General features: G+C 66.4%; 409 protein-coding genes, 10 tRNA genes, 5 rRNA genes, 1 other RNA gene, 6 pseudogenes and 1 riboswitch (2 of these 432 running past the window's edge). Of the genes and pseudogenes, 191 read left to right on the top strand and 240 right to left on the bottom strand.

From position 1 onward, the window contains the following. Positions 1-536, bottom strand: partial view of a DsbA family protein gene (locus BACI348_RS04740; protein ID WP_159824180.1) — the 5' portion only. It extends 352 nt beyond the left edge of the window; 536 of the gene's 888 nt are visible here — the first part of the coding sequence; the start codon lies at positions 534-536; its stop codon lies off the left edge, out of view. Positions 537-715: 179 nt separating this feature from the next. Here BACI348_RS04740 and otsA point away from each other — a divergent pair, with 179 nt between their 5' ends. From otsA to BACI348_RS04720, 4 genes are all read left to right on the top strand, one after another. Next, positions 716-2218 carry an alpha,alpha-trehalose-phosphate synthase (UDP-forming) gene (gene otsA, locus BACI348_RS04735; RefSeq protein ID WP_159824179.1) on the top strand — a complete coding sequence of 501 codons (1503 nt, stop codon included), beginning with the start codon at positions 716-718 and terminating at the stop codon, positions 2216-2218. Continuing rightward, the gene (gene otsB / locus BACI348_RS04730) at positions 2208-3035 is read left to right on the top strand and encodes a trehalose-phosphatase (RefSeq protein ID WP_159824178.1); all 828 of its coding nucleotides are present in this window, start codon (positions 2208-2210) and stop codon (positions 3033-3035) included. The genes otsA and otsB overlap by 11 nt, the downstream gene beginning before the upstream one ends. A 217-nt stretch (positions 3036-3252) precedes the next feature. Continuing rightward, positions 3253-4335 carry an ABC transporter ATP-binding protein gene (locus BACI348_RS04725; RefSeq protein ID WP_159824177.1) on the top strand — a complete coding sequence of 361 codons (1083 nt, stop codon included), beginning with the start codon at positions 3253-3255 and terminating at the stop codon, positions 4333-4335. 231 nt (positions 4336-4566) lie between these two features. Further along, positions 4567-5985: a DUF4032 domain-containing protein gene (locus BACI348_RS04720; RefSeq protein WP_159824176.1), complete on the top strand. Its 1419-nt coding sequence runs from the start codon at positions 4567-4569 to the stop codon at positions 5983-5985. Here the strand turns inward: BACI348_RS04720 and BACI348_RS04715 are convergent. Beyond that, entirely contained in the window at positions 5982-7355 is a 1374-nt protein-coding gene (locus BACI348_RS04715) for an FAD-binding oxidoreductase (RefSeq protein WP_159824175.1), read from the bottom strand. The genes BACI348_RS04720 and BACI348_RS04715 overlap by 4 nt on opposite strands. Positions 7356-7530: 175 nt before the next feature. Between BACI348_RS04715 and BACI348_RS04710 the strand changes: the two genes are divergently transcribed. Together BACI348_RS04710 and BACI348_RS04705 are read left to right on the top strand one after the other, a co-directional pair. Further along, a complete protein-coding gene (locus tag BACI348_RS04710; protein WP_159824174.1) occupies positions 7531-9240 on the top strand; it encodes a glycoside hydrolase family 13 protein in 1710 nt (569 codons plus the stop codon). Between the two features lie 2 nt (positions 9241-9242). Further along, entirely contained in the window at positions 9243-10280 is a 1038-nt protein-coding gene (locus BACI348_RS04705; protein ID WP_159824173.1) for a LacI family DNA-binding transcriptional regulator, read from the top strand. Here BACI348_RS04705 and BACI348_RS04700 read toward each other — a convergent pair. The 11 genes from BACI348_RS04700 to BACI348_RS04650 form a co-directional block, all read right to left on the bottom strand. Then, a complete protein-coding gene (locus tag BACI348_RS04700) occupies positions 10277-10834 on the bottom strand; it encodes an SRPBCC family protein (RefSeq protein WP_159824172.1) in 558 nt (185 codons plus the stop codon). The genes BACI348_RS04705 and BACI348_RS04700 overlap by 4 nt on opposite strands. Positions 10835-10990: 156 nt before the next feature. Next, a 5S ribosomal RNA gene (gene rrf / locus BACI348_RS04695) occupies positions 10991-11107 on the bottom strand. 274 nt (positions 11108-11381) lie between these two features. Beyond that, positions 11382-14396 carry a glycoside hydrolase family 2 TIM barrel-domain containing protein gene (locus BACI348_RS04690; RefSeq protein ID WP_159824171.1) on the bottom strand — a complete coding sequence of 1005 codons (3015 nt, stop codon included), beginning with the start codon at positions 14394-14396 and terminating at the stop codon, positions 11382-11384. Between the two features lie 115 nt (positions 14397-14511). Continuing rightward, complete coding sequence (locus tag BACI348_RS04685; protein WP_159824170.1) at positions 14512-15519, bottom strand: LacI family DNA-binding transcriptional regulator; 1008 nt, start codon at positions 15517-15519, stop codon at positions 14512-14514. Between the two features lie 185 nt (positions 15520-15704). After that, positions 15705-15802 (bottom strand): 5S ribosomal RNA (gene rrf, locus BACI348_RS04680). A gap of 59 nt (positions 15803-15861) precedes the next feature. Next, a 5S ribosomal RNA gene (gene rrf, locus BACI348_RS04675) occupies positions 15862-15978 on the bottom strand. A 214-nt stretch (positions 15979-16192) separates the two neighbouring features. Beyond that, positions 16193-19317: ribosomal RNA gene (locus BACI348_RS04670) — 23S ribosomal RNA — on the bottom strand. A gap of 534 nt (positions 19318-19851) precedes the next feature. Continuing rightward, a 16S ribosomal RNA gene (locus BACI348_RS04665) occupies positions 19852-21377 on the bottom strand. Together the 16S, 23S and 5S rRNA genes form the textbook arrangement of a ribosomal RNA operon. Positions 21378-22007: 630 nt before the next feature. Next, positions 22008-25697: a 1,4-alpha-glucan branching enzyme gene (locus BACI348_RS04660; protein ID WP_159824169.1), complete on the bottom strand. Its 3690-nt coding sequence runs from the start codon at positions 25695-25697 to the stop codon at positions 22008-22010. A gap of 1 nt (position 25698) precedes the next feature. Continuing rightward, positions 25699-27495, bottom strand: coding sequence for a maltose alpha-D-glucosyltransferase (treS, locus tag BACI348_RS04655; protein WP_159824168.1), 1797 nt, complete (start codon positions 27493-27495; stop codon positions 25699-25701). Then, complete coding sequence (locus BACI348_RS04650) at positions 27492-29573, bottom strand: alpha-1,4-glucan--maltose-1-phosphate maltosyltransferase (protein ID WP_159824167.1); 2082 nt, start codon at positions 29571-29573, stop codon at positions 27492-27494. The genes treS and BACI348_RS04650 overlap by 4 nt, the downstream gene beginning before the upstream one ends. Before the next feature lie 154 nt (positions 29574-29727). Between BACI348_RS04650 and glgP the strand changes: the two genes are divergently transcribed. Further along, the gene (glgP, locus tag BACI348_RS04645; protein ID WP_201298374.1) at positions 29728-32349 is read left to right on the top strand and encodes an alpha-glucan family phosphorylase; all 2622 of its coding nucleotides are present in this window, start codon (positions 29728-29730) and stop codon (positions 32347-32349) included. A gap of 60 nt (positions 32350-32409) precedes the next feature. Next, positions 32410-34200 carry a thiamine pyrophosphate-requiring protein gene (locus tag BACI348_RS04640; protein ID WP_159824165.1) on the top strand — a complete coding sequence of 597 codons (1791 nt, stop codon included), beginning with the start codon at positions 32410-32412 and terminating at the stop codon, positions 34198-34200. On the opposite strand, the gene BACI348_RS04635 is transcribed toward BACI348_RS04640, so the two are convergent. From BACI348_RS04635 to BACI348_RS04600, 8 genes are all read right to left on the bottom strand, one after another. Further along, complete coding sequence (locus BACI348_RS04635; RefSeq protein WP_159824164.1) at positions 34197-34553, bottom strand: barstar family protein; 357 nt, start codon at positions 34551-34553, stop codon at positions 34197-34199. The two genes, BACI348_RS04640 and BACI348_RS04635, sit on opposite strands and share 4 nt — an antisense overlap. A gap of 2 nt (positions 34554-34555) precedes the next feature. Beyond that, complete coding sequence (locus BACI348_RS04630; RefSeq protein ID WP_159824163.1) at positions 34556-35050, bottom strand: guanyl-specific ribonuclease; 495 nt, start codon at positions 35048-35050, stop codon at positions 34556-34558. Positions 35051-35067: 17 nt separating this feature from the next. Further along, positions 35068-37194 (bottom strand): glycogen debranching protein GlgX, encoded by a 2127-nt coding sequence (gene glgX, locus BACI348_RS04625; protein WP_159824162.1) that lies wholly within the window; start codon positions 37192-37194, stop codon positions 35068-35070. Between the two features lie 31 nt (positions 37195-37225). Then, entirely contained in the window at positions 37226-38215 is a 990-nt protein-coding gene (gene rlmB / locus BACI348_RS04620) for a 23S rRNA (guanosine(2251)-2'-O)-methyltransferase RlmB (protein WP_159824161.1), read from the bottom strand. Positions 38216-38319: 104 nt separating this feature from the next. After that, positions 38320-39786 carry a cysteine--tRNA ligase gene (cysS, locus tag BACI348_RS04615; RefSeq protein ID WP_159824160.1) on the bottom strand — a complete coding sequence of 489 codons (1467 nt, stop codon included), beginning with the start codon at positions 39784-39786 and terminating at the stop codon, positions 38320-38322. A gap of 9 nt (positions 39787-39795) precedes the next feature. Beyond that, positions 39796-40308 carry a 2-C-methyl-D-erythritol 2,4-cyclodiphosphate synthase gene (gene ispF / locus BACI348_RS04610; protein ID WP_159824159.1) on the bottom strand — a complete coding sequence of 171 codons (513 nt, stop codon included), beginning with the start codon at positions 40306-40308 and terminating at the stop codon, positions 39796-39798. Between the two features lie 2 nt (positions 40309-40310). Further along, positions 40311-41093 (bottom strand): 2-C-methyl-D-erythritol 4-phosphate cytidylyltransferase, encoded by a 783-nt coding sequence (ispD, locus tag BACI348_RS04605; protein ID WP_159824158.1) that lies wholly within the window; start codon positions 41091-41093, stop codon positions 40311-40313. A gap of 97 nt (positions 41094-41190) precedes the next feature. After that, positions 41191-41673: a CarD family transcriptional regulator gene (locus BACI348_RS04600; RefSeq protein WP_011690592.1), complete on the bottom strand. Its 483-nt coding sequence runs from the start codon at positions 41671-41673 to the stop codon at positions 41191-41193. Between the two features lie 272 nt (positions 41674-41945). On the opposite strand from BACI348_RS04600, the gene BACI348_RS04595 reads away from it, so the two are divergent. Continuing rightward, positions 41946-42494, top strand: coding sequence for a hypothetical protein (locus tag BACI348_RS04595; protein ID WP_159829781.1), 549 nt, complete (start codon positions 41946-41948; stop codon positions 42492-42494). A 72-nt stretch (positions 42495-42566) separates the two neighbouring features. On the opposite strand, the gene BACI348_RS04590 is transcribed toward BACI348_RS04595, so the two are convergent. Both BACI348_RS04590 and BACI348_RS04585 read right to left on the bottom strand, forming a co-directional pair. Then, positions 42567-43247, bottom strand: a complete 681-nt coding sequence (locus tag BACI348_RS04590) for a response regulator (RefSeq protein WP_159824157.1) — start codon at positions 43245-43247, stop codon at positions 42567-42569. After that, positions 43244-44485 (bottom strand): sensor histidine kinase, encoded by a 1242-nt coding sequence (locus BACI348_RS04585; RefSeq protein ID WP_159829779.1) that lies wholly within the window; start codon positions 44483-44485, stop codon positions 43244-43246. The genes BACI348_RS04590 and BACI348_RS04585 overlap by 4 nt, the downstream gene beginning before the upstream one ends. Positions 44486-44691: 206 nt before the next feature. Between BACI348_RS04585 and phoU the strand changes: the two genes are divergently transcribed. Continuing rightward, complete coding sequence (phoU, locus tag BACI348_RS04580) at positions 44692-45354, top strand: phosphate signaling complex protein PhoU (protein ID WP_159824156.1); 663 nt, start codon at positions 44692-44694, stop codon at positions 45352-45354. A 70-nt stretch (positions 45355-45424) separates the two neighbouring features. On the opposite strand, the gene BACI348_RS04575 is transcribed toward phoU, so the two are convergent. After that, positions 45425-46171: a phosphoglyceromutase gene (locus tag BACI348_RS04575; RefSeq protein WP_159824155.1), complete on the bottom strand. Its 747-nt coding sequence runs from the start codon at positions 46169-46171 to the stop codon at positions 45425-45427. 79 nt (positions 46172-46250) lie between these two features. On the opposite strand from BACI348_RS04575, the gene BACI348_RS04570 reads away from it, so the two are divergent. After that, entirely contained in the window at positions 46251-47096 is an 846-nt protein-coding gene (locus BACI348_RS04570) for a class I SAM-dependent methyltransferase (RefSeq protein WP_201298373.1), read from the top strand. A gap of 9 nt (positions 47097-47105) precedes the next feature. Here BACI348_RS04570 and BACI348_RS04565 read toward each other — a convergent pair whose 3' ends face one another. Both BACI348_RS04565 and BACI348_RS04560 read right to left on the bottom strand, forming a co-directional pair. Further along, a complete protein-coding gene (locus tag BACI348_RS04565) occupies positions 47106-47465 on the bottom strand; it encodes a DUF2516 family protein (RefSeq protein ID WP_159824153.1) in 360 nt (119 codons plus the stop codon). A gap of 9 nt (positions 47466-47474) precedes the next feature. Then, a complete protein-coding gene (locus BACI348_RS04560; protein WP_159824152.1) occupies positions 47475-48665 on the bottom strand; it encodes a trans-sulfuration enzyme family protein in 1191 nt (396 codons plus the stop codon). Between the two features lie 111 nt (positions 48666-48776). Between BACI348_RS04560 and tmk the strand changes: the two genes are divergently transcribed. From tmk to BACI348_RS04520, 8 genes are all read left to right on the top strand, one after another. Beyond that, the gene (gene tmk / locus BACI348_RS04555) at positions 48777-49433 is read left to right on the top strand and encodes a dTMP kinase (RefSeq protein WP_159824151.1); all 657 of its coding nucleotides are present in this window, start codon (positions 48777-48779) and stop codon (positions 49431-49433) included. Continuing rightward, positions 49430-50572 (top strand): DNA polymerase III subunit delta', encoded by a 1143-nt coding sequence (locus tag BACI348_RS04550; RefSeq protein WP_159824150.1) that lies wholly within the window; start codon positions 49430-49432, stop codon positions 50570-50572. The genes tmk and BACI348_RS04550 overlap by 4 nt, the downstream gene beginning before the upstream one ends. A gap of 19 nt (positions 50573-50591) precedes the next feature. After that, positions 50592-52157 carry an alpha/beta hydrolase gene (locus BACI348_RS04545; protein WP_159824149.1) on the top strand — a complete coding sequence of 522 codons (1566 nt, stop codon included), beginning with the start codon at positions 50592-50594 and terminating at the stop codon, positions 52155-52157. A 104-nt stretch (positions 52158-52261) separates the two neighbouring features. Continuing rightward, positions 52262-52334 (top strand) — tRNA-Thr (locus BACI348_RS04540). A 390-nt stretch (positions 52335-52724) separates the two neighbouring features. After that, complete coding sequence (locus BACI348_RS04535; RefSeq protein WP_159824148.1) at positions 52725-53003, top strand: hypothetical protein; 279 nt, start codon at positions 52725-52727, stop codon at positions 53001-53003. Positions 53004-53100: 97 nt separating this feature from the next. Then, complete coding sequence (locus tag BACI348_RS04530; protein WP_201298372.1) at positions 53101-53802, top strand: DNA alkylation repair protein; 702 nt, start codon at positions 53101-53103, stop codon at positions 53800-53802. Between the two features lie 52 nt (positions 53803-53854). Then, on the top strand, positions 53855-54829 hold the full coding sequence (locus tag BACI348_RS04525) for a hypothetical protein (protein WP_159824147.1): 975 nt from the start codon (positions 53855-53857) through the stop codon (positions 54827-54829). Positions 54830-54867: 38 nt separating this feature from the next. Beyond that, on the top strand, positions 54868-55053 hold the full coding sequence (locus BACI348_RS04520) for a hypothetical protein (protein WP_159824146.1): 186 nt from the start codon (positions 54868-54870) through the stop codon (positions 55051-55053). A gap of 83 nt (positions 55054-55136) precedes the next feature. Here BACI348_RS04520 and BACI348_RS04515 read toward each other — a convergent pair whose 3' ends face one another. The 9 genes from BACI348_RS04515 to BACI348_RS04475 form a co-directional block, all read right to left on the bottom strand. Beyond that, complete coding sequence (locus BACI348_RS04515; RefSeq protein ID WP_159824145.1) at positions 55137-55982, bottom strand: aldo/keto reductase; 846 nt, start codon at positions 55980-55982, stop codon at positions 55137-55139. 62 nt (positions 55983-56044) lie between these two features. Next, complete coding sequence (locus BACI348_RS04510) at positions 56045-56521, bottom strand: hypothetical protein (RefSeq protein ID WP_159824144.1); 477 nt, start codon at positions 56519-56521, stop codon at positions 56045-56047. 6 nt (positions 56522-56527) lie between these two features. Beyond that, complete coding sequence (locus BACI348_RS04505) at positions 56528-57157, bottom strand: bacterial proteasome activator family protein (protein WP_159824143.1); 630 nt, start codon at positions 57155-57157, stop codon at positions 56528-56530. A 78-nt stretch (positions 57158-57235) separates the two neighbouring features. Next, on the bottom strand, positions 57236-57439 hold the full coding sequence (locus tag BACI348_RS04500) for a YbdD/YjiX family protein (protein WP_159824142.1): 204 nt from the start codon (positions 57437-57439) through the stop codon (positions 57236-57238). Next, the gene (locus BACI348_RS04495) at positions 57439-59739 is read right to left on the bottom strand and encodes a carbon starvation CstA family protein (RefSeq protein WP_159824141.1); all 2301 of its coding nucleotides are present in this window, start codon (positions 59737-59739) and stop codon (positions 57439-57441) included. The genes BACI348_RS04500 and BACI348_RS04495 overlap by 1 nt, the downstream gene beginning before the upstream one ends. Positions 59740-59897: 158 nt before the next feature. Then, positions 59898-62711, bottom strand: coding sequence for an FtsX-like permease family protein (locus tag BACI348_RS04490; protein WP_236557425.1), 2814 nt, complete (start codon positions 62709-62711; stop codon positions 59898-59900). A 50-nt stretch (positions 62712-62761) separates the two neighbouring features. Further along, positions 62762-63499 (bottom strand): ABC transporter ATP-binding protein, encoded by a 738-nt coding sequence (locus tag BACI348_RS04485; protein WP_159824139.1) that lies wholly within the window; start codon positions 63497-63499, stop codon positions 62762-62764. Further along, positions 63496-64104 carry a PadR family transcriptional regulator gene (locus tag BACI348_RS04480; protein ID WP_159824138.1) on the bottom strand — a complete coding sequence of 203 codons (609 nt, stop codon included), beginning with the start codon at positions 64102-64104 and terminating at the stop codon, positions 63496-63498. Before BACI348_RS04480 ends, BACI348_RS04485 begins: the two co-directional genes overlap by 4 nt. Before the next feature lie 136 nt (positions 64105-64240). Beyond that, positions 64241-65224, bottom strand: coding sequence for an NAD(P)H-quinone oxidoreductase (locus BACI348_RS04475; RefSeq protein ID WP_159824137.1), 984 nt, complete (start codon positions 65222-65224; stop codon positions 64241-64243). Between the two features lie 108 nt (positions 65225-65332). Here BACI348_RS04475 and BACI348_RS04470 point away from each other — a divergent pair. After that, positions 65333-65420: transfer RNA gene (locus BACI348_RS04470), tRNA-Ser, on the top strand. A gap of 161 nt (positions 65421-65581) precedes the next feature. Beyond that, the gene (locus BACI348_RS04465; RefSeq protein WP_159824136.1) at positions 65582-66361 is read left to right on the top strand and encodes a VOC family protein; all 780 of its coding nucleotides are present in this window, start codon (positions 65582-65584) and stop codon (positions 66359-66361) included. A 152-nt stretch (positions 66362-66513) separates the two neighbouring features. On the opposite strand, the gene BACI348_RS04460 is transcribed toward BACI348_RS04465, so the two are convergent. Then, positions 66514-67437: a TauD/TfdA dioxygenase family protein gene (locus BACI348_RS04460; RefSeq protein ID WP_159824135.1), complete on the bottom strand. Its 924-nt coding sequence runs from the start codon at positions 67435-67437 to the stop codon at positions 66514-66516. A 556-nt stretch (positions 67438-67993) separates the two neighbouring features. Continuing rightward, positions 67994-69928 (bottom strand): FAD/NAD(P)-binding protein, encoded by a 1935-nt coding sequence (locus BACI348_RS04455; RefSeq protein ID WP_159824134.1) that lies wholly within the window; start codon positions 69926-69928, stop codon positions 67994-67996. A gap of 85 nt (positions 69929-70013) precedes the next feature. Here BACI348_RS04455 and BACI348_RS04450 point away from each other — a divergent pair, with 85 nt between their 5' ends. From BACI348_RS04450 to BACI348_RS04435, 4 genes are all read left to right on the top strand, one after another. Further along, a complete protein-coding gene (locus tag BACI348_RS04450) occupies positions 70014-72254 on the top strand; it encodes a prolyl oligopeptidase family serine peptidase (protein ID WP_159824133.1) in 2241 nt (746 codons plus the stop codon). Positions 72255-72256: 2 nt separating this feature from the next. Beyond that, on the top strand, positions 72257-72793 hold the full coding sequence (locus tag BACI348_RS04445) for a GNAT family N-acetyltransferase (protein ID WP_159824132.1): 537 nt from the start codon (positions 72257-72259) through the stop codon (positions 72791-72793). A 109-nt stretch (positions 72794-72902) separates the two neighbouring features. Continuing rightward, positions 72903-72990 (top strand) — tRNA-Ser (locus BACI348_RS04440). Between the two features lie 127 nt (positions 72991-73117). Further along, positions 73118-74551, top strand: a complete 1434-nt coding sequence (locus tag BACI348_RS04435; protein ID WP_159824131.1) for an MFS transporter — start codon at positions 73118-73120, stop codon at positions 74549-74551. A gap of 54 nt (positions 74552-74605) precedes the next feature. Here the strand turns inward: BACI348_RS04435 and BACI348_RS04430 are convergent, their stop codons facing one another. Beyond that, positions 74606-76828, bottom strand: coding sequence for a RecQ family ATP-dependent DNA helicase (locus tag BACI348_RS04430; RefSeq protein WP_159824130.1), 2223 nt, complete (start codon positions 76826-76828; stop codon positions 74606-74608). A gap of 154 nt (positions 76829-76982) precedes the next feature. On the opposite strand from BACI348_RS04430, the gene BACI348_RS04425 reads away from it, so the two are divergent. The 3 genes from BACI348_RS04425 to BACI348_RS04415 are packed head-to-tail and all read left to right on the top strand — an operon-like array spanning position 76983 to position 79114. Next, complete coding sequence (locus BACI348_RS04425) at positions 76983-78401, top strand: phosphomannomutase/phosphoglucomutase (protein ID WP_159824129.1); 1419 nt, start codon at positions 76983-76985, stop codon at positions 78399-78401. Between the two features lie 7 nt (positions 78402-78408). After that, on the top strand, positions 78409-78909 hold the full coding sequence (locus BACI348_RS04420) for a hypothetical protein (RefSeq protein WP_159824128.1): 501 nt from the start codon (positions 78409-78411) through the stop codon (positions 78907-78909). Then, positions 78878-79114, top strand: coding sequence for a helix-turn-helix domain-containing protein (locus BACI348_RS04415; protein ID WP_442858489.1), 237 nt, complete (start codon positions 78878-78880; stop codon positions 79112-79114). The genes BACI348_RS04420 and BACI348_RS04415 overlap by 32 nt, the downstream gene beginning before the upstream one ends. A gap of 179 nt (positions 79115-79293) precedes the next feature. On the opposite strand, the gene BACI348_RS04410 is transcribed toward BACI348_RS04415, so the two are convergent. Beyond that, positions 79294-81120: a phosphoenolpyruvate carboxykinase (GTP) gene (locus BACI348_RS04410; protein ID WP_159829775.1), complete on the bottom strand. Its 1827-nt coding sequence runs from the start codon at positions 81118-81120 to the stop codon at positions 79294-79296. Between the two features lie 277 nt (positions 81121-81397). Between BACI348_RS04410 and BACI348_RS04405 the strand changes: the two genes are divergently transcribed. The 6 genes from BACI348_RS04405 (at position 81398) to BACI348_RS04380 (ending at position 87219) form a co-directional block, all read left to right on the top strand. After that, a tRNA-Arg gene (locus BACI348_RS04405) sits at positions 81398-81474 on the top strand. Between the two features lie 111 nt (positions 81475-81585). Next, positions 81586-83040 carry a dihydrolipoyl dehydrogenase family protein gene (locus BACI348_RS04400; RefSeq protein ID WP_159824127.1) on the top strand — a complete coding sequence of 485 codons (1455 nt, stop codon included), beginning with the start codon at positions 81586-81588 and terminating at the stop codon, positions 83038-83040. A 66-nt stretch (positions 83041-83106) separates the two neighbouring features. After that, a complete protein-coding gene (locus BACI348_RS04395; protein ID WP_159824126.1) occupies positions 83107-83835 on the top strand; it encodes a sugar ABC transporter ATP-binding protein in 729 nt (242 codons plus the stop codon). Continuing rightward, positions 83832-85868, top strand: a complete 2037-nt coding sequence (locus BACI348_RS04390) for a YhgE/Pip family protein (RefSeq protein WP_159824125.1) — start codon at positions 83832-83834, stop codon at positions 85866-85868. Before BACI348_RS04395 ends, BACI348_RS04390 begins: the two co-directional genes overlap by 4 nt. Further along, complete coding sequence (locus BACI348_RS04385) at positions 85865-86539, top strand: TetR/AcrR family transcriptional regulator (RefSeq protein ID WP_159824124.1); 675 nt, start codon at positions 85865-85867, stop codon at positions 86537-86539. Before BACI348_RS04390 ends, BACI348_RS04385 begins: the two co-directional genes overlap by 4 nt. A 17-nt stretch (positions 86540-86556) precedes the next feature. Further along, positions 86557-87219 (top strand): hypothetical protein, encoded by a 663-nt coding sequence (locus BACI348_RS04380; RefSeq protein WP_159824123.1) that lies wholly within the window; start codon positions 86557-86559, stop codon positions 87217-87219. Between the two features lie 6 nt (positions 87220-87225). On the opposite strand, the gene BACI348_RS04375 is transcribed toward BACI348_RS04380, so the two are convergent. Both BACI348_RS04375 and BACI348_RS04370 read right to left on the bottom strand, forming a co-directional pair. Then, complete coding sequence (locus tag BACI348_RS04375; protein ID WP_159824122.1) at positions 87226-87753, bottom strand: SixA phosphatase family protein; 528 nt, start codon at positions 87751-87753, stop codon at positions 87226-87228. Positions 87754-88072: 319 nt separating this feature from the next. Further along, entirely contained in the window at positions 88073-88939 is an 867-nt protein-coding gene (locus BACI348_RS04370) for a winged helix-turn-helix domain-containing protein (RefSeq protein WP_159824121.1), read from the bottom strand. A gap of 687 nt (positions 88940-89626) precedes the next feature. Between BACI348_RS04370 and BACI348_RS04365 the strand changes: the two genes are divergently transcribed. The 3 genes from BACI348_RS04365 (at position 89627) to BACI348_RS04355 (ending at position 92883) form a co-directional block, all read left to right on the top strand. Continuing rightward, complete coding sequence (locus BACI348_RS04365; protein WP_159824120.1) at positions 89627-90367, top strand: response regulator transcription factor; 741 nt, start codon at positions 89627-89629, stop codon at positions 90365-90367. Between the two features lie 7 nt (positions 90368-90374). After that, positions 90375-91880, top strand: coding sequence for a HAMP domain-containing sensor histidine kinase (locus BACI348_RS04360; protein ID WP_159824119.1), 1506 nt, complete (start codon positions 90375-90377; stop codon positions 91878-91880). Positions 91881-92021: 141 nt separating this feature from the next. After that, positions 92022-92173, top strand: a riboswitch (cyclic di-AMP (ydaO/yuaA leader). Between the two features lie 5 nt (positions 92174-92178). Next, on the top strand, positions 92179-92883 hold the full coding sequence (locus tag BACI348_RS04355) for an aggregation-promoting factor C-terminal-like domain-containing protein (RefSeq protein WP_159824118.1): 705 nt from the start codon (positions 92179-92181) through the stop codon (positions 92881-92883). Between the two features lie 16 nt (positions 92884-92899). Here the strand turns inward: BACI348_RS04355 and BACI348_RS04350 are convergent, their stop codons facing one another. From BACI348_RS04350 to BACI348_RS04335, 4 genes are read right to left on the bottom strand one after another with little or no spacing between them, the layout of a single operon-like run. Beyond that, entirely contained in the window at positions 92900-93580 is a 681-nt protein-coding gene (locus BACI348_RS04350) for an HAD-IA family hydrolase (protein ID WP_159824117.1), read from the bottom strand. Positions 93581-93619: 39 nt separating this feature from the next. Beyond that, on the bottom strand, positions 93620-93994 hold the full coding sequence (locus tag BACI348_RS04345) for a glyoxalase superfamily protein (RefSeq protein WP_159824116.1): 375 nt from the start codon (positions 93992-93994) through the stop codon (positions 93620-93622). Positions 93995-94039: 45 nt separating this feature from the next. Next, positions 94040-94675: a uracil phosphoribosyltransferase gene (gene upp, locus BACI348_RS04340; RefSeq protein WP_079598319.1), complete on the bottom strand. Its 636-nt coding sequence runs from the start codon at positions 94673-94675 to the stop codon at positions 94040-94042. Between the two features lie 56 nt (positions 94676-94731). After that, on the bottom strand, positions 94732-95565 hold the full coding sequence (locus BACI348_RS04335) for a phosphatase PAP2 family protein (RefSeq protein ID WP_236557423.1): 834 nt from the start codon (positions 95563-95565) through the stop codon (positions 94732-94734). Between the two features lie 60 nt (positions 95566-95625). Here BACI348_RS04335 and BACI348_RS04330 point away from each other — a divergent pair, with 60 nt between their 5' ends. Next, positions 95626-96132 (top strand): nucleoside deaminase, encoded by a 507-nt coding sequence (locus tag BACI348_RS04330; RefSeq protein ID WP_159824115.1) that lies wholly within the window; start codon positions 95626-95628, stop codon positions 96130-96132. A 122-nt stretch (positions 96133-96254) separates the two neighbouring features. Here BACI348_RS04330 and BACI348_RS04325 read toward each other — a convergent pair whose 3' ends face one another. The 4 genes from BACI348_RS04325 to BACI348_RS04310 form a co-directional block, all read right to left on the bottom strand. After that, positions 96255-97349, bottom strand: coding sequence for a glycosyltransferase family 4 protein (locus BACI348_RS04325; RefSeq protein ID WP_201298371.1), 1095 nt, complete (start codon positions 97347-97349; stop codon positions 96255-96257). A gap of 12 nt (positions 97350-97361) precedes the next feature. Then, positions 97362-97766: a 6-pyruvoyl trahydropterin synthase family protein gene (locus tag BACI348_RS04320; protein ID WP_159824114.1), complete on the bottom strand. Its 405-nt coding sequence runs from the start codon at positions 97764-97766 to the stop codon at positions 97362-97364. A gap of 26 nt (positions 97767-97792) precedes the next feature. Next, entirely contained in the window at positions 97793-98812 is a 1020-nt protein-coding gene (locus tag BACI348_RS04315; protein ID WP_159824113.1) for a zinc-dependent alcohol dehydrogenase, read from the bottom strand. A 188-nt stretch (positions 98813-99000) separates the two neighbouring features. Continuing rightward, a complete protein-coding gene (locus tag BACI348_RS04310) occupies positions 99001-100548 on the bottom strand; it encodes an HNH endonuclease signature motif containing protein (RefSeq protein WP_159824112.1) in 1548 nt (515 codons plus the stop codon). A 258-nt stretch (positions 100549-100806) separates the two neighbouring features. Here BACI348_RS04310 and BACI348_RS04305 point away from each other — a divergent pair. After that, positions 100807-100896: transfer RNA gene (locus BACI348_RS04305), tRNA-Ser, on the top strand. 61 nt (positions 100897-100957) lie between these two features. Here BACI348_RS04305 and BACI348_RS04300 read toward each other — a convergent pair. Both BACI348_RS04300 and BACI348_RS04295 read right to left on the bottom strand, forming a co-directional pair. Beyond that, a complete protein-coding gene (locus tag BACI348_RS04300) occupies positions 100958-102091 on the bottom strand; it encodes a site-specific integrase (protein WP_159824111.1) in 1134 nt (377 codons plus the stop codon). Beyond that, the gene (locus BACI348_RS04295) at positions 102078-102689 is read right to left on the bottom strand and encodes a helix-turn-helix domain-containing protein (protein ID WP_159824110.1); all 612 of its coding nucleotides are present in this window, start codon (positions 102687-102689) and stop codon (positions 102078-102080) included. The genes BACI348_RS04300 and BACI348_RS04295 overlap by 14 nt, the downstream gene beginning before the upstream one ends. Before the next feature lie 121 nt (positions 102690-102810). Between BACI348_RS04295 and BACI348_RS04290 the strand changes: the two genes are divergently transcribed. The 8 genes from BACI348_RS04290 (at position 102811) to BACI348_RS04255 (ending at position 112289) form a co-directional block, all read left to right on the top strand. Continuing rightward, positions 102811-103017: a helix-turn-helix transcriptional regulator gene (locus tag BACI348_RS04290; protein ID WP_159824109.1), complete on the top strand. Its 207-nt coding sequence runs from the start codon at positions 102811-102813 to the stop codon at positions 103015-103017. A gap of 37 nt (positions 103018-103054) precedes the next feature. Further along, positions 103055-105550, top strand: coding sequence for a phage/plasmid primase, P4 family (locus BACI348_RS04285; RefSeq protein ID WP_159824108.1), 2496 nt, complete (start codon positions 103055-103057; stop codon positions 105548-105550). 190 nt (positions 105551-105740) lie between these two features. Beyond that, positions 105741-106109: a hypothetical protein gene (locus BACI348_RS04280; protein ID WP_159824107.1), complete on the top strand. Its 369-nt coding sequence runs from the start codon at positions 105741-105743 to the stop codon at positions 106107-106109. After that, positions 106106-106387 (top strand): WhiB family transcriptional regulator, encoded by a 282-nt coding sequence (locus tag BACI348_RS04275; protein ID WP_159824106.1) that lies wholly within the window; start codon positions 106106-106108, stop codon positions 106385-106387. Before BACI348_RS04280 ends, BACI348_RS04275 begins: the two co-directional genes overlap by 4 nt. A gap of 304 nt (positions 106388-106691) precedes the next feature. Beyond that, complete coding sequence (locus BACI348_RS04270; RefSeq protein ID WP_159824105.1) at positions 106692-107903, top strand: phage major capsid protein; 1212 nt, start codon at positions 106692-106694, stop codon at positions 107901-107903. 183 nt (positions 107904-108086) lie between these two features. Continuing rightward, positions 108087-109301, top strand: a complete 1215-nt coding sequence (locus BACI348_RS04265; RefSeq protein WP_159824104.1) for a hypothetical protein — start codon at positions 108087-108089, stop codon at positions 109299-109301. A 463-nt stretch (positions 109302-109764) separates the two neighbouring features. After that, positions 109765-111360 (top strand): PucR family transcriptional regulator, encoded by a 1596-nt coding sequence (locus tag BACI348_RS04260; protein ID WP_159824103.1) that lies wholly within the window; start codon positions 109765-109767, stop codon positions 111358-111360. Further along, complete coding sequence (locus BACI348_RS04255) at positions 111357-112289, top strand: glutaminase (protein WP_159824102.1); 933 nt, start codon at positions 111357-111359, stop codon at positions 112287-112289. Before BACI348_RS04260 ends, BACI348_RS04255 begins: the two co-directional genes overlap by 4 nt. A gap of 104 nt (positions 112290-112393) precedes the next feature. Here BACI348_RS04255 and BACI348_RS04250 read toward each other — a convergent pair whose 3' ends face one another. Further along, on the bottom strand, positions 112394-113644 hold the full coding sequence (locus BACI348_RS04250; protein ID WP_159824101.1) for an FAD-dependent oxidoreductase: 1251 nt from the start codon (positions 113642-113644) through the stop codon (positions 112394-112396). Beyond that, positions 113637-114956 carry an MFS transporter gene (locus BACI348_RS04245; protein ID WP_159824100.1) on the bottom strand — a complete coding sequence of 440 codons (1320 nt, stop codon included), beginning with the start codon at positions 114954-114956 and terminating at the stop codon, positions 113637-113639. Before BACI348_RS04245 ends, BACI348_RS04250 begins: the two co-directional genes overlap by 8 nt. Positions 114957-115070: 114 nt before the next feature. On the opposite strand from BACI348_RS04245, the gene BACI348_RS04240 reads away from it, so the two are divergent. The 4 genes from BACI348_RS04240 to BACI348_RS04225 all read left to right on the top strand — a co-directional run bounded on the left by BACI348_RS04240 (position 115071) and on the right by BACI348_RS04225 (position 118683). Beyond that, positions 115071-115853, top strand: coding sequence for an IclR family transcriptional regulator (locus BACI348_RS04240; protein ID WP_159824099.1), 783 nt, complete (start codon positions 115071-115073; stop codon positions 115851-115853). A gap of 108 nt (positions 115854-115961) precedes the next feature. Then, positions 115962-117095, top strand: coding sequence for a cupin domain-containing protein (locus tag BACI348_RS04235; protein WP_159824098.1), 1134 nt, complete (start codon positions 115962-115964; stop codon positions 117093-117095). After that, entirely contained in the window at positions 117092-117940 is an 849-nt protein-coding gene (locus BACI348_RS04230) for a fumarylacetoacetate hydrolase family protein (protein WP_159824097.1), read from the top strand. Before BACI348_RS04235 ends, BACI348_RS04230 begins: the two co-directional genes overlap by 4 nt. After that, positions 117940-118683 (top strand): maleylpyruvate isomerase family mycothiol-dependent enzyme, encoded by a 744-nt coding sequence (locus tag BACI348_RS04225; RefSeq protein ID WP_159824096.1) that lies wholly within the window; start codon positions 117940-117942, stop codon positions 118681-118683. Before BACI348_RS04230 ends, BACI348_RS04225 begins: the two co-directional genes overlap by 1 nt. Before the next feature lie 79 nt (positions 118684-118762). Here BACI348_RS04225 and BACI348_RS04220 read toward each other — a convergent pair whose 3' ends face one another. From BACI348_RS04220 to BACI348_RS04175, 10 genes are all read right to left on the bottom strand, one after another. Next, positions 118763-121033 carry a gluconokinase, GntK/IdnK-type gene (locus BACI348_RS04220; RefSeq protein WP_159829769.1) on the bottom strand — a complete coding sequence of 757 codons (2271 nt, stop codon included), beginning with the start codon at positions 121031-121033 and terminating at the stop codon, positions 118763-118765. Between the two features lie 62 nt (positions 121034-121095). Further along, a complete protein-coding gene (gene manD, locus BACI348_RS04215; RefSeq protein ID WP_159824095.1) occupies positions 121096-122325 on the bottom strand; it encodes a D-mannonate dehydratase ManD in 1230 nt (409 codons plus the stop codon). A gap of 5 nt (positions 122326-122330) precedes the next feature. Next, the gene (locus BACI348_RS04210; RefSeq protein ID WP_159824094.1) at positions 122331-123779 is read right to left on the bottom strand and encodes a mannitol dehydrogenase family protein; all 1449 of its coding nucleotides are present in this window, start codon (positions 123777-123779) and stop codon (positions 122331-122333) included. Then, entirely contained in the window at positions 123776-125176 is a 1401-nt protein-coding gene (gene uxaC / locus BACI348_RS04205; RefSeq protein ID WP_159824093.1) for a glucuronate isomerase, read from the bottom strand. Before uxaC ends, BACI348_RS04210 begins: the two co-directional genes overlap by 4 nt. A gap of 4 nt (positions 125177-125180) precedes the next feature. Continuing rightward, the gene (locus BACI348_RS04200; RefSeq protein ID WP_159824092.1) at positions 125181-126086 is read right to left on the bottom strand and encodes a sugar phosphate isomerase/epimerase family protein; all 906 of its coding nucleotides are present in this window, start codon (positions 126084-126086) and stop codon (positions 125181-125183) included. Between the two features lie 4 nt (positions 126087-126090). Further along, entirely contained in the window at positions 126091-127257 is a 1167-nt protein-coding gene (locus BACI348_RS04195) for a Gfo/Idh/MocA family protein (protein WP_159824091.1), read from the bottom strand. Further along, on the bottom strand, positions 127254-128102 hold the full coding sequence (locus tag BACI348_RS04190) for a sugar phosphate isomerase/epimerase family protein (RefSeq protein ID WP_159824090.1): 849 nt from the start codon (positions 128100-128102) through the stop codon (positions 127254-127256). Before BACI348_RS04190 ends, BACI348_RS04195 begins: the two co-directional genes overlap by 4 nt. Before the next feature lie 2 nt (positions 128103-128104). Beyond that, positions 128105-129028: a carbohydrate ABC transporter permease gene (locus tag BACI348_RS04185; protein WP_159824089.1), complete on the bottom strand. Its 924-nt coding sequence runs from the start codon at positions 129026-129028 to the stop codon at positions 128105-128107. After that, complete coding sequence (locus BACI348_RS04180; protein WP_159824088.1) at positions 129025-130038, bottom strand: carbohydrate ABC transporter permease; 1014 nt, start codon at positions 130036-130038, stop codon at positions 129025-129027. The genes BACI348_RS04185 and BACI348_RS04180 overlap by 4 nt, the downstream gene beginning before the upstream one ends. 6 nt (positions 130039-130044) lie before the next feature. After that, complete coding sequence (locus BACI348_RS04175; protein ID WP_201298370.1) at positions 130045-131403, bottom strand: ABC transporter substrate-binding protein; 1359 nt, start codon at positions 131401-131403, stop codon at positions 130045-130047. A 280-nt stretch (positions 131404-131683) separates the two neighbouring features. Between BACI348_RS04175 and BACI348_RS04170 the strand changes: the two genes are divergently transcribed. Further along, positions 131684-132676: a LacI family DNA-binding transcriptional regulator gene (locus tag BACI348_RS04170; protein WP_236557421.1), complete on the top strand. Its 993-nt coding sequence runs from the start codon at positions 131684-131686 to the stop codon at positions 132674-132676. A 61-nt stretch (positions 132677-132737) separates the two neighbouring features. Here the strand turns inward: BACI348_RS04170 and BACI348_RS04165 are convergent, their stop codons facing one another. Further along, positions 132738-133082 carry a hypothetical protein gene (locus BACI348_RS04165; RefSeq protein WP_159824086.1) on the bottom strand — a complete coding sequence of 115 codons (345 nt, stop codon included), beginning with the start codon at positions 133080-133082 and terminating at the stop codon, positions 132738-132740. Positions 133083-133196: 114 nt separating this feature from the next. Between BACI348_RS04165 and BACI348_RS04160 the strand changes: the two genes are divergently transcribed. From BACI348_RS04160 to BACI348_RS04145, 4 genes are all read left to right on the top strand, one after another. Beyond that, on the top strand, positions 133197-134264 hold the full coding sequence (locus tag BACI348_RS04160) for an NAD(P)H-dependent flavin oxidoreductase (RefSeq protein WP_159824085.1): 1068 nt from the start codon (positions 133197-133199) through the stop codon (positions 134262-134264). Between the two features lie 198 nt (positions 134265-134462). Further along, positions 134463-135083, top strand: a complete 621-nt coding sequence (locus tag BACI348_RS04155; RefSeq protein WP_159824084.1) for a hypothetical protein — start codon at positions 134463-134465, stop codon at positions 135081-135083. A 91-nt stretch (positions 135084-135174) separates the two neighbouring features. Beyond that, positions 135175-135933, top strand: coding sequence for a YcnI family copper-binding membrane protein (locus BACI348_RS04150; RefSeq protein ID WP_159824083.1), 759 nt, complete (start codon positions 135175-135177; stop codon positions 135931-135933). Positions 135934-136036: 103 nt separating this feature from the next. Then, entirely contained in the window at positions 136037-136666 is a 630-nt protein-coding gene (locus BACI348_RS04145) for a DUF4232 domain-containing protein (RefSeq protein WP_201298369.1), read from the top strand. 89 nt (positions 136667-136755) lie between these two features. On the opposite strand, the gene BACI348_RS04140 is transcribed toward BACI348_RS04145, so the two are convergent. After that, the gene (locus tag BACI348_RS04140) at positions 136756-137217 is read right to left on the bottom strand and encodes a DUF4383 domain-containing protein (RefSeq protein WP_159829765.1); all 462 of its coding nucleotides are present in this window, start codon (positions 137215-137217) and stop codon (positions 136756-136758) included. Positions 137218-137405: 188 nt separating this feature from the next. On the opposite strand from BACI348_RS04140, the gene BACI348_RS04135 reads away from it, so the two are divergent. From BACI348_RS04135 to BACI348_RS04125, 3 genes are all read left to right on the top strand, one after another. Continuing rightward, positions 137406-138956 carry an FAD-dependent oxidoreductase gene (locus BACI348_RS04135; protein ID WP_159824081.1) on the top strand — a complete coding sequence of 517 codons (1551 nt, stop codon included), beginning with the start codon at positions 137406-137408 and terminating at the stop codon, positions 138954-138956. A gap of 116 nt (positions 138957-139072) precedes the next feature. Continuing rightward, positions 139073-144148, top strand: a complete 5076-nt coding sequence (locus BACI348_RS04130; protein ID WP_159824080.1) for a DNA glycosylase AlkZ-like family protein — start codon at positions 139073-139075, stop codon at positions 144146-144148. Further along, positions 144141-144971 (top strand): Fpg/Nei family DNA glycosylase, encoded by an 831-nt coding sequence (locus BACI348_RS04125; protein WP_159824079.1) that lies wholly within the window; start codon positions 144141-144143, stop codon positions 144969-144971. The genes BACI348_RS04130 and BACI348_RS04125 overlap by 8 nt, the downstream gene beginning before the upstream one ends. A gap of 1 nt (position 144972) precedes the next feature. Here the strand turns inward: BACI348_RS04125 and yczE are convergent, their stop codons facing one another. Further along, a complete protein-coding gene (gene yczE / locus BACI348_RS04120) occupies positions 144973-145614 on the bottom strand; it encodes a membrane protein YczE (protein WP_159824078.1) in 642 nt (213 codons plus the stop codon). Positions 145615-145675: 61 nt separating this feature from the next. Between yczE and yczR the strand changes: the two genes are divergently transcribed. Beyond that, on the top strand, positions 145676-147268 hold the full coding sequence (gene yczR, locus BACI348_RS04115) for a MocR-like transcription factor YczR (RefSeq protein ID WP_159824077.1): 1593 nt from the start codon (positions 145676-145678) through the stop codon (positions 147266-147268). Between the two features lie 62 nt (positions 147269-147330). On the opposite strand, the pseudogene BACI348_RS04110 reads toward yczR, so the two are convergent. The 3 genes and pseudogenes from BACI348_RS04110 to BACI348_RS04100 form a co-directional block, all read right to left on the bottom strand. Next, positions 147331-147648 (bottom strand): annotated as a pseudogene (locus BACI348_RS04110) (monooxygenase family protein); the annotation flags it as partial. Positions 147649-147853: 205 nt separating this feature from the next. Beyond that, positions 147854-148546 (bottom strand): SRPBCC family protein, encoded by a 693-nt coding sequence (locus BACI348_RS04105; RefSeq protein WP_159824076.1) that lies wholly within the window; start codon positions 148544-148546, stop codon positions 147854-147856. Next, entirely contained in the window at positions 148539-149195 is a 657-nt protein-coding gene (locus tag BACI348_RS04100; RefSeq protein WP_159824075.1) for a winged helix-turn-helix domain-containing protein, read from the bottom strand. Before BACI348_RS04100 ends, BACI348_RS04105 begins: the two co-directional genes overlap by 8 nt. 109 nt (positions 149196-149304) lie before the next feature. Here BACI348_RS04100 and BACI348_RS04095 point away from each other — a divergent pair, with 109 nt between their 5' ends. Further along, complete coding sequence (locus BACI348_RS04095) at positions 149305-150237, top strand: RluA family pseudouridine synthase (RefSeq protein ID WP_159829763.1); 933 nt, start codon at positions 149305-149307, stop codon at positions 150235-150237. A 9-nt stretch (positions 150238-150246) separates the two neighbouring features. Here BACI348_RS04095 and BACI348_RS04090 read toward each other — a convergent pair whose 3' ends face one another. The 3 genes from BACI348_RS04090 to BACI348_RS04080 all read right to left on the bottom strand — a co-directional run bounded on the left by BACI348_RS04090 (position 150247) and on the right by BACI348_RS04080 (position 153096). Next, the gene (locus BACI348_RS04090) at positions 150247-152565 is read right to left on the bottom strand and encodes a hypothetical protein (RefSeq protein ID WP_159824074.1); all 2319 of its coding nucleotides are present in this window, start codon (positions 152563-152565) and stop codon (positions 150247-150249) included. Between the two features lie 81 nt (positions 152566-152646). After that, on the bottom strand, positions 152647-152847 hold the full coding sequence (locus BACI348_RS04085) for a hypothetical protein (protein ID WP_159824073.1): 201 nt from the start codon (positions 152845-152847) through the stop codon (positions 152647-152649). Positions 152848-152904: 57 nt separating this feature from the next. Further along, complete coding sequence (locus BACI348_RS04080; RefSeq protein ID WP_159824072.1) at positions 152905-153096, bottom strand: hypothetical protein; 192 nt, start codon at positions 153094-153096, stop codon at positions 152905-152907. A 212-nt stretch (positions 153097-153308) separates the two neighbouring features. Here BACI348_RS04080 and BACI348_RS04075 point away from each other — a divergent pair, with 212 nt between their 5' ends. The 3 genes from BACI348_RS04075 to BACI348_RS04065 all read left to right on the top strand — a co-directional run bounded on the left by BACI348_RS04075 (position 153309) and on the right by BACI348_RS04065 (position 155103). Beyond that, positions 153309-153512, top strand: coding sequence for a hypothetical protein (locus tag BACI348_RS04075; protein WP_159824071.1), 204 nt, complete (start codon positions 153309-153311; stop codon positions 153510-153512). Between the two features lie 209 nt (positions 153513-153721). Continuing rightward, a complete protein-coding gene (locus BACI348_RS04070) occupies positions 153722-154360 on the top strand; it encodes an AfsR/SARP family transcriptional regulator (protein WP_159824070.1) in 639 nt (212 codons plus the stop codon). A gap of 119 nt (positions 154361-154479) precedes the next feature. Then, positions 154480-155103: a DedA family protein gene (locus BACI348_RS04065; RefSeq protein WP_159824069.1), complete on the top strand. Its 624-nt coding sequence runs from the start codon at positions 154480-154482 to the stop codon at positions 155101-155103. A 4-nt stretch (positions 155104-155107) separates the two neighbouring features. On the opposite strand, the gene BACI348_RS04060 is transcribed toward BACI348_RS04065, so the two are convergent. The 3 genes from BACI348_RS04060 to BACI348_RS04050 form a co-directional block, all read right to left on the bottom strand. Further along, positions 155108-155413 (bottom strand): hypothetical protein, encoded by a 306-nt coding sequence (locus tag BACI348_RS04060; protein ID WP_159824068.1) that lies wholly within the window; start codon positions 155411-155413, stop codon positions 155108-155110. A gap of 114 nt (positions 155414-155527) precedes the next feature. After that, entirely contained in the window at positions 155528-158350 is a 2823-nt protein-coding gene (ppc, locus tag BACI348_RS04055) for a phosphoenolpyruvate carboxylase (RefSeq protein ID WP_159824067.1), read from the bottom strand. Between the two features lie 112 nt (positions 158351-158462). Beyond that, complete coding sequence (locus tag BACI348_RS04050; RefSeq protein WP_236557419.1) at positions 158463-159023, bottom strand: hypothetical protein; 561 nt, start codon at positions 159021-159023, stop codon at positions 158463-158465. A gap of 109 nt (positions 159024-159132) precedes the next feature. Here BACI348_RS04050 and BACI348_RS04045 point away from each other — a divergent pair, with 109 nt between their 5' ends. Beyond that, on the top strand, positions 159133-159960 hold the full coding sequence (locus tag BACI348_RS04045; RefSeq protein WP_159824065.1) for a DUF1684 domain-containing protein: 828 nt from the start codon (positions 159133-159135) through the stop codon (positions 159958-159960). Here BACI348_RS04045 and BACI348_RS04040 read toward each other — a convergent pair. Beyond that, positions 159957-161162: an acyl-CoA dehydrogenase family protein gene (locus BACI348_RS04040; protein WP_159824064.1), complete on the bottom strand. Its 1206-nt coding sequence runs from the start codon at positions 161160-161162 to the stop codon at positions 159957-159959. The two genes, BACI348_RS04045 and BACI348_RS04040, sit on opposite strands and share 4 nt — an antisense overlap. Next, positions 161159-161995 (bottom strand): SDR family NAD(P)-dependent oxidoreductase, encoded by an 837-nt coding sequence (locus BACI348_RS04035; protein ID WP_159824063.1) that lies wholly within the window; start codon positions 161993-161995, stop codon positions 161159-161161. The genes BACI348_RS04040 and BACI348_RS04035 overlap by 4 nt, the downstream gene beginning before the upstream one ends. A gap of 135 nt (positions 161996-162130) precedes the next feature. Here BACI348_RS04035 and BACI348_RS04030 point away from each other — a divergent pair, with 135 nt between their 5' ends. The 4 genes from BACI348_RS04030 to BACI348_RS04015 all read left to right on the top strand — a co-directional run bounded on the left by BACI348_RS04030 (position 162131) and on the right by BACI348_RS04015 (position 167460). Next, on the top strand, positions 162131-163447 hold the full coding sequence (locus tag BACI348_RS04030) for a glycoside hydrolase family 76 protein (protein ID WP_159824062.1): 1317 nt from the start codon (positions 162131-162133) through the stop codon (positions 163445-163447). A gap of 140 nt (positions 163448-163587) precedes the next feature. Next, positions 163588-164652, top strand: coding sequence for an iron ABC transporter substrate-binding protein (locus BACI348_RS04025; RefSeq protein ID WP_159824061.1), 1065 nt, complete (start codon positions 163588-163590; stop codon positions 164650-164652). A 4-nt stretch (positions 164653-164656) separates the two neighbouring features. Beyond that, a complete protein-coding gene (locus BACI348_RS04020) occupies positions 164657-166246 on the top strand; it encodes an ABC transporter permease (RefSeq protein ID WP_201298368.1) in 1590 nt (529 codons plus the stop codon). A 44-nt stretch (positions 166247-166290) separates the two neighbouring features. Beyond that, positions 166291-167460, top strand: a complete 1170-nt coding sequence (locus tag BACI348_RS04015; protein ID WP_201298487.1) for an ABC transporter ATP-binding protein — start codon at positions 166291-166293, stop codon at positions 167458-167460. 10 nt (positions 167461-167470) lie between these two features. On the opposite strand, the gene BACI348_RS04010 is transcribed toward BACI348_RS04015, so the two are convergent. Then, a complete protein-coding gene (locus BACI348_RS04010; RefSeq protein ID WP_159824060.1) occupies positions 167471-169441 on the bottom strand; it encodes a glycoside hydrolase family 32 protein in 1971 nt (656 codons plus the stop codon). 110 nt (positions 169442-169551) lie between these two features. Continuing rightward, on the bottom strand, positions 169552-170151 hold the full coding sequence (locus BACI348_RS04005; RefSeq protein WP_159824059.1) for a YdeI/OmpD-associated family protein: 600 nt from the start codon (positions 170149-170151) through the stop codon (positions 169552-169554). A gap of 104 nt (positions 170152-170255) precedes the next feature. On the opposite strand from BACI348_RS04005, the gene BACI348_RS04000 reads away from it, so the two are divergent. The 7 genes from BACI348_RS04000 to BACI348_RS03970 all read left to right on the top strand — a co-directional run bounded on the left by BACI348_RS04000 (position 170256) and on the right by BACI348_RS03970 (position 176700). Continuing rightward, positions 170256-170987: a VOC family protein gene (locus tag BACI348_RS04000; protein ID WP_159824058.1), complete on the top strand. Its 732-nt coding sequence runs from the start codon at positions 170256-170258 to the stop codon at positions 170985-170987. Positions 170988-170996: 9 nt separating this feature from the next. After that, positions 170997-171536, top strand: coding sequence for an NUDIX hydrolase family protein (locus tag BACI348_RS03995; protein WP_159824057.1), 540 nt, complete (start codon positions 170997-170999; stop codon positions 171534-171536). 87 nt (positions 171537-171623) lie between these two features. Then, on the top strand, positions 171624-172712 hold the full coding sequence (locus BACI348_RS03990) for a DUF6707 family protein (RefSeq protein ID WP_159824056.1): 1089 nt from the start codon (positions 171624-171626) through the stop codon (positions 172710-172712). Between the two features lie 60 nt (positions 172713-172772). After that, the gene (locus tag BACI348_RS03985) at positions 172773-173498 is read left to right on the top strand and encodes an SRPBCC family protein (protein ID WP_159824055.1); all 726 of its coding nucleotides are present in this window, start codon (positions 172773-172775) and stop codon (positions 173496-173498) included. A gap of 33 nt (positions 173499-173531) precedes the next feature. Next, entirely contained in the window at positions 173532-174821 is a 1290-nt protein-coding gene (gene tgt / locus BACI348_RS03980; protein WP_159824054.1) for a tRNA guanosine(34) transglycosylase Tgt, read from the top strand. Between the two features lie 35 nt (positions 174822-174856). Next, complete coding sequence (locus BACI348_RS03975; protein ID WP_159824053.1) at positions 174857-175606, top strand: dienelactone hydrolase family protein; 750 nt, start codon at positions 174857-174859, stop codon at positions 175604-175606. Between the two features lie 143 nt (positions 175607-175749). Next, positions 175750-176700: a hydroxymethylpyrimidine/phosphomethylpyrimidine kinase gene (locus BACI348_RS03970; protein WP_236557417.1), complete on the top strand. Its 951-nt coding sequence runs from the start codon at positions 175750-175752 to the stop codon at positions 176698-176700. Here BACI348_RS03970 and BACI348_RS03965 read toward each other — a convergent pair. Both BACI348_RS03965 and BACI348_RS03960 read right to left on the bottom strand, forming a co-directional pair. Beyond that, complete coding sequence (locus tag BACI348_RS03965) at positions 176633-178381, bottom strand: pyruvate dehydrogenase (RefSeq protein WP_159824052.1); 1749 nt, start codon at positions 178379-178381, stop codon at positions 176633-176635. The genes BACI348_RS03970 and BACI348_RS03965 overlap by 68 nt on opposite strands. Positions 178382-178567: 186 nt before the next feature. Further along, positions 178568-179962: an MFS transporter gene (locus tag BACI348_RS03960; protein ID WP_159824051.1), complete on the bottom strand. Its 1395-nt coding sequence runs from the start codon at positions 179960-179962 to the stop codon at positions 178568-178570. 250 nt (positions 179963-180212) lie between these two features. Here BACI348_RS03960 and BACI348_RS03955 point away from each other — a divergent pair, with 250 nt between their 5' ends. Genes BACI348_RS03955 through BACI348_RS03945 form a run of 3 tightly spaced genes read left to right on the top strand, consistent with a single transcriptional unit; the run spans position 180213 to position 183314 of the window. After that, the gene (locus BACI348_RS03955; protein WP_159824050.1) at positions 180213-180884 is read left to right on the top strand and encodes a response regulator transcription factor; all 672 of its coding nucleotides are present in this window, start codon (positions 180213-180215) and stop codon (positions 180882-180884) included. After that, complete coding sequence (locus tag BACI348_RS03950; protein WP_159824049.1) at positions 180881-182332, top strand: sensor histidine kinase; 1452 nt, start codon at positions 180881-180883, stop codon at positions 182330-182332. Before BACI348_RS03955 ends, BACI348_RS03950 begins: the two co-directional genes overlap by 4 nt. Then, the gene (locus BACI348_RS03945; RefSeq protein WP_159824048.1) at positions 182316-183314 is read left to right on the top strand and encodes a TAXI family TRAP transporter solute-binding subunit; all 999 of its coding nucleotides are present in this window, start codon (positions 182316-182318) and stop codon (positions 183312-183314) included. The genes BACI348_RS03950 and BACI348_RS03945 overlap by 17 nt, the downstream gene beginning before the upstream one ends. Positions 183315-183348: 34 nt before the next feature. Here BACI348_RS03945 and BACI348_RS03940 read toward each other — a convergent pair whose 3' ends face one another. Continuing rightward, positions 183349-184863 (bottom strand): XRE family transcriptional regulator, encoded by a 1515-nt coding sequence (locus BACI348_RS03940; protein ID WP_159824047.1) that lies wholly within the window; start codon positions 184861-184863, stop codon positions 183349-183351. A gap of 154 nt (positions 184864-185017) precedes the next feature. Between BACI348_RS03940 and aceA the strand changes: the two genes are divergently transcribed. After that, positions 185018-186346: an isocitrate lyase gene (gene aceA, locus BACI348_RS03935; RefSeq protein WP_159824046.1), complete on the top strand. Its 1329-nt coding sequence runs from the start codon at positions 185018-185020 to the stop codon at positions 186344-186346. A gap of 251 nt (positions 186347-186597) precedes the next feature. Then, positions 186598-188250 carry a malate synthase A gene (gene aceB, locus BACI348_RS03930; protein WP_159824045.1) on the top strand — a complete coding sequence of 551 codons (1653 nt, stop codon included), beginning with the start codon at positions 186598-186600 and terminating at the stop codon, positions 188248-188250. Positions 188251-188483: 233 nt separating this feature from the next. Here aceB and BACI348_RS03925 read toward each other — a convergent pair whose 3' ends face one another. Then, on the bottom strand, positions 188484-189680 hold the full coding sequence (locus BACI348_RS03925) for an MFS transporter (RefSeq protein ID WP_159824044.1): 1197 nt from the start codon (positions 189678-189680) through the stop codon (positions 188484-188486). Between the two features lie 138 nt (positions 189681-189818). Here BACI348_RS03925 and BACI348_RS03920 point away from each other — a divergent pair, with 138 nt between their 5' ends. Beyond that, positions 189819-190778, top strand: coding sequence for a D-2-hydroxyacid dehydrogenase family protein (locus BACI348_RS03920; protein ID WP_159824043.1), 960 nt, complete (start codon positions 189819-189821; stop codon positions 190776-190778). On the opposite strand, the gene BACI348_RS03915 is transcribed toward BACI348_RS03920, so the two are convergent. Next, the gene (locus BACI348_RS03915) at positions 190752-191966 is read right to left on the bottom strand and encodes an ROK family transcriptional regulator (protein WP_236557414.1); all 1215 of its coding nucleotides are present in this window, start codon (positions 191964-191966) and stop codon (positions 190752-190754) included. The two genes, BACI348_RS03920 and BACI348_RS03915, sit on opposite strands and share 27 nt — an antisense overlap. A 197-nt stretch (positions 191967-192163) precedes the next feature. On the opposite strand from BACI348_RS03915, the gene BACI348_RS03910 reads away from it, so the two are divergent. The 5 genes from BACI348_RS03910 (at position 192164) to BACI348_RS03890 (ending at position 196854) form a co-directional block, all read left to right on the top strand. Beyond that, the gene (locus BACI348_RS03910; RefSeq protein WP_159824041.1) at positions 192164-192919 is read left to right on the top strand and encodes a sugar phosphate isomerase/epimerase family protein; all 756 of its coding nucleotides are present in this window, start codon (positions 192164-192166) and stop codon (positions 192917-192919) included. Beyond that, positions 192916-194070 (top strand): Gfo/Idh/MocA family protein, encoded by a 1155-nt coding sequence (locus BACI348_RS03905; RefSeq protein WP_159824040.1) that lies wholly within the window; start codon positions 192916-192918, stop codon positions 194068-194070. Before BACI348_RS03910 ends, BACI348_RS03905 begins: the two co-directional genes overlap by 4 nt. Continuing rightward, the gene (locus BACI348_RS03900) at positions 194067-195227 is read left to right on the top strand and encodes a Gfo/Idh/MocA family protein (protein ID WP_159824039.1); all 1161 of its coding nucleotides are present in this window, start codon (positions 194067-194069) and stop codon (positions 195225-195227) included. Before BACI348_RS03905 ends, BACI348_RS03900 begins: the two co-directional genes overlap by 4 nt. 2 nt (positions 195228-195229) lie before the next feature. Beyond that, positions 195230-196225, top strand: coding sequence for a sugar phosphate isomerase/epimerase family protein (locus BACI348_RS03895; RefSeq protein WP_159824038.1), 996 nt, complete (start codon positions 195230-195232; stop codon positions 196223-196225). A gap of 95 nt (positions 196226-196320) precedes the next feature. Next, positions 196321-196854: a GNAT family N-acetyltransferase gene (locus BACI348_RS03890; RefSeq protein WP_159824037.1), complete on the top strand. Its 534-nt coding sequence runs from the start codon at positions 196321-196323 to the stop codon at positions 196852-196854. A 41-nt stretch (positions 196855-196895) separates the two neighbouring features. On the opposite strand, the gene BACI348_RS03885 is transcribed toward BACI348_RS03890, so the two are convergent. Both BACI348_RS03885 and BACI348_RS03880 read right to left on the bottom strand, forming a co-directional pair. Beyond that, the gene (locus BACI348_RS03885) at positions 196896-199043 is read right to left on the bottom strand and encodes an amylo-alpha-1,6-glucosidase (RefSeq protein ID WP_159824036.1); all 2148 of its coding nucleotides are present in this window, start codon (positions 199041-199043) and stop codon (positions 196896-196898) included. Positions 199044-199095: 52 nt separating this feature from the next. Further along, entirely contained in the window at positions 199096-200157 is a 1062-nt protein-coding gene (locus tag BACI348_RS03880; RefSeq protein WP_159824035.1) for a glycosyltransferase family 4 protein, read from the bottom strand. Positions 200158-200379: 222 nt separating this feature from the next. Between BACI348_RS03880 and BACI348_RS03875 the strand changes: the two genes are divergently transcribed. Together BACI348_RS03875 and BACI348_RS03870 are read left to right on the top strand one after the other, a co-directional pair. Next, positions 200380-201078, top strand: coding sequence for a DsbA family oxidoreductase (locus BACI348_RS03875; protein ID WP_159824034.1), 699 nt, complete (start codon positions 200380-200382; stop codon positions 201076-201078). A gap of 42 nt (positions 201079-201120) precedes the next feature. After that, complete coding sequence (locus BACI348_RS03870; RefSeq protein ID WP_159824033.1) at positions 201121-201771, top strand: TetR/AcrR family transcriptional regulator; 651 nt, start codon at positions 201121-201123, stop codon at positions 201769-201771. 8 nt (positions 201772-201779) lie between these two features. Here BACI348_RS03870 and BACI348_RS03865 read toward each other — a convergent pair whose 3' ends face one another. Both BACI348_RS03865 and BACI348_RS03860 read right to left on the bottom strand, forming a co-directional pair. Next, on the bottom strand, positions 201780-202454 hold the full coding sequence (locus BACI348_RS03865; RefSeq protein WP_159824032.1) for a LytR C-terminal domain-containing protein: 675 nt from the start codon (positions 202452-202454) through the stop codon (positions 201780-201782). Then, positions 202447-202746, bottom strand: a complete 300-nt coding sequence (locus BACI348_RS03860; RefSeq protein WP_201298486.1) for a type II toxin-antitoxin system VapB family antitoxin — start codon at positions 202744-202746, stop codon at positions 202447-202449. The genes BACI348_RS03865 and BACI348_RS03860 overlap by 8 nt, the downstream gene beginning before the upstream one ends. 148 nt (positions 202747-202894) lie before the next feature. On the opposite strand from BACI348_RS03860, the gene BACI348_RS03855 reads away from it, so the two are divergent. Next, positions 202895-203824 (top strand): hypothetical protein, encoded by a 930-nt coding sequence (locus tag BACI348_RS03855; protein ID WP_159824030.1) that lies wholly within the window; start codon positions 202895-202897, stop codon positions 203822-203824. Between the two features lie 60 nt (positions 203825-203884). After that, positions 203885-205522 carry a stealth family protein gene (locus BACI348_RS03850; RefSeq protein WP_159824029.1) on the top strand — a complete coding sequence of 546 codons (1638 nt, stop codon included), beginning with the start codon at positions 203885-203887 and terminating at the stop codon, positions 205520-205522. 64 nt (positions 205523-205586) lie between these two features. Here BACI348_RS03850 and BACI348_RS03845 read toward each other — a convergent pair whose 3' ends face one another. After that, on the bottom strand, positions 205587-206516 hold the full coding sequence (locus BACI348_RS03845; protein WP_159824028.1) for a phosphodiesterase: 930 nt from the start codon (positions 206514-206516) through the stop codon (positions 205587-205589). A gap of 160 nt (positions 206517-206676) precedes the next feature. Then, the gene (locus tag BACI348_RS03840) at positions 206677-207162 is read right to left on the bottom strand and encodes a glutathione peroxidase (RefSeq protein WP_159824027.1); all 486 of its coding nucleotides are present in this window, start codon (positions 207160-207162) and stop codon (positions 206677-206679) included. Between the two features lie 118 nt (positions 207163-207280). Between BACI348_RS03840 and BACI348_RS20595 the strand changes: the two genes are divergently transcribed. Continuing rightward, on the top strand, positions 207281-208030 hold the full coding sequence (locus tag BACI348_RS20595) for a hypothetical protein (protein WP_236557732.1): 750 nt from the start codon (positions 207281-207283) through the stop codon (positions 208028-208030). Positions 208031-208227: 197 nt separating this feature from the next. On the opposite strand, the pseudogene BACI348_RS20590 reads toward BACI348_RS20595, so the two are convergent. Continuing rightward, positions 208228-208533 (bottom strand): annotated as a pseudogene (locus BACI348_RS20590) (M23 family metallopeptidase); the annotation flags it as partial. Between the two features lie 575 nt (positions 208534-209108). On the opposite strand from BACI348_RS20590, the gene BACI348_RS03830 reads away from it, so the two are divergent. Continuing rightward, entirely contained in the window at positions 209109-210035 is a 927-nt protein-coding gene (locus tag BACI348_RS03830; RefSeq protein WP_159824026.1) for an oxygenase MpaB family protein, read from the top strand. A 160-nt stretch (positions 210036-210195) separates the two neighbouring features. Here BACI348_RS03830 and BACI348_RS03825 read toward each other — a convergent pair. Then, positions 210196-210280, bottom strand: a tRNA-Ser gene (locus BACI348_RS03825). 316 nt (positions 210281-210596) lie between these two features. On the opposite strand from BACI348_RS03825, the gene BACI348_RS03820 reads away from it, so the two are divergent. From BACI348_RS03820 to recR, 4 genes are all read left to right on the top strand, one after another. Then, the gene (locus BACI348_RS03820; RefSeq protein WP_159824025.1) at positions 210597-210926 is read left to right on the top strand and encodes a YqfO family protein; all 330 of its coding nucleotides are present in this window, start codon (positions 210597-210599) and stop codon (positions 210924-210926) included. Positions 210927-210966: 40 nt separating this feature from the next. Continuing rightward, positions 210967-211063: signal recognition particle sRNA small type (gene ffs, locus BACI348_RS03815), an RNA gene on the top strand. Positions 211064-211114: 51 nt separating this feature from the next. Then, positions 211115-214702, top strand: coding sequence for a DNA polymerase III subunit gamma and tau (locus tag BACI348_RS03810; RefSeq protein WP_159824024.1), 3588 nt, complete (start codon positions 211115-211117; stop codon positions 214700-214702). 39 nt (positions 214703-214741) lie between these two features. Then, complete coding sequence (gene recR, locus BACI348_RS03805) at positions 214742-215341, top strand: recombination mediator RecR (RefSeq protein WP_159824023.1); 600 nt, start codon at positions 214742-214744, stop codon at positions 215339-215341. A 363-nt stretch (positions 215342-215704) separates the two neighbouring features. Here recR and BACI348_RS03800 read toward each other — a convergent pair whose 3' ends face one another. From BACI348_RS03800 to BACI348_RS03790, 3 genes are all read right to left on the bottom strand, one after another. After that, positions 215705-216799 carry a hypothetical protein gene (locus BACI348_RS03800; RefSeq protein WP_159824022.1) on the bottom strand — a complete coding sequence of 365 codons (1095 nt, stop codon included), beginning with the start codon at positions 216797-216799 and terminating at the stop codon, positions 215705-215707. A gap of 93 nt (positions 216800-216892) precedes the next feature. Then, positions 216893-218035 carry an ABC transporter permease gene (locus BACI348_RS03795; protein ID WP_159824021.1) on the bottom strand — a complete coding sequence of 381 codons (1143 nt, stop codon included), beginning with the start codon at positions 218033-218035 and terminating at the stop codon, positions 216893-216895. Next, complete coding sequence (locus BACI348_RS03790; protein ID WP_236557408.1) at positions 218032-218997, bottom strand: ABC transporter ATP-binding protein; 966 nt, start codon at positions 218995-218997, stop codon at positions 218032-218034. The genes BACI348_RS03795 and BACI348_RS03790 overlap by 4 nt, the downstream gene beginning before the upstream one ends. A 241-nt stretch (positions 218998-219238) precedes the next feature. Here BACI348_RS03790 and BACI348_RS03785 point away from each other — a divergent pair, with 241 nt between their 5' ends. Beyond that, positions 219239-220597 carry an aspartate kinase gene (locus BACI348_RS03785; RefSeq protein WP_159824020.1) on the top strand — a complete coding sequence of 453 codons (1359 nt, stop codon included), beginning with the start codon at positions 219239-219241 and terminating at the stop codon, positions 220595-220597. Positions 220598-220691: 94 nt separating this feature from the next. On the opposite strand, the gene BACI348_RS03780 is transcribed toward BACI348_RS03785, so the two are convergent. Further along, a complete protein-coding gene (locus BACI348_RS03780; RefSeq protein ID WP_159824019.1) occupies positions 220692-220907 on the bottom strand; it encodes a hypothetical protein in 216 nt (71 codons plus the stop codon). Positions 220908-221081: 174 nt separating this feature from the next. Then, positions 221082-221324 (bottom strand): hypothetical protein, encoded by a 243-nt coding sequence (locus BACI348_RS03775; protein WP_159824018.1) that lies wholly within the window; start codon positions 221322-221324, stop codon positions 221082-221084. Positions 221325-221402: 78 nt separating this feature from the next. Between BACI348_RS03775 and BACI348_RS03770 the strand changes: the two genes are divergently transcribed. From BACI348_RS03770 to BACI348_RS03755, 4 genes are read left to right on the top strand one after another with little or no spacing between them, the layout of a single operon-like run. After that, a complete protein-coding gene (locus BACI348_RS03770; RefSeq protein ID WP_159824017.1) occupies positions 221403-221888 on the top strand; it encodes a MarR family winged helix-turn-helix transcriptional regulator in 486 nt (161 codons plus the stop codon). A gap of 34 nt (positions 221889-221922) precedes the next feature. Then, positions 221923-222531, top strand: a complete 609-nt coding sequence (locus BACI348_RS03765) for an SSI family serine proteinase inhibitor (protein ID WP_159824016.1) — start codon at positions 221923-221925, stop codon at positions 222529-222531. Next, the gene (locus BACI348_RS03760; protein ID WP_159824015.1) at positions 222509-223441 is read left to right on the top strand and encodes a 3-methyladenine DNA glycosylase; all 933 of its coding nucleotides are present in this window, start codon (positions 222509-222511) and stop codon (positions 223439-223441) included. The genes BACI348_RS03765 and BACI348_RS03760 overlap by 23 nt, the downstream gene beginning before the upstream one ends. Next, entirely contained in the window at positions 223438-223791 is a 354-nt protein-coding gene (locus BACI348_RS03755) for a subtilase-type protease inhibitor (RefSeq protein ID WP_159824014.1), read from the top strand. The genes BACI348_RS03760 and BACI348_RS03755 overlap by 4 nt, the downstream gene beginning before the upstream one ends. 67 nt (positions 223792-223858) lie before the next feature. Here BACI348_RS03755 and BACI348_RS03750 read toward each other — a convergent pair whose 3' ends face one another. Continuing rightward, positions 223859-226963 carry a S8 family serine peptidase gene (locus tag BACI348_RS03750; protein WP_159829753.1) on the bottom strand — a complete coding sequence of 1035 codons (3105 nt, stop codon included), beginning with the start codon at positions 226961-226963 and terminating at the stop codon, positions 223859-223861. Between the two features lie 279 nt (positions 226964-227242). Then, positions 227243-227428 (bottom strand): hypothetical protein, encoded by a 186-nt coding sequence (locus tag BACI348_RS03745; protein ID WP_159824013.1) that lies wholly within the window; start codon positions 227426-227428, stop codon positions 227243-227245. Positions 227429-227709: 281 nt separating this feature from the next. Here BACI348_RS03745 and purS point away from each other — a divergent pair, with 281 nt between their 5' ends. The 3 genes from purS to purL are packed head-to-tail and all read left to right on the top strand — an operon-like array spanning position 227710 to position 231042. Then, positions 227710-227961 carry a phosphoribosylformylglycinamidine synthase subunit PurS gene (gene purS / locus BACI348_RS03740; protein ID WP_159824012.1) on the top strand — a complete coding sequence of 84 codons (252 nt, stop codon included), beginning with the start codon at positions 227710-227712 and terminating at the stop codon, positions 227959-227961. Between the two features lies 1 nt (position 227962). After that, positions 227963-228736 (top strand): phosphoribosylformylglycinamidine synthase subunit PurQ, encoded by a 774-nt coding sequence (gene purQ, locus BACI348_RS03735; protein WP_159824011.1) that lies wholly within the window; start codon positions 227963-227965, stop codon positions 228734-228736. Next, entirely contained in the window at positions 228733-231042 is a 2310-nt protein-coding gene (gene purL / locus BACI348_RS03730) for a phosphoribosylformylglycinamidine synthase subunit PurL (protein WP_159824010.1), read from the top strand. The genes purQ and purL overlap by 4 nt, the downstream gene beginning before the upstream one ends. 79 nt (positions 231043-231121) lie before the next feature. Here purL and BACI348_RS03725 read toward each other — a convergent pair whose 3' ends face one another. Genes BACI348_RS03725 through BACI348_RS03710 form a run of 4 tightly spaced genes read right to left on the bottom strand, consistent with a single transcriptional unit; the run spans position 231122 to position 232708 of the window. Next, positions 231122-231415: a DUF503 domain-containing protein gene (locus BACI348_RS03725; protein WP_159824009.1), complete on the bottom strand. Its 294-nt coding sequence runs from the start codon at positions 231413-231415 to the stop codon at positions 231122-231124. A 14-nt stretch (positions 231416-231429) separates the two neighbouring features. Further along, positions 231430-231750 (bottom strand): putative quinol monooxygenase, encoded by a 321-nt coding sequence (locus BACI348_RS03720; protein WP_159824008.1) that lies wholly within the window; start codon positions 231748-231750, stop codon positions 231430-231432. Further along, on the bottom strand, positions 231747-232295 hold the full coding sequence (locus BACI348_RS03715) for a DUF1990 domain-containing protein (protein WP_159824007.1): 549 nt from the start codon (positions 232293-232295) through the stop codon (positions 231747-231749). The genes BACI348_RS03720 and BACI348_RS03715 overlap by 4 nt, the downstream gene beginning before the upstream one ends. Then, positions 232292-232708: an MmcQ/YjbR family DNA-binding protein gene (locus BACI348_RS03710; protein WP_159824006.1), complete on the bottom strand. Its 417-nt coding sequence runs from the start codon at positions 232706-232708 to the stop codon at positions 232292-232294. The genes BACI348_RS03715 and BACI348_RS03710 overlap by 4 nt, the downstream gene beginning before the upstream one ends. Positions 232709-232753: 45 nt before the next feature. Between BACI348_RS03710 and BACI348_RS03705 the strand changes: the two genes are divergently transcribed. Continuing rightward, positions 232754-233788, top strand: coding sequence for an isopenicillin N synthase family dioxygenase (locus BACI348_RS03705; RefSeq protein ID WP_159824005.1), 1035 nt, complete (start codon positions 232754-232756; stop codon positions 233786-233788). A 7-nt stretch (positions 233789-233795) separates the two neighbouring features. On the opposite strand, the gene BACI348_RS03700 is transcribed toward BACI348_RS03705, so the two are convergent. After that, the gene (locus tag BACI348_RS03700; RefSeq protein WP_159824004.1) at positions 233796-234221 is read right to left on the bottom strand and encodes a CoA-binding protein; all 426 of its coding nucleotides are present in this window, start codon (positions 234219-234221) and stop codon (positions 233796-233798) included. Between the two features lie 316 nt (positions 234222-234537). On the opposite strand from BACI348_RS03700, the gene BACI348_RS03695 reads away from it, so the two are divergent. From BACI348_RS03695 to BACI348_RS03665, 7 genes are all read left to right on the top strand, one after another. Next, entirely contained in the window at positions 234538-235353 is an 816-nt protein-coding gene (locus BACI348_RS03695) for an ABC transporter ATP-binding protein (RefSeq protein WP_159824003.1), read from the top strand. A 94-nt stretch (positions 235354-235447) separates the two neighbouring features. Beyond that, positions 235448-236497 carry an aliphatic sulfonate ABC transporter substrate-binding protein gene (locus tag BACI348_RS03690; RefSeq protein ID WP_159824002.1) on the top strand — a complete coding sequence of 350 codons (1050 nt, stop codon included), beginning with the start codon at positions 235448-235450 and terminating at the stop codon, positions 236495-236497. Further along, entirely contained in the window at positions 236497-237399 is a 903-nt protein-coding gene (locus BACI348_RS03685; protein WP_159824001.1) for an ABC transporter permease, read from the top strand. The genes BACI348_RS03690 and BACI348_RS03685 overlap by 1 nt, the downstream gene beginning before the upstream one ends. Beyond that, positions 237390-239354, top strand: coding sequence for an acetate--CoA ligase (gene acs, locus BACI348_RS03680; RefSeq protein ID WP_159829751.1), 1965 nt, complete (start codon positions 237390-237392; stop codon positions 239352-239354). The genes BACI348_RS03685 and acs overlap by 10 nt, the downstream gene beginning before the upstream one ends. Further along, complete coding sequence (gene sfnG / locus BACI348_RS03675) at positions 239351-240544, top strand: dimethylsulfone monooxygenase SfnG (protein ID WP_159824000.1); 1194 nt, start codon at positions 239351-239353, stop codon at positions 240542-240544. Before acs ends, sfnG begins: the two co-directional genes overlap by 4 nt. Beyond that, entirely contained in the window at positions 240544-241896 is a 1353-nt protein-coding gene (locus BACI348_RS03670) for an O-acetylhomoserine aminocarboxypropyltransferase/cysteine synthase family protein (RefSeq protein WP_159823999.1), read from the top strand. The genes sfnG and BACI348_RS03670 overlap by 1 nt, the downstream gene beginning before the upstream one ends. Next, entirely contained in the window at positions 241893-242387 is a 495-nt protein-coding gene (locus BACI348_RS03665; RefSeq protein WP_159823998.1) for a CoA-binding protein, read from the top strand. The genes BACI348_RS03670 and BACI348_RS03665 overlap by 4 nt, the downstream gene beginning before the upstream one ends. A 244-nt stretch (positions 242388-242631) precedes the next feature. On the opposite strand, the gene BACI348_RS03660 is transcribed toward BACI348_RS03665, so the two are convergent. From BACI348_RS03660 to BACI348_RS20880, 3 genes are all read right to left on the bottom strand, one after another. Further along, positions 242632-242985: a YegP family protein gene (locus tag BACI348_RS03660; RefSeq protein WP_159823997.1), complete on the bottom strand. Its 354-nt coding sequence runs from the start codon at positions 242983-242985 to the stop codon at positions 242632-242634. 301 nt (positions 242986-243286) lie between these two features. Then, positions 243287-244576: an adenylosuccinate synthase gene (locus tag BACI348_RS03655; protein WP_159823996.1), complete on the bottom strand. Its 1290-nt coding sequence runs from the start codon at positions 244574-244576 to the stop codon at positions 243287-243289. 95 nt (positions 244577-244671) lie between these two features. Beyond that, positions 244672-244944, bottom strand: a complete 273-nt coding sequence (locus BACI348_RS20880; RefSeq protein WP_268892386.1) for a hypothetical protein — start codon at positions 244942-244944, stop codon at positions 244672-244674. A gap of 268 nt (positions 244945-245212) precedes the next feature. Between BACI348_RS20880 and BACI348_RS03645 the strand changes: the two genes are divergently transcribed. Next, positions 245213-245842, top strand: coding sequence for a uracil-DNA glycosylase family protein (locus BACI348_RS03645; protein WP_159823995.1), 630 nt, complete (start codon positions 245213-245215; stop codon positions 245840-245842). A 138-nt stretch (positions 245843-245980) separates the two neighbouring features. Here the strand turns inward: BACI348_RS03645 and BACI348_RS03640 are convergent, their stop codons facing one another. The 3 genes from BACI348_RS03640 to BACI348_RS03630 form a co-directional block, all read right to left on the bottom strand. After that, entirely contained in the window at positions 245981-246403 is a 423-nt protein-coding gene (locus tag BACI348_RS03640) for a DUF3151 domain-containing protein (RefSeq protein WP_159823994.1), read from the bottom strand. A gap of 2 nt (positions 246404-246405) precedes the next feature. Then, the gene (gene fbaA / locus BACI348_RS03635) at positions 246406-247425 is read right to left on the bottom strand and encodes a class II fructose-bisphosphate aldolase (protein ID WP_159823993.1); all 1020 of its coding nucleotides are present in this window, start codon (positions 247423-247425) and stop codon (positions 246406-246408) included. 175 nt (positions 247426-247600) lie between these two features. Continuing rightward, positions 247601-248290 carry a TrmH family RNA methyltransferase gene (locus BACI348_RS03630; protein ID WP_159823992.1) on the bottom strand — a complete coding sequence of 230 codons (690 nt, stop codon included), beginning with the start codon at positions 248288-248290 and terminating at the stop codon, positions 247601-247603. A gap of 52 nt (positions 248291-248342) precedes the next feature. Here BACI348_RS03630 and BACI348_RS03625 point away from each other — a divergent pair, with 52 nt between their 5' ends. Next, positions 248343-249173: an HAD-IIA family hydrolase gene (locus BACI348_RS03625; RefSeq protein WP_236557401.1), complete on the top strand. Its 831-nt coding sequence runs from the start codon at positions 248343-248345 to the stop codon at positions 249171-249173. A gap of 2 nt (positions 249174-249175) precedes the next feature. On the opposite strand, the gene BACI348_RS03620 is transcribed toward BACI348_RS03625, so the two are convergent. The 4 genes from BACI348_RS03620 to pyrE form a co-directional block, all read right to left on the bottom strand. Further along, positions 249176-250216 (bottom strand): alpha/beta fold hydrolase, encoded by a 1041-nt coding sequence (locus BACI348_RS03620; RefSeq protein WP_159823991.1) that lies wholly within the window; start codon positions 250214-250216, stop codon positions 249176-249178. Positions 250217-250300: 84 nt separating this feature from the next. Beyond that, positions 250301-250933 carry a hypothetical protein gene (locus BACI348_RS03615; protein WP_159823990.1) on the bottom strand — a complete coding sequence of 211 codons (633 nt, stop codon included), beginning with the start codon at positions 250931-250933 and terminating at the stop codon, positions 250301-250303. An 83-nt stretch (positions 250934-251016) separates the two neighbouring features. Continuing rightward, positions 251017-251784, bottom strand: a complete 768-nt coding sequence (locus BACI348_RS03610; protein ID WP_159823989.1) for a GAF and ANTAR domain-containing protein — start codon at positions 251782-251784, stop codon at positions 251017-251019. A gap of 123 nt (positions 251785-251907) precedes the next feature. Then, positions 251908-252492, bottom strand: coding sequence for an orotate phosphoribosyltransferase (gene pyrE / locus BACI348_RS03605; protein ID WP_159823988.1), 585 nt, complete (start codon positions 252490-252492; stop codon positions 251908-251910). Between the two features lie 74 nt (positions 252493-252566). On the opposite strand from pyrE, the gene nadE reads away from it, so the two are divergent. Beyond that, positions 252567-253421: an NAD(+) synthase gene (nadE, locus tag BACI348_RS03600; protein WP_159823987.1), complete on the top strand. Its 855-nt coding sequence runs from the start codon at positions 252567-252569 to the stop codon at positions 253419-253421. 127 nt (positions 253422-253548) lie between these two features. On the opposite strand, the gene BACI348_RS03595 is transcribed toward nadE, so the two are convergent. Next, complete coding sequence (locus BACI348_RS03595; protein ID WP_159823986.1) at positions 253549-254364, bottom strand: IclR family transcriptional regulator; 816 nt, start codon at positions 254362-254364, stop codon at positions 253549-253551. A 161-nt stretch (positions 254365-254525) separates the two neighbouring features. On the opposite strand from BACI348_RS03595, the gene BACI348_RS03590 reads away from it, so the two are divergent. From BACI348_RS03590 to BACI348_RS03580, 3 genes are read left to right on the top strand one after another with little or no spacing between them, the layout of a single operon-like run. Further along, a complete protein-coding gene (locus BACI348_RS03590) occupies positions 254526-255254 on the top strand; it encodes a CoA transferase subunit A (RefSeq protein WP_159823985.1) in 729 nt (242 codons plus the stop codon). A gap of 25 nt (positions 255255-255279) precedes the next feature. Further along, a complete protein-coding gene (locus BACI348_RS03585; RefSeq protein ID WP_159823984.1) occupies positions 255280-255993 on the top strand; it encodes a CoA transferase subunit B in 714 nt (237 codons plus the stop codon). After that, entirely contained in the window at positions 255990-257174 is a 1185-nt protein-coding gene (locus BACI348_RS03580) for an acetyl-CoA acetyltransferase (RefSeq protein WP_159823983.1), read from the top strand. Before BACI348_RS03585 ends, BACI348_RS03580 begins: the two co-directional genes overlap by 4 nt. Positions 257175-257288: 114 nt before the next feature. On the opposite strand, the gene BACI348_RS03575 is transcribed toward BACI348_RS03580, so the two are convergent. Next, positions 257289-257801, bottom strand: a complete 513-nt coding sequence (locus BACI348_RS03575; RefSeq protein WP_159823982.1) for an ankyrin repeat domain-containing protein — start codon at positions 257799-257801, stop codon at positions 257289-257291. A 205-nt stretch (positions 257802-258006) separates the two neighbouring features. Then, positions 258007-258573 carry a GlcG/HbpS family heme-binding protein gene (locus tag BACI348_RS03570; RefSeq protein ID WP_159823981.1) on the bottom strand — a complete coding sequence of 189 codons (567 nt, stop codon included), beginning with the start codon at positions 258571-258573 and terminating at the stop codon, positions 258007-258009. A 207-nt stretch (positions 258574-258780) separates the two neighbouring features. On the opposite strand from BACI348_RS03570, the gene BACI348_RS03565 reads away from it, so the two are divergent. The 5 genes from BACI348_RS03565 to BACI348_RS03545 all read left to right on the top strand — a co-directional run bounded on the left by BACI348_RS03565 (position 258781) and on the right by BACI348_RS03545 (position 262367). Then, positions 258781-260055, top strand: coding sequence for a sensor histidine kinase (locus BACI348_RS03565; protein ID WP_159823980.1), 1275 nt, complete (start codon positions 258781-258783; stop codon positions 260053-260055). After that, positions 260052-260678, top strand: a complete 627-nt coding sequence (locus BACI348_RS03560) for a response regulator (RefSeq protein WP_159823979.1) — start codon at positions 260052-260054, stop codon at positions 260676-260678. The genes BACI348_RS03565 and BACI348_RS03560 overlap by 4 nt, the downstream gene beginning before the upstream one ends. Before the next feature lie 132 nt (positions 260679-260810). Next, positions 260811-261014 (top strand): cold-shock protein, encoded by a 204-nt coding sequence (locus tag BACI348_RS03555; RefSeq protein WP_013599688.1) that lies wholly within the window; start codon positions 260811-260813, stop codon positions 261012-261014. 150 nt (positions 261015-261164) lie between these two features. Then, positions 261165-261548 (top strand): hypothetical protein, encoded by a 384-nt coding sequence (locus tag BACI348_RS03550; protein WP_159823978.1) that lies wholly within the window; start codon positions 261165-261167, stop codon positions 261546-261548. A 33-nt stretch (positions 261549-261581) separates the two neighbouring features. After that, positions 261582-262367: a MerR family transcriptional regulator gene (locus BACI348_RS03545; protein WP_201298365.1), complete on the top strand. Its 786-nt coding sequence runs from the start codon at positions 261582-261584 to the stop codon at positions 262365-262367. 65 nt (positions 262368-262432) lie between these two features. On the opposite strand, the gene BACI348_RS03540 is transcribed toward BACI348_RS03545, so the two are convergent. Both BACI348_RS03540 and BACI348_RS03535 read right to left on the bottom strand, forming a co-directional pair. Then, positions 262433-263410, bottom strand: coding sequence for an SDR family oxidoreductase (locus tag BACI348_RS03540; protein ID WP_159823977.1), 978 nt, complete (start codon positions 263408-263410; stop codon positions 262433-262435). A gap of 118 nt (positions 263411-263528) precedes the next feature. Beyond that, positions 263529-264719: an acyl-CoA dehydrogenase family protein gene (locus BACI348_RS03535; protein WP_159823976.1), complete on the bottom strand. Its 1191-nt coding sequence runs from the start codon at positions 264717-264719 to the stop codon at positions 263529-263531. Between the two features lie 104 nt (positions 264720-264823). Between BACI348_RS03535 and BACI348_RS03530 the strand changes: the two genes are divergently transcribed. Then, positions 264824-265333 carry a MarR family winged helix-turn-helix transcriptional regulator gene (locus tag BACI348_RS03530; RefSeq protein WP_159823975.1) on the top strand — a complete coding sequence of 170 codons (510 nt, stop codon included), beginning with the start codon at positions 264824-264826 and terminating at the stop codon, positions 265331-265333. 17 nt (positions 265334-265350) lie between these two features. Here BACI348_RS03530 and BACI348_RS03525 read toward each other — a convergent pair whose 3' ends face one another. The 5 genes from BACI348_RS03525 to BACI348_RS03505 all read right to left on the bottom strand — a co-directional run bounded on the left by BACI348_RS03525 (position 265351) and on the right by BACI348_RS03505 (position 270455). Further along, the gene (locus tag BACI348_RS03525; RefSeq protein WP_159823974.1) at positions 265351-266004 is read right to left on the bottom strand and encodes a DedA family protein; all 654 of its coding nucleotides are present in this window, start codon (positions 266002-266004) and stop codon (positions 265351-265353) included. 75 nt (positions 266005-266079) lie between these two features. Then, positions 266080-266856 carry an enoyl-CoA hydratase gene (locus tag BACI348_RS03520; protein ID WP_159823973.1) on the bottom strand — a complete coding sequence of 259 codons (777 nt, stop codon included), beginning with the start codon at positions 266854-266856 and terminating at the stop codon, positions 266080-266082. Further along, positions 266853-267872: a 3-hydroxyisobutyrate dehydrogenase gene (gene mmsB, locus BACI348_RS03515; RefSeq protein WP_159823972.1), complete on the bottom strand. Its 1020-nt coding sequence runs from the start codon at positions 267870-267872 to the stop codon at positions 266853-266855. Before mmsB ends, BACI348_RS03520 begins: the two co-directional genes overlap by 4 nt. Further along, positions 267865-268956: an enoyl-CoA hydratase/isomerase family protein gene (locus tag BACI348_RS03510; protein ID WP_159823971.1), complete on the bottom strand. Its 1092-nt coding sequence runs from the start codon at positions 268954-268956 to the stop codon at positions 267865-267867. The genes mmsB and BACI348_RS03510 overlap by 8 nt, the downstream gene beginning before the upstream one ends. After that, complete coding sequence (locus BACI348_RS03505) at positions 268956-270455, bottom strand: CoA-acylating methylmalonate-semialdehyde dehydrogenase (RefSeq protein WP_159823970.1); 1500 nt, start codon at positions 270453-270455, stop codon at positions 268956-268958. Before BACI348_RS03505 ends, BACI348_RS03510 begins: the two co-directional genes overlap by 1 nt. A 129-nt stretch (positions 270456-270584) precedes the next feature. Here BACI348_RS03505 and BACI348_RS03500 point away from each other — a divergent pair, with 129 nt between their 5' ends. Both BACI348_RS03500 and BACI348_RS03495 read left to right on the top strand, forming a co-directional pair. After that, on the top strand, positions 270585-271391 hold the full coding sequence (locus BACI348_RS03500) for an exodeoxyribonuclease III (RefSeq protein WP_159823969.1): 807 nt from the start codon (positions 270585-270587) through the stop codon (positions 271389-271391). A gap of 34 nt (positions 271392-271425) precedes the next feature. Beyond that, positions 271426-272310 carry a DUF8083 family protein gene (locus BACI348_RS03495; RefSeq protein WP_159823968.1) on the top strand — a complete coding sequence of 295 codons (885 nt, stop codon included), beginning with the start codon at positions 271426-271428 and terminating at the stop codon, positions 272308-272310. Between the two features lie 40 nt (positions 272311-272350). Here the strand turns inward: BACI348_RS03495 and BACI348_RS03490 are convergent, their stop codons facing one another. From BACI348_RS03490 to BACI348_RS03470, 5 genes are all read right to left on the bottom strand, one after another. Continuing rightward, positions 272351-273403, bottom strand: coding sequence for a LacI family DNA-binding transcriptional regulator (locus BACI348_RS03490; protein WP_159823967.1), 1053 nt, complete (start codon positions 273401-273403; stop codon positions 272351-272353). A 138-nt stretch (positions 273404-273541) separates the two neighbouring features. Then, positions 273542-273790: a hypothetical protein gene (locus tag BACI348_RS03485; protein ID WP_159823966.1), complete on the bottom strand. Its 249-nt coding sequence runs from the start codon at positions 273788-273790 to the stop codon at positions 273542-273544. Beyond that, positions 273787-274683 carry a carbohydrate ABC transporter permease gene (locus BACI348_RS03480; RefSeq protein WP_159823965.1) on the bottom strand — a complete coding sequence of 299 codons (897 nt, stop codon included), beginning with the start codon at positions 274681-274683 and terminating at the stop codon, positions 273787-273789. The genes BACI348_RS03485 and BACI348_RS03480 overlap by 4 nt, the downstream gene beginning before the upstream one ends. Continuing rightward, positions 274680-275717, bottom strand: a complete 1038-nt coding sequence (locus tag BACI348_RS03475; RefSeq protein WP_159823964.1) for a carbohydrate ABC transporter permease — start codon at positions 275715-275717, stop codon at positions 274680-274682. The genes BACI348_RS03480 and BACI348_RS03475 overlap by 4 nt, the downstream gene beginning before the upstream one ends. Before the next feature lie 6 nt (positions 275718-275723). Continuing rightward, on the bottom strand, positions 275724-277010 hold the full coding sequence (locus BACI348_RS03470) for an ABC transporter substrate-binding protein (protein ID WP_159823963.1): 1287 nt from the start codon (positions 277008-277010) through the stop codon (positions 275724-275726). A gap of 140 nt (positions 277011-277150) precedes the next feature. Here BACI348_RS03470 and BACI348_RS03465 point away from each other — a divergent pair, with 140 nt between their 5' ends. Next, positions 277151-278953, top strand: coding sequence for a glycoside hydrolase family 13 protein (locus tag BACI348_RS03465; protein ID WP_159823962.1), 1803 nt, complete (start codon positions 277151-277153; stop codon positions 278951-278953). Between the two features lie 15 nt (positions 278954-278968). On the opposite strand, the gene BACI348_RS03460 is transcribed toward BACI348_RS03465, so the two are convergent. The 9 genes from BACI348_RS03460 to BACI348_RS03420 form a co-directional block, all read right to left on the bottom strand. Further along, positions 278969-279580, bottom strand: coding sequence for a hypothetical protein (locus BACI348_RS03460; RefSeq protein WP_159823961.1), 612 nt, complete (start codon positions 279578-279580; stop codon positions 278969-278971). Further along, positions 279577-280185 (bottom strand): hypothetical protein, encoded by a 609-nt coding sequence (locus BACI348_RS03455; RefSeq protein ID WP_159823960.1) that lies wholly within the window; start codon positions 280183-280185, stop codon positions 279577-279579. Before BACI348_RS03455 ends, BACI348_RS03460 begins: the two co-directional genes overlap by 4 nt. Continuing rightward, positions 280182-280562: a hypothetical protein gene (locus tag BACI348_RS03450; RefSeq protein ID WP_159823959.1), complete on the bottom strand. Its 381-nt coding sequence runs from the start codon at positions 280560-280562 to the stop codon at positions 280182-280184. Before BACI348_RS03450 ends, BACI348_RS03455 begins: the two co-directional genes overlap by 4 nt. Continuing rightward, positions 280559-280750: a hypothetical protein gene (locus BACI348_RS03445; protein WP_159823958.1), complete on the bottom strand. Its 192-nt coding sequence runs from the start codon at positions 280748-280750 to the stop codon at positions 280559-280561. The genes BACI348_RS03450 and BACI348_RS03445 overlap by 4 nt, the downstream gene beginning before the upstream one ends. Next, positions 280747-281196 carry an Asp23/Gls24 family envelope stress response protein gene (locus BACI348_RS03440; RefSeq protein ID WP_159823957.1) on the bottom strand — a complete coding sequence of 150 codons (450 nt, stop codon included), beginning with the start codon at positions 281194-281196 and terminating at the stop codon, positions 280747-280749. Before BACI348_RS03440 ends, BACI348_RS03445 begins: the two co-directional genes overlap by 4 nt. Positions 281197-281392: 196 nt before the next feature. Beyond that, positions 281393-282991, bottom strand: a complete 1599-nt coding sequence (locus BACI348_RS03435; RefSeq protein WP_159823956.1) for a glycoside hydrolase family 68 protein — start codon at positions 282989-282991, stop codon at positions 281393-281395. Between the two features lie 902 nt (positions 282992-283893). Next, a tRNA-Phe gene (locus BACI348_RS03430) sits at positions 283894-283969 on the bottom strand. A gap of 48 nt (positions 283970-284017) precedes the next feature. Continuing rightward, positions 284018-284091, bottom strand: a tRNA-Asp gene (locus BACI348_RS03425). A 91-nt stretch (positions 284092-284182) separates the two neighbouring features. Next, a tRNA-Glu gene (locus BACI348_RS03420) sits at positions 284183-284255 on the bottom strand. A gap of 164 nt (positions 284256-284419) precedes the next feature. Here BACI348_RS03420 and BACI348_RS03415 point away from each other — a divergent pair. Then, entirely contained in the window at positions 284420-285472 is a 1053-nt protein-coding gene (locus BACI348_RS03415) for a PHP domain-containing protein (RefSeq protein WP_159823955.1), read from the top strand. A gap of 66 nt (positions 285473-285538) precedes the next feature. Here the strand turns inward: BACI348_RS03415 and BACI348_RS03410 are convergent, their stop codons facing one another. Beyond that, complete coding sequence (locus tag BACI348_RS03410) at positions 285539-286219, bottom strand: DsbA family protein (RefSeq protein ID WP_159823954.1); 681 nt, start codon at positions 286217-286219, stop codon at positions 285539-285541. 126 nt (positions 286220-286345) lie between these two features. On the opposite strand from BACI348_RS03410, the gene BACI348_RS03405 reads away from it, so the two are divergent. The 3 genes from BACI348_RS03405 to BACI348_RS03395 are packed head-to-tail and all read left to right on the top strand — an operon-like array spanning position 286346 to position 288785. Then, positions 286346-287380 (top strand): DMT family transporter, encoded by a 1035-nt coding sequence (locus BACI348_RS03405; RefSeq protein WP_159823953.1) that lies wholly within the window; start codon positions 286346-286348, stop codon positions 287378-287380. A 9-nt stretch (positions 287381-287389) separates the two neighbouring features. Continuing rightward, the gene (locus BACI348_RS03400; RefSeq protein ID WP_159823952.1) at positions 287390-287854 is read left to right on the top strand and encodes a metallopeptidase family protein; all 465 of its coding nucleotides are present in this window, start codon (positions 287390-287392) and stop codon (positions 287852-287854) included. A 10-nt stretch (positions 287855-287864) separates the two neighbouring features. After that, the gene (locus tag BACI348_RS03395) at positions 287865-288785 is read left to right on the top strand and encodes a cation diffusion facilitator family transporter (protein ID WP_159823951.1); all 921 of its coding nucleotides are present in this window, start codon (positions 287865-287867) and stop codon (positions 288783-288785) included. 64 nt (positions 288786-288849) lie between these two features. On the opposite strand, the gene BACI348_RS03390 is transcribed toward BACI348_RS03395, so the two are convergent. The 5 genes from BACI348_RS03390 to BACI348_RS03370 form a co-directional block, all read right to left on the bottom strand. Beyond that, complete coding sequence (locus tag BACI348_RS03390) at positions 288850-289647, bottom strand: DUF2705 family protein (protein ID WP_159829745.1); 798 nt, start codon at positions 289645-289647, stop codon at positions 288850-288852. 76 nt (positions 289648-289723) lie between these two features. Continuing rightward, positions 289724-290728 (bottom strand): ABC transporter ATP-binding protein, encoded by a 1005-nt coding sequence (locus BACI348_RS03385; protein WP_159823950.1) that lies wholly within the window; start codon positions 290726-290728, stop codon positions 289724-289726. Beyond that, on the bottom strand, positions 290725-292035 hold the full coding sequence (locus BACI348_RS03380; protein WP_236557392.1) for a LolA family protein: 1311 nt from the start codon (positions 292033-292035) through the stop codon (positions 290725-290727). The genes BACI348_RS03385 and BACI348_RS03380 overlap by 4 nt, the downstream gene beginning before the upstream one ends. Before the next feature lie 57 nt (positions 292036-292092). Then, positions 292093-294867, bottom strand: a complete 2775-nt coding sequence (locus BACI348_RS03375) for a PEP/pyruvate-binding domain-containing protein (protein ID WP_159823949.1) — start codon at positions 294865-294867, stop codon at positions 292093-292095. A 27-nt stretch (positions 294868-294894) separates the two neighbouring features. Continuing rightward, entirely contained in the window at positions 294895-295932 is a 1038-nt protein-coding gene (locus BACI348_RS03370; protein WP_159823948.1) for a universal stress protein, read from the bottom strand. A gap of 493 nt (positions 295933-296425) precedes the next feature. Here BACI348_RS03370 and BACI348_RS03365 point away from each other — a divergent pair, with 493 nt between their 5' ends. After that, positions 296426-297052 (top strand): FAD-dependent monooxygenase, encoded by a 627-nt coding sequence (locus BACI348_RS03365; protein ID WP_159829741.1) that lies wholly within the window; start codon positions 296426-296428, stop codon positions 297050-297052. Between the two features lie 6 nt (positions 297053-297058). On the opposite strand, the gene BACI348_RS03360 is transcribed toward BACI348_RS03365, so the two are convergent. Continuing rightward, positions 297059-297664 carry a copper resistance CopC family protein gene (locus BACI348_RS03360; RefSeq protein ID WP_159823947.1) on the bottom strand — a complete coding sequence of 202 codons (606 nt, stop codon included), beginning with the start codon at positions 297662-297664 and terminating at the stop codon, positions 297059-297061. Between the two features lie 113 nt (positions 297665-297777). Between BACI348_RS03360 and BACI348_RS03355 the strand changes: the two genes are divergently transcribed. Continuing rightward, positions 297778-299223: an NCS2 family permease gene (locus BACI348_RS03355; RefSeq protein WP_159823946.1), complete on the top strand. Its 1446-nt coding sequence runs from the start codon at positions 297778-297780 to the stop codon at positions 299221-299223. A gap of 5 nt (positions 299224-299228) precedes the next feature. On the opposite strand, the gene BACI348_RS03350 is transcribed toward BACI348_RS03355, so the two are convergent. Then, positions 299229-300533, bottom strand: coding sequence for a cation:proton antiporter (locus tag BACI348_RS03350; RefSeq protein WP_159823945.1), 1305 nt, complete (start codon positions 300531-300533; stop codon positions 299229-299231). 251 nt (positions 300534-300784) lie between these two features. On the opposite strand from BACI348_RS03350, the gene hutG reads away from it, so the two are divergent. The 3 genes from hutG (at position 300785) to BACI348_RS03335 (ending at position 303343) form a co-directional block, all read left to right on the top strand. After that, the gene (gene hutG, locus BACI348_RS03345; RefSeq protein WP_159823944.1) at positions 300785-301738 is read left to right on the top strand and encodes a formimidoylglutamase; all 954 of its coding nucleotides are present in this window, start codon (positions 300785-300787) and stop codon (positions 301736-301738) included. A gap of 97 nt (positions 301739-301835) precedes the next feature. Then, a complete protein-coding gene (locus BACI348_RS03340) occupies positions 301836-302336 on the top strand; it encodes a transporter substrate-binding domain-containing protein (RefSeq protein WP_328699908.1) in 501 nt (166 codons plus the stop codon). Beyond that, the gene (locus BACI348_RS03335; RefSeq protein WP_159823942.1) at positions 302333-303343 is read left to right on the top strand and encodes a cation efflux transmembrane domain-containing protein; all 1011 of its coding nucleotides are present in this window, start codon (positions 302333-302335) and stop codon (positions 303341-303343) included. The genes BACI348_RS03340 and BACI348_RS03335 overlap by 4 nt, the downstream gene beginning before the upstream one ends. A 33-nt stretch (positions 303344-303376) precedes the next feature. Here the strand turns inward: BACI348_RS03335 and BACI348_RS03330 are convergent, their stop codons facing one another. Beyond that, entirely contained in the window at positions 303377-304045 is a 669-nt protein-coding gene (locus tag BACI348_RS03330; RefSeq protein WP_159823941.1) for a response regulator, read from the bottom strand. Continuing rightward, positions 304042-305658, bottom strand: a complete 1617-nt coding sequence (locus BACI348_RS03325) for a sensor histidine kinase (protein ID WP_159829740.1) — start codon at positions 305656-305658, stop codon at positions 304042-304044. The genes BACI348_RS03330 and BACI348_RS03325 overlap by 4 nt, the downstream gene beginning before the upstream one ends. A 266-nt stretch (positions 305659-305924) precedes the next feature. Between BACI348_RS03325 and BACI348_RS03320 the strand changes: the two genes are divergently transcribed. Genes BACI348_RS03320 through BACI348_RS03305 form a run of 4 tightly spaced genes read left to right on the top strand, consistent with a single transcriptional unit; the run spans position 305925 to position 309416 of the window. Further along, positions 305925-306935 (top strand): Bug family tripartite tricarboxylate transporter substrate binding protein, encoded by a 1011-nt coding sequence (locus BACI348_RS03320; RefSeq protein ID WP_159829739.1) that lies wholly within the window; start codon positions 305925-305927, stop codon positions 306933-306935. After that, positions 306932-307435, top strand: a complete 504-nt coding sequence (locus BACI348_RS03315) for a tripartite tricarboxylate transporter TctB family protein (protein WP_159823940.1) — start codon at positions 306932-306934, stop codon at positions 307433-307435. The genes BACI348_RS03320 and BACI348_RS03315 overlap by 4 nt, the downstream gene beginning before the upstream one ends. Further along, on the top strand, positions 307436-308974 hold the full coding sequence (locus BACI348_RS03310; protein WP_159823939.1) for a tripartite tricarboxylate transporter permease: 1539 nt from the start codon (positions 307436-307438) through the stop codon (positions 308972-308974). It begins immediately after the preceding gene. A 49-nt stretch (positions 308975-309023) separates the two neighbouring features. Then, complete coding sequence (locus BACI348_RS03305) at positions 309024-309416, top strand: universal stress protein (RefSeq protein ID WP_159823938.1); 393 nt, start codon at positions 309024-309026, stop codon at positions 309414-309416. On the opposite strand, the gene BACI348_RS03300 is transcribed toward BACI348_RS03305, so the two are convergent. From BACI348_RS03300 to BACI348_RS03265, 8 genes and pseudogenes are all read right to left on the bottom strand, one after another. After that, positions 309413-310324 (bottom strand): fumarylacetoacetate hydrolase family protein, encoded by a 912-nt coding sequence (locus BACI348_RS03300; RefSeq protein ID WP_159823937.1) that lies wholly within the window; start codon positions 310322-310324, stop codon positions 309413-309415. The two genes, BACI348_RS03305 and BACI348_RS03300, sit on opposite strands and share 4 nt — an antisense overlap. Positions 310325-310565: 241 nt before the next feature. After that, entirely contained in the window at positions 310566-310802 is a 237-nt protein-coding gene (locus BACI348_RS03295; protein ID WP_159823936.1) for a hypothetical protein, read from the bottom strand. Positions 310803-310965: 163 nt separating this feature from the next. Continuing rightward, the gene (hutH, locus tag BACI348_RS03290) at positions 310966-312558 is read right to left on the bottom strand and encodes a histidine ammonia-lyase (RefSeq protein ID WP_159823935.1); all 1593 of its coding nucleotides are present in this window, start codon (positions 312556-312558) and stop codon (positions 310966-310968) included. A gap of 9 nt (positions 312559-312567) precedes the next feature. Beyond that, positions 312568-312724, bottom strand: a pseudogene (locus BACI348_RS21065) (urocanase-related protein); the annotation flags it as partial. A gap of 71 nt (positions 312725-312795) precedes the next feature. Beyond that, positions 312796-314289 carry a urocanate hydratase gene (gene hutU / locus BACI348_RS03280; RefSeq protein ID WP_442858488.1) on the bottom strand — a complete coding sequence of 498 codons (1494 nt, stop codon included), beginning with the start codon at positions 314287-314289 and terminating at the stop codon, positions 312796-312798. Positions 314290-314335: 46 nt separating this feature from the next. After that, positions 314336-314641 (bottom strand): annotated as a pseudogene (locus BACI348_RS21060) (urocanate hydratase); the annotation flags it as partial. A 122-nt stretch (positions 314642-314763) separates the two neighbouring features. After that, on the bottom strand, positions 314764-315597 hold the full coding sequence (locus BACI348_RS03270; RefSeq protein ID WP_442858487.1) for an IclR family transcriptional regulator: 834 nt from the start codon (positions 315595-315597) through the stop codon (positions 314764-314766). 236 nt (positions 315598-315833) lie between these two features. After that, positions 315834-316808, bottom strand: a complete 975-nt coding sequence (locus tag BACI348_RS03265) for an NAD(P)-dependent alcohol dehydrogenase (protein ID WP_328699907.1) — start codon at positions 316806-316808, stop codon at positions 315834-315836. A 251-nt stretch (positions 316809-317059) separates the two neighbouring features. Here BACI348_RS03265 and BACI348_RS03260 point away from each other — a divergent pair, with 251 nt between their 5' ends. Next, complete coding sequence (locus BACI348_RS03260; protein WP_159823933.1) at positions 317060-317695, top strand: LysE family translocator; 636 nt, start codon at positions 317060-317062, stop codon at positions 317693-317695. A 63-nt stretch (positions 317696-317758) separates the two neighbouring features. On the opposite strand, the gene BACI348_RS03255 is transcribed toward BACI348_RS03260, so the two are convergent. After that, positions 317759-318622 (bottom strand): SDR family oxidoreductase, encoded by an 864-nt coding sequence (locus tag BACI348_RS03255; protein WP_159823932.1) that lies wholly within the window; start codon positions 318620-318622, stop codon positions 317759-317761. Positions 318623-318720: 98 nt separating this feature from the next. Between BACI348_RS03255 and BACI348_RS03250 the strand changes: the two genes are divergently transcribed. Together BACI348_RS03250 and BACI348_RS03245 are read left to right on the top strand one after the other, a co-directional pair. Further along, complete coding sequence (locus BACI348_RS03250) at positions 318721-319110, top strand: winged helix-turn-helix transcriptional regulator (RefSeq protein ID WP_159823931.1); 390 nt, start codon at positions 318721-318723, stop codon at positions 319108-319110. A 184-nt stretch (positions 319111-319294) separates the two neighbouring features. Then, positions 319295-319558, top strand: coding sequence for a hypothetical protein (locus BACI348_RS03245; protein WP_159823930.1), 264 nt, complete (start codon positions 319295-319297; stop codon positions 319556-319558). A gap of 92 nt (positions 319559-319650) precedes the next feature. On the opposite strand, the gene BACI348_RS03240 is transcribed toward BACI348_RS03245, so the two are convergent. Both BACI348_RS03240 and BACI348_RS03235 read right to left on the bottom strand, forming a co-directional pair. After that, on the bottom strand, positions 319651-320400 hold the full coding sequence (locus tag BACI348_RS03240; protein ID WP_159829736.1) for a 3-hydroxybutyrate dehydrogenase: 750 nt from the start codon (positions 320398-320400) through the stop codon (positions 319651-319653). Between the two features lie 51 nt (positions 320401-320451). Beyond that, complete coding sequence (locus BACI348_RS03235) at positions 320452-321834, bottom strand: MFS transporter (protein ID WP_159823929.1); 1383 nt, start codon at positions 321832-321834, stop codon at positions 320452-320454. A gap of 130 nt (positions 321835-321964) precedes the next feature. On the opposite strand from BACI348_RS03235, the gene BACI348_RS03230 reads away from it, so the two are divergent. After that, positions 321965-322876, top strand: a complete 912-nt coding sequence (locus BACI348_RS03230; protein WP_159823928.1) for a LysR family transcriptional regulator — start codon at positions 321965-321967, stop codon at positions 322874-322876. On the opposite strand, the gene BACI348_RS03225 is transcribed toward BACI348_RS03230, so the two are convergent. The 11 genes from BACI348_RS03225 to BACI348_RS03175 form a co-directional block, all read right to left on the bottom strand. Continuing rightward, the gene (locus BACI348_RS03225; RefSeq protein ID WP_159823927.1) at positions 322873-323799 is read right to left on the bottom strand and encodes a spermidine synthase; all 927 of its coding nucleotides are present in this window, start codon (positions 323797-323799) and stop codon (positions 322873-322875) included. The two genes, BACI348_RS03230 and BACI348_RS03225, sit on opposite strands and share 4 nt — an antisense overlap. Before the next feature lie 80 nt (positions 323800-323879). Then, a complete protein-coding gene (rfaE2, locus tag BACI348_RS03220) occupies positions 323880-325475 on the bottom strand; it encodes a D-glycero-beta-D-manno-heptose 1-phosphate adenylyltransferase (RefSeq protein ID WP_159823926.1) in 1596 nt (531 codons plus the stop codon). Further along, positions 325472-326914 carry an aldehyde dehydrogenase family protein gene (locus BACI348_RS03215; protein ID WP_159823925.1) on the bottom strand — a complete coding sequence of 481 codons (1443 nt, stop codon included), beginning with the start codon at positions 326912-326914 and terminating at the stop codon, positions 325472-325474. Before BACI348_RS03215 ends, rfaE2 (BACI348_RS03220) begins: the two co-directional genes overlap by 4 nt. A gap of 41 nt (positions 326915-326955) precedes the next feature. Next, positions 326956-327657: an SDR family oxidoreductase gene (locus tag BACI348_RS03210; protein ID WP_159823924.1), complete on the bottom strand. Its 702-nt coding sequence runs from the start codon at positions 327655-327657 to the stop codon at positions 326956-326958. A 94-nt stretch (positions 327658-327751) separates the two neighbouring features. Beyond that, positions 327752-329134, bottom strand: coding sequence for a D-glycero-beta-D-manno-heptose 1-phosphate adenylyltransferase (gene rfaE2, locus BACI348_RS03205; RefSeq protein ID WP_159823923.1), 1383 nt, complete (start codon positions 329132-329134; stop codon positions 327752-327754). Then, positions 329131-329874 (bottom strand): D-sedoheptulose-7-phosphate isomerase, encoded by a 744-nt coding sequence (locus BACI348_RS03200; protein WP_159823922.1) that lies wholly within the window; start codon positions 329872-329874, stop codon positions 329131-329133. The genes rfaE2 (BACI348_RS03205) and BACI348_RS03200 overlap by 4 nt, the downstream gene beginning before the upstream one ends. Continuing rightward, positions 329871-331139, bottom strand: coding sequence for a glycosyltransferase (locus BACI348_RS03195; RefSeq protein ID WP_159823921.1), 1269 nt, complete (start codon positions 331137-331139; stop codon positions 329871-329873). Before BACI348_RS03195 ends, BACI348_RS03200 begins: the two co-directional genes overlap by 4 nt. Next, a complete protein-coding gene (locus tag BACI348_RS03190) occupies positions 331136-332179 on the bottom strand; it encodes a glycosyltransferase (protein WP_159823920.1) in 1044 nt (347 codons plus the stop codon). Before BACI348_RS03190 ends, BACI348_RS03195 begins: the two co-directional genes overlap by 4 nt. After that, positions 332176-333264 carry a glycosyltransferase family 9 protein gene (locus BACI348_RS03185; protein WP_159823919.1) on the bottom strand — a complete coding sequence of 363 codons (1089 nt, stop codon included), beginning with the start codon at positions 333262-333264 and terminating at the stop codon, positions 332176-332178. Before BACI348_RS03185 ends, BACI348_RS03190 begins: the two co-directional genes overlap by 4 nt. Next, positions 333264-333800: a D-glycero-alpha-D-manno-heptose-1,7-bisphosphate 7-phosphatase gene (locus BACI348_RS03180; RefSeq protein WP_159823918.1), complete on the bottom strand. Its 537-nt coding sequence runs from the start codon at positions 333798-333800 to the stop codon at positions 333264-333266. The genes BACI348_RS03185 and BACI348_RS03180 overlap by 1 nt, the downstream gene beginning before the upstream one ends. 134 nt (positions 333801-333934) lie before the next feature. Further along, positions 333935-334795, bottom strand: a complete 861-nt coding sequence (locus tag BACI348_RS03175; RefSeq protein WP_159823917.1) for a sigma-70 family RNA polymerase sigma factor — start codon at positions 334793-334795, stop codon at positions 333935-333937. Between the two features lie 147 nt (positions 334796-334942). Here BACI348_RS03175 and BACI348_RS03170 point away from each other — a divergent pair, with 147 nt between their 5' ends. Continuing rightward, complete coding sequence (locus BACI348_RS03170; RefSeq protein WP_159823916.1) at positions 334943-335995, top strand: NAD-dependent epimerase/dehydratase family protein; 1053 nt, start codon at positions 334943-334945, stop codon at positions 335993-335995. 28 nt (positions 335996-336023) lie between these two features. On the opposite strand, the gene BACI348_RS03165 is transcribed toward BACI348_RS03170, so the two are convergent. Continuing rightward, positions 336024-336680 (bottom strand): hypothetical protein, encoded by a 657-nt coding sequence (locus BACI348_RS03165; RefSeq protein ID WP_159823915.1) that lies wholly within the window; start codon positions 336678-336680, stop codon positions 336024-336026. A 128-nt stretch (positions 336681-336808) separates the two neighbouring features. Here BACI348_RS03165 and BACI348_RS03160 point away from each other — a divergent pair, with 128 nt between their 5' ends. The 6 genes from BACI348_RS03160 (at position 336809) to BACI348_RS03135 (ending at position 341097) form a co-directional block, all read left to right on the top strand. Further along, positions 336809-337798: a hypothetical protein gene (locus BACI348_RS03160; protein WP_159823914.1), complete on the top strand. Its 990-nt coding sequence runs from the start codon at positions 336809-336811 to the stop codon at positions 337796-337798. Continuing rightward, the gene (locus tag BACI348_RS03155; RefSeq protein ID WP_201298363.1) at positions 337798-338229 is read left to right on the top strand and encodes a phage holin family protein; all 432 of its coding nucleotides are present in this window, start codon (positions 337798-337800) and stop codon (positions 338227-338229) included. Before BACI348_RS03160 ends, BACI348_RS03155 begins: the two co-directional genes overlap by 1 nt. After that, the gene (locus BACI348_RS03150; protein ID WP_159823913.1) at positions 338226-338888 is read left to right on the top strand and encodes a DUF3618 domain-containing protein; all 663 of its coding nucleotides are present in this window, start codon (positions 338226-338228) and stop codon (positions 338886-338888) included. The genes BACI348_RS03155 and BACI348_RS03150 overlap by 4 nt, the downstream gene beginning before the upstream one ends. A gap of 104 nt (positions 338889-338992) precedes the next feature. Next, complete coding sequence (locus BACI348_RS03145) at positions 338993-340189, top strand: YihY/virulence factor BrkB family protein (RefSeq protein WP_159823912.1); 1197 nt, start codon at positions 338993-338995, stop codon at positions 340187-340189. Positions 340190-340548: 359 nt separating this feature from the next. Further along, positions 340549-340806, top strand: coding sequence for a hypothetical protein (locus BACI348_RS03140; RefSeq protein WP_159823911.1), 258 nt, complete (start codon positions 340549-340551; stop codon positions 340804-340806). A gap of 114 nt (positions 340807-340920) precedes the next feature. Beyond that, positions 340921-341097 (top strand): CsbD family protein, encoded by a 177-nt coding sequence (locus tag BACI348_RS03135; RefSeq protein WP_159829735.1) that lies wholly within the window; start codon positions 340921-340923, stop codon positions 341095-341097. Positions 341098-341145: 48 nt separating this feature from the next. Here the strand turns inward: BACI348_RS03135 and BACI348_RS03130 are convergent, their stop codons facing one another. The 6 genes from BACI348_RS03130 to BACI348_RS03105 form a co-directional block, all read right to left on the bottom strand. Further along, positions 341146-341886 carry a glycosyltransferase family 2 protein gene (locus tag BACI348_RS03130; RefSeq protein ID WP_236557391.1) on the bottom strand — a complete coding sequence of 247 codons (741 nt, stop codon included), beginning with the start codon at positions 341884-341886 and terminating at the stop codon, positions 341146-341148. Continuing rightward, positions 341883-343292 carry a bifunctional PIG-L family deacetylase/class I SAM-dependent methyltransferase gene (locus tag BACI348_RS03125; RefSeq protein WP_159823910.1) on the bottom strand — a complete coding sequence of 470 codons (1410 nt, stop codon included), beginning with the start codon at positions 343290-343292 and terminating at the stop codon, positions 341883-341885. Before BACI348_RS03125 ends, BACI348_RS03130 begins: the two co-directional genes overlap by 4 nt. Next, the gene (locus BACI348_RS03120; RefSeq protein ID WP_159829733.1) at positions 343286-344284 is read right to left on the bottom strand and encodes an acyl-CoA dehydrogenase family protein; all 999 of its coding nucleotides are present in this window, start codon (positions 344282-344284) and stop codon (positions 343286-343288) included. The genes BACI348_RS03125 and BACI348_RS03120 overlap by 7 nt, the downstream gene beginning before the upstream one ends. 116 nt (positions 344285-344400) lie before the next feature. Next, positions 344401-344880: a Dps family protein gene (locus tag BACI348_RS03115; RefSeq protein WP_159829732.1), complete on the bottom strand. Its 480-nt coding sequence runs from the start codon at positions 344878-344880 to the stop codon at positions 344401-344403. A 106-nt stretch (positions 344881-344986) separates the two neighbouring features. After that, entirely contained in the window at positions 344987-345664 is a 678-nt protein-coding gene (locus tag BACI348_RS03110) for an O-methyltransferase (RefSeq protein WP_159823909.1), read from the bottom strand. A gap of 96 nt (positions 345665-345760) precedes the next feature. Next, positions 345761-346087, bottom strand: coding sequence for a thiamine-binding protein (locus tag BACI348_RS03105; protein WP_159823908.1), 327 nt, complete (start codon positions 346085-346087; stop codon positions 345761-345763). A gap of 121 nt (positions 346088-346208) precedes the next feature. Between BACI348_RS03105 and BACI348_RS03100 the strand changes: the two genes are divergently transcribed. Beyond that, positions 346209-346829 (top strand): TetR/AcrR family transcriptional regulator, encoded by a 621-nt coding sequence (locus BACI348_RS03100; protein ID WP_159823907.1) that lies wholly within the window; start codon positions 346209-346211, stop codon positions 346827-346829. Positions 346830-347027: 198 nt separating this feature from the next. Further along, positions 347028-347249, top strand: a complete 222-nt coding sequence (locus BACI348_RS03095; protein WP_159829731.1) for a hypothetical protein — start codon at positions 347028-347030, stop codon at positions 347247-347249. A gap of 376 nt (positions 347250-347625) precedes the next feature. Here BACI348_RS03095 and BACI348_RS03090 read toward each other — a convergent pair whose 3' ends face one another. The 5 genes from BACI348_RS03090 to BACI348_RS03070 all read right to left on the bottom strand — a co-directional run bounded on the left by BACI348_RS03090 (position 347626) and on the right by BACI348_RS03070 (position 351526). Next, on the bottom strand, positions 347626-347937 hold the full coding sequence (locus tag BACI348_RS03090; RefSeq protein WP_159823906.1) for an AzlD domain-containing protein: 312 nt from the start codon (positions 347935-347937) through the stop codon (positions 347626-347628). Next, entirely contained in the window at positions 347934-348668 is a 735-nt protein-coding gene (locus BACI348_RS03085; protein WP_236557390.1) for an AzlC family ABC transporter permease, read from the bottom strand. The genes BACI348_RS03090 and BACI348_RS03085 overlap by 4 nt, the downstream gene beginning before the upstream one ends. After that, positions 348665-349129: a DoxX family protein gene (locus tag BACI348_RS03080; protein ID WP_159823905.1), complete on the bottom strand. Its 465-nt coding sequence runs from the start codon at positions 349127-349129 to the stop codon at positions 348665-348667. Before BACI348_RS03080 ends, BACI348_RS03085 begins: the two co-directional genes overlap by 4 nt. A 76-nt stretch (positions 349130-349205) precedes the next feature. Then, positions 349206-350618, bottom strand: a complete 1413-nt coding sequence (locus tag BACI348_RS03075; protein ID WP_159823904.1) for a CoA transferase — start codon at positions 350616-350618, stop codon at positions 349206-349208. 8 nt (positions 350619-350626) lie between these two features. Beyond that, on the bottom strand, positions 350627-351526 hold the full coding sequence (locus BACI348_RS03070) for a glycerophosphodiester phosphodiesterase (protein ID WP_159823903.1): 900 nt from the start codon (positions 351524-351526) through the stop codon (positions 350627-350629). Between the two features lie 49 nt (positions 351527-351575). On the opposite strand from BACI348_RS03070, the gene BACI348_RS03065 reads away from it, so the two are divergent. Beyond that, positions 351576-352925 carry a DUF445 domain-containing protein gene (locus BACI348_RS03065; protein WP_159823902.1) on the top strand — a complete coding sequence of 450 codons (1350 nt, stop codon included), beginning with the start codon at positions 351576-351578 and terminating at the stop codon, positions 352923-352925. A 128-nt stretch (positions 352926-353053) separates the two neighbouring features. On the opposite strand, the gene BACI348_RS03060 is transcribed toward BACI348_RS03065, so the two are convergent. Together BACI348_RS03060 and BACI348_RS03055 are read right to left on the bottom strand one after the other, a co-directional pair. Further along, positions 353054-353803: a LamB/YcsF family protein gene (locus BACI348_RS03060; RefSeq protein WP_159823901.1), complete on the bottom strand. Its 750-nt coding sequence runs from the start codon at positions 353801-353803 to the stop codon at positions 353054-353056. Continuing rightward, positions 353787-354596: a hypothetical protein gene (locus tag BACI348_RS03055; protein ID WP_159823900.1), complete on the bottom strand. Its 810-nt coding sequence runs from the start codon at positions 354594-354596 to the stop codon at positions 353787-353789. The genes BACI348_RS03060 and BACI348_RS03055 overlap by 17 nt, the downstream gene beginning before the upstream one ends. A 156-nt stretch (positions 354597-354752) precedes the next feature. Between BACI348_RS03055 and BACI348_RS03050 the strand changes: the two genes are divergently transcribed. Then, positions 354753-356105 (top strand): MFS transporter, encoded by a 1353-nt coding sequence (locus tag BACI348_RS03050; protein ID WP_159823899.1) that lies wholly within the window; start codon positions 354753-354755, stop codon positions 356103-356105. On the opposite strand, the gene BACI348_RS03045 is transcribed toward BACI348_RS03050, so the two are convergent. The 3 genes from BACI348_RS03045 to BACI348_RS03035 all read right to left on the bottom strand — a co-directional run bounded on the left by BACI348_RS03045 (position 356102) and on the right by BACI348_RS03035 (position 360448). Then, positions 356102-358468: a glycoside hydrolase family 65 protein gene (locus tag BACI348_RS03045; RefSeq protein WP_159823898.1), complete on the bottom strand. Its 2367-nt coding sequence runs from the start codon at positions 358466-358468 to the stop codon at positions 356102-356104. The genes BACI348_RS03050 and BACI348_RS03045 overlap by 4 nt on opposite strands. A 147-nt stretch (positions 358469-358615) precedes the next feature. Next, entirely contained in the window at positions 358616-359365 is a 750-nt protein-coding gene (locus BACI348_RS03040) for an HAD family hydrolase (RefSeq protein WP_159823897.1), read from the bottom strand. 444 nt (positions 359366-359809) lie between these two features. Beyond that, positions 359810-360448: an alpha/beta hydrolase gene (locus BACI348_RS03035; RefSeq protein WP_159823896.1), complete on the bottom strand. Its 639-nt coding sequence runs from the start codon at positions 360446-360448 to the stop codon at positions 359810-359812. A gap of 255 nt (positions 360449-360703) precedes the next feature. On the opposite strand from BACI348_RS03035, the gene BACI348_RS03030 reads away from it, so the two are divergent. The 5 genes from BACI348_RS03030 to BACI348_RS03010 all read left to right on the top strand — a co-directional run bounded on the left by BACI348_RS03030 (position 360704) and on the right by BACI348_RS03010 (position 365503). Continuing rightward, a complete protein-coding gene (locus BACI348_RS03030) occupies positions 360704-360961 on the top strand; it encodes a DUF6458 family protein (RefSeq protein WP_159823895.1) in 258 nt (85 codons plus the stop codon). Between the two features lie 301 nt (positions 360962-361262). Further along, entirely contained in the window at positions 361263-362069 is an 807-nt protein-coding gene (locus tag BACI348_RS03025; protein ID WP_159823894.1) for a DeoR/GlpR family DNA-binding transcription regulator, read from the top strand. Continuing rightward, a complete protein-coding gene (locus tag BACI348_RS03020; RefSeq protein WP_159823893.1) occupies positions 362066-363091 on the top strand; it encodes a 1-phosphofructokinase family hexose kinase in 1026 nt (341 codons plus the stop codon). The genes BACI348_RS03025 and BACI348_RS03020 overlap by 4 nt, the downstream gene beginning before the upstream one ends. Positions 363092-363093: 2 nt before the next feature. Next, a complete protein-coding gene (locus tag BACI348_RS03015; protein ID WP_159823892.1) occupies positions 363094-365160 on the top strand; it encodes a PTS fructose transporter subunit IIABC in 2067 nt (688 codons plus the stop codon). A gap of 64 nt (positions 365161-365224) precedes the next feature. Further along, complete coding sequence (locus BACI348_RS03010) at positions 365225-365503, top strand: HPr family phosphocarrier protein (protein ID WP_159823891.1); 279 nt, start codon at positions 365225-365227, stop codon at positions 365501-365503. A gap of 127 nt (positions 365504-365630) precedes the next feature. Here BACI348_RS03010 and BACI348_RS03005 read toward each other — a convergent pair whose 3' ends face one another. The 3 genes from BACI348_RS03005 to ku all read right to left on the bottom strand — a co-directional run bounded on the left by BACI348_RS03005 (position 365631) and on the right by ku (position 368305). Next, the gene (locus BACI348_RS03005; protein ID WP_159823890.1) at positions 365631-366062 is read right to left on the bottom strand and encodes an SRPBCC domain-containing protein; all 432 of its coding nucleotides are present in this window, start codon (positions 366060-366062) and stop codon (positions 365631-365633) included. Further along, positions 366052-366909 (bottom strand): class I SAM-dependent methyltransferase, encoded by an 858-nt coding sequence (locus BACI348_RS03000; RefSeq protein ID WP_159823889.1) that lies wholly within the window; start codon positions 366907-366909, stop codon positions 366052-366054. Before BACI348_RS03000 ends, BACI348_RS03005 begins: the two co-directional genes overlap by 11 nt. Positions 366910-367147: 238 nt before the next feature. Next, the gene (gene ku / locus BACI348_RS02995) at positions 367148-368305 is read right to left on the bottom strand and encodes a non-homologous end joining protein Ku (RefSeq protein WP_159823888.1); all 1158 of its coding nucleotides are present in this window, start codon (positions 368303-368305) and stop codon (positions 367148-367150) included. A 40-nt stretch (positions 368306-368345) separates the two neighbouring features. On the opposite strand from ku, the gene BACI348_RS02990 reads away from it, so the two are divergent. The 3 genes from BACI348_RS02990 to BACI348_RS02980 all read left to right on the top strand — a co-directional run bounded on the left by BACI348_RS02990 (position 368346) and on the right by BACI348_RS02980 (position 374806). Beyond that, a complete protein-coding gene (locus tag BACI348_RS02990) occupies positions 368346-370880 on the top strand; it encodes an ATP-dependent DNA ligase (protein WP_159823887.1) in 2535 nt (844 codons plus the stop codon). A 920-nt stretch (positions 370881-371800) separates the two neighbouring features. Next, the gene (locus BACI348_RS02985; protein WP_159823886.1) at positions 371801-373411 is read left to right on the top strand and encodes an MFS transporter; all 1611 of its coding nucleotides are present in this window, start codon (positions 371801-371803) and stop codon (positions 373409-373411) included. A gap of 303 nt (positions 373412-373714) precedes the next feature. Next, positions 373715-374806, top strand: coding sequence for an FUSC family protein (locus tag BACI348_RS02980; protein ID WP_159823885.1), 1092 nt, complete (start codon positions 373715-373717; stop codon positions 374804-374806). On the opposite strand, the gene BACI348_RS02975 is transcribed toward BACI348_RS02980, so the two are convergent. The 6 genes from BACI348_RS02975 to BACI348_RS02950 form a co-directional block, all read right to left on the bottom strand. Then, positions 374756-375562 (bottom strand): SDR family NAD(P)-dependent oxidoreductase, encoded by an 807-nt coding sequence (locus BACI348_RS02975; protein WP_159823884.1) that lies wholly within the window; start codon positions 375560-375562, stop codon positions 374756-374758. The genes BACI348_RS02980 and BACI348_RS02975 overlap by 51 nt on opposite strands. A 38-nt stretch (positions 375563-375600) precedes the next feature. Next, complete coding sequence (locus BACI348_RS02970; protein WP_442858521.1) at positions 375601-377427, bottom strand: IucA/IucC family protein; 1827 nt, start codon at positions 377425-377427, stop codon at positions 375601-375603. 2 nt (positions 377428-377429) lie between these two features. After that, a complete protein-coding gene (locus BACI348_RS02965; protein WP_159823882.1) occupies positions 377430-378014 on the bottom strand; it encodes a GNAT family N-acetyltransferase in 585 nt (194 codons plus the stop codon). Beyond that, entirely contained in the window at positions 378011-379357 is a 1347-nt protein-coding gene (locus BACI348_RS02960) for a lysine N(6)-hydroxylase/L-ornithine N(5)-oxygenase family protein (protein ID WP_159823881.1), read from the bottom strand. Before BACI348_RS02960 ends, BACI348_RS02965 begins: the two co-directional genes overlap by 4 nt. Further along, a complete protein-coding gene (locus tag BACI348_RS02955) occupies positions 379354-380949 on the bottom strand; it encodes a pyridoxal phosphate-dependent decarboxylase family protein (protein WP_442858486.1) in 1596 nt (531 codons plus the stop codon). Before BACI348_RS02955 ends, BACI348_RS02960 begins: the two co-directional genes overlap by 4 nt. Positions 380950-381046: 97 nt before the next feature. After that, on the bottom strand, positions 381047-381319 hold the full coding sequence (locus BACI348_RS02950) for a hypothetical protein (RefSeq protein ID WP_159823880.1): 273 nt from the start codon (positions 381317-381319) through the stop codon (positions 381047-381049). Between BACI348_RS02950 and BACI348_RS02945 the strand changes: the two genes are divergently transcribed. Further along, on the top strand, positions 381318-381638 hold the full coding sequence (locus BACI348_RS02945) for a hypothetical protein (RefSeq protein WP_159823879.1): 321 nt from the start codon (positions 381318-381320) through the stop codon (positions 381636-381638). The two genes, BACI348_RS02950 and BACI348_RS02945, sit on opposite strands and share 2 nt — an antisense overlap. 38 nt (positions 381639-381676) lie before the next feature. Here BACI348_RS02945 and BACI348_RS02940 read toward each other — a convergent pair whose 3' ends face one another. From BACI348_RS02940 to BACI348_RS02910, 7 genes are all read right to left on the bottom strand, one after another. Beyond that, a complete protein-coding gene (locus BACI348_RS02940; protein ID WP_159823878.1) occupies positions 381677-382030 on the bottom strand; it encodes a GNAT family N-acetyltransferase in 354 nt (117 codons plus the stop codon). Between the two features lie 15 nt (positions 382031-382045). Beyond that, positions 382046-383386: an acyltransferase family protein gene (locus BACI348_RS02935; RefSeq protein ID WP_442858485.1), complete on the bottom strand. Its 1341-nt coding sequence runs from the start codon at positions 383384-383386 to the stop codon at positions 382046-382048. A 92-nt stretch (positions 383387-383478) separates the two neighbouring features. Further along, positions 383479-383883: a DUF1304 domain-containing protein gene (locus BACI348_RS02930; RefSeq protein WP_159823877.1), complete on the bottom strand. Its 405-nt coding sequence runs from the start codon at positions 383881-383883 to the stop codon at positions 383479-383481. A 42-nt stretch (positions 383884-383925) separates the two neighbouring features. After that, positions 383926-384789, bottom strand: coding sequence for a class II fructose-bisphosphate aldolase (locus tag BACI348_RS02925; protein ID WP_159823876.1), 864 nt, complete (start codon positions 384787-384789; stop codon positions 383926-383928). Continuing rightward, complete coding sequence (locus BACI348_RS02920) at positions 384789-386255, bottom strand: GntP family transporter (protein WP_159823875.1); 1467 nt, start codon at positions 386253-386255, stop codon at positions 384789-384791. The genes BACI348_RS02925 and BACI348_RS02920 overlap by 1 nt, the downstream gene beginning before the upstream one ends. Before the next feature lie 153 nt (positions 386256-386408). Continuing rightward, positions 386409-387308, bottom strand: a complete 900-nt coding sequence (locus BACI348_RS02915) for an NAD(P)-dependent oxidoreductase (protein ID WP_159823874.1) — start codon at positions 387306-387308, stop codon at positions 386409-386411. 31 nt (positions 387309-387339) lie between these two features. Beyond that, complete coding sequence (locus tag BACI348_RS02910; protein ID WP_159823873.1) at positions 387340-388824, bottom strand: four-carbon acid sugar kinase family protein; 1485 nt, start codon at positions 388822-388824, stop codon at positions 387340-387342. A 161-nt stretch (positions 388825-388985) separates the two neighbouring features. Between BACI348_RS02910 and BACI348_RS02905 the strand changes: the two genes are divergently transcribed. Both BACI348_RS02905 and BACI348_RS02900 read left to right on the top strand, forming a co-directional pair. Further along, complete coding sequence (locus tag BACI348_RS02905) at positions 388986-389690, top strand: FadR/GntR family transcriptional regulator (RefSeq protein ID WP_159823872.1); 705 nt, start codon at positions 388986-388988, stop codon at positions 389688-389690. 184 nt (positions 389691-389874) lie between these two features. Continuing rightward, on the top strand, positions 389875-390087 hold the full coding sequence (locus BACI348_RS02900) for a dodecin (protein WP_104043363.1): 213 nt from the start codon (positions 389875-389877) through the stop codon (positions 390085-390087). Positions 390088-390164: 77 nt separating this feature from the next. Here the strand turns inward: BACI348_RS02900 and BACI348_RS02895 are convergent, their stop codons facing one another. Together BACI348_RS02895 and BACI348_RS02890 are read right to left on the bottom strand one after the other, a co-directional pair. Beyond that, a complete protein-coding gene (locus BACI348_RS02895; protein WP_159823871.1) occupies positions 390165-390380 on the bottom strand; it encodes a hypothetical protein in 216 nt (71 codons plus the stop codon). 127 nt (positions 390381-390507) lie between these two features. Beyond that, complete coding sequence (locus BACI348_RS02890; RefSeq protein ID WP_159823870.1) at positions 390508-391419, bottom strand: helix-turn-helix domain-containing protein; 912 nt, start codon at positions 391417-391419, stop codon at positions 390508-390510. A 195-nt stretch (positions 391420-391614) separates the two neighbouring features. Here BACI348_RS02890 and BACI348_RS02885 point away from each other — a divergent pair, with 195 nt between their 5' ends. The 7 genes from BACI348_RS02885 (at position 391615) to BACI348_RS02855 (ending at position 399055) form a co-directional block, all read left to right on the top strand. Next, positions 391615-392436, top strand: coding sequence for an aldo/keto reductase (locus BACI348_RS02885; RefSeq protein ID WP_159823869.1), 822 nt, complete (start codon positions 391615-391617; stop codon positions 392434-392436). A gap of 26 nt (positions 392437-392462) precedes the next feature. Beyond that, the gene (locus BACI348_RS02880; RefSeq protein WP_159823868.1) at positions 392463-393434 is read left to right on the top strand and encodes an aldo/keto reductase; all 972 of its coding nucleotides are present in this window, start codon (positions 392463-392465) and stop codon (positions 393432-393434) included. Further along, positions 393428-394456 carry an SDR family oxidoreductase gene (locus BACI348_RS02875; RefSeq protein ID WP_159823867.1) on the top strand — a complete coding sequence of 343 codons (1029 nt, stop codon included), beginning with the start codon at positions 393428-393430 and terminating at the stop codon, positions 394454-394456. The genes BACI348_RS02880 and BACI348_RS02875 overlap by 7 nt, the downstream gene beginning before the upstream one ends. A gap of 209 nt (positions 394457-394665) precedes the next feature. Further along, positions 394666-397251 carry a rhamnogalacturonan lyase gene (locus BACI348_RS02870; protein ID WP_159823866.1) on the top strand — a complete coding sequence of 862 codons (2586 nt, stop codon included), beginning with the start codon at positions 394666-394668 and terminating at the stop codon, positions 397249-397251. Then, a complete protein-coding gene (locus BACI348_RS02865) occupies positions 397248-398081 on the top strand; it encodes an aldo/keto reductase (RefSeq protein ID WP_159823865.1) in 834 nt (277 codons plus the stop codon). The genes BACI348_RS02870 and BACI348_RS02865 overlap by 4 nt, the downstream gene beginning before the upstream one ends. A 132-nt stretch (positions 398082-398213) precedes the next feature. After that, positions 398214-398480, top strand: a complete 267-nt coding sequence (locus BACI348_RS02860) for a GlsB/YeaQ/YmgE family stress response membrane protein (RefSeq protein ID WP_159823864.1) — start codon at positions 398214-398216, stop codon at positions 398478-398480. Positions 398481-398605: 125 nt separating this feature from the next. After that, positions 398606-399055, top strand: a complete 450-nt coding sequence (locus BACI348_RS02855; RefSeq protein WP_159823863.1) for a YtxH domain-containing protein — start codon at positions 398606-398608, stop codon at positions 399053-399055. Positions 399056-399254: 199 nt separating this feature from the next. Here BACI348_RS02855 and BACI348_RS02850 read toward each other — a convergent pair whose 3' ends face one another. Continuing rightward, positions 399255-400076: a putative protein N(5)-glutamine methyltransferase gene (locus BACI348_RS02850; RefSeq protein WP_159823862.1), complete on the bottom strand. Its 822-nt coding sequence runs from the start codon at positions 400074-400076 to the stop codon at positions 399255-399257. A 202-nt stretch (positions 400077-400278) separates the two neighbouring features. On the opposite strand from BACI348_RS02850, the gene BACI348_RS02845 reads away from it, so the two are divergent. Together BACI348_RS02845 and BACI348_RS02840 are read left to right on the top strand one after the other, a co-directional pair. Beyond that, positions 400279-401325 (top strand): lactonase family protein, encoded by a 1047-nt coding sequence (locus tag BACI348_RS02845; protein ID WP_159823861.1) that lies wholly within the window; start codon positions 400279-400281, stop codon positions 401323-401325. Positions 401326-401568: 243 nt separating this feature from the next. Beyond that, entirely contained in the window at positions 401569-404730 is a 3162-nt protein-coding gene (locus BACI348_RS02840) for an alpha-amylase family glycosyl hydrolase (RefSeq protein ID WP_236557386.1), read from the top strand. A gap of 117 nt (positions 404731-404847) precedes the next feature. Here BACI348_RS02840 and BACI348_RS02835 read toward each other — a convergent pair whose 3' ends face one another. The 3 genes from BACI348_RS02835 to BACI348_RS02825 form a co-directional block, all read right to left on the bottom strand. After that, entirely contained in the window at positions 404848-405756 is a 909-nt protein-coding gene (locus tag BACI348_RS02835) for an SDR family oxidoreductase (protein ID WP_159823860.1), read from the bottom strand. A gap of 147 nt (positions 405757-405903) precedes the next feature. Next, on the bottom strand, positions 405904-408150 hold the full coding sequence (gene malQ, locus BACI348_RS02830) for a 4-alpha-glucanotransferase (protein WP_159823859.1): 2247 nt from the start codon (positions 408148-408150) through the stop codon (positions 405904-405906). 170 nt (positions 408151-408320) lie between these two features. Then, complete coding sequence (locus BACI348_RS02825) at positions 408321-409055, bottom strand: GAF and ANTAR domain-containing protein (RefSeq protein WP_159823858.1); 735 nt, start codon at positions 409053-409055, stop codon at positions 408321-408323. Between the two features lie 198 nt (positions 409056-409253). Between BACI348_RS02825 and BACI348_RS02820 the strand changes: the two genes are divergently transcribed. Next, positions 409254-410300: an aldo/keto reductase gene (locus tag BACI348_RS02820; RefSeq protein ID WP_159823857.1), complete on the top strand. Its 1047-nt coding sequence runs from the start codon at positions 409254-409256 to the stop codon at positions 410298-410300. Positions 410301-410440: 140 nt separating this feature from the next. Next, positions 410441-410620 (top strand): annotated as a pseudogene (locus BACI348_RS02815) (DUF3040 domain-containing protein); the annotation flags it as partial. Here BACI348_RS02815 and BACI348_RS02810 read toward each other — a convergent pair. Continuing rightward, the gene (locus BACI348_RS02810) at positions 410576-411658 is read right to left on the bottom strand and encodes a DMT family transporter (RefSeq protein ID WP_328699906.1); all 1083 of its coding nucleotides are present in this window, start codon (positions 411656-411658) and stop codon (positions 410576-410578) included. The pseudogene BACI348_RS02815 and the gene BACI348_RS02810 overlap by 45 nt on opposite strands. 92 nt (positions 411659-411750) lie before the next feature. After that, a pseudogene (locus tag BACI348_RS02805) lies at positions 411751-412344 on the bottom strand (TetR/AcrR family transcriptional regulator); the annotation flags it as partial. Positions 412345-412481: 137 nt separating this feature from the next. On the opposite strand from BACI348_RS02805, the gene BACI348_RS02800 reads away from it, so the two are divergent. Further along, on the top strand, positions 412482-413351 hold the full coding sequence (locus tag BACI348_RS02800; RefSeq protein WP_236557384.1) for an SDR family NAD(P)-dependent oxidoreductase: 870 nt from the start codon (positions 412482-412484) through the stop codon (positions 413349-413351). Between the two features lie 71 nt (positions 413352-413422). After that, positions 413423-413725 (top strand): hypothetical protein, encoded by a 303-nt coding sequence (locus BACI348_RS02795; RefSeq protein ID WP_159823855.1) that lies wholly within the window; start codon positions 413423-413425, stop codon positions 413723-413725. A gap of 69 nt (positions 413726-413794) precedes the next feature. Here BACI348_RS02795 and BACI348_RS02790 read toward each other — a convergent pair whose 3' ends face one another. The 6 genes from BACI348_RS02790 to BACI348_RS02765 form a co-directional block, all read right to left on the bottom strand. Then, positions 413795-414235 carry an SRPBCC family protein gene (locus tag BACI348_RS02790; RefSeq protein WP_159823854.1) on the bottom strand — a complete coding sequence of 147 codons (441 nt, stop codon included), beginning with the start codon at positions 414233-414235 and terminating at the stop codon, positions 413795-413797. Between the two features lie 53 nt (positions 414236-414288). Further along, complete coding sequence (locus BACI348_RS02785) at positions 414289-414552, bottom strand: hypothetical protein (protein ID WP_159823853.1); 264 nt, start codon at positions 414550-414552, stop codon at positions 414289-414291. Between the two features lie 25 nt (positions 414553-414577). Next, the gene (locus BACI348_RS02780) at positions 414578-415048 is read right to left on the bottom strand and encodes a ribose-5-phosphate isomerase (protein ID WP_159823852.1); all 471 of its coding nucleotides are present in this window, start codon (positions 415046-415048) and stop codon (positions 414578-414580) included. 77 nt (positions 415049-415125) lie between these two features. Further along, entirely contained in the window at positions 415126-416874 is a 1749-nt protein-coding gene (locus tag BACI348_RS02775; RefSeq protein ID WP_159823851.1) for a dihydroxyacetone kinase family protein, read from the bottom strand. A gap of 44 nt (positions 416875-416918) precedes the next feature. Continuing rightward, on the bottom strand, positions 416919-417692 hold the full coding sequence (locus BACI348_RS02770; RefSeq protein ID WP_159823850.1) for an SDR family NAD(P)-dependent oxidoreductase: 774 nt from the start codon (positions 417690-417692) through the stop codon (positions 416919-416921). A 28-nt stretch (positions 417693-417720) separates the two neighbouring features. Beyond that, positions 417721-418545, bottom strand: coding sequence for a sugar phosphate isomerase/epimerase family protein (locus BACI348_RS02765; RefSeq protein ID WP_159823849.1), 825 nt, complete (start codon positions 418543-418545; stop codon positions 417721-417723). 184 nt (positions 418546-418729) lie between these two features. On the opposite strand from BACI348_RS02765, the gene BACI348_RS02760 reads away from it, so the two are divergent. From BACI348_RS02760 to BACI348_RS02740, 5 genes are all read left to right on the top strand, one after another. Beyond that, positions 418730-420067 carry an MFS transporter gene (locus BACI348_RS02760; RefSeq protein ID WP_159823848.1) on the top strand — a complete coding sequence of 446 codons (1338 nt, stop codon included), beginning with the start codon at positions 418730-418732 and terminating at the stop codon, positions 420065-420067. Between the two features lie 35 nt (positions 420068-420102). Further along, positions 420103-420999 (top strand): transketolase, encoded by an 897-nt coding sequence (locus tag BACI348_RS02755; protein WP_159823847.1) that lies wholly within the window; start codon positions 420103-420105, stop codon positions 420997-420999. Beyond that, a complete protein-coding gene (locus BACI348_RS02750; protein ID WP_159823846.1) occupies positions 420996-422027 on the top strand; it encodes a transketolase family protein in 1032 nt (343 codons plus the stop codon). Before BACI348_RS02755 ends, BACI348_RS02750 begins: the two co-directional genes overlap by 4 nt. Before the next feature lie 137 nt (positions 422028-422164). Next, positions 422165-422824 (top strand): GntR family transcriptional regulator, encoded by a 660-nt coding sequence (locus BACI348_RS02745; protein WP_159823845.1) that lies wholly within the window; start codon positions 422165-422167, stop codon positions 422822-422824. 125 nt (positions 422825-422949) lie between these two features. Continuing rightward, positions 422950-423396, top strand: a complete 447-nt coding sequence (locus tag BACI348_RS02740) for a transferase (RefSeq protein ID WP_159823844.1) — start codon at positions 422950-422952, stop codon at positions 423394-423396. A gap of 56 nt (positions 423397-423452) precedes the next feature. Here the strand turns inward: BACI348_RS02740 and BACI348_RS02735 are convergent, their stop codons facing one another. The 13 genes from BACI348_RS02735 to arfA form a co-directional block, all read right to left on the bottom strand. Then, the gene (locus BACI348_RS02735; protein ID WP_159823843.1) at positions 423453-424271 is read right to left on the bottom strand and encodes an IclR family transcriptional regulator; all 819 of its coding nucleotides are present in this window, start codon (positions 424269-424271) and stop codon (positions 423453-423455) included. Positions 424272-424401: 130 nt separating this feature from the next. Beyond that, entirely contained in the window at positions 424402-425463 is a 1062-nt protein-coding gene (locus tag BACI348_RS02730; RefSeq protein WP_159823842.1) for a HoxN/HupN/NixA family nickel/cobalt transporter, read from the bottom strand. After that, positions 425463-426293, bottom strand: coding sequence for an urease accessory protein UreD (locus BACI348_RS02725; protein ID WP_159829724.1), 831 nt, complete (start codon positions 426291-426293; stop codon positions 425463-425465). The genes BACI348_RS02730 and BACI348_RS02725 overlap by 1 nt, the downstream gene beginning before the upstream one ends. Before the next feature lie 146 nt (positions 426294-426439). Then, positions 426440-427057, bottom strand: a complete 618-nt coding sequence (gene ureG / locus BACI348_RS02720; RefSeq protein ID WP_159823841.1) for an urease accessory protein UreG — start codon at positions 427055-427057, stop codon at positions 426440-426442. Positions 427058-427082: 25 nt separating this feature from the next. Continuing rightward, positions 427083-427868 (bottom strand): urease accessory protein UreF, encoded by a 786-nt coding sequence (locus BACI348_RS02715; RefSeq protein ID WP_159823840.1) that lies wholly within the window; start codon positions 427866-427868, stop codon positions 427083-427085. After that, positions 427849-428334 (bottom strand): urease accessory protein UreE, encoded by a 486-nt coding sequence (gene ureE, locus BACI348_RS02710; protein ID WP_159823839.1) that lies wholly within the window; start codon positions 428332-428334, stop codon positions 427849-427851. Before ureE ends, BACI348_RS02715 begins: the two co-directional genes overlap by 20 nt. A gap of 11 nt (positions 428335-428345) precedes the next feature. Beyond that, complete coding sequence (gene ureC, locus BACI348_RS02705) at positions 428346-430076, bottom strand: urease subunit alpha (protein WP_159823838.1); 1731 nt, start codon at positions 430074-430076, stop codon at positions 428346-428348. Further along, complete coding sequence (locus BACI348_RS02700) at positions 430073-430411, bottom strand: urease subunit beta (protein WP_159823837.1); 339 nt, start codon at positions 430409-430411, stop codon at positions 430073-430075. Before BACI348_RS02700 ends, ureC begins: the two co-directional genes overlap by 4 nt. A gap of 11 nt (positions 430412-430422) precedes the next feature. Next, the gene (locus tag BACI348_RS02695) at positions 430423-430725 is read right to left on the bottom strand and encodes an urease subunit gamma (RefSeq protein WP_159823836.1); all 303 of its coding nucleotides are present in this window, start codon (positions 430723-430725) and stop codon (positions 430423-430425) included. A 249-nt stretch (positions 430726-430974) separates the two neighbouring features. Further along, positions 430975-431532 (bottom strand): cysteine hydrolase family protein, encoded by a 558-nt coding sequence (locus BACI348_RS02690; protein ID WP_159823835.1) that lies wholly within the window; start codon positions 431530-431532, stop codon positions 430975-430977. Positions 431533-431634: 102 nt separating this feature from the next. Further along, positions 431635-432639 (bottom strand): LacI family DNA-binding transcriptional regulator, encoded by a 1005-nt coding sequence (locus tag BACI348_RS02685; RefSeq protein ID WP_159823834.1) that lies wholly within the window; start codon positions 432637-432639, stop codon positions 431635-431637. Positions 432640-432742: 103 nt separating this feature from the next. Continuing rightward, the gene (locus tag BACI348_RS02680; RefSeq protein WP_159823833.1) at positions 432743-433333 is read right to left on the bottom strand and encodes an HhH-GPD-type base excision DNA repair protein; all 591 of its coding nucleotides are present in this window, start codon (positions 433331-433333) and stop codon (positions 432743-432745) included. A gap of 117 nt (positions 433334-433450) precedes the next feature. Next, entirely contained in the window at positions 433451-434944 is a 1494-nt protein-coding gene (gene arfA / locus BACI348_RS02675) for an arabinosylfuranosidase ArfA (protein ID WP_159829723.1), read from the bottom strand. Positions 434945-435347: 403 nt separating this feature from the next. Here arfA and BACI348_RS02670 point away from each other — a divergent pair, with 403 nt between their 5' ends. After that, on the top strand, positions 435348-436379 hold the full coding sequence (locus BACI348_RS02670) for an ANTAR domain-containing protein (protein WP_159823832.1): 1032 nt from the start codon (positions 435348-435350) through the stop codon (positions 436377-436379). Positions 436380-436469: 90 nt separating this feature from the next. Here BACI348_RS02670 and araA read toward each other — a convergent pair whose 3' ends face one another. The 6 genes from araA to BACI348_RS02640 all read right to left on the bottom strand — a co-directional run bounded on the left by araA (position 436470) and on the right by BACI348_RS02640 (position 442893). Beyond that, entirely contained in the window at positions 436470-437990 is a 1521-nt protein-coding gene (gene araA / locus BACI348_RS02665) for an L-arabinose isomerase (RefSeq protein ID WP_159823831.1), read from the bottom strand. Between the two features lie 44 nt (positions 437991-438034). Next, positions 438035-438739, bottom strand: coding sequence for an L-ribulose-5-phosphate 4-epimerase (locus BACI348_RS02660; protein WP_159823830.1), 705 nt, complete (start codon positions 438737-438739; stop codon positions 438035-438037). After that, positions 438736-440484 carry a ribulokinase gene (gene araB / locus BACI348_RS02655; protein WP_159823829.1) on the bottom strand — a complete coding sequence of 583 codons (1749 nt, stop codon included), beginning with the start codon at positions 440482-440484 and terminating at the stop codon, positions 438736-438738. Before araB ends, BACI348_RS02660 begins: the two co-directional genes overlap by 4 nt. 153 nt (positions 440485-440637) lie before the next feature. Next, positions 440638-441636: a homocysteine S-methyltransferase gene (gene mmuM, locus BACI348_RS02650; protein ID WP_159823828.1), complete on the bottom strand. Its 999-nt coding sequence runs from the start codon at positions 441634-441636 to the stop codon at positions 440638-440640. 48 nt (positions 441637-441684) lie between these two features. After that, positions 441685-442701: a LacI family DNA-binding transcriptional regulator gene (locus BACI348_RS02645; protein WP_159823827.1), complete on the bottom strand. Its 1017-nt coding sequence runs from the start codon at positions 442699-442701 to the stop codon at positions 441685-441687. Between the two features lie 119 nt (positions 442702-442820). Beyond that, a tRNA-Lys gene (locus BACI348_RS02640) sits at positions 442821-442893 on the bottom strand. Between the two features lie 181 nt (positions 442894-443074). On the opposite strand from BACI348_RS02640, the gene BACI348_RS02635 reads away from it, so the two are divergent. The 4 genes from BACI348_RS02635 (at position 443075) to BACI348_RS02620 (ending at position 446347) form a co-directional block, all read left to right on the top strand. After that, positions 443075-443734 (top strand): hypothetical protein, encoded by a 660-nt coding sequence (locus BACI348_RS02635; protein WP_159823826.1) that lies wholly within the window; start codon positions 443075-443077, stop codon positions 443732-443734. Between the two features lie 326 nt (positions 443735-444060). Then, the gene (locus BACI348_RS02630; protein WP_159829722.1) at positions 444061-444678 is read left to right on the top strand and encodes a DUF47 domain-containing protein; all 618 of its coding nucleotides are present in this window, start codon (positions 444061-444063) and stop codon (positions 444676-444678) included. 1 nt (position 444679) lies between these two features. Continuing rightward, positions 444680-445693, top strand: a complete 1014-nt coding sequence (locus tag BACI348_RS02625) for an inorganic phosphate transporter (RefSeq protein ID WP_159823825.1) — start codon at positions 444680-444682, stop codon at positions 445691-445693. Positions 445694-445942: 249 nt separating this feature from the next. Next, positions 445943-446347 carry a hypothetical protein gene (locus BACI348_RS02620; RefSeq protein ID WP_159823824.1) on the top strand — a complete coding sequence of 135 codons (405 nt, stop codon included), beginning with the start codon at positions 445943-445945 and terminating at the stop codon, positions 446345-446347. A 92-nt stretch (positions 446348-446439) separates the two neighbouring features. Here BACI348_RS02620 and pstB read toward each other — a convergent pair whose 3' ends face one another. The 4 genes from pstB to pstS all read right to left on the bottom strand — a co-directional run bounded on the left by pstB (position 446440) and on the right by pstS (position 450569). Continuing rightward, positions 446440-447219, bottom strand: coding sequence for a phosphate ABC transporter ATP-binding protein PstB (pstB, locus tag BACI348_RS02615; RefSeq protein WP_159823823.1), 780 nt, complete (start codon positions 447217-447219; stop codon positions 446440-446442). A 70-nt stretch (positions 447220-447289) separates the two neighbouring features. Continuing rightward, positions 447290-448402 (bottom strand): phosphate ABC transporter permease PstA, encoded by a 1113-nt coding sequence (gene pstA, locus BACI348_RS02610; RefSeq protein ID WP_159823822.1) that lies wholly within the window; start codon positions 448400-448402, stop codon positions 447290-447292. After that, on the bottom strand, positions 448403-449335 hold the full coding sequence (gene pstC / locus BACI348_RS02605) for a phosphate ABC transporter permease subunit PstC (RefSeq protein WP_159823821.1): 933 nt from the start codon (positions 449333-449335) through the stop codon (positions 448403-448405). 112 nt (positions 449336-449447) lie between these two features. Continuing rightward, a complete protein-coding gene (pstS, locus tag BACI348_RS02600; RefSeq protein WP_159823820.1) occupies positions 449448-450569 on the bottom strand; it encodes a phosphate ABC transporter substrate-binding protein PstS in 1122 nt (373 codons plus the stop codon). Positions 450570-450800: 231 nt separating this feature from the next. Here pstS and BACI348_RS02595 point away from each other — a divergent pair, with 231 nt between their 5' ends. Beyond that, positions 450801-451547 carry the 5' portion of an FUSC family protein gene (locus BACI348_RS02595; RefSeq protein ID WP_159823819.1) on the top strand. 381 nt of this gene lie beyond the right edge of the window, so the window shows 747 of its 1128 coding nt (coding positions 1-747); its start codon is at positions 450801-450803; the stop codon falls past the right edge of the window.

Genomic DNA, 451547 nt, shown 5'->3' with positions numbered 1-451547 from the left:
GTGGTGGAGCGGCTGTCAAGGAATCCCAGCGCGCGGTATTCCACCGTAATTTTGCCCTCGTTGCGCAGGGATGTCAGCTGTTCGTTGTACTGGGCCTCGAAGTTTTTGCAGACCGGGCAGATGAAGTCGATGTACAGGACAACCTTGACCGGCTTGCCCGCCTCGGCCTCGGCACCAGGAGCCACCACTTCGGCCGGCGGTGCCTGCGGCGGCTCGCCAACGGCGGCTGCGTCAACGGTGGCCGGGTCCAGTTTTGCAACTTCCGTGTTGGCCAGCAGCGTGACACCGCCGTGGACGTTGGCGTTGGCCGGCGTGGGGCCCTGGTCGGCAATCGGCGCGTTCTGCTTCATCGAGGTGGTCACCACGAGCGCCACCACCACCAGGATGGCCACCACGGCGGCCACAATCCCCCACCCGATCAGCAGCTTGTTGCGTTTGTCCTTTTTCAGCTGCGCTTCACGGATCAGCCGCGCTTTTTCGCGGGCCTCCGCGGTGCGCTCAGCCTTGGACTTACGTACTTCGTTTGCGGGGCTCATGTGTTCCTTGGGTCGATCGACGAGGGGGACCAGTTCGTGGCAACCCCCTCATTTTAGGGGAGAAAGCTGAGAGCTTGCTGTTTCAAGTATTCTTCAGGGTTGACCAACGGACGAATAGCCCCGATGATTCCGTCCCGTTAGGGTGGGCTAAGAGGCACAAGCAACCCCAGGGGGCCGCAATGCAAACACCCGTCCAGGAAAAACCCGCCACCGCAGCCGGTTCCGGCGCCGCCAGCACAGGCCACGGCGCAAAGACAAAGTACGACTTCATGGTGGTCTCGAACCGGCTGCCTGTTGACCGCTGCGCCCCGGGCGAAAGCGGCGACGACGGCTCAGGCTGGCGGCGCTCCCCCGGCGGCCTGGTGACCGCACTGGCACCCATGATGACCAAGACCGACGGCGCCTGGGTGGGCTGGCACGGCGCCCCGGACGAGACGCTGAAACCGTTCAGCCACGGCGGCATGGACCTGGTACCCGTCCAGCTCAGCGCGAACGACGTGGAGCTTTATTACGAGGGCTTCTCCAACGCCACCCTGTGGCCGCTTTACCACGACGTCATCGCCCCGCCGGAATTCCACCGCACCTGGTGGGACGCCTACCGCACGGTCAATAAGAGATTCGCCGACGCGGTAGTACGCCATGCCGACGACGGCGCAACGGTGTGGATCCAGGACTACCAGCTGCAGCTGGTGCCGCGGATGCTCCGGGAAGCCCGGCCGGACCTCAAGATCGGTTTCTTCAACCACATCCCGTTTCCCCCGCCGGAGATCTTCGCCCAGCTCCCCTGGCGCCAGGCCATCATTGACGGCCTCCTCGGCGCTGACCTGGTGGGCTTCCAGCGGCCCAGCGACGCCGGCAACTTCATGCGCTCGGCCCGCCGCTTCCTGGGCGCCAGCGTCAAGCAGCAGCAGGTGCACGTGAAGGGCCAGGACGGCGAGATCACCCACATCGCCCGGGCCCAGGCGTTCCCCATATCCATCGATGTCCGGCAGATCAGCGAGTTGGCGGCGAAGCCGGAGATCATTGAGCGGGCCCGCCAGATCCGCCAGGACCTCGGCAATCCGAAAACCATCCTGCTGGGTGTGGACCGCCTGGACTACACCAAGGGCATCCGGCACCGGCTGAAGGCCTTTGAGGAGCTCCTGGCCGACGGCAAGCTGTCCGTCGGTGACGCAACCCTGATCCAGGTGGCCAGCCCCAGCCGCGAGCGCGTTGAACAGTACCGGCTCCTGCGCGAGGAGGTGGAGGGCACGGTGGGGCACATCAACGGCACCTACGACACCTTGGAGAACACTGCCGTCCGCTACCTGCACCACAGCTACCCGGTGGAGGAGATGGTGGCCCTGTACCTGGCCGCCGACGTTATGCTCGTGACCGCCCTGCGGGACGGCATGAACCTGGTGGCCAAGGAGTACGTCACCGCGCGGACCAACAACGACGGCGCGCTGGTGCTCAGCGAGTTCGCCGGCGCCGCAGACCAACTCAAGCAGGCGCTGCTGATCAACCCGCACGATATTGACGGACTGAAGAGCGCGATCATGCGTGCCGTCGAGATGCCGGACCGGGACGCGTCCCGGCGTATGCGTGCCATGCGCAAGCAGATCCTGGAGCACGACGTCGACCACTGGTCCGCAGACTTCCTGCAGGCCCTGAAGGAGAAAGTGGTCCGCGATGACTCCTGAGAACCGGACCGGCAACGGCAAACTGGCGCTGACACCGGAGCTCCGCGAAGCCGTCCGCGCCATCGCCCGGACAGAGCACCTGCTGGTGGCCATGGACTTCGACGGCACCATGGCGCCGATCGTGGGCCATGCCGACGACGCACGGCCGCTTCCCCGCGCGGCCACGGCTTTCGCCGGGCTCGCCGTGCTGCCGCGTACGACGACGGCACTCATCTCCGGACGCGCCCTGGCCAGCCTTCGCAAGGTTGCCTCGCCGCCGGTGGACACACTGCTGATCGGCAGCCACGGGGCGGAAGCGTGGCTGGGACCCGGGTCCGCCGGGCTGACCCTGGACGGGACGCAGAAAGCCCTCCTCACCGAAGTACGCAGTATCCTCGCCGACATTGTTGCTGAAGCCCCCGGCACCATGCTGGAGGACAAGCCGGCCGGAGTGGTGCTGCACACCCGCCAGGCGGCTGACGACGTCGCAGAGGATGCTGTGGCTGCTGCACGCTCACTGCTGGAGGACCGGAAAGGCGTCTTCCTCAAGGACGGGAAGCGCGTCCTTGAAACCTCCGTAGTGAACGCGTCCAAAGGCGAGGGAGTCGACTTCCTGCGGCAGGTCAGCGGCGCCTCGGCCGTCCTGTTCGCCGGCGATGACACCACCGACGAGGACGCGCTGGCCCGGCTGAAGCCCGGAGACGTGGGCGTCAAGGTGGGCCTTGACTTCACCCAGGCGCAGTACCGGGTGGAAGCCCCCGTCCACGTGGCCGAGCTGCTCGAAGTGCTGCTCCGGGAACGGAGCCTGGCAGTCGTGATGGAGGACCCGCAGGACTGAGGGTTACCAACCTCACGTGTGACGCTCGTAACATTTGTGCCGAATCGAACAGAATCTGACATACTCTTCTCTGTGATGTGGCGCACAGAAACCGTGCGGCGTCACTCGATGCCTCCCGGCCTTGGCCGGAAAGCATCTGCAACACACAACTGAACAAACATGAACCATTCACAACGGATCGTCCGGCACGTACCTGCCGGTGAAGGGATTGATAACTGTGGCTACAGTTACTTTTGATAACGCTACGCGTCTGTACCCGGGCACAGATAAGCCCGCCGTCGATAAGCTCAACATCGACATCGCCGATGGCGAATTCCTGGTCCTCGTTGGACCCTCCGGTTGCGGTAAGTCCACCTCGCTGCGCATGCTCGCCGGCCTCGAGGACGTCAACGCAGGCCGAATCCTTATTGGCGACCGCGACGTCACCGACGTTCCGCCGAAGGACCGCGACATCGCGATGGTGTTCCAGAACTACGCGCTGTACCCGCACATGACTGTGGCCGACAACATGGGCTTCGCCCTGAAGATCGCAGGCGTTTCCAAGGAAGAGCGTGCCGAGCGCGTCCGTGAAGCCGCCAAGCTCCTTGACCTTGAGCCTTACCTGGACCGCAAGCCGAAGGCACTCTCCGGCGGTCAGCGCCAGCGTGTAGCCATGGGCCGCGCCATCGTCCGTAACCCCCAGGTCTTCCTCATGGACGAGCCGCTATCCAACCTGGACGCCAAGCTCCGTGTCCAGACCCGCACCCAGATCGCGTCCCTGACCCGCCGCCTGGGCGTCACCACCGTTTACGTGACGCACGACCAGGTCGAGGCCATGACCATGGGTGACCGCGTTGCTGTCCTCAAGGATGGCCTCCTGCAGCAGGTCGACACCCCGCGCAACCTCTACGACCGCCCGAAGAACGTCTTCGTCGCCGGCTTCATCGGCTCCCCGGCCATGAACCTGCTGGAACTGCCGGTTGTCGACGGCGGCGTCCAGTTCGGCGGCACCGTCTACCCCGTGCCGCGTGACGTCCTCGAAGAGGCACACGGCTCCACCGTGACGCTCGGAAGCCGTCCCGAGGACCTCGAGACCGCTCCGCACGGTGAAGGCCTGAAGGTAGAGGTCGACGTCGTCGAAGAGCTGGGTGCCGACGCCTACGTTTACGGCCACACCACCCTGGACGGCAAGGACCACGACATCGTGGCACGCGTCGACGGCCGCCGCCCTCCGATGAAGGGCGAGTCCATCTACGTCCGTCCGCAGTCAGGCCACGTGCACCTGTTCGACACCAAGACCGGCCTGCGCCTAGGCGACTGATCCTCCCCACCGACACCCTAACCTCGCTTCGCTTCGGCCAGGGAACCCTGCCAGTGTGGGCCCAACCGGCACCCTAACCTCGCTTCGCTCCGGCCAGGGAACCCTGCCAGCGTGGCCTTTGGTTAGCGACGGCGGCCCGCACCTTTACGCAATGGTGCGGGCCGCCGTCGGCCTTTAACCGTGCCCGCAGAAGAATTAGCGGGGCACGCCTACGTACGGAAGAATTGACGCATGACCGAGGAATACAACGCCCAGTGGCACGATGAACCCACCGACTACGCGCAGGTGGGCAAACTGCCGCGGTTCGCTCCCGCGAGTGCCGACGACGGCAAGCTCTCTTCGGTCTCCAGCAACCTGAACATCACGGCCGCAGCGGCCGACCCCGAGCTGCTGGACCTGCCGTGGCACATTGCCTTGGAGGAGTGGCCGGCAGAGAACCTGGCCGCCCTCCCCCGCGGCATCTCCCGGCACATCGTCCGGTTCGCCCACCTGGGCGGTTCGGTGATCGCCATCAAGGAAACCTCCGAGCACGTAGCCCGGCACGAGTACCACATGCTCCGCAAACTGGCCCGGCTGGATGTTCCTTGCGTGGAGCCGGTGGCCGTTATCACCGGCCGCACCACACTGGACGGAAGGCCGCTGAACCCCGTGCTGGTCACCCGGCACCTGAAGTTCTCCATGCCGTACCGCGCCCTCTTCTCGCAGATGCTCCGCAAGGACACCCTCACCAGGCTCATCGATGCGCAGGCGCTGCTGTTGGTGCGGCTGCACCTGATCGGCTTCTACTGGGGCGACGTTTCCTTGTCCAACACCCTGTTCCGCCGCGATGCCGGCGCCTTTGCCGCGTACTTGGTGGACGCCGAAACCGGGGAGCTGTACCCGGACCTGTCCACCGGCCAGCGGGAATACGATCTTGAAATCGCCCGGGTCAACATCGCCGGGGAACTGATGGACCTCTTGGACGGCGGGCTGATCGAGGAAAAGGTGGACCCCGTGGCCACCAGCGAACTCATCATGGACAGCTACCGCCGGCTGTGGACGGAGCTGACCGAGAAGGAATCCTTCGAACTCGGCGAACGCTGGCGGGTGGGAGCACGTATCCGGCGGCTGAACGAACTTGGCTTCGACGTCGAGGAATACGCCATCAAGACCACTCAGAACGGGTCCACCATCCAGCTGCAGCCCAAAGTAGTGGACGCCGGGCACCACATGCGCCGCCTGCTGCGGCTCACGGGCCTGGACGCCCAGGAGAACCAGGCACGCCGGCTGCTCAACGACATGGACTCCTTCCGGGCGGACAACAACCCGGACATGGACGAGGAATACAGCGCCCACCTGTGGGTCAGCCAGATCTTCGAGCCCATTGTCCGGTCCATCCCGCGCGACCTGTCCGGCAAGCTGGAGCCGGCGGAGGCCGTCCACGAGGTCCTGGAGCACCGCTGGTACATGTCCGAAAAGCAGGAGCGGCACATCCCCCTGGCGGAGGCTGTGCAGTCCTACATCGATTCCATCCTGCGGCACCGCAGGGACGAGGCGGCCATCATGCTGAACCCGCCCACCGGGCTGCTGAAGATCCTTGAGGCGGAGACGGAAGAGTCCCGCTACGGCGACGACGAGTCCATCGACGAGTACCCGGACTCGGACGACTAAATCGCCTTTCCGGGGTTGAGGATGCCGGCGGGGTCGAACAGCTCCTTGATCCGGCGCTGGAGTTCCCGGAGGGGTTCGGGCTGCTCCTGGCCCAGCCACCGAAGCTTGTACTGCCCCACGCCGTGCTCGCCGGTGATGGTGCCGCCCATGGCCAGCGCCGCTGTAATGGATTCGTCCAGCACCTGGTGAAGCCGCTCCAGCGCGGCCCCCTCCACCGTGTTGTCCGTGCGGTCGATCCAGAACGTGGGGTGCAGGTTTCCGTCGCCGGCATGGGCCACGACCTTCAGGTGTACGGCATTATTTTCGGCCATGGCCTCCAGGGCGGCTACGTAGTCCACCAGCCGCGAGCGGGGAACGGCCACATCCTCGCCCACCCGATACTCGTCGTCCACTTCCACGCCCCGGCTGTGGCGCCTCAGTTCCACGAGCCTTTCTGCCTCGGCGCTGGCTTCGGTGGTCACCGTTGCTCCGCCGGCCGCCAGGACTTCGCGGACCATCCGGGCCTCCGCTGCGGCACCGAAGCCGTCGGTCTGGACCAGCAGCAGGGACTTTCCGCGGGCGGTGAGGTCCGAGCCGTGGATCTCATCCAGCTGTGCCAGCGTGCCGCCGTCGAGCAGTTCCATGATGGCCGGCTGAACACGCGCCCGGCCTACAGCCAGGACGCCCGCTGCAGCCTGGCGGAAGTCCGGGTAGAAGGCGGCGATCGTGTGCACTTCCCGTGGGAGGTACTTCAGGCGCACCGTTACGCCCACCACGATTCCCAGCGTTCCTTCCGAGCCCACGAAGAGGCCGGTCAGGTCGTACCCTGCCACACCCTTGAAGGTCTGGTGGCCGGTGTGCAGGAGCGAGCCGTCCGCCAGGACAACGTCCAGCGCCAGCACCGAGTCCCGGGTGACGCCGTATTTTGCGCACCGCAGGCCGCCGGCGTTGGTGGCGACGTTGCCGCCGATGGTGGAACTGCGGAAGCTGGCGGGGTCCGGCGCGTACATCAGCCCGTGGTGGGCGGCGGCCTCGTTGAGCGCAGCGTTAATGACGCCGGGCTCCACCACCGCCGTTTCATCATCCGGATCCAGCGCCAGGATCCGGTCCATGCGCTCAAGGGACAGAATGATGCAGTCCTTGGTGGCGTGGGCGCCGCCGGAAACTCCCGTTCCGGCGCCGCGGGGGACAATCGGGACGTTGCCGGCGGCACACATCCGCACGACTGCCTGGACGTCCTCCACCGACTCCGGGAACACCACTGCCAACGGCAACTGGTACTCGAGGATGGGAGCCTGGTCCACCGCATACCTGCGGAGTGTTGTCTCTGCCCTGTCCACCTGGCCGGCCGCCAGGATGGTTTCCAGCTCCTCAACTACCACGCTTCCCACAAAGTCTCCATCCGCCGTCGCACGCTTTCCCAACAGTCTATTGGCGCAGTCCACAACACTTTTTGCAAACGCTTCCAGCCTGACCAGCAGTTATGCCTTTTTTGCCGTGTGAACCTGTGCTGAGGGAGGTGGAAGCGTTTTCATTTCTGCGAGCAACATGGCTAAGCTTGAACCCATGTCTGTCGAAACCCTGACACCCGCCGCCGGTCCGCTGACGCTGATCCACCCTGCCGACAGCTCCCCCGGCTGGTGGCGGTCCGCTGTGATCTACCAGGTGTACCCCCGCTCGTTCCGCGACCTGAACGGCGACGGCGTGGGAGACCTCGCGGGTATCACTGAGGAACTGCCCCATCTGGCGGACCTCGGCGTGGACGCCGTCTGGCTGTCGCCCTTCTACCGGTCCCCGCAGCGCGACGCCGGGTACGACGTCAGCGACTACTGCGACGTGGACCCGATCTTCGGCACCCTGGGTGACTTCGACGTGATGATGGCCGAATCCCACCGGCTGGGACTGCGCGTCATCGTCGACCTCGTCCCCAACCACTGCTCCGACCAGCACGCACTGTTCCAGGCTGCCCTCGCCGCACCCGCAGGCAGCCCCGAGCGGGACATGTTCATCTTCCGCGACGGCACCGGCCCCGAAGGCCATGAGCCGCCCAACAACTGGCAGTCCCACTTCGGCGGACCCGCCTGGACCCGGGTGACCGGGCCCAACGGCGAGCCGGACCAGTGGTACCTGCACCTCTTCGACTCCTCCCAGCCCGACTTCAACTGGGACAACCCCGCCGTCCACACCGAGTTCGAGCGGATCCTCCGGTTCTGGCTGGACCGGGGCGTTTCCGGCTTCCGCGTGGACGTGGCGCACGCACTGGTCAAGGCGCCCGGACTCCCCGCCTGGGGCGGACGGGCCGACGGCGGAAGTTCAGACGGCTTCCCCGGCCACGAGGCGCCGATGTTCGGCCAGCCGGCCATCCACGACATCTACCGCACTTGGCGCCGCATCCTGGACGGATACGGGCCCGACCGGATCCTCTGCGCTGAAGCAAGCGTGGACCTCCACCGGCTGGCGCACTGGGTGCGCCCGGACGAGATGCACCAGGCCTTCAACTTCCCGTACCTGCACGCAGGCCTGGACGTGTACCGGCTGCGCTCAGTGATTACCGACTCTTTGACGGTCCTGGACGGCGTGGGTGCCCCCAGCACCTGGGTGCTGTCCAATCACGACGTCGTCCGGCATGCCAGCCGCTTCGGCTACAACGGGCATGGTCCCAGGGACGGCGACGGCATCGGCCCGGCAGATCCCCAGCCGGACACCGCGCTGGGCCGGCAGCGGGCCGCGGCTGCATCCCTGTTTATGCTCGGGCTGCCCGGTGCGGCATATCTTTACCAGGGCGAGGAGCTTGGCCTGCCTGACGGCATCGATATTCCAGAGGGCCTCCGCCAGGACCCAACATTCGCCCGTACCGGCGGGGAACGGCTGGGCAGGGACGGTTGCCGGGTGCCGCTGCCGTGGCGTGCAGCCGAACGGCACCTCGGCTTCGGCCACGGCGATGACCCCTGGCTGCCCCTTCCTGCCTCGTTCGGGGAACTGGCGCGGGACGTGCAGGCCGCCTCGCCGGCGTCGCACCTTGCCCTTTACCGGACCATGCTGTCGGTTCGCCGTGAGCTGGACCTGGGCCGTGGATCCCTGGCATGGGCAGAGGACTGGTGCACGGGCTCATCCCTGGGGTATGTCAACGGCACTACGCTGGTGCTTATGAACCTCAACCACGAGCCGCTGGAGATGCCTGCCGGGCAGGTCCTCGTCCGCAGTACCCTTTCCGGCCCGGAAGGCCTGCTCGATTCGGGCGAAACCGCCTGGATCAGCCTTTCACCCTCGGAGTGAGCATGGCGGGCATCAAGGATGTCGCTGACAGGGCCGGGTTATCCATTGCGACCGTGTCACGGGCCCTAAGCGGGAAATCCAATGTCTCCGCCAAGAGCCGGAAACTGGCGCTGGAGGCGGCGGAGGAACTGGGATTCGTGCCGTCCTACCACGCCTCGAGCCTGGCTTCCGGGCGGAACCACAACATCGGCCTGGTGGTTCCCACCATCCACCGCTGGTATTTCTCCTCGGTGCTGGAGGGCGTGTCTGAGACCCTGCTGGATGCGGGCTACGACCTAACGCTGTACAACGTGGGTGACCAGCCCCAGCGCCGCAGCAGCGTACTGAACGATTTCCTGCTCCGGAAACGGCTGGACGCCGTCATTGCTGTCGCCCTGGTGCTCACTGACGCCGAAATCCAGCAACTCCTTGCCGTCCACCGGCCCATCGTGGGCATCGGCGGCACCCTGCGGGGGGCTTCCACGATCAGGATCGACGACGAGCGGCTGGCCCGGATGGCCACTGACCATCTGATCCGGCTGGGCCACACGCGGATAGCGCATATCACCGGAGATCCAGCTTTGGACCTGGACTTCAAGCTGCCCGGTGTCCGCCGGGTTGGTTATAGAAAGGCCATGGCTGCGGCCGGTTTGGAGATCCGCCCGGAGTGGCAGATGACCGCCGATTTCACCGTTCAGGGCGCATACGGAGCCGCCCGCCGGTTGTTGGGCAGCGCCTCGGAGCGGCCCACTGCAGTGTTTGCGGTGTCCGATGAAATGGCAGTGGGCACCATCCTTGCGGCCCGTGACTTTGGGCTGCGCGTTCCGCAGGATCTCTCAGTGGTGGGGATAGACGGCCATGAACTCAGCGAGACCTTCGGCCTGACTACAGTGGATCAGGACCCGCACGGGCAGGGTGTCCTGGCGGCCACCACTGCGCTGCAGCTGCTGACGGTTGGCTCAAAGGACGCCGGCGCCGGGCCGGTTCCGCCAGCTGACCAGGAGTTCCCGACGGAGTTCGTGATCAGGACAAGCACAGCCGTGCCCCCGGCTGATCGTTAGCGGTCCTCCCCTCCGGTACCCGAAGCGTCGCCGTCTGCAGCGTTGCCGTCTGCAGCGTCCCCGGCCGGGGCGCCCATAAAGCGGGCATATCTGGCAAGAATGTGCGGCCAGGCCTCCACGTACCGCCGGCGCTCCGCACCGGGGTCCTCGGCACCTTCCCACCCTTCGTGGAACACCCGGACCTCCGTGTCGTCTCCCACGGGCCGGAAGACCACCAGGAGCTCGGTGGACCACAGCGCGGTGGAGCCCGGGTGCCACGTGGCGTGGAAGGACAGAGGTGGCTGCCAGTTGTCGAGGGTTCCCCAGATGCTGGTCCGGCCGTCGTCCGCTGATTCGAGGATGAGGTTCTCCTCGAACTCCACATAGGAACCGGCGCCGTAGGCGCCGAAGGATTCCAAGGGCCACCACAGGTGCGTGTGGTCGGTAAACCCGGCGAACGCGTGCGCCACAGTGCCAGGCACAGTGACGGTGTTGACTACCGGTTCGAGGAGCCCGCCGGCTGTTTGCCCATCACTTTCAAAGGGCCCGGCACCGTGGCTGAAGAGGCTGTTCATGCTGACCAACTCTACCCGCGCCGTCCCGTCCCCCGCAGGCGCGCGCGCCAGTGCCGCCTTCCTGCGATGGGCGGCCGTTAGTGAGCGGGCGTTGGCGGGTTGGTTAAACAAGCAGGGCCCTGACGTCGTTTGTCAGGGCCCTACTGTGTAATTTATGTCCGGCGGTGACCTACTCTCCCACACCCTCCCGGGTGCAGTACCATCGGCGCTGTGGGTCTTAGCTTCCGGGTTCGGAATGGGACCGGGCGTTTCCCCCACGCTATGACCGCCGTAACCCTTTTACCCGCGACCCCCGTGGTGGGGGGTGGGGAAATCTGGTGGTTACAACATTGTGGTGTTGTTATTCAATTTAGTGTTTTGTTCCCTGCAACGAACCGGTTTGNCCCCACACCCCCAAAAACCCCGCCACCACAAGGATCCACACGGCCAAACACCACCACCAAGACCACCACACCTTCAAAACACCCACTATGCACTACCTCACATCCGCCGCAGCCGGCGCACAATGCCAGGCAGCATACGCCGGCCGGCGGGCAACAAGAGAGGCCTACCGGACTGAGAGCACCAGCGTGAAGTCGGCCTCCCGGGGCATGACCCGGTACTGCTCCAGCACACCAGGACCGCAGGCGGCGGTCCCCACTCCCCGGAGGGCGTGGTCGAAGTAGAGGTAGGTCCGTCCGTCCGGCTTCAGGTCCGGCCGATGGGCCGCCGCATCCAGCACTTTCTGGCTGTACGGCCGGACGGTCAGGGCGAAGGGGTCTCCAGTGATCTCGAGGACCCTGCCCTCAAGCTGCAGGGCGGCAGAGCGGACGCCGGACCGCGCCCCGGACTCCTGCGGGCGGACGTAGTCCACGTCCATCTCCGCCGCCGGCAGTGAGAACCACCCTGTCCGCGTTCCTTGCCCTGTGTCCGGGTAGCTCTGGTGCGGGCCCTGGCCAAACCAGCTCACGGACGAAGCCTGGTCCGCCAGGACAAGTTCCAGTCCGATGCGTGCCCATTCGACCTCAAAACCGCGGTTCACCCAAGCACCATCGGGCCGGACCTGCGTCCGAAGTGCAACAGCATCGCCGTCGGTACTCCATGTGTAGTCCACAAAAACCCCGTACTGCTTGTCGGCTGCGCTCACGCGCGTACGGACCGTCAGCGCCTCCCCGCCTTCCGGGCTGGCCTCCGCACTGATACCGAGCAGCCGGGCATGGAGCAGGTCCAGCCTCGCATCCTTCCATTGGATGGCGAGCGGGCGCTCGTCAGCGCCGCCCCATTCGCGGCCAAGGTCGTTGTCCGTGGGCGGCCACCACAAGGTCAAGGCGAGCTTCTCCACGGGGACACCGCCAATGGAGGTGGGCATGCCGGTGATCCGGCTGAATAGTACGGGTCCCAGCCCAAGCGCACTGTCCTCGACCCGGACCGGCACGACCGCCGACGGAAGGGCTGGGGAAGCGCCTGCCCGGACAGCCTGTCCCCATGCAACTTCGTGGCCGGCCGGAGCCCACGCCGTTTCAGCGGCGAGGACCGCACTCACAGTGAGGACCGCACGCTTGCCGTCAGGCAGCTCCGAAAACAAGGCCGGAAGCGGCACAACTGACTCCTCCTGAGGTGCCACCGGCGCCACGTCCACAGTCCCGCCGTCGTTCGTGCCGCCGTCGACCTCTACTGCGTACCGGAAGCTGAACGCGGAAGTATCCGCGAAGTCCTGGCCGTTGCGGACGGTAAAGCCGGACCAGTCGTCGGCCACGGTGATGCGCAGGGGCTCAATGACCTTTTTGAAGTCCAGCAGTCCCGGCCTGCTGTTGCGGTCGGCGTCCACCAGGCCATCGGTGACGAAGTTGCCGTCGTGAACTTCCTCACCGAAATCGCCGCCGTACCCGTAATGCTGGCTTCCGTCCGGGGACGTGATGGTAATGCCGTGCTCGAGCCATTCCCACACGAACCCACCCATGAGCCGCGGATACTTCTCGAACAGATCCTGGTACTCCGTCATGCCCCCGGGTCCATTGCCCATGGCGTGAACATATTCGCAGAGCACAAAGGGCATGGCCCGGCGTCGCGCATCCAGCGCGGCATCGTCCAGCGGCGCCTCAATCCCCTGCCCGATCAGGGCCGTTTCCGCCTGGCTGGCGTACATCCGGGAGTAGACATCAACGTGTTCCGAGGACCAGTCCCCCTCGTAGTGGATGGGGCGGGACGGGTCACGGTCCTTGGCCCAGCGTGACATCGCTGCGAGGTTCCTGCCCGTGCCGGCTTCATTGCCCAACGACCACATGATGACCGCCGGATGGTTCTTGTCCCGCTCCACCGTGCGGCGCATCCGGTCAACCAGGGCCTCCTCCCATTGCGGATCATCGCTGGGGTTCTGGGCCCAGCCCGCGCTCTCAAAGCCATGCGTTTCGAGGTCGCACTCGAGCACAACGTAGAAGCCGAGCTGGTCCGCGAGGGCCAGGAAATCAGGATGCGGCGGGTAGTGGGACGTCCGGATGGCATTGATGTTGTGCTGCTTCATCAGCCGCAGCTCGGCCTCCACCACGTCCCGGGGAACCACCCGGCCAAGGCGCGGGTGGTGCTCGTGGCGGTTGACGCCGCGCAGCAGGATCCGCCGCCCGTTGATTTTGAACTGTGCGTCCTGGATGGCAATGCTGCGGAAGCCCACCTGCAGCGTCAGGGTCTCGCCGGCGGCGCTGACAGTTGCCTGGTAGAGCCGGGGCACCTCGGCGGACCAGGGTTCGACGGCGGGGATGCGGACCTCCGTGCGGGCGGCCACTTCCAGGCCCAGCTCCGGAACGCGGACGACGGCGTCAATCGCCTGTCCGCCCCGGCTCGCCTCCACGTTGAGGGTGCCTTCGCCGGTGTGGTGATCGTAGCCGGCGTGGACAAAAACATCGTCAATGCCGTCGGCCGGCCGGGCCTGCAGCGTGACGTCACGGAAAATGCCGGCCAGCCACCACATGTCCTGGTCTTCCACGTAACTGGCGGCTGAGAACTGCGCCACCCGTACGGCCAGGGTGTTCTTTCCCTGCTTCAGGATTCCGCTGACATCGAATTCGTGGGCCAGCCGGCTGCCGCGCGTGGCGCCTAGTTCAGCACCGTTGAGCCACACCGTTCCGGCAGACTCGATGCCGTCGAACCGCAGCAGCGCATGGGGAAGGAATTCAGGCCCGGCTTCGAAGACCACTACAAAGTCGCCGATGGGGTTAGCTTCCGGAACGTGCGGCGGCTCCACGGCGAAGGGGAACTGGACGTTGGTGTATGCGGGCGCGCCATGGCCATGCATGGGCCAACTGGACGGCACGGGCAGGCTGCCAAAGCCGTTCAGGTCCTCACCACGCTGCCAGCCGTCTTCGGGCGCCACCCGGATCCCGGGGCTGAGCCGGAACTGCCACTCCCCGTTCAGCGACAGCCGCGGCGCATCACTGTGCAGGCAGGCACGTGCCGGCAGCGTTCCCCTGCCGGGCTGGAAGGACGCCAGATCCGCGATGGCTTCAACACCGATCTCCAGGTTGCGGGTGTGCCCGGCGGTCTTTGCAGGGGTGTTGCCGGCAGGAGCAGAAGGGGATTGAACTGACATGGGCTTCCTTGCTTCATGGGTTTGTCCGGGGGCAGCGCGCGGCTGCGCGCCGGGGTACGTGAACGTTCACGTTGCTTGCTTCAGCCTACCTGTAGTGAGCAATTTTGAGTAGGGCTCAGGCTGATTGCCGGAGGACGAGCTGGTGTTTGAGGACCAAGTTAGCTTCGGCGCTCCCTGGGTGGATGGCACCGCTGAGAAGGTTGTCCACGAGGTCGACGGCCGAACGGCCTACCGCCCGCAAGTCGAGTGCCAGCGTGGTCAGCTCGGGTGTCACGAGCTCGCCCAGGGGTATGCCGTCCATCCCTATCACCCCGCAGTCTTCCGGGACGGCCCTCCCTGCGTCGTGCAGGCCTTTAAGGGCCCCGGCCGCCATCAGGTCGTTGAACACCAGAAGCCCATCGATCCCGCCGTGTTCTGCAAGTATGCCCCGGACTTCGTCCCTGGCAGCGGGAGCGGAATCAGCGCTCCGGCGGACGATGATCTCCATGCCGGCCCCCGCGGCCGCGGCGGCAACAGCAACGCCCCGCGTGGTGGCAGGGCCCTCCTGGTCCGAATCAAGGTAGGCAATCCGCCGACGGCCTTCCGCCTGAAAACGCTCGAGCGCCAGCCCCGCCCCGTAGGAGTAGTCGAAGCAGATGCCGCCGGCAGCCCGACCCGCCGGGTAATCCAGCACCACCACAGGGCGCCGGCCCATCATGGTCTGGGCATCGCTGGAGCGCTCCCCCAAATATCCGACGAGGGCGTCCACCTGCGGCGCCAGGCGGGTCACGGCGTCCAGGCCGCTTCCGCTGCCGTGGCCAAAGTCATCAACCACCACGTTCCAGCCGCGCTGGGTGGCTTCTTCCACCACGCTGGATGCGAAAGCGGGGAAGTACGGGTTGGTGAGATCCGGGATGGCCAGCCCCAGCGAGATTCGGGCACCCTGCACCAGGCCCTTCGCGAAGCGGCTGGGGGTGTACCCGAGCTCCGCTGCCAGCTGCTGGACCCGTTCACGGGTGGCACTGCTGATTCCTGGCATGTCGTTCATTGCGCGGGTCACGGTCTGGCGCGAGACACCCGCGGCGGCCGCGACATCCAATATCGTTGCTCGTTGGATGCGGGGTTCGCGGGAACGTGAGGCCATGACGGTAAGTCTAGGCGGACAGCCGGCAGGCCTCCCCTTCACACCGGAGGCGCGCACAGTTGAGGCCGTATCCCCGGCGGCGCGGGCTCTGTTGGTGCGTTGAGGAGCCCGGGGTGGTGTGGTTGTTAAATGTGGGAGGCCCCAACCTGGTGGTTGGGGCCTCGACCTAATGGTTGTCCGGCGGTGACCTACTCTCCCACACCCTCCCGGGTGCAGTACCATCGGCGCTGTGGGTCTTAGCTTCCGGGTTCGGAATGGGACCGGGCGTTTCCCCCACGCNGTGGTGTGGTTGTTAAATGTGGGAGGCCCCAACCTGGTGGTTGGGGCCTCGACCTAATGGTTGTCCGGCGGTGACCTACTCTCCCACACCCTCCCGGGTGCAGTACCATCGGCGCTGTGGGTCTTAGCTTCCGGGTTCGGAATGGGACCGGGCGTTTCCCCCACGCTATGACCGCCGTAACCCTTTTACCCGCGACCCCCCGTGGTGGGGGGTGGGGAAATCTGGTGGTTACAACATTGTGGTGTTGTTATTCAATTTAGTGTTTTGTTCCCTGCAACGAACCGGTTTGGTTTGTTGTTTGGGAACCACATAGTGGACGCAAGCAGTCTTGTTCTCTTTTTACCACCGCCGGTGTTGGCAAACGCTTTTGAACCCGTTTGCCCGGGGTGGTGTGTGGTGTAAGTTATCGGCCTATTAGTACCGGTCAGCTTCACGAGTCGTTAGTCCTCGCTTCCACATCCGGCCTATCAACCCAGTGGTCTGGCTGGGGGCCTCTCACACACAAGGTGTATGGAAATCTCATCTTGAAGCGAGCTTCCCGCTTAGATGCTTTCAGCGGTTATCCCATCCGAACGTAGCTAATCAGCGGTGCACTTGGCAGTACAACTGACACACCAGAGGTTCGTCCGTCCCGGTCCTCTCGTACTAAGGACAGCCCTTCTCAAATTTCCTGCGCGCGCAGCGGATAGGGACCGAACTGTCTCACGACGTTCTAAACCCAGCTCGCGTACCGCTTTAATGGGCGAACAGCCCAACCCTTGGGACCTACTCCAGCCCCAGGATGCGACGAGCCGACATCGAGGTGCCAAACCATGCCGTCGATATGGACTCTTGGGCAAGATCAGCCTGTTATCCCCGAGGTACCTTTTATCCGTTGAGCGACGGCCATTCCACAATGTACCGCCGGATCACTAGTCCCGACTTTCGTCCCTGCTCGAGATGTCTCTCTCACAGTCAAGCTCCCTTGTGCACTTACACTCGACACCTGATTGCCAACCAGGCTGAGGGAACCTTTGGGCGCCTCCGTTACTTTTTAGGAGGCAACCGCCCCAGTTAAACTACCCATCAGGCACTGTCCCTGACCCGGATTACGGGCCGAAGTTAGATGTCCAAAGTGACCAGAGTGGTATTTCAACGATGACTCCACCCGAACTGGCGTCCGGGCTTCAACGTCTCCCACCTATCCTACACAAGCCACTCCGAACACCAATACCAAACTATAGTAAAGGTCTCGGGGTCTTTCCGTCCTGCTGCGCGTAACGAGCATCTTTACTCGTACTGCAATTTCGCCGAGTTTATGGTTGAGACAGCGGGGAAGTCGTTACTCCATTCGTGCAGGTCGGAACTTACCCGACAAGGAATTTCGCTACCTTAGGATGGTTATAGTTACCACCGCCGTTTACTGGGGCTTAAATTCTCAGCTTCGCCGTGAGGCTAACCGGTCCTCTTAACCTTCCAGCACCGGGCAGGAGTCAGTCCGTATACATCGTCTTGCGACTTCGCACGGACCTGTGTTTTTAGTAAACAGTCGCTTCCCCCTGGTCTCTGCGGCCCCGATCCCCTCCGGACAGCAAGTGTCCATCAAGGTTGGGGCCCCCCTTCTCCCGAAGTTACGGGGGCATTTTGCCGAGTTCCTTAACCATAATTCTCTCGATCGCCTTAGTATTCTCTACCTGATCACCTGTGTCGGTTTGGGGTACGGGCGGCTAAAACCTCGCGTCGATGCTTTTCTCGGCAGCATAGGATCACCAAATCCCCCCAAACGGGGGTCCCATCAGATCTCAGGCATCATGAACAGCGGATTTGCCTACCGTTCGCCCTACATCCTTAGACCGGGACAACCATCGCCCGGCTCGGCTACCTTCCTGCGTCACACCTGTTAATACGCTTGCCTCCCAGGATCAGGTCCTGCGCTCCACCAAAACCCTCACACCACAAGGGTGATCGGGCAGGTCTCGGGCAGTTAGTATCCCCTGTTCAACATGGACGGTTTTTCGCCGGTACGGGAATATCAACCCGTTGTCCATCGACTACGCCTGTCGGCCTCGCCTTAGGTCCCGACTTACCCAGGGCAGATTAGCTTGACCCTGGAACCCTTGATCATTCGGCGGACGGGTTTCTCACCCGTCTTTCGCTACTCATGCCTGCATTCTCACTCGTGTAGGCTCCACCGCTGGTTTACACCGCGACTTCACTGCCCACACGACGCTCCCCTACCCATCCAAACGCCTGAACCACAAGGGCTTAGCTAATATTTGAATGCCACAACTTCGGCGGTGTACTTGAGCCCCGCTACATTGTCGGCGCGGAATCACTTGACCAGTGAGCTATTACGCACTCTTTTAAGGATGGCTGCTTCTAAGCCAACCTCCTGGTTGTCTGAGCAACTCCACATCCTTTCCCACTTAGCACACGCTTAGGGGCCTTAGTTGGTGGTCTGGGCTGTTTCCCTCTCGACTATGAAGCTTATCCCCCACAGTCTCACTGCTGCGCTCTCACTTACCGGCATTCGGAGTTTGGCTGACGTCAGTAACCTTGTAGGGCCCATTAGCCATCCAGTAGCTCTACCTCCGGTAAGAAACACGCAACGCTGCACCTAAATGCATTTCGGGGAGAACCAGCTATCACGAAGTTTGATTGGCCTTTCACCCCTACCCACAGCTCATCCCCTCCATTTTCAACTGAAGTGGGTTCGGTCCTCCACGACGTCTTACCGTCGCTTCAACCTGGCCATGGGTAGATCACTTCGCTTCGGGTCTAGATCACGCCACTGCAACGCCCTATTCAGACTCGCTTTCGCTACGGCTTCCCCACACGGGTTAACCTCGCGACGTAACACTAACTCGCAGGCTCATTCTTCAAAAGGCACGCCGTCACAACTACAAGGCTGCTCCGACGGATTGTAAGCACACGGTTTCAGGTACTGTTTCACTCCCCTCCCGGGGTACTTTTCACCTTTCCCTCACGGTACTGGTCCGCTATCGGTCATTAGGGAGTATTTAGGCTTATCAGGTGGTCCTGACAGATTCACACGGGATTTCTCGGGCCCCGTGCTACTTGGGATACTCTCCAGGCGGTACACAACATTACAGTTACGGGGCTCACACCCTCTCTGGCCGGCCTTTCAAGACCGTTCACCTATGCCTGCACATCACACCTCACCAGCCCGGCAGAACTGGTATGGAAAGTCCCACAACCCCGACCATGCAACGCCCGCCGGCTATCACACATGGAACGGTTTAGCCTGATCCGCGTTCGCTCGCCACTACTAACGGAATCACTATTGTTTTCTCTTCCTGCGGGTACTGAGATGTTTCACTTCCCCGCGTTCCCTCCACGCACCCTATGTGTTCAGATGCGGGTCACCAGATCACTCGCGCGTCTGGCGGGGTTTCCCCATTCGGACACCCTGGGATCACAGTCCGGTTATCGACTCCCCCAGGCTTATCGCAGATTCCTACGTCCTTCTTCGGCTCCTAATGCCAAGGCATCCACCGTGTGCTCTTAAAAACTTGACCACAAAAGATCAATCAGTAATTTTCGAGAGAACCATGAAAACCAACCACACCCAACAACCACCAACCCCAAAGGGCCAGCCATCATCAAACGCAGCCAGATCCAGGTTCATATTCTTGGAAATTGCTTCTTATAAAAGATGCTCGCGTCCACTATGTAGTTCTCAAACAACAACCCCAAACCCCACACCCCACACACCCAAAAGGACACGCGATCGGCGAAGCCAGGAAAACCAGAAACACAAGTCCCGGAACCAGACACAACCCACAAAGGCCGCACCCGCACCGGTCCTGTTGCTTCAGGACCCAACAGTGTGCCAAACACTAAACCACCCAAACCCCAACCCCACCGTTCCACGACACCCACCCGAAAGCAGACATCCGTACTAGACAAGACCAGAACCCAAGCAGCAGCTATTCATTGATATTCCACCCATGAGCACCCGCCGCAGAACAAACGTCTGCGCAACGGGCATATACTCCTGACAAACCCCACCAACGCATACACGCGGCAACGAGCCTGTAGGTGCTCCTTAGAAAGGAGGTGATCCAGCCGCACCTTCCGGTACGGCTACCTTGTTACGACTTAGTCCCAATCGCCAGTCCCACCTTCGACAGCTCCCTCCCACAAGGGGTTAGGCCACCGGCTTCGGGTGTTACCAACTTTCGTGACTTGACGGGCGGTGTGTACAAGGCCCGGGAACGTATTCACCGCAGCGTTGCTGATCTGCGATTACTAGCGACTCCGACTTCATGGGGTCGAGTTGCAGACCCCAATCCGAACTGAGACCGGCTTTTTGGGATTAGCTCCACCTCACAGTATCGCAACCCTTTGTACCGGCCATTGTAGCATGCGTGAAGCCCAAGACATAAGGGGCATGATGATTTGACGTCGTCCCCACCTTCCTCCGAGTTGACCCCGGCAGTCTCCTATGAGTCCCCACCATCACGTGCTGGCAACATAGAACGAGGGTTGCGCTCGTTGCGGGACTTAACCCAACATCTCACGACACGAGCTGACGACAACCATGCACCACCTGTAAACCGACCACAAAGTGGGGCACCTGTTTCCAGGCATTTCCGGTTCATGTCAAGCCTTGGTAAGGTTCTTCGCGTTGCATCGAATTAATCCGCATGCTCCGCCGCTTGTGCGGGCCCCCGTCAATTCCTTTGAGTTTTAGCCTTGCGGCCGTACTCCCCAGGCGGGGCACTTAATGCGTTAGCTACGGCGCGGAAAACGTGGAATGTCCCCCACACCTAGTGCCCAACGTTTACGGCATGGACTACCAGGGTATCTAATCCTGTTCGCTCCCCATGCTTTCGCTCCTCAGCGTCAGTTAATGCCCAGAGACCTGCCTTCGCCATCGGTGTTCCTCCTGATATCTGCGCATTTCACCGCTACACCAGGAATTCCAGTCTCCCCTACATCACTCTAGTCTGCCCGTACCCACCGCAGATCCGGAGTTGAGCCCCGGACTTTCACGGCAGACGCGACAAACCGCCTACGAGCTCTTTACGCCCAATAATTCCGGATAACGCTTGCGCCCTACGTATTACCGCGGCTGCTGGCACGTAGTTAGCCGGCGCTTCTTCTGCAGGTACCGTCACTTTCGCTTCTTCCCTACTGAAAGAGGTTTACAACCCGAAGGCCGTCATCCCTCACGCGGCGTCGCTGCATCAGGCTTGCGCCCATTGTGCAATATTCCCCACTGCTGCCTCCCGTAGGAGTCTGGGCCGTGTCTCAGTCCCAGTGTGGCCGGTCACCCTCTCAGGCCGGCTACCCGTCGTCGCCTTGGTAAGCCATTACCTCACCAACAAGCTGATAGGCCGCGAGTCCATCCAAAACCACAAAAAGCTTTCCACCAACCACCATGCGATGGAAGGTCATATCCGGTATTAGACCCAGTTTCCCAGGCTTATCCCAGAGTTAAGGGCAGGTTACTCACGTGTTACTCACCCGTTCGCCACTAATCCCCGGTGCAAGCACCGGATCATCGTTCGACTTGCATGTGTTAAGCACGCCGCCAGCGTTCATCCTGAGCCAGGATCAAACTCTCCGTTGAAGTAAAACAAAAACGAACACCACCAAGCCGCCACGGGAAAACGCAGCAACCAGACAGCAAAATTTGAAACCAGCTGTAAAAACCAGACCACCCACAGGGGTAGGCAATCCAGTCAATTCAACCAATCAATAAAACAATCGGTATCAACAAACTTGGCACACTATTGAGTTCTCAAACAACAGACACANAGCCGCCACGGGAAAACGCAGCAACCAGACAGCAAAATTTGAAACCAGCTGTAAAAACCAGACCACCCACAGGGGTAGGCAATCCAGTCAATTCAACCAATCAATAAAACAATCGGTATCAACAAACTTGGCACACTATTGAGTTCTCAAACAACAGACACACCCAGCACCACCACAACACAAAACCCGTCATGGATCGCTCCGGAGCAACTTTTCAAACTTACCCGCTGGCTTTCCGCTTGTCAAACCGGCGTCCGCGACCATCATCACCGTGAGGCTTGATTGTCGGTTTTTCCGGCTGACTCCGTGGACCAGCGCGGAAATAAACTCTACCACCACTGCGGCGAGATGGCCAACCGGGGTTCCACGCAGCCGCGCAGTGCCACGAAAAAGCCCGGAATCACAAGGATCCCGGGCTTTCGCGGTACTGAAACAACAGAGGTCAGCCGGCAGCCGGCTTGAAGTAGGCGGCACCCAGCGGTGGCAGGGTGACGCTCAACGTGGCCGGCTGGCCGTCCTGCCCCTCCCCGGTCGCCTTCAGTTCTCCACTGTTGAGCACGCCGGATCCGCCGTACGTGGTGTCGTCGGTGTTGAGCACCTCAATCCAGGCCCCTGCTTCCGGCACACCCAGCGTGTAGCCGGCGTGCGGTGCGCCCGAGAAGTTGATGGCGCACACCAGCGGGTTGCCTTCCTTGTCCCATCGGATGAAGGACAGGACGTTGCGGTCCGCGTCTCCCCCGTTGATCCACTGGAAGCCGCCCGGTTCATTGTCGCGGGTGTAGAGGGCAGGGGTGGACGCGTAAACCTCGTTGAGGGCCTTCGTCAGCAGCTGCACACCCTGGTGCGCCGGGATATCCGCGAGATACCAGTCGAGGCCGTGCAGTTCGGACCACTCCGCTTCCTGGCCGAATTCCGTGCCCATGAAGATGAGCTGCTTGCCCGGGTGTGCCCACTGATATGCCAGGAAAGCACGCAGGTTAGCCAGCTGCTGCCAGCGGTCGCCGGGCATCTTGCGGAGCATGGATCCCTTGCCGTGGACTACCTCATCGTGGCTGATGGGCAGCAGGAAGTTCTCGGTGAAGGCATAGACCATGGAGAACGTAATGGTGCCGTGGTGCCACTTGCGGTTCACCGGGTCCTCGGAGGCGTACTTGAGGGAGTCGTGCATCCAGCCCATGTTCCACTTCAGGCCGAAGCCCAGGCCGCCGTGGCTCGTCGGTGCGGTAACGCCGGGGAAAGCGGTTGATTCCTCGGCAATCATCACCGCGCCGGGGTGGGTCTTGTACACCGTGGCGTTGACTTCCTGCAGGAAGGAGATTGCTTCCAGGTTCTCCCTGCCGCCGAAGCGGTTGGGCCGCCACTGTCCCTCTTCCCGTGAGTAGTCCAGGTAGAGCATCGAGGCCACGGCGTCCACACGCAGGCCGTCGATGTGGAACTCGTCAAGCCAGTACAACGCGTTGGCCACCAGGAAGTTGCGGACCTCCGTCCGGCCGAAGTCGAAGATCAGCGTGCCCCAGTCGGGGTGTTCGCCCAAGGCCGGGTCGGAGTGCTCGTAGAGGGGTTCCCCGTCGAACTGTGCCAGGGCCCAGGCGTCCTTAGGGAAGTGGGCGGGAACCCAGTCCAGCAGGACGCCGATGCCGGCCTGGTGGAGTGCGTCCACGAGGTACCGGAATTCGTCCGGGTGGCCGAACCGGGACGTGGGGGCGAAGTATGAGGTGACCTGGTAACCCCATGAACCGCCGAACGGGTGCTCGGCCACCGGCATGAACTCCACGTGGGTGAACCCCATCCACTTGACGTAGTCCACCAGTTCCTTGGCAAGTTCCCGGTAGCCGAGGCCCAGCTTCCAGGAACCGAGGTGCACTTCGTAGACGCTCATGGGCGAGTTGTGCGGATCCCGCTTAGAGCGGGCCTCCATCCACTTGTCGTCCTTGAACGCGTACGACGGCTCCACAACACGGGAGGCGGTCAGCGGCGGGACCTCGGTTCCGAACGCCAGAGGGTCGGCCTTCTCCACCCAGTAACCGCTCCGCGTGCGGATCTCGAATTTGTAGCACGCCCCGGCGGTCACGCCGGGAATAAAGATTTCCCAGACCCCGGACGAACCCAGGGAACGCATCGAATTCTCCCGCCCGTCCCAGGCGTTGAAATCGCCCTTGACCCGTACTGCCTGCGCGTTGGGTGCCCACACGGCGAAGGACACACCATCCACGTCGCCGAGGGAGGACTTGTAGTGCTGGACGTGGGCACCGAGGACCTCCCAGAGTTTCTCGTGCCGGCCTTCACCGATGAGGTGCAGATCCACTTCACCCACCGTGGGCAGGTAGCGGTAGGGCTCGTCCACGGTGACGGGTTCGGCGCCCGGGTAGGTGACGGCCAGCCGGTAATCCGGAACGTGGCCGTGCTGCAGCGGCTCCATGACGGCCACCCACACGCCGTGGGCCTCGTGTTCCATGGGAACCTCGCCCGCAGCGGTGATCACCGTGACGGACTCCGCCATGTGCTTCACGGTACGGATGGTGACGTGGCCGTAGTTATCCAGGTGTGCGCCCAGGACAGAATGGGGGGCGTGGTGTTCGCCGTTCGCGATCTTGCCCAGGGTATCCGCGTCCACTTGCAGCGGCACCCCCGGACGGTCGGTTCGTGCTGAGCCTGTCATTTCCTTACCTTCCGATGCTGCTCCGGCCTGGTCGCCGGTGCCGTTACCGCTAAGGAGCCGCCTGGCGGCGTTCACGGGGATCGCCAGCCAGTCGGGCCTGTTACGCATTTCATAAACTACTTCGTACAGTGCCTTGTCCAGCCACAATGCCACAAAGAGTGGCGAGTCCTTGGCCACGGTACCGGGCGTGACTTCCGCATACCCCGCAAGGAACGCGTCGGCGCAGTCATCCACCCAGGAGGCGGGCACCTGCGCGCCCTCCTGCTCGCGGTGCGCGGCCCCTGCGGCGTAGTCGAAGGAGCGCAGCATCCCCACCACATCGCGGAGGGGAACGTCGGGAACGTTCCGTTCTGCGATCGGTCGCAGGGGCTCGCCCTCGAAGTCGAGGATGGCCCACCGGGGCCCGGTCCCGGCCTGCCCCGGAACCTGCAGGATCTGGCCCAGGTGGAGGTCTCCGTGGATCCGCTGCAGCGGACCGGCCGCGACGCCGTCGAGCCCGTCCAGCAGGCGGTCCAGGGCCTCGTCGTAAGGTCCGACGGCGGAAGCGGCTTCCGCCCAGGCCTGCCGGACCCGCTGGGCTACTCCGGTCCCAATCCCCTTGCCCGGCTCAGCCTCGCTGGACTGTCCCAGGGCTTCGGCAAGCCGGCGGTGGACCGTCGCCGTGGCGGCGCCAAGGGCGCGCGCCTCCGCCGTAAAGTCCGTTCCGGACCGCGCCGCGTCAACGGCCAGGCGCCAGGCATCAAGCCCGCCGGCAAGGAATTCATGGGCTACAGCCAGCTCCCCCTCGGCGTGCCGGGAACCCGTGGCAGTGCCCGCCCGGGAAGGAAGGCCTTGCGCCAGCCACTCGCCGCGCACCCAGCCGAGGGTCGCGGGAACTTCAGAGGTACCGGCCGAGGTAAGGGCGGCACCGACCTCAACTTCGGGATTGGTTCCTTCGGAGAGGACACGGAAGAATTTCACGATGGCGGCCGATTCGCCGTCATCAACGATCACCGAACTGTTGGACTGCTCACCCGACAGCACCTTCACCACGCCCCGGGCGGTGGGAAGCCGGTGGACTCCCGGCGTCCGGAACCCCGCGGCCGTTCCGCTGGGAGCCTTCTGCCCGTGACGCATCAGCTCGAGCCAGGCGCCCACGAAGTCGGGATCGTGCACGGCGTCGTAGACCCAGGGCCTGGAGGGATCCATACCTGCCGCCTCGCCGATCAGCGCCCGCTCCATGCCGGCTGCCGGTGCCGGCCGGAAACTCAAGGGAACCTGCACCACTTCGGTGCGGCGGCCGCCGTCGGCCCCCTTGGTGGTGACCTTCAGGAGGAACACCGCGAGCGCCGCGTGGCCGGAAGGATCCTCGAGCCCGAGGCTGCCGGCCTGGGCCACCTCGAAGCCGGGTGTCTTGACAGGGAACCACCGCTGCCTGGGAAGCCATTCCTGAAGCAGTGCGGTCAGGGCGGGAGTAAGGATGGGCTGGTTCATGTCAGTTCTCAATCGAGAGGATCGGCATAGCCTGGGTATAGGGAGACGAAGGATTGGACGCCGCGGACCGGACGCGCAGCCAGAAGAAATCATGGCTGCCCAGGGTCAGCGTCAGCGTTCCGTCCTCGTTGATGCCAGGAAATGGCTGGCCGCCGAACACGTCCCGAAGGCCGCGCCCGGCGTAATCCGGAATGCGCAGCCTGGCGGCCACTGGATGCTGCGAGAGGTTGAAAGCGCACAGGACGCTTTCGCCGTCCACCCCCGCGGAGTTGCCGGCGGGCAGTTCCCGGAGGTACGCCAGCACCGCGTCGTGGTCGGCTTCGACGTGCTTGAAGGAACCCAGGCCAAACGCGGGGTGGTTCTTGCGGACGCTAAGGATCTGCCGGGTCCACCGGAGCAGGGAACCCGAATGCGCGGCTTCGGCCTCGACGTTGGCCATGTTGTAGTTATAGACCAGGGACTGGATCACCGGCAGGTACAGCTTGCCCGGGTCCGCGTGGGAGAACCCTGCGTTGCGGTCCGGGTTCCACTGCATCGGGGTGCGGACGGCGTCCCGGTCCTCGAGCCAGATGTTGTCACCCATGCCGATTTCGTCCCCGTAATACAGGAACGGGCTGCCCGGCAGCGAGAGCAGCAGGGCGTTGATCAGTTCGATCTCGGCGCGGGAGTTGTCCAGCAGCGGCGCCAGCCGGCGCCGGATGCCGATGTTGGCACGCATCCGGGGGTCCGGCGCGTACCAGCCGAGCATGGCGGCCCGTTCGTCCGCGGTAACCATCTCCAGGGTCAGCTCGTCATGGTTCCGCAGGAACGTCCCCCACTGGGCGCCTTCAGGAATGTTCGGGGTGTCCTTCATCGTCTCGATGATGGGAGCGGCCTTCTGGTCCCGGAGCGCATAGTACAGGCGGGGCATGATGGGGAAGTGGAAGGCCATGTGGCATTCGGGGTCCTCTTCCGTCCCGAAGTACTCCACCACCTCGTTGGGCGGCTGGTTGGCCTCGGCAATGATGACGCGGCCGGGGTAGCTCTCGTCCACCATGGACCGGAGCCTGCGGAGGAACTCGTGGGTGGCGGGCAGGTTCTCGCAGTTGGTGCCCTCCTCCTCGTAGAGGTACGGGATGGCATCGGCACGGAACCCGTCGATGCCCTGGTCCAGCCAGAACCGCACCACGTCAAACAGCGCCTCGATGACCTTGGGGTTCTCGAAGTTCAGGTCCGGCTGGTGGCTGAAAAACCGGTGCCAGAAAAACTGGCGGCGGATGGGGTCGAAGGTCCAGTTCGATTCCTCGGTGTCCACGAAGATGATCCGGGCGTCCTGGTACTTCTCGTCCGTGTCGCTCCACACGTAGAAGTCGCCGTACGGGCCGTCCGGATCCTTCCGTGATTCCTGGAACCAGGGGTGCTGGTCGGAGGTGTGGTTCAGGGGCAGGTCGATGATGACCCGCACTCCCCTGGCGTGCGCTTCGGCCACCAGCCGCTTGAAGTCGGTGATGGTGCCGAACTCGTCCAGCACCGAGTTGTAGTCGGAGATGTCGTAGCCGCCATCGCGCAGCGGGGACTGGAAGAACGGGGGGAGCCAGAGGCAGTCCACGCCCAGCCACTGCAGGTAGTCAAGCCTGTCGATGAGGCCCGAGAAATCTCCCGAGCCGTCACCGTTGGCATCCGCAAAAGCTCTGACGAGGACCTCGTAGAAAACGGCCTTCCGGTACCACAGAGGATCGTGCTGCAGGCCCGGGGCATTCAGTTCGAAGGTGCTCTTCGGCGTGAAATGCTGGCCCGAACTTTGCGGATTAAAACTCACTGATGCGCTCTCCTCACACTCAGGATGTGTGCGGGCTCAATATGCGGGTCGAGACGGACGTAGTTGAACTCGCCCCATTCCCAGCTTTCGCCGGAGATGAGGTCGTCCACATGGAAGCCGTTGTTCGCCGTGAGGTCGTCCGGATCCAGTTCCAGGGCCGCGAGGTCCAGCCAGACGCTGCTCTCCTTGGTGACGTGCGGATCCACGTTCACCACCACAATGATGGTGTCCTTGGAACCGTCAGGCAGCGTCTTGTGCTTTGAGTACACCACGGTGGAATCGTCGGTGCTGGAGTGCACGGTCAGGTTCTGCAGGTCCTGCAGCGCCGGATGCTGATGCCGGATCTCGTTCAGCCTGGTGATGTATGGCGCCAGGGTCCTTCCGGACTGGGCCGCAGCATCCCAGTCACGTGCTTTGTACTCGAACTTCTCGTTGTCGATGTACTCCTCGGCTCCCGGCCGCGCAACGTGCTCGTACAGTTCGTAACCGGCGTAGACCCCCCACAACGGGCTGGCAGTGGACGCCAGTGCCGCCCTGATCTTGAAGGCCGCAGGGCCGCCGAACTGAAGGTATTCGGTGAGGATGTCCGGCGTGTTCACAAAGAAGTTGGGCCGGAAGAAGGCCGGCGATTCGTGGCTGACCTCGGTGAAGTAGTCCTCGATTTCCTTCTTGGTATTGCGCCACGTGAAGTAGGTGTAGGACTGCTGGAAGCCGGCACGGCCCAGCGCGTGCATCATGGCGGGGCGGGTGAAAGCCTCAGCGAGGAACACCACGCCCGGAGCTTCCTTATTTACCTGCGCAATCAGCCATTCCCAGAACCACACGGGTTTGGTGTGCGGGTTATCGACGCGGAATATTCTTACGCCGTGGCTGACCCACAGCAGGACAATGCGGAGAATTTCGTTTGAGAGCCCTTCCGGATCATTATCGAAATTCAGCGGGTAAATGTCCTGGTACTTCTTAGGCGGATTTTCCGCATAGGCGATGCTGCCATCAACGCGGGTGGTGAACCACTCCGGATGTGACTGCACCCAGGGGTGGTCCGGGGCGGCCTGCAATGCCAGGTCCAGGGCCACTTCCAAGCCCAGTTCATTGGCCCGCGCCACGAAAGCGTCAAAGTCCTCGAATGTGCCAAGGTCCGGGTGGATGGCATCGTGGCCACCTTCCTTGGCACCGATGGCCCATGGCGACCCGGGATCGTTGGGGCCGGCCACCAGCGTGTTGTTGGGCCCCTTGCGGTGCTGGATGCCGATGGGGTGGATAGGCGGCATGTACAGCACGTCGAAGCCCATGGCGGCCACGGCGTCGAGGCGTTTGGCTGCGGTGCGGAAGTTCCCGGAAGTCCAGGCTCCCGTCTCGTGGTTGCGGACGGCGCCCTCCGAACGGGGGAAGAATTCGTACCAGGCACCCCGGCCCGCGAGGTCCCTCTCCACCAGCAGCGGGAACCGCTCGGAGACTGTCACCAGTTCGCGAATGGGCTCTCGCTCCACGATTTCCGCCACGCCGTGACTGAACCCGGCAGCCAGACGCTCTTCCGCGCTCAGGGACCCGTCCGCCAGCCGCTCGGCGACCCACCGCAATGTTGCCCTGTCCGCCTCGCTGCGCGAGTCGTCGTGGGCCGCTTCACCCAGCAGTGCCGCACCCTCGGCGAGCATCAGTTCCACGTCGATTCCGGCGTCCACCTTCACCTCGGCGTTGTGGTGCCAGGTACCGTAGCGGTCGTGCCAGGCCTCGATGACGAAGGACCAGTTGCCGACGTCCGACGGCGTGAGGACGCCTTCCCAGCGGTCCGTCCCCATGCCGCGTTCCCCGCGCGGCGGTGCGAGCCTCACCCGCTGGCGCTCGTTGCCGTCCGGGTCGAGAAGCACGGCACTGACCCCGAGCATGTCATGCCCCTCGCGGAAGGCCGTGGCCCCGACCACTATTCCCTCACCCGGCAGGGCCTTGGCGGGGACTCTTCCACCGTCCACCACCGGCTGCACGGCGGTGATGGGAAAACGTCCAAACCGCAGGCCGTCAGTGATGCGGCTCTTGGGCTTATTGTCTAATGCGGCACTGGTTCCTGAGTTAGTCGTCACACGCTCGACGTTAGCGAGAAATGGCCAGGATTGCTAAGCCTTGCGCACTAATTTTGTTGCGGCCCGTGTCATTTACTCCGTGCCCACAGTCATTTACCCAAAAGAAACCCAAAGCTGGTTCCGGCCGCGCATCTTGTCAGTTAGTGTGACGCAGGTGAAGGCAATCCGCAGATTTACGGTCCGTACGCTCCTCCCCGAGCCCATCCGCCCGCTGGCCCGGCTGGCCAGCAATTTGCGCTGGTCCTGGCACCGCCCCACCCGGGAGCTGTTCGCCGGCCTGAACCCGCGCCTCTGGACAGAAAGCGGCGAGGATCCCGTCGGTTTCCTGGGCCTGGTGAGCCGTGAAGAGCTCCAGCAGCTTGCCGCGGACCAGTCCGTGGTGGAGCGGGTCCGCGCCGCCGAAGAGGACCTTGACCGGTACCTGGAGGAGCCGCGCTGGTACCAGGGCCTGGGCCCGGACGCGCCGGCCTCGATTGCTTACTTCTCCCCCGAATTCGGCATCACCGAAGTCCTTCCGCAATACTCCGGCGGCCTCGGCATCCTGGCCGGTGACCACCTGAAGGCGGCCTCGGACCTGGGCGTGCCCCTGATCGGCGTGGGCCTGTTGTACCAGGCCGGCTACTTCAAGCAGTCGCTGTCCCGGGATGCCTGGCAGCAGGAAACCTACCCGGTGCTGGATCCTGACGGGCTGCCGCTCACCCTGCTCCGCGAGCCTTCCCCGGACGGCAACGGCCGGCCGGTGCAGGTGTCACTCCCGCTGCCCAACAACCGCCGCCTCCTGGCACACATCTGGCGTGCCGACGTCGGGCGCGTCCCGTTGCTGCTCCTGGACTCCAACGTCCCGGGCAACGACGAAGCGGCCCGCAGCATCACCGACCGCCTCTACGGCGGCGGCGGGGACCATCGGCTGCAGCAGGAACTGTTGCTGGGCATGGGCGGGGTCAAGGCGCTGCGGGCCTTCCAGAAGCTCACCGGAACAGTGGCACCCGAGGTGTTCCACACCAACGAGGGCCATGCCGGATTCCTGGGCATCGAACGCATCCAGGAACTGATGGCCGGGGACGAGGGCCTCACCTTTGATGAGGCGCTGGCCGCGGGCCGCGCGTCCACCGTCTTCACCACCCACACCCCGGTGCCTGCCGGCATCGACAGGTTCGAGATCACCCAGATCCACCACTTCTTCCAGGCGGGCCTGGCACCGACCGTGCCCGTGGACCGGATCCTGGAACTGGGCCGTGAAAACTACGCCGACGGGAACCCGTCCGTCTTCAACATGGCCGTGATGGGATTGCGGCTGGCGCAGCGGGCCAACGGCGTGGCCAAGCTGCACGGCGAAGTGTCCCGCGGCATGTTCTCCGCCTTGTGGCCGGGGTTTGACCACTCCGAGGTGCCCATCACATCCGTGACCAACGGCGTGCACGTGCCCACCTGGGTGGACAGCCGCATCGGCAAGCTTGCCCGGGACCAGTTCGGGAGCGAAGCGGAAGCCAACGGCCGCTGGGACCTGGCGTACAACGTCAGCGACGCCGACGTCTGGACGTTGCGCCGCGAGATGCGGACCGCCCTGGTGGAGGACGTCCGCAAGCGGCTGCGTGCGGCCTGGAAGAAGCGCGGCGCTGCCGACGCCGAGCTCGGCTGGACGGACAACGTGCTGGACCCGGACGTACTGACCATCGGGTTCGCCCGCCGCGTTCCCACGTACAAGCGCCTCACCCTGATGCTCCGCGAACCGGAGCGGCTCAAGGCACTGCTCCTGCACAAGGAACACCCCATCCAGCTGGTAATCGCCGGCAAGTCCCACCCGGCCGACGACGCGGGCAAGAAGATGATCCAGGACCTGGTCCGCTTCACCGATGACCCTGAGGTCCGCCACCGCATCGCCTTCCTGCCCAACTACGACATCGCCATGGCCCGCACCCTGTTCCCGGGCTGCGACGTGTGGCTGAACAATCCGCTGCGGCCGCTTGAGGCCTGCGGAACCTCCGGCATGAAGGCCGCGCTGAACGGTTCGCTGAACCTGTCGGTGCTCGATGGCTGGTGGGATGAGATGTACGACGGCGAAAACGGCTGGGCGATCCCCACGGCCAATAACGGCGCATCGCCTGAGGAACGCGACGACATCGAGGCCGCCGCCCTGTACGAGCTCCTTGAGACCCAGGTGGCCCCGCGGTTCTACGGCAGCACCGTTTCCCCCAGCGCGGGGGCCGCCGGGCCGTCCACGACGTCGGCCACGGAGAAGGTGCCCACGCACTGGGTGTCAATGATCAAGCACACGCTCTCGCACCTGGGGCCGAAGGTTTCGGCCGAGCGTATGCTGCGCGATTACGTGAACATCCTCTACCGCCCGGCGGCGGAGGCCGGCCGCAGTGCAGGCGCTAACTCGTACTCGCAGGCGCGCAACCTCGCAGCCTGGATAGCGAAGGTCCGCTCGGCCTGGCCGCAGGTGCATGTTGAGCACGTGGACTCGGTGGGAGTCTCCGAGGATCCGCAGATCGGGGACATCCTCCAGGTTAACGCCTACGTGTCCCTGCACAGCCTCACACCTGAGGATGTGAGCGTGGAAGTGGCCTACGGGCGTGCCGAGGAAAGCGACACGTTGTCGGACATCACCGTGATGGAACTGAAGGTCCAGGAAGACCTGGGCAGCGGCCGGCATTTGTTCAGCGGCTCCCTGTTGATCGACCGCTCCGGGTCCTTCGGCTACACCGTACGGGTCCTGCCTCGGCACGACGCACTGGCCTCGAAAGCGGAACTGGGACTGATCGTCAACGCTTAGCCCCCTGGTCTGATGGGTAAGGCTCCTGCCAGGCAGGGCAAACCCAACGCAGGAGGATCGATGAACGACCGCACCGTGGCAGACCTGGTGGTGGACAGGCTGGAATCGTGGGGCGTTGACCGTGTGTTCGGCTACAGCGGCGATGGAATCAACGGGTTCATGGGGGCCCTCCGCCGGGCGGAGGGCCGCGTGGAGTTCGTGCAGGCACGGCACGAGGAAACCGCGGCCTTTATGGCGGTGGGCCACGCCAAATACACGGGCGGGGTAGGAGTGGTCACGTCCACCCAGGGACCCGGCGCCGTCCACCTGCTGAACGGCCTGTACGACGCCAAGCTCGACGGCGTGCCCGTGGTGGCCATCGTGGGGCAGCAAAGCCGCACGGTGCTCGGCTCCGCCTACATGCAGGAAATTGAGCTCACCGTCCTGTTCAAGGACGTTGCGGCCCAGTTCGTCCAGCAGGTCAGCGCCCCCGAACAGCTGCCCATGGTCCTGGACCGTGCTTTCCGCACGGCCAAGGCCACCTCCTCGCCGTGCGTGGTGATCCTGCCGCACGACATCCAGTCCGCACCGGCGCCCAAGCTCGAACAGAAACACGGAGTGGTGGTCACCGCGCCCACTTGGCACACCTCAGCCAAAACCCCGGGCACGGAAGACCTGGACGCCGCCGCCGCCATCCTCAACGGCGCGCAGAGGGTGGCACTCCTCGTTGGCCAGGGCGCCCGGCACGCTGCAGCTGAGGTGGTGGCGGTGGCCGAACAGCTCGGTGCCGGCATCGCCACCAGCCTCCTGGGCAAGCCGTACATTGACGAGACCCTGCCGTTTGTCGTGGGCACGATGGGGCATCTGGGCACCACGGCCAGTGCGCACCTGCTGGGCAACTGCGACGCACTGCTGATCGTGGGCTCCAACGATCCCTGGACGGAGTTCTATCCCCCGCCCGGGGCCGCCAGGGCCGTCCAGATCGATATCGACGAGCGGAAGATCGGCAACCGGTACCCGGTTGAAGTGGGACTGGCCGGCGACGCGGCCGCCGCCCTTGAGGCGCTCAGCTCCAGGCTGAAGGACCGTCCCCGCGGGCAGTGGCGGGACGACGTCGAACAGGAAGTGCTCCGCTGGCGCGCCCTCGCCGCTGAACGTGCCGCCGTCCCGGCCACGCCGGTCAATCCTGAGCGGGTAGTGCGGGAAATGAACGGCAGGTTGCCGGCCAACGCCCAGGTGAGCGTCGACGTCGGCAGCTGCGTTTACTGGTACGCGCGCCAATTGGTGCTTCCGCCGGGCGTTCCCGCCCACCTTTCCGGCACGCTGGCCAGCATGGGCTGCTCCATCCCGTACGGCATTGCCGCAAAACTTGCCCACCCGGACCGGCCACTCGTGGCGCTGGCCGGGGACGGTGCCATGCAGATGGCCGGCATCGCCGAACTGGTGACGGTGGCGCACCGCTGGCGGCAGTGGCAGGATCCCCGCTTCGTTGTCTGTGTCTTCAACAATCGGGAGCTCACCGAAGTCACCTGGGAGCAGCGCGAGTCCGAAGGCGAACCGAGATTCCAGGACAGCCAGGAGCTTCCCGATTTTTCGTTCGCCGGCTACGCCGAACTGCTGGGCTTCACCGGAATCCGGGTGGAGGATCCGGAGCTTCTGGGCGACGCCTGGGAGCGCGCGTTCGCCTCAGACCGCCCGGTGGTGATCGACGTCCTGACCGACCCCGAGGTTCCCCTGCTGCCGCCATTTCCTGCCGGCAAGGAGAAGGCCAAGAGCATGCGCAAGGCCCTGGCCGAAGAAGACAACGCCGGCCGGGCACTGGATCTCCTGGCAACCTATACCGGCCAGGAGGAACGCGGCGAGGACGGCTAGAGAAATACAGCCGTGACGGTCAGGTCCTTGCCGGCGTAGCGCTCTGCGTCCTGGAGGATCTCGCAAATGATCCCGAAGGACCGGTCGACGCGGAACGGTGCGGATACCTGCCAGAGCACCGTGACGGGAGGATTGCCGTTGTCCGTGATGCTGTCCGCGAAGTCATGCAGTGAATCGTTCAGGGCATCCAGGTTCACGCCGTAGTGTTCGGGAAATTCAAGGACTTCGCCGAAGGTTTCCAGGACGGCCTTCCTCGTGTCCGCCGGCGGAATGACCAGGCTGCGGCGTCCGGCGTCTGCAACCTGCTCCTGCAGCTCTTCCAGGGTCCAGGTCTCGCCGGAGTAGATCTTCATGCTTAGCTGCCTTCCGCTATGAATCGAAATGTCCCGTAGTGGTCATCGGTGTAGTATTTCTCGCCGCCGTCCCCGGCCACGATGCGCCGGGCGCCCCGGTCCGACTCGCCCGGCGTGGGCACGGTGTACTCGCGGTAGTAGCCCCGGTCCTTCCGCGGGAGGACCCGCTCGAAGTTGCCGAACACCTGGTCATCCTGGCTGTAACGGAAGGGTCCGCCAGACCGGATCAGGGCGAGCGTGCTGCGGGCCTCGGCGGGAAGCCCCGATTCGCGCACCTCGGGCAGATCCGACGGGTTGCCCCGGGCAGGCGCGGTGGACGCGGAAGGTGCCGGCGGGGAAGGCGTGCGGGCCGGGGGCGCAGGCGCGGCACTGGAGGTGCCCTCCGGCGTCGTCGCACCCTCCATCAACTGGTTCAGGACGCCGGTGCCGCCGAACGCCACCAGCACCAGGACCACGACGGCGGTGAGCAGCAAGGGCAGGACGTTGCGGTTGCGCATGGCGGCGTTCTCCGGGGCTACGTGCGGTAGATGCTGATGGAATTGGCCTCGACGAGGTCCAACTCCCCCGAGGAAACCCTGCTCCCCTGCCGGGCCTCGTGCAGCGGCGAGGTGGTCAGCCGCAGTTCGAACATCCGTTGCGGAGCTCCCTCCGCGGCGACCCGGGGCAGGGTGATCTGCACGTCCGAGGTGCTGCCGTTCACCACCACCAGGCCCGCCAGGGTGCCGTCGTCGGAGCCGAGCAGGAGTTGCATCACGCGGTGCTGCGGATCATTCCAGCGTTCCATGGACATGGGCTGGCCGGCCTGGTCGAACCAGTAGAGGTAGGACTGTTCGGCCCGGCCCGGGAAGTCGTTGGGCTGCGCGGCCAGGAACTCCTTGCGCAGACGGATGTACCGCTTGGTGCTGCGGAGCATCTCGTGGGACTCCGGTGTCATAGTCCAGTCAAGCCACGCGATGGCGTTGTCCTGGCAGTAGGCGTTGTTGTTGCCCTGCTGGGTCCGCGCCAGTTCGTCACCGGCGGTGATCATGGGAACGCCGAGGGCAATCATCAGCGAGGCCATGAGGTTCCGGCGGGACTGCGCGCGCCTGGCGAGGATGGCGCCGTCCTCGGTGGGGCCTTCAAAGCCGTGGTTGTAGCTGCGGTTGTCCCCGTGCCCGTCCCGGTTCTGCTCGCCGTTGGCTTCGTTGTGCTTCCGGTCGTAGGACACGAGGTCATTCATGGTGAAGCCGTCGTGGGAGGCGATGTAGTTCAGCGATGCCAGGCGCGAGCGGCCGGACGCGGCAAAGAGGCCGGCGGAACCGGAGAGCATGTCCGCGAGTTTGGCCACGGAGCCGCCGTGCCCGCCGGACTCCAGGGCGGCCCGGTCAGCCAGCCAGAAAGAGCGCACCCCGTCCCGGAAGTGATCGTTCCAGTCCACCCAGCCGGCCGGGAAGCGCCCGGTCTGCCAGCCGCCGTAGCCCACATCCCAGGGTTCGGCGATGAGCTTCACGCTGGACAACACTGGATCCGCGGCAACATCCACCAGGAACCGGTGTTGGGGATCGAACTCGTTGGCGGCGTTCCGGCACAGGGTCACGGCAAGGTCAAAGCGGAAGCCGTCGATGTGGAACTCGTCCACCCAGTACCGCAGCGAGTCCAGGACCAGCTGCACCACCTGGGGCCGGGAAAAGTCCAGGCTGTTGCCGCAGCCGGTGGTGTCCACGTACTTGCCGTGCCCGTCGGTGCGGTAGTACGTGTCCTCCCCCAGTCCGCGGAAGTTCAGGGTCTGCCCGTCGGCGCCGCCCTCGGCCGTGTGGTTGTACACCACGTCCAGGATCACTTCGAGCCCGGCGGCGTGCAGCGCCTTGACCATCCGCTTGAACTCGTCCTGCACAGCCTGGGGACCGGCGTCCTGCGCAGCTTTGGTGGCGTAGCCGGGGTGCGGGGCGAAAAAAGCGGCCGTGTTGTATCCCCAGTAATTGGTCAGGCCCAGGTCCTGCAGGTGCGGCTCATCCAGGTGGAAGTGCACCGGGAGCAGCTGGACGGACGTGATGCCCAGGCTCTTGAGGTGTTCCACGATGGCCGGGTGCGCCAGGCCTGCGTAGGTGCCACGGAGCTCTTCGGGCACGTCGGGGTGGAGCATGCTCTGCCCCCGGACGTGGGCCTCATAGATGATGGTGTCCCGCCATGGCAGGTGAAGCCGCGCGTCTGTCCCCCAGTCAAAGTCGCCGGCCATCCGCACGCTTGTCAAAAAACCCTCGGATTGGTCCACGGCGCGGCCGTAAGGGTCAAGCAGCAGCGGCTGCCCGCCGTCGTCGTCAATGGCGCCCGCCGGCACAGCCACCGGCAGGGACTGCCCGCCGGCCGCTTCGCGGAAGCCATACTTCGAACCGTACGGAATGTCGTCCACCAACCCGTGGTGGACGCCCTGGCTCACATTGGGCAACGCCTGGACGCGCCAGTCACCGCCGGGGGCCTTATAGACAATTTCCAGGTTCCGCACGCCGGGGGCATAGCAGGCAACGTTGGCCTGCGCGGCAGGGCGGTGGCCGTTGCCGGCCGACCCCGTCCCGGCCACGTCCGCGCGCGGCACACTGACACCGAGGGGAAGGGCCGTGGAGGCGTCCGTGGTGGAAGCGGTGTCGAAGAGCGGCATGACCATCCCCTAAATCTTAGCCGCCAATGGAACTGTGCTACCTCGTGGCGCGCTGCCGGGACACTTCATACAGCGAGATGCCCACTGCCATGGACGCGTTCAGGGATTCCATGGCCGAGTCGATGGGGATCGACACGATCTGGTCGCAGTTCTCGCGGACCAGGCGGCTGAGGCCCTTGCCCTCGGAACCCACCACGATGCACACCGGTTCGGTGGCGAGGGTCAGGTCGGGAAGGGACACGTCGCCTTCGCCGTCCAGGCCCAGGACGAAGATGCCCATGTTCTTGAACTGCTTCAGCGCGTTGTTGAGGTTGGAGGCGCGGGCCACGGGGACACGCACGGCTGCGCCGGCGCTGGTCTTCCAGGCAGAAGCGGTGACGCCCACGGACCTGCGCTCCGGGACAATTACGCCATGGCCGCTGAAGGCGGATACAGAACGGATGATGGCACCGAGGTTGCGGGGGTCCGTAATGCCGTCGAGGGCCACAAAGAGCGGCGCGTTGCCGATGTAGCCCTTCTTCCACTTCGCCACGGTGTCCTCGGCGAGCTCGTAGGCGTCCTGGTACTCGTAGGGCGGAATCTGGAGGACCAGGCCCTGGTGGACGGCGTCATCGGTCATCCGGTCCAGCTCGGGCTTGCCGGTTTCCATCAGCGGGATGCCCCGTTCGGCGGCGAGCTTCAGGGACTCCTTGACGCGGTCATCCATTTCGATGCGGATAGCCACGTGCAGTGCCTTGGCGGGAATGCCCGCGCGGAGGGCTTCCACTACGGAATTCCGCCCGGTGACCACCTCTTCGGTGGCGCGCCCCTTGGGGCCTGACTTGGCGGCGCCGGCGCTGCGGGCACCGGTACTGCGTTTGGCCGCGGAGCGCTCAGAGAGCTGCTTGGCCTTGTGTGCCTTGTGGTACGGGCGGTCCTCCGCCTTGGGCGTGGGGCCCTTGCCTTCGAGGGCCTTGCGGCCATGGCCACCGGTTCCGATGGTTGGGCCCTTCTTCGCTTTAACCGATCGGCGACCATTGTTGGCCATTGTGTTCCACCCTTGATTGTGCTGACTGACTCTGCCTACCAGTCTACTGACCGAAGAAAAATCGGCGGCCCCGGCCCGTCGGCGCGCTCAGGCGCAGCGGCGGATCAGTCCCGCTTCAGGCTCCAGGCGGCACCGTCCGGGCCGTCCTCCACCACCACGCCGGCAGCGTTGAGCGTGTCGCGGATGGCATCGGAGGCCGCCCAGTTCTTTTCGGCCCGGGCCGCGGCCCGGGCCTCCAGCTGGGCCTGCACCAGGACGTCGAGGGCGGCGGCTTCCCTGCCGTTGCCAGCGTCGGTGCCAGCCACGGCATTGAGGCCCAGAACGTCGGTCATCACTGCCACGGTGTGCATCGCCGTCCGCGCGGCCTGGTCATTGCCCTCGGCGAGGGCGGTGTTGCCGGCCCGCACAGTTTCGTGGAGTGCTGCCAGCGCGCGCGGTACGTTCAGGTCGTCATCCATGGCTTCGGAGAACGTGGCCAAGGTATCCAGGGAGGCTTTGTGGCGGCTGGCCATGAAACCGTCGCCGGTGCCAAAACGCGCCACGGCTTTGGCGAGGAATCCATCAATGCGTTCGACGGCGGCCGCGGCTTCCTGCAGCGACGTGGGACGGTAGTCCAGGATTGACCGGTAGTGCGCCTGGCCGAGGTAGTAGCGGACCACCCGTGGCGGGGCCAGTTCCAGCATCTCCGCCGGGCTGACGGTGTTCCCGATGGACTTGGACATCTTTTCGCCCTCGTAGGTGACCATGCCGTTGTGCATCCAGAAACTGGCGAACGGGTGGCCGGCCGCCTGCGACTGGGCCAGTTCGTTTTCATGGTGCGGGAACCGCAGGTCCAGTCCGCCGCCGTGGATATCGAATTCCGTGCCCAAATACTTGGTGACCATCGCCGAGCACTCCAGGTGCCAGCCCGGACGTCCGGCACCCCAGGGGGAAACCCAGCTCGCCGTCGCCGGTTCACCGGCTTTGGAACCCTTCCACAGCGCGAAGTCGCGGGGATCTTTCTTACCGCGGGGGTCGGCGTCGGGGGCTGCCTGCATGTCGTCGATATTTTGCCGCGTGAGGGAGCCGTATTTGCTCCAGGACCGGACATCGAAGTAGACGTCACCGGAGTCGTCCAGCGCCGGGTAGGCGTGGCCGCGGTCGATCAGCTGCTGGATGAGCGCGTGCATCTCCGGGATGTGGCCGGTGGCGCGGGGCTCGTAGGTGGGCCGGGAAACGCCCAGCGTGTCGTAAGCCTTCAGGAACTCCTGCTCATAGCGGTAAGCCAGGGCCCACCACTCCTCCTCCGGCACTTCCCCAGGCTCAGGCCTGAAACCGGGTGCGAAGGAGGCTTCGGACTTCGCCAGGATCTTGTCGTCAATGTCCGTGACGTTCCGGACCACCGTGACCCGAAGGCCGCGGTATTGGAGCCAGCGGGTGAGCTGGTCAAAGGCAATCGCGGAGCGGATGTGGCCAACGTGGGGCATGCCCTGCACCGTGGCCCCGCAGTAGTAGAGGCTGGCCTTGCCCTCGATAAGGGGCACGAAGTCCCGGACTTCGGCGGAGGCAGTGTCATAGAAGCGCAGGGTCACCGCTCCAGATTAGCCGATGGCGCCGGACTGCCCCGGATACACCAGGGCCGTGGCCACCGCGCTGATGCCTTCACCACGGCCGGTGAATCCGAGGCCGTCACTGGTGGTCGCCGTGACGCTCACCGGCGCACCCGCGGCCTCGCTGAGGACGCGTTCGGATTCTTCCCGCCGGGGACCGAACTTGGGCCGGTTGGCCACGAACTGGACGGCGACATTGCCGATCTCGAAACCGGCGGCGCGCACAATGCGGGCTGCCTCCGCGAGCAGCGTCACCCCGGAGGCGCCGGCGAATTCAGGGCGGCTGGTGCCGAAGTGCGTTCCGAGGTCGCCGATCCCTGCTGCCGAAAAAAGGGCGTCGGCGGCGGCGTGGGCCACCGGGTCGCCGTCGGAGTGCCCGGCGAGGCCGCGTTCACCCTCCCAGAACAGTCCGCCGAGCCACAGCGGACGGGGGGCGTCCCCGGCCGCGTAGGCGTGGACGTCGATACCGATGCCAGTGCGGGGAAGAATCACTGCCCTGTCCATTCCTAGCCCTCCACCCAGCGGGCCCCGAGCGGTCCCTCAAGGAGTCCCTCCGCGAGGATCAGATCCAGCGGCGTGGTGATCTTCAACGACTGGCTGGAGCCACGCACTGCATGGACGGGGGTACCGGTCATTTCCACCAGCATCGCGTCATCGGTCACGGCGGCGGACCGCTGCTCGTCCAGGGTCTGCGCTGCCTCATGCGCCTTCAGGAGGGTGCCTAGCTGGAAGCCTTGGGGCGTCTGCACGGCGCGCAGCTTCTCCCGGGGCGCGGTGCCGGTAACGATTTCCGGGGCCAGCGCTGTGTCCTCGCCGGTAGTGGCGGCCACGGTCTTGACGGTGTCCACCACGGCGACGGCGGGAATCACCGCGGCGGCACCGGCTGCCAGGGCGTCGGCTACCCGGTGGAAGACGGATTCGGGAGTCAGGGCGCGGGCGGCGTCGTGCACCAGGACCGCCTCGATCCCGTCCATCAAGGCTGCAAGGCCCGCCCGGACGGAGTCGGCGCGGGTGGCCCCGCCGTCCACTATCGAAAGGAGGGGACCGCCGTCGGCCAGCTCCTGCCTGAAGTCCTCGCACAACTGCCGCAGGGCAGCATCCCCGGCGGGCAGCGCAATGCACACCTGGCTGCTGACGCCGGACGCGATGATCCCGCGGAGCGCGTGCATCAGGATGGGTTCGCCGCCCAGGGGCACGGCGGCTTTAGGCATGCCGTAGCCAAGCCGCTGCCCGGAGCCGGCGGCCACCAGGATCACGGCGGTGACAAGGCGGGTGGGAGTTTCACTCATGCGGACTAGCCTACGTCGCGGCAGGCCGCCCCGCCCGGACCTGATTCCGGGCAAAAAGAAGCCCCGCCGGCACTTGTGTGCCGCCGGGGTTCAATTCTTAGGAAGCCAGGACCTCGTCGAGAACGCTTGCAGCCTTCTCCTCGTCGGTCTTTTCAGCCAAGGCCAGTTCTGAAATCAGAATCTGCCGGGCTTTGGCCAGCATTCGCTTTTCGCCTGCGGAAAGGCCCCGGTCGTGATCGCGGCGCCACAGGTCACGGACGACCTCTGCTACCTTGATGACGTCACCGGAAGCAAGCTTCTCCAGATTTGCCTTGTACCTGCGTGACCAGTTGGTGGGCTCTTCGGTGAACTCGGCGCGAAGCACATCAAACACGTGCTCCAAACCTTCCTTGCCCACTACGTCCCGAACCCCAACAAGATCAACATTCTCTGCTGGAACTTCAATGGTCAGATCACCCTGAGCCACCTTGAGCTTGAGATACATCTTCTCTTCGCCCTTGATGGTGCGCATCTTGATTTCTTCAATCTTCGCAGCACCGTGGTGAGGGTAAACTACTGTCTCGCCGACCTCAAATACCATGTGGACATTTCCCCTTTCCCGCAGACCAGTTTATCACGATTCAGGCATATGACCGGCCGGCAAAAGGGCCCCGAACCGCGAAAATCCGCGGAAAAACGGCATAATCGACCCCCTCCACCCCCTTGACGAACGCGGATAATAGTGCATCGGGCAGCCGCTGCCAAGGGTGATATGACGGCCCCCGAATCCTCGTTTGCAGGGGTTTGCGGCTAGGCTATGCCTGAATAATCTTTCAAAACTCTCGAGGAGTACGTGACGTGCGTTTCACTGCGATGAACCGGGCCCAACGCGCCAAACTGGCACTGACGGGGGCCGCCCTTGGCGTCGGCCTGCTGACGGCAGGCTGCGGATACATCACACCCCAGCAGACAAACCATCAGTACTCCGCGTCGGACGGCATCCGCGCCGACCTCGGCCCGCTCCAGCTGCGCAACATCCTGATCGTTTCTTCCGGCGAGAATGAGCCCGGCCGTGTGATCGGTGCCGTCTACAACTCGTCCTCCAAGGATGTAACGCTGACGCTCAACGGGGCCGAAGGCTCGCAGACGAAGGTGCCGGTTAAGGCCAACGCCTACACGCTGCTCAACGAATCCACTGACGAAGCCATCCTGAGCACCAGTGGCGGCGTTCCGGGGTCCCTGGTGGACATCAAGGTCAGCGAGGACGGCACCAACGTCAACAACACCGTGAAGGTTCCGGTCGTTGACGCCACCCTGCCGGAGTACAAGGAATACCTGCCCGCCGGCAGCACGCCGTCGCCCAGCACATCGGTTTCACCGTCGTCAACGGCTTCTTCGGCAGCTACCGGAACCGGCCACTAAGGCCGGCCTGCAAGCAACATACAAAAGGGAGGGGCCGGCCGGCGCCTCCCTTTTGTATGTGGTCTGCTCGTTCTACGGCTCGAACTTATAGCCCAAACCACGCACAGTCACCAGGTACCGCGGCGCTGAGGGGTCGGGTTCAATTTTGCCGCGGAGCCGCTTGACGTGGACATCAAGGGTCTTGGTGTCGCCTACATAGTCCGAGCCCCAGACCCGGTCAATGAGCTGCCCCCGGGTGAGCACCCGGCCCGAGTTGCGCAGCAGCATCTCCAGGAGTTCGAACTCCTTCAACGGGAGCAGCACCTGTTGACCGCCCACGCTGACAACGTGGCGTTCAATGTCCATCCGCACGGGACCGGCCTGGACCGTGGAGGAGATCAGTTCCTCCGGTTCCCCCTGGCGGCGCAGGACGGCCCTGACCCGGGCCACCAGTTCGCGGGACGAATAGGGTTTGGTGACGTAGTCGTCGGCGCCCAGTTCCAGGCCCACCACCTTGTCGATTTCGGCGTCCTTGGCCGTCAGCATGATCACCGGGACCGTGGAGCGCTGGCGCAGCTGGCGGCAGACCTCCGTCCCGGACAGGCCGGGAAGCTGGAGGTCCAGCAGGACAAGGTCCGCCCCGTTCCGGTCGAATTCGGTGATGGCGTCCAGCCCGTTGTCCACCACTTCCACCTCGAACCCTTCCTTGCCCAGCAAATAGGACAAGGGATCGCTGAACGACTCCTCGTCCTCCACTATCAAGATCCTGCTCAAGCGTTAGCTCCTCGTTCTTTTGCGCCGGCGGCGCGTGGTACTTGGGTGACGGATGGCTTTACCGGTCCCTGTTTGGCCGCGGCGGGGAGCGCCGGCAGCTGCGGCTCCTCCTCGCCGTCCTGGCCCTCCATTTCGGGGAGGCGGAGGGTGAAGGTGGAGCCCTGGCCGGGCTGGGACCACAGGGTCACTTCCCCGCCGTGGTTGGAAGCGACGTGCTTGACGATGCTGAGCCCCAGGCCGGTGCCGCCGGTGTGGCGGGACCGGGCCGCATCAACGCGGTAGAAACGCTCAAAGACACGCTCCTGGTCCTCGGGGCTGAGCCCCTCACCCTGGTCTGTCACCGAGATGGAGACAAGGCCGTCCCGGGCACGGACACCGATTCCCACCCTGGTGTTGGCCGGGGAGTAGCGGATGGCGTTGTCGATCAGGTTCCGCAGCGCGGTGACCAGAAGGTCCTGGTCACCGAAGACCCTGCCCTCGGTGCGGCCGCCCACCACGATGCGGATATTTTTGCTTTCGGCCGGGAGCTGGGAGCGGTCCACGGCCTCCGCGATGACGGCGTTCACATCAACGGGACCGCCCTCCTGGGTAACGCTGGCGCCTTGCAGCCGGGAGAGTTCGATGATGTCCTGCACCAGGGCGGCGAGGCGGCCGGACTCCTTGTGCATGCGCTTGGCGAAGCGCCGCACTGCCTCTTCGTCGTCGGCCGAGGATTCCAGGGCTTCGGCGAGCAGGGAAATGGCACCCACCGGGGTCTTCAGTTCGTGCGAGACGTTGGCGACGAAGTCGTTGCGGATTTCCTCGGTGCGGGTGATCTCGGTGCGGTCATCTGCGAGCAGGAGGATGTATTCCTCACCGAGCATGGCCGCGCGTACCTGCACAATGATGGTGCCTTGCCCCAGCGGTCCCCTGGGCAGCTCCAGCTGTTTTTCGAGGATGACGCCGTCGCGCCGCACGCCTGCCGTCATGTCCAGCAATTCCTTATGAACCACGGTGTGCCCGCGGACCAGCCCGTAGGCGTAGGCGGCGGGGCTGGCCCGGACCACGCCGTCCACCGCGTCGACCACTACAAAGGCGCGTCCGACGACGGCCAGCACCTCGGCCGCGCCGGCCGGCAGCGCGATTTCCTCGGCGTCGATGTCCAACAGGTGCCGCTGCTTCTCGCTGACCCTGTACGCAAGCACCCCAAAGGTACCAAGTGCCAGGCCAACGAGGCCGGCGACCAGACCGATGAGCATAGGATCCACAGCTCCACCTTATGCGCTGGCAGCGGGCCATCAGCACGGCAGGACCCACTGCGCCAACGGTTCAACTAACGTTCATCTTCAAGGGCTTAACCGTTTACCGGATACTGGCAGAGTAACGAGTTGGACTGCCGAACGGCGACATGAATTCCTGCTGCCCACGTGCGGGCGGGACGGGAGTTCCAAGGAAAGGACGCCCAGTGCGTAAGGTTTTTCAGGAAGAGCTCACCCAGGTTGGTGACCAGCTGGTGGAGATCTCCCGGCTGGTCAGCGAGGCGATGGACAAGGCCACCACCTCGTTCCAGGTGGCGGACGTCGATCTTGCCCAGGATGTGATTGCTGCGGACGCCCGCATCGACTTCCTGCAGAACAGCCTCGATGAGCGGGCCATCGACATTCTTGCACTGCAGGGCCCGGTTGCCAGCGACCTCCGAATGATCGTGGGGTCGCTGCGGATGAGCGCGTCGCTGGAACGCATGGGTGACCTCGCCCGGCACATCGCCCAGCTGGCCCGGCTCCGCTTCCCCTCCACCGTTATTCCGGAATCCATGACGGGGACCTTCAAGAGCATGGCCGAGCTGGACCAGGAGATCGCTGACAAGCTCACCGTCCTCCTGGAAACCCGCAACCTCGAGGTGGCCCGGGACATCCTGAAGGCGAACACGGCCATCAACGATCTCCACCTCAGCGTCTTCAAGGCCATCGCCGCACCCGAATGGGCCGAGTCGCCCGCCACCACCGTGGACGTTGCACTGGCCAGCAGGTACTTCGAGCGCTTCGCGGACCACGGCGTCTCCGTGGCGCAGAAGGTCACCTACCTGGTGACGGGCGCCTGGCAGCCGAACGGCATCGAGCACAGCTGACCCGCGCGGAGGAACATACGACGGCGGGCTGGTCACCAAAAGTGACCAGCCCGCCGTCGAGCGTTCTACTTTATTTCTTGCCCTGGTTGGCGACGGCGAGGATGGCCTCAGCCGCTGCGTCGGGGTCGAGGTAGGTGCCGCCGGGCTTGATGGGCTGGAAGTCCTCGTCAAGGTCGTAGACCAGCGGGATGCCGGTGGGGATGTTCAGGCCGGCGATGGCTTCGTCGCTGATGCCGTCCAGGTGCTTGACCAGGGCGCGCAGCGAGTTGCCGTGGGCGGTGACCAGGACGGTCTTGCCGGCCTTCAGGTCTTCCTTGATGTCGGATTCCCAGTACGGCAGAAGACGGATCAGGACATCCTTGAGGCACTCGGTGCGCGGGATGGCGTCGCCCAGGTCTGCGTAACGGGGGTCCCCCACCTGGGAGAACTCGGAGTTGTCGTCCAGGGGCGGCGGCGGGGTGTCGTAGGAACGGCGCCACTCCATGAACTGCTCTTCGCCGTATTCGGCCAGGGTCTGGGCCTTGTCCTTGCCCTGCAGTGCGCCGTAGTGGCGTTCGTTGAGGCGCCAGTCGCGCTTGACCGGAATCCAGCCGCGGTCAGCCTTGTCCAGGGCGATGTTGGCGGTGTTGATGGCCCGCTTCAACAGGGAGGTGTAAAGGATGTTCGGGAGAACGTCGTTCTCAACCAGGAGCTCCCCGCCCCGTGCTGCTTCCGCGCGGCCCTGGTCGTTGAGGTCTACGTCCACCCAACCGGTGAACAGGTTCTTGGCGTTCCATTCGCTGTGGCCGTGGCGCAGCAGAATCAGCTTGTAAGTCATGATTTTTATCCTAGCCGAGCGCTGCTGCCGACTGCCCAGCGTTACAAAGGCCGGAGCAACGCAAGGATAAGGTAGGGCGGTGGTGCAAAAAGCTGAACGGGTGGCCGCCCCGCAGATCACCGGCAGGAACCCGGCGGGCAGGCAGGGCCGGCCGGTGGGCAACGTTACCCGGGGCACCACCAACCCCAACCGCATGCGGCGGCTTGACCGCTGGCTGACCGGCCCGCAGGCATGGCGGCTCCGGTCCGCGGCGAACCCTTTGGTGGTGGACCTGGGCTACGGCGCCACCCCGGCCACCGCCGTCGAACTTTTTGAAAGGCTGTCCGCTGTCCGCCCGGACGTCCAGGTGTGCGGGATTGAGATCGAGCCGGACCGGGTCCGCGCCGCCCTGCCGTTGCAGCGGCCCGGGTTGAGCTTCCATGTGGGCGGCTTCGAGATTCCCGTTCCGGGCAGGCCGGTGCTGGTGCGCGCCTTCAACGTGCTGCGGCAGTACGAGGAAGCGGATGTGGCCGGCATCTGGGGGCTGGTGCAGGACCGGCTGTCTCCGGACGGCCTGTTCATCGACGGTACCTGCGACGAGATCGGGCGGCGGGTGACGTGGGTGGCGCTGGACGCCGAGCGGCCGCTCTCGCTGAGCATTTCGGTCCGGTTCGGCAGTTTTGCCCTCCCCTCGGATGTTGCCGAGCGGCTGCCGAAGGCGCTGATCCACCGCAATGTCCCGGGCGAACGGGTGCACGCCCTGATGCAGGCGATGGACCGTGCGTGGCTGGAAGCCGCCCCGCTCGCGGCGTTCGGGAGCCGGCAGCGCTGGCAGTCCATGTGCAGCCTGCTGCGTGATGCCGGGTGGCCGGTGCAGGACGGGCCGGCACGGTGGCGCCTGGGCGAGCTGACGGTGGGCTGGGAAGCGGTGGCCCCGGGCGTCTAGGTCAGTCGGTTACCAGGGCCCGTAGGGGCCGGTGTTGCGGCTGCCGCCGCGGCCTGCGTCCTTGACTGCCGGGCGGACGTCGGCCAGGTAGACGGATGCGGCCACGACGGCCGCGAGCCCGAACAGGCCCAGCGTGCCGAAAAAGCCGCCACCGCCGCCGACGCCGAAGAACGAGATGACGCCCACCAGGGCGGCGCCGCCGGTCAGTGCCAGCCAGAACGTCTTGGTCCGCTTCCCGGTGGCTTCAAAAGCATTCGCGCGGTGCCGGGCGCAGTCCACCACGGCCCATAGTTCAAGTCCGAGCGCCACCAGGGCGAGGATAAAGAAGATTGCCTGTTCTACAGGCCGAATAAGAAGTTCACCGTCCACAAGCCCAGCCTAGCCGCCCACGGCGTCCAGCGCCTGCTTCAGGTCTGCCCAGAGGTCCTCGACGTTTTCTATTCCCACGCTGAGGCGAACCAGGTTTTCGGGAACACTGGCCGGCTCGGCTGTATGCCGGCGGCGGCGTTCGATCAGCGATTCAACCCCGCCCAGGGAGGTGGCCGGCAGCCACAGCTGCAGCGCCCGTACCAGCTGGTCCGCGGCGTCGGCACCGGTGAGCCCGCCCGCCGGTGCCACCTGGATGCAGATGATCGAGCCGAAGCCCTTCATCTGGGTCTTCGCCCGTTCATGGCCGGGATCGGCGGGAAGGCCAGGAAAACGGACGGATTCAACCAGGGGATGGGCGGCGAGCCGCTCCGCCAGCACCAGGGCGGAAGCCTGTGACCGTTCGATCCGCAGGGCGAGCGTGCGTAACCCACGCAGTGCCAGCCAGGCTTCGAAAGGCCCGGCGATTGCGCCGTGGATGATCCGGTGGTGGAGAAGGGCCGAACGGATATCCGGGTTGGAGGTCACCAGGGCGCCGAGGACGACGTCCGAATGGCCTGACAGGTATTTGGTTACCGAGTGCAGGACGACGTCGGATCCCAGCAGCAGGGGCTGCTGGACCAGAGGGGTGGAAAAGGTGTTGTCCGTGACCACGATGGCTCCGACGGCATGTGCGGCCTCGGTGAGGGCGCGCACGTCCGCGATCCCCAGCATGGGGTTGGTGGGGCTCTCCAGCCACAGCATGGCAGCCGCCCTCGCAGCCGGACCGCGGGGCGAGAGCGCGTCCTTGACGGCATCCGTGTCCGCAATGTCCACGGTCCGGAGTTCGAGGAAACCCTTTTGGGCAAGTTCGGCAGCCATCACCAGGGACCCGGAATAGCTGTGCGTGGGCATCACCAGCACTCCCCCGGCCGGGATGAGGGACAGCGCCGAACTGACGGCAGCCAGGCCGGACGCGTAGAGCAGGCCGGGCAGGTCAGCGCCTTCGAGCTGGCCGAGCGCCTCTTCAAAGGGATCCCACGTGGGGTTGGAGTACCGGCCGTAGCCGCGGTCCCCATCAGCAAGCGGGCCACTGCCGAAATATGTGGACGACAGGACGATGGGCGGGTTCACCGGCTGGTCCCGCTCCCTCGGAGGACGTCCGGCGGCCACCACCACCGTTTCTGCTGCCAGGGAAGCCGCGTGCTGTTCGGAAAGACTCATGGGCAAAAGCGTACTGTTCACCGGTGCAAGCCCCGAACACCGTGACCCGCACTGTCCACATGGCACCGGCCCCGCACTGCACTTGACGGTGCGGATCGGTAGGCTTATGCGGTGAGCAAACAACGGGCAGGCCTTTTCATCGCGTTTGAGGGCGGGGACGGCGCCGGCAAGTCCACCCAGGCCGCCCGGCTTGCAGACACCCTTGAATCGCGCGGACTGACGGTCCTGCGTACCCGGGAGCCCGGCGGCACCCCCATTGGCGAGAAACTGCGGTCTTTGGTCCTGGACCACGGGCAGGGGCACATCGACGCCCACACTGAAGCGCTGATCTTTGCGGCCTCACGCGCAGCACATGCAGCCCAGGTGATCCGGCCTGCCCTGGAGCGCGGCGAAGTGGTGTTGACGGACCGCTACATTGATTCGTCGGTGGCGTACCAGGGCGCCGGGCGGGACCTCGGCAAGGACGCCGTGCGCTCCATCAACGCCTGGGCCACCTCCGGCCTGGAGCCGCACCTCACCGTGCTGCTCGATGTTGACCCAGAGGTGGGCCGCCTGCGCCGAACCGCCGGTGACGCCGCCGAAGACCGGCTGGAATCCGAAGCCGATGAGTTCCATGTGCGGATCCGGCACGCCTTCCTCGAGCTGGCCGCCAGCCGTGCCGCCTCCTACCTCGTGCTCCCGGCACACCTTCCCGTTGACGACCTGGCCGCGCGGATCCTGCAGCGCGTGGAGGCCCTGCTGGCCGCCGCGGAGGTGAGCCGGGCGTGACGGTATGGGACGACCTGCAGGGCCAGCCCGCCGTCGTCGAGCAACTGCGCCAGGCCGCCAGCGGCGAAAACCTGACGCACGCCTGGCTTTTTACCGGTCCGCCCGGCTCCGGCCGCTCGAATGCGGCCAAGGCGTTCGCCGCGGCACTGAACTGCGACCAGGAGGACGTCACCCGGCGCGGTTGCGGGCAATGCCCTGCGTGCCTGACCATCTTGGGCGAAACCCACTCGGACGTCACGTTCGTCCGGACTGAAAAAGTCACCATCACCATCGATGAGGCCCGCGACCTCGTAGCCACCGCCGGAAACCGCCCATCGTCCGGCCGCTGGCGGATCATCGTGGTGGAGGACGCAGACCGGATGGCGGAGCGGACCACGAACGTCCTCCTCAAGGCGATCGAGGAGCCCACGCCACGGACAGTGTGGATGCTGTGCGCGCCGTCCCCTGCCGATGTCCTGGTGACCATCCGTTCTCGTTGCCGCAGCGTGGCGTTGCGCCTGCCGCCCGCCGGTGACGTGGCCGCCCTGCTGGTAAAGCGCGACGGCGTGGAGCCGGCTTTGGCGGAACGTGCGGCCCGGGCGGCACAAAGCCACGTGGGCATTGCCCGGCGGCTCGCCCGCGATCCTGCCGCACGTGAACGGCGGCTGGAGACCGTGCGGTTTCCCCTGGGCCTGCGCGGGGTTACCGCCGCGGTGATGATGGCGGAAAAACTGGTCAAGATTGCCACCGCCGAGGCCAACAGTTCCAACGAAGAACGCGATGCCGCCGAGAAAGCAGCGCTGCTGGCCACGCTGGGAGCGCCGGAATCCGGTACGCTCCCGCCCGCCATGCGGAGCCAGGTGAAGCAGCTTGAGGAGGACCAGAAGCGGCGGGCCAAACGGTCCATCACCGACTCGCTGGACCGTACCCTCACGGATTTGCTGTCCTTCTACCGGGATGTGCTGATCATCCAGCTTGGGAATGCTGTGGAGCTCGTAAACGTTGAGCTGAGGAGTGAATTGGAGGAGTTCGCCAGCCGCTCCACTCCAGAAGCCACCCTTGCCCGAATGGACGCCATCAACAAAGCCCGTGAACGCATCACCACCACCAACGTTGCTCCGCTGTTGACCATTGAGTCCATGGCAGCCAGCCTGATCTAGCCCCTTCCAAGGAGACCCGATGACTGCCCGCCCCCTGCCCGCACGCCCCGCATCCTGGGTGGTTGCCGTACGTGCTGCCGGGGCCATGGCCCTTGCCATGGTCCTGGCCAGCTGCAGCCTGCTGAACGGCGGCGACCGCAACCAGGAGACGGCCACGGCGAAGGCCGATCCCTCGATTGTGGCGTCCGCTCCCAGCGGACTTGAGGAGTTCTATTCGCAGGAAGTGGTGTGGGAGCCGTGCGAAAACGGGTTCCAGTGCGCCAAGGTCAAGGTGCCCCTGGACTATGCCAACCCCGGCGGCGAAACCATCGAACTCGCGGCATTGCGGACCCCCAGTACGGGCAACAAAACAGGCAGCCTCCTGGTCAACCCCGGCGGTCCGGGCGCATCCGGGTATGACTTCGTCAAGGACGCCTCAACCTCACACTTCTCCCAGGCGGTGCGCGACGCCTACGACCTGGTGGGCTTCGATCCCCGGGGTGTGAAGCGCTCCGCCCCGGTGTCCTGCATGACGGACGCCGAACGTGACGCGGCCCGCGCCAAGATTTACGACCTGGACACTGACGCCGGCCTGCAGACCGTGCTGGCGGACAACAAGGCCATCGCCGCCAAATGCGCTGAACAGACCGGGCCCGTGCTGGCCCACATCGATACTGTGAGCTCTGCGAAGGACCTCGACATCCTGCGCGCAGTGGTCAACGACGCGAAACTGAACTACCTCGGGTACTCCTACGGCACGTTCCTGGGTTCCACCTACGCGTCGCTGTTCCCGGACAATGTTGGCCGTATGGTGCTCGACGGAGCCCTGGATCCGTCCATCAGCAATGAGGAGCTGACCCGGGGCCAGGCGCTCGCCTTCGAAAAGTCCATCCGCGCTTATGTTGAGAGCTGCCAGAAGCAGGACGGTTGCCCGCTGAGCGGAAACGCCGATTCCGGGGTGCAGCAGATCCGTGACCTCATCAGCGCCGTCCAGCAGACGCCCCGCACCGCCAAGGACGGACGCGTGGTCAACGCCACGATGTTTGTCAGCGGACTGATCACACCGCTCTACAACGACCAGAGCTGGCCCGCGCTCACCCAGGCCCTCGATGCCGCCATGGCCGGGGACGTCAGCCTGATGCTCCGGCTCGCGGATCTGGGTGCCGACCGCGCCTCAAACGGCACCTACACCTCCAACTCGACCTTCGCGTTCAACGCCATCAACTGCCTGGACTACCCGATGGATTCCGATCCCGCCGCCATGCGGGCCGAACAGCAGCAGCTGATGCAGGACTCCCCCACCTTCGGGTACTTCTTCGCCTACGGCGGCACCAACTGCGCCGACTGGCCGTACAAGAGCCTCCGCACCCCGGCGCCCGTGGAATACACGGGTGATGCCCCCATCGTGGTCATCGGCACAACGGGCGACCCCGCCACTCCGGTGGAGTGGGCGGCCTCGCTCCGCAAGCAGCTGGGCAACGCCTCCCTGCTGACCTGGAAAGGTGAAGGCCACACCGCCTATGGCCGATCCAACAGCTGCATCGGGGACCCCGTTGACCGGTACCTGGTCAGCGGTCAGGCACCCGTGGACAACACGGTGTGCTGAAGGCCTCAGCTGTCCGGCTCCGGCCATTTTGACCCGGGCGCGGGGACTCTATTACAGTTGACTCTTGCATGAGGGGCCCGGTTCAAACCGGCCAACCATGCGGTGCTTCCTTAGCTCAGTCGGTAGAGCGTTTCACTCGTAATGAAAAGGTCATCAGTTCGATTCTGATAGGAAGCTCGGGATAAACCCCGGACAGCCCCGATTTTTAGGGGTTTCCGGGGTTTTTCGCTGGTTAAGCGCGCTTGCAGGCGCCAACCCAATGCACCGCTGACATTTACGGCAAAATTCACAGCCCTGACATCGTGGCCATGGACACGGGCACTAAGCCTCAGAACCCGTTGCTCCGGCGGAGCGTGCTCCGCCGGAGCAACGGGTTCACGGGCAAGTAGTTGACCTCCGCCAGAGTCGAGTACTTGCTACGCATGATCGGCGGGGGTACCCGTCCTAACCTTGTTGATACGGCGGCGCTTTCCAGGCTGGCGGCACGTCCGGGTTTGCCCGGTGAACCCGGCTCCAGCCGATGAAGACGATACTGGAGCACAGTCCTCGATCCCTTCAGGATGTCCGATGCCGCTATCACCAGATCCAACCGATCGGCGCACGGTGCTGGATCCCCCGCCCGAGCAGTTGCTGCCAGTCCGGCTGGACCACGTGGGCCTCCGGGAGGACGCACTTCGGCAGGCGCCGGGCAGACCTGTCCTGATGCTGCGGCCCGCGGCCGTCAAGGTGGGTTCCACCGTGGGCCATGCCATCGCCTACACCGTGACGCACGTGCTGGTGGAGTGGGAGAACGACGGCGGCCCCGACGTCAGGTGGTTGGCAAGCTGGCTGGTGCGCCGGCTGTAAGAGGGCAAATTTGCCGGATGCCACAGCATGACCGGAACGTGCGGGACGCTGGCTTCCGCCGTAGGCTGATCTCGCAGGCCATGGAGAGGAGCCAGGGATGGCTGGGACGGCATTGACGACAACGGCGCTGGCCGGGACGAGCCTCTCTGAGGTGATGGCCGAACTGGCCGGCCTTGAAGAACCTCGGGCCCGCGAGGTGAACGAAAAGCACGGTGACGACCACGGTGTGAACCTCGGGAAGCTCCGCGCCGTGGCAAAGCGGCTCAAGACGCAGCAGGAACTTGCCGTTGAGCTCTGGGCCACCGGTGACTCGGCGGCACGGCTGCTGGCGCTCCTGATCTGCCGCCCCAAAGCGTTCGCGCGCGACGACCTGGACACCATGCTGAGGGAGGCCCGCACGCCCAAGGTGCAGGACTGGCTGGTGAACTACGTGGTGAAGAAAAACCCGCATTCAGAGGAGCTTCGCCAGGCTTGGTTCCTGGACCAGGACCCGGTGGTGGCCAGCGCGGGTTGGGCGCTTACCACCGAACGGGTGTCGAAACAGCCCGAGGGCCTGGACCTCGCAGGGTTGCTGGACACCGTCGAAGCCGGCATGAAGGACGCCCCGGACAGGCTGCAGTGGGCGATGAACGCCTGCCTTGCCACCATCGGCATCTGGCATACCGAATACCGGGACAGGGCCATCAGCATCGGCGAGCGCCTCGAGGTGCTCAAGGACTACCCCACGCCCCCGGGCTGCACCTCTCCCTTTGCACCGGACTGGATTGCGGAAATGGTGCGGCGGCAGCAAACTACGTAGCGGCGGCAGGCTCGACGGACCCTGCACTCGCTCGGGCCTTATGATGGCGTGCATGGATGACGAGGCCCTGGCAGAGATCGCAAACGAGCTCTACGCCAAGCCGCTGGACGACTTCATAGCTGCCCGCGCCGCGGCGGCAAAGGAAGCCGCAGCATCGGACAAGGAACTGGGCACCGCCGTCCGCGGGCTGCCCAAGCCGTCGGTTGCCGCCTGGGCTGTAAACATGCTGGCCCTGCACCAGCCCGACGCCCTCGCCGGGCTGACTGACCTCGGCACCAGGATGCGCGAAGCCCAGTCGTCCCTGGACGCCTCCGCCCTGCGCGGGCTGGGACGTGAGCGCCGCACCCTGCTGGCCGCCGCCGTCGACACCGCCCGCTCAGTGGCCCGGCAGCAGGGCCGGTCCATCAGCGACGCCATGGCAACCGATGTGGAAGAGACCCTGCGGGCACTGACTGCCGACGAGGGGGCGGCGGCCGCGGTCCAGAGCGGCCGCCTGCTCAAGACATTCTCCGCAGATGGCGTGAATGCCGTGGACCTTGGCGGTCTGGTGGCGGTCCCGGCCGCCCTCCCGGCAACGCCCCGGACAACTCCCCCTGCTTCCACTGCGGCACCGGCCAGGCCGCAGAAGAAAGATACGACGACGGCACGTACCCCCCGCCCGGCCCCGGACAAGCCTCGGCTACAGGCTGTCCGGCAGACGCCGCGGCCCTCCTCGCCGCCCGCCCTGGAGAAGGCGAAGGCGTCGCTGGCCGAAGCGGAGGCAGCCCAGGCAGAGACCGCCCGGCTGGCCAGCGGGCTCCAGGACCAGGCGGACGATCTCCGCACGGAGATCGCTGAACTTCTCCAGGAGACGGCCGAACTCCGGACGCGCCTGAAAGCCGCCGAGGAGCGGCTGGAGCGGTCCCGCAGGGCCCTCGCGTCCACTGCCGCCGAAGCAAAGCAGGCGGTCCGGGCCGCGGACAAAGCTGAACGGACAGCAATGCTGGCGCAGGAACGGGTCCTCCGGTTGGGCAACACGCGCGCCTGATTCCAAGGAATGTCAGACCCCGGTTGCAGACTGGATTTATGGAAAATCAGCTTGTACAGGAATTTCACGTCACCTACTTCGACGCCCACTGCGGCCGCGCCCTGACCGAAGTCTTTGACACCATGGCGGAGGCCGAACGGTTCGCCGGCCGGCACTGCCATGGCGAGGACAGCTGGGCAGTGGTGGACGCCGTGGCCGTCCCGCAGGTCCGCATCGCAGCCTGACCTGCCGGTCACTGCAGGCCGCTTAAAGCAAAAACCCGCGCTGCCCCGGCACAAGCCGGGACAGCGCGGGTTGAACGCTTGGACTAGGCGAAGTCCGAGACCGCGGGGTCCGGTCCGATCCGGCCTTCGCCCTTGGCCGTGCGGTCCAGGGCGTTGATGGCCTCGACGTCGTCGGCGTCCAGGGAGACCTCCAGCGCTGCGAAGTTCTCGCGGATCCGGGACTCGGTCACGGACTTGGGGATCACCACGTTGCCGAGGGCAAGGTGCCAGGCGATAACAACCTGGGCAGGCGTCGCGCCGTGCTTGGCAGCGATGGAAGCCACCGCCGCATCTTCGAGCAGCTCGCCGCCCTGGCCCAGCGGCGACCATGCCTGGGTCAGGATCCCCTTGGACGCACCGAACTCGCGCAGTTCACGCTGGCTGAAGTACGGGTGCAGTTCGATCTGGTGGATGGCCGGGACCACACCCGTTTCGTCGATGAGCCGCTGTACGCCCTCAGCAGTAAAGTTGGAAACACCGATGGACTTCACGCGGCCGCGCTTCTGCAGCTCGATCAGGGCCTTCCAGGTGTCCACGTACTTGTCCTGCTTGGGCTGCATCCAGTGGATCAGGTACAGGTCCAGCGTCTCAAGGCCCAGCCGGTCCATGGACTCCTCGAACGCGGCGAGGGTGGATTCGTAGCCCTGGTCCGCGTTCCACAGCTTGGTGGTGATAAAAAGCTGTTCCGGTGACAGTCCGGAGCCGGCGATGGCCCGGCCAACACCAGCCTCGTTGCCGTAGATCTTCGCGGTGTCGATGTGGCGGTAGCCCGCTTCGAAGGCCTGGCGGACAACCTTTTCCGCCACTCCGTCCTCAACCTGCCATACGCCGTAGCCGAGCTGGGGAATCTGGTTTCCGTCGTTGAACGTGAGTGTGGGTGAAGAAGTCATTCCTTTATCCTGCCAAACCCGTCGGCTGCAGCGGGCCGGAAGGCACCGAGTAAGCTCCACGCTTAACCGGGAATATCTTCCCGCCCGGAGCCTGAGCCCTGCTCCGCAAGGTGCCGCTCGGCGTCGTCAACCTGCTGGTACACCGCTTCGGCGCGCCGGCGCACGGAGGCCGCGCCCACTGGGACCGGACCGACGGCGAGCCGGAGCATGGCCGCGGCTTCGGCGGTAGTCGCCAGGGAATTGCCGGCCTTGGACAGCGCGCGGTGGACGCCGGCCAGGCCTACCGGGATGTCCAGGCCGTCGCTGGGCGAACGGCGCTGGGCTTCCATGCAGACGGCCCTGACGCGTTCCAGCAGGGCGGCGAGTTCGTTGGCGATCTCCACGAGTTCGCCGTAAAGCTGGTCGTCCTCCACCCCTTCGAGGACCTGGTGGAAGCGGTCCAGCCCCCGGTGGAAGCGGTCGTGGGCGCGGCGCCACAATCCCTTCCCCAATTCCGCATCGTCCTTGCGCCCCTGCCTGGCGGCGCTGAAGAATCCCAAGGAAACCTAGAGGTACTGTCCGGGACCGTGGTCCGGGTCAGCGGGCTGGCCGGGGTGCGCGGGAGCAGCAGGCCGGGGGCCGGCGGGGGCGCGCTGCGGCTCGCCGTTTTCCCCGATCACAACGCCGGGGGCGATCACGGTGCCCGGCGGAAGTTGCCGGAGCTGCAGCTGCGCCGCGGCATGCTCACGGGCGGCGTGCTGCGCGGCGATGGCGGTCTGGATGCCGTGGAACAACCCCTCCAGCCAGCCCACCAGCTGGGCCTGGGCTATCCGCAGCTCGGCGTCGGAGGGAGTGGCGTCGTCCGGGAACGGCAGGCTGATCCTCGCGAGTTCATCCACCAGTTCCGGCGCCAGCCCGTCCTCCAGCTCCTTGATGGAGCGCTCGTGGATCTCGGCCAGCCTCCCCCGGGCCGCATCGTCCAGCGGGGCGGACTTCACCTCCTCCAGGAGTTGCCTGATCATGGTTCCGATCCGCATCACCTTGGCCGGTTCATCCACCAGGTCCTGCAAGTTGCTTCCCTTGGGTTTGCCGCCGTCTTCCGGGTCGGCCGGCTCAGGTGCCGGCTGGCCGTCATCGATGGTGGTGCCCTCTACCGGAAGGTCCTCAGCTGCTTGAGTGTCGTGCGGATCGCTCATGCGTTCATACTCTCACGAGCGATCCGCCCGACGGCCACTCCATGAACTCCGCTGACGCGCTGTCCGCTACGGGCTCAATCAGCAGCACCGGCCCTGCGGGTTGGAGTCCTGGCGGTCCGTCCGGTCCCGCCAGAATTCGCGCTCCCCCAGGGGCGGCGTGCCGTGCCCCGCGGCCTGGTGGTGTTCCAGGTACTTGGCATAGGCATCGGCACCAAGGACACCGCCCAGGTAGCGTGCAAACCCCCGGAAGCCCTTGGTGACGGCAGCGAGTCCGGTGCTCATCAGTGGTGTCCTGCCCGCTCGAACCTCGCGCCGGGCGGGAGCTTGTCCCACTCGGCCATAAGTTCCTTCTCGGCCGGGGTGGGAATCAGCCCCGCGGGGGCGAAGACCCGCGAAGGCCTGGCGGGGTCCTCTGTGTCCTTCACGGCTGTCCCGTCCGCCCGGTTACGGAACGCGTTGACCGTGGCGAGCAGCGCCGTCGCGATCACGATAATGCTGAGCACCACAAAGATCACGGACAGCCAGCCTTGGATGGCGGTGTTGCGGACCACGGCTTCCATGGCGGCCACGGACTTTGCCGTGCCGAACTCGGTCTTCCCGTCAGCCAGTGCCTTGCTGAAGGCGGCATTGTTGGCGAAGTAGCCCACAGCCGGAGTGGGCGAGAAGATCTTCTGGTAGCTGGCGGTGATGGTGACCACCGCAGCGAAGGCCAGCGGCAGGGCCACGATCCACAGGTACTTGAAGGTTCCGCGCTTTGCCACGATCGCCAGGCAGACGGACAGGGCGATCGCTGCCAGCAACTGGTTGGCGATGCCGAACAACGGGAACAGCGTATTGATGCCGCCCAGCGGATCAGTGACACCCATCAACAGGACCGCGCCCCAGGCGCCCACCATGACCGCTGTGCAGAGCCAGGCACCCGGCCGCCAGGACGCTTCCTTGAATTTGGGAACGAAGTTGCCAATGGAGTCCTGCAGCATGAACCGGGCCACGCGGGTTCCGGCGTCCACTGCGGTGAGGATGAACAGGGCCTCGAACATGATGGCGAAGTGGTACCAGAACGCCATCATCGCCGTGCCGCCGATGAACTGCTGCATGATGTGGGCCAGGCCCACGGCCAGGGTGGGGGCACCGCCGGTGCGGGAGACAATGCTCTCCTCACCCACGTTGCGTGCAGTCTCCGCCAGCACGTCCGGGCTGATGTTGACGCCGGCCAGGCCCAGGCTGTTGACCCAGGTGGCGGCGCTTTCCACAGTTCCGCCGGTCAGCGCGGCCGGGGCGTTCATGGCGAAGTAGAGGCCGCGGTCGATCGAGATGGCTGCCACGAGCGCCATGATGGCCACGAACGATTCCATCAGCATTCCGCCGTAGCCGATGTAGCGGGTCTGCCGTTCCTTTTCCACCAGTTTGGGTGTTGTGCCCGAGGAAATCAGGGCGTGGAAGCCGGACAGTGCGCCGCAGGCGATGGTGACGAACAGGAAGGGGAACAGTGCACCGGGGAAGACCGGTCCGTTCTCCCTGCTGGCGAATTCGCTGAAGGCCGGTACGGAGATTTCCGGGCGGACCACAATGATGGCCAGCGCGAGCATCACGATCACGCCGATCTTCATAAACGTGGAGAGGTAGTCACGCGGTGCCAGGAGCAGCCAGACCGGCAGGATCGCCGCGATGAACCCATAGACGATGAGTCCCCAGGCGATGGTCACCCTGTCCAGGGTGAAGATGTCCGTGCCCCACGGGGTTTCGGCCACGATTCCGCCGCCGATGATGGCCGCCATCAGCAGGACGAAGCCGATCAGGGAGACTTCCATGACCTTGCCGGGCCGCAGGAACCGAAGGTAGACGCCCATAAACAGGGCGATGGGGATGGTCATGCCCACGGAGAAGACGCCCCAAGGGCTTTCGGCCAGGGCGTTGACCACCACCAGGGCCAGGATCGCCACAATGATGACCATGATGAGCAGGGTGGCGATGAGGGCCGCCGTACCGCCGATGACGCCGAGTTCCTCGCGCGCCATCTGTCCCAGCGAGCGTCCGCCGCGGCGCATCGAGAAGAACATCACCAGGTAGTCCTGCACGGCGCCCGCCAGGACGACGCCGATGATGATCCAGATGGTGCCGGGCAGGTAGCCCATCTGCGCGGCGAGTACCGGGCCCACCAGCGGGCCGGCGCCGGCGATGGCGGCGAAGTGGTGGCCGAACAGGACGTTCCGGTCCGTGCGGACGTAGTCCTTGCCGTCCGCCTTGTATTCGGCGGGGGTGGCGCGGCGGTCATCGGGCTTGGTGATGTAGCGCTCGATGACCTTGGAATAGAAGCGGTAGCCGATCAGGTACGTACACACGGAGGCAAACACGAACCAGATGGCGTTCACGGTTTCGCCGCGGATGATGGCGAGCATAAACCAGGCCACGCCGCCCAGCAGGGCGATCGCTACCCAGAGGGCGATCTTTCCGGGCGTCCATTTCTTCTCTTCAGCGTCCCGGACTTTTGGGTCCACGGCCGACGGCGGGAGTGAGGCGTCCGTGGCGACCGCACCATCCCCCCGGGCTGTGCTGCGTCGATCATCCGGCGTTCCGGCCATGACTCCTCCTTGAGTTGGGTGTGCGGGTCCCCTTACCAAGGCACCTTACCAACGCCGGTGGCGGAACGGGATGGGATTTGCCGCCCGCCGCAAAGCAGTGCGGCGAACGGCGGGCAGGGGGCGCCGAGTGACGCCGTTTCGCTGCCCCTGCGTCCCGCTCAGGTGCCCAGGGTGCGGCCCGACACGGGCAGCCGGGCCCGCGTGAACAGCCACGCCAGGACGGCGCCCGCCAGCGGCACGGCCACCAGGAGTGCCAGCAGGTGCAGCCAGGGAACCTCCACGGCGGTGCGCAGGTCGGCGGAACCTGCGACGAGCACCGCAGGCAGCGTTCCGGCCAGGCTTCCGAGCAGGGTCCCCAGCCCGCCGGTCAGCAGCGCCTGTGAGCCGGCGAGATTTTTCCGCAGCCATGGCGAGGCGCCAATGCCGGCGAGCGTTACGTGGTCCGCCCGGGAATCAGCAAGGGAAAGGCCCGTGGTGATGCCCGCAGCGCTGAAGGTGACCAAGGCGCTCACGGCCACGATGGACCAGGTCATCCAGGCATCGCCCCGGGTGATGCCCGGTTCGGCCCAAAACCCGACGGCGGGCCACTGATACACGGCGGCGACTGCTCCGGACACGGCATCCATCTCAGCGGCCGAGGGGAAGCTGCGGAGCTGGACCAGGAGCTCGGCCGGCTCCGGCCGGAGGTCCAGACGCCGGGCGGTCTCCGGCGAGAGGACCCCGTAGTAGGGAAGGGGTTCGGCCGGTTCAACCACCACGGCGGGAAGCGTACTGCTGGTCACCGTCTCATGCATCTGCGCGGGGTCAGCCGGACCCTGGGCCTGGGTGCGCACATCCTGGCCCTGGAGCACCGCGGTCCCGTCCCGGACAAAAACAGGGTTGGTCACCACCATTCCGCCGGCTTCCAGTATTTCCAGGGCCTCCGGACCCGCCTCCCGCCCCAGCACGGCACTGATCTCCTCCGCGCCGCCCACCAGGATGGAACGCTGGGAACCCGTGGACTGGGCCAGGGACCCCCGGCAGCGCCAGTCCTCGCGGTCCACCACCCTCCGCTCCGGTGTCACGGGACATTCGTTGCCCGCGGGCCGGGCCAGCGAATACTGCAGGCAGTTGGAGGTGGCGGTGCGCGGCGGCCCCGACGCGTCCGTGCCGTTCCCGAAAGCACAATTTTGAACGTACGCCGGGGCACTGATGACCCGGGTCCAGGCCACCTTGCCGGCGGCACCTTCCACGGCGGCAGCGAGTTCGGAAGGCTCGACGGCGGCCCCCGGCTGTGTGCTGCCGTCCGGCAGGAGGGGCTGCTCCAGGGACAACGGCAGGAAGGCCTGGTTTTCCAGGGCCGTCCACGAGTGGTTCTCCCTCATCCCGGCCTGCATACTTGCCGACAGGACCAGCGCGGCGCTCGCCAGGGTGGCGGCTGCGAGGACCGCTGCCACCGCCGGGACGGTCCGCCCCCGGTTCCTGGCCGCATCCCGGGCCGCCATCCCCAAGGACAGCGGCAGCCGGGCCGTCCGCGCGGTCAGGAGGGTCACGAGGTAACCGGCCAGGAGCACCAGCGCGACGACGGCGAGGACGGCACCGGCGATCAGCAAGGAGGTGACCAACGGCAACTGCCCGGCTTTCCGGTCCGGGTCCCTGGCCGACTCCCCCAGCATCCAGCCCGCAGCCAGCAGCGCGCCGGCCACCGGCAGCAGCGCTGCACCGGCCACCGTGGCCCGCTTCCCGTTGCCGGCAGGCGCACGGCCGGACTTCAGCGCACCCAGGGCAGCCTGCCTGGCAACGTGGTTTGCCGGAGCCAGGGCAGCCAGCAGGCAGCACACCAGGCCCAGGACCATGGCCACCAGCGTCAGCGGAATGTCGGGATGCACCCCGGAAAAACGTACTGAGCCAATGGAGCGGGCCCAGTGAACCGCTGCTGCAGCGGACCAGAGTCCCAGTGCGGCGCCGGACAGGACGGCAACGCCGCCCAGCCAGAGTCCGGCCGACGTCACCACCGAGCGGACCGTCGGCGAATCGGCTCCCGACGCCGCCAGCAGCGCGAGTTCCCGGACCTGCCCCTTGGCCCCGACGGCGAAAGCAGCTCCCGCCAGAAGCCCTACTTCCAGGAGTGCGAGGGCAGCGACCAGGCCGAAGGTGGCGTACATCGCCACGGATCCCGACGATGGCTGTGGCGGAGGGACGCCGTCGGCGGTGCGCTCCGCCAAGGACGGCGGGTTGAGCACCACGCTGCGTGAAAGCACGCCAACGCCCTGCCGGTTCGCAGCCCGGACCTGCGGCCAGGTCACCGGTTCGGAACCAACGAGGTAGTAGGACGTGGAGTGCGGGGACTGCGGTCCCTGGTTCAGGGCTGTCTCGGGCACCTGGCCCTGCTGCAGGAATATGACGGAGGTCCGGTCGGAGGCATCCGCATCCCGGATTGTTCCCACCGGCATGAAGGTGCCGACCGACGTGGTGGTTGTCCTGCCCAGGCCCAGGCCGAACCGCTCAAGAAGCCCCGGTGAGACCAGGGCTTCGCCAGCCGACTGCGGAGCCCTGCCGTCAAGAAGGGTGAATTTTCCGGCGAAGGCAGGATGCAGCGCGTCCACGACTGTGCCCTGCAGGGACACCAACGCCGCCCCCACCGACGTTGTCAGGTTGAACTGCCTCAGCGGCAGAACCTCGTAGCCCGGCGGGACCAGGTCCCGGGGATCGGCGGCCTCAAAATCCGGATCGTAGACGCCGGTGCTGGACGCCACCATCTCGTCGTTCAGCGGGTCCTGGACGGAATCCGCGTTGGGGGCCGGGAGGGTGCTGAACCTGGCCTGCGTTTCCCCCAGCTCGTACCCGACAATCTCGTCCGGCGTTCTTTCAATGCTTTGGAACAGGGTTGCGGCCCCGGTCATGCCGGCAACCGGGAGCATTATCAGCGCGATGATGAGCAGCGAGCGTCCCTTGTGCTTCCTGATGTCCCGGCGGGCCACGCGGAGTGCCACGCGGAAGCTGCTCCGGCGACCTTTCGACACCGGAGCAAGATCCAGCCGCATCAGAGTCCTGCCTGGGCCAGGAGCATGGCGGGGTCGTGCATGGCAGCCGCCTGGTCCACAATGCGCCCGTCGCGCAGGAATACCACCCGGTCCGCCCAGGCCGCGTGCCGGGCCTCGTGGGTCACCAGCATCACGGCGGCTCCGGCATCGGCGCGGGCGCGCAGCACTTCCATCACGCCCTGCCCGGTGGTGGAGTCAAGGGCTCCCGTGGGCTCGTCGGCGAGGATCAGCCGCCGCTGCCCCACCACAGCCCGGGCGATGGCCACCCGCTGCTGCTGGCCGCCGGACATCTGGTCCATAAAGCGGTCCGCCAGTTCCGGGATACCCACCTGCCGCAGCGCGTCCAGTGCCCGCCGGCGCGCCCTTTTCCAGGCTGTGCCGTCCAGTTCCAGCGGCAACGCCACATTTTCGGCGGCCGTGAGGGTGGGCACCAGGTTGAAGTCCTGGAAGACATAGCCCACGGCACGGCGCCGGAGGCGTGCAAGGTCATTGAGCCCCAATCCCGCCAGGGGCGTGGATTCCACAAAGACACCGCCCGACGTCGGCCGGTCCAGTCCCCCGGCCAGCGCCAGGAGGGACGACTTACCGGACCCGGACGGCCCCATCACCGCAACAAACTCACCCGCGTCAATAGTGAGGTCCACGTCGCGGAGGGCGGCGACCGCCGTCGCGCCTTCCCCGAACGTCCTGCTGACCTTCGCCAGTTCCAGGACCTGCTGCGGCCCCTGCACGCTCACCGGCGGCTGTCCGCGTTCAGCGGGGCGGCGTCTTCCGTGACCCCGTTGGACGTTTTGCGTGCCTGGCCCGGCCCGGCCGACTGCGCCTGCTGGACCATCCTGGCCTCACAGAGGTCCAGCCAGCGGACTTCCGCTTCAGTCTGGAAGATCAGCGAATCCAGGACCAGCAGCCACGCGGTATCCGCGGAGCGCTGGCTGGCTGTGGTGTCCCGGCGTGCCTTGGTGTAGTCCTGCAGGGCCCGCATGGACGCCGCGCGCTGGGCCTGGATGATGGCCTGGACGTCCACGCCCGGCAAGGTCACGGCGAGCGCCAGCTTGATGGCGAGCTCGTTCCGGGGCGGATTGTTCCGCTCCACCGGGGCCGCGAACCAGTTCTTGACCTCGGCTTTGCCGGCGCCGGTGATGCTGTAGACCACGTGGCCGTCACCGTCGTCGCCTTCCTTGGTGACCAGGCCGTCGCGCTCCAGCCTGTCCAGCGTGGTGTACACCTGCCCGATGTTCAGTGGCCAGGTGGCCCCGGTGCGGTTCTCGAATTCGACCCGCAGCTGGTAGCCGTACCGCGGCTGGTCCTGCAGCAGGGCGAGGAGGCTGTGGCGGATGGACATGGTGCTCCTTGCGCTCGGGCGTTGGTTTGCATGGTCCCCCAATGGCCCATGCATACCGCGTATGGCGACGAGCCTAATGGAGCAAGCCCCGGAAGGCAATACTCAGTATCTACCGGCTTGGGATCAGATGGGCACGCTAGAGCAGCAGGAGGACTTTCCCCACGTGGTCGCCGGTGTCGAAGTAGGCGTGGGCGGCCTGGACCTCGTCCAGCGGGAAGGTTTTGGCCACGAGCGGCCGGATCCGACCGTCCGTGATCAGGGGCCAGACGGCGTCGCGGACCGCGTTCATGATGGCGCCTTTTTCCTCAACCGGCCTGGGCCGCAGAGCCGTGGCCACCACGGCGGCGCGCTTCTTCAGCAGCTGGCCGAGGTCCAGTTCACCCTTGGTGCCGCCCTGCAGTCCGATCACCACCAGCCGCCCGTAGTCGGCAAGGGCGTCCACGTTCTGCGGAAGGTATTTGGCACCAACGACGTCGAGGATCACATCCGCACCGCGCCCGCCGTTCTGTTCGCGCAGGCTCGCCGGAAAATCCTCCTCGGCATAGTTAATGGCGATGTCCGCGCCCAGGAAGGCCTTCGCGGTTCCCACCTTTTCATCCGTGCCCGCGGTGGTTGCCACCCTGGCACCCAACGCCTTGGCCAGCTGGATGGCCATGGTGCCGATCCCGCCGGTGGCGCCGTGGATCAGGACGGTTTCGCCCGCCTGCAGCTGGGCAGTCATCACCAGGTTGGAGTAGACCGTGGCGGCCACCTCCGGCAAGGACGCTGCGGTGACCAGGTCCACGCCCTCCGGAACGCGGAGGACCTGCTCGGCCGGCACCGCCACCTGCTGGGCGTAGCCGCCGCCGGCAAGCAGCGCCACTACCTTGTCGCCGAGGGAAAAAGGCTTCCTGACGCCGGGGCCGAAACCGGCTATCCTGCCGGATACCTCGAGGCCGGGGATCTCCGAAGCGCCCGGCGGCGGCGGATAGAACCCCCTGCGCTGCTGCACGTCCGCACGGTTCAGGCCGGCGGCGACGACGTCGATCAGCACCTCGCCCGGTCCGGCCACCGGGGCGTCCGTCTCGCGGACCTCCAGCACCTCCGGGCCGCCCGGCTCCGAAATGTAGACGGCTTTCATGGAACACTCCCGTTTCTGACTGAATACTCACTGCAACCAGTGTGCACCGGACACCTTCTTCGCCTCTGTTTTGTTGCAGGCAAGTGCCTATGAAACACTACTAGTCGAGGAAGGTTGTCCGAGCGGCCGAAGGAGCTAGTCTTGAAAACTAGTGTGCGGTAACCCCGTACCAAGAGTTCGAATCTCTTACCTTCCGCGATTGGGACCCCTGTCCGCCAGCACGCTGGCCGGCAGGGGTCCTTCGTTTTAACCTCCCGGCCCGGACCTCTTGAAAGTGCCTGACCCTGGAAATAGGGTCGGGGTGTTGCATCGGCGCACACCACCGCCTGCCACCGGACACACCACAAGGAGACTGCCATGCCCAGCCCCGTACCCACGCCCGGCGCACCCTGCTGGATTGACCTGATGACCACCGACGTTGACACTGCCCGGCGTTTCTATGGCGAGCTGTTCGGCTGGGAGTACCAGACCGGGGACGAGGAAAAATACGGCGGCTATGTGACCGCCTGGAAGAACGGCAAGTCCGTGGCAGGAATCATGCAGAAGGACGAGAGCCAGGCGGGCATGCCGGACGTGTGGTCCACCTACCTTCGAACCGACGACGCCGCGTCCGCCGCCAAAGCGGTGGCCGCGCATGGCGGCCAGGTCTTTATGCCGCCCATGGATGTCCCCGAACAGGGACACATGGCCATCTTCGGTGACGCCACGGGGGCAGCCATCGGCGTGTGGCAACCCCGCGAGATGCTCGGCTACGAACTGGTCGGTGAGCCGGGGGCCGCTGCCTGGCACGAACTGCACGCCAAGGACTACGACGCCGCCGTGAAGTTCTACCAGGACGTGTTCGGCTGGGAAACCGAGGTTATGAGTGACACCCCCGAATTCCGGTACACCACCATGGGCTCGGGCATGAACGCCCAGGCCGGAATCCTGGACGCCTCGGGCTATCTGACCGGCGGCATTCCCTCGCACTGGCAGGTGTACTTCTCCGTGGAGGATACCGACGCCGCCATCGAGCGGGCCAAGGCCATGGGCGCTACGCTCCTGGAGGAGCCGGCGGACAGCGACTTCGGCCGGGTGGCGCAGCTCGCCGATCCCACCGGGGCCACGTTCAAGATCATCTCGGCCCGGGCAGGATAGGCCGTACCGGCCACCAAGTGGTATGACGTCCTGGGTTGGATCCGCTACGGCATCGCCTGGCTGCAGTACCAGGTGTGCCTGCGCGGCCAGCCCTTAGCAGAAGGTGCCCCTCCTGGCGGTCAAAGCCAGGAGGGGAACCTTTCTTTCGGGGCTTAGGGGAGGACCACCGTTTCCGAGTAGGCGGACGAGTCGCCCTTGATGGCCGTGCTGCTGCGGCCGTCCACTCCCACCGGAATGTCACCGGCGACAGTCACGCGGTTCAGCTTGCGGGGCTGGCCGTCGTAGTTGTCCGGGGCGTAGTGCTGGGTGATGCGGTTGTCGAACAGCACCAGCTGGTCCGGCTCCCAGTTCACGCGCACCACGTTTTCCGGGCGGGTGATGTAGGCCTGCAGGATCCGCAGGATGTCCTTGGACTCCGTGTTGGACAGCCCCACGATCCGCAGCCGCTGCGCAAAGCCGCCGATGAAAAGCCCGCGCTCCCCCGTCAGCGGGTGCACGCGCACCACCGGGTGGGCTGTCTCGAAGTGGATCCGGGTGAACTCCTTGCGCCGTTCCTCCGCGTTGGCGTGTTCCAGGTTCTTGGGCCGCGAGTAGTCGTAATCGTTGGTGTGGATGGCCCAGAGGGTGTCGGCGAAGTTCCGCAGCTCGTCCGGCAGGTCCTGGTAGGCCCCGGCCGCTGACGCGATCAGGGTCTCCCCGCCGTACGCCGGCAAGGTGATGCTCCGCAGAGTCGAGGCCTGCGGCGGGTTCACCACAAACGTGACGTCGGTGTGCCAGTTGTTGGCGCTGCCGTTTTCGCTGTCCACCGGCAGGACAGAGGGCTTGCCGTCCACGGACGCGACCGTGGGGTGGGCCTTGGTGAGCGGTCCAAAGCGGCCGGCGAAGCGGACCTGGTCCTCGTCCGTGCCAATGTTGGCCTCGCGGAACACCAGCACCTTATGCGTGTTCAGGGCTTCCCGGATCCTGGCGATGGTGTCATCGCTGAGGTGGGCGCTGAGGTCCAGGCCCCGGATTTCGGCACCGATGCGGGAGCCCAGCTTGGTGAATTCGAGTTTGGTGGCGGTGATGGCGGTCATGGTGGTTCCTTGCCTTTCAGTGCGGGTTTGGCTCAGTGTGGAGGGCGCAGTCTCAGTGCGGAGGGTTCAGGCGGGTGCGGTCAGTGGATCCCGGCCGGGCTGGCCGTTGGGACAACTAGAACAGGAAAGAATCCGGGGCAGAAGGGGCCGGTTCACCGCAGGAAATCGGGGGAAATTGCGCGACGTACGGGGTCATGGGAGGTTCCCTGGCGTTGTTCCGGGACGCCCGGTGTCATTCGAGGCCGCGGGCCGAAACCCGGGGCAACTCAGCGTAAGGAAACGACGCCACGAAGTGTCACGCGCGGCCACGCAATGACCTGCCGCGACTTCTGCGTGTAACGCCCGGAGCACGCGGGGAACCGGATCCGCGGGTCCGCGACGCCGGACGCGCAAGTCATGTAACCGGAGACGCTTGGTCCCCGCCGGGAAGGTCAGGATATTTCTGCGCGGAGGTCCGCAGTGTTACTTATTGAGGCCCTCACCAGCCGGGAGTTTTTGTCCAGGTATGCAGGCTGCAGGGGCACTTATCCCTGCAGCCTGCAAAACTCCAGTGAAGTCAGGCGCTCAGGATGGCGGCGGCAATTTCGTCGGCATCGCGCAGGGTCCGCTGGCCGCTGCGGTAATTGGGGCCGCCGGGCTGGACGGCTTCGGCGGCGATGGCGGTGCCCCACTGCATGGAGGAGAGCTGCAGCCCGAGCACGTAGAGGCCCTCGGTGACCGACCCGTTGGCTGCCACGGGCCGGTAGGGGTGCGGCTCAACATCCAGGCCGGTGGACTGCACGGGGGCTCCCTCAACAGTCATCATCAGCCGCGGCCGCACCAACCCGTCCCGCAGCAACTGCTCCAGCACCGGCGAATCGGCGGCGGAGATCCGGTTGCCCGGCGCCAGCGCCTCCACCATGGCCCTTGCCGTCACCGGCACATCGTGCACCCAGGGCGAGGCCGCAGTGAAGACGCGGTTCCGGCGGTCCACGGCGAACTTGGGATCAGGCCCCACAAAGCTGACCACTCCCGCCTTGGCCAGCGCCGCAAGCTGCTCGGCGCGCAGGGCAGGCGGACCGCTCGCGAGCCCCTCCACAAACGACTCGAACCAGCCACGCAGTCCCGCAACCCAGGACTCATCGGTGATGCCGCCGTCGGCCACTGCTGTCTTCAGGACGGCGCGCCCGTGGTGGAGGGCACCGATGGCCATCTTCACGGGATCGTCCTCGCCGAGGGCGGACCGGCGGGCGTCATCCAGCAGGTACTCCACGACGGCGGCGTCCAGTTCGGTGCGTGCAGCGAAGGATCGTCCGGCCAGCGGCCCGGCGAGCCCCGCCAGGTCGAGCCGGTGCCGTGGGCCGACGTGGACGGCGAGCACGCTTTCGACGTTGTCTTCCCAGTTGCCGGCGCTGTGCGCGTGCGGATGGAGGGCCTCGTCCAGGGCGGTAAGGAATGCTTTCGGGTCCGGCACGGCGTTCGGCTGCGAGCGCACCAGGGTGGAGTAGTAGGCCCAGAGCGCGTCGCGGTGCAGGAGCGGCCAGAAGTCGTGGTCAAACGCCGGGCGGATTCCCGCGGTGCGGAAGCGTTCCAGCGCCGCCTCGGTGAAGTAGCGCAGGGTGACCGACGCCGGGTAGTAACCGTTCAGCGCGGCCTTGGCGCGGTAAGGCGTTCCACGGCGGGACGCGGCAATGATGTGCGGTTCCTGGCCCGAGGGCTCGTAGCGGAGCGCCCCGCCGTTGCTGATGAATTTTCCGCCACGGCCCTCGGTCAGCTGGACCATGGTGTCGAAGAAGTTCAGGCCCATGCCACGGACCAGGACGGGTTCGCCGGCCGGAATCCGGGACCAGTCCACATCCGCGGGGACCGCCGGCGGAAGGTACTGCAGGCCCAGCTGCTGCGCCGAAGCCTGGAGCTCCCGCTGTTCGGGGTTCAGCCGTGACGGGATATGGCCCAGGGCCAGCACCACGGAACCGGTGCGGAGCGTGGCTCCCGTCGCCAGGCCGACGTCGAACGTTCCGTCCCCCACGGGAACCACCGACAACGCGGACGTTCCGTGGAAGTCGATAGTGACGCCGTCTGGAGCCTTGGACGTCAGCTCCTCGACGGTGTCGCGCAGGTAGCGGCCGTACAGGGCGCGGCTGGGGAAATCGGTGGAATCCAGGACGGCAAGCTCCGCGAGCTCATCCTCGGTCAGGGCTGGTGACGGGTCGCGTCGCTGCCGGGTCCGCCACTGGTCAAAGGTGGTGCCGGCGACGGGCGGCGCCAGGGCGGGGTCCTCCGGAATCAGCGTGGGGTAGAAGGACTGGGTGTTCATGAGGAACAACCGTGACTGCTGCGGCTGCCACACGTGGCCGGGACCTGCGGGGTAGGGATCGATCACATCGATGTGGAGGCGCACGGCGCCGGACGCGGCCTGTGCGGCGCTGCGGGCCAGCAGGCGTTCCAGGACACTGGTGCCCCGCGGACCTGCCCCAATGATGGCGGTCCGGATGCTCTGCGTTATTTCCACGGCATCCAGCGTACGGGCTGGAAACGAAGTATGTGCTGCACGCTTGACTTGCCAGCCGTCCGCGGATGTTGTTTGGATGGGGCGCATGACCACCACTGCAGCTGATCCAGCGCCCGCCCCCGGTTCCGGCCACTCCACCGGTACCGACCCGCAGGGCATCGCGCCCGAGCCCACTGACGAGAACGTCTGGCTGGAGGACATCTACGGCGAAGAGCAGCTTGCCTGGGTGAAGGAGCAGAATTCCCGCACGGAGGACCTGCTGGAGGACGCCGACTATGTGGAGCTCGAGGGCAGCATCCTTGAGGTGCTCGACTCCACGGACCGGATCGCGATGGTGGGCAAGCGGGGTGACTGGTACTACAACTTCTGGAAGGACCAGCAGAACCCCAAGGGCCTCTGGCGCCGCACCACGTGGGAGAGCTACTGCAGCGATTCCCCCGAATGGGATGTCCTCCTTGACGTGGACGCCCTGTCCGCCGCTGAGGGCGAGGAGTGGGTCTTCCACGGCGCCACCTTCCTCCGCCCCGCCGCCGGAGAGCCGTACCGGCACGCACTGCTGGCGCTGTCACCGGACGGCGGCGACGCCAACAGGTACCGGGAATTCGACGTGGAGACGCGCACCTTCGTGGACCCCGCGCAGGGCGGCTTTGACCTGCCGACGGCGAAGGGCAACGTGTCGTGGCTGGATGCGGACACGCTGCTGGTCGCCTCCACCGCTGAAGGACTTCCGCGGACGGCCTCCTCCTACGCCCGCACGGCCGTAACCCTCAAGCGCGGCGACTCGCTGCCGGACGCGCTGCGGTTGTTCGAGGTGCCGGAACACCACATGATGGCGGTGGTGGCGCACGATTCCACGCCCGGATTCGAGCGGACCTTCGCCGTTGACTACATCGACTTCTACAACCGCAGCAATGCTGTACTGCGGGACGGCGCTTGGGTGGAGATCGACGTTCCCACCGACGTCAACGTCAGTGCACACCGCGAGTGGCTGCTGTTCCGGCCGCAGCAGGACTGGCTGCTCGACGGCGCCACACATCCTGCCGGTTCGCTGCTCGCCGCGCCGTTCGAGGACTACCTGGCGGGCTCGCGTGACGTCTCCGTACTGTTCACCCCGGACGCCGGCACTTCCCTGCAGTCCTGGAGCTGGACCCGGAACTTCCTGCTGCTGAACCTCCTGAAGGACGTCTCATCGGAAATCCGGGTGCTCGATCCGGCCCGGCCCGGCGAGTCTCCGGAGGCGGCCTGGGAGTCCTCGCTCCTGGATGCCTGCCCGCCGCTGCACGACGTCAACGCCTACGCGGTGGATGACGAAGACGAGGCCGGCGCCGGTGCGGGCGACGACTTCTGGCTCGTCGCCACCGGCTTCACCACCCCCAGCACCCTGATGCGGGGCACCCTGGCGCGAGCAACTGACGGGACCCCGGGCGTGGTGAGCCGGCACGCGGTGGTAAAGACATCGCCGTCGTTCTTTGCCGACGATGCCTACGAGGTCCAGCAGCACTTTGCGGTGTCCGACGACGGCACCCGGGTTCCGTACTTCCAGGTGGCCCCGCGGGACCTGGCCCTTGACGGGCAGAACCCCACCCAGCTGTCCGGCTACGGCGGCTTCGAGGTCTCCCGCACACCGGCGTACAGCGGCACCGTGGGCAGGGCCTGGCTGGAACGCCGGACGTCCTCCGCCGGGGCCGACGGTTCCGCACCGCATGCGCGCGGCGGTGTGTACGTGGTGGCGAACATCCGCGGCGGCGGCGAGTACGGGCCCTCGTGGCACCGGGCGGCGCTGCAGGAAAACCGGCACAAGGCGTACCAGGACTTCGCGGCGGTGGCCCGGCACCTGATTTCCCGCGGCGTCACTTCCCCGGAGCGGCTGGGCTGCGTGGGCGGGTCCAACGGCGGCCTCCTGGTAGGAAACATGTTGACCCAGTACCCGGAACTGTTCGGCGCCGTCTCCTGCGGTGTACCCCTGCTGGACATGCGCCGCTACACGAAGCTCTCTGCCGGGCACTCGTGGATCGCCGAATACGGCGACCCGGACGTGCCGGAGCTGTGGGAGTACATCCGGAGGTTCTCGCCGTACCACCTGCTCAAGGACGGCGTGGACTACCCGGAGACGTTTATCTGGACGGCCACCTCGGATGACCGTGTGGGCCCGGTGCAGGCGCGGAAGATGGCTGCCCGGATGCTGGCGATGGGCATCCCCAACGTCTGGTATCACGAGGCTCTGGAGGGCGGCCACGCCGGGGCTTCAGACAATCGGCAGGCAGCGGCATTGCAGGCCCGCAGCCAGCATTTCCTGTGGAAGGCCCTGGCAGGCGGGACCTCCTAGCCTTGGTACTGCTGGTGCGCCGGGCTGCGGCCGCCGATGTGGAGCGGCTGGCGGAGGTCCACGTCCGCTGCTGGCAGGAGACCTACCGGGGCATGCTGTCTGAGGAATTCCTTGAGTCGCAGGAGCCTGCGTCCCGGCTTCCGCTGTGGCGGCACCTGCTGGAGGCTTCGGAGCCGGCTGGCGCATGGGTGGCTTCCGACGGCGGCACGATAGTGGGATTCGCCGGTATCCGCAGGGAGCCGGGCGCTTCAGCGCACAGCTTCGCGCCGCCGTCGTGCGGCGACCTTGAACTGTGGGGGCTGTACCTGCTGGCGTCGCACCAGGGGCTGGGACTGGGACGTCGCCTGCTGGATGCAGCGCTGGGCGGTGCGGCAGCCAGCCTGTGGGTGGCGGCGGACAATGCGCGGGCCATCGGTTTTTACGGGCACTTCGGTTTTGCCCCCGACGGCGCCGCGGATGTCATCCCGGAATGGGAAAACCTGCGCGAAGTCAGGATGGTACGGCCTTGGCAAGGGCCAATTTCTCCAGGCAGCGCGTGATTCTCCCCGGCGGCCTCCTGGCGTCCCGGGACGCTGTGATGGGCCTGGCGGGCCGTTTTGCACTGGATGCCCGGATCTGCGTATCCTTGGTGGGCTAGGAATAGCAATTGGAGACGTGCCAGAGCGGCCGAATGGGCTTCACTGCTAATGAAGTGTGGGGCACAACTCCACCGGGGGTTCAAATCCCCCCGTCTCCGCGTTTGGCCCCGGTCCTCGACCGGGGCCTTTTGCGTTCCCGGGGCCTGGAGCCCGCCTGGATCCTGCGTCCGTCCGGCGTTCGGACACCTCAAGTCCCGGGACCCCTTGCGGTGGGAGGATGGGCAGATGGCAGCAAGCAACACGGTGGATGGGGCGCCCGGCACAACACAGGCCTGGAGCCCGCGCCTGGCGCTGCTGGTGGCGGCCACCTTCTTTATGGAGTTCCTCGACGGCACGGTCCTCACCACGGCCATCCCCAACATTGCTGCCGACTTCCATGTCCCGCCCGCGGACGTGAACATCACCATGACGGCCTACCTGCTGACTGTTGCCATGGGCATTCCGTTCAGCGGGTGGCTGGCCGAACGGATGGGGGCGCGGCGGGTCTTCTGCCTGGCCATTGCCATCTTTACCCTTTCTTCCCTGGCGTGCTCGCTGAGCCAGGACCTCACTGCGCTGACCCTCAGCCGGATTGCGCAGGGGTTCGGCGGCGCCATGATGGTTCCGGTGGGCACCCTGCTCGTTCTTCGGGGAACCCCCAAAGCCGACCTGCTCCGCGCCACGGCGTTCCTGGTGTGGCCCGGACTGCTGGCCCCGGTCCTTGCCCCGCTGGTGGGCGGGGCATTGACCACCTACCTGTCCTGGCACTGGATCTTCCTGATCAACCTTCCGCTGGGGGCCGCGGCGTTCCTTGCCGCCCTGCGCATGGTCCCGGCCGTGGCGGGCGATCCGGGGCGGCGGCTGGACTGGCTGGGGTTGTTCCTTACGACCCTGGGCGTGGGCGCCCTCGTGGTGGGCCTTGAACTGGTGAGCGCCCACCCGGAAGCCCCATGGGCGGCCCTGAGCGCCGGTTTTGGTGCTGTCTCCCTCCTCTGCGCGGTCCTGTGGATGCGCCGGACCCGCAACCCGCTCTTCGACCTCGGTGTGTTCAACACCCGAACGTTCCGGGCGATGGCCACCGGCGGGTTCGCCTACCGGTTGACCATCAGCTCGGTTCCCTTCCTCCTGCCGCTGATGTTCCAGGCCGGATTCGGCTGGTCCCCGTTGCAAGCCGGGGCGATGGTGGCGGCAGTCTTCATCGGCAACATCGGTATCAAGCCGGCCACAACACCTCTCATCCGGCGCTTCGGCTTCCGGGCAATGCTGGTGTTCGCGTCGATCGCTTCCGCCGCAACCTTTGCCCTCTGCGCCCTGCTGACGCCGGACACGCCGCAGGCGCTCACATTCGCCCTGCTGGTCTGCAGCGGGGCCTTCCGCTCCATCGGCTTCTCGGCCTACGCCTCGGTACAGTACGCCGACATCGCACCGGCACAGCTGACATCAGCCAACACTGTGTCGGCCACCCTCGTGCAGCTCGCCACCGGCGCCGGCATCGCCGTGGGCGCCCTGCTGATCCGGGTCTTCGCCGGCCTGGGCACTTTCCCGGACGACGCTGCCGGACCTTTCCGCGGAGCGTTCCTGGCCATGACGGTACTGATGCTCGCCAGCACGGCCGACAGCCTCTTCCTCCCGCGCCACGCCGGAGCGGAAGTCAGCCAGCGCAAGGCCCAGCGGGTCTGAGCCGGCTTTACCAGCCTGCGGGGTCACCCTGCCCGGTGGACCGCTGCCCTTGCGTCAGCCGGCTTGGGCCAGCACCAGTGGAAGGACTGCTCCGGCGCCGCCCTGCCGGAGGGCGCGGCCGGCCACTGTGAGGGTCCACCGGCTGTCTGCGAGGTCATCAATCAGCATCACGGCCTGGCCGTTGAGGCCGCCCAGCGCAGCCCCAAGCTCCGGCCCCACCACCAAGCGGTCCCAGACCCCTGCCAGCCGGTAGGCACTGTTGCCGCCGCGGCCTCCGGTGGGACCGCCGTGGGCCAGGTCCAGCCCGCCCAGGTAGGGGATCCGTCCGATCTCCGAGATTCCCAGGGCCAGGGAATCCACCAGCTGCGGCTTGCTCCGGGAGGGAATGCTGACGATGGCAGCCGGCCTGCCGGCACCGCTCCACCCCGGGGTGCGCGAATCACCGGCACCCCACTCCCGCAGGACCTGCACGCATGCCTGCAGCATGCCCGGCTCCACCGGCCGGTCTTCCGCTCCCGCAGCAAAGAGTTCGCGAAGGGCGCCGCCCCAGCCGAGGTCGGTCAGCCTTGCCAGGACACGTCCCTCCGCCAGGCCCTCCCCCGGCTTGAGCTTCCCCTTGACCGGAACGCCCAGCCGGTCCATGCCGCTGGGCCACTGCAACCTGGCTTCCAGGACGCCGCCCGCCCTGCTGAGCGTCTGGCTGGCCGCCGCCGTGGCAGCCTCGGCAATCTCAGCCGGGAACCACCGGCCGGCGCAGTTGTCACACCGGCCGCAGGGCGCGGCGGTTTCGTCGTCAAGGACGGAGGTGATGTATTCCATCCGGCATCCGGCGGTGTCCTGGTAGATCACCATGGAGTCCTGCTCGTCCACGCGTGCCTCGGCGATCCGCTGATACCGCTCGGCGTCGTAGAACCAAGGCTGTCCGGTGGCACGCCAGCCGCCGCCCACCCGCTCCACGGCGCCGTCCACGGACAGGACTTTGAGGAGCAGCTCCAAGGGGGTGCGGCGGAGGTCCACCCGCGCCTCGAGGGCCACGGTGGAGACGGCCGATCCGGCCTCGCCCAAGGCAGCCAGGACGGCTGCGGCCTTTTCTTCGGAGGGCATGGAGGCGGTGGCAAAGTACTGCCAGATATCCCGGTCTTCTGAACCCGGGAGCAAAAGCACGTCGGCATTGGCGGCGCCTCGACCCGCGCGGCCCACCTGCTGGTAGTAAGCCACCGGTGACGACGGTGCGCCAAGGTGGACCACAAAACCCAGGTCCGGTTTGTCGAAGCCCATCCCCAGGGCCGAGGTAGCCACCAGGGCCTTGACCTCGTTGTCCTTCAGCAGTTGCTCGGCCCGTTCCCGGTCCGCCGGGTCCGTACGGCCGGTATAGGCCAGCACGTGGTGGCCGGCTTCGGCCAGGAGCCGTGCCGTATCCTCCGCGGCAGACACGGTCAGGGTATAGATAATGCCGCTGCCGGGGAGATCGGACAGGTGTGTCAGGAGCCAGCCCAGGCGCTGCTTGGAGTCCGGCAAGGACAGGACGCCCATCCGCAGGGAATCACGCCCCAGTGAACCGCGGATGGTGAGGACTTCATCCCCGAGCTGCTCCTCGATGTCATGCACCACGCGGGAGTTGGCCGTGGCCGTGGTGGCCAGCACCGGAACCGTATCCGGCAACTGCGTGATCAGGTCCGCAATGCGCCGGTAATCAGGGCGGAAGTCGTGGCCCCAGTCCGAGATGCAGTGTGCCTCGTCGATCACCAGCAGGCCCGTCCGGCGGATCAGCTCGGGCAGCTGGGTTTCCCGGAAGGACGGGTTGGTGAGCCGTTCGGGGGAAACCAGGAGGACGTCCACCTGGTCCGCCGCGAGCTGCTCCCGCACAGTGTCCCACTCCAGCTGGTTGGCTGAGTTGATCGCCACAGCACGCACCCCTGCCCGGGCAGCGGCAGCCACCTGGTCCCGCATCAGTGCCAGCAGCGGTGAGACGATGAGTGTGGGCCCGGCACCGCGGCGGCGCAGCAGCAGGGACGCCACAAAATAGACAGCCGATTTGCCCCATCCGGTGCGCTGGACCACCAAAGCCCGCCGGCCGGCGTCGACCAGCGCCTCGATGGCCTCAAACTGCCCCTCATGGAACGCAGCCCCGGGGTGTCCCACAAGCTCGCGGAGAACGGCAAGTGCTTCGCTCGAGGTGGCGGAACCGGCACCGCTGGACGGCGCAGCGCCCGGTACGGGCCCGTCAAAATCCTGGGCAGGTTCAGAAGTTGCTGTGGCGTACTGGTTATCGACCATTGATTCAGTATCCCAGCCACCCCTGACAGCCCGCGCCGGGTGTGGCTGCTATGTGGATACCGGGAACCGGACAACCCACGGAACAAGCCGTCACATACAGCACGTCCAACCTGTCCTCCACAGGCACTTCCGCGGTCCACGTAAGATAAAGCCCGTGACTAGCGAACAGACAACCACTTTTGACCTCTCGGCATCCTTTAAGGCGTACGACGTCCGCGGTATCGTGGGCGAGTCGATCACGGCCGAAATCGTCGAAGCCGTGGGGGCCGCGTTCGTGGACATCCTGCAGCTCCAGGGCCAGACCATCCTGGTGGGCGGCGACATGCGCCCCTCCTCCCCCGAATTCAGCAAGGCCTTCGCCGATGGTGCCGCAACCCGCGGGGCCGACGTCGAACTCCTGGACCTGATCTCCACCGATGAGCTTTACTTCGCCTGCGGTTACCTGGACCGCGCCGGCGCCACGTTCACCGCCAGCCACAACCCCGCCGGCTACAACGGCATCAAGATGTCCAAAGCCGGCGCCGTCCCCATCTCCTCGGAAACCGGCCTCAAGGACATCCAGGCACTCGCCGAGCAGTACCTCAACACCGGCGTCATCCCGGCCGTTGAACAGCGCGGGCAGATCAGCGTCCGCGACGTCCTCAAGGACTACTCCGAGTACCTCCGCAAGCTGGTGGACCTGTCCGGCTCACGCCCCCTGAAGGTAGTCGTGGATGCAGGCAACGGCATGGCCGGCCTGACCACACCGGCCGTCCTGGGCGACGCCCTGCTCCCCAAGCTGCCGCTGGACATCGTTCCCCTCTACTTCGAGCTGGACGGCTCGTTCCCCAACCACCCCGCCAACCCGCTGGAGCCGGAAAACCTCCGTGACCTGCAGGCAGCAGTCCTCCAGCACGGCGCGGACATCGGACTGGCCTTCGACGGCGACGCTGACCGCTGCTTCGTCGTGGACGAAAAGGGCGAGCCCGTGTCGCCGTCGGCCATCACCGGGATGGTGGCCCGCCGTGAAATTGCCCGCGCCAAGGCACTGGGCGAGGGCACTCCCACCATCATCCACAACCTCCTTACCTCGCGTGCCGTGCCCGAGTTGGTGGAGCACGACGGCGGCCGGGCCGTGCGCACGCGTGTTGGCCACTCGTTCATCAAGGCAGTCATGGCAGAGGAAGGGGCGGTGTTCGGCGGCGAGCACTCAGCCCACTTCTACTTCCGCGACTTCTGGAATGCGGACACCGGCATGCTGGCCGCCATGCACGTCCTGGCAGCCCTGGGCGAGCAGGACGGGCCCTTGTCGGAGCTTGGCCGGGAGTACGAACCCTACGTATCATCGGGCGAAATCAATTCCGAGGTCGAGGACAAGGCAGCGGCCGTGGAGCGAGTACGGGCCGACTTCGCCGGCGAAGACCTCACCATCGACGGGATGGACGGCAGCACCTTCACGGCCAATGACGGCAGCTACTGGTTCAACCTGCGCCCGTCCAACACCGAACCGTTCCTGCGGCTCAACGTTGAGGCCACCGACCGCCCCACCATGGAGCGGATCCGCGACCGCGTCCTGTCGATCGTCCGGGCATAGCGCCCGCATGGCTGAGGACAACGGACTGGACTCCGGAGCAGCTGGGACCGGGCAGGCGTCATGGCGGGACACCGTTCCCGAAAGCACCGCCACCGACCTCGAAAACCTCCTGGGAACGGGCATCAGCGCGGCCCAGGAGCAACTGGAGCGCAACGGCGGCTTCCTGCCGTTCGCCCTGACGGTGCAGAACGACGGCGAAGTCCGCCTGGTCGCCGTCACACCGGCAGATGCGGAAGAGGGTTCCGACGGCGACTTCGACGCCGACGCCATGATCAGCGACCTCACCGTCCTGCTGCGGCAGAACCGGGAGGACTTCCGGGCAGCGGCGGTGGTCTGCGACATCCTCCTGGTGGAGGAAGAGTCGGACGCCATCCACGTGGCAACCGAGCACCGCGACGGCCACGTGTTCGCCGCGGTACTGCCCTACTCAGCTGACGCGGCAACCCGGACGTGGGAGTTCGGCGAGCTTGCAGCTGATGCCAGCGAACCCAGTGTCTGGGTGGACTAGACCGGGAACTGCCACCGACGCGGCAGAGCGCGTGGGCCCGGGCGGCAACTGCCCGCTTCTCAATGAGTGCCAGCTCCGCTCGGCCCTGTCGCGGGCCCGCGAAGCCTTCTACCGCGAGCTCGACGGGGTGGTGATTGCCGGCCTTCCCGGGTCCCGGCAAATGGACCCCGTCTTCGAAATGATCGGCATCCGGCCCAGGCTGTAGCCCCGGCATCCCGGCTACACGGATCCACGACGAGGTGTTCGGCCCGGACAGCTGGCTGGCGGGCTGAATCCAGCGCCCTGGAGTGGGAACGACGGCGGCCCCGCACCTTTCGCTTGAAAGGTGCGGGGCCGCCGTCGCACTTAAGACGCCATTGTCTTAAGGGGCCTCGATGACAGTTCTTAGCCCAGACGGGACTTCAGGGTGGCGAGCTCGGACTGGAGCGCGTCCGGCAGCGAGCCGCCGAAGTTCGCAAACCATTCCTCGATGGAGGCCAGCTCCGCAGCCCACTCGGCGGGGTCCACCTTGACGGCTTCCTCCACCTGGGCCGGGGTCATGTCCAGGCCTTCCAGGTCGATCGAGTCGCCGGTGGGAACGAAGCCGATGGGGGTCTCCACGGCGTCGGCCTTGCCCTCGAGGCGCTCGATGGCCCACTTGAGGACGCGCGAGTTGTCGCCGAATCCGGGCCAGGCGAAACCACCTTCGGAGTTCCGGCGGAACCAGTTGACCAGGAAGATCTTAGGCAGCCGCTCGGGGTTGGCCTTGGCGGACAGGTTAACCCAGTGGTTCAGGTAGTCGCCCGCGTCGTATCCGATGAAGGGCAGCATGGCCATCGGGTCGCGGCGGACCACACCCACGGCACCGGCTGCGGCTGCAGTGGTTTCCGAGGAGAGGGTGGCGCCCATGAAGATGCCGTTGGACCAGTTGCGGGCTTCGGTGACCAGCGGGATAGTGGTCTTGCGCCGGCCGCCGAACAGGATGGCGGACAGCTCCACGCCGTTGGGGCTGTGGTACTCCTCGGCCAGCATGTCGATCTGGTCGATCGGGGTGCAGAAACGGGAGTTCGGGTGGGCGGCAGGTTTACCGGACTCCGGCGTCCAGGAGTTGCCCTGCCAGTCGGTGAGGTGCGCGGGCACTTCCTCCGTCATGCCTTCCCACCAGACGCCGCCGTCGTCGGTCAGTGCGACGTTGGTGAAGATGCTGTTGCCCTTGGCGATGGCACGCATGGCGTTGGGGTTGGTGCCCCAGCCGGTGCCTGGAGCCACGCCGAAGAGGCCGGCTTCCGGGTTGACGGCCCGCAGTTCGCCTTCCTTGCCGAACCGCATCCAGGTGATGTCGTCGCCGAGGGTCTCGACCTTCCAGCCCTTGATGGTGGGGTCAAGCAGGGCAAGGTTGGTCTTGCCGCAGGCCGACGGGAAAGCGGCGGAAATGTAGTAGGTCTTCTGTTCCGGTGAAGTGAGCTTGAGGATGAGCATGTGCTCGGCCAGCCAGCCCTCATCGTGTGCCATCACCGAGGCAATGCGCAGTGCGTAGCACTTCTTGCCGAGCAGTGCGTTGCCGCCGTAGCCGGAGCCAAAGGACCAGATGGAGCGCTCTTCGGGGAAGTGGACAATCCATTTGTCCGGGTTGCAGGGCCACGGGACGTCCGCCTGGCCGGCTTCCAGCGGAGCACCCAGGGAGTGCAGTGCGGGAACGAAGAAGGCGTTGGTCTCGGTGATGCGGTTCAGGACATCGGTGCCGGTGCGGGCCATGATGCGCATCGATGCGACCACGTAGGCGCTGTCCGTGATCTCGACGCCGAACTTGGGGTCCTCAGCGTCGAGGTGGCCCATGACGAAGGGGATGACGTACATGGTCCGGCCACGCATGGAGCCGGCGAACAGGCCGCGGAGCTTGTCCTTCATCTCCGCCGGGTCCATCCAGTTGTTGGTGAATCCTGCGTCATGCTTGTTCTCCGAGCAGATGAAGGTCTGCTCCTCCACCCGGGCTACGTCAGCGGGATCGGAGAAGGCGGCAAAGGAGTTGGGGAACAGGTCCTGGTTGAGCCGGGTCAGCGTTCCGGCTGCCACGAGTTCATCCGTGAGGCGGGTGTTCTCTTCTTCGGAGCCGTCTACCCAGTAGATACGTTCCGGCTGCGTTAGCTCAGCAACCTCCTCGACCCATGCCAGCAGACCGGCATGTGTGGTGGGTGCGTTATCAAGCAGCGGCTTCTGCGCCAGATCGCCCATTTCGGTTCCCTTCCTCAGGTTCATCGGTGTGTCCTAAATGCTATGGTCCGGACCACTGGACTTTTTTGGACGTAGGCTGACGTTTGATGACTGCAGAAAACCAATTCCGCGCAAATTCAAGGAATTCGGTCGCAAATCATGGCAATTAAGTGACGAAGGTCACCTATACCGGTCTAGTTGCCGAGATTACACGCCTCTCGATTTGGCATCGCGGCCAACCCTCGCGTAAAGTAATTCGAGGTTCAGGGAGAGCGGTTCTTCCCCCGGGACACAAGATGCGCCCATAGCTCAGCTGGATAGAGCGTCTGTCTACGGAACAGAAGGTCAGGGGTTCGAATCCCTTTGGGCGCACCAACAAGGTCCGCACCGGTTCGCCGGTGCGGACCTTTTGCTTTGCCCCGCTACAAGGTTCCGCAGCCATGTCCCGCCACCTTGCCTGTCACCGTCCCGGCGTAGGCTTTCCCCATGATGCCCGAGGCTGTTGTCCGTGAATTTGATGTTGTGGTGATCGGCGCCGGCGCCGTGGGGGAAAACGTGGCGGACCGGGTGGTCCAGGGCGGACTCACGGCTGCCGTGGTGGAAGCGGAACTGGTGGGCGGCGAGTGCTCATACTGGGCCTGCATGCCGTCCAAAGCCCTGCTCCGTCCCGGCACGGCCCTCCACGGGGCCCAGACATCCCCGGGTGCCAAGGAAGCAGTCACGCGCACCCTCGACGCACGGGCCGTCCTGAAATTCCGCGATTACATGACGTCCAACTGGCAGGATGACGGCCAGGTGAAGTGGCTGGAGGATACGGGCATTGATTTGGTCCGCGGCCACGGCTGGCTGACGGCGCCGAAAACCGTTGAAGTAGCCGGCCTGGACGGCAACTCCTACCGGCTCCAGGCGCGTCACGCGGTGGTGCTGGCCACCGGTTCCACGCCCAATACTCCCCCCGTCACGGGACTTGAGGACGTGCAGGTGTGGGGAACCCGCGAAGCCACATCCGCCAAGGAGGTTCCGGACCGCCTGGTGGTGCTCGGCGGTGGGGTCGCTGGAACGGAACTGGCGCAGGCCTTTGCCCGGCTGGGTTCCACCGTGACCCTCGTGGCCCGCAGCGGGCTGCTGCGCAGCTTTCCGGCGGAAGCCGCGGCGCTGGTGGCGGCGGGGCTGCGCGCGGACGGCGTGGAGATCCGGCTCAATACCGTGACGGACAGCATCAGCGGGAACGACGACGGCAGCTTCAGTCTGCAGTTCGGTGACGGTTCCAGCGTGGCAGCGGACAAGGTCCTGGTGGCCACAGGCCGTCACCCCGCCCTGGAAGGACTGGGGCTGGAGAGCGTAGGTTTCGAGCCCGACGAAGCAGGGCACCTGAAACTCACCACTGACAATTCGGGCCTGGTGGAAGGCGCTCCAGGCGAGGAACCCTGGCTCTACGCCGTCGGCGACGCCGCCGGCAGGAACCTGTACACCCACCAGGGGAAGTACGAGGCCCGTGCCACCGGTGACGCCATCGCCGCGCGCGCCAAGGGTGAATTGACCGGCGCCGCCGAGGACTGGAGCCGCTACGCCCAGACCGCCAACCAGCACGCCGTTCCGGGCGTTGTCTTCACCGATCCTGAACTGGCGGCCGTGGGCCGGACGCTGGAAACAGCTCTCAAGGACGGCTACAACGCGTCATCCGTGGAACTTCCCATCCGGGTGGCAGGATCCTCGCTCCATTCCGAGAACTACGAAGGCTGGGCGCAGCTGGTTGTTGATGAGGACCGCGGGGTCCTGCTGGGAGCCACCTTCGCCGGGCCCGACGTGGCAGAGCTCCTGCATGCAGCAACCATTGCGGTGGTGGGCGGGGTGTCGCTCGACCGGCTGTGGCATGCCGTCCCGTCGTACCCCACCATCAGCGAAGTCTGGCTGCGGCTGCTCGAAAAGTACGGACTGTGAATATTATTTGAACTGACCAGTCAGTTTAGATAGACTGCGGGAGCAACCGTCTGTGAAAGGCCCTTCTTGCTCTCTGCCCAGCAGCTCCATGTCCGCGGCCGCCGCGACCCCCTGCTTCCCGCCACGTCACTCCAGGTCAGCCGCGGCGAACTGTTACTGGTATCCGGAGAACGGCAGGACCACCGCACCGCGCTGGCCCTGGTGCTCAGCGGCCGGATGAAGGCCGGCACCGGCTCTGTCAGCTGGGACGGCCACCGCGAAACCCGGCGCGTGCGGTCGGCCAGCGCCCTCGTGGACGCTCCGGGCGTTAACGAGCCCGAGCGCCACCTCAGCGTCCGCGACCTGGTCACGGAGGACCTTGCGCTGATCCCCCGCCGCTACCGGGGCGCCCTGCTCAGCAACCCGTGGCTCAAGGTCAACAGCTTCGGAGACATCGCGGACCAGTGGATCGAGCAGCTGGACCCCTTGCGCCGGCTGGAACTGCTCACGGCCCTGGCGCTGGCCAACCCGCACACGGACCTGCTGGTGGTGGACTCCCCGGACCGGCACACTGCCGACCCCGCCGACTGGCTGCCGCGGCTGGAGCAGCTGGCGTCCGACGCCGGGCGGCCGCTCGCCGTCGCAGCAACGGTAGGTGCCCTGCCCCAGTCGTGGTCCGGTCCCTTTGCCAGCATCGGCAACGATGCGCAGCGCACTGCCGCTGCCACCGCAGACCCCCAAAACGAAACCGATGTGGCTGCTGAAGACCTTGCAGATGCCCGGGAACGTGAACTCGAAATCGAGGATGCCAAGTGACTGTTTTGCGGCTGGCCCGCTCAGAACTCAAGAGGATGACCGGCGGGCTGCTGCCCAAGTTGACCATCCTCGCCCTCACCATGGTGCCCCTGCTGTACGGCGCGGTGTACCTGTACGCCAACTGGGATCCATACGGCAACCTGGACCAGATCGACGCCGCCCTGGTGGTTGAGGATGCCGGTGCTACTGCCGGCGACGGCACCGTGCTGCACGCCGGCACTGTGGTCGCCGACAGCCTGGTGGAGGGCAACCTATTCCACTGGGTCCCAGTGGAAAACGGGGAGGAAGCCGATGCTGGCGTCAGCAGCGGCAAGTACTCTTTCGCGTTGAAGATCCCGGAGGACTTCTCCGCGCACCTCGTTTCCCCCGGCAGTTTCGATTCCGCCAGCCAGGCGATGCTCAATGTCACCACGAATGACGCCAACAATTACCTGCTGAGCACCATCGTGGACAAGTTGACTACGTCCGTGCACAGCACAGTTGCCGCGGACGTTGGAGAGGAGACCGCCAATCAACTGCTCACGGGCTTTGGCACCATCCACACACAGATGGTCAAAGCAGCCGACGGCGCCGGCCAGCTGGCCAACGGCGTCGCCGCTCTCCGGGACGGAACGGTGACCCTGCACAACGGAACCACCGGCCTGGCCGGCGGAGCCGACGAGCTGTACGCCGGCCAGCTGAAACTGCGCGACGGCGCCAACCAGCTCACCGACGGCGCGGGCCGGCTGAGCAGCGGGCTGTCCATTTTGAAGGACAAGACAGCCACCCTGCCCGGCGATACCCAGACCTTGGCGTCCGGCGCAGCGCAGGTGGCTGCGGGCAACGCGCAACTGAACACCAAGCTCCAGGACGTGTCTGCCCAGCTGGAGGCGGCAGACCAGGGCCTCCGTACGCGCGTAGTGGAGTCGAACACCCGGTTGATTGCCTCCGGCGTCCTCACCCAGGCCCAGGCGGACAGCATCCTGGCCGATTTCGACGCCGTGGCTGCCTCCAGCCCGGTGGCCGCTGCCAGAACGAAGATCCAGACGGATGCGGCACAGATCCAGCAACTGGCGGACGGTTCCGAGGCCGTCAGCGTGGGCGCCGCCCAGCTTGCCGGGGGCACCCCGGCGTTGAAGGAAGCCGTGGCGCAGGCGTCCGGCGGGGCCGACCAGCTCCACACTGGCGCGGCGACGCTCGCTACCGGCGGGCAGGCAGCAGCAGACGGCGCGGCGGCTTTGGCCCAGGGGGCCCATAAGCTGGACGACGGCGCAGCGCAGCTCGAACAGGGAGCGGGAACGGCTACGGACGGCTCGAAAACCCTCGCGGACGAAATCGGCAAGGGCGCTGGACAGGTTCCCAACCCGGACGACGAACAGAAGAACAACCTGTCCCGGGTGATCGCAGATCCCGTGGCGGTCAGCAACGTTTCGCAGGCGAAGGCCGGATCCTACGGCGCCGGGCTGGCACCGTTCTTCCTGACGCTCGCACTGTGGATCGGCGTCTTTATGCTGGTCCAGGCCATGCGGCCGCTCACGCAGCGGGCCCTGGCCTCCAACGCACGGTCGTGGAAGATCGCCCTCGGCGGCTGGCTGCCGTTCTTTACGGTCTCGGTGGTGCAGGCCACCCTCCTCACCCTGGTGGTGAACCTCGCGCTGGGCCTGAACGCCGCCCATCCGGTCCTGATGTGGCTCTTTATGCTGGCCGCGGCCATGGCCTTCAGCGCCATCATCCAGGGCATCGTGGCGCTCCTTGGCTCGCCGGGCAAGCTGGTGGTGCTGATCCTGCTGGTGTTGCAGCTGGTTTCTTCGGGCGGCACGTTCCCGTGGCAGACCACTCCGCAGCCCCTGCATGTGGTGCACGAGATCCTGCCGATGGGCTACGTGGTGACAGGGATGCGGCACCTGATCTATGGTGCCGACCTGTCCATGATTGTTCCCACCGTCCTGGGCCTCCTGGGGTACACGGCGCTGGGAGTGGCGATGTCCACGCTCGCGGTCCGCAAGGGGAAGTTCTGGACGCTGAAGACGCTGAAACCGGAGATCGCGGTATGACATCTCCGCAGGCGGGCGCCGCCGAACCCCCTGATCCGGAGCCGGTGAAAAAACTGCGTCCCGCCCGGACCTCAGCCACCCGGCAAAAGCTCTTCGATGCCTCCATGGAACTGATCGGTGAGCGCGGCGCGGCCGGCGTGACAGTTGATGAGATCGCTGCAGCTGCCGGCGTGTCAAAGGGGACGGTGTACTACAACTTCGGCAGCAAATCGGACCTTATTGCACAACTGCTGAGGCACGGCGTCGAAATCCTCAAAGGCCGCCTGCTGGGCGTAACGGACGAGGTGGCCGTTCCGGCCGGCGACCCCTTGCTGGCCATGGAGGCCATGATCGGGCAGGCGATGGATTTTATGGCCGATTACCCGTCTTTTGCCCGCCTGTGGGTCAGCGAGAACTGGCGGACACCCAGCGAATGGCAGGGAACGTTTACCCTCCTTCGCGCCGAGCTCCTGGAAGTCATAGGCGACGCAGTGGGAAAGGTTGCCCGGGTTTACCCGGTGGACCCGTCGGTCCCCCGCGGCAGCCTGGAGACAGCGATCTTCGGCGCCTGCTTTGTGGTGGGGTTGGACCGGCAGACGTACAACCCGGAGCGCACCCGTGACCAAAGCGTTGCAGCAATCATGGCGATCATGCGCGGCTACGTGCTGAAGGACGCCCCTTCTCGGGGATGATGGTGCACATGCGTCACATGGGGAACAGCGGAAAGTTTGCGGTCATCAGCGGCCTCGTGGCTGCCGGGCTCCTGGTCCTGACGGGCATGACGCTGGCCGAACCTGTGTTCCTGGCGTTCCTTGGCATGCTGGCGCTGGCCTACCTTGCCTGCATCATCGAGGTCCTTCGGCGGCGGCGGTACGTGATGCTGGCGGTTGCCGGCCTGTCCACGAGCCTCGCCATCGCAGGATCGCTCGCGTTCATGAGCACGTGGGAGCTGGCGTTCACCGATGAGTCGTCGCTGTTCGGTACCCCGCTGCCCACCGACGACCCCGACAACTATTTCTTCCTCGCCGCCCTCTCGATCGTGACGGCCCTGGCGGCATTGTTCCTGGGCGCGATGTGGCCCGGACGGCGTCCCGCCGCGGGGGCCGCTCCTGCGCGCGCCTCGTCCCGGCCCGGAAGCGTCGCGCGCGGGCAGGCGCCCGTCCGGCGCCAGGGCGCGTCAGGGGCTTCGCACCCACGCACCTCCTCCCCGGGGCGCACCCAAGGGCGGCAGCCGACGTCGTCCGCTCGGCAGGTGCCCCAGAAACAAGGTGCCGGCCTGCAGGGTCCCGCGCGCCAGGACGGAGGCGGCCAGGGTGTGGCGCGGCAGGGTTCCGTGCGGCAGCCTCAGCGGCGTCCGGCCCCGAAGAAGTAATCTGCCTTAGTGCGCCCGGGGCACCTTGAATTTTGTGATCCGGGCGTCCTGTCCGTCCAGTTCGGCCCACGATTTCTCGGTTTCCAGGACGGTGAGGGCGCTGGTGGGGTACCTGGTGGCGGCGTCCATGTAGGCGTCGTGGTTGGAGTCGCGTGAAGCCAGGTGCATGGCGAGGTCCTGGACGCCGGGCTGGTGGGCGATGAGCATCAGCGTTGTGACGGTGTCCGGGACGTGGTTGACCACGCTGAGCATCCGAAGGGCAGAGGCGGCGTACAGGCCGTCTTCAAGTTTGGGCGTGGGAGCCTTGTCCCCGAGTTCCGAGCAAACCCAGGTGCAGGTTTGCCGGGTGCGAAGGGCGCTGGAGCACAGGATGAAGTCGGGAACGATGTTGTGTTTGAGCAGCCACCGCCCGGCCAGCGGCGCCTTCCGGTGCCCGCGTTCCTCCAGGGGCCGCTCATGGTCAGGCACCCCGCCCGGCCAATCCGCCTTGGCGTGCCGCATGATCACAAGGCGTCGAAGATGGTGCTCACTCATGGCCCAAGCCTATAGCCAGCCAACCACGCGGTAGGCAGCCAAAAGCCGTCACGGCCCAGCACGCTTTTGCGGGCACTTGAGAGCAAGAACCCCGGAAACTCAGGCTCACCCAAGACCATGGCTCGAAAAGCGTGCATCCAGTGACGCCCGGCCTTCCAACAGCCGCGGCGGCCAATACTCGGAGGACTTGGCACGCTGGAGGCATTTCGAGTAGTACCGCATCCGCCGACGTGGGCCCACGCCGCGAGGGTGGCGGCGGGGAGGGACGAGCGCAGGCGCAGAGGGATCGTGCCGCCTTAAGGCGTGGGAATAAGGTTTGTTAGATCGAGTATTCCGGAGCGGCCCAGACAACAACTTCGGGGTGCTCGTAGAACCGGTAGCCCTGGCCGCGGACGGTGCGCACCGTGTTGGCGAGGCGGCCCAGCTTGGAGCGCAGCCGGCGGATGTGGACGTCGATGGTGCGCTCGTTGGGCACTTCTTCGGCGTTGCGCCACAGCCCCTCGAGCAGCTCGTCGCGGCCCACGGTACGGGTGCCGTTCTCCACGAGATAGTTCAGGAGTTCGAACTCCTTGAAGGTCAGGTTCAGGGATTCGCCGTCGAGGTGTACTTCACGGCGCGCAAGGTCGATCAGGACGCCGGACGGGCGCGGTTCCTGGGGCTGCTGCGGCCGGGGGGTTTCGGTGCGCTGCCGGGTGTTGACGGTGGGGTCGCCAAAGGTGGAGCGGACGACGTCGAGCGCGGAACCGGGTGTGCCGGCGGGGGCCACTGCCACGGCGGCGTAGCTCTCGGCACCGGACACGAGGGACTGGGCGTAGGCGCGGATTTCCTGGGCGAGCTTGGCGATGGAGGTTCCGGCAGCGGCCGCGGTTTCCTCGTCGATGCCCATGTAGAGGACGAAGCCGCGTGCCACGTTGTCGTTGGCGACGGGGCGGACGGCGTTGGGTCCGGCAACAACCGGCGTGGGGGCAGTCACCGGGGCCGGCTCGGCCGGGGTGACCGCTCGGAGCTGGCCGTAGGAGTTGGGGTTGTAACCCTGGGGTGCGTAGCCCGAGGCCGGGAAGCTGCTGCCGGGAGCGGCGGGGGCGAGCGACGGGCGTGGGGCGAAGCCGGGGCGGAGGCCGGAGGGCTGGCCGGCCTTGGCGGCGTTACGGACGGAGATGTGGACGTATCCGGATGCAACTGACATGGATGCTTACCTCAATGTGAATGGCCGTCATCGCGGCTCGAATGCTGGGTTCCCCGCAATGAAACTGGGGAGGGACGCCCGACGCTGGGCTGGGGGGCGAATGCCTAAGGAACTTCGAGGGGTGGGAAGGTCAGGCGTACATTCGACAACAGCGCATGTCGGCAGCAGCGGATGTGCTGGGCCAATAGTCTGCGGCTGCAGGTGCTGTTGAGTTCTTGTTCACAATGAGAGTGTGCAGCGTAACAATGCTAACTTGCAAGTAACAATGGACCGATCAGTCCGCATTATGAGACAGAATGCGCCTTTGTGGCGCAGATCACGATTCTGATGGACTGCCAGAATACCGTTCATTATTGAGCTTTCGACCCGAAACGCTGCACTTGGCTCGACTTAATTCGGCAGCCTGCCCCATGAGAGTAACTTTCTTCAAATGCGCGGGAAATACCAAAATCCCTTCTGCGCGATGGCTCCCATGTCCAGCGACTCCCGCGTTTCAGCACAAAAATCTGGCCGCTCTTCTGCTACTGCGGGACCTCACATTAGGCGGATACGTAAAGACTTCCACTCCGCCGGCACACAAGCCTCGCCTCACGGGCCTTTCCACACCCAGCTGGCTAGGCTGGGATTCACAGCCGGGACACAGGATTCCCAAAGCCCCGGCTAAACGACTGATCGGAGAGTTGTTCCATGGCCACACCGCATTCCATGACAAACAACCTCCCCAAGCTCTCCCACCCGGACGGATCCCCCATCCGCGCCCTCGTGGTTGACGACGAACCAAGCCTTTCAGAACTCATGAGCATGGGCCTGCGGATGGCCGGCTGGTCTGTTGCCGTCGCAGCCGACGGTCCCGAGGCAGTCAAGCTTGCCAAGGACTTCCGTCCCGACGTCCTGGTTCTCGATGTGATGCTGCCCGGGTTCGACGGCGTCGAGCTGCTGGGCAGGATCCGCGCCTTCGCCCCCGAGGTCCCGGCGCTCTTCCTGACGGCCAAGGATGCCGTGCAGGACCGGATCGTGGGCCTGGCGGCGGGCGGCGATGACTACGTCACCAAGCCGTTCAGCATGGAGGAAGTCCTCCTGCGGCTGCACCGCCTGGTCCAGCGCTCGGGGGTGGCAGCCATGGATACCGCCGAACTGGTGGTGGGCGACCTGGTCCTGAACGTCGACACCCGCGAAGTAACCCGCGCCGGCGGGGAACTCCAGCTCACGGCCACCCAGTTCGAGCTGCTGCGCTACCTGATGGAGAACCCCAAGCGGGTGATCAGCAAGGCGCAGATCCTGGACCGCGTCTGGGACTACGACTTCGGCGGACAAGCCAACATCGTGGAGCTGTACATCTCCTACCTGCGCAAGAAGGTGGACGCAGTCCACCCGCCCATGATCCACACCGTGCGCGGCGCCGGGTACGTCATCAAGCCTGCGGACTAGGCCCGCCATGGCCTCCCATTCGCTTCCGGCAGCCGTTCCCCGAAGCTGGTTCAAACCCAGCACCTGGCACCTGCGGACCCGCCTCGTCCTCCTCGCCATGGCCTTGCTCATCGCCATCTGCGGCGCAGTGGGCGTGGTCAGCTACGCCTCCATGGACGCGTTCCTCACCCGCCAGCTGGACGACCAGCTCAGCCAGGCCGCTGAGCGGTCGAACGATCCGGGCCGTCCTCCGGGAGGGGGTTTCAACGGACGGGATCCGCTGGACGCCCGCGGGCAAAGTGTGGGGACCATGAACGCCCGGATCCTCAACGGGCAGGTGAACAGTGCAGGATTCCTCGCCTCGGACACCTCCCGCTCACCCTTATCAGCTGAGGACAAGCAAGTTTTACTGGGTTTGGCAACGGACGCGCAGCCAGTGGATCGCCCCCTCTCCAACGGGGACTACAGGCTGATTGCCGTAAAGACCAACTTTGGCGACGTGCTGGTAACCGGGCTCCCCCTTGCCGCCAAGGAGAGCACGCTCGCCTCCCTGGTGTGGACCTTTGTGTTCGTTTCACTGGGCGGACTGCTGCTCATCGGGCTGGTGGGTACCGTGCTGATCAGGCGCACCATGAAGCCCCTTGAGCAGCTCTCCGAAGTGGCCACCCGCGTCTCCCAGCTGCCGCTGGACGCCGGTGAGGTAGCCCTGGCGGTGCGCGTCCCGCCGTCGAACTCCAATCCGGGGACGGAAGTAGGCAGTGTGGGCCACGCGCTCAACCTCATGCTGGACAACGTTGCCAACGCACTGCAGGCGCGGCAGAGAAGCGAAACCAAGGTGCGGCAGTTCGTTGCCGACGCCTCGCACGAGCTGCGCACACCCCTCACGGCCATCCGCGGCTACACGGAGCTGATGCGGATGACCGAGGATTTCACTCCCGACGGCCAAAAGTCGCTGGCACGCGTACAGAGCCAATCGGAGCGGATGACCGCCCTGGTGGAAGACCTCCTGCTGCTGGCCCGGCTCGATGAGGGCCAGCCGCTCAAGCTCAGCGAGGTGGACCTTACGCAGCTGGTGATCGAGGGCGTCAGCGACGAGCAGGTGATGGCCCCGGGCCACAACTGGCGCCTGGAGCTCCCCGAGGAGCCCGTGGTGGTCAACGGCGACGCCTCACAGCTGCGCCAGGTGCTGATGAACCTGCTTTCGAACGCACGCAAGCACACTCCCCCGGGAACCACGGTGGTCACGGGCGTGGGCACGTCGCCCGGCGGCGCGGCGGTGGTAACGGTAACGGACGACGGGGGCGGGATCCCCGCGGAGTTCGTGGACCAGGTGTTCTCCCGCTTCGCCCGCGCAGACACGGCCCGGAAGGGCGCGGGAGACCATGCCGGGGCCTCGGCCGCGGAGGGCACCAGCGGCCTGGGATTGTCCATTGTTGAATCCATCGCGGAGGCACATGGCGGAAGGGTAACGGTGACGTCACAGCCGGGGCGCACACAGTTTGCCCTGCAGCTCCCCTTACCGCGGACAACGTAGTGACAACAGAGCAACCCGACGCGCCGCTGCCCGTGATCCCTGTTACCAAAATGTGACTTAAGCGCTCCACTCCTGTACCGTCGATGGGGTGGGGTTCCCGATCGGGAACCCATATCCGGATGACGCCAAGCTCTGCCGCTTCCCGGATTTCCGCTTGATCAACGGCAGAGGCGGGGGACCCACAGTCCCGGGCTAATGACTGCCCTTGGGGTTAAGCCAGCACGTGATGTTTCCGTGCGGCCGGATGCCCTCATCCGAACCCGACAGCTAACTCCGCAGGTGTGAGAGGCGATTCATCATGTCCAAGTTCCTGGTTAAACCGCGCCCCAAATCCGTGGCCGCACCCTCCACGGGCCGCAAAGCCGGCAAGTTCCCCTTCATTGGCAAGCGCGCCGCTGTTTTCGCCGCATCCGCCGCACTCCTCGTGGGAGTCGGCGCGGCCGGGCAGGCTACCGAGTCCAGCATCCGCGTGGCCGCTACCGAAACCCAGGCCGCCGAAGCACAGTCCAACCTGAGCATCGAGAAGAGCGAAATCCGCGCCAACCCAGCGGCCCCGGCACCCGAGGCCATCGCAGTGGCCCCGCAGGCCGCCGAACCCGCACCGGCGCCCGCCGCTGAGCCGGCACCGGCCCCTGCTCCCGAGCCCGCGCCGGCGGCCGCACCCGCTCCCGAACCAGCCCCCGTCGTCGCGATCAACGACCCCGCCGGTGCACAGGCTTACGCTGCCGGCCAGCTTGCCAGCTACGGCTGGGCTCCGGACCAGATGCAGTGCCTGGTAACGCTGTGGGACAAGGAATCCGATTGGACCACCACAGCCACCAACGCGAGCAGTGGCGCCTATGGCATCGTCCAGTCCCTGCCTGCCGAGAAGATGGCCAGCGCCGGCGCGGACTACCTCACCAACTACCGGACGCAGATCAACTGGGGCCTGAACTACATCCAGGAGCGTTACGAGTCCCCTTGTGGTGCGCTGAACTTCCACCTGTCCCACAACTGGTACTAAGCCCCGGCGGCTTGCCTCAAAGCCAGAACGAGATAACGGTCAGGTCCTCGGCATCCACTGCCAGTTCGACGGCGACTGCACTGTAATCCTTGAGGTGCAAAACGCCGTTCGGCAGCGGGCCCGTGTTGGGCCCCACAGCCACGGTTCGGATGCCGGCGGCCACCCCGGCAGCGATGCCGGCCGGAGCGTCCTCAAAAACCACGGCGTCCGCGGGATCCACACCCAGGTTGGCTGCGGCCTTCAAGTAGCCCTCGGGATTCGGCTTGCCCTTCGTCACCAGTTCAGCTGTCACGGCGATGGCCGGCATGGCCAGGCCCGCCGCTGCCATGCGGATGTTGGCCAGGACGCGGTCAGCCGAGGTGACGAGGGCGACGGCGTCCGCCGGCAGGGCGGCCAGCAGCCGCGCGGCGCCGGGCAGGGGCACGATGCCATCTGTCCGGACGCGCTCCATTGCACCGAGCTCTGCCGTCAGCGCTGGAATGTCCGCGCCCGCTGGAGCAAAGCGGGTGACAGTATCGCGCGCCTGGACGCCGTGCGAGGTCCGGAGGATCTCGGCCAGGTCCAGGCCGTAGCGCGCCGCGAATTCACCCCATACCTGCTCCACCACAGCAGTGGAGTCAACCAGGGTACCGTCCATGTCAAAGAGGACGGCGCGGCAGCTCAGCGTCTGGGGTGCAGCCTGGGTGGGGACAGTCATGATTCCCATTCTGCCCCAGGCAGCCAGCCCTCCCCTGTGTCAGCTTTCGCGGCCCGGGATGTACTGGACCGCCCACCGGTTGCCGTCGGGATCGGCAAAGTAGACGAAGTGGCCCCATTCCTGCACGTCCACGTCACTGACGTCCACCCCGTTGTCCTTCAGGTGCTTGTGGGCGGCGTGAATGTCGCTGACCACCAGCTGCAGGTTTGACCCGGTACCGGGAGGCGCGTCCGTGAGCCCTTCCCCGATGCAGATGGAGCAGGCTGAGCCGCGGGGCGTCAGCTGGACAAAGCGGATGGAGTCCGAGGGACGCTCATCAAAGTCCGCATTGAATCCCACCTTGTTGACGTAGAAATCCTTGGCGCGGTCCACGTCCGAGACAGGCACAAACACAAGTTCCAGTTTCCAGTCCATCCGCACAATCTAGTGGCGGGAGGTGGAATGGAAAAGGGTTGTGGACTACCCGGCGATGCCGTAAAGCCTGTCGCCGGCGTCGCCGAGGCCGGGAACGATGTACGACTTTTCGTTGAGCTTTTCGTCGATGGACGCCAGAACGATCGTGACGTTGGCGCCGGAAAGTTCTTCCTCCAGCTTGGCCAGGCCTTCCGGGGCGGCCAGCAGGCAGATGCACGTGACGTCGGAGGCGCCGCGCTTAAAGAGGAACTTGATGGCTTCACGCAGGGTGCCGCCGGTGGCCAGCATGGGGTCCAAAACGAAGATCTGGCGGTCCGTGAGGTTCTCGGGGAGGCGTTCGGCGTAGGTGATGATGTCCAGGGTTTCCTCATCCCGGGCCATGCCAAGGAAGCCGACTTCGGCGGTGGGGACGAGTTTTGTCATGCCTTCGAGCATGCCCAGGCCTGCGCGCAGGATGGGGACCACCAGCGGGGTGGGCTTGGTGAATGCGGTTCCCACGGTGGTGCTGACCGGGGTTTCGATGGTGACAGGTTCGGTGCGGACCTCGCGCGTGGCCTCATAAGCGAGCAGGGTGACCAGCTCCTCCGTCAACTGCCGGAAGACCGGCGACGGGGTGTTTTTGTCCCGCAGGACCGTGAGCTTATGGGCGACCAGGGGGTGGTCCACAACGAGAGTGCGCATGGGTCAAAACTACCACCCGGCGGCCGGGCACTTTCCTTCCGTCAGCTCCGTCAGCCTCACAGCGGTGGGCCGCCGTCGCTGCTTCCTGACGTGCCGCCGTCGGACCTCGCTGCGGTGCCGGCGCCCTGCTGCGCCTCACCGGTGTGGTCCTCGCGGATGACCGGATGCTCGAACGTGGGGGCGGGACCGGCGTGCTCGCGCCTGCGGATGAGATGGAACAGCCGGTGGGCGAGGATCACCATGCACACCCAGGCCAGCCCCAGGACCCAACCGGCCATGACGTCCGTCAGCCAGTGGTGGCCCAGGAAGACGCGGCTCAATCCCATGGCGATGATGAAGATGACACCGGCCGTGATGGCTGTGATCCGGGCCCAAAGGATCTCGAACTGCAGGCACATGATGTAGACAAGGACGCCGATCACCACGGTGGTGTTCAGGGTGTGGCCGCTGGGGAAGGAGGGCGAGTCTTCGTAGGGCGGCACAGCTTCGGAATGGTCCGGCCGGGTCCTGCCCACGAGGCGCTTGCCGAGGGTGGTGGCCGTCGTCGAGACGAGGGCCGCACCGCCCACCAGGACGATGGGGCGCCATGTCCGGCTCAGGAAGGTCAGCCACGCGGTCAGGATGCTGGCCAGGATGGGCATTCCGATCCCGCCGCCAATATTGGTGAAGCCCGTAACGAAGGCGTCCACCCCCGGATTGCGCAACGTCTGCGAATACTCCAGGGCAGGAATATCCAGGCTCGCCAAGCCTTCGTCATCCACTACATCCGCGTAAACCTCGGCCCCGATGAGGGCCAGGGTGAGCACCAGGGCGCCGCCGATGATCATGGTCAGCCACAGGGCGGCATAGGGCTTGATCCACTTGTCCACGCGGTCTCGGACGGTGCTCATAATGCCTCCGGCGGATCTACGTCACGGGCCTTGGTTATCCTCCGAAACTATCATTGAGCCATGGTCTCCGCAGAAAAGAATCACGACTCGTGGATGGGCCTTGCCCTGGCGGAGGCGCGCCAGGCCCTGGTGACGGAGGATGTGCCCATTGGCGCCGTGGTGGTAGGGCCCGACGGCGTGGTGCTGGGTACCGGACGGAACCAGCGGGAGGAGCTGGGCGACCCCACCGCCCATGCCGAGATTGTTGCCATTCGCGAGGCGGCGGCGCGGCTGCGTGATGTGTCAATGGCCGACGGCGGCACCGGGGACGGGTGGCGGCTGGCCGACTGCACGCTGGTTGTGACGCTGGAGCCGTGCGCCATGTGTGCCGGCGCCATAGTCCTGGCACGGATTCCCCGGGTGGTTTTTGGTGCCTGGGATGAGAAGGCGGGTGCCGCGGGTTCGGTGTTCGATGTCCTTCGGGAACGCCGGCTCAACCACTGGGTTGAGGTCTATGGCGGAGTGCGTGAAGCCGAATGCGGCGGGCTGCTGCGGGATTTCTTTGCGGGGCACCGCACCCGGATCTAGGCTGCCGCCACCCCGTTGCGCACTCGACGCCGAAGGTGTCCCGCCTGCCGGACGAGGTGTTCCGGAACGTCAGTATCCCAATGCTTTCCGCGGCCCGGGAACAGCGGTTCCGGCATTGCTCCCTACCCCTCCGGTTGGCGCTTGTCCGGACCTGTCCGGCTGTTGGCTGTCAGGTCCATAATGCGTATCGCGGTGCGGTCCCACCCCGGCAGCGTCGTCCTCGTCTCCAGGGCCGCCGCCCGCCAGGTGTCCCTGATCCTGCGGTCCTGCAACCAGTTCCGCAGCACCTCAGCCAGCAGGGCAGGATTTTCCGAATCTTCCGTTCCTGGAAAGTGCACTGCCGTTCCCGAAACGCTTTTTCCTTCGTCCGGTGCCGCAAAGCCCAGGGCTTCCACGGCGCCGGTCCCAGCGCGCACGATCACCGGGATTCCGTGGGCCAGCGATTCCGTGACCACCATGCCGAACGCCTCAGCCTTGGAGACAAGGACGCTGAGGTCTGCCCGGTTCCATTCCTCTTCAAGCGCCTGGCCCTTCAGTTCGCCGGCGATCCGCACCCTGTTTCCCAACCCGTGTGCCGCGACCGATTCCCGCACCCGCCCTGCATAGTCCGGGTCCGCCTGATCCGAGCCCACCAGCGAAGCGGTCCACTCGAGGTCCTGAAGACGGGCCAGGGCCTCAACCACCAGCAGCTGGTCTTTGTTGGGCAGCAGCGCGGCGACGGTGATGATGTGAGGCGGAGCGGACCCTTCCGCCAGGGCTGCGGCGTCCGCCCCGGGCAGGGCGACGTGCAGTCCCCGCAAACCGTGGCGCTCCTCGAGGATTTTGGCCGCCCAGGTGCTGGTACAGATGATTCCCGATGCCGCACGAAGCGACCGTGCCTCGAGATCGTAGTTCGCGGGCGCCGGCATATGCACCAGCACCCAGGTCTCCCGCCCCGCTTTGGCGGCGAACTCCAGCGGGTCCGGCGCACCCATGGCGATCAGCCCGTCAACAATCGTGACGGCTGTCCCGGGCACAGCACCCGGTTCCCAGGCGCCCAGCAACGTGCCCAGCCGCCGTCGTTCTTTCGCACTGGACTCCGGCCAGGAACCTTCGACCGGAAGCACCTCCACATCGGTACCCAACACGCGCAGCCCCGCCACCAACCGGGCGTTGTAGACGTTGCCGCCGGAGTTGTGGCGGATGTTCGCCGGAACGAGGAGCCGAATCGGACGCAAGGGATCAGGCGGCTACGGCCGGCCGGCGGGAAGGTCCAGCGAGTACGTTGCCCAGGCGTCGGGATTTTCGCGCAAGGTGACATCGATCCCGGCGAGCCGGCCGCCGTCGTCGTCATCCTTCAGCTTGTGCGCCACGGACTGGGCAATGTACTCCGCCAAAGCCTCGGTGGTGCTGAGTTTGCCTTCGAAATCCGGGTGCTCATCCAAGTTGCGGTAGTTCAGGCCCGCCAGCACCTCCTCGATGATGGTTCCCGCAGCGCCGATGTCCAGGACGATGGCGTCATCATTGAGCGTCCGACGGCGGAACGTCACCTCCGCGACAAACGTGGCCCCGTGCAGGGCCTGGGCGGGGCCGAAAGCCTCCCGCGGAAGGCTGTGGGCGATCATGAAGTGGCGACGGACAGTAAGGCTGAACATGGGCTACCTCTGGTCTTCGGGGGTTGTTATGCGGGCTGGTTCTTGGCACTGGCTTCCTGCGGATATTCGATGACGTGGCACAGCGCGTCCCGCGTACCGTCCGCGAGTTCCTGCACCACGTCTGGCAGATCGGCGAACGGTGACGATCCGGTCAGGAACGCATCAAACACAGGATCCGCGAGGAGCGATACGGCCAGGTCAAGGCGGTCGGCGTTGGTCCTGCGGTGCCGCCGCGCCCGCGCCACCACCCCCACCTGGCTGGCCCTGATGGAGAGCCGGCGGGCATGGAAGTCCTCGCCGAGCGGCACGGTGACCTCGCGGTTGGCGTACCAGGACATCTCGATAACGTCGCCCTCGTCGCCGACCAGCTGCAGGCTTCGCTCGAGCCCTTCCTGGGAAGCCGAGCAGTGGAACACAATGTCGCAATCGGCGAGGGCGTCATCCGGCTGGGTGAACTCGACACCCAACGTGTCTGCAAGCTTTTTCCGCCCCGGATCCAGGTCCACGAGCTGGAGTCGCTGCAACGGAAAGGTTCTGAGCAGGGTGGCAACCATGCCGCCTACCAGGCCTGCACCCACCACGGCCACGCGGTCACCCAGACGCGGACCGGCCTCCCACAGGGCGTTCACCGCTGTTTCCACCGTTCCGGTCAGCACGGCGCGCTGCGAGGGTACGTTGTCCGGGATTTTTGTCAGCGAAGCCAACTCCACGACGTAGCGGTCCTGGTGCGGGTTCAGGCAGAACACACGCTGACCTACCCACTCCGCCGGCCCCTCCTCCACAACGCCCACCGAGAGGTAACCGAACTTCACCGGCCCCGGGAAGCTGCCTTCCTGGTGCGGGGCACGCATCTCCTCTGCGACACGGGGCGGAACCGAGCCGTGATGGACCACCATCTCGGTGCCTTTGCTGATGCCGGAGTACAAGGTCCGGACCAAGGCCTGGGTCGGGCCGGGCACGGGCAGCTCCTCGGGGCGGAGCTCGCCCTGCTCCCGGGCTGTAGTCCAGTAAGCAGTTGCGTTGATGGGCGCGCGTGAATTAGTCATCTTGCTGATGAATCTAGCGGCCCGGGCGCGCCGGGGAAAGTTGAACGGGGTTTCTCCCACGTTGGCACTGTCCCTAGCTCGGTTCGAACCCGTGCGTGGTCGTGATCAGCCGTAGGCGTGCAGGAACCGCTCGAGTCCGTCTTCTCCTGGCGAGAGCCTGGTGTAGATGAAGTCCGGTGGGCCGCCGGTCACTCCCAGGGGCGGGGTAAGGACATGGTGGGGCCCTCGAGTCCGTCTTCTCCTGGCGAGAGCCTGGTGTAGATGAAGTCCGGTGGGCCGCCGGTCACTCCCAGGGGCGGGGTAAGGACATGGTGGGGCCAGTGGGGTGGTTCCCAGTCCTGGTGTTCGCTTTTGTAGTGCCTGCCGGTGGGGGAGGTCCAGCCCGGTGGTTCGGTTTTGCTGGCCGGGGTGGGTTTCCAGCCGCTGGTGTGGCGGAGCCGGTGGTGTTTGGGGCAGGGTTGTCCGAGGTTCGATACCCCGGTGCTGCCGCCGTGGTGCCAGGCGAGGAGGTGATCGGCTTCGTTGTCGAGCGAGTTATTGTTGCAGCCGGGGAACGGGCATTTTCCGTCCCGCAGCCTGAGCCAGTTCCGCATGGCCGTGCTGACCCGGTAGTTCGTGCGCCCGATCTCCAGCGGCGCACCGTCCCACGGATCGACCAGGACCCGGTAGAACGAACCCGCACCCTCGGCGACCAGCTGCCGTGCCATCGAGGGCGGGATCGGCCCGTACCCGTCCAGGACCGCCGGCTCATCGGTCAATCCCATCAGGGAGAACACCGGCACGGTGACCAACACCTGCGCCCTGATCCCCGAGGCCGGGCCCGCATCGGTTCCCGCACCCGCAAAGCCGCCGACACCATCGCCGGCCGCGCCACAGTCACTCCCGCCGCCACTCGCGGTGCCGCCACTGGTGGTGCCGCTACTGGTGCCGCTGACGAGAATCGCCGAGGAGAAAATATCGGCCCGCAGTTGTGTCAGGGTGCGGCCCTCGTCGGGTCCCTGCAGCCCCCGGGCCAGGGCCGTCAACCGGTTCCAGGCAGCCGAAGCCTGGTCCGCGGGCAGATACGCAGAAAGCCAGGCCATCCCGTCCTGGTCCGGCCGGTACTCCACCCGCCGATCCAAGACTCCCTTGGCATGGCGTTTCTCGATTGATTCGGCGTGGTGGCGTTCCCGCCACGTCCGGGCCTTGGCCTTGAACCGGTACGCCGGCATCTCCCCAATGGAGGCGGCAGTGGCCGGTCTCGGTGCGTCCGGGCCCAGGAAGTGTGCTTCGAGGGCCGCGGCGCCGGCGGGGTCAAGGGTGGCGGTCTCGTCCACCATCACCGTGGCATGCTGCCAGGAAAGTGTTCCATGGTGCAGCGCAGCCAGCGTCCGGGGCAGGGAGGTGGTCAAGGCATGGGACTGGGCCAACAGGGCGCCGGCGGCCCGGTCACTCAGGGACAGGAGGGCCCCGATCTCCGCCGCGATCGCCATTTCCTGCGCCTGCACCGGTGCCTCCGGCGGAGCGGCCGCCCGTGCCTTATCGGCGTAAGTCCCCGCGGCATTGACCATCAATCCCGAAATCCGGGCCTGAACCCCGGCGGCCCCGGCAAGAATATCCAGGCACCCCCCAGCCAACCCGGCCAACGGATCAGCCTCCGAAAACGGCTCCGCACCACACCCTCCCACCTCGGCATTAAGCACAGCAATAGCAGCATTCATATCCTCCAACGCCTTCGCCACCGCCGCTCTCCCCATAAACCAATCATCGCCAGGGGGTCTGACAAAACAGGACCCGCTGAGCTGTCTCCGGGAAAGTTTTTTGAACTTTTTTGAGGACCGGCTCCTCGCCCCAGCAGCCAAGCCAGCCCATGTGTTGTTCCGCCTGTTGGCTCCGCTTCACAGCATCAGCCCCGGCTAAAAGCTGAGAAGGAATGCTCACTGATGCGCACCAAGCCTTCTCGGGTCCGGCCCGTTTTGGGGATGGGCGCCTCGCTCCGGTACCCTATTGAGGTTGGTGACGTGTCCGAGCGGCCGAAGGTGCAACACTCGAAATGTTGTTTGGTGTAAAAGCCAACGTGGGTTCAAATCCCACCGTCACCGCCAATGAGCAAGGCGCTACTTCCCTTTATTTGCAAGGGAAGTAGCGCCTTTTGCTTTGTCGGATTTAGGGGCTTGCCCACATTTTGCCCACATTCGCCGCAGATACAGCGTGATCTAGGGCGTCTGAAACGGCGTCCAAATCCCCGTCAAACAGGTCCGCGTAGACGTCCAGCGTCATGGCCGCCGAACTGTGACCCAGCATTTTCTGCACTGCTTTGACGTTCGCGCCAGCCGATACAGCGAAGCTCGCCGCCGAATGCCTCAGGTCGTGCGGAGTGATCCGAGGGACGCCGGAACGCTTCACCGCACCGGCGAACCAACTCATGTTGTCCTCGTGCACGCGGGCCAGTCGCAAGTGGTGCCCGTTCTCTCCCGGGAACACCAAGTCTTCCCTGCCCTTCCCCTCGCACTGCCGGGCCAGCTGCTCCCCCAAAAACCGTGGGAAGGGCACCGTCCGCTTCTTGTGGTTCTTGGGGGTGCCAACCTCGATCACTGAGCCGACCTGAACGGCGTTTTCCTCTATCAGGAATCGCCGCCGCAGCATGTCCAGGTGTTTGACGCGCAGCCCTGTCGCTTCACCCCACCGCAGGCCGCAGTAGGCCAGCACGAGGACGAGCGTGGGGTACTTGCTGGCAGCGGCCAGGGTGTGCACCTGCTCGTGGCTGAGGTAGACGTGCGGCTTCTTTACCTTGCGCGGGAGACTGATGCCCCGGGCGGGATTGCTCATGGTCCGGCGGTCACTCACGGCGTCGTCCAGGACGGCGGCTAGAACGCCGTAGGCGCGGATTACTAGCGTGGCCCCTTTGGGTTTCCGGGGCGGCGTCGCTGTGGCGTCCCCCTGTGTCATTTCCGATACCCATTGCTGGACCGCCGTCTTGCGTACGTCGGCCACGGCCACCTGGCCCCACCGTGGCAGCACATGGTTTCGCCAGGCGGATTCCACCGGCCGGTATGCGGACGGTTTGAGGTGGGTTTGCCGGGCCAGCCATTCTGCCCCAAGCGGCCCGATTAGAGCCTTTGCGGCTGTGGCGTCGATGAACTCGCCGCGCGCCTTGGAAACCTCCACAGAGGCTAGGAACAGTTCGGCGTCGCGTTTGGTCTTGAAGCCGCGCTTATCGGTTTGTGTGCGGTCGGGCTTGCGGTAGCGGACGCGGTAACGCTTCCCGGCCGTCGTTTCGTAAGGCTCAATCGTCGCCATTGTCGGCTGCCCGCAGTTCGGTGATAAGTGTTCTGCTGATTTGCCCGCGCCCTTGGGCGGTTGAGTTCTCCCCGGCCCTCGCGTCGCGTTCCGTTGACAGGCTGCGACCCCACAGCTGCAGGGATTTGGTGATCATTTTTTCTTTGTCCCAGCCCAATTTCCGCGCGGCCCGCTCGTCCCCGAGCCCGTACGACTCGTGCGCCAGGGCGTCTTGAAAGGTCCAGCTGGCGGGGTACTGCTCAGCTGTCTTTGCGACAGCGGCCAGAGTCCTCCCCCACAGCCGTACGGGCTCGCCGTTCAGAGCGCTTTTCAAGTCGCTGCCCGGAGCCGTTACCTTGTCTGTAACTTCAACGGGCCCGTCATATCCCACCAGGTCGGGCAGGCGGACGTCGCCCCGCGTCGTGCGTCCTAGTGCGAGAGCTAGGGCGATAAGCATCGGCAAGGTGGGATTGAGCTTTCCGCGTTCCAGGTCTACGACGCGGGCCGTGGACCACTTCAGCCCCAAATTCCGCGCTTCCGCTGCCAGCGCTTCCAAGGTCACGCCGTTGTTCGTCCTGATCTTCCGCGCGTTCATCCCAATAACGGCGGCCAAGCTCATTTGAGTGTTCACGCTATCCAGACTAACCGAATACTCGACTACTTGACACCCCGCGAATTACCATGATGTTATTTGAAGTAGTCGAAAAGTCGACTACTTCAAGCGAACGAAGGGTCCCGTCATGGAAACCAAACTCCTTACCCCCGCAGAACTCGGCCGGATGCTCGACAAAACGCCCGCTTCCCTGGCGCAGTGGCGCTACCAAGGAATCGGCCCGAGGTTCGTCAAGGTCGGACGCGGAGTCCGCTACCGGCAAACCGACGTCGACGGCTGGCTGGACGCCAACACAGTGCAGCGCACAGGCGAAGAACCCGCACTTTCCGCGTAACCCGCCGCCCCACCTTCCAACTTGCTGAAAGGCCGAAATGACACCCGTACCAACGCCAGGCGGCGAGGAACTTGACGCGCGCAGGGAAGCCGCCCGCGAACTAGCTGACGCAGGCTTTACCGCCCTCCCCGTGAAGCCCGACAAAAGCCCGGCGCTTCCCTCATGGAAAGGACTGCAGAGCCGCCCGGCCACTCCCGCACAGCAAGACGCATGGTGGAGCCCCGGAACGTCGCACCAGATAGCGGCACTTACGGGCCCCGGTGGGCATCTGATGTTTGAGCTAGAAGGACGGGCGAAGAACCAAATGCCCGTGCTGGCAGAAATTGCAATGGCGTCCGGCATAGCCGAACTTTGGCAGCGAATCACAAAAGGCTGGTTCGAGTCCTCCCCATCTGGCGGCTACCACTGGCACGTCCGCATCGACGGAGAAGTGCCAGGCAACACGAAACTAGCCAAAGACGCCCAAGGATTCGTGATCAGCGAGACACGCGGATTCGGCGGCTATGTCGTCATAGCCCCGTCCAGGCGCGAGGACGGGAAGCGCTGGGCCAGAATCGCTGGCGGCCCCAGCACGGCGGCCCAAATCACCACTGACGAATACGCGCAGCTTTGCGCCCTGTTCGGCAGCCTCGGCGTGCAAGACACCGCAACCAGCCCCCACCCCCAACCGGCCGGAATCTTCACCGGTCCCACACAATCCGGAGCCCACGACGGTATAACACCCGGCGACGACTACGAAGCGAAAACAAGCTGGGAAGACATACTCTCCCCAGCCGGATGGGCACACCTCCGCAAAGACGCCAGCGGAGCCAGCTACTGGCGGCGCCCCGGCAAAACGGACGGCGAGTCCGCCACCACCGGCAGGGACAAAGGCCGGGACCGCCTATTCGTGTTCAGCACCTCCACCCCATTCCCCGCCGAAGAACCCGTCACAAAATTTCATGCCTACGCCCTCCTGCACCACAACGGCGACCACTCGGCCGCAGCCTCAGCATTACGAGACAAGGGATACGGCGAACCCCGGCCACGGCCCGCGCGGGCAGCCGCCGGGACAACCACTCCCACCGACACCTCTAACGCGGCAGAACGCCACACAGCGGCTTCCGCCCAAGGTGACAAGCCCCTAGACGATTCCCCCTTGGCACAATGGACGGCGGACCAGCTGCGCGCCACGACCTGCTGGGCTGGCGGCCTCGGCTGGCTCACCTACAAAAACGGCGTCTGGAAAGCCGTGACCGACGCAGCCATCACCGAGATCGTCCGCCAGCAATTCCGGGCACTCTACAACCAGGAAATTAGCGACGGAGCAGGCTACGACCGCGCGAAGAAACTGGCATCACTCCTGACAGCCGGAAAAATTCGCGCCGTAACCGGGCTCGTGAAAGGAATCCTTGAAGTCGACGGCGCATCCTTTGACCAGCACTACGACCTGCTGAACGTCGGCAACGGCGTAGTAGACCTGGCCAGCGGGCAGCTGGTCGAGCATTCCCCGCACTACCTGTTCACCAAGGCCACAACCACGAACTACACCCCCGGGGCAAGGCATGCCGACTGGGACAAGGCCCTGACAGCCCTGCCCGACCCGGTGAAATACTGGCTTCAAGTGCGCTTCGGACAGGCAGCAACCGGACACCCAGCACCGGACGACATCATGCCAGTACTCACAGGCGGCGGCGAAAACGGAAAATCCACCATCGTGTCCGCCGTGCTGCATGCCCTCGGCGCGCACGCCGTGCCCGTCCCCGAACGGGTTCTACTGGCAAACCCCAGCGACCACCCGACCGAACTAACCACCCTGCAGGGAGCCCGCCTCGCACTGATCGAAGAAACACCCGAAGCCCGGCACCTAAACGTGAAGCGCCTGAAGGACACCGTAGGCACGCCGACCATGACGGCGCGGCGCATCCGGCAGGACTCCATCACCTGGCGAGCAACACACAGCCTATTCCTGACCTCGAATTACAAGCCACGCGTCGACGAAACCGACCACGGCACCTGGCGACGTCTCGCCCTAGTCACCTTCCCATATCAGTTCCTGAAGCCAGGGCAGATACCCACAGAAGCCCACCACCGGGAAGGCGACCAAGGACTGCGTGACAGGCTCGTGCGAAACCAGCAGGCCCGCGAAGCCGTGCTGGCCTGGATCGTCGAAGGGGCGCTGACATGGTACGAGAATCACCGGGTCATGCCGCCGCTGCCGCAGGACGTCGAAGCCGACACCGACGCCTGGCGCGCCGATTCTGACGTGGTTTGGTCCTACATGCGGGAGCATGTCGAATTCGACTCCACGTCGGCAATCCTCAGCGCCGACCTACTCGAAGGCTTCAACCAATGGCTGAAAGGGCAGAACCACAGGGAATGGTCTGCCCCGACATTCACAGCCCGCTTAGAGAACCAACCAGCCATGAAACAGCACTCAGCAGGGAAGCGCAGAGTCAACAACCCGGGGAACCTGTCACGGCTCTACCCGCTATCGCCGACTGCCCTGCAGGGGAAGGAAACCGTGTGGGAAGGCATCAGGTTCAGCCGATGAAAAACCCCGGAAAATCAAGGCTGGACAGGGTGGACAGGGTAGGTCTGATGAACCCTATAAAGCTACTCATATAGGAGGTTATTGGAGTGACCCTGTCCACCCTGTCCAGCAGCTAAAAACCACCCACCCCACCCAAGAAAACCTGGCGCTCCCGCAACCAACAGCACCACACAGCGAAAGCGACAGAAACATGATCGACGTCCGCAAGGTCCAGGCCCTACTGAACGAACACCCGCACCTGCACCGCCTCGGATACGGCAACCCCCCAGGCAAGCAAATCAGTGACGCCGCCCGCGCCGAACTACTTACACCCCCGGCCCGCGTCCGCATCCACGCCGCCCTCCACTGGATCGAAGCGAACCTGGCACCCGCAACCCGATATCAATCCCGTCCACGCTCCGCGTACAGCTGGAAACACGAGATGCAACGCCAGACCGGCCTCTACGTCACTGTCGGCGAGTTCGCCGCCGCCGCGCTGCTCAGCCACATCAGCGTAGACACCAACTTCTACAACCCGCTGCTGCACGCCGTCCACGTCCCCGCAGGCAGCCAGCCATGAGCCGCGACACCACACGCGACGACGACGCCGACCTGCCAGAATTCCGCGAACTGCTCCGAACCAGCAGCGACGCGACACTTCCCTGCACAGGCGGCACCGAATGGTTCTCAGACAACCCCAAAGAACAACGCCGCGCAGCAGCCCTATGCAACGCCTGCAGCTGGCTCACAGCCTGCAGAAACTACGCAACAGCCGCGAACACCACACACGGCGTATGGGGCGGCACCACACCAGCAGACCGCAAACGCGAACGCCGCCGCCGCCGCCGCGCGGCCTGACCGGGGCAGGGCCGACCGGAAAGCAACGGGCCCCAGGGGTAGGGGCGTCCGGATCGCTGGCCCCTGCCCGATCCTGCCCGCGCCGGTAGCTCCGTTTTGTGTGCGAGCTACCGGCATAGGGGGCCCCTTGGCTGGGCGGTCGATATCCCAGATACCCCTTGCAACTGCCTATTTTGACTGCATGCCCTTGTTTGTCTGAGCATGCTGCTCAAGTGGGCACCAATTTTTGCCACATTTCGCCTGATTCCCCGCCATCGTGGAATCAGACATCACCGCACCGTTCGAATCCCTTGGAGGAACCAAAATGCCAACACCACGCGAGCAGCTGGCGACACTCAACCGCGAAGCCGACGATATCATTGCGAAGGCCGAAGCCGGGACACTTAGCGAGGCCGGCGCGGCCAGGGCTACCGAGCTTGTGAAGGAACGCAAGGCCGTGCAGGCCGTCATTGCTTCCCAGGACGCTGCGAAGTCCGCGCTGGACGGGATGCAGGGCATCGGCAGCACTGTGGGCGGGCCCGGCGCGGACAACTCCGTGGGTGGTCTTGGCCGGTCGGGGCAGGCGGCGAAGGCGGCCAAGTTCGCTGGTGGCATGCTGAAGGCTTTGGAGCAGGCCGCGCCGCTCGTGGGCGGCCCTGCGCTGAAGAAGGCCCTTGTCCCTACCGGTGCGGTAACTGCCCCGTTCCTCAACGGGGAAACGATCATTCACGACCCCGGCGCGGCGCATCACCTGCTCTCGGCCGTTGGCAGCCTTCCTGTTGAGACACCGTCGGGCAGCTACCTGCGGCAGACCGTGCGAACCAACAACGCCGATACTGTCGTGAACGGGGCTTTGAAGCCGGAATCGGTATACGAGCTTGAACCGGTGACGTGGGAAATTGCTACCATCGCGCACGTTTCGGAGCCCGTGCAGCTGCAGTGGCTGGCCGATTACGCCGGACTCGAAAACTTCCTCGCCGTTGAAATGTCCTACGGCGTGGACAGTGCAGTTTCTGACTTCATCCTGAACGGCGGCACGTCTGAGAACGGCAACCCGGTGTCGGGCATCCTGACGACGACCGGCATTGCACAGACTGCGTTCACCACCAACAAACTGCTGAGCATTCGCCGGGCACTGGGCCAACTCGAAACGGCCGGAGTCGCCGCAACGGGCATCGTGCTGAACCCGGCCGACTGGGAAGAAATCGAAACCATGCTGGACGGTGAGGGGCGTTTCCTGCTCCCGCAGGCACCCGGCCAGGCGGTCGCCCGCACCCTGTGGAACGTCCCCGTGACGCTGGTGCCGGGTATCCCGGCCGGGCAGGCTGTGGTGGGCGATTTGACGACGATTACGCTGCTGTACCGCAACAGCCTGCAGCTGGCGTGGAACCCGTACCACGCGAACACGGGCACGGAAGCCGCGCCGGAAACGGTCGACCTGTTCCGCCGTAACCAGGCAGTCTTCCGCGCAGAAGTCCGCGTCGGTCTGGAAATCACGTCGCTGAAGACGCTGCGTGTCGTTGATCTGACCGCATAGTTTTTGTCCTGGCGTCAACGTCACCCCCGGTCGGTTCCCTTGGGTTCCCTTTCTAGCCGGACAAGGGAACGATGGTCGCAGCGGTAGGGCGGCCAGCGCCAGGACAATAACAGGTAGGGCCCGGAAGCATTTTTAAGCCTTCCGGGCCCTACCTCTTTTGGGGCAACCCATAGACTGAGCGCCATGCCTAAGCCTGAACGCCCACCCATGAAACTCTGGAAACTTATCGTGCTGGGTGTAGTTGTTTCCGTCACTGCCTTGACGGCTCTGATCTGGGCCTTCGCGGCATACGAGACAGCCAACCTGTCCCCGCTCAGCCATGATCCCCGCCTTACTCAGGACAAATGGTTTGAAATCCTACGCAACGCCGTTACAACAGCGGCGGCCTTAGGCGTCGGCGTGACCCTGTTTCTCTCCTACCGTCGCCAGCTGACGGCCGAACAAACCCAACGCGTAGCCGCCGACGCTCAACTTACCGCCGCAAAGGCGCAACAGACGGCGGCCGACGCATTGGACGTGGCAAATCGGCAGCACGCGCTAGACCAGGACCGGCGACGCGACGCGATATCTTCGAATCTGCGGGAGAGATACACGAAAGTCGCGGAACAATTGGGCTCTGAGCATTTAGCCGTCCGGCTAGCAGGGATTTACAGCCTGGCAGCCTTGGCCGACGACTGGGCCGACGCCGGGTTCCCCGATGAACGACAGGTTTGCATCAATCTCCTTTGCGTTTATTACCGCTCAAACCAATCGCAAGATGCCGAGGAAGTCCGGAAGGAAATTTCCGAAGCCATTTCGCAGACAATCCTGGATAGGCTGAAGGGCCCTGACGGTGGCACGAAGTACTGGGGCGGGTCGACAATCAAGCTCACGAACGGTGGGGAATCTCCCGTTTTCCGGGATTTGCATCTGAGCGAGGCCGGTAAGTTGCAAATTTGGCAAACGCGGGTAGCTTCGCACAGGGCTATTGCCGGGGCTCACATTGGCGGCGATATGCAAATTATCGGCAAATTTGGGGGGTCGCTAGTTCTGACGGATGTGGAAGTTGTAGAAACAGGGTCGCTCTGGATGGGAAGCGGGCAGGACGACTCGGATACTCCCAAATCAATTCACTTCTATAGTGCAATTTTGGACGGCGGTAGAATTACGATTTTCACCGCTGGCGCTGACGTCTCTTTTACCGATTGTAAGTTTCAATCTGGGTCGCTCGTGGCATGGGTGGGCGCTGAAGGCGGCCATCTGAAGTTTTCTCGCTGCACCTTTACCTCCGATGTCTTCCAGAATGTCGGCCTGTCAGGGCAGAGTGAAGCGCTGGTCGCCAAGAACCTGACTTTCCTGGATTGCCACTTTCCTGCCGGAGTCGAGCAACCTCAGCTTTTCCAGCCAACGCCCGACTGACGGGCCCTGCCCGACGTAAGGCCCGCAATGTCCCCTGCCCAATTGCTGCCCACATTTTGCCCACACCCGGCGTGAAAAGCCGTGATCTGGCATGATCCAATTCCGCAGAATCTAGCGCTTTTCCTTGCCAGCGCAGGCGGGGAAAAGGTTTCAAATCCCACCGTCACCGCCACGTAGAAAGGCCCCGCTTCCCTCAAAAGAGGAAGCGGGGCCTTTCGCATCTGGGCCAACAGTGTGGTCTGCTGGATAGCTTGAGCGTAGTCAGCGGATGCCACGTTGTCGCGCCGCTCCAAGCCCCTGCCGCTTCACAACGCGTTGACATCACGTTCCCCGCCGCCTTGGAAAGCCAACCGAAAAACACCCGCCCAATTGGGGCTTCACCACAAATTCTGCGCAGCCGGCCGTCGATACGATGGGCAGACCGGACAGAGCCGTCCGGGACTGATCGACCCGGAAGGAACCCATGACCTCGGTGACGGTGGATGACATCCTCTCGGATCTCCCCCTGGGGTTCGCGAGCCTCATCCTCCGGCCGGCGAACGGATCCGGGATCGAACGTTTCCTGATCGTCGATGCCGAGGACGAGACCTGCAACGGTGACGACGCCTTTGTCGTGCTGATCGGCGTGCGTGGAAGGTCGGCCTTGCCTGCCTTGCGGCGGCTGCGGCACTGCGCCCCGCCGGTGGTGGCCGTCAAGGGAAGCCGTGAGGAGCTTTCCGAAGCCGAAGAGCTCCTGCGCGACGCCGGCACCGGCCTGTTGCTGGTGAACCCGTCCGCCGACTGGGACCGCCTGCTGTCCATCGCCAAGGACAGAATCCGGCCCCGCAGCTACCAAAGCGAAGTCCTGACGCTGCTGGAGGAAGACCTCTTTGCCATCGCCCAGACCACTGCCCGGCTCACTTCGAGCCATGTGGTGATCGAAGACGCCGCCAACAAAGTCCTCGCGTATTCCACGGTGTCCAATGACATCGACGAACTGCGCAAGGCGTCCATCCTGGCGCGCCGGGGACCGCGGAAATATGAACTGCTCCTGAAGGACCTCGGAGCTTACCGCGAACTGCACCGGACACGGCTCCCCGTGCGGGTGCCGGCAAGGCCGCAGGACGGGCTCCGCGAACGCGTGGCCATTACGCTGTTCGCCGGGGATCGGATCATGGGCTATATCTGGCTCCAGGAAACCGGCGACGGTTTCGGCCCTGACGTTGAACATGTGCTGAAAGGTTCGGCCGCCCGGACCTCCGCCGAGCTGATCCGGTACCGCAACCAGCAGTCCGTGCACATGCGCGAAGACCGGATTGCGCGGATCCTTTCCGGCCCGGCGGAGGCGTCAGCCAGCGCACACAGCGAGAAGATCCCTGCCGACCGTCCCGCCGCGCTGCTCCTTATTGGAATATCCGATGCGGAAGCCCAGGCCGATGATGCCGCGCTGAAACATGGGGAACTGGCCAATCTGGCGTCCATCCACGCAGCTGCCTTCAAGGCCTCGGCGGTAGTGGGGCAGTTCAATGGGAACACCGCAGTCATCATCCCCGGACTGCACGCCGCGGCAGCGGAATCAGGGCTCCGGGGCTTGGCCGAAGCCATTGTGCGGGACGCCGGCAAACACCTCGGAATCACCGCTTTTGCCGCTGTCGGCCCGGTGGTCCCGGACCTGTTGTCCATCCACTCCATCACCCGGATCACGGAAGCATTGTTGGGCTGTGCAGGAAAGCCCTCCGGGCCGTCCGTGGCCACAGTGGACGATTTCGAAGGAGAGATCCTCTTCCGGGAAGCCGTGCAGGCCTTCACCTCCTCAACATTCCGCCATCGCAGCTTCACTGCCCTCCTGCGCGGGGATGCTGAGCTGGCGGAAACCTTGCGGGTGTACTTCGACGCTTCCCTCGACGTTGCCGAATGCGCCCAACGGATGAAGCTGCACAAGAACACCGTCTACTACCGCATCAGCAAGGCCTCCAGGGTGACCGGCCTGGACTTCGGCAATCCCCGCGACTCATTCGTGGCCTTACTCCACATTCAGGAATGGGCGGGATCATCAAAACGGCAGACTGGCAGGAAATGACCACAGCGCTTGAAGCATCGCCGCTCGGCCCCCTCCTCAACAACATTGTCCGCAGCCACAGGCCCCTTCAGAAGGCAGGATCCGTCCCGGCGAACATCCCGTTCCTGGCGGAAGTTCCCTTTGACAAGTTCGGCATTGCCGTTGCCACGACGTCCGGGCAGGTCTACCGTTCCGGCGACGCGGACGTACCCTTTTCCATCCAAAGCATTTCCAAAGTCTTCACGCTGGCAATGGCGTTGCAGGGTGACCCCGCGGGCAGGCTGTGGTCCCGGGTGCTGCGGGAACCTTCCGGCACCGCGTTCAACTCGTTGGTCCAGCTGGAGGTGGAACACGGAGTCCCGCGCAACCCCTTTATCAATGCGGGTGCGCTGGTGGTTACGGACCACCTGATGGAAGGAACGCCCGACGCCGCCAAGCAGCTTCTGCGGTTCCTCACCGCAGAAGCTGGCAGCAGTGGGCCGTTCATCAATGAGGAGGCAGCATCCAGCGAGCTGTTGGGCAGCAACCGCAACCTGGCGCTGGCCCATTTCCTGAAAGACTTTGGCAACCTGAAGCAGACGGCTCAATCCGTGGTGCAAAACTACGTCCGCCAATGCTCCATCATGATGACCTGCGTTGAGTTGGCCCAAGCGGGCCTTTTCCTCGCCCGGGAAGGCCGCGGGCGGCTGGGCCGTATCCTGTCCCCCAGCGATGCCAAGCGCATCGGGTCCATCATGCTGACCTGCGGTATGTACGACGCCGCAGGAGAGTTCGCGTACCGGGTAGGCCTCCCGGGCAAGAGCGGTGTGGGCGGCGGCATCCTGGTCATCGTTCCGGGTGTCTGTTCAATTTGCGTGTGGAGTCCCCGGCTGGACGCCAAGGGCAATTCCCTGGCCGGCACAGCTGCCCTCGCCGATCTTTCCGACCGCACCGGTTGGTCTGTTTTCTGACGCGCGGACTCACTAAGCCATGCGCAAAACGCCAGCGGACGACGGCGGGAGGTCCCGTCGTCGTCCGCTGCTGTTAAGGGGCTGGCAGCTAAGCGGGCGGCAGCCTACGCCGCCGCGCCCTCGGTGACCCGTTTGGGCGCAACGGTGGGAACGCCGTCGCCGTCCGCCCCGTACAGCCAGTCGTTGTACTGGAAGTTGTTGTCCCTGCGGCTCTTGAACAGCAGGTTGCGCAGCGTCCGGGCCAGGCCGGAGACGTGCCACGACTCACCCCACACCCGGGCGGTGCGCTGGACGCGTGCCGTGCGGCCGGCGCGGGCGCCGTTGAAGTCACGAATGGCCGTGTCCCAGCCGGACGGATTGATCCCGTCAGCGGTGAACACGGTTCCGATTGAGGCATCCTGCAACGCGGCGGCATCCTCCAGCGCCTGGCAGGCGCCCTGGGCCAGATACTGCAGCATGGGGTGCGCGGCGTCGCCCATCAGCACCATCCGGCCGGATATCCAGTTCTCGATCGGGTCGCGGTCGTACATCGGCCAGCGGATGCCGGTGGCGAGGTTCTTCAAGGCCTCCTGGACGGCGGGAACGCAGTCTTTGTAAGCGGCCTCAAGCTCATCCACTCCCCCGTACTGCTCCTCGCCGCGCTCAAACGACGCGGACTTGAAGACGGCAACCGTGTTGAGCAGCTCGCCCTTGCGCAGCGGGTACTGCACAAGGTGGCAGTCCGGGCCGAGGTACACGATGACGTCCTCAAGGTCCGTCTTGGGGGTTGTGGGCGTGATGGGAACAGTTCCGCGGTAGGCCACGTAGGCGGAGGAGACCGGCTCGTCCTTGGCGACGAGCGGGCGGAGGGTGGACTTGAGCCCGTCTGCACCGATCACCACGTCGGCCGAGTAGTCAACGCCCGCCGCCGTGTGCGCCACACCCCTGCCGTCCACGGTCTCGACACCTTCCACGAGGACGTCGTTGACCAGCTTGACGCCGGCAGCCTCGCAGCCTTCGAGCAGCACGCGGTGCAGGTCGCTGCGGTGGATCACAACATACGGCGCACCGTAGCGTTCCTCGAATTCGCCGCCGAGGGTCTGACGGGTGAGTTCCTCACCGGTGACGGCGTCACGGAACACCAGGTGCTTGGGCTGCACCCCGATTTCCAGCGCCTTTTCCAGCAGGCCCCAGCGCTTCAGTACACGGGAGGCGTTGGGTGCCATCTGCAGTCCGGCCCCCACTTCGCCGAATTCGGGCGCCCGCTCCACCAGGGTCACCTCGGCGCCGTTTTCGCGCAGGGCGAGGGCTCCGGCGAGTCCGGCCATGCCCCCTCCGATGACCAGGACGTCGGTGGACGTTGCGTGCTCAGACATTGCTTACTCCTGTGGTTGCTGATGTGTTTTTGGATTTCAAGTGAAGGCCGACGGCGGCGAGCAGCACAGCGGCGATGGCTGCGGCCCCGGCGAAGGCCAGGAAGTTTGAGTTGACACCCAGCCCCGCGGCCAGCAGCAGGCCTCCGGCCTGGGGTGCGGCGACCGCGCCGATGCGGCCCGTGCCCAGAGCCCAGCCCAGCGCGGTGCCGCGCAGGTGGGCGGGATAGTGGTTGGCGACAGCAGCGATGATGAGGCATTGGGTGCCGTGGGTTCCGACGCCGGCAAGCACCAGCATCAGGTACACCACCGTTACCGGCGGTCCGGTCACGAGGACTACCAGCGCACCGGCGGCGACGACCGCCGCGGCGATGGCTGTCGGCACAGGGCCGAAGCGGGTACCGGCCCATGCCGTGATGACCGATCCGGCCACCGCACCGAGGTTCAGCGCCAGCGCGAACGTCAGCGCCGAGCCGAGGTTGTAGCCGGCCAGCTGCATCAGGTTGGGCAGCCAGGTCCCCAGTCCGTACCAGGCGAACAGGGTGGCGATGGTGGCAACCGCGAACAGCATGCTGATGCCGAGGTAGGGGGCGCGAAGCAGGGAGGAGAACCCGGCGCGGGCTTTGTGGCCGGCCGTGGCCGGCGGGCTCTGCGTGTCCTGCCCCGAACCCAGCGTTTCCGGCAGGTATTTCAGTCCGAGCGGCACCACGATCACCAGTGCCAGCACGGCCACCAGGAACATGGACTGCCAGCCGAAGGCCGGGATCAGCTGGATACCCACGAGCGCGGCGATGGAGCCGCCGATCGGGACACCGGACATCATTAGAGTGGCAATCGTGGACCGCCACTTCGCAGGGACCAGTTCAGCCACGAGGGCGTTGGCGGAGGGCACCAGGCCGCCGAGGCCGACGCCTGCCAGGAGGCGAAGGATGCCGAAGATGGCGGCGTTGGGAGCGAAGGCGCAGAGCACCGTAAAAACAGAGAAGACGACGGCGCAGCCCAGGATGGTGCGGCGGCGTCCCCAGGAGTCGGCCATGCGGCCAGCGAAGATCGCGCCGATCATCATTCCCAGGAACGCCATCGATCCGATGGTTCCGGCCGTTGCCTTGGTCAGGCCCCAACCTGTTTCCGAGATGAGGGAGGACTGGACCGTGCCGTAAACAATGAGGTCGTAGCCGTCAAAGACCACCAGCAACCAGCAGACCAGGACCGCGAGGGCGGATGCCTTGGAAAACCTGCCGTGTCCGTCGTGGGCCGGGGAAGCTGCCGTTCCGGAAGACCGTTGCGTCGCTGCAGCGGAAAGTATGTGATTCATCCCACTACTGTCATGGCCCACGAAGATGAACCACAATACAATTCTGATGTGCAGAAAAGGCCCAATTCCCAGTCCCCGCCGAAACCTGCCCGCAAGCCAGGCCAGAAAAAGCCGGTGCAGAAGCGCCCCACGTATTCCATCGAAGCGGTGGACAACGCCCTGCTGCTGCTGCAACTGCTGCGGGACGGCGGCACGCTGCGGCTCAAGGACGCAGCGGAGGAACTGGGCGTTGCGCCGTCCACAGCCCACCGCCTCCTGGCCATGCTGGTGTACCGGGGGTTCGCGGTCCAGGATGAAACCCGGCGCTACGTTCCTGGTCCCGCCATGGGTGTTGGCCCGGCGGGGCTGAGCTGGACCCGGCTGCTGCGCACGGTTGCCCAGCCGCACATGGAGCTGCTGTCGGCACAGCTGAATGAGACCGTGAACCTCATGGTGCGGGTGGGCACCAAAGTGCGGTTCCTGGCGACGGTTGAGGGGAGCAACGTGCTGCGGGTCGGCGACAGGCAGGGGACGGTTCTGCCTGCGAGCAAGACCTCCGGCGGCAAAGCCATCCTTGCTGAGCTCGACCCGCCGATGATCCAGCAGCTCTTCCGCAGCAACAATGCCGAGATCAGCGGTGACACCATTCCCGTGGATCAGTACGCTGCCTTCCTGCGCGAGCTCGAATCCATCCGCAGCAACGGTTTCGCCGCCAACTTCGAAGGCACCGAAGACGGCGTGAGCGCCCTGGGCATGGCCCTGCACAACAGGCACGGCGATGTGGTGGGGGCGATCAGCGTGGCCACTCCTGCCACCCGTTTCCGGGCAGTGTTCGACGGCGGCCTGGTCGCCGCCCTGCGCGAGACGTGCCGGCAGCTGGAGATCGACATCGCCGCCAACCCGGCAGAACCGGATTGAACAATGCGCCAAGTGATTCTGTAGAGCAGAATATGTTCGGTATCACACGCCTGCATCCGTAGGGTCGAACTACGCCAAAACTGTTCGGACCTATCGAGGAGGCCTTTCGTGTCCATCAGCGCAGAGAACGCGACTCATGAATCAGTGGCCGCCAGCCACGCCCTGCCGGAACCCACGGTGGAGGAAGCTGCCCAGCTGGAGCAGCTCTACCAGGACTTCAGCCAGGAGAACCTGATTCCGTTGTGGACCGAGATCGGGGACCTGATGCCGATGGTCCCCACCCCGAAGGCGGTCCCGCACGTGTGGCGGTGGGATGACCTGTACCCGTTGGCCGCCCGTGCCGGGGACCTTGTTCCCGTGGGCCGCGGTGGGGAACGGCGGGCCATCGCCCTTGCCAACCCGGGCCTTGGTGGCACGCCCTACGCAACCCCCACTCTGTGGGCGGCGATCCAGTACCTGGGCGGCCGTGAGACGGCGCCCGAGCACCGCCACTCGCAGAACGCCTTCCGCTTCGTCGTCGAAGGCGAAGGCGTCTGGACAGTCGTGAACGGCGACCCGGTACGGATGTCCCGCGGGGACTTCCTGCTGACCCCGGGCTGGAATTTCCACGGCCACCACAACGACACCGATCAGCCGATGGCCTGGATTGACGGGCTGGACATCCCGTTCGTGCACTACACCGACGCCGGGTTCTTCGAGTTCGGCACTGAGCGCGTCACCGACGAAGCCACCCCGGACATTTCCCGCTCCGAACGCCTCTGGGCCCACCCCGGCCTGCGCCCCCTCTCCGGCCTGGATGACACCACCAGCTCCCCCATCGCCGCCTACCGCTGGGAGCACACCGACCGGGCACTGCGCGAACAGCTGCTCCTCGAGGACGAAGGCCACCCGGCCACCGTCTCCCAGGGCCACGCCGCGGTCCGCTACACCAACCCCACCACCGGCGGCGACGTGATGCCCACCATCCGTGCCGAGTTCCACCGCCTCCGCGCCGGCGCCGCCACGGACACCGTCCACGAGGTGGGCTCCAGCGTCTGGCAGGTCTTCGAAGGCACCGGCTCCGTGGTCCTGAACGGTGAAACCAAGCAGCTGGCCAAGGGCGACCTGTTCGCGGTCCCGTCCTGGGCCGCCTGGTCCCTGCACGCCGAATCCGAGTTTGATCTGTTCCGCTTCAGCGACGCCCCCATCTTCGAGCGCCTGAACTTCAACCGCACCTACACCGAAGGACGCACCAAGTCATGAAACTCCTCACCCTCCGCCTTCCCGCCGTCACCGGCAACGGCAACGAAACAGCCACCGTGGCGGTCCGCCAGGACGGCGACACCCTTACCGAGATCCCGGGGTTCGCCGACGTCGGAGCCTTGCTGCAGGACCCCACCTGGGAGACCACCGCTGCGGCGGCCAACGGCGCAACGCACGCGCTCGACGGCGCGGACCTCGCCGCCGTCGTCCCTTCCCCGGGCAAGATCATCTGCGTGGGCCACAACTACCGCAACCACATCAAGGAAATGGGCCGCGAAGTCCCCGAACACCCCACCCTGTTCGCCAAGTACGCCGAATCCCTGATCGGGCCCAACGATGACCTGGCCCTGCCGCAGGAATCGGACACCGTGGACTGGGAAGCCGAACTCGCCGTCGTCATCGGCAAGCAGGGCCGCCGGATCAGCGAAGCGGACGCTGCGGACCACATCGCCGGCTACGCCGTGCTGAATGACATCAGCATGCGCGACTACCAGTTCCGCACCATCCAGTGGCTGCAGGGCAAGACCTGGGAGAAGTCCACCCCGTTCGGCCCCGCCCTGGTCACCAGGGACGAATTCACGCCCGGCCCCCTGATGACCTCCGCGGTAGACGGCGACATCCAGCAATCCACGCCCACCTCGGACCTGGTGTTCACCCCCGGGTTCCTGGTCTCCTACATCTCCACCATCATCACGCTGAACCCCGGCGACGTGATTGCCACCGGCACCCCCGGCGGCGTCGGCCACGCGCAGGACCCCAAGCGGTACCTGCAGGAGGGCCAGGTCCTGGTCACCACCATCGAGGGCCTGGGCCAGCTGAAGAACCGCGTCATCAAGGAAGCCTGATGGTTGCCCGCCACGATCAGACCGCCGCCCCGGTGCTCCTGGAGTCCCTGCTGCAGGCGCGCCGGGGCACGGCGTTCTTTGCCCGCAAGCTCAACGAGCTTTCCGACGCGGAGCTCGACGGCGGCAGCCTCCTTCCCGGCTGGACCCGCCGGCACGTTGTGGCACACGTGGGCTACAACGCGCGGGCAGTCGCCCGGCTGATCGAGTGGGCCGCCACGGGAGTGGAAACCCCGATGTACGGCTCCCCGGAGGCGCGCAATCACGAAATCGAATTCGGGGCCACCCTCTCCCCCATCGCCCTGCGGCACCTCTTCGACCACTCGGCGGTGCACCTGAACGTCGAATGGCGCGACCTGCCCGCCGACGCCTGGCACCACAAGGTCAAAACGGCGCAGGGCCGGACGGTCCCGGCCGAGGAAACCGTGTGGATGCGCACCCGCGAAGTCTGGCTGCACGCCGTGGACCTGGACAACGGCGCCGGCTTCAACGACATCCCGGCACCTGTCCTGGAACGACTTTTAGGCGACATCACCGGTGCGTGGCATACCCGCGGCACCGACGCCGGACTGGTACTCGAGATAGACGGAACCCGCCTGACGTTCGGCGACACCAGCACAACAAACGCGACGACCATCGCGGGGCCGCTGCCCGCCGTCGTCCAATGGGCTGCAGGCCGGGGTGGCTCGGGCGTGACGGCCTCCGGCCCCGGGGCAACTGTTCCGGCACCGCCGAAGTGGATCTAGGTAGGCCGGAGCGACACGCACAGCAATGGCGGCCAGCGAAGTTCGCTGGCCGCCATCGTTGTGCCCGGTAGCAGGCAGGCTAGAGCCGGGTGTCGAACGAGCCGCAGAAGACGTTCTCGTTGAACGTGCCCTGGAATGCTGACTTGCCCTGGATCTTGTTGATGGTGGCCCGGATGGCTTCCCGGGATCCTGCGTGGGCATGGATCGCGGTCTTCACCATGGGGACATCAATCAGGTGGTTGGGCTGGTTGAGGGACACAAACACCGTGGGCACCTCCGTGACGTACCACGGGATTTCGGCGGCCATGGGTGCGGACCACTTGATCCGGATGGCTGCCTCCTGCGCGAAACCCAAGACGCTGGCAAACACGAAAGCGGCGTCATACTTCTGCGCATAATCGCCGGTGGCTTCCTCGGACAGGACCCGCATGAAGTTCATGCCGGTTTCCCCTGCCGCTTCCCGCTGCTCCGCGGTCTTGAAAACGTGCACCTCAAAGCCGGCGGCCTCGAGTTCTTCCTTGACCGTGTCCAGGTAGGCGAGGGGGTCTGCCCGGGTGAAGTCGGCACCGCCGGAAATGCCGTACAGCCGGATCCGCGGATGCGTCTGCGGCGTGATGGGCAGGTTGCCGGCGGTGTCCTTGACCAGGGTGACAGTCTTGTCCGCGATGTCCGCCGCGATGGCCCGGTGCGCCTCGCTGCCGATCACCGCCAGAGCTTCCGCCGGCGGCACGAGGTCCGAGGGAGCCTTGCGGTGAAGCCCCAGCGACGCCTTCAGCCCCAGGATCCGGCGCAGCGCGTCATGCAGTCGCTGTTCACTGATCACGCCGGACTTGTAGCCGTCCAGCATGTACTGGAAGTCCTCAGCAGGGTTGCGGAAGAACAGGAACATGTCGCAGCCGGCCGCGATGGTGGCCGGCACCAGGTCCTTCCGCTTCATGGCCTGGGTCAGCCCCACCATGAGCGAAGCGTCCGTCAGGACCAGCCCGTTGAAGCCAAGTTCACCGCGGAGCAGGTCCTGCAGCAGCTCGGGCGCCAGCGTCGCAGGAAGGATCCCGTTGTCCGCCAGGCCGGGCCGGAAGTGCCGGGACAGCTCCGGCGCGCCGATGTGCCCCACCATGATGGACTGCACGCCGTGGCCGATCATCTCGCGGTACACGTGCCCGTACGTCCGGTTCCACTCCTCGTAGCCGAACGTGTTGTAGGACGTGACCACATGCTGGTCGCGCTCGTCCACGCCGTCGCCGGGGAAGTGTTTCATGGCGCAGACCGTGGGCGATTCGCTGATGCCGTCGAAGTACTCCTTGGCCCGCTCCACCACAATTTCCGGGGTGTTGCCGAAGGCACGGGTGGAGATGACCGTGTTGCGCCAGTTGTAGTGGATGTCCACGATCGGGGCGAAGGCCCAGTTGCAGCCGAGCGCTGCGGTTTCCACCCCGGCCACCTGCCCCATCTGCCGCGCGATGGCCTTGTCCGGATGCGAGCCGGCCTGCAGGTGCGTGGACACAAACGTCCCGTCGTCACAGCTTCCGGCCCCGCCCATTTCCGGGTTGGACGCCACCAGCAGCGGGATCCGCGTCTTGGACTGGGCATAGCGGATGTGCTCCTGCACCGCGTCCGACGGGCCGGGCCGGTACCGCATGCCGCCCACGTGGAAGTTCTCCAGCACACCATCGAGGTACTCAGGCGAGTAGTCGTTGTTGTGGTTGATGAACAGCTGGCCGATCTTCTCCTCAAGGCTCATCCCGGCCAGGGTGGACTCCACCCAGGCGAGCGCGTCACCGTCGAGATTAAACGGCGCGGCCTGGAGGTCGACGTCGAACTGCCGCGGCCGGGTGCCAATGGCACCTTGGGTGCCCATACGCTCAATGGGACGTGCGACGGCGGCAATCCCCGCGAGCGCCTCCCCCACCACCTGCTGGACAGGCGAGGCGATGTCGACGACGACGCCGGCTTCATCGGCGCCGAGCGGTTCCAGCGTGGCGAGCTGGGACTCGAGGAGCGCGGGCGGCATAAAGTGCCCGGACCGGCCTTCGGTGCGTGCCCTCAGGACCTCCTTGCTTCCGTGCAGGTGCAGGAAGATGGTGTCCGGCGCCTGGGCCCGGATGGCGTCCCGGTAGCTGCGGCGGAGCGCGGAGCATGCCAGGACCATCCCGCCGTCGCCCGCGTTGGCAAGCCGGGAGCCCACCGTGGCGAGCCACGGCCAGCGGTCCTCGTCAGTCAGGGGTGTTCCGGCCGCCATCTTGGCGACGTTCTCCACCGGGTGCAGGGAATCGCCGTCCAGGAAGGGCACACCGAGTTTGCGGGCCACGAGGTCGCCGATGGTGGTCTTGCCGCAGCCGGACACCCCCATCACGATGATGCGGACCTTGGGCTGCCCGGCGGCGGCAGCAGTTGGTTCGGGATTGAGGCTGGTCACCAGTCGTGGACCGTTCCGTCGATCAGGCGGTTGTAGGGCAGGTAGGCCTGCTGGTACGGGAAGGCTGCAGCGGCTTCTTCGTTGAATTCAACACCGATGCCGGGCTCGTCGCCCGGGTGCAGGTAGCCGTCCTTGAACGTCATGGACTGGTGGAAGACCTCGTTGGTCTTGTCCGAGTGCTGCATGTACTCCTGGATGCCGTAGTTGTGGATGGCCAGGCCCACGTGCAGCTGCGCGGCGAAGCCCACCGGGGAAATGTCCGTGGGGCCGTGGAAACCGGACTTGATCTGGTACTGGGCAGCGAAGTCCATGACCTTCTTCAGCGGGGAGATGCCGCCGAAGTGCGTGGAGGCTGCGCGGACGTAGTCGATCAGCTGTTCCTTGATCAGGGTCTGGTAGTCCCACACGGTGTTGAAGATTTCGCCGATGGCCAGCGGGGTGGTGGTGTGCTGGCGGACCAGGCGCAGGCCCTCCTGGTTCTCCGCCGGGGTGCAGTCCTCCAGCCAGAACAGGTCATACGGTTCCAGGGCCTTGCCGAGCTTTGCGGCCTGGATGGGCGTCATCCGGTGGTGGCCGTCATGCAGCAGCGGGATCTCCGGGCCGAACTCGTTCCGGACCGCCTCGAACACGGTGGGCAGGTGGCGCAGGTAGGCGCGGGTGTCCCAGTCCTCTTCCACAGGGAACGCGCCGCGGCCGGCGGGCTCGTAGTCGTACCGCTCCCCCGAGGCCTGGGCCTGGGCGGCGACGCCGTACACGGCCTTGATGCCGGGGACGGCGGTCTGGATGCGGATGGACTTGTAGCCCAGTTCCAGGTGTTCCCGGACTGAGTCAAAGAGCGACGGAAGGTCAGCACCGGAAGCGTGGCCGTACGCCCGCAGCCCGTTGCGGGATGCCCCGCCCAGCAACTGGTACACCGGCATCCCGGCCAGCTTGCCCTTGATGTCCCACAGCGCCATATCCACAGCGGCGATCGCTGCCATAGTCACCGGGCCGCGGCGCCAGTACGAGGACCGGTACAGGAACTGCCAGGTGTCCTCGATCTTGTGCGGATCCCTGCCGATCAGCAGCTGCGCAACATGCTCCTTCAGGTATGCGGCAACGGCAAGCTCACGGCCGTTCAGGGTGGCGTCACCGATACCGGTCACACCATCCTCGGTAGTGATCCGGAGCGTCACGAAGTTCCGGGAGGGACTGGTGACGAATACGTCGGCTGCGACAATCTTCATGAAGTTCAGCTGTTCCTTTCAGAAATCAGGTGGGCAGGTGCGTCCGTGGCGGACGGGGCGGTGCTGGTGTCCTTGGAGAAGGTACCGCACTGGCGGGCTACGAGGTGGACGATGTCAGCGTCGCCTCCCAGCCCCTCGCTGACAAGGTTGAGGAGTGCGGCCACCCTCGCCGTTCCCTGGGTTTCCTGCGAAGCGGCGATCGAGGCGGACAACGGATCCTGGAGTTCTTTCTGTCCGGCGACGTAGTCGATCCACGCCGCAAGCATCAGGGCGCTGGCTGCACCGGACCGGCCGCCGGTTCGTTCGGCCATCAGGACCGGTACGGCCCTCATTCGAAGCTTCGTGGAGCCGTCGGCGGCAATCTGGGACAAATGGTGCGCGATCCGTCCGTTGACGAAACGGGCGCGGAGCGCTTCCCGGTACTCGGGAATGCGCAGGTCCGCTCCCTGCAGGTGTTCGGCGGCTTCATCCCAGAAAGCCTCCACGGCATCCCGGCACAGCGGGTCCGCCAGCGCCTGCGCCACGGTGGTGTGTCCCCGGAGCTGGCCGGCGTAGGCCAGGAGCGAATGGGCGCCGTTGAGAAGCCACAGCTTGCGGTTCTCGTAGGGCTCGATGTCGTCCACCACCACCGCGCCGGCGTCCTCCCAGCGGGGCCTTCCTTGGGGGAAATCCCCGCTGAGGACCCAGTTGCGGAACGGTTCCGCCGCCACCGGCGAGCTGTCCCGGTAGCCGCAGGACTCTTCCACCTCAGCGATATCGGCGTCGGTGGTCCGTGGGGTGATGCGGTCCACCGAGGTACTGACAAAGCTGACCTCGCGGTTGATCCAGCGTGCAAGCCCTTCGTCCCAGGCCTGCGCCAGTCCGGTGATGGCGCGCCGGGCCACCTCCCCGTTGCCGGCCAGGTTGTCGCAACTGACGACGGCGACAGGCCCCGCACCGGCGTCCCTGCGCCCGGCGAGGGCTGCAACCAGCCGGCCCAACGGCGTCGTCAGCGTTCCACTGTTTCCGGCGGTGTCCCTCAGCGCCCCAAGATCGGAGGCAAAGCCGGGAGCGCCGGCGTCAAAGGAACCGTTTGAGTCCAGTCCGTAGGCCGCCTCGGTAATGGTCAGTGTGACCATCGCCGTTTCCGGCGCCGCAACGAGTTCCCGGAGCCGTCCGACGTCGGCTCCGTCCACTGCCTCGGCAATGCTGCCAACCACTTCGAAGCTGTCCCCGGTGCCCGAACGTTCAATCAGCGTGAAGAGTCCGTCCTGCGCCGAGAGCGCCACGGCGGCATCGGGCCGCCGTCCGGTGAAGGCGGCAATGCCCCATTGAGCGCCGTCGCCGGCATGCTGTGTGTACCAGGCCTCGTGCGACCGGTGGAATGCCCCCAGCCCGATGTGGACAATCCGGACCGGCGCTTTCGGAACATTGACGAGCGTCCGGTCAAGGACGGGTAACCTGCTGGCGCTCACAGCTTGAACACTCTTCGCGGGGAAGAGTCCACGATGTCCACGATCAGTTCGTGCGCCCGCTCCTCGCTGATCCGGTGCTCCGCCACCAGGCGTGCCAGGAAAGCGGACTCGATCCGGCGCGAGGTGTCATGGCGTGCCGGGATGGAGCAGAACGCCCGGGTGTCGTCGATGAACCCTGAGGACCGTGAGAAGCCGGCTGTTTCCGTCACCGCGGAACGGAACCGCAGCATGGCGTCCGGCGCATCCAGGAACCACCAGGGGGCCCCGATGTAGACGGACGGGTAGAAACCGGCAAGCGGCGCAAGCTCGCGCGAGAACACGGTTTCATCCAAGGTGAACAGCACCAGGTGGAAGTCCTTCGCGGTACCGAAATCCTGCAGCAGCGGCCGGATGGCCTCGGTGTAGTTCACGGCGAACGGAATATCGTGGCCCGTATCGGCGCCGAAGGCCTCGAAGGTAGGGCCGTGGTGGTTGCGGTATGAACCGGGATGGATGGTCATGACCAGCCCGTCTTCCACGGACATCCTGGCCATCTGGTACATCATGTGGGCTTCGAAAGCATCGCGGTCCCCCGCAGTGGCCTTCCCGGCACGGGCCCGCTCGAACAGGCGCTCCGCGTCCGAATGGTCCAGCTTGAGGGTGGCCGGTGTGCGGACCCCATGGTCGGCAGACACGGCGCCGTTCTCCACGAAGTGGCGCCGCCGTGCTTCGAGTGCCCCGATGTAACCGGCGTATCCCGAATCACCCGGGCCTGCAGCGATCAGCCGCTCCACATTGTCCTGCCAGGCCGGGTGGGCGATGTTGAGGTACTGGTCGGGGCGGAAGGTGGGCAGGACGCGGCCTGCGAAGGCCGGGTCCTGGGCGAGGGCTGCGTGGCTGTCCAACGGGTCAAGGGGATCATCCGTGGTGGCCAGCACCTCGATGTTGAACTCCTTGAACAGCTGCCGCGGCCGGAAGCCCGGTTCGTTGAGCTTGGCGGAGATCGCGTCGTAGATCCTGTCGGCGTTTTCCGCCGTGGGCTCTTCGGACAAACCGAAAACGTGCTCGAATTCCTGCCGTATCCAGTACCCGGAGGCGGTGCCCTCAAAGACCGGCCAGGCGGCGCAGAAGTTGCGCCAGACCTGGCGGGAGGGCGCCGGTGAGTTCCCAAGGCCCAGCTGGTCCATGGGAACACCGCCTGCGTGGATGAGGCGTGTTACATAGTGGTCCGGAGTGACCAGGAGCGTGGCAGGATCGGGGAACGGCAGGTTCTGTTCGATAACCCCCGCATCCACGTGTCCGTGCGGGGAAATGATGGGAAGGCCGGCCACCTGGCTATAAAGGGACCGGGCTATCTGCCGGACACCAGGCTCTGCCGGCAGGAGCCGGTCCGGGTGGGCTGCAATCGACTGGGCCATGGCCTCAACGTGCCCCGGCCCCTGCGGTAAGCCCGGCGAGGGCCGCCGTGCGCCGCAGGTAGTCAAGATTGCCGGCCGTGCGTTCGGCGAGGGGAAGCTCGGTGGAGAAGTCTTCAACCGTGACCCAGCCGTCGTAGCCATGGGAGGCCAGCGCCCTGAAGTATTCAAGGACGCTGCCCTGCCCGGACTGCAACGGCGCCCATTCGTTGCGGAAGACTGCTGCGCCGGATTCGTCCGCCGTATCCTGGCGGACCCACACGGCGTTCTTGACGTGGATATGCGCCAGATACTCCCCGAGGAGTTCGAACGCGGGAAGGTAGTCCTCCTGGCCCTCGATCAGCAGGTTGCCCAGGTCATGGATGACGCCCACATGCTGGGGGTCCAGGCCCTCAAGCAGGCGCCGGGCAGAAGAAGCGGAGGCAGTGATGGTGCGGTGGTGAAGTTCCACCAGCGCCTTAACGCCGTGGTGGGCAGCCCGTTCCACCACCCACTCGAAGTCCCGGCGGGCAGCCTCGAACAGGTCGGGATACGGGATCCCGCTGGGCTGTTCGCCTCCCCATTCAGCCGTTCCCAGCGGCAGCGTGGTGACGCGGACCTGGCCCGCACCCAAGGCCGCCGTGGCGGCCAGCATGCGCTCAACGTCGTTGTGGTTGTCGCACCGCGCGTAACCGCCGATGCCGGAGAATTCAAGACCGGCGTCGCGGGTGATCCCTGCTACCCGCTCAAGGTTGTCCTCAAGGCCTTCCAGCGGGATGGTCGCCTTGTTTCCGGCCCAGAAACCCGGTTCGGCCGCCTCTGCCTGGTCCGTGATGCGCCACTCGATGCCATCCCAGCCCTGGGCCGAAAGGTGGCGTACGGCTTCTTCAGGGGTCCAGTCGGGCGTGGAGGCTGTGAATACTGAAAACTTCATGGCGTCAGGCGCTTTCTGTCGAAGTGTTGCCCGTGCGGACTTCAAGGTCGTTGTACTTGCCGGCCAGGACGTCGTCGAACAGCACTGCCTGGTTGAGCGTCGCTGACACGTAGACCGCGCGGACGGTGGCCAGGGCGTTAACCGCGTCGCTGACGGTGACGCCCGGCTGGCGGCCTTCGGCGATGGCCGCCAGGATGTCCCGGTACTGGCGTACGTGGCCGGCCGGATAGACCGTCGGGTCCTTGGCTTCATAGTCCTCGGCGGGGTACTTCGCCAGTTCTTCGGAGGCCTGGTTGCCTCCGCCCTGGAGCCCCATGTCCGCCGAAGCCCCGCCGGCGTCCTTGGTGTGGAAATAGTGCAGCTGGTCGTTGTCCACCACTGCCGATCCTTCCGAACCCATCACCTGGACCCGGACCGTCAGGCCGGGGTATGCGGCGGTTGTGGCGTGCAGCACGGCGAGGCCGCCGTTCTCGAACGTCACGGTGGCAACGGCCGTGTCCTCCACCTCAATGCGTTCATGTGCCAGGCGGGCGGTGTGCGCGTGGATCTCCACGGGCCGTCCCATGAACCACAACAGCAGGTCAACTGTATGGACTCCCTGGTTCATCAGGGCTCCGCCGCCGTCCATGGACCAGGTACCGCGCCAGTCACCGGAATCGTAGTAGCCCTGCCCGCGCCACCAGGCAACCGAAGCGATGGCGGAGGTCAGCCGGCCGAACCGGCCCTTCGCCACTGCGTCCGCAACCACAACGCTGGACTGGTCAAAACGGTGCTGGCTGATCACCGAGGCCACCACGCCGTGGCGCGCGGCCTCATTGGCAGCAACCTCGATCTCCTGGGCGCGGTTGAGGTCCACGTCCAGCGGCTTTTCGATGACAACATGCTTGCCGGCGGCGAGGACTTCGAGGCCCTGCTGGATGTGCAGCCCGCTCGGAGTGGCCAACGCCACCAGGTCGATCTCGGCCGCAGCAAAAGCCTCCTCGAGGGTGGCGTGCACGGAGGGCCGCGGGCGGCCGCTCTTCTCGATGAAGTCGGCAAGGGCTTCGGCCGCGTCAGGGATTGCGTCCACGAGCGCCACGATGCTGGCCTCGGGGAACTCGTGCAGGGCGGCCGCATGTGTGCGGCCGATGACGCCACAGCCTGTGATGGCGACCTTCAATGTCTCACTCATACTGTCTTGACTCCTGCTTCTGCGGTTACTTTTGCAAAGGCCCGGGCAGCGATGCCGAATGCGGTGGGACCGGAGAATCCGCCGAGGCCGTGGGCACCGGCGAGGTGCGGCTCCAGGGAGGCGAAGCCGGTGAAGCCGTCCGCCTTGAGTGCCTCCACTGTGCGCAGGACGTCGCCGTCGCCCTCTCCTGCCGGAACAACATGCCCATTGGAAAAGAGGGCATCCTTGACCTGCAGGTACTCCAGGTGCGGGCGCAGCTTTTGATACGCCTCGTCAAAGGGTTTAACGCCAACCTGCACAAAGTTCGCAGCGTCCCATGCCACTTTCAGTGCCGGCGAATCCACGGTTTCGATAATGTCCAGCACACGGTCCGGAACGTCCCCGAAAATATCCTTCTCGTTTTCGTGCAGCAGCACTACGCCTTCCTGCTCTGCGACGGCGGCGAGCGCCCGCATCCGTTCGATGACGGCATCACGGATGCTGGCCACCTGGACGGTTTCGCCGTAGTAGAAGGAGAAGATCCGGATGTACTTTGCGCCGAGAACTTTGCCGGCGTTCACTGCACGGCGCAAGCGCTCCACCTCGTGTTCGACCGGAAGGCTCACGTCAACCTTTCCGATGGGAGAAGCGATGGCCGAAACCTTCATGTCCTTCTCTTTGAGCAGCGTGGCCAAGGCCTGCAACTGGTCATCGGACAGGTCCACGATGTTCGTGCCCCAGGCGCTCCGAACCTCGATGTGATTGGCGCCGAGGGCCTGCAGCACGGCTATCTGCACCGCGGGGTCGTCGTCGATCTCGTCTCCGAACCCGGACAGGGCCCATTCGGTCTGGGTGGCTGAAACCATGGTTACTTAACTCCTCCGGCGGTGAGCCCGCCAACTAGATAACGCTGGAAAATCAGGTAAAGAATGACTACGGGGGCGGCACATACCAGGGCGGCCGCCATCATCTGGCCGTAGAACGGGATGGCACCGCCTTCCTGGGATGCGCCGAAGATCTGCAGCGCCACCGCCGCGGTCTGGCTTTCGGGCCGGGTCATCACGGAGGCGAACAGGACGTCGTTCCACCCCAGGAGGAAAGCAAAGATTCCGGAGACCACAATGCCGGGCCAGCTCAGCGGGAGGATGATCTTGAACAGAACACCCAGGTTGCTGGCGCCGTCGATCTTGGCGGCTTCCTCAAGTTCCTTGGGAAGGCCCCGCAGGTACGTGACCATGACCCAGGTGGAGAACGGCATGGCGAACGTCAGGTAGGTGACGAAGAGGCCCCATTGCGTTCCGATGACCTGGATGCCCAGATACGTGGATGCAGAAGAGAACAGCACGAACACCGGAAGCACCATGAGGGTGCCCGGCACCGACTGCAGGGCCAGGAGACCGCGCAGGATGGTCAGCCGGCCCCGGAAGCTGTAGCGGACCAGGACGAACGCCGTGGAGACGGACAGGGCCGCTGAAACAACAGCTGTTGCACCTGCCACCAAAACGCTGTTGGCGAGGCCGGTCGCCAGTCCCACGCTGGTCCAGATCTTCGAGTAGTTCTCAAGGCTGAAGCTTGACGGCCAGAATTCTCCGTTGGCTACACCGATGTCCGAGTTCACGGAAGCTAGGAAAATGTAGAACACGGGGATCAGCACGAGGGCACCGAGGAACACAAGGATGATGGTGAGCAGGGGCCCCGGGAGCAGCCGCAGGACTTCGTGCTGGCGCTTGGAGCCCGGACGCGGAATGTCCGCCGTTGCCGTGCTCCGCCGGGCGGCAGTGGAGGTGCTCATTTCTTGGCTCCAGGTGACTCGGCGTCGTCCAGCTTGACGGCGCGCAGGTAGACAAACAGCGGAATGGCGATCAGGACCAGGGAAACGAAAGCCATGGCCGCGCTCAGCCCGAAACGGAAGCTTTGGAAGCTGGTGACATAGGTAAGGATCGGCAGGACTTCCACGTCGGCCGGGGCCGGAACTCCAAACAGGACGTAAGGAAGCGTGAAGTTGTTGATGTGGTGCAGCATGCCGATCAGGAACGCGAGGGCGAGCGGCCCTTTCAGGTAGGGGAAGATGACGTAGCGCAGTTTGTTCCACCACAGTGCGCCGTCCAACGCTGATGCCTCGTGGACCTCGTGGTCAACGGACTGCAGCCCGGAGAGTGCGAGCAGGTAGATGAAAGGCCAGGAAGCCCAGATCTGGACCAGCACCAGCGTCCAGAAGGTCTGCGGTCCGTTCAGCCAGAGGCCAGCTTCAATGCCGACGGCCCCCAGTGCCTTGTCCACAATTCCGTCCGGCTGGAACATGGTGCGCCAGACGGTCGCCACCACGAACGACGGAAGCACGTAGGGGATCAGGAAGATGGACCGGATCACGGCCCGTCCCTTGAATGCGTTCTGTGTAGCGACGGCGGCAGCTATGCCCAATGGCAGGGTCACGGCCATTGCCAGCAGCGAGTAGCTGACGCTCAACCAGGTGGCGTGGAGGAGGGGCGAGGACGTCAGGGCTTCGACGAAGTTCTCGACGCCGATGAAGGGCGAGCTGATCCACTTCCGGAGGGTGTACTGGTCAAGGTTGAGGGTGGACATATAGATGCCCAGCAACAGCGGCACGACGATGATGATGATCATCAGTGCACCGCCCGGGATCAACATCCACAGGGGACGGTTGCGTTCGCTGAGGCCTTTGCGGCGCGGGCTCTTCGGCCCTCCGGGCTCTTGGCCCGCTACCTCAGCGGCGGAGTGTGCCGCCCGGCTTGCGGCGGACTCCGCCGCAAGCCGGACTTCATTGGATGCGTCAGTCGACATCAGAACTTATCCCTTGGATGCCCGGTCCAGGGAAGCCTGGCCCTTGCTCTGCGAATCCTTGATGCGTGCTTCGAGGGCAGAACTGTCCACCTTGCCGGCGGCAAGGTCCGGCACGGACTGCACCGTGACGTTCAGCAGGCCAAGCTGGATGTCTCCCCAGGCTCCGGTGAAGGGGGTCGCCTTGGACTTGGCGGCGGCGTCCGTGATTGGCTTGAGCTTCGCATCCCCGGCCAGTTCCTTCAGGGCCTCGGCGTTGGCCGGCAGGTCGCCGAAGATCTTCTGGTAGTTCAGCTGCTCCTCTTTGGAGGTGATGAGCTTGATGTACGCGAAGGCCAGGTCCTTCTGCTTCGAGTAGTCCGCCACCACGAGGTTGTCGCCGGACAGGATGCTTGCTGCGTCTTCGTTCTTGGAGCTGGACTCGCCCGGCGGGACCGTAGGCATCAGTGCGTACTCGTACTTGCCCGCGACCTCCGACTTTTCAAGGGTGGGAAGCGAGCTTGAGGTGGTCATCATCAGGTAGCCGGCCTTGCCGCTGGCAAAGGCGGCAACGGCGTTGCTGTTGCTCCACCCCACGGAGGCAGGGTCAACGATCTTGTCCTCGGTCAGCCAGCCGAAGTAGGTTTCGTAGGCTTTCTTGACGGTGGGATCATCGAGCTTGAGCTTGCCGCCATCCACGATCGGGTTGCCCGCCTGGACGGCCATTGCCCAAATGAACTTCCAAGGGTCGAAGTTGTCCTTATAGCCGGTGGCCAGGCCGTAGACGCCGTCCTTGGTCATCTTCTTCGCCTGCTCCGCAAGCTCATCCCACGAGGTAGCGGGCTTTTCAATTCCAGCGGCAGCCAGCAGTTCCTTGTTGTACGCCATCACGAAGGGACGGCTGACAAACGGGATGCCGGCCTGGTGCTCCTCGTCCGGGCCGGAAATGCCCAAGGCAGCCTTGTTGAACCGGTCCTTGCCGCCCACCTTCTTCCAGTCGTCGTCGGACAGCGTTACGAACGCCTTGGTGGCAAAAGCTGTGGGGGTGAAAGTGGTTCCGAGACCGTAGACGTCAGGACCCTGCCCGGACACCACTGAAGTCTGGATGCGGGTGAGTTCATCGTTGGCCGAGGCGAAGGTTTCGAACTTCACGTCGGCGCCGGTTTCAGCCTTGAATTTCGCGGCGATGTCGCTCTGCCACTGCTTCTGCTGTTCCGGGTACTGGCTCAGTACGCCGACGAGGACGTTCAGGGTTTTGCCTGTGCCATCCACCTTCCCGTCCGTGCTGGTGGAAGTGTCAGTGGATCCGGAGCCGCCACCACAGCCGGTTAATGCCAGTGCTGCTGCCACCACAATTGCCGCGAGCCCTGAAGATGATCTAAACCTCATTGTTTTCTCCTCTTGGACACCCACATGGCCACAACGTCAAGTGGCGCACATCACTGCAGGCGATCGGAACTCAGTCTAGGAAGAAGGCAATCGTTGCGGCAAGCGGTTGCCAAAAGTTGCCAAAAGATGTTTTGATAAGGGAAGGTTCCGCAGCGGGAACTCATCCTCAGATCGAGTCCCGGGCGCTCCAGCCGGGCGAAAGGAACCGGCGATGGCCACGGTTACACCTGAACCAGGGGCCAAAAAAGTGCCAGCGGCAGGACACCCGAATCCGGAACGCATGCCAACTATCCGCGATGTCGCACTGCTTGCAGGAGTGGCCACGTCAACGGTTTCCCGGGCCCTCTCCAAACCAGAACGGGTCAACAGGCATACAAGGGAACGGATCGAAGCAGCGGCGGCAGAGCTTAACTACGTGCCAAGCTCACAGGCACAGGGACTTAGCTCGGGCCGCACCAAGGCTGTAGCCGTTCTGGTGCCGGATATCACCAACCCGTTCTATTTCGATATCATCCGCGGCACTCAGCACCAGCTCAAGGCAGCCGGCTACACCCAGCTTCTGGTGGACACGGAAGAATCCAGCGAAATGGAACTCGACGCCCTGCATAAGATGAGACGTTCCGCCGACGGCTTCATCCTGGCAGCGTCCCGCCTGACGGACGCGCAACTTGTTGAAGTATCCGGGACGCAGCCCCTGGTGACCATCAACCGGGCGTCCACCAGCACGCCTACCGTGGTGATTGACACCCCCTCCGCCATCATTCAGGCCCTGGAACACCTGGCATCCCTGGGGCATCAGCGAATCTGCTACGTCAGCGGGCCGCCCACTTCCTGGTCCAACCGGGCGCGGTGGAAGGTTTTCGAGGAAGAGTCGACCAAACGGGGCATGGAAACCCATCACATCGGACCATTCACGCCAAAAACCACTTCAGGTGCCGCCGCGGCAGATGCGGCCGTGCGGACCGGAGCCACCGCTTGCATTGTTTTCAACGACCTGCTTGCCATAGGCATGCTCCAGCGGCTTCGCGAAAGAGGCATCCGGGTGCCCGAGGACATCAGCATCATCGGATCCGACGACATCTTTGGGGCTGATTTCTGCAATCCCCCGCTGACCACAATCGCCAGCCCCATCGAACAAGCGGGCCGCGTGGCCGTGTCGATGCTGCTCTCCCAGCTGAATCCCATTCCTGGCCGTGCCAGCCGCCAACTGGCAGTTATGCCGACGCACCTGACCATTCGCGCATCAACGGGACCCGCGCCGGCCCACACATAGGCAGGTCAATGAAAGCCCCGGCGGCTGCGGCAGCCGGGGCTTTCATTGACAATGGTTGCGGCTAGAGCCGGTCCGTCCTGTCGTCGCCCTTGTGGGTGGCTCCGCGAAGGTTCTCCTGGACCTTGCCGAACAGGTCCTTGATAGTGGATTCGGCGTTGGAAATGACGTCCACCGGCACGTACACATCGTGGTTGAGAGGCAGGTCGTATTCGTCCTTGAGGTGGGTGCCGTTGCCTACCCCCTTCAGTGACAGGTAGACCATCGCCTCCGTCCGGGCGATTCCCGCGAGCTTGCCGAAAACGATCGTGAACTCGTTGGGCTGGAAGCTGATGGTCTGGCCGATGTGGCTTCGGCTAAGTTCACCAGCGGAAACAACCTTTTCCGACTGGCTTCCGGTGTATTCCATAACTACTCCTCAGGATCGCCGAGCATTACGCCTGCAGTCTAGCGTTGCCGTCTTGGGACGGTACATAGTGCAAGACTGGGACCACGCCAGCAGCCACACCACCAGGAGCCTGCCATGACAGCCATCCAGTCCCCTTCCGCCAGCAACAGGTTCACGAGCCTCCTGAACATCGACGTCCCCGTGGTGCTTGGCCCGTTCGGCGGCGTTTCGTCCGTGGCCCTCACCGCTGCCGTGAGCGAGGGCGGCGGACTGGGTTCCTTCGGGCTGTACGGGTTCGACGGCGGTGCGATCCGCAAGACGGCAGCCGACCTTCGAGCGGCGACGGGGAAGCCGTTCGCCCTGAACCTGTGGGTGCCCAACGGCAGTGAAACCGCCTCTGTACCGCCCGAGGATTTCGCACGCTACAGCGCCGTCCTGAAGCCCTACTTCGACGAGCTCGGCCTTCCCCTCCCCGACATGCCGCCGCGGTACATGCCGGAGTTCGGCGAGCAGGTGGAGGCGACACTCGAAGCGGGTCCCGCCGTCGTCAGTTTTGTCTTCGGCGTACCTGCCCCGGAAGTAGTGGAGGAGGCCCACCGCCGCGGAATCAAGGTGGTGGGGACGGCCACCTCCGTTGCCGAGGCAGTGGCACTTGAAGCAGGCGGGGTTGATGCCGTGGTGGCCAGCGGCATGGAGTCCGGCGGCCACCGGGTGTCCTTCCTGAAGCCCGCAGAAGAGTCGCTGGTGGGGACGGTCGCGCTGGTTCCCCAAGTGGCCGACGCCGTGTCCGTCCCGGTCATCGCCGCCGGCGGCATCGCGGACCGCCGCGGTGTTGCTGCCGCCCTGGCACTCGGCGCTGATGCCGTGCAGGTGGGAACGGCGTTCCTCGCCACCCGGGAATCGGCTGCCGTGCCCGCCTACCGCGATCTCCTGCACAGTCCCGCCGCGGCACACACCGTCCTGACCCGCACCCTCAGCGGCCGGCTGGCCCGCGGCATACCCAACCGCCTCATCGCCGGGCTCGAAGAAGCCGGCACTATTGCGCCGTTCCCGGTACAGAACTGGCTGACGGGCCGGTTCCGGCCGCAGGCTGCCACCCAGGGGAACACGGACCTGATGTCCCTGTGGGCCGGCCAGTCGGCCCCGTTACTCCGGCACCACACGGCAGCCGAGGTGCTCGCCGAGCTGCTGGCGGGGGCCTGACGGCAGCCGAGCAGCCGCGCGCCCTCCGACATTCCAGGCAGGCGTTGCAGGCAGCCGGCGTCACCTGCAGGCCGCGTAATCCTTTTGCCAGTGGCCCGTCCGGCACCGTACCAGCGCCGAATCACCGGTAGAATCTGAACGTTGTCCGGCCGGCGCTCCGTGCGCGCGCCTGGCTCCGGAACCGGGAAGGGAGGATCCGTGCGAACACAGCGTCCGCGTGCGCCCTTCCATCTCCTCCGCGCGTCCGCCGTGGCCACCGTCATCCTGACCCTTGCCTCCGGCGCCCACGTTGCCGGTGGCGGAGAATTGCCGGCTCCCGGCATTTTGCTGGCCATCCTGGCATTGACCACGCTCGGCAGCACCACCGCCACCCGCCTGCGGCTGGGTTTTCCGGCCATGGCCGCCCTGCTGGGCATCGGCCAGCTGGCGCTGCACGGGCTGTTTACCGCCTTTGGTCCTCCAGCCGCAGCGGCCCCGGCCGCAGCAGCACTCCACGCAAGCCACCTCACCGGCGCTGACCTGCTGGCTCCGGCGGTCCACGTCCACGCCCCGGAAACGGCGTCCGGGCCGCTGATGCTGGCCGCGCACGCACTGGCGACGCTGGTCTGTGCGCTCCTGCTCGCCAAGGGCGAGGAAGCACTGTGGGCACTGGCCGCCTGGCTGCGGCCGCTGGCGGCCCTCCCCTGCGCGGTGGCGCCCGGCGGCGGTCCGCCGGCTTTCGTCTCCTTTCCCTCGTCAGCTGCGCCGCTGCGTCCGTGGCGGAACCTCCGGCAAGACAGCCGGCGCGGCCCGCCTTCCGGCGTCGTACTTTCCCTTTAGAACCGCCCCCGCACTTCCGCCGGCGGCGGCACCCCACACTTTTGCGCGCCCGTTCCTGTTCCCGGTGGGCGCGCGCCGGAAAGGCAACCCCATGAACACCTCAGCACTTCGCCGTACCCTGAAAACCGCTGCCGCCACCGGAGGCGCCGCCGCCCTGCTGCTCGCCGTTGCGGGCGGGGCCTCGGCCCACGTCGGCGTGACGCCGGACAAGACCGACGCCAACTCGTACGCCCTGCTCACCTTTGGGATCCCGCACGGCTGCGACACCTCGGGCACCACGAAAGTGGCCATCACCCTGCCGCAGGAACTCAACGACGCCCAGCCCACCGTTAATCCCAACTGGACCGTGGAGAAGGTCACCGAGCAGCTGGCTGAACCGAAGAAACTTGCCGACGGAACATCCATCACCAAACGGACCAGCCAGATCGTCTACACGGCCAAGGCGCCGCTGGACCACGAACTGCGCGACGCCCTGGTGCTCTCCGTGAAGCTCCCGGACGCTGCCGGCAGCACGCTGTACTTCCCCACCCTGCAGAGCTGCGAGACCGGGCAGACGGACTGGTCCGAGATCGCCAAGGACGGCCAGGATCCGCACTCCCTGAAGGCTCCGGCCCCCTCAATCACGGTGACTGCGGCAGCGGGCACCGGACACGGAGAAGCCTCCGCAGCATCGGATGCGCACTCCGGTGCCGCCGTGTCCACCGAACAGGCATCGGTGACGGACAGCGGCGCGGACGCCCGCAGCTGGGCGGGTCTGGCGGCCGGCATCGGCGGCCTGGTGCTCGGCGGTGCGGCGTTATTCCGCAGCGGCGCGCGCCGCAAGGCGCCGGCCGACGCCGCAGCCAAGTAGGTCGTCGGCTTTGATGCCCGGATCATCACGATCCGGGCATCAAATTGCCGCGCCACCTCCCCGCATCGTTGACGCGGCCCACCGCTGCCGCGAAGGTGGTGCCATGAGGTCTCAGCGAATTTCACACGGGTTTGTCATTACGACGGCGGCCGCGGCCGCCGCACTGCTGCTCAGCGGGTGCGGCCCCAGCCAGCCGCAATCACAGTCAGCGACGCCGGGCACCGGCTCTCCCAGCCCCGGCGCGACGTCTGCGCCGCCCGCCCCGTCAGGGACGTCCTCCGCAACATCTCCGGCCACCGGCGCCCCGGCTGGACCGGCGCTCTGCAAGGCAGCCGGGCTCTCCGCGGCCACGGATGCGTCCGGCGGCGGGGCTGCCGGCAGCGTCTACATGAAGCTCAACCTCACCAACACCGGCTCCGAACCCTGCATCCTTCGAGGATTTCCAGGCGTCTCCCTGGCAGCCGACGCTGCCGGAGCCCCAATCGGCGCTGCGGCCACGCGTGACGAAAGCACCCCACCCACCGACGTCACGCTGGCACCCGGCCAGACCGGCTCGGCCGTCCTGCGCTACACACAGGCAGGCAACTACCCCGACTGCGCCATGGTGGACGCCGCCGGTTACCGGATCTACCCGCCGGAGGACACGGCGTCGCTGTTTCTGCCCCAGCCGACCAAGGCCTGCAGCAACGCCGACATTGCGCTGCTGACCATCGGGGCATTCCAGCCGGCATAGGGGCGTCGCCGGAACCAGGTCCGGGAAGCGCACGCAACTGCAGGCGGTCCGGCACGTGCCGGACCGCCTGCAGTAGTTGGTTTCCGTATCTAGCGCGCCGCGGTGGTCCGGCCGGCCCGGGCGGTGCCGCGGGACAAAGCCACACCGAGTCCGATCATGCCTGCGCCGAGGACAAAATGCAGCCAGTTGTCCGCAGAGTTTACGGGGACGAAGTTTGCTGGCGTGTCATGCCCGATCAGCAGGCCGTAGAGCCACAGGACCAGGTAGATTGCGCCACCAACGATCAGGTAGTTCCTGGACTGCGCCGCGCTGCGGGCCAAAGCGATGCCAGCCGCACCGAACAGCAGGTGGACGATGTTGTGGAGTACTGATACCTGGAAGACGCCCAGGAGCATAGCCTCAGACTCATGGCCGGCGAATCCCAGGGTTTCATAGCCGCTGGTGATGCCTGGAATGAATCCGAGGATGCCCACCAGGAGGAACACTGCGCCCACTGCGAGCGCTGCTTTCTGGATAGTGCTGCGGCCTACGCTACGACCGTCCGAACTCATGCTTGTCATGACTTCTCCTGTTGTCGAACACGCTCACATCATGGCTGCCGGGTTGAGCCCGAACCATGGACTTAAACGCCGACATCGTAAGTATACTTAGCAACTACGCCACGCATAGATCCGGGTCCATAACGGTCCCATCACAAACCGGCCCGCGAGGGCATGGACCAAAGGCAGGCTGAACAGGGATGACGTCAATTTGGTTGGACAACCGGCAAGCATTTGTATCTGACGCGTTCGATCCGGGAAGCAGCTACGACACCGTGGTGGCCGGGGCCGGCCTGACCGGCCTGGTGACGGCGCTCCTGCTGGCCCGCTCGGGACAAAACGTCCTGGTACTGGAGGCCCGGTATCCCGGGGCGGTAACCACGGGGAACACCACCGCCAAGGTCACGCTGCTGCAGGGCACGTTCCTGTCCCAACTGTCCCGTCAATATTCCATGAAACAGGTCCAGGCGTACGTGGACGGCAACCGGGAAGGCCAGGCTTGGCTCCTGCGGTACCTCGAGGAGCACAACGTTCCGTTCCAGAGGCGGGATGCCTACACCTATGCGGCCTCCGCGCAGGGGACCGAGAAGCTCCGCCAGGAGGTCAGCGCCGCCGCCACCGCGGGGCTGGACGTGGAATACGTGCGCGACGCCAGCTTGCCGTTCCCGGTGCACGGCGCCGTGCGCCTCGCGGACCAGGCGCAGATCCATCCGGTCGACGTACTGGATGCGCTGGTGTCGGACCTCCGCGGCCGCGGCGGGTCCGTGGTGGGCGGGGTCCGGCTGCAGGACGTCACCGGCGGCCGCCCCGCAACCGTCCATACGGACCACGGAACGGTCACGGCGAACGACGTGGTGCTGGCCACCGGTATTCCTGTGCTGGACCGCGGACTCTACTTCGCCAAGCTGAAGCCCAGCCGGTCCTACGCGGCAGCACTGCAGCTGAAGGAGGATCAGGCCCCGCCGCCGGGAATGTACATCTCGGTGGAGCAGCCCACCCACTCCCTGCGCGACTATGAGCAGGACGGCCGCAGGCTGCTGCTGGTGGGCGGCCATGGCCACCACGTGGGCCGGGCACGGTCCGAGAAGCACCATCTGAACAGCCTCCTGGACTGGGCCGCCCAGCAGTATCCCGGATCATTGGTTACCCACACGTGGTCTGCGCAGGATTACATGGCCACCAACCTGATGCCCTTCTTCGGCAAGCTGCCCCGGGGCAAGGGCCACGTCTATTTCGGCACGGGCTACAACAAATGGGGCATGACGAACGGCGTCGCTGCTTCTTTGGGGATCGCTGCGGACATCCTGGGCGGGCACATCCCCTGGGCCAACACCATCCACCACCGTGTGACCTCCCCGGCCGGCGCGTTGTCCGCCGTGTCGCTCAATGCCGGAGTGGCGGCCACGCTGGCTTCCGGCTGGGGGCAGCTCGCCGCTGAAGGCCTGAAGACCGAGGGTGCCAAGGTCCTCAAAAAGGACAAGGAGCAGTTGCCGGCACCATCCACGCCCCCTGTCCCGGAGGAGGGCCAAGGGCAGGTGTACCGTGAGGGCGCCCGCCCGGTGGCCGTCTCCACCGTGGATGGAACCACGTGCAAGCTGTCCGCTGTCTGCACCCACCTGGGCGGCATCGTGCACTGGAACGACAGCGAGCGGACCTGGGACTGCCCGCTGCACGGCTCCCGCTTCACCAATGAGGGTGAACTCCTTGAGGGCCCGGCCACCAGGAACCTCCCCGCTGCAGGGAAGGCTTGAGCGCCCGGGCTCCCCAGCCCGGGCGGAACGGGCAGGACGGGCGCCATGAGGGCCAGCCCCACCTCGGCCGGCCGGAAGCCGGGAGGGGTGTCAGTGGGTTAGGGCATGATGGAGGCATGCAGCAGGAACAGGGCTCCAGGCCGGGCGTGACCCCGGGTGCCGGCGCGCCCATGGGGCAGTTCAGCAGGCCCACCCGTGACTGGTTCCTGGGCGCCTTTTCCGGACCCACCCCCGCCCAGGAGGGTGCATGGCAGGCAATCTCCTCCGGCTCGCATGCGCTGGTGGTGGCGCCCACGGGCTCGGGCAAAACCCTGGCCGCGTTCCTCTGGGCGCTGGACCGGCTGTTGGTGTCAGGCTCCGCCACCCCGCCGGACGCTGCATCTGAACCGCCGGCAGCACCGGCAAAGGGCAGGCGCCCCCGGGCGCCCAAACGCAAGACCCGCGTCCTGTACATCTCACCCTTGAAAGCACTGGGCGTGGACGTGGAGCGGAACCTGCGCGCTCCGCTGATCGGCATCAGCCAGACCGCCAAGCGGCTCGGGCTGCCCGCCCCGCTGATCACCGTGGGCGTCAGGTCCGGGGACACCACCACGTCGGACCGGCGGGCACTGTTGAGCAACCCGCCGGACATCCTGATCACCACGCCTGAATCCCTGTTCCTGATGCTCACGTCCAGGGCCCGCGAAACCCTCACCGAGGTGGACACCATTATCATCGATGAGGTCCACGCCGTGGCCGGGACCAAGCGGGGCGCGCACCTCGCCGTCTCGCTGGAACGGCTGGATGCGCTGCTGCCCAAGCCGGCCCAGCGGATCGGGCTTTCAGCCACCGTTGAGCCCCGGGAACTCGTCGCCCAATTCCTGGCCGGGACCGCGCCCGTGGAAATCGTGGCCCCGCCGGCGAAGAAGAACTGGGACCTGACGGTCTCGGTCCCGGTGGAGGACATGTCCGATCTTCCCGGTGCGGCCGGCGCCTTCGACTCCGGTCCGGCATCGGGGCTGCAGCCCCAGGCCTCCATCTGGCCCCATGTGGAAGAAAAGATCGTTGACCTGGTGCTGGCCAACCAATCCACCATTGTTTTCGCCAACTCCCGCCGCCTGTCCGAACGGCTCACCGCCCGGCTCAACGAGATCTACGCCGAACGGCAGCTCGTGGCTGCCGGGGGCGGCTGGGATGATCCCGGGCCGGCGGGCTCCGGCGCGCCCGTTTCAACGGCCACGCCTGCGCACATGATGGCGCAGGCGGGAAGCTCGGCGGGGGCGGATCCGGTGCTGGCACGCGCCCACCACGGCTCCGTCTCCAAGGACCAGCGGGCACTGATTGAGGACGACCTGAAGTCCGGCCGGCTCCGCTGCGTTGTGGCCACTTCGTCGCTGGAACTTGGCATTGACATGGGTGCCGTGGACCTGGTGGTGCAGGTTGAATCGCCGCCCTCCGTGGCCAGCGGCCTGCAGAGGGTGGGCCGGGCCGGCCACCAGGTGGGTGAAGTTTCCCAGGGTGTCCTGTTCCCGAAGCACCGGGCAGACCTGGTGCACACGGCCATCACCGTGGAACGGATGCTGACCGGCAAAATCGAGCGCCTGAGCGTCCCTGCCAATCCCCTGGACATCCTCGCCCAGCAGACCGTTGCCGCCACGGCCCTGGGCAGCATCGACGTTGAGGAATGGTTCGCCACCGTCCGCCGCTCCGCCCCCTTCGCGTCGCTCCCCCGGTCCGCGTATGAGGCAACACTGGACCTGCTGGCCGGCCGCTACCCGTCCGATGAATTTGCCGAGCTGCGCCCAAGGATCATCTGGGACCGCAACGCCGGCACCATCGAAGGCAGGCCCGGCGCCCAGCGCCTGGCGGTCACCTCCGGCGGGACCATCCCGGACCGCGGCCTCTTCGGCGTCTACATCATCGGCACCGAGGTGGAGGGAACAGCCTCCCCCGCTACGGACGGCAAGCCCGCGCCGGCGCCCAAGGGCGGCCGGCGGGTGGGCGAGCTGGACGAGGAGATGGTGTACGAATCCCGTGTGGGCGACGTCTTCGCCCTCGGTGCCACCAGCTGGAAAATTGAGGACATCACCCACGACCGCGTCCTGGTCTCCCCCGCGTTCGGCCAACCCGGAAAGCTGCCCTTCTGGAAGGGCGACTCCCTCGGCCGGCCGGTGGACCTGGGCCGCGCCCTGGGTGCGTTCGTCCGCGAACTGTCAGCGTCCGACGTCGGGCCTGCCACCGAGCGCTGCAAGGCCAGCGGCCTGGACGACTTCGCCGCCAACAACCTCATCCAATACCTGAGCGAGCAGAAACAGGCCACCGAGGTGGTCCCCAACGACACCACGCTGGTGGTGGAGCGCTTCCACGACGAACTGGGCGACTGGCGGGTGATCCTGCACAGCCCGTTCGGCATGCCCGTCCACGCGCCGTGGGCCCTGGCGGTGGGCCAGCGGCTGCACCAGCGGTACGGCATGGACGGATCAGCCATGGCCGCCGACGACGGCATAGTGCTGCGGGTGCCCATGATGGAGGACGAGCCGCCCGGCGCCGAACTGTTCCTGTTCGATCCGGAGGAACTGGAGCAGATTGTCACGGCAGAAGTGGGCGGCAGTGCGCTGTTCGCCTCCCGCTTCCGTGAATGCGCGGCGCGGGCCCTGCTGCTGCCGCGGCAGACTCCCGGCAAGCGGCAGCCGCTGTGGCAGCAGCGGCAGAGGTCCGCCCAGCTGCTGGATGTGGCCCGGAAGTACCCCACCTTCCCCATCGTGCTGGAAACCGTGCGGGAATGCCTGCAGGACGTCTACGATCTGCCCGCGCTGAAGGACATCGCGGCGTCCGTGGAGCGGCGCGAACTGCGGATCGTGCAAACCACCACCTCCCAGCCGTCGCCGTTCGCGAAGTCCCTCCTGTTCGGCTACGTTGCCCAGTTCCTTTACGAGGGCGATTCACCGCTGGCGGAGCGGCGGGCCGCGGCCCTGGCCCTGGATTCCACGCTCCTCAACGAACTGCTGGGCCGCGTGGAACTCCGGGAACTGCTGGACGCGAAGGTCATCGACGCCACCGAACGGGAGTTGCAGCGCCTGGCCCGGGACCGTCGTGCGCACGGGCTTGAGGGCGTCGCGGACCTGCTGCGGCTCCTTGGCCCGCTGGCGCCCGAGGAAGCCGCCGCACGGCTGGAACCGGCAACCCCGGTGGCTGAGCCTGACAATCCGGTGGCTGAGCCCGACAGTCCAGTGGTTGAGCCTGTCGAAACCAATACCGCCCATGCCACGGTCGAAGCAGCCACCGCCCACCTTGTCGCGCTGCAGCGCGCCAACCGTGCCATCAAGGTGAACATCGGCGGCGTGGAACGGTACGCCGCGGTTGAGGACGCCGCCCGGCTCCGGGACGCCATCGGGGTACCCCTGCCCATGGGGGTCCCGCTCGCGTTCATCGAACCCGTGGCGGATCCCTTGGGGGACCTTGTCTCCCGCTACGCCCGGACCCACGGACCGTTCACGGCGTCCGAGGCAGCCGCCCGGCTTGGTCTGGGTGTGGCCGTGGTCAGCACTGCCCTGAAGCGCCTGGCCGCGGACGGCCGGGTGGTGGAAGGGGAGTTCCGGCCCCATGCAGTCGCGGCAACGGCCCCGGACGTACCGGCACTGGACGGGTCAGTACCGGACGAGTCAGCAATGGACGCGCCGGATTCCGAGGTGCTGCTCCTCGGTCCACAGAAGGCTGACACCCCGCACGCTGATTCGCAGCACACGGAAGCCCCGCTCCCCGGCACTATCAGTGAGTGGTGTGATGCCGAGGTCCTGCGCAAGCTGCGCCGGCGGTCGTTGGCGGTCTTGCGGGCCGAAGTGGAGCCGGTGGACGCGTCCGCCTACGGCCGGTTCCTGCCTGCGTGGCAGCACGTCCGGACTCCCGGAGCCGGCCGCGGGCAGCCGGCGCTTCGTGGACTGGACGGGATCGTCACGGCCATCGACCAACTCTCCGGTGTTCCTGTTCCCGCCTCGGCGTGGGAACCCTTGGTCCTGGCGAGCCGGGTGTCCAACTACCAGCCCGCCATGCTCGATGAGCTGATGGCCGCCGGCGAGGTCCTTTGGTCCGGTGCCGGCGCGCTGCCCGGAAACGACGGCTGGATCAGCCTCCACCTGGCCGATTCGGCGGAGCTGACCCTGAATCCGGCCATCGACTACGAACCGGGTGACGCCCAGCGCCGGCTTCTGGAGCACCTGCGCACCAACGGCGGCGGCTACTTCTTCCGGCAGTTGACGGAGGTGGCCGGCGGCATGGACTCCGTCCTTAGCGACCAGGAGGTTGTCACCGCCCTTTGGGACCTTGCATGGGCCGGCCGCATCACCGGCGACACCTTCGCGCCGGTGCGGTCCCTGATCGCAGGCGGCCACACCGCCCACCGGCAGGTCGCCCGCGCACCCCGCGCCCGGGCCCCCCGCCTAAGCCGGCTGGGCCGTTCGCACGGCACCGGCCTGATGGGTTCGGCGGGCCTGGGCAGCGGCCGTTACAGCGGGTCCCCGGCTGCAGTGGCCACCCCTCCCATGGCGGCGGGCCGGTGGTCGGCGCTGCCGCAGCCCGAGCTGGACGCCACCATCCATGCCCGTGCCACCGCGGAACTCCTGCTGGACCGTTACGGTGTGGTCACCCGCGGTTCGGTGATGGCGGAACAGATCCTGGGTGGATTCGGCCTCATGTACAAGGTCCTGGCCCGGCTGGAGGAAGCCGGCCGCTGCCGCCGCGGCTACTTCATCGAGCACCTGGGCGCCGCCCAGTTCGCCGTCCCCGCCACCGTTGACCGGCTGCGCTCATACTCGGAGGACACCCAACTCGCCAAACCCGAACCCGTGGCCCTCGCGCTGGCTGCCACCGATCCCGCCAACCCGTATGGTGCGGCCCTCCCCTGGCCGGCCATTCGCGACGAAGCGGGAACCGGGCACCGTCCCGGGCGGAAAGCGGGTGCGCTGGTGGTGCTGGTGGACGGGGCACTTGTCCTCTACGTTGAGCGGGGCGGCAAGACCCTGCTGGCCTTCAGCGATGACACCGCCGTCCTGGCCGCAGCAGGCTCGGCGTTGGTGGGAGTGGTGACCCGCGGCGCCGTGGACAAACTGATCATGGAGAAAGTGAACGGGCACGACATCCTGGATACCGCGGTTGCCGGCGCGCTCAGCGCGGCCGGTGCCTACTCCACACCCAAGGGGCTGAGGATCCGTGCCTGAGGGGGATTCCGTCTGGCGCGCCGCCAACCAGCTGCACCAGGCCCTGGCAGGGCAGAAACTGATTGCCTCGGACTTCCGGGTGCCGCGCTTCGCCACCCTTAACCTGGCCGGCTGGACCGTGGCCGAAGTGGTGCCCCGCGGCAAGCATCTGCTGATGCGGGTGGTCAGCCCGGAGGACAAAAAGCTCACCATCCATTCGCACCTGAAAATGGAAGGCACCTGGCAGGTGTATCCGCCCGGCGGCAGGTGGCGCAAACCCGGATTCACGGCCCGGTGCGTGCTGCGCACCCCGGTGGCGGACGCCGTCGGATTTTCCCTCGGAATCGTCGAAGTGGTGGCCACGGCGGACGAAGACTCCATCGTGGGTTTCCTTGGCCCGGACCTGCTGGGTCCGGACTGGGACCTCGACGAAGCAGAACGGCGGATCCGGACTGCTCCGGATGTCCCCATCGGCGTGGCACTCCTGGACCAGCGGAACCTCGCCGGGATCGGCAACATCTACCGCTGCGAAAGCTGTTTCCTGTCCGGCGTGCATCCGGCGTCACCTGTATCCGCCGTCGCGGACGTCCGCACCCTGATGACTGACGCGAAGCAGCTGCTGGAGGTCAACCTCGGTCCCGGCCGCCGCGTCACCATCCTCAACCCCAAAGGGGTGCCGGTGGGCAGGATGGCGGGACGGCCGGGCTACTGGGTTTACGGCCGGGAGCACCGGCCCTGCCTCAAGTGCGGAACCCCGATCCGGCGCGGCACCCTGGGAAAGCCCAACGGTGAGGAAGAGCGGGACATCTACTTCTGCCCGCACTGCCAGCCGTTGCCCGGCTAGGTTACTGACCAGCCGCTGCCGTGCCGGCTTGCTGGAGCTCCGGGGAATCGTCTTCTGGGGGCAGCGCGGCCGGCACCTTAAACACCGGTAGCAACAACTGGACCAGCGGGCCGATGGCGAGGGCGTAGACAACGGTACCCACCCCCACGGAGCCGCCCAGCAACCAGCCGGCTGCGAGCACCACCACCTCGATCAAGGTCCGGGAGAACCGCACCGACCAGCCGGTGCGCCGGGCAAGCCCGGTCATCAATCCGTCCCGGGCGCCGGGACCGAACCGGGCGCCGATGTAGCAGGCGGAGGCGATGGCGTTGAGGAGGACGGCGCCTGCGAGCATGCCGATCTGGCCGCCCAGATGCGCGAAAGCCGGGATCAGCGCCAGCCCGACGTCCGCAAAAACACCCACGAGCACGGCATTGCACAGGGTGCCGAACCCCGGCCGCTGGCGCAGCGGAATCCACAGCAGCAGCACCAGGAAGCTGACGATGATCACCACCGCCCCGATGCTGAGCCCCGTCCTGCCCGCCATACCCTGGTGGAAGACATCCCACGGGTCGAGGCCAAGCCCGGCGCGGATGAACATGGCAAGGGACATGCCATACATGGCGAGGCCAATAAAGAGCTGGAGGATTCTGCGGGTCATCATGCCCTTAACTTTGCCGAAGAACTGGCATTGAAATACATAGCCAGTTTGAGATACTGGCCTCATGACTTCCCTGGCCGCCGCAGCCCTTGCCCGCCTGCTGGGCACCTGGAACCTGGGCGCCTCGCCGGCCTACCGCGAGCTGGCCGACGTCGTCCGCCTGCTGGTGCTGGACGGAAGGGTGGCGCTGGACACCGCGCTGCCCAGCGAGCGTGCACTCGCCGAGGCCCTGGCCGTCAGCCGGACCACCGTAACGGCGGCCTACGGGCTGCTCCGCGACCAGGGCTTCCTCAGCGGCGGACAGGGCAGCAGGAGCCGGACCAGGATTCCGCGCACCACGGCTGCAGGCACCACAGTGCTCAGGGGACCCCTGCCGCATGGTCCGCAGCCAGGCGGGCCAGGGCTTGCCGCCGCGGGCCTGGCTCCGGGACTCGCCGCGCCCGGCCTGGCAGCGCCGCCGGGACTGATCGACCTCGCGTATTCATCACTGCCGGCCAGCGGCGAACTGGTGCACCGTGCGTTTGCGGCAGCCCTCACCGAACTGCCGGCGCTGCTCCCGGGTTTCGGCTATGACGCCATGGGCCTGCTCCCCCTGCGCGAAGCGGTGGCGGCGCGCTACTCCGCAGCCGGGGTGCCCACTACGCCGGACCAGGTCCTGGTGACGTCCGGAGCGCAGCATGCCTTGAACATCGTGCTCCGAGCCCTGGCCGGCCGGCATGACCGGGTGCTCGTGGAACACCCGAGCTACCCGAACGCCCTGGACGCGATCCGTGCGGCGGGCTGCCGCGCCGTGCCGGTGGCGTTCGCCCCACCTGCGACGGCCCCTCGGGCCGCTGCCCCGGCTGGCACGTCAGCGGCAGGCTTCCCCGGTTCGCAGTCCACCGTTGGCTGGGATTTGCAGGGACTGCAGGCGGCGCTGACGCAGCAGCGGCCCAGGTTGGCGTACGTCGTGCCGGACTTCCACAATCCCACCGGCCAGCTTATGCCGGACGTCCAGCGGCGCCAGCTGGTCCGGGCTGCCGCGGCTGCCGGGACCACCCTGGTAGTGGACGAGACTTTGCGGGAGCTGAATCTCGACGGCGCCGCCGCCACTCCCGTGGCAGCCTTCAGTCCGGCGGTGGTCACCATCGGGACGTTGAGCAAGTCGCACTGGGGCGGCCTGCGCACGGGCTGGATCCGCGCTTCGCAGGACATGATCCAGCGGTTCGCCGCGGCCCGGACGTCCCTCGACCTCGGCGGGCCCGTGATGGAACAGCTGGCCGCCGCCCACCTGGTCCGGGCCATGGATGAACCGCTGCCGGCACGGCTCGACGCCCTGCGGGAGAACCGGGCAGCCCTGCTGGAACTCCTGGCCGGGCATCTCCCGGAGTGGGAGACGCTCTACCCCGCCGGCGGGTTGTCTGCGTGGTGCCGGCTGCCGGGCCCCATCAGCACCGCTCTGACGGTGATCGCCCCCGACCATGGCATCCGGCTGGCCGCAGGGCCGCGGTTCGGAATTGGCGGCGCCTTCGAGGGATACCTTCGGGTGCCCTTCACGCTGCCGCCCGAAAAACTGGAAACAGCGGTCCTGGCCCTCCGCTCCGCCCAGGACCGGCTGGACTCAGCTCCGCAGCTCCGGCGGAGCCTGAAGAATGCACCCGTGGTGGCTATTGCCTGACCTGCATGTCCTGGCGGGCGGCCGGCTCCCCCACCGCCGCGATGGCGGATTGACATGGTGGATCAAGCCAATGAACCGGGCGACTGGAACCGGGGCCCGGACGGGGCTATCGCCCGGGGGGGCACGGACTTCCTGCCCGACCGGCCCATCCGCTGCTTCGCGGTATTGGTCCCGGCCCCCACTGGAACATGGGCTGTGGCCTTGGCCAGCCCAAAGAGCGGCATGCCGTTGTAGATGACTTCGATTTCGGCCGCGGGCACCTGATAGGTCTCATGCCAGACGCCCACCTCACCGCTGCCGGCCGTCTCCTTCATGAACCGGCGCCGGGGCTCCAGGTGCGGGGACTCCCGGTCCGCGGCGAACTTCCGCAGGTGCTCCGGACCTGGACGAGGGGTTCCGCTCGTTCAGGGACTCACAGGTGGCCGCAGCGCCGGCCGCCTGACGCCGTCGCTTTCGGAGGCGCCTGTTCGCCCGCGACACGCAAAATCGCTGGCGCGAGCGGTATATCCACTGCGCCAGCGATTTTGCGCGTCGATCCAGAGTTTGCGCGTCGATGCACGCTCGCGGTCCGGGGCGCGCAGGTCCTTACGCGTACACCCGCTCGAGGAAGTTTCCCCAGGCCTTGGCGGTGGTTTCGGAGTCGCCGGTCCCGCTGAAGTCGTGGACCGTCATTCCCACCGGCGCGCCAAAGGCGTTACGGCCAAAGAACCGGTACAGGGCATCCGACGTGCGCAGGCCCAAGAAGTGCTCATTGGAGAAGTCCACCTCGGCACTTAGCCGCCCGACGCCGTCGGGCTCCACCTCCACCCGGGACCCTTGGCCCAAGGACTCCACACCAAGGGCCCGGCGCAGCTGCGCAAATCCATCAGGGTTCTGCGAAGCCGCGGGCGCCTGAATGTCCGTGAACACCACAGGCCTGCCGTCAAAGTGCTGCAGGTACTGGCCCAGCGTGTGGAGGTAGAACTCCGTATGGCGGGAGGCGCCGTCGTACTGCCCGTCCCAGTTGTCGGCGAAGATGCCGCTGTGCACATAGTGCAGGCGGGCCCGGCCGCCGTCGAGGGGTTCCAGGACGTGCTCCAGCTGGTTGAACCAGCCATCCGGGCCGTCCATCCTGGAGACGAGATGGCTGGGGTATTCCTCCACGGTCTTGACGTCCGGCCACTGGTCCGTGGGGAACATCCAGGCCGGCGTCCCCGCCGTGACGGCCTCCCAGACCCGTTCCGGCGTTCCGGGCAGCTCGGTGTCGTAGACGATTTCGAATTCGCGCTTGTCAGTCATGGTCCTGCTCCTTTGCGGTGGGGGTTGCCGGGCTTTCCGGACTCTCCCGGGTTGTCTTGAGGGCGGGGTGCAGCGCCACCACCAGCCGGTGCCGCCTGCCGCCTGCCGCGCCGGCGCCTGGCCGGGTGCCGCCATGGTGATACTTGTCCACCAGCCGGGTGACGGCCACGCCGAGTTCCTCCGCGAAGGCGGCGCGGTCGGCGGCGGTCCGGAAGGTGATCTCGCCGTCGATGGCGAATGTGGCCAGCTTTTGCCGCGCCGCGGCTGCACCGGCAATCAGCTTGCCCATTTCCTGGACCATCCGGCCGGCGAGCGCCAGCAGCCAGAAGGCCGAGAAACGGTCCGAAAAGCGGTGCGGATCCGGCGACACCGAGGACAGTGCCTGCGGCGAGATCAAGTACGAGGCCGCGGTGGCCTGAAGCACCCGCTCGGTCACATTCCCCTTGCGCCGCTCCTCCACCAACTCCACCAGGCCGTGCCGCTCCAGCGCCTTGAGGTGGTAGTTCACCTTCTGCCGGGGCAGCCCCACCTTCGCTGCGATCTGTGTGGCCGACCCCGGAACCGACAACTCGTGCAGGATCTGCGTACGGACCGGATCCAGCGTAGCTTCCGCCGCCGCGGGGTCCTCGATAACTGCTATGTCCAACATGCTTCAAGTCTGCCAACCGACAACTTTTTTTGTCAAGAACTTTTTAGTCATCGGTTTTTGACATCCCGACGGAAGGCCCCGGGGCATGGCCACGTAGAATTGTCCGGTGATGCAATCCCCCCTCCCCGTGCGCGACGGCGTGAACGCCACCCGCCTGCGCCTTCCCGGCGAGGGACCGTGGGATACCGCCATGGACTACATGATGCACCGATGGGGCCACATCGATCCGCAGGGCATCGAGGACAGGTTCGACGCCGGCGAGATCGTTGGGGAGGGCGGCGTCGCATTGGACCGGGCTACTCCGCTGACGGACCACACCTTCATCTGGTACTACCGCACGCTGCCCCCGGAGACCCGGATCCCCGTGGACCTGGGCATCCTGTACCAGGACGACCACCTGCTGGTGGTGGACAAGCCGCACTTCCTGCCCACCACCCCCGGCGGGACCTACATCCAGGAATCCGCGCTGGTGCGCCTGCGAAACCAGCTGGACCTTCCGGACCTGATTCCGATGCACCGGCTGGACCGCATGACGGCGGGGGTGCTGCTGTTCTCCACCAACCCGGCAACCCGCGGCAAGTACCAGGTGCTGTTTGAGAAGCGCCAGGTCCAGAAGGAATATGAGTGCGTCTCCGCCGCCGAACCTGCGGAGGGGTATCCCGCCGTCGAATATCCGGCAGTGGTGCGCAACCGTATGACCAAGTCGCGCAGCTACCTGCTCGCCCAGGTGATCGAGGGCGAACCCAACGCGGAGACGCGGATTGAGCAGCTGGCAAGGTTCGACGCCGGTCCCCAGCGCCGGGCGCTGTACCGGCTGGAGCCGCACACCGGCAAGACCCACCAGCTGCGGGTGCACATGGCCTCGCTGGGGCTGGGCATCATCAATGACGCCTTTTACCCCGACCTGCTGGACAAGGCTCCGGACGACTACACCAAACCCCTGCAGCTCCTCGCCCGCGGGATCCGTTTTGTGGACCCAATTTCCGGGAAACCGGTGGAGTACCGGAGCGGCCTGCAGCTCAGCGAGGCCGCAGGTGCCTGACGCGGGATCCTAAAGCCCGCGCATCACCGCCGCCGACGCCCGCAGCCAGGCTTCGCGGGTGGTGGGCAGCAGCGCCTGGTAGTTCAACCGCCCGCCCGAAACGAGGGATCCGTCGTACGGCACTTCCAGGACCTCCCGGGTCACGTTGGAGAAGTGCGCCCGGGTCCTGTTGAGGAGCTGCAGGTCTGTCTGCCGGGACGGCGCGGCGAGCAGGGTCACGGCATTGCTGACCTTGGCCTGGTAGCCGCGCTCGCGCAGCCCGTCCACCAGCCACACCGCACTGGCCACCGTGTCTTCCCGGACGGTGGAAACGATCACCAGTTCGTCTGCCGCCGCCACCGCCGCCTCCCAGTTGGAGGACCGCATGTTGTTTCCCGTGTCCACAATGATGAGCCGGTAGAAGCGGCGCAGGGCCGTGTGCAACAGCTCGAACTCGCGCGCGCCGATGGTGGCTGCCCCTGCGGCGTCCTCGTCGGAGGCAAGGACATCAAACTGCGTCGACCCCTGGTAACGGACGAACCGGTCAAGGTCGCCGATGCGCCCCAGGACGGGATCGGCGAAGCGGTCCACTTCGCGCATCAGGTCAACGGCCGTCCTGGTGTGGCCGGCCTGCGGCGCCCGCCATCCCAGCGTTCCGCGCGTTTCGTTGTTGTCCCAGGCCAGGGTGTAGCCGCCGCGCAGGGTTCCCAGCGTTGCGGCGAGGAGCAGCGTGGCCGTGGTCTTGTGGGCGCCGCCCTTGGGGTTGACCAGCACCACGGTTTTGGGCCCCTCAAGCCGGCGCTGGACGGCGTCGATGTCGTCCAGGTGCCGGCGTTCGCGGCGCCCCGGGGCCGGGGTTATGGAATTGCGGGTGAGGCGCCGGATCGCCCCCTGCCAGCCTCCTTCGGCGAGAGCCGACGGCGGTGTGGGCCTCTCGGCGAGGAAATCCTGGAGGGTGGGGACGCCGTCGTCGGATGAAACGGCGGGAGGGACTGCGAGGGCCATGGCGGACGCTCCTTTCTGGGAATGCTCCGGTGGCTGCATCGGTGCCGCGCGTCTGGCCACGCGCAGGAGGAGGACCAGGAGTCCGGACAGCAGCCGGTACAGCAGGATGCCCAGGCCGACGAGCGGCAGGGACAACATCAGGATGGAGAACAGTGAAAGCGCGGTGGCCGCAGCGTCGCCGGTGGCTACTGCGTTCCCGGCGAGCGCAGCGTGCTGGGAAATGGCGCGGGCCGTGTGCTCGACGATCAACGGCAGGTTCAGCAGCATCCACCCGAGGGCCAGGAAGAGCAGGGGCACCACCGTGACCACCCAGGCGGTCACGATGCGCCGGGCGAAGGGCCGGAGTTCGGCCACCCGCGGATCCATCGGACGGCCCGGGATGAGGCTGAGCACCACCGGCCGGATCCGGTTGAAAAGATCGGGCACGCCGGCGATGTCAGCAAGCACAAAGTAACCGTCGAAACGCAGGGTGGGTGCCAGTTGCTGGACCATCTGGAGGTGCATCAGCGCCGCCGCCAGGAGGAAGAACCCCTGCCCGGTCAGCAGGTGCGCGCACCCCAGTCCGATCAGGCAAAGGCAGTTGAAGTACAGCCCGCCCAGGTCCGTGCGGATCCGGCCTGCCCGGCCCAGCCGGTACGAGTCCGTGACATTGGTAAAGAATGCCGGAAAAACCACATACAGGCCGACGCCGATGACCCCTGGCCTGGCGCCGCCGTACCGGCAGGCGGCGGCATGGCCCAGCTCGTGGAACACGGCCGCCGCCGTCAGCAGCGCGAAGATTCCCAGGAGGAGCGCCGGGGTCAGCAGCACCTGCTGCAGGGAAGCCGTGAAGTCGCCCCGGGCCAGGAGCAGGGCGTCAACGATGGCCAAGGCAAGCAGGACGGCCACCACCACGGGGCCCCAAAACAGGGGTGCAAGGATCCGGGCCAGGGCGTTTACGGCCCGCTCCGGGATGAGTGTGCCGCGAAGCCGCAGTGCCAGCAACGGGTTTGCGGTTGGCAAGGGGCCAAGTTTCGTCGGCGTGCCGGGCTCTTCGTCCCCTGCCTCCGCGACAAGGCCCAGGGGTGCGAGCCTGGTGTCCACCAGGTGGCGGAGCCCGTCCGCGCCCAGCTCGCGCCCGTACGCTTCGCTGACTTCCCGCGCCACATCATCGGCGGACTTATCCGCCGAGACGGAGGACATCACCAGGTAAAGCAGCTCCGAAACCTGGAGGACCTGCCCGTCCCCGCGCTGCAGGAGGTAGCTGGAGCTTTTGAGTCCCGAGCCTTCCACTGGCCCGAGGAGCACAAGGCCCCGCGAAGGCGTCCAGCGCCGCATCACCGCCGAATCAGGTGCAGTTGTCACTTGCCCGCCAAAGGATCGAGCGAATAGGACGATGGGCATGCCCCAGGTCCCTGGGGCATGCCCACTGGGTAAGGGGCAGACCTACTGCTGCAGAACCAGGATCTCCTGCAAGGCTGCCGAGTCCGCCACCGAACCGATCGAGGCCGCATTGAGGGCCAGTGACAGGTTCACGGCGATCACCGGAGAGACGTTGAGGTCAAAGAACAGCGTTTCCTTCATGGGAAGCAGTTCCACAACCTCAGCGTCGAGGTCCGCCGGTGATAGCCCGGTTGATGCTGTCATAGCACGTCACCTCTCCCCCGGGTGTTCCCGGGTCAGGCATCAGAATCACGGACGGACCTACTGGACAATAGCGATGAACTGCGCTGCAGTGCTGTTTGCATGCGAGAACAGCGATGCAGCATTCAGTGCCACGGACGTATTGGTCGCGGACACGGCTGCCCAACTCTCGTCCAGGAACAGTGTCTCCCGCGAGGGCAAAAGCTCCACCGCCTGGCCTTCCAGTTCCTGAATGGTGAGTTCCTTCATCATCTCAATCACCCCCTCTCGACGTCTCGCGATCAGTCAACGCCGGGGCCCGTGGCGGGTGCGTTACTGCCGCATTATTTCTCCGTTATCCAGTAATGCGGCTTTGACAGCTTTGAGTTGGGTGACGAAATATTCTGCGCCTAGGATGGTCATACCGGGCAGTAATATTCCTCGAAGACCGGTAATTGCAGACAACGAAAGCAGGCGCCTCTTTTATGGCGGACATTGAAGGCACGATGGTAATCCGGGCCTGGGTTGAACCGAACCAGGACCACCCACTGCGGGCCCGTCTGATCTCCAGCCATTCCGGCCAGGACACCCAGCTGGTGCAAACGGCTGCGGACGCCGACGGCATTCTGCAGGCTGTCAGGCGTTGGCTCGACCTGCTCGAAACGGCGAAGAGCACTACCGGTTCCTGACCGGGATACGGACGCCAATTCCGGTATATAAACTCAGTAGGCCCAGTTACTAAATTCCCTTGACATGACGGAGCCTGATGCCACCATGGTAGTCGGGGGGATCGGTGTTATCCGGTCGCTTGAGAGGGATTGGCATGACGGTGACTCTCGGACAGGAGTGGCACTTAAGTCTGCTGGGGGCCTGGCGGTTGCAACTCGGCAGTGCTGCCATGACGGTGGCCAGCCGGGAGCAACGCCTTCTTGCATGCCTTGGTTTGCTGGGTTGCCGGCACCGGAGTTTCCTGGCGGGCCTGCTGTGGCCAAAGAGCAGCGAATCGCAGGCTGCCGGAAACCTGCGCACCAGCGTCTGGTGCATCTCCCACAACTTCCCGCAGCTGCTGCATACCGGGGCGGACACGCTGGAGCTCGAGGATTCCGTCCGGGTGGACGTCCGAGCGCTGCAGCGGCAGGTGGCTGCGATCCATGCCGAGCCGCAGGCCCACGTGCCGGACAGCTTCCTGGAAAGCCTGGGCCGGGCTGACCTGCTGCCCGGCTGGTATGACGACTGGGTGGTTTTCGAGCAGGAGCGGTTGCGGCAGCTGCGGCTGGGCGCCCTGGAACTCCTCGCACGGCAGCAGCTCGCGGCCGGAGAACCGGAAAGGGCCGTCGCAGCTGCTTTGGCGGCTGCAAGCATCGAACCGTTGCGGGAATCGGCGCATCTGCTGCTCGTCCAGGCCCACCTTGCGGCTGGCAACAGGGCAGCAGCCGTCCGTGCCTACTCGATGTTCTCCAGCAGGTTGTGCCACGAACTCGGGGTCCCGCCGTCGGCCCAACTCAGCGCGCTGGTATCGGAGTTCGTCCAGCCCTGAGGCAGCCCACACGCACCGCAGGCGCATGCGGGGGTCAATCCGGGCGGGTGGCCCCGGCTGCGGCCCGCCATGTGGTTAACCCCGGTTCCAACCCCACGAATCTGCGGTACCTTGTGGCAATGGACATCGGCAGCGCTGACAGCTGGGGGACGGCCATCTATTTCTGGATCATCCCCATCGTGCTGGGCGACGCCATCTTCCCGCCCATCCCGTCAGAGATGGTGGTGATCACCGGCGGAGCACTGTCCGCGGACGGCCGCGCCAACGTATTCCTGGTGGCCGCACTGTCTGCCGTCGCCTCGTGGGCCGGCGACATGGTGGTATTCCAGCTGTTCCGGCGCCGGCTGAGCCACGTCCTGGACCGCTGGAAGTGGGGCCGCCGCGTCCACTCGGGAATCCACGAAGCCCTCGCGAAGGCAGGGCGCTCATCCACGTACGGCACCATCATCGGCGCCAGGTTCATCCCGGGAGGCCGGCTGGCCACCTCGGCCGCTGCCGGGATCGCGAACGTTTCGGTCCGGGGCTTTAGCCTGTGCGCCGGACTGGGCGCCCTGCTCTGGGCGTGCTGGCTGGTGGGCCTGGGCTACTTCACCGGCTCGGCCACCCGCCTGCCGTTCTGGGCCAGCTCACTGATCGGGGTGGCGCTGGGGCTGGTGATCGGCGCCGTCGTGGGAATCATTGTGACCCGGCGCCGCGGCGACCGGTCACCCGTGGTGGAAGAACCGGAGCCTCCCCTGGCGTAGGGACTTAGACCGGAGTCCAGCGGCCGCGGCTGCGCCTCAGCACCGTCAGCGGGCCGGTCAGGGCAACGCGTTCGACGGCGTCGCGCATCATGGCTGCCGATTCATGCGCCTGGCGGTTCTCGCCGCTGTACTCGGTTGCGTCCACGAGGAAGCGCAGGTTCAGCTGCGGCACGCCGCCGGCAATCTGCAGCTGGTTCGACTCCACATGGTGCCGTGTTCCCAGCGCCTCCACCGCCGCGTCCATCACGGCTTCGGGCGGGTTGCCGGGGCGCAGCCCGGTGATCTTCAGGCGGGTCTGGAACGAAGGCATGCCTTCAACCCTACCCAGACGCTCTCTCACTTAATGTCGGGAAATGCTTAACGGTCTCTCCTGAGTGAGAGACCGTTAAGGGAAAACCCGCATCAAGTGAGAGAGCGTTGGCGGTTAGCCGGTGTTGCGGAGGCCGGCTGCCACGCCGTTGACGGTGATCAGCATGGCCCGCTGGAGGCGTTCGTCGATCTCGGCCCCGCTGATGCCGTCGGCCTTGTTGGCAGCTTCAGCACGGACGCGGCGCAGCAGTTCCACCTGGAGGTAGCTGATCGGGTCCAGGTACTGGTCGCGGATTTCGAGGGAGCGCTTCAGTGTGGGCTGGGCCTCCAGGAGCAGCCGTTCACCGGTCAGGTTCTGGACCTCGGCCACGGTCAGTTCGTATTCCTCCCGGATGGCCCGGAAGATCCGGTGCAGTTCCTCCGGAACCAGGGTGGACACGTAGTATCCGGCGATGTCCATGTCCGTCTTGGCGAGGGTCATCTCCACGTTGGAGAGCACCGAGCGGAAGAAGTGCCAGTTGTCCCACATCTCCACCAGCTGCGCGGAGTTGCCGGCTTCGCGGGCAGCTTTCAGGCCTGAGCCGACGCCGAACCAGCCCGGCACGATCTGGCGGGACTGGGTCCAGCCGAATACCCACGGGATGGCACGGAGGCCACCGAGCCCTGCGCCGGAATCCGGCCGCTTGGAGGGCCGGGAGCCGATGTTCAGTGAGCCCAGCTGTTCCACCGGGGTGGAGGCCAGGAAGTAGGCCGGCAGGTCAGGATCGTCGATCAGCTTCCGGTACCGGTCAAAGGCGGCGTCGGAGATGGTTTCCATCACGTGCCCGTACCGTTCGCGCTGGTCCGCAGAGGTCCGGGGATCGCGGTGCAGGGCCGAACCCTGCAGCACGGCGGCGAGGGACAGTTCAAGGTTTTCGCGGGCCAGTTCGGGCAGTGAGTACTTGTCCGAGATGACCTCGCCCTGCTCGGTGAACTTGATTTCACCTTCGAGGACGCCGTTGGGCTGGGCCAGGATGGCGTCATAGGTGGGTCCGCCGCCGCGGCCCACGGAACCGCCGCGGCCATGGAACAGGCGTACTCGGACGCCGTGCTTGGCCGCCACGTCCCGCAGCTTGCGCTGGGTTTTGTGGATCTCCCACTGGCTGGTCATCACGCCGGACTCCTTGTTGGAGTCCGAGTAGCCCAGCATGATCTCCTGGACATCGCCGCGCAGCCGGACGAGTTCGCGGTAGGAGGGGTCGGACAGCAGCCGGTCCACGATCTCGGCGGAGGCGCGGAGTTCTTCCACCGTTTCCAGCAGCGGCGCAAACCCGATCCTGGCGTACGGCTTTTCGCCAAAGAGGTTCACCAGCCCGGCTTCACGTGCAAGGACAGCGGCGGCCAGGACGTCGTCCGCGCCGCGGGTCATGGAGATGATGTAGGTCTCGATGACGTCCGGACCGTAGGTGCGCAGGGCGCGGCGGATCTCGCGGAAGACGTCGTACGTGCCGTCAGCGGCGCCGTCGAGCTTGATCGGGTGGCCGGACAGCGGGCGGCGGGAGGCCAGTTCGGAGCCCAGCACCTCGAAGCGTTCCTCGCGGCTGAGCTCGGCGTAGCGGAGGCCGGGGCCGCCGATCCGGTCCATCAGCTGGCCCACGGCGTCGTGGTGGTGGTCGGCGTGTTCGCGGATGTCCAGGGTGGCCAGGTGCAGGCCGAAGGAGGCAATGGCGCGGCGGACGCGGGCCAGGGCACCGTCCGCGGCGAGCGACGCCGAGTGGTTGCGGAGGGAAAGTTCCAGCAGTTCGAGGTCCGCCAGTAGTTCGTCGGTTCCGCTGTAGTCACGGCCGTGCTCGTGGTTCGAGTTCGCCGCGACGCGCTTGCCGGTGTTGATGAGCTTGGCCTTGATGCAGGTCAGCTTCAGCCGGTAGGGCTCCTGCGCGTTCAGCTCGAGGACCCGGCGGTCCAGGCCGGGCAGCTTCTTCAGGTCCGCGTCGATGGATTCGAGCAGCTGCTTGTCCGCCCCCGCGAGCGTGGTGGAGTTGGAGAGGATGGAGATCAGTTCGTCGATCATGGCGATGCTGATCCGGACGGCATGCTGGTTCTGGATCTGCAGGATTTCGCGGGTAACGGCGGCGGTGACGTTGGGGTTGCCGTCGCGGTCACCGCCGATCCAGGAGCCGAAGCGGATGGGAGCTTCCTTGGACGCAAGGCTGACGCCGTGTTCGCCCAGCAGTTCGGAGAATTCAGCCAGCATCTCGGGCATGGCGTCGGTGAGGATGCCGCCCAGGTAGTAGATGGCGTTGCGGGCTTCGTCCACGGGGGTGGGCCGGACCTGGCGGAGCTCATCGGTCTGCCACATCTGGTCGATGATTTCAGCCAGCTGGCGGTCCTGGCGGCGGCGTGCCGTGGTGCCCTCGGCCGTGGTCTGGGCCAGGACGTCGGAGAGCTTGCGGATCTTGTCCAGCACGGAACGGCGCGAGGCCTCGGTGGGGTGGGCCGTGAAAATGGGGCGGACATCCAGCCCGTTGACCACCTCCTGGAGGACGCCGGGCCCTGCCTGCCGGGCAATCTCGTTGACGGTTTTCGCCAGCCAGCCGTCCTTCTCCGCACGGGTCCGCAGGCCGCGCACCCGGTGGACCTGCTCGGCGGCATTAGCGAGGTGGAAGTAGAAAGCGAAGGCACGCACCAGGTCCGTGGCCTGCTCGATGGGCAGGGAGCCGAGGAGTTCGCGGACCTGGGCGACGACGTCGTGCGCGCTCCACGGCCCGGTGGCATCGGCGCCGCCGCGTGCGGCTTCCTTGGATTCCTTGGTGAGGAGGCGCACCTGTTCCACCAGGTCCAGGAGCTCAGGGCCATGCTGGCGCACCAGGGATTCGCCCAGGAGGGTGGAAACACGGCGGACGTCTGCCCTCAGTTCGGAGGCCAGGTCTGTTTCGGGATGTGCTGCAGTGTGAGCCATGGAAGCTATCTTTCGAGGGTTCGGACTTGGCTCGTACACTGCGCTGGATACTGTGAGCCACGTTACTAGCTAAAGATGCTACCCGGAGTGCGGCACCTCACGGGAATCCGTCTCAGATAATGTCGGCCCCGGACCCATAGCCAACATGCTGCTTCACGCTCTCGAGCTCCGCCCGCAGCCGTGCAAGCTCCTTTACCGCGGCGGCAGACTCTGCCCTCCTGCGCTTGTTTTCCCAGGCGTTGCCGACAAGGACGCACAGCCCGGCCGGAACCGCGGCCGCAAGGGCCCAGCCGGCCGCAACAAAAAAGTCCAGCGCCACCGGGAAGGCAGCACGGAAGTCGCCCAACTCATTGACAACGTCGGCCATACCGCTGAGCGCCCCGTCCAGCGGTTCCAGGAACTGTCCCACCATGGGCGTTTCGGAGAACGACGGCGGATCCAGCTTGGGTTCCTTGTCGCCGCCCCAGCGGCCTTCGCCCAAATGGTTCAGTACGTAAATACCGGCAGCCAGGCTGGCGGCAATAAAGACGTGGAAGCCTGCGAGCAGGGCCTGATCCGGACGCCAGGGGCGCCGCAGCAGGAGTACCACCGCCGCGAAAGCCAGTGCCACGATCCACGTCAGGTGTTTGAGCCAATCGCTGCTGACTCCCGCAAGTATGTCCACAACATCCATTCAACAGTGCAAACCACAGTCTTCACCGGATCCGCCCCGCTCCTGCTTCGGAATGAAGGAGGTCCGGCTGCAGTTGTAGCCAGGGCACAACAGAGCGCCGAAAGGAACCATGAGCACCATTCCAGCCGCCAAGGTGGAGCGCTGGCAGCGCTTCCGCGACAACCGGAACAAGGCCCTGGCCGCCCGCCACGGCTGGCTGACCCTCACCTCCTTCCAATGGCTCGAAAGGTCCCCTGCCGCCGTCGAGCAGGCGCCGGGCATGTGGTCCACGGACGGTACGACGGCGTCACTCACCGCTGTGCCGGCCGACGGGCTGTTCCTGGTGGAGACAGAGCAGGCGGTGGACGGGACGGTTACGGCGGCGCTCGCCGACGAAGAGTCCCTGATGTGGGTGCGGTTCGGCGGGACGGACGGTACGCAGGTGGTGGTTGAACTGGCCATGCGGGGAGGCCGCTACGCCATCCGCACCCGGGATGCCGTATCCCCCGTCTGCACCGAATTCCGCGGCGTTCCCACCTACGGCTACAGCCCTGACTGGGAAGTTGTTGGGAGGTTTGAGCCGTATCCGGAGCCAGTGGACGTGCCGATCGCCACCGCCAACCCGCTGGTGGACGGCATCCACCGGACGGTGGGCGAAGTGCTGTTCCGCGTGCCGGGCAGTCCGCACGAGATGCGGCTGCAGGCGGAGGAGGAAAAGCTGGGAGCCCTGACCGTCACATTCCATGACGAAACCAACGGTGAAACCACCGATGACTGGCGCAAGCTGGCCGTTCCCCGGCCGCGGCCGGACGGCTCCGTGGTCCTCGACTTCAACCGGGCCATCAACTACCCCAGCGCCTTCACGCCGTACGGAACGTGCCCCATGCCGGTTAAGAACAACTCCCTGGATGTGCGCGTCGAGGCAGGCGAGAAACAGCCCTACCCGGCCGGGGACTAGACGATCGCCGAGACCCCGGTGACGGCGCGGCCCACAATCAGGGTGTTGATCTCGAACGAGCCCTCATACGTGTAAATGGCCTCCGCGTCCGAGAAGATCTTCGCCATCCGGTAGTCGGTGACGATCCCGTTTCCACCCAGGATGGACCTGCCCAGCGCCACGGTCTCCCGCATCCGCGCGCTGATATAGGACTTGGCCAGTGCCACCCGCGGCATGTCCGCGGCGCCGCTGTCCTGCAGCCTGGCCAGCCCGGCCATCATGTCCATGCCCGCCACGGTGTTCCCGAGCATGGTCACCAGCTGCTGCTGGATCAGCTGGAACTGCGCCAGCGGGCGGCCGAACTGATGGCGTTCGACGGCGTACTGCCGGGCAACGTCGAACGCCGCCAGCTGCTGCCCCACCGCCTGCCACGCCACCATGATGCGCGAGCCGCGCAGCAGCTCGTTGGTGTCCTCGAAGCTGCTGATGGCGGCAAAGCGGTCCGCCTCCGCCACCCGGACATCGTCAAAAACGATGTCCGCGTTCTGCACCGTCCGCAGGGCGGTCTTGTTTTCAATCCGGGTCCGGGTGACTCCGGGCAGGGTGGCATCCACGATGAAGCCGCGCACCGCCCCGTCCGCTTCATCCCGGGCCCAGACAAGCATGTAGTCGCAGAAGGTTCCGTTGCCGATCCACCGCTTGGCGCCGTTGAGCACCCAGGTGTCCCCGCCGGGGTGGGGCCTGCCGGTGGTGGACGAAATCCTGCGGGCGCGGGTCTCCATGCCGCCGGCCACGTCCGAACCGTGGTCCGGCTCGGTGAGGGCAAACGCGCCGGTGATGCGCAGGTTTGAGGCGTCATCCAGCAGCCGCCGCTTCTGGTCGGCGCTGCCGAAGGCGTAAAGCGATTCAACAAAGAGATCGTGATGGACCAGGAAGAACGTGGCGATGGACGTGTCCACGCGCGTCATTTCCGCGATGACCAGGCCGGCGAAGAGATGGCTGTAGCCGCGCTGCGCGGGGGTGCTCAGCTGCAGGGCCGCGAGCTTGGGCAGGACGTGCGCCGGAAATTCCGCTTTGTTCCACCAGTCCGCGGCATAGGGGGCGATCTCCGCAGCCAGGAATTCCCGCAGTTCGGCCAGCTTGTCCCGTTCGGCCTGGTTCAGCAGGGATTCGACGGCGAAGAAGTCGGCGTCCGGCAGCGCGGCAGTTTTGGGGAGGGTCATTTCGGTCCCATCCGGATGGCTCCGTCCAGCCGGATGGTCTCGCCGTTCAGCATGGCGTTGTCCACGATGTGCGCCACCAGATGGGCGTATTCGGCGGGTTTGCCGAGCCGGGAGGGGTGGGGCACCTGCGCGCCGAGGGAGTCCTGCGCGTCCTGCGGCAGGCCCGCCATCATAGGTGTTTCAAAAATTCCCGGTGCGATGGTGACCACCCGTATCAGCGAGCGTGCCAGCTCCCGCGCGATGGGAAGGGTCATGGCGGCCACTGCGCCTTTGGAGGCAGCGTAGGCAGGCTGGCCGATCTGCCCCTCAAAGGCGGCCACCGAGGCGGTGTTGATGATGACGCCGCGTTCGGGTCCGCCCAGCTCAGTGACGGCCGGTTCAGCGGCCACCATGGCGGCCGCTGCCAGCCGCAGCACATTGAACGTGCCGACCAGGTTCACCTGGATGACACGGTTGAATGCCTGCAGCGGAAGCACGCCGTCGCGGCCCAGCACCTTTCCGGGGGTGGCGATGCCCGCGCAGTTCACCACGATGCGCAGCGGACCCAGTGCGGTGGCGGCGTCGACGGCGGCCTGCACTTCCTCTTCGCTGGTCACGTCCGCGGGGACAAAGACCGCGGAGTTTCCCGGGTTTGCCGCCTTTCCCTCCAGGCCGCCCGCAGCGCCGGAAGCGCTGGCCCGGACGTTCAGCTCGTCGGCGAGCGCGCCGCCCGCAGAGGAGGCAAGGTCAACAAGAACCACTGAAGCGCCGGCGTCGAACAGCCTCCGCGCAGTAGCCGCCCCCAGACCCGACGCGCCTCCCGTTATCAACGCAACGCTGCCTGTGACGTCCATACATCCTCCTTGATGCGGGCCTGCTCCGGCCGGTGACCGCGAAGCATTAGTTAGTGAATGTTAACTGAAATTGCCGCCTCCCCGCACCATCCGGCTGTTGCCGGCGCCGCCGCGGGCCCGGCTAGGGTTGAACCTATGACTGCCGCGGATGCCGCCCCACCCATTGACTGGCACGAGCGGGCCAATGCGGCCGCCCGCTCGGTCACAGCACTCTTTGGCAGGCGGCTGTTCTTCCTGCCGGGCACGCATCTTGGTGCCATCCACTGGCCCACACCCGGCTGGCGCCACGGCGTGAAGGGCAAACTCCTCCAGCCCTGGCATTACTGGTGGCAGGCCCACTACGTTGACTGCCTGGTGGATGCCGGCCGCCGCGAACTGGGCAACGGCGCCACTCCCGCTGCGCGGTACAACGGCCCGGAGCGTCCCAGCGCCGGACGCCTTGCCTCCCGGCTGGTCACCGGAATCCGGCTCCGCAACGCCTTTACGTTCGTCAACAACTACTACGACGACATGGCCTGGCTCGCCCTCGCCACCCTCCGGCTCGACGCACTGGCGGAGGAAACACGCCGGCCGGGGCGGCGGCGCAACGCGGCGGTCCGCAGGTCCCTCGCCCTGCAGTTCGACGCCGCCTGCACCGATGACCTGGGCGGCGGTTCCTTCTGGAGCAAACAACGCGATTTCAAGAACACCCCTGCCACCGCACCAGTGGCCCTCTTCTACGCCCGCACAGGCCAGCAGGCCAAGGCCCAGGCCCTGCTGGACTGGCTGCACACCACCCTCTTCGACGCCGGGCAGGGCATCTACCTCGATGGCGCCCGGCTCGGACCGGACGGAAACGTGGTGATCGAGCGGGCCGTCTACACCTATAACCAGGGGCCGGTCCTGGGCGCACTGCTGGAGGTGGGCGGCGAAGCGAATCTTGCCAGGGCCGCCGCGCTTGTGGAGGCGGTGGACCGGCACCTGACGGTCCCGGCGGGAAACGGCCGTGCGGGAAGTGGCAGTGCGGGAAGTGGCAGTGCGGGAAGCGGCAATGACCGCGCGGCATCGGCGAGCCAACGCATGGTGCTGCGCTGCGACGGAACGGGCGATGGCGGCCTGTTCACCGGAATCCTCTGCCGCTATCTTGCGCTCGCCGCAGCCGATTCCCGGCTTCCCCGGCAGGCGCGGGCCACGGCCGCGCGGTTGGTCATCAACACCGCGGAAGCTTTCTGGGAAGGACGGCGGCCAGCCGCCGCGGACAGCGGCCGCAGCCCCAGCGTCAGGCCCGGCCGCGGCAACGGTAACAATCCTGCACGGCTCATCTTCCCCGTCCATGCGGCGCACCCGGGTGACAGCCCTTCCGAAGGGGGCGGCGTCGTCGAACTCTCCACGCAACTGCAGGCCTGGATGGCCATCGAAGCGGCCACGTCCATCGCCGCACTGGATTACGGCACGCAACAGTTACGTAATTGATGTGACGCTGCTCACTTTAAGCGCTTTCTGGCTTTCCCGTTAGGTTTGCCTACCCTACAGTTCCAGTGGTGAGCTTCCCTTCCCCAGGACTCACCGGGACCGTGGTCCGCCTCAATCTTTCCCAGAAAGCAGCGCCCTCAATGAAGATTCGCAACAGCGCACTGGCCGGCATTGCACTCGCCGCCAGCGCCGCACTCGGCCTGACCGCCTGCGCCGGCAGCGGCACCCCCGCCTCCACCGGTTCAGCCGCCGCTTCCGCCTCGGGCGGGGCAGTCTCAGGCGAAATCACGGTGTACAACGCCCAGCACGAGAGCCTGACCAAGGAATGGATCGACGCCTTCACGGCCGAGACCGGCGTGAAGGTTACCATGCGCCAGGGTTCGGACACTGAGCTGTCCAACCAGATCATCCAGGAAGGCGCCGCGTCACCGGCGGACGTATTCCTCACCGAGAACTCCCCGGCCATGACCCAGGTGGAAAACGCGGACCTCTTCACCGACGTGGACAAAGCCACCACCGAACAGGTGCCTGAAGAGTTCCGGCCCTCCACCGGCAAGTGGACCGGCATCGCTGCCCGCTCCACCGTCCTGGTGTACGACAAGGCCAAGCTGACCGAAGACCAGCTCCCCAAGTCCATGCTTGACCTGGCAAAGCCCGAGTGGAAGGGCAAGTGGGCAGCGTCGCCCACCGGCGCGGACTTCCAGGCCATCGTCTCGGCGCTGCTTGAGCTCAAGGGCGAGGCCGCCACCGAAGAGTGGCTTGCCGGCATGAAGGAAAACTTCAAGGCCTACAAGGGCAACAGCACCGCCATGAAGGCAGTCAACGCCGGTGAAGTCGATGCCGCGCTGATCTACCACTACTACTACTACGGTGACCAGGCCAAGACCGGCGAGAACTCCAAGAACGTCACGCCGTACTACTTCAAGAACCAGGACCCGGGCGCGTTCGTCTCCATCTCCGGCGGCGGTGTCCTGAAGACCTCCAAGAACGAGGCTGCAGCGCAGGCATTCCTGAAGTTCATCACCGGCAAGAAGGGCCAGGAAGTCCTGAAGGACGGCACCTCCTTCGAGTACGCGATCGCCTCCGACGTCCCGGCCAACGAGAAGCTCGTTCCGATCGCGGAGCTGCAGGCTCCCGCCGTGGACCCCGCCAAGCTCAACTCCGAAAAGGTCACGGACCTGATGACCAAGGCAGGACTCCTGTAATTTCGTGACTTCCGATCTATCGGCTCCACCCCAAAGGAGCACGACGACGGCGGGCCGGGGCAACAGCCCCCGCCCGCCTTTCGGCGTTTCTGCAGTGTCCGTCCTGGCGGTGCTGATCGCCCTCTTTTCCCTCGTTCCCCTGGGGTATGTGGTGTACATGACGGTGGCAACCGGCTGGGACACCGCCGTCGGACTCATCTTCCGGCCCCGGGTTGCCGAGCTGCTGCTGAACACCGTCCTGCTGATGGCGATCACCGTTCCCCTGTGCCTGTTTTTGGGTGTGGTGGGGGCGTGGCTGGTTGAACGGACCACGCTGCGGGGACGCAAAATCTGGGCCGTCCTGCTGGCCGCTCCCCTGGCGATTCCCGCGTTCGTCAATAGCTATGGCTGGGTTTCCGCCGTTCCTTCCATGGGTGGCCTGGGCTCGGGAGTCCTGATTGCCACACTGTCCTACTTCCCGCTGGTGTACATCCCGGCCGCCGCATCGCTGAGCCGGCTGGACCCGGCCATCGAACAGTCGGCTGCCGCGTTGGGACTGGGTGCCTGGCGGACGTTTTTCCGGGTGGTTCTCCCCCAGCTCCGCATTGCGATGACCGGCGGCGCGCTGCTGGTGGCGCTGCACCTGCTGGCCGAGTACGGGGCGTTTGCCATGATCCGCTTCGACACGTTCACCACCGCCATCATGGTGCAGTACCAGTCCACCTTTAATGGCGCTGCCGGGAACATGCTGGCCAGCGTCCTGGTGTTCTTCTGCCTCCTCCTGCTCCTGGCCGAAGTCCGCAGCCGCGGAACGGCGAGGTATGCCCGGATCGGGTCCGGCGCCCAGGCCAAGGCGCTGCGGCTGCCGCTGCGCGGGTACCAGGTTCCGGCGCAGGCCTTCCTGCTGGTCCTGACCGCACTGGCGGTGGGGCTGCCACTGTACTTCGTGGTCCGCTGGACCGTGGCGGGCGGCCCCGCCGTGTGGGCTGCCGACGAGTTCCTCCCGGCCCTGGTGTCCACGCTCGGTTATGGCCTGGCCGGAGCGGCGGCCACCACTGTGGTGGCCTTCCCCATGGCCTACCTCGCTGTCCGCCATCCCGGCTGGTTCAGCAAGTCCCTGGAGCTCTCCAACTACATCACCAGCTCATTGCCGGGCATCGTGGTGGGCCTGGCTTTTGTAACGGTGAGCATCCGGGTGGTGCCCGGAATGTACCAGACCGCCGGGGTGCTGGTGGCGGCCTACGTCCTGCTGTTCCTCCCCCGGGCGCTGGTGAACCTCCGGGCAGGTCTTGCGCAGGCACCCAAGGAACTCGATGAGGCGGCCCAGGCACTGGGCAAGCCGCCGCTGCTCGCCTTCATCCGGGTCACGCTGCGGCTCAGCGCCCCCGCGGCCGCCGGCGGCGCTGCCCTGGTATTCCTGGCCATCGCCAACGAACTCACCGCCACCCTGCTGCTGTCCCCCAACGGGACCCGCACGCTGGCCACCGAGTTCTGGAGCAAGAGCAGCGAGATCGACTACGCCGGGGCGGCACCCTACGCCCTGCTGATGATCCTGCTCTCGGCCCCCATGACCTACCTCCTCTTCCAGCAGTCCAAGAAAGTAGCCGGACAGTGATCGAACAAGCCCCGATGGAACAAGCGCCGGTCCAGCAGGCACCGATGGAACAAGCCTCCTCGCGGCTGCCGGAACCCCGCGTGGCACCCTCCGTGGCGGAGTCCACCGACAGCCACCTGGTCATCACCGACGTCACCCGGAACTTCGGCAGCCAGGCTGTACTGAAGGGCGTCAATCTTTCCGTTACCCGGGGCGGGACCACCGCCATTGTTGGTCCATCGGGTTCAGGGAAAACCACACTCCTGAGGCTGATCGCCGGGTTTGATCATCCGGAAACCGGCAGCATCTCCCTTAACGGTGCCAAGGTTGCCGGGGACGGCGCCTGGGTACCGGCGCACAAACGCCACATCGGGTATGTGGCCCAGGACGGTGCTTTGTTCCCCCACCTCAGCGTGGGCAAGAACGTGGCGTTCGGGCTTGACCCGGCGAAACTGGATTCCGCTGCATCCGGTGGCGGACGCCGGGCGGTGGAGGCCCGGGTGCGGGAACTGCTGGAGATGGTCTCGCTGGACCCGGACATGGCCAAGCGGCGGCCCCACCAGCTGTCCGGCGGGCAGCAGCAGCGCGTAGCCCTGGCCCGGGCCCTGGCACGCGAGCCCGAGCTGATGCTGCTGGACGAGCCGTTCTCCGCCCTCGACGCCGGACTTCGCGTAGCCACCAGGCGGGCGGTGGCGGATGTCCTGAACAAGACGGGCGTCACCACCATCCTGGTGACCCACGACCAGGCCGAAGCGTTGTCCTTCGCCGACCAGGTGGCCGTGATGCGCGGCGGGAAGCTCGCGCAGATCGGTAACCCCTTTGTGGTCTACACCCGCCCGGCCGACCGCGCCACGGCCGAGTTCCTGGGTGACGCCGTCATCCTGGACGCGTGGATGGAGGGCTCGCTGGCTACCTGCTCCCTGGGCGGCATTCCCGTCCGCCGGCCTCCCGCGCAGGGTCTGGTCCAGTTGATGCTGCGGCCCGAACAGATCCGGATCGCCGAGGATGGGCCCATCCGGGGTGTCGTTGTGGACACCGACTACTTCGGCCCGGAAACCACGGTGCGGCTCAAGCTTGCGGTCCCGCCTGAGCTCGCCACCGGCGCGGACCACCGATACCCGGGCGGCGGCGAGATCATCACCATCAGGCACTGGAACGCCAGCATCGCCCGTCCGGGCATGGAGCTCTGCCTGCGGGTAGTCGGCGAAGGCGTGGCTTTCCCGATCGAACCCTGAGGGCAGCAGGTCAGCGGATGCTTGCCAGCGGCGTGACCGTTCCGCTCTTCACGTTCACGGCGCCGCCCTCCGCAGCCAGCCGCACGTCCTTGGCGCCCGACGGCGGGAAGACCAGCGAGGTGAGGGTCTGCCGGCCGCCCTCCACAAACACTTCCACCGAGGACCGGTCAACGTAAGCCGTCAGCCGGACAGTATTCCGGTCTGCTTTGCCTTCCGCCGAACGCACCTGCGCGTACTCGTGAGCACGGGTTCGGGCGCCGTCCTTTCCGGCTGCCACCGCGTCGCCCTCCCGGACCACAAAAGCCTTGCCACCGGCAAAGTCGTAGCCAATGGTGGCGTACGTGGTGCCGCCGCTTTGCAGCAGCACGCGGGCTTCGCCGGTCCCGGAGGCCGGCCGCTCAAGCTCCAGGTCCACCTTGAACGCTCCGCTGGCCGGAACGGGCAGCACCGCGCCGGCCCCGTCCTGGACCGGTCCCGCCGGAACCGGGGCGGGCGCCCCTTCCAAAGATGCGAGCGCGGGGGTGGGCGTGGAGACCAAAGCCGGGCGCCCGCCGTCGGACGCCAAACGGACCTCACGCACCACGGAAGCCGCACCGAACCAATCCTTGGTGGGAAGGTCCCGGGCGTAGGCCCAGTTGTTCATCCAGCCGATGGCGTGCCGGGAAGCCTTCCGCTGCCCGTCAGTAAGCCGCGGATCGTCCCAGGTGACAGCGGCGTAGAAGTCCGGTCCGGCGTCGAGCCACTGGTGGTCGCCGTCCGCCGTGAAGCCCTTGCCGTCCCAGGTGCCGGTCCAGTACGCCAGTCCGGTGGTACGGCCCTCTGCCGCGCCGTTGGCACCGGCGGCCAGGACCCAGGTCCGCCGGGCCGGATCGCCGTCAACGTCCATCTGGAAGAAGTCCGGGCACTCCAGGATGCCCAGCCCGTCCCGTGCAAAGGCGGAGACGTACGTCCACTGCTTCAGGTCCGTGGAGGTGTAGAAGCCGATCTTGTGGCCTTCGGCGAGCAGCATCAGCCACTGGTGGCTGGCCTCGTCGCGCACGATCCGCGGATCCCGCCAGTGCTCCGCGCCTGGGTTCTCCATGACCGGGTTCCCGTCATAGCTGGTGAAGCTGTACCCGTTGTCCGTGGAGTAGAACAGGGACTGGCGCTGGACGCCGTCGTGCTGCTGGGTGAGGACCGCCACCACGGCGCCCTTGCCGAAGCCAGCGGTACCTTCGGTGTCGACGACGGCCGAACCGGTTTCGATGTCCCCCAACCCGTTGCGGAACTTCTGGATGGCCACACCCTCGTTTTTCCAGTGGACCAGGTCCGTGCTGGTGGCATGGAGCCACTCAGTGCCGTTCCCCTCGGGGTAGTCGCCGTTGTAAAGGTAGTAGTAGTGCCACAGTCCGTCCAGGAAGAACGGGCGCTGCGGATCGTTCATCCAGCGCTGCTCCGGGGAGAGATGGTAGGCCGGGCGGTAGCCCGGGTCCCCTTCTGGGGCTTTCAGCGCGGCCTCGTCCGCTGCGGGCCACGCCTGCTCCACACCCAAGTCCGCAAGCAGGGCATCCCGGCCCTCGGTACTGATGCACTCCGGAAGCCGGACGGACTTCGGATCCCCAGTGACGGCGTCGGCCGTGCTGCTGCGCAGGAAGACCTGGCCGTCCACCCGTGCCCCGGCAAGCCATCCCCCACCGCACTCGATGCTGCGCACGTCCTCGGCGCCGTCCGCCGCCACGTCCTGCCCACGCTCCGTCAGCGTCCTGTCATTGCCCGTGAGCCACAGGGACGCATAAGCGCCCGTCCGCTCCTGAGCAGCGGACTGGGCGGTGGCGACGCTCCCGAGAACACGGGCGGCCTTGGAAGCTGCACCCGAGCCGGCGTTGCCGGACAGGACCAGTGAGAGGACCACCACCAAGGCGGCAGCGGCCGCCGCGGCAGCCCACCATAGGGGGCGGCCCGGGACAATGGAGGTGGGAATGGTGAAGGGTTTGCGGATCATGGGTATCGTTCCGTTGCCGAACACACAAATGCCGCCCCCGGATCAGGAGGCGGCATCAGCGCAAGTGAACCATCGATCCTACTCGGCCAGCCGCCAGGACCCAATTACTGTTACGTCCCGGCCGGACGCTTTTTCTGCGGGTACGGCGTTTCCCCGCGGGCCAGCATCTCCACCAAGCCGGCAATTTTCCGTTCCCGGGTGGCAGCCTGCTTGACCGAATTGGTGCGGTAAATCAGGGCGAAGCGGTTGGTTTTGGTAAGGACGTCGAACATCGCCTGGGCCGCCGGAACAGCGGCGATGGCGGCGGCCAGATCGGCCGGGACTTCGGCCGTGGCCTGCCCCTCATACGCCTTGTCCCAGCGGCCGTCTGCCTTGGCGGCATTCACCGCTGCCCACCCTGCATCGGTCATCCGGCCCTCGGCCTCCAGCCGCGAAATGTGCGTCACGTTCCGGGCGGACCACATGCTTTTGGGTCCGCGGGGCGTCATCCGCTGCAGTGAACTTGCCCCGTCACGGCCCTTGCCCTGGCCGTCGATCCAGCCGAAGCACAGCGCCTCGTCCAGCGCCGCCGCGTAGTCCAGCTCCGTGACGTTTCCGCCCTTCTTGTGCAGGATCAGCCACACGCCGGGGCTGGTCTGGTGGTTTTCCTCCAGCCAGCGGCGCCAGGCGGCAGCATCCGGCACCAGCAGTTCCTCGAGTTCAACAGCCATGGCCCCATTCTGCCTGTGACCGGCACCGGTACAAGCCCTCCCCGGAGGACACGGGCCGTGGCACCATGGGCTTACGCCTGCTCAAGCGAAGAAAAGGAATGATCATGCTGCGTGTCCGTCCGCTTCATTTCACGTCCAGGATCGATGTCTGGGAGCTGCTGCTCGCTGAGTTGGGCATGGTCCGCAGCGAAAATGAGCCCGGATGGCAGGTCTTCGATGCCGGTTCGGGACGCCTTGCCCTCCACGCGGTGCCGGACGGGGCAGCCGAGGACGGAACCACAGCATTCGCAGTGGAGGTGGGCGACCTTGCGGAGTTCACCCGGCGGACCAACCTCTCGGCGCAGGATGACGGGACCACCCCTGCGGAAATCATCACGGCGGACCACGGCGAAACCTGCCGGATCACAGCACCGGACGGCTTCACTTTCCTGGCCGACAAAGCCGCCCCCACCGGGGGCGCGGAGGCTGACCAGGCCCTGTCCGTCGTCGGGGTCTGGTTCACGGAGGATACCGCCTCGGCAGCCCGGACGCTGAGCCACGTTGGCGCCCGTCCGCGCCCCGTGCCGGACGCCGACGAGACAGCCGATTTCACCGCCAAGAACGGTGGCGTCATCCTGGTGCGTCCGGCCGCAGGCCCGCCCCGCTCCGGTATTGGTTTTGAGTACGACGGCGGCCTGGAACCGCTGCGGGCGCGCCTCGCCTCCGCGGGGTTCGAGGCAACGGTAACGGAGGAGGCCTTTGGCAGCACGCTCCACGTGGCCAACCCGGATGCCGGGTCCGGCGCGGCCCACGTCCCCACCACGGTATGGATCTCCGAGCACCGTCCCATGGGGTAGAACTTAAGCATGAACGTGCGCACACCTGACCCGAATCCCGGCTGGCTCTCCGAAGAAGACCTTTTTGAGGCGCGCGGGCGGTTGCCCATGGTGTACGTGGAGGCAGTGCCGGTGCGGCTTGATCCGCTGGGTTTCGTCAACGAAGTCGGAACCCTGCTCCAGGCTGACGAGGACGGCACCATGGTCCGTTCACTGGTGTCCGGGCGCGTCATCTACCGCGAAACCATCCGCGCCGCCCTGCTCCGCCACATGGAAAAGGACCTCGGCCCGCTCGCCTTCCCGCAGCTGCCCATCAGCCCGGTCCCCTTCACGGTGGCCGAATATTTCCCGGCCCCGTCCCAGACCGGCTTCACGGACGACCGGCAACACGCCGTGTCCCTGGCCTACGTCATTCCGGTGACCGGCGAGTGCGAACCCCGCCAGGACGCCCTGGAACTGACCTGGATGACCCCCGAGGAAGTGCTGAGCCCCGGCGTGCAGCTGGAGTTCACCGGCGGCCGCGGCGGCCTGATCCGCCAGGCGCTGGCCTTCGCGGGCGTGGGCTTCTGACACCCTCGGCTGCACCCGGCGTCCCCGACTTCCGGCGCCCTCCTTTGTAGACTGGAGGGCGGACCGCAAGAGAACTTAAGGACTCCCATGACCGAAACACCAGCCGCCCGGAACTACAGCGAACAGCAGGCTGGATCTCTGACCACCGGCAGCCACATCCTCCTGCCGGACGGTGAGCGGACAGCGGAAATCCGCCAGGTTGAGCTTGAATCGGACGATTTCGGTGCACCCGCGCTGGTCCTCGCCAGCCTGTCCGGCGGGGGCACGTTGCGGATTGCCGTGGGCACGGCCGTGACGGTGGTGGACACCGCGTTCGACGGCGTCACGCAGCTTCCGCTGCCGGCCACCCCCCTTGAGGTGGCTGGCCCGGCCGGGGAGACCGGCCCTGCCACCGAGACCGGCGCTGCCAAGGAGGCTGGCCCCGCCCCGGAGACCGGATCCCTTGAGGAGGCCCGGCTGGAGCAGCCCGGCGAAACGGCGGCTGCGGCACCTGCCGCTCCCGCCGTCGTCGTCCCTCCCCTGCCCCCTGCCCCTCCCGCTGCCACGGGCCCCGGTGAGGAGGAACTCGCCCTGATCCCGGCGCCCAACGGCACCCCGGAATCCGTGGTGGAAGCGGCAGCGGAAGCCCACCCGGATGCCGAAGGCGTGCTGCTGCTGGCCGACCGGCTGGCGAAGGGGGTCAACGTCAAGTCCGGCAGCTGCCTCAAGGACCTCAGTGACCTCGCCCACGAACTCTTTGTCACGCTCAAGGATGCGGACAGCTCACTGGCTGTCGCGGACCTGCTCAACGTCCTGCCCTACGACGGGAACCCCGGCCGGTGGGCCTCCGTGGAAGCCTCGCTGGCGCTGTCCAGCTACATCTGCCGGCAGAACGGCCAGGAGGAGCGTGCCGAGGTCTACGAAAAGCTGATCCGCACCCCGGAAAACCAGGAAACGGACCCCTTCAAGGCGCGGATGGCGGCGAAAGTCAGGCAGCGCTCGCTCAACGAGCCCAACCTGTACGACAAGGAAATCTTCCGGTCCATCGACAACTCCAACCACGATGCTGAGCGGGAATGGCGGCTCCTGCGGCTCGAATCCCTGCTGTTCCTCCGGGCGCACGGCGGCTCGGAAACCATCGGGACGGGCGAACTGGAGCGCCGCATCAGCAACGAACTTGAGGCCGTCCGCTCCTGAACGCCGGCGGGGACAAATGCCCCCTACCCGGCGCATGGCCCGCGTTGTAGATTCGGGGCTATGACTAACAATCTGAGCGTTGTAATCAATGCTGACGCGCCGCAGGTCTGGACAATGCTGCGCGAACCGTCCAAGGTGGCCCAATGGCACGGCTGGCAGGCCGAGGACCTGGACGCCGAGATCAAGCAGATCTACTTCTCCGGGGACGAAGAGGAAGCGCCGGACCATACCAGCTTCACGGTCCACGGCGGCGACGTCTTCGAACTGCATCCCGAGCCCAACGGAACCCGCGTCAGCATCACGCGGGCAGCGCTGGACCATAATTCGGAGTGGGCCGCCTGGGACGAGGACATCACCCAGGGCTGGCTGACCTTCCTGCAGCAGCTCCGCTTTGCGCTCGAGCGCCATCCGCACGGCAAGCGGCACACGCTGTTCCTGCAGGTGCCTGGCGGGCCCGGCTCCGCGATTGAAAAGCTGGGCCTCTCGGACGTCCCGGCCCCGGGCGAGGACTACCGGCTCCGGCTGGCCACCGGCGAGGAGATCTCCGGGAAGGTCTGGTTCCGGAGCAACCACCAGGTGGGGTTGACGGTCCACGGATACGCGGAGCACGGCGATGGCCTGCTGATCGTTGCCGACCAGCCCAGGATTGAGGATGTGCGGCCCGACGGCGGGTCCCTGGCGATCATTTCCACCTATGACCTGGGTGCCGCGAAGCTTGAGGAGATCCGCACGTCCTGGGATTCCTGGCGGGCTGAGAACTACCCCACATCCGAACCGGTGAGCTAAGGAGCCTGCCCCTTTTGCTGGCACACTGGTACGGTGCCAGCCGATTCCGCCCTGCCCGCCGACCAGTCCGCTTTCTCGTTCACGGTGGGCACCCGCCTGGGTGAATCGTGCACGCCGCCGGCCGCGCAGGTGGACCGCAACGGCGGTGATTTCCTGGGCCGCACCGGCACCATCACCACCCCGCATGGTGAGATCCGGACGCCGGCGTTTATCGCCGTCGGAACAAAAGCCACGGTGAAGGCGGTCCTGCCGGAATCGATGGCGGACCTCGGCGCGCAGGCCCTGCTGGCCAACGCCTACCACCTCTACCTGCAGCCGGGCGCGGACATCCTCGATGAAGCAGGCGGCCTTGGCGCCTTTATGAACTGGTCCGGGCCCACGTTCACGGACTCGGGCGGGTTCCAGGTGATGAGCCTGGGATCGGGGTTCAAGAAGGTCATCGATATGAAGACTGTTACTGCCGCGGGCGCACCCGGCCCGGACGACGCCGTGGCCCCCGGCAAGGAGCGGCTTGCGCACATCGACGATGACGGCGTCTGGTTCAAGTCGCACCTCAACGGCGACAAGCACCGGTTCTCCCCTGAGATCTCCATGCAGGTCCAGCACCGGATCGGCGCGGACATCATGTTTGCCTTCGACGAGCTGACCACCCTGCAGAACTCCCGCGGCTACCAGGAGGAATCACTGGAACGCACGCGGCTGTGGGCCGAGCGCTGCATCGACGAGCACTTCCGGCTGACCGCCGAGAGGGTGGGCAAGCCGTACCAGGCCCTGTTCGGCGTGATCCAGGGTGCGCAGTACGAGGACCTCCGCCGGAAGGCCTGCCGGGACCTCGGCGCCATGCCCTTTGACGGCTTCGGCATCGGCGGTGCCCTGGAAAAGGAGAACCTGGGCACCATTGTCCGGTGGTGCAACGAGGAACTGCCTGAGGACAAACCGCGCCACCTTCTGGGGATCTCCGAGCCGGACGACATCTTCACCGCCATCGAAAACGGTGCCGACACCTTTGACTGCGTCTCCCCCACCCGGGTGGCCCGGAACTCGGCCTTCTACACGCCGCAGGGCCGCTTCAACCTGTCCGGCGCCAAGTACAAACGCGATTTCGGCCCGCTCCAGGACGGCTGCGACTGCTACGCGTGCCAGAACTACTCGCGGGCCTACATCCACCACCTGTTCAAGGCCAAGGAGATGCTGTCCGCCACCCTGATCTCCATTCACAACGAGCGGTTCGTGGTGAAAATGGTGGACGATGCCCGGCTGGCCATCGAGTCCGGCACCTTCTTCGACTTTAAGGCCGAGACCCTGGGCCGGTATTACTCCTGAGTAGAATCCCCGGCCGGTTCGGATATCCTGAGCCAATGCCCATTCAAATCGCTGCCGCAGAAGGCCCCGCCGAGGCCCTGGTGGCCCGTCCGTCCACCGGTACCGGCCCGTTTCCCGGCGTCATCCTCTACATGGACGCGTTCGGCCTGCGCCCACGGATCCAGGACATGGCACAGCGGGTGGCCGACTGGGGCTACATCGTGCTCGCCCCGAACGTCTTTTACCGGGAGGGCAAGGCCGCCGAGCTCGCTCCGGCCACCGACATGACCACGCCGGAAGGCAGGGAGGCCGCCGGCAAAGCCGCCTTCCCGCGGGTGGGGCGCCTCACGCCGGACAAGGCCGTGGCTGATATTGATGCGTGGGTCAAGGCGCTCCGTGCGGTGGACGGAGTGGCGCCGGGTCCGATCGGCGTCTTCGGTTATTGCATGGGAGCCAGGCTTGCAGTGCGCACCGCCACCGCCCGGCCGGATGTAGTGGCCGCGTGCGGCGGCTTCCACGGCGGCGGTCTGGCCACTGACGCCCCGGACAGCCCGCACCGCGGACTCGGCAACGCCCGTGCGCGGTTCGTGTTCGGCCACGCCGACCACGACCAGAGCATGGCCCCTGAGGCAGTGGCCCGCCTGGGTGAGGCGCTCCAGGCCGCGGGCCTGGAAGCTTCGAACGAGATCTATCCCGGCGCGTCCCACGGCTACTCGATGGCGGACACCTCGGCCTTCAATGCGGAGGCTACCGAGCGTCATTTCCGCGAGCTGCAGGCGCTGCTCGACGCCGCGCTCAAGGGCTAGGACCGGCGCGGCCCGGAGCACAGGGACACCCCCCGCCCCGCAGCTGACGTCTTGGTGCAGCTGGAGCCCTGAACGCAAGGGGTCCGGCCCCGCTGTTCAGCCACACAAAGCGGGCGTCCGACGCCGGATGGCAGGATGGTGCCATGACTTCCGTTTCCGCCGATATCCAGTCCCCCGCAGCAGCTCCCGCCGTCGTCCTGACGATCGCCGGCTCCGAAGCCACCGGCGGCGCCGGTGCGCAGGCCGATTTGAAGACGTTCCAGGAGCTGGGGGTCTTTGGCATCGCCAACCTGACCTGCATCGTGTCCTTCAACCCGAACGACAGCTGGAACCACCGCTTCGTGCCGGTGGACCAGCAGGTGATCGCCGACCAGCTGGAGGCGACGACGGCGGCGTACGGTCCGTCGTCGGGCGCACCGTCCGTGCTGGACACGGTGAAGATCGGAATGCTGGGCAGCCCGGCCACCATCAGCACCGTGGCTGCCGCCCTCGACGGCGGCCGGTTCCGCAACGTGGTCCTGGACCCGGTGCTGATCTGCAAGGGCCAGGAACCCGGGCTCGCCCTGGACACGGACCAGGCCCTGAAGGCACAGATCCTGCCGCTGGCCACCTTCGTGACGCCGAACCACTTCGAGGCGGAATCCCTGTCCGGCCTGCAGATCACCGACGTGGAATCCCTGAAGGCGGCGGCCGTCCGCATCCATGAACTGAGCGGGGCTGCGGTGCTCGCAAAAGGCGGAGTGCGGCTGGAAGGCCCGGACGCCGTCGACGTTTTCTACGACGGCGAAACCCTCGAGGTCCTGCGCGCGGAGAAGGTGGGCGAGGTGGCCGTGTCCGGTGCGGGATGCTCCCTTGCGGCCGCAGTGACTGCCGAGCTGGCCAAGGGCGCGAGCCCCCTGGAAGCCGCCCGCGCCGCGAAGGACTTTGTCACGGCCAGCATCCGCAACCGCGTGGCCTCCGGCGCCCCCTTCGATGCCCTGTGGCAGGGCGGCCCGCGCCAGGCAGGAGCCGCCCCGATCCTCCTGCCTAGCGCCGGGGGATGTTGCGCAGGTTGCTGCGGGCCATGCTCACAGCCTCCCCTGCACCACGGTTGAGCACCACTTTGGACATGGCGGTGGCGAAACCGATCACCTGCGAGCCGGAGATCTTGGGCGGAATGGACAACGCCTGGGGGTCCGTGATCAGCTCCACCAGTGACGGGCCCGGGTGCGCGAACGCCTCCCGGTACGCCGCCTCGACCTGCCCGGGATCAGTCACCCGCACAGCGTGGAAGCCCAGGGCCTTGGCCACTTGCGCGTAGTTGGTGTCCGGCACGTCCACGCCGAAGTCCGGGAGGCCATCCACCAGCATCTCCAGCTTGACCATGCCGAGGGTGGAGTTGTTGAACACCACCACGTTGACCGGCAGCTTGTAGGCCGCCAGGGTGATGAGTTCCCCGAGCAGCATGGACAGGCCGCCGTCACCGGAAACGGAGATGACCTCGCGCCCCGGGTAGGCCAGTTGCGCACCGATGGCGTGAGGCAGGGCGTTAGCCATCGAGCCGTGCAGGAAAGACCCGATCAGGCGGCGGGTTCCCAGCGGGTTGATGTATCGCGCCGTCCAGACGTTGCACATGCCGGTGTCCGCGGTGAAGATGGCGTCCTCAGCGGCCACCTGGTCCAGCAGCGAGGCTGCATACTCCGGGTGGATGGGCTGCTTCTTCTCCACGTTGCGCGTGTACGCACCCACGGCCTTGTTCATCAGCCGGTCGTGTTTCTTCAGCATCTGGTCCAGGAAGCGGCTGCTCTTTTTGGCCTTTACCAGCGGGATCAGTGCGCGGAGCGTGGGCAGCACGTCACCGTGCACGGCAATGTCGACGTCGGTCCGGCGGCCCAGGCGATGGGCTGCCCGGTCCACCTGCGCGGTGCGGGTGTCCGGCAGGAACTGGTCGTACGGGAAGTCCGTGCCCAGGAGGATGAGCAGGTCGGCGTCCTCAATGCCCTCGGCTGCAGCCCCATAGCCGAGGAGGCCGGTCATGCCGATGTCGAACGGGTTGTCGTACTGGACAAAGTCCTTGCCGCGCAGCGAGTGGCCCACCGGTGCCTTGGCCAGCTCGGCGAGCGCCATCAGCTCGGTGTGCGCCCCCGCCACGCCGGCGCCCGCGAAGATGGCCACCTTGCCGGCGTCGTTGATCGCATCCGCAAGCGCCTGCACGCTTGCGTAGTCCGGTACCAGGGCGGCCGGCCGGAAGGTGGCAGGCGCCGGGGTATGGACCGTGGCCTCCAGCCCGGCAATGTCACCGGGCAGGGTGACGACGGCGACTCCCCGAAGTGCCACCGCGTGCTGGATGGCACTGTGCATCACCCGCGGCGCCTGCTCCGCTGTGCTGACCAGTTCGGAGTAAACAGAGCACTCGTTGAACAGCCGGTCCGGATGAGTCTCCTGGAAGTAGCTGCTGCCGATCTGCTTGCTGGGAATGTGTGAGGCAATGGCCACGACCGGGGCACCGGAACGGTTGGCGTCGTAGAGCCCGTTGATCAGGTGCAGGTTGCCAGGCCCGCAGGAGCCGGCGCACACCGCAAGCCTGCCGGTGAGCTGCGCTTCGGCCGCTGCGGCAAAGGCTGCAGCTTCCTCATGGCGGACATGGATCCAGTCGATGCCACCCTTCGCTGAGCCTCCCGTTTGCCTGACGGCGTCCACGATCGGGTTGAGGCTGTCCCCCACGATCCCGTAGATCCGCTGCACCCCGGCAGCCCTGAGTTGTTCGACAAGCTGGGTGGCAAGTTCCTTGGCCATGGGTGCAGACTCCCGCGATGGTGGTGGTGTGCTGACATTGCCCAATATAGCCCTCGCGCCCCGTGGCCAGCCGGGACCAGGATCCAGGAGCATTCGGCAGCCTCAACAAAAGGAGGCGTACGACGCCGGCCTGGCAGCCGCCGTCGTACGCCTCCTTGGGAGCCAGGCACCTTAGCGCCGCCCGGACTAAACGCCGAGGGGATCCTTGTCCTTGCCGCCGCCCTGTGGTGCCTGTTCCCAGGCGTGGCCCTGTTCGTCGTCCAGGTGTGTGGTCTTCTTGTTCTTCAGAGCGAAGATGTAAACCACCAGCGAAATCGCGATGGCCCCCGTGACGTAGGTGAAGAACAGGTCCTCCCGCTCCGCCTTCTGCAAGGCCGCGCCGATCAGCGGCACGGTACCGCCGAAGAGCGAGTTGGCGATGGCATAGCCCAGGCCCACGCCGAGGGCGCGGATGGAGGCAGGGAAGAGCTCAGCCTTCACCAGCGCGTTGATGGAGGTGTAGCCGCCCACGATCACCAGCCCGCCCATCATGAGCAGGAACGCGGTGAACGGATCCTTGGTGCCGGCAAGGGTGGACAGCAGCGGCCAGGTGAACAGCACACCGGTGATGCCGAACCAGAGGAGCAGGGGCTTCCGGCCCACCTTGTCCGAGATGATGCCATAGACCGGCTGCAGCAGCATGAAGATGAACAGGGCCCAGAAGTTGATCACGGAGGTGTCGGTCTTGGCGATGCCGGAGGTATCGTTCATGAACTTCAGGATGAAGTTGGTGTAAGTGTAGAAGGCCACGGTGCCGCCCAGGGTGATGCCGATGCAGACCAGCAGCGGCTTCCAGTAGCCTGTGAACAGCAGTTTGAGGGTGCCGGGCTGGGCCTGGCCTGCCGTTGCGGGAGCCTTGGCGGCGTTGATCTGTTCGGCGGAGACCGTTTCCTCCATGGAGCGCCGCAGCCACAGCACCACGAGCGCGGCCACACCGCCGATGGCAAACGGGATGCGCCAGCCCCACTCGTTCAGGTCGCCCTTGGGCATGATGTTCTGCAGGATCACCAGGACCAGCAGGGCCAGCATCTGGCCGCCCACCAGGGTGACGTACTGGAAGCTGGAGAAGAAGCCGCGGCGCTTGCTGGTGGCTGCCTCGGACATGTAGGTGGCGCTGGTGCCGTATTCGCCGCCCACGGAGAAGCCCTGGATCACGCGGATGAGTACCAGCAGGATCATGGCCCACAGCCCGATGACGTCCTGGGTGGGCAGGATGGCGATCCCGAAGGAGCCGGCGGACATCAGCGTGACGCTGAGGGTCAGTGCCGCCTTGCGGCCGTTGCGGTCCGCATACCGGCCGAAGAACCAGGCCCCGATGGGCCGCATGAGGAACGACGTCGAGAAGACGGCCATCGCTTCAAGGCCCGCCTGGAGCTCATCCTTTGAGTTGAAGAAGTGGGCCTGGAAGTAGGCGGCGAAGACGGTGTAGACGTAGAGGTCGTACCATTCCACGAGGTTGCCGGCGGATCCCTTCAGGATGTTGCCCACCGCCCGCCGGGTTTGGGCTGCCTCCGACAGGGGCGCGGTTGGTTGGGTGCTCATCGGTGAGGTCCTCCTTGTGGTGACATCGGCCTCCAACGCCGGAGGACCTCATCCACGGTATGGGTGATCCAGTGCACAACCAACGTGGCGGGGCATTTCCTAACACTTCCTTAGGTTTTGCCGGCGATGACCTCCCCCGGCTCCCGGACCACCGCCCCAGACCGAAATGTGGGGCAAAACTGCCGGGCAGGCGGTAGTCTCCAAAAGGCGGGGACGATCCGGGAACCGCACAACGGCAAGGAAGATGGCAATGGACGTGCTGATCGTCGAGGACGACGACGCCATGGCCGGCGCCCTGACCGCCGCCGTGGAAAGCGCCGGCCACCACGCCCAGCGGCTGTCCCGCGGCGCGGACGCGCTGCTCTCCCACCGGAACTTCCAGGTGATCCTCCTGGACCTTGGCCTCCCCGACATGGACGGTCTGGACGTCCTGCGGAAACTCCGCCAGGTCACCGACGTTCCCATCCTGATCCTGACGGCACGCGACGACGAACGCAGCGTGGTGCTCGGGCTGCGCTCCGGGGCGGACGACTACCTGGTCAAACCGGTCAAGCTGGTGGAACTGCTGGCACGTATTGAAGCGGTGACACGGCGGGCCGGGCGGGCCGGCGGTGTTCCGCAGGAGGACATCATCGTTTTGGAAGACGTTGCGGTCGACCTGAACCGGCGCACTGCGGCCAAAGGTGGCGCACCCCTCCCCCTGACCGCCACGGAATTCGAACTCCTCGCGCTGCTGGCACGCCACGCCGGCTCGGTGGTCACCCGGGAACAGATCCTGGACGCCCTGTGGGGCGACGCTTTCCTGGCGTCATCCCGGTCGCTGGATGTCCACCTCACCGGGCTGCGGGCCAAACTGCAGAAGCCCGGCTTCATCATCAATGTCCGCGGCGTGGGGTACCGGGTGGAGGCGTCCGGCGCATGAGGCTGCGGGTCCTGGGCGTCCTCAGCGTGCTCTGCCTGGTGGTGGTCTTCCTGATTTCGGGCACCATCCTCACGTCCGCCTCCCGCGAGCTGACGCAGGAGCTGCAGATCAACCGGGCTGCGTCGCTGAACCGGTTGGCGCAGGTGGCTTTTGATGCTGCCGGCGACGGCGATAACGTGCGCCTGCAGCGGGAGATGGACACGTATGCCGCGCTTTACGGTGAGGGCATTGTGGTCCGGGTCCAGCAGGACACCCTGGAATCCGGGGGTCTTCCCGCCGAACGGCCCGATGTGCAGAATGCCCTGTCCCTTGCCCGGCTAAACGTCAGCGGCACTTCGCTGGAGCCGCTGGAGCCCTTTGGCACTGACTCCCATGTCATCTTCCGGCCGTTTGGCAGCGCCAGCCAGGTCCTGGGTGCTGTGGTTCTGGACGTCCATGCGGACAAGGCGCAGCAGAAGCTTCGTGAGCGGTGGCTTTTGGTGGGCATTGCTGCGCTGGCGCTGGCCGCGGTGCTCCTGGTGGCGGCTGCCCGGGTCACGGGATGGGTCCTGCGGCCTGTCCTTCGGCTGGACTCGGCCGTGCACGAGCTGGAGCGGACCGGGCGGACCGGCCGCCTCCCGGAGGACGGTCCCCCCGAGCTGCGGGAACTGAGCCGTTCCTTCACGGCCATGGCCAGGACCGTGAGCGCCAGCATGGCCGCGCAACGGCAGCTGATCGCGGACACCTCGCACCAGCTGCGGAACCCGGTGGGTGCGCTGCGGCTGCGGCTGGACCTGCTCCAGCTCGAACTCAAGACTGCGCGGGAACACGATGCAGCCGAGCAGGCGATGGCGGAACTTGAGCGGGTCGAAGAGATCCTTGACGGCGTGCTGAAGCTCGCGGCCGCGGAACACCGGGCATCCGAAGGCTACCTGCGTGCTGCCGTCCGCTCCGCTGACCATGCGCCGGCCCAGCCGGTGGACCCTTATCCGATCCTCCAGGGGGAGGTGGAACGCGCCGCACCACTGGCGGAAAAGGCTGGCTGCGGGCTGGTCCTGGCTCCGCCGCCGCGCCTCCCGGCCCTGGTTGCCTGCCACCCGGAAGAGCTGGCCCAGATGGCCGGCGAACTCCTGAACAACGCCGTCAAGTATGCGCCCGGCGCCATCATCAGGGTTGCGGTGCGCCCGCACCGGGGCCGTGTCACAGTGGAGGTTTCCGACGACGGTCCGGGGCTTTCGGACGCGGAGCTCACCTCCGCAACCAGCAGGTTCTGGCGGTCCCCGCGGCACTCCTCCGTCCCGGGTACGGGACTGGGCATGACCATTGTGGAGGAGCTGGCCGCAGCCAACGGCGGACGGCTGGTGCTGTCCAAGGCGGCTCCGCACGGGTTATCGGCCCGGATCGAGTTTTCCGCATCGGCTTTCATCGTTGTGGCGCCGACGTCCAGCGAAGGTGGTCCCCTTGCGTGAACCCGCCACCCCGCCACCCCGCCGGTCCGTGCTCAAGTCAGCTGTCGCCGTCGGACTTGCAGGGTTTCTGCCGCCGTCCCTCGGCGCCTGTACCGGCGGCGGCCGGCCGGAGAGCCTGACAGTGGCCGGCGGTGAACCCGGCGGGTTTTATCTGGAGTTCTCCACCCTGCTGGCGGCAGCGCTGGAACGCCACGGCGTTGCGCGCCATGCCATGGCGGTAGCCACCGGAGGGAGTCTGGACAACATCGAGGAACTCCATGCCGGCAGGGCCGCTTTTGCCGTCGCCCTGGCCGACGCGGCCGTCCAGCCGGGGGCGGGAGCGGAGATCGCCGCGGTGGGGAAGGTATACGAAAACTACGTCCACTGCGTGGTGCGGAAGGACAGCGGCGTCCGCGACATTTCCGGGCTGGCGGGACGCCGGGTTGCTGTGGGCCAACCGGGTTCGGGCACATCGCTGACCACTCCCCGGCTGCTTGAGGCCGCCGGCCTGGGCACCTCGGCGGATTCGGCCAGGCCCACCGCCGGAACAGCCACCGTTGAACATCTTGGCCTGAATGACGGCATCGCCGCCCTCAAGGCCGGAACCGTGGATGCCCTGTTCTGGTCCGGCGGGGTTCCCACGGCTGCCATTGCCGCGGCTCAGCAGGAGGTGGCCCTGGGACTTCTGGACCTGTCCGGCCTGCTGCCGGAACTTCGACGGCGGTACGGCGGGATGTACGACCGGGTCCTGATCCCGGACGGCAGCTATTCCGACGTGCCGGCGGTGTGGACGGTGGGTGCCCCCAACCTGCTCCTGTGCCGCAAAGACCTCGATGATGGCACGGTGGAGCGGACGGTCCAGCTGCTGGTGCACTCGGCCGCGGAACTGATCCCCCAGTCCACCCTGGGCGTCCAGTTCCTCAGCGCGGAGAGCCTCATCAACACCGCCGGCGTCCCCCTGCATCCCGCCGCCGCCAAGGCGTACCGGGAGCTGCACGGCTAACCGGGCCGGGAGCGGGCGACGCTGCCACCCCCGTTTAGGTCCCCGAGTGGGCCTGCAGGAAGCTGTACACCTCGGTCTCGTCCACGCCGGGAAAGGCTCCCGGGGGCATGGCGGCCAGCAAGTGGGAGTGGGCGCGGGCGGAGGGCCAGGCGTTGCCGGCCCACTCGGATGTCAAGGACTCAGGCGGGCGTTTGCAGCAGGTGGGATCCGGGCAGTTTGAGGTAGCCCGCGCCGTCGTCTCCCGCCCGCGGAACCACTTCACATGCTGGTACGGCACCCCGATGCTGAGCGAGAACTCCCCGCTGGCCGAGCGTTCGGTGCGGGCGGTGCACCAGTAGGTTCCGGACGGCGTGTCCGTGTACTGGCTGTAGGCGCTGAACTTGTCCGGCACATCAAACACTGCCCGCGACGTCCACGCCTTGCATGACGGCTGCCCCTCGATGGCGCCGGTATGGTCCTGCGGAAAGTTCACGCCGTCGTTCTCATACGCCTTGTAGATGATTCCGCTCTGGTGCGTTTTCTGGAAATGCGTGGTGATGCCCAGATGCTTCGTGGCCAGGTTGGTGAAGCGGTGCGCCGCGGTTTCATAGGAAACGGCAAACGCGTCCCGGATGTCCTCAACCGCGATCGCCTTCGCCGTCTTGGCTTTCTGCAAAAATTCGACGGTTGCCTGTTCGGGGAGGAGAAGGGCAGCAGCGAAATAGTTGGTAGCCACCCGCTGCGCGAGGAAATCGCCGTAGTTCCGGGGAGTTTCGTGCCCCAGAACGTAGTGGCCCAGGGCCTGCAGCAGGACAGAGCGGGGATCGTGGTCCTGCCGCTGGCTCTGGGTCAGGTAAATTCTGCGGTTCTTCAAATCCGTCACGGACCGTGTTGAGTGCGGCAGATCCCCTACATGATGGAGGGTGAAACCGAGGTGTGCGGCGATGTCCGCGATCACGTGCTGGCTCAGCGGCCCGGTGGTGTAGCCCACCTCTTTCAGGACCTTCTGCGCCTCCGCCTCATACTCCGGAAAATAGTTGCCACGCTCCCGCATCATGGCCCGCAGTTCACCGTTGGCCCGGCGGGCTTCTTCCGGGGTAGCCACCTGCTCGTTCATCTTGCGTTCGAGCTCCTGCAGCAGCCCCACCTGGGCCTCCAGCACATCGAGCGGAAGCCGTGAGCTGATGCGGATTTTCGGCAGGTTCAGGGACTCATAGAGGGGCCCGCGCTGGTACCGCTCGAGCTCGATTTCCAAGGCGGCCCGGCGGCTGGGAGGTTCAGCCCCGAGCAGTTGATCGATGCTTACGTTGAGCGCGGACGCCAAGTGTTGGAGGAGGCCGAGTTTGGGTTCCCGCTTGCCATTTTCAATCAGGCTCAGCTGGCTCGGTGCTGTTCCGACGGCGGCACTCAGGCCTTCCAGGGTAAGCCCCGCCTGTTTGCGGAGGTGGCGCACGCGGCGGCCCAGTGAGATGACGTCCAGTTCCGCCACCGTCCCCGGGGACGGCGTCTGCAAAACTTCCCTGTTCCAGCTTGAAGGCGACATTTTTGAAGAATACGTGAAGAAGTGCATTTCTTTCCAGAGTTTTTGTCTAGAAAGCCGGTTGCAAATGCAGAAAAGTGGTGTTCACGGAAAAGTTACACCGCACCGGGGTAGCTGGCCGGGACTGCGAAGAAGCAGGCCCGGCCAGCAGTAAACCGCCGGAGCTCAATCGAGGAGATCAACGATGACTGCAGCATTTGAGCCCACCCAGCAGCCGTCCGGCCAGGACACAACACAGCAGGCCGCCGCCCTGGAGCTTGAGTGGGCCGCCAATCCCCGCTGGGAAGGTGTGACCCGGGACTACTCAGCTTCCGACGTCGTCCGTCTCCGTGGCCGCGTCTCCGAAGAACACACCCTGGCCCGCCGCGGCTCGGAGAAGCTCTGGAAGCAGCTCACCGAAGAGCACAAGTCCGGCGGCTACACGAACGCCCTGGGTGCGCTGACCGGCAACCAGGCCGTGCAGCAGGTCAAAGCCGGGCTGCGGGCCATCTACCTCTCGGGCTGGCAGGTCGCCGCGGACGCCAACAACTCCGGCCACACCTACCCGGACCAGTCCCTCTACCCGGCCAATTCGGTCCCCACCGTGGTCCGGCGCATCAACAACGCCCTGCTCCGGGCCGACCAGATCGAGTTCTCCGAAGGCGTACAGACCGTCGAGGACTGGCTGGTCCCGATCGTCGCCGACGCCGAGGCCGGCTTCGGCGGTCCGCTGAACGCCTACGAACTCATGAAATCCATGATCCAGGCCGGCGCCTCAGGTGTGCACTGGGAAGACCAGCTCGCCTCCGAAAAGAAGTGTGGCCACCTCGGCGGCAAGGTGCTCATCCCCACCCAGCAGCACGTCCGCACCCTGAACGCCGCCCGCCTCGCAGCCGACGTCGCCGGCACGCCGTCCGTGGTCATCGCCCGCACGGACGCCGAGGCAGCCACCCTGATCACCTCGGATGTGGACGAACGCGACCAGGAATTCATCACCGGTGAACGTACCGCCGAGGGCTTCTACAAGGTCCGCAACGGCATCGAACCCTGCATCGCCCGCGCCAAGGCCTACGCCCCCTACTCGGACCTGATCTGGATGGAAACCGGCACCCCGGACCTGGAACTGGCCCGCAAGTTCGCCGAAGCAGTCAAGGCCGACTTCCCTGACCAGATGCTTTCCTACAACTGCTCGCCGTCGTTCAACTGGCGCAAGCACCTGGACGACGCCACGATCGCGAAGTTCCAGCGTGAACTCGGCGCCATGGGCTTCACCTTCCAGTTCATCACCCTGGCCGGATTCCACGCCCTGAACTACTCGATGTTCGACCTCGCCCACGGCTACGCCCGCGAGGGCATGAGCGCCTACGTCGAACTGCAGGAAAAGGAATTCGCCTCCGAATCCCGCGGCTACACCGCAACCAAGCACCAGCGCGAAGTCGGCACCGGCTACTTCGACGACATCTCCACCGCGCTCAACCCGAACGCATCCACCCTCGCACTTGTCGGATCGACAGAAGAGGGCCAGTTCCACTAATTTCCGCCCAAGGTGAGCCATTCGCCTCGCTCACCAATGAGGCACGACGGCGGCACGGCCTCAGCGTGACGTCGCCCGGCCCGGATGGGGAATCCGGAAGCGTGCGTAAAGGGGCCCCGTCCCCGGCGTCGACCAAGCTCTGCGAGGTCCTACGCCGGGGACGGGGACAGCACGCGGAGGATTTCCCATCCGGGCCCACCCAGGCAAGTACCGCCGTCGAACTTCCTTTTTTGTCTTTAAGGAGACTTCAGATGAACAGCTTCACCGATAGCTTCACGATCAACGGCATTACACTCACCGCGCAGCCCATGTGCCGGCAGGATGAGGTTTTGACACCGGATGCGCTGGGGTTCGTTGCCAAGCTGCACCGGGCCACTGCGGAACGCCGGCAGGAGCTGCTGCAGGCACGAAGGACCCGCCGCGCCGACATTGCCGCCGGCCAGGACCCGCGGTTCCTGCGGGAGACCGAGCACATCCGCAACGACCCGTCCTGGCGGGTCGCTCCCCCGGCGCCGGGCCTGGAAGACCGGCGGGTGGAGATCACCGGGCCGGTGGACCAGAAGATGACCATCAACGCCCTGAACTCCGGCGCCAAGGTGTGGCTCGCGGACATGGAGGATTCCTCCACCCCCACGTGGCGCAACGTGATCAAGGGCCAACTGAACCTCACCGACGCCTTGGAACGCCGCATCGACTTCACCAGCCCTGAGGGCAAGGAATACAAGCTCCGGCCCGCCGGCGACCTGCCCACCATCGTGGTCCGCCCCCGCGGCTGGCACCTGCCCGAAAAGCACATGCTGATCGACGGTGCCCCGATCGCCGGCGGCATCGTTGACTTCGGCCTGTTCTTCTTCCACAACGCCCGCCGGCTGCTCGCCCAGGGCAAGGGCCCGTACTTCTACCTGCCCAAGATCGAAAACCACCTCGAAGCGCGGCTCTGGAACGACATCTTCATCCTCGCCCAGGACCTGCTCGGCATCCCGCAGGGAACCATCCGCGCCACCGTGCTGATCGAAACCATCACCGCAGCCTTCGAAATGGAGGAAATCCTCTACGAACTGCGGGACCACGCCGCCGGCCTGAACGCCGGCCGCTGGGACTACATCTTCTCCCTGATCAAGAACTTCCGGACCCGCGGCCCCCGCTTCGTGCTCCCTGACCGCGGCCAGGTCACCATGACCCAGCCCTTCATGCGCGCCTACACCGAACAACTGGTCCGCGCCTGCCACAAGCGCGGCGCCATGGCCATCGGCGGCATGGCAGCAGCCGTGCCCAACCGCAAGGACGAGGCAGCCAACGCCAACGCCCTTGAGAAGGTCCGCGCGGACAAAACCCGCGAAGCAAACGACGGGTTCGACGGCTCCTGGGTGGCCCACCCCGACCTGGTGCCCGTCTGCCGGGAAGTGTTCGACGGCGTCCTCGGCGACAAGACCAACCAGCTGGACCGGCTCCGGGAGGACGTCACCCCGGACGACCGCGCCCTGATCGACGTGGCAGCAACCACCGGCACCATCACCGAACAGGGCATCCGGAACAACATCGAAGTAGGCATCCGCTACATCGAATCCTGGCTCCGCGGCAACGGCGCAGTGGCCATCCACAATCTCATGGAAGACGCCGCCACCGCCGAGATCTCCCGCTCCCAGCTGTGGCAGTGGATGTTCGCGTCGGCCATCACCGACCACGGCGAAATCATCACCCACCACTGGGTCGAGGAACTCCTCGACGAGGAATTCGCCCGGCTCGAACGCTTCGACGGCGACCGCTTCGAAGACGCCCGCGACATCTTCGAAGAAGTCACCCTCGGCAACGACTTCCCGTCCTTCCTCACCCTCCCCGCCTACGCCCGCTACCTCACCGAAGCCCGTGAACAGGCCACCGTTGAGGAGCTCGCCGCAGCCTGAGCAAGAACTTCCGTCTGCCGGGCCGGCATGCTCTTCGCAACAGGCGCCTCCGAAATCCGGAGGGCCGGCCCGGCGACGGAGCACCACCCTCGAACGCTCTCTCACTTGATGTGCCTAATACACCGACGCTCTCTCACTTTCCTGAAGAAAGTGAGAGAGCGTCGGTGTATTTGTTGCAGGATCTGAGACAGCGTCTGTGCACCGCAGGGAAAAGCCCGACGGCGGCCGTCGCCTTAGCGGCCCTTCGGTACCCGCCGCACAGAGAGGGTGGCCGCGACGAAGAACGTGAGCACCGAGGCCAGGATGACCAGCAGGGCCGGCGTCCAGGAACCCGAGACGTCGTGTATGTAGCCCACCAGCGGAGGAGCCACGGCGCCGAAGCAATAGCCAAGCCCCTGGACGGTCGCGGACATCCTCCCGGCGGACACCTGGTCCCGGGCCAGCTTGATGATGGCGATGAAGATCAGGGTGATTCCGCCGCCCTGGGCCACACCGCCAAAAACGGACCATAGCCACCACAGCCCGGGGACCAGCAGGAGGCCGGCGGGCACCGATGTCCACAACACCCCCAAGATGACAGCCGCCGTCGTCGTACTGAAGTACCTGGCCGCGAAAGGAACACCCAGGCCGCCCACAATGGCGAACACCTGGAACACCGAGGAACCCGCCCCCGCCGCGGAAGCGGACATCCCCAGTTCGTCATTCAGGTAGCTGGGCAGCCATGCCGTGACGGCGTAGTAGGAGAAGGCCTGACCTGCGAACGCCGCGGTGAGCCCCGCAGTGGTCCAGCCCGAGCCTGCCACCGCCGCCGGTCGCTGCCCGTCCGGCACCGCAGCGGCGGAGGGCACAAAGGCCGCACGGAGCCCGACGGCGAGCACCCAGCACACGATGGCCGCAACCGCCAGGAGCGCAGTAGACCCGAGCGCGAGCTGCCAGGAAGTGAGTTCGGCAAGGGGTGCCGTGACCATCGATGTCAGGAAGGACCCGACGTTCAGCGCGGCTGTGTAGACGCCCATCGCGGTCCCTTGCCGCAGCGGCGGAAAGTCGCGGCGGATGATGAGGGGAACAGCGATGTTGCCAATGGTGATGGCCAGGCCGATGACCACCGTCCCGGCCAACACGAGCGCAGGGCCGCCGGCAGACCGGATGATGACCCCGGCCAGAACCCCCAGGATGGTGAGGGTCACCGCGAATTCGGCACCATACCCGCGGGCCACCAGCGAGGCGAGGGGTGCCGCCAGCGCAAAGCACAGGACCGGAATGCTGGTGAGCAGGCCCAGCACTACCGGCGTAAAGCCGAGGTCCGCCTGCATCACATCGACCACCGGCGCTACGGCCACGAACGGGCCTCGGAGGTTCAGTGCCAGCAGCCCGATGCACGCCAGCAGGATCCACGTGTTCGGAATCCGGGCCAGGAACCGGCCGCTCACCAGCGGGGAATGGGGGTTGAGACTTTTTTCATCACCCTCATTGCTATCACGGGCTTTGCGCGGGGCTGTCCCCGGTTGCCGCGCCGTCCTGCCATACGATGAATGTCACTGCCGCGGAACGGGACGAAGGACACAGACATGCAGCACCGGCTTGCCATCCTTGACGACTACCAGGACGTGGCCCACGGATTCGCAGACTGGTCCTCGCTGGAGGCCGACGGCGTCACGGTCACCACGTACCGCGAGCCGTTCAGTTCGCCGGAGGCACTGGAGTCCGCCCTGACCGGCGCCACTATCGTCGTTGCCATGCGGGAACGGACGGCGTTTCCCCGTGAGGTCCTCGAAAAACTGCCTGCCCTCCAGCTCCTCGTCACTACCGGGATGGCCAACGCCTCCATCGACGTCGCCGCCGCCACGGACCTCGGCATCACAGTCTGCGGCACTCCCGGCTCCCCCACCGCCGCACCGGAACTCACTTGGGCCCTGCTCCTGGCCACCGCCCGCAACATCCCGGCGGAGGACTCCTCGCTGCGCGCCGGGGCATGGCAGCACACGGTGGGATTCGAGCTCGCGGGCAAAACCCTCGGTGTGGTGGGCCTGGGCAAGATCGGCCGCAGGATCGCCGCTTACGGCCAGGCCTTTGGTATGGACGTGCTCGCGTGGAGCCAGAACCTCACCGATGAGGCCGCCGCCGAGGCGGGGGTGCGGAAGGTAGCCAAGGAGGAGCTTTTCCGGAATTCGGACGTCGTCAGCCTCCACCTGCGCCTGTCTCCCCGGTCAGAGGGCCTGGTGGGCGAGCCGGAGTTGAGGCTGCTGGGTCCCAACGGCATTCTGGTGAACACCGCGCGGGGGCCGTTGGTGGACCAGGACGCCCTGGTCCGGGCTCTCACGGAAGGCTGGATCGCCGGGGCGGCGCTGGACGTCTTCGACCACGAGCCCCTCCCGGCAGGCCACCCCCTCCTCACTGCTCCCAACACCGTACTGTCCCCGCACTTGGGGTATGTGACGCGGGAGAGCTACCGGGAGTTCTACGGCGGTGCGCTGGAAGACGTTAAGGCCTGGCTCGCGGGGTCACCCGTGCGCGTGATTTCGGCCTAGAAGTCCCTGACCGGCTGCCTGCAGCGTTGCCTCCACAGCAGCAGGGGACAGCACATGCTGCGTCACCATCTGGCTGGCGCCAAGGATGGCAGTCCTGTCACCGGCAACGGACAAAGAGATCCGCAGGTGGGCGGTGGCCAGGGGCAGCGAGCGCCGGTACACCACTTCCCGCACGCCGGCCATGAGGTGCTCTCCGACCTGGCCCAGGCTCCCGCCGATCACAATGACGGACGGGTTGAGCAGGTTGACCACCGTGGCCAGTACGTCCCCCACGTCCCGTCCCGCCTGGCGGAGTACCTGGATGGCCTGCAGGTTCCCCTGCGCCACAAGCCTCAGCACGTCACTGCCCTTGGCGGCCGCCACGCCCTGCCGGTTCAGTTCGGCTGCCAGGGCGGGGCCCGATGCCATGGCCTCCAGGCACCCGTAGTTGCCGCACCGGCATAGCACATCGTCCCCGCGCGGGACCCGCACATGGCCAAGGTCACCGGCAGTGCCGTTGGCACCGCGCTGCAGGGTACCGCTGCTGATGATCCCGGAACCAATTCCGGTAGCCACCTTGATAAACAGGAAATTGCTGTGCTCGGGCCAGTGCGCGGTCCTTTCCCCCAGCGCCATGATGTTCACGTCGTTGTCCACCAGCACGGGAACCGGCAGCGAGCGCCGGACATAAGCCACCACGTCGAACCCGTCCCAACCGGGCATGATGGGCGGTTTGACCGGCCGTCCCGTGGCGTGCTCCACGGGCCCCGGCAGGCCGATGCCGACGCCGGCCACATCACCGGCAGCACGTCCGGCTGCTTTCAGGAGCGACAGTCCCTCTGCCAGCACGCGGTCCAGCACCGCCTCCGGCCCGGCCGCCACGTCCTGCGCCAGCCGCTGCTCGGCAAGAACCTCGCCGCTGAGGTCCGTGACGGCGACGATCACGTGCGTGGCCCCAATATCCACCGCCAGCACAACGCGCACGGCGGGATTAAAGGCAAAGCGCGACGGCGGCCTTCCGCCGCTCGAGGTGGCCTCCCCCGCAGGGCCCACCAGCCCGCAGGCGAGGAGGGCATCGATCCGTGACGCCACCGTCGACCGTGCCAGCCCGGTGGTGAGGGCCAGTTCAGCGCGGGTACGGGCCCTGCCGTCACGCAGAAGCTGGAACAGCACGCCGGCGCCGCCTTGCGCGGGGGCAGGCTCAGGCATGGCGCTCCTCCCGGCAATGTTGGTCATAGGACATAGATAGCACGGCCACTTCTGCATGTCACGCTACCAACTTTTGCTTGACGGGCAGCAAAAGTCATCCTAGCGTTGCTGTAGCCGAAGAGTTGTAGCCGGGCCCACTCCCGTCCGAATCCGGACACAAGGCCGTGTCCGGGAACGTCCAGAAACCAGGAGACAGCATGTCCTACTCGCTCCAGCTCTACACCCTGCGCGACGCCGTCGCGCAGGACCTGCCCGGCACCATCAAGAGGGTCGCAGAGATCGGCTTCACCCAGGTGGAGCCGTACAACTTCGTCGCCACCGCTCAGGAACTCGGCGAGGCGCTGCGCGAAAACGGGCTGACGGCACCCTCCGGCCACGCCCCGCTGCTGAGCCAGGACCAGGACCAGATCTTCGCTGCCGCCAAGGAACTGGGCATCACCACCGTCATCGATCCGTTCATTCCGGCCGAACGCTGGCAGTCCGCCGAAGACGTGCAGGCCACCGCTGCCGCGCTGAACCAGGCGGCAAAGAAGGGTGCCGGGTACGGCATCCGCGTGGGCTACCACAACCACCAGTGGGAGCTGGAGTCCACCGTGGCGGACCGGACTGCCCTGGAGTATTTTGCAGACCTGCTGGATCCGGAAGTGGTCCTGGAGGTGGACACGTACTGGGTGGCCGTCGGCGGACAGAATCCCGTGGACATCCTGACAACACTCGGGGACCGGGTGAAGTTCATCCACATCAAGGACGGCCCCCTCACCACCGACACCAAGGCCCAGCTTCCGGCGGGGCAGGGCAAGGTTGCCGTGCTGGACGTCATCTCTGCAGCCAGGTCGCTGGAAGTGGGCGTGGTGGAGTTCGACGACTACGACGGCGACATCTTCGAGGGCATCAGCCAGAGCCTGGCCTTCCTGGAGGAATCCGGCGCTTCATCTGCAGGAGCCCAGGCATGAGTACCCCCGCAACAACGGCCTCCGGTCACACCCCAACGGGCAGGGGCCCGGTTGGCGTCGCCGTCGTCGGCGCCGGAAACATCAGCAAGCAGTACCTGGACAACCTCACCGTGTTCCCGGACCTGAAGGTGCATGTCATCGCGGACCTCTTTGAGGAAGCCGCCGGGGCACGGGCCAAGGAGTACGGCATCCCCGAATGGGGCGGGGTAGACAAGGCCCTGAGCCATCCCGACGTCGAGATCATCGTCAACCTGACCATCCCTGCTGCCCACGTGGAAGTGGCCACCGCCGCCGTCAACGCCGGCAAGCACGTCTGGACCGAAAAGCCCTTCTCGCTGGACCGCGAATCCGGCCTGGGCCTGCTCAAAACCGCCGACGCGGCAGGACTCCGGCTCGGTTGCGCCCCGGACACGTTCCTCGGCGCCGGCCTGCAGACAGCGCTGCGGATCATCCGGCGCGGCGATATCGGCACCCCGCTGACAGCGATGACCACGTTCCAGACGTCCGGCCCGGAATCCTGGCACCCCAACCCGGCGTTCCTGTTCCAGCACGGCGCCGGTCCGCTGTTCGACATGGGCCCCTACTACCTCACCACGCTGATCCAGGCCTTCGGCTCCATCCGCAAGGTGGCCGCCGTCGGCTCCAAGTCCAGGGACGTCCGCGTCATCGGCTCTGGTCCCAAAGCCGGTGAAGACTTCGTGGTGGAAGTGCCCACCCACGTCTCCGCCATGGCCCAGTTCGAGTCCGGAGCCTCCTCCCACAGCGTCTTCTCATTCGAGTCCCCCCGCCAGCGGATGGGTTTCGTGGAGATCACCGGCACGGAGGCCACCATCTCGCTGCCGGACCCCAACTACTTCGACGGCGACGTCAGACTCTGGCGGGCGGGCGATGAGGACTGGACCACCATCCCCTCCACCGGACCCGCCAATGGCCGCGGCATGGGAGTCCTGGACATGGCCCGTTCCATCCGCGCCGGGGTCCCCCACCGCGCCACCGGCGACCTCGCCTACCACGTCCTGGACGCGATGGTGTCCATCAACGAATCCGTGCAGTCCGGCACCTTCGTGGATGTGGCGAGCAACGCCCCGGCATCACAACCCATCCCCGAAGACTGGTCCCCCGAAACACTGACGCTGGGAGAAGGCGCATGAGCAAGAAAATAAACCAGAGCCCCCTGGGCGTGGCCATGATCGGCTATGCCTTCATGGGCAAGGCCCACTCGAACGCGTGGCGGAACGTAGCCAGCTACTTCGACGTGCCGGCCTTTGAGCAGAAGGTCCTGGTGGGCCGGGACGCCTCCGCCGTCGCCGAAGCCGCCGCCAAGTACGGGTGGCAGGAAACAGCCACGGACTGGCGCACTGTCATCGAACGCGACGATATCCACATCATTGATATCTGCGCGCCGGGCTGGATGCACGCCGAAATCGCCGTGGCCGCCCTCGAGGCGGGCAAGCACGTACTGCTGGAAAAACCGCTGGCCAACACCCTCGCCGAGGCTGAAGCCATCACCGCCGCCGCACAGGTGGCACGGGCCAAGGGCGTGCAGTCGATGGTGGGCTTCAACTACCGCCGCGTCCCGGCCCTGGCCCTGGCAAAGGAGCTCATCGCAGAGGGCAGGCTTGGCGGGATCCGGCAAGTCCGCGCGGCGTACCTGCAGGACTGGCTCGCCGACGAAACAGCACCCATGACCTGGCGGCTGAAGAAGGAGACCGCCGGTTCAGGGGCACTGGGCGACATCGCGTCCCACGCCATCGACCAGGTCCTCTTCCTGCTCGGCGACCAGGTTACCGAGGTCTCGGGCCGGCTGCAGACCTTCGTGGACCGGCGGCCCGGTGCCGACGGGCTTGAAGACGTCACGGTCGACGACGCCGCCTGGGTGACGCTGGCCCTGGCCTCCGGAGCAATCGCCTCAGTGGAGGCCTCCCGGGTAGCCACGGGCCGGAAGAACTCCCTGCAGATCGAGGTTTACGGCGACAAGGGCGCCCTCCGCTTCGACCTGGAGAACCTCAACGAGCTTCAGTTCCTGGACGCCACGGCGCCCGCACGCGAGCAGGGCTTCCGCCGGATCGTGGTCACCGAACCCGGGCACCCGTACCTGGACGCGTGGTGGCCGCAGGGCCACATCATCGGCTGGGAACACACCTTCACGCACGAAGTCCGCGACCTCCTGCTGGCCATCGACGGCGGAACCCAGCCGTCGCCGTCGTTCGAGGACGGCCTGGAAGTCCAGCGCATCCTCGCTGCGGTGGAGGAATCCGCGGCCGCCAAGAGTGCCCTCATCCAGCTGACCACCACTGAAGGAGCCTGACCATGCCCCGCCCGTACACCCTGTTCACCGGCCAATGGGCCGACCTGCCCTTCGAGGAAGTCGCGCGCCTCGCGTCCGGCTGGGGCTACGACGGCCTGGAAATCGCCGTCTCCGGCGACCACCTGGACGCCTGGCGCTGGGACGAGCCCGGCTACGTCGAGTCCAAACTCGCCGTCCTGGACAAGTACAACCTCAAGGTCTGGGCCATCTCCAACCACCTCAAGGGCCAGGCCGTCTGCGATGACCCCATCGACTTCCGCCACGAAGCCATTGTCGGCGCCAAGGTCTGGGGTGACGGCGACCCCGAAGGCGTCCGCCAACGCGCCGCGGAGGAAATGAAGCACACCGCCCGGCTCGCCAAGGCACTGGGCGTGGACACCGTCGTCGGCTTCACCGGTTCCTCGATCTGGCAGTACGTCGCCATGTTCCCGCCCGTCCCGGAAAAGGTCATCGACGCCGGCTACCAGGACTTCGCCGACCGCTGGAACCCCATTCTGGACGTCTTTGACGAATGCGGCGTCCGCTTCGCCCACGAAGTCCACCCCTCAGAAATCGCCTACGACTACTGGACCACCGTCCGCACCCTCGAAGCCATCGGCCACCGCCCCGCGTTCGGCCTGAACTGGGACCCCTCCCACATGATGTGGCAGGGCATCGACCCCGTCTCCTTCATCTGGGACTTCAAGGACCGGATCTACCACGTGGACTGCAAGGACACCAAGGTCCGCCAAACCGGCCGCAACACCGTGATGGGCTCCCACCTGGCCTGGGGTGACCCCCGGCGCGGCTGGGACTTCGTCTCCGCCGGCCGCGGGGACGTCCCCTGGGAAGCGTCCTTCCGTGCCCTGACCGCCATCGGATACAACGGCCCCATCAGCATCGAATGGGAAGACGCCGGCATGGACCGCCTCCACGGCGCCCCCGAGGCCCTCGCCGCGCTCAAGAAGTTCGACTTCCCGCCGTCGAACACCTCCTTCGACGCCGCCTTCAAGCAGTAGCCCGAAGAGTTTTTGTCCAGGTATGCACGCGTGGGATGCCCCGAGCCCTGCATACCTGGACAAAAACTCCGAAGGCAGGCACGTAGAATCCCTGCATGCCACATTCCATCCGCACAGCAACAACGGACGACGCCCGGGCGCTGGCTGCCCTGGCGGCCGTCACCTTCCCGCTGGCGTGCCCGCCGTCGGCGTCGCCTGAGGATATAGCCGCCCACCTGGCCGGCACCCTCAGCGAACCCCACTTCGAGGCGTACCTCGCCGACCCCGATGTCACCATCCTCGTGATCGAGTCCGACGACGGGCTGCGCGGCTACAGCCTGCTGGTAAACCGGCCTGCCAACGATCCGGACGTTGTTGCTGCCCTGGACATCCTGCCGTCCGTGGAGCTCAGCAAATGCTACGTACACCCGGAGCACCACGGACTCGGAGCCGCGGCGGAACTGATGCATGCCAGCCTCGTGGCTGCAGCGGAAACCGGCGGGAGGGGCGTCTGGCTGGGAGTCAACAGCCAGAACGCCCGGGCCATCCGCTTCTACGAGAAGTCAGGGTTCCGGAAGGTGGGCACCAAGTCGTTCCGGCTGGGCACCACTGTGGAGCACGACTTCGTGCTGGAGCGCGCCGTCCCCTGACTGCCGCAGCCCCCTGAGGTTCGCCCCATAACACGCTGCCGTCACGCGTGCTGATGGGCATTGGGCGCGTAAGCCAGGGGCGGACGGGGTTCGGCCAGGAGCTTGAGTCCAGGCGGGAGCCCGTCAATGCTGCCACCGGTCCCATGCGCCCTGATAGTGATGCGGGAGGAGTCGATCCGGACATTCGCGGCCTGGAAGTCGCCCATGTCCTCGGGGAGGATCGGCGCCAGGTGCACCACTCCGTGGGTGTATACAGGGTCGAAACGAAGCAGCACGCGCATCAGCTGCACCGGGGCGGCCGCTGCCCAGGCCTGCGGCGAGCACGCAGTGGGATACGGCACGGGCCCGGGGAACTCGCCGCGGTCGAAACCGCAAAACAGTTCCGGCAGCCGCCCATCGAAGTGTTCGGCGGCGTCGATAAGGCCGGAGGCGACCCGCCGGGCCTCCTCCACGTATCCGTACCGCATCAGTCCCGTTGCCACGAGAGCGGAGTCGTGCGGCCACACCGAACCGTTGTGGTAGCTCACCGGGTTGTAGGCGCCCATGTCTGATGCAAGGGTCCGGATGCCCCAGCCGGTGAACATCTGGGGCGACATCAGGTGCTCCACCAGCGAGTGCGCCTTGTCCTCGTCCACGATGCCGGTCCAGAGGCAGTGGCCGATGTTGGACGTCAGCGCGTCCACAGGCCGCTTGTCCTTGTCCAGGGCCACCGCGAAGTAACCCTTGTCCGGCAACCAGAACTCCTCGTTGAACGCGGTCTTCAGCGTCGCGGCCTTGTCAGCCCAATGCTGTTCCAGCGCCACGTCGCCATCCCAGCGTGCCAGCAGGGAGCGGCCGATATAGGCGGAGTAGACATAGGCCTGGACTTCACACAGGGCTATGGGGGTTTCCGCAATGGTGCCGTCGGCGAAGTTGATGCCGTCCCAAGAGTCTTTCCAGCCCTGGTTCACCAGCCCATGGTCATTGGGACGCTGGTACTCAACAAATCCGTCGCCGTCGCGGTCACCATAGTTTTCGATCCAGTCCAGGGCCCGGTCGGCGTGTGGCAGCAGCGGATGGATGATCTCGCGCGAAAGGCCCCAGCGGCTAAGCTCCCCCAGAACGCCCACGAACAAAGGAGTGGCGTCGGCGGTGCCGTAGTAGGCGGTACCGCCGAGGGACAGCCCGGCAGTTACGCCCAGCCGCACCTCATGCGGAATCCGCCCTGGTTCTTCCTCGGAGCCCGGATCCACCTTGGTTCCCTGCAGCCCGGCCAGGGTCTGCAGGGTGCCGGCCGCCAGTTCCGGACTCACCAGCAGGGACATGTAGGACGTTAGCAGTGAGTCCCGGCCGAACAGGGCCATGAACCAGGGGGCGCCGGCTGCCACGGCCACCCGGCCAGGATGGTGCTCGTCGAAGATCCGCAGGGAACCCAGGTCGCTTTGGCTCCGGTTCAGCACGTCCTGCAGGTTGCTGTCCGTCACGGTGACCTGGGGGACGTTCTCCTCCCAGGCCCGGTGCCGCCGCACGCCTTCCCGGTGGCGTGGTGGCCGGCCTTCGGTGAAGGGCTCGGCAGGCGGCTGTCCGTTGACCAGCGGCACCACAATCACGCTGGTGGACCACTTGCCCCGGGCCGGCACCGTGGCGCGGAACCGGAGTCCGTCGGTGCTGACCTCGGCGCCGGCTGCCCGGACCGCCGTTCCCCGCCGCTGTCCGTGGCGCGCAGCTTCTATCACGAGGCTGCCGTCCACCACTTCGCTGACGGCGTCAGCGCCCCGTGTTGTCCGCCCGCCCTTGACGTCGAAGAGATCCGCCTGGTCTGCGTCCACCAGCAACTCGATGTCGCAGGCCACCGGCTCAGCAGAGTAGTTTTCCAGCGTGATGTCGTCCTGCAGACCGGGACCAATGTGGCGAACCTGCCGGACCACCAAAGGGCTGTCGAAGCGCCCGTCCGGCCACTTGGCCCGGCCCACGAAGGTGGCAGCGAAGGGTTGCGGCTTCTGTGCCACCAGCGGCTCCCGCAGTGAGCCGTTGATCCGAAGGACCCAACGGGAAATGATGCGGGTGTCCTGGAAGAATGCCCCGTTCGTGCCGCCGTCGGCACTGATATCACCCGTTTCGGACGAAATGCAGAACGAGGACCCCTCCACTACGGTGACCGAACCCGACTCGGATGCGCCGGCCTCGGTATCGGCGTTCCATGCGGTCATGAACGCACTCCTTCGCTAGGCGACGGCCCTGCCGCGGATCGCCAAGACCGTCTTAAAGATTCTGGTGCACGCGAACCGTATCCGGAACCCCTGCGGGCATCTCCCCGGCCAACAGTTTTTCGAACAGCTGCAGGTGGTCGTTGACCATGCGTGCCTCGCTGAACCTGTCCTCCGCCATCTTCCGGCATGCTGCCCGGCTCAGTGTTTCCGCCTCCTGGACAAAGCCCGCCAGCTGCTCCGTGCGCCCCAGGAACCCAGTACGGCCGTGGTCGATGATTTCGGGTGCAGAGCCGATCGGGGTGCCGATTACGGGCGTCCCCGTTGCCAGGGCCTCGATCATCACCAGCCCAAATGGCTCGGCCCACTGGATGGGATTGAGGAAGGCCAGCGCTTCGCCCACCAGCCCGTACTTGGCGGCATCATCGACTTCCCCAACAAAGTCCTCGTTGGGCCCCAGCATCGGCTCGATGACGTCGCGGAAGTAGCGGATCTCGTCCGGCTGGCGCATCTTGACCGCTATCCGCAGCGGCATCCCCGCCTCCCTGGCGATCACGATGGCCTCCAGCAGTCCTTTGTCCGGGCACGCCCGCCCGACGAAGCACAGGTACCCGCCGCTCCCCGATCCCACCGGCACCGAAGCCACATCCATCCCGTGGTGGATTACCCGCGTCACCGGCACCTCGGGCGCGCGCGAGCATTGGTCACGGGAGATGGCGATGACGGCAGCAGTGCGGCCGATGGCACGGTAAATGTCCACCGCTTCCGGGGTGAGAGGGCCGTGGATGGTGGTCACCACCGGAACCTGTCCGGGCCGGTGCAGGTACAGGGGGCCGGCGAGGGTGTGGTCGTGGATGATGTCCACGTCCTCCATGGCGCCGTAAGCACGGGTGACATGGCTCAGCTCCGAGATGGTAAAGCCTAGCCCGTCGATCTGCGCCGGCCGCATACCGGGAACCCGGGGCACCGGGCAGGTGCTGTCCGACGGCACCGCCAGGAGCACCTCGTGGCCGGCCGCAACAAAACCCATGGCCAGGCTGTCCACTACCCGTTCAATCCCGCCGTACGTCACCGGCGGAACCGGAATCCATGGTCCGCCAATCAGTCCTATCCGCATACCTGCCCCGCGAAGAATAGAGGCCGGGCTCCCCAGCTGGCCAAGCATAACCGTCCGCGGAACTGATGCGTACCGCGGTGTGATCTGGAGTGATCCGATGGCTTTTTGCTTAACCTTCCGCTGTCGACTATTCCCCACGATCAGCCACGCGACAAGCCCTACTGTGGGGTATCTAACACGTCTTTCCGGAATGACCGGCCACACCCCGGAGTTACCTCCAGCATGAAGATTGAGATTTGGTCCGATGTCGCGTGCCCGTGGTGCTACATCGGCAAGCGCCGCTTCGAGACAGCCCTTGCCGGCTTCGAGCACCGCGATGAGGTGGAGGTGACGTGGCGCAGCTACCAGCTGGACCCCACCCTGCCCGAGCACTACGACGGCACCGAACTGGAATACCTCAGCACCCGCAAGGGAATGCCTCAGCAGCAGGTCTCACAGATGTTCCAGCACGTCAGCGAGCAGGCAAGGGGTGAGGGCCTGGACTACCGTTTCGATTCCGTGGTGGTGGCGAACAGCTTCACCGCCCACCGCCTGATCCATCTCGCCGCCACGCATGGCAAGCAGGATGAAGCCAAGGAGCGCCTGCTCAGCGACCACTTCGAGCACGGCAGGGACATCGGCAGCCGGGAGTATTTGACCAACCTCGCGCTGGACCTGGACATCAGCAGGGCCGAGGCGGATGAGCTGTTCACCACGGACAAATACGCCGCCGACGTGCGGTCCGATTTTGAGGAAGGCCGTGCGCTGGGCATCAACGGCGTGCCCTTCTTCGTCATCGACCGGAAGTTCGGCCTTTCGGGCGCACAGCCGGCCGAAACCTTCGCGGCCGCGCTGAGCCAGGCATGGCAGGCCGCCAATCCCTTGGTCCTGGTCAACTCCACCGACGGCGACGCCTGCGGCCCCGACGGCTGCACCGTGTAACGGCCCACGCCGTTTACTGACACATCGCGGTAAAGTGTCTACATGCCCAGGATTTCAGCGGCCACCAACGCCGAGCAGCGCGCGGAGACGCAGCGCCGCATCCTTACCGCCTTCGGTGAGCTCCTCTTCTCCCACGGCCTGCCCGGGCTGACCATGACGGACGTGGCCCGGCACGCCGGGGTGGGCCGCACCGCCGTGTATAACTACTACGCGGACATCGAAGAGCTCCTGATCTCCTACGCCTTGGATGAGACAGAAAAGTTCCTGTCCGAGCTGCGCGAAGCGTTGGGCCGCCTGGACAACCCGGTGGAGCGGCTGGCCCTGTACGTCCGCGCCCAGGTGGTGGACCTCAGCCGCCGCCACCTCCCCCCGGGACCTGCGATGGGGGCTGTCCTCTCGCCGTCGTCCTTTGCCAAACTCGCCGACCACGTGGGCGAGTTGAGCGTGCTGCTGCAGGGCATCCTGCGTGACGGCATGGAGCAGGGCTACCTTCCCGCGGCCGACGTCGGCCAGCAGGCGCAGCTGATCCTCGGCACCCTGTCCTCCAGCGCCGCCCGCGGCAGTGACGAGCCTGCGGAGCTGGAAGCGCGCGTGGCCAGGACGGTGCGTTTCATCCAGCTCGGCGCCGGAGCAAGGTTCGACGACGCCGGCCGGCCCGTCCGCGTTGCCCCGCTTCCCGCCGTGGCCCGCTAAGTGATTCTTTAGCGGGTGGGCGCCGCCGAGGGCATGACCGGCCATTTGTCGTCGTCGGCGACGCGGCGGCTTTCGCGCGGGCAGCTGAGCTTGCCCGGCGTCTGGTCAATGAGCTCCGGCGCAGCCAGCGCCTTATAGTCCTGGGCCAGGATCACGTCCACGCTGCCGTCCGTCCTGCCGTCCTGGAAGTAGTCCGAGCCGGGCAGGTTGCGCTGGACGCTGAACGCCGCCGACTGGCCGGCCGGGCCGGACACCACGGCGGCAACTCCGCGGTAACCGGCCTCGATGTTGGCCACCGCGCCCACCACGAACTTCCTGCCCAGGAACTCGTCCGCGACTGACCGCGCCAGCCCGGGCCGGTTGGTCGAGTTGTAGACGTTGAGGTTGATTTTGTCGTTGGCGGTGTAGTCAAAGGTGCCGGCCGGACAGGTGGACACCGTCTTCTCCGCGGGCTCCGCAGAGGGAATCTTCAGCCGTCCGTTGATGATGGCCAGCGCGGTGATGATGGCGGCGGCGATCAGTCCGATGAGGAGCACCAGCACCACCCCGTGAAGCACGCGGCGGCGCACCCTGGCGGTGTCATCGGCGTCGCGCTCCGCTTCGAACGCGGCCCGCAGCTCCGGACCCGAAATAACGTGGTGGCCGTGGAGGACACTCAGGTCCTGCGGCTTGTTCCTAGCCATCTATGACCAGCACGCGGGCGTGGATCGCGGTGCGCTGGTGCAGGGCGGTCCGGACGGCGCGGTGCAGGCCATCCTCCAGGTACAGCGTCCCCTGGTACTGCACCACATGCGGGAAAAGGTCACCAAAAAAGGTGGAATCCTCGGCGAGGAGCGCCTCCAGGTCCAGGGTGCGCTTTGTGGTCACCAGTTCGTCCAGCCGCACCGGACGCGGAGGCAGCGCAGCCCATTCCCTCGGGGTGTTGTAACCATGGTCAGGGTAAGGGCGGCCCTCGCCCACAGCTTTGAATATCACCATGCCACCCTAGGCATCCATTGGGTCCAGCGAAAGTATCCGGCACGCCCCGGGGCAGGTTGTAGCCAAACAGTGACCATGTGTCACACGCGGTGGTCATCACCGGCGGGGCACCGGGAGTTCAGTGCCCTGCTGACAGAATAGAGACATGACCGCAACCGAGTTTCCCGCCTCCTCCGCCGCCGGCGTCCGCCCTCCCGCCGCGCCTCCCCTCGCGCTGCTGCTGGACGTAGACGGTCCGGTGGCGAGCCCCGTGACCCGCGACGTGAAACAGGAGATCATCGGTGACCTCGTGGCCCTGGCTGCTGCCGGGATCCCCGTCATTTTCAACACCGGCCGCTCCGATGCGTTTATCCGCGAGCAGGTGATGGAGCCGATGATCGCCGCGGGGATTCCGGCCGGCACCATCATCCACGCTATCTGCGAAAAGGGCGCTGTCTGGTTCAGCTACACCGCTGCCGGCCCGGGCCCCATCCACGTGGACCGTGAGCTGGCCGTACCCGCAGCCTACGGTGACGACATCCGCCGCATGGTGGCCGAGGACTATGCCACGCACATGTTCTTTGATGAAACCAAACGGGCGATGGTGTCCGTGGAGCAGCACATCGAGGTTCCCAGCGCCGAATACCTGGCCGAGCAGAAACTCTTCGACGCCGACGCCATGGAGCTCATGGCCCGGCACGGCCTGGGCGTGGTCCGGCTGGACCACCACGCCCCCAATTCCGACGACGACGTGGACTACCGCGTGGATCCCACCATCATTTCCACGGACATCGAGTCGGTCCGGCTGGGCAAGGACCTGGGCGCCAGCCGGGCGGTGGAGCTGCTGGCCGCGCAGGGCATCACCCCCCAGGCCTGGCGGACCGTGGGCGACTCGCGCACCGACTACGCCATGGCCGACTGGCTCCACCACAACGACCACGAGGTCAAGCATGTGGACGTCCGCCCGGCAGACGGCGTACCGGTCAAGCCCTACGACGTCCTGACCGCCGCGGACCTGGGACTGGAGGACTCGGTAATCCACGACGACGCCGGCGGAGCTTTCCTGCGCAGCTGGCGGGAGACGCTGGGCGCCTAACCCCATTCCTTACCCCGGACAGCCCGGTCCGAAACCTGCTGTTTCCACCGCGCGGCTATCATGCAGGTAGAGAGGCTTACTTTGACCACCATGGAGAACACCATTACAGAAGCACCGGTACAGGACGAGGTCTACTACGGCAGCCAGGCGTCCGTAGAAGAACAATTCCACGCAGAGGTTACCTCTGCCGCGGCTGAACAGCGCCTGGGGCACCGTGCCGATGTGCTCAGGCACAAGGGCCGCTACGCCCTGATCAACTACAACAGGACCCCGTACCAGGCCATGGTTGAGGACCTGTTGTTCCTGCGCAACGTTCTGGTCAATGCCGGCCTCGCGTACCTCCTGGTCCGCGGCAACAACGACCGCCCCGTCATTGCACTGGACTGGAAGGACCGGAAGAAGCTCCGCGCCGCCTTGGTGGAAGCCTGCCGGGATGAGCCGTTCTACTCCATGACCGTGGATGCCAAAAAGAAGACCTCCGTACTGGTGGCCGACGGCGAGCTGTCCTCCAACCGGCAGGCCCGCATCTTCCGCCTGTACCGGCCCCGCGTTGAACCGGTGGGTGGCTTCGAATTCGGCGCCTCAGCGGGTGTGCAGATCGAGCTCTGGGCTTTTGAAGGCGAGCAGCTGATCCTGCCCATCGAGAACTCCCTCACGCGCCGCACCATGCTGCGGCAGGACGCCGTCCGCGGCACCGTGGAACGCTACGGCCACACCTGGCCCACCATCGAGAACATGTTCGCCGACCACGCCAGCGACATCAGCTTCGACATCGACCTGGTGTTCTCCTGGGTGGACGGCAGCTCCCCCGAGTACATCGCTGCCCGGCGCTCGCAGCAGCAGGGTGTGGTCCTGGGCGAGGGTGACGACCACGAGGCCCGGTTCCGCCAGATCAACGAACTCAAGTACGCACTGCGGTCCGTGTACATGTTCGCGCCGTGGATCCGCCGGATCTTCATCGCCACGGACTCTCCCGCCCCGGCCTGGCTGGCGGACCACCCGGCGGTCACCATTGTCCGCAGCGAGGAGTTCTTCGCCGATCCTTCCGTGCTGCCCACCCACAACTCGCAGGCTGTGGAGTGCCAGCTGCACCACATCGAGGGGCTCTCGGAGCACTTCCTGTACTCGAACGATGACATGTTCTTTGGCCGCCCCGTGGGCCCGGACATGTTCTTCACGCCCGGCGGCATCACCAAGTTCATTGAGGCGGAAACCCGGATCGGACTGGGCGAGAACGCCGCCGAACGCAGCGGTTTCGAAAATGCCGCCCGCGTCAACCGGAAACTGCTGTGGAACCGGTTCGGACGGATCACCACCCGCCACCTGGAGCACACTGCTGCACCGCTGCGGCGCAGCCTGGTGGCGCAGATGGAGCAGGAGTTCCCCGACGAGTTCCGGAAGACGGCCGCCAGCCGGTTCCGGGCGGCGGACAACATCTCCGTCACCAACTCGTTCTACCACTACTACGCACTGCTCACCGGCCGCGCGGTCACCCAGACCGCCGCCAAGGTCCGGTACGTGGACACCACCATGCGCGCCGGGCTGAACTACCTGCCCAAGCTGCTGGCCAAGCGCAACATGGACTTCTTCTGCCTGAACGATGGCAGCTTCCCGGAAGTCGCCGCGGATGAACGGGCCGGGCTGGTGACGGACTTCCTGGAGAAGTACTACCCCATCAAGGCACCCTGGGAGAAGTAGGACAAAAGCGGGGTCCGGGCCGCCCGGCGGCACGGACCCCGCAGCACGTTGGCAGCCGCTGCCGTTATCGGCCCGTGCGCAGTCCGATCTTGCCGCTGCTGCTCTGTTTCGCTGTCTCCGGAATCCGGATCCCGGCAGCTGCCAGCCGCCGTTCCGTCTCTTCCGGCGACACATACTCGCCTACCGTCGTCGAACTTCCCAGCGGGACCACCGAGTGCACGATGGTGTGCTCGTAGACATGCACGAGGTTGAACGACTGCCCGCCGTCCTGCCCCCGGGTACCGCCCACGGCAACGTTCAGGTCCTGGGTGTAGCAGCTGGCGGAGGCGACGGAAACGGGCACACCGGCGAAGCTCGCCGTGGTGGAGTAGTGAAGGTGGCCGGCAAGGATGGTCCGAACATCCGAGTTCCGCACTACTGCCGCCAAGGATGCCTGGTCCCGCAACTCCACCAGGACCGAAAGGTCCAGCACGGAGGGCACGGGCGGGTGGTGGAGCGCAAGGATGGTGCCGTCCGGGGCCGGGGTGTCCAGTTCCTGCGCCAGCCAGTCGAGCTGGGCGTCATCGAGTTCGCCGTGGTGGAAGCCCGGGACCGAGGTGTCCAGGGTGATGACGCGCAGGCCGTTGATGAAGTAGCTGTGGTCCAGGGGGTCGTCGTTGCCGGGCTGGTCCAGCAGGCCTTTGCGGAGGTTGGCCCGGTTGTCATGGTTACCCATGGCCCAGATGACTTCCGCGCCCAGTTCCAGGCAGGCGGGCTCAACGATGGCGCGGAGCTTCACGTAGGCTTCCGGATCGCCCTTGTCCGCAAGGTCTCCGGTGAAGATGACTGCTTCCGGACGGGCCCCGGATGCCTTGACCTCTTCGAAGAGCTGGCTCAGCCGCGCTTCGCTGTCTACGACGCCGTAGAGGGGGTCCGGACCTCCCAACAAGTGGGGATCGCTCAGGTGGAGTAGGAAGTGGCGTGGCCGGGGGTGTTCGGCCTCGATGTGCTCCATTGCTACCTCTGTGGTCGGTGGGAAGCGGCTCTTCCCTTGTACCCTTCAGTAATCTTTATCCAATCAGACATTTGGCAAACTTTGGGTAAATCGCCGAAGCCCGTGTGGAAAAAGCTAAAAGAACTGCGCATTTTTGGAATTAATTCGGGAAAGCGCAGTCTCACCCCAAAGCGTTTTCGATGACGTCGATGATGTCCGCTGAGTCCGGCTCCACGGCGGGCGGGAAGCGGGCGGCCACTTCGCCGTCCCTGTTGACGAGGAACTTCTCGAAGTTCCACTTCACGAACCCCGGCAACAGCCCTGTTTTGAACCTGGTCAGCTCCGTGTACAGCGGGTGCTGGTCCTTGCCGCGGACGTCGGCCTTCATGGTGAGCGGGAACCTCACCCCATAGTTCCGCTCGCAGAACTCAGCGATTTCGTCGTCGCTGCCCGGCTCCTGGCCGGCGAACTGGTTGCAGGGCACAGCCAGGATTTCGAAGCCGCGGTCGTGGAACTTTTCATACAGCGCCTCAAGCCCGGCGTACTGGGGTGTCAGGCCGCAGTTGGACGCCACGTTGACCACCATCACCACCTTCCCCTTGAACCTGCCGAAATCGGTCCGGGTTCCGTCGTTCAGGGTCAGCGGGATGGAATACAAGGGTGTCACAGGCTGCGTCCTCAGGAAGTTGTTCATACAGGGAATTCGTTGCCAGTGGATCACGGTACTGGTCCGGGCTGGACGTTTCCTGGGCTGCTTCAAAGGTCGGGGGCAGGCTCCTCAGCCGGTGGGGAGCGCGGGCGCGGGCGACGGCGATCCGGTCGGGGATGCCGTTTCCACCGGCGACGACGTCGGAGCCGGGGCAGGGGGTGTGGATGTCGGGGCCGGCGCGGGCGCGGGTGACGACGTGGGGACCGGCGCGGGTGAAGAGGGGGCCGGCGCGGGTGACGTCGGGCCCGGAGCAGGAGCGGGCGGCGGCGGTGGCGGTGAAGTCGGGACCGGCGCAGGCGCCGGGGGTGCCGACGTCGGCGTGGGAGCAGGTGTCGGCGTGGGAGTAGGCGTTGTGGCCGGTGCAGTCGGGGTTGGCGTCGGTGTCGGAGTTGGGGTTGGTGTCGGAGTTGGGGTTGGTGTCGGGGTTGGTGTCGGCGTTGGTGTGGGGCTCGGCGTGGTGGGCGTTGGCGAGGGCGAGGCCGGGGACGTCCCCGTGGGTGACGGAGACGCTGTGGTTCCGCCGGTCGTGGACGTCCCGCTCGGCGACGGGGACGAAGTGGTCCCACCCGTCGTCGTGGACGTCCCGCTCGGCGACGCAGACGCTGTGGTCCCGCCCGTTGTCGGGAACGTCCCGCTCGGCGACGCAGACGCCGTGGTCCCGCCCGTTGTCGGGAACGTCCCGCTCGGCGACGCAGACGCCGTAGTCCCGCCCGCCGTCGTGGACGTACCGCTGGGCGAGGCGAACGGTGACGGCGACAGCACACTGGGGCCGAACGGTGTGGCAGCCTGGGTGGCCGGCGTTCCGCCACCGGCTTCAGCCCCGTAACCGTCCGAATCAATGCCCACGGCGGGCAGCACCCACTGCAGCCAGCCCAGCGGCGAACCGCTGCCGGGGGCGTAACTGCGCAACTCTTCGGTTCCGTTGTCCGCCAGCGGGCGCAACGGCAGCAATCCCCATGTCAGCGGACTGATGTGCCGGCCGTTAAGGATCGTCTCGAAGTGAAGGTGGCAGCCCGTAGACCAACCGGTGCTGCCCACCTCGGCGATGAGCCCGCCCACATTGACCTTGTCGCCTGTCCGCACGGCAATGGCTTCGAGGTGGTTGTACGTGGTGATCAGGCCGTTGCCGTGGTCGATCTCCACCCGGTTGCCGCCACCCCAGGGGTGCCAGCCGGCGGCGCGGACCACTCCCGAATCGGCGGCGTACACTTTCGTTCCGCACGGCGCGGCGTAGTCCTGGCCGAGGTGGAAGTCGCCGGCGCTCCCGGACAGCGGGCTCACCCGGAAACCGAAGGGTGACGTGGGGACGAGCGAGTCCAGTGGTGCCATCAGGAAGCCGGCCGGTGGCCGGTCCAGCCCGGCGTGCCCTACTGACAGCGGAAAGGGGCTCGTACCGCTGTAGCCGCCCAGGGCAGGGCGTGGGAAGGGAACCTGAGCGTCCGGATCGCCGAAGATGGTGCCCTGCAAAGTACCGGCCCCAACACTGTCCGACGGCGTTTCACCGGTCCGCCCGGACAGCACGGCGGTTGCACCAGGCGCGGCGGATACGGCAGCCCTGCCGGCAGAGCCGGCTGCTGTGGCGTTGAATTCTTCCGCGCTGCCCGAGAGGTTCAGGGCCCAGACGGAGAGTGCAAGGGCACCCGTGGCAGCGAACGCGCGCACCACGGAAACGTGCGGACGGCGCGGCACCGTGGGCTTATCTGGTCTCCGATGATTCCCCAAAAGACTGACTCCAGAACATGATCACCGCCCGCTGTCATGACGATATCTCCCATGGGACCACACGGCCGGAAGCCTGTGAACCCCGTAGCGCTGCTCTGTCCAAATAATTGAGCAAACCTTGCGGAACAGGGCACCGCGTCCTGTCCTGCCGCTGGCGGCCCCGTCATGGGCAACAATGGGACATGCGCAGTTTCCTCCGGACATGGCAGGACGAACTCAAGAAAACCTTCACCGGGAGGGCCGATGCCGTCCCGGGCTGGGTAACAGACCTGGCCGAGGGAAACGATCCCGGCTACCACCTCCCGGGCTCGGCGGTGTGGGCCGTGCATGGCTCCATGTCACCGATCGTGGCCGGAATCCGGACGCTGCTGATGCAGTCCCTCCACCCGGGCGCGCTGGCCGGTGTGCACGAGCACTCCGGCTTCCGCGAGGATCCACTGGCCCGCCTGGCGGCGACCATCCGCTGGATCTTCACCGTGACATACGGATCCAAGGCGGCCGCCGAGGAAGCGTCGCGGCGCGTCCAGCGGCTCCACGAGCCGGTACAGGGCAGCTTTGTGGACAACCGGGGAGCACCGCGCAACTACAGCGCCAACGATCCTGAACTGGCAGGCTGGATCCATATCGCCTTCACCGACGCCTTCCTCACAGCCCACAAATTATGGGGCGGCCCCATCCCCGGCGGGCCGGACGCGTACGTCCGCGAATGGGCCCAGGCCGGGAGGCTGATGGGCGTCGAGGATCCGCCCCTCAGCGAGGCAGACATGCGGGCGCAGCTGGACCGGTGGTACGGGAGCGGCGAGCTGCGCGGGGACAACAGGGTGGCGCAGACGGTGGAGTTCATCCGCAACGCGCCGCTGAACCCAATGCTTCGGCCCGGGTACCGTGTCCTGTTCGCCGGGGCGGTCTACAGCCTGGAGCCCCGATACCGGCGGATGCTTGGACTCTCCGTGCCGCGGCTGGGCCCCTTCCCGCTCCCCGTGAAGCTGGCCACCAAAGTGGTGCTCGGCGTCGTCCGCCTTGCCCTGGGCCGGCGCGGACCCAGCGAACTTGCGGCCAGGAAACGCCTTCGCCGGCTCGGGTTTGGTGACATTGCCGGGAGCCGTTGAAGCGGCCAGCAGGAGGAGCGGCCGGGGCAATGGGGCGGGCCTATCGGGCCTGGGCACGCGGCCGGGCCACGGCCGGGGCAATGGGGCCGGGGCCAGGGCTATGGCCCCGGGCAAACGAAAGAACCCGGTCCCGCACAGTGCGGGACCGGGTTCCAACCGGCGGAGAATGGGGGATTTGAACCCCCGAGGGCGTTAACCCAACACGCGTTCCAGGCGTGCGCCATAGGCCGCTAGGCGAATTCTCCAACTGCTTCTGAATCAAAAGCAGGTACTAGACTACCTGAACTTTTCCGCATCGCCCAATTGGCGGTCCCGGGCCTGGATTTGCGGCTTTCCGCGCTGCTCTGGCATGCCCGGGGCTTAACCCAGAAATGGACGCCCCCAACGCGCCCATTCCATCGGAACACCGTTGAGCTGCCGGGTCCGGCCCCGTTCAGCCAGGCCCCGCAGCTCACAATCTTGAGATTGCCCCAATCGGTGTACATACCCATGATCGTGGCTGCGCCGTGGATAAGCAATGAATTTCCTGCCTTGGCTTGGCGGATGCGGAACGATGGGGGCATGAGCGAACTGCACGCCCTGGTGTTTTACGTTCCGGACACCCACACCGAACGGCTGCTGAAGGCGATCGGTGACGCCGGAGCCGGACGCATCGGAAACTACTCGCACTGCTCCTTTACCTCGCGGGGAACGGGCCGCTTTATGCCCCGGGACGGCGCCAATCCGTACCAGGGGCAGGTGGACGTTCCGGAAGAAGTGGCCGAGGACCGGGTTGAATGCGTGGTTGAAGGGCAGCTGCTGGAAGCGGTGGTGGCGGCGTTGCGGGCCACGCACCCGTATGAGGAACCTGCCGTGATGAGCTGGCCGGTTGAGTCCTGGCGGCCGGCCTGAGGCCGATTCGAGTCGCGCCTGAACTTCGGGTAAAGTAACTGGCGGCCCCTCATGTGGCGTCATCCTGTTGAACTCCCCCAGGACCGGAAGGTAGCAAGGGTAAATGGGCTCTGGCGGGTGCATGGGGGGTCTTTACTATTCCCCCACAGGGCGGCAGACCGTCAGCCCGGATTGGTAGGGTTTTCTCTGTGACAGTTACTACCGCCCTCTACCGCAGATACCGTCCAGACTCGTTTGCTGACGTTATCGGGCAGGAGCATGTCACCGAGCCGCTCATGACGGCTTTGCGGAAAAACCGCGTCAACCATGCTTATCTCTTTTCCGGCCCCAGGGGCTGCGGCAAGACCACCTCGGCACGCATCCTTGCCCGCTGCCTGAACTGCGCCGAGGGTCCCACGGACACCCCGTGCGGCACCTGCCCCAGCTGCATTGAACTTGCGCGCGGCGGCTCCGGGTCACTGGATGTCATCGAGATCGATGCCGCCAGCCATGGTGGTGTGGACGACGCCCGGGACCTCCGCGAGCGCGCCACGTACGCTCCCGTGCGGGACCGCTACAAGATTTTCATCATCGATGAAGCCCACATGGTCACGTCCGCCGGATTCAACGCCCTGCTGAAGATCGTTGAAGAACCGCCTGAACACATCAAGTTCATCTTCGCCACCACGGAACCGGACAAGGTCATTGGCACCATCCGGTCCCGGACGCACCACTACCCTTTCCGGCTGGTGCCGCCCGAGCCGCTGATGGCTTACCTGGAACTCCTGTGCAACCAGGAAAATGTTCCGGTGGCGCCCGGAGTGCTGTCGCTGGTGATCCGCGCAGGCGGCGGTTCAGTCCGTGACTCCCTCTCGGTCCTGGACCAGCTGATGGCGGGCGCCGGGCCAAACGGCCTGGACTACGAGCTTGCCGTTGCACTCCTTGGCTACACCCACGCCTCCTTGCTTGATGACGTTGTGGAGGCCGTTGCCGCTTCGGACTCCGCCACCGTCTTCCGTGCCGTGGACAGGGTCATCCAGACAGGCCATGACCCCCGCCGGTTCGTCGAGGACCTGTTGGAACGCTTCCGCGACCTCATCATCGTCCAGGCCATGCCGGAGAGCGCGCAGACCATCCTCCGCGGCATGCCCGCGGACCAGATTGCGCGGTTGAAGAACCAGGCCCACAACCTTGGAGCGGCCGAGTTGTCGCGGGCCGCGGACGTCACCAACACCGCGCTGACGGAGATGACCGGTGCCACGTCCCCGCGGCTGCACCTGGAACTCCTGTGCGCCCGGATACTGCTGCCCAGCTCAGAGCAGAACGAGCGTGGCATGGCTGCCCGGATTGACCGCGTGGAACGCCGGCTCAATTACGCCGGGAACGACGTCGGTGCTCCCGCCGCCGTCTCCCCTGGGCACCAGCCGGCGCCGTCAGGTGATGGCGCATCTGCGCGGAACCCGGCAGCCGCCGGAAACGCAGCCAGTGGGCCGGTACCGGCCGCAGGTGCCGCCCGGCCGGAGCCCGTGGCCCCCGCAGCAGTGGCTGCAGCACCTGCTGCGGCAGCATCTGCTGGTACAGAACCGGCTGCTGTTGCGGAACCTGACGTTGCTGGTTCTTCCGGGCGCGGGCCGTCTGTGCCGGCCGCAGCTCCGGAGACCGCGGCGGCTGGCGGCACCGCTCCGGCCGGCGCTGAATCCCGTGCACCGCTGACCGCACCCCGTGTCAGCACGAGCGACTGGCCGGTTGAATCTCCCGAGGGGACCCGTCCCCCTGCCGCCGGCGCACGGCCTGACGCGCCGGCTCCCGAGGGGACCCGTCCCCCGGCTGGTCCACGGCCAGACGCTGCGGCCCCGGCGCAGCCCCAGCCCTCCGCTGTGGCGCCGGCACATTCCGGAACAGCTCCTGCCGGGCCGGCACAACCCCGGACCGCTTCTGCGGGTCCTGCTCCTTCCCGTCCGGAAACTTCCGTTCCCGCGTCTTCGGGTCCCGGGGCACCCCCGGCGGCCATGGGAGACGTCGAAGTGCTGCGCCGCGCGTGGCCGGACGTCCTGCAGACGCTGGCGAAGATCAAACGCAGCACCTGGGCACTCGTTGAGCCGAATGCACAGGTTGGCGCCTTCGACGGAAGCACGCTGACTCTTTCGTTCAGCACGTCCGGACTCGCGGGCGCTTTCGGCCGGGCCGATCATTCGGAAAACCTGCGGCAGGCAATCCACAAGACCGTGGGCATCGACTGCCAGATCACGGCGGTTGCCGGCGGTGCAGCCGGCGGGGTTGGCGGGGCTGGCCGGGCGAGCTCTGAACCAAACCCAAAAGCACCCGCTAGCCGGCCTGCCCCGGCAACGTCAGCCGACGTTGCCTGGGGGCTGGCACCCGCACCGTCGGCTCCGGAGATGGGAGCAACACCGGTGTCACCCCGTCCGGCTCAGACACCCCCGGCCCAGACAACAGCAGCCTCCCCGGCGGCCCCGCCCGCCCAGGCGTCACCGGTTCAACAGGTGCCGGCATCTCCCGCTGCCCAGTCGGCTCCAGCCCCGTCGGCTGAACCGGCATCTCCTGCTGTCCAGTCGGCTCCAGCCCCGCCGGCTCAACCGGCATCTCCCGCTGCCCCTTCAGCACAGGCTCCTTCGAACCCGACGAACCGGAGTCTGCCTGCCCAGGCCCCTTCGGTTCAGGCCGACCCTTATGGCGCTGCCGGTGACTACTCGTATTCTGACGACGATTGGGGTCCGCCCAGGGACGAGGACGCTCCCCCGCTGGAGGAAGAGCCTCCTTTGGACTGGAATCCTTCGGCACGCCCACAGCCTCGCGCCACCGGAGCTGTGGCCGAACAGCGCAGCGCCAAAGCCTCCGGAACTGCCAGCGCTTCAGCCATCGAAAACCTGGAAGGCAGCCAGCCTGGAACCCGGGCCAGCACCGGGACCCCGGCAGACACTGGAGCAGTGCCTTCCAAGACGGCAGCGGCTGGGGATGCACCACATGATCCCTGGACCCGTGCAGTGGAACAGGCACCGGGCGTCTGGGTGGTCGGCGAGGAAAGCAACATCGGCAAGTCCGCAGCTGCCGGCCGTCCGGAAACGGGGCCTGCCGCCCCCGCTCCAAACCACCACTACGAACCAGCCACTGCCCAGGTTCCCCCTTCGATACCGGTCAACAGCGCGGCCGCTGCGGTGGACGCGGAGTGGGGGTTAGCGGCCCCCGTATCATCGACGCCCGGATCGGCGGGGCAGGGCACCGAACCCGGCCGCTCCGTTCCAGCCGGCATCACCACCGCAGGCGTCGGTCCGAGCTCCTCCAACCCGAGCTCCTCCAACCCAGGCGCCTCCAACCCGCGCCCTTCGAGTCCCGATCCCGCCGGATACGCTCCGGCGCGGCCGCGTGAATACGCCATGGCATCAGCCGCCCCGGCCGCCGCGCCGGCTCCTGCGGCTGCTCCGGCTCCTGCAGCACGGCCAGTTGCAGCCCCACCCGCACAGGCTGCACCGGCACAGGCTGCACCGGCGTCTCCTGCTTCGTTGGCGTCCTCCGCTGCTGCGGCTTCGCCCTCAAACGGCGGGCGCCAGAGCCTCTACCAACGTTTGTCCAACAGCCCCGAAGCAGAGGCGGGCCGGGCCAAGGCCCCCACCCGCGCCGTCCCGGCGGCAGCCACGTACGTCCAGGACATCCCGAGCCCCGACGATGAGACTATTGAGGCATCCGGTGTCTTCGGCCGTGCAGCGGTGGAACGTATCCTCGGCGGGAAGCTGATCGAGGAGCGTTCCCTCGACGGCAGCCCGGTCACGCCGCGCTACTGATCCGACCACCATCCACCCCCCCCAGATAAAGAGGAAAACGTGTACGAAGGTGCTGTCCAGGAGCTGATTGACGAGCTCGGACGCCTTCCCGGCGTGGGCCCCAAATCCGCACAGCGGCTGGCGTTCCACATCCTTGAAGCGGACCCGCAGGACATGAAGCGGCTGGTGGAAGCCATCACCACGGTGAAGGAACGGGTCAAGTTCTGCACCGTCTGCGGCAACGTCACGGAGCAGGAACTGTGCAACATCTGCCGTGACCCCCGCCGGGATCCCGCGGTGATCTGCGTTGTGGAGGAATCCAAGGATGTGCTCGCGGTGGAACGTACGCGGTCTTTCCGCGGCCGGTACCACGTGCTGGGCGGCGCGATTAATCCGATCGGCGGCATCGGTCCGGAGCAGCTGCGGATCCGCGAACTGCTCACACGGCTGAACGACGGCGCCATCCAGGAAGTCATCATCGCCACCGATCCCAACCTTGAGGGAGAGGCAACGGCCACTTACCTGGCCCGGATGCTGAAAACCATCGGGATCGCAGTGACCCGCCTGGCGTCCGGGCTGCCCGTGGGCGGCGATCTCGAATACGCGGACGAGGTCACGCTGGGGCGCGCCTTCGAGGGCCGCCGCAACGCCCTCACCTGAGGCCGGGCAGAGAAAAGGCCGGACAGAGAATGGCCCCGGGAGGGATGACGCCGCTGGTTACCGAGCGGCTGGTGATCCGGTGGTCAAAGACTCGGACGAGGCAGCCATCCACACGTACCACAGCAACCTCGCGGCCACCCGGTATCTCTCCCACGAACCACTTTCCGTGGCGCCCAACAGGGAACGGCTGACAAAGCTCTTGGCACTGGCCCGGGCGTCGCAGCGGCAGTCTATGAGCCGAACACTCCATCCATCAGGCTCCTCCGGAACCCCGGGTTCCGGGATGACCCGGTTGATCCCGCCAACGGGGAAGGCGCGGGCAAGGGCCTTTCCTTGCTGATGTTTCGGCTGGACCGTCCGGACTCATCCGCCTGAGGCGGACCTGCGCCCGGCGGCCAGGTAACCACCGGCCATAAACGCCCCGCCCGTGATCATTTGCAATGCGATGCCAACTGCTGCCAGCGGCAGGTCCAGGTCCGGTCCTGCTCCGTCGTGCTCCTGGCCCTCTATACAGGGGACCTGCGAGCCGTCAGCAGCGTTTTCCGCCTCCCCCGGCAGCCATCCCAGCGCGCCTTCCTCTGAACCGGATTCCCCTGTCAGCAGGATGAAAAGGACCAGCGGATTGCCTGCGGCCATCCAGGCGATCCGCCCGGTGTGATAGACCTCGGTGAAGCCCCGCAACTCCGGCAGGCATTGCCACGACACCAGCCGCCCGGCGTCGTCGCGTTGGATGTTCACGGCCACCAGGACACGTTCGGAGCTCCGGACAGCGGGAAGCATTGCCGCAACGGCAAGCATATTTCCCGCCAGGAGCACCAGGACCGACGTCCACGCGACAATCCGCCCGGCGATTTTCCCGAACCACCAGGACGTGCCCACCCCAATTGCGCCAAAAACCACGAACTCCAGTAGAACCAAGGCTGCTGCCACCCCGGCTATCGCGGGGGATGACTCCGTTGCGTAGGCAAGGCCAAGCAGGAAGAGCGCGGACAGCATGGCAAAGACCGCACCACGGCCCCACACCACAGTCCAGCGCAGGAACAACCCTTCAGGTGGCGGGCCTCCTTCGGCAGGCCCCGGATGCCTCCCCCACCTGACAGCCAGGACGCAGGAAACCACCACCAGCACCACCGCCGTCAAAATGTACGCTGCTCCGGGGGCATCGGGCGGCACATCGCCGCCGGCCGCCACCACCGTCAACAGCGCAGCACCCAGGGACACCACAAGAATCAGGATCGCCTGCCACCAGAACCGTCCTGACCGGACGTACCCGGCAACGTCCACCAAGGCCTGGCCCAGGAGCACCCGGGCAGCGCCCGGGCCTGGCGGCAGGCCGTCGTCGTCCTCAGCGCCCGCGGAGCTCAGCCCGCCCGCGCCACCCAGCCCGCCCGCGCCAATGACCTCGTACACGGGTTCTTCGACGCCCCGGCCATCGTCTTGCCGTTCGTCACCAGCCACAGTTACAGCCCCACATCCCAAAACAGGCCCGGCCCCGGCGGTCACGGGTAATCCCATGGTGGTCCGCCGCGCCGGGCCTGTCCACAGGAGCGGTCAGGCTATGCGGGTTCCCCGTGCCAGCCTGCGGGCCGGTGTGCGCAGCGCGCGCCAGCCCAGCCACATCAGCAGTGCCGCCACCAGGAGCTGCAAACCCAGGCCGAGCGGCCACAACGGGGTGGACTGTGCCAGATACCTCGGCTTGACCTCCCCGTTTGCGCAGGGAAACGTCCCCTCAGGGCCAGCCATCGCGTACCGGGCCCCCTGGCTGATGGTCTCTATCGCCCCCACCGACGAATAGTTCCGTTCCTGCGAGCGGTCCTTGTAGGGGATTGCGTCCGCCACCACCACGTAGGGGTTCATCGCCAGCAGCCACGCCACCCGTTCTGTCCGCATTGCGCTCTGTTCCTGCAGCGGTCCGGTGCAGGTGTACTCGGGTTCGATCGGCCCTTGCTGGCTCTCCTCCCGAAGCGGCTCGTACGTGCGGTACTCCGCCTGGTTTGCCATGACGGTGCCGTGCGTCAGCCCCGTGCCCAGCCCGAAAGCGATGAGGGTGCCCACGGCAAGCCCCGCCACGGCCAGGTACGTGACCACAATCGAAAACAGCGGCCGGCCGGCGAGCGCCGAGATGCCAACCCCGATGGCGCAGACCACCCCAACCTCAACGGCAAGCATCAGCAGCGCCACCAGCACATGGCCGGGGGTCATTCCACCCAGTGCCACCCCGATCACCAGGAACGGTGTGCTGGCTGCCAGGAAGGCCAGGGCAGCCACCCATGCAGCAAAAAATTTGCCCCACAGGATCTGGCCGGGCTGCAGCAGTGTCACCTGGAGGATGGCCAGCGTCCCGCCTGCCCGGTCACCGTTCACGGCGTTCGCTGACAGTGCCGGGGCAACAAGCAGCGCAAACAGGAGCACGAAGGCGAGGACCACCTCGAAGATCATTGACCCTGGCCCGGTCTCGGGCGGGGCCACGTAGCCGGGGTAGTCGCGCTGCACCGCCTGGGATGCATTCCAGCTGGCCCACGTCAGCCAGGTCACCAGCCCGGTCAAGGCAAACCAGATGGCCAGCATGATGTACCAGCCGCGGGACCTCAGCCGTTGCTTGAGCTCAAGCACCACCACGTCCCGGATGCCGGCCAGGTAGCCGCCCCTGGTTCTGCCGCCGGTGTCCTGCCGGTCTTTGGTAGCGTGGCTCATTGCCGCTCCCCCTCGAGGCTCATGTATGTCTCTTCAAGGGCGCCTGTCGCCGGGGCAAAGGAAGTTACCCCGACGCCGGCAAGCACCAGATCGCGCAGCAGCCGTTCGGCGTCGCTGTCGCCGCCCAGAACCAGGCTGATGGCCGGGCGGCGCCCGTCCTCGTGGCGGAATGCCACGCCCAGCCCGGCCAGCTTGGCGGCGAGCGCGGCCATGTCGGAGGCTGTGACGGCATACCGCCTTCCCGCCGCGGCAGCCTGCTCAGTGGTTTGCTGCCTGACGGTACGGCCCTTGTTGACGAACACCGCGCCGTCGGCAATCTCATCCAGTTCGCTCAGCACGTGGGACGAAACCACCACTGCTTTCCCCTCGGCTGCCAGTTGGCGCAGCATCAACCGAAGCTCCACCCGGGAGCCGGGGTCCAGGCCGGACGCCGGCTCATCGAGCAGCAGGACAGAAGGGTCGTGGATCAGGGCACGGGCCAGGCTGAGCCGCTGCTGCTGCCCGCGGGACAGCACCCGCGCCGGCTGGTCAGCAAGCTCGTCCAGCCGGACCCGTTCGAGCAGCTCCGCCACCCGCCGCCCGATACCCTGCGCCGGAAGCCTGTAGAAGCGGGACATCTGGGTGAGGATTTCGCGCGCCGTCAGCGATTCCCACACCCCCAGTGTGTCCGGCATCCAGCCCAGCCGGCTGCGCACCTCTGCACGGTGGCGGACCGGATCCAGTCCCCCCACACTGATGCTGCCCTCATCGGGTGCCAGCAACGATGCCAGCATCAGCAGCAGCGTCGTTTTGCCGGCGCCGTTCGGGCCGATCAGGGCTGTCACCTGGCCCGCCGGGGCATGGAAGTCCATATGTTCAACGGCGTGAACCGCGCCGAAGCTGCGGCTGACCGCCCGGGCAGTGATGCCGTCGCCGGGTTCCCGCCCGTCCACGCCGTCCGGTAATTCAGAAATCATTGCCATGTAATGCGCACCTGTCCCCCACAGTTTTTGATGCATGCTGACAGTTCGAGCGTACGCCTGCGGAGCATGCCGGCAGGCTCCCCCCGGGCTGAGATTCGGTCACAATTCAACCCCTGGCCACGGGCGGCGATAAACTGGTCCGGAGAAGTCGCGCCAACAGCGGCGTTAGTTCCAGGGTCAGGGCCAACACAGCGTTACGGCTGCCTGGCCGGACTCCAATTGATCCAGTGAAGGTTCGCGCATGAGTACGCCCACTACCGAAGTGCACAACGCAACGCAGCCGCAGGAGCTGCCCGCCGGCGGTGCAGTCACCAAACAGCTCATCGTGCAGAAGTTCGGTGGGTCCTCCGTGGCGGATGCCGACGGCGTCAAGCGGGTGGCCAAGCGTGTGGTGGACGCCCAGGCTGCGGGCAACGAAGTGGTTGTTGTGGTCTCCGCCATGGGCGACACCACCGATGAACTCCTGGACCTCGCCGGCCAGGTGACCGATTCCGCCCCTGCCCGCGAGATGGACATGCTGCTGTCCGCCGGCGAGCGCATCTCCATGGCCCTGCTGGCCATGGCCATCAACAAGCTCGGTGCCTCCGCGCAGTCCTTCACCGGCTCCCAGGCCGGCATGATCACTGACGGCATCCACGGCAAGGCCCGGATCATCGACGTGGACCCCCACCGCATCCGCACCGCGCTCGACAAGGGAAACATCGCCATCGTCGCGGGCTTCCAGGGCATGAGCCGCGCCACCAACGAGATCACCACCCTTGGCCGCGGCGGCTCCGACACCACTGCCGTCGCCCTCGCAGCGGCACTCGAGGCCGACGTCTGCGAAATCTACACCGACGTGGACGGCATCTACACTGCGGACCCCCGCGTGGTCCCCTCAGCCCAGAAGATCGATACGATCTCCAGCGAGGAAATGCTTGAACTCGCGGCCTCGGGCGCCAAAATCCTGCACCTTCGCTGCGTCGAATACGCGCGCCGGTTCGGCGTCCCGCTGCACGTCCGCTCATCATTCAGCCAGCACGAAGGCACCTGGGTCATCCCCAGCGCCGAAGACAAGATCACCACACAAGAGGGAGTTGCCTTGGAGCAGCCAATCATCTCCGGCGTCGCGCACGACCGTTCCGAAGCCAAGGTCACCGTTGTTGGTGTTCCGGACATCCCCGGCAAGGCAGCCGCCATCTTCCAGGTCATCGCCGACGCCCACTCGAACATCGACATGATCGTGCAGAACGTGTCCACCCACGGCACCGGCCGCACAGATATCTCCTTCACGCTGCCCATCGTGGAAGGTGCCGACGCCCTGGCCGCCCTGCACGCAGCCCAGGAGCAGATCGGTTTCGAGACCATCGAATACAACGAGCAGATCGGCAAGCTGTCCCTGATCGGCGCCGGCATGCGTTCCCACCCGGGCGTTTCCGCCACGTTCTTCAAGGCCCTTTCGGACGCGGGCATCAACATCAACATGATCTCCACCTCGGAGATCCGCATCTCGGTTGTCACCCACGCCGACCTTCTGGATGAGGCCGTACGGGTCATCCACCGGGCCTTCGAGCTGGACAGCGAGAGCGAAGCCACCGTGTACGGCGGCACCGGCCGCTGACGGGTATCCCCTACAGCACAGCTTCAACAACAAAGCGCTGGTGACGGACTGAGTCCGTCATCAGCGCTTTGTTGTTGTCTCCGGCACGGCCGGGTCAGGCCTCTTTCTCGAGGTCTTCGCGGCGTACCGCGTAGTGATGGCCGTCCGTGTCGGTTTCCACCATAAAGTGCGTCAGTTCCTCTTCCGAGGCCTGCTCGAAATCGTCATGCCTGTGCACCACCGGCAGACTCGAGTCCAGCCGGGTGGCGGGGCCAAAGAAGAAGCGGAGCCGGTCCGTGAGGCTCATGAACCCATCAACGAAATGTGCCACTGTTTTCCACCCCCTTCCCGCATGCCGGGGAAAGAGCCATTGAAAGAAAAATGCCCGTGCTCCTGGCAGAGCCAGTGCCCTTATTTTACGCCCGGCGTCCCTAAAAGGACCTCGGGCCGGGAGAACAGGGTGCAGGGGGAAGCGGACCGCGGGACCGGCGCTGCCTTCGGCCGGTCAGCGCAGTGATTTGTCGTCAGGGTTCCGGGGCAGCACGTACGTGCTGCCGTCGGGGCGGGTGATGGTCTCCCATTGCTGGGTTTCAGCCTGGCGCTGGGCGAGGAGCCGGCGGTTTTCGTCCGTCATGTCATGGACCAGGGACGACCGGTTGGCAGGACCAAAAACGGCCCGCAGCTTGCCGGTTGCCCGCATGAACCGCTGCGAGGCGTTTTCTTTACTTCCAGAGTTTGCCTTACCCATGAACCGACTCCTTCCAAGAACCCCTTTTACCAGTACCAGTGTACGCTAATGATTAGTGCACTAACAATTGGAGGTCCGATGAACCCTGGAGCAAGCACCGCAGTGGCCGGCACGGGCACCGCGCAGGACGATGACCTGCTGCTGGAGCATCAGCTGTGCTTCGCCCTTACCGTCGCTTCGCGCAGCGTGGTGGGGGCCTACAGACCCGTGCTGGAGCGGATGAACCTCACCCATCCGCAGTATCTGGTGATGCTGTGCCTCTGGGAATCCAGTCCCCGCACCGTGCGGAACATCAGTGATGCCCTCGCGCAGGAACCTGCCACCATTTCGCCCCTCCTGCGGCGCCTTGAGGCTTCCGGGCTGATCTCCCGACGGCGGGTGGACGGCAATGAGCGCGCCCTCGCCGTTGCCTTGACCCCCGCGGGCGCGGCCCTGCGCCAGGAGGCCCTGAAGGTGCCCGGGACCATGATGGAGCGCCTGGGCCTGACCCGCGAGCAGGTGGGCGAACTGCACGCGTCCATGATGGGCCTCATCGCTGCCACGTCCCAAGGCCAGCAGGCTTAGCCGGGCGCGGGGGCTTCGGCAGTAGAATGGCACCATGACGGACAGGCCCCGGCGCGGGCACCAGGTGCATTCGGGCAAGGCGCATTCAGCAGTACTGCTGTTCGCGGCGCTCCTGCTGCTGCCGGCGTGCACCCCGGACCAGGGCGGCGGAACTCCCGCGGGCAGCCCCTCGGTATCCGGTTCCCCATCGGCATCGCCGGGTCCCACTGCCCCCTCCGGAAGCACCGCCCCGGACGCCGAATCCACCGTTCCGGCTCCCGCACCAGCGCCGGCCACCGGGCCGCCGGCCGGTCCCGGACAGGGCAATGCTGAACTGGCGATCACGCTGAGGCCATCGCCCGGCGAGCCGGAGGTCCACTACACCCTGGTCTGTGTCAACGGCGCTGCTGACGCCGAAAGCAAGCACCCCACGGCCGACGCCGCCTGCGCCGCCCTGAAGAACAATGCTGCCATCGTGGCTTCCCCCGCAGTCCGGACTGACCAGGCATGCACGGAACAATACGGCGGCCCGCAGGAAGCCCAGGTCACCGGCGTGGTGGACGGCGTCCCGGTTGATGACGCGTTCAAACGCACCAACGGCTGCGAAATCGGCTCCTGGGATGCGGCCAAGGACGTTATTGGTGCCGCCGGTGGAGCAGCTTAAGGTCCTCGCGGCGGACGAATGGCGGGTCCGGGAGGAAGCCCACCAGCAGCGCGTCGCCCGCTACGCTGATCCCTACCTTGCCCGGCGCTCTGCCGGGCAAAAGCACCCGGTGGAGGACTTCCTCTTCACCTACTACACCCAGAAACCGGGCCAGCTCCGACGCTGGCATCCGGGTGCCGGCGTCGTCCTTTTGGGCAGTGAAGCGGCTGCCCGCCACGGCTGGAAGCACTACCGGACGCTCGACGACGGCGAGCTTGCCTTCCTGGGGCTGCCTGCGGGCAGTACCGCGGTCACCTTCGACCGGGGCGCTTTCCTTGCCGACCGCAAGGATGCCGTCGCCTTCGCCGGGATTATCCTGCGCGGCACCGCCGCGCGGCCCGCCCAGTTTGGCTGCTTCGGCCTGCACGAGTGGGCCATGGTCTACCACCAGGACCGGTTTGACCTCCGCCACGAGTACCTCCAGCTGCGCCTTGGTCCAGCGGGGACGGACAAGGTGGTGGAGGACAACCGGATCCGCTGCAGCCACTTTGATGCGTTCCGCTTCTACACCCCGGATGCCACCCCGCTCAATGAACTCGCGCCCACCCGGGAAACCCAGCGGCACCTGGAACAGCCGGGGTGCCTGCACGCGAACATGGACCTTTACAAATGGGCCTACAAGCTCCTGCCCGCCCTGCCCAGCGAACTGGTGATGGACTGTTTTGAACTGTCCTGGCGCATCCGCGCCATGGACATGCAGGCATCGCCCTACGACCTTGCGGAATGGGGCTACCCGGCCATTCCCATCGAAACCCCGCAGGGTAAATCCGCTTACGTGGAACACCAGCGTTCCTTTGCGGCCGAGGCAGCCGGGCTTCGCGAACGGCTTGCCGTGGAACTGGCCGCGCTTACAGGGGACGGTCCGGCATGATCGACCTGACCATCAGGCTCCGGGAGACCCCGGACGCAGCCGATTACCTCTTCCGGCTGGTGGCAACCGATGACGGCCCGTCCGCCGAGAGCACCCTGCCCGATCCCGGCGCCGCTTTTGCGGCGGTGGAAAAGCACGGTGAAGCCATCTTCTTTCCGAAGCCCGGACCGCCCAGGCTGTGCACCCAGCAGTACGGCGGGCCGCAGGTTGCCGTGGTCAGCGGGACCTTCCACGGGCGCGCCGTCGAATATGTTTTCACCCGCACTGACGGCTGCGAAATCGCACGGTGGAACGCAATGGCAGCCCTGCTGGGCAGCGCGGGCGGCGCCTGGGGCAACACCCGGATCTAGGAGCGCAAAAGCAGGATCCCGGGCGGTTGAACCGCCGGGATCCTGCTTTTCCTAACGCCCGCGGGTGCTAAACCGCAGGCACGCCGTTGGCGAAGGCTACCTGCGGGGCCCCGGACGGGGCGGCCGAGGCCGCGCCCACCTGGACGTTGACCCAGGTCCTGATGCCGTTTTCACCAAGGCTCAGGCGCGACACGTAAGCCCCTTCGGACAGGCCTGTCCAAGACAGGGTGGCCGAGGTGGCGGTGCCGTTGGGAGCTGCGATCGGGTTCGGGTCCACCGTGAGGTTGCCGGCATCACCGGCAAACGAAACCGCCTGCACCGTTGCGCTGGCCGGTCCGCTGTCCGGGGTGGAATAGAGGTTGGCCACGACGTAGTAGGTTCCGGCCCGCGGCGCCTCAAGGTCCAGGAACTCGCTGGCGGAAGCCGTTGCCACCTGCGTGGCTGTCAGTCCCCCGGCGGCATTCGGTGCGTAAACCACCATGTCCCAGTCCACGGTGTCGGACTGCGCCTGGACGCCCAGCCTGGCGAACGTCGCCCCCGCCGGCACCGTCACCTGGAGCAGTGCGTTGTGCGCATCGTTGGCCTGCGCGTACGCCCCGGGCGTTTTGGTAATGGCGGTCTGGCTCAGCGGAGCCAGTCCTTCCACCCCTACCTTGATGGGGTTATCCGAGCCGGACACCAGCTCCATGGTCCCGCTGCCGGTTCCGGTGGGCGAGGTGAAGGAGAAGGACGGTGCGATCTGTGCGTCCACCGGCCGGACGGCGATCGGCGAACTCACGGTGCGCGGGCCCTTCCAGGTGAGGTGTCCGGTGCTGAACTTTCCTACCGGGGCATTCACGTTCTTGATGGTCAGGGTCACTTCGCGTGTCTGGCCCGCCTTGGCGAAGTTCAGTGCCGCCGGTTCCACCTTGACGTCAAAGCCCGGCAGGTTCATTTCGGGCCGGTACATGCCGGGCACCAGTGCTGTCAGCCGGCGCTTGACCTGGACCTCTCCCACGAGGCTGCCGAGTGCGATGGACGGCAGGTTCAGGTCGCGGGCGGCGATGGTGCCGGCCTGGGGTGCCCCGGTGTCCACGCCCTGGCCGTTGAGGAAGCCCAGCCAGTCCTTGATGCCGGAGTCGTAGACCAGTCCCGGATCCAGGACCCGGCTGGAATCGATGTGCCCTGCGCCGCACTGGAAAGGATCCGTATTCGGCGAGCCGTCGGCATTGACCAGCGGGTAGGCGGTGGTCATCATGGCCGACTTGACCGTGGCAGGGGACCACAGGGGCTCCTTGCTCAGGACCAGGGCACCGAATCCGGCAATGTGCGGGGCAGCCATGGAGGTGCCGGACATAAAGCCGAACTGGGCGCCGTGGTTGCCGATGGTGGAGACGCCCGCGAGGACGTTGACGCCCGGCGCTGCGATGTCCGGCTTCAGCAGGTCGCCGCCTGAGGCAAGGCTGGGCCCCCGGGAGGAGAAACCGGCGATCTGCGGCGCAGGGGCCGGGGGTTCACCGGTCAGGTCTCCCTTGACCAGGCTGACGGTCAGTGCGGGGTTGGCTTCCAGCTTGGACTTCAGTTCCAGGCTCTTGGGGGCGTTCACGTGCACGGTGGGCAGCACGTGGTTGTCCGCGTCTTCGGAGCTGCTGGTGAGGTTCACCAGGATCATTCCGACGCCGCCCTTGTCCTTGACCTCCTGGCTCTTGGCTGTCCTGTCCACTACGCCGCGGTCACAGACCACCACTTTGCCCGCCACCTTCGCGGCATCCAGAGAGCCCGGGCCGCAGAGGTTCGGATTGGCGGCACCCGCGGCGGCCGCGGCTGCCGCGACCACCACCGGCTTGTCCGCCACTTCAGACTTCATGATCGAAGCTCCCCGGTACAGCGAACCATCGGAAACCTTGACCGTTCCCAGCAGCTCGCTGGGGAACGTGGAGGCGGCCACGGTGGTCAGCCACGGCGCGGCGTGGTTGACCGTGGAAACGGCGGGGCCGGAGTTGCCGGCGGAGGCAGAGACGAACACGCCCGCGGCCGCGGCGTTCAGGAAGGCCAGCGACACCGGATCGGTGGTGCTGTTGTTGTTTCCCGAGATGGAGTAGTTCAGGACATCCACGCCGTCCTTGACGGCTGCGTCCACTGCCTCCACCGCTGCGGAAGAGTAGCAGCCGCCGGAATCAGGGTTCGTGTCCTCCCAGCAGACCTTATAGACGGAAACCTTTGCCGCCGGGGCCACCCCGGAGCTCTCGCCGAAGCTGGTGCCGTCGATGACCTGCTCCACGTTGGCGTTGCCGGCCGCTGTTGTGGCGGTGTGGGTGCCGTGGCTGCCCACGTCCACGGGGGAAATGAGTTCCTGCGGGGCCCGGTTCGCCGGCGGCACGAGCTGCAGGAAGGAATCGGCGAAGTACCGTGCCCCGATGACCTTGGAGTTGCACAGCGAGCCGTCGAAGGACGCACCCGTTCCCTGGCCCTTCTGGCACTCGCCCACGAAGGTGGATCCATCGGCCTTGAGCATCGCGATTTTGCCGTCCGCGGTGCGGTAGGGGACGCCCACCTGCGCCTGGCCGCTCAGTGGCGAAACGGGTTCGCCCTGGAGGAAGGGGTTGTCCGGAGCGTAGCCGGAGTCGATGACGCCCACCACAACACCCCTGCCCGCGTTCGCTTCCCCGCCGAACTGTTCGGCCCACATGCCGTCGGGCCCGGTCAGCTTCAGGAAGTCCGTGGTGGTGTAGTCCGGGGCATTCTCCGCATCCGGCGTCACCGCCAGGACCTTCTTGTCCCTGGACAGCTCCATGGCCTGCCCCGCAGTCAGTTGGGCACTGAAGCCGTTGAGGGCAGCGGTGAACTGCTTTTGCGGCGTGACACCCTGGCTGGCGGCGACGTCCCGCTGCTCCTTGCGGAGGTGCGCGTCATAGGCCTTGTAGCCGGCACTTCCGGTATCCAGCTTGCGGCCATCCTGCGGCCTGGTGGGCGCCAGTCCCGGGGTCTCACCCTCGTAGGCGGCGGCCGCTGCACCTGCGAGGACAACGATGTAGCGGCCGTCCGTGAACTCAGCAGCGGCCGCGTTCCTGGCGGGGGTTGCCATGTCCTGGCCGGCAGGCGCCGCGGTGGCGGGGCTGGCGGCCATCGGGGTGAGGAGAAGCGGCAAACCCACGGCCAGCGCCGCAGCCTTCCGGAATCCGCCGCCCCGCAAGGGACTCTTTCCAGTAGATCTCACGTGCAACCCTTTCACGAGGTACCGGCCCAGCCACGGTTGGGGGCCAGAAACGACTGGCTTGGGACACGAAAGTTACAGGTCTTGTCATTTTCGTGACACCAGCCGTTTCAAAGGGTACAGACTGATAGCCAAATATGACATAGGACACAAAAGCGAACTTGCGCCTGTCACTGCCGTCCCCGAACAGGACGGAGGGGAGGAAAAATGGCGCTCCTGCGGGCACCCCGGACAACGTCACGCGGGCTGCGGTGCCGGCTACTGCCGGGGCGTCCTGACCACTTCGCTGATCCATTGCCTGGTCTTTTCATCCATCGGCCCGGCAACCCGGTTCTCCCGGGCGAACCGGTCGGCTTTGATCTTCTGCAGGACCATCCGTCCCAGTCCGGCGAACACTGCGGCGGCGACCACCGGCAACAGCACGGATCTCGATTTCTCAGCCATTCAGCAATCCTAGTGACCCCGCCGTTACAACTCCAGAACCACTTCCAACGGGCTGCTGCCCGCTCCTCCAAGCCCACCGCCAATATGCTGTCCACGGCGCGAAGGGCGGCAGGACTTGCACGAATACAGGGTGGGGCGCTCCGGCCGGTAGAATGGTCTGGCAAGCTCGCGGAGCGCCCGTCCACCAAGTCCAACAAAGTGTCCCCAACACACCCCGGTACGGCGTGAGACGGCACCACTCCGCTGCGCCCATACCCAAGCTCACGCACAGGAGTTACCGGATGCCCCGGATCGTTGTTGACGTTATGCCCAAGCCCGAGATTCTGGACCCGCAGGGGAAGGCTATCGTCGGCGCCCTGCCCCGGCTGGGCTTCACCAGCTTCAGCGCTGTCCGCCAGGGCAAGCGTTTTGAACTGACCGTCGACGGCGAGGTGACCGAGGAGATCCTGGCCCAGGCACGCGATGCCGCAGAGACCCTCCTGTCCAACCCCGTGATCGAGGACGTCGTCAACGTCGAGGTCGTCGAGGCCTGACATGACTGAACTTCCCCTGATCGGCGAGGCCATCGCTGTCGCCGCCGAACCGCGCCTCGCAGGGGCACGCGTCGGCGTCGTCACGTTCCCGGGCACCCTCGATGACCGCGACGCAGCCCGCGCCGTCCGCCTTGCCGGCGGCACCGCCGTCGAACTCTGGCACGCTGACACGGAACTTGGCGACGTGGACGCCGTCGTCATTCCCGGCGGTTTCTCCTACGGCGACTACCTCCGCGCCGGAGCCATTGCCCGCTTCGCACCCCTGATGTCAAAGATCATCGACGCCGCCAACAGCGACGCCAGGCTGCCCGTGCTCGGTATCTGCAACGGCTTCCAGATCCTCACCGAATCGCACCTGCTGCCCGGTTCGATGATCAAGAACGACCACCTGAAATTCATGTGCCGCGACCAGGTCCTGCGCGTCGAGAACAGCAACACCGCATGGACGCTGGACTACCAGGCGGGCCAGGAAATCACTGTGCCGCTGAAGAACCAGGACGGCCAGTACATCGCGGACGAGAAGACCCTGGACGCGCTGGAGGCCGAGGGCCGCGTGGTGTTCCGCTACGTCGGCTTCAACCCGAACGGCTCCCGCCGCGACATCGCCGGCATCTCGAATGCCGCGGGCAACGTGGTGGGCCTGATGCCGCACCCCGAGCACGCTGTGGAGGCCGGCTTCGGCCCCGAATCGCTGGATGGCGTCGGCGGGTCCGACACCGACGGCCTCGGCTTCTTCACCTCCGTTTTGACCAAGATTGTGGGAGGCGACAAGTGAGCATCGAAACCACCAAGAAGTTCAATATCGACACTGTCGAGAACGCTGCGAAGACCCCGGACACGGAGCTGCCCTGGGCCGAGCTGGGTCTGAAGCAGAACGAGTTCGACGAGATCGTCAAGGTCCTGGGCCGCCGCCCCACCGGCGCCGAACTCGCCATGTACTCCGTCATGTGGAGCGAGCACTGCTCCTACAAGTCCTCCAAGAACCACCTGCGCCAGTTCGGCGAGAAGGTGACCCCGGAGATGAAGAAGGACATGCTGGTGGGCATCGGCGAAAATGCCGGCGTGACCAACCTGGGGGACGGCTGGGCCGTGACCTTCAAGATCGAATCGCACAACTCGCCGTCGTTCGTTGAGCCCTACCAGGGCGCCGCCACCGGCATCGGCGGCATTGTCCGCGACATCATCTCCATGGGCGCCCGCCCCGTCGCCGTGATGGATCCGCTGCGCTTTGGCGCGATCGACCACCCGGACACCGCCCGCGTGATGCACGGCGCGGTTGCCGGCATCGGCGGCTACGGCAACTCGCTGGGCCTGCCGAACATCGGCGGCGAAATGGTGTTCGACTCCGTTTACCAGGGCAACCCGCTGGTCAACGCCCTCGCAGTGGGCGTGATGCGCCACGAGGACATCCGCCTCGCGAACGCTTCCGGCAAGGGCAACAAGGTGGTCTTGTTCGGTGCGCGCACCGGCGGTGACGGCATCGGCGGCGCCTCCGTGCTGGCCTCTGAGTCCTTCGATGACACCAAGCCCTCCAAGCGCCCTGCGGTGCAGGTGGGCGACCCCTTCGCCGAGAAGGTCCTGATCGAGTGCTGCCTGGAGCTCTTCAAGGGCTCCCTGGTGGAAGGCATCCAGGACCTCGGCGCCGCCGGCATCTCCTGCGCCACCTCCGAACTCGCATCAAATGGCGACGGCGGCATGCAGGTTGAGCTGACCTCCGTGCTGCTGCGCGACCCCACGCTGACCCCGGGCGAAATTCTGATGTCCGAGTCGCAGGAACGCATGATGGCCGTTGTCACCCCGGAGAACGTCGCCGCGTTCGAAGCCGTGATGGACAAGTGGGCCGTTGAGTACGCCTGGCTGGGCGAGGTGACCGACACCGGCCGCCTCATTATCACCTGGGAGGGCGAGGTGATTGTCGACGTCGATCCGCGCACCGTGGCACACGACGGCCCGGTCTACGACCGCCCGTTCGCCCGTCCGGAGTGGCAGGACGCCGTCCAGGCTGACACCTTCACCGGTTCCGTGCAGGACGCCGGGCGGCCCTCGGCTCCGGCCGAGCTCGCCAAGGCCGTCACCGAACTGGTGGCATCGCCGAACATGTGCTCCAAGTCCTGGATCACCAACCAGTACGACCGGTACGTGGGCGGCAATACGTCCATGGCGTTCCCGGACGACGCCGGCGTGGTCCGCGTGGATGAGGAAACCGGCCTGGGCGTTGCCCTCGCCACCGACGCCAACGGCCGCTACACCTACCTCGACCCCTACCACGGCGCGCAGCTGGCGCTGGCCGAGGCCTACCGGAACGTCGCCACCTCCGGCGCGGTGCCCATGGCCGTCAGCGACTGCCTGAACTTCGGCTCCCCCGAGGACCCGGATGTGATGTGGCAGCTTGCCGAGGCCATCCGCGGCCTGTCCGATGCCTGCAAGGTGCTCGGCGTTCCGGTCACCGGCGGCAACGTCTCGCTGTACAACCAGACCGGCACCACGCCGATCCACCCCTCCCCCGTAGTGGCAGTCCTGGGCAAGCTCGACGACGTTGCCCGGCGGACGCCGTCGGGCTGGCGTGAGGACGGCCAGGCGATCTACCTGCTGGGCACCACGGCTGCCGAGCTGGATGGTTCCGAGTGGGCCAACATGCGCGGCCACCTGGGCGGGCAGCCGCCCAGGGTTGACCTCGACGCCGAACGTGCACTGGGCGAGATCCTGATCAACGCATCCCGTGACGGCATGATCGATTCCGCCCACGACCTCTCCGAGGGCGGCCTCGCCGCTGCCCTGGTGGAGTCCTCGCTGCGTTACGGCGTGGGTGCCCGGATCGCCCTCCAGGATGTCCTGGACCGGGACGGCGTGGACCTGTTCACGGCGCTCTTCTCGGAATCCCAGGGCCGTGCCGTGGTGGGCGTGCCCCGGTCCGAGGAAGTGCGCTTCACGGACATGTGCACCGCCCGCGGCTTCGCCCACACCCGCATCGGTGTGGTGGACGCGGCCAGCGGCACCCTGGAGATCAACGGCGTGGAGAGCCTGTCCCTGGACGCCCTCCGCGAAGCCCACGAAGGGACCCTGCCGAAGTACTTCGGCTGACCTTTCCTGCACCAACGCGGGGTCACTTTCCGCCCATGATCCCCTTGGGATGGGCGGAAAATGACCCCGCGTTGGTGTTTTAATCCTCGCTGTGGAGCTCCCGCTGCCGGGCACTGAGCAGCTCGATTTCGGGGCGCCCGGCCACCAGGCGTTCGACGGCGGCCAGCACCTCCACGAGGTGCGCCCGGTCCGCTGCCACGAGGCCGGCGCCCAGCCGGGTGCGCCGGTACTGGTCGTGGTCCCCCACCTCAGCGACTGAGACGTCGAAGCGGCGCTTGATTTCAGCGATGAGGGGCCTGACCACGGACCGTTTCTCCTTCAGGCTCTGCACGTCGCCCAGGAGGATGTCGAACTCGATCCAGCCGATCCACATAGGCCCGGCCCTTCCTATTCGATGGTGAGCTCGCCCATCCGGTCCCAGGCGTCGCCGTCGAGCTGGCGGCTGATGATCCGGGGTGTTTCGGCCAGAGCCTGGGGCATGTCCTTCATGGCCTGCTGGAAGTGGGCGCTGTTGACGTGGTCGCCGGCGGCATCGTCCTTAAAGGCTTCCACCAGGACGTACTCATTCGGGTCATCGAGGCTGCGGGACCAGTCGAACCAGAGGTTGCCCGGCTCCTTGCGGGTGGCCTCGGTGAAGTCGGCCACCAGGGCGGGCCAGCGCTCCGACCATTCCGGCTTGACCTTGAATTTGACGACGATAAAAATCACGGGCGTAGTCCTTCCGCTGCGAGTTGGCGTGCCCCTTCAATGTACCGGGACGTGACGTGGCGCTGCGCCGCACGGGTCACCAGTCCGCCAGCCGCGTAAAACCAGTTGCCGGGTTTGCTGAATGCGCGGATCCGCAACACCACCGCGGCGTCGCCGTTGATCATCGCTTCAAAGGATTCCTCACCGCGCGCAGGGTGCCCGGGCAGTGTTCCGTAGCCAAATCCAGTGGACTGCGGCACGTCGGTCGGCAGTGGTTCGTGGACCCAGACCACCTCACAGGGTGCGTTCAGCCGGAAAGGTCCGACGCCGAATCCGCTCGCCACCCGCGCCCCGGTTACGGCCGTTGCTGAACCCGTGCGGACCCGCAGGCCCGCCCGCCGCTGCAGTTCCCATCCGAGAATCCCTGCGGCCACCCGGCGGTAAACGGCGAAGCCGGTGCCGAGCTGGACCTCTTCCAGGACACTGGCATACCCCGCCGGGGCAACCCCGTGCTCCGTGCCGCCGATGCCGGGGTAGTCCAGCTGCCCGGCCCCTCCGGCCTTCACTGGCCGGCGCCCCGGGAGTCCGCCAGGCGGGCCCAGCCCAGCTGCGCCTGCTGCTTCCTGCTCAAACCGGCCACCACCAGGTCGTAGGAGTCCTCCACCATGTCCCTGACCATGCTGTCCGGAAGCGTTCCGTCCAGGCGGACCCCGTTCCAGTGCGTTTTGTTCATGTGCCAGGCACCTGTGATCTCCGGGTGCGCGGCGCGGAGCTGCACGGCCAGGGTCGGCTCGCACTTGAGGTTCACGTAGAAGTCCCGGACATCCAGCGATGACAGTGCGAAGAGCTTGGCTTCATGCCCGGCGCCACCTGCGATGCTGGCCCGGACCTTGAATACGGCAGTTTCCGGCCCGAACGGGTAATCCTCATACGCGCCGGGAAACGCGAGGCAGATCTTCTTCAGTGCAGCAGGGTCCATGCAGGAAGCCTATAAAGCCGGCTGCCGCGGTGCTAGTCTGCGAGGATGTCACACGATCAGGGGGCTATTCCTGTTCTGGACCTGGGCAGGGCACGGCAGGCAGACGGTTCCTTCAGCCCGGACTTCATTGAGCAGTTGCGCCACGCGACGCACCATGTGGGTTTCTTTCAGGTCACCGGCTACGGCGCCTCCCCGGGCCAGCCTGAGCGCCTGCTGGACCTTCTCAGGCGGTTCTTCTCCTTGCCGCTGGAGGAGCGGATGAAGCTGGACAACCGGCTCTCACCGCATTTCCGCGGCTACACGCGGATGGGCACTGAGGTTACCCAGGGAAGGGCGGATGCACGCGAGCAGATCGACTACTCACCGGACCGCGAGCCGGTTACTGACTACCCGGAGGACGAGCCGTACTGGCTGCTCCAGGGCCCGAACCTTTGGCCGGATGAGTCCTTTCCGGAACTCAAAGCGGCAGCCATGGAGTGGGCGGAGCTGATGTCCCGGATAGGAACGGAGCTGCTCCGGGCCATCGCTGTCTCGCTGAAACTGCCGGAAAACTACTTCGATGAGCCGTTCCACGGTTCCCCCGCCTGGATGGGAAAGCTGGTTCATTACGTGGGCGGTGTTGTGGAAGCTGCCGGCGACCAGGGCGTGGGCTCCCACGCGGACTACGGTTTTGTCACCCTCCTGCTGCAGGACGACGTCGGCGGACTGGAGGTTCTTCCGCCCGGGGCAACTGCATGGGAGCCTGTGAAGCCGATACCCGGAGCCCTGGTGGTCAACCTGGGCGAGATGCTCGAAGTCGCTACAGAGGGCTACCTCGTGGCCACGATCCATCGGGTCCAGGCACCGCCCCCGGGCGTGGACCGGTACTCGGTCCCGTTCTTCTGGTCGCCGCGGCTCGACGCCGTCATCGACCCCGTTCCGCTGCCGCCCGAACTGAAGGCCGAAGCGAGGGGCATTTCGGACGATCCCGCCAACCCGCTCCTGGCATCTTTTGGGATGAACATGCTCAAAGGCAGGATGCGGGCGCACCCCGACGTCACGGAACGGTACTACCCGGACCTCCTGAAACGCTCCGGCTGACGCCAGGTCAGAGATTGTATTTCCAGGCCTGCTGGGCAGGGCAGGTGTCCATCACAACGTCCAGCCCGGCCGCTTTCGCCCGTTCCGCCGCTTCCTCGTCAATCACGCCAAGCTGCAGCCACACCGCTTTCGCCCCCACGGCGATGGCCTGGTCAACCACGGCCCCCACCTTCTGCGAGTTCACAAAGCAGTCCACGACGTCGATGGGATGCTTTTCGGGTGGAATGTCACCCAGGGTGCGGTAACCCTCTTCCCCGTGCACCGGATCTCCCGGCAGGTTCACGGGAATGATCTCCATCCCCAGCCGGTCCCGGATGAACAACGAAGTATCGTACGCCGCACGCCACTCATTGGTGGTCAAACCGACGATGGCCCATCGCCCTTTGGTTCGCATGAGGCGTTCGATGACTGCAGGATCGTTGGCGTGTCCCATGCCCCCAGCTTACGCCCAGCCCCCCGGACGCCTTCTGCCGAACATTACGATGACACGGAAGGATTACACCCGGGATGAACGAATATTACGCGCCGACAGCCTGCATTTGGGATCTCGCATTCATTTAGGTCTAGTTGGAGGTGACCATCCCGAGCGGCAGAGAGACCTGGATCTGTGACGCCGCAGCAACCCTGGTCACCAGAGGCCTCCCGGGCTCCGGTGACAGCAAGGACACGGCCACAGTGTCCGGAGCTGACCACTCCGACGAGGGCCGGATCCTGCCGGGTGCTACTGCCAGGACCGATGGAGTGATCCGATGACTACAGTTCTGCCCTCCCGGCCTGCCGGGACTGCCCCCGGCCATGCTGCTGCATTGCCGTTGTCCTTCCGTGGCCTGCAGCGTTCCTTCGGTGCCGGGGCCACCGCGCACACCGTACTGCGGGACGTGACATTCGACGTAGCAGCGGGCGAAGTCCTGGCCATCCTTGGGCCGTCCGGCTGCGGCAAATCCACCTTGTTGCGGGCCGCGGCCGGACTCGATTCGCCGAGTGCAGGCTCGGTGGTGATCGAGGATACCGCCGTGCAGGGCATCGACGCCCGCTGCGCCTTCGCCTTCCAGGAACCCCGCCTGCTGCCGTGGCACACCCTCCAGGCCAACATTGCCATCGGCCTGCCCGCCGGCTGCAGCGCCAAAGAGGGCAAGGCCAAGGTGGCGCGCCTGCTGGAACTCGTGGGCCTGGAGAATTTTGCCAAGCACCGCCCCCGTGAGGTGTCCGGCGGCATGGCGCAGCGGGCGTCGCTCGCCCGCGCCCTGGCCCGGAACCCCGGCGTCCTGCTCCTCGATGAACCTTTTGGCGCACTGGACGCGTTGACCCGGATCCGGATGCAGGACCTGCTCCTGGACGTCCATCGGGTGGAACCGGCCACTGTCCTGCTGGTGACCCACGACGTGGATGAGGCGCTCCAGCTTGCGGACCGGATCATCGTCCTGGGCAACGACGGCGGCGGCCCCGGGGCCACGATCGTCCGGACCGTCGAGGTCCCCGGCAGCCGCCCCAGGGACCGCGCCTCCGCGGAACTGGCACACCTGCGCGGTTCGCTGCTGCAGACCCTGGGCGTGGACGCGCACTGACCTCCCGCCGTCGGCCTCCTGTCCCGCAGCCTGCCCGCCGCCGGTTCACCTGATCCACCCACCACTCGTTGGCCCATCACCATAAAGGAAAACCATGCCGTACACACGTCCCATCACCCGCCGCTCGCTCCTTGGCGCAGCAGCCGTGGCCGCTTCCGCTGCCCTGGTCCTGACCGGTTGCGTCGCAGGTGAAGGGTCCTCAGGCGGCGCGGGCCAGGCCGGCGGCAGCAACGGCGGCACCTTGAACATCGACTTCGCCACCTACAACCCCCTGAGCCTGGTCATCAAGGACCAGGGGTGGCTGGAGGCCAGCCTCAAGGAGCAGGGCGTCACCGTCAACTGGGTCCAGTCCGCGGGCTCCAACAAAGCCAATGAAGCCCTCCGCTCCGGCGCCATCGACGTCGGATCCACTGCGGGGTCCGCCGCCCTGCTGGCCCGCGCCAACGGGTCTGAAATCAAGACCATCGACATCTTTTCCCAGCCCGAGTGGGCAGCCCTGGTGGCACCCGCGGGCTCGGACATCGCGTCCGTGGCGGACCTCAAGGGCAAGTCCGTGGCCGCCACCAAGGGCACCGACCCCTACTTCTTCCTCCTCCAGGCCCTGGAGCAGGCGGGACTGAAGCCCGGTGACGTGACGGTCCAGAACCTGCAGCACGCCGACGGCCGCACGGCCCTGGAAAACGGCTCGGTCCAGGCCTGGTCCGGGCTTGACCCGATCATGGCAGGGGCTGAGCAGAAGGGCGCCAAGCTCTTCTACCGCAACCTGGACTTCAACACCTACGGCTTCCTCAACGCCACCGAATCCTTCCTGAAGGACAAGCCGGAACTGGCGCAGGCCGTGGTGAACGCCTACGAGAAGGCCCGCGCCTGGGCGGCAGAGAACCCGGACCAAACAGCACAGATCCTGGCCGACGTCGCCGGCCTGGACCTCGCCGTAGCCAAGACCGTGGTCCTGGAGCGCAGCAACCTTGACGTCAGCCCGGTCCCGGGCGACGCGCAGCGCAAAGTACTGGAGAAGATCGGCCCCACCTTCGTGGAAACCGGAGACGTCAAGACGCAGAAGCAGATTGACGACGCCGTGGCCTCCCTTCTCGACGACTCGCTGGTGAAGAAGGCTGACCCGTCAGCCATTAAGGCTTCCTGATGAGCAGTCAGGGAGATTCCTCCGCCACCGGCAGCAGTGTTGCGGATGGGCGTGCTGCAGCCGCTCCCGCAACCGCGGCAGACGCCGCCCAGCCGGGTGCCGGCACGGCACCTGCTCCGGCACCGGGATGGTCTCCCGCCGGAGTCCGCTCCAGGAACTGGGCGCGTCTGCCCCTTGGCCTCATCATCCCGGCAGCCCTGCTGGCAGCCTGGCAGCTGGCTTCCTCCGGCGGCCTGTTCACCGTGGTCCAACTGCCCCCGCCGGCCATGGTTCTCTCCGCCGCCGGTGAACTCCTCGAACGCGGCGAACTTGGCACCCACATCGCCATCTCCACCCAGCGGGTCCTGATCGGATTCCTGGTGGGAGCTGCCCTGGGCCTGATCCTGGGCGCCACCGTGGGACTGTCCAAACTGGCCGATGCCCTGCTGGCACCCACGATAGGTGCACTGCGTGCCGTGCCGTCACTGGCGTGGGTGCCGCTGCTCATCCTGTGGATGAAGATCGGCGAGGACTCCAAGGTCACGCTCATCATCATCGGCGCCTTCTTCCCGGTGTTCACCACGGTGTCCCTGGCGCTGCGCCATGTGGACCGCAACCTGGTGGAGGCGGCCCGGGCTTTCGGCCTCAAAGGGGTCCGGCTGCTGACCACCGTGCAGCTGCCCGCCGTGGTGCCGGCAGTCTTCTCCGGGCTGCGCCTGGCCCTTGCCCAGGCCTGGTTGTTCCTGGTGGCCGCCGAACTGATCGCTTCCTCGATGGGACTGGGCTTCCTGCTGATCGACTCCCAGAACAACGGCCGCACCGACCGGCTGCTCCTGGCCATCGTGATGCTGGCCGTGATTGGAAAAATTACCGACGCCCTGTTGGGCCTGGCAGAAAAGTGGGCGGTGAAACGATGGGCTTGAGCACCACCGAAACGTTGGACCTGAACGCAGGGGTCCGCCCGGACAACGTTGCCTTCTGGGAGAAGCAGGCGCTGCGCCTGGACTGGGACACCGCCTGGCACACCGCACACCGCTGGGTTCCGGCAGACCCGGAAGCGGGCCGGGGCCCGGAGATCACCTGGTTTGAGGGCGGCAAACTCAACGTGGCCGTCAACTGCGTGGACCGCCACGTTACCGCCGGCCGGGGCGACAAGGTGGCCCTGCACTTTGAAGGCGAGCCCGGCGACCGCCGGTCAATCACCTACGCCGAACTCCAGCGCGAGGTGTCCAAGGCGGCCAATGCCCTCCTGGCCTTGGGCATCGGCAAGGGGGACCGCGTGGTCATCTACCTGCCCGTCATCCCCGAAACCATCATCATCACCCTCGCCGTGGCCCGCATCGGCGCCATCCACTCCCTGGTGTTTGGCGGCTTCTCGGCAGAAGCACTGAAGTTCCGGGTGGAGGACACCCGCGCCAAGCTGCTGGTCACCACCGACGGCCAGTTCCGCCGCGGAGCGGCCGTCCCGGTGAAGGACAACGCTGACGCCGCCGTGTCCGGTGACAACGCCGTCGAGCACGTGCTGGTGGTCAACCGCACCACCCCGTCGGCCGAACTGGCGACCGTCCCGATGACAGAGGGCCGCGATCTCTGGTGGCACGAGGTTGTGGGCTCCGCCCCGGACGTCCATGAGCCGGAGGCGTTCGACGCCGAGACACCGCTGTTCATCATGTATACGTCGGGAACCACTGGTAAGCCCAAGGGCCTGGTGCACACGTCCGGCGGCTACCTGACCCAGGCGTCGTGGAGCTTCGAGCACTTGTTCAGCAACCCGGATCCGGCCCTGCGGGACAAGGACGTGCACTGGTGCACCGCGGACCTGGCCTGGGTCACGGCGCACACCTACGAGATTTACGGACCGCTCTCCAACGGCGTGACCCAGGTGATCTTCGAGGGCACGCCCAATACGCCGCATCCGGGCCGGCACTTCGAGATCATCGAACGCTACGGCGTCACGCAGTACTACACCGCCCCCACCCTGGTGCGCTCCCTGATGGGCTGGTTCCCGGACGGCGTGCCGGACACCTACGACCTCTCCTCGATCCGCCTGCTGGGGACCGTTGGCGAGGCCGTCAACCCGGAGGCCTGGCGCTGGCTGCGGGAGAACGTGGGCGCGGGCACCGCACCCGTCGTGGACACGTGGTGGCAGTCCGAGACGGGCGCCACCATCCTCTCCCCGGCACCCACGGACACCAGTTTCAAGCCGGGGTGCGCGGCACGTCCCCTTCCCGGCGTCAGCGCCCGCGTGGTGGACGACGCCGGCAATACGGTTGCGCCCGGCGTCCAGGGATACATCGTGGTTGACTCTCCGGGGCCCGCCATTGCGCGCACCGTCTGGAGCAACCCGCGGCGCTACTTCGATTCCTATTGGAGCAAGTACGCGCTCCAGGGCTGGTTCCTGGCCGGCGACGGCGCGAAGTACGACTCCGACGGCGACATCTGGATCCTGGGCCGGGTGGACGACACCCTGAACGTCTCAGGCCACCTGCTCTCCACCATCGAAATCGAATCCGCCCTGGTCTCGCACCCGGACGTGGTGGAAGCCGGCGTCTGTCCGGTAGCGGACCCGAAAACCGGGCACGCAGTGGTGTCCTTTGTCGTCCTTAAAACAGACGCCCACGCCCGCGGTGCCGCGGATGTGGGCGAAGAGCTACGGCAGCACGTGGCCAGGGAGATCGGCCCCATTGCCAAACCGCGCGACGTCGTGGTGGTTCCTGATGTTCCCAAGACGCGCAGCGGCAAGATCATGCGCCGGCTGCTCACCCAACTGTTCGAAGGTACCGCGCTGGGCGATACCACCTCCCTCCAGAACGAGCCGGCCATCGCCGGCATCCAGGCAGTCCTGCACCAGCGGGCCCTAGCAAAGGAAGATTCATGACCGAGATCAGCAATGTTGCCCGGCTCTCCGAACCGCTCAAGTTCGCGTACTGGGTGCCCAACGTCTCCGGTGGCCTGGTGGTTTCCACCATTGAACAGCGCACCGGCTGGGACTTCGACTACAACAAGAAACTGGCCCGCATCGCCGAGCAGTCAGGCTTCGAATACGCCCTGACGCAGACCCGCTACGCCGCCTCCTACGGAGCGGACAAGCAGCACGAGGCCACTTCCTTCAGCCTTGCCCTGCTGGCTGCCACCGAGCGGCTCAAGGTGATCGCCGCGGTCCACCCCGGCATGTGGCACCCCGGCGTGCTGGCGAAGTACATCATCACCGCTGACCACATCTCCAACGGCCGCGCCGCCGTCAACATCGTCTCCGGCTGGCTGAAGAACGAGTTCACCAATTTCGGCCTGGAATGGCTGGAACACGACGAGCGCTACGTCCGCACCGAGGAATTCATCAACGTGCTGCGCGGCCTGTGGACCGAGCAGGAGTACAGCCAGTCCGGCAAGTACTACAACATCACCGACTTCACCCTGAACCCCGCCCCGGTGGACGTCCCCGGCCGCGCCCACCCGGAGATCTTCTTCGGCGGCAACTCGACGGCGGCACAGGCCACCGCGGGCCGCGTGGCGGACTGGTACTTCTCCAACGGCAAGGACCTGGAGGGCTTCAAGGAGAACATCGCCGGGGTTGTCGCCTCAGCCGGCGAGGCCCGCCGCGGCACCGAAGGGCAGCTCGCCGCTCCGAGGTTCGGCCTCAACGGGTTTGTCATCGCCCGCGACTCGGAGAAGGAGGCCCGGGACACCCTGCGGGAAATCGTTGAGAAGGCACACAAGCCCGCGGTCCAGGGCTTCCGTGACGCGGTGCAGGAAGCCGGCGCTTCCACCAAGGACGGCAAGGGCATGTGGGCGGATTCCACGTTCGAGGACCTGATCCAGTACAACGACGGCTTCAAGACCCAGCTGATCGGCACCCCGGAGCAGATCGCTGAGCGGATCGTGGAGTACAAGAAGATCGGCGTGAACCTGTTCCTCACCTGCTACCTGCATTTCCAGGAGGAGGTGGCGGCGTTCGGCCGGGACATCCTGCCGATCGTGCGTGAACTGGAAGCGGACCTGGCACGGAAGAACGGCACGGAACTCGATCTTTCACAGACCCCGGTTGCCGCTGAGGCGGTGGCTGTCTGATGGCTGACCGCACCTTCGGATTCCGTACCCGCGCCCTGCACGCCGGCGGCACCCCCGACGCCGAACACGGCGCCCGCGCCGTCCCGATCTACCAGACCACGTCTTTTGTCTTCAAGGACACCAACGACGCCGCCAACCTGTTCGCCCTGCAGAAGTACGGCAACATCTACTCCCGGATCGGCAACCCAACCGTGGCCGCATTCGAGGAGCGCATCGCATCCCTTGAGGGCGGCATTGGAGCGGTTGCAACGTCGTCGGGCATGGCCGCTGAGTTCATCACTTTCGCCGCACTGACGCAGGCGGGAGACCACATCGTGGCCGCTTCCCAGCTGTACGGCGGTACGGTGACGCAGCTGGACGTAACCCTCCGGCGCTTCGGGGTGGACACTACCTTCGTCCCCGGCACCGACCCCGCCGACTATGCCGCGGCCGTGCGGGACAACACCAAGGCGATTTTCGTGGAGGTGGTGGCCAACCCGTCGTCGGAGGTCCAGGACCTGGCGGCGCTGGCAAAGGTGGCGCACGACGCCGGCATCCCCCTGGTGGTCGACGCCACCTTGAGCACGCCGTACCTCGTGCGGCCCATCGAGCACGGCGCGGACATCGTGATCCACTCCGCCACCAAGTTCCTCGGCGGCCACGGGACCACCCTTGGCGGCGTGGTGGTGGAGAGCGGGCGCTTCAACTGGGGCAACGGAAAATTCCCCACCATGACCGAGCCCGTGGCTTCCTACGGCAACGTCTCCTGGTGGGGCAACTTCGGTGAATACGGTTTCCTCACCAAGCTCCGCAGCGAGCAGTTGCGCGATATCGGCCCGGCCCTGTCGCCGCAGTCCGCGTTCCAGCTGCTCCAGGGTGTGGAAACCCTGCCGCAGCGGCTGGACGAGCACCTGAAGAATGCCCGGGCCGTGGCCGAATGGCTGGAAAACGATGACAGGGTGGCGTACGTCAACTACTCCGGCCTGCCCTCGCACCCGCACTTTGAAAGGGCGCGGAAGTACCTGCCGCTGGGACCCGGATCGGTCTTCTCCTTCGGGGTCAAGGGCGGGCGTGCTGCCGGCCAGAAGTTCATCGAATCCCTGCAACTGGCCTCGCACCTTGCCAACGTGGGCGACTCCCGGACGCTGGTGATCCACCCTGGCTCCACCACCCACCAGCAATTGAGCGACGAACAGCTGGAGTCCGCAGGTGTGCCGGAGGACCTGGTCCGTATTTCGGTGGGCCTGGAGGACCTCGATGACATCCTGTGGGACCTGGACCAGGCACTGACGGAGGCCGCGGAGCTTTCCGCCAGCCCGGCTGCCGGCCCGTCCTCCGCCACGGAAGCCTGCACGATTGGAGTAAACGCATGAACACCGCCGAACGCACCTGGGCCGGCCCGTCCGCGCCCGAGCGCCTGGGCCTGCTCCGGCAGGCCACGTCCATTGCCATCGTGGGCGCCTCGGACAAGCCCTCGCGTGCCAGCTACTTCGTAGCCACGTACCTGCTGTCCTCCACCCGGTACAGGGTGTACTTCGTCAACCCCGTGGTCAGGGAAATCCTGGGCCGGCCCACGTACGCTTCACTGGCGGACCTGCCGGAGAGCCCGGACATCGTTGATGTGTTCCGCAAGCATGACGACCTGCCGGGCGTACTCGATGAAGCAGTGGCTGCCGGGGCAAAAACCCTCTGGCTGCAGCTGGGGTCCTGGCATGAAGGGGTGGCGGCGGACGCGGAAGCTGCGGGGCTGAACGTGGTCATGGACCGCTGCGTCAAGATTGAACACGCCCGCTTCCACGGTGGACTCCACCTCGCCGGTTTCGATACCGGGGTGATTTCCTCCAAGCGGCAGGTTATGGCCTGACCGCCCCGCCTACCGCTTAGCCAGGCCCTGCCAAGGGGTCCGGGGAAGCGCCGTGCCCGCCGGTCCCCCGCACTTGCCCTCTCCGGCTTCCCGGGCCGCCACGCGTTGCTGTTGCGCCAGGTGTTCCGGCCCCGGAAGTGAAAGAGCCGGCCTGGAACGTGATGGGGGACAAGTTCCAGGCCGGCGCTACATAAGCGTAATCGCTCCGGGCACGCCGAGGGTTACGCCCTGCGGCAAAAAACTTTCAGCGGGCAGCGGCGGTGATCCAGCGCGGCCGGCTTCCCTGCCGGCGCTGCCCCTTGGACAGGCTGAAGATGTGTGCGTTCGTGGATCCGCGCCGGTCGTCGCAGTCATCCTGTAAGGGAGCAGCGGCCGGCGCCGGAGCTGCAACAGGTGCCTGGCGCGGCACGGTGCCGGCCGGACAGAGATCAGTCACCAGTCCGGTGCCTGCACATTCCCTGACGGCGGCGATCCCGGCGGCGAGTGCGGACTTGGTGTCAAAAGGGCCCGAGACGGCCATGATGCTGCCGTCGGGCCCAAGGAGGCGGAACCTGAAAAAAGAATTGTGGTCAACAAACGCTTCGAACTTACCGGCCATAACTAATCCTTCCGTTCTGCGGGTCCTTGTCCGGGGGCGCCGTTGCCACCGGCCGGTCAGGGCGCAATGCTGCGCCTTTTCCCGCGGGTCTGGTCGAACGATTGGTGATCGGGTCACCGGGTGTACCAACGAGTCTCGCCGGTAGGCCGCTACCCCGCAAGACCCGAGGCGTTAACCCTTTGTAAATTCACGGCGATTTCCCAGTCGACGACGGCGGCGGGTCACCTTGGAGGGCCGGTTCTAGCGGTGGTTGCCGCCCGCTCCCTGGCCTCCCAAGGCCAGGGTGCGGGCGGCCCACTTGTCAGTCGTTGATGAGATCGTTGACCACGATGGTCTGGTCCCGGTCCGGGCCCACGCCGATGGCCGAGAAACGCGTACCGGACAGTTTTTCGAGGGCCAGCACGTAGTTGCGGGCGTTCTCCGGCAGGTCTGCCAGGGTGCGGGCCCCGGTGATGTCCTCAGTCCAGCCGTCGAAGTACTCGAAGATCGGCACAGCGTGGTGGAATTCGGTCTGGGTCATGGGCATTTCGTCGTGGCGGACGCCGTCCACGTCGTAGGCCACGCACACCGGGATCTGTTCGATGCCGGTGAGCACGTCCAGCTTAGTGACGAAGTAGTCCGTGAAGCCGTTGACCCGGGAGGCGTGGCGCGCCAGCACGGCGTCGTACCAGCCGCAGCGGCGCGGCCTGCCGGTGTTGACGCCGAATTCGCCGCCCGTCTTCTGCAGGTACACGCCCATGTCATCGAACAGTTCCGTGGGGAACGGTCCGGCGCCAACACGGGTGGTGTACGCCTTGATGATGCCAATGGAGCGGGAGATGCGGGTGGGGCCGATGCCCGAGCCCACGGAGGCGCCCCCGGCGGTGGGGTTGGAAGACGTCACGAACGGGTAGGTTCCGTGGTCCACGTCCAGGAAGGTGGCCTGGCCGCCTTCCATCAGCACTACCTTGCCCTCGTCCAGGGCAGTATTGAGAACCAGGGTGCTGTCGATGACCAGCGGGCGGAGCCGGTCCGCGAAGGACAGGAAGTACTCCACGATCTCGTCCACCACAACACCGCGGCGGTTGTAGATCTTGACCAGGAGTTCGTTCTTCTGCCGCAGCGAGCCTTCCACCTTCTGGCGGAGGATCGACTCGTCGAAGACGTCCTGGACGCGGATGCCCAACCGGGCCACCTTGTCCATGTAGGCCGGGCCGATGCCGCGGCCGGTGGTGCCGATGGCGCGGCTGCCGAGGTAGCGTTCGGTCACCTTGTCCAGCACCTGGTGGTACGGGGCCACGAGGTGGGCGTTGGCGGAGACGCGGAGCTTGGACGTGTCGGCGCCACGGGCCTGGAGGCCCTCGATTTCCTGGAAGAGTGCCTCGAGGTTCACCACGCAGCCGTTGCCGATAATCGGGACGGCGTTGGGGCTGAGGATGCCTGCCGGCAGCAGCTTGAGTTCGTACTTTTCACCGCCTACGACGACGGTGTGCCCGGCGTTGTTGCCGCCGTTTGGCTTGACGACGTAATCAACACGGCCGCCCAGCAGGTCGGTGGCCTTGCCTTTTCCTTCGTCGCCCCACTGGGCTCCTACGATCACAATTGCTGGCATGGGATCCTCCCCCATTCGTTCGGGCTGCCCGGGCCGTCACAGCGTGGCGGGACGGTACAGCGCCGTTCATGAGAATGCCCCGAATCGACCGGCCTTCACTGGTCCGCGGGGCGGCACAGGGAAGCAAGAGTTCCGGGGCTCTTACCACCCAAGTTTAGCCGATCGGCGACTTTGTCCACCCGCTGGCCCGCCGCAACCCTGCTTGCGGAGTAAAAGGCCTCCTGCCGGAGGCGCGGCAGGCTGTCACCCAGGGCGCAACCGTCCAGGTAGTGATCGGACATGCCCCGCATCTCAAACAGCAGGGTGGCGATGCCGTTGCGGCTGATGATTTCGGCACCGCCGCCCACGCTGACTGCAGGCTGTGACAAGAGCCATCAAGCTTCACTGAAGTTGTCAATTGGCATAACAGAACGCGCCATGAAGTGATTACGTTTCAGCAAGTCCTCCTGCCGGCCCGCATCCTGCTTTTCCCGGTGCAACTGTCCCGGCGTTTCGTTTCCCGGGGCTTGCTAAACTGGGACAGGCCGACCAGGAATCGGCCCACCCCATTTCAACCACCTCGGATGTGGTGCGCCATCGTGCGCCTATTTCCCGCGGTGGCAGCAACACCAATCCCCGCAGGAGACCCAGCACTACATGACAGCCCTGGCACCCGAATCCTTCCATGAGCAGCTTCTGAGCCGCCGCTACGAACCCAATGTTGCCGCCGTCAACGAACTGTGTGATTCCCTGCAGGAGGCAAAGCCCGGCACCGTAGTGCCCTACGTTGATCCCATGCACGACGTGGAGGAGTGCCGGATCATCAGCCTGTACTCAAACATTGGTGAGATGGACAAGTCCGGTTTCATCACCGCCGGGGATGCGGACGCCGCAACCCGGATGCTCGGCATCCAGTGGAAGCTGGGGCTCCGCCCCGAATTCGTGATGCCGTGGAACGTCCACCCGTGGCACACCCCTGGTGAGCTGAACGGCAAATTCACCCCGGACCAGGTGCAGGCCGGCCTCAAGCCGCTGCTCAAGTTCCTGGCCCTGGTCCCCCGCGCTTCGGTGATCGTGGCACACGGCACGGAAGCCAACCGCCTGGCCAACCTGCTGCTGAAGACCGAAGTTCCGCTGCTCTGGCGCCGCGGCCTGAAGACCTACAAGGTGCGCTCGCTCAGCGGCCGCGCCTTCGCAGGCTCGCCCGCGCGCCAGGAGGAATACCTCGAAGCCATGCGTGTGGCCTACGCCGACGCCATGGCGCGCACGGGCCTGCAGAAGGCATAGCAACGCTTTAAGTACGACGACGGCCGGTCACCCTTCCCGAAAAGGGTGACCGGCCGTCGTCGTACTGAAACAAGGCCGGGGTCACGTCCGGCCCATCTTTCCGATGGAGCTGGGCCGGACGTGACCTCGCGCTGCTGTTTACTTCGCTTCGATCGCTGCTTTCGCTGCGGGGTCGGAGTCATTCAGGAACTTCTCGATCCGCTCCGGTTCCTCGGCCTCGCCGATGGCCGATGCCGCGCGGCCCAGCGAATACAGGGCGCGCAGAAAGCCGCGGTTGGGCTCGTGCTCCCAGGGAATGGGGCCCACGCCGCGCCAGCCGTTGCGGCGCAGCGAGTCCAGCCCGCGGTGGTAGCCCACGCGGGAGTAGGCGTAGGAGTCGATGGTGCGCCCGTCATCCCACGCCTCTTCCGCGAGCAAAGCCCACAGCAGCGAGGACGTGGGGTGCTTGGCCACGAGATCCAGGGGCTCCTGGCCCGCTTCCAGCTGCTGGTTGACCTCGGTCTCGGCCGGCAGGAGCGTGGGCTCGGGTCCCATGAGGTTCCGGCGGAACTCGTCAGACATTCCTAGAAGGTCTTTCCGGCCGAACCGAGCTGCTTGGTGGCCTCGACGACGCGGGCTGCGAGGCCTGCTTCGGCGGAGGCGCCCCAGACGCGGGGGTCGTAGGTCTTCTTGTTGCCGACTTCGCCGTCAACCTTCAGGACGCCGTCGTAGTTGCGGAACATGTGGTCCGCCACCGGACGCGTGAAGGCGTACTGGGTGTCGGTGTCGATGTTCATCTTGATGGTGCCGTAGGAGACGGCGTCCGCGATTTCCTGGTCCGAGGAGCCGGAGCCACCGTGGAACACGAGGTCGAACGGGTTGTCCTTGCCGATCTTGGCGCCCACCTGGGCCTGGATGTCCTTGAGGATCTCCGGACGAAGCTTCACGCCGCCCGGCTTGTAGACGCCGTGGACGTTTCCGAAGGTCAGGGCGGTGATGTACCGGCCGTTTTCGCCGGCGCCGAGTGCGTCGATGGTAGCGAGGGCATCCTCAACCGTGGTGTACAGCTTTTCGTTGATCTCGTTCTCAACGCCGTCCTCTTCGCCACCCACGGTGCCGATTTCGACCTCAAGGATGATCTTGGCGGCAGCTGCGCGCTCCAGCAGTTCACGGGCGATGCGCAGGTTCTCCTGCAGGGTCTCGGCGGAGCCGTCCCACATGTGGGAGTTGAAGATCGGGTTGCGGCCGGCCTTGACCTCAGCCTCGGAAGCGGCGAGCAGCGGCAGGACGAAGCTGTCCAGCTTGTCCTTGGGGCAGTGGTCCGTGTGCAGGGCGATGTTGACGTTGTAGTTCTTGGCCACTTCGCGGGCGAAGGCCGCGAAGCCCAGCGAACCGGCAACCATGTCCTTGGTGGAAGCGCCGGACCAGTAGGCCGCACCGCCGGTGGAGACCTGGACAATGCCGTCGGACTCAGCTTCGGCGAAGCCGCGCAGGGCTGCGTTCAGCGTCTGCGAGGACGTCACGTTCACGGCCGGGAATGCGAAGCCGCCCGCCTTTGCGCGGTCGATCATCTCGGAGTAGATCTCTGGGGTTGCAATGGGCATGCTGACTCCTATGCTGAGGTTCGTCTGTGGGCTGGTGACCCTGGAGTACCGCTTACGGCTAGCACCATCCTAGCCATTTCCGCGCGGAGAGTGCTGTGGGTTACGCCCCACCCGCGCCCTAGCCTCGCAAGCTCGGCCAGGGAACCCTGCGGGCGTGGGCCCACCACCCGCGGAGCTACACGTGCTGGTTGAAGACGTGCCGGCGCACCCACGCGTGCATCGCGATGGCCGCGGCGGAGGCTGCGTTGATGGACCTGGTGGACCCGAACTGTTCGATGGACAGGGTGGCGATGGCGGCCTCGTGTACCTCCGGGGTCAGCCCGGGCCCTTCCTGGCCGAACACCAGCACGCAGTCCTGGGGCAATTCGTAGGTTTCCAGCGGCACCGAGTCGGGGAAGATGTCGATCCCGATAATCGCCAGCCCCTCCCCCTGCGCCCAGGCCACGAAGTCCTCGACGGTGGGGTGGTGGCGGACGTGCTGGTAGCGGTCGGTGACCATGGCGCCGCGCCGGTTCCACCGCCGTCGGCCGATGATGTGCACCTCTTTGGCGAGGAACGCATTGGCGGTCCGCACCACGGTGCCGATGTTGAGGTCGTGCTGCCAGTTCTCGATGGCCACGTGGAAGTTGTGGCGCCGGGAGTCCAGCTCCGCAACGATTGCTTCGTGCTTCCAGTAGCGGTACTTGTCCAGTACGTTGCGCCGGTCGCCGTCGGCCAGGAGGTCAGGGTCCCAGTGGTCGCCTTCCGGCAGTTCGCCTTCCCAGGGCCCGACGCCGACCTCCGCCTTGGGTGCCCCGGGTTCCACTGTTTCGGCGTCCCCGGGTGAGGGTGCTGGCTGGTCTGCGGGGCCGGGCGTCTGGTTCACCCCTCAACACTAGACTGGACCATTGGAGCATTCATCACCGGTGGAGGTAAGCGTGGCAAAAGCAGACCAGGTAGCAGGTAATCCGGCGGTTTACCGCAGCGGACAGGATATTGAGTGCTGGCTGACGGACATGGACGGCGTCCTGGTCCACGAAAACCAGGCAGTGCCCGGCGCCGCGGAGCTCATCCAGCGGTGGGTGGACACGTCCAAGCGCTTCCTGGTGCTCACCAACAACTCCATCTTCACGCCCCGCGACCTCGCCGCGCGCCTCAAGGCCTCCGGCCTGGAGGTCCCCGAAGAGAACATCTGGACCTCCGCACTTGCCACCGCCCAGTTCCTCAAGGACCAGGTGCAGGGCTCCGGGTCCGGCAACCGCGCCTACACCATCGGCGAAGCAGGACTGACGACGGCGCTGCACGAGGCAGGCTTCATCCTCACTGACCAGGACCCTGACTTTGTGGTCCTTGGCGAGACGCGCACGTATTCCTTCGAGGCGATCACCACTGCCATCCGCCTCATCCTCGCCGGTGCGCGGTTCATCGCCACGAACCCGGACGCCACCGGCCCCTCCAAGGACGGGCCCATGCCCGCCACCGGCGCCATCGCAGCCCTGATCACCAAGGCCACCGACCGGGAGCCGTACATCGTGGGCAAGCCAAACCCGATGATGTTCCGGTCCGCGATGAACCAGATCGACGCGCATTCCGAGACCACCGCCATGATCGGGGACCGGATGGACACCGACATCATCGCCGGCATGGAAGCCGGACTGCACACGGTCCTGGTCCTGAGCGGCATCACCCAGCGCGAAGAGATCGGTTCCTACCCCTTCCGGCCCAACCAGGTGCTGAACTCCGTGGCGGACCTGAAGAACCAGATCTAGGCCTAGAAGACCGTCACCCGCGATCCGCCCCGAGGCAGCGGGAAGTTCTCGTCCAGCAGCCGTTCCAGGATGGGCCGGTAGATGTTCGGGTTCCAGCCCGGGCTGGCGTGGGCCGGGGCGGCGCCGGTGGTCTGCAGGTCGCTGGCCACCATGTTCGCTTTGAATGCCACCGCCCAAGCCTCCACGGCCGTTTCGTAGCGGACTGTCCGGTCCCGGGGATTGCCGATGTACGCCATCTTGGCGCTGCCGAGTTTATCCACGAACCTCAGGCCGTCGAAGTGGTAGATGTATGCGGACTCGGACTGGATGAGCAGGTTGGACGGGGCGATCGGCGAGAGCTGTTCAAGCGTCTGGTCCAGGATCTGGCGCCAGGTCCGTTCGTCCTTGTGGATGACCCGCTCCCCCAGCTCATACCCGCCGCGCAGGGTGGACGGGAACCGGACGCCGCTCTCATAAAGGAACACCACGCCGTCGAACCAGCTCTGGTCCAGCACGTCGTGTTTGCTGTAGGGGCTTGAGTCCAGCACGATGAACTCCACCTCCACGCCGTGGATTTCCAGCAGCCTGGCAGCAACCTGGGTTGCCACCATACCGCCGAAGCTGTGTCCGTAGAAGAACAGCTTGGTCAGCTTTTGGGCGCGGACATACTCGATGACCGCGATGACCAGCCCGTCGATGTCCAGTCCCTGGTTGGAATAGCCGACGGCGGCGAGCCGGGCGCGCTTGTTAAGCGCACCGCGGAGGGAGTTCAGGATCCACTGTGCTTCTTCCCAGCTGGTTTTGTAGCCGGGGAACAGAAACCAGCTGGCATCCGGATAGTAGGCATCCGCGAAGCCGTCGGGGACTGCCAGGATCCGGTTGGACCGACGCTGCGACTGCACCTCGCGGGTGAGCAGCATGTCCGCCGCGAGTACGCCCGAGACACCGGCGCCGGCAAAGAAGGCACGGCGCGAAAACTGTTTGAGGGCAGCAGCTTCCGCCAGCAGCCGGGCTCCGGAAGCCCCCCGCCCGTCCTGCGGATGCGTGTCCCCCTCATACGGCACACCCCTACCGTAGGCACAACTGAAGTTACCGCCGCAAGGAGGCGGCGGTAACCATTCAGTGACGCCTGGCCGGGGAGGAGCGGTTCAGCTGGCGGCCTGGCCTTCCGGCGCCGGACAAGTGCCGGCGCTGTTATGCTGGCGCCGCGCGATCTCCCGGCCGATGTCCTCGTAACGGGCCAGCAGGTCCGAGCCCGCGAAAGCGCCAGGGTTGTCCAGCAGGGCAAAGAGTGTGTCGCTGGCCAGGAGCAATTCCTCGTGGGAATACTCCTCCAGTGTCCGGCCGCCCCACGCCCCCATCCCGGACAGTTCCAGGGGCGGCACCTCATCAAAACCGGTCAGCTCCGCCGCGGTTTCGATGGCGTCAATTTCCGCAATGGACCCGGCGGAAAGGCCGTCGATAACGGTCAGCAGCTTTTCGTCGGCAGACGATGCCCATTCCGAAAGGTCCAGCGACACTCCGGCGCCGTAGATGCCCGGCAGTGTGCTGGTGTCGATGGCATTGAGGTCTTCGCGGAGGCCCGCAAGGGCGGCGGACTCCACCAGTGCAGCCCCTGATAGCTCAACGCGGATGTGGGAGCGGATCCCCATGCGCCGGACACGGCGGATGATCTGGACCAGGGCGGGGCGGGAATCCTGGTTGAGGCTTCCCTGGATGTCGATGCGGACAACGTCGGCAGGGACATCAAGGTTAACGAGGGCGTTCAGTGCGCGGTCCATAGGTACTCCAAAAGAGGGTGTCTATGGCCGACGGCTCAACCTCCGCAAGCCTAACTCCGCCCGGAGTCATGCACAAGCGGCGGCTACGCTGTCCGGTCCGCTTTCAACTGCCCCGGTTCCTGGAAGTGGGTGCGCGTCCCGGCTCCGCCCACGGAATCCACCAATGACTTCGCGATGTCCCGCAACTTCCGGTTGCTGTTGCTCGAAGCCTCGGTGAGCATGCTGACCGCAGCCTCCTGGCTGCACCTGTTCTGCGCCATAACGATGCCGATGGCGATGTCGATAATGGTCCGGGATTCCAAGGTGGCCCGAAGGTTCGCGGCGCTGTCCGTGTGGAGCGAGAACCGCACGGCCAGCCGCAGCGCCTGCGAAATTTCCCTCGTGTAGCCCCGGGCCTTCGCGGTGGCGCGTTCATCGAACTTATTTGGAACGTCGGAATACAGGTTCAGTGCGGCTTTGGCTTCCCCCTGGAGATGGAACGGCAGGGACAGCACTGACCGCAGGCCGTGCGAAGCCACGGCGGAGGCATAGTCCGGCCCCCACCGGTTTTCCTCCAACAGGTCCGGAACATGGACTTCCCGTTCCTCTTCGGCCGCCGTCAGGCAGGGTCCCTGGGAGAGCGAGTACTGGATCTCATCCACTTCACGGGCCGAGTCGCTGCTCCAGCCGATGGTCGCGGCCTTCCGGTCGCGGAGCAGGGTGATGCCGCAGAGGGCATCATCGCCTTCGCCGGCCACCTGGTGCGCGGAGAACCTCGCCAGCTCATTCAGGAAGTCCTCGAAGTCCGCACTTTCCAGGATGAGGTTCTGGATCTGGTCAGTGGAGGTCAGGGGCTGTTCAGGGGGGACCATAGTGCACGTTCTCCGTACGGGAAAAGGGGATTACGCAAATAATAAGGCAGCTCCACCCCGGATCCAACACCGGAGCCCGGGCCATTGGGCCCGGGCTCCGGTGCAAGTCCGGTAAAAGCGCGGTTACGAAAGGCCGAGCTCGTCCTTGCCGAAGGCGAAGAGGTAGGGAACGCCGGTCTCGGCTTCGATCTTTTCCTTGGCTCCGGTGTCCCGGTCCACGATGACGGCGACAGCAACCACGTTTCCGCCGGCTTTCCGGACCCCTTCCACTGCGGTCAGCGCCGAACCGCCGGTGGTGGAGGTGTCCTCAAGGACCAGCACCCTGCGGCCTTCCACCGAAGGGCCCTCCACCTGACGGCCCATGCCGTAGGACTTTTGGGCCTTGCGGACCACAAACGCGTCCACGGGCCGGCCGGCGTCCACGGCGGAGTGCATCACGGCCGTACCCACGGGGTCGGCTCCCATGGTGAGCCCGCCCGCGCACTCAAAGTCGATGCCGGCGTCGTCCGCCAGCGCCAGCATCACCTGGCCCACCAGCTTCGAGGCCTCGTGGTGCAGGGTGATGCGGCGCAGGTCGATGTAGTAGTCCGCTTCCTTTCCGCTGGAGAGGATCACCTTGCCGCGGACCACGGCAAGTTCCTTGATCAGTTCCAGCAGGCGGGCGCGGGCGGCAGCAGTGTCCACTGCAGTATCACTGGGGGAAGTCATGGTTTCCAGTTTAGTGGCGGCCGGCCGGTGTGGATGCTTGAGCGCTGTTGACACCGCTGGCTAGGCTGGACAGCATGCGCGAACTCCAGGCCAGGATCATTGAAGAAATGGGCGTACAGCCCCGGATCGACCCCGCCGGGGAGGTGCGCAAGCGCGTCGCCTTCCTCAAGGAATATCTCAAGGCCACCCATACCAAGGGATTCGTGCTGGGCATATCCGGCGGGTTGGATTCCTCGCTCGCCGGCCGCTTGGCACAGCTGGCCGTTGAGGAACTCGAGGCAGAGGGTGTGGACGCGAACTTTGTGGCAGTCCGCCTGCCGTACGGCGTCCAGCACGACGAGGAAGACGCCCAGGCCGCCCTGGACTTCATCCGGCCCAAGACCGAGTGGACCTTCAATATTTCTGCTGCCGTTGACGGCTTCGAGGATGAATTCGAGAAGACCGTGGGCTCGGAGATTTCCGACTTCCACAAGGGCAACACCAAGGCCCGCACGCGGATGATTGCCCAGTATGCGCTGGCCGGCGAACACAACTACCTGGTCATCGGCACCGACCACGGCGCCGAATCGGTCACCGGATTCTTTACCAAGTACGGCGACGGCGGCGCGGACATCCTGCCGCTGTTCGGCCTGAACAAGCGGCAGAACCGCGCGCTGCTGGCCGAGCTCGGGGCACCGGCGCGCATCTGGGAAAAGGTGCCCACCGCGGACCTGCTGGATGACAAACCGGGCCGTACCGATGAGGATGAGCTGGGCCTCAGCTACGACCAGATCGACGACTACCTGGAAGGCCGGGACGTCCCGGATTCCGTGGCGGAGTCCATCGAGGAGAAGTACCTGCGCACCCGGCACAAGCGGACCGTTCCGGTCACCATCTTTGATACGTGGTGGAAGGGCCAGGGCCCGGAAGAGCCCCGCGCCGGACTGTAGTTCTCCAGCGCAGACGTCGCCGGGGCTGATCAGTCGCTGAGATTCCCCAGGTTCAGGGAAGCACGACGACGCGTCGCACCTCAAAGGGCGGCGCGCCGTCGTCGTTTCCCGGTAAAGCCGGGGAGACTCAGCGGAGCCGGTCGCCTTGGGCGCTTCCGCCCAGCTGCTGGGTGATGCGGTGGGCCTCCGCCATCAGGAGGCCGCCCAGCTCTTCCTGGCGTTCCGGCTTGAAGCGCGGTTCAATGCCGGTCAGGGACAGTGCCCACGCCGGCCGGCCTGCCTGGTCGAACACCGCGGCGCCCATCCCCCAGCTGCCTTCGAGCACCAGCCCGGGATTCACCGAGTAGCCCTTGAGCCTGGTTTGGTCGAGGTTGGCCCGGACAAGGTCCTCCCGGTGGCCGGGCGCGAACATCCCGGCGTGCCCGGCCCAGTCACCCAGCAGCTCCTCCTGTTCAGCCTCCGGCAGGAAAGCCATGATCGCGGTGCCCGCGGAGGCCACACCGAGCGGGAACCGGACGCCCTCGTGCAGCACGAAGGACCGGACCGGAAAGCTGCCCTCCTCACGCAGCAGACACACTGTCTCGGACCCGCGGCGGATGGAGAAGAACGCACTCTCCCCTGTTGCTTCGGACAGTCTGCGCAGGCTTGGCCGCGCGATGTCCTCCAGCGGGAAGCGTGCCGATGCCACTGACCCCATGAGGAGGATCTCGGGCCCCAGCACCCAGTTCCCGCTGCCGGGATCGTGGTCCAGCAGCCCCTCGGACGCCAGCGAGGACAACAGCCGGTGGACGGTGGGCCGTGTAAGGCCGGATTCACGCACCAGCACTGACAGCGGCATTCCCTCGGCGCTGCGGCCAACAAGCCGCAGCAAACCGGCGATGCGGCTGACCACCTGGGCCCCCGGAACCGGCACGTTACTCACAATTCTCCTCCAAAGGTCCATAATATGGATACTTCCCAGCGTACCGTCCACACTGTAAAAATGCGCCTTTTCCTGCCTGGGCAGCACCTTGACAGCCGCTTCAGACCGCCCGTAGTGTCCATACGCAGACCCATCGTCCATAAAGTGGACAGAAACACCGGGACACTCAACGAGGAGGCGCCATGTCCAAACTTCAGCCAGCCGCCGCCGTCGCCCTGGACGGGGCACTGCGCGATGGAATCACCCTTGCCGTGGGCGGCTTCGGCCTGAGCGGCATCCCGGCGGACCTCATCGAAGCCGTCCGGGACTCCGGCGTAAAAGACCTGACGGTGGTCTCCAACAACATGGGCGTGGACGGCAAGGGCCTCGGCATCTTGATCGAAGCCGGCCAGGTGCGCAAGGTCATCGCCTCCTATGTGGGCGAAAACAGACTCTTCGCCGAGCAGTACCTCGCCGGGAAGCTGGAGGTGGAATTCACCCCGCAGGGCACTCTGGCCGAGCGCCTCCGGGCCGGCGGCGCCGGCATCCCTGCCTTCTACACCAAAACCGGCGTAGGCACCCTGGTGGCCGACGGCAAGCCGCACGAGGTCTTCGACGGCGAAACGTACATCCAGGAGCGGGCCATCCGGGCCGACGTCGCACTGGTCCACGCCCACACGGCAGACACGGACGGAAACCTCATCTACCGGTACACCGCGCGGAACTTCAATCCCGTTGTCGCCACCGCCGGCACACTGACCGTCGCTGAAGCGGAGGTGATCGTGGCACCCGGGGACCTGGACCCGAACCACATCGTCACCCCCGGCGTCTACGTCCAGCGGCTGGTGCAGGCCACGGACCGGGTCAAGGACATAGAGCAGCGCACCGTCCGTCCCCGCGTCCCGGTCGAAGCCGAAGCGCTGACCGTTTAGCCACCACACTTAAGAGGAGAGCCCCATGGCCTGGACCAGGGATGAAATGGCCGCCATCGCGGCCGAAGAACTGAACGACGGCGACTACGTCAACCTGGGGATCGGCATCCCCACGCTGGTGGCCAACAACCTGCCCCACGGCGTCCGCGTTGTCCTGCAAAGCGAAAACGGACTGCTCGGCATGGGCCCGTTCCCGTACGAGGGCGAGGAAGACGCGGACCTCATCAACGCGGGCAAACAGACCGTCACGGTGCTGCCCGGCGGAAGCATCTTTGATTCGGCCACGTCCTTTGGCATGATCCGCGGCGGCCACGTGAAGGTGGCCATCCTCGGTGCGATGCAGGTCTCCGGCCGCGGCGACCTGGCCAACTGGACCATCCCCGGCAAGATGGTCAAGGGAATGGGCGGCGCCATGGACCTCGTGGCTGGAACGCCGCGGGTGGTGGTCCTCACGGAGCACAATGCGAAGGACGGCAGCGCCAAGATCGTTCGCGAATGCACCCTCCCCCTCACGGGGCTGGGGGTTGTGGACCGGATCATCAGCGACCTCGCCGTGTTCGACTTCGTGAAGAATGAACACGAAACAGACGGCGGGCGGCAGCTCACGCTGACCCGTCTTGCGCCGGGCGTCACCGTGGAGGAGATCCAGGGGAAGACGGAGGCGGAGTTCACCGTGGCCTTGGACCCGGGCCCGGGTAATTCCATTGGAGAATCAACCCTGGAAGGAGCCCCGGCGTGAGCCTGAAGGAAAAGTTCGGCAAGGATGTCCTGCTCACGGGCTGGGGGCACAGCCGGTTCGGAAAACTGACGGACCAGACGCTGGAGTCGCTGATCGTCCAGGTGGCCAGCGAGGCCATCGAGAGTGCCGGCATTGAGCCCGGCCAGGTCGATGAAATCTACCTCGGCCAGTTCAATTCCGGCATGATGCCGCTGGCGTTTCCGTCGTCGCTGGCGCTGCAGGTCTCGGACCAGCTTGCCAACGTTCCCGCCACCCGGGTGGAAAATGCGTGCGCTTCCGGCTCCGCCGCCTTCCAGCAGGGCACCAAGTCCCTGCTGGCCGGCACCGCAAAGACCGTATTGGTGATCGGCGCCGAGAAAATGACGCACGCCGGAGCCGACGTTGTGGGAGCCGGCCTGCTGGGCGCCGACTACGACTTGGCCGGCAAGGCTTCCACCACCGGCTTCACAGGACTCTTCGCCGAGGTGGCCAAGCACTACGAAAAACGGTACGGAAACGTTGCCGACGTCCTCGGCAGCATCGCGGCGAAGAACCACCGCAACGGCGTGGACAACCCCTACGCCCAGCTGCGCAAGGACCTCGGCGAGGAGTTCTGCCGCACGGTCTCGGACAAGAACCCCATGGTGGCCGATCCCCTGCGCCGCACTGACTGTTCGCCCGTGTCAGACGGCGCGGCCGCCGTCGTCCTTTCCACTGCGGCGACCGGCGGCGCAACTGCCCCTGTCCGGCTCGCCGGCTTCGGCCACGCCAACGATTTCTTCCCTGCGGCGCGCCGCGATCCGGTGGCCTTCGCCGCTAACCGGGTGTCCTGGCAGCGGGCGCTGGCAATGGCGGGCGTCGGGCTCGACGGGATCGACTTCGCCGAGGTGCACGACTGCTTCACCATCGCCGAACTGCTGATGTACGAGGCCATGGGCCTGACGGAGCCGGGCCAGGGCGCCCGCGCCATCGAGGAAGGCTGGGTGTACAAGGACGGCAAGCTGCCGGTCAACGTCTCCGGCGGCCTCAAGGCCAAGGGCCACCCCGTCGGCGCAACCGGTGTGTCCCAGCACGTTATCGCCGCCATGCAGCTGACCGGGACGGCCGGAGACATGCAGCTTGCCAGCCCCCGCCGGGCGGCCGTCCAGAACATGGGCGGCGTAGGCATCGCCAACTACGTCAGCGTCCTCGAAGCCATGTAGGGCGGCTGAGTTTCCCCACCTTTTGATCACGACGGCGGCGCGTCGCACCAAAAGTGCGGCGCGCCGTCGTGGTTTGCGGCAAAGGTGGGGAATTCCAGCGGGTGCTGGAATGAGTCAACCCCGGTTGCGGATCAGGGCCGCGATCTCCGCGAAGCCCAGCCTTTCGGCGTTCTGGAGCGCGGTGCGGCCTTCCCGGTCACGGATGTTGGGATCCGCGCCGGCCTCGAGGAGCAGCCGGACCACCTCCTGCTGCCGTGGCCCGCCGGTGTTCAGCAGGATGGCTTCCTGCATGGCGGTCCATCCGAGGTTGTTGACGTGGTTGACGGGCACCCCGGCACCAATCAGGATTTGAACCGTTTCCACGTGGCCGTGTTCGCTGGCCGGGATCAGGGCCGTGCCGCCGTACCTGTTTGTGCCGGCAACATCCGCCCCGGCCGCAAGCGCCAGCCTGAGCACATCGTTGAACCCTTCCGCGCCCGCGTAGAGGAACGCCGAGTCCTGGATCGCGTCCTTGGCGTTGACGTCTCCCCCGCGCCCGATCAGCTCCTGCACCAACGGCACGTTGTTGGCCTTGGCCGCGGCGATCAGGTCCTGGTCGAGCAGTGCCTGTTCCTCCGCGGACAGCACCGGAGGAACAGGTGCCGCCGCGGATGAGGATGCAGCCGCTGGTGTGCTTTCCGTGGCGCGCGCCCCGACTTCCGCGCCGGCAGCGGACGACGGCGGAGCAGGCTGCGGTGCCCGGGTCGCCTCCGGCCCCGCCTGGCACGCCGTCGTGGCCAGGGTTAAGCAAAGGACAAGACAGCCAGCCCCAAACCACCTCATGCAGCCCAGCCTACTGAGCGGCGGCAGCAATGATGGCATCGGCTCCTGCAACAGCGCAGGCCTCATCCAGTGCTCCGTCGGGAGCACCGCCGACGCCGATCCCCGCGACGGAAACACCGTTGACCTTCAACGGCACGCCACCGGCCAGGAAGAGCGTGCCGGGGAGATCCGCGATGCTGGGGCCGTTTCCGTTGATCCGTTTGGCCAGCTCGCTGGTGGGGGTTCCGAAGGCTGCGGCAGTGTAGGCCTTCTGCTTGGCGGCCTCAATGGTGTGCTCGGCCGCGTTGTCGCCCCGCAGGAGCGCCTGGACCGTGCCGAAGCGGTCAACCAGCGCCACGGTAACGAACGGCAGCTTGTCCGCCTGGCACTTGGCGAGCGCGCCGGACACGGCCTCGGCGGAGGCGCCCACGGAAATCCGGTTCTGCTGGACCACGTTCCCGGGAACGGGCTGGATGTCGGCCGCGGGGACGGCCGTGGCAGCGGTGCCGGGGCCGGCGTTGGCGGTGACGGTGGCGGCGGCGGTGAGGGCAAGCGCGCCGGCTGCTGCCGCGGCGAATACTTTCGAGGACTTCTTCATGGTGTTTTCCTTTGAACGGATCCCCGCCACGGTTCAGCGCGGGGTGCAGTTCCATCCTTTCGGGCAGGACGGGGGCCGGCATCGGGCCTTTGGCTGCGGCCTCCTGCTCCGAAAGGCCAGCCGTATCAGCCAAAAGGTTGAGAGACGGGAAGGCTGCGGGCGCTTTAGCATGGTGGGTAGCCGTCCCCCACCCGAACCGGAATGTCCATGCCAAGCCGAGCCAACGCTGCCCACTCCGCGTCGTCCCCGGACCCGCGCGCTGCCCGGGGCATCAGCGGCACTGCCGAGGGCGCCGGCAGGACAACCACGCCCAACGGCACACGGCACCCCCGCCTCGGCAAAATCGACGCCGCCGTACACCTTGGGTTCGCGGTCCTCCTGGTGGCCTCCGTGGTCCGCTACGTGGTGCGGCACAGCCCAGCGGACAACATCCTGGTCCTCGGCCTGGCCGCCGGCGCCTGCCTGCTGTATGTCGCGGTCGCCGTCCAGGCCCGGCGCGGCGGGCCTGGCGGATCGTGGATGGCTGCCTTGGTGGGCGTCTGGGCGGTCCTGGTCATCGCTGCCCCCAGCTTTGCCTGGTGCTCTTTCGCACTGTTTTTCCTCTGCCGCAGCGCCCTCACCGGGGCGGCAGCGTATGTGGCAGCAGGCGTGACGGCGGCTGCCACGGCGGCAGGCCTGTTCAAGCTGAGCGACGGCACTGACCTGGCGATGCTCCTTGGACCACTGGCCGTCGGCGTGATGCTGACCCTGGTCTATGACAGGATCCAGCACGACGCCGAGGAGCAGCGCCGCCTGCACGCGGAGGTTTCGCTCGCGCAGGGACAGCTCGCGGCCAGTGAGCGCCGCGCCGGAACCGTCGCCGAACGGGAACGCGTCTCCCGGGAGATCCACGACACCGTGACCCAGGGACTGGCCAGCAGCCTACTCCTCCTCGAAGCGGCCGGCAGGGCCTGGCCAAGTGACGCGGCCCGCGCCGGCCTCGGCCAGGCCACCGCGCTGCTGAGGGGCAACCTGTCCGAAACGCGGAGCCTGGTCCACGAGCTCGCTTCCCCAGGGCTGGACGCATCGCCCCTGCCCGATGCCGTGCTGTTGGCTGCCAGGCAATACGTCCCGGAGGCCCGGCTCCTGGTGACCGGTGAACCACGGCCGGTGCCCGCTGACGTGCGGCACGCACTCCTGCGCGTGGTCCAGAGCGCTGCATCAAACATCACCCTGCACGCCGCCGGGTCCACTGCGACGGTGACGCTTAGCTTCCTGCCGGACGCCGTCACTTTGGATGTGTACGACGACGGCGCCGGCTTTGATCCCGCGGCGGCAGCACCGCCGTCGGAAGCCGGAGGGTATGGCCTGCGGGCCATGCGGCAGCGGGTGGAACAGCTCGGCGGCGCCTTTTCGGTGGAAAGTGCACCCGGCGAAGGAACCATCGTGGCCGCGCAGTTGCCCGCACCGGCGGACACGGCGAGGCCGGGAAGATCCGTATGACCGCCATCACGGTGCTGCTGGTGGATGACCACCTGGTGGTGCGAAGTGGGCTGCGGGCCCTGCTGGGCACCCAGCCGGACATCAGCGTCGTGGCGGAAGCTGCGTCCGGGGAGGAAGCCCTGCAACTCCTGGAGCAGGGCCCCGTCTCGGTGGTAATGATGGACCTCGCGATGGGGCCCGGGATGGACGGGATCGAGGCCATCCGCACCATCCGCGAGCGCCGCAAAGGGCAGGCCATCCTGGTGTTCACCACCTACGACTCCGATGCTGATATTGTCCGGGCCGTGGACGCCGGCGCCATGGGGTACCTGCTGAAGGACGCCGCCCCGGACGAGATCTTCGCTGCCATCCGCGGTGCCGTGCAGGGCAGAAGCGTGATGAGCGCGCCCGTGGCGTCCCGGCTTTTCCAGCAGCTGCGCAACCCGGACGAAATCCTGACACCGCGCGAAGCAGAGCTTCTCAGCCTCCTGACGGAAGGCCTGAGCAACCGTGAACTGGGCCAACGCCTGTTCATCTCCGAGGCCACCGTCAAGACCCATCTGGCGCACATTTATGCCAAGCTCGGGGTGGACACCCGGGCCGCTGCAATCGCCACCGCCATCCGCCGCGAGGGCATGCGCTGACTACTTCCAGTGTCGATACCCTTGCAAGCACGGCTTTTGCCCCGTACGTTGGGGACTGCGGGGGACGTTCTCCGCGCACTTCGGGCCGTTGGGCCCGGGGAGAAAATCAGAGTCACACGAAGGAATGCAGCCATGGCAACAGGCACAGTTAAATGGTTCAACGCCGAAAAGGGTTTTGGCTTCATTGCCCCCGATGACGGGTCCGCTGACGTTTTCGCCCACTACTCGGCAATCGCCAGCAGCGGATACCGCTCACTCGATGAGAACCAGAAGGTTGAATTCGATGTGACCCAGGGTCCCAAGGGCCCGCAGGCAGAGAACATCCGCCCGCTCTAAGGCTTCGGCTTTCCTCCCGCACCTGCAGGAGGAATCCCGCCAGGCAGCGGCCTCCCCAACACCTGTTGGAGGGGCCGCTGCTTTTAGTTGTCCCCAAAAGGCCCGCCGCGCAGGCGGGTATCCGCTGCCCGGGTTGGGGATAATAGGCATATGACCGGACAGCACCCGGACAACGGTCCAGGCAACGAAGCGGGCAAGGACCCGTGGGAGGAGTTCGACGCGCTCCCGCCCGCCGTGCCGGACCGTGTCCCGGGCCATCCCGGCGGGGAACCGCTGGGCTTCGGCTTCCGCACCGGCGTCCGCAGCGCCCGCGTCGCCGTCGGGTTTGCCGTCTATACCCTGGTGCTCGGAACGATCCTTGCGCTGGCAGGGTGCATCGTTTTTGTTGCCGGGGAACAGTGGCTGCTGGTGGCTTTGATGCTCCTGATCGAGGCGGTCTTCATTTTCGCGTTCACCCGGCTCGTTGCCCAGGCACGCACCCGCTCCCTGCGCCCGCGTTCTTCGCGGCGCCGCTTCCCCGAAAAACCTGCTTGACCTTGACGCAGCGTCAACCCCTACGCTCGGAGCATGGAAGCACCCGGAACAGCAGCTGGCATCGACTGGTCCATCCAGGACATTGCCCGGATGGCCGGCACCACAAGCCGGACGCTGCGCCACTATGACGACATCGGGCTGCTGAAGCCCAGCCGTGTTGGCACCAACGGATACCGCTATTACAACGCCGCGGCACTCCTGCAGCTGCAGCGGATCCTCCTGCTCCGGGAACTCGGGCTGGGCCTTCCGGCCATCGCCGAGGTGTTCCGCCACGAGACAGACGCCGTCAAAGCGCTGGGCCGCCACCTGGACTGGCTGCGGCAGGAGCAGGAGCGCCTGGCGCGGCAGGTTCTGTCTGTCCAGCAAACGATCGAAACAGTGAAAGAAGGAGGCGAACTCATGGCAGAAAAGATGTTTGACGGCTTCGACCACACCCAGTACAAGGACGAGGTGGAGGAGCGCTGGGGCAAGGACGCATATGCGAAAAGCGACGCCTGGTGGCGTGGAATGGGTGCCGCGGAGAAGCAGGAGTGGAAGTCCCGCGCGGAGAAGCTGGGCACCGACTGGATCGCCGCCGCCGGCTCCGGCCTCGCAGCGGACAGCCCCGAAGCGCAGGACCTGGCCCGCCGGCACGTTGCGTGGCTGACGTCCATCCCCGGTACTCCCGCCTCGGAAAGCGGCGGCGACGTCAAGGGCTACCTGCTGGGCTTGGGAGAAATGTACGTTGCCGATCCGCGTTTCGCCGCCAACTACGGCGGTGAAGCGGGCGCGGGCTTCGTGCGGGACGCCCTGCGCACCTACGCTGAAGCGAACCTTTAGCAAAGGGAGCAGCCCAGGACGGCGGCACCGGGGCTTGAGGGGGCATGGTACCGCCCCCCCGGACATCACCGCAGCCGCCTCCACCCGGCGGCCCCGGCAGCGGCGAGCACCGCCACGGTTCCTACCCGCCGCTGCGCTGTCCGCCGTCGTCCGTGCCAGCCGCCTCCCGTGGAAGGCTTGCGGACCGCCTCCGAGGCCAGGTGCAGGTTGCCGGACGTCGCGGGCGCGGACTGCCGGCGGGACAGCTGGCGGTGGTCAACCTGACGGGCCGTGGCGGCCTCGACGACGCCGGGCGCGAGCTTGTGCAGCAGCACCAGCAGCCGGGCGGCCAGCCCTCCCGCAACCGCCTCCCGCCGGGGGTGCTCAACGAGCCTGACCATGGCCTTCGCCACCCGCTCCGCGGTGTAGACGGGCGGCATCGCCATGGGGCGGCGGCCAGTGAAGTTGGCCGCGTTCTGGTAGAAGGGTGTGTCGATGGTGGCGGGCAGGACGGTGCACACGTCCACCCCTGCCGCGCCTTCGCGGGCCAGTTCGGCGCGCAGGCCGGCGCCGAGCGCCCGCACTGCGGCTTTGGAGATCGAATACGAAGCGGAATACGCCAACGGGACTTCCGCCACGATGGACGCAACGTTGATCAGAGCGCCTGATCCCTGGGCGCGCAGCCGGGGCAGCGCCGCCCTGGCGCCATTAACGTAGCCGGCAATGTTGACGTCCAGTACCCGCTGGAAGTCCTGGGGCGGGATATCCGTCAGCAGCCCGAAAGCACCAACCGCGGCATTGTTGACCCACACATCCAGGCGTCCGAACTCCTTCACTGCACGGGCCGCCAGTTCCTCCATCCGGGCCACGTCGGTGACGTCGGTGGGGACGGCGATGGCCTTCGCGCCGCGTTTCCGGCACTGCGCGGCAACGGCGCCCAGCGCTTCGGCTCCGCGGGCGGCCAGGACCAGCCGGGCTCCCTTGCCGGCGAAGCGCAGGGCCGTGGCCCGTCCGATCCCGCTGGAGGCGCCGGTGATAACCACAACAGCATTCCTGACCCGCATTCGGCATCCCTTCCGTCCGTGGCCCGCCGTGGCTGCCCCGGCATAACACTAAGCAGGCTTAGTGTTTGATGCTACCGATGCAGGCCCGGCCGGACAACGGCCAGCCCCTGCAGGGTTGCTAGTGGAAGGCCGATCTTCCGGTGACGGCCCGGCCCACGATGAGTGAGTTGATTTCGTAGCTGCCCTCGTAGGTGTAAAGGATTTCGGCGTCGCCGAAGAGCTTGCCCATTTCGTAGTCGCTGCTGATGCCGTTGCCGCCCAGAAGTGAGCGGCCCATGGCCACCGAGGCGCGGGCCAGCCGGGTGACTGTGGCCTTGGCCATGGCGGCCTGCACCATCTCCAGCTTCCCGTCCTGCTGGACCTGCGCCAGCTGTGCCATCAGCGCCAGGGAGGCGGAGGCATTGCCCAGCATGTCGGCGAGCTGCTGCTGGACCAGCTGGAATGCGGCGAGCTCCCTGCCGAACTGCCGCCGGTTCAGGGCATAGGCGCGGGCGACGTCGAAGGCAGCCAGCTGGATTCCCGCCCCCTGCCAGCCTACCCAGGCGCGGGAGTCCCGGAGCAGGTCGTTTGTCCTCGCGAAGCTCGTGGCCCCGGGCAGGAGGCTGGCCGCCGGGATCCGGACATCCTCCAGCACGATGTCCGCATTCTGCATGATCCGCAGGCCGATTTTGTTGGCGATCCTGGTGGCCGCATAGCCGGGTGTGTCCGTCTCCACGATGAAGCCCTTGATTTCGCCGTCGGCCACATCCCGTGCCCAGACGAGGGCGAAATCGGCGATGGTGGCCGCTCCGATCCACCGCTTCGCACCATTGAGGACCCATTCGCCGCCGTCGCGCCTGGCTGACGTTTCCAGCCCGCCGGCAATGTCCGAGCCGTGGTCCGGTTCCGTCAGCGCGAAGGCTCCCAGCTGGCCGAATGTTTTCAGGCCTGGCAGCCACCGCGCCTTCTGCTCCTCCGACCCCAGTTCGCTGATCATTCCGAGGATGAGCTCATTGTGGATCCCGGCCAGAGCCGAAAGGGACACATCCGCCCGGGCCAGCTCCACGTACATCAGGCCCTTGAACAGGGTGGAACTGCCATCCAGCTGGAGGGCTCCGAGGCCATGTTTTCCCAGGTCCGCCAGGAGGCCGAAGGGGAACTCTTCCCGGTTCCAGTACTCGATGGACTGCTGCCGGACCGAGGACTGGAGAAACTGGCGGATCCTGAAGTACCTATCGCGTTCAGGGGGCGCCAGGAGGTCCACGACGTACATCAGGTCCGCATCAGGGAAGGGCAGTGCCTCGCCTTTTCCCGCAGGCTGCACGGGCATCAATCCCCTCACTCTGCCGGACCGCTCCACCGACCATTGGATGTCCTAGTATATTGCACAGGTCCACCAATAAGTGAGGCGCATCACACGGCGAAAGGCTGGCCATGGGCACTCCGCTCCCCCGCGACCCCATTGCCGATGCCCGCCGCAACTGGGAGGACCATGGCTGGGCGGAGGTTGCCGCGCCCATGGCAGCCATCACCGCCATCATGCGGACCCAGCAGATCCTGCTCGCCCGGATCGAAGTGGTGCTGAAGCCTTTTGGGCTGACCTTCGCCCGCTACGAACTGCTGGCCCTGTTGAGCTTCGCCAGGAACGGGTCCCTACCCATGAAGAAGGCCAGCACGCTCCTCCAGGTCCACCTCACCTCCATCACCAACGCGGTGGACCGGCTGCAGGATGCCGGCCTGGTGCGCCGCTCGCCGCATCCTACCGACGGCCGCACCACACTGGTGGAGCTCACCAGCGAGGGCCGCACCCTGGCGAAACGTTCGACGACGGCACTGAACGCCGAGGTGTTCAGCGCCTCAGGCTTCGGGCCGGGAGACATCGACCAGCTGATCCGGATCCTGGGGGATTTCCGCCGGAACGCCGGCGACTTCATGGATTCCTGAGCGGTCAGGAAGAAGGGTCAGCGGGATGCCTTGGCGCGCCTGATCCGCCGGGCAACGAGCAGCACCAGGGCCGCCGCCAGGCCGGCATAGACCGCGTAGTTCAGGAAACGGGAGTACTCCTCGATGAGCCGGTATTGGGTGCCCAGCAGGTACCCGAGTCCCAGCAGCAACCCGTTCCAGAGCCCACTGCCTGCGAGTGTGTAGATGCTGAACATGCCCAGCGGCATGGCGGCAGCCCCTGCCGGAAGGGAAATCAGGCTGCGCACACCGGGCAGCAGCCTGCCGAAGAAAATGGACGACCTGCCGTGGTGGCGGAACCAGTCCGCAGCGTGTTCAAAGTCTTCCCGGTCCACCAGGGGAAGCCTGGCGAGCCCGCGGATGGACCGTTCAAGTCCAAGTCTGGCCCCCAGCCAATACAGGAAAAGCGCACCCAGGTAGGCGCCGAGGGTGCTGGTGACGAAGACCAGGACCAGGTTCAGGGAGCCTTGCCGGGCAAGGTATCCAGCCAACGGCAGGATCACCTCACTGGGAATGGGCGGCACCACTGTCTCCGCCAGGGTGAAGAGCCCGACGCCCCATTCCCCCAACTGCTCGATGCCCCGGGCAGCGACGCCCACCAGCCCGGTCAGATTGTCCGCCGAGCCGCCTGCCCCCGCCGCCGTTCCCCACATACAAGATCCCCTCCCATTTCCACAGCTGCCGAGCCCTGTCTACCCTACGCAGCTGGGCGAAAGCTGGGGGCCGGGTCAGCGGTGCCTGAACACTGGCTCGCGCTTCTCCGTGAACGCCGCCATGCCTTCCTTCTGGTCTTCGGTGGCAAAGAGCGAGTGGAAAAGCCGGCGCTCGAACACCACGCCCTGCGCGAGCCCGGTCTCGAAGGCCGCGTTCACGGCTTCCTTGGCCACCATGGCCACCGGCTTGGACTTGGACGCGATCACTTCCGCAACCTTGACGGCTTCGTCCACCACGTCCTCGGCAGGAACCACGCGGGACACCAGTCCGCACCTGTCAGCTTCCTCCGCCCCAATGAACCGGCCTGTCAGGATCAAATCCATTGCTTTGGCCTTGCCCACTGCCCGGGTGAGCCGCTGGGAGCCGCCCATGCCGGGCAGTACGCCCAGGTTGATCTCGGGTTGGCCGAACTTGGCGTTGTCCCCGGCGATGATGAGATCGCACATCATGGCCAGTTCGCAGCCGCCGCCCAGCGCGAACCCGGAGACGGCCGCAATAGTGGGAATGCGGAGCCTGGTGAAGTCCTCCCAGCCGCGGAACCAGTCGGCAGCGTACATGTCCATGTAACCCTGCGCCGCCATCTCCTTGATGTCGGCGCCCGCAGCGAAGGCCTTGCTGGAGCCGGTAATAACCACGGCCCCCACCCCGGGATCGGAATCCATTCCGCGGACAGCCTGCACGAGCTCCTCCATGGTGGCCTTGTTCAGGGCGTTCAGCGCCTGCGGCCGGTTCAGCGTCACCAGCCCTACCCGGCCCCGCTGTTCCACAAGGATGTTCGTGTATTCCGTCATTCGGGGCTCCCGTCGTCCTGTGCTGCATTGGGTGTTGCTTTGTTTGATGCCGTGCCGGGGGCGCTGCCGGCACTGCCCGCCGGCTTGTTTCCTGCGCCGTCCCGGGCAGCGGATTTGTCCCGGATGTCCGTGATGATCGCCGAGAAGTCCCGCGCGGCACCGCCTTCCGCGGCAAACATATCGTAGATTTCGGCAGCGAGCGGTCCCACCCGGGCCGCCACCCCGGTGCCGCGCAGTGCATTGACGGCGAGTTTGAGGTCCTTGGCCATCAGGGCTCCGGCAAAGCCGGGCTGGTAATCGCGGTTCGCCGGGCTGGTGGGGACCGGGCCCGGCACCGGGCAGTTGGTGGTGAGGGCCCAGCACTGCCCGGACGCCGCCGATGCCACGTCAAAGAGTGCCTGGTGGCTCAGGCCCAGCTTCTCCCCCAGCACAAAGGCCTCGCTGACGGCGATCATGGAGGCGCCCAGGATCAGGTTGTTGCAGATCTTGGCGGCCTGGCCCGCCCCGTGGCCGCCGCAGTGGACCACCCGCTTGCCCATCACCTCAAGCAGGGGGCGCACGGCCTCGAAATCCTCCGGCCCGCCTCCCACCATGAATGTCAGCGTCCCGGCTTCGGCACCCACCACCCCGCCCGAAACGGGGGCGTCCACCGCACGGTGGCCGGCGTCGATGGCCAGCCTTGCCGCTTCGCGCGCTTCGTCAACATTAATGGTGGAGCAGTCCAGGAACATGGTCCCGGGGGCGGCCGCGGCCAGCAGACCGGGCTGCCCGCCGGTGCCCAGGTAGGCGTCCAGTACATGTTGGCCGCTGGGGAACATGGTGAGGACCACGTCCGCCCCGGACACGGTTTCAGCGGCGCCGGCAGAAACGGGTATCCCGTGCTCACGTGCGGCATCAAGGGCCGCCGGCACCACGTCGAAACCTGCCACGGCGTAGCCGCCCTTGACCAGGTTCACTGCCATGGGTCCGCCCATGTGGCCAAGGCCCAGGAACGCGATGGCCTGTTTCTCAGGCATGGTCCGTCTCCTTCACCCCAAGGTCCAATTCCCTGCTGCCCAACGGCTCAAAAAAGCGCTCCACCTGGTCGGGCCGCACCTCCGCGAGGGTAGGCGGGTTCCAGCGCGGCGTGCGGTCCTTGTCCACCACCTGCGCCCGGATGCCTTCACGGAAGTCAGGCGCCGCCAGGAACCGCAGCCCCACCCGGTACTCCTGCGCCAGGGCTTCATCCAGGGTCAGGCCCCTGACCCGCCGCAACGATGCCAGCGTGACCTTCACGGATGTGGGTGACTTCGCCTCGATGAGGTCGGCGGCCGCCCGGGCAGCCCCGCCGTCTTCGCTGTCAAAGCTCCGGAGCCGCCGGACGATCTCCCCGGCATCATCGGACGCGTAGCAGCTGTCGATCCAGTCCCGTTGCTGTTCAAGTTCCGAGGGCGGGGCGGCCTCGCTGTACCGTACGACGGCGTCGTCCGGATTTTCGTTTCCCAGCGCCTCCGTCAGTTCCGGGAGCCTGTCGGACGGAACAAAGTGGTCGGCGAGTCCCAGGTACAGCGCGTCCGCTGCGCCCAGGTGGGCGCCGGTCAGCGCCGCGTGGGTTCCCGCTTCCCCCGGCGCGCGGGACAACAACAGGGTCCCGCCGACGTCGGGCGCAAAACCGATCGTGGTCTCCGGCATGCCCATCCGCGTGCGCTCGGTGACCACCCGTACCGAGCCGTGGGCTGAGATCCCCACCCCGCCACCCAGTACCAGTCCGTCCATGAGGGCCACATAGGGCTTGGGGTAGCGGGCAATCAGCGCATTCAGCCGGTACTCCGTCTGCCAGAAGTCCGCGGTTTTCCCGCCGCCGGCGGGGATGTCCTCGTAGATGGCCACAATGTCGCCGCCGGCACACAGCCCGCGTTCCCCGGAGCCGCGCACTAAAACCATGGCGACGCCGTCGTCGTCCGCCCACGCGGTGAGCTGGTCCAGGAGCGCGCCTACCATCCCGGCTGTCAGCGCGTTCACCGCCCGGGGCCTGTTGAGGGTGGCTATGCCCAGCCGCCCGCGGCGCTCAAAGAGCACCTCGGCAGTGGTGTCCGCTCCGGTTTCCGCAACGTCAGTCATCAACTTCCTTCCGGCATCACGAAGCTGGCCCCGTGCCGTATTCCTGAAGGCCACCGCGTGGTGACCGTCTTGGTCCTGGTGTAGAAGCGGAAAGCGTCCGCGCCGTGCTGGTTCAGGTCGCCGAATCCGGACGCCTTCCAGCCGCCGAACGTGTAGTACGCCAGGGGCACCGGGATGGGGACGTTGATGCCCACCATGCCCACGTCCACCCTGCTGGCGAAATCCCGGGCGGCATCGCCGTCGCGGGTGAAGATGGCCACGCCGTTGCCGTACTCGTTCCCGCTGCAGAGCTGGAGCGCCGCATCGTAGTCCTCGGCCCGCACCACGCTGAGGACGGGGCCGAAGATCTCCTGCCGGTAGATGGCCATCTCCGGTGTCACATGGTCAAAAAGGGTGGGGCCAACCCAGAAACCGCCCTCGTACCCTTCCACGGTGAGGCCCCGGCCGTCCGCCAGGAGGGAGGCACCCTCGTCCACTCCGGCCTGGATGCAGCGTTCGATCCGTTCCTTCGCGGCGGCGGTGACCACCGGACCGAAGTCTGTGCCCCGGTCCAGGCTGTGGCCCACCCTCAGCGCCTTGACACGCTCCTCCAGCCTGGCCACCAGCCGGTCGGCAGTGTCCGGGCCCACCGGAACGGCCACCGAAACGGCCATGCAGCGCTCCCCTGCGGAGCCATAGCCTGCACCGATGAGGGCATCCGCGGCCTGGTCCAGGTCCGCGTCCGGCATCACCACCATGTGGTTCTTGGCGCCGCCGAAGCACTGTGCCCGCTTCCCGTGGGCAGCGGCCGTGGCGTAGATGTACCGGGCAATGGGCGTCGATCCCACAAACCCGATGGCCTTGACCCGGGGATCCTCCAGGAGCGCGTCCACCGCCTCCTTGTCCCCGTTGACCACGCTGAACACGCCGTCCGGGACGCCCGCCTCGGAGTACAGCTCGGCCAGGCGCAGCGGAACGGAGGGGTCCCGCTCGGAGGGCTTCAGGATGAAGGCGTTGCCGGCGGCGAGGGCCGGGCCCGATTTCCACAGCGGGATCATGGCAGGAAAGTTGAACGGCGTGATTCCAGCCACCACGCCCAGTGGCTGCCGCAGCGAGTGGATGTCGATGCCGGGTCCGGCATCGGTGGAGAACTCGCCTTTGAGCAGGTGCGGCGCACCGGCCGCGAACTCCACCACTTCCAGGCCCCGCTGTATGTCTCCCCTGGAGTCGGCGAGGGTCTTGCCGTGCTCGGAGGACAGAAGCCGTGCCAGCGCCTCCATCTCGCTGTTGACCAGGTCGACGAACCGGAGCAGGATCCTGCCCCGGCGCTGCGGGTTCATGGCCGCCCACTCCTCCTGCGCCCTTGCGGCGGCGGCAACGGCGTACTGCACCTCGTCCCGGCCGGCCAACGGCACGCGCGCCTGGACTGTGCCGGTGCAGGGATCAAAAACGTCGCCGAAACGGCCGGACTTGCCTGCTCTGTGTTGGCCGCCGACGTAATGGGAAAGCTCGCGCACCATGAGGGGACGCTCCTTCGCATGTGACCCACGTCATTTCTGGTTGCGAATATACTCGGACCTCCAACTAAACTCCACCGGACCGGGCAGCGCCGCGTCCGCAAGTCCAGCGCTCGCGGTAAGTTAGGAACTGTGAAGATTGCTACCTGGAATGTGAATTCGCTCCGTGCCCGTGCCGACCGCGTTGAGGCCTGGCTCCAGCGCAGTGACTGCGACGTGCTGGCCATCCAGGAAACCAAGTGCAAGGACGACAACTTTCCCTGGGAGCTCTTCGAGCGGATGGGCTACGAGGTGGCCCATTTCGGCGTCAACCAGTGGAACGGCGTCGCCATCGCCTCCCGGGTAGGGCTGGACGACGTGGAGCGGACCTTCCTGGACCAGCCCTCGTTCGGCAAGGCAGGCAAGGACCCCGTGCAGGAAGCACGCGCCATGGCCGCGACCTGCGCCGGGGTCCGGATCTGGAGCCTGTACGTCCCCAATGGCCGCTCGCTGGACGATGAGCATATGCCCTACAAGCTCAAATGGCTGGAAAGCCTGAAAACGCACGCCCAGGAACTGGTCACGCAGAACCCCGAAGCCCAGGTGGCGCTGATGGGCGACTGGAACATCGCACCGTTCGACGACGACGTCTGGGATATCGACCTGTTCGTCAACAACCGCTACACGCACGTCAGCCCGCCCGAGCGCGCCGCGTTCCACGCTTTCGAGTCGGCAGGGTTCACCGACGTGGTGCGGCCCTACACCCCCGGCCCGGGCGTCTACACGTACTGGGATTACACCCAGCTGCGCTTCCCCAAGAAGGAAGGCATGCGGATCGACTTCGTGCTGGCATCCCCGGCCCTGGCCGCGCGCGTCACTGGAGCCTCGATCGACCGCGAAGAGCGCAAGGGCAAGGGCGCCTCGGACCACGCCCCGGTGCTGGTGGAACTGGCCGACTGATGACAGAAACCTGGACCCATTCAAGGAGACCGTGATGACGGGAAACCTCTACCGGGGCCAGGCCGGCCTGCCGTTCTCGTCAACCCTGCGCGTCTACGAACCGCTGGATGCCTTTCCCGAGGAACAGCGCGCCGCGATCCAGGCCGCCGGTGCGCGCTCTGCTTCCCGTGCCGCCGTCGAAAACGCCGAACTGCTGGCCTCGCTGGGACGCATCACCCGGTCCGGCGGCGACCCCTTCCCTACAGGGCGCACCGACCTGGTGCGCGTCACCACCGCCCCGGCAGCCCCGGGTGGAACGGACGACGACGTCGCTGCCGGCGGGCCGGTGCTGCTGTACTGTCCCAGCCAGCTGGTGTTGCGGGCGGGCCTGGCTGCCAACGCCCTGATGGAGGGAATCCACGGACCCCTCGCGGAACTGCTGATTCCCGAAGAGCAGCGCGACAAGCACCAGGAGCGCATCGACCAGGTAAAGGCCCGGGATGGGTCCATCCGCGTGCACACCCGCGCGTCCACCTGGGGCATCCCCTTCAGCTGGTTTTCCCTGTTTATGGAGCAGGACCATAAGGACGTCGTGGAGGCCGCCGGCCGGATCCTCACGGTCCGCGTCTGGACACCCATCACCGAAGCCCTGGAGCGGGCCCGGTACGCCGTGGCCAACCTGGCGCTCGCGGCACCGGACCTGGACATGCTCGATGACCTCGCCCAGCTCACCGAGTGGCTGGAAACGTTCCACGTGGAATCGATGGTGGAACTGGACTACGGCGCTGTTGCGGACAAGGTGTATCCGGACGATTCGCCTATGGACATCAGGCTTGGCATCGAATGCCTGGCCGAGGGCGACATGACCGGCGCCGCCGCGGCGTACCGCCGCCTGGCCTCCCGCTGGATTCCCATCCGGCAACTGGCCCGGGCTTCCTGAACCCCCGCTTCCTGAACCGGCGCGGAACCTGGCCCGGCCGCTACGACTGGGGCGGCGCCGTCGTCCTTCTGACAATCAGCTCATGGGGCGCGACGGCAGACTGCACCGATCCTTCCGCCCCGTCCAGTTCGTCCAGGAGCATCTTGGTGGCCAGTTCCGCCTGCTCGTCAGGCCGCTGGCCCACCGTGGTGAGCCCCATGGCGTCGGCGAAATCGTGGTTGTCGATGCCCACCACGGACAGTTCCTCCGGGACCCGGACACCCAGCCGGGCAGCTTCGAAGATGACGCCCATGGCCATTTCATCCGAGGCGCAGAAGATGGCCGTGGGCTTCTCCCCCTGCTTGGCCCAGAGCCGCCGGAAGGCTTCCTGCCCGCTGCGGACCGTAAAATCCCCCCACTCGTCCCATTCCGGGCGCGTGGGGAGGCCGGCGGCGGTCATCACGTCCTTGAACGCCAGGATCCGGACGCGGGGAACATCGAAGTTCAGGTCGGTTTCGTCGTCGCCGTGCAGCAGCGCAATGTTGCGGTGGCCCAGGTCGATCAGGTGCCGCACCGCGGTGGACGCGGCGGCGTAATCATCGATGCCGATGTAGGCGCATTCTTCGACGTGGCCGCCCACAACCACCAGCGGGATATCGATCTTCTGGAGGTGGTCCAGTTCATCGTGCGACAGCGCCATACACAGCACCAGCAAAGCGTCGATCTGCTTGTAGACCATGGTCTTGCTGAAGAGCCGCTCCCGGTTACTGCCGTGGCCGCCCAGGTTGAAGAGCGAAAGGTTGTAGTTCCGGGCGTGGAGTTCGCGGTCCGCCCCTTCGATGGCTTTGGAGAAGAACCAGCGGCTCACGAACGGGGCGAGCACACCGATGGTCCTGGTGCGTCCGGTGGCCAGTCCGGAGGCGGAGCTGGAGGCCACATAGCCGAGGTTTCCGGCCACCTCGAGGATCTTCTCCCGGGTGGCCGGCGAAACCCTCGGCAAGCCGCGCACTGCCCGCGAGACGGTGGCCGTGGAAACTCCCGCCGCCGCTGCCACATCTTCGATGCTGACACCGCTGTGGCCGCCCCGTTGGGACCTCTCACTTGTGCGTGCCACGGTGCCCCCTCAATACTTCCTGCAGGAGTCCGCCCTGCTCTGTACGAATACCCCCACGCCATAGTATTTTGGGCGCGCGGATGTATCGCAGTGTTACCTCCGCGGCGGACGGCCGACGGCGGCGGTTAAACGGGTGGCCTACTTCCGGTCCGGCAGTTTCCGGCGCAGCCGCACCATTCCGTAGATTGCCAAAAGCGTGGCGAGCAGGCCCAGCGCCCAGCCAAGTGCCGGCTGTGCCGTCACTTCCATCCAGACAGTGACAACGAGCAGTACCAACGCCCAGAAACCAAGGAACCCGATGATGATGTCGAAGTCTTCCCCGGTCCTCCTGCGGCGGCGGTCGCTTCCCGCCCCCGGTGAACGGGGGCGGGAAGGGCTGTTCGTCACTTGACCGCACCTGCTGTGAGGCCGGCAACGATCTTGCGCTGGAAGACCAGCACCAGGATCACCAGGGGGATGGTGACGATGGTGCCGGCGGCCATGATGGCCGTGTACGGGATCTGGTTGGGCTGCGCGCCCGCGAAGCTGGCGATCGCGACCGTCACCGGCTTCGTTGCCTCATTGGACAACTGGCTGGCGATCAGGAATTCATTCCAGGAGGAGATGAAGGCCAGGATCGCCGTGGTGAAGATGGCCGGGGCTGCCAGGGGCATAATCACCCTCCGGAACGCCTGTCCCTGCGTGCAGCCGTCCACACGGGCTGATTCCTCAAGCTCCCACGGCATTTCGCGGAAGAAGGACGTCAGGGTGTAGACAGTAAGCGGCAGGACGAAGGAGATGTTCGGAATGATCAGGGCCTGGTAGGTGCCCATCCAGCCGATGTTGGTGAACAACTGGAAAAGCGGGGTGATCAGGGCAACGCCGGGGAACATGGAAGCGCCCAGGATGAAGCCCAGCACAAGGTACTTGAACCGGAAGTTCAGTCGTGCCAGTGCGTAGGCGGCGAAGACGCCGATCACCAGAGAGATGACCGTGACGGTCACACCGATGAAGATGCTGTTGAGCAGCGCCTGGCCGAACTTGTTGCCGAACGAGGTATCGAAGGCCGTGATGAAGTTATCCATCGTCACGTGCGTGGGCCAGGGGGTGGTGTCGTAGGTGAAGCCCACCTCGCGGAAGGCCGTCACCACCATCCAGTAGGCCGGGGCCAGGCACCAGACCAGAATGACCGCAGCGCTGATGTAGGTCCGCACCTGCGCCCACTTCTCTCGGTTCTGCGCCGCCTGCCGCCCTTTGTCCTGGCGTGCGCGCAGGTCAGCTCCGGCTGTTGCGGTGGTCATTTCTTCCCCTTTCCTGACGCTCCACTTTGCTCAACCACGTTCGCCCCAAGGAACCGGACGAAGATGAAGGCGACAAGGAAGATGATGATGAACGTGATGGTGGACAAGGCAGCCGCCGAGTTGAAGCCTTGCCTGATCTGGTTGATCACCAGGATGGACAACGTGGTGGTGTTGTTGGCGCCGCCGGTGAGGATGTACGGCAGGTCGAACATACGCAGCGCGTCCAGGGTACGGAACAGGATCGCGACCATCAGCGCAGGCTTGACCAACGGAAGCGTGATCAGCCGGAAACGCTGCCAGGCGGTGGCTCCGTCCACTTTTGCGGCCTCGTACACTTCGGCTGGAATCATCTGCAGGCCGGCCAGGATCAGGAGGGCCATAAACGGCGTGGTCTTCCAGGTGTCGGCGATGATCACGGCCCACTTCGCCGGCCACTCACTGCCGGTCCACAGGATGGACACGTTGAACAGCTTGTTGATGATGCCGTTGAAGTCGAACATAAAGAGCCAGAGCTGAGCGGTAACTGCGGTGGGGATGGCCCACGGAACCAGGACAGCCGCGCGGACCAGGCCGCGGCCCTTGAACGTCCGGGCCATGATCATGGCCATCCAGAAACCAAGCACGGTCTCGAAGGCCACGGTGACCACCGTGAACAGGAACGTGGTTCCGGTGGCGGTCCAGAACTGGCCGCCGAGCGTGCCCGGCGGGCAGGCAACGGTTCCGCCGCCCTGGGCAGCACACTGCTGCCCCAGCCAGTTGACGTAGTTCTGGATGCCCGCGGGACCACCCTCGGTAAAGAGGCCTGTGACCGGATCCAGCCCCGCGTCCTTCTGGAAGGACATCACGATGGCGCTGATGATGGGGTAGACGATAACGATACCCAGGGCGATGATGGTGGGCGCCAGCAGCCAGGAGGCCCATTTGCCTTGGCTGAGGATCCTGTTGTCTTCGCCTACGCCCTTGGGTGCGTGATGGAGATCGGTACCGCCCGACGCCGGCTGCTTGACCGGCGTCGGGCCTAATTCGGTAGCCATGGCTCGCTACGATCCTGCGCCGGCGGTCTCGATCGACTTCTGCATGTCGGACAGTGCGTCCTTCGCCGGCTTCTCACCCTTCAGGGCCGCGTAGGCATTTTCCTGGATGGCCTGGGTGACCGCCGGGTAGAACGGGGTCACCGGGCGGGGAACAGCGTTCTCGATGGACGTCTTCAGGACCGGCAGGTACGGCAGCTTGGCCACAAGTTCCTGGTCTTCGTACAGTGCACCAAAGACCGGAGCCAGCGAGCCCTGCGTTGCGAAGAACTTCTGCTGTTCCTCTTCAACCAGGAACTTCACGAAGTCCAGGGCGGTTGCCTTGTGGTCCGAGTAGACGCTGATGGCTGCGCTGTGGCCGCCAAGCGAGGAAGCACCCGGGCCGCTCTTGCCGGGAAGGGCAGCCATGCCCAGCTTGTCCTTCACCTGCGAGGAACCTTCAGTGGTGGCCAGGTTGTAGACGTAGGGCCAGTTGCGAAGGAAGAGCAGCTTGCCTTCCTGGAAAGCTCGGCGGCTTTCCTCTTCCTGGTATGTGATGGCTTCGGCCGGGATGTTGCCGTTCTTGAAGGCTTCAACCAGGTTGTTCAGGCCTTCCTCCGCTTCAGGGGTGTTCAGGTTCGGCTTGCCGTCAGAGTTGAGGACGGACCCGCCGGCGGAGTTGATGGCCTCGGAAGCGTTGACGGTGAGGCCTTCATACTGCTTGAACTGGCCCGCGTAGCAGGCGATGTTGTTTTGCTTGGCGATGGAGCACATGCCCATCATCTCGTCCCAGGTCTTGGGGGCCTCCGGCACCAGGTCCTTGCGGTAGTACAGGATGCCGCCGTCCGAGGAGACCGGAGCCGCGTAGAGGGTTCCCTTGTACGAACCGGCCTCAACCGTGGGCTCGAGCATGCCCTTTGTATCAACGGCCATGTTGTCCTTGAGCGGCTGGAGCCAGCCCTTGGCCGCGAATTCAGCAGTCCACACAACGTCGACGCTGGCCACGTCATAGTCCGCGTTCTTGGCCTGGAAGTTCTGGACCAGGTCGTCGTGCTGCTGGTCAGCCTGGTCGGTCTGCTCCTTGAACGTGACCTTCTCGTCGGGGTGGGCTGCGTTCCACTTTTCAATCAGCGGCCGGACGACGTTGCTGTTGTCCTTGCCTTGTACATAGGTGATGGGTCCCCGGCTGTCGAGATTGGCTCCGGCATCACTGCCGCCACCGGTGGTCCCGCCGCCGCCGCCGCCACCGCCACAGGCGGTCAGGGAGAGGGCAAGGATGCCGGCAGTAGCGGCCGGAAGTAGGAATCGGGTTTTCATAAGCTTGAAGCTCCTCGCTGAGTGACAAGTAAGTCGGCAGTGCGCTTGCATGGTGAGGTTGATGTGGTGACGATCACACTAGTAAGGTTGCAGCGGGTAATGCAAGCGTTTACATCAAAAAGTTATCTGAGAGGAACCAAATGTCCAATCCGGACGTTCCCGCAGGCCAGCCGCCGGGTAGCGAATGGTGGGCGGACGCGGTGGTGTACCAGGTGTACCCAAGGTCCTTCGCGGACGGCAACGGCGACGGGATGGGCGATCTTCGCGGCGTCACGGAGCGTTTGCCATACCTTCAGCGGCTGGGTGTGGACGCCGTCTGGCTCTCACCGTTCTACAAATCGCCCCAGGCAGACGCCGGGTATGACGTTGCCGATTACCGCCAGGTGGACCCCCTGTTCGGTTCGTTGGCCGACTTCGATGCCATGTTGCGGGAAGCTCACCGCCGGGGCCTGAAGGTTATTGTTGACCTGGTTCCCAACCACACCTCGGACGAGCATGCGTGGTTCCGGGAGGCGCTGGCCGCACCCCCGGGATCCCCGGAACGGGACCGCTACATCTTCCGTCCGGGCAAGGACGGCATCCCGGGCTCCGGCGAAGGCAACCGGGCGCCCAACAACTGGAAATCGATCTTCGGCGGCCCCGCCTGGAGCCGGGTCACCGGCGCGGACGGGTCCCCGGGCGAGTGGTACCTCCACCTTTTCGACACCAAGCAGCCCGACCTGAACTGGGACAATGCCGAGGTGCAGGAAGAGATGCGCTCGGTGCTCCGCTTTTGGCTGGACCGGGGTGCCGATGGTTTCCGGGTGGATGTTGCCCATGGCCTGGTCAAGGAAGCGGGCCTGCCGGATTGGGAAGGTGTTGCCGCCATGGTGGAAGGCACTCCGGAAGTAAAGCGGGAGCCTTCCCCTCCCGGGGACGCCCCTGGCGCCCATACCGATGCCGAAGAGCCGCACCGCGCCGTCTCACCGGTTTATCCTCCTTCACCGTTCTTTGACCAGGACGGCGTCCACGACATCTACCGTGACTGGCACCGGGTGCTGTCCGAGTACGACGGGGACCGCATGATGGTTGCCGAAGCCTGGGTGGAGCCGGCTGAACGGCTTGCCCGCTACACCCGGGCTGACGAAATGCAGCAGGCCTTCAATTTCGATTTCCTGCTGGCCGGCTGGGACGCCGAGCGCATGGCGCAGGCCATTGAGTCTTCCTTGGCGGCATCCGCCTCGGTGGGCGCCCCCTGCACCTGGGTGCTGAGCAACCACGACACCGTCCGCCACACCACCCGGTTCGGGCTCAAGGACCCCGCCACCTTCCCGAAAGGCATCGCCGCGGACGATGAGCAGCCGGACGCCGCCCTGGGGCTGGCGCGGGCACGTGCAGCAACACTGATCTCACTTGCCCTGCCCGGTTCCGCGTACCTCTACCAGGGTGAGGAGCTGGGACTCCCCGAGCACACCACGCTGCCGGCCGATGCCCGCCAGGATCCCACGTTCCACCGGACCAAAGGAGCAGAAACAGGCCGTGACGGCTGCCGGGTCCCGCTACCGTGGAGGCAGGATGCCCCCGGATACGGTTTTACGGTGGCCGGCGCTGCGGCAGCCAAGCCCTGGCTACCGCAGCCGGACAGCTTTGGACCGCTCGCGGCCGACCAGCAGGACGGCGAAGAAGGCTCAACCCTGGAGCTCTACCGGGCAGCCCTTGCTTTCAGGTCCGCCCGGGAGCTTGGCAGGGGTTCCTTCGCCTGGGCCGAGGCCCACGCTCCGGAAAGCGGAGTCCTGGCCTTCCACAATGGGGGTGTTCTGGTGCTGGGCAACCTCGGTTTCGCGTCCGCGCCTGTTCCCCAGGGATACACCGTGGTGCTCTCCAGCGGCACGGAGCCAGCCTCAGACTGGAGCGGCATGGATGAGGTCCCGGTGGACTGCACTGTCTACCTCACCAAGGACTGAGGCCGCCGCCGCTGGTCAGCGGACGCGCTCTGCCCTGCTGAAGCGCGTCCTTGCACCGGCTCCGATGTGGATGAGCACCGGAATCCTGGTCCCCACAACGGCTTCCAGTGCAGCCACCAGGGCGTACACTTCGTCGGCGAGCAGGTGCGGCGCTACCCCCTGTCTCGGCAGCAGGCGCACCTTCAGGGCGGGTGTGCCCTTGACGGCGTACGTGGTCACCGTGGCCCCTGCCAGGTCCGGACGGTTTGCCAGGGCATGCTTGAGGGCCTGCTCCGCTACTCCCCCGCCGATCCGAACGTCGCCGGGGACGTCGCCGGGATCGTATTCCATGGCCAGGAGGTTGGCCCGGCCCTTCCCCTGCTGGGCAACCCAGGCCACCATCAGCGCGATCAGCACCAGCAATGCCAGCGCCACCAGGATCCATAGCCAGCTTTGGGGCCGCCCGGGGAACCGCGTGGCGTTGAAGGCCTGGTACATGCCGGCCCACACCCCGGCGGACCAGGAGTGCCACCAGGAAGCGACGGCCGGAACGGTAGCCAGCAGCATCAGCAGGACCCCCACGGCCAGCAGTTTCAGGCCTAGGATGGCGATCAGGACCCGGTTGAGCAGGGTTGGTGTGCTGTTCATGCGCCGATGACTCCGGACGGCGCCACATTTACGTGCACCTCAGGGGACGGATTCAGCGCCATGGCAGCGAGCTCGCTGTCCACGGCGGCGAGCACGGCATCCGGGTCCACTGGCACCCCCGACGTGGGCCGGACATTGACTGCCACCTGGCGCTGCGAGACAACCACCATCACCTGTTCGGGCGTGACATTAGCGGCAAGCCGGGCCCGCCGCGCCAACGAAGAGGCGATAACTTCATCGTCCACCACCACGGCAGGGCCGTCCGCGGTCCGGCCGCCGCCCAGGAGGTGGCGGGCACGGCGTCCCGGCAGGATCCCGTTGAGGAAAAAGACGAGGCCCACCATGGCCAGCACCGCCCCGATGACTCCCAAGAGCAGCGGCGGGATTCCGGCGGGCAGTGCCACAAGGCGTTCGGCTGCGACCTGCGGCTCGATCAGCCACGCTGGCTGGCCGATGGCATGGACGCCGGCTTCAAGGAGCCCATAGGCTGCGAAGACTATGACCAGGACCGCCGCGGCGGTGGCAACCACTGCCCGCGAGGAATGGGTTTCGCGGCGCAGGATCCGTCCCATGTCAGGCGACCCGTTTTCCTGGTTCCGGCTCATCGGACCCGTCCCCCTTCGCTGATTCGTGCCCCGCTGATCCTGATGTCCACCCGGCTCAGCCGCGCGCCGCTGAGCTCAGTCACTATTGCCAGGATGCGGGCCTTTGCCGTGACGGTCCGTTCGCGGATGGAGCCGCCGGCAGCGTCCACCCGGGAGGCATCGGCTGCCACGGCGTTCAATGGGGGGATGCTGATAGGTGTGACGAGGGACAGTGCCAGCAGGCCGTCGTCGTCCGCCCAGTCAGCCCGGACGTCCTCCGCCTCCACCCCCAGCAGCTGGGCCGCGGCGGCTTTCGCGAGGCTGGTCAGTGCCTGGGTGCTGATGCGGTTGTGGCCGCTGAACCCCTGCGCCCGGACCAGCGGGGCGGCGGAGCTCATGAGGACGAGCGCCGGCCGATGATGGCGTCCAGGACGCCGCGCAGATCCAGTTTCCCTTCCGCGGCGCGGCCCAGGAGTGCCCCGATAGCCATAAAAAGAAGCGAAATCAGGAAGCCCCACAACCCGAACTGGAGTGACATGAATGCGACGAAAGCGCCCATGGCGGTGCCGGCGACGGTGAGGTTCACTGCAGTGCCTCCCGCTCGGCCGGGCCGGATACGGCGGGTTTCACCGGAGGCGGCACGTAAACGTCAGTGATTTCCACGTTGACCTCGATCACCTGCAGGCCCACCAGTTCCTCGACCGCCCGGTAGACGGCGGCGCGGACCTCGTTGGCCAGGGAATGCAGCGGCGTTCCGTAGCTCGCCACCAGGTTGATATCAACGGCCACCTGCGTCTCGCCCACTTCGGCGTGCACGCCGGCGGCATGGTCTGAACTTCCGACGGCGTCGCGGATGGCTCCCAGCGCCCGGGACGGGCCGGAGCCCAGCGAGTAGACGCCGGGGACGGCACGGGCAGCGATCCCCGCCACCTTGGCAACAGCGGTTTCGGAGATTACGGTGCGGCCAAGGCCGGGCGCGGGAACCGGTACCGCGTGGCTGCCCTGGCTGGGTTGTGGGTTCTGGTAGTCCATGTGGCACTCCCCCTTCTGTTGTTCCAACCCTATCCCTAGCCCGCGGTCATATGCCGGATACCCTGCCGCCGGTATTAAAGGACTGCGGGTGCTAAGCGACCGCCTGTGTTAAACGACCCAGGCGGGGAAGCCCCCAAGGACATCCCCGCCTGGGCGGTGCCGCCGGTTTCAGCGGCGGTGCGGCAGGCGCCGCATTCTATTTGTAGAGGCCTTCGCCGCCAACCCTGACGTTAGTGGGCAGGTAGCCGAAGGGGCCGAGACCGTTCTGGCCGAAGCTCCGGTCCACCTGGGTCACGCCGTTCTTGAAGTTGATCTTGACGGTGGGGGACAGTGAGCCGCCGCGCGCGCCGTTGACGTTGTCAATGAAGGACTGCACCAGGCCGCCCGGCTGGACGTAGTGCGAGTAGGCCTGGAACTGGCGGCCGTTCTGCTGGCCCGAGATGGAGCCGCTCGGGTTGTTGGCCGGCAGGTTAAGGTCCGTGGGGGACCCCAGGGCCAGGCCGCTGTTGTTCACCGGCTGGTAGTCCGAACGGACGCCGTCGCCCACAAAGCCGTAGACGCCGTCGGGGCCACGCATGCCGGCGGCGTACGTGAACTGGTGGCTGATCGTGTACAGGTAGTACTTGTTCTTGCCGTTTTCGTTCTGGATGAAGATCTGCGGACGCTCAGTCTGGTCGTTCACGCAGTTGGCGGAGAGGATGGGCGGCAGGAAGGACCACTTGGTCAGGTCCTTGTTGTCTGCCACGGCCAGGCCCACGTTGGCGGTCTGGTAGTGCGCGCCGCTGCCCTGGACGTCATTGACGTTCTCTGCATGCGGGTCGCCGGGCCGGTAGCCCAGGTCCTCGCCCTTGCACTGGTAGTCGCCGCGGTTCCCGGCAGTGTTGCCCTCGAAGACCATAAAGGTCTTGCCCGGGTGGGCGGGGTCAGCGAAGGTGTACGGGTCACGGAAGGCGAACCCGGGGTTCTGGGCCTTGGTCTGGTACATCTCTCCGTCCGGCTCCAGCAGCTTGGTGTGTTCGAAACCGTCGAAGGTGACGCCGTTCTTGTCGGCGTGGATGTTGCCCAGGGCCTTGGCGATGGCGGCGTCCGGGGCGATGCCGCCGCCGCCTGCGTTGCGCTCGGCCACGTCGTGGAAGGTGGTGGCCGTGTAGAACACGTTCACGTGGTTGCCCTGCATCAGGCGGGTGGAGCCGGACCACTCAGTGTTGCCGATGGAGGTGTTGTCCAGGAACAGGTGTCCGCCGTAGTTCCACTTGTCTTTGGCCGGATCGGCGTTCGTTTTGCGGAAGAAGTAGCCGATGCGGGCGTTCCAGTGGCGCTGGTCGAAGCCGTAGCCGGCGTGGCGGTCGGCCACCAGGGAGAAAATGACGTCGTAGCCCTTGTAACTGATCTGGTTGGCGTTCTCGTCCGTCAGGGACCAGGTGTCCCAGACCCAGACGTCATCGTTCATGGTGGGGAAATCCTCGGGGATCTCCGGCATGGAAACGTCGGGGCTCATCGAGTTCTGGCCGGGTGACACCGTGGTGTCGCTCTGGGCCATGATTTGCTTGGCGTCGGCGCGGGTCCACTTGGAGGTGAAGTCCGACGCCGGGTCGAAGGCCTGCTGCGTGTGTTCCGTGGGGAGCGCGAAGCCGGGAGTCGGGGCCGGCAGCTGCTGGCTGGCCGGCGGATCCGCCGGCTCGTTGGCCTGTGCGGAGGGGACGGCCAGGAAGGCCGAGGCCGCTACGGCCGTCGCCAGTGCTGCGGCCGCGGGTCGCCACCGCAGCAACCGGGGGGTTTGGGGGTGCTTGTGCATTTTGCTCTTCTCGCGGAGTTGAAACTGTTCGTGGAAGACGGACTGGTGCCCTGGTCCTTCGAACTCCGGCGGCCCCAACAACACCGCAGGCGTCATGGAGGACGCCGTTGTATCGAGGGGAACGGGGTTGGGTAGTCCCCGTAGAAGTGGCTCAGGAGCGTGAGCTTCCTGGCCCGCCCTCCACGCTGTCAGCCTTCTGAGCCCATTTCAAAACATGTTTCATGGGCACCCCGGGGAGTTGTCCCGCACCTGCGCAAGCGCTTACATTGCCCAAAGCGCGCGCGTGCCACACCGGTTTGGCTCGGGTCAAATGTTTCAATTGTCCGACAAATCTTTTTTCTGGCGCCTGGGCGCGCCTCCCGAGTCACCCGAGTCACCCTCCAGCTGTGGCTGACATCACCCGCATACTGGGGAACTCCTGAAACACACCCTTTTCCGGACAATTCCACCCCGAACGCCAGGGTGTTTTGTCCGGAAAAGGGTGCGAGAGGGGGATGCAAGGCCGGGGCCGTCCTGGGTGGAGGCACTGCCGAGCTGCACCAGGAGGCGGTGCGGGATGAGGCGAAGCCCGCAGTCCCGCGCTTGCTGGCGGTTCGGAACCCTGGAACCGGGATTTACGAACAAAGCCCAGTAATCTTTCGCGCACGGTGGCTGCCGGACGTCGCGGCCAGCCGGGGACCGACGAGAACCGCCGAGGACGGACGTCGTTGCCAGCCGAGGACGGAAACGGAATCCACAAGGGATGGGGCGGAGGATACAGATGTCACGCCCAAGCCGTACATCTTTGGCCGCTAAACACACTTTCCGGCCGCTAACCCGCTAACGCCTAATCTGGCGGCGGCGCTCGGCCAAAACCCGTTAAAGAAGAAAAGCACCAGTTCCGAAGAACTGATGCTTCCCAGTGGTGGCTCCGACCGGCGTCGATCCGGTGACCTTTCGATTTTCAGTCGAACGCTCTACCAACTGAGCTACAGAGCCTAGGTGACTAGTCACCATGACCGCCGAAATCTCTTCCGACAACCAGAGCGACCCTGACGGGACTTGAACCCGCGACCTCCGCCGTGACAGGGCGGCGCGCTAACCAACTGCGCTACAGGGCCTTGCGTTTCTTGCTTTCACAGTATCTCTACCGCTTTTTTCAAGGCTTCCAGCCTACCAGACTTTTTTCGCCTGCCTGACCAGTTCCTTGCGTACCCCCAACGGGATTCGAACCCGTGCCGCCGCCGTGAAAGGGCGGTGTCCTAGGCCGCTAGACGATGGGGGCCAGAACCCGTTCGGAACAAAACAAAAGGCGTAAAGCGAGGCTTTCCGTCTTTGTCCTTTGCGTTTCTCCGAACTGGACTCTAAAACTATAGGGCCTACTCAGGAATAATCCAAAATCGGCCAAAACACGGGCGCGGACGGGGAAGAACAGGTGAAGATGGACTGATGGATGCCGTTGCAGCACTCAACGAGATCGCCTTCTGGCTGGAGCGCGGCCGCGCTGCCACCTTCAAGGTCCAGGCCTTCCGGAAAGCCGCGGCCGTGATCGCCCCGCTCCCGCCGGACGAAGTGGCGGCCCGTGCACGGAACGGCCGGCTGAAATCCATGAAGGGCATCGGCGACCGGACCTACCAGGTCATCCGGGATGCGGTGGAGGGCCAGGTGCCCGACTACCTCGCCGACCTCCGGGAGAAGGGCGCCCAACCGCTGGCTTCGGGCGGTTCCACCCTCCGGGAGGCGTTGTGCGGAGACCTGCACAGCCACAGTGAATGGTCCGACGGCGGATCCCCCATCGAGCTGATGGTGGCGGCCGCCGGGGTGCTGGGGAGGGATTATCTGGCGCTCACGGACCACTCCCCCAACCTCACCATCGCCAACGGGCTCTCGGCCGAACGCCTCCTGCAGCAACTGGATGTGGTGGCAGCCATCAATGACGGCACCCACCCCGGCTCCGACGGACCTCCGGAGAATCAGGTGCGGCTGCTGACCGGCATCGAAGTGGACATCCTCGAATCCGGTGAGTTGGACCAGGAGCCGGAACTGCTGGACCGCCTGGACATCGTGGTGGCCAGCGTCCACTCGAAGCTCCGCGCTGATTCCAAGACCATGACGCGGCGCATGCTGGGCGGCATCCAGGACCCGCACACGAATGTGCTGGGCCACTGCACCGGCCGCCTGGTGGAGGGATCCCGCGGGACACGGCCGCCGTCGGACTTCGACGCAAAAGAGGTGTTCGCCGCCTGCGCAGAACACAACGTGGCAGTGGAGATCAACTCCCGGCCCGAACGCCAGGACCCGCCCGATGCCCTGATCCAACTGGCCCTTGACGCAGGATGCCTGTTCTCGATCGACAGCGACGCACACGCCCCCGGACAACTCGACTTCCTGCAGTACGGCGCGGAGCGCGCGGAAAAGAACGGCGTCCCGGCCGACCGGATCATCACCACCTGGCCGGTGGAGCGGCTGCTGGCATGGGCGGGATCGGATCAGGCTCACTAGGGGCGCCGCGGCTGTCCAGCCGTGCGGCATACCGTCGCAGCCAGATCCGCGGGCCGCGTACGCCGCTTATTTGGCCGCGTCCGCGAGTTTCTGCCGGAAGTCGGCCTTAGTGGTGAGGGTGAGCTTCTCCCCGTCCAGGAAGAACGTGGGCGTTCCCTTCACGCCCAGGGCCTTGCCGTCTTCGATGTCCGCCAGGATCCGCTCCTCCGTTGCGGGATCCGCTACGGCGGCGTCGAACCGGGCCAGGTCCAGCCCCAGTTCCTCGGCATAGCTGCGGAACAGCGGCGCCTGGGACTGTTGGTTCCCGGCCCACTGCGACTGCGTCTCGAACAGTCTGTTGGCCATTTGCTGGTACTTGCCCTGCTGGGACGCGGCCTCGGCAGCCAAGGCGGCCTGGCCGGAGTTCGGGTGGGCAGACAACGGGAAATGCCGGTGGACGAACGTGATCCGGTCTCCGAACTCGGCCTGGAATTCCTCCACCACCGGGTAAATGGAGCCGCAGGACGGGCATTCGAAGTCCAGGAATTCCACCAGCTGCGCCTTCTCCACGGCAGGGCTGGTCAGGCGGTGGCTCTCTGCACGGACCAGCTGTTCAGCGCCCGGGGCAGGAGGCGCTGATTGCTGGGGTTTCCCGAGGGTCAGCACGGTGTACCAGGCCACGCCGGCCACCACCACGGCTGCAAGGACGATCCAGATCACTTTCCGGACCGGGCCTGCCATATCACGGGGAGCAAGGTTTGAGACCATAAACCGCATCCTAACCGGCAGCAGGATCTCCTCTGGTGGAGCTTTGGGGAATCTTTGGCAGGAACTTGGCTAGACATGGCCGATTTCCGCCAGCCTGGGGTCCCGTTCCCCGGCTACATTGGCAGCATGGCATCAACCCCCGTCAGTTCCAGCGCTCCCCCACCCCCTTCCTCCCGGACTAAGGCCCTAGGTGTGGCGGCCATGGTCACGACGGTAGTGCTCTGGGCGTCAGCCTTTGTGGGGATCCGGGCCATCGGCCCACACTTCTCCCCCGGCTCCCTGACGCTGGGCAGGCTGGCGATCGCCGCCGTCGTGCTGTCCCTGCTGGTCCTGCCGCAGCTGCTCAAGAGCCGCCTCCTTCCCCGGGGCCGCGAGTGGTGGCCCATCCTCGCCTACGGCGCCATGTGGTTCTGCGGCTACAACGTGGCGCTGAACGCGGCGGAGCACGTGCTGGACGCGGGCACCAGCGCCCTGCTCATCAACGTGAACCCCATCCTCGTGGCCATAATGGCCGGAATCTTCCTCAAGGAGGGCTTCCCGCGCTGGCTCATCATCGGGAGCCTGGTTGCCTTCGCCGGGGTGGCGCTGATCGCCGTGGGTTCCGGCCAGCCGTCCCGCTCCGGGGAAAGCGCGACGGCGGATGTTGCCGGTGTGCTGCTCTGCCTCCTCGCCGCCGTGCTCGCCGCAGTCAGCGTCATCGTCCAGAAGCCCGTCCTGCGGAAGTTTCCCGCGGCACAGGCCACGTGGTTCGGGATCCTGGTGGGCGCCCTGTGCTGCCTGCCTTTTACAGGCCAGCTGGTTGCCGAAGTGCAGGCCGCGCCTCCGGAGGCGACCCTGGGACTTGCCTACCTCGGAGTCTTCCCGACGGCGATTGCCTTCACCACCTGGGCCTACGCACTCTCACTGATCGAAGCCGGCAAACTCGCCGCCACCACCTACCTGGTGCCCGGCACCACCATACTGATCTCCTGGCTCGTGCTGGGCGAGATCCCCACCGCGTTGGGCATGGCGGGCGGCCTGGTCTGCCTGGTGGGCGTGGGACTTACCCGGCGCCGGACACGGCCCGGCCGCAAGCCGAAAGCCGCGGAACAGGTTCCAGGACCCGCCGCGGAATTGGCTCCCACCGCAGAACCGGCCGCCAAGCGGAGCGCTTCAGCTTAAAGTGGGAGTATGCCAGCCAGCCTGCCGCCGGGACTGCCCATCCTTCCCGAAGGCCCCAGCGAGCCCCTGCATGCCACCGGGCCTGCCCACCGATTCCCGGCCCAGCCGTTCATCATGTCCGCCGACGAGTTCGAGGCCGCCGTCCAGGACGCCCTGGAGAGCATCCCGGACAAGCTTGCCCAAGCCATGGACAACGTGGCGGTGTTCATCGACGACGACTATGTGCCCCGGCCCGGGGAAGACCCGGACACGGTCCTGCTGGGACTCTACGAGGGCGTGCCGCTGACCGAACGCGACTCGTGGTGGGACGCCGGTTCGCTGCCGGACCGCATCACGATTTTCCGCGAACCCATTCTTGAAATCTGCGACTCGCGCGAGGACGTGATCCACGAAGTGGCGGTCACGGTGGTCCATGAGATTGCCCACCACTTCGGCATCGATGATGAGCGGCTGCACGAGCTCGGCTGGGGCTAGCCTTGTAGGCATGGGACAAAACCACAGCCACACCCACGGCGTTACTGCAACGGGCCGGCACCGCAAGCGGCTGGTGTCCGTCCTTGCCATCACCCTGGCTGTGGTACTGGTCCAGGTGGCCGGTGCCGCCCTCTCCGGGTCGCTGTCCCTGCTGGCTGATGCCGGTCATATGCTCTCGGACGCCGCCGGGGTGACCATTGCGCTGTTGGCAGCCTGGATTGCCGGCCAACCTGCCAGCGACCAGCGGACCTACGGTTACCAGCGGGCGGAAGTCCTCGCCGCACTGGCCAACGCCCTGATCCTGATTGTGATCTCGGTGGTCATCTTCAGTGAGGCCATCCGGCGGATCGGGTCTGCACCCGAGGTGCAAACGGACATCATGCTGTTCGCCGCCATCCTGGGCGCCGCAGCGAACCTGTTGTCACTCCTGATCCTGCGCGGCGGCCACAAGGAGAGCCTCAACGTCCGGGGCGCCTACCTCGAAGTCCTGGGCGACCTGATGGGTTCCTTCGCCGTCATCGCCGCCGCCGTGGTGATTATGCTGACCGGGTTCCAGGCCGCGGATACCATCGCCTCCGTGCTGATCGCCCTGCTGATTTTGCCCCGTGCGTGGAGCCTGCTGCGCGATGTTGTGGATGTGCTGCTGGAAGCCAGCCCGAAGGGGGTGGAAGTGCAGATGATCCGCGAACACATCCTGTCCGTGGAGGGCGTCTCGGATGTGCACGACATCCACATCTGGACCATCACGTCCGGGGTGCCCGTTTTTTCGGCGCACGTGGTGGTGGAGGACGGCGTCCTCACAGCCCGCGGCGCCGACCAGTTGCTGGACAAGCTGGTCAGCTGCCTGGGCTCGCACTTCGATACCGACCACTGCACGTTCCAGCTGGAACCGGCAACACACTCCGAGCACGAAGCACACCAGCACGCCTGAGCGGAGCTGTGCCTGCACGGACTGCTGCACCTGTACCAGGGCGCTGCCGGCCAGACGCTGAAGGTCAGCTCAGGACGTCCTTGGTGACGAACCTGCCATAGGCGAGCGCACCGAACACCGCCACGTAGCCAGCCTGGAGCCAGGCGTTGTGCACCAACGAATCCCACAGCACGGGCTGGCGGAGGAGGTCCCCAAAACCGAGCCAGTAATGGCTGAAAAGCCACGGGTGCAGCCACTCCAACTGCGGCAACTGGTCAAGGACCTGGGACACCACCGACACCACCACCGTGGCGGCCATGGCCCCGACGGGGACCACAGTGAGCGTGGACAGGAACAGCCCCACCGCTGAGAGCCCGGCCAGGGAGATGGCAAGGTACGCAGCGATCAGGAGGATGCGCAGAAAGGCCTGCGGTGGCTCGATCACGTCCCCGGACAGCAGCGTCACCGGGCCGACAGGGAAAAGAGCCGCCCCGATCGCGGCGCCGGCCAGGCCAACGGTGAGCGGGGCTGCCAGGCAGAACGCCAGCGCTGCCGCGTACTTCACCAGGAGCAGCCGCACCCTGCCGGTGGGGGCAACCAGCAGGTACCGCAGCGTCCCCAGGTTCGCTTCGCCGGCGATGGTGTCCCCCGCCACCACTCCCACCGTGAGCGGCAGGAACAAGGGAACGGACACCAGCATGGCGGTGAAGGCGACGAACAGGCCGTTCTGCGTGATGCGGTCCAGGAATGCCGGACCCCGCCCGGCAGGAACCGCGGACGAGATTCGCACAGCCACCGCAATCAGCACGGGGATCGCGGCGAGGGCCAGCAGCAGCGCCCAGGTGCGCCGGCGCCCGAACAGCACCCGGAGTTCAGATGCCAGGAGCGAAAGTCCAGGCCCGCGCCGGGTGGCCGCGGCCGCGGTTGTGCGGGTGAATCCGGCACTCTCCGAAGATGCGCTACTGGGCAACGTCGAACCCCTCCCCCGTCAAGGCGACAAACCTGTCCTCCAGGCTTTCCCGCTCCACCCCGAAGCCCCGTACCCGCACGCCGCCCTCCACCAGCCGGGCCACGATGTCCTCGGGCGCGGCATTTCCAGGGGCGGCGTCTCCAGGCGCCGGCTCCAGCACCGCCGTCACCACCTCGCCGTCCGGCTGCGGCGGTGCCGCGTCCGGCACCAGCCCGAGGCCGGCGAGGACTGACATCGCAGGTGCGGCGTCGGGCGTCACCAGGCGGATCCGGGCAATGCCGGATCGGCGCAGTTCCGGCAGCGGGCCCTGGGCCACCAGCCGGCCGGCGCTCATCACCGCGGCATGCGTGCAGATCTGTTCAACTTCGGCCAGCAGGTGGCTGGAGACAAAAACGGTGGTTCCGTCGGCCGCGAGGGACCTGACCAGGTTCCGCACCTCCCGGGTGCCCTGCGGGTCCAGCCCGTTGGTGGGCTCGTCGAGGACCAGCAGTTCCCGGGGCGAGAGCAGGGCATTGGCGATGCCCAGCCGCTGCTTCATGCCCAGCGAATAGGCGTGGACCCGCTTGCCCGCGGCATGGCTGAGACCCACCCGGTCCAGCGCCTGGCTGACCCGCGCTTTCCGGGTAGCAGGATCTGCATGCCGGGCAGCGGCGTCGAGGCGGTGGAGGTTTGCGGTTCCGGAGAGGAACGGGTAGAAGGCCGGGCCCTCCACCAGCGCCCCCACCTGTGGTAGAACGTCCTGGAACCGGCCCGGCATGTCCAGCCCGAGCAGCCTGACGCTTCCCGCCGAGGCCGCGGCGAGGCCCAACAACATGCGGATGGTGGTGGTTTTGCCGGAGCCGTTGGGGCCCAGGAAACCAAACACGGACCCCTGCGGCACGGCAAGGTCCAGGCCGTCCACGGCCAGCTGCTGCCCGAACCGCTTGGTCAGTCCCTGCGTCTCGATGGTCAGGCCGTACGTCCAGGATCCGGGGCCCCGCGCGGCCGCCGTCACGGAGCCGTCGAAGCGGCTTGCAGCCTCTCCGGCGGGACCATGCCCGCGAAGATCCGGCCGTCGTCGGTGAGCAGGACGTTGAGCAGCGACGTGGAGATCAGGCGGCCACCAGGAACCACGACGGCGGCCTGGGCCAGCAGCGGACTGCGGGTCAGCAGGGTGTCCAGGCTTGAGCCGGCGCCGCTTTGGGCGGGGACTTCCAACACCGTTTCCCAGCCCGAGCCCGACAGGTACTGCCGGGCGCTGCCCCGGACGTCCTTTGCCAGCCGGTCAGGAGTGATGTACGTGCCCGGAGACCCGGGCAATCCTGACACCGGCGGCTTGGTGGCCGGGTGGCTGGACTGCAGCTCCTCCACCGTGCTGCCCGGCGGCGGGGCGAAGTCGAACAGCGCCTCGTCCGGCGTTTCCAGTGAAAGGCTGCTGAATCCGGCGCTGAAGGCGGGCCCGGCGGCACCCCGTGCGGTCACCTTCACGGAGAGCGGCAAACCGGTCTCCGCATCGACGGCGACGGCCACTTGGCCCATCAGAGTGCGCTCAGTGCGTGGTTCCAGCAGCAGGTTGTACGCCCGCCGGCCGGCGGTTTCAACCTCGGGGCCAACGGTGATGGCGGTGGTGCTGTCCGCCATTGCCAGGAACTTCTCCGCCAGCTCACCGGGTGTGTGCGGAACCGGCGTCTTTCCCGTGCCACCAGGGCCCAGCGCGGGCGGGCCGGCCCGGGACGGATCTGGCTGGCCCGGAACGGTTTGGCCCGGATCCGTCAGCGGAAGGTCACGTGCAAAGTCCGGCAGGGTCAGGTGCGCGGCGGAGTTGTCCTTGGACGAGTAGAACCAGACGTCCTTGTTGTTGCGGATGATGTCCCGCTCGGCCAGCCGGTCCACCACCTGGATACGCGCCTTGCCGGGGCCATCGAAGAACACCCGTGCCGTGTGCCCGCCCGTCAGGAACTCCAGGAGTGAGGCCACGCCGTCCGCTGATGCCGGCCCGGAGGTAGGCGGTGCTGCCGGCAACTCCGGAAGGCCCAGTTCCGAGGTCTGCTCGATGGTTCCCGAGAAGGTGTGCGTCTTGTGCGAGGCGAGAAGGGCGATGACCTCGGCCGGGGTCTTCTCCGGCAGGGGGTCGCCGGCCCGCGCCGGCAGGGTTCCCGCCAGCACTCCGCCGGCGATGACCGCAGGCACTGCCACCGCCGGGACCCAGCGCAACCAGGGGCGCTGGATGACGTGCTTCACGCCGCGGTCCCTGATCCCGTGGCTGGTCCGGTGGTTGCTGCTCCGGTTCATGGCTGATTTGTCTCCGTCGTTGGAGCCCATAGTCCAAGCGTACGCCTCGCGGACCCTCCCGACACCTGCCGGACCCGCTGCCCGGGGCTACCCGGGCAGCACGGTTCCCGCACCGCCGTCGACCGTTATTATTTGTCCGGTGGCGAGCCGGATGGTGGCCTCGGGAACCCCCACCACGGCCGGGATTCCATACTCCCGCGCCACGACGGCGCCGTGGGAGTTGGGCCCGCCCATCTCCATCACCAGGCCGCCGGCAGTCAGGAACAACGGGGTCCAGCCGGGATCGGTGGACGGGGCCACAAGGATCTCCCCCGGTTCAAGGTGGGCCCCGACGGGGTCCAGGATGACCCGGGCCGGAGCGGTGACCATCCCGGCTGATGCCGGGCTGCCGGCCAGCGCACCGTCCGCCATGCCGGCACCGCGGGAGTGCAGCACTTCGGGCTCCGTGCCGTCGGAAAGCAGGACCCTGGGAATGTGGCGCCTGCCGACTTCGCCGGCATAGGCGGCGCGCCGCTCCACCACGAGTCCGCGTACGTTGCGGGGCGGGTTGGCCCCGTTGGTTTTGGGGTCCCCCAGTGCCTGCCGGACCTCTTCGAAGTCGAGGAAGAAGACGTCGTCCGGGGTTTCCAGCCGGCCGTCGGCGGCCAGCGCGGCGCCCACAAGGGCCAGTTGCTTCCGCGCTTCGGCCAGGCCAAGGACCAGCTGGTACTTCGGCATTTCCCGGAGCCCGGCGAAGAGCCTGGAGCGGCGCAGCGCGGCGCCGACCAGCAGGGCCCTCACCCTGCCGTGCCGCCGCGCCCCGGCCACCAGCCGGTCCACGGCCGCTTCGGCCTCCTCCTCCGCCCGGCTGAACTGCGTGTCCGGCGCCGTGGCGGCGTCTGCCAGGCGGAGGTAATTGGCCAGGACGCCGAGGATATGGGTGGGGTCATCAGACCATCGCGGCATACCGACGTCGATTTCCGCCACGGCCCGGTGCCCATAGCGTTCCAGGAATCGCGCCAGGCCGGTGTGCAGCACCGGTGGCAGGGTCCCGGCGCGGAAATCCGCGGCAAGCTCCGCCGGTTCCCGCGCCTCCAGGGCCTGCCGCGCTTCGCGGTCCTCCTTCATGGCTGCGGCAAGGCGCCAGAGCTCAAGGTCCATCTCGGTGGTCACGTTCTGCGGCAGGCCCCGGAGCACCTTCTGCAGGTCGTCACGGCCGTCGGGACCGCCCAGCAGCTTTCCCGCCACCCACAGCATGGCGAAGCCGAGCACGGGCAGGGGCAGGATGGCCGGAACAATCGCAAAGAGCCGGGTTCCGAGGAGCTGCTCCGCGTGGTCCAGACGCTCCAGCGGCCCCGCTGCTGCCTCCGGCTCCAGGCCGTCAGCAAACTGCCGGGTGAAGCGGTCAAGACGCCGGAGCGCCGCCTTGGGTCTCAATAACCCGCGGATGAGTGCTTCCGGGACCCTGGCCTTCGCCGCAGCGGGCATGACGTGGCGCAGCAGTCCAAACGGGGTCTTCCGGGTCACCGAAAACCGGGGATCCGAAAAAACCTGCCGCAGCACCGTGGCGGACCGGGCCTCCATCACGTCGAACACCCGCGGCAGGATCCGCCGGCCCACCGTGCTCCGGACCGGCGTGGTGAGGTCGAAGTAGATGCGCTGCGCCGCTTCGGCATACGGTGAAGGACCGAGCCGGGCATCCGCTACGGCGAACCCTGCGGCCTTGGCCACCGATGAAGCGACGAGCCGCAGCGAGGCCAGCCCCATCGGGGTGAGGGGGCGAGTAAGGCCCTGCGCCAGGCTGAAGCACAGGTACACCCTGGTGCCTGTGCCGGCGGCGGAGCGGCTTTCCGGTACCGGGTACAGGGTGGTGATGGGCCGGGACTGGGTCAGCCAGAGCGCACCGCCGGCGTCGATGGCCCACTCCGTGTCCTGCGGCGCGCCGAAGTGCCGCTCGGCCTGCATTCCCAGGTCGGCGAGCTCCAGAACCTGCGCGTCCGTAAGGCTGGACGCGTCCGCCCCGCCTTCCATGCTGCGGGTTTCCGTTCCGCCGCCGGGCTTGGTCCGGACGGCCACACTTTTGTCGCCCAGTTTCCGTTCAAGGACCCGGCGCGCAGCGGTGTCCACCACGAAGTGGTCCGGATTCACAACCCCGGACACCACCGCTTCGCCAAGCCCGGCAGCGGCATCGATCACCACTTCCCGTCGCCTTCCGGTCAGCGGGTTGGCGGTGAACATCACCCCGGCGGCCTCGGCGTCCACCATCCGCTGGATCACGACGGCGAGGGCTACTTCGTGCGGCGCGATCCCCAGGGCCGCACGGTAGGCCACAGCGCGGTCGGTCCACAGGGATGCCCAGCAGCTGCGGACAGCGTCAACGACGGCGTCCGTGCCGATGATGTTCAGGTAGGTGTCCTGCTGGCCGGCGAAACTCGCGAAGGGAAGGTCCTCGGCCGTGGCGGAGGACCTTACCGCCACTGGGATGTTGTGCCCAAGCGCTGAACAGGCCTGTTCCACGGCGGCGGCGATGCCCGGCGGGACCGGCATGCTGCGGATGGCTTCACGGGCCGCGCCGGCCGCTCCTGCCAGTTCCGCGGCCTGGTCCGCTGAGCCTTGCAATGCCTTTTGAAGGTCGCCGAGCCGCCGGAGTATGCCCCCCTGGTGGGTGGCGGTGGCCTCTTTGTAGGCCTCGGTGGTGAGGCAGAACCCGTCGGGTACCGGCAGCCCTGCGGTGATCAGTTCACCGAGGTTGGCAGCCTTGCCGCCCACCAGCGGAAGCATGGTGCCGTCCAGGTGGCTCAGGCGGACCACCAGGGCAGGGCCACTGTCCCCGCCCTCACGGCCGGGCTCCTGCCCCACCTTTCCTGAGTAGTCGGCGGCCATTGCGGCGCTCCCTGGGGCGGGCCGGGATCAGGCGGCGCCGAGGATGGGACCGAAGCGCGCCCGGTCAGCCAGACGTGGGTCCTCACGGTCCGGAACCACCATCACCGGCCCTTTCGCGTGGTGCAGGATGCCGTCGGATGTGGACCCCAGGAGCATGCCCGTGAAGCCGCCGCGGCCGCGGGTGCCCACCACCACCAGCTCCACATGCCGGCTGGCTTCGACCAGCACATCCACGGGAGAGCCGTCCAGCAGTTCGGACTCGGCTGACAGGTTGGGGTAGTGGCTCCGCAGCCAGGCCATGCCGGCGTCCAGGGTGACCTGGATGTCCGCGAAGAGCGCTTTGCGGTCCATGGGCGCGGGGACCCAGGCCAGCGAACCGCTGTACTGCGGCACGGCGCAGACCACCCGGAGCTGCGCGCCCAGGCGTACGGCCTGGTCCGCGGCTTCGAGGACCGCAACACGGGCCTGTTCTGAACCGTCAACGCCCACCACCACTACGTTCTCCACGCGCTGGTGCCCGGCTTTGGCCTGCTCGGCCCTGACGCGCTTGTCCTCCGTGGTTTCGCCCAGCCGGTCCGAGCACACCAGGGGAACGGTGACCGTGGGGCACTTTGCATGGGCCGGCAGCGCGCTGCTGACGGAGCCCAGGAGCCTGCCCACAAAACCGCCCCGCCCGCGGGTGCCGAACACCAGGAGCTCCGCCGTCCGGGACATCTCCAGCAGAACCCCCGACGCGTCTCCGTTCTCCACCGAGGCGCTCACGTCGATGTCATACGCGGAAACCTTCTCCATGGCCTGCTTCACCACAGCTTCCGCACCCTCGCGGATCACCGAGTCATCCACCGTGGCGTATCCGCCGTCCAGCCCTGAGGCGGCGAAGATGGGCACGGAATAGGCGGTCACGATATGCAGGGGCCGCCGGCGCCGCCGGGCTTCCCGTGCGGCCCAGACCAGAGCACACTGGCCGTGGTCCGATCCGTCCACGCCGACAACAATCCCGTCGGGAGCAGCAGGAGTACCACCGCTGTCCCGCGCCGGGTCCGGATGCAACTCTTGTGCGCCCATGGGGCCGCCTCCTCGCGATACTGCCGTATGTTGCGGCTATTCTGCCAGAAACCGGACTGTTCCCCGTGCACCCGTTCCGCAGCAGCCGCTGCGCAGGAAGGCCCGCTTCCAGTTCTCACTATTCTCCGTCCACCGTTCCTTAGCAAGCCTGTTCAGGGCGGCAAAGGGCACGTTATCCACAGGCTTTCCGCGGTGCTGCGACGGGCTTATGAGCGGTGCTGCAGGGGGCTGGACGGCCGTGCCGGCAGCGCCCTTTCGGCGGTGCCGGGGTAAGCGTGTTCACCCGCAGGAGAATGTTTGCGGATTGGGCTATCCAGCACTGCAAATGTTCTGTAGTCTTCAGGACATTGTTGGTCCGGGACGCCTGCTGCCATTCGAGCCAAGGCTGCCCGGGCCATGCGCTGCGGCCGGACTTTGGGGGTAACGGGACGCGCGTGGGCGAGGACGCCCGCACCTGCCGAATCTTCGAAGGAGGGAACCTGTAGTGTCAAGCATGCCTGGGAATGCCGGGACCGAGCAGACCACCACCGTGATCATTGGCACCGGCCTGTCAGGCCTGGCCGTGGCCACCGAACTGTGCCGCCGCGGGGTTGATTCGATAGTGGTGGACGGCCTGGACATCCTGGGTGCGGCGCAGCCGGCCAACACAGCATCCCTCCAGCGCTGTGACGCAGCGGACCCGGTGACCCTCCGTGAGCGGAACGAGATCCTGCGGCATCTGCGCAACTACGCGGCCAGCCACCACGTGGACGTCCGGAATACCACCCGCGCTGTCCAGCTCACCATGGTGAAGGACACCGCTGCGGGGAGCGTTGCTCCGCACTGGGAGGTGCACACCCCCACCGGCATCCTGGTGGCCGACCACATCGTACTGACCCGGTGCGCGCACAGCCAGCTGCGGCGGATGATCAACGACTTCGGCATCGCCGTGGGCCGCAACCTCGTCGCCGCCATGCGCGCCATCGGGATCTACCTGGTGGGTGTGGGCGAACTGATCACCCCGTCCCCCAAGGAAGTGCTCCGCCAGGCCAAAACGGTGGGCCACGCCATTTCCTCCAAGGTCAACCCGCCCGGCGGTGCAACCCCGCTTACCGGAAGCCTGGCGATCCTGTCCTGGTAGCGCCGCTCAGCCTTCGTCGTCCCTGCCGGCCGCGAGCCTGCGGCGGGCCAGGAAGGCGAGGGTGGCAAGCAGCCCCACCGCAACAGCGGCGAAGAGCACGATGCTCCACTGGAACGGCTCGCCCGAACCGGTGGACTCCGGCGCCGCTGTCTGTCCCGGCTGGGCGGTGCCGATGGCCGGAACTGTTGCGGCCGCCGTCGTACCTGCTGAAGTGGCAGCCCCGCCGGCAGCGGCGGCTGCCGTGAAACTGAAGGTCCCCTCAATGGGGTGCGAGTCAGAGCTGACCACCCGCCAGGCAACCGTGTATTGGCCCGCCGGAGCGCCGGCCTTGAGCTTCTGGCTGGCCACGTTGTCCACGATCTCCACGGTTCCGTCTGCCCATTCCGTGCCCGCGGCGTCCTTGACCGAGAAGGATGAACCGATTCCCAGCGGGTTGTTGTTGAAGGTCACCGACACCTGTTCCGGCACCACGGCCACCGAGGCGCCCTGCGCGGGGCTGCTGGATTCGGCGGCGTCGTGAGCGGCGGCCGGACCGGCCAGGCCCAGGACGGCGGCGGCACAGATGAAGGACCCGAGCACAAAGCTCAGTAACTGGCGGCGGATGGAACCCATGCTTGGACTGCTCCCTTGGTGTTGGCTTCCTAACAGACTAGGCGAAATTGGCGGGCACACCGCCGGACGGGCCATAGGATTCAGGTATCCCCACAGACTTCCCCGGAGGACTAATGCTTAAGCAAGGCTCTGCCATGGACCGGTACTTCAAGGTCACCGAGCGCGGCTCCAACTGGTCCCGCGAGATCCGCGGCGGCTTCGCCACCTTCTTCGCCATGAGCTACATCGTGGTGCTGAACCCCCTGATCCTCTCCGGTCCGGACTCCAGCGGCACCACGCTCGGGTTTCCTGCCGTTGCCGCCGTGACGGCCTTTGTGGCCGGCATCCTGACCATCCTGATGGGGGCCTGGGCCAGGCACCCCTTCGCGCTGGCCACCGGGCTTGGGGTCAACGCCTTCGTGGCGGTCACCGTCGCCACCAACCCCGGCCTGACCTGGCCGGACATGATGGGCCTGGTGGTGATCTCCGGCGTTACCATGCTGATCCTGGTCCTCACCGGATTCCGCACCGCCGTGTTCAAGGCAGTGCCGGAGGGCCTCAAGACTGCCATCGTGGTGGGCATCGGGCTCTTCATCGCACTGATCGGGCTGGTGAACGCCGGCTTCGTCCGCCGCATCCCGGACGTGGCGGGCACTACCGTGCCGGTGGGCCTTGGCTTTGACGGCAAGCTCCTGGGCTGGCCCACGGCCGTGTTCGTTTTTGGCCTGATCCTGACCATCGCCTTGGTGGTGCGTAAGGTCAAGGGCGCCATCCTGATTGGCATCATCACCTCCACGGTGATTGCCGTGATCGCGGAAATGACCCTGCACATTGGGCCCAGCGTCCAGCCGGGCAAGCCCTTCAACCCGCAGGGCTGGTCCCTGGTGGCGCCCACCTTCAGCGAATGGGCTGCCCCGGACCTGTCCCTGATCGGCAAGGCCAACCCATTCGGCGCCTTCGAACACCTCGGCTTTGTGGCCGCCACCCTGCTGGCGTTCGTGATCCTGCTCAGCATCTTCTTCGACGCCATGGGCACCATGGTGGGCCTGGCCAACGAAGCCGGCACGGTGGACGAGCACGGCAACATTCCCGACGTCGACAGGGTCCTGCAGGTGGACGCGCTCGGCGCGATCGTTGGCGGCGGCGCGTCCGTGTCCTCCAACCAGATCTACGTTGAAGCCGGCGCCGGCATCGGTGAAGGCGCCCGCACCGGCGTGGCCTCGATCGTCACCGGCCTGCTGTTCCTGGTGGCCATGTTCTTCACTCCGCTCATCAACCTGGTTCCCTTCGAGGCTGTGGCTCCGGCCCTGGTGGTGGTGGGCTTCATGATGGTGTCCCAGGTGGGCAAGATCGACTGGCAGGACTGGGGGATCGCCATCCCGGCCTTCCTGACGTTCACGCTGATGCCGTTCACCTACTCCATCGCCAACGGCCTGGGGGCCGGCTTCATCGCCTACGTCCTGATCCGCACCGTCCAAGGCAGGGCAAAGGACATCCACCCGCTGATGTGGGCAGTGGCCGGGGCGTTCCTGCTGTTCTTCGCGATCGGTCCCATCGAGGCCGCCGCCGGCATGCTCTAGACCGCCTACACGGGGGTGTTGGGGGCCATGCCCTCGTCTCCGGACACCGCACGGGCCTTCCGCACGCGGAGCCTGTCCAGCCGGTTCATCAGCGGCGAGGTGGTGGCGCCGTGGATCACGATTGACAGCGCCACCACCAGGCCCACAAAGGCCCACAGCCATTCCGCCTGGCCCGCGAACTGTCCCTTGCCCAGTGCAAAGGACAGGTAATACAGCGAGCCGATTCCCCGGATCCCGAAGAACGAGAGGGCGATCCGTTCCCGCGGGCCGGTCTTGCCGCCCAGCAGCCCCAGCCACCCCGCCACCGGCCGCACCACCAGCAGGAAGGCCAGTGCCACCAGCAGCTCGGCCCAGCCGATCCCGTCCAGCAGGCCACGCGCAATGGCACCGCCCAGCAGGACCAGGATCACCACGGTGAGAAGCCGTTCCAGCTGCTGCACATAGGAGTGCAGGATCCGGTGGTAGCCGTGCGTGCGCTCAGCGGCGCGGATGGTCACGGCGCAGACAAACACCGCGATGAACCCGTAGCCCTCCATCATTTCGGTGACGCCGTAGGCCAGGAACGTGGCGGCGAGCGCCACAAAGCCCTCGGAGTGGTTGGACAGCCGCAGGCTGTCGGCGCGCGCGGAGAAGAAAAGCCTGGCCAGGGCCTTGCCGGTCAGGAATCCCAGGAGCAGCCCCACCGCGAGCCGCCACAGCACGTCCACGCCGAACCACCCGGGAAACCACGCCGATGGGGATGACCCGGCGATGCTGATGGCGATGGCAAGGTAGACGAACGGAAACGCCAGTCCGTCGTTGAGGCCGGCCTCGGAAGTCAGGCCAAACCGCACCTCGTCCTCCTTTTCCGTGCCGTCGTCGGCATCTGCCGGCTCCCCCACCTGTACCTCGGAGGCGAGGACGGGGTCCGTCGGCGCGAGGCTGGACGCCACCAGCAGGGCAGCGCCCAGGCCCAGCCCCAGGAACCAGAGCCCCAGCAGGGTCAGTCCGATGATGCACAGCGGCATGGCGATCCCCAGCAGCCGCCACGTAGTGGACCACAGCCGCCGCCCCACCGGCCGGTCCAGGGCCAGGCCCGCACCCATCAGGGAAATGATGACGCAGACTTCGGCCAGGTGCAGGACAAAGTCGCCGTGGGCCACCGGATCCGGATCCGGAAGGGTGGGAATGAGGGCGAACGCGGCCATGCCCGCGCCGAGGAAAACCATGGGCATGGAGAAGGGCACGTTGCGCAGCAGCTTGGGGAGCACCGCGGCGGTGAACACCGCAATCCCGGCGGCAGCAAACAGGATGTTGGGGGCTTCAAACATAACGCTGTTCTCCGGCCTGGGTCTGTGCGCCCTGCCGGGCACGTTGGCGCTTGGGTCCCGGAAGGGGCTTGCTCCACCATATCGTCTGCCCACCGCGCCCACCCGCCCCATGAATTTTGTCCGGATATGCAGGGCAAAACGCCGGGAAAGTCCTCTTACCTGACCAGGAACTCCCCGGAGGATCTTGGGATCCAGACACAATGACGGCGGCGCTGCTGGTTTCCGCCCCTGCCATGGGGTGAGCTTGAACCATGCCCGCCTCATTGCCTGCCGTTGACGTCCCGCCCCAGCCCTGGACCGGCAGGTTCGATGGCGACGGTGCCGGGCATCGCCGCTGGTGGCAGGCCGTAGAGGCGTACGACGGCGGCACTCCGGCAGGTGCCGGAACGAAACCTGCCGTGCTGCTTGGCTTCTGCAGCGACGAGGGGGTGCGCCGGAACAAAGGGCGCACGGGCGCGGCCGTGGCGCCGGCTGCGCTGCGCGCCGCCCTGGGCCCCCTGGCGTTCCACCTGGAGCGCGCCGTAGCGGACGCCGGCGATGTAGTGGTCGCCGGGGGCGGCCTTGAGGCCGGCCAGGAGCGCGCCGGCCGGGCCGTGGCGGCAATGCTCGACGCCGGCCAGCTCAGCGTGGTGCTGGGCGGCGGCCACGAAACCGCGTTTGCCAGCTACTGCGGCGTGGCAGCGTCCGCCGCTGTGCGGGGCGGCCAGCGGCTGGGCGTCCTGAACCTTGACGCCCATTTCGACCTCCGCGACGAGCCCGTTCCGGGCTCCGGCACGCCGTTCCTGCAGATGGCGCGCGCGGAAGCCGCCGCCGGGCGCGAATTCCGCTACGCCGTCGTCGGCATCTTTGAGCCCAGTAACACCCGCGCCTTGTTCGACACCGCGCAGAAGCTGGGCGTGCGCTATCTCCTGGACGAGGACTGCGACCAGGAGCGGGTACGGGAGTTCGTGGACGGGTTCCTGGCGGACATCGACGTCCTTTACCTGACCATCGACCTGGATGTGCTGCCGGCCGCGGTGGCCCCCGGCGTCAGCGCGCCCGCGGCGTACGGCGTACCGCTTCCGGTTATCAGCGCAGTATGCCGGCAGGTGGCCCGTTCCGGGAAGCTGCTGCACCTGGACGTCGCCGAGCTGAACCCGGGCTTTGATATCGATGGCAGGACGGCGAAGGTTGCGGCACGGCTGATCAACACCCTGCTGCGCTGACGTGTTGCTGCACCGCCGTCAAAAAAGTAAGTAGGCTGTCTAATACTGGACTTTGTACTGAGGGAAGGGAGGCAGCTGGATGCGGCGCGGAGGATATGTGGCAGGAATACTGCTGGCTGCCCTGCTGCTGCTCACCGGCTGCGGGAGTACTTTCCCGGCAGACCCGCAGGGAACGCTCGACAGGGCCAGGGGCGGAACCCTGCGTGTAGGTGCGAGCATCAACGGAGAATGGGTCCGGATTGCCGGGCCCGCCAGCGGCGATGTCCGCAGTGGCGATATCCCCACCAGCGACGTTCAGGGAAAAGACGCAGAGCTGGTGCGGGATTTCGCCGCGCAACTCGGCGCAGAGGTTGAGTGGGTGGCCGGAACTGAGCAAGTCCTGGCCGACGAGCTCAAGCATGGCGGGCTGGACCTGGTTATTGGCGGCCTGGACGACAAGACGCCATGGGTGACGCATGCCGGCCTCACCCGTCCTTATGCTGAGTCACGCGACGAACGCGGCAACATCCACAAACACGTCATGCTGGTGCCCCTCGGCGAAAATGCCTTCCTGCTTGAGCTGGATCAGTTCCTGATGGCAGCGAAGGAGCAGAAATGACAAACGTCAGGAGCAGTGGCACCGTCCGGTTCGGCCACACCGAACTCCCCGCGGAACAGCGCGACGCGCTGCACAAAGCCATCAAGCTTGAGTGGGTCACCTTAGTGTTCCTTGCGGTTTCCACCACCATGGTGTTCCTGGTACTGGGCAACTCGCAGGCCATGAAGGCGGCCTGGATCGAGGACCTGCTCTCCTTCCTGCCGCCTGTCTCATTCCTGGTGGCGGCCCGCATCAACCGCAAACCGCCTTCGGTTGACCACCCCTACGGCTACCACCGGGCCACTGGCGTGGCACACCTGGTGGCTGCCGTGGCCCTGACTGCGATGGGCGCGTACCTTCTGTTGGAGTCCGGCCTGGGGTTGCTCGCCAGGGAACATCCCACCATCGGTGGCCTTGACCTTTTCGGCAACACCGTCTGGCTGGGTTGGCTGATGATGGGTGTCATGCTGCTGACGGCGGCCCCTCCTGTTTTCCTGGGCAGGGCCAAGATGAAGCTCGCCGGGAAACTCCACGACAAAGTCCTGTACGCCGATGCGGATATGAACAAAGCGGACTGGATGACGGCGGTGGCGGCGGTGGCCGGGGTGGCCGGAATCGGGCTCGGGCTGTGGTGGGCCGACTATGCGGCGGCGTTAATCATCGCCGCCAGTATCCTGCGTGACGGTGTCCGCAACACGCGGGCCGCCGTTTCGGCGCTCATGGACAAGAGGGCAATGACCTACAACGACGCCGGGCCGCACCCGCTGCACGGGCAGGTGGATGGGTACCTTCGCGGCCTGGACTGGGTTGCAGACGCGCGCTCCAGGATCCGTGATGAGGGGCACGTCTTCCACGCCGAGTGTTTCGTTGTTCCCTTGAGCCGTACAACGCCCACTTTCGAGCAACTGCAAGCGGCGCGCGAAGCCTGCGTTGCCATGGACTGGAAAATCCATGACGTGGTCATCGTTCCGGTGGCCGTGCTGCCGTCGGAATTCGTTCCGGGCAACACCTCTGGAGGCGAACGCTAGGCGATCTGCCGCCGTGTCCGCCGCTTTGCGGTCCTAGGAGCCCTTCATGACGTAGCGCCGTTCCGGGCGTCCCACCCCGTACTTCAGCCGCACGTCCAGCGTTCCTTCGTCGTGCAGATATTCGAGGTAGCGGCGGGCACTGACCCGGGACGTGCCCAGCTGTTCGGCCACCTCCGCCGCGGACAGGTCACTCTCCGCGGCGTTGAGCGCGGCTTCCACCAGCTTCAGCGTCTCGATGCTGCAGCCCTTGGGCAGCGGGCGCTCCGTCCGGTCCAGGCCGAACACCCGGTTGACGTCCGACTGCTCCGCCACGTCCTTGGCCGAGTCCAGGCTCTGGTAGGCGCTGCGGTAATGCTGTAGCCGCTCCTGGAGGTCCGACTGCGAAAACGGCTTGATCAGGTAGTGCACAATCCCGCCGCGCAGCGCCTTGCGGACCGTTTCCACCTCCCGGGCGGCGCTGATCACCAGCACGTCCAGCTCAGGGGCGGCATCGCGCAGTTTGTGCATCAGGTCCAGCCCGTTGATGTCCGGCAGGTGGATGTCCAGCAGCACCAGGTCCGGCTGCAGCCGCCCGGTTTCAGCCACGGCCTGGACGCCGGTGTGGGCCACTCCCACCACGGTGAACCCTGGCGTCCGCTGGATGAAGCCCGCGTGGACCTTGGCCACCATAAAGTCGTCATCGACAATCAGCACCTTGATCATGGCTTTGTTGTACCTCTTTTGGGCTGGTTTGTACGTTTGGTGAACCGGGCGGTGAAAACTGCGCCGTTGCTGTTGGCCACGGTAAGATCTCCGCCGGACCTCCGGCAGACCACCCGGGAGAGTGCCAGGCCGAAGCCGCGACCGCCCCCCGGCCCGGCTTCCTTGGTGGTGAAGCCCTGGCGGAAGATCTCCTCTGCTGCCCCGTCCGGGACGCCCGGGCCGGTATCGCGGACGGTGACGGTGACCTGATCCGCCCCCGTGACGGGGTCCCGGCCCTCCTCCACGACCACGCGGACAGCGGCGTCCGGAAGTCCCGTGACGGCGTCGAACGCGTTGTCCACCAGGTTGCCCACCACGGTGGCGAGGTCGCGGGACAGCTCGTCGCTGACCGGATCCAGGGCGGACCCGGGGTCCAGCTGCAGCGCCACGCCGTGTTCGGTGGCCAGGCTGGACTTGGCAATCAGCAGTGCGGCGAGCGCCGGGTCCTCGATGCGGCTGGTGACCTCGTCGTTGAGCCTGGTCCGGTCCAGGGTGGCGCCGTTGACGAACTGCACTACGGAATCGTACTCGCCGATCTGGATCAGGCCGGAAATCACATGGAGCTGGTTGGCGAACTCGTGGGCCTGGGCGCGGAGCGTATCCGTGGCGGTGCGGGTGGCGCCGAGCTCGCGTTCCAACGAGGACAGCTCGGTCCGGTCCCTCAGCGTGGTCACCGAGCCAATGTCCCGGCCCCGTGAGCGGATGGGGACCCGGTTGGCCACCACCAGCCGCTCGCCCACCAGGACCAGCTGGTCCGGGTGCGGCTGGTCGCGGGTCAGGACCACCTTCAGGGCAGGGTCCACGGGAAGGGACGCAAGCTTTTTGCCCACGCAGTCCGCCGGCAGTCCCAGCAGTTTCCGGGCACTGTCATTGGCCACGGTGATCCGTTCATGCGGGTCCAGCGCCACCACGCCTTCCTTCAGGCCGTGGACCATGGCTTCCCGGTTTTCCACCAGGCCGGTGATTTCGCTGGGCTCCATGCCGAGTGTCTGGCGCTTGACGCGGCGGGACAGCAGCAGGGATCCGGCCACGCCCAGCACGCTGGCGACGCCGAGATAGGTCAACAGGTTGGGAACGGCGTCGCCCAGCCGCTCCAGGGTGGACGGGTAGTTCCGGCTGATGGCGGCAATGCCGATCATCTTCCCCTCGTCGTTGAGGACGGGCACGTGGGCTGACAGGACCGGCACCCCGGCGCCGCCCACCACTCCGGTCCAGGCACGGCCTTCCATGACCCTGCTGGCACCGAGTTCCAGGGGGTTGCCCACCAGGCCGGGATCACTTGCCGCAACCACGGTCCGGTCCAGTTTCGCCAACGCCACCTGGGACGATCCGGACACGGTCCGCACGGATTCGGCCACCGCAGGAAGGACGGCGCCTGACTGGGGCTGTGCGTCCGGCAGCAGCGCCCGGACCGTCGGGTTGTTGCCCAGTGCTTCGGCAGCGGACAAGGCACGCCGTCCCTCGGTACGTTCGAATGCCGCCGCGGACTGGGCCAGGGAGATTGCCACCACGGCCACCAGTACCGCCAGGACAATCAGCAACTGGAGCACAAGGTACTGTCCGGCGAGGGACATTCCTCTACGTCGAGCCACTGCGGGGATTCCTTTTGTTTCTGATGCCGGCGCCTGCACCTGCGGGGTACCGGGAACTATATCCCACCGGGGTCCACCGTAACGGCTGGTGAAAGCGCAGGTGGGACGCCGGAAACGTGAACGCAATGAACTTAACTTTCTCTGCGTACACAAGAGTGACGCCCGTCACGGGCGGGCCTAGCATCAGAGCACAGGCCAGGTCCGCTGGCCACCTTGTAAAGAATTGCATGACTGAGAAGAGGAACACCATGCGCCAGATCCGCGCATTGCGAGTCGCCGCCGTCGCCGCCGGCATCGCCCTGATGGCCACCGGCTGCGGTGCCACCGGCAAGAGCTCCACCGGTTCACAGAGCTCCGGCGCTGCCGCCGGGCCCATCACCGGGCTGCAGATCATGGTTCCGAACACCCCGGGCGGCGGTTACGACACCACTGCCCGCGCAGCAGCCAAGGTCCTCGACGACGAGAAGATCTCCACCAACACCGAAGTGTTCAACCTCGCCGGTGCCGGCGGCACCGTGGGCCTGGCCCGCGTTGTCAACGAAAAGGGCAACGGGGACCTCACCATGCTGATGGGGCTGGGCGTGGTGGGTGCGAGCTACACCAACAAGTCCGAGTCGAAACTGACCGAAACCACCCCCCTGGCCCGGCTCATCGAAGAGCCCGGCGCCATCATGGTCAGCAAGGACTCCCCGTACAAAACCATCGACGACCTCGTGAAGGCCTGGAAGGCTGATCCCGGCTCTGTCGCCGTGGGCGGCGGCTCCTCCCCCGGCGGCCCGGACCACCTCCTGCCCATGCAGCTTGCCGGCGCCGTCGGCATCGACGCCACCAAGGTCAACTTCGTGTCCTACGACGGCGGTGGAGACCTGCTGCCCGCGATCCTTGGCAACAAGCTTGGCTTTGCCGCTTCCGGCGCAGGCGAGTTCCTGCAGCAGATCAAGTCCGGTGAAGTGCGTGTCCTGGCCACGAGCGGCGAAAAGCGGCTTGAGGGCGTGGACGCACCCACGCTGAAGGAATCCAACATCGACCTGGTGTTCACCAACTGGCGCGGCATCGTGGCTCCTCCGGGCATCACTGACCAGGATAAGGCGTCCCTGATTGCCGCCCTGGAGAAGATGCACGGCACCGCAGGCTGGAAGGAAGCCCTGAAGACCCACGGCTGGTCCGATGCCTTCATCACCGGCAACGAGTTCGAGAAGTTCCTCACCGACCAGGACAAGCGGGTGGCGGATGTCCTCACCAAGCTTGGGTTGGCGTGAGCTCCCTGACCAAAGGCCTGAAAGGCCGCGCCGAGCTGGGGGTCGCACTCCTGCTCGGCGCGGCCGGCGTCGTCGTCTTCCTCGACGCCAACAGGCTGGCAGTTCCATATTCGCAGTCCGATCCCGTGGGTCCCAAGACGGTGCCGTACATCGTGGCCGCTTTGCTCGTGGTCTGCGCCGTCCTGCTGGCCGTGAATGTGCTCCGCGGCGGCCAGGGCGAAGCGGAAGGCGGCGAAGACGTGGACCTCACCCACCCCGCCGACTGGAAGACCGTCCTGCCGCTGGCCGGCGCGTTCATCCTGAACATCCTGCTCATCGACTGGGCCGGTTGGGTCATCTCCGGCACAGTCCTGTTCTGGGGCTGCGTCCTGGCCCTGGGCAGCCGCCACTACATCCGTGACGGGCTTATCTCGGTGGCCATGTCGCTGCTGACCTTCTACGGCTTCTACCTCGGCCTCGGCATCGCACTGCCCGCCGGGCTCCTGGAAGGAATCCTCTAAATGGACGTCTGGTCCTCCCTGATGGACGGCTTCGCCACCGCCCTCACTCCCATGAATCTCCTGTACGCCGTCATCGGCGTCCTCCTGGGCACCGCCGTCGGCGTCCTTCCGGGCCTGGGCCCGGCCATGACCGTGGCCCTGCTGCTTCCGGTCACCTACGCCCTGGAACCCACCAGCGCTTTTATTATGTTCGCCGGCATCTACTACGGCGGCATGTACGGCGGCTCCACCACCTCCATCCTGCTCAATACACCGGGTGAATCGTCGTCGGTGGTGACGGCGATCGAGGGCAACAAGATGGCCAAGGCCGGCCGGGCGGCGCAGGCGCTTGCGACGGCGGCCATCGGCTCGTTCGTTGCCGGCACCATCGGCACCGCCCTCCTGGCCGTCTGCGCACCGATAGTGGTCCAGTTCGCCGTCAGCCTGGGCGCGCCCAGCTACTTCGCCATCATGGTCCTTGCCCTGCTGGCCGTCACCGCGGTCCTGGGCTCGTCCCGGCTCCGCGGGTTCGCCTCGCTGGCGCTCGGCCTGGCCATCGGCCTGGTGGGCATCGACTCCGTCACCGGCCAGCGCCGCCTGACGTTCGGCCAGCCGCTGCTGGCGGACGGCCTGGACATCGTAGTGGTGGCCGTGGCCATCTTCGCGGTTGGCGAAGCCCTTTGGGTTGCCGCCCACTTGCGCCGCACCCCGCTGCATGCCATTCCCGTCGGGCAGCCCTGGATGGGCAAGTCCGACTGGAAGCGGTCCTGGAAGCCGTGGCTGCGCGGTACCGCCTTCGGCTTCCCGTTCGGCGCACTGCCGGCAGGTGGCGCGGAGATCCCCACGTTCCTGTCCTACGTCACCGAGAAGCGCCTCAGCAAGCACCCCGAAGAGTTCGGCAAGGGCGCCATCGAAGGTGTTGCCGGTCCGGAAGCTGCCAACAACGCAGCCGCCGCCGGTACCCTGACCCCCATGCTGGCGCTGGGCCTGCCCACCAACGCCACCGCCGCCGTGATGCTGGCAGCCTTCACCTCCTACGGCATCCAGCCGGGCCCGCAGCTGTTCAGCAGCCAGGGTCCCCTGGTGTGGGCGCTGATTGCCAGCCTGTTCATCGGCAACCTGCTGCTCCTGCTGATCAACCTGCCGCTGGCACCGATGTGGGCCAAGCTCCTGCAGCTTCCCCGCCCCTACCTGTACGCGGGCATCCTCTTCTTCGCCACGTTGGGCGCCTACTCGGTGAACCTGCAGGCGTTCGACCTGGTGATTCTGCTGGTCCTCGGCGTCCTCGGGTTCATGATGCGGCGCTTCGGACTGCCTGTGCTGCCGCTGATCCTCGGCGTGATCCTTGGCCCGCGCATCGAAGGCCAGCTCCGGAAGACGCTCCAGCTCAGCGCCGGCGACCCCGCGGGCCTGCTCAGCGAGCCGATCGCCATCGTTGTTTACATCATTGTGGGGCTCATCCTCCTGTGGCCGCTGGTCTTCAAGCTGATCCGGCGGAACCGCGCGCCCCGCCAACCGCTGCTTCCCGCCAATTCCGGCGCAGCCGACTACAGCGACTAGAAAGCGCCCCTGCCCGAAAGCCCCGGAACTACAGAAAAGAGAATCAGCCATGACCATCGTGGTGGGATACGTCCCGACCCCCGAGGGCGAAGCAGCCCTGACCCAGGCCATCGTGGAAGCGAGGAACCGCAGTTCCACACTCTTGGTCATCAACTCGTCCAAGGGTGACGCGCTGGTGGACAACCGCTACGCCCAGGAACCGGAAATCCAGAGCATCGAGGACCGGCTGGCTACCCAGGGCATCGACCACGTGATCAAGCAGCCGGTCCGTGGCCACGATGCCGCCGCAGAAGTCCTGGACGCGGCGGAGGAGAACAACGCGGAACTGATCGTGATCGGTTTGCGGCGCCGGACTCCGGTGGGCAAGCTCATCATGGGCAGCGTGTCCCAGCGGATCCTGCTTGAGGCCGACTGCCCGGTCCTGGCAGTGAAGGCCGGTTAGGTGGACTGAAGCTGCCCCGGCTCCTGGCTGTACCGCGCCGCGCCTGAGGCGCGGTACAGTTCCTGGCGCTGGCGGCCCAGTCCTTCAATGGCAACCTCCACCACGTCCCCCGGCTTCAGGTACGGGAAGCGGCCGCTAAGCGCAACACCTTCTGGAGTCCCGGTGATGATCACATCGCCCGGCTCCAGCCGCATGTACTGGCTGCAGTGGTGCACTAGAGCAGCGACGTCGAAAATCAGCCCGGCGGTGGATGAGTCCTGGCGGGGTTCACCGTTCACCCGGCTGTGCAGGGGCAGGTGGCCGGCGTCGATCTCATCCGCCGGAACAAGCCACGGGCCCAAGGGCGTGGAACCGGGCAGGGACTTACCCTTGGTCCACTGGCCGGCCGCACCGGGAATCTGGTACTCGCGCTCAGAGAAGTCGTTGGCGGTGACGTACCCGGCGATGCACTCCCGGGCCTCTTCAACGGACCCCAGGTAGGAGGCTTCCGCGCCGATCACCATGCCCAGCTCCACCTCCCAGTCGTAGCAGGAGGAGTGCGGCGGGATGGGCGCCGGGTCATAAGGCCCGGTCACCGTGTTGGTCGGTTTGAGGAACACCACGGGAACCTCAGGCGGCGCGGAGCCGGACTCGGCTGCGTGCGCGGCATAGTTCATACCAATGCCCACCACCGCCCCGGGCCGTGCCACCGGGGCGCCGACGCGGAGTCCGGCTGCTCCCTTGAGGACGGGCAGCGCGCCCGCCGCCAGCGCTTCGCGCACCTTTGCCAGGCCTCCGCCGGCGAGGAAACGGCCGTCGATGTCCCCGGTCAGGGGCAGCAGGCTGAAATACTCTTCGGATCCGTCCGCGGACGGCGCCAGAACGGCGGGCTGTTCCTTGCCGGTGTCCCCAAGGCGCATGATCTTCATACTGGATTTCCTTCTCTCCGACCTACGTCACGATGGCTCTTTACCCATGGTGGCTGAGGCAGGCCGGGCTCTGCCAATGGACCGATTATGACTGCACTTGTGCTTGCAATCAGTGCCGTTCGGCGAAACCTGCGAGGCCATCGCCGCCTGACAGTTTGCGATGGACGCCTCTGGCGCACATACAAAAGTCCCCGCCCTGCATCACGCAGTGCGGGGACTTTCATTTGAAGTGCCAAGGCTGTCAGCCGCGGCGTACCTGCACGCCGTCGGACTTCAAAAAGAGCTGCTTCTCCGCGGGACCGGAGGGCACAAGCCACAGAACGTTTCCGCTCTGCGACACTTCTTCCACCTCCACGGTGGCCACCACATGCGCCTGCTTGATGATCTCGACGCGTTCCCCGGCCCGGAGGGTCCTCCAGTCGGAAACAACGGCGGAATGGGCGTGACGCCTCGATAGGACTGCCCCACGTGCTTTCATGTGAACTTCTACCCCTTTGTATATGTTCTGCTGCCACAGCTTCTTTGATGTGACTTTCACTACACCTTCAGTTCTACTACACTCACCACCCGCCCAATGACCGTGTCGGCGGAAATTCCATCAGGCGGACGGCCAGCGCTGCTTTTCTGAAGATTCTTCCTTTTCAGGCGAGTGTGCCGACGGCGGATTCGGCCGCCCGGCGCACCTCACCTGCCGCGACCAGGCGGTCAGCCGCCTCCAGTTCAGGCGAAAGGAACCTGTCGGTTCCCGGCCCGGCCACCACGGAGCGGAGGGCAGCCACCACGGCGGCACCCGCTGGCCCCGGGGCCAGCGCGCCGCCCGAGAGCTGGGTCCGGATGTCCAGCGCCCGGGCTGAGGTCACCAGCTCGATGGCCAGGACCCGGCGCAGGTTCTCCACCGCCTTGCGCAGTTTGCGCGCCGCGTGCCAGCCCATGGAAACGTGGTCCTCCTGCATGGCCGAACTCGGGATGGAGTCCACGGAGGCGGGAACAGCCAGCCGCTTGTTGTCCGAGACGAGCCCCGCCTGGGTGTACTGGGCGATCATCAGGCCGGAATCCACGCCCGGATCAGCCGCAAGGAACGCCGGCAGGCCGTGCGAGCGGGCCGGATCCAGCATCCTGTCCGTCCGCCGCTCGGCAATCGAGCTTAGGTCGGCAACCGCGATGGCCAGGAAGTCCAGCACATACGCAACAGGGGCGCCGTGGAAGTTGCCGTTGGAGCTCACGCGGCCGTCCGGCAGGACCACCGGGTTATCGATGGCCGCGGCAAGCTCACGGGAAGCCACCAGGGCGGCGTGGTCCACGGTGTCGCGGACAGCACCGGCCACCTGCGGAGCGCAGCGCAGCGAGTAGGCGTCCTGCACCCGCGAATCCCCTACCTTGTGGGAGGCCACGATGGGCGAGTCGGACAGCACGCGCAGCATGTTGTCCGCGCTGGCCGCCTGGCCGGGATGGGGACGGAGGGCTGCGTGCAGCCCGGGCAGGAACACCTGGTCCGTACCCAGCAGCGCCTCGACGCTGAGCGCGGCGGTGATGTCCGCCGTCGTGAGCAGCTGGCGAAGGTCGGCGATGGCCATCAGGAGCATGCCCAGCATGCCCTCGGTGCCGTTGACCAGCGCCAGTCCTTCCTTCTCGGCGAGGGTGACCGGCTCGATGCCGTGCGCTGCAAGCAGCTCAGCGACAGGCCGCTCTCCCCGCCCGCCGTACGTGACGCCGTCGGGACCTTCCGCTTCGCCCTCGCCCATCAGGACCAGGGCGCAGTGCGACAGCGGCGCGAGATCGCCGGAGCAGCCGAGCGACCCGAACTCGCGGACCACCGGGGTGATGCCGGCGTTGAGGACGTCCACCATGGTCTGCAGGACCACGGGTCGGACGCCGGTGCGGCCGGAGGCGAGGGTCTTGGCGCGCAGGAACATGATGCCGCGCACCACTTCGCGTTCCACCGCCGGGCCCATGCCGGCCGCGTGGCTGCGGATCAGGCTTTTCTGGAGCTGGGTGCGCAGGTCGCCGGGGATGTGGCGGTTGGCCAGGGCGCCGAAGCCGGTGGAGATGCCGTAGGCAGGGACGTCGCTGGCGGCGAGGTCATCGATGTGGGCGCGGACCTTGGCGACCGTTTCGAGCGCTTCCGCGGAGATGGTCACCGTGGCGTTGTGGCGCGCGACGGCGAGCACATCCTCGGGCGTGACACCGCTGCAGCCGAGGGTGACGGTCACCGGTTCGTGGGTTGTAAGTGTCACTTGTGGTTCCTACTTCGCGTTTTCTGCGGAATCTGCCGATTCCTGCATGGGGATGCGGACGCCGCGTTCTTTGGCGACGTCGAGGGCGCGGTCGTAGCCGGCGTCGGCGTGGCGGATGACGCCCATGCCGGGGTCGTTGGTGAGGAGGCGTTCGAGTTTCTGGGCGNCGGGCGTGACACCGCTGCAGCCGAGGGTGACGGTCACCGGTTCGTGGGTTGTAAGTGTCACTTGTGGTTCCTACTTCGCGTTTTCTGCGGAATCTGCCGATTCCTGCATGGGGATGCGGACGCCGCGTTCTTTGGCGACGTCGAGGGCGCGGTCGTAGCCGGCGTCGGCGTGGCGGATGACGCCCATGCCGGGGTCGTTGGTGAGGAGGCGTTCGAGTTTCTGGGCGGCGAGGTCGGTGCCGTCGGCGACGGAGACCTGGCCGGCGTGGATGGACCGGCCGATGCCGACACCGCCGCCGTGGTGGATGGAGACCCAGGTGGCGCCGGAGGCGGTGTTGAGCAGGGCGTTGAGCAGGGGCCAGTCGGCGATCGCGTCGGAGCCGTCGGCCATGGCCTCGGTCTCACGGTACGGGGAGGCGACCGAGCCGGAGTCCAGGTGGTCGCGGCCGATCACGATGGGGGCCTTGACCTTGCCGTCCTTCACGAGCTGGTTGAACAGCAGGCCGGCCTTGTGGCGTTCGCCGTAGCCGAGCCAGCAGATCCGGGCCGGGAGGCCTTCGAACTCGACCCGGTCCTGGGCGGCGTCGATCCAGCGGTGCAGGTGCTTGTTCTCCGGGAACAGTTCCTTGATCGCTTCGTCGGTGACGCGGATGTCTTCCGGGTCCCCGGACAGGGCCACCCAGCGGAACGGGCCCAGGCCCTCGCAGAACAGCGGCCGGATGTAGGCCGGGACGAAGCCGGGGAATTCGAACGCGCGTTCGTAACCGCCCTTGCGGGCCTCGTCGCGGATGGAGTTGCCGTAGTCAAAGACCTCGGCGCCGGCGTCCTGGAACTCCACCATGGCCTGGACGTGTTTGGCCATGGAGGCCTGGGCCTTCTTGGTGAAGCCTTCGGGATCGGCTTCGGCTTCGCGGTGCCACTCGGCCACGGTGATGCCCTCGGGCAGGTAGGACAGCGGATCGTGGGCGCTGGTCTGGTCGGTGACGATGTCCACCGTGAGCTCGCCGGCTGTGTGGCGGCGCAGGATCTCGGGGAACACCTCGGCGGCGTTGCCCACGTAGCCCACGGACCAGCCGCGGCGCTCCTCCTTGGCGGCCAGGACCTTGGCGATGGCGGCGTCCAGATCGGTTTCCACCTCGTCGAGGTAGCGCTTGCCGGCGCGGCGGCGCAGCCGGGTCTCATCAACATCGACAATCAGGCAAGCCCCGTCATTCAGGGTGACCGCGAGGGGCTGCGCTCCGCCCATCCCGCCGCAGCCGCCGGTCAGGGTCAGGGTACCGGCGAGCGTGCCGTTCTCGTCCCCGGTCAGCTTCCGGGCGATCGCGGCGAAGGTCTCGAACGTGCCCTGCAGGATGCCCTGGGTGCCAATGTAGATCCAGGACCCGGCAGTCATCTGCCCGTACATCATCAGGCCCTCGGCCTCGAGCCGGCGGAACTCAGGCCAGGTGGCCCAGTCACCCACAAGGTTGGAATTGGCCAGCAACACCCGCGGTGCCCACTCGTTGGTCCGGAACACCCCCACCGGCTTGCCGGACTGGACCAGGAGCGTCTCGTCCTTCTCCATGCTCTCCAGCGTCCGGGTGATCGCATCAAACGCAATTGGCCAGCAACACCCGCGGTGCCCACTCGTTGGTCCGGAACACCCCCACCGGCTTGCCGGACTGGACCAGGAGCGTCTCGTCCTTCTCCATGCTCTCCAGCGTCCGGGTGATCGCATCAAACGCGGCCCAGGACCGCACAGCCCGGCCCGTGCCGCCGTACACCACCAGATCATCCGGGCGTTCAGCAACCTCCGGATCCAGGTTGTTCATCAGCATCCGCAGCGGCGCCTCGGTCTGCCAGGACTTGGCCGTGAGCCCAGTACCCCGGGCAGCCTTGACCGGGCGGGCACCGGTAGTGAAATCGGCGGGTGCCATGATGGCTCCTTTTCTTTGGTGTCTGTGGTTCGAAAGAAGTTCTGTAACAACTAAAGCCCTTGGCGGAGGGGCTTTACAGGGGTTTCCGGGCGGTACTGTCCGGCATCCCAGACGCGGCTGGGCTACTTCACGGGGCGGCCGTGGAGCCGGAGGGACAACTCGTCGGCGACCTTCTGCACGCGGCCGGCCAGCACGGGCCATTCCTGCGCGGGCAGCTTGTCCTCGAGGAACGTCACTGCGACTGCCGCCGTCGGCCATCCCAGGTGATCCGTCACGGCGGCGGCAATGGAACCAAAGCCAGGCGTGACTTCGCCATGCTCAGTGGCGTAGCCGCGCTGCCTGACCTGGTCCAGGTGGGAGGACAGTGCAGAGTACTTCATGATGGCGTCCTCCACCTCGTGCCGTGCCGTGAAGGCAGCGGCGTTGGGGTACAGCGCGCGCACCTGCGACTTGGGCAGCGCGGCCAGGATGGCCCGCCCGCTGGCGGTGAGGTGGCTGGGGAGCCGGACGCCGACGTCGGTCACCAGGGAAGGGCGGTTTTTGGCCCTTTCCTCCACGATGTAGAGCACGTCCCGTCCATGCAGGACAGCCAGGTGGGCACTCTCGCCGAGGGCATCCACGAGGCTCGCGAGCAGCGGCCGGCCCAGCCGGGACAGCGGTTCCTGGCGGGAGTAGGCGGAACTGAGTTCGAAGGCACTGATACCAAGCCCGTACCGCTGTTCCTCGTGGAGGTGGAGCACAAACCCGTTCGCCTCCATCACACCGAGCAGGTGGTAGACACTGGACCGCGGCAGGCCGAGCGTGGAAGCAATTTGCGACGCCGCCATCGGACCTCGGCGGGAGGCCAACAGTTTGAGGATGCGCAGTGTGTTTTCGGCAGCCGGGACTTTGGACGTCGCTTTCAAGGCTGCTTTTGATTCGTTGACCGCCTGCGGCCCCGCCTCGGTCACCGACACCGGACCCTCCTTCGTATGTAGCAGTGTGTCCCGGCGATGTCCGGGATCCCGTACTTAAGCTTGCACCTTCCTCGACCGTCCTGGCGCTGTTAGTGCGCGGCGACTGTCTGGAATACGAGACATACTTCAACAGATCGGGGACCTGCCCCCGGTTGGCCGGCCAGCCAACAGCGCATCCGGGGTACTCAGATATCCTGCGCACATCGAGTGCCGCGAGATTGCCTTGAGAGCTCGCCTCAGACCCTCACCACCACCTTGCCGCGCGCCCGGCCCGCGCGGAGGTACGAGATGGCGTCCGGCGCTTCGGCGAGGGGAAAGACCCGATCGACCGCAGGCTTGACGCTGCCGGCTTCGATCAGCGATGCAAGGGCCTCAAGATCCAGGTGCGTTTCCTTCGAGACCAGTCCTTTCAACGTGCGGCCAGCAAACAGGGAGACCAGCGGCGCACCAAGGGACCGCTGAAATCCGCCGGTCAGTTTGCCGCCCCCTTCGCCGCCGACAATCACCAGCGTGCCCTTTGGGACCAACAGGCGCCGCAGGACGGACAGTGGCCGGTTGCCGGCCGTATCCAGGATGACGTCGTACAGCTTCCCGGTGTCCGCGATATCGGACCGGGTGTAGTCAATAACTTCATCCGCCCCGAGGGACCGCACCAGCTCGACCTTTCCGGTGCTGCACACACCCGTTACCTCGGCTCCGAAGGCCTTGGCCAGCTGGACCGCGAAGGACCCCACGCCCCCGCCGGCTCCCAGGATCAGCACTTGCTGCCCAACACCCACCCGGCCTGCATCCCGGACAGCCTGCAAAGCGGTAACCCCGGAGATCGGCGCCGCCGCAGCTTCTTCGAACGAGAGGTTCACCGGCTTTCGGGCCAGCCGGTCCTCCTTGGCACAGACGAATTCGGCAAAGGACCCGTCGCAGGTCCCAAACACCTCGTCCCCGGCTCTAAAGCGGCTCACCCCAGGCCCAACCGCTTCCACCATGCCCGCCACTTCCCGGCCCCGGACAGGAACCTTCGGCTTCTTCAGCCCGTATCCAAAGAGCCGGATCAGATAGGGCAGCCCGGCCATCAGGTGCCACACGCCCTGGTCGACGCCGGCCGCCCGCACCCGGATCAGCACCTGGCCCCCGCCGGGCTCGGGCCGGGCAATGTCCCGCAACTCGAGTACGTCCGCCGATCCATAAACGTCCTGCACGATCGCTTTCATCATCGATCTCCTTCACCGCTGCCGGTATCGGGCCACAACCTCAACGCAGTTCATCCACCCGGGCGGGCCCTCAACGTAAGAAAAAGCCGGTAAGGCGTCAAGGGTCCTTCGGCCCTGGACCGGATAAGCAGGCATTCGCGGCGCAATCTGAGATGAAAGACACCAAGCACCGCCACGGGCGGCCGCGGCTGAGTACGTCGGTCCGGGGAGCTCCAGGCAGTGCTTGACGCTCCCCGCCGGAGTTAGGATCAGGCATGGTGCCACTGTCCAACCTGCTGGCGTTTTCGCTCGCCGCCGTGATCCTCATCGCCGTTCCGGGACCGAGTGTCCTGTTTGTCATCGGACGCTCTTTGGCGCTCGGCTGGAAGGGCGGGGTGCTCACCGTGCTGGGCAACGCGGCCGGCCAGTTGGTGCAGGTGGCTGCGGTGGCGCTGGGCGTGGGAATTGTGGTGGCGCAGTCGGTGATGTTGTTCAGCGTGGTGAAGCTGGCCGGCGCGGCGTACCTGGTGTATCTGGGCATCAAGGCCATCCGGCACCGGCGGGACCACGCCTCCCCCGAGCGCCCGCCGGTGGACCCGCGTCCGCTGCGGCTGATGGCTGAGGGACTGGTGGTGGGCGCCACCAACCCCAAGTCCGTGGTGTTCTTCGTGGCCGTCCTGCCGCAGTTTGTTGACTACCAGTCCGGCACCATTCCCTTCCAGCTGGGGCTGCTGGGCATGGTCTTCGTGCTGATAGCGCTCGTTTCTGACAGCCTGTGGGCGATCGCCGCCGGTTCGGCCCGCCAGTGGTTTGCCCGGTCACCCCGCAGGATTTCCGCCATGGAGGCAACCGGCGGGGCGCTAATGATCGGGTTGGGAAGCACCCTCGCGCTGACCGGCACCAAGTCCTGATGGCCCGGACCCCCCGCCCGGGAAGGCGGGGAAGGCCGGACAACCAGAGGGGAGCGCTGCGGCCTAGGCAGACGCAGCGGCGGACCTGACGGCCTCGGCGAGGGACGTCGTCGGGCGGCCGATCAACCTGCGCAGGTCGCCGGTGCTGACCAGGAGGTCGCCGCGGGCAATGCCGAGGTCTGAATCCGCGAGGATTTCGGCAAATGCCTCCGGCACTCCGAACCCGCTCAGCATGCCGGCATATTCCGAGGCAGGAAGGTCCTGGTATGCAATGCTCTTGCCGGCGGCGGCGCTGATCTCGGCGGCGAGTTCAGCCATGGTGAACGGTTCGTCGCCACCCAGCTCGTAGACCTTGCCGGTCTGGTCTTCGGCAACCAGGACGGCCGCGGCCGCGTGGGCGTAGTCGGCGCGGGACGCGGCGCTGACCCGGCCTTCGCCGGCGCTTCCGGCGATGGCACCCTGGGCCAGGGTACCCGGCAGCTGGTCCGTGTAGTTCTCCAGGTACCAGCCGTTGCGCAGGAGGACGAACGGAACTCCGGATTCCCGCAGGATGGTTTCCGTTGCCTGGTGCTCGGCTGCCAGCTTCATCCCGGTGGTGTCTGCGTTGGCGATGCTGGTGTACGCGAGCAGCTCCACACCCTCGGCTTTGGCGGCCTCGATGACGGTGCGGTGCTGCTCCACCCGCTGACCCACTTCGCTGCCGGAGATGAGCAGCACCTTGGTGGCGCCCTTCAGGGCACCTGCCACGGAGGCGGGATCGGAATAATCCAGGGCCTTGACCTGGACGCCGCGCTCGGCGAAGTCTGCGAGCTTTTCAATCGAACGCCCGGTGGCCACGATCTCCTGCGCGGGAACGTTGCGCTCCAGCAGGGCGGCAATGACGTGGCGGCCCAGCTGGCCGGTTGCTCCTGTGACGACGATGCTCATGAATTTTCCTTCCGTAGGGGGTTCTTCATGAAGCACAACCATGGCGCCTTCCGAATACTTCCCGAAAGAGAGTACGCACTTTGAGGTAAGGTACTGGTATGGAAGTAAGTACAGCCGCTCCAGCCCATGCCGCTCCCCTTCCCGTAGCGCTGGCCGACGGCGTGTTCCCGGCCGGGTGCCCCAGCCGGACAGTCCTTGACCACATCACCAGCAAATGGGGCGTGCTGATCCTGCTGGCGTTGTCCGAGGGTGAGCAGCGATGGAGCGAGCTGCGGCGGCGGGCTGAGGGCATCAGCGAGAAAATGCTGGCCCAGACCCTCAAGACCCTCGAGCGCGACGGCCTGGTCAGCCGGAAAGCCCAGGCCGTCATCCCCCCGCGCGTGGACTACAGCCTGACTGATCGAGGCTACGAACTCAGCGGCCTGCTGGTTCCGCTGGTTGCGTGGGCCTTTGATAACGCCGATGACATCGTCAGCGGGCAGCGCTGATCTGGGGAGTATTCCTGCCCCAGAAAAGCGAGTACATGTTACTGGTGTGACTGGTGTGAATAGCGCCTAGCTTTGGCGTACGGTGTCAGCCGGGAGTGGGAGGGCCGCCCTCCGCTGGGAGCACTCTGGTTGAACTGCACCGCCAGTGGGTGGATGAACAGCCGCCCGCAAGGAGTTGGTACGCATGGTGAAAACCTTTGTCCCCGACCCTGCCGTCCTGGGCCAGCCCATCAGCCTCGCCACGGCCGCGGCGGAATTGTTGAACCGGGCCAAGACGGCCCTCACGCCGCGGTCACCGTACAGAATCGGGGACGCCGTAGTGGGCGACGATCCGTTCAATGGCCGGTGCGAGGGCGTGGTCGTCTCCCAACGGGGAACGGCAGCAGGCGTGAAAACCGCCACCGGAATAGTGTTCTACGACCACCGGGTGCTCAAGCCCCAGGATTGACCCCTCACACCCGGGAGTTTTTGTCCAGATATGCAGGGTTGAAGGCCGAATAAACCTGCATATCTGGACAAAAACTCCAAAGGTGGGGTGGGCTACCTGGCGGACCAGCCGCCGTCCATGGTGTAGCTGGCGCCGGTGACCATACCGGCGTGGTCCGAGGCCAGCCAGGCTACCAGGGAGGCCACCTCCTCGGGCTCCACCAGCCGCTTGATGGCGGACTCCGTCAGCATCACCTTGGCCAGAACCTCCGATTCGGGAATGCCGTGCACGGCAGCCTGGTCAGCGATCTGCTTCTCCACCAGCGCCGTGCGGACGTAGCCGGGGTTGATGCAATTGGACGTCACCCCGTGGTCCCCGCCCTCCAGCGCCGTTACCTTGCTCAGCCCCTCGAGGCCGTGCTTGGCGGAAACATACGCGCTCTTGAACGGCGAGGCCCGGATCCCGTGCACCGAGGACAGGTTGATGATCCGCCCGAACCCGTTGGTGTACATGTGCGGCAGGGCGGCCCGGATCAAGAGGAACGGCGCCTCCAGCATCAGGGCGATGATCCGGCGGAACTGCAGCGGATCAAATTCCTCGATGGGGCTGATGCGCTGGATCCCGGCGTTGTTCACCAGGATGTCGCAGTCCAGGCTCAGGGTGGCGAGCTTGTCCACGTCCAGCAGGTCAACGGCCCAGGAGGTGCCGCCCACCTCGTCGGCGAGCGCGGCGGCTCCGGCGGCATCCACGTCCGCCACCACCACTTTCGCTCCCCGGGCAGCCAGCTCCCGGACGCACGCGGCCCCTATTCCGCTGGCTCCCCCGGTGACCAGTGCCTTGCGGCCAGTCAAAGTGTTTTCCATAGCTGCTCCCTTGCGGTCATCCATCACACGTCTCCTTTCGGCCCGGGCGGCTCAGCGCGCCGGGGCGGAGAGCAGGCCCTCACGGGCGGCGTCGGCCTTGTCCACGTCCTCCAGCGCGATGCCCTTGGTTTCCCGGAGGCTCAGCACGGCCGCCGAGGTGATGGCGGAGGCCACCACCAGGTAGATGGCGGTGGGCACCCACGAGCCGGTGTCCTTCAGCCACTGGGTGGCCAGCAGCGGCGCCAGCGACCCGGCAAAGATGGACGTCACCTGGGAACCGAGCGAGACGCCGGAGTAGCGCATGCGGGTGGGGAACAGTTCGGCCATGATGGCGGGCTGCCCGGCGTACATAAAGGCGTGCAGGCAGAGTCCGATGGTCACGGCGGCCACGATGACCACTGCGTTGCGAGTATCGAACATCGGGAAGGCGAAGAACGGCCAGGCCGCCCCGGAGATGGCGCCGAACAGGTACACGGGCTTGCGTCCCACCGAGTCCACCAGCCGGCCCACCTGCGGGATCACCAGGAAGTGGATGATGTGGGCGATCAGGAGGGCCAGCAGGAGCGAGGAGGTGTCGTACTTGTGGACGCTCTTGAGGTAGACAATGGCGAAGCTGACCACAAGGTAGTACATGATGTTCTCGGCGAACCGCAGGCCCATGGCCTGGAGGATGCCCTTGGGGTACTTGCGGACCACTTCGAAGACGCCGTAGCTGACGGCCTGTTCCTTCTCCACCAGGGCCTTGGCCTCGAGGAAGATGGGGGCTTCGGTGACGTGGGTGCGGATGTAGTAGCCAACAAACACAATCACCGCGGAGAGCCAGAACGCCACGCGCCAGCCCCAGCCGAGGAATGCCTCGCTGCTGAGCGCGGTGGACATGATGAACAGGACCAGCGTGGCGAGCAGGTTGCCCACCGGCACGGCGGCCTGGGGCCAGCTGGACCAGAAACCGCGCGACTTGTTGGGGCTGTGCTCGGCCACGAGCAGTACGGCGCCGCCCCATTCGCCGCCGAGCGCGAAGCCCTGGATGAAGCGCAGGGCCACCAGCAGTGCCGGCGCCAGGTAGCCGATCTCGGCGAACCCGGGCAGGCAGCCCATCAGGAACGTTGCCACGCCCACAATCACGATGGTGAGCTGCAGGGTGGGCTTGCGGCCCAGTTTGTCGCCGATCTGGCCGAACACGATGCCGCCCAGCGGACGTGCCACGAATCCGACGGCGTAGGTGAGGAAGGCCTGGATGATGCCGTCCAGCTCGTTCCCTGTGGCGGGGAAGAAGTACTTGCCGAACACCAGGGTGGCGGCGGTGGCGTAGAGGAAGAACTCGTACCACTCCACCACCGTGCCCACCATTGAGGCGGCCACGATCTTCTTCAGTCCGGATCCTTTGGATGCAGGTCCGGCAGTGTTGTCCGCCGGGCGTTGTTCAACGCTCATGGGGTTTCTCCTTGGTGTCCACGATGACACGTGCTGTGTTCTCCAGCACTAATGGCTTCACTGAGTATTACTGCACAGTCATGGCGCTTCAATGACCAATCCGGCACCAAGCGTGTGCAGAATTGCAGATATGAAAGCAAACCCCGATGACCTGCTGGTGCTCCTTGCGGTGTCCCGCTCGGCAAAATTTACGACGGCGGCGCAGGCTTTGGGCTTGAACCACACCACCGTCTCACGCAGGATAGCCGCGCTGGAGAAGGCGCTCGGCGGCAGGGTCCTGGCGCGGGCCACGGGGGGCTGGGAGCTGACGGACCTCGGCGCCAGGGCGGTGCAGGTGGCCGAACAGGTGGAGGCTGTGGTGGGCACGCTGGGCGCCGCCGGCCACGCACCGGACCCGATTACCGGCGTCGTCCGCATGACCGCCACCGACGGGTTCAGCGCCTATATCGCCGCGCCGGCGGTGGCGCGGCTCCGGCGCGACCACCCGGGGCTCAGCGTGGAGGTGGTGACCATGACCCGGCGGGCGCTGCAGCAGCGCTCGGGACTGGACATCGAAGTGGTGGTGGGCGAGCCGCAGGTGCACCGGGCCGAGGCGGTCCGGCTGGGCGATTACATGCTGGGAATGTACGCCTCGCGCGCCTACCTTGCCGAGCATGGAACCCCCGCCACCGTGGCCGAACTCAATGAGCACCCGCTGGTCTATTTCGTGGATTCCATGCTGCAGGTGGACGACCTCGATGCCCCGCGCCGGCTGGTGCCGGCAATGCGCGACGGCCTGACCTCCACCAACGTTTTTGTCCATGTGGAGGCCACCCGCGCCGGGGCCGGGATCGGTTTCCTGCCGTGCTTTATGGGCGACCTGCACGAGGACCTGGTCCGCCTCCTGCCGACCGAAATCGCCGAACTGCTGCCCTACTGGATGGTGCTGCGGCCGGACTCGATGCGGCGCCCGGCCGTGGCTGCCGTGGTGCAGGCGCTCCGGGACCGGATGGCAGAACACCGGGACTGGCTGCTGGGCCGGGGCAAGGAGCCCGGACGCTAGGCCACCACGGGAGGGTCGTGGCGGACGGGGGCGCCGGCGGCGAAGGCCCTGACCTGCTCGTCGTCCCAGAGGTGGGCCGGGACGGCCCCGCCCAGCAGCCGGCGGTGCAGCTTCCGGTCGTCGCCGAAGGGGGCATCGCTGCCGGCCATCACCATGTTCCCGTAGCGCCGGCCCTTGAGCATGGCCGGGTCCGCGATGATCACGGTGTATTTGAAGGCTGCCGCGATGGTGGCGGCGTCCTCGCGCGCGTTCTTCAGGTCCGGGGCATCGCCGGAGTTCACCACGTAGAGCCCGCCGGGAGCCAGGACGCGCTTCACCTGCTGGTTGAACTCGGCAGTGGTCAGCGCGCGGGGGGTGAACGCGCCGGCGAACACGTCGCGGATGATGAAGTCACGGGTTTCGGGGGTCAGCGTTTCGGTGACCTCGCGGGCCTCCCCCACGCGGAGGCGCAGGAGGGGCGCCTTGGGCAGGTCGAACCAGCCGCGCACGTACTCGGCCAGCTTCCCGTCCAGTTCCACCACCACCTGCCGCGCGTCAGGATAGACGGCGTGGAAGTAGCGGGCCAGCGAGCAGGCACCGCCGCCCAGGTGCAGGCCGCGCAGCTTCTGTTGGGTGCCGGAAACCTCCGCCGCCGGCCAGCGCGACTCGATCAGCGCCGACATCCAGCGCATGTACTCAAAGTCCAGGAAAAGGGGGTCGGCCAGGTCGATGTGGGAGCTCATCACGCCGTTGATCTTCAGCAGCCAGCCGGTGGAGTTGTCCTGGTCCGCGATCAGCTCGCAGTCCCCGGTGTCGATGTAGTAGACACCTTCCACGGGTCCGCTGCTCTTTGCCGCTACTGCGCGGGGACCCGCCGGCAGGTCCACGACGCCGGCAACGGCACGGCTGCTGTTGCGGCCGCCTGACCTTCCGCGTTTTGCCATTACCGGTGCCGTGCTTCAGTCATGCATCAACCTTAGTTGCTGGGCCTTGGTTGCTCCGCACGGCCAGGTGCCGGGCACGGTCAGTTGCCCGGCACAGCCCCTTCGCCCTCGCGGATCCGCTTCACCACGGCGGTGGTGGACCTCTCGGCAACGTAATCCAGGATGGCCACCCGCCCGCCGTATTCCTCCACAGCCGGTGTCTCGGCCAGCATCTCCGGGGTGTAGTCGCCGCCCTTGGCATAGACCTCAGGCCGCAGCTGCCGGATCAGCGGCGCCGCGGTGGGGGTATCAAACACCGTCACGTAGTCCACGCAGCTGAGGGCGGCCACCACGGCGGCACGGTCCGCCATGGAGTTGATGGGCCGTCCGGCGCCCTTGAGTTGCCGCACCGAAGCGTCGCTGTTGAGGGCCACCACCAGGACGTCCCCCAGCTGCTTGGCCTGGTTGAGGTACCGGGTGTGGCCGCTGTGCAGGACGTCGAAGCAGCCGTTGGTAAGCACGATCCGTTGGCCCTCGGACCGGTGCAGCTCCAGTTGCCGTTCGAGTTCGTCGGCGCCCAGTGCGGTGTCAGCGAAGGCTGCAAGGTACCGGCTGAGCTGGCCGGTACTGCACACGGAAGTGCCGGGCTGGTGCACCACCACGTCCGCGGCCGACTGGGCCAGGTCCAGGCTCGCCGTCAGCGGCAGTCCGGCCGCGCGCGCCAGCGTCAGCGCGGCCACAAAAGTGTCGCCGGCCCCGGATGCCTGCTTCTCGGCGGCCGGACGCGCCCACGTTCGGTGCGTGACGCCGTCGGGCCTCAACAGCATGGTGCCGTCGCGGTCCAGGGTGACCACCACGGCGCCCGCGCCCGTGGCTGCCAGCAGCGCGTCCGCGTGCTGGCTGACCGCTTCCACCCTGTCCTGGCCATCCGGCAGCCGCAGGTCCAGCATCCGCGCGGTCTCCTGCGCGTTGGGCGTCACCAGGTCCGGGCGGAGCGGTGCCCAGGGACGGGGGTCGTGCGAGTCAACCACCAGCAGCGGGCGGTCCCCCGGAACTGGAGCCTGCGCCAGAGCTTCGACCAGACCGTCGCGGACGGGGTCGGCCAGGACACCGTTGCCGTAGTCGCACACCAGCACCGCGTCCCGGCGTTCGACGGCGGCACGCACCGAAGCGGCCAGCGCCGCCAACGCCTCGGCCGGCACAGCCCTGGCCGAGTCGTCGAGGCGGAGCATCACCTGGCCGCCGCTGCTGATCCGGATCTTGGTGGTGGTCACCATCTCCGGATGGCTGTGCAGGTGGGTCACGTCGATGCCGGCCGCCACGAGTTGACCGCGGAGGTCCGCTCCGGCGTCGTCGGTTCCGATGATGCCGGCCACCGAGACCCGGGCCCCCAGGGCAGCCAGGTTCATGGCCGTGTTGGCTGCCCCGCCGGGAACTGATTCACGTACCTTGATGTCCACCACCGGGGCCGGGGCCTCACGGCACAGGCGTTCGATGCTGCCGCTCCACCAGCCGTCCAGCATCAGGTCGCCGATCACCAGGATGGCCGGTTCTTCCGCTGCCAGCCGGCCGGGCAGCCATTCGGACAGCGCCCGCTGGCTGGACAGGTCCGCCCGGGCGGGATCGGTGCTGCGGGTATCCGGGTGGCCACCGCTGGCGTGAACCCCGGCCGGCCGGTCGTCGGGTGTCAGGCTCATGATGTGGCCTTCGCGGCCGCCGGCGGTGCGGCGATGTGCACCACTTTCACCCGGCTGAACTCGTCCAGCAGCTCCGGCCCGTAGCCGAAGCCGGCCCCGCTGTCGCCGCGCGGCTGGGCAGCACCACCGGGGGCACCGCCGAACACTTCGTTGATCTTGACGGTGCCCACCGGAAGGGCGGCCACCGCTTGCTGGATGTGGGCGATGTTGCCGCTCAGGACTGTGGCGGCGAGGCCGTACCTGCCGCTGCACGCAAGCCGCAGCCCGTCGTCGAACGTTTCCACCACCTGCACCGGCGCGACGGGCCCAAACGTCTCCTCCGTCATGACGTCCATGCGGCCCGTGCAGCCAAGCAGCACGGTGGCCGGGTAGAACGAACCCGGGCCGTCCGGCAGGGCACCGCCCACCACCGCGCGTGCGCCCTTTTCCAGGGCATCAGCCACTTGGGCGTGCACCTCGTCCCGCATCCGGAGGTCCACCAGCGGTGCAACAGTCCCCTTGTGGTTGCGGAGCGCTGCTTCCGCTTCCAGCGCCTGGCAGAATTCGGCTGCGATGTCCTGGTGGACGTAGATCCGCTCCACTGCCACGCAGATCTGTCCGCTGTTGCTGAAGGCGCCGATGGCAGCCTGCTCCGCCGCCCACACGGGGTCCACATTGCAGTCCACCAGCAACGGATCGTTGCCGCCGTTCTCCCGGATCATGTGCGCACCCGTCAGGGCGCCCGCCCTCGCGATCCGGGCACCGGCCGCACTCGAGCCCACATGCGCGATAACATCCGCGTCGGACTGCGCCAGAAGCGCACCTGTGCCGGCGCCGCCAGATACCGTCTGGAATACGCCCGGCGGGAAGGCGGGAGCGAGGACTTCACCCAGTGCCTCTCCCAGCCGGGGGCAGCGCTCGCTCGGCTTGTGCACAGCGGCGTTTCCGGTGACCAGGGCCGCGCCGATCAGGCCGCACGCCACCGCCACCGGATCGTTCCATGGGGTCAGGAGGACGGCCACGCCGCGGGGCTCGGCCACCGTGTAGTCGGCGGCGAGCCGGTTGCCGCGGAGGCTGTGGCCGCGGTGGGTCGGGCCCAGCTCCGCGTACTGTTCCAAAGTGGAAACGCCCGCACCGATGCCGGCCAGCGACTCCTCGACCGGCCGGCCCGTTTCGCTGAAGTTGAGCCCGGCCAGTTCCTCGGCGGCCGCCGCAAGTGCTTTCGCCGCTGCCCGGAGGGCCGCGCCCCGCTCCGCCGGTGCGGTGGCGGCCCATCCCGTGGCAGCGCTCCGTGCCACCTCCACGGCACGGGTCACCGCCGCGGGTCCGGCTTCCGGCACGGTCCACAAAACCTCACCCGTCCGGGGGTTCCGGATAGTGATGGCGTTGGTGTCCCCGTGCGCAGCGACATTTGATGCAGTGGCATTTGATGCGGTGGTGCCTGTGGCGATGCTGGGCATGATGTTCCTCCCGTCGGTTCCGGCGTGGGTCGCTTGTGGACTTAGGGCCAGGAGCCCTCTTCCTCATGGCAGATCAGCATTTCGCGGACCTCGCAGCCGGTGGGCTGGTTCAAGGCGAACAGGATTGCCTGTGCCGTGTTTGCCGGGTCGTTGAGCCGCGAATCGTCCTGCGGCTTGTACTGCTCCGTGCGGTCGTCGAAGAAGCGGGTCTTCATGCCGCCCGGGATGATGGTGGTCACCCCGATCTCGCCGCCGGTCTCGGCCGCGAGCGCGTGGCTGAATCCCACCACACCGAACTTTGACGCGCAATAGGCGGTGGCGTCAGCGACGGCACGCTTGCCCAGCGTGGAGGCGATGGTCACCACCCGGCCGTGCGAATCCTTAAGGTAGGGCAGCGCGGCACGGACAACAGAAACGGTGCCCATCAGGTTTACCCCGATGACCTTCTCCCATTCAGTGGCCTCGACGTCGGCCAGCTTGCCGCACCGGTCGATGCCGGCCGCCGTCACCACGGCTTCGAGTCCGCCGAGCGATTCGGCGGCCTCCCTGACGGCGGCCTCAACGGCCAGCCGGTCAGCGACATCCACTTCGAAAGCCTTCACGGCGGACACGTTGCTGATGTCGCGGTCCAGCACCACCGGGGTGCCGCCTGCCTTCAAGACGGCGTCGACGACGGCGGCCCCCAGTCCGGAGGCACCGCCGGTCACGAGCACGCGTCCGGGTGTTTTCGACTCTGCGGTCATGGTGTTCCTTTCGATCGGAAGAACAAAACTTTTGGTTGTGGCTGGTTGCTGCACGTGGTGGGCCGGGTGCGTTGTTGCCAGTGGCGCACTGCCGTCAGCTCACCTTGGCGAGGGCGTCGGCCAGGCCGGTGGTGGAACGGGCGGGGTGGTAAGGGACTGTGAGGCACTGTCCGCCCCAGCTCTCCACCAGGGCGGTCTCCGGCAGGCTTGCACCCTTGTAGTCGCCGCCTTTGACCCAAAGGTCCGGGCGAAGCCGTTCCAGGACGGCCTCCGGGGTGTCCTCATCGAAGACCATCACGGCATCCACGCATTCCATGGCGAGGAGCAGTTCGGCGCGGTCGTACTGGTTGATGATGGGCCGCTCAGGGCCTTTCAGCCGCCGCACGGATTCGTCCGAGTTGAGGCACACGACCAGGCAGTCGCCCAGTTCGCGGGCTGCTGCCAGGGACCGGACGTGCCCTGCGTGCAGCAGGTCGAAACACCCTCCGGTGGCCACCACCTTTCCGCCGCGTTCGCGCACGGCGCGGGCCAGCAGCAACGGGTCACTGACCCGGGGCCGGGCCGGCGCCGGGTGCTCGGCGTCGGGCAGGGCCGACACCCCGCCGCCGGCGAGGAAGTCCGCGGCGTCGTGGACGGCGAACTCCGCTGCCTCCTTCAATTCCCGGCCGGCGAGGAGATGGACGGCGAGGCTCGCTGCCAGCCGGTCCCCTGCTCCACAAGGATCGCCCACCTCCACCCGCGGGGCGGGAACGGGTTCCGGGGTGCTGCCGCGGCGGCACAGGACAGCACCCTGTTCGCCCTTCGTTACCAGGACGGCCCCGCTTCCCCACTGCTCCAGCAGGATGGTGCCCATCTCGGCGGCGGGATCAGCGGCCTGCCACGCGTGGCCTTCGTTCCGGCCGCGCGGCTGCACCGCTTTCTGTGCCTCGGCAAGGTTCGGCGTTACGACGGCGACTCCCGGTACCGGGTCCGGCCCGGCAGGGTGCGGGTCCCACACGATGGGCACCTCCGGTGCCAGGCGTTCCAGGAGTCCGCGCAACTGCGGGTTGGCCGCCAGCCCTCGGCCGTAGTCGGCCACTATAATCACTCCGGCCTTCTCCACGGCCCGGAGCATCGCCGGGGTGACGTCCGGGACGGGGGTCTTTCCGCAGCCCTCATCGAAGCGGACCACCGGATGCGATCCTGCCCGCACCCGTGTCTTGACCGGTGAGGGGTACCCGCTGGGCCCTGAGACGAGCCGCACTCCGGCGAGGTGGGCTTCAAGCTGCCGCCCGGCGTCATCATCACCCAAAACCGTCACCAGCGTGACGGGCCAGTTGTCCCGGGCAAGCATCCGCGCCACCAGCCCGGCTCCGCCTGCACGGCGCTTGACGCCGGATACATCCACCACGGGGACCGGCGCGTCAGGGCTCAGCCGCGTGGCTTCCCCGGACAGGTCAACGTCCAGCATTACGTCGCCCACCACCACGATCCTCATACCGACCCACCCCGGTTCTGCAGGTTCAGGCTCTGCACCTGGACGGGATCCGCGGAACTGCGCCGGGCCACTTCCAGGTCGAAGGCGCGGCAGACGGCGTGCAGGGCGATGAGGTGGCCCTCCTGCGCGTTGGCATTGAGGGCGTCCACCATCACCGCTTCGTCGCACGCGTCGGACAAGGGATTGGGGCCGGTCCCGGTGAGCGCCCAAGTGGTGATGTTCAGGCGGGACGCAGCCTCGGCGGCGCGCAGCAGGTTGGCGCTCTTGCCGCTTGTGGACAGCAGCATCAGCACGTCGCCGGACCTGCCGTGGGCACGCACCTGGCGGGCGAAGACGTCGTCGTACCCGTAATCATTGGCGATCGCGGTCACCGCCGAGGACTCGGCGTGCAGCGAGATGGCGGAGAACGGAACCCGCTCGCCGTCGAACCTGCCCACGAGCTCTGCCGTCAGGTGCTGGGCCTCGGCTGCCGACCCGCCGTTCCCGGCCGCGAGGAGCCGCTGTCCGCGGAGCAGCCGGTGGGCCAGCGCCACGCCCCAGGCAGCGAGCCGGCCGGACTGGCTGCGCAGCGAATCGAGGGCCGGCACCACGTTGTCCAGGTGCGCGCGCACGGCCTCCGCGCTGTCCCGGTCCACACCGTCCAGATCCGCAAAAGTGGCGCCCGGCAGCACCGCGGGCAGGGGGGACCGCCGGGCAAGGACCGGCAGGTCGGCTTCACGAAGGGACCATTCCGTCGTCACAGTGCCGCTCCTTCCATCGGGACAGCGCCGGCGGTTGCCCCGGCCATCGCCAGCTGGTAGGCCTTCTCGGTTTCGGCGGCCACCCGGTCCCAGGAGTACCGGGTGCGTGCGCGCCGCTTGCCGGCGGTGCCGAGTTCGGCCCGCAGGGCGGGGTTATCCAGCAGCAAAGCCAGCGCGGACGCAATCGCTTCCGGGTCCCGCGGCGGCACGTGCAGCCCGGTCCCGTGGTCAACCACGGTGTCCCGCAGGCCGCCCACAGCGGCCGCCACCACGGGGACGCCGCACGCCATGGCCTCGAGCGGGACGATGCCGAAGGGCTCGTACCACGGAGCGCACACCACGGCGTCAGCGCTGCGGAAGATGCCGGGCATCTCGCCGCGTGACACCTGGCCCTGCAGGTTCACCTGCTCCGAGACACCCAGTTCCTCCGCCAGGTCGAGCAGGCGGCGGACCTCGGGATCGGCGTGCAGCGCGCCTGATTCTGCGCCGCCGCCCACAATCATGAGCTCCACGTCGTCGAAACCGGCGTCCTGGAGGTATGGCAGCGCCCGGATCACCAGGTCCACGCCCTTGCGCGGCACCAGGCGGCCCACGGAGAGGACGCGGTGCCGGCGCTGCCTGTCGGCGGCCGGGCCGTCCGCGGAAAAAAACCCCAGGTCCACGCCACAGGGGGCAATCGAAATCTTGCCCGTGTTGATGCCCATGGCCTTGAGCTCAAAGACCTCATCAGAACACGTGGCAATGATCCTGTCCGCAGAGCGCCCCAGGCCGGGCTCCAGCCAGCGCCGCTCCGGCGGACTGGTGTCCTCCGCGCCCTGGTGCCGCCGCTTGACCGTTCCAAGGGCGTGGAATGTCTGGACCACAGGAACCCGGTAATCCTGTTCCGGCCGGCCGGCGGCGTCCAGGGCGGCGGCATCCAGTGCCGCAAGGCCGGACATCCAGAAGTGGCCATGCACCACGTCCGGCGGCCGCTGGCTCCAGTCATTGGCCACGCCGTCAGCCAGCAAGCCCATGTAGGGCAACAGTTCGTCCTTGGGGATGTGGCAGGCAGGGCCGGCGTCCACGTGGACCACTTCGAAGCGGCCGCCCACCTGGACCCGCTCCGGAAGTTCAGGTGAATCGCGCCGCGTGTACACAGTCACGTGGTGTCCCCGCTTGGCAAGCGCATCCGAGAGTGCGGCCACGTGTACGTTCTGCCCGCCGGCGTCCACCCCGCCCAATGCCGCCAGCGGACTGGCGTGCTCGGAAATCATTGCGATTTTCATGGAGTATTCCTCTCTCGCGCCGGAACGAGGATCTTCTCGTCACGGCCGTCGTTGCTGGCGGATTGCGGGTGCCGGGCCCGGCTGCCCAGGTCCGCAAGGAGCTCATCCCAACGGCCCTGGAAGCGGCCCAGGCTGTAGCGTTCCAGTGCCGCCTCGCGGGCGGCGAGGCCCCGCCGTCGAGCTTCATCCGGATTGGCGACCAGCCGCTGCGCGCAGCGGAGCAGCTCATCGATATCGGCGGACACCACACCGGCTTCCGGTGGTACCGCCCGCGGGGCTTCGGTGATGGCCAGGGCAACCACCGGCATTCCCAGGTGCATGGCCTCCAGGAGAGACAACCCCAGCGAGGTCCAGCGCATCGGGTGCACGTATACGCGGCAGCGCGCCAGTTCCTGGTGCAGCTCCGGCGTCCGGAGGTCGCCCCGGATTGTCAGCCGGGACGGGTCAATCCCGGCGGCCGCGCCCAGGCCCCCGGTCTTCATCCCGAAGACCTGCAGCGGGGCGACGGAAGCGAAAGCGGGCAGCAGGTCCGTGCCGGTGACCCTGCCGCGGCGGATGGGTTCATTCACCACCACGCCCAGCTCCGGCAGCTCCCCCGTGTAGAGCTGCCCCGGGTCCGGGATCCCGTGCTCGATCACCAGGCTGCGGGCGGATCCGTTATCCCAGGCCAGCTTGTTGAAATGCGTGACGTGCACCAGGGGAATCCGGTCCTGGTCCGCGAGCGGATGCCGGGTGAACGGAAAGTCGCCTTTGGGAGTGTTGTGCTCCAGATACACCGCCGGCAGGTCCACCCCGGGCCGGCGGCCCAGCAGGCGGGCAACTTCGTCAATCTCCTCGGGGCGCTGCAGGACGACGGCGTCGACGGCGTCCCCGTCCAGCGCACCGGGGTCCACCTCCCGCACTGAAGCCGGCCAGTCCCTGCCGGCGCGGCCCAGTCCCCAGGCACCCCCCTCAGGCAGGACGGGAAGGAGGTACTCGTGACGGCCGCGGACGAAGGCGTCCGTCCAGGAACCGTGGACATGCCAGAGCAGGATTCTCATCTGTTGCGGGCCTTTCTACGGGTACTGACGTGGGTGCTGAGGGAGCTCACTCCGCCGATCAGCCGTTCCACCGCCGCCACTACTTCCTCCGGCGACACGGAGTCGAGGCAGGGGTGGCCGGGAACCGGACAGACGCGGGCCCGGGACATCCGGCAGGCGGCGTTCTGGTCGCCAAGCAGTTCCAGCGGGACGCCGTAGGGGGCCCAACGGATGGCCGGCACCACCGGAGAAAAAAGGCAGGCCACCGGGGTGCCCACGGCGGCGGCGAGGTGCGCGGGACCGGTGTTTCCGGTGACGACGGCGTCAGCCCCCGCCATCACGCCGGCGAGGGTACGGAGGTCCGTGCGTCCGCCGAGGTCCAGGGCCGAGGGTCCGGCGACGGTGGCGGTCAACGACGTCTCGCCGGGACCGCCGGTCACCACCACGCGGTGCCCCGCGCCCTGCAGGAGCTCGACGGCGGCGGCATGGTGCAGCGGGGGCCACGCCCTTGCGGGGACGGCAGCTCCGGGGTGCACCACCACATAGGGGTCATCACCCACCAGGCCCCGGGCGTCGGGTACGGACGCGATCCTCAGTTTGCCGTCGTCGCCTGCCGGGAGCCGGAATCCTCCGGCCTCGGCGATGCCCAGGGCCCGTTCGGCTTCGGGCTGGTCTTCGGGAAAGTCCTCGCCGGGCTTGAGCCGGACATCCAGCAGGGAACCGGCGTAGTCCGTGGATGCGCCCGTGATGCGTTCCACACCGGCCAGCCGGAGCAGCAGCGCAAGGGGCAGGGGCGACTGGTGGAAAGAGGTGAGGATGACCGCTTCGGTGATCCTGGAGTTCCGGACATACTCGATGAGCCGGTCTGCGTGCGGGCCTGTCATCTTTGGTGCCGGGTTCATGATCCATGGACTGTCCCAGCTGTAGACCTCCGCGGCGCCCGGCAGCATTCCCGCCGCCGCCTCGCCCTCCCGTCCGCAGAGCATGACCACCTGGTTGGGCCGGCTGCCGTCAGGGAACCGTCCGTTGGCCACTGCCCGTACGGCGGGTCCGGCCAGGAGGACGTCGCCCATGCTGTCCAGGCGTGCCACCAGCACGCGGGCCATCAGGGCCGCTCCGACAGCAGCGAGACGGCCTCTGCCAGGTCGCGGGCCACCAGTTGGGCCTCGGCCACCTCTTCGGCCCGGGTGACCGGTGTGGGCACCAGGACCCCTGTTGCTCCGGCGGCCTCGGCGGCCCGGACGTCAGCGCCGATGTCGCCGATGAGGGCCGCCTCCCGCTCCTCGATGCCAAGCTTCCGACAGGCGCTGTGCACCATTCCCGGAGCGGGTTTGCGGCAGGGGCAGCCGTCCCGGTCCGAATGCGGGCATACCTCCCACACGTCAAAGGGACCCAGCAGTTCCTCCACCCTGGCGTTGACTGCCGCTACGTCACCGGCGGTGATCAGGCCCCGCGCGATGCCGGACTGGTTACTGATGACTCCGGTGGCGATCCCGCCGGCCCGGAGTGCGTCAAGCACTTCTTTGGCACCCGGCACCGGCATGACCCGGCCGGGGTCCCCGTTGTAGGGGACATCGACCACCAGTGTTCCGTCCCGGTCGAACAGGACAGCGCGGAGCTTGGAGCTTACGGAGCTTCCCATACCGTCTCCGTTCCCTCCTGCTGCTGCTCCTAAACAAGGGCTGCGGCTTTTCTCACCTATCGGCTCGAGACTGGTTTTGCGGCTTGAACAGGCAAGATAGGACCGCGACAGGGTACGCAGCCGGCCTTGCGGGTTTACCTGCTGCCGGTCCTGGAAGTGCCCCGACCGGACCGCACGTCACCGGAAACCTGGCGCGAGCCCGCCGGGCCGCTGCCCAAAAGCCGGCGCTGGAGTTCCACGAGCACGCGGGCCAGCCGCCGCGATACCTGCATCTGCGACATCCCCAGCCGCTTCCCCAGCTGGACCTGGGTTTCCTCGCAGAAATAGCGGCGGTACAGCAGCTCGCGGTCCGCGGGATCGAGGTCCTGCATGGCCTCCCGCAGGCAGGCCAGGTCCTCGAGCCGCTCCAGGGGCGTTTCCGGGCAGGCCAACAAGTCCCCCACGGACGGGGCGTCGCTGTGCGGGTTGGCTGCGTCCAGGGAATCCGGGTGCATGCTGCTCGACGCCGAGATGGCCTCCTGCACGGCCGCTGCGTCGGTTTCCAGCTCGGTGGCGAGTTCCGCCACGCTGGGATTCCTGCCCAGGGCCTGCACCAGCTCCGGTTCCACGCGGAACATCCTGGTGCGCAGGTCCTGGATATGCCGGGGCGGCCGGACCACCCAGGTGCGGTCACGCAGGTATCTCTTCAGCTCCCCCGCGATGGTTGGGGCGGCGTAGGCGGGGAAACTCTCGCCCTTGGACTGGTCGAAGCCCCGGGCGGCTTTGACCAGTCCAAGGTAGGCCACCTGGTTCAGGTCCGCGCGTTCCCTGCCCCGGGCTTCGAAGCGGGCAGCGAGGGCCTCGGCAAGATCCAGGTAACCCAGGACCAGGTCGTTTTCGAAGGTTGCCCGGAGGCGCCCCTGGTTGCCGGCAGGCCGGTTTTCCCTCTGAGGTTCCAGGCCTGGTTCCTGGACGGGTGGCGTATCCACGGCAAGCGCGGCGAAAGATTCGGGCATGTCGTTGGTTCCCTCGGTTTGGTTCCGAAAGCCTGCGGCAAGACTTAGCAGTAGGAAATCATAAGGTTGCTTATAAAACAATCCTTCCCGGCAGTAGGCTCGTCAGGTAAGACGAAATTGCACGCCCGCCGCCAAGGAGTCCTTACCATGCGCATCGCCATCACCGGAGCCAGCGGAAATGCGGGGACGGCCCTGCTGCGCAACCTGCAGGGCCAGATCGCCGGGAAGCCGGGAAGCCTGCACCTGAGGGGAATCAGCAGGCGCCTGCCGGACACCTCACGGGCTCCCTACGCCGGTGTCGACTGGCACACGTTGGATGTTGGACTGGAACGCGACAGGCCCCTGCTCGAGTCTGCACTGGCAGGCGTGGATTCCGTGGTCCACCTGGCATGGCAGATCCAGCCAAACCGGGACCTCGACCAGCTGCACCGGACCAACGTCACGGGTACCGCGAACGTGCTGGAAGCAGCCCGGAAGGCGGGCGTCAAACAGGTGGTGTGCGCGTCCTCGATCGGCGCCTACAGCAAAGCCCCGAAGGACAGGCGGCTGGATGAGACGTGGCCGGCCACCGGCATGGCAGGTTCGCACTACAGCCGGCACAAGGCAGCGCAGGAAAAGCTCCTTGATGAGTTCGCGGCAGCGGAGCCGGGAATCGCAGTGGCAAGGCTGCGTCCCGGGCTGATTTTCCAGCAGGACGCCGCGAGCCAGATCGGCAGGTACTTCCTGGGCCCGGCCATCCCCCGCGTGGTGCCAAAAAGGCCCTGGCTTCCGGTTCTGCCCGCCCCGGACAACCTCATTTTCCAGGCTGTTCACGCGGACGACGTCGCCGAGGCCTATTGGCGCGTCATCGACCAGCGGGCCTCCGGGGCCTTTAATGTCGCCGCCGAACCGGTGCTCACACCCCGGGAACTTGCCCGGATCGTGCGGGCGCGGAGAATCCTCCCTGTCCCCATGGAACTGCTCCACAAGCTCGTGGGCCTGGCCTGGCAGCTCCGCCTTCTTCCCATGGACGCCGGGTGGGTTGAGATGGCTGCGGGCGTCCCGGTGATGGACATGGAGCGCGCCTGGCGGGTCCTGGGCTGGAAAGCCAGGAAATCATCCGTGGAGGCAGTCCTTGACGTGCTGGCGGGCATGGGAGCAGGGGAGGGAGTGGCTCCCTCCCCTGTCCTGGCACCGCGCGCCCTCAAGCGGCGGCACTGACGCCCGGGCGTTCCAAACCGCCGGTGGACTAGATACCCGGGCGGGGATTCTCCTGTTCACCGTGGCTGCCCGTCAGGGGATTCGTGGTGCCGTTGCGGCTGTCACTCCGGCCATCGCCGTCGGTCCGGTCGTCGCGGTGGTGCGCACCGCCGTCGAGGACCTGGTCGTTGCGGACGCCATCGCGGGCAGCGTCAGCGCCGTCGCCGGGGCCGGCCACCCCTGCGGCAGCATCGCCATGGTGGATGCCTTCACGGTTGCTCCGGTCCCCGCGGCCGGTGGTGACGTCGGGATCAAGCTCGTCTGCTTTCCGCGTCCGATCGGCGATGTCTTCCCGGAGCGACTTTGCCTCGGTTGCCTGATGCTCCGCCTGCTGGCGCAGCCGGGCCGCATCAACCTGCGCCTGCTCGGCGTCTGCCTTGGCCCGTGCAGCCTTGGCCTCGCGCTCGCGGGCGTCAAGTTCCCGATCCTGGGCATCCCGGCGGATCTCGGCGGCCTTTTCGCGGTGCGCGTCGTCCCGTTTCTGCTGGAGCGCTTTGCGGCGCCGTCCCGTTGCCAGGAGCAGCAGCACAATCAACACCACCACAACAATGGCCACTATGACCCAAACCCATGGAGCTGTTTCCACACTTCCCACCACTTTCGCCTTGTAGTTTCCGGAAGGGGCGGAAGCCTTTCCGGCTGACATTTTTGGGACCGTTACCTACTCGATTAGCAAGGGCACTTACCTTTTATTAGTAATCATGCTTATTATTTTACGGCCAGTATCGCTGGTTCTTGATCAACAACCGGCCTTCTTGGAAAGAGAGAGCGAAGATGACAGAGAACCGATGGCCCGAGGATCCCGCCTACACGGCTCCGCCGGCCTCCACAGGAATTCCGGGCGAGCGAAGCGCCACTACTTTCCCGCCGGCCGCAACTTCCCCTGACCGCGAGGTCCCTGGCAGCACCTCCGGGACGTCCCGCAAGGAAGCAGCGAAGGAAGAAGCAGCCGATGTTGCACGGACGGCGGCAGACTCGGCGCAAAACGTGGCCCAGACCGCCAAGGAAGAAGTTGCGAACGTTGCGTCCGAGGCCAAGCACAGCGCCCAGGATCTGCTGGCGCAGGCGAAGTCCGGGTTGTCAGACCAGGCGGGCACGCAGCAGCAGAAGGCCGCCGAGGGCATTCGGAACATTTCGAGCCAGCTGCACAGCATGGCCAGCGCCCCGGAGCAGCAGGGTGTCGCCAGCGATTTGATCCGACAGGCTGCCCAGCGCAGCGAGTCTGTCGCTTCCTGGCTGGAGAACAAGCAGCCGGGTGACCTCCTGGGCGAAGTCCAGCGGTTCGCCCGCAATCGCCCGGGCACGTTCCTGCTGCTCGCCGCAGGAGCCGGTGTCCTGGCAGGCCGCCTCACCCGGGGCCTCGCCGCCGGCACCGAAACCTCCTCCACCGCCGGCGCCGGCCGTGCCGGCACGTCGGGACTTTCCGGCCAGTATTCCAGCCCGTACGGCGACCAGTACGCCGAGGGCTACGCTGCCGCCGGCGGAACCGTCCCGCCCCCGCCGGTCCAGTCCCCCGCACCGGCCACTGCTGCCGGTTTCGACGGCGGTGCTCCGGGTACGGGCTACCCGTCAACCACGCCCTATCCGTCAGCAGCATCTGCGCCCGGCCCGCTGGGCAGCCCGCAACTGGTGGAAGAAGAACCCTGGGCAGGCAGCCGTACGGCTGAGGACCCGCTGGGCGACCGCAGCCTTGCCGATGACCCGATGGCCGGCGATCCCCTGACGCGGGACCGCTCCAGGGACGGCCAGTCCGGCGGTCTGTGATGAGCAGCCAGATTCCGGAGATGCCGCCGAGTGAGGCGCATGTGAAGGCGGACAACGCGTCGCTGGGTGAGTTGCTGGGTGATGTCACCCGGGACCTGTCCACCCTGATGCGCCAGGAAGTGGAGCTCGCCAAGGCCGAACTGAAACAATCCGCCACCAGGGCAGGCAAAGGCTCCGGCATGCTCGCCGGAGCCGGCGTCGCCGGGCACTTCGTCCTGATCTTCCTGTCCCTGGCCCTGATGTTCGCCCTCGGCGCGCTGATGCCGCTGGGCTGGGCCGCAGTGATCGTCGCCGTAATCTGGGGCATCATCGCCGCGGTCCTGGCCTCGATCGGCCGCAAGGAACTCAAACAAATCAAAGGCCTGCCCCAGACAGGCGAAACACTCTCCGAAATTCCCCCAACCCTCAAACCAGGTGAGGTAAACCGATGAGCGAAAACCCGGACGCAATCCGCGCCGACATAGAAGCCACCCGCGCCCGCCTGGGCACCAACGTGGACGCCGTGGCAGACAAAGTCACCCCGTCCAACATCGTCCACCGCCAGACCGACAAGGTAAAAGACGCCGTTGTCGGGGTGAAGGAGAAAATCATGGGAGCAGCAGACACCGCCAGCAGCACCGCCCACAACGCGGCCCACACCGGAGCGGGGCACACCACCAACGCCCTGCACAGCACCGGCGAGACCCTGCACGACGCCAAAGACAACGTCGCCACCAAACTCTCCGACGCCGGCACCGCGATCAGCCACACCCCGGACCAGGTCAAAGCCAAAGCCCAGGGCAACCCCCTGGCCACCGGCCTGATCGCGTTCGGCGCCGGGATGCTCATCTCGTCCCTGATCCCCCCAAGCGCGAAGGAACGCGAAGCGGCCCAGCAACTCAAAACCGCCGCCGAACCCCTCGTCAGCCAAGTCACCGACGCCGCCAAAACCGTGGCCCAGGACCTGAAGGAACCGGCCCAGGAAGCAGTGGAAAACGTCAAAGCCACCGCCACCGACGCCGCCCAAAACGTCAAAGCCGAAGGCCAGGACGCCGTCACCGACGTCAAAGACCGCGCCACCGACGCCAAAGACCACGTCCAAAACACCTAAGCGCACCGCGGCAAACCCCAAGGCACAGCACCATCTGACAGGCCGGCCCCGCCATCCCGCGGAGCCGGCCTGTCAGTTTTCGCACCCTATCGAGAGGACACCCCATGGCCACTCACGACTCATCCGAAACAAGTACCGCCAAGGCAAGCCAGGCGCCGGCTCCGGACGACTCCCGGAAGCCGGACAGCCCCCGGGAACTGGACAAGCCGAACTGGAAGTACATCCTCAAAAAGACCCTCCGCGAGTTCACCAAGGACCAGTGCCCCGACCTCGCGGCAGCCCTGACCTACTACGCGGTCCTGTCGCTCTTCCCGGCAATCCTGGCCCTGGTGTCCCTGCTCGGACTGTTCGGCGATCCGCAGAAGACCACCAATGCCCTCCTGCAGATCGTGAGCGGTTTTGTCCCGGCGGAGACTGTGGGCACGGTGGGCGGAGTGGTGAAAGACCTGGCCAGCGCCCCCGCCGCAGGATTCACTCTGGTCATTGGCCTTGCCACCGCCCTGTGGTCGGCCTCAGGCTACGTCGGTGCCTTCGGCCGGGCCATGAACCGCGTCTACGAGGTGGACGAGGGCCGGCCCTTCGTGAAACTGCGCGGCACCATGCTGGTGGTCACGCTCCTGTCGGTGGTTATCATCGCCATCCTGGCCGGCATGCTGGTGCTGAGCGGCCCGGTGGCCGAGGCGGTTGGCGGCCTGATCGGCCTCAGTGGTGTTTTCCTCGCCATCTGGGACATCGCCAAATGGCCCGTGATGGTGGCCCTCATCATCGTGATCATCGCCGTGCTTTACTACGCCACCCCCAACGTCAAGCAGCCCAAGTTCAAGTGGATGAGCCTGGGTTCGGGCATCGCCCTCTTCGTCTTCCTGCTGGCCTCCCTCGGCTTCGGGTTCTATGTGGGCAACTTCGGCAACTACAACAAGACCTACGGCGCCCTGGGCGGCGTGATCGTGATGCTGCTGTGGCTGTGGATCCTGAACATGTCCCTGCTCTTTGGCGCGGAGTTCGACGCCGAAATGGAGCGGGGACGCCAACTCCAGGCCGGCATCAAGGCAGAAGAGACCATCCAGCTGCCGCCACGTGACACCAAGAAAAGCGAGAAGCTGCAGAAGCAGGAGGAAGAGGACATCCGGCACGGCCGCGAACTCCGGGAGAAGTACAGCGCCGCCAACGGCGGCGGGGCTGGCAAGGACGAGGGCTCTGCGCAGAACGGGGACCGCAGCCAGCGTTCCGGCCAGTCCGCGGAACGGCACCGCGACAGGGTCCGGGACAAGCTCCGTGAGCGCGGTACCGGCAAGGAGTAGCGGCGGGGTTCCCGGGAATCCGCCGTCCTCGTGGCAGCGTGTCCGGGGACTAGGCAGGACCTTCAAGATAGGGGAAAATTGTTCTGGAGGTCCTGTCAGTTTCCCGGGTCAGCAAGGTGGCCCGGGACAAAAGCGGGGCCGGCGGTGAGATGGCCTCTTCTGAGACCGAGGCCAGTCCCCCCAGTCGCCGTCGGCCCCCTCGCTTTACGAATGGCTTCGCCACCGGAAATGCAGGGCCCAACTGGACAAATCACTTGCCCTGCCATACCTTCGTGATTATTCTGCTTGGCCCAATTGGTGCCCGGCAGGTCCGCTGAAGCAGAGACGGCGGTACCCCGGTCGAGCCCGAATGAGCTAACATGCCTGCCACCCATTTTGAAGAATTTATTGCCGAAGCGCTTATCGCGGACCGGGAGCCCGGACTGGGCCTGCGCCGCGACGAACTGTATGGGCTTTACACCAGCTGGTGCCTGATCCAGAAGACCCCGCTCCTGGCCCCGGAGGCCCTCTGGGAAGCCCTCGAGGCCCGGGGAATCAACCCCGACAGCAACAACCTGTCCATGACAGGCCCCGCGGCCGCCGATTACATCGTGGCCAGCGCCCCGGACCTGGTCTGACCGGATCTGCGTCACTCCTTGGCAACCTGTTGAAGCCACCCGTCAGGTGGTTAGCATGGGAGCATGACCGGCCGTAGTTCCGTCCGCCGGCCACCACCCGAAGGGAGAATCACCATGGGTTTGGATGACAAGATCGACAACGCCGCCGAGAAACTGGGCGGCAAGGCCAAAGAGGCCGCGGGGGCGGCCACGGACGACGAGAGCCTGCGCACTGAGGGCCAGGTGGACCAGTCCAAGGCCGACCTGAAGCAGGCCGGCGAGAAGATCAAGGACGCCTTCAAGAAAGACTAGTTTGACCTGAAAAAGGGGGCTGCCGCGGATACCGCGGCAGCCCCCTTTTCAGGTCTCCGGTGCCAGCGATGCCTCCAGGCTCAGCGCCCGGAGATACCCGCCGAGGCCCTGTGGAGCGCGGGCGTGGGTCCTGCCTGAGGTCAGCACGCGGATGGTGTCCGTGGCCTTGACGTTGAAGCCCATCCGCCGGAGCCGCTCCGCCAGGACGCGGTCCTCGTGGGAGCGGTGCCGCGGAAACCCGCCAGCCGCCAGGTAGGCCGATCCACGTATCCCAAAGTTGGCCCCGTAAATGTGTGGGTGGTCTTCCTGGAACGGATGCCGCAGCTGCCACCTGCGCACTAAATCCGGCGCCGCCCCCACGGGGTCGATGTCCACGGACCCCAGTACGGCGTCCGCACCGGCAGCGGCCATCGCGGCCTGGGACACCAGCCAGTCCGGCGGCACCAGCGAATCCGCGTCAGTGTTGGCCAGCCACCATCCGGCCGCAGCCCCAGGTGTGTCCGCTGCCGGGCGCAGGACCTCCCGGATCCCCGCGCGGCGGCTCCTTCCCACGCTGCGGAAGCTGACGGCGAGTGCGGAGAACCAGCTGAACCTCGCCGTGAAGTGCGCGGCCATGGCAGCGGAGGAGTCGATGCAGGAATCCAGGACCACCAGCACCCTTACCGTGGTTTCCGGCTGCAGCCGCTGGAGGGACGCCACGGCAGCCTCCACCCCGCCCACCGCGCGCTCCAGGTGTTCCTCCTCGTTGTGTACCGGCATAATGACGGCCATGTTCCGGACCGCCGTCATTGTGGCGCCTCTGCTTGCTGCGCGGGCGCAATGAGCGTTTCCAGCAGGAAGTCGCGTTCCCGGTAGAGGCCATGGGTCCGCCATTTCAAGCGGCTCCGGGCAATGGTGTGGACTGTTTCGCCATCGAGCTCCCACCCTGAAATGGGATGCCGCCAATGGCAGAGCAGCAGCGTGCCGCCGGGCAGGATGGAGTCCGCGATGTTGTCCAGCAGCTCGTCGAGCTCCCGCGGTGCGAAGTAGTAGCCCACTTCGGACAGCACCACCAGATCATAGTTTCCGCCCGGCCAGGAACCGGGAAGTGTGAGCTGCCGAAGCGCAACCCCGGGGAAAGGCGCAAGGCGTTGTGCTGCCCGCTGCAACGCGGTGCTGCTGGCGTCCACAGCCAGCAGGTTGGTGCACTGGGCTGCCAGGTCGGCCGACAGTTCTCCGATGGAGCAGCCGATTTCAAGTCCTGCCGCATACTTGTCCGCCGGCAGGGCTGCCAGCGTCAACGCACGTTTCCTCCGCTCGTACCAGCTGGTGGTGTACTGCCAGGGGTCCGGTTCCCTGGCGTGGACTCCGTCAAAGATCTGTTCGGCCTGCCCGCTGGTGTGCGGAACCCCCGCCTCCGGGTCATCACGTTTCCCGGGAAACACGCCTGGCCCGGTCCAGGCGAACGTCTCAAAGGGGCGGGAAAAGTGCCGGAGGAAGGGCTCGTCCAGCAGGACCTCATCCCCCGCGTGCGGTGACAGCGGCCGGGTTTGGCTGATGTGCGCCCGCATGGCCCGCTCCTTGGCGAGCTGTTCCCGGGGTTCAAGGCCCACCCTGTTCCAGTCGCGCCAGGCGGGATGGTCGGGCGTGGCCCACAGCCAGTACCAGATGGGGTACTCCATCAAGGCGTGACCACCGCTGGTTGCAACGTCCGCAGCCACCGCTCCCAGGGCCTCATGGTCGGTATGCCCGTCGGCGCGGTAGGGCGCAACAATCGCGACCCGCCCCGGCTGGCCTCCCAGCCGGCCGGCAGCCTCCTGGACACGGCGGCGAAGATCCGCGGCGTGCTCCTGCAGGCCGCCGTCGGGCAGGTGCAGGTATTGCCAGCAGTCCTTCAGTCCCAGGCATTCCATTCCGGCCGCAAATTCCCCGAGCCGGGTGGCGGCCAGGTCTTCCCGTGAGATGGTGCGGGAGGCGGGGTGGGAAGCCTCACCGGCCGTGCACAGGAGGACGCTGACCTCAGCCCCGACGCTGTGCAGGCGCGCCAGCAGTCCCCCGGCGCCCAGGCTTTCGTCATCCGGATGGGCGGCCAGGACCAGGAACTTCATCGCGGCCAGCTCCTGGTCGCTGAGCGGGAGCTCGGCGATGACGGGCAGGCCGCTGGCCGCCCAGTCCGATTCGTCCGTCCCGGCGTCGGTGTGCGCAAACGTCACCATCCGGCGTCACCTTTCAGGGTCAGCGCGCCCAGCTGGGCGTCGTCGCGCATTGCGTGGTGTTGGCGGACGTAAAGGGCAAGATCGGCCATCTGCTTGGCGTATTTTTCGTCGAAGGCCAGCGGTCCCGGTCCCCGGTTGCTGCCCACCAGGAATAAAATGCGTTCGACGGCGGCGGCACAGGTTCCGCGCACGCGCAGCGCGTCGCTCCATGCCGATGTCCGCTCCGCCGGCGGCCTGCCCGCCGCATCAATCCCTGACGCCGTTTGCGCCAGGTACTGCAGTCCCGAGGTCAGGATCCGGTCCACCTCACCGAGGCTTGCAAGTGCGATCTGGTCGGGGTCGCGGCCGGCGGCCACTCCGGAATGCAGGGAGTCCCGGTAGCCGCGGGCAATCCCGACGGCACCGCCGAGCCAGCACGCGGCAACGCCCATGCCGCCCCACGCAAAGCCGGGCCGGCTGAAGTACCAGTTGGTGCCGTGAAGTGGCTCCGCGGGAACCCCGTCGAAGTGCACTGTGCCGCTGGGTATCTCCCGCAGGCCCCGGGCAACCCAGGCCGGTTCGTCGCACGCCACCCCGGCGTGCCGGAGGTCCACCGCGAAAGCTGCCCTGCCGCCGTCGTCCGTGTGCGCGGTGACCACCGCGTGGTCCAGGAGCGGGGCAAGGGAGCACCACGGTTTGGCGCCGTGAAGTGTCACGCCGGCGCCACCTTCCTTCGCTTCGAGGCGGGCGCCTGGCCCTTCAGCGGCGAACACTCCCCATGCACCTGTCACGGAGCCCGGATCGCGGCCGGCCTGGGCCAGGATGCTGAGTGCATCCAGGTGCGGCTCAAAAACGCGCGCCGCCCCCACGTCAACGGCAGCCACCGAGGCGAGGAGTTCCCAGAGGATACCCGTCCGGCCCTCGCCGGGCTGCGGCCATGTTCTGCCCGCTTCACGCGCCAGGTCGAGCAGGGCAGGAACATCCCCGGCGGCTGCGGCAACGGCTTCAAGCAGGGCACCCGCTGCATCCGGGTGTCCGGCTCCCGCAGAAAGACTGACAGGACACGGCTTCCCTTCGCCGGGGAGTTCGGGCTTCTCTGCGCCTGACCCCGGCGAAGCGCGGACGGCGCCTATTTGTCTGCCGGCTCGGTGACCGACGCCGAAGCGGACATCGTCTCGGCATTCACCATCCACGCCAGCTGCTCCAGCCGCTCGATGACGGCATGGAGCAGGTCCGCGCTGGTGGGGTCTTCCTCGTCCACCTCGTCGTGGACGTCCCGCATGGTCTGCACGGTCCGTTCCAGCCGGGCGGTGACAAGTTTGACGGTGTCCTTGGTGGTCACCAGCCCGCGCGGAAACTCCTCCAGCCGGCTGCCGGAAGAGACGGTGCTGCTGCGCCCGTCCGGCAGGGCGTGCAGGGCCCGCATCCGCTCTGCTGCCTGGTCGGCGAACAGCCTGGCAGCGGCAATAATCTCGTCCAGCTGCAGGTGCAGGTCGCGGAAGTTGGTCCCCACAAGGTTCCAGTGCGCCTGCTTTCCCTGCAGGTGCAGTTCGATCAGGTCGGTGAGCACCATCTGCAGGTTACTGGCAAGGGTGGGCGACGCTTTCATCATTTCCTCCACTGCGGCTGCGGATCCGGCTGGCGGTCAACCGGGGCACTTCCATAAGCATACTTACCAGTCCGGCGGCCTGCGCGAAAATCGGCACGGCCGTGCGCTACCTGATCCGGGCCAGCGCGAATCCGTCCCAGCCCTTGGAGCCTACGGTCTGGATGACGGTGGCATCGAGCCGGGGATGCTCGCCCAGCAGTTTGAGCGCCTCAACGATTCCGGGTGCGTTGACGGGGTCCATGTCCGGGTCCAGGACAGCACCTTCCCAGATGGTGTTGTCCAGGACCACCGTTGTGCCGGGGCGGCCGAGGCGGACGGCCCAGTCCAGGTAGCGACTGTTGTTCTCCTTGTCCGCGTCAATGAAAATGAAGTCGAACGGATCCCGCTCCTCTTCCCACAAGGCCGCGAGCGTGTCCAGGGCGGGCCCCAGCCGGATCTCCACCTTCTGTCCCAGCCCCGCATGGTCGATGTTCGCCCATGCCACTTCCGCGTGCTTGGGGAGGAATTCGCACGTGACCAAAGTGCCGTCGTCGGGCAGTCCCTGCCCCATCCAGATGGTGCTGAACCCGGCCAGCGTGCCTACTTCCAGGACCCTCCGGGCGCCGGAAATCTGGACAAGGAGCTTGAGGAGCTTGCCTGCATTGGGCGCCACCTCGATGGCGGGCATGCCTGCCTCAGCCGCCGACTGCACTGCCCGGAGCAACGCCGGATCAGGATGGACCACGATGTCGGACAGGAACTTCTCGGTGGCGATCCACTCCGGCCGGGGCTTGTGCTCAAACATGGGCACAGTCTGGCACGGGGCTCCGCGCGGGTCCAGAGAACAAGGTCCCCGCGAAAGTCGCGCTGCCAGGCACCCGGCCGCCGGGGCGGAAACCGTTCAGGAACCGCTATCGGCCAGTGCTTCTTCCAGGCGGTCCACCTTGGCGGTAAGCTCACCGGAATACCCGGGCCGGATGTCAGCCTTGATCACCAGGGAGACGCGGCTGCCGTAGCGCCCCACCGCCTCGGTGGCCCGCCGGACGACGTCGAAAACTTCATCCCACTCTCCCTCGATGGTGGTGAACATCGAATCCGTTGTGTTGGGCAGGCCCGATTCGCGGACGATTTTCACCGCGGCGGCGACGGCGTCGTGAACTGACGCATCAGCGGGCCGGGAACCTTCAGCGGGGGTACCTGAGGGGGCAACAGAAAAGGCAAGCAGCATAGGGCCAGTGTGCCATGGCGGGGATGCGGGACGAAGGCGGAACGCACCGTTCCCGCCGTCACAAAACCCCCTACCCCCCAGTAACGGTGATCGGCAGGACCTCGATTGCTAACCTTTTGGCATGAGCCTCGCAGTCGCCCGCAAGCCCCTCCGCGCCGACGCAGCGCGGAACGTGGACAAGATCATCACGGCTGCCCGGCAGTGCTTCCGCGAGTTCGGCCCGGAAGTTCCCCTCCAGACCATCGCGGCAACTGCCGGGGTGGGCCCGGCCACCCTGTTCCGGAACTTTTCGGACAAGGAGGAACTGGTCCTTGCCGCCCTCAACCGGCAGCTCCGGCTCACCGTGGACCCCGTAGTGGACGGAGCCCTGGCGGACATCGATGCCGCTGCCGGACTCCTGCGGGTCATGGAGGCTCTGATGACGGCAGCCAGTGACGACGCCAACCTCCTCGGGGCTGTTGCCGGCCGCCGGGAGTTGCTTACCGGTATTACGGGTTCCCTGATGGAATCGATCAGTGTGCTGCTGGTGCGCGGACAGGGCCAGGGAAGCCTGCGCGAGGACATCTCCATGACGGACATGTTCCGGCTGCTGGCGATGCTCATCGGGGTGGTGGACACCATGGAACCCGGGTCCGATGCCTGGCGCAGGCCCTTGGCGCTGGTGGAGGACGCCATCAGGACGGTCCGCCCCGGCCGCCCGCTTCCCGTCCATGTACCGGTGCCCGCCGCGCCCCTCCCCTAAGGGCCTTAAACCGGGCAGCCAAGGCCTGACTGCCGCTCCGGGATGGGCGCGGGGGCCTGATTCCGGCGGGGTTTCCCACCATTGTGGGCGTCCAGCGGGTGCAATACACTTCAAGTGGGTTACGCAGCCAGCCCCCTGTTCTTACCCGACGGAGCGACCCATGACCCAGTTCCTTCACCTCCGGCCGGCGGCACCGTGATGAACAGTTCCCTGCTCCTGCACTACCTCAACGATCCGCGCGGCCCGGAAGAAGTCCTTCGCACCCTCCCGGCGGAGGAACTGGCAAAACTGCTGGATGCCCTGTTCCAGAACCTGGATACACCGGAACCGGAGTTCGGCGCGCAGGCCTGGTACGAAATGGCTGTGGAAGAAAGCTCGCGCCGTACAAATCCAACCAGTGCTGCACACGGAGTAGCCTGACGAGTTGCCGCTACTCCCCTGCCGCGGCTTTCCGGGCGCGCATCTCCTCTCGGACCAAGGCCTGCAGCGCCGGAACCTGGGACGCCGGATCAAGCTCCATGGCCCTGTTCAGGCTCTCTGACAGGGTTGCCAGGTCCTCGGCGGGGACGTCGGATAAACGCGCAAATCGCCGGAAGAAACGTTTGGCTGGGAGCCCGGCACGGCGTCGGGCATTTTTGTGGAAGAAGTGCCGCCCCGCTCTTTCCCCGGCTGCGCGCAGTTGATTGTCCATCGTCGCCATTCATAAGAATCGTTCGCGGCCAACTGCATAGCCGCTTTTATAGTACAACTCACCAGTAGCAATGGGAGAGACCCGCATCACTTTATTGCCGGCCACTCAGTTCCAGCCGAGCATCCTCAGCACGGCGGCGGTGGCCGCACCCACCACCACAACCACAAGGAACGGTGCACGCAGCGCCAGCGCAACGGCTGCAGCGAAAAGCGCGCCCAGGCGGGCGTCGGCCGCCAGCGACTGCCCGGACGCCACAGCGTTCACCACGGTGAGGGACGCCAGCAACCCGATGGTCATCGTGCCTGCCACCCGGGACATGCGGGGGTTCTCAAGGAGCTTTGCCGGGACAAAGTAGCCCACCAGCTTCCAGGCGTAGGCGAACGCACAGGCCATCAGCAGCCAGATCCAGAGGCTCATGTCTCCGCCCCACGGTGGTGGTGCTCCCGGTATGGCTCAACGTCAGGCTCCATGCCCTCGTCGCTCCGGCCGTGGCTGAACCAGCCGATCGCCGCCGCCACGACTGCTGCCACCAGGATGGGCACGCCCGCCGGGACAAACGGCACCGCCACCACGGTGGCCACGGCGCACACCACCGCGATGGCCACCGGTTCACGGCCCTTGAGCCGGGGCCAGAGCAATGCCAGGAAAGCAGCCACCGCCGCGCCGTCGAGCCCCCACTGCTTCGGGTCGCCCAGGCCGCTGCCAGCCAGTGCGCCCACGGCAGTGAAGAGGTTCCAGAGCACGTAGATGCCGAGGCCCGCCGCCCAGAAGCCCCGGCGCTGCTCGGCAGGATCGGTCTGGCCGGTGCTGGTGGCGGTGGATTCATCGATGGTCACCTGCGCGGCGACGTACTTGCGCCACCCGGTGGGGTGCAGCAGAGCGTTGAGCTGCATCCCGTAGATTCCGTTGCGCATGCCCAACAGGGTGGCCGCGCTCATGGCCGCTATGCCTGACCCGCCCCCTCCCACCACGCCGATGAACGCGAACTGGGAGCCGCCGCTGAACAGCAGCAGGCTCAGCGCCATGGTCTGCCAGAAGTCCAGTCCGGAGGTCACGGACAAGGCACCGAAAGACACACCGTACAATCCTGTGGCCACACTGATGGAGAGTCCCACCCGAACGGCAGGGGACGACAGCAGCTTCTTCACGTGTGTGCCCCCGGCAGGGGCTTGCGCAGGCTCCAGGCCCAGACGATAAGCGGCGCCTGGAGCGGCAGCCGCAGGCTGTGCACCAAGCGCAGCACAGGGGTTCCGTCCGGTCCGTAGGCATTCCGGAGGGCATCGACGTGCCCGGCAAGGAAGACGGCGTACATGGCAGTGAGGGCGGTGGCGGTTGCCCTGCGTGCCGGTGGGACGAGGATTCCGACGGCGGCCGCCAGCTCCAGCAGCCCGCTCACGGCGATCCATTCGTCCTTGGTCATCACGGCGAGCGGCCGACGACGGTCCGGTTGCGTACCGCCGCGGCTGTCCTCCAGGCAGAGGTACCCGGGCACCACCTGGCGGTAGAAGCCGGGGTCGCGGAAATGTTTCATGGCGCTGGCCAGCAGCAGGGTGCTCATGGCTGCAGCGGACAGGCTCTGAAGGGCCCGCCCGGACCGGGGAAAAGGCATGCCTCCACTCAATCACAAGCTCGGCGGGCGCTTAAACCGGGTGGGCTCCTGAATCGTGTTGTGTTCGTTGAAACCGTCAGGCCCAGGCGAGCCCGGAGGTTCCGTACGGTGGCGGCGGGCTGGTGTAGTCCAGCGGGTGTCCGTCCACCAGGAGGGGCGGCCCCACGTAGCGCAGCTCCCCGAAGGTGCTTGCCATGGTCCGCAGTGGGGGTGCGGGGAGTTCGGGTGCGGGCCGTCCGGGGTGCACTACGCCGTCCCCGACGGGGAGGGCGAAGAGCTCCTCGGCGGCGCGGACCAGGGACAGCCGGGCCGATCCACCGGGCCCTGCCTGCCGGCGCCGGGCGAGGAGGGTGATCGCGGCGGCGGCCACGCCGTAGCCGGTGGCGTGGTCCAGGGCCTGGACGGGAAGCGCACCAGGCCGCCAGCCGCCGTCGTGATTGTCCTTGCCGTAAAGGTGGGCGATTCCCGTGGCCGCCTGGACGATGCTGTCGAAGCCGCGCCGGCCGCTCCAGGGTCCGGCGCTGGCCCAGGCGTCCAGCGTGACCACCACCAGCTCCGGCCGGGCCGCCAGCAGCACCTCCGGTTCCAGCCCGAAGCGGCGCAGGGACCCGCTGCGGTAGCCGGTGATGATCACATCGGCTGTGGCCAGGAGCTCTTGCAGCACATGCAGGTTTTGGGGGGTTCCGAGGTCCGCTTCCGCACTTCTCTTGCCGAACCCGGTGTCCACGAACTGATCCATGATTTCGGGAAGCCGCGGCGGATCAATCCGGAGGACGTCGGCGCCCAGTGCCGCCAGCAGCCGGGTGGCCACTGGACCGGCAATAACGCGGGTCAGGTCCAGGACCCGCACGCCGGCCAGGGGCCGGAGGGGGTGGTCACCGGACAGGCGCAACTGCCGGGATCCTGGGGGTTTCCCTGCCGCAAGGTCCAGTGCAATCCAGGGCCCCGTACGGGCAGCGCTGCCCATTCCGGAGCTCAGCCATTCGCTGCGGCTCCGGACGGCAGCTGCAACTCCTCCCCGCGCCTGGATCACCGTTTCCGCTTCGAGGGCTGTCATGGCGGTAAGCGCCGCGGCTACACCCTCTGCCGTGGTGGTGCCAAGCGCCTGCATCAGCCGCTGCTCATGGTGCGGGTAGTTGGCATGGAGCCGGATCCACCCGTCGCGGGTGCGCCGGAAACCGGACAACGGTGCGAAACCCTGGATGGCCCGCCCGTCAATCCGCAGGTGCGTGAAGGAATCGAAGGCTGCCGCGGCCAGTGCCGAGGTGGTGGCGAACCGGCCCGGCAGACCCGTCAGGACGTTCAGCGCTGCAGCGGCGGCGCCTACGGATCCCAGGGCCAGGCCTTCCACATCCAGCGGGCCGCCCCACCACCGGCGGGGACCGGACCAGGGTGCGGGCGGCCCGGTCATCACCAGGCCGGCGTCCCTGACCACCGGTTCCAGGGAGCGGAACAGCGCGGGAACGGCGTCGGCAGCTTGCGCGGACATATGCCTTCCTATCTTCCCTGCGGCGAGGCCATTTCCAGCTGGCCCAGCACGCGGGCGGGCACGTTGGTGGTGATCTCGTGGATGCCCAGGCCCTGGCACAGGGACACATCCTGGTCAGTGTCCACCGTCCACACCCGGAATCGCCGCCCGCGCTCCAGCCACCGCAGGACGGTGCCCGGATGCCTGCGGATGTAGTCGATGCCGGGGCCCGCCAATCCGGCTTCGCCGGCGTCGAGGATCCGTTCCCCTTCGAGCTGGGCTGCTTTCATCACGTTGGCGATCGCGCCGCCGGTGATCAGCCCCAGGCCCAGTTCCTCACGGAGTTCCCGCACGTCCACATCGTCCACCAACTGGCAGACGTACTCCGCGGGAACGGAGCGCAGCAGCCGGCGTACGGCTTCGGGGCTGAAGCTCATGAAGGTCACGGACACGCTGTCCAGTGAAGAGCTGCCCGCCTCCCAGCCCTCCGCCAGCAGGACCTCCAGCACCCGGTCCTCCAGCTTGAGCTGGTACGGGCTGGGATGCTTCAGTTCGATGGCGAGCCGCACCGGGCGGCCGGCACCGCGGAGGATCCCGAGCAGTTCCGGCAGGGTCAAAAACTGTTCCGAGCGGGCCCCGTAGGTTTCGGGGATCCGCACACCCTTCCAGGACGAGAAATCCAGCCGGCGGAGCTCGCGCAGCGTCCGCTCCGCCACCGGCCCGGTCCCGTCGGATGTCCGGTCCAGGTTGGCGTCGTGCAGGAGGACCACGTGCTGGTCGCGGGTGAGATGGACATCGCACTCCACGCCGTCCGCCCCGTCCGCCAGCGCCTGCAGGTAGGCTGCGCGGGTGTGTTCGGCGAAGGCGGCGCTCGAACCCCGGTGGGCGAAGACCAACGGCCGCTGCGGCATTGACTCGTCACTAGTCATGCAGACACGGTAGCCGACCCGGCCCGGACTGCAGGGCTAGGCTTGGCACATGCAGGTGAATTCTGAGCCAACTACCCGCGAAGCACCCACCAGGCCCGCACCGGCCGGACAGCCGGGCACCCGGGCGCGTGCCGCCGTCGTACGCCAGCAACTTTCTGCCGGTGACGCCGAAAAGGCGGCAGCGCTGCGGAAAATGAAGCTGGTGGCGCTCGGGCTGCTGATCGCCATGGCCGTGATTTTTGTGTTCGCCTTCGCCCTGCAGAAGGAGTACCCGTGGCTCCAGTACGTGCGCGCTGCGGCCGAGGGCGGCATGGTGGGCGCGCTCGCCGACTGGTTCGCCGTCACCGCGCTGTTCAAGTACCCCATGGGGATCAAGATTCCGCACACGGCCATCATTCCGCGCCGCAAGGACCAGATCGGCGCCTCGCTGGGCGAGTTCGTGGAGACGAATTTCCTGTCCGAGCAGGTGGTGCAGGACAAACTGGCAAGCGTGAACATCGCCCGCCGGGCCGGCGAGTGGCTGGCAACGCCGGGCGGCGCCAACCGGGTAGCCAAGGAAGGCGCAGCGGTGATCCGCGGCGCGTTCAAGGTCCTCAATGACGACGACGTCCAGGCAGTGATCGAGGGCATGGTCCGTAAGCACCTGGTGGCTCCGCCCTGGGGACCGCCCGTGGGCAGGCTCGCCGAGCGGATTTTCCACGACGGGCACCACCACAAGCTGGTGGACCTGCTCGTGGACCGCGCCGCGGACTGGGTGGACGACAACCATGAGACCGTCTCCCGGCTGGTTTCGGACCGCTCCCCCACCTGGGTCCCGCAGTTTGTGGACGGCCTGGTGGGCGACAAGGTGTACGTGGAAATCCTGAAGTTCGTGCGCGCCGTCCAGGCGGATCCCAACCACCAGGTCCGGCAGTCCATCGACAAGTACCTGAACGACCTGGCGCAGGACCTGCAGCACGACCCCGCCATGATCGCCCGGGCGGAAGACATCAAGGCACAGGTCCTGGGCGACCCGGAGGTCCGCGAGCTCGCCTCCCGCACCTGGGGCACGGTGAAGAACGCCCTGCTGGGCGCGGTGGACGATCCCGACAGCGACCTGACCATCAAGTTCAAGGCGGCCGTCCGCGACTTCGGCTCCCGGCTGGTCAACGACCCCGAGCTCGCCGGGAAGGTGAACGCCTGGATCGGTGACGCCGCGGGTTACCTGGTGCGGACCTACCGCTCGGACATCGCCGGTGTGATCACCGATACCGTGGCCCGCTGGGATGCCGAGGAAACCTCGCAGAAGATCGAGCTGCAGGTGGGCAAGGACCTGCAGTTCATCCGAATCAACGGCACTGTGGTGGGTTCCTTGGCCGGCCTGGCGATCTTTACGGTGGCGCACCTGATATTTGGCTGATGCCACCGCCGTGGCGACGCGCAAAGGTGCTGGCGACGCGCAAATTCCTGCGCGCACCGGGTATCCGGGGCGCGCCGTCGAAGCTGCGCAGCGCCGTCGGATCAGCGCGTCGAAACAGGCCTCCCGCGTTAGGCGAACGCTTCCAGCTCAACCCCGGCGGCTTCCAGCCCGGCACGGACCGCGGCCGCCATCTGGACTGCCCCCGGGGTGTCGCCGTGGATGCACAGCGAGTCCGGCTGCACCTTCACCACGCTCCCGTCCAGGGCCACCACTTCGCCCTTGGTGGCAAGGCGCACGGCCCGCTCGACGATCGCGTCGACGTCGTGCAGGACGGCGCCCTCCTGCGAGCGCGGCACCAAGGTACCGTCAGCCTGGTAGGCACGGTCCACGAAGGCCTCGATGAACACCGGATGCCCGGCTTCTTCCGCCTGCTTCAACAGCTCAGACCCGGGCAGGCCCAGGAGGGGGAGGCCGGGATCGTACGAGTTCACGGCAGCCACTACCGCGGAAGCCTGCTCTGCGTCGTGGACCAGCCGGTTGTAGAGCGCCCCGTGCGGCTTCACGTAGTCCACGGAGGCACCCACAGCGTGCGCTACGCCGTCGAGCGCACCCAACTGGTAGAGCACATCGCCGAACAGCTCATCGAAGGACATGTCCAGCGAGCGGCGGCCGAAGCCAGCGAGATCGCGGTACCCCACGTGCGCGCCGACGGTGACATCCAGTTCGTACGCCGCACGGCAGCTGTCCAGCATGGTGACGGGATCGCCGGCGTGGAATCCGCAGGCAACGTTGGCGCTGGTGACCAGCTGGAACATCGCGGTGTCCTCCCCCATGGTCCAGGAGCCGAATGATTCGCCGAGGTCAGCGTTGAGATCCAAATTTGTTGCCTTCCAGCGTCAGGTGGTCCGGTGCCGCGGCGGCGTTGAGCTCACCGGGGATGGTGTCCGGCATGGGGCCAAACGCTTCCTTCGCGTTCGACACCACTGCCCGGCCCATCATGAGGTTACCGGCTCCGCCCACTACGGCACCGATGCCGAACGGCAGCGCCCGCCCGAACAGCGCAGTCCCCTGCCGTTTGAGGAGGTTCTTGAGGAAGGCTTTCTGGATCCGGTTCTTCACCGAGCCGAACCCTGGAACGGGCATGGATTTGGACAGCACGTTACCCCAGGCCCGGGTGGTGTTCATGCCGTTTCCGGCCGCCTGGCCGCTGAGCGTTCCCAGCAGTGCCGTTCCCTCCTCGCCGAGCATGATGGCCATCACCATGGTGCTGGCCTTCTCCGGGTTGGTGAGCCGGATGCCGTGCAGTTCCGCGAGGGAGGTGGCATAGAGGGCAGTCGCCTCGAGGAACCCCACGGTGGCCGCTGCGGACAGGCCGAGCGACGCCATCGTACCCACACCCGGGACGACGGCGGTGGCGCCCACTATTGCGCCGCCGCCGGTGACGGCACGCAGGTAGTCGCGCTCGAGGATGTCTGCCAACTGGGAGGCCGTGGCACGGGGGTGCTTTTTCTGCAGCCGGCGGATGTACGCCAGCACCAGCGGGCGCTGGATTTCCACTGCTTTGAGGAGCATGTTGTGGACGCCGGGCTTGGGCTTGCCGTCGGCATCGAACACTGCATTGTGGGCGGTTTCGGTTGCGATTCGTACTGCGGGATTGCTGCGCCTGGCCATGGTCACCTCTGTTGCTCTCACCGGCCGCGGTGGTTGCGGCTCTCCTAATACTAAGCTTGCTTAACATTAGGCCACGGCATGGCCGCCGCCCCAGTCGGCTCCGGCAGCAGGCGGCCTGCGTACCCTGCCGTCTGCCCCAAAGCCTAGACTTACCCTATGCCCGCCCCCAAAGCCTTGCGGCCCTTTGTCCACCGTGAGTACCGGGTACTGATTTCCGCACTGGCCATCTCCATCTTCGGTTCCGGCATGTGGGCCGTCGCCATGGTTTACCAGGTGATCCACCTCGGTGGCGGGCCGCTGGAGCTGTCCCTCGTGGCCGCTGCCGGTAGTGTGGGCCTGGTGGCCTTTGTGCTGGCCGGCGGCATCGCCGCGGACCGCATTCCGCAACGCCGCCTGATCATCGCTGTGGAGGGCGCCAACCTCGCGGTCATCGCCGCCATCAGCGGACTTGCCCTGGCGGGCTGGCTGCAGCTCTGGCATGTGGCCGCGGGTGCCTTTGTGCTGGGGGTCGGCGCCGCATTCTTCTTCCCCGCCTACTCCGCGATCCTGCCGCGCATCCTTCCCGCCGAGGACCTGCTTGCCGCGAACGGGATGGAGGGATCCATGCGGCCGGTGCTCCAGCAGGCGGCCGGGCCGGCAGTGGCAGGTGTCGTGGTGGCTGCCCTTTCGCCGTCGCACGCGGTAACGGCCGTGGCGCTGTGCCACCTTTCGGCCTTCATCGTCCTGAACTTCCTGGGCCGGCACGCGCTGGCTGCGCCGGTCAACGGCGCGGAGGACGGCGCTGGCAGTGGCCGCGGCAAAACGTCCTTGCTCCACGACCTGCGCGAAGGTGTCAGCTACACCCTGCGGACCCCGTGGCTGCTCTGGACCCTGATCTGGGCGTGCATTTCGGTGCTCTTCCTGATCGGCCCCATCGAGGTGCTGCTGCCGTTCGTTGTCCGCGACCAGCTGGGCGGGGATTCCAGCGTGTTCGGCTTCCTGCTCGCCGTGATGGGCGTGGGTGCGGCCCTCGGATCGCTGCTCACGGCCTCACTGCGGCTGCCCCGGCGCTACCTCACGGTGATGATGGTCTCCTGGGGCGCGGGCAGCCTGCCGCTCGCCGCCGTCGGATTCATGGACAACTTCTGGACCATCGCGGCGGCACTGTTCATCTTCGGTGCCACGGGCAGCGTGGGCATGGTTATCTGGGGCACCCTGCTCCAGCGGCGCGTCCCGTCCCATCTCCTGGGCCGCGTGTCGAGCCTGGATTTTTTTGTCTCGCTCGCCCTGATGCCGGTGTCCATGGCCCTGGCCGGGCCCGCCGCCGAGGTCCTTCCCATCTGGCTGATCTTTGTGGTGGCCGGGGGCGTGTGCCCCATCATGGCGGTCATCGCCATGATGGTGGCACGGATGTCCGACGACGAACTGGCCCACCCGCTCGACCGGTCACCTGGGGACCGGTCGCCTGAGGGCGCGCCACCCGAAGGCACGTCACCTGAGGCGGAACGGACGACGACGGGCGGAGACTAAGCTGCCGGGAGCGGCACCTCGCCGGCCCCGCGCACTATCGGAAGGCTCGCCGTCGGATGTCCGCTCGGGAACACCGTGGACTCCGGCACGGGGACGTGCGCAAGGGCCACCCGGACAGGCTCGGCCCCTACGCTGAACAGCTCACCGCGGACGTCCACCTCGAGGGGGGCGCCGTCCTGGATGGTCAGGGTGATGCTGCCGGCATCGAGCTGGACCAGCAGCAGGCGTCCGCGGATCTTGAGGTGGAAGGCCAGCCCCTCCCACTCGGCAGGAAGCCGCGGATCAAAGTACGGAACAGGACCCTGGTCCCGCATGCCCGCGAAGCCGCACACCAGGGAGCTCCACACGCCGCCGGTGGACGCGATGTGCACACCGTCGATGGTGTTGCCGTGCGTGTCATCCAGGTCGATGAACACGGCGTTGGTGAAGTGCTCCAGCGCTTCGCGGGAGTACCCCACCTCCGCAGCCATGATCCCCTGCACGCAGGCGGACAGCGTTGAATCCCCGGTGGTCAGCGGATCGTAGAAGTCGAAGGCATGGTGTTTTTCCTCTGCCGTGAAATCCTGCCACTGCAGGAACATCGCCAGGACAGTATCCGCCTGCTTCAGGACCTGATGGCGGTAGATGACCAGCGGATGAAAGTGCAGGAGCAGCGGGTACTTGGACCGGGGCGTGCTCCAGTCCCACGATTCCAGCGTCATAAAGTCGTTGTCCTGTGAGTACACCTCCATGCGCTTGTCGAACGGCAGGTGCATCCGGCTTGCTGCCGCCTCCCACAGCTGCCGCTCTTCGAACGTGATGCCGGCGTGCTCCAGGGCAGCGGCGGCCCGCAGGTTAAACCGGGCCATGACATTGGTGTAGAGGTTGTCGTTGACCACCGCCGTGTATTCATCCGGGCCGGTGACGCCGTGGATGTGGAACAGGCCGTCCTTGCCGAAGAAGCCCAGCGAGATCCACATCCGGGCTGTTTCGATCAGCAGTTCGGCCCCGATGTTGTCGCGGAACTCGACGTCCCCCGTAGCCCAGACAAACCGGTTGGTGGCGAAGGCGATGGCGGCGGCGATGTGGAACTGGGCGGTCCCGGCAGCGTAGTAGGCGCTGGCTTCGAGCCCGTTGATGGTGCGCCACGGGAACAGCGCGCCTTCCACGCTCAGTTCCTTCGCCCGGACCTTGGCTTCGGGGAGCATGGCGTGGCGGAACTCCAGGACGCGGCGGGCACCCACGGGGTTGGTGTAGGTCAGGTACGGCAGGAGGTACACCTCCTGGTCCCAGAAGTAATGGCCCTCGTAGCCCGAGCCCGTGACGCCCTTCGCGGGGATTCCGGCCACGTCCGCGCGTGCCGTCGCCTGGGCGAGCTGGAACAGGTTCCAGCGGATGGCCTGCTGGAGTTCGGGCTTGCCGCCGCTCACCACGATGTCCGAGGTGGCCCAGTGTTCGCGGTAATGCTCAACGCTTTCGGCGAAGATATCGGCGACGGGCCGCAGGCCCTCTTCCGCCACGGCGGCCGCGTCGATGGACGGGTCCTGGATGGCGGCGCCGGCAGCGTAGCTGACGCTCTTCTCCAAACGGAACGGCTCCTCCGGGCCCACCGCCAGCACGTAGCGGACGCTGCTGTCGTCCTGGTCCACGAGCGTGTCGAACGGCTGGTGGCCCGCCGAGGTCCAGTGATCCACGGCGATACCCACGCGCTGCTTCGATTCGGCGGCCTCCCAGGCCAGGCGCAGCGAGCCGTCGCCGCCGTCGAGGCGCAGCGGCAGCAGCACGCGTCCGGCGTGGCGGCCTGCCCGGCGCGGGTCGTGGGCGGAGTGGTCCTCCACCGGCTGGTCCTGTCGGTTGATCACAGAGGAGGTGACGTCCACCGAGACCTCGCGGTCGGTGGCCACCTCCAGGGAGATGCCGAGGGCTCCGCGGGTGGCGAACCCGACGGCCCGGCGCTCAGTGGTGGTGACAACCGCCCCGGAACGGCACTGCCACGTAATGCGGCATTCGTACACGCCGGTGGCGAAGTCAACAGCGCGGCGGTAGTCCACCACCTCGGATTCGGCCAGGCTGAGGTACTCGCCGTCGATGACCACGGTGAAGTTGTTGGCGTCCGGGATGTAGAGGATCCGCTGGCCGGTGCGGGCGAATCCAAACGCGTTCTCGGCGTGCTTGATGTCCCAGATCTCGTGCAACCCGTTGATGAAGCTGCCCGGCAGGTCGGAGTCCGCCGCCGCCCAGTGGGCGCCGCGGATTCCCAGGTGCCCGTTGCCTAGGGCAAAGAGCGTTTCCAAGGTGCCTTCCGCGCCCGGCTCGTGGCGTGTTTCGACGAGTTGCCAGGGGGTGTTGGGGAACCGCTCGCGGTCTGCGGTGATGATAGCCATGGTGTTGGGGTCCTTAGGCGTTGTGCTGGGGGCAGCTGTCGTTGGCCCGTTGCGGGCACGGCAGCTTGGGTGCTGCTTACTGCTTGCTTAATTGATTCGTCGGGTCGGGGCGCCGGGATGGGGAAACGCGGCTGCGCCCGGGCCGGATCAGAGGAGTTCGTCGAGGTCGTTGACCACCACTGTTGCCCCGGCGTCCAGCAGGGTTTGCCGTCCGGCGCCGCGGTCCACTCCGATCACCGAGTGGAACGAACCTGCCTGTCCTGCCTGGACACCGGAGACGGCGTCCTCCACCACCACGCACTCCGTGCTGGGGAGCTCCAGCAGTTGGGCGGCGTACTGGTACGTGTGGGGGCTGGGCTTGCCCGGAAGGCCTTCCCGCGCTGCCACCACGCCGTCCACCACCACGGTGAAGTGGTGGCTGAGTCCTGCTGCTTCCAGGACTGCGGGGGCGTTGCGTGAGGAGGAGACGACGGCGACCTTCAGTCCGCGGGCCAGCGCGGCTTCCAGGAAGCGGACAGAGCCGTCGAACGGTTCCACGCCCGCACTGACGATGTCGTTGAAGATCCCGTTCTTCCGGTTGCCCAAGCCCTGGACGGTGGTGTTCGCGGGGTCGTCGTCGGTGGGTCCTTCAGGGAGAACGATTCCGCGCGAGGCAAGGAAATCGCGGACGCCGTCAAAGCGCGGCTTGCCGTCGATGTGGTCGAAGTAGTCGCTTTCCCTGTAGCCGGCGACACCCGGCCGGGAGGAGAGGTAACCGTCGAACAGCTCCTGCCAGGCCTGCTCGTGCACCGTTGCGGTAGGCGTCAGTACGCCGTCCAGGTCAAAGAGGATGGCCGAGGCACCCGTCCAGGCGGTGAGGCTGTTGACTGGATGGTCTGTTGCTGTTTTTTCACTCATGCGTGGTGCGGTGTCCTTTCAGACGGCGGGCAGCCTCGAAGGCGGGGTTGCTTCTGGGGTGGTGGCTTCGGCGCCCGGGATCATCTGCAAGTGCGGCGGGCGGCCGGCGCTATGTGCGGAGCGGTGTTGTCCTGCCCGGGGCCTTGCTGATCCATCTGTCCCTACCATCATGAGCCTGTCCCAGGGTGCCGGACAAACTGGGCGGGCCTCCGGCACTGCCCCGGAAGCCCGGATCAGGGTGGGGTGACCGGCGCAGGAGCCGGCGGCGAAGCGCCATGGCTGACTGCTGCACAGCGTCCGCACCGCACCGTTCTCCTTGTTCGTCCAGTTCAGGGCCGCACGAGCGGCCGAAGTCGAGTGTAAGCGCTTACAAATTTGGCTGGCAATTGTTTTTTCCATGGCCGCTTTTGTGACGCACGTCTCGCCATTGGAGCCGCTTGAGTGCTAGGTGCCGACGGACCCGTTGGCACCCAGCACGTAATGACGGAGGAAGGCGCTGACGTCCACCATCTCGGTCTTGGACATCGCGTGGCCCATGCCGGGATAGGTTCTGGCGGTCAGGAGCGTGTTTCGCTGCAGCCACTCCTCGGTATATGCCACCGCGTCCTCGTTGATGACGAGGTCCGCCTTGTCCCGCCCCCAGAAGAAGGGCGGGGGCGTATCGAAGGACTCCGTGAGGGACAGGAGTTCGTTGTCGAGCACAAAACCGGACAGTCCCACAACGGCGGCATAGTCCTTGGGGTGCAGGCGGAGAAGCGTGCTGGCCATCGCCATTCCCTGCGAGTATCCGAGCAGGCTCACGCTGCTGTGCTGGCCCTTGACGCTGTTGATCCAGGTCTGGACGGCGTTGGCGGCCTTGACGACATCGGCGAAGTCGTTGGCAAGGAAATAGTTCAGCAGGAACCAGCCGTAGTGGTCGCCGATATCCATGGGAGCCCGCAGCGCCGCGCAGGTGAACTGTGCCGGCAGATACTCGAACAGACGAACCATCCGGGATTCATCCGTGCCGTAGCCATGCATCATCACCAGCAGCGGAGTGCCTGCCCGCTCGGCCTCCGGCTTCGACCACACAACTGTTTCCATCGGTTCAGCCTAGCGAGGCAGGACACCTGGGCGGGGGGCGCCGTGCCGGGGCCACCAGCGCAAGCTCGCGCTTTGCGGACAACAGAAACAACGCCAATCACAGGAGTATCACCAGTAAAGTGTCGAACCCCCGCTCCCAGCCATTGAAATTGGGCAACTCCGCGCTGTAGCGTAACGCTAACGGACAGCATGCTTAGCAAATAGATCATTCCGCGCCTTACAAGTTCCGCTACCAAGCGGGCAAAGGAGCAAGTCATGAGAATCGGCTCTTCCATCTTCCTCATCGCCCTGGGCGCCATCCTTGCCTGGGCCGTCGCACCCGGCCTGATCCCGTTCGTGGATCAGGCCCTGGTGGGCTACATCCTGATGGCCGTAGGCGCGATCGGCCTCATCGCCTCGCTGATACTTGCGTCGCCGGGCCGCAGCCGGCGGGTCAGCGAATCCCGGTCAGTGGTGGACCCGAACACCGGAGAGCGGATTACCCGCAACGAAAGCCGCGACACCGGACTTTAGCCGGGCCGAAGAACCGGGATAAAGCCCCGGCAGGAAGAACTGTCATGAACCCGAGGAAGCCGGGCTGGACCACCACGGTCCGGCCCGGCTTATTCGCGCCCGCGGCCGGGGTTTTCCCGGGCATGCGGGCTTCGCAGTGCCCGCAACCGTGGAGAGGCGGACAAAACTCCCACCCCTGAGGGACGAATTTTGTTTCGTGTGGGTTTCCATTGACAAACCAACATAAGCAAAGATAAAGTCAATTAACTCAACATCATGTGATGCCAGTCACTCACAGCAAGCCTTACGCAACGGAGGGTATGTGTTCGCCGAGGAGCGCCAGCAAAAGATTGCCGAGCTTGTAGCCGGCACCGGCCGGGTCAGCGTGACCCTCCTGGCCGAGCGCTTCCGCATCACCACCGAAACCGTCCGCCGCGACCTCGCCACCCTTGAAAACGCCGGCACCGTCCGGCGGGTCCACGGCGGCGCCGTGGCCGCGGACAGGTTCAGCACCACCGAGGAAAGCGTCACCGAGCGGGCCATCCAGCGGCCGGACCAGAAGATCCGCATCGCCGAGGCTGCCCTGGCCCTCATTCCCCGGACCTCCTCCGGCAGCGTCCTGATCGACGGCGGTACCACCACCGAAGTCCTGGCCGGGCTGCTGGCCCGGCGTACCGCCATCGAACCTTCCGACGGCACGGAACTCCGCGCCGAATTGGTCGCCATCACCCATGCCGTCCCGATCGCCGGCAAGCTTTCCAGCGTTCCCGGCATCGCCCTGGACGTCCTGGGCGGCCGCGTCCGCGGCCTCACCCAGGTGGCCGTTGGCCAGGCCACGGTGGACGCCGCCGGGAGGATCCGGCCGGACATTGCCTTCATCGGCACCAACGGCATCCACGCATCGTTTGGCCTGAGCACTCCCGATCCCGAGGAAGCCGCCGTCAAGGCAGCTTTCGTCCGTTCGGCCCGCCGCATCGTGGTGCTGGCCGACTCCTCCAAGCTGGACGCGGAAACCCTGGTCCAGTTCGCCTCCCTGAAAGATCTGGACACCTTGATTACAGACAGCGAACCCGGCCCGGAACTTGCAGCCGCCCTTGAGGACGCCGGCGTAGACGTGGTGATCGCATGATCATCACCTTCACGGCCAACCCCAGCCTTGACCGGACCGTGGCCCTCCCCGGCCCGCTGGAACGCGGCGAAGTGCAGCGGGCCGTCTCCGTCAGCCAGGAATCCGGCGGCAAGGGCGTCAACGTCTCCCGCGCCCTGGTGGCGTCCGGCCTGGAATCCCTGGCCGTCCTGCCGGGTGCGGACAGCGATCCTGTGCTGGCCGGCCTGCGTGAAAGCGGCGTGCCCTTCGTTTCCCTGCCCATCGGTGAACCGCTGCGCACCAACGTGGCCCTCACCGAGCCCGGCGGCGTGACCACCAAGATCAACGAGCCCGGCCCGCTGCTGGACGCCGACCAGCAGGAAGCGCTGATGAAGCTGCTGGTGGAGAGCTCCCGCGGCGCCAGCTGGGTGGTCCTGGCCGGCTCGCTGCCGCCGGGATTCCCCGCCGACTTTTACGCCACGGTGACCCGCCGGCTGCGCTCCGCCGCGGACGGCACCGCCCCGCAGATCGCCGTGGACTCCTCCGGCGCCCCGCTTGCCGCCGCCGTGTCCAGTGATGAACCGTCCTCCGACGGATCATCCGGTGACGCGGCAGGCTCTGGTTCGGGTAAGCCGGACCTCCTCAAACCCAACGCCGAAGAACTGGCGGAACTGGCTGCCGCAGCCGGTTTCGCCTCCCCGGCCACCGCTGACGAACTGGAAGCGGATCCGGCTGCTGCCGCAGCAGCAGCCGCCGCCGTCGTACGTTCCGGTGTGGGTGCTGTGCTGGCAACTCTCGGATCCAAGGGAGCTGTCCTGGTAACGGCCGACGGCGCGTGGCTGGCCACGCATCCGCCGGTCGCCGCGGTCAGTACTGTCGGCGCGGGCGATTCAGCCCTGGCCGGTTACCTGCTCGCCCAAGGCCAGGGCGCCGCCCCGGCCGACTGCCTGCGTCAGGCGGTGGCCCACGGGGCCGCGGCCGCCTCCCTGCCGGGTTCCACCGTCCCGGCAGTCCACCAAACCACCCCGGATGCCGTTACCATCACGGCCCTTCGAAAGGATTGACAGTGACCCAGCTCATCACCACGGAACTGGTCGAGCTCGACCAGAACCTGGGCAATTCCCCCGAGACGGTGATCCGGCACCTGGCAAGCAAAGTAGCTGCCACCGGACGCGCTTCAGAAGTCGAAGGCCTCTTCGCGGATGCCTTTGCCCGGGAGCAGAAAACCGCCACGGGCATCCCCGGCGGCATCGCCATCCCGCACTGCCGCTCGGCTGCCGTCACCGAGCCCACCCTGGCCATGGCCCGCCTGGCCCCCAAGGTGGACTTCGGCGCCAAGGACGGCCCGGCGGACCTGATCTTCTTCATCGCAGCCCCGGACGGCGCAGACCAGGCCCACCTGAAGCTGCTGTCCAAGCTCGCCCGGTCCCTCATCAAAAAGGACTTCACCGCGTCCCTCCGCAGCGCTTCCTCGCCCGAGGAGATTGTGGAACTGGTGGAAGGCGCCCTGGCCGACAAGCCGGCCGCCCACGCCGCTGCGGCACCCGCCGAGGCTGCTGTGGGAGCTTCCGCCGGCCCGGCTTCGGCAAGCACGGTCACAACGGCCTCCGGGTCAGCCGACCCAGCTACAGGGTCCGGGCCCAAGCGCCTCGTAGCCGTGACCGCATGCCCCACCGGCATCGCCCACACCTACATGGCAGCCGATTCCCTGGTCCTGGCCGCCCAGGAGGCCGGCGTTGACCTGCAGGTTGAGACCCAGGGCTCCTCCGGCGCCAAGGCACTGGACCCTGCCGTCATCGCCGCCGCAGACGCCGTCATCTTCGCGGTGGACGTGGACGTGCGCGGCAAGGAACGCTTCGCCGGCAAGCCCGTCATCAACGCACCCGTCAAGCGCGGCATCGACGAGCCCGCCAAGATGGTCCAGGAAGCCCTGGCCGCGGCAAGCGACCCCAACGCCCGCCGCGTGCCGCACTTCGGCGCCGAGGAACAGGCCGAGCAGGCTGCCACCGAAAAGGGTGAGCACATCGGCCAGAAGCTGAAGAGGGCACTGCTGACCGGCGTCAGCTACATGATTCCGTTCGTCGCCGGCGGCGGCCTGCTGATCGCCCTGGGCTTCCTGCTCGGCGGCTACAACATCACCAGCGTCGCGGACAAGGTGGTCCTGGCGAACAACTTCGGGAACCTTCCCGAGGGGGGCCTGGCCATTTACCTCGGGGCGGTCCTGTTCAAGATCGGTGCCCTGTCCATGGGCTTCCTGGTCCCCGCGCTGGCCGGTTACATCGCGTACGCCATCGCCGACCGCCCCGGCATCGCCCCCGGCTTCGTCGCCGGTGCCGTGTCCGGGTTCATGGGCGCCGGCTTCCTCGGCGGCATCGTGGGCGGCCTGCTGGCCGGTTACGTCGCACACCTCATCGGGACCTGGCAGGTACCCCGCTGGCTGCGCGGCCTGATGCCCGTGGTGATCATCCCGCTGCTCGCCTCCATCGTTGCCTCCGGCCTGATGTTCCTGGTGCTCGGCGGACCCATCGCCGGCCTCACCACCGCCCTTAACGGCTGGCTGTCCGGCATGACCGGCGCCTCCGCAGTGGTCCTGGGCATCATCCTCGGCCTCATGATGTGCTTCGACCTCGGCGGCCCCGTGAACAAGGTGGCCTACGCCTTCGCCGTGGCCGGCCTGAGCGCCGGCAGCGCCAGCAACCAGGCGCCGTGGCAGATCATGGCCACCGTAATGGCTGCGGGCATGGTTCCGCCGCTGGCGATGGCCCTGGCCACCGTTCTGGACCGCAAGCTGTTCAGCCTGGCCGAGCGTGAAAACGGCAAGGCAGCCTGGCTTCTCGGCGCCTCCTTCATCTCCGAAGGCGCCATCCCGTTCGCCGCGGCCGACCCGCTGCGCGTCATCCCCGCGAGCATGCTGGGCGGTGCCCTCACCGGCGCACTCTGCATGGCGTTCGGAGTCACGTCGCAGGCGCCCCATGGCGGTATCTTCGTGTTCTTCGCGATCGGCAACCTGCTGATGTTCGTCCTGTCGATCATCGCCGGAACCATCGTGAGCGCGCTGGCCGTGGTGGCCCTCAAGCGCTGGGCAGCCCCGAAGAGCGCTGCTACGGTGGAGAAAGTTCCAGCAACCGTCTGACCCTGCCTCACCCACTATCTCTACCCGGCATCAAACCAGCCCGCCGGAAGACTAAGGAGCAAAAATGCCAGAACGCACAGCAACCGTCGCCAGCCGTGTGGGCCTGCACGCCCGCCCCGCCGCCATCTTCGCCGAGGCAGCAGGAGAATACGACCTGGAGATCACCATCGCCCGCGAAGGTGAGCCGGCCGACGAGGCGATGGACGCTGCCAGCATCCTGTCCCTCATGAGCCTGGGCGCCTCGCACGGCGACGTGGTGGTCCTCCGGGCCGAGGGCGACGGCGCTGACGATGCCCTGAACCACCTGGTCCAGATCCTGGAAACGGATCACGACGCCGAGTAGCAGCATCGCCGTCCAGGCACCGTGAGTGCCTGGACATCCCAGCCGGCCGGCCGCCGTCGTACCTTCCCTTGGGTGGAAGTGTCCGACGGCGGCCGCCCGCGTTAAGCGTCCAACCCAACTGAGTGGGTCAGCTGCGCTCGGCCAGCCTCTTGACGTCGGCGACCAGCCCGTCCCACATGCCCTTCGAGTGCTCGGCCGCCTCCTCCGTGGCGTTGTTGTCCTGGGACAGGGTCAGGATCGTCCGGCCGCCCTGCGCCTGCAGCGTCCACGTCAGCGTGTGGTAGTTTTCCGGCGTGTCCTCCGCGCCGGCGAGCGGGCTGAAGTGTGTGTACACCAGCTTCCGGCCGGGTTCCACTTCAAGGACCACACCCTTATCCTCATACTCTTTGCCCTCCCAGCTGCCCCGCCAGGTGATGGGTCCGCCCACGCTCCAGTCCGTGGCGAGCTCGGCACCGAACATAAACTCCTCGGTGGCCACCGGGTCCATGATGACCTCCCACACCCGCTGCGGCGGTGCCTCGACAGTGACGGACGACTCTGCGACGTGGTCACCGGGCATCGGACTTGGCCTTCTTCGCCGTGAACAGCAGGTACTCCCATTCCATTTGGAACGGAGCATCACCGTGCGCGTCCCCGAACGATTCGGCGAGTTCGGTCAGGGCCTTGTCCAGCTCTTTGGCCTTGCCGGCATCCTCCGCGATGAACTTGTAGACGGAGATGGTGGGGCCGTAGTGGGACTTGAAGTAGCGGACGAAGTCCTCCGCCTGGTGGAAACTCCTGACGGCAAGGGACTGCTTGCGGGCCTGGACGTCGGTGACCCTGTCGCCGAGCAGTTCGCGGACGTGGTCCTCGCTCCCCCAAAGTGGCGCGGGCTGCGCACCCGGCGGGGGCGGCGGTGCGAAGGGCTTCATGGCGGCGAACATCTTTCCGATGAAGCCTTCCGGGGTCCAACTGAGGAGCCCGATGGTGCCGCCCGGTTTGCAGACGCGCAGGAGTTCGTCCGCGGCGGTCTGGTGATGCGGTGCGAACATCACGCCGAGGCAGGACATGACGGTGTCGAACTCGCCGTCCCCGAACGGCAGGGCCTCCGCGTCACCTTCCTTCCATTCGAGCTCCACGCCCCTGTCGGCGGCCTGGTGACGGCCGGCGTCGAACAGTTCCGGGGCGAGGTCGCTGGCCACCACCTTCGCACCCATCATCGCGGCGGGGATGGCGGCATTCCCGGCACCGGCGGCCACGTCCAGGACCCGCTGACGCGAGTTGATGCCGCAGGCCTCGACGAGGATTGCCCCGAGCTCCGGGAGCAGTTCACTGGCGAGCGCCGGGTAGTCTCCCGATGCCCACATTGCCCGGTGCTTTTGCTTGAGCGCCCGGTCCGCTTCCAGAACACCAGCCTGGTCATTCATGACTGTGCCTCCCTACTGCGATAATTCCCGGTGAGTTGACAGCACGCTGTTGCCACAGCGGAGGCTGTGATGCGACTCATTGTGGACGCGCCCGCCTGCGCTGTAAAGGGACGGCGCGAAACGGGCACAGCTCTCCCCAACAGCCCCGCCGGGCAGGCACTACCAAAAAGCAAGCAGGCTTAGTAGTTTCATAAGCATGGCACAAAGCAGCGCGGCACTACCGGCCGGCCTCGGAGGATCAAGCCGGCTTGCGTGCCCTGGTGCCCGATGCCTTGCCGGCGGTGCTCTTCGCGGCGGGTTTGGCAGCTGTTTTGCTGGCCGTGGTCTTGGCCGTGCCGGATTTTTCCGTGCCCGATTTAGCAGTGCCCGATTTTGCCGTGGACGTAGTGTCCCTGGATTTTGCGGTGGCCGGCTTGGAAGCCGCCGACTTGGTCGCGGTAGCTTTGCCGGCCGTGGACCTGCCGGCCGCGGACCTGGTCCCGGCAGTCTTGGATTCCGTGGTTTTGCCGGCGGCAGCCTGCTTGCGCGCGGGCTTTGCGTCTGTGTCGTCGTCCTCGTCGGCCTCCGCGGACTCCGTTTCGTCCCCGGACCCGCTCGAAGCAGCTCCGCCCCCGCGCTTCCGGTCCAGGCTTCGCTTCAGCGCCTCCATCAGGTCGATGACCTCGCCCTTGCCGCCCTCACCGGCCTCCACACCAAACGTTTCCTCAGTGTCCAGCGCGTCGCCCTGCTCGAGTTTGGCCTCGATGAGCTGGCGGAGCTGCACCTGGTAGTCATCGGTGAAGTGCTCGGGGTCGAAGTCAGCCGCCATGGATTCCACGAGGGCGGCGGACATCTCACGCTCCTGTGGGGAGATCTTGATGGACACATCCAGGGAAGGAAAGCTGGCTTCGCGCACTTCATCCGGCCAGAGCAGGGACTGGAGCACCAGGACGTCGTCCTTGATGCGCAGCGCACCCAGCCGGGTCTTCTCCCGCAGCGCGAACTGGACGATCGCCACCCTGTCCGTGTCCTCCAGGGCGCGGCGGAGCAGCACGTAGGCCTTGGGCGACTTGGAGTCCGGCTCCAGGTAATAGCTCTTCTCGAACATCATCGGTTCAAGCTGCTCGGACGGGACGAACTGCACCACTTCGATCTCGTGGCTGTTCTCGGCGGGGATGGCTTTGAGTTCGTCCTTGGAGAGGACCACCGTCTTGCCGTCTTCCTCGTAGGCCTTCTCAATGTCCGAGTAGTCGATCACCTGGCTGCATACCTCGCACCTGCGCTGGTACCTGATGCGGCCACCGTCGGCGTTGTGGACCTGGTGCAGACTGATGTCATGATCTTCGGTTGCGCTGTAAACCTTTACGGGTACGTTGACCAGGCCAAACGCGATGGCACCTTTCCAGATGGCTCTCATCCCCTAAGTCAACAGCACGGAGCGCCGGAGGTGAAGACCTGTGGCCGCAGCTAAGGAACGTGTCCGGGTTGCGGGCAGGGAATTGACCCTGACCAACCTGGGCAAAGTCATCTATCCGGAGACCGGCACCACCAAGGCGGACATCCTGGCCTACTACGCCGCCGTGGCACATGTGCTGATCCCCGCCGCAGCCAACAGGCCGGCCACCCGGAAACGGTGGGTCAACGGCGTCGGAACTGACGAGAAGCCCGGCGAGGTCTTTTTCCAGAAGAACCTTGAGGACTCGGCCCCCGGCTGGCTCCCCCGCGCCGCCATCACCCACAAGGACCGGACCATCCACTATCCGATGGTCAACGACCCCGCGACGCTCACCTGGTTCGGCCAGATCAACTCGCTGGAAATCCATGTCCCCCAGTGGCAGGTTGATTCGCACGGCGACCAGCTGAATCCGGACCGGCTGGTCCTGGACCTCGATCCCGGCGTCGGCGCGGGCCTTCAGGAGTGCGTGGAAGTGGCGCTCCTGGCCCGCAGCATCCTGCAGGACGTGGGCCTGGACCCCGTCCCGGTCACCAGCGGCAGCAAGGGCATCCACCTCTACGCAGCCCTGGACCGCAGCCAGACCTCGGACCAGATCTCGGCGTTCGCGCGCGAACTGGCCCGCGCCCTGGAAGCCGACCACCCGGACCTTGCCGTCAGCGACATGAAAAAGACCCTCCGCCAGGGCAAGGTGCTGGTGGACTGGAGCCAGAACAACGCGGCCAAAACCACCATCGTGCCCTATTCGCTGCGGGGCCGCCCCACCCCCATGGTGGCCGCTCCCCGGACATGGGAGGAGATCGGGACGCCCGGGCTGCAGCACCTCGACTACGAGGCCGTGCTGCGGCGGGTGCAGGAAGGCACTGACCCGTTCGCCGCCGTCGTCCGCGCCTCGAACCAAAGCCTCGACGTACCGGAGAAACACCACGACGGCGACCCGCGCCTGGGCAAGTACCGCTCCATGCGTGATCCGCAGGCCACGCCGGAACCGTTCAGCGGCATGGCAGGCAGCGGCGATGCGTTTGTCATCCAGGAACACCATGCCAGCCGGCTCCATTTCGACCTCCGGCTGGAGCACGACGGCGTCCTGGTGTCCTGGGCCTTGCCGAAAGGCGTCCCCGAGTCGGGCGGAAAGAACCACCTGGCCGTCCAGACCGAGGACCACCCGATGGACTACCTCACCTTCCACGGGACCATCCCCAAGGGGGAATACGGTGCCGGCGACATGACCATCTGGGACCACGGCACCTACGAACTGCACAAGTGGATCAACGGCCGGGAGGTCATTGTCACCCTCACAGGTTCCGAAGGCGGCGGCCTGGGCGGGACGAAGAAGTACGCGCTCATCCATACCGGCCGCGGCCAGGGTAAGGACGCCGAAGGGCAATGGCTCATCCACCTCATGGACAGGGACCGGCCCGGCAGCCGGCCCCGGCCGCTGCCCGCGGCCCCGGAAGAAGAGGTCCCGGAGGAGGAGGACGAGGAGGACGACGCCGCGCCGGAAGCCCCCGAGGAGGACGACGCCGCGCCTGAGCCGGCGCCGGCCCCACCTTCCGCCGCTTCGGCGGCGCCTGTGCCATCTCCTGAAGACTTCAGCCCGATGATGGCCACCGCGGGGAAAGTGGCGGACCTGCAGGGCAGCAACTGGCAGTTCGAGCTCAAGTGGGACGGCGTCCGGGCCATCCTCGTCGCGGACGACAAGACCATCCGCATCTTTAGCCGCAACGGCAACGACGTCACCAGGACCTACCCCGAGCTCACGGACAGGGACTCCTGGCCGCCGCAGCCGTTTGTGGCCGATGGCGAGATCATCGCCGTCGGCCCTTCAGGAAGGCCTGACTTCGGGCTGCTGCAGGGCCGGATGAAGCTCACCCGGCCCTCCGACGTCGCCAAAGCGCGCAAAGCCATCCCGGTCCGGCTGATGCTTTTCGACCTGCTGTACGACGGCGGCACGGACCTTCGCACGCTCCCCCTGCACAAGCGGCGCACGCGGCTGAATCAGTTCTTCAGTCCGTCGGACTGCCCGGTGGACCTCTCCATGGTGCTCGAGGAACCCGTGGACCACATCCTCGAAAGCGCCCGGGAACTCGGGCTGGAGGGCGTGATGGCCAAGCGCACGGACAGCCGCTACGTCAGCGGACAGCGCACCCGGACCTGGATCAAACTCAAGCTCGACCAGACCCAGGAAGTGGTGGTGGGCGGCTGGCGGCCCGGCAAGGGGTCACGCGAGGGCTCGGTGGGATCACTGCTCGTGGGCATTCCGGAGGGCCGGAACCTGCGCTACGTAGGCCGGGTGGGCAGCGGTTTCAGCTGGCGGGAGCTGAAAGAGCTCCGGCAGACCGTGGACCGGCTGGCCCGGAAAACCTCCCCGTTCGAGGACGTCCCCCGGGAGGACTCGGCAGATGCGCACTGGGTGAGCCCGCAGTTGGTGGGCGAGGTGACGTACAGCGAGTGGACCGGGACCGGCCGGCTCCGGCACCCCGTATGGCGCGGCTGGCGGCTGGACAAGGAACCGGAAGACGTGCTTCTGGAGGGCTGACCACGCGCCCGCGGCTCCCGTTTCCCACGCGCAAAACAGCCGGGGATTCCGGAATTCCGGGGTCCCCAGCTGTTTCAGTGTCGGGAGTGGTGCAGCCTCAGGATGAGTGCGGCATTTGCGGGCGGCTGGTGCGGTGGACCGCACTCACAGCTGCCCCCTGCCCCATCCGCCCATGGCCGGCCCCGTGTTCCTTGGGGTGCCGCCGCTTCCCGTTTCCATCCGGCCAGGTGCTCTCTCCACCCACCCCCATTGAGGAGGCTGGAGCGGCCGCACTTGGCATGTCGGGGGCCTTCATTGCCTCCGCCAGGTGGTCAGCGACCTCAGGCGCCAGGTTTTTTCCAGTGATTTCGTCAGCCATTTGTTCTTCCTTTCCGCGATGAAATGAAGTGCTACCAAAGTGAGGCCCGCAATGGACCGTTGCGACTGTTGGGGGTGGCCGGCAACCGCCAGGCCGCAGGCGTGGCGCCTACTTAGAAGAAAGTGTTCCCATGGAACCACCATAGGGATGCGCCGGGCGCCTGTGAACCCCCGCAGGAGGGCGGGCCGGGAAACGGCCAAAGAAGCGGACGACGGCGGCCTGTCCAGCCGTGCGGGACGGTCACGGATCCGGGTCCCATGACGTGGCTCCCCGGGTGGTGGGCCGCATCACTATTTGCGCTATCGGGCCGGCCCAAAGGGGCTGTTCGGGGCGTCACCGCGAAAAAATTCGGTAACGATTGCTCGCTGCCTCGCCATTCCCTGTGCTGACGCGGGAAAAGCGGTAAAAGTAAGCTGCGAAACCCTTGCCGAAGGGCCCCAAAAATGGTTGATCCTACGGCATTAAACCGGCAGGCGCCATGGGATTCGCGTAAAATTGAAGGCCTGCCCGGAGCGGGGCAGCTACAAGTCGCAAGCAAATGACCTCCACAGGAGTTGCCCAAATGCCCACAGACCGAAGCATCACCGACTCTTCCGCAGGCATGCTCAACGCCTCCGGAACCAACCCAGCTACACCCCCCGGTACTCCACCGGGACTTGCCAAGGCACCACGTAAACCCAGGAAACTGGTGCGCCGCCGGCTCAAGGAGTCCGACGTCAACGTGGTGGACCAGCCCATGCTCAAGAAGGCACTGGGCGGAACCATCGTGGGTAACACCATGGAGTGGTACGACGTAGGCGTTTTCGGCTACCTCATCACCACCATGGGACCCGTTTTCCTGCCGGAATCTGATCCCACCACCCAGACGCTGTTCCTCCTGGGCACCTTCGCCGCAACATTTATCGCCCGCCCGCTCGGCGGCGTGATCTTCGGCTGGCTTGGCGACAAGGTGGGCCGGCAGAAGATCCTCGCCACCACGTTGATGATCATGGCGGCCAGCACGTTCGCCATCGGCCTCCTGCCCGGCTACGCGCAGATCGGGCTGTGGGCGGCCGGCCTCCTGGTCCTGCTGAAGGTCATCCAGGGCTTCTCCACCGGCGGTGAATACGCCGGGGCCACCACCTTCGTCAGCGAGTACGCCCCGGACAAGCGCCGCGGCTTCTTCGCCAGCTTCCTGGATATGGGCAGCTACTTCGGCTTCGCCCTCGGCGCCGCCCTGGTGTCCGCGCTGCAGCTCACGCTCGGCCAGGCGGCCATGGAGGACTGGGGCTGGCGGATCCCCTTCCTGGTGGCAGGTCCGCTGGGCCTGATCGCAGTCTACTTCCGCAGCAAGATCGAGGAATCCCCGCAGTTCCAGGCCACCCTGGACGCCCAGGAAGACCTCGCCAAGCACGCCGCCGCCTCGGATGACGCAGCGGTTAAGGGTCCCGTGGGAATCGTGAAGGCCTACTGGCGCTCCATCATTGTCGCGATGGTCCTGGTGGCCGCCGCCAACACCGCAGGTTACGCCCTGACCTCCTACATGCCCACGTACCTGACCGAGTCCAAGGGCTACGACGAGGTACACGGCACCCTGCTGACCATCCCCGTCCTGGTGGTGATGAGCCTCTGCATTCCGCTGACCGGCAAGCTCTCCGACAGGATCGGCCGCCGCCCCGTGCTGTGGATCGGCGCGCTGAGCACGGTTGTCCTGGCAGCCCCGGCGTTTATGCTGATCGGGGTGGGGGAAATCTGGTCCACGCTGGCCGGCCTGGCACTCATCGCGTTCCCGGTGACGTTCTATGTGGCCAACCTGGCCTCGGCCCTGCCGGCCCAGTTCCCCACATCCAGCCGCTACGGCGCCATGGGCATCGCCTACAACTTCTCGGTGGCCATCTTCGGCGGCACCACGCCGTTCATCGTGGCAGCCCTGATCAGCGCCACGGGCAACGACATGATGCCCGCCTACTACCTGATGGGTACCTCCCTGGTGGGCGCCGTGGCCATCTACTTCCTGAAGGAATCGGCCCAGCGGCCCCTGCCGGGTTCCATGCCCAGCGTGGACACCCAGGCCGAGGCCCGCGAACTGGTGGCCACCCAGGATGAGAACCCGCTGATCGACCTGGACGAACTCCCGTTCGAGACCCAGGACATCACGGATTCAAATTCCGGCAAGGTCCCGGCCCAGGTTTAGGGCACAGGGGCAACCCTTACGTCCGGAAGAATCCGGACCGGCAGACCCGGCGGCCCACGCTCCCAAGGCCCGTCCTGCGCAGCTTGCACGAAAAGCGCGCGGGGCGGGCCTTTGCGGCGCAGCGCCAGGGTGCCGGGGCCACGCCGCAGTGCACCTTCGTGCGTCCGGCCGCGCCAATGTCGTTTTATTTCCCCGCGGCGCGCCAGGACATGCCAGCAGGTCGGTCCCGGTGATATTTTCCAAAGGGACCGTGTGCAAAGGGACGCTTGTGGAGGTCCGGGAGACAGGCAGGGTGGGTGCGGCATGAAGCTTCTGATGGAGCAGATGCGCGCCCTGCACCGGCTGGATCCCGCCAACCGCGACCACCTTGCCGCCCTTCGTGTGGCCATCAGCGTCGCCGTCCCCTCGCTCCTGCTCCTGTCCGCAGGCCGGACCGACCTCATCATGTATGCCGTCTTCGGCGCCCTGACCGGGATGTACGGGCGCTCCGAACCGCACCAGCTCCGCCTCCTGCACCAGTGCCAGGCCGCAGTGGTGCTGCTTGGCGGCGTCGCCGTTGGCCTGTTCCTGTCCGCCAACCACCTCCACTCATGGTGGCTCGTCGCAGTCGAAGCGGTATTGGCCGGCGTGGGATCGATCTTCGCGGACCGGGTGGGGCTCAAGCCCAACGGGCCGTTCTTTGGCATCCTGGCACTGGGTGCGTGCGCCTCCGTACCGGTTGTGGTCCCGTGGTACGTGGCACTGCTCATTGCGGCCGGGTCCGCTGCTTTTTCGGTTTTGGTGGGTTTCGGCGGCTGGGTCCGGCACAGGTCCTGGCAGCGGGGTGCGGTGCGGAGCGCGCCTGCCCTGCAGCCCGCCGGCCAGCGCAAGCTGCTGGTGCACGCCACCCGCTACGTTCTCGCCGTCGCAGCTGCCGGCACGGTAGGTGTCCTCAGCGGCAGCGGCCACCCGCACTGGGCCATAGCCGCCGCAGCCGTACCCCTGGCCGGCGCCGACCTGCCCAGCAGCGTCCGGCGGGGCATCCACCGCATCGTCGGAACGTTCCTGGGATTGGCCGTCACCGCCGTCGTCATTTTTCCCGGCCCATGGTCCCTGGTTGGGCTGTTCCCCGGGCAGCAGGCGGTGCTCCTGGCCCTGCTGGTGATCCTGTTCCAGTTCACCACCGAACTGTTTATGGCCCGGCACTACGGCCTTGCGATGGTTTCCTTCACGCCGGTGATCCTGCTGATGACGCAGCTCGCCGCGCCCGTCGACCCCGCCGTCCTGATCCTGGAGCGCGGGGTGGAGACGCTGGTGGGCGCGCTGACGGGCATCGCCGTGGTGGTTGCGGTGCGGCGGGCAGGTTCACGGACCGTTGCTGCCCTCATCGGGCTTCCGCGGAGGGCCCGCCACTAGTTTCGCCGGGGCTATGCGTGCCAGCGCAGCGACCAGCTTGTAGCGTTTCGTGGGGATGGAAACGGCCTTGCCCCGGGCGTTGTCCGCCAACCCCTCCCGGACCACGCGCCCCGGACGCAGCCAGGTCCACGAAGGAGCCACGGACTTGTCCATCCCCATTCGCTCATGGAATTCCGTGTGGACAAAGCCAGGACAGACCGCCGTGACTTTCACGCCGCGCTCCCCGTAGGCGAGGTTGGCCCACCGGCTGAAGCTCACCATCCATGCCTTCGCCGCGGAATACGTTCCCCGCGGCAGGAACGCGGCGATGCTGGCCACGTTGATGATCCTGCCCTCGCCCCGGTCCAGCATCCCCTTCAGCGCGGCGTGCGCCAGCACCATGGACGTTTCCACATGCAGCTTCAAGTGCTTTTGCTCCTCCGGGACGGGGTTGTCCTCGAAGTTGTGCAACAGTCCGATCCCGGCGTTGTTGACCAGGATCCCCACTGGCTGCTGCGGATCGGAGAGGCGTCCGACGACGGCGGCCACGTCCGCGTCATCCGTGAGGTCTGCGGGGAGCACTTCAGCCGTGATTCCGTAGCGCCGTTCCAGGCCCGCCGCTGCTTCCTCGAGGCGGGCCTGGTCCCGCGCCACCAGCACCAGGTTGTGGCCTTGTTCCGCCAGTTGCCGTGCGAACTCGGCACCCAGGCCCGCGCTGGCCCCGGTGATCAGGGCTGTGGTTCCGGAAAGATCATGCTGGGGGTGCGCGGTGGTCATGGTGCCAGCCTAGCCACGCGCCGGTCCGCTGTCCGCCACTACTGCGCCGCGAACCGCGCCAGCGGGTTCGCGAGCCGCCCGGCCATCTGGAGCCCGCCGGAGGGATCGGCCAGGTCCAGCATCTGCTGGTTGTTCCGCAACTGCAGCCGGTTCAGGCAGGACAGCTCGAAGTCGGCCGCGAAGAGGTCGTGCCGGGCGAACTGGCCGGCGAGTTCCGGGTGCTGCTCCTGGTAGTCCTTGATGGCAGCAGCGGCAGTCCGCCAGAACTCCTCCTGGCTGAGCTTGCCGTCCTCCTCCAGCAGTGCCGCGAGGAAGCGGAAGATGCAGTCGAAGATGTCCGTGAAGATGGCCAGCACCTTTTCCCCGTCCGGAATGGCCGCCTTGATCCGGGACACCTCATCCGGAAGGTCCAGCCGGTCCCCCATCACCACGATCTCCTCGGCAATGTCCTTCATGATGGCCCGCACCGGCACCCCGTCCTCGAGGACGAGGATGACGTTCTCGCCGTGCGGCATAAAGGCGAGCTCGTAGGTAAACAGGCAGTGCACCAACGGCACCAGGTAGGCCTCGAAGTACTGCCGCAGCCACTGCTCCGCAGCAAGTCCGGAACGTTCGATCAACGCCGAAACCATTGGGTTGCCCTCCGCATCGACGTGCAGGAGCGCGGCCATCGTGGACAGCTGCTGCCCCTCTTGCAGCAGGGGCAGGGGACTTTCCCTCCACAGGGCAGAGAGCATCTTCCGGTACGGCGAACCCTTGGCGGAGGCGGCCTCGTAGTACCCGTTGTGGTAGCCGATCGCTGCGAGCTCGCCGATCATGGTGAATCCCCGGCGTTGGAGGGTGGCGTCAGCGTCGATCAGGTTTCGGAGCCAGTCGTTGATGGCGGGGGTGGCCTTCATGTACTGCGGGGATAAGCCGCGCATAAAGCCCATGTTCAACACGGACATGGCGGTTTTCACGTAGTGCCGGGCGGGAGCACTGGTGTTGAAGAAGGTCCGGATGGATTGCTGCGCCTGGTAGTTGTCCCTGCCGGTGCCCAGGTAGACGATGCGCTGCCGGGCGATCTCGGCCGCGAACGTCACGGTGAGCTTGTTTTCCCACTGCCACGGGTGCACGGGCATCAGGAAATACTCCTCCGGGTCGAGGCCCTGCAGCCGCAGTTCGGCGTCAAGATCGCCGAGCAGCGGGCCAAGTTCGGCGTCCAGATGGGCGCGGTAGTCGAGGCCTGCCGTTGCGGTGAACACCGCGTGGCTGCGGTTCACGGCGATCCACTCCAGTTGCACCGGGGCACCTGTCTCCGGTGCGAAGGCGTGGTAGTCGCTGATGCCAAACCCCAGCCGCCCGTTGTTGGCCACGAAGCAGGGGTGCCCTTCGGTCATGCTGCGCTCGATGGCCTGGAAATCCCGGGCAGGATCGAGGCCACCGGTAACTCCGGCCGCAAGTTCGGCGGCCGGGGGCTGCCCGGCCCACTGCTTGTAGACGTGGCTTGCCAGGGTGCTGCTGACTTCTTCCAGATGAACCGGGAGCATCTGGAGGTTGATGCCCAAGGTCTCGTGGAACGCCGTGATGAACTCCAGTACGTCCAGCGGCGATTCAGTGCCGTCCCGGAAGCAACGGATGGAACCGGCGTCAATGGACCAGTGCTCCAGTTCCAGGACCCTGGCGGTGAAGCGGTATTCAAGGGATGCGCTGCGGACCCGGTAGGCGCCGTTCCCCGCGACCAGGAGCTCCGGGGCGAGGATCCTTTCGTGCGAAAACTCGGCGAGCGCCTTGCGGAGCAGGTGCCGGTTCGCGTTGTCCCACCGGTCGCCGCTGAGGTGCGGTGCGGCGGCGGGGACCAGAGTCAGGGCCGGATCGAGGTCGATGGTCACAGTGATGCTCCCTGCGGGACGGGTGTGCGGGTGGATTCAGGGGTGCTGAACGGTAGGGCTTCGCGGGCGGCCAGGTAGTCGTCGCGGCTGCAGAAACTCAGCAGCGCGTCCTTGTCCGGGAGGGTCACCACCCCGGCGGGCTGGAATCCCAGCCGCGCATTGAGTGCATGGATCCTGGTGTTCCGGGCATCCGGCTCCACCACCACACGGTCCACCCCGGGCTTGGCGAACAGGCCGCCCAGCACCGCGTCCATCACCGCCGTGGTGTAGCCGGCCACCGGGCCATTCGACGGCGGCGCCACCAGCAGGTGCATCCCCAGGTCGCCGGGGAGGACGGGATATACAGCGTCCAGCGGCGAGGAGGCCGGGAGGTACTCCTCCATCAGGAAGGCGGGGACACCGTCGTCGAGCCCCAGCAGGGCGTGGTGATGGCCGCTGGCCTGGATCGTCGTGTACTCGTCCACCACGTCCTCAACGCTTGCGGACAGCATGCCCCAGAACGCGGCGTAGGGCCGGGTCACCCAGCTGTGGAGGAGCGGTGCGTCAGCCTGGGCATCGAGGCAGCGGAAAGTGAAGTTCATGCCGGCACCCCTGCCGCAGCGCTGATATCCGCCGGTGCCCCGAACTGCTGGAACGCGATGCTGCGCTCCACAGGGTACACCTCCCGGCCGGTGATTTCGCGCAGGATGCAGGAGTTCCGGTACGCGCCCATGCCCAGGTCCGGCGTGACGAAACCGTGCGTGTGCAGCTCGGCGTTCTGGACAAAAATCTCACCGGGTTCAACCCCGGTACTGTAGTTCCGGTCCACCGCAAACCTGCCTGCGCCGTCCCGGGCGAGGCGGTCCTGGATGCCGGCCAGGAAGGCCGGTTCCCGGTAGCCGTAACCGGTGGCGAGCACCACGGCGTCGCTGTCCAGGGTGTAGGCGGAGCCCTGCTCGCCGTGGTCCAGGTGCAGGGTGTAGGTTCCGGCTTCCGGATTCCAGCGGGCACCCGTCAGCGTGGAATGGGTCAGCAACCGGGTATCCACCAGGCCGGAAATGCTCCTGGCGTACAGCAGGTCGTAGATGGCGTCGATCAGGTCCGAGTTGATGCCTTTGTACAGGTTCTTCTGGGTTTTGTTCAGGTAGTCGCGCTGGTGCTGCGGGAGGCCGTGGAAGTAGTCCACGTACTCGGGTGAGGTCATCTCGAGGGTCAGCTTGGTGTATTCCAGCGGGAAGAACCGGCCGGAGCGGGTGACCCAGTTCAGCTGGTACCCGTGGGCGTCCGACTCCTGCAGCAGCTCATAATAAATCTCGGCGGCGCTCTGGCCGCTGCCCAGGATGGTGATGCTGCGCTGCTGCTGCAGTTCGGCCTTGCGTGCCAGGTAGTCTGCGTTGTGCAGGACCAGTCCCCCGCAGCCGGCGGCCGCATCGGCCACCATCGCCTCAGCCGACGACGGCACGTACGGGGAGGTGCCGGTGCCCAGCACCAGCCGGCGCGCCTGCAGTACCTCGGGCCCGTCCGGGCCCGAGACGGAAAGCCGGTACAGGCCGTCGTCGTACGCCGTTTCCAGCACAGTTGTGCCAAAACGGACGCCGGGCAACTGCCCGGCCACCCACTGGCAGTACTGGTTGTATTCGGCCCGCAGCGGGTAGAAGTTCTCCCGGATGTAGAAGCGGTAGAGCCGTCCGGTCTGCTTCAGGAAGTTCAGGAACGAGTATGGCGAGGTGGGGTCGGCCAGGGTGACGAGGTCCGCCATGAACGGCACCTGGAGGTGGGCAGGTTCCAGCATCATGCCTGGGTGCCAGTCGAAGGATTCCCGGCGTTCCAGGAAGACGCCGTCCAGCCCCTCCAGGGGCTGGGTCAACGCGGCCAGGCCCAGGTTGAAGGGCCCGACGCCGACCGCGGCGAAGTCGTAGATTCTGCCGGAGTTGGGGGTGCTCACGCGGATACCTCGCTCTGCAGCAGTCCCGCGCCGGTGCGGCGCAGGAAGTTGATGATCTGGGAAATGTCCCCGAGGGTGGCCTCGGCGTTGAGGAGGGTGAATTTCAGGTAGTGCCGGCCGCCCACCTTGGTGCCGGCCACTACCGCTTCCCCGGAGGCGAAGATGGCGGCGCGGATGGCAGGGTTCAGCGCGTCGGCAGCATCTTCGGAGAGGCGCCCGCCGCTGGCCAACCGTGGCCGGTAGCGGAAAACCAGGGTGGACAGTTGCGGCGGGGCGGCGAGCTCGAAGTCGTCGTCCGCGGCGAGAAGCGTTCCCACCCGGGCCGCGAGGTCGATGGCTTCGTCGAAAAGGGCACCAATGGCGTCCCCGCCCATGATCCGCAGGGTGAGCCACAGCTTCAGGGCATCGAACCGGCGGGTGGTCTGGATGCTTTTGTCCACCTGGTTGGGGATCTCGGCGAGGGCTGCGCTTTCCGGGTTCAGGTAGTCCGCGTAGTAGGTGATGTGGCGGAGCATGGTCCTGTCGCGGACCAGCAGGGCGCTGGAGCTGACCGGCTGGAAGAAGGTCTTGTGGAAGTCCACGGTAACCGAGTCAGCGAGCCTGGTGCCGTCCAGGAGGTGGCGGTAGCGGCCGGAGACCATGAGGCCGCCGCCGTAGGCGGCGTCGACGTGGAACCAGGCGCCATATGCCCTGGCGAGGGCGGCGAGTTCCGCAAGCGGATCCACCGCACCGAAGTCGGTGGTTCCTGCGGTGGCCACCACTGCCATCGGGGTCAGGCCGGCGCCGCTTGCCGCTGCCATGGCTTCGGCGAGGGCGGCAGGGTCCATTCGGTGGTCGCCGGTGCAGGGGACGGTGATCACGGCGTCGAATCCCATCCCCAGCAGGGAGGCCGACTTCTGGATGCTGAAGTGGCTGTCCTCGGACGTGAAGATCCGCAGCGAATCCAGCAGGGCCGGCAGTCGGAGTCCGGCGCGGGCAGGGTCCTGGCGGAGGCCGGCGACGGCGTGGTTGCGGGCGATCAGCAAGGCCTGGAGGTTGGATTGGCTGCCGCCGGAGGTGAAGATGCCGTCGGCGTCGTCGCCCAGGTCCAGCCTTTCGGCGCTCCAGTCAATGAGGCGCCGCTCGATCATGGTGGCGCCGGCGCTTTGGTCCCAGGTGTCCATGGAGGAGTTCACAGCGGACAGGACGGCCTCGCCCACCAGCGCCGGAATCACCACGGGGCAGTTCAGGTGTGCGGCGTACTTGGCGTCGTGGAAGTAGATGGCGTCACGCAGGTACACGTCTTCGAGTTCCTGCAGGGCTGCTGCCGTGTCCGGCAGGGGTGTTTCGAGGTCCACCGCACCGACGCGGGCCTTCACTTCGGAGGGTCCGACGCCGGTGAACGGCCGGGTGGTCCGCTCCAGTTTGGTGGCCACGGCCGTGACCCCCTGCAGCACCTGCGCCACGTACCGTGGCGAGTTGCGTGCGTTGAGGAGGTGGTTGCTGGCCGAGAGAGCGAGTTCCACCCTGGAGCCGAAGTCCTTGCCCGGCGGGTCCTGTTCGCCTCGCGGCTCGTCCACTTCTAACTCATCAAGGCGGGGCATCAGCGGCACTGGTCATCCTTCGGTCGGCGTTTCACTCCATTGCATAGGTAACCCTTACTTAGGTGAGCCTTTTAATCAAACTTCCGTGATGTATTTACTGGAACAGCTATCTTTCCGCGGTTTTTAGATGTTCGCGTAGCGTCATTGACTGGCGGCAACCGGCCATCTGCCGCAAAATGTCCCCACCGGTGGCAGCGGCGGCGCTGTTAGGGCGTCGCAGCTCAACAAAAGCGGCCTTGGATGTGACCTGGGAAACACGGGGATTTGTTTTGAGATTAGTAAGCATGCTTTGCTTATGGGGTAAATCAACTTCCGCAAGCAGTCGCGGCGGGCCTGCCAATGCCGGCAGTCCCGTAAGAAGCCCAAGGACGAACATCATGACCAGCGCTATAAAAGACCAGTTTCCCGCCCCGACGGAAACTGCAGAAGCAGTTCCCATGAGCTCCATCCGCACCCCGGATCTGGGCTTGCTGGACACGCTGAGCACCAAGATGCATTGCCGCACCCCGATGAAGCGCGTGGACCCGGACGAAACACCGCTGTACCAGCCGGTACTCGTGGACGGCGCCCGGGTTGTTCCGGTCGGCGCCCGCCTGCCGTCCGCCGTCGGCCTGTCACCCGCGGTGGAAACCTACCGCTGCGCCTGCGGCTTCACCATCGACGTCCCCGCAGCCGCGGAACACGCCCTGGCCAGCTGACCCGGGGCGCCCGGCATTCTCCGGATTTTTCCGGCCGGCTAAGCCCCCAGGCCGGTCCTGACCGGCTGCTCCGGCCAGTCAACGCACTGTTCGTAGTCCTCGTGCTTGCGCAGGTAGGCGGCGATGAACGGGCAGTGGGGGATGATCCGCTTTCCCGCTGCCACAACGTCGTCCAGCGCGAAGTGGGCCAGGACCTTGCCCAGGCCCCGGCCTTCGAAGTCGGGCGATGTTTCAGTGTGGGTGAAGTCGATGTGGCCGGGCAGGTCCCGGTAGAAGGTCTGGACGGCGAGTTTGCCGCCCACAAGCAGTTCGTAGCGGTGCTGCGCGTCGTTGCGCCGCAGCGAGACGTCGGGGGTGAACCTATCCTCGGTGGACATCATGTTCTCGGTCATGGTTCGACCATGGCACTACTTCACTCCGCTGGCAATGCCCCGGCGCCCCCTCCTGCGCCCGCCCCCGGAGGTGGGCCGCGCGGCCCTGCGACTCCTGCCCGGTATTCCGCCGAGCATGACGACGGCCATAGCGAAGCACACCGCACCGGCCCCCAGCACTGCCAGCGAAAGTCCGCCCAGGGCGGCGGCCGAGACGGGAAGGAAGACCACAACAACGCCGGCCGCCACGGCAGGAGGACGTGCGCCCAAGGTGCCGGCCGCCGTCGGCCGTCCCTCCAGGCGGCCGAGGGCAGCCACCACCGGCAGCAGCAGCAGGAGCAGGGCCAGGAGCACCACAGGCCTGGCCCACCACCACGCCGCCGTGCCCGACTCCGGTTTGGGAATGGGGGTGAGCAGGAGCAGCCCGGACATCCCCACCAGCAGCGGCAAGTGCCAGAGGTACACGGTCAGCGAGCAGGCTCCCGCCACAGACAGCAGGGCCTTCACCCAACGCAGGGAGCACAGCGGCGCCAGCGCCGGGCGGGCAAGTTCAAGGACGGCAGCCTGCGAAACGCCCAGCAGGAGCAGGCAGAGGCTGGGAGGGTTGAGGTTCACCAGCATGTTTCCCGGGTAGAGCCCGAGGCCCGTGACAATTCCCAGGACAAGATTGGCCGACACCACGATCCCCACCAGCCCTGACCCCGAAACCCTCGCCCAGTACCCGTCCGCTGCCAGGAACCCCAACTGCTGCACGGCGCACCACAGGAACACCAGGTTGGCGTTGGCCAGGATGGGGAGGGCGCCGCGCAGGCAGTCCACGGCCACCACCAGCCCGGTGAAGGCACCCAGGGTGAGCCACGGGGCCCGGGCGTGGCAAGCGGCCAGCAGCGGGATGTTCAACTGCGCCGCAAGGTAAGCGGCCAGGAACCACAGCGGCATCGCGGCACCTGCGGCCATCAGCTGGACCACCTGCGGGTCCACCCCAAGCAGCCCTGCGGTCCACAACCCCAGGAACATCACCGCCAGCAGCGCCATGGCAGGCCGGACCAGGCGCAGCAGCCGGACCCGGACGAACTGCGCCCCCGTTCCGCCGCCGGCCTTGAGTCGCCGCCACGACTGCAGTCCCGTGATGCCGCCGGTGACAAAGAACAGCGGCATCACCATAAAAATCCAGATCACGGGCTCGAACCAGTCCTGCTCCGCGAGGGTGTTCTGGGTGGTCACCGTCCCGTCCGCATGCAGCAGCGGGCTGACCATCATGCAATGTCCCACAACCACCAGTGCCAGGCAGAAGAAACGCACAAGGTCGATGACGGCGTCGCGGCCGCCCGTCGCAGCCAGCCGCGATCCCCTCCCCTGCCTGGCAATGCCGAACACCGTGTTTCCCCTTTACGGCAACGTTGCGCTGCTCACAGCACTATTTTGCGCCTGTCCGCCCTCCCCACAAGGGTGGGAGTGCCGCTGCTGAGTCAGAGCGCCACCGCCAGGAGGCCGAGTACGACGGCGAGCAGCGGCGGGGTGCCTTGGATGGCGGCGGGCCGGAGGTACTTCCTGCCGGTTGCGGCCAGGACTGCGGCGGCCAGGAGCATGGACCCGCAGCTGGAAAAGACCAGGGTCCAGCCCACCACTTCCTGCGCCGAGCCTCCGGCACCCAGTGCCACGCAGCCAACCCCGATGAACGCTCCAATGGCCAGGAACAGATTGTAGAAGCCCTGGTTGCAGGCCAGCGGCCGGGTGGTTTCGGCGTCGGCCTGGGATGCCACGCCAAAGCGCTTCCACGTGGCCGGCCTGGTCCAGGTGACCGACTCCATGCTGAAAATGAAGACGTGCAGCGCGGCGGCAATGAAGGCAAAAAAGAGGGAGGCCAGGATCATTGCTTGATCCCAGCCCCCCTCTCAGCGAAGAGTTTGGCTGCCCTACCGGGTGAGGGTCGCCAGGGTGGTGCTGGCGAAGCTGCCCACAGACTGGTTCCAGTGGCCCAGGAGCCCTTGGAGGTTTTCGCCGTCGGACCGGTGGGCCGGCAGCTGCTCCTGGAGGGTGGCGAGCACGCCGGTGCGGAGCTCGGTGTTGAAGTTGACCTTGCCCACGTTCATGGCGGCCGCCTTCACGAGCTCTTCGGCCGGAATGCCGGAGGCTCCGTGCAGCACCAGCGGAAGGTGCGTGCGCACCGCGATGTCCTGCAGCACGTCCCAGCGCAGCTGCGGCTCGCCCTTGTACTTGCCGTGGACGTTTCCGACGGCGACTGCCAGCAGTTCCGCGCCGGTCCGGGACACAAAGTCCTCCACCTGCGCCGAGTCCGTCAGCCCGGCAACGGACACGCCGGCCTGGTCTGCGGGCTGGTCGGCAGAGAAGGCGCGGTCTTCGTCGCCGGCGAGCCCGCCCAGCTCTGCTTCCAGCACCACGTCCGGACCCAGCAGGCGGCGGGCCGCCAGGACCAGCGCGATGTTGTCCTCATAAGGCAAGGACGAACCGTCGGCGAGGGCCGAATCCGCCCCCGCTGTGACGGCGTCGGACATCACTTGAAGGTCCGTGGCGTGGTCAAGCTGCACGGCGACCGGCACGGCGGCGGCGTCCGCCAGGCCGCGGAGGGCTCCGATGAGGCGCAGGCCGTTGGGCGTGGCAGCCGTCTTGGGAGCGACGAGCAGGATGACGCCGCGGCCGGCTTCTTCGGCCGCCGCCACCACGGCCAGGGCCGTGGTGAAGTCGTAGCAGGTGAACGCCGGGACGGCGGAGCGCTGCTGGAGGGCGGAGGTGACCAGGTGGTCGAGTCGGGTGCGCATCAGACGCCGAGGCCTCCCACCAGGATCCAGGCGACGAACGTCAGGGCGAAGCCGGCCAGGCCCAGGATGGTGGTGAGGACGGTCCAGGTTTTCAGGCCGTCGGATACGGTGAGGCCGTAGTAGCGCACCACGGTCCAGAACCCTGCGTCGGTGACGTGGGACAGGCCCAGCGCGCCGAAGCCGATGGCGATCACGATGACGGCGATCTGGGCAGGGGTGTAGCCGCCTTCCATCACGGCGGAGGTGAGCAGGCCGGTGGTGGTCACGATGGCGACGGTGGCCGAACCCTGTGCTGCGCGGAGCGCCAGGGAGATCACGAAGCCGAGGGCGATCACGGGCAGGCCCAGGTGGTCCAGGGTCTGGGACAGTGCGGCGCCGATGCCGGAGGTGCGCAGGACTTCGCCGAACACGCCGCCGGCGGCAACCACCATCAGGATGGAGGCGATGGGAGGCAGCGCGCCTTCGAAGATTTCACCCGTTTCCTTCAGCGACCAGTTACGGCGAACCGCCAGCAGGAAGAAGGACAGCGCGACGGCCACCAGCAGGGCGAAGAACGGGTTGCCAACGAACGCGGCCAGGCCGTACCAGGAGTTGTCCTTGGGGATGGTGAGCGTGCCCAGGGTTCCGATCAGGATCTGCACGATCGGGGCCGCGATGAGGAAGATGATCAGGCCCGGACGGGGAGGTGCGATAGTGGCGGCACCGGGGCCGTCGTGGCCCACCTTGACCAGGGAGTCGGACCCGAATTCCTCAACCTGCGCCTTGACGGACGGCAGCAGCTCGTAGTCCTTGCGGTTCATGATGCTGGCCACCCAGTAGGACAGGAAGCCCAGCGGAACGCAGATGACCAGGGAGATCAGGGTGATGAGTCCAATGTCGGCGCCGAAGACGCCTGCGCCTGCCACGATGCCCGGGTGCGGCGGAACCGCCACGTGGATCGCGAGCATGATGCCGGCCATGGGCAGGCCGAACTTGACCGGGTGGACCTTGGCAATCTTGGCAAAGGCGTACACGATCGGCACCAGGACGATGACGCCCACCTCGAAGAACACGGGGATGGCCACCAGGAAGCCGACGGCAGTGAGGGCCACTGCCACGCGCTTGGCACCGAGCTTTTCGGTGAAGTGGGAGGCGAGCGACTGCACGCCGCCGGATACCTCAATCATGCGGCCCAGGACGGCGCCGAGGGCGATCAGCAGCGCCACTTTGCCCATGGTGCTGCCAACACCGTTGGCCACAACGGTGAAGACGTCCTTGAGCGGGATCTGGGCGGCGACAGCAACCATGATGCTGACGGTGAGCAGGGCAACGAAGGCCTGGATCTTGAAGCGGATGATCATCACCAGCAGGACGGCGATGCCGAGGGCTGCGATGGTGAGCAGCAGCGGGGTGCCGAGCTCCACTGCGGGTTTGATGGCTGGGGCGTCAGCCGCCCGCACTATGAGCGGGCTCAGAAGGTGGTTCATGACGGGTGTCTCCTTTGACGAGCCAGTCTTCCAGAAGACGGGCTATCAGGCGCTGGTTATTTCTAAAGGGGGGAACGCTGGGAACTGCATGGGGGACTGCCGGAAGGCATGGCGACGGCGGAGGGGCCCGCCGTCGTCGTCCTTGCTTTGGGGTTAGTTGGTGCGCTTGGTGGGGGCGACCACCTTGATGACGGCGGAGTCATCGGCGGCGGCGAGGCCCTGGGCCTGGCCCAGCAGGTAGAGCTGCTCGGCGGCGGCGGCAACGGGGGCTGCCAGGCCGGCGGCGCGGGTGGCCTTGCCCACGATGCCCATGTCCTTGACGAAGATGTCGAGGCGGGACAGGACCTCGGCGCCTTCCTCGTTGTACGCCTCGAGGATGCGGGGTCCGCGGTTGGACAGCATAAACGAACCGGCGGCGCCGGCTTCGAGGGCGGCCAAGGTCTTGGCCTGGTCAAGTCCCAGCGCGTCGGCGAGGGCCATGGCCTCGGCGGCGGCGGCAATGTGCACGCCGCAGAGGAGCTGGTTGACGGTCTTGAGGGCCTGGCCGTCGCCGGGCTTGTCGCCCACCACGGTGAGGGTGGAGGCGAGCAGTTCCAGCGCGGGTGCTGCCTTTTCGCGGGCTTCGGGGGAAGCGCCGACGACGATCAGCAGGTCGCCTTCGCCGGCGCGCTTGGGGCCGCCGGACAGCGGGGCGTCAACGAGTTCGACGCCGTATTCGGCCAGCTTGGCCACGGTGGCGGGGATGGCTTCGGTGCCCACCGTGCTGCCAAGGATCACGACGGCGCCCGGCTCCAGTACGGAGGCCACCCCGGTCTCGCCGAAGAGGACGTCGTTGAGCTGTTCTCCGTTGCGGACGGCCAGGAGCACGGCGTCGGCGCCCTTGGCAGCTTCGCGGGCGGTGCTGAAGGTGGCGATGCCGGCTTCCTGGGCGAGCTTGAGGCGGGGCTCGGCGATATCGAAGCCGTGGACGGTCAGCTGGGAGGCCATGCGGGTGGCCATGGGAAGGCCCATGGCGCCGAGGCCCAGGACGGTGACGGTGTAGTTGCTGGTCATGGTGTTCTCCATTGAATTTGTGCGGTGGGGACTAGAAAGTGTTGCTGAGCTTGCGGGTGACGTCGGCGAGGGACTGGTCGTCCCCCACGTTGCCGGCGAAGACGATGTACGGGATGCCCTTTGCGGGACCGTCCACCGGCTCCCAGAGCGAGACGATGCCGGGCAGCATGGGCCCGCGGACGATCGCGTGGCGGATTTCCAAACCGTGCGCGGCCACGTCGGAGGAGGTGATGCCGCCCTTGGCGATGACGAAACGCGGCGGGAAGGTCTTCAACGTACGGTTCACTACCGCGACGACGGCGGCGGACACCGTGCGTGCGATCCGCAGGCTTTCGGCGGGGTCGTCAGTTTTGATGAGCAGGCGGCTGGTGTGGACGATGACGTCGCCGCCGCGGAGGGCCTCGACGACGGCGTCCACCGTCTGGTCCAGGTGCCCCTTGGCTTCGGCTTCGGCACCGAGGAGCTTCTCGACGTCGATCTCGATGATGCGGGCGGCACTGTGCTGTTCGGTCAGTGCCTGGAGCTGGCGGGTGGTGACGCCAACATGGGATCCGACGACGATGAGGCCGCCGGCTTCCGACGGGGCGTTGCCCTCGAAGGCCTCCCCGGCGGTCAGCGGGGTGCGGATTTCCTGGCCGATGCGGCCGCGGACAAACGGCGGACCCACGCGGTAGAGGAGCTTCTTGCCGCGGCGTTCGGCTTCCTCCAGGCCAAGGGCAAGGGCGCGGAAGTCGTTCTCCGTGACGATGTCCGCCACGATGGGCGTGGAGTCGGTGGCGGATTCGATGGCGTCCGCGATGGCTTTGGCGGAGATGGCAGGGTCCTGGGCGGCCGCTCCGGCGCGGATGATGTTCAGGTCCAGCACGATCACTGAATCGGCCGCGAACCGGCCCTGCGACTTCTCCTCCACATAGTCCGCCATCACGGAGGTGGCAAAGCCGAAGGTGGCATCCTTCGCAAACTCGGTCTCGGACACAGGGGTGAGTGTCCCTGCCGTGTCGCCGGTTCCGCGCATGTAGTGGAGGCCGCCGATGGTGACCCGCCCGGCGTCCGGGAAGGCCGGGACCAGGACCACGCCGTCGGTCTTTTCTCCACTGACGTCCGCCACGGTGGCGGCGATGACGTCCGGCTCCAGCGGGTAGTGGCCGCGCAGGGTGGAATCGCTGCGGCTGACGAAGCCGAGGCGGAGCTTTTCAGGGGATCCGGCAGCGGCGAGGGCGTTGCGGACCACTTCTTCGTTGCGGGCGGCAGCTTCGGCGGGGTCCAGGCTGCGGGTGTTGGTGAGGACGTAGACGGCCGGCTTGGACTGGCCGAAGGCCCAGATGAAGTCCTCAACGTCCCAGCGGGTGAGCACGGGCAAATCTGCCACGGACTGCGTTCCGGTGGGGTCGTCGTCGAGCACTACAAGGACGCGGGGGGTCTCCGCATTGGAAGCGGCCAGCGTGCCGGCCACCAGTTCGGCGGGAATCGCGACCTCGGCCGGGTAGGCGGCCAGAACGTCTGCTTCAAGCGTCACAGTGCACTCCGTTGTGTATGTATCCGGCATCGCGGATCCTGGATTTTGTCGAACTGTAAGATGTCTGACATCTTGCATTTGAATGCTAGTGTGGCACAGGACATAAAGACGCGCAAGTAGACTTGTCTGACATATCCACGAGGGCACGCAACGGGGGCAGCATGGCAAGGAAATCGCTGGTTGGCGAGGTCGCCGACGAGCTGCTGGACCGCATTATCGGCGGCGAGTTTCCGCCCGGTTCATTGGTTCCCGGAGAACATGAACTCAGCGCCCGGCACGAAGTCAGCCGGATGACCGTCCGCGAAGCCATGAAGACCCTGGAGGCGCAGCACATCCTCAGCGTGGAACGGGGCCGCGGTACGTTCGTGAACCCGCTCAACCGGTGGGCATCACTGGAAGCCGTGCTTCGCGCCGCCTCCGAGGGCAAGAACGAGGCCGAAGCCTCCATCCAGCTCATCGAACTGCGCCGGATGCTCGAGACGGGCGCGTGCGAACTCGCGGCGGGACGGATCAGCGACGCCGATGTCGGGGTGCTGTTTGGCTATGTGGCCGCCATGCGCGCCGCCCATGAGGTGAACGATGTTGCCGCGTTCGTGGAAGCGGACCTCGCCTTTCACGATCTGATCCTGCATGCCTCCGAGAACGTTTTTGTGGCCGTACTGTTTGAGCCGCTCCATCGGGTGCTGGAAAAACGGCGGACCGAAACCTCGGCCGTGCGCCAGATCCAGGAACACGCCATCGGGCACCACCAGAACATCGCCGAAGCGCTGGAATCGCGGGACGCTGGACGCTCACGTGAAGCGATGGACGCGCACATGCAGCAGACCCTGGACGACCTCAAGAACCTGGTGCTCGAGTCCAAGTAGCCCGCTCCCCCGGGCTTAGGGGTGCGGGCGGCCGGTGGTTCCGCGGACCACCAGCGCAACGCCGGCCTGGTGACGGTTTCTCAACGGAACATCGGGATAGAGGCTGGTCAACGTTCTTGAACTGCTATTAGTCTTCAAGAACGGCCCGCAACCGGGAGACCCAAGGCAATCACGAGGAGCGAAGTTGTCCAACCACACGTACAGCATTTCTGAAATTGTCGGCACGTCGGATCAGGGAGTGGACGACGCCGTCCGCAACGGTATCGCCAAAGCATCCCAGACACTGCGCAACCTGGACTGGTTCGAAGTGAAGGAAATCCGGGGGCACCTGGAAGAGGGCAAGATCGCCGACTGGCAGGTGACCATCAAGCTCGGCTTCCGGCTCGAAGAGCACTAGTCCAACCCGGACTGGCCCGCAGTCAGCGTCGCGAAACCCCATACAGGGACGTTAACTGCGGGCCAGTTTTGGGTTAATCAGTTCGCCGAGACGGCACCTGCCGAGCGCCGCCGCCATACGGTCGGGACGCCGTCGAACGCGGGAAACACGTGGCCTTCGAAGAAGGACAGCACCGTGTGCGGATCAAGATCGGGGCTCCAGAGCCCGGACACCGGGCAATGCGAGCCGGTGGCGGTGGAGGGAGCGCCGGCAGCCGACGCCTGGCGTTCCTTGAGCAGTGCGATGCGTTTCATCCTTGAGACCATCCTTGGGTAAGCAGTTCGTGCTTCCAGCCTAGGAAGGCTACAGCGGCTTCCCAATGGGCTCGTGGCCAGAATCAGTCCGTGTGGCTGGCCAAATGTACAGCGCCACCCGCCGCGGCTACTCCCTGTCCCCTGCGGCGGCCGGGGTGTCTGCGGCGTCCACAACCGGGGCGGGCCGCTGCTGTTCCCCCGCCTCTGCGCCGAGGCTGCCCAGAAGGGCGAGGGCGTCCGACGACGGCGAGCCGGGCCGCGCGGAATAGGCCCTGAGCATCTGGTCGGGGTCGTCCGGGAGGACAAGGGTTTCAAAGTTCAGTTCGAGATCGCCCACGGCGGGATGGTGCAGGCGGACGGTCCCCGCGGACCGGCTTGCGACGCGGTGCCCCGCCCACCACTGCCGGAAGCACTCGCTGTTGACTGCCAACTCGCCCACCAGGTGGTTGGCCTGCGGGTCGTTCGGGTGCCGGCCCACATCGAGGCGGAGCGCTCCGGCAGCTTCGGCGGCCACCGTCTTCCAGTCGCGGAACAGCTCCCGGGCGGCGGGGTCGAGGATGAGCCAGCGGGTCAGGTTCCTCTCCGCCGGCGGCAGCGCGGGGAAGTCGGTGAACAGCTGGAACGCCAGCGGGTTGCCGGCCAGCACGTCACTGCGGCGGCCCAGCACCAGGGCCGGCACGTCGCCCACGGCTTCCAGGAGATGGCGCAGCGCGGGGCGGACTCCCTGCGCCGGTTGCCCGGCGGACCGTGGCGAGGCTGCACAGTTCTCCAGCAGGTCCATCATGTGCGCGTGCTCGCTGGTGCTTAGCCGGAGTGCCCGGGACACGGAGTCCAGCACGGTGCGTGAGGGGTGGATGTTGCGGCCCTGTTCCAATCGGACGTAGTAGTCGGTGCTGACTCCCGCCAGCCGGGCAACCTCCTCGCGCCGAAGGCCTGGCACCCTGCGGGCACCGGACGCGGGCACGGCCCCGATGTCCTCCGGGCTCAGCCGGGACCGCATGGCTTTGAGGAATTTTCCGAACTCGGCGCTTTGACCCATGCAGACCATTGTGACCCGCGCCGGCCACCCCGTTCTACAACGAGGGTAGGACTGGCAGTCCTAGGAAAAACAAGATCAGCCTTGGTTACTGACATCGCGGGCAAAACTGCATAGGCTCGATAACGAGGCAGTGGAAACCGCTTTCTCACGGTCGATTCCACGGCACCCAACCCAGTACCTTTCAAGGAGCCACCCATGTCAGAGCTGACACTGAACAACGGCGTTACCATCCCCCAGCTTGGTTTCGGTGTTTTCCAGGTGCCGCCGGAGGACACCCAGCGGGCCGTCGAGGACGCCCTCGAAGCGGGATACCGCCACATCGACACCGCCGCCGCCTACAGCAACGAGGCAGGCGTGGGGGCAGCCATCGCGGCCACCGGGCTTCCACGCGAGGACATCTTTGTTACCACCAAGCTCCGGAACGGCGATCAGGACCGCGCCCAGGCCGCATTCCAGGACAGCCGCAAGACACTCGGCCTGGACTACGTGGACCTATACCTCATCCACTGGCCCGTTCCTTCCCAGGGCATGTATGTGCAGGCCTGGAAGGAACTGGAGCGGCTCTACGAAAACAAGGAGATCCGGGCCATCGGCGTCTCCAACTTCCTCGGCGACCACCTGGACAACCTGCTGGCATCCTCCGACATTGTTCCGGCCGTGAACCAGATCGAGCTGCACCCCAGCTACCAGCAGGCGGAACTGGCGGAAAAGTGCCGAAGCCTGGGCATCGCGGTGGAAGCGTACAGCCCGCTGGGCCAGGGCGGTGACCTGAACGGCAGCGCCGTGACCGCCGTCGCCAACGCCCACAACGCCACCACCGCCCAGGTGGTCCTCGCCTGGCACCTGGCCGCCGGGAACATCGTGATCCCCAAGTCCGTGAATCCCGGCCGGATCCGGGAAAACTTCGCTGCCTCAACCCTCACGCTGTCCGCCGAGGAGCTCGCAGCCATCACGGCGCTGGAATCCGGGGCCCGCCTTGGCTCGGATCCCGCCGTCGCCTCCTTCACGCAGCTGTAGCAGCACCCCACCAAAGGATTCAGACAATGCAGTACACCCACCTTGGCCGTTCAGGCCTCAAAGTCTCCCGGCTGTGCCTGGGCACCATGAACTTCGGCCCCCAGACGGAGGAGGCCGATGCCCACAGCATCATGGACTCCGCCCGCGAACAGGGCATCAACTTCTTCGACACCGCCAACGTGTACGGCGGCGCCGGCCACCGCGGCTGGACCGAGGAAATCATCGGCCGCTGGTTCGCCAAGGGCGGCGATCGCCGCGAGCACACCGTACTGGCCACCAAGCTCTACGGCACCATGACGGACCGGCCCAACGAATCCAGGCTCTCCGCGCTGAACATCCGCCGCGCACTGGATGCGAGCCTGAAACGGCTGCAGACGGACTATATCGACATCTACCAGTTCCACCACATCGACAGGGACACCCCCTGGGACGAGGTTTGGCAGGCCATCGAAGTGGCCGTCCAGCAGGGCAAGATCCTGTACTCGGGGAGCAGCAACTTCGCCGGCTGGCACATCGCCCAGGCCCAGGAAGCGGCCCGGCGGCGGAACTACACCGGCCTGGTCAGCGAGCAGTCCATCTACAATCTGTTGACGCGCGACGTGGAACTCGAGGTCGTCCCGGCCGCCCAGCAATACGGGCTGGGACTCATCCCCTGGTCTCCGCTGCACGGCGGACTCCTGGGCGGGGTGCTGAAGAAGGAGCACGACGGCGTCCGGCGCACCGAAGGACGCGCGGCCGAAACGCTGAAGAAGCACCAGGACCAGATCCGGCAGTACGAGGACTTCGCTGACGAACTCGGCCAGGAACCCGGCGACGTGGCCCTTGCCTGGCTCTTGCACCAGCGGGCCGTCACCGCGCCCATCGTGGGGCCGCGGACCCGGGAACAGCTCGACGCCGCCATCCAGGCCCTGGACGTCACGCTCGACGCCGACGCCCTGAAGCGGCTCGATGACATCTTCCCCGGGCACAAGACGGCACCCGAAGACTACGCGTGGTGAACCCACTCGTTCGCGAGGCCGATACGGTTTCGCCGAGAAGCGTCCTGTTTATCGGCGGCACCGGGGTCATCAGTGCGGCGGCCGCAGAACGCGCCGCCGCACTGGGCCACCGGCTGACCATCCTCAACCGGGGCCGGTCCACGAGGCCGGTTCCGGAAGGGGTGGAAACCCTGTCCGCGGATGTCCGCGACGCCCCGGCGGTCCGGGAGGCGCTGGCCGGCCGGGAGTTCGACGCCGTTGCGGACTTCATCTCCTACACCCCGGACCAAGCCAAGGCCAGCCTGGACCTGTTCGCCGGGCGCACCGGACAGTACGTCTTCATCAGTTCCGCCTCGGCCTACCAAAAGCCGCCCACGCGGCTGCCCATCAGGGAATCCACGCCGCTGAAGAACCCGTTCTGGCAGTATTCGCGGGACAAGATCGCCTGCGAGGAGCTTTTCTTCGAGGCCTACCGCGAGCAGGACTTTCCGGTGACGGTGGTGCGGCCGTCGCACACCTATGACCGGACCAAGATCGCGATGGTGGGCGGCTGGACGGACCTCCACCGGATGCGTGCCGGGCTGCCGGTGATGGTGCACGGCGACGGCACCTCGCTCTGGACCCTGACCCACAGCCGGGACTTCGCCAAGGCGTTCGTTGGGCTGCTCGGCCGGCCCCAGGCCGTGGGCGAGAGCTACACCATCACCTCGGACGAATACCTGCCCTGGAACCAGATCTACCAACTGTTTGCCCGGGCAGCGGGTGTCAGGGAGCCGGAGCTGGTCCACGTCGCGTCGGAAACCATCGCCGCCCACAGCCAAGAGCTCGGCGCAAATCTGTTGGGCGACCGCTCCCACTCGGTGGTGTTCGACAACAGCAAGATCAAGTCCCTGGTGCCCGATTACCGCGCCACCATCCCCTTTGCCGACGGCGCCCGCGAAATCGTGGACTGGCACGACTCCCACCCGGACCTCCAGGTGGTGGACCGGAACTTCATGGACCTGAGCGACCGGTTGATTGACTGGGCTCAGCGGGGCACCTGATCCGGCCCGGCTGAGCCGGTTGGCTGACGCGCCGCAGTGGAAAGCGCCCGAGTCTGTTGCGCAGCTGCGTGCAGCGGGCCTGCCGAGCTCTTCTACAACGTTCTAGATACCGCCTTTCCCGCGGTGCCGCAAGGCTTGTTTTCTCCGCACCCCCACTACTAAGTTACTGGGGAAGCGTTTTCCCATCTCAGAATTGAAAGGATTCACTAATGAATCCCTCCCGAACTCCTGCGCGCCTGCTCTCCGTCGCAGCCGCCGGCGCGGCACTCACGTTCGGCTGCCTGGCAGCCCCGGCATCCGCCGTCGGGCCCTCCCCCAAGCCCGGCGTCCCCGGCGTCCAGCTGGATCACCTGGATCGCGGCCTGGTGGCGGCCAAGACATCCGAAGGAGTGTTCCTCAGCTGGCGCCTGCTCGGCCACGAAGCCACCGGATCCTCCGCCACCGGACTCACGGGCACTGACTTCAACGTGTACCGGGACGGCCAGAAGCTGGCCACGGTCACGGACAGCACCAACTTCCAGGACCCCGCTGGAACGGCGGCGTCGAAATACGAGGTGCGTGCCGTCGTCGGCGGCGCTGAAGTGGACCACGGCGCAACCGCCACCTCCTGGGGCGGCAACTCCAAGGACATTCCGCTGAAGAAGCCGGCAGACGGTGTCACCCCCGCGGGCCAGGCCTACACGTACTCCGCCAACGATGCTTCCATCGGTGATGTGGACGGCGACGGCCAGTACGAATTCGTGGTCAAGTGGGACCCAAACAACTCCAAGGACGTCTCCCAGGCTGGCTACACCGGCAACACCTACGTGGACACCTACAAGGCGGACGGCACGCTGCTCCACCGGATCGACTTGGGCGTGAACATCCGCTCCGGAGCCCACTACACCCAGCTCCTGGTCAACGACTTCGACGGCGACGGCCGCGCCGAGATGATGATGAAGACCGCGCCGGGGACCAAGTCCACCAACTTCAACGCCGACGGCAGCGTTGCCTCGGAGAACTTCATTTCCCTGCTCCAGCAGGACATCAAAGCCGGCTACGCCAACTCGGATGACTACCGGATGAGCGCGGCAGACTACTACCAGCACATGGTGAAGACCTTCCAGGGCTGGACGGAGCACCAGGAGGTGAAGGCCGGCCGTTGGCCCGCCACGCTGGAGGAAGCGTTCGGCATTGCGAAGAAGTACCAGTACCCGCTGTCCCAGGCCGACGCCGAGGCGCTGACGGACTACTTTATGGACGTCTATGCCCCGTCGCGCAGCGCCCGGAACAACCTGCGCGCTTTTGAAGGCTTCATCGTGTCCGGCCCCGAGTACCTCACCGTGTTCGAGGGTGCCACGGGCAAGGAGCTCAAGACCGTTGCCTACCAGCCGGACCGGCACGACGACGGCCTGATGTGGGGCGACTACGCCATGGCCCGGATCGAACCGGGAAACCGCGTGGACCGGTTCCTCGCCGGCGTCGCCTACCTGGACGGCAAGAAGCCCGCGGCGGTCTTCGCCCGCGGCTACTACACCCGCACCACACTGGCGGCGTACACCTGGGACGGGTCCAACCTCTCGCCCGTCTGGAACGTGGACTCCGGCTGGACGCCGATGACCAACCCGTTCAACGACAGCCCGCACGGCCGGGACGGCACCGACCCGGAATTCGGCAAGCTCACCACGCAGGGCTTCCACTCCCTCAGCGCCTCGGACGTGGACGGCGACGGCAAGCAGGAGATCGTCTACGGCTCGGCCACGATCGACGACGACGGGTCATTGCTGTACAGCTCATTCGACACCCTGCCGGTCGGCAGCGCCGCACCCGGCGAGGAGGCACGGCTGGGCCACGGCGACGCCATGCACGTCACCGACATCGACCCGAACCGCCCGGGCAAGGAGATCTTCACCGTCCATGAAGGTGCCACCTACGCGCCCTACGGCTACGCCATGCGCGACGCCGCCACCGGGGAGGTCCTCTTCGGCGAGTATTCCGGCAAGGACACGGGCCGCGGCATGATCGGTGACGTAGATCCCTCCGTTCCCGGCATCGAGAACTGGGCCATCGGCATGCAGTCCGCCGACGGCGACAAGCTTTCCCCGTCTGCCCCGGGCACCAACATGAGCATCAAGTGGGCCGCCGACATGACCACGCAGATCGTCAACGGCGCCGGCGACCAGACAACCACCATCGATGACTGGAAGCGCGGCCGGCTCCTCACCGCAACGGACACCCGCACCAACAACGGCACCAAGGGCACCCCGAGCCTGGTGGCAGACGTGGTGGGCGACTGGCGTGAGGAACTGCTGGTACGGGCCGCCGACAGTTCCGTCCTGCGGATGTACCTCAGCACCGAAGTGACCAACCACAAGCTCTACACCCTGATGCACGACCCGCAGTACCGGGCAGAGGTTGCCCGGCAGAACACCACGTACAACCAGCCCGCCTACACGGACTTCTACTTCGCCTCAGACATGGACTTCGGCAACGTCCCACTGCGGGCCGCGTGGTTGCCCGGCAGCGTGAAAGCGCTGGAGCACGTACTGGAGGACCTTGTCGACTCAGGGGACGTGGCAGGACCGGTGGGCAGCCAATTGACGGCGAGCGTCCAGCAGGCGGCGAAAGCAGTGGACGACGGCAACGCGGCCAAGGCGGCACAGGCGATCCAGCGCTTCGTGGACTTCCTCGGCCAGCAGAAGGGCCCGGACAAGGTGTCCGACACTGCCCGCGTATCGCTGACGTACAACGCCGAAAATATTCTGCGGGCGTTTGAGGGCCAGGACGGCCGGATAAGGGAGAGACTGTTGGAATGACACTTGCACCGCTGATCAAACTCAACGACGGTAACGCCATTCCCCAACTGGGCCTCGGCACCTGGCCGCTGGACGACGACCAGGCAGCGACCGCCGTCGTACAGGCCCTGGAAGCCGGGTACCGGCACATCGATACTGCCGTGAAATACGGCAACGAGCGTGGCGTGGGGAACGGGGTGCGGGCCAGCGGCGTAGACCGCGGGGAGCTGTTCATCACCACCAAGCTTGATGGGCAGTTCCAGGGCAACGACCGCGCCGTTGAGGGGCTGAACGGGGCGCTGGAGCGGCTGGGGCTCGACTATGTGGACCTGCTCCTGATCCACTGGCCGCTGCCCCAGCGCGACGACTACGTGTCCACGTGGAAGACCTTCGAGCGGTTGCAGGCGGAGGGCAAGGTCCGCTCCATCGGCGTTTCCAACTTCAAGCCGGCCCACCTTGAGCGTTTGATGACCGAAACCGACGTGGTGCCGGCTGTGAACCAGATACAGCTGAGCCCAGCCATAACCCGGACGGCGGAACGGGAATTCCATGAAAAGCACGGAATTGTCACCGAGTCCTACAGTCCGCTGGGTGGATCCGGGGCCAGCCTGCTTGATGCTCCCGTCCTGGTCCAACTGGCCGAAAAACATGGCAAAACACCTGCTCAATTGGTTCTTCGGTGGCATATTCAGCACGGACTTGTAACGATCCCGAAAACAGCAAATCCGGAGCGGATGAGGGAGAACCTGGAGATCTTCGACTTCGCCCTGGATCCGCAGGATCTCGCGGAACTGACCATCCTCGACGAGGGCCCCGGCGCGGGCCTTGACTCGGACCTCACGGGCCACTAAACGGCCCTGAAGTGCACCTTTCCTCCTTCCCGGGGTTGGCAAACGGATAGTAAGCATGATTACTATTGAGGCAGAAGGATGAAGTGCTTCCGGGATCCGGAGGCCTCCTTTACTTAGGAAGAGGAACGAAAAATGGGATTTATTGCATTTCTTATTCTCGGACTTATCGCTGGTGCGATCGCTAAGGCGATCCTTCCGGGCAGGCAGGGTGGCGGCTGGCTCATCACCCTCGTGCTCGGCGTCGTTGGAGCACTGCTCGGCGGCTGGATCGGTGGAATGATCTTCGGCAGCGGGCTGCAGGAGTTCTTCTCCCTGCAGACGTGGCTGCTGGCCATCGGCGGCGCACTCATCGTGCTCCTCGTGTACGGCATGGTCACCAAGCGCGGCGTGCGCGGCTAACTCCCGCGCCAGCCAGGAAGCCGGCCTGGGGACACCATCCCCGGGCCGGTTTTCCTATCTCCCCCGCCTTGGGTCTGTTGCCCTTGGCTGGAACTGAAAACCTTCTCACGGAGCAGGAGTTCATCATGAAAAACAAACTTCTTTTAGGTGTCGGAGTGGCCGTCGGGTACGTTCTCGGATCGCGGTCCGGCCGGGCGGCCTACGACAAGCTCAAGGCACGGGCTGCCGGAGTCTGGGACAGCAAGCCTGTCCAGGACAAGGTGACCGTAGCCACGGAAGCCATCAAGGAAAAAGCCCCGGAAGTAGCGGACCAGCTCACTGAGGCCGCCCGCCGCGCCGGCACCGTGCTTGGCTCCGCGGTGCACCGTGACGGGTCGGCCGGCTCGCCTGGCTCTACGGGCGCTGGCTCAACGGGTTCTGGTTCAACGGGTTCTGGTTCAACGGGCGGCGGCGGGACTCCCGCGGGTGCTTCTGCGGCCGGGGACCTCAACGGAGACCACGTCCCGTCCCACAGCACGCACCCGGAGACGCTCAACCTGGACACCTCCAGTGGCGAGGCCCAGTCCAAGGCCTAGCTGATCTTGTTGGCGCGTTACGCGGTCTACCCCGTGTGACAAGGCACCTGAGCGCCGATGTGTTACAACTGGATGGTTTTGTTGGCCGTCGCGATCCTTGGGGGACGCGGCGGCCAGCGGCGCATTAACCAGCATTTTGATCCGAGCGGTATGTCTGCCCCCACGGCACTGCGGCATCAAGAGCCCCGCGGACGGTGTATTACTTGAGGCGCGGGGCGCCGACCACAACGGTTCCGTCCAACTCCTCCGAGTAAACGATTTGAGCCGACAGTCCCGCAGCACCCATGATGGCGGCAGTCCCCGCTGCCTGCCGCTCACTCGTTTCAATAACAAGGCGACCAGTCAGGTCGAGCCACGTTGGGGCGTCGCCGATGATCCGGCGGTGGAGATCCAGGCCGTCCGGTCCGCCGTCAAGCGAGCTGCGCGGTTCATGGATCCTGGCCTCGAGCGGCATGGTGGGCAGCACGTCCGTGGGTACGTACGGGGCGTTCACCACAATGAGCTGCACCTGCCCCCTAAGCCGCGACGGAAGTGCTGCATAGAGATCACCCTGGTGGACTTGCCCGGCTACAGCCGCGAGATTTCGGCGAGCGCACTGCACGGCTGCGGAGTCGATGTCTGCGGCATGGAGTTCGCGGACAGGCACCTGAGATGCCACCGCCACGCCCACAGCCCCCGATCCACAGCAAAGGTCAACAACGATTCCCGGCCTTCCACCAACCGCGAGGTCTTCCCGCAGCAGGGCTACGGCCTCAGAGACAACCAGTTCGGTGCGCCGTCGCGGGACAAAGACACCGGGATCAATGGCGATGCGAAGTCCGCTGAACCCGGCCCAGCCAACAATGCATTCAAGCGGCTCACCGGAAACGCGGCGGTCAATCCACGCGGCCAGCTCTTCGGAACCGGCTGCTTCCGACAACAACAGCTGCGCCTCTTCCTCGGCGAAAACGCAGCCCGAAGCGCGCAACAGGTCGACAACTTCGGCAAACAGAGGGCGGGCAGGTGATGCGGGACGCGGCATAGAAACGCCTTTCGGTGGGCCAGCGGGCACTCGCGCGTCTTCCAGCGTTGACCGAACCAGCCTTGGCGGCCCGGGCGGCAAGGGGTGGGAGTACCCGAAACTGATGAAGAAGGAATCGGACTCACCTCCTTTGCCGTGGCTGGAATCCAATGCTAAACCGTAGTTCCGCTGAGTGCTGGCATTTTATTGGCAGGATGGACCCATGACTTCCCCCGCCCAGCACCCCATCATCTGGACCGGCACGTACACGCCCGACGGCGGCGGTCGGGCAGAAGGGATCGGAGCCTTGTCCGCCCACCCCGACGGAAGGTTGGAATGGCTGGGTACGGCAGCCAAGGCCGATTCGCCGTCGTTCGTTGCCGTCCACCCCAAGCTCCCCGTGGTGTACGCGGTAGCGGAACAGCGCAAGATGGTCCGGGCGTTCCGGCGCAGCGGCGACTTCGGACTTGAGCCCCTTGGTGATCCGCGGCCTGCCGGGGAAGCGACCTGCCACGTGGCCGTGGACCCGCAGGGCCGCTTCCTCACAGCCGCCTGCTGGGGCGACGGTCAGGTACTGCTCTATGAACTCGATTCCGGCGGCGGCATCACGGCACGCTTTCCCGCGCCCGCCTCGGTGGATCCGCACTCCAGCCAGACCCCGGGCAAGCCGCGTCAGAGCCGCGCCCACGCCAGCCTCATCCTGCGGGACGGCCGGATCATGACTACCGACCTGGGCCACGACACCCTCCGCATCTGGAACTATGTGCCGGGATCGGGCCTGCAGGCAGACCACGAGGTGGCACTCCCCTTCGGCTGCGGGCCCCGCCACATGGCCCAGCACCCCAGCGGCAACGTCTTTGTGGTTTCCGAATACTCCATCGAAGTCTTCGTCGTCAGGCCGGAGGCGGGAACGTTTGAGCTCGTTTTCCGGGGCCCTGCCACTGCCGGCGGCAGCCTGCCCGATGACTCGGCAGCGGAGATCTGCCTCGACACCCAAGGACGTCACGCCTACGTGGGCGTCCGCGGCTCCAACCTCCTGGGCGTACTGGAGGTCGCCACCGAAGGCACAGAACTGCTGCCCATCAAGGACTTTCCCAGCGGCGGAGACTGGCCGCGCCACCACCTCGTCACCGGCAACTGGCTGCACGTCGCCCACGAACGGTCGGACAACATCGCCACCTATGAGTTGGACCCGGCAAGCGGACTGCCCGGGCCCCTGGTCCACAACCTGCGGACGCCGTCGCCCACCGCGCTGGTGCCGGCCACCTGACGCGGATGTGCCCCTGGGCCCGTCGGGGTACAGGTCCTACGGCAACTCTCACGGTTGCTCCCTGAAGCTTCCAGGGCCACCTGCAGCGGCTTTTCCTAAACGCTGGAGTTATTCGGTGCAAGCGTTTACAGTTGTGACGTGGTTCACAGGGTCGACGCGATCCGGTCACCAGGCATCCCATGCCAAATCCCTTGCCCCGGGCAAGCCTGTACAGCAGCGCAGCTACCAGGAAAGGTCTCTTCCTTGAAATTCCGCACCCTCCCCGGCGCTTCCCCACGCGCCACAACACGAACAGCCGCCGCACTGACGGCCGCCCTCGTGGCCGTTTCGGCGTCGGTTCTACCGGCGCAGGCCACTCCGGGCACCCGGAACACCACCAACCAAGGCACCGGAATCCCGGTCAGCATTGCCAAAAGCACCGGCACCAAGAACCCTGGCGACGACGGCCAGGGCAACAACGGCCGGGGCAACAAAAAGCAGGCCACAACGCCCGCCTTGCACAGCCTGCGCGCACCCGTCACCGACGAGAACTTCTACTTCGTTATGGCTGACCGCTTCAGTAACGGAAGCACCACGAACGACGACGGCGGCCTGGGCAGCAACCCCATGGTGTCCGGCTTCGACCCCACCAAAAAGGGCTTTTACAACGGCGGCGACCTTGCTGGCCTGCTGGACAAGATCGACTACATCCAGGGCCTGGGCACCACCTCCATCTGGCTGACCCCCAGCTTCAAGAACAAGGCAGTGCAGCCCGAGGACAAGTCCGCCGGCTACCACGGCTACTGGGTCACGGACTTCACCCAGATCGATCCCCACCTCGGCACCAACGGCGAACTCAAGGCACTCATCGACGAGGCCCACAGCCGCGGCATGAAGGTGTACTTCGACATCATCACCAACCACACTGCGGACGTCATCGGCTATGAGGAAGGCGCGCGGAAGGGCTATGTCTCCAAAGACGCCGTCCCGTATAAGACGGCGGCAGGAGAGGAATTCGATGACAGGGACTACGCGGGCACGGCAAACTTTCCCGAGCTCAACGCTGCCACGTCGTTCCCCTACAAACCGGTCCTGGAACCGGGCGAAGAGAACCTGAAGGTTCCGGCCTGGCTGAACGATCCCACGCTGTACCACAACCGGGGCGACACCACCTTTGTGGGCGAAGACTCCTTCTACGGTGACTTTTTCGGCCTGGATGACCTCTTCACCGAGCAGCCCAGGGTGGTGGACGGAATGAAGGACATCTACAAGACCTGGATCGGTGACTTCGGCGTAGACGGCTTCCGGATCGACACCATGAAGCACGTCAACAACGAGTTCTGGCAGGATTTCGGCCCGGATGTCCTCGGCTACGCCAAGGAGCAGGGCAAGGACGAGTTCTTTATGTTCGGCGAGGTCTTCGACACCAGCAAGAGCTTCACTTCCCAGTTCACCACGCGGAACAAGATGCAGGCGGTGCTGGACTTCCCCTTCCAGGACGCGGCCCGCAACTTCGCTTCCAAAGGGCAGGGCGCAGGCACCCTGGAATCGTTCTTCGCTGGCGATGACTGGTACACCGACGCCGATTCCAACGTCTACCAACTGCCCACGTTCCTGGGCAATCATGACATGGGCCGCATCGGAAGCTTCATCGCCACGGACAACCCCGGATCGTCCGACGCCGAAAAGGTGGCCCGCGACCAGCTCGCCCATGAGCTGATGTACTTTTCCCGGGGCAACCCGGTGATCTACTACGGCGACGAACAGGGCTTCACCGGCCCCGGCGGCGACCAGGACGCCCGGCAGACGCTGTTCGCCAGCCAAGTGCCGGAGTACCTCGACGACGACCTGCTGGGCACGGATGCCACGCACGCCACGGACAACTTCAACCAGGACCACCCGCTGTACACCAAAATCAGTGAGCTGGCCGCGCTGACCAAGGAGCACCCGGCCCTCCGCGACGGCGCCCACCAGCACCGTTACGCATCCGACGGTCCCGGGATCTATGCCTTCTCGCGCACCGACGCCGATGACCAGCGCGAATATGTGGTGGCACTGAACAACAGCGAGCAGCCGCAAACCGCCGAGGTGCCCACCTATATCGCCAAGCGCACCTACACCAGGATCTACGGCGAAGCCGCTGACGAAACCAAAACCTCGGAGGACAGCAAGCTGACGGTCACCGTTCCCCCGCTCTCCGCCGTGGTCTACGAGTCCTCCGGCCGGATCCCGCACTCCAAGGCCGCGCCCGCCGTCGTCCTCCAGGAGCCGGCCGCGGCGCAAGGTGACAACGGGCGGCTTAAGGTGACGGCCGACGTCGACTCCTCCTCATTCAATGAGGTCACCTTCGAGGCCAGGCCAGCAGGCGGCCAGTGGCAGCCCATCGGCACGGACGACACCGCACCGTACCAGGTGTTCCACGACGTGGCGGCGCTGGATGCCGGCACCCCCGTGGAGTACCGCGCTACGGTGCTGGACAACGGCGGACACACCGCAACCTCACAGAGCCGCGCAGCAACGGTTCCCGTGCCGGTCCTCACCCTGCAGAAACCTGTTGAGGGCAGCAGTGCGAAGGGCTCCGTGGAGCTCAGTGCCACCGCGGACCCGGAAAAGGCGAGCCATGTGGTGTCTTTTGAACGCAGCGTCGCCGGCGGGGACTGGACCGCGGTGGGTTCGGATGATTCATCACCGGTGTACTCGCTGAAGGACGACGTATCAGGCCTCCCGGACGGAACGCAGGTGGGGTACCGCGCCAGCATGGCGGGCCCGGGTTTCAGCGTTACCAGCAGTGTCCGGACCGTCACCGTGGGTGATGCGCCGCAGCCCGATGCGGTGACGGTGGCGGGATCCCTGAACGAGGCCATGGGCTGCACGGCGCCCTGGGACCCTGCGTGTTCCCAGGCCAGGATGGTCCTGGACCCCGCGGACAGGATCTGGCGGCTGACCGTTGATCTTCCCGCCGGGCAGTACGAGTACAAGGCCGCACTCAACGGCAACTGGGATGTGAGCTACGGGGCCGGCGGTATCTTGAACGGATCAAACATCATGCTGGACCACCCGGGCGGACCGGTCACGTTCCGGTACGACAACAGCACGCATGTCATCAGCGCGGTGTACGCATCGCAGCAGCCCGGCGCCGTTGCGGCTGCGGGGAGCATGGACAGCGAACTCGGCTGCGCCACGGACTGGGAGCCGGCCTGTGACCAGGCACAGCTGGCCCTCGACCCGGCCAATCTCGTGTGGAAGCTGTCCGTCCCGGACCTCCCGGCCGGCAGCTATGAGTTCAAGGCCGCCTTGGACAGGTCGTGGGGAGTCAGTTACGGTGCGGGTGGAAGTTCGCCGGGTGCCAATATCGTGTTTGAGCACGACGGCGGCCCGGTCACCTTCCGTTACGACCACTTCACCCACCTCATCACCGCGGGCTGAAAGCAAGTGACATCCCCGCCCCGAGAGGGCGGGGATGTCACTTAGCGCCCGGGTGTCCCACCTGGAACGTCGTCAGGTGACCCCGCGAGGCGGGGAGGGTCGGTGCAGGCGCGGACGCTAGCTTCTAACGGCGTGCCCGAGGCTTGCGATGAGACGGCTTATGGCATCCTCGGCGCTGGGCGGGGGTCCGAAAACCTCAGACTGTCGCGTTGTGTGGGCAACATACTTACCGGTTTGGAACCAGCCCATCATGGCAGCCATGTCCTTGGCCATCGGGGTGACCGGTCCCGTCAGCGCCCCGACTGCCCGCAGGACGCCAACCGGCACCGACTGGACGCGAACCTCCTCACCGGTCAGCCGCTCTGCGATGTCTGCGAACTCCTGCATGGAGATGGGCCTGTCCCAGCCGATGTCGATCCGCTGGCCCTCCACCCCCGGAGCATCCACGGCAGCCGCCAGATAGCCGGCAAGATCCGGCGTGAGCACAAAGGTCAGCGGGATTCCCGGCGAACCGAACCACCTGACTCTGTGCTTGGTGACGGGATCGCCGCCGAACCGGGTCACCTGGTCCAGGAAGGCTCCGGGCCGCAGGGCCACGAACGGGACACCCAAGGCTTGGAGCCGGTCCTCCATCAGCCGTTTGTGCCAGAAATGCGGGACATCCGGCGTCTGGTCGCACGTGAGGATGCTGGTGAGGATGAAACGGCGTACTCCTGCGCGCTTGGCAGCATCGGCGAGGTTGGAGTTACCCACGGTGTCGATTGCCGGGCTGTCGCCCTTCCGGTGCCTTGTGTAGCCGGCTGCCGAGGTGATCACCGCATCCGCGCCGGTCATCGCCCGGACCAGCGAGTCCACGTCCATCATGTCGCCACGGGCAATCTCCCCCCCGGCGGATTCCAGTCGGGAGGCATCCGAGCCCGGCCGCACTAAGGCCCGCACCGGCTTCCCCCGGTTCAACAGCTCAGTGACCACCTGGCCGCCGAGCATGCCCGTGCCGCCTACAACGAGTACTGGCCCTTCGCCCATAGTCTTCTCCTGACTGTTGCCCCCGCCGCTGTTGCCTCCGCCGCTGCTGACCCAAACCGCTTGAAGTACACCGCTCAAGCTACACCCTGAGTTACACCGGTGACCTGTCCGCTGCCGGTAAAACCGCGCGACCGCCGCTAACCTTTCCTACCCGTGCAGGGCCCCCTCCACCGCCGCCAGCAACGCGTTGAATCGAGGGTTGGCGGCAAGATCGTCCAGGAGCACGGGACGGCCGTCCGGGCCGCCGAGCGGAACCTGCCAGTTCGGGTAGAGCGCTTCGGTGGTGCCGGGCTGGTTCTGGACCCGCCGCTCCCCCACCGCATCCACCAGGGCCACTCCAAGCAGGACCGACGGCGCCTGCGCCAGCAGCAGATGCAGCGCTTCGATGGTCCGTTGGTCGCTTCCACCAGGGCCGGACCCGTCTTCCGGCAGGTACCCGCGCTCCCTCAGCAGCGCAAACATCTTCTCCAGCGAGGCGTTGTGCTCCGCCCGCTCTTCCGCTTCGGAACGCTCCAGCAGGCCCAGCCCGCTGCGCAGTGCCACATGGTCGCCGGCGAGGTAGCCGGCGGTAGGTGGAAGGTCGTGGGTGTTGACGCTGGCAAGTGCCTGCGTCCGGTACCTTTCAGGCGCAAGGGGCGAGTCGCCGTCGTACTCAAACCAAAGGATGGATGTGCCCAGGATGCCGCGGGCGGCAAGGTAGTCCCGGACCCAAGGTTCGAAGGTGCCCAGGTCCTCACCGATCACCACGGCGCCGGCGCGCTGCGCCTCGAGGGCCAGGATGCCGATCAGCGCCTCGTGATCATATTTCACGTACGCGCCGTCGCCGGGGGCGTTGCCCGCAGGAATCCACCACAGCCGGAAGAGGCCCAGGATGTGGTCCACCCGCACGCCCCCCGCATGGCGCAGCACGGTGGCCAGCATGTTCCGGAACGGGAGGTATCCGGCCTCGGCCAGCCGGGCGGGATGCCATGGCGGCTGGCCCCAGTCCTGGCCCTGCTGGTTGTACATGTCCGGGGGCGCGCCCACGCTGGTGCCCGGCGCCAGCACATGGCGGAGGGTCCAGGCATCGGCACTGCTGTGGTCCACGCCCACGGCGAGGTCGTGGACCACGCCCAGGCGCATGCCGGACCGCAGTGCGGCCCGCTGGGCGTCTTCGAGCTGTTCATCGCAGATCCACTGAAGCCAGCGGTGGAACCCGATCCTGTCTGCCAGCCTTTCCCGCAGCGCTTCGGTCTGCGGCGCGCCGATGGCGCACGCCGGATCGGTCCAAAACGGGTCATCCGGCGCGAGGTCCTCCCGGAGGGCGGACCACAGGGCAAAATCGTCCAGCCCCTGGCCGGCGATGCGGCAGAACTCATCGAAGGCAGCCTGCCGGGCGGGCGCACGGCGGGAATGGTAGAGCAGCTCAAGGGCCTGCAGCTTGGCCGCGTAGACGGCGTCGCGGTCAAGCCGGGAGCCCTCTTTGTTCAGCCCGGCCACCTCTTCGTGGAGCTTCTCCACGGCGGCCCGCTTGCGCGGCCTCAGGTACGCCACCTCGGGGATCGCCTCGATGCGGATGTACAGCGGGTTGAAGAACCGCCGGGTAGAGGGCGAATAGGGCGACGGCTGCACCGGCGGCACCGGTTCGGCGGCATGCAGCGGATTGACCAGGACGTAGTCCGCCCCGCGGGTGCCGCTCAGCGCGGCAAGGTCCGCCAGGTCGGAAAAGTCTCCAATGCCCCACGACCGCTTTGACCGGACGGAGTAAAGCTGCGTGGCAAGTCCCCAACCCCGTCGCTTCTCCAACCCCGCGGCAGTGGTCAGCCTCGCGGGCACCACCACCAGGGTGGCGGACGCGGTGGCGCCCTCGGACTCGGCGGTGAGGGTGTGCCATCCCAGCGGCAGGTCCTGCGGAAGGGCAAAGGTGGCACGCCCGGTGGCCACGCCGTCCACATCCCGCGGCTGGACCCAGAGGTCCTGCTGGACGGCATCCCGGGCGGCGGTGCCGCCTTCAAGGGTGATGCTGAGCCGGGCCGTGGCGCCGTCGCGAACGTGTACTGGTACCTGCGCGGGTTCACCCTGCTGGATGACGACGGCGGGTGGCAGCATGCGCCGCCAGGGTGCCAGTTCCGCCTCCGCCAGCGCCGCCTTGATGAGTTGGCTGGTATGCGCCTGCACCCCGAGCGAGGCCAGCACCTTGATCAGCGTCGCTTCGGCAACAGAGTGCGGCAGGCCGTCCCACCCCTGGAAGGAGGTTTCCACGCCGTGCGCGTCCGCCAGTTGCTGGAGGAGGTGCGGGTCAACAGGCTCCCCGGGCGCAGTTTCGGTGGCCGCTGCATAGGCTTCGCCGTAAGCGGGTGGAAGCCCCGGCGCGGGTGCCTGCGATGGGAAGTGCTGCTGGTCTGAAGCCGTCATTCGTGTCCGCCTCGTTTGCTGATGTGGCCCGAACTTACAGTGCTGCCTGTTGCACCGGGAGCCTGCACCCCCGCGCACAACCGTTGGTCCAGATTATTGCAGGGCAGCGCACAGGTGAAACCCGGACACAGGTGCACCAGGCCAGTAACGTCGCATTAAAGGGCTGGAACTCAGGGCTCGAAATGGGTGCTGACCGACCCCTTGCTGACCTGGCTCAGGATGTCCGCGGCGAGATCACGCAGTTTCTGGTTCCGGTGGCTGGAGGCCTTGGTGAGGACCGCCATCGCTTCTTCCTGCGAGCACCGGTTCTGGGCCATCACCACGCCGCAGGCAAGGTTGATTTCGGTGCGGTGTTCCAGCGCGGCGCCGAGGTCCTCGGCCAGATTTTGGGCGTCGGCGATCCTCAGGGCAAGCCGCAGTGCGCGCCCGGCCAGCTCGGCATAACCTTCTGCCCGTTGGACCACCTTCTCGCTGAAGACCCCGGATTCGGTGGCGAAGAAGTCCAGCGCGGCGGCCTGGCTCTCGTCCAGTGCCAAGGGGACGCCCAGCACACTGCGGCAGCCGTTGGCTGCCAGGAGCTTTTGGTATTCGGGCCAGCGGGGGTCCGTCTGCACGTCGGCGAGGATGACGGGCTTCATCGTTTCCAGGGATGTCAGGCAAGGTCCCTGGCCAAGATCCTGCTCAAGTTTGTCCAGGACCAGCGCGCGGTCGCTGCTCCCGGCGACGGTGGCACTGCGTTTGCGCCGCCGGAGGGTAACGCCGCATTCGATGTGCGAATCCGCGGTTTCGCTCAAGGTGGAGGCCGCCATGACGGACAGATCACCAAGGAAGCCGCTCACGCTGGTGCTGCCGATAATCATGTCGTGCAGCTTGACGAATTGCTCGTCGCTGCTGTGAGTGTCCATGCCTCAATATAAGCGACTTCCGCCCCCTCCTGCGCTCCACAAAACGTCACACCACGGCGTGAGCGTTACCTCAAAAGTCGAAAAGAGAAGGACTAAGGCGGATTTCTTCAGCGGCACCGCCGATCTGTGTAGCCTCGTGACGATCAAGGGCACGTATCAAAGCTGCGTGCCGCAAGGAACTGTGAGGAGACCGGAAAGATGAGCCTCAGCGAACTGCGGGTGTTCGGGCGGTCAGGTACGCCGATCAGCCCGCTGACCCTGGGCACCATGAACTTCGGGGAGGGGACCGGGGGGCCGCCCGGCGCACCCACCGGAGCCGAGGAGAGCATCCGGATCATCCACGCGGCGCTGGACGCCGGCATCACTGCCGTCGACACGGCCGACGTCTACTCCCAGGGAGAATCGGAGCAGGTGGTGGGGCGTGCACTGCGCGGCCGCCGTGACGATGTTTTCCTGGCCACCAAGTTCCACGGCCAGATGAGCCCCAATCCTGCCCATTCCGGCAATTCGCGGCGCTGGATCACCCAGGCCGTGGAAGGCAGCCTCCGTCGCCTGCAGACCGACCGGATCGACCTCTACCAGGCGCACCGGCCGGACTACAACACCGACGTCCTGGAGACCATCACTACCCTTAACGACCTCATCCGGCAGGGAAAAATCCTCTATTACGGCACTTCGGTGTTCACCCCGGCGCAGCTTGTGGAGGCCCAGTGGCTCGCCACCACCAATCACCTGATCCCGCCGCTTGGCAACCAGGTGCCCTACTCCATGCTGGTGCGGGCCAACGAGCGCGACGTCTTCCCGATCGCCCAGCAGTACGGGCTCGGTGTGCTGGCCTATGGTCCGCTGGCCGGCGGCTGGCTGTCCGGTGATTTCACGCTGGAGGCAAGCAAGGCGCCCACCCGGGTGCATTCACTTCCGGGCCGCTATGACATTTCCGGCCCCTCCAGCGAGCGGAAGCTGCACGCGTCGGATGCCCTGGCCCGGCTGGCGGACAAGCTGGAACTGTCGCTGGTGGACCTGTCCATCGGCTTCGCCCTGACCCACCCCGCCGTCAGCAGCGTGATCATCGGCCCGCGCAACGAAGAGCATCTGGCAGCCTACGTGAAGGCGGCGGAGGTCCAGCTCGGAGAATCCGTCCTGGACGCGATCGACGACGTTGTGCCGCCGGGCACCAACTTCGTGGAGCGGGACGCGGGCGCCATCGTGCCCTCGATTGAGTTCGCAGAACTACGACGGTGCTAAGAGGACGACGGCGGCAGTCCCGTACCGGCGCCGTTCTCCTGGATGCGTGGGTTCACTGGTTCGCAAAGCTCTTGACTGCTCAGGCCAAGGCTCCTACGGTCAATATCGATAGACCCGATTGAGATTTCAAGGCGCGTCCAATGCCAATGTCCGAAGAGGAGCGGAGGCTCCTCAAGGAGCTGGAACTCGGGCTGATCGCCGACGACCCCCACCTGGCGATGGAACTGCTGTCCGGCTACCCCTCACGCCGGTTCAGGCCAGGCCTCCTGTATGGTTCAGCTGCGGGCCTGCTGGGCCTTGTCCTCTTCATTGCCGGCGTCAGCGGCCACACCGCCGCACTGGGAATCACCGGATTCGCATTCGTGGCCCTGGGCACATACCTTGTCCTCGCCAAGCGTAAACGCACCAACAGCCGCCGTGGCCGGCATGGTCGGGCGGGGTAGCCGGGACGGCTGATCCGGCCTCCAACCATCCGCGGGTTCCCCCGGTCCGGACGCCTGTGGCAGCAGGAAAGCCAGCCCGCCCAGGACGGCGGCCGCTCCGATCCAGCCCGCGGCCGGGAGCCGCTCCCCCACCACCAGCACGGCAAGCACCGCAGCCACGACGGTCTCCACCAGGGAGAGGCCGGTGGCGGTGCTCGCCCGGATCCGGGCCAGGCCCCACCCAAACAGGACATAGCCGGCAAACATCGGGACGAGGGCCATGTACGCTCCAACAGCGAAATTCGTCCAGGATTCGACCAGCGGGCGGCCGGTCAGGAAGAGGACGGGGATCAACAGCACGCCACCGACGCCGAAAACCGTGCCCATCGTAGCCCGCGAGGATACTCCACCGCTGATAAGGCGGTGCGCTGCCCACGAATAGAGGGCGTACGTCACGCCCGCAACCAGGCCCAGCGCGATACCCGCCGGCACAGCCCAGGGCTCCTGTGCTGCGATCCCTTCGCCGCTGCCGGCGCCGGAGCCATCGGCCTGGTGCCCGCCGATCGACAAAAGGACGGCGCCGCCCACACCGAGCACGGCCCCGCCAAGCCACCGGCGGGTTAGCGGCTTCTGGTCGGCAAAGCGCTCGATAACGGCTGAAGCCACCGGAGCCGAGCCAATGGAAACCACGGTTCCCACCGCGACGCCGGCAAGGTGCATGGAGGTGTAGAAAGCCAGGGGATAAACAGCAACGGCCAGTGCTCCCAACGACACCAGGGGCCATTGCTGCAACAGGCGCCGCCACTGTCCGCCGATCGACCTTGCTGCGTAGACGGCCTGGAACAAACCACCCGCACCCATCGCCACTGCACCAATGGCCAGCGGGCTCACCGCCGGAGCAAAAGTGGCGGCCGTTCCAGTGGTCCCCCACAGCACCGACGCCGCCAGAACAAAGACTGCACCCCAGAATGGTCCGGGCAGATGTCCGGACCGGGACAGACGGAAGGAGCCGCCCGCGGGAGTGCTCGCAGCTCGTCCAGCATCTGCCCGGCAATCATCCGGCCCTCCAGCAGCCGGGCGTCCCCGCCATCGAGCCCTGCCCGGACCATGGCGCCCTCCAGCAGGAAGGCGAGGTGGCCGGCAAGCCGGACGCGCCTGTCGTCCTGGCCCGGCAGCAACTCCCCCAAGTGCGTGGCCAGGAGCGCCTCCACCTCCTCCTTGTGGCGCCGGACCGCCACCCGCCCTGGGCTTCCTGCGGGCAGTTCCGCCGCAGCATTGAGCAAGCCACAGCCACGGAATCCGTGGTCATAGGCAAAGTTCGCGTGGTCGACGTAGGCATCAAAAGTGGCCAGCACCCGCTCCTTGGGTCCGGCAGCGCTGTCCAGCCGCACCTGGTACAGGCCCAGCCATTCCTCGTGCCGGGCCTCAAGGTAAGCAGCCACCAGGGCCGACTTCGACGCGAAGTTGTTGTACAGGCTTTTCTTGGCCACGCCGGCTTCGGCCGTAATGGCGTCGATTCCCGTGGCACCCACACCTTGGGCGTAGAACAGCCTCGCGGCGGCCTCGAGCAACAGCGCACGGGCACGCTTCTTCGTTGGCAGGGCGGCGTCGGCCGGGGACATGGGAGCTCCTTTTTACAGTCCAGTAGGTAGACCAGTCTACCTACTGGACTGAGGCTGATTCCAGTGCCCGCGAATTTTGCTGAAAGGAAAGCCTTGGAGGCGTAACCTGAAGGCGTTTCAGCGGTCAGGAGGCGGCGATGGGTTCAATGGACGGGCGGCTGGTGCTCGTGACCGGTGCGACCGGCGGGCTGGCAAAGGCGGTGGCCGCGGGGCTGGCACGCGAAGGGGCGGCGGTTGTCGTCGTCGGACGTTCCATGGACCGGACCGAGGAAGCGATGGATGCAATCCGCACCCAGGTCCCCGGCGCCCGGCTCGAACCGCTGGCCTGTGACCTGTCGGTCCAGTCCTCCATCCGCTCGGCGGCATCAGACTTCCTCTCCCGGCACGAACGGTTGGACGTCCTGGTCAACGCTGCCGGTGTGTTCCGGAAGGAACGCCATGTGACGCCGGACGGGCTCGAGCTGACCTTCGCCACGAACGTTATGGCTTATTTCCTGCTGACCAATCTCCTGCTGGACGCGCTGCAACGCGGAGCGGATGCAGCGCGTCCAGCAGGTACACCGGGTGCGCGCATCGTAAATGTGGCGTCGCGGTACGGCAACACCTCGCTGAACTTCGACGATCTCCAGACAGCGACGGGCAAGTACAGTTTCCTGCGCTCCACGCCGCCCACCATGCTTGCCCGCGTCCTCCTGACCCAGGAGTTCGCCGAACGGCTTCGCGGAACAGGGGTGGTGGCGAATGCGGTGCACCCGGGGCTGGTCAAAAACACCGCACTGCTGCAGGACGTGGGAGGCCCTTTCCGCTGGATCACCAACACCTTCGGCGTCCCTGCCGGGAAGGCTGCGGACACGGCCATCTGGCTTGCCGGCTCACCCGAAACGGCCCACGTTTCGGGCAAGTTGTGGGCAAAGCGGAAGGAACTTCCCACGCCAGGGATGGGCTCGGATCCGGGCGCCCGGAAGAGGTTGTGGGAGGCGTGCACCAGCCTGATAAAGCATTCCTAAAACCCACCCATCCATCATGCGGATGGCTCCGAACCCACAGGAGAGGAACTCTCTTGAGAGCGGACGGAGCAATGGACGAGAACGACCAGCAGGCCTTGACAGGCGGCGTCATCAAGGAACACGATCTTGACCTGGCACAGCTGTGGCTCGATTACATTGCCCTGGGCGGCAACGCCACCCAACAGGACGTCAAGGAGTACAGCGCGGGACTGACCAGGCTTCCCTCGAAGGAACGCGACATCCTGTCCCAGGCTGTCAACGAGTATTCGGATCCTGCGGGCCGGCCTCGTGAACTGCTGGCGATGGCCCCTTACAGCGACTCCCTGCTCAGCCTTGTGCGGAAGGATCCCGCCGGTCCCCAAACCTCAAAGTAGGCAGGTCCGGGTGTTCCCCGCCAGGGCGCGGGGTCCAGGCCCTGCGCGGGTTCCGCCGAGGGCGCGGTCCTAGGCCAGGGCGCGGGCGTTGAGGGTATCCCTGATTCCAGTCAGCGCCGGGTCCCGCAGCGACATAAATGCCGGCTTCAGGAGTGGCTGGATGATTTTCGCGGCGCCCTTGATGCTGAATTCTGCCGTGTACTTGACCACGGAGCCCACGTCTGAGGGGCTGACATCAATGGAGTCGAAGGCTGTCACCGTCTTGTTTTCACCACGGAGCTTGATGTGGTTGTCCGTCAGTTCAATGACTTCGTATTCCAGGGACTGCCGCTTGCCCCGGAACTCAGACTCGGCGTGGTACCGGTGGCCCACTGCCACCGGGCCCGGGGTCAGCTTGTCCATCACCGGGGTGCTGGGATCCCACTCGCTGGTGTGCTCGAACTCCCGCATGTAGGCGAAGGCCTGGTCGGCGGGCAGTTTTGTTTCCACACTTCCGGTGACTGTGATCATCACCCCAGTGTAGGAACCGCGGCGCCCGAAGCCCACCCCTCGCGGCGGCCAGGTCAGCGGCGGGACGCCGGGAGCTGGGCAGCTGCCATCTTGTAGCAGAGCCTTCCGCCCAGTTCCCGCGGCCGGATCCACACCTCGTAGCCCTCGGCGGCGGAAAACAGGGCCCTGCCGCCGCCGGCGTCCGCGGCAAGCCACAAGGCGGAAGAATCCTCCATGGCATCGTCCACCACGCCGGTGCGCACCATCTCAAAGTCCTTGCGGACCTCCACGGGTATTCCAACCAGCCGGTACCAGTCGTGGTAGCGGTACGGCTTCATTGCTTTGCCCTCATGCGCCGGCAGGTCAGCAGGCTTCGAAGTCCGTCAGGACCTTAACCTTGCCCGCCGACGCGGAAGCCGGGTCAAAGGTGTAGCCGATCCACTCCCTCGCCAGGCGGCGCGCCAGTTCGATGCCCACCACACGCTGGCCCATGGTGAGCACCTGGCAGTCGTTGGACAGGATGGAGCGCTCAACGGAAAACGAATCGTGCGCAGCCGTGGCCCGGATCCCCTCCACCTTGTTCGCAGCGATGGCCACCCCGATGCCAGTGCCGCAAAAGAGGATGGCACGGTCGGCGGCGCCGTCCCGGATCATCTCTCCTGCCGCGATCCCCACGTACGGATACGGCCGGGTGAAATCGTCCGTGGCGTCAGTGCGGTTTACGCCGATATCGATGACTTCGCTGACGCGGGGATCCTGCCGGAGGTCCTCAAGGACCTTGTCCTTGTAGTCCACGCCTGCTTCGTCCGCGCCCACGATAAGCCGCAGCCCCATGGTTTGTCCTTCCGTTTGATGCTTGTGGTCCGGCTCTGCCTGAGCCGGTTTGCTTGCGCCGGTTTTGGTGAGCCCGCTTACGCCTGGGCTGCGGCCGGTTCCTTGGCGGGAATGGCCGTGAAGTGCGGGCCCATCACGGTGAACAGCATGGCCAGCGACGTGGCGCCGGGGTCCGGGGTTCCAAGGCTCTTCCCGGCCAGGGGACGGGCACGGCCTTTCAACGGCAGCAGGTCAGCAGTGGCCGCCGCAGCGTCCGTGGCGCGGCGGGCCGCTTCCTCCCAGGCCGCGTCCAAGGGCCGGCCCTTGTCCACCAGCCTGCCAAGGGTTTCAGCGAAAGGCAGCAGGGCGTCCACCATGGTTTTGTCACCGGTTTCCGCTTTGCCCAGCTGCACGACCCGCTCCGCGAACGCGGTCACTGCAGCGGCCAACTCCTGCGGAGCGGGAACAGCGGAATTCGCAACCGATTCGCCGAGAGCCCGCAAGCCTGCTCCCCACAGCACACCTGATGTTCCGCCCGCCTTGTCCGCCCAGGCATCGCCCGCAGCAGCAAGCACGTCCCCCGCTCCGGCGCCCTGCTCCAGGGCGATGGCGGCCGCCGCGGCTGCGGCGTCGATGCCCCGGACCATGCCGCGGCCATGGTCGCCGTCACCCGCGATCGCGTCCATCCTGCCGAGTACTTCCTCGGCTTCACGGATTGAGGAGCGTGCTGCTTCGAGCGCCGCAACGCAGGCGCGGGCATAGTCACGGGAGGCGGGCGAGGCGACGAACGCCGCAACGTCCGTGCCGGCGTCGTGCGCTTCTTCAACGGCGGCGGCCCCGGACTCCCGGGCGGTGTTCCCGCGGCGGTACGCCGGGGTCTCGGCCGGAGCAACCCACAGTGGCTCCAGTTCGTCGTCCAGCCAGGTGACGGTCAGGGAGACACCGGCCATGTCCAGGCTGGTGACCAGTTCACCCACCTCGGGCATGACCAGCGTGTAGCCGGCCGCGCGCAGCAGCGGCGCCACGGTTCCCCAGAGGACAAAGAGCTCTTCATGCTTGGTGGAGCCGAGCCCGTTGAGGATAACGGCGATCCGGGTCCCGGCACCCTCCGGGGTTTCGGCAAGCAGCCGGGTGACGAGTTCCCGGCCCAGCTCCTCGGCGGAAGGAAGGTCGGTGTCGAAAAGGCCGGGCTCACCGTGGATGCCCAGGCCCAGGCCCATCTGCCCGTCCTGAAGGGAGAACAGCGGCGCGGACGCGCCGGGAAAAGTGCAGCCGGAGAAGGCGCTGCCGATGGTGCGGGTCCTGGCGTTGGCCAGGCGCCCAAGGCGGACGACGTCGGCCAGGCCGGCGCCGGTTTCGGCGGCGGCGCCCATAATCTTGAAGACAGTGAAGTCACCGGCGATGCCGCGGCGTTTGTCCACTTCCGACGGCGGTGCGCTGGCGATATCATCCGTGACCAGGACGTTCTCCACCGCGATGCCCTCGGCGGCGAGCCGCTCGCTGGCCATGCCGAAGTTCATCACGTCGCCTGCGTAGTTTCCATAGGTGAAGACGATGCCGGCGCCGGACTCCGCGGCTTTGGCCACGGCATAAGCCTGCTGCGCTGATGGCGAGGTGAAGATGTTGCCCACCACGGCGCCGTCGGCAAATCCCTGGCCGATCAGGCCGGCGAAGGCCGGATAGTGCCCGGACCCGCCGCCGGCCAGGACGGCCACCTTGGGCTGGACAGGCCGGTGGCGCCGGACGGCGCCGCCGGGGACCTGGCGCACAAGGTTCGAGTGGACGTCGCAGAAACCTGCCAGGGCTTCCTCGGCGAAGTTTGAGGGGTCGTTGAAGATCTTTGTCATGGTGGGCTCTCCGGCATCCGTGGTTTTTGGGGCGAACAGGACCGTCAGTGCATGTGGCTTCCGCCGTTGATGTCCACGGTGGTACCGGTGAGGTAGGCCGAGTCCTCGGAGGACAGGAAGGTGATCACGGCTGCCACTTCATCGGTGGTGGCGTTGCGTCCCAACGGGATGCCGGCGTTGATGGCTGCTTCCTGCTCCTCGGTGCTGCCCACTCGGATGTTGGTGTCCACGGCGCCCGGCGTGATCGCATTGACCGTGACGCCGGTAGTGCCGAGTTCGCGGGCCAGTGCCTTGGTGAAGCCGAGGATGGCTGCCTTCGCCGCGGAGTACGGGACCTTGCCGAAGACGCCGCCGCCGCGCTGCGCGGACACGGAAGACATGTTCACGATCCGGCCCCAGCCGTTCTCGATCATGCCGGGCAGGAATGCCTTGGTCACCAGGTAGGTGCCGGTGGCGTTGACGTCCATGACCTTGTGCCACAGCTCGAGCGTGGTTTCGAGGAACGGGACAGGGGAGGTGATGCCGGCGATGTTGGCGAGGGCACCCACGGGAGGCAGGTTGCCGGCGGCAACCTCGGCGGCCACGGCGGCCTGGGCGGCAGTGACGGAGGCTTCATTGGCGACGTCGATTTCGTGGCCAAACACCGGGACGTTGAACTCGTTGCCGATCTCGGCTGCAACCTTGGCGGACTTCTCGCCGTCGAGGTCGAGGATGACCACGGCCCAGCCCTGGTTGGCGTAGCGGCGGGCGGTGGTGAGGCCGATGCCCCGGTCGGAGGTGGCCCCGGTGAGGACGGCAGTGCGCTGGATGGTGGTCATGGTTGCTCCTTGGTGGTGATGCAGATGGTCAGATGAGGTCCGTGATGAAGCTCGCGGCCTTGGCGGCTGCTGCGGGGCGTTCGTCGTGGGTGATGTCCCGGGTTTCCAGCTCGAGCGAGAAGTGCCCGGTGTAGCCGTCAGCGGCTAGACGCTGGAGGCCGCCGGCAAAGTCGGCGCTGCCTTTGCCTATGCTGAGGTTGATATTCTCCGTCACGGCATCACGCAGGTGGACGTGTGCGATGCGGCCCTTGTGCCGGTCCAGGTAGGCCAGCGGGTTCTCGCCGGCCGCCACGATGTGGCTGAAGTCCATCACAATGCCGACGCCGGCACCCGCCAGGCGGTCCGCCAGCAGTCCGGCGCGTTCCAGGTTCCAGCAGAACCGCAGGAAATGCAGCGATTCAGTCCAAAGTTCGACGCCGAACTCCGCCGCCCGCTGTCCGGCACCGATGAGTTGGGCGGCGATAAGGTCGAGGTCCTTCTCCACGGTTTGGACCGGGTTATGGTCCAACGCACCGCACGGCAGGACCAGCGCCTTGGCACCGGTGTTGGCTGTGAGGGCCAGCAGGGAGTCAAGGTGCGCCCCCCTGGCTGCGGAGGCATCGGCGTCGAGCACTGCATTGAGATCGCCGATGTCCCCATTAACCGAACGCACGCGCAGGCCGGACGCCAAAACCTCGCTGGAAACGGCGCTGACGGCTTCAGTGGAGAGTTCATAGGGCACGTGGTCGCAAACACCGGGGAGTGCACCAAGGTCGATCTCCTCGAAGCCCAGTTCCGCCATGGTGCGCAGAGCCGCGGGCAGCTCCTGGTGGCGGAAGCTGATGGATGAACACCCAAGTCGGGAATGGAACATCATTGATCCTCTGGTCAGTGCCGTGCAGTAGTGATGGGCACCACAGTACCTTTGTTGATTGTTAACAGTCAACCCTTAGAGTCGACTGTTGACACTGATCATGATGCGCGTCACACTGGGGATATCATTTGTTAACAGTCGACAGCGGCGGACTCCTTCAGCCGCTTTTCGAAAGGGAACCACCATGAGCAAAGATGCTCTGACCATGCGCGGTCCGGTCCACGGAACCAAGGACGCCAAGCGCGTTGCCATTGGCTCCGGCGTGGGTGCAGTGATCGAGACGTATGACTTCATCGGTTTCGGCACCGCCGCTGCGCTGTACTTTGGAACTGCGTTCTTCCCGGGAAGCGATCCGGTCACGGGCACCCTCGCTTCCTTCGCCACCCTCGGCGTCGGCTTCGCAGCCCGGCCGCTCGGCGGCATCATCGGCGGCCATCTGGGTGACAAGGTGGGCCGCAAACCTGTCCTGGTCGCCTCCCTGATCCTGATGGGCCTGGCAACGTTCGCCATCGGCCTGCTGCCCACCTACGCCGCGGTGGGGCTCCTGGCTCCGGCGTTGCTCGTCTTCGTCCGCATCGTGCAGGGCCTGGCATTCGGCGCCGAATGGGGCGGCGCGATCCTGATGAGCTACGAACATGCCCCCTGGAAAGCCAAGGGCAAGTACACCGGCATCGTCCAGGCCGGCTTCCCGGTTGGCCTGTTGCTGGCCAATCTGACCTTCCTGTTCAGCGTGAACCTGGGCGGCGAGCTCGCGTGGCGCATACCTTTCCTTGCAAGCATCCTGTTGGTTGCCGTGGGCCTCATCATCCGTTCCAAGGTTCCCGAGTCCCCGGTTTTTGATGAGGTCAAGGACAGCGGGGCCATCGTCAAGTCCCCGATCGTTGAGGTCATCAAGACCGACTGGCGCAACATCGTCAAGGGCATTGGCCTTCGCGTTGCCGAGACCGCAGGCTACGCCGTGTCCATCACCTACATGATTTCCTACATCAACAGCCAGCACCTGGCCGACAAGAGCCAGACCCTGGTGGCTCTCTGCATCGCCTCCGGCATCGGCATCGTCGCCACCCAGGCCTGGGCAGCACTCACGGACCGAATCGGCCGCCGGCCCCTCTACATCTGGTCCACTGCCTTCGCCGCACTCTTCGCCATTCCGATGTTCCTGCTGGTCAACACCGGCCTGTTCATCTTCATCATCGTGACCATCGTGATCTCCTACGCCGTCTGCCAGAACTCGCTCGCCGGCGCCCAGGGCGCCTGGTTCCCCGAGCTCTTCCAGGCCAAGACCCGCGCCTCCGGTGCCAGCCTGGCCTACCAGATCTCCGCCATGGTTTCCGGCTTCACGCCGTTCATCACCACCCTGCTGTTCGTCAGCTTCGGCTGGATCGGCCCGGCACTCCTGTTCGGCACCTACGCAGTGATCGGCCTCTGGGCTGCCCTCGCCACCCGGGAAACCTGGGGCAAGCGGGAGCGCGAACTGGCTGACGAAGCCACCAAAAGCACCCCCAACACGGTAAGCGTCTGATGACCCTCACGCACGAAACGAACACGGAGCAAGCAATGCCTGTAGAAACAATCCAGGAGCCGGCCACCAAGGGCCCCGTGACGCAGGAGCGCATCGCAAAGATCAGCGCCGCGGCCTACAGGATCCGGCACCATGCCCTGAACATGGGTGAAGTGCAGGGCCAGGGTTATGTGGGCCAGGCCCTGGGTGCGGCAGACATGCTGGCCACGGTCTATGGGGACCAACTGAACTTCCGTCCCGAGGACCCGCACTGGGAGGCCCGGGACCGGTTCCTGCTCTCCACGGGCCACTACGCGATCGGGCATTACGCGGCGCTGGCCGAGGCAGGGATCGTCCCGGTCGAAGAGCTCGAGACCTACGGCTCGGACGATTCCCGGTTGCCGATGTCCGGGATGTCCACCTACACCCCGGGCATGGAAATCTCGGGCGGTTCGCTGGGCCACGGCCTGACCATCGCCGTCGGCATGGCTTTGGGCCTGCGGTACCAAGGTTCGTCCGCCCGGGTCTTCAACTTCCTCTCCGACGGCGAACTGGACGAGGGCTCCACCTGGGAAGCCGCGATGGGCGCGCACCACCACCAGCTCGGCAACCTGACGGCGATGGTGGACATCAACGCACTGCAGGCGGACGGCAAGACGGACACCGTGCTCCGCACCGAGCCGGTCACCGAAAAGTGGGAATCGTTCGGCTGGTACACCCAGCGGGTGGACGGGAACGACGTCGGCGCGCTGCTCGCAGCGTTCGACAACGCAGCCGCCCAGGCAGCCGCCGTCGGACGTCCCTCTGCCATCCTGTGCGACACGAAGGTGGGCCGCGGCGTGCCGCTGTTGGAGGACCGTGAAAAGGCGCACTTCATGCGCATCGAAGAACATGAATGGCAGACCTGCCGCGAGCAGCTCACCGCCGGCTACGAAGGAAAGGCTTCAGCATGAGCACCACCACCGAGGCCCCCGATACTGCGGCAGCCGCTGCAGCACCCGCCAAGCCGAAGCTGAAGACCTCGGCAATGATCGCTTCCTTCGCCGACCCCGGCCAGAAGACAGCCTCTGCGCCGTTCGGGCACGCACTCGTCAAAGCAGCGCAGGAGAACGACAAAATCGTTGGCCTGACCGCGGACCTGGGCAAGTACACGGACATGCACATCTTCGCCAAGGCGTTCCCGGAGCGGTTCTTCCAGATGGGCATGGCCGAGCAGCTGCTCTTCGGCGCCGCCGCGGGCCTGGCAGAAACCGGACTGGTGCCGTTCGCGTCCACCTACTCGGTGTTCGCCGCCCGCCGCGCCTACGACTTCCTCTGCCTGGACGCCGCCGAACCGAACCTGAACGTCAACATCGTCGGCGGCCTGCCGGGCCTGACCACCGGGTACGGCCCGAGCCACCAGGCCACTGAGGACATGGCGATCTTCCGCGGCATGCCGAACCTCACCATCGTGGATCCCTGCGACTCGATCGACATCGAACAGGCTGTCCCCCAGCTTGCAGCCAGCGACGGGCCCACCTACCTGCGCCTGCTGCGCGGCAGCGTCCCTACCGTCCTGGACGAGTACGACTACACGTTCGAGCTCGGCAAGGCCAAGGTCCTGCGCGGCGGCAACGACGTCGTGTTCATCTCCTCCGGGCTGATGACCATGCGCGCCCTCCAGGCAGCAAAGGCCCTCGCGGCACACAACGTGGACGTCGCCGTCGTGCACACCCCCACCATCAAGCCGTTCGACGCCGAAACCGTCCTCGCCGAGATCAACACCGACCGGCTTGCCGTCACGCTTGAGAACCACTCCGTAGTGGGCGGTTTGTTCGAAACGGTGGCCTCCGCCGTCGTCACCTCCGGCATGGGTAAGCGCGTGGTGCCCGTGGCGCTCCCCGACCAGTTCCTCGACGCCGGTGCCCTGCCCACCCTGCACGACCGCTACGGCCTGGCCGTTGACCGCATCGTGGCGAAGGTGCTCGCCGAGCTCGGTTAGGTCCGGGCTCAGACGAGCCGCGAAGAAGCATGCAGCAGGAAGCACGGTGCCCGGGTCCTGCCCGGGGCCGTGCTTTCTGCCGTACTATCAAAGCACCGACTGTAAACAGTCAACTTACAACATTGAGGACACACGCCATGGCCGGACTGACAGCACCGCTGCTGGGACTGCAGAAGAAAAGCCTTCGCGAGCAGGCGCTCGCGGCGCTGAGGACTGCCATCACCAGCGGCGAGCTGGAACCCGGCCGGCACCTGGTGGAAACCGAACTGTCCGAAATGCTGCAGATCAGCCGCGGAACCCTGCGCGAGGCGCTGCGGCAGCTGGAGCAGGAAGGCCTGCTCTCTGCCGGGCCACGCGGCCGGCTCTCCGTCCGGCACCTGGACGAAAAGGAAATCCGGGACATCTACGCGGTCCGGGCCGCTCTGGAGTCCCTGGCCGCCCGGACGTTGTGTGAACTGCCGGACCGGCAGCATGTCATTGGCTCGCTGCGGGCAGCCATCGACGCCATGAAAGCTGCAGAGGAGGCCGGGCTCCAGGAGCGCGTTGAATCAGACCTGGAGTTCCACCGCACACTGTGCCGCCTCACGGAAAATGAGACCCTGCTGCACACGTGGGAATCGCTGGAAGGCTCCATTCGGATGTCCATCATGTTCGCCGGACTGGAGAAGGGCGTGAAGAACATGAGTGTGGACCGCCACCACGACATCGTGGCGGCCATCGAAACCGGCGACGCGTCGCTGGCCCGGAAGACCATCCGGGCGCATATGGACACCGCCGCCGCCAACCTCGTCGCCTGATTCGGCCACGCAGTCCCTCTGCGCCGCCCGTCCCGGCGCCGTTCGCGCCGGCCCGGGAATCCCTTTGAGTTGTTGGCCGTTAACTGAATGTGCGGAAAAATCCGCATTTTCCAACGAGGGATTGAATGAACGCGAAGTTTGTATCAGTTGAAGACGACGCCGGGAAGGTCACCCGCTACGTCCGCCATGGCAACGGCGGCGGCCTTATCGCCCCCGGCGCGGTAGTGGCCGAGTCCGCCCGCATCGGTCCTATGACCTATGTTGAATCCGGCGCCCGGATCGGTTCAGGCTGCCGGATCGGGCACGGCAGCTGGATTGACCGCGATGCGACCATTGGCGACCGCGCCGTGATCGGTGACGGCGTGCGGATCGGCCGCGGCACCGTGGTGGGGAGCCGGGTGCATATCGGCAGCCATTCGCGGATCGGTTCGGGCGTCCTGATTGAGCCCGGGGTGCATGTGCACACCGATACAACGATTCCCGACGCCGGCCATGTTCCGTTGGGCGCGCGGGCGCAGACAGCGGATCAGGCGAAGAACCGGCCGCACGCGAAGACGCGGATCGCCGCCTAAGCCGCTGTTGCGCTGCAGCTGTGTGAGCCTGCCCGTCCGGCCAAGGGTGTTGAAGGTCAGGAGTCTGCAGACCCGATGCCGAGGAGGGCCTTGGCGATGTCCTTGCCGGCCAGACGGAGCTGATCGATAGTTGCCGGCAGGCTGTCCGACTTCAACCGCTGCTCCGGCCCGTTGACGGATACGGTGCCTACCAGCGCACCGGCCACGTCCCGAACCGGGAAGGCCACAACGAAGAGGCCTTCTTCGAGCTCGTTGTCCAACACGGAATAGCCCTGGTGCCGGATCTTATGCAGTTCCTGGATCAGCTCGTCCCGCCGGGTGATGGTCTTCGGCGTAAACGCCTCCAGCTTCTTCGGCAACGCCTGCGCAACCTCGTCATCGCCCATCTCCGCCAGCATCAGCTTTCCCGTGGCGCTGGCATGTATCGGATAGGTCTCGCCAACGTACATGGTGACATTCAGATGGCGGGAACCGGACGCTTCCGCGATCACGTCATACGTCAGGGCGTCCCGCACCATGGCCAGGTTCACGGTCTCGTTGAGCCGTGCCGCGTAGTCATCAAGGATGGGCTGGACCCTGGCCACCGCCCCGGTATGGGGGTCAGCCAGCCGGCCGAGCCGTGCCATTTCCCAGCCGAGCGTATACCGGTTGTCCACCCTGTCCACAAACCCTGTCTGTTCCAGGCTCAACAGCAAACGGAAGGCGGTTGGACGCGTCATGCCAACCGCCTGGGCGAGTTCGGTCACAGTGATGCCTGCCCTGTGGCGGCCCAGTTCACTGAGCAGGACGGTGGCCTTGATGACGGATTTGTTGGTGAGGTCTGCAGTCTCATCCCCCGCGGCTTCACCCCCGTCTGCCGCTGCCTGCACGTCCACGCCTCTATCCGTTGCCACTTCAAACCCCGGTTCCGTTCACGTCTACTCAAGGCACAGTGCCCCAATGTCCCCCAACATCCTAGGCGCCCAGCAACACGTTGAACGGGACGTTCAGGAGAAGCCGGGCGGTTTACGGCTCCCCCACGATCTTCCGGCCCAGCCGCCCCTTCAGCGCCGCGGCACCCCATACAGCCAGCAGCAGCGCAACCAGCAGCAGGCCGGCATCGCCCAGGTCGATGGATCGGAGCCAAGCCGTCAGCGGATCCTCCAAAGCGAACGCGGCATTCGCAAACCCGCCCAGGGTGATGCCGGCGATGAACAGGGCTGACACCGCGGAGATGCCGGTGACCAGCACATTGAGGCCAAGTTTCCGTTGCGGGTCCGCGAGGGCCGAGCGGTACATCCGCATCATCGCCATCCCGTTGAGTGAGTCGCACAGGGTCATGGCGGCGGTGAACGCGAGGGGCAGCGCCAGCAGGGCGAACGGGGGCACTCCGGCCAGCGAGGCCGCCGTCGTCATCATCAGCAGTCCGATGGTGGTGGCGGTATCAAAACCCAAGCCGAACAGGAACCCGATCACGTAGATGTTCCGCGGCCGCCGCACCCTCGCCAGCGGACGGCTAAGAAGGCGCACCACCAGTCCCTGCGGCTCCAGGTCCCGCGGGTCGATGGCGGCACCGCTGCGGGAGCGGCGGTAGGCGCGGGCCGAGCGGGCGAAGGCCGAGCCGTTGAACAGCCCCAGCGCCAGCAGGAACACCCCTGACACACCACTGCCGATCAGGCCGAGCACCATGTTGCCGGCGGACCCGTCCTGCAACAACTCCCCCGCCGCCGCGGCGCCGGCAATCACCAGCACTCCGGCGAGTGTCACCACGGAGCTGTGTCCGAGGCTGAAGGCGAACCCGACACTGACCGGATCCTGCCGCTGTGCCACGAATTTCCGGGTGGAGTTGTCGATGGCGGCGATGTGGTCCCAGTCGTAGCTGTGCTTCACGCCGGCGAGGTAGGCGGTCAGGACCAGTCCCCAGGTGAGGGCCTGCGCCCCGGATGCTCCTGCCGTTCCGCCGAGCAAAAGTACGACGGCGGCTGCATGCAGTGCGGCCACCGCACCGAACATGCACAGCAGGCGGGTCCGCAGCGGCAGCGCTTCCCGCTGGCGGTAAAGCGCTGTGATGTTCGTGATGGCTGTCATCAGTGCTTCCTCAGGTTCAAAGGTTCCTGCCCGTACCACCGCTTCCTCAGCAGGGTTGTGCAGGCGCCGAGCAGGCGGTTCAGTTCGCCGGTGCTGTTGGACAGGCTCCGAAGGACCAGCCCGGTGGTTCCGGCGAGCGTGCGGGTGAGGGAAATGCCGGTCAGGGCCTGGTGCCCCGACGTGGCGGCGTGCAGGTGGTCGGCGAGCGCCTGGTCCACACGCAGGTCCACCACGATCAGCGAGCCGAGGTGGCTGTACCCCTCCATGAACCCCAGCCCGGTGACATCCCCCGACGGCGGCCGGATGAGCAGGTTGTCCAGCGCCAGCAGCTGGCTACCCTCCTCCGTTTCCACGTGGATCTCGTTCCGCAGCCGCACTTCCTTATACCGGAACGCCGCGCCGTCGGGTGACCAGCCCGGCGTGACCACTTCTGCCATCACCAGGCTCGACGACGGCCGGACAGTAATGTGCGTCCGTTGCCGGTAGCTGGCCTCCCGGTAGGCGATGAGCTGGTCCGGCACCAGCTCCAGCCGGGCGTCCTCCCCCAGCCGGACAGTCATCTGCTGCTCAGCAAAGGACCCGGGAGTCCGGTAGACCTTCGTTGCCGACTGGGTGGTCAGCAACAGGTCAGCGCCATCCCCCACTTCAAGATCGAGAACAAAGAGATCCGCCCCAAGATAGGCCCCGCCAGGATTCACTACGACATAACAAACCTGCCCGGAGTCATCAAGGTAATGAGGACGAAGTACCCGAAGAGCGCCCTGATGGAATTGGTGCGCCGCGAAGGATCGTCCCATACGCTCGGCGACCACAAGCTCAAGCTCGCCCATCGGTGCCTGCCCGTGGCTGGGTCCGGCGGCTTCGCCGGATGTGGGGCCGTGCCCGCTCCGCGGTGCCCGCCACGCCGCGGCCCCCAAATCCGGCCTCGCCGCCTCAGCGCGCAAGTCACCGTGAGTAAGCCCGAGTGCCACCATGTCTACTGTGCCAAGTCGAGCATCAAGACGTCGTGCCGGATCCAATCAATAACCTTGTCCAACCCCTCATCGGTTTTGAGGTTGGTAAAGCAGAACGGCCTATCCCCTCTAAACTCTTTGGAATCTTTTTCCATGACTGCGAGGTCTGCTCCGACGTGGGGTGCGAGGTCGGTTTTGTTGATGATGAAGAGGTCGGACTTGATCATGCCCTGGCCGGCTTTACGGGGGATTTTTTCGCCCTGGGCCACATCGATGATGTAGATGGAGAAGTCGACCAGTTCGGGGCTGAAGGTGGCGGAGAGGTTGTCGCCGCCGGATTCAACGAAGATGACCTGGAGGTCGGGGTGCCTGGCTTTGAGTTCCTCGATGGCGGCGGTGTTCATGGAGGTGTCTTCGCGGATGGCGGTGTGCGGGCAGCCGCCGGTTTCGACGCCGATGATCCGGTCTTCGGGGAGGATGCCGTTGGCGGCGAGGATTTTGGCGTCTTCGATGGTGTAGATGTCGTTGGTGATGGCGGCCATGGAGATGTCGCCGCTCATGTGCCGGGTGAGCCGCTCCACGAGCTGGGTCTTGCCTGCTCCGACGGGTCCGCCGATGCCGATTTTGATGGGTTCGCTCATTTTTCCTCCTGGGTAAAAAGCACTGCTAGCTCATGAACATCCGGGCACGTTGGCGTTCGTGCCGCATTTGGGAGATTTCCAGTCCGGGGCTCACAGCGCCCAGGTCGTCCGGCGTCAGGTGCGGGATCTGTTCGACGACGGCAGCAACGCCGTCGGCCGCCTGCCTCAGCAGCCGCTGGCCGGCGTTCTGGCCGAGCGGGATGGCGCGGACGGCGTTCTGCGTCAGGGAGGTGGCGGTTGCGAAAAGGTAGGCGGCGAGTGCTTCCTGCAGCGGCACTCCGAGTGAACGGGCGACGACGGCGAACGCCAACGGCTGGTGACCGGCGGCCTGCCCGCGGGTCACCAGGTCCCGGTACAGTTCCAGCGCCGACGAGGGAAAAACCTCAGCCCCGATCTCAAGCAGCCGGCCGCCCATCTTAAGGCTGGCTTCCCGAACCTGCCGGGGCAACAGCGAAGCAGAGAGAAGAGAATCCAGCTCCTCAAGATCAACGCCCTCATAAAAGAACCGGATGGCCAGCCCATCGGAATAAGTCAGCGACTGCGAGATGAACGCGGACAACCAAGTCCCAAAACCAGCCTCATCAGCGACCACACCGGCGTCGACATAGGTCTCAAAGCCAAGGGAGTGGGCAAAAGCCCCTGTCGGCAAAGCGGAATCGACCAACTGCTGCAAAGCAAGCTGGTAATTGCCGGCCCCGGCGGTGGCGGGTGAAGGGGGCTGCGGTGTGGTGGGCACCGCGAAGCGGGCACAGCCCCCTTCACCCGCCGCCGTACCCAAGGTGACGCTGGAACTAGTGCGAGTGCTCAGCATGGCGGAAAGGCACAGGCATAACGCGTTCCTGGCGCAAGTAGGGCACGGCAGTGTGTTGGAGGTAGTCCTCGACGGTGTGGTCGTACGCGCACACCATGACGTCGGCCCCGTACTCGCTGTCGCCGTCGAAGAACTGTGCCTGAAGGTGCCGGTTGCCGAGCGAGTGGGCAACCACGCCCATCTCGTACACCGACCGCGGTGCGATGACCAGGACGTCGGTGGGGAGCACGGAGACCACGATCATGTTGGTTTCTTCGACGTGGAGGATGTCGCCGTCGCGCAGGTCGCCCGAGCCGGAGGGGAGCCGGATGCCGATTTCCTTGCCGTGGTCGGTGGTGGCGCGCTGGATCCGTTTGACCAGTTGAGCGCTGGGGAGGACCACTTTTTCCTGGTGCAGGCTGGCGTAGGCGGCGAGGTCGGTCGTGGGCAGTTCGTGCAGGTTGCCGAGGATTTTTTCGATGATCACGAAAGGAGCTCCTAGAAGAGGAAGTAGCGCTGGGCCATGGGCAGGACGTCGGCGGGCTCGCAGGTGACGTCTTCGCCGTCCACCGTTACCTGGTAGGTTTCCGGGTCCACGTGGATGTCCGGGGTGGCGTCATTGTATTTGAGGTCCGCTTTGGTGAGGCTGCGGATCCCGGAGACGGGCCGGATCACCTTCTCCAGCCCCAACTCGTGGGGCACGCCGGCGTCGATCGCGGCCTGGGACAGGAACGTGATGGAGCATTGCTGGACTGCCTTGCCGAACGCGCCGAACATGGGACGCATGGTGCGCGGCTGCGGGGTGGGGATGGACGCGTTGGCGTCGCCCATCAGCGCTGAGGCGATCTGGCCGCCTTTGAGTACCAGCTCGGGTTTGACGCCGAAGAAGGCCGGGTCCCAGAGCACCAGGTCCGCGAACTTGCCCACCTCCACCGATCCCACCGAGTCGGCGATGCCCTGGGCGATGGCCGGGTTGATGGTGTACTTGGCGACGTAGCGCTTGAGGCGGAAGTTGTCGCTGCCCGCACTGCCGTGGACACCGCCGCCGTCATCCTGCAGGACTCCCCGCTGCTTTTTCATCTTGTCCGCCACCTGCCAGGTGCGGGTGATGACTTCGCCCACCCGGCCCATGGCCTGCGAGTCAGAGGAGGTGATGGAGAAGATGCCCAGGTCCTGCAGCACGTCCTCGGCGGCGATGGTCTCGGCCCGGATCCGGGAGTCCGCAAAGGCCACATCCTCGGGGATGTCGGGGTTGAGGTGGTGGCACACCATCAACATGTCCAGGTGCTCTTCGATGGTGTTGCGCGTGTAGGGCAGCGTGGGGTTGGTGGACGCCGGCAGGACGTTGGGCATGCCGGCGATTTTGATGATGTCCGGTGCGTGCCCGCCGCCTGCACCCTCGGTGTGGAAGGTGTGGATGACGCGGCCGTTGATGGCGCGGATGGTGTCCTCCACGAAGCCGCACTCGTTCAGGGTGTCGGTGTGGATGGCCACCTGGACGTCGTACTCGTCCGCCACCGTCAGGGAGGTATCGATCGAGGAGGTGGTGGATCCCCAGTCCTCGTGGACCTTCAGGCCGATCGCGCCGGCGCGGATCTGTTCGGCCAGCGGCTCGACGGCGGACGCGTGGCCTTTGCCGAACAGGCCGATGTTCATGGGGAACCCTTCGGCGGCCTGCAGCATCCGCTGGATGTGCCATTTTCCGGGGGTAACGGTGGTGGCCTTGGTTCCTTCGGCCGGGCCGGTGCCGCCGCCGATCATGGTGGTGATGCCGCTGGTCAGCGCTGTGGGGATCTGGTCCGGGGAGATGAAGTGGATGTGAGTGTCCACCCCGCCCGCGGTGAGGATCTTCCGCTCGCCGGCGATGATTTCGGTGCCGGCGCCGATCACGATGTCCACACCGTCGGTGATTTGCGGGTTCCCGGCCTTGCCGATTTTGAAAATATGCCCGTCCCTCAGGGCGACGTCGGCTTTGTAGATGCCGGTGTAGTCCAGGATCACGGCGTTGGTGATTACGGTGTCCGGGATGTCCTCGTCGCGGACTGCCTGGCCGTTCTGGCCCATCCCGTCGCGGATCACTTTGCCGCCGCCGAACACCACTTCCTCGCCGTAGACGGTGAGGTCTTTCTCGATTTCGAGGAACAGGTCGGTGTCTGCCAGGCGGATCGCGTCGCCGGTGGTGGGGCCGTAGAGGTCGGCGTACTGCCGGCGTGGGATCTCGAAGCTCATTTGCTGTCCCCTTCCAGGCGGGTGCCGCCGTCGAGCTTTCCATTGACCGCGTTACTCAGGCCGTACACCTCGCGGCTGCCGGCGATTTCGATCAGCCGCACGTTCCGGGAGTCCCCCGGTTCGAACCGCGCCGCTGTCCCGGCGGGAATGTCCAGCCTGCGCCCATGCGCCGCATCCCGGTCAAAGGTGAGCGCCGCGTTGGCCTCGGCGAAGTGGAAATGTGAGCCCACCTGGACGGGCCGGTCGCCGGTGTTGGTGACGACCACGTCGACCGCCTCCCGTCCGGCGTTGGCCATCACGGGTTCGGGGCGCAGGATGTATTCTCCGGGAATCATGGCGGGCCCCTTCAGCGGATGGGATCATGGACGGTGACGAGCTTGGTGCCGTCGGGAAAGGTTGCCTCGATCTGGACGTCGTGGATCATTTCGGGCACGCCCTCCATAACGTCTTCCCTGTTCAGCACGGTGGTGCCATAGCTCATGAGTTCGGCCACGCTGCGGCCGTCGCGGGCACCCTCGATCAGTTCGTAGCTGATGATGGCCACGGCTTCGGGGTAGTTGAGCTTGAGTCCACGGGCCTGGCGGCGGCGGGCCAGATCGGCGGCCACCACAATCATGAGCTTTTCCTGCTCACGTGGCATCAGATGCATAAGGGTCCCTTCAACGGCCAGCGGACGGCGTGGGACCCAGAATAGGTTGCGGACGTTTCAGGCACGTTTCGGCGGGGTCATGGCCTGCTCTCCGCCCCGGGTTCCGGGCCGGGTTTTCGACTGCCCGCTGAATCTCCCCAGCTCTTGTCCCCCGGGAGGCGGGGACGACGGCGGTTCGCCGGGACACGCCGTCGTCCCACCTTGAAGGTGGGGAGGCTCAGCGGCGAGGGCCTGGAGGGGCCGGTTGGCCTACTGGGCGGCGGTGAGGCGGGCGAGGATCTCTTCGGTGGACTGGACGGGCTGGCGGTAGGTGGTGGACAGGATGCGCAGCATGTCCGCGGCATCCTGGCTGTCCTCGGACGCCATGGCTTCCCTCGCATACGTGACCCGGACGTTGTGCGCGAAGGCGTCGGCGCCGGTCTGGGCAATGCAGTTGTGCGTGGAGACGCCGGCGAGCACCACTTCGTCGGCGCCCCAGTTGCGGAGGCGGGAGAGCAGGTTGGTGCCCACAAAGGCGCTGTCCCGGGTCTTGTTCAACTGGGGCAGTCCGTCGATGGCCAGCCCGGGCACAGCCTCCGCCTGCCTGCTGCCCCGGAAGATAAATCCTTGGTCGTCGTCAAGCATGTTCAACGTCCAGGTGGACTTGTCCCGCTCGTGCTCCGTGCCCACCATCAGCGCTTTGTGCCCGCTGGACTTGAAAGCCTCAAGCAACGTGTTGCAGGACCCCACCAGCTTCTCCTGCTGCGCCGCCAGTTCGGGTGCCTCGAAGTAGGCGTTCTGCATGTCGATAACAAGAAGGGCAATCATCCAACGGACCTTTCCTCGTGGAGCCGGTTCCGGCAACGTACCCTGCATGCGGACCCGCGAAACCCTGCGCACGCAACCCCGGCGGCAGCGGGTGGCGGAAGCCTAGGGCGCGGATTCGCGCACCTGCAGCTGGAACCCGGCCTCCACGTGCACGCCCTGGTCCGCCGTTTCCTGGCCTTCGATCCGGTCGATCAGCAGCGCGATGGAGCGGTCGGCGATCTCTGCCATGCCGGGGGAAACAGTGGTCAGGGAGGGCGAGGCAAACCGGGCTTCGTCGATGTCGTCAAAGCCGGCGACGGCCACCTGCTCCGGAACCTTGAAACCTCGGATGAGCAGTTCGTGCATGGCGCCGAGGGCCAGGGCATCATTCAGCCCGAACGCCGCATCGAATTCGACGCCGCGGTCCAGCAGCCCTGCCACTGCCGCCGCTCCCCCGTCGCGGCGCCACTCGCACGGCGCAATCAGTGCCGGATCGAAGGGAATGCCGGCTTTCTCCAGCGCACGCCGGTAGCCGTTGAGGCGAAGCCCGGCAGTGCCGCCGGATTCCTCCGGGTGCGCACCGATGACGGCGATCCGACGGCGGCCGTCCGCCACCAGGTGGGTGGTGAGGGTCGCGGCCGCTTCCTCGTTCTTCATGGTGACCAGGTCGAACCGGGGATCGAGGATGTGCTCGCCGAGCATCACGAGCGGTTTCTTGCCCAGGCGGGCGGCAATCTCGTCCGCCTCCATGACCAAAGGGGTGAACAGCAGGCCGTCAGTGAGCTGCCGGAACGGACCCTGCAGGGCGTTCACTTCCACGTCCGCCACGGCGTCGGACTGCTCCACGAGAACCCGGTACCCGCGCTGCGACGCGGCTTTCATCAACCTCGATGCCAGTTCGGCGTAGTAGGGGGCGGAGAGGTCGGACAGGACCAGGCCCAGCATGCGGGTCTTGCCGGAGCGGAGGCTGCGGGCGGTCAGGTTGGCCTCGTAGCCCAGCTCGGCGATGGCGTCCTGGACCCGCTGCTTGGTGGCAGGGCGGATGAACTCGTAGTCGTTGAGCACGTTGGAGACCGTCTTCAACGACACACCGGCCGCCCGCGCAACGTCATTCATGGTGACCGCCATCGTGGCTCCTTCTTGTGGTTCCGCCTGTTCCTGCGATACATCGTTGCAGAAGATGCCGCACAGGCGGGAACCCGCCGTCGGCCGCCAGGCAGGAGCAGCCCCGTCAGTCCTTCGCCTTGGCCGCCTTCGCAGCCGCCTTTGCCGCCTGCTTGCTGGCGCGGACCTTCACCAAGGACTCGGGATCAACGATGTCCGCGACCGAGAGGTAAGAGCCCTCCTCGCCGTAGTGCCCCGCAGCCTCCCGCCAGCCCGGCGCCTGCAGGCCACGCTGCTTGCCCAGCAGGGCAAGGAAGATCCTGGCCTTCTGCTCGCCGAAGCCGGGCAATGCCTTGAGGCGGCTCAGGACCTCGGCGCCGTCTGGGTTGCCCTTGGTCCAGATCGCCGTGGCATCGCCGTCCCATTCGTTCTGCACCGCTTCTGCGAGTGCCTGGACCCGCGCCGCCATGGAGCCGGGGAACCGGTGCACAGCGGGGCGTTCCTTGAACATCTCCACGAAGGCCTGCGGTTCCTGGGACGCGATGGCCTCAGGCGCGATGGACCCGATCCTGGTCCTGATTTTTTCCGGGCCCGCGAACGCCGATTCCATGGTCACCTGCTGGTCCAGCAGCATGCCCGTCAGCAGCGCAAAGGCGTCCTCAGTCAGCAACTTGTCCGCGGCGGGATCCCCTGTGATGTGCAGTTCCATGCCGTCCATCCTCCCAGAGGAGGGCCGCCGCCGTCATGCCGTTCCCCGCCCCCTTGAGTTCTTGTCCAGGTATGCAGTGCTGCCGGGCCGGGAAACTGCGTACCCGGACAAGAACCCTGAGGGGATTCAGTTGACGGCCAGCCGGATCATGGACCAGGACACCGCAGGGAGCTGGGCGGTGAGGCGGCCGCCGCCGGCCTTGACCGAGACGTTATCGGCCGGCAGGACGGATGTGGAATCATCCGCCGTGGCCTGCCAGTACGGGTCCTTGTTGGCGTAGGTGAGGGCCTCCACCACGCGCACGTCGCCCAGGCCGGACAGCACCGCGTCCAGGCCCAGCGTGTCCGTGGCCGAGCGGTTGACAGCGAACACCACAGCCTCGCCCTTCTCTGCGTCAAAGGTCGCGACGGCGGACACGGCGGCAAAATCGGCCGTCTTGCCGCCGCTGACCCGCGGGGATTCGACGGCGAGCTGCAGCACTGTGCCGGACGCGTGCCGGGAAGTGAGTGCAAACGGGTGGAACGTGGTCTGCTTCCAGGAGCGGCCTCCCGGCTCGGTCATGATGGGGGCGATCACGTTGACCAGCTGGGCCAGGCTGGCTGAGTGCACGCGGTCAGTGTTCTTGAGCAGGGTCACCAGGAGATCACCGACGACGACGGCGTCCGCCACTGTGTAGGTGTCCTCCAGCAGGACGGGGGCCACCGGCCAGTCCTTGCCGGACGGTGCCCTGGAGGCGTCGCGGCTCATGTGCCAGACGTTCCACTCGTCGAAGGAGATGTTGACCTGTTTGGTGGATTTCTTCACCGACTTCACGTGGTCGATGTGGCTGACGATGTCCTTGATAAAGGTTTCCATCTTGTGCCCGGCAGCGAGGTGCTCCTGCAGGTCGCCGAAGTCCTCGAAGTACTGGTGTGCAGAGATCAGGTCCACCAGCTCGTAGGTTTCGGACAGGACCACGCGCTCCCATTCGCCGAACGTGTCCATGGTGGGCCCGGAGCTGCCGCAGGCCACCAGCTCCAGGTCGGGCTCCACCATGCGCATGCCGCGGGCGGTATCGGCAGCGAGGCGGCCGTACTCGAGGGCGTTCTTGTGCCCGATCTGCCAGGGCCCGTCCATCTCGTTGCCCAGGCACCACATTTTGATGCCGTAGCCGTTCTCCGCACCGTTGGACCTTCGCTGGTCCGACAAGGCGGTTCCGCCGTCAATGTTGCAGTACTCCAGCAGGTCCAATGCCTCCTGGATGCCCCGTGTGCCGAGGTTCACGGCCATCATGGGTTCGACGCCCGCCTTCACGGACCACTTGGCGAACTCGTCAACACCCACCAGGTTGGGGTCGGTGGAGTGCCAGGCCAGGTCAAGCCGGACCGGGCGCTGGTCCGTGGGGCCAACCCCGTCTTCCCACCGGTAGCCCGAAACGAAGTTGCCGCCGGGGTAGCGGACTGTGGAAACCCCAAGTTCGCGGGTCAGCTCCAGCACGTCGCCGCGGAACCCGTCCTCGTCCGCCGTCGGGTGCTCCGGCTCGAAGATGCCGGTGTAGACGCAGCGACCCAAGTGCTCCACGAACGCCCCGAAGGTGCGGCGGCGGACAGGCCCCACGGCGAAGGCCGGGTCGATGGTGATCCTGGCAGCGGTTTCCGGTGCTGCGGTTGCGCCTGCCGGCGATTCCGGTCCGGCGGAGCCTGGGTGGGGGGCGGTGGATTCTGTGGGTGCCACGAAAACGTCCTCGTTCCTGATTATTTACAACGTTATAGAAATATTGTTGACGGTGCCGTGGCGCGAGTCAAGCGCCCCGCCGAAGATCACCGCCAAAGGAGAGCCGAAAATGCCCTTTCGCGCCGCACACCGCCCACCTGCGGAAACATCAAAAGCAGGTAGTGGGGATCAAAAACCAAGTAGTACCTAATCTCAAAAACAAGTACCGGTTACGCGTTCACCGGCAACGGCCCCGCAACTAGGTTTTTCTCAGAGACAAGACGAGTTCCAGCTCGCGGTACTTGGCTCACTAGGGGGTGTGGGACCGGCAATGCAAGCACCATACGCAAGCTCAGATTTCCCGGGCCAACGGACCCGGGCACTAAGCGGGGCCGGCGACGAGGAGGCCTTCGAGACCAAGGCCTCTCCCCCAGCCGTCGCCGGCCCTCTGGCTTCCCAGCAGGGCCCCCTCCCCCACCAGCGCGGACCCGCCGCACACGGAAGTCCAGTACCCGGGCGCGCCCTGCACGGCAGCAACGCACCGGGCAATGCCGTACCTGCCACTGCACGGCAGCGCACAGCAGCGTCCGCCGACGACGGAAAACAAAACGGGATACTGCTGGACCTGCTGACCGGCGCCGAAACGCTGCATGAGTCCGTTGCCCTGCTCGCTGCCGCCTCGGCCCGTGCCGTTGTGGGCACGCCGGGGCTGATGATCGAATGCGGTGTGGTGGTCCGGCAAACGAAGCGGGCCCCAGTCATCACCGGAACCTCCCGGGAAGTCATCCGCCTGCTCGAGTGGGAGCAGGAGAAGGGCGAAGGGCCGGTCAGCGACGTCCTGGCCGGCGGCCATCCCGTAGCTGTGCTGCAGCGGAGCGGCGACTTCCGCTGGCCCCGCTACTGCCAGGAGCTGCAGGCGGCCAACCTGGGCAGCGTCCTGGGCACGCGGCTGCGCCTGGACCGGGAAACGCGCCTGGACCAGGACAACAGTGACGAGGCCATTCCAGTCCGCGAAACCACCGCGGCCCTGGCGTTCTTTGCCGAGGATGCCAAGGCATTTCCGCTGCAGGTGATCTCCGAAGCACGCTCCTTCGCGGGGCTTGCCGGGAAGAGCCTTCAGATGGCCCTGGATCTTCACAACGCCAGGTCCACCGCATCGGATCTGCGCCTCGCACTGGACAGCCGCACGTCCATCAACGTTGCCTGTGGCGTGATCATGGCGCAGAACAGGTGCTCCTACCACGAGGCCTTTTCGATCCTCGCCCGGGCCTCCAGCCACCGGAACATCAAGGTGCGCCGGGTGGCGGAGGACATCCTCGAACACTTGCCCGAGGGCCCTCCGCGGGCGCACTTCGGCCACTGACACCAGGTTCTGCGGGCCACGGAGGCGGCCCAGGTTCCGCCACACCTGGATACTGCCCCGCTTGGGGCGCCACCGGCCCTGGATGCCCCGCTAGATGCCGCCGGCCAGCTTGTAGTAGGCGGCGTTCCAGTTCAGGTCCTTTTTGAACTGCCGGATGGTGGTTCCCTCATCGATGGTCAGCAGTTCCGTTTTGGCGATTTCCGCGAAGTCCTCGAACACGTCCATGCCCACCTGTGTGGAGAGCACGGTGTGGTGGGCTGCGCCGGCAGTCAGCCAGGCTGCGGCGGAGGTGGCGAAGTCCGGCTTGGGCTGCCACAGGGCCCGGGCGACGGGCAGGTTGGGCAGCGGCTGGTCCAGCGGCACCACGTCCACGGCGTTGGCCACCAGGCGGAACCTGTCCCGCATGTCCGAAAGGGCCACCACGACGCCCGGGGAGGCATCGGCGTCGAACACCAGGCGCACGGGGTCTTCCTTGCCGCCGATACCCAGCGGGTGGATCTCCAGGCGCGGTTTGCCCGCCGTGAGCGAGGGGCAGACCTCCAGCATGTGGGCGCCCAGGATCTTCTCCGAACCCGGTTCCAGGTGGTAGGTGTAGTCCTCCATCAGGGACGCACCGCCGGGCAGGTCCCCGCCCATCACTTTGGCGGCGCGGACCAGGATGGCGGTCTTCCAGTCGCCCTCGGCGCCAAAGCCGTAGCCGGCGGCCATCAGCCGCTGCACGGCGAGGCCGGGAAGCTGGCGAAGCGCGCCGAGATCCTCGAAGGACGTGGTGAACGCGGCTGAACCGTTGGTCTCCAGGAAGCTGCGCAGGCCCAGTTCGATCCGGGCACCGTACCGCAGCGAGTCGTGGCGGGCCGCGCCTGCGCGGAGTTCCGGCACCACATCGTATAGGTCCTCGTACTCGGCAACCAGGGCATCGACGTCGGACTCCGCGGCGCCATGCACGGCGTCGGCGAGCTCGTTCACGGACCAGGTGTTAACCGCGACGCCGAAGCGCAGTTCCGCCTCGGTTTTGTCACCTTCGGTGACGGCGACGTTGCGCATGTTGTCGCCGAAGCGGGTCAGCTTCAGGGTGCGGACGGCGGCCCAGCCGGCGGCGGCGCGCTGCCAGGACCCCACCTGGCGGGCGACCTCGGGGTTGGAGACGTGACCCACGACGGTTTTGCGGGCGATGCCCAGCCGGGACTGGATGTAGCCGAACTCGCGGTCGCCGTGCGCGGCCTGGTTCAGGTTCATGAAGTCGAAGTCGATGTCCGCCCACGGCAGGTCGCGGTTGGCCTGGGTGTGCAGGTGCAGCAGGGGTTTGCGGAGCAGGTCCAGGCCCTGGATCCACATCTTCGCGGGGCTGAAGGTGTGCATCCAGGCGGTGACGCCGATGACGGAATCGTCGGAATTGGCCTCCAGCGCCGTGCGGCGGATGGCGTCGGAATCGGTCAGGACCGGCTTCCACACAATCCGTACGGGAACGGCGGAGCTGGCGTTGAGGTGGTTGGCAATCTCCTGCGACTGCGCGGCCACCTGTTTCAGGACGTCCTCGCCGTAAAGGTGCTGGCTGCCGGTGAGGAACCAGACCTCGTAGCCGTCAAGGGAAGTGTTTGCTGCGGTACTCATGGGTTCTCCTGGAAAGTTTGTGGGGACGGGCTGACGGCGGGCACTTACTGGCCGTAGACGTTCTGGTAGCGGGCGTAGAGGGAGTCGATCCGGGCCTGGTCGATCGGCAGCGGCTCACCGAGCTGGCGGGAGACGTGGACTGTCTTGGCCACTTCCTCGCACATCACGGCTGCCTTCACCGCGGACCTGGCGTCCTTGCCGATGGTGAACGGGCCGTGGTTCTGCATCAGCACCGCCGGGGACGTGGAATTTTTCAGGGTCTCCACGATGCCCTGACCGATCGAGTCATCACCGATGAGCGCGAACGGGCCCACCGGAATTGAGCCGCCAAATTCGTCACCCATCATGGTCAGGACGCACGGAATGGACTCGCCCCGGGCGGCCCAGGCTGTGGCGTAGGTGGAGTGCGTGTGCACCACCCCGCCGACGTCGGGCATGTTGCGGTACACGTAGGCGTGGGCAGCCGCGTCCGACGACGGCGAGAGGGCCGGGTTGCCCCACTCACCGTCCGCATCGCCATCCACGGGCACCCCATAGAGATCCGTGACCACCATCTGTTCGGGCGTGAGGTCGTCATAGGAAACGCCGGAGGGCTTGATGACCATCAGGTCGCGGCCGGGAACACGGGCGGAGACGTTGCCCGCCGTCCACACCACCAGTCCGTAGCGGGTGAGTTCGGCGTGCAGGGCGCAGACATCCTGCCGGATCCGGGCGATGGTTTCCAGGACGTTGACGGTGGCGGTGCTCATGCGGAGGCTCCAACAGTTGCGGGGGTGGAGGGTGCTGCGGCCGCCTGCTGCCCTGCTGCCCGGCGCTGGATGGCCTTGAGCCGGTGCATGACGTCGTTGGTCCCGCGGCCGAAGTAGTCGTGGAGCGTGCGGTACTCCTGGAACAGTTCCTCGTAAGCGGCTACGTTTTCCGGGATGGGCGTGTACACGTCACCGGGCTCGGAGCCCATCGCGGCGGCAGCCGCGCGGATGTCGGCGTACTTTCCGGCCGCGACGGCCGCGTGGATGGCTGAGCCCAGCGCCGGGCCCTGGGCGGAACCGATCGTGGAGAGCTGAAGGCCGGTGATGTCAGCGTAGATCTGCATCAGGAGCGGGTTCTTGAGCAGTCCGCCGGCCACGATGAACTCCTTGACCGGGACGCCGGAATCGCGGAACGCATCCACGATGGTCCGCGTGCCGAAGGCCGTGGCCTCCAACAATGCCCGGTAGGTGTCCTCGGGCTTGGTGGCGAGGGTCTGGCCCACCACCACGCCGGAAAGTTCGTGGTCCACGAGGACCGAGCGGTTGCCGGAATGCCAGTCCAGCGCGATGAGGCCGTGGGCGCCGATCGCCTGGCGGGAAGCCAGCTCCGTGAGGTATTCGTGAACGCCCAGCCCTGCGGCTTTGGCCGCCTCGTGATATTCGGGCGGCACGCCGTTCTTGGTAAACCAGCCAAAGATGTCGCCCACACCGGACTGCCCCGCCTCGTAGCCCCAGAGTCCGTCCACGATGCCGCCGTCCACAACCCCGCACATGCCCGGCACTTCACGCAGTTCGGTGCCGTTCATGACGTGGCACGTGGAGGTGCCCATGATGGCCACCAGCTGGCCGGGATCAACGGCCCGGGCGGCCGGGGCGGTGACGTGGGCGTCAACGTTGCCCACAGCCACGGCGATGCCCTCGGGCAGGCCGGTCCATGCGGCCGCCTCCGCGGTGAGGTATCCGGCGGCGTCGCCCAGGCGGCCGATGGTGTGCTCGAGCTTGGCGCTGACGAAGTCCTTGAAGTCAGGGTTCAGGGCGGAAAGGAAGTCCTCGGACGGGTAGCGGCCGTCCTGGTAGATGCCCTTGTAGCCGGCGGTGCAGGCGTTGCGGACGTACCCGCCGCACAGCTGCCAGACGATCCAGTCCGCCGCCTCCACCCAGTGGTCCATCTCGGCGTAGGCTTCGGGATCCTCCTCCAGCAGTTGCAGGCCTTTGGCGAACTCCCACTCCGAAGAAATCAAACCACCGTAGCGGGGCAGCCACGCCTCGCCCCGCTCGGCGGCGAGCCGGTTAATCCGGTCGGCCTGGCCCTGGGCGGCGTGGTGGCGCCACAGCTTCACGTACGCGTGCGGACGGTTTGCGAACCCGGGCAGTTCATTCAGCGGGGTGCCGTCGGCCTTGGCCGGCACCATCGTGCAGGCGGTGAAGTCCGTGGCAATTCCGACGACGGCGGCCGGGTCGATCCCTGCCTCGGCCACAGCTGCCGGGACGGCATGCCGCAGGACATCGCGGTAATCGTTGGGCACCTGAAGTGCCCATTCGCCGGGAAGCCGGACGGCAGCGCCATCGGCGCCGCGGCCGGCCACATCCTCCGGAAGCGCGTCCGTGACAACGGCGTGCGGGTAGTCGTAGACCCCGCTGCCGAGTTCCTTGCCGTCCCGCACGCGGACCACCACGGCCCGGCCGGAGAGGGTTCCGTAGTCCACACCGATGACGTAGCTGTCCGGGTCCACTGTGACGTCCATAAAAAGCTCCTCCAATAGCTGCCGCAACTTCGCGGCTCCACTAATTGTGAGCGCTAACAAGTGGGAAGTCAATGAAACTTGGGAGTCAATGAACTGGAATGGTGGACCTGAAAAGGAGGTGGACCGTGGCGGCGCCGGCAGCCTATGCGCTGATCAACCGCCGGCGCAGGCTTCGGCCCACAGCCGGGCCAAGGCGGCAATGTCGTTCGGGGTGGTCCGGCAGCAGCCACCCACCATGCGCGCCCCACGCTCCTGCCACGCCCGGGCTCCTTCGGCAATGCTGCGCGGCGCAGCAGCCTCGTGGCCGGGATGGCCCTCGGAAGACGCTGCCGGTTCCCAGGCCTTGGTGCCGGCGTCGTAGGTTTCGCCGGAGTTTGGATACGCGATCAGGGGTTTGCGGGTGACTTGTCCCAGGGCATCCAGCGCCGGAGTGACCAGCGCCAACGGCACGCAGTTCACGCCGATGGCGGCCACGAGCGGCTCGGCGTCACACAGCTCCGCGACGCGCTGCAGCGGGGTGCCGTCGCTGATGTGCGCTCCGTCCCGGAGCGTGAAAGTGAACCAGGATTCGGCGCCGAACCCGGCAACCAGTTCCAGCAACGCCTCCGCTTCGGGCAGGGAAGGCAACGTTTCGCAGGCCAGGACGTCGGCCCCCGCGTCCACGAGCGCCGCCATCCGTGGCCGGTGGAACTCCATGAACCCGCTCCGGCTGAGTGTGTAGTCGCCGCGGTATTCGGACCCGTCGGCGAGGTAGGCGCCGTACGGTCCAACAGACCCGGCCACCAGCAGCGGACCGGCATCCGGGTTCTCCGCCAGGTGTTCGCGGCGGGCCTCGTCGGCCAGGTGGACGCTCAGGGCAACACGTTCCAGGGCTTCGGCTTCCGGGATTCCGCGCCGGGCAAACCCCAGCGGCGTCGCCTGGTAGCTGGCGGTGATGGCCACCCGCGCTCCGGCCTTAAAGTAGTCCCGGTGGACCTGCTTCACGAGTTCCGGCTGTTCCAGCAGGACCTTGGCGGACCACAGGGGGTCCTCGAGGTCGCAGCCGTGCGCTTCGAGTTCCGTGGCCAGGGCGCCGTCGAGGACAAGGTTTCCGCCGGCGTGGAGCTGGCGGGACAGTGCGGTGCTCCGCGGCTGGTTTGCAGGCTGGGGCATCACTTCAGGCTACAGCGCCTGGCGGGTGGCGGAACGCAGGCAGCAGCATCAGGAACGCGGCGCCGCCGCACTCCCCCGGCGCACCAGTTCCGGGGTGACAACGGTGGAACTGACCGGGGCGCCCGCCTCGATCTCCTTCAGCATCGCGTCCATGCAGCGCCGGCCCAGCTCCTCAAAATCCTGGCGCACAGTGGTAAGCGGCGGAGTGAAGTACCCCGATTCGGGCTGGTCGTCGAACCCCACCACGGAGACGTCGTCGGGCACGCGCACGCCTGCCTCGTTGAACGCCCGAAGCACCCCAAGGGCCATTTGGTCGTTGCCCACAAACAGTGCCGTAGCAGTACGCTCCTCCGCCAGCCGCCGCCCGATCGCATAACCGCTTTCCGCGCTCCAGTCGCCTTCCAGGAGCAGATCATCCCTCAGGCCCGCGGCCTGGAGGGCCGCCCGCCAGCCTTCGGCGCGCAGCGCGCCGTCGATCCAGTCAGCCGGCCCGGCAACGTGTGCGATCCTGCGGTGCCCCAGTTCGATGAGATGCCCGACGGCGATCCCGGCGCCGCGCTTCTGGTCCACCATGGCGCCGCTGACGGCGTCGTTGCCGAGCGAGCCGACAGCCACCACGGGTACCCCGGGATTGAACTCCTCCAGGATCTGCAGGGTTTCGGTGTGCGGCACCAGGACAGCGATCCCGTCAACGGACTGGTCGGTGAAGTGCCGGAGGGCGTCGAAGATGGCGTCCCGGCCAATGGAACGCAGCGCGGCGATGCTGACAAAGTAGCCCGCGTCCCGCGCGGCACGCTCGACGCCCAGCATGGTGTTGGCCGGACCGTACTGTGACAGCTCGCTGCCCAGGACTCCGATGGTCTGCGAGCGCCGGGTCACCAGGCTCCGTGCCGCAGTGTTCCGCCGGTAGCCCAGCTGGGCGATGGCGGCCTCGACCTTTTCGCGGGTTGCCTTGCTGACGTTGGGGTGGCCGTTGACCACCCGGGAAACGGTCTGGTGGGAAACACCGGCAAGTTCGGCCACGTCCTCCAGGCGCGGCAGCCGCCCGGCGCTGCTTTTTGTCATGTCCCCATTGTGCCGGTTTACACCTGGCCCCGTTTGGTGCGGGAGCCCGGTGCGCAACGAAAAAATCCCCCGGCGGCCTCGAAAGACTGCCGGGGGATTTTCCCACTCTTCGCAAAGAGTGGGCCCTGTGGGGCTCGAACCCACGACCCACGGATTAAAAGTCCGATGCTCTACCAACTGAGCTAAAGGCCCCTGCCGGGCTGGTGAGGCACGAATGCGCCGGCCTGCCCGGCCCAATCCATTTCTGGACATTAAATACTCTAACCCATGGTTCCGGCAGCTTTGCACGCACGCGAAGGACCCGCCGTCGGGCGCGTCTGCAACGGGTTCTGACGCTCGATTTCCAGCCGGGCACAGGAGTAGCGTGGGTGGCATGAGCGAGCAACCAGGTCCCACCCCATACGGCGGCGCCAACCGGCACCACAAGCCGAAGCCTTTCGCCCCCGTGGACTTCGAGCCTTTTGCCGGCGGCGCGGATCCCGCCAGGGTCTCCGAGGCCGCCCACCTGGCCGCTCAGGCGCTGGTCCGGCACGGCCGCGACAGCGACGATCCGGCGGTGACTGAGCGGCTCGTCAAGCTTGCCGACGAGCAGGGCCTGGAAGCCATCGCGGAGATGTGGGCGGAAAGCCCGGCCCGGTCGCTTCCCGGTGCCCTCTGGCGCCTCTATGCCTTGCGCGCGGCCACGGTGCAGGACCCGGAACGCATTTCGGTCTACTTCCGCGCCGGCAAGGACACCGCCCAGGTGTCCAACGTGGTGGCGGGCGCCGCAGAGCCTCCCGGGGCCGATGAGATGAAGTCGATGGCGGATGCCATCCTGTCCGGCGCGTTCGACGGCGACTTCGACGTCGCGCTGGAACGTTCCGCTGCGTTCTGCCGTGTGGTGGCGCTCGGCCAGGCGACGCTGGCCGATGGTGCCGAGCACGGCAATGAGGCCCACGCGAGCAAGCTCACGCGCAACTCCCACCAGCTGGTGAAGACCGCCGAGGACCTCGAGCACGCCGCCAACGCCTGGCGGCTGGGCGAATTGGACTGACCCGGCCTGCTTTCGCTGGCCCAAGAGCGCGGATCTGTCAATGTTGACTTGGGCCAACCAACGTAGAACACTGAAACTGGTGCCGAGCCGCGAAACCCCCGGGCTTCAACATTCAGCCGCCTAGAGCGGCCTACCGCCGAGAGGCGTATCCGGTTCGGCACCATTTTTGTGCCCGCAGGCGGTCCCGGAATCATGCCGGGCCGCTGGTTGCCAGCCGTTTCAGGGGTCCTTTTGCGGGCCGGTAGAGTTAGCGTTGGTTGCGCCGGAGTCAAGTCATGCGGCAGGCAACTCCCCGCCCTGTACTTTTCCCGGAGACCGGTAACTACGTGAAACTGCGCCTTTTTCCCCAGGAGCCCGCCGGGCTGAACCTCTTATCCCAAATGGCGCAGCAGATTGTGCTGGGCACCGCCACCCTGGCCGAAATCCTCGGCGTACCCGCCGGTGAACACGGCAAGCTCGTGGAGGACATGCACAACCACGAGGCCAGGTCTGCCGAGCTGCATTTCGCCCTCCTGACGCACATGCGCACCAGCTTCGTGAACCCGCTGCCCCGCGAGGACATGTACGCCCTCTCGCGCTACCTCAACGAAGCGATCGAAAAGCTGGATGCCGCGGCGGAACTGGTGGCGCTGTACCGGCTGGAGCGGTTGCCCAAACGTGCCGCGGACCAGCTCGAGATCATCAGCCGGCAGGCCGAGCTCACTGTCGATGCGATGCGCCGGCTGGACAACCTGGACGACCTCGAGGACTACTGGATCGAGATCCTCCGGCTGGCCAAGCGCGCCGAACGGACGCACCGGGTGTGGGTGGCGGACATGATCAGCGACATGAAATGGGCCCAGTACTCCCGCAACCGCGACATCGCCAACCAGCTGGTGGAGGTCACCAAGGACATGCGCCGGATCGCCACCCAGGTAGGCAGCATCATCGTCAAGGAATCCTGAGGTGCTGGCTGCCATCTTTGCTGCGGTGGTCCTGCTGGCCGCCGGATTTGCCTTCCTCAACGGCTTCCGTGACGTTTCCACCGCCGTGGCGCTGGCCACCCGCACCAGGGCACTCACCCCCAGCGTCGCCGTCCTGCTGGCCGCCTTCTTCAACTTCATCGGCGCCCTGCTCAGCGCCACGCTGGCGGTTGGCGTCAGCCAGAACTGGATCACGCTGCCCGCCGGGACCAGTGGTCTAAGCATCCTGGTGGCCGGCCTGGTGAGTTCCTGCGCCTGGGGCCTGCTCATGTGGTGGCGCGGCATTCCCGCCTCCTCCACCCATGCCCTGGTTGGCGGGCTGGCCGGGGCCGGGCTGGCCAGCCTCGCCGTGGGCGGCGCCGGCGTTGGCGGGGTGGACCAGTCGCTGCTGTTCCAGGTGATCCTCCCGCTGGTGCTGTCCCCTCTGGTGGCCTACGGAGCCGCGTTCCTGCTGGTCTATCCGGCCACCTGGGCGGCGCGTTACACACAGCCGAACGTGGTGAACCAGCGGTTCCGCCGCAGCCAGGCCATCGCGGCCGGGGCCGTGGCGTTCGGCCACGGCCTGCAGGACGGCCAGCGGGCCAGCGCGGTGCTGCTGCTCGCCCTCCTGGCGGCGGGCTATTCCGACGGCGGCTCCATCCCCGTGTGGGTAGTGTTGCTCTCCGCGGTGATGATGACGGCAGGAACGCTTTTTGGCGGCTGGCGGATTTCGCACACGATCGGGTACAAGATCACGCGGGTGGACCCGCTCCGCGGTTCAGTGGCGCAGATCTACAGTGCCGCGACGCTGTTCGTGGGTGCCATCGCCCTGCATCTGCCGCTGTCCACCACCCACACCGTGACGGCGGCGGTCCTTGGGGCGGGCGAGAACCAGAACTTCTCGGTGACCAACCGGAAGCTCGTGCTCCGGATCCTGGGGCTCTGGATCCTCACGCCGGCGGCCACGGCGGCCCTCGCCTTCGTGCTGGCGCTGGCACTTTCGCCGCTGCCGGGGTAAGGGTCAGGGTGAGCCGCACACGGTGAGACGCAGGGCCGGGCCGCCCGGCCCGCAGCGGGGGACACCGGCGTCGTCCCCTGTTCCCCTGCTCCCGGGGACCTGTACAGCCGGAAGCCCGTGACGTAGATTCAAAAGTAGGCCCCCAGTGCTGCTGCCGGGCCCATATCCGCCGCCGGGTGCAGGGCCGCGGACAACGCCGCTGCAGCATACCGGCGGCCTGGATGCACAACGCGGGAAAGACCAGGCGTTATGTCTACCTCGACTCCCCGGCACAACCTCCCCCAGCCGCGGCGCATGCGCTGCGAACTGTGCGGGACCGAACACCAGCTGACCATCCATGCGATCACGGCGATGGGAGCAGCCAACGGCGACCTGGTTACCGTCGCCTACACCTGCAACGAGTGCCGCCGGTTCCACGAGCACCTTTCCTATGCGGCGGACGTGGCCGCTGCGCTGCGCCAGGTGCGCTGGATGGCGAAGGTGATTATGTTCGGTGACGACTACATCCACTGCGGGTTCCCCATGGCAGAGGCAGAGTTCGAGGTCGAACGCCTCTGCTACCGCAGCAGCACGGCCGGTGGACTCAGCACCGTCTCACTGCCCATCAGGGTGCTGCGGTGCCGGTGCGGCTTCCAGCTTGAAGTCCCCGAATAGGCGTACGACGACGGCCCCCTGGTTCAGCCGGCTGTGGGCCACGGCCGCAGGGGTGCCCGGGCGAGCGTGCGGGCTTGGGGCGCGGGTGGGGATTATCCGAAGCGGCCGGAAACGTAGTCTTCCGTGGCCTTCTGGGTGGGATTGCTGAAGATCGTGTGGGTGTCCCCCACTTCGATGAGCTTGCCGGGCTTGCCCGTACCGGCAATGTTAAAGAACGCGGTGCGGTCCGAAACGCGGGCTGCCTGCTGCATGTTGTGCGTCACGATCACCACCGTGTACTGGTCCTTGAGCTCGTTGATGAGGTCCTCGATGGCCAGGGTGGAGATGGGGTCCAGCGCCGAGCACGGCTCATCCATCAGGATCACCTGCGGCTCCACGGCGATGGCCCGGGCGATGCAGAGGCGCTGCTGCTGGCCACCGGAAAGGCCCGAACCGGGCTTGTCCAGGCGGTCCTTGACCTCGTTCCAGAGGTTGGCGCCCTTCAGCGAGCGCTCCACCAGGACGTCCGCCTCGCCCTTGGAGATCTTTTTGTTGTTCAGCTTCACGCCCGCCAGCACGTTGTCTCGGATGGACATGGTGGGGAACGGGTTGGGGCGCTGGAACACCATGCCGATCTGGGAGCGGACGGTGACCGGGTCCACGCCGGCGCCGTAGAGGTTGTCGCCGTCGAGCAGCACCTCGCCCTCCACGCGGGCGCCGGGCAGTACCTCATGCATGCGGTTCAGGGTCCGCAGGAAGGTGGACTTGCCGCAGCCGGAGGGGCCGATGAACGCGGTGACGGACTTGGCCTCGATGTTGATGGTGACGTCCTCCACGGCGAGGAAATCGCCGTAGTACACGTTCAGGTCCTTGACGTCGATGCGCTTAGACATGGTGTTCCTTCACTGACTGGGGATGAATTGAAGTCTATGGTCCGGCCCCGAAGAGCCGATAGGGGCAGGCCTAGCGGCCAGTCTTGGGGGCGAAGACCCTGGCGATCAGCCGGGCGCCCAGGTTGAGGATCATCACCAGGATGATCAGCACCAGGGCGGCGCCCCAGGCCCGCTGGGAGGACGGGTCCGGGTTGGCCGGTGACGTGGGGTTCAGGATCTGGGTGTAGATGAACGTGGGCAGTGAGGCCATCCAGCCGCCGAACACGTTGGAGTTGATGCTGGTGGCGAAGCCGGCGGTGACCAGGATGGGCGCCGTCTCGCCGATAACGCGTGCGATAGCCAGGGTGACGCCCGACGCGATGCCGGAGATCGCCGTCGGAATCACCACTTTGACGATGGTCCGCCACTTGCGCACGCCCAGTGCGTATGCGGCCTCGCGGAGTTCGTTGGGCACGATCTTCAGCATTTCCTCGCTGGACCGCACCACCACGGGGATCATCAGGACGGACAGCGCGACGGCGGCCACAGCACCCGTCTTGGTGCCGGGGCCCACCACGGCGAAGAAGAAGGCTGCGGCGAAGAGGCCGGCCACAATGGACGGGATGCCGGTCATCACGTCAACGAAGAACGTGATGGCGCGGGCCAGCCGGCCGTCGTGGCCGTATTCCACGAGGTAGATGGCGGTAAGCAGGCCCACCGGCACCGAGATGATGGTGGCCAGCAGCGTGATCTGCAGGGTGCCGAGCAGGGCGTGGTAGATGCCGCCAAGGACGGGTGCGCCTTCCTCGACGGCCTTGTTGTCGTAAACGCCGGTGACGCCGTTCATGGAGGTGCCTAGGAAGCCCGGCGTGAGCAGGCCGGGGACGCCGTTGACCAGTACTGTCCAGATCACCGAGACAAGCGGGAGCAGGGCCACCAGGAAGGACCCCACCACCAGGCAGGTGGCCAGTTTGTCCTTCGCCTTGCGGGCACCCTCGACGGCGGCGCTCCAGGAGACCAGCACCACGGCGAACAGGATCGCCGAGACGATGGCCCAGCCGAAGGCGTTGAAGCCCACCAGCGCGAGGATCGCCGCGCCAACCACCAGGGCAGCGGCCAGGACCACATAGGGGGCGTACTTGGGCAGCTGGCCCTTGGTGAGCGCCGAGCGCTTGCTGCGGACGGGCGTAAGGGTGGAGGTCATTTAGTTGGCTCCCGAGAATTCTTTGTGCCGGGTGATGATCCAGCGCGCGATCATGTTCACGGCCAGGGTGATGACGAACAGGACCAGGCCGGCGGCGATGAGGGTGCTGACCTTGAGTCCGCTGGCCTCGGGGAAGTTCAGGGCGATCTCCGCGGCGATGGTCTGGTTGCCGGACTGGATCAGGCTGGCGGTGAGGGCGCCGGAGGAGAGCACCAGGGCCACGGCCATGGTCTCGCCGAGGGCCCGGCCCAGGCCCAGCATCACGGCGCTGATGATGCCCGGCCGCGCGAAGGGCAGGACGGACATCTTGATCATTTCCCAGCGGGTGGCACCCAGGGCGAGCGCGGCTTCCTCGTGCAGCTTGGGGGTCTGGAGGAAGATTTCCCGGGACAGCGAGGTGATGATGGGCAGCACCATCACGGCCAGGACGATGCCCGCGGTAAGGATGGTTTTGCCGGTGGCCGAGGCGGGCCCCTGGAAGATGGGCAGCCAGCCCATGTTCTGCGCCAGCCAGTTGTAGGCCGGGGAGATTTCCTTGGCCAGGAACGCCGCACCCCAGGCACCGTAGACCACGGAGGGGATGGCGGCGAGCAGGTCCACCACGTAGCCCAGGCCGGCGGCGAGGCCGCGGGGGGCGAAGTGTGAGATGAACAGGGCAACGCCGATCGCGATGGGCGTGGCGATCACCAGTGCGATGAGCGCGGCGATGAGCGTGCCGATCACGATGGGCCAGATGTAGGCGAAGAAGCCCTCACCGCCTTGGATCTCGGCGGCCGGTGCGGTCAGCGCCGGGATGGCCTGGACCACCAGGAAGAGCGCGACGCCGAAGAGAACGGCGAGGATGAGGCAACCGGCGGCAAGTGCTGCACCGGAGAAGATTTTATCCCCGGCGCGGCCGGCGCCCTGGGTGCTGGTCAGGGAGGTGGCGGTCATTCGACGGCCCTTCGATCGTGGAGGTTACTTGAAGACTGGGAAGCGTGGCGTCCAAAGCCAAGTTCCCCGCACTGCCTGCCGGCAGGCGGGGAACCCGGATTCGGTGCGGTGACTAGGACTTGACCTTGATGGAGTCGATGGCCTTGGTGGCCTTCTCGGCAAGGGCAGGGGACAGCGGAGCGGACTTCGCGGAGTCAGCGGCGGCCTTCTGGCCTTCCTCGGAAACTACGTAGTTCTCGAAGGCCTTGACCAGGTCAACGGTCTCCTGCTTGTCGTAGGTGCTGCAGACGATGTGGTAGGAGACGAGCACCACCGGGTAGGCGCCCGAAGCGGTGGTCTTGCGGTCCAGCTTGATGGCCACGTCGTTGGCGGACCGGCCCTCAACGGCCTTGCCGGCTTCCACTGCCTTGGCGGCGGCATCGGCGGAGATCTTGACGAATTCCCCGCCCACCTTGATGGCGGCGGTGCCGAGCTTGCCGCCCACCGCGGATTCGTCGGCGTAGGTCACGGCGCCGGGGGTGTCGGTGACGGTCTTGACCACACCGGAGGTGCCCTTGGCATTCTCCCCCTGGAGGCTTGCAGGCCACACACCGGCGGACTTGTCCGTCCAGACCTCGGGTGCCGCGGAAGCCAGGTAGTCGGTGAAGTTGGTGGTGGTACCGGAGTCGTCCGAGCGGTTCACCGGGGTGACCTTCAGGTCCGGCAGGGTGACGCCTCCGTTGAGGGCGGCGATGGCGGGGTCGTTCCAGTTGGCGATCTGGCCGCGGAAGATCTTGGCCACGGTGGCCGCGTCCAGCTTCAGCTCGGTGACGCCGGGAACGTTGAAGGCCACGGCGATCGGCGAGATGTAGACGGGGATGTTGATGGCACCCTCGGGACCGCACACTGCCTTGGAGCTTTCGAGCTCCTCGTCCTTGAGGTAGGCGTCCGAGCCGGCGAACTGTGCCGAGCCGTCGATGATGGCCTTGCGCCCTGCACCGGAGCCGTCCGGGGAGTACTGCACGGTGGCGCCCTGGTTGGCGCTGGCGAAGCCGGCCTTCCAGGCGTCCATGGCTGCGCCGGTGGAGGAGGCGCCTATGCCGGTCAGGGTGCCGGTGACCTTGGGGCCGGCGGAAGTCTGGCCGCCTGCGGGTGCAGTGCCCGTGGCGTTGTCTGAACCGCAGGCGGTAAGCGCGAGTGCGCCGGCTGCGATAACAGCGATAGCCGCGTGGCGGCCGAAGCGGAGTGCCTTCACTGGATGTACCCCTTCCAGGGTTCTCAGATGCGGGCAGGGACGGAGGGCCCTGCGGCGCGATGCGTACTTTCTGTACCTTCATCGAAGTTATGGGCCGCAGGTAACGGGATGGGCTGTCCAAAGTGAACGGAACATTAACGACGGCGGGATATTGGCTTACAAGTGCCGGGTTCCCATTGCGCAGATCACAGGTACGGTCGTAGTGCAGCGGCACTGAATAGACTTGAAGCCATGGCCATCGCAGCGGGACTCTCAGCAAGCAGGCGATTCCTGCGCAGCCGCGTCCGCACCGGACTGATCCGCAGCCGCAACTCGGTCGTTCCCGCCATCCAGATGACCGTCTGCGCCGTGGGTGCCTACGCCTTCGCCGAGTACATCCTGGGGCACTCCGGCCCCTTGTTCGCGGCCACATCGTCGCTGATCTCCCTCGGATTTTCCCGCGAGCCGCGGCTGCGTCGGGTGATGGAGGTGGGCCTGGGCTGCACCATTGGCATCGCCGTGGGCGACCTGCTCCTCCACTGGCTGGGCGGCGAAATCTGGGTGGCCGCCGTCGTCCTTCTTTTCTCCATCCTCCTGGCCAGGTTCCTGGACAGCGGAAACATCTTCACCACCCAGCTGGCGCTGCAGTCGCTGCTGGTGGTGCTCCTGCCCGCCCCCTCCGGCGGGCCGTTCACCCGCAGTATCGATGCGGTGGTGGGCGGCCTGTTCGCGCTGCTGGTGACCATCCTGATGCCCAAAGACCCGCGGCGGGAGCCGCGCAGGGACGTGCAGAAGCTGCTGCACGAACTGGCGGAAGTGCTGCGTGAATGTGCCGACGCCCTGGTCAACAGCGACTCCACCCAGGCATGGCACGCGCTCATCCGGGGCCGGAACTGCCAGCCGCTGGTGGACGCGATGCGCCATTCCCTCCGCGCGTCAGGGGAGGTGGCCACGCTGGCGCCCGCCTACCGGAGGCACCGGGAGGAGCTGGAGCAGCTG

This window comes from Arthrobacter sp. 9AX (assembly GCF_902506095.1).
Taxonomy (GTDB): Bacteria; Actinomycetota; Actinomycetes; order Actinomycetales; family Micrococcaceae; genus Arthrobacter.
Note: the sequence above shows the minus strand (reverse complement) of the source record. Positions and strands in the feature narration are given on the sequence as shown.

What these genes read in the sequence shown, in the direction of transcription:
- BACI348_RS03395 (WP_159823951.1), top strand. Translation starts at nt 287,865, where the DNA reads ATGGGACAAAACCACAGCCACACCCACGGCGTTACTGCAACGGGCCGG.
- BACI348_RS04700 (WP_159824172.1), bottom strand. Translation starts at nt 10,834, where the DNA reads ATGAACAGCCTCTTCAGCCACGGTGCCGGGCCCTTTGAAAGTGATGGG.
- BACI348_RS04430 (WP_159824130.1), bottom strand. Translation starts at nt 76,828, where the DNA reads ATGGTCGATAACCAGTACGCCACAGCAACTTCTGAACCTGCCCAGGAT.
- BACI348_RS04375 (WP_159824122.1), bottom strand. Translation starts at nt 87,753, where the DNA reads ATGAGTGAGCACCATCTTCGACGCCTTGTGATCATGCGGCACGCCAAG.
- BACI348_RS04130 (WP_159824080.1), top strand. Translation starts at nt 139,073, where the DNA reads ATGCAGCAGGAACAGGGCTCCAGGCCGGGCGTGACCCCGGGTGCCGGC.
- BACI348_RS03555 (WP_013599688.1), top strand. Translation starts at nt 260,811, where the DNA reads ATGGCAACAGGCACAGTTAAATGGTTCAACGCCGAAAAGGGTTTTGGC.
- BACI348_RS04025 (WP_159824061.1), top strand. Translation starts at nt 163,588, where the DNA reads ATGAAGATTCGCAACAGCGCACTGGCCGGCATTGCACTCGCCGCCAGC.
- BACI348_RS04005 (WP_159824059.1), bottom strand. Translation starts at nt 170,151, where the DNA reads ATGGCTGTTGAACTCGAGGAACTGCTGGTGCCGGATGCTGCCGCCTGG.
- BACI348_RS03125 (WP_159823910.1), bottom strand. Translation starts at nt 343,292, where the DNA reads ATGGTGACGTTTGCGCACACCGACGCCGGGACGGACGAATCGGACTGG.
- BACI348_RS03700 (WP_159824004.1), bottom strand. Translation starts at nt 234,221, where the DNA reads ATGGGACACGCCAACGATCCTGCAGTCATCGAACGCCTCATGCGAACC.
- BACI348_RS02860 (WP_159823864.1), top strand. Translation starts at nt 398,214, where the DNA reads ATGGGATTTATTGCATTTCTTATTCTCGGACTTATCGCTGGTGCGATC.
- BACI348_RS04635 (WP_159824164.1), bottom strand. Translation starts at nt 34,553, where the DNA reads ATGAAGATCTACTCCGGCGAGACCTGGACCCTGGAAGAGCTGCAGGAG.
- BACI348_RS03140 (WP_159823911.1), top strand. Translation starts at nt 340,549, where the DNA reads ATGCCTGCCACCCATTTTGAAGAATTTATTGCCGAAGCGCTTATCGCG.
- BACI348_RS04295 (WP_159824110.1), bottom strand. Translation starts at nt 102,689, where the DNA reads ATGAGCTTGGCCGCCGTTATTGGGATGAACGCGCGGAAGATCAGGACG.
- BACI348_RS02645 (WP_159823827.1), bottom strand. Translation starts at nt 442,701, where the DNA reads ATGACAAAAAGCAGCGCCGGGCGGCTGCCGCGCCTGGAGGACGTGGCC.
- BACI348_RS03855 (WP_159824030.1), top strand. Translation starts at nt 202,895, where the DNA reads ATGACCGCAACCGAGTTTCCCGCCTCCTCCGCCGCCGGCGTCCGCCCT.
- BACI348_RS02980 (WP_159823885.1), top strand. Translation starts at nt 373,715, where the DNA reads ATGAAGCTTCTGATGGAGCAGATGCGCGCCCTGCACCGGCTGGATCCC.
- BACI348_RS03165 (WP_159823915.1), bottom strand. Translation starts at nt 336,680, where the DNA reads ATGTCAGCCGGAAAGGCTTCCGCCCCTTCCGGAAACTACAAGGCGAAA.
- BACI348_RS04345 (WP_159824116.1), bottom strand. Translation starts at nt 93,994, where the DNA reads ATGGACTGGAAACTGGAACTTGTGTTTGTGCCTGTCTCGGACGTGGAC.
- BACI348_RS04465 (WP_159824136.1), top strand. Translation starts at nt 65,582, where the DNA reads ATGCCCAGCCCCGTACCCACGCCCGGCGCACCCTGCTGGATTGACCTG.
- BACI348_RS04135 (WP_159824081.1), top strand. Translation starts at nt 137,406, where the DNA reads ATGACGTCAATTTGGTTGGACAACCGGCAAGCATTTGTATCTGACGCG.
- BACI348_RS03355 (WP_159823946.1), top strand. Translation starts at nt 297,778, where the DNA reads ATGCTTAAGCAAGGCTCTGCCATGGACCGGTACTTCAAGGTCACCGAG.
- BACI348_RS03065 (WP_159823902.1), top strand. Translation starts at nt 351,576, where the DNA reads ATGCAGGTGAATTCTGAGCCAACTACCCGCGAAGCACCCACCAGGCCC.
- BACI348_RS03055 (WP_159823900.1), bottom strand. Translation starts at nt 354,596, where the DNA reads ATGGCCAGGCGCAGCAATCCCGCAGTACGAATCGCAACCGAAACCGCC.
- BACI348_RS03455 (WP_159823960.1), bottom strand. Translation starts at nt 280,185, where the DNA reads ATGAGCCGGAACCAGGAAAACGGGTCGCCTGACATGGGACGGATCCTG.
- BACI348_RS04360 (WP_159824119.1), top strand. Translation starts at nt 90,375, where the DNA reads ATGGCCTCCCATTCGCTTCCGGCAGCCGTTCCCCGAAGCTGGTTCAAA.
- rfaE2 (WP_159823923.1), bottom strand. Translation starts at nt 329,134, where the DNA reads ATGAGGATCGTGGTGGTGGGCGACGTAATGCTGGACGTTGACCTGTCC.
- BACI348_RS02940 (WP_159823878.1), bottom strand. Translation starts at nt 382,030, where the DNA reads ATGACCGAGAACATGATGTCCACCGAGGATAGGTTCACCCCCGACGTC.
- BACI348_RS03685 (WP_159824001.1), top strand. Translation starts at nt 236,497, where the DNA reads ATGAGCAGTCAGGGAGATTCCTCCGCCACCGGCAGCAGTGTTGCGGAT.
- BACI348_RS02915 (WP_159823874.1), bottom strand. Translation starts at nt 387,308, where the DNA reads ATGACCAGCAACTACACCGTCACCGTCCTGGGCCTCGGCGCCATGGGC.
- purQ (WP_159824011.1), top strand. Translation starts at nt 227,963, where the DNA reads ATGACTGAACTTCCCCTGATCGGCGAGGCCATCGCTGTCGCCGCCGAA.
- BACI348_RS03765 (WP_159824016.1), top strand. Translation starts at nt 221,923, where the DNA reads ATGACGGACAGGCCCCGGCGCGGGCACCAGGTGCATTCGGGCAAGGCG.
- BACI348_RS03705 (WP_159824005.1), top strand. Translation starts at nt 232,754, where the DNA reads ATGTCACACGATCAGGGGGCTATTCCTGTTCTGGACCTGGGCAGGGCA.
- BACI348_RS03665 (WP_159823998.1), top strand. Translation starts at nt 241,893, where the DNA reads ATGAACACCGCCGAACGCACCTGGGCCGGCCCGTCCGCGCCCGAGCGC.
- BACI348_RS03070 (WP_159823903.1), bottom strand. Translation starts at nt 351,526, where the DNA reads ATGACTAGTGACGAGTCAATGCCGCAGCGGCCGTTGGTCTTCGCCCAC.
- BACI348_RS02765 (WP_159823849.1), bottom strand. Translation starts at nt 418,545, where the DNA reads ATGTTCCATTCCCGACTTGGGTGTTCATCCATCAGCTTCCGCCACCAG.
- BACI348_RS03225 (WP_159823927.1), bottom strand. Translation starts at nt 323,799, where the DNA reads ATGGCAAAACGCGGAAGGTCAGGCGGCCGCAACAGCAGCCGTGCCGTT.
- BACI348_RS02895 (WP_159823871.1), bottom strand. Translation starts at nt 390,380, where the DNA reads ATGAAACGCATCGCACTGCTCAAGGAACGCCAGGCGTCGGCTGCCGGC.
- BACI348_RS04595 (WP_159829781.1), top strand. Translation starts at nt 41,946, where the DNA reads ATGAACCGGGCCCAACGCGCCAAACTGGCACTGACGGGGGCCGCCCTT.
- BACI348_RS04685 (WP_159824170.1), bottom strand. Translation starts at nt 15,519, where the DNA reads ATGGCCTCACGTTCCCGCGAACCCCGCATCCAACGAGCAACGATATTG.
- hutG (WP_159823944.1), top strand. Translation starts at nt 300,785, where the DNA reads ATGCCCGCCTCATTGCCTGCCGTTGACGTCCCGCCCCAGCCCTGGACC.
- BACI348_RS04385 (WP_159824124.1), top strand. Translation starts at nt 85,865, where the DNA reads ATGACATCTCCGCAGGCGGGCGCCGCCGAACCCCCTGATCCGGAGCCG.
- BACI348_RS03510 (WP_159823971.1), bottom strand. Translation starts at nt 268,956, where the DNA reads ATGACTGACGTTGCGGAAACCGGAGCGGACACCACTGCCGAGGTGCTC.
- BACI348_RS03095 (WP_159829731.1), top strand. Translation starts at nt 347,028, where the DNA reads ATGAACAGTTCCCTGCTCCTGCACTACCTCAACGATCCGCGCGGCCCG.
- BACI348_RS04255 (WP_159824102.1), top strand. Translation starts at nt 111,357, where the DNA reads ATGACCACAGCGCTTGAAGCATCGCCGCTCGGCCCCCTCCTCAACAAC.
- BACI348_RS03660 (WP_159823997.1), bottom strand. Translation starts at nt 242,985, where the DNA reads ATGGCCGGTAAGTTCGAAGCGTTTGTTGACCACAATTCTTTTTTCAGG.
- BACI348_RS03830 (WP_159824026.1), top strand. Translation starts at nt 209,109, where the DNA reads ATGCGCAGTTTCCTCCGGACATGGCAGGACGAACTCAAGAAAACCTTC.
- BACI348_RS03915 (WP_236557414.1), bottom strand. Translation starts at nt 191,966, where the DNA reads ATGCCTGAGCCTGCCCCCGCGCAAGGCGGCGCCGGCGTGCTGTTCCAG.
- BACI348_RS04475 (WP_159824137.1), bottom strand. Translation starts at nt 65,224, where the DNA reads ATGAAAGCCGTCTACATTTCGGAGCCGGGCGGCCCGGAGGTGCTGGAG.
- BACI348_RS02835 (WP_159823860.1), bottom strand. Translation starts at nt 405,756, where the DNA reads ATGGGCGAAGGGCCAGTACTCGTTGTAGGCGGCACGGGCATGCTCGGC.
- BACI348_RS04230 (WP_159824097.1), top strand. Translation starts at nt 117,092, where the DNA reads ATGAAACTCCTCACCCTCCGCCTTCCCGCCGTCACCGGCAACGGCAAC.
- BACI348_RS04095 (WP_159829763.1), top strand. Translation starts at nt 149,305, where the DNA reads ATGCAATCCCCCCTCCCCGTGCGCGACGGCGTGAACGCCACCCGCCTG.
- acs (WP_159829751.1), top strand. Translation starts at nt 237,390, where the DNA reads ATGGGCTTGAGCACCACCGAAACGTTGGACCTGAACGCAGGGGTCCGC.
- BACI348_RS03035 (WP_159823896.1), bottom strand. Translation starts at nt 360,448, where the DNA reads ATGGAAACAGTTGTGTGGTCGAAGCCGGAGGCCGAGCGGGCAGGCACT.
- BACI348_RS03130 (WP_236557391.1), bottom strand. Translation starts at nt 341,886, where the DNA reads ATGACGGCGGTCCGGAACATGGCCGTCATTATGCCGGTACACAACGAG.
- BACI348_RS03310 (WP_159823939.1), top strand. Translation starts at nt 307,436, where the DNA reads ATGGACGTCTGGTCCTCCCTGATGGACGGCTTCGCCACCGCCCTCACT.
- BACI348_RS02865 (WP_159823865.1), top strand. Translation starts at nt 397,248, where the DNA reads ATGACACTTGCACCGCTGATCAAACTCAACGACGGTAACGCCATTCCC.
- BACI348_RS04525 (WP_159824147.1), top strand. Translation starts at nt 53,855, where the DNA reads ATGGATGACGAGGCCCTGGCAGAGATCGCAAACGAGCTCTACGCCAAG.
- uxaC (WP_159824093.1), bottom strand. Translation starts at nt 125,176, where the DNA reads ATGGCCCAGTCGATTGCAGCCCACCCGGACCGGCTCCTGCCGGCAGAG.
- BACI348_RS03380 (WP_236557392.1), bottom strand. Translation starts at nt 292,035, where the DNA reads ATGGGCTCCAACGACGGAGACAAATCAGCCATGAACCGGAGCAGCAAC.
- BACI348_RS04225 (WP_159824096.1), top strand. Translation starts at nt 117,940, where the DNA reads ATGGTTGCCCGCCACGATCAGACCGCCGCCCCGGTGCTCCTGGAGTCC.
- BACI348_RS04435 (WP_159824131.1), top strand. Translation starts at nt 73,118, where the DNA reads ATGGCAGCAAGCAACACGGTGGATGGGGCGCCCGGCACAACACAGGCC.
- BACI348_RS04010 (WP_159824060.1), bottom strand. Translation starts at nt 169,441, where the DNA reads ATGATCCGCAAACCCTTCACCATTCCCACCTCCATTGTCCCGGGCCGC.
- BACI348_RS04460 (WP_159824135.1), bottom strand. Translation starts at nt 67,437, where the DNA reads ATGACCGCCATCACCGCCACCAAACTCGAATTCACCAAGCTGGGCTCC.
- BACI348_RS04400 (WP_159824127.1), top strand. Translation starts at nt 81,586, where the DNA reads ATGATGCCCGAGGCTGTTGTCCGTGAATTTGATGTTGTGGTGATCGGC.
- BACI348_RS03540 (WP_159823977.1), bottom strand. Translation starts at nt 263,410, where the DNA reads ATGCGGGTCAGGAATGCTGTTGTGGTTATCACCGGCGCCTCCAGCGGG.
- BACI348_RS02780 (WP_159823852.1), bottom strand. Translation starts at nt 415,048, where the DNA reads ATGGGGCTGCGGCTTATCGTGGGCGCGGACGAAGCAGGCGTGGACTAC.
- BACI348_RS02730 (WP_159823842.1), bottom strand. Translation starts at nt 425,463, where the DNA reads ATGACAGCCATCACGAACATCACAGCGCTTTACCGCCAGCGGGAAGCG.
- ppc (WP_159824067.1), bottom strand. Translation starts at nt 158,350, where the DNA reads ATGGCTCACACTGCAGCACATCCCGAAACAGACCTGGCCTCCGAACTG.
- BACI348_RS03870 (WP_159824033.1), top strand. Translation starts at nt 201,121, where the DNA reads ATGCCCAGGATTTCAGCGGCCACCAACGCCGAGCAGCGCGCGGAGACG.
- BACI348_RS03305 (WP_159823938.1), top strand. Translation starts at nt 309,024, where the DNA reads ATGACCATCGTGGTGGGATACGTCCCGACCCCCGAGGGCGAAGCAGCC.
- BACI348_RS03570 (WP_159823981.1), bottom strand. Translation starts at nt 258,573, where the DNA reads ATGAAGAAGTCCTCGAAAGTATTCGCCGCGGCAGCAGCCGGCGCGCTT.
- BACI348_RS03745 (WP_159824013.1), bottom strand. Translation starts at nt 227,428, where the DNA reads ATGGCTGAGAAATCGAGATCCGTGCTGTTGCCGGTGGTCGCCGCCGCA.
- BACI348_RS03960 (WP_159824051.1), bottom strand. Translation starts at nt 179,962, where the DNA reads ATGAGCACCCAACCAACCGCGCCCCTGTCGGAGGCAGCCCAAACCCGG.
- BACI348_RS04300 (WP_159824111.1), bottom strand. Translation starts at nt 102,091, where the DNA reads ATGGCGACGATTGAGCCTTACGAAACGACGGCCGGGAAGCGTTACCGC.
- BACI348_RS04245 (WP_159824100.1), bottom strand. Translation starts at nt 114,956, where the DNA reads ATGAATCACATACTTTCCGCTGCAGCGACGCAACGGTCTTCCGGAACG.
- BACI348_RS04410 (WP_159829775.1), bottom strand. Translation starts at nt 81,120, where the DNA reads ATGGGCGATCTGGCGCAGAAGCCGCTGCTTGATAACGCACCCACCACA.
- rlmB (WP_159824161.1), bottom strand. Translation starts at nt 38,215, where the DNA reads ATGGCCAACAATGGTCGCCGATCGGTTAAAGCGAAGAAGGGCCCAACC.
- BACI348_RS03450 (WP_159823959.1), bottom strand. Translation starts at nt 280,562, where the DNA reads ATGAGCTCCGCCGCCCCGCTGGTCCGGGCGCAGGGGTTCAGCGGCCAC.
- BACI348_RS02670 (WP_159823832.1), top strand. Translation starts at nt 435,348, where the DNA reads ATGCAAGCACCATACGCAAGCTCAGATTTCCCGGGCCAACGGACCCGG.
- BACI348_RS03005 (WP_159823890.1), bottom strand. Translation starts at nt 366,062, where the DNA reads ATGCCCGGTGACCACGTCGCAGAGTCGTCCGTCACTGTCGAGGCACCG.
- BACI348_RS03880 (WP_159824035.1), bottom strand. Translation starts at nt 200,157, where the DNA reads ATGCGGATAGGACTGATTGGCGGACCATGGATTCCGGTTCCGCCGGTG.
- BACI348_RS02635 (WP_159823826.1), top strand. Translation starts at nt 443,075, where the DNA reads ATGAGCGAGCAACCAGGTCCCACCCCATACGGCGGCGCCAACCGGCAC.
- BACI348_RS04355 (WP_159824118.1), top strand. Translation starts at nt 92,179, where the DNA reads ATGTCCAAGTTCCTGGTTAAACCGCGCCCCAAATCCGTGGCCGCACCC.
- BACI348_RS03360 (WP_159823947.1), bottom strand. Translation starts at nt 297,664, where the DNA reads ATGGGTTCCATCCGCCGCCAGTTACTGAGCTTTGTGCTCGGGTCCTTC.
- BACI348_RS03610 (WP_159823989.1), bottom strand. Translation starts at nt 251,784, where the DNA reads ATGGTCCCCCCTGAACAGCCCCTGACCTCCACTGACCAGATCCAGAAC.
- BACI348_RS04480 (WP_159824138.1), bottom strand. Translation starts at nt 64,104, where the DNA reads ATGTCCATCCGCCACAGCCTCCTCGCCCTGCTGCAGGACCAGCCGCGG.
- BACI348_RS02660 (WP_159823830.1), bottom strand. Translation starts at nt 438,739, where the DNA reads ATGAGCACCGCCACCGTCAACGTCCTGGAAACCATCGCCCGGATCCGG.
- BACI348_RS03465 (WP_159823962.1), top strand. Translation starts at nt 277,151, where the DNA reads ATGTCCAATCCGGACGTTCCCGCAGGCCAGCCGCCGGGTAGCGAATGG.
- sfnG (WP_159824000.1), top strand. Translation starts at nt 239,351, where the DNA reads ATGACCGAGATCAGCAATGTTGCCCGGCTCTCCGAACCGCTCAAGTTC.
- malQ (WP_159823859.1), bottom strand. Translation starts at nt 408,150, where the DNA reads ATGACGGCTTCAGACCAGCAGCACTTCCCATCGCAGGCACCCGCGCCG.
- BACI348_RS03110 (WP_159823909.1), bottom strand. Translation starts at nt 345,664, where the DNA reads ATGTTTGAGCACAAGCCCCGGCCGGAGTGGATCGCCACCGAGAAGTTC.
- BACI348_RS04105 (WP_159824076.1), bottom strand. Translation starts at nt 148,546, where the DNA reads ATGACTGACAAGCGCGAATTCGAAATCGTCTACGACACCGAGCTGCCC.
- BACI348_RS03845 (WP_159824028.1), bottom strand. Translation starts at nt 206,516, where the DNA reads ATGGAGCACATCGAGGCCGAACACCCCCGGCCACGCCACTTCCTACTC.
- BACI348_RS03435 (WP_159823956.1), bottom strand. Translation starts at nt 282,991, where the DNA reads ATGCACAAGCACCCCCAAACCCCCCGGTTGCTGCGGTGGCGACCCGCG.
- BACI348_RS04690 (WP_159824171.1), bottom strand. Translation starts at nt 14,396, where the DNA reads ATGTCAGTTCAATCCCCTTCTGCTCCTGCCGGCAACACCCCTGCAAAG.
- BACI348_RS04290 (WP_159824109.1), top strand. Translation starts at nt 102,811, where the DNA reads ATGGAAACCAAACTCCTTACCCCCGCAGAACTCGGCCGGATGCTCGAC.
- BACI348_RS02850 (WP_159823862.1), bottom strand. Translation starts at nt 400,076, where the DNA reads ATGCCGCGTCCCGCATCACCTGCCCGCCCTCTGTTTGCCGAAGTTGTC.
- BACI348_RS03115 (WP_159829732.1), bottom strand. Translation starts at nt 344,880, where the DNA reads ATGAAAGCGTCGCCCACCCTTGCCAGTAACCTGCAGATGGTGCTCACC.
- BACI348_RS04285 (WP_159824108.1), top strand. Translation starts at nt 103,055, where the DNA reads ATGACACCCGTACCAACGCCAGGCGGCGAGGAACTTGACGCGCGCAGG.
- aceB (WP_159824045.1), top strand. Translation starts at nt 186,598, where the DNA reads ATGAACAGCTTCACCGATAGCTTCACGATCAACGGCATTACACTCACC.
- BACI348_RS03080 (WP_159823905.1), bottom strand. Translation starts at nt 349,129, where the DNA reads ATGCCTTTTCCCCGGTCCGGGCGGGCCCTTCAGAGCCTGTCCGCTGCA.
- BACI348_RS04015 (WP_201298487.1), top strand. Translation starts at nt 166,291, where the DNA reads ATGGAACAAGCCTCCTCGCGGCTGCCGGAACCCCGCGTGGCACCCTCC.
- BACI348_RS03370 (WP_159823948.1), bottom strand. Translation starts at nt 295,932, where the DNA reads ATGGGCGCACAAGAGTTGCATCCGGACCCGGCGCGGGACAGCGGTGGT.
- BACI348_RS03670 (WP_159823999.1), top strand. Translation starts at nt 240,544, where the DNA reads ATGGCTGACCGCACCTTCGGATTCCGTACCCGCGCCCTGCACGCCGGC.
- BACI348_RS03590 (WP_159823985.1), top strand. Translation starts at nt 254,526, where the DNA reads ATGTCCAAACTTCAGCCAGCCGCCGCCGTCGCCCTGGACGGGGCACTG.
- BACI348_RS03595 (WP_159823986.1), bottom strand. Translation starts at nt 254,364, where the DNA reads ATGGACCTTTGGAGGAGAATTGTGAGTAACGTGCCGGTTCCGGGGGCC.
- BACI348_RS02880 (WP_159823868.1), top strand. Translation starts at nt 392,463, where the DNA reads ATGCAGTACACCCACCTTGGCCGTTCAGGCCTCAAAGTCTCCCGGCTG.
- BACI348_RS03050 (WP_159823899.1), top strand. Translation starts at nt 354,753, where the DNA reads ATGCCCGCCCCCAAAGCCTTGCGGCCCTTTGTCCACCGTGAGTACCGG.
- BACI348_RS03335 (WP_159823942.1), top strand. Translation starts at nt 302,333, where the DNA reads ATGACAAACGTCAGGAGCAGTGGCACCGTCCGGTTCGGCCACACCGAA.
- BACI348_RS03545 (WP_201298365.1), top strand. Translation starts at nt 261,582, where the DNA reads ATGGAAGCACCCGGAACAGCAGCTGGCATCGACTGGTCCATCCAGGAC.
- BACI348_RS04150 (WP_159824083.1), top strand. Translation starts at nt 135,175, where the DNA reads ATGAACACCTCAGCACTTCGCCGTACCCTGAAAACCGCTGCCGCCACC.
- BACI348_RS04370 (WP_159824121.1), bottom strand. Translation starts at nt 88,939, where the DNA reads ATGTCAGTTGCATCCGGATACGTCCACATCTCCGTCCGTAACGCCGCC.
- BACI348_RS02755 (WP_159823847.1), top strand. Translation starts at nt 420,103, where the DNA reads ATGCCTGTAGAAACAATCCAGGAGCCGGCCACCAAGGGCCCCGTGACG.
- BACI348_RS04080 (WP_159824072.1), bottom strand. Translation starts at nt 153,096, where the DNA reads ATGATGAAGGAACTCACCATTCAGGAACTGGAAGGCCAGGCGGTGGAG.
- BACI348_RS04450 (WP_159824133.1), top strand. Translation starts at nt 70,014, where the DNA reads ATGACCACCACTGCAGCTGATCCAGCGCCCGCCCCCGGTTCCGGCCAC.
- ureG (WP_159823841.1), bottom strand. Translation starts at nt 427,057, where the DNA reads ATGAGCGAACCCATCAAAATCGGCATCGGCGGACCCGTCGGAGCAGGC.
- BACI348_RS04270 (WP_159824105.1), top strand. Translation starts at nt 106,692, where the DNA reads ATGCCAACACCACGCGAGCAGCTGGCGACACTCAACCGCGAAGCCGAC.
- BACI348_RS03985 (WP_159824055.1), top strand. Translation starts at nt 172,773, where the DNA reads ATGACTAACAATCTGAGCGTTGTAATCAATGCTGACGCGCCGCAGGTC.
- ispD (WP_159824158.1), bottom strand. Translation starts at nt 41,093, where the DNA reads ATGAGTGAAACTCCCACCCGCCTTGTCACCGCCGTGATCCTGGTGGCC.
- BACI348_RS04520 (WP_159824146.1), top strand. Translation starts at nt 54,868, where the DNA reads ATGGAAAATCAGCTTGTACAGGAATTTCACGTCACCTACTTCGACGCC.
- BACI348_RS02700 (WP_159823837.1), bottom strand. Translation starts at nt 430,411, where the DNA reads ATGATTCCCGGAGAATACATCCTGCGCCCCGAACCCGTGATGGCCAAC.
- rfaE2 (WP_159823926.1), bottom strand. Translation starts at nt 325,475, where the DNA reads ATGAGCCTGACACCCGACGACCGGCCGGCCGGGGTTCACGCCAGCGGT.
- BACI348_RS04320 (WP_159824114.1), bottom strand. Translation starts at nt 97,766, where the DNA reads ATGTTCAGCCTTACTGTCCGTCGCCACTTCATGATCGCCCACAGCCTT.
- BACI348_RS03900 (WP_159824039.1), top strand. Translation starts at nt 194,067, where the DNA reads ATGAGCAAGAAAATAAACCAGAGCCCCCTGGGCGTGGCCATGATCGGC.
- BACI348_RS04600 (WP_011690592.1), bottom strand. Translation starts at nt 41,673, where the DNA reads ATGGTATTTGAGGTCGGCGAGACAGTAGTTTACCCTCACCACGGTGCT.
- BACI348_RS03865 (WP_159824032.1), bottom strand. Translation starts at nt 202,454, where the DNA reads ATGGCTAGGAACAAGCCGCAGGACCTGAGTGTCCTCCACGGCCACCAC.
- BACI348_RS03920 (WP_159824043.1), top strand. Translation starts at nt 189,819, where the DNA reads ATGCAGCACCGGCTTGCCATCCTTGACGACTACCAGGACGTGGCCCAC.
- BACI348_RS04495 (WP_159824141.1), bottom strand. Translation starts at nt 59,739, where the DNA reads ATGGCCGGAACGCCGGATGATCGACGCAGCACAGCCCGGGGGGATGGT.
- BACI348_RS02770 (WP_159823850.1), bottom strand. Translation starts at nt 417,692, where the DNA reads ATGACCACCATCCAGCGCACTGCCGTCCTCACCGGGGCCACCTCCGAC.
- BACI348_RS02890 (WP_159823870.1), bottom strand. Translation starts at nt 391,419, where the DNA reads ATGGGTCAAAGCGCCGAGTTCGGAAAATTCCTCAAAGCCATGCGGTCC.
- BACI348_RS03245 (WP_159823930.1), top strand. Translation starts at nt 319,295, where the DNA reads ATGGTGAAAACCTTTGTCCCCGACCCTGCCGTCCTGGGCCAGCCCATC.
- ispF (WP_159824159.1), bottom strand. Translation starts at nt 40,308, where the DNA reads ATGGACAGGGCAGTGATTCTTCCCCGCACTGGCATCGGTATCGACGTC.
- BACI348_RS04070 (WP_159824070.1), top strand. Translation starts at nt 153,722, where the DNA reads ATGACGGTGGCCAGCCGGGAGCAACGCCTTCTTGCATGCCTTGGTTTG.
- BACI348_RS02905 (WP_159823872.1), top strand. Translation starts at nt 388,986, where the DNA reads ATGGCAAGGAAATCGCTGGTTGGCGAGGTCGCCGACGAGCTGCTGGAC.
- BACI348_RS02885 (WP_159823869.1), top strand. Translation starts at nt 391,615, where the DNA reads ATGTCAGAGCTGACACTGAACAACGGCGTTACCATCCCCCAGCTTGGT.
- BACI348_RS02790 (WP_159823854.1), bottom strand. Translation starts at nt 414,235, where the DNA reads ATGATCACAGTCACCGGAAGTGTGGAAACAAAACTGCCCGCCGACCAG.
- BACI348_RS03890 (WP_159824037.1), top strand. Translation starts at nt 196,321, where the DNA reads ATGCCACATTCCATCCGCACAGCAACAACGGACGACGCCCGGGCGCTG.
- BACI348_RS03970 (WP_236557417.1), top strand. Translation starts at nt 175,750, where the DNA reads ATGACTTCCGTTTCCGCCGATATCCAGTCCCCCGCAGCAGCTCCCGCC.
- BACI348_RS04195 (WP_159824091.1), bottom strand. Translation starts at nt 127,257, where the DNA reads ATGAGTGAGACATTGAAGGTCGCCATCACAGGCTGTGGCGTCATCGGC.
- BACI348_RS04280 (WP_159824107.1), top strand. Translation starts at nt 105,741, where the DNA reads ATGATCGACGTCCGCAAGGTCCAGGCCCTACTGAACGAACACCCGCAC.
- BACI348_RS03475 (WP_159823964.1), bottom strand. Translation starts at nt 275,717, where the DNA reads ATGGCTACCGAATTAGGCCCGACGCCGGTCAAGCAGCCGGCGTCGGGC.
- BACI348_RS03790 (WP_236557408.1), bottom strand. Translation starts at nt 218,997, where the DNA reads ATGGCAATGATTTCTGAATTACCGGACGGCGTGGACGGGCGGGAACCC.
- BACI348_RS03415 (WP_159823955.1), top strand. Translation starts at nt 284,420, where the DNA reads ATGGATGCCGTTGCAGCACTCAACGAGATCGCCTTCTGGCTGGAGCGC.
- BACI348_RS03950 (WP_159824049.1), top strand. Translation starts at nt 180,881, where the DNA reads ATGAGGCTGCGGGTCCTGGGCGTCCTCAGCGTGCTCTGCCTGGTGGTG.
- BACI348_RS03495 (WP_159823968.1), top strand. Translation starts at nt 271,426, where the DNA reads ATGACGGGAAACCTCTACCGGGGCCAGGCCGGCCTGCCGTTCTCGTCA.
- BACI348_RS03520 (WP_159823973.1), bottom strand. Translation starts at nt 266,856, where the DNA reads ATGACGGAATACACGAACATCCTTGTGGAACAGCGGGGCCGGGTAGGG.
- BACI348_RS04180 (WP_159824088.1), bottom strand. Translation starts at nt 130,038, where the DNA reads ATGTCGACTGACGCATCCAATGAAGTCCGGCTTGCGGCGGAGTCCGCC.
- BACI348_RS04035 (WP_159824063.1), bottom strand. Translation starts at nt 161,995, where the DNA reads ATGGACGTCACAGGCAGCGTTGCGTTGATAACGGGAGGCGCGTCGGGT.
- araB (WP_159823829.1), bottom strand. Translation starts at nt 440,484, where the DNA reads ATGGACGTCACAGTGGACCCGGACAGCTACGTCATCGGTGTGGACTAC.
- BACI348_RS02695 (WP_159823836.1), bottom strand. Translation starts at nt 430,725, where the DNA reads ATGCATCTGATGCCACGTGAGCAGGAAAAGCTCATGATTGTGGTGGCC.
- BACI348_RS03040 (WP_159823897.1), bottom strand. Translation starts at nt 359,365, where the DNA reads ATGAGTGAAAAAACAGCAACAGACCATCCAGTCAACAGCCTCACCGCC.
- BACI348_RS03255 (WP_159823932.1), bottom strand. Translation starts at nt 318,622, where the DNA reads ATGAGCATCGTCGTCACAGGAGCAACCGGCCAGCTGGGCCGCCACGTC.
- mmsB (WP_159823972.1), bottom strand. Translation starts at nt 267,872, where the DNA reads ATGCCTGAGAAACAGGCCATCGCGTTCCTGGGCCTTGGCCACATGGGC.
- BACI348_RS03775 (WP_159824018.1), bottom strand. Translation starts at nt 221,324, where the DNA reads ATGGGTAAGGCAAACTCTGGAAGTAAAGAAAACGCCTCGCAGCGGTTC.
- BACI348_RS04265 (WP_159824104.1), top strand. Translation starts at nt 108,087, where the DNA reads ATGCCTAAGCCTGAACGCCCACCCATGAAACTCTGGAAACTTATCGTG.
- BACI348_RS03535 (WP_159823976.1), bottom strand. Translation starts at nt 264,719, where the DNA reads ATGCCCGTGCAGCCTGCGGGAAAAGGCGAGGCACTGCCCTTCCCTGAT.
- BACI348_RS02945 (WP_159823879.1), top strand. Translation starts at nt 381,318, where the DNA reads ATGACCAGCGCTATAAAAGACCAGTTTCCCGCCCCGACGGAAACTGCA.
- BACI348_RS04050 (WP_236557419.1), bottom strand. Translation starts at nt 159,023, where the DNA reads ATGGATGTTGTGGACATACTTGCGGGAGTCAGCAGCGATTGGCTCAAA.
- BACI348_RS03190 (WP_159823920.1), bottom strand. Translation starts at nt 332,179, where the DNA reads ATGAGAATCCTGCTCTGGCATGTCCACGGTTCCTGGACGGACGCCTTC.
- BACI348_RS04505 (WP_159824143.1), bottom strand. Translation starts at nt 57,157, where the DNA reads ATGAGCGATCCGCACGACACTCAAGCAGCTGAGGACCTTCCGGTAGAG.
- BACI348_RS04220 (WP_159829769.1), bottom strand. Translation starts at nt 121,033, where the DNA reads ATGGGGGTGTCCGGCTGCGGCAAGACCACCATCGGCGACCTCGTGGCC.
- BACI348_RS02800 (WP_236557384.1), top strand. Translation starts at nt 412,482, where the DNA reads ATGGGTTCAATGGACGGGCGGCTGGTGCTCGTGACCGGTGCGACCGGC.
- BACI348_RS03405 (WP_159823953.1), top strand. Translation starts at nt 286,346, where the DNA reads ATGGCATCAACCCCCGTCAGTTCCAGCGCTCCCCCACCCCCTTCCTCC.
- BACI348_RS03090 (WP_159823906.1), bottom strand. Translation starts at nt 347,937, where the DNA reads ATGAGCCTCTGGATCTGGCTGCTGATGGCCTGTGCGTTCGCCTACGCC.
- BACI348_RS03655 (WP_159823996.1), bottom strand. Translation starts at nt 244,576, where the DNA reads ATGCCAGCAATTGTGATCGTAGGAGCCCAGTGGGGCGACGAAGGAAAA.
- BACI348_RS02715 (WP_159823840.1), bottom strand. Translation starts at nt 427,868, where the DNA reads ATGCTGAGCACTCGCACTAGTTCCAGCGTCACCTTGGGTACGGCGGCG.
- BACI348_RS04500 (WP_159824142.1), bottom strand. Translation starts at nt 57,439, where the DNA reads ATGAGCACCGGACTCGCTGCCGTCACCAAGGGCTTCCGGGGGTTTGCA.
- BACI348_RS04040 (WP_159824064.1), bottom strand. Translation starts at nt 161,162, where the DNA reads ATGACCCTCCCCAAAACTGCCGCGCTGCCGGACGCCGACTTCTTCGCC.
- BACI348_RS02740 (WP_159823844.1), top strand. Translation starts at nt 422,950, where the DNA reads ATGAACGCGAAGTTTGTATCAGTTGAAGACGACGCCGGGAAGGTCACC.
- BACI348_RS04350 (WP_159824117.1), bottom strand. Translation starts at nt 93,580, where the DNA reads ATGACTGTCCCCACCCAGGCTGCACCCCAGACGCTGAGCTGCCGCGCC.
- BACI348_RS03105 (WP_159823908.1), bottom strand. Translation starts at nt 346,087, where the DNA reads ATGCTGCTTGCCTTTTCTGTTGCCCCCTCAGGTACCCCCGCTGAAGGT.
- BACI348_RS03875 (WP_159824034.1), top strand. Translation starts at nt 200,380, where the DNA reads ATGAAGATTGAGATTTGGTCCGATGTCGCGTGCCCGTGGTGCTACATC.
- BACI348_RS04045 (WP_159824065.1), top strand. Translation starts at nt 159,133, where the DNA reads ATGAGCACCATTCCAGCCGCCAAGGTGGAGCGCTGGCAGCGCTTCCGC.
- BACI348_RS03235 (WP_159823929.1), bottom strand. Translation starts at nt 321,834, where the DNA reads ATGAGCGTTGAACAACGCCCGGCGGACAACACTGCCGGACCTGCATCC.
- BACI348_RS03170 (WP_159823916.1), top strand. Translation starts at nt 334,943, where the DNA reads ATGCGCATCGCCATCACCGGAGCCAGCGGAAATGCGGGGACGGCCCTG.
- BACI348_RS04335 (WP_236557423.1), bottom strand. Translation starts at nt 95,565, where the DNA reads ATGAGCACCGTCCGAGACCGCGTGGACAAGTGGATCAAGCCCTATGCC.
- BACI348_RS04330 (WP_159824115.1), top strand. Translation starts at nt 95,626, where the DNA reads ATGGTCTCCGCAGAAAAGAATCACGACTCGTGGATGGGCCTTGCCCTG.
- BACI348_RS02820 (WP_159823857.1), top strand. Translation starts at nt 409,254, where the DNA reads ATGAGCCTCAGCGAACTGCGGGTGTTCGGGCGGTCAGGTACGCCGATC.
- BACI348_RS04185 (WP_159824089.1), bottom strand. Translation starts at nt 129,028, where the DNA reads ATGAGCACCTCCACTGCCGCCCGGCGGAGCACGGCAACGGCGGACATT.
- BACI348_RS04640 (WP_159824165.1), top strand. Translation starts at nt 32,410, where the DNA reads ATGAACGACCGCACCGTGGCAGACCTGGTGGTGGACAGGCTGGAATCG.
- BACI348_RS03265 (WP_328699907.1), bottom strand. Translation starts at nt 316,808, where the DNA reads ATGATGAAAGCGATCGTGCAGGACGTTTATGGATCGGCGGACGTACTC.
- BACI348_RS03330 (WP_159823941.1), bottom strand. Translation starts at nt 304,045, where the DNA reads ATGATCAAGGTGCTGATTGTCGATGACGACTTTATGGTGGCCAAGGTC.
- yczR (WP_159824077.1), top strand. Translation starts at nt 145,676, where the DNA reads ATGACTTCCCTGGCCGCCGCAGCCCTTGCCCGCCTGCTGGGCACCTGG.
- BACI348_RS03365 (WP_159829741.1), top strand. Translation starts at nt 296,426, where the DNA reads ATGCCTGGGAATGCCGGGACCGAGCAGACCACCACCGTGATCATTGGC.
- BACI348_RS02950 (WP_159823880.1), bottom strand. Translation starts at nt 381,319, where the DNA reads ATGATGTTCGTCCTTGGGCTTCTTACGGGACTGCCGGCATTGGCAGGC.
- BACI348_RS03180 (WP_159823918.1), bottom strand. Translation starts at nt 333,800, where the DNA reads ATGGGAAGCTCCGTAAGCTCCAAGCTCCGCGCTGTCCTGTTCGACCGG.
- glgX (WP_159824162.1), bottom strand. Translation starts at nt 37,194, where the DNA reads ATGGTCATGCCGCTCTTCGACACCGCTTCCACCACGGACGCCTCCACG.
- BACI348_RS04145 (WP_201298369.1), top strand. Translation starts at nt 136,037, where the DNA reads ATGAGGTCTCAGCGAATTTCACACGGGTTTGTCATTACGACGGCGGCC.
- BACI348_RS04420 (WP_159824128.1), top strand. Translation starts at nt 78,409, where the DNA reads ATGGCTGAGGACAACGGACTGGACTCCGGAGCAGCTGGGACCGGGCAG.
- BACI348_RS04530 (WP_201298372.1), top strand. Translation starts at nt 53,101, where the DNA reads ATGGCTGGGACGGCATTGACGACAACGGCGCTGGCCGGGACGAGCCTC.
- BACI348_RS02870 (WP_159823866.1), top strand. Translation starts at nt 394,666, where the DNA reads ATGAATCCCTCCCGAACTCCTGCGCGCCTGCTCTCCGTCGCAGCCGCC.
- BACI348_RS03615 (WP_159823990.1), bottom strand. Translation starts at nt 250,933, where the DNA reads ATGGACCGCGCACTGAACGCCCTCGTTAACCTTGATGTCCCTGCCGAC.
- BACI348_RS03010 (WP_159823891.1), top strand. Translation starts at nt 365,225, where the DNA reads ATGCCAGAACGCACAGCAACCGTCGCCAGCCGTGTGGGCCTGCACGCC.
- BACI348_RS03020 (WP_159823893.1), top strand. Translation starts at nt 362,066, where the DNA reads ATGATCATCACCTTCACGGCCAACCCCAGCCTTGACCGGACCGTGGCC.
- BACI348_RS03175 (WP_159823917.1), bottom strand. Translation starts at nt 334,795, where the DNA reads ATGCCCGAATCTTTCGCCGCGCTTGCCGTGGATACGCCACCCGTCCAG.
- BACI348_RS02775 (WP_159823851.1), bottom strand. Translation starts at nt 416,874, where the DNA reads ATGACAAAGATCTTCAACGACCCCTCAAACTTCGCCGAGGAAGCCCTG.
- BACI348_RS03030 (WP_159823895.1), top strand. Translation starts at nt 360,704, where the DNA reads ATGAGAATCGGCTCTTCCATCTTCCTCATCGCCCTGGGCGCCATCCTT.
- aceA (WP_159824046.1), top strand. Translation starts at nt 185,018, where the DNA reads ATGACTGCAGCATTTGAGCCCACCCAGCAGCCGTCCGGCCAGGACACA.
- BACI348_RS04660 (WP_159824169.1), bottom strand. Translation starts at nt 25,697, where the DNA reads ATGAACCAGCCCATCCTTACTCCCGCCCTGACCGCACTGCTTCAGGAA.
- BACI348_RS02965 (WP_159823882.1), bottom strand. Translation starts at nt 378,014, where the DNA reads ATGAACTTCACTTTCCGCTGCCTCGATGCCCAGGCTGACGCACCGCTC.
- BACI348_RS03240 (WP_159829736.1), bottom strand. Translation starts at nt 320,400, where the DNA reads ATGGAAAACACTTTGACTGGCCGCAAGGCACTGGTCACCGGGGGAGCC.
- BACI348_RS03645 (WP_159823995.1), top strand. Translation starts at nt 245,213, where the DNA reads ATGACAGCCCTGGCACCCGAATCCTTCCATGAGCAGCTTCTGAGCCGC.
- BACI348_RS03940 (WP_159824047.1), bottom strand. Translation starts at nt 184,863, where the DNA reads ATGCACTTCTTCACGTATTCTTCAAAAATGTCGCCTTCAAGCTGGAAC.
- BACI348_RS02985 (WP_159823886.1), top strand. Translation starts at nt 371,801, where the DNA reads ATGCCCACAGACCGAAGCATCACCGACTCTTCCGCAGGCATGCTCAAC.
- BACI348_RS02690 (WP_159823835.1), bottom strand. Translation starts at nt 431,532, where the DNA reads ATGATTGCCCTTCTTGTTATCGACATGCAGAACGCCTACTTCGAGGCA.
- BACI348_RS03195 (WP_159823921.1), bottom strand. Translation starts at nt 331,139, where the DNA reads ATGAAAATCGCAATGATTTCCGAGCACGCCAGTCCGCTGGCGGCATTG.
- BACI348_RS03325 (WP_159829740.1), bottom strand. Translation starts at nt 305,658, where the DNA reads ATGTCCCTCGCCGGACAGTACCTTGTGCTCCAGTTGCTGATTGTCCTG.
- BACI348_RS03410 (WP_159823954.1), bottom strand. Translation starts at nt 286,219, where the DNA reads ATGGTCTCAAACCTTGCTCCCCGTGATATGGCAGGCCCGGTCCGGAAA.
- BACI348_RS02620 (WP_159823824.1), top strand. Translation starts at nt 445,943, where the DNA reads ATGTCTACCTCGACTCCCCGGCACAACCTCCCCCAGCCGCGGCGCATG.
- BACI348_RS02785 (WP_159823853.1), bottom strand. Translation starts at nt 414,552, where the DNA reads ATGAAGCCGTACCGCTACCACGACTGGTACCGGCTGGTTGGAATACCC.
- BACI348_RS04585 (WP_159829779.1), bottom strand. Translation starts at nt 44,485, where the DNA reads ATGCTCATCGGTCTGGTCGCCGGCCTCGTTGGCCTGGCACTTGGTACC.
- BACI348_RS02855 (WP_159823863.1), top strand. Translation starts at nt 398,606, where the DNA reads ATGAAAAACAAACTTCTTTTAGGTGTCGGAGTGGCCGTCGGGTACGTT.
- BACI348_RS03695 (WP_159824003.1), top strand. Translation starts at nt 234,538, where the DNA reads ATGACTACAGTTCTGCCCTCCCGGCCTGCCGGGACTGCCCCCGGCCAT.
- BACI348_RS04160 (WP_159824085.1), top strand. Translation starts at nt 133,197, where the DNA reads ATGACAGCCATCCAGTCCCCTTCCGCCAGCAACAGGTTCACGAGCCTC.
- BACI348_RS03260 (WP_159823933.1), top strand. Translation starts at nt 317,060, where the DNA reads ATGGTGCCACTGTCCAACCTGCTGGCGTTTTCGCTCGCCGCCGTGATC.
- BACI348_RS03210 (WP_159823924.1), bottom strand. Translation starts at nt 327,657, where the DNA reads ATGACCGCAGAGTCGAAAACACCCGGACGCGTGCTCGTGACCGGCGGT.
- pstA (WP_159823822.1), bottom strand. Translation starts at nt 448,402, where the DNA reads ATGACCTCCACCCTTACGCCCGTCCGCAGCAAGCGCTCGGCGCTCACC.
- BACI348_RS04315 (WP_159824113.1), bottom strand. Translation starts at nt 98,812, where the DNA reads ATGACTAATTCACGCGCGCCCATCAACGCAACTGCTTACTGGACTACA.
- BACI348_RS04720 (WP_159824176.1), top strand. Translation starts at nt 4,567, where the DNA reads ATGACCGAGGAATACAACGCCCAGTGGCACGATGAACCCACCGACTAC.
- BACI348_RS03350 (WP_159823945.1), bottom strand. Translation starts at nt 300,533, where the DNA reads ATGTTTGAAGCCCCCAACATCCTGTTTGCTGCCGCCGGGATTGCGGTG.
- BACI348_RS03965 (WP_159824052.1), bottom strand. Translation starts at nt 178,381, where the DNA reads ATGGCCAAGGAACTTGCCACCCAGCTTGTCGAACAACTCAGGGCTGCC.
- BACI348_RS03320 (WP_159829739.1), top strand. Translation starts at nt 305,925, where the DNA reads ATGCGCCAGATCCGCGCATTGCGAGTCGCCGCCGTCGCCGCCGGCATC.
- BACI348_RS04175 (WP_201298370.1), bottom strand. Translation starts at nt 131,403, where the DNA reads ATGAGGTTTAGATCATCTTCAGGGCTCGCGGCAATTGTGGTGGCAGCA.
- BACI348_RS03400 (WP_159823952.1), top strand. Translation starts at nt 287,390, where the DNA reads ATGCCAGCCAGCCTGCCGCCGGGACTGCCCATCCTTCCCGAAGGCCCC.
- ureC (WP_159823838.1), bottom strand. Translation starts at nt 430,076, where the DNA reads ATGAGCTTCGAGATCCCACGCCGGCAGTACGCCGACCTCTACGGCCCC.
- BACI348_RS04260 (WP_159824103.1), top strand. Translation starts at nt 109,765, where the DNA reads ATGACCTCGGTGACGGTGGATGACATCCTCTCGGATCTCCCCCTGGGG.
- BACI348_RS04250 (WP_159824101.1), bottom strand. Translation starts at nt 113,644, where the DNA reads ATGTCTGAGCACGCAACGTCCACCGACGTCCTGGTCATCGGAGGGGGC.
- ku (WP_159823888.1), bottom strand. Translation starts at nt 368,305, where the DNA reads ATGAGAGCCATCTGGAAAGGTGCCATCGCGTTTGGCCTGGTCAACGTA.
- BACI348_RS03910 (WP_159824041.1), top strand. Translation starts at nt 192,164, where the DNA reads ATGTCCTACTCGCTCCAGCTCTACACCCTGCGCGACGCCGTCGCGCAG.
- BACI348_RS02975 (WP_159823884.1), bottom strand. Translation starts at nt 375,562, where the DNA reads ATGACCACCGCGCACCCCCAGCATGATCTTTCCGGAACCACAGCCCTG.
- BACI348_RS03770 (WP_159824017.1), top strand. Translation starts at nt 221,403, where the DNA reads ATGAACCCTGGAGCAAGCACCGCAGTGGCCGGCACGGGCACCGCGCAG.
- BACI348_RS04140 (WP_159829765.1), bottom strand. Translation starts at nt 137,217, where the DNA reads ATGAGTTCGGACGGTCGTAGCGTAGGCCGCAGCACTATCCAGAAAGCA.
- BACI348_RS03100 (WP_159823907.1), top strand. Translation starts at nt 346,209, where the DNA reads ATGAGCCTCGCAGTCGCCCGCAAGCCCCTCCGCGCCGACGCAGCGCGG.
- BACI348_RS02760 (WP_159823848.1), top strand. Translation starts at nt 418,730, where the DNA reads ATGAGCAAAGATGCTCTGACCATGCGCGGTCCGGTCCACGGAACCAAG.
- nadE (WP_159823987.1), top strand. Translation starts at nt 252,567, where the DNA reads ATGCGCGAACTCCAGGCCAGGATCATTGAAGAAATGGGCGTACAGCCC.
- fbaA (WP_159823993.1), bottom strand. Translation starts at nt 247,425, where the DNA reads ATGCCCATTGCAACCCCAGAGATCTACTCCGAGATGATCGACCGCGCA.
- BACI348_RS04710 (WP_159824174.1), top strand. Translation starts at nt 7,531, where the DNA reads ATGTCTGTCGAAACCCTGACACCCGCCGCCGGTCCGCTGACGCTGATC.
- BACI348_RS03250 (WP_159823931.1), top strand. Translation starts at nt 318,721, where the DNA reads ATGGAAGTAAGTACAGCCGCTCCAGCCCATGCCGCTCCCCTTCCCGTA.
- pstC (WP_159823821.1), bottom strand. Translation starts at nt 449,335, where the DNA reads ATGACCGCCACCTCCCTGACCAGCACCCAGGGCGCCGGCCGCGCCGGG.
- BACI348_RS03585 (WP_159823984.1), top strand. Translation starts at nt 255,280, where the DNA reads ATGGCCTGGACCAGGGATGAAATGGCCGCCATCGCGGCCGAAGAACTG.
- BACI348_RS04630 (WP_159824163.1), bottom strand. Translation starts at nt 35,050, where the DNA reads ATGCGCAACCGCAACGTCCTGCCCTTGCTGCTCACCGCCGTCGTGGTC.
- BACI348_RS03795 (WP_159824021.1), bottom strand. Translation starts at nt 218,035, where the DNA reads ATGAGCCACGCTACCAAAGACCGGCAGGACACCGGCGGCAGAACCAGG.
- pyrE (WP_159823988.1), bottom strand. Translation starts at nt 252,492, where the DNA reads ATGACTTCCCCCAGTGATACTGCAGTGGACACTGCTGCCGCCCGCGCC.
- BACI348_RS04560 (WP_159824152.1), bottom strand. Translation starts at nt 48,665, where the DNA reads ATGAGTCTTTCCGAACAGCACGCGGCTTCCCTGGCAGCAGAAACGGTG.
- BACI348_RS03550 (WP_159823978.1), top strand. Translation starts at nt 261,165, where the DNA reads ATGACCGGACAGCACCCGGACAACGGTCCAGGCAACGAAGCGGGCAAG.
- BACI348_RS03990 (WP_159824056.1), top strand. Translation starts at nt 171,624, where the DNA reads ATGACCGAAACACCAGCCGCCCGGAACTACAGCGAACAGCAGGCTGGA.
- BACI348_RS04380 (WP_159824123.1), top strand. Translation starts at nt 86,557, where the DNA reads ATGGGGAACAGCGGAAAGTTTGCGGTCATCAGCGGCCTCGTGGCTGCC.
- BACI348_RS04535 (WP_159824148.1), top strand. Translation starts at nt 52,725, where the DNA reads ATGCCGCTATCACCAGATCCAACCGATCGGCGCACGGTGCTGGATCCC.
- BACI348_RS03995 (WP_159824057.1), top strand. Translation starts at nt 170,997, where the DNA reads ATGAACGTGCGCACACCTGACCCGAATCCCGGCTGGCTCTCCGAAGAA.
- yczE (WP_159824078.1), bottom strand. Translation starts at nt 145,614, where the DNA reads ATGATGACCCGCAGAATCCTCCAGCTCTTTATTGGCCTCGCCATGTAT.
- BACI348_RS03300 (WP_159823937.1), bottom strand. Translation starts at nt 310,324, where the DNA reads ATGAAGATCATGCGCCTTGGGGACACCGGCAAGGAACAGCCCGCCGTT.
- BACI348_RS03560 (WP_159823979.1), top strand. Translation starts at nt 260,052, where the DNA reads ATGACCGCCATCACGGTGCTGCTGGTGGATGACCACCTGGTGGTGCGA.
- BACI348_RS03480 (WP_159823965.1), bottom strand. Translation starts at nt 274,683, where the DNA reads ATGACCACCGCAACAGCCGGAGCTGACCTGCGCGCACGCCAGGACAAA.
- mmuM (WP_159823828.1), bottom strand. Translation starts at nt 441,636, where the DNA reads ATGCCCCAGCCTGCAAACCAGCCGCGGAGCACCGCACTGTCCCGCCAG.
- BACI348_RS03530 (WP_159823975.1), top strand. Translation starts at nt 264,824, where the DNA reads ATGGGCACTCCGCTCCCCCGCGACCCCATTGCCGATGCCCGCCGCAAC.
- BACI348_RS03460 (WP_159823961.1), bottom strand. Translation starts at nt 279,580, where the DNA reads ATGAACAGCACACCAACCCTGCTCAACCGGGTCCTGATCGCCATCCTA.
- BACI348_RS02920 (WP_159823875.1), bottom strand. Translation starts at nt 386,255, where the DNA reads ATGAACCACCTTCTGAGCCCGCTCATAGTGCGGGCGGCTGACGCCCCA.
- purS (WP_159824012.1), top strand. Translation starts at nt 227,710, where the DNA reads ATGCCCCGGATCGTTGTTGACGTTATGCCCAAGCCCGAGATTCTGGAC.
- BACI348_RS02685 (WP_159823834.1), bottom strand. Translation starts at nt 432,639, where the DNA reads ATGGCGGTCACCATGAATGACGTTGCGCGGGCGGCCGGTGTGTCGTTG.
- BACI348_RS02825 (WP_159823858.1), bottom strand. Translation starts at nt 409,055, where the DNA reads ATGGACACTCACAGCAGCGACGAGCAATTCGTCAAGCTGCACGACATG.
- pstB (WP_159823823.1), bottom strand. Translation starts at nt 447,219, where the DNA reads ATGTCTAAGCGCATCGACGTCAAGGACCTGAACGTGTACTACGGCGAT.
- BACI348_RS03375 (WP_159823949.1), bottom strand. Translation starts at nt 294,867, where the DNA reads ATGGCCGCCGACTACTCAGGAAAGGTGGGGCAGGAGCCCGGCCGTGAG.
- BACI348_RS04200 (WP_159824092.1), bottom strand. Translation starts at nt 126,086, where the DNA reads ATGAAGTTTTCAGTATTCACAGCCTCCACGCCCGACTGGACCCCTGAA.
- BACI348_RS03145 (WP_159823912.1), top strand. Translation starts at nt 338,993, where the DNA reads ATGGCCACTCACGACTCATCCGAAACAAGTACCGCCAAGGCAAGCCAG.
- BACI348_RS03135 (WP_159829735.1), top strand. Translation starts at nt 340,921, where the DNA reads ATGGGTTTGGATGACAAGATCGACAACGCCGCCGAGAAACTGGGCGGC.
- BACI348_RS04705 (WP_159824173.1), top strand. Translation starts at nt 9,243, where the DNA reads ATGGCGGGCATCAAGGATGTCGCTGACAGGGCCGGGTTATCCATTGCG.
- BACI348_RS04030 (WP_159824062.1), top strand. Translation starts at nt 162,131, where the DNA reads ATGACTGCCGCGGATGCCGCCCCACCCATTGACTGGCACGAGCGGGCC.
- BACI348_RS04415 (WP_442858489.1), top strand. Translation starts at nt 78,878, where the DNA reads ATGCCAGCGAACCCAGTGTCTGGGTGGACTAGACCGGGAACTGCCACC.
- BACI348_RS03820 (WP_159824025.1), top strand. Translation starts at nt 210,597, where the DNA reads ATGAGCGAACTGCACGCCCTGGTGTTTTACGTTCCGGACACCCACACC.
- BACI348_RS03045 (WP_159823898.1), bottom strand. Translation starts at nt 358,468, where the DNA reads ATGGCTATCATCACCGCAGACCGCGAGCGGTTCCCCAACACCCCCTGG.
- BACI348_RS03710 (WP_159824006.1), bottom strand. Translation starts at nt 232,708, where the DNA reads ATGGACCCTGCTGCACTGAAGAAGATCTGCCTCGCGTTTCCCGGCGCG.
- BACI348_RS02750 (WP_159823846.1), top strand. Translation starts at nt 420,996, where the DNA reads ATGAGCACCACCACCGAGGCCCCCGATACTGCGGCAGCCGCTGCAGCA.
- BACI348_RS03850 (WP_159824029.1), top strand. Translation starts at nt 203,885, where the DNA reads ATGCAGGTAGAGAGGCTTACTTTGACCACCATGGAGAACACCATTACA.
- BACI348_RS03785 (WP_159824020.1), top strand. Translation starts at nt 219,239, where the DNA reads ATGAGTACGCCCACTACCGAAGTGCACAACGCAACGCAGCCGCAGGAG.
- BACI348_RS04000 (WP_159824058.1), top strand. Translation starts at nt 170,256, where the DNA reads ATGCTGCGTGTCCGTCCGCTTCATTTCACGTCCAGGATCGATGTCTGG.
- BACI348_RS03000 (WP_159823889.1), bottom strand. Translation starts at nt 366,909, where the DNA reads ATGAATGACCAGGCTGGTGTTCTGGAAGCGGACCGGGCGCTCAAGCAA.
- BACI348_RS04170 (WP_236557421.1), top strand. Translation starts at nt 131,684, where the DNA reads ATGCCAACTATCCGCGATGTCGCACTGCTTGCAGGAGTGGCCACGTCA.
- BACI348_RS04190 (WP_159824090.1), bottom strand. Translation starts at nt 128,102, where the DNA reads ATGGTTTCAGCCACCCAGACCGAATGGGCCCTGTCCGGGTTCGGAGAC.
- BACI348_RS03230 (WP_159823928.1), top strand. Translation starts at nt 321,965, where the DNA reads ATGAAAGCAAACCCCGATGACCTGCTGGTGCTCCTTGCGGTGTCCCGC.
- otsB (WP_159824178.1), top strand. Translation starts at nt 2,208, where the DNA reads ATGACTCCTGAGAACCGGACCGGCAACGGCAAACTGGCGCTGACACCG.
- araA (WP_159823831.1), bottom strand. Translation starts at nt 437,990, where the DNA reads ATGAGTACCGCAGCAAACACTTCCCTTGACGGCTACGAGGTCTGGTTC.
- BACI348_RS02680 (WP_159823833.1), bottom strand. Translation starts at nt 433,333, where the DNA reads ATGGACGGCATGGAACTGCACATCACAGGGGATCCCGCCGCGGACAAG.
- BACI348_RS04065 (WP_159824069.1), top strand. Translation starts at nt 154,480, where the DNA reads ATGGACATCGGCAGCGCTGACAGCTGGGGGACGGCCATCTATTTCTGG.
- manD (WP_159824095.1), bottom strand. Translation starts at nt 122,325, where the DNA reads ATGAAGATTGTCGCAGCCGACGTATTCGTCACCAGTCCCTCCCGGAAC.
- BACI348_RS04545 (WP_159824149.1), top strand. Translation starts at nt 50,592, where the DNA reads ATGACTGCCCGCCCCCTGCCCGCACGCCCCGCATCCTGGGTGGTTGCC.
- BACI348_RS04075 (WP_159824071.1), top strand. Translation starts at nt 153,309, where the DNA reads ATGGCGGACATTGAAGGCACGATGGTAATCCGGGCCTGGGTTGAACCG.
- hutU (WP_442858488.1), bottom strand. Translation starts at nt 314,289, where the DNA reads ATGGAGAAGGACGAGACGCTCCTGGTCCAGTCCGGCAAGCCGGTGGGG.
- otsA (WP_159824179.1), top strand. Translation starts at nt 716, where the DNA reads ATGCAAACACCCGTCCAGGAAAAACCCGCCACCGCAGCCGGTTCCGGC.
- BACI348_RS04515 (WP_159824145.1), bottom strand. Translation starts at nt 55,982, where the DNA reads ATGACTTCTTCACCCACACTCACGTTCAACGACGGAAACCAGATTCCC.
- BACI348_RS03470 (WP_159823963.1), bottom strand. Translation starts at nt 277,010, where the DNA reads ATGAAAACCCGATTCCTACTTCCGGCCGCTACTGCCGGCATCCTTGCC.
- BACI348_RS03905 (WP_159824040.1), top strand. Translation starts at nt 192,916, where the DNA reads ATGAGTACCCCCGCAACAACGGCCTCCGGTCACACCCCAACGGGCAGG.
- BACI348_RS03185 (WP_159823919.1), bottom strand. Translation starts at nt 333,264, where the DNA reads ATGGCCCGCGTGCTGGTGGCACGCCTGGACAGCATGGGCGACGTCCTC.
- upp (WP_079598319.1), bottom strand. Translation starts at nt 94,675, where the DNA reads ATGCGCACTCTCGTTGTGGACCACCCCCTGGTCGCCCATAAGCTCACG.
- BACI348_RS02795 (WP_159823855.1), top strand. Translation starts at nt 413,423, where the DNA reads ATGGACGAGAACGACCAGCAGGCCTTGACAGGCGGCGTCATCAAGGAA.
- BACI348_RS04310 (WP_159824112.1), bottom strand. Translation starts at nt 100,548, where the DNA reads ATGGGGAGAGCGGCGGTGGCGAAGGCGTTGGAGGATATGAATGCTGCT.
- BACI348_RS03885 (WP_159824036.1), bottom strand. Translation starts at nt 199,043, where the DNA reads ATGACCGCATGGAACGCCGATACCGAGGCCGGCGCATCCGAGTCGGGT.
- BACI348_RS03725 (WP_159824009.1), bottom strand. Translation starts at nt 231,415, where the DNA reads ATGTGGATCGGCTGGATCGAGTTCGACATCCTCCTGGGCGACGTGCAG.
- BACI348_RS03155 (WP_201298363.1), top strand. Translation starts at nt 337,798, where the DNA reads ATGAGCAGCCAGATTCCGGAGATGCCGCCGAGTGAGGCGCATGTGAAG.
- BACI348_RS03690 (WP_159824002.1), top strand. Translation starts at nt 235,448, where the DNA reads ATGCCGTACACACGTCCCATCACCCGCCGCTCGCTCCTTGGCGCAGCA.
- BACI348_RS04165 (WP_159824086.1), bottom strand. Translation starts at nt 133,082, where the DNA reads ATGGAATACACCGGAAGCCAGTCGGAAAAGGTTGTTTCCGCTGGTGAA.
- BACI348_RS04100 (WP_159824075.1), bottom strand. Translation starts at nt 149,195, where the DNA reads ATGTTGGACATAGCAGTTATCGAGGACCCCGCGGCGGCGGAAGCTACG.
- BACI348_RS03895 (WP_159824038.1), top strand. Translation starts at nt 195,230, where the DNA reads ATGCCCCGCCCGTACACCCTGTTCACCGGCCAATGGGCCGACCTGCCC.
- BACI348_RS03525 (WP_159823974.1), bottom strand. Translation starts at nt 266,004, where the DNA reads ATGTGGGGAACGGCGGCGGGGGCAGGCGGCTCGGCGGACAATCTGACC.
- BACI348_RS03215 (WP_159823925.1), bottom strand. Translation starts at nt 326,914, where the DNA reads ATGCCCAGCATCGCCACAGGCACCACCGCATCAAATGCCACTGCATCA.
- BACI348_RS03640 (WP_159823994.1), bottom strand. Translation starts at nt 246,403, where the DNA reads ATGTCTGACGAGTTCCGCCGGAACCTCATGGGACCCGAGCCCACGCTC.
- BACI348_RS02930 (WP_159823877.1), bottom strand. Translation starts at nt 383,883, where the DNA reads ATGATCCTGGCCTCCCTCTTTTTTGCCTTCATTGCCGCCGCGCTGCAC.
- BACI348_RS04575 (WP_159824155.1), bottom strand. Translation starts at nt 46,171, where the DNA reads ATGACTTACAAGCTGATTCTGCTGCGCCACGGCCACAGCGAATGGAAC.
- BACI348_RS03160 (WP_159823914.1), top strand. Translation starts at nt 336,809, where the DNA reads ATGACAGAGAACCGATGGCCCGAGGATCCCGCCTACACGGCTCCGCCG.
- BACI348_RS03440 (WP_159823957.1), bottom strand. Translation starts at nt 281,196, where the DNA reads ATGGACTACCAGAACCCACAACCCAGCCAGGGCAGCCACGCGGTACCG.
- BACI348_RS04060 (WP_159824068.1), bottom strand. Translation starts at nt 155,413, where the DNA reads ATGCCTTCGTTCCAGACCCGCCTGAAGATCACCGGGCTGCGCCCCGGC.
- BACI348_RS04365 (WP_159824120.1), top strand. Translation starts at nt 89,627, where the DNA reads ATGGCCACACCGCATTCCATGACAAACAACCTCCCCAAGCTCTCCCAC.
- BACI348_RS03505 (WP_159823970.1), bottom strand. Translation starts at nt 270,455, where the DNA reads ATGGTGCGCGAGCTTTCCCATTACGTCGGCGGCCAACACAGAGCAGGC.
- BACI348_RS02725 (WP_159829724.1), bottom strand. Translation starts at nt 426,293, where the DNA reads ATGGGCGAGCTTGAGCTTGTGGTCGCCGAGCGTATGGGACGATCCTTC.
- BACI348_RS02845 (WP_159823861.1), top strand. Translation starts at nt 400,279, where the DNA reads ATGACTTCCCCCGCCCAGCACCCCATCATCTGGACCGGCACGTACACG.
- BACI348_RS03975 (WP_159824053.1), top strand. Translation starts at nt 174,857, where the DNA reads ATGCCCATTCAAATCGCTGCCGCAGAAGGCCCCGCCGAGGCCCTGGTG.
- BACI348_RS02745 (WP_159823845.1), top strand. Translation starts at nt 422,165, where the DNA reads ATGGCCGGACTGACAGCACCGCTGCTGGGACTGCAGAAGAAAAGCCTT.
- BACI348_RS04085 (WP_159824073.1), bottom strand. Translation starts at nt 152,847, where the DNA reads ATGACAGCATCAACCGGGCTATCACCGGCGGACCTCGACGCTGAGGTT.
- BACI348_RS03295 (WP_159823936.1), bottom strand. Translation starts at nt 310,802, where the DNA reads ATGAAAGCACGTGGGGCAGTCCTATCGAGGCGTCACGCCCATTCCGCC.
- BACI348_RS03755 (WP_159824014.1), top strand. Translation starts at nt 223,438, where the DNA reads ATGATCGACCTGACCATCAGGCTCCGGGAGACCCCGGACGCAGCCGAT.
- BACI348_RS02925 (WP_159823876.1), bottom strand. Translation starts at nt 384,789, where the DNA reads ATGCGCACCCGACTCGACCACCTGGTCACCTCCGCCCTCCAGCAGCGC.
- BACI348_RS03075 (WP_159823904.1), bottom strand. Translation starts at nt 350,618, where the DNA reads ATGTCCGCGCAAGCTGCCGACGCCGTTCCCGCGCTGTTCCGCTCCCTG.
- BACI348_RS03955 (WP_159824050.1), top strand. Translation starts at nt 180,213, where the DNA reads ATGGACGTGCTGATCGTCGAGGACGACGACGCCATGGCCGGCGCCCTG.
- BACI348_RS03565 (WP_159823980.1), top strand. Translation starts at nt 258,781, where the DNA reads ATGCCAAGCCGAGCCAACGCTGCCCACTCCGCGTCGTCCCCGGACCCG.
- BACI348_RS03150 (WP_159823913.1), top strand. Translation starts at nt 338,226, where the DNA reads ATGAGCGAAAACCCGGACGCAATCCGCGCCGACATAGAAGCCACCCGC.
- BACI348_RS04275 (WP_159824106.1), top strand. Translation starts at nt 106,106, where the DNA reads ATGAGCCGCGACACCACACGCGACGACGACGCCGACCTGCCAGAATTC.